Source organism: Candidatus Endolissoclinum faulkneri L5 (genome assembly GCF_000510265.1).
Classification (GTDB): Bacteria; Pseudomonadota; Alphaproteobacteria; order Thalassobaculales; family Thalassobaculaceae; genus Thalassobaculum; species Thalassobaculum faulkneri_A.
Genome location: NZ_CP006745.1, coordinates 1,038,085 through 1,499,457 on the forward strand (window position 1 = coordinate 1,038,085; position 461,373 = coordinate 1,499,457).

At 34.8% G+C, this 461,373-nt stretch carries 193 protein-coding genes, 10 tRNA genes and 1 other RNA gene; 111 read left to right on the forward strand and 93 right to left on the reverse strand.

All coding sequences use genetic code 11. The features are described 5' to 3' along the window. The first annotated feature begins 732 nt into the window (after positions 1-732). From yihA to purQ, 6 genes are all read left to right on the forward strand, one after another. Positions 733-1,404 (forward strand): ribosome biogenesis GTP-binding protein YihA/YsxC, encoded by a 672-nt coding sequence (yihA, locus tag P856_RS03040; RefSeq protein WP_025300701.1) that lies wholly within the window; start codon positions 733-735, stop codon positions 1,402-1,404. Positions 1,405-2,082: 678 nt separating this feature from the next. Continuing rightward, positions 2,083-2,991: an N-carbamoylputrescine amidase gene (gene aguB / locus P856_RS03045; RefSeq protein ID WP_025300702.1), complete on the forward strand. Its 909-nt coding sequence runs from the start codon at positions 2,083-2,085 to the stop codon at positions 2,989-2,991. Positions 2,992-7,175: 4,184 nt separating this feature from the next. Then, a complete protein-coding gene (locus P856_RS03050) occupies positions 7,176-8,078 on the forward strand; it encodes an MBL fold metallo-hydrolase (RefSeq protein ID WP_044214911.1) in 903 nt (300 codons plus the stop codon). A 2,029-nt stretch (positions 8,079-10,107) separates the two neighbouring features. After that, positions 10,108-10,893: a phosphoribosylaminoimidazolesuccinocarboxamide synthase gene (purC, locus tag P856_RS03055; RefSeq protein WP_025300704.1), complete on the forward strand. Its 786-nt coding sequence runs from the start codon at positions 10,108-10,110 to the stop codon at positions 10,891-10,893. Positions 10,894-13,333: 2,440 nt separating this feature from the next. Then, a complete protein-coding gene (gene purS, locus P856_RS03060) occupies positions 13,334-13,576 on the forward strand; it encodes a phosphoribosylformylglycinamidine synthase subunit PurS (protein WP_025300705.1) in 243 nt (80 codons plus the stop codon). A 1,369-nt stretch (positions 13,577-14,945) separates the two neighbouring features. Then, positions 14,946-15,626 (forward strand): phosphoribosylformylglycinamidine synthase subunit PurQ, encoded by a 681-nt coding sequence (gene purQ / locus P856_RS03065; RefSeq protein WP_025300706.1) that lies wholly within the window; start codon positions 14,946-14,948, stop codon positions 15,624-15,626. Positions 15,627-18,192: 2,566 nt separating this feature from the next. Here the strand turns inward: purQ and hemF are convergent. After that, positions 18,193-19,041 carry an oxygen-dependent coproporphyrinogen oxidase gene (hemF, locus tag P856_RS03070; RefSeq protein WP_025300707.1) on the reverse strand — a complete coding sequence of 283 codons (849 nt, stop codon included), beginning with the start codon at positions 19,039-19,041 and terminating at the stop codon, positions 18,193-18,195. Between the two features lie 2,441 nt (positions 19,042-21,482). After that, positions 21,483-25,175, reverse strand: a complete 3,693-nt coding sequence (locus tag P856_RS03075; protein WP_025300708.1) for a vitamin B12-dependent ribonucleotide reductase — start codon at positions 25,173-25,175, stop codon at positions 21,483-21,485. Positions 25,176-27,164: 1,989 nt separating this feature from the next. Here P856_RS03075 and P856_RS03080 point away from each other — a divergent pair. After that, the gene (locus P856_RS03080) at positions 27,165-28,361 is read left to right on the forward strand and encodes a penicillin-binding protein activator (protein ID WP_025300709.1); all 1,197 of its coding nucleotides are present in this window, start codon (positions 27,165-27,167) and stop codon (positions 28,359-28,361) included. 877 nt (positions 28,362-29,238) lie between these two features. Here the strand turns inward: P856_RS03080 and rdgB are convergent. Then, on the reverse strand, positions 29,239-29,868 hold the full coding sequence (rdgB, locus tag P856_RS03085; protein ID WP_025300710.1) for an RdgB/HAM1 family non-canonical purine NTP pyrophosphatase: 630 nt from the start codon (positions 29,866-29,868) through the stop codon (positions 29,239-29,241). A gap of 1,235 nt (positions 29,869-31,103) precedes the next feature. On the opposite strand from rdgB, the gene P856_RS03090 reads away from it, so the two are divergent. From P856_RS03090 to P856_RS03110, 5 genes are all read left to right on the forward strand, one after another. Next, positions 31,104-31,838: a nucleotide exchange factor GrpE gene (locus P856_RS03090; RefSeq protein WP_025300711.1), complete on the forward strand. Its 735-nt coding sequence runs from the start codon at positions 31,104-31,106 to the stop codon at positions 31,836-31,838. 784 nt (positions 31,839-32,622) lie between these two features. Next, positions 32,623-33,693: a phenylalanine--tRNA ligase subunit alpha gene (gene pheS, locus P856_RS03095; RefSeq protein ID WP_025300712.1), complete on the forward strand. Its 1,071-nt coding sequence runs from the start codon at positions 32,623-32,625 to the stop codon at positions 33,691-33,693. Positions 33,694-33,696: 3 nt separating this feature from the next. Next, positions 33,697-36,096 (forward strand): phenylalanine--tRNA ligase subunit beta, encoded by a 2,400-nt coding sequence (gene pheT, locus P856_RS03100; RefSeq protein ID WP_025300713.1) that lies wholly within the window; start codon positions 33,697-33,699, stop codon positions 36,094-36,096. 1,681 nt (positions 36,097-37,777) lie between these two features. Next, positions 37,778-38,701, forward strand: coding sequence for a glycosyltransferase family 2 protein (locus P856_RS03105; RefSeq protein ID WP_025300714.1), 924 nt, complete (start codon positions 37,778-37,780; stop codon positions 38,699-38,701). 1,665 nt (positions 38,702-40,366) lie between these two features. After that, positions 40,367-41,092 carry a GmrSD restriction endonuclease domain-containing protein gene (locus tag P856_RS03110; RefSeq protein ID WP_227028659.1) on the forward strand — a complete coding sequence of 242 codons (726 nt, stop codon included), beginning with the start codon at positions 40,367-40,369 and terminating at the stop codon, positions 41,090-41,092. Positions 41,093-41,717: 625 nt separating this feature from the next. On the opposite strand, the gene xth is transcribed toward P856_RS03110, so the two are convergent. Then, entirely contained in the window at positions 41,718-42,509 is a 792-nt protein-coding gene (gene xth / locus P856_RS03115) for an exodeoxyribonuclease III (RefSeq protein WP_025300716.1), read from the reverse strand. A gap of 94 nt (positions 42,510-42,603) precedes the next feature. Next, the gene (erpA, locus tag P856_RS03120) at positions 42,604-42,960 is read right to left on the reverse strand and encodes an iron-sulfur cluster insertion protein ErpA (protein WP_044214913.1); all 357 of its coding nucleotides are present in this window, start codon (positions 42,958-42,960) and stop codon (positions 42,604-42,606) included. Positions 42,961-45,018: 2,058 nt separating this feature from the next. On the opposite strand from erpA, the gene P856_RS03125 reads away from it, so the two are divergent. Further along, entirely contained in the window at positions 45,019-45,612 is a 594-nt protein-coding gene (locus tag P856_RS03125) for a carbonic anhydrase (RefSeq protein WP_025300718.1), read from the forward strand. A 1,433-nt stretch (positions 45,613-47,045) separates the two neighbouring features. On the opposite strand, the gene pyrF is transcribed toward P856_RS03125, so the two are convergent. After that, positions 47,046-47,756 carry an orotidine-5'-phosphate decarboxylase gene (gene pyrF, locus P856_RS03130; RefSeq protein WP_025300719.1) on the reverse strand — a complete coding sequence of 237 codons (711 nt, stop codon included), beginning with the start codon at positions 47,754-47,756 and terminating at the stop codon, positions 47,046-47,048. Next, on the reverse strand, positions 47,756-48,127 hold the full coding sequence (locus tag P856_RS03135) for a LapA family protein (protein ID WP_025300720.1): 372 nt from the start codon (positions 48,125-48,127) through the stop codon (positions 47,756-47,758). The genes pyrF and P856_RS03135 overlap by 1 nt, the downstream gene beginning before the upstream one ends. A gap of 1,239 nt (positions 48,128-49,366) precedes the next feature. Here P856_RS03135 and speD point away from each other — a divergent pair. The 6 genes from speD to P856_RS03165 all read left to right on the forward strand — a co-directional run bounded on the left by speD (position 49,367) and on the right by P856_RS03165 (position 60,077). Beyond that, positions 49,367-49,873 (forward strand): adenosylmethionine decarboxylase, encoded by a 507-nt coding sequence (gene speD, locus P856_RS03140; RefSeq protein WP_025300721.1) that lies wholly within the window; start codon positions 49,367-49,369, stop codon positions 49,871-49,873. Next, a complete protein-coding gene (gene speE, locus P856_RS03145) occupies positions 49,870-50,718 on the forward strand; it encodes a polyamine aminopropyltransferase (protein WP_025300722.1) in 849 nt (282 codons plus the stop codon). The genes speD and speE overlap by 4 nt, the downstream gene beginning before the upstream one ends. 943 nt (positions 50,719-51,661) lie before the next feature. After that, on the forward strand, positions 51,662-53,587 hold the full coding sequence (locus tag P856_RS04155) for a glycosyltransferase family 2 protein (protein WP_025300723.1): 1,926 nt from the start codon (positions 51,662-51,664) through the stop codon (positions 53,585-53,587). 1,396 nt (positions 53,588-54,983) lie between these two features. Further along, entirely contained in the window at positions 54,984-55,643 is a 660-nt protein-coding gene (locus tag P856_RS03155) for a protein-L-isoaspartate O-methyltransferase family protein (RefSeq protein WP_025300724.1), read from the forward strand. A 72-nt stretch (positions 55,644-55,715) separates the two neighbouring features. Then, a complete protein-coding gene (locus tag P856_RS03160) occupies positions 55,716-57,053 on the forward strand; it encodes a TolC family outer membrane protein (protein ID WP_025300725.1) in 1,338 nt (445 codons plus the stop codon). A gap of 1,575 nt (positions 57,054-58,628) precedes the next feature. Continuing rightward, positions 58,629-60,077 carry an aldehyde dehydrogenase family protein gene (locus P856_RS03165; RefSeq protein ID WP_044214915.1) on the forward strand — a complete coding sequence of 483 codons (1,449 nt, stop codon included), beginning with the start codon at positions 58,629-58,631 and terminating at the stop codon, positions 60,075-60,077. Between the two features lie 1,407 nt (positions 60,078-61,484). On the opposite strand, the gene P856_RS03170 is transcribed toward P856_RS03165, so the two are convergent. Both P856_RS03170 and P856_RS03175 read right to left on the reverse strand, forming a co-directional pair. Further along, positions 61,485-62,924 (reverse strand): FAD-binding oxidoreductase, encoded by a 1,440-nt coding sequence (locus P856_RS03170; RefSeq protein ID WP_025300727.1) that lies wholly within the window; start codon positions 62,922-62,924, stop codon positions 61,485-61,487. Between the two features lie 208 nt (positions 62,925-63,132). Then, on the reverse strand, positions 63,133-64,071 hold the full coding sequence (locus P856_RS03175; RefSeq protein WP_025300728.1) for an L-threonylcarbamoyladenylate synthase: 939 nt from the start codon (positions 64,069-64,071) through the stop codon (positions 63,133-63,135). 938 nt (positions 64,072-65,009) lie between these two features. On the opposite strand from P856_RS03175, the gene P856_RS03180 reads away from it, so the two are divergent. Both P856_RS03180 and accC read left to right on the forward strand, forming a co-directional pair. Further along, positions 65,010-65,456 (forward strand): acetyl-CoA carboxylase biotin carboxyl carrier protein, encoded by a 447-nt coding sequence (locus P856_RS03180; protein ID WP_025300729.1) that lies wholly within the window; start codon positions 65,010-65,012, stop codon positions 65,454-65,456. Positions 65,457-65,487: 31 nt separating this feature from the next. Then, positions 65,488-66,828 carry an acetyl-CoA carboxylase biotin carboxylase subunit gene (gene accC, locus P856_RS03185; protein ID WP_025300730.1) on the forward strand — a complete coding sequence of 447 codons (1,341 nt, stop codon included), beginning with the start codon at positions 65,488-65,490 and terminating at the stop codon, positions 66,826-66,828. 654 nt (positions 66,829-67,482) lie between these two features. On the opposite strand, the gene P856_RS03195 is transcribed toward accC, so the two are convergent. From P856_RS03195 to P856_RS03215, 5 genes are all read right to left on the reverse strand, one after another. Beyond that, positions 67,483-67,863, reverse strand: coding sequence for a DUF2155 domain-containing protein (locus tag P856_RS03195; protein ID WP_227028660.1), 381 nt, complete (start codon positions 67,861-67,863; stop codon positions 67,483-67,485). 764 nt (positions 67,864-68,627) lie between these two features. Beyond that, positions 68,628-69,155 carry an outer membrane lipid asymmetry maintenance protein MlaD gene (gene mlaD / locus P856_RS03200; protein WP_052323031.1) on the reverse strand — a complete coding sequence of 176 codons (528 nt, stop codon included), beginning with the start codon at positions 69,153-69,155 and terminating at the stop codon, positions 68,628-68,630. Continuing rightward, on the reverse strand, positions 69,156-69,515 hold the full coding sequence (locus tag P856_RS03205) for an NADH:ubiquinone oxidoreductase subunit NDUFA12 (protein ID WP_025300734.1): 360 nt from the start codon (positions 69,513-69,515) through the stop codon (positions 69,156-69,158). A 1,528-nt stretch (positions 69,516-71,043) separates the two neighbouring features. Beyond that, positions 71,044-71,131: transfer RNA gene (locus tag P856_RS03210), tRNA-Leu, on the reverse strand. A gap of 914 nt (positions 71,132-72,045) precedes the next feature. Next, a tRNA-Leu gene (locus tag P856_RS03215) sits at positions 72,046-72,129 on the reverse strand. 655 nt (positions 72,130-72,784) lie between these two features. Between P856_RS03215 and rsmH the strand changes: the two genes are divergently transcribed. From rsmH to lpxC, 10 genes are all read left to right on the forward strand, one after another. Beyond that, positions 72,785-73,771 (forward strand): 16S rRNA (cytosine(1402)-N(4))-methyltransferase RsmH, encoded by a 987-nt coding sequence (gene rsmH, locus P856_RS03220; protein ID WP_025300735.1) that lies wholly within the window; start codon positions 72,785-72,787, stop codon positions 73,769-73,771. A gap of 1,089 nt (positions 73,772-74,860) precedes the next feature. Beyond that, on the forward strand, positions 74,861-76,384 hold the full coding sequence (locus P856_RS03225) for a UDP-N-acetylmuramoyl-L-alanyl-D-glutamate--2,6-diaminopimelate ligase (protein WP_227028661.1): 1,524 nt from the start codon (positions 74,861-74,863) through the stop codon (positions 76,382-76,384). Next, entirely contained in the window at positions 76,381-77,775 is a 1,395-nt protein-coding gene (locus P856_RS03230; protein WP_025300737.1) for a UDP-N-acetylmuramoyl-tripeptide--D-alanyl-D-alanine ligase, read from the forward strand. The genes P856_RS03225 and P856_RS03230 overlap by 4 nt, the downstream gene beginning before the upstream one ends. Positions 77,776-77,804: 29 nt before the next feature. Further along, complete coding sequence (gene mraY / locus P856_RS03235) at positions 77,805-78,890, forward strand: phospho-N-acetylmuramoyl-pentapeptide-transferase (RefSeq protein WP_025300738.1); 1,086 nt, start codon at positions 77,805-77,807, stop codon at positions 78,888-78,890. Beyond that, entirely contained in the window at positions 78,890-80,284 is a 1,395-nt protein-coding gene (gene murD, locus P856_RS03240) for a UDP-N-acetylmuramoyl-L-alanine--D-glutamate ligase (protein WP_025300739.1), read from the forward strand. Before mraY ends, murD begins: the two co-directional genes overlap by 1 nt. Positions 80,285-81,058: 774 nt before the next feature. Next, positions 81,059-82,177, forward strand: coding sequence for an undecaprenyldiphospho-muramoylpentapeptide beta-N-acetylglucosaminyltransferase (gene murG, locus P856_RS03245; RefSeq protein ID WP_025300740.1), 1,119 nt, complete (start codon positions 81,059-81,061; stop codon positions 82,175-82,177). 41 nt (positions 82,178-82,218) lie between these two features. Next, the gene (murC, locus tag P856_RS03250; RefSeq protein ID WP_025300741.1) at positions 82,219-83,661 is read left to right on the forward strand and encodes a UDP-N-acetylmuramate--L-alanine ligase; all 1,443 of its coding nucleotides are present in this window, start codon (positions 82,219-82,221) and stop codon (positions 83,659-83,661) included. Between the two features lie 88 nt (positions 83,662-83,749). Then, positions 83,750-84,664: a UDP-N-acetylmuramate dehydrogenase gene (gene murB, locus P856_RS03255; RefSeq protein ID WP_044214923.1), complete on the forward strand. Its 915-nt coding sequence runs from the start codon at positions 83,750-83,752 to the stop codon at positions 84,662-84,664. Between the two features lie 2 nt (positions 84,665-84,666). Next, on the forward strand, positions 84,667-85,587 hold the full coding sequence (locus tag P856_RS03260) for a D-alanine--D-alanine ligase (RefSeq protein WP_025300743.1): 921 nt from the start codon (positions 84,667-84,669) through the stop codon (positions 85,585-85,587). Positions 85,588-85,685: 98 nt separating this feature from the next. After that, positions 85,686-86,597 (forward strand): UDP-3-O-acyl-N-acetylglucosamine deacetylase, encoded by a 912-nt coding sequence (gene lpxC, locus P856_RS03265; RefSeq protein WP_025300744.1) that lies wholly within the window; start codon positions 85,686-85,688, stop codon positions 86,595-86,597. 192 nt (positions 86,598-86,789) lie between these two features. On the opposite strand, the gene grxD is transcribed toward lpxC, so the two are convergent. From grxD to P856_RS03285, 5 genes are all read right to left on the reverse strand, one after another. After that, a complete protein-coding gene (gene grxD / locus P856_RS03270) occupies positions 86,790-87,155 on the reverse strand; it encodes a Grx4 family monothiol glutaredoxin (RefSeq protein ID WP_025300745.1) in 366 nt (121 codons plus the stop codon). 325 nt (positions 87,156-87,480) lie between these two features. Next, positions 87,481-89,703, reverse strand: a complete 2,223-nt coding sequence (gene purL / locus P856_RS03275) for a phosphoribosylformylglycinamidine synthase subunit PurL (RefSeq protein WP_025300746.1) — start codon at positions 89,701-89,703, stop codon at positions 87,481-87,483. A 1,349-nt stretch (positions 89,704-91,052) separates the two neighbouring features. Beyond that, positions 91,053-91,274, reverse strand: coding sequence for a BolA/IbaG family iron-sulfur metabolism protein (locus P856_RS03280; RefSeq protein WP_320409043.1), 222 nt, complete (start codon positions 91,272-91,274; stop codon positions 91,053-91,055). 2,617 nt (positions 91,275-93,891) lie between these two features. Next, positions 93,892-94,292: RNase P RNA component class A (gene rnpB, locus P856_RS04175), an RNA gene on the reverse strand. Between the two features lie 1,954 nt (positions 94,293-96,246). Beyond that, positions 96,247-96,990, reverse strand: coding sequence for an alpha/beta hydrolase (locus P856_RS03285; RefSeq protein ID WP_227028662.1), 744 nt, complete (start codon positions 96,988-96,990; stop codon positions 96,247-96,249). Positions 96,991-97,156: 166 nt separating this feature from the next. On the opposite strand from P856_RS03285, the gene P856_RS03290 reads away from it, so the two are divergent. The 4 genes from P856_RS03290 (at position 97,157) to P856_RS03305 (ending at position 105,786) form a co-directional block, all read left to right on the forward strand. Continuing rightward, positions 97,157-98,311 carry a glycosyltransferase family 4 protein gene (locus P856_RS03290; protein WP_025300749.1) on the forward strand — a complete coding sequence of 385 codons (1,155 nt, stop codon included), beginning with the start codon at positions 97,157-97,159 and terminating at the stop codon, positions 98,309-98,311. A gap of 1,316 nt (positions 98,312-99,627) precedes the next feature. Beyond that, entirely contained in the window at positions 99,628-100,638 is a 1,011-nt protein-coding gene (locus tag P856_RS03295) for an MraY family glycosyltransferase (protein ID WP_052323032.1), read from the forward strand. A 1,560-nt stretch (positions 100,639-102,198) separates the two neighbouring features. Then, positions 102,199-104,109 carry a polysaccharide biosynthesis protein gene (locus P856_RS03300; protein WP_025300751.1) on the forward strand — a complete coding sequence of 637 codons (1,911 nt, stop codon included), beginning with the start codon at positions 102,199-102,201 and terminating at the stop codon, positions 104,107-104,109. Between the two features lie 1,461 nt (positions 104,110-105,570). Next, the gene (locus tag P856_RS03305; protein ID WP_052323033.1) at positions 105,571-105,786 is read left to right on the forward strand and encodes a DUF2061 domain-containing protein; all 216 of its coding nucleotides are present in this window, start codon (positions 105,571-105,573) and stop codon (positions 105,784-105,786) included. 724 nt (positions 105,787-106,510) lie between these two features. Here P856_RS03305 and P856_RS03310 read toward each other — a convergent pair. Next, positions 106,511-106,585, reverse strand: a tRNA-Gln gene (locus P856_RS03310). 1,995 nt (positions 106,586-108,580) lie between these two features. Here P856_RS03310 and P856_RS03315 point away from each other — a divergent pair. Further along, positions 108,581-109,090, forward strand: coding sequence for a copper chaperone PCu(A)C (locus P856_RS03315; RefSeq protein ID WP_025300753.1), 510 nt, complete (start codon positions 108,581-108,583; stop codon positions 109,088-109,090). A 1,283-nt stretch (positions 109,091-110,373) separates the two neighbouring features. Here the strand turns inward: P856_RS03315 and bfr are convergent. Continuing rightward, entirely contained in the window at positions 110,374-110,847 is a 474-nt protein-coding gene (bfr, locus tag P856_RS03320; RefSeq protein ID WP_025300754.1) for a bacterioferritin, read from the reverse strand. 1,095 nt (positions 110,848-111,942) lie between these two features. Here bfr and purH point away from each other — a divergent pair. The 3 genes from purH (at position 111,943) to rplT (ending at position 116,923) form a co-directional block, all read left to right on the forward strand. Then, entirely contained in the window at positions 111,943-113,529 is a 1,587-nt protein-coding gene (gene purH / locus P856_RS03325) for a bifunctional phosphoribosylaminoimidazolecarboxamide formyltransferase/IMP cyclohydrolase (protein ID WP_025300755.1), read from the forward strand. A gap of 2,810 nt (positions 113,530-116,339) precedes the next feature. Next, entirely contained in the window at positions 116,340-116,537 is a 198-nt protein-coding gene (rpmI, locus tag P856_RS03330) for a 50S ribosomal protein L35 (protein ID WP_025300756.1), read from the forward strand. Between the two features lie 11 nt (positions 116,538-116,548). After that, a complete protein-coding gene (rplT, locus tag P856_RS03335) occupies positions 116,549-116,923 on the forward strand; it encodes a 50S ribosomal protein L20 (protein ID WP_025300757.1) in 375 nt (124 codons plus the stop codon). Between the two features lie 1,719 nt (positions 116,924-118,642). Here rplT and P856_RS03340 read toward each other — a convergent pair. Next, positions 118,643-119,953: a cytochrome P450 gene (locus P856_RS03340; protein ID WP_025300758.1), complete on the reverse strand. Its 1,311-nt coding sequence runs from the start codon at positions 119,951-119,953 to the stop codon at positions 118,643-118,645. Further along, positions 119,950-121,299: a cytochrome P450 gene (locus P856_RS03345; RefSeq protein WP_025300759.1), complete on the reverse strand. Its 1,350-nt coding sequence runs from the start codon at positions 121,297-121,299 to the stop codon at positions 119,950-119,952. Before P856_RS03345 ends, P856_RS03340 begins: the two co-directional genes overlap by 4 nt. Positions 121,300-123,884: 2,585 nt before the next feature. On the opposite strand from P856_RS03345, the gene P856_RS03350 reads away from it, so the two are divergent. Both P856_RS03350 and ald read left to right on the forward strand, forming a co-directional pair. Continuing rightward, the gene (locus P856_RS03350; protein WP_025300760.1) at positions 123,885-125,066 is read left to right on the forward strand and encodes an alanine racemase; all 1,182 of its coding nucleotides are present in this window, start codon (positions 123,885-123,887) and stop codon (positions 125,064-125,066) included. A 1,412-nt stretch (positions 125,067-126,478) separates the two neighbouring features. After that, on the forward strand, positions 126,479-127,597 hold the full coding sequence (ald, locus tag P856_RS03355) for an alanine dehydrogenase (RefSeq protein WP_025300761.1): 1,119 nt from the start codon (positions 126,479-126,481) through the stop codon (positions 127,595-127,597). Positions 127,598-127,722: 125 nt separating this feature from the next. Here the strand turns inward: ald and P856_RS03360 are convergent, their stop codons facing one another. Then, positions 127,723-128,979 (reverse strand): NAD(P)/FAD-dependent oxidoreductase, encoded by a 1,257-nt coding sequence (locus P856_RS03360; RefSeq protein ID WP_025300762.1) that lies wholly within the window; start codon positions 128,977-128,979, stop codon positions 127,723-127,725. A 2,019-nt stretch (positions 128,980-130,998) separates the two neighbouring features. On the opposite strand from P856_RS03360, the gene P856_RS03365 reads away from it, so the two are divergent. After that, positions 130,999-132,342, forward strand: a complete 1,344-nt coding sequence (locus P856_RS03365) for a glutamine synthetase family protein (protein WP_025300763.1) — start codon at positions 130,999-131,001, stop codon at positions 132,340-132,342. 936 nt (positions 132,343-133,278) lie between these two features. Here the strand turns inward: P856_RS03365 and purD are convergent. The 6 genes from purD to purB all read right to left on the reverse strand — a co-directional run bounded on the left by purD (position 133,279) and on the right by purB (position 145,212). Further along, positions 133,279-134,550: a phosphoribosylamine--glycine ligase gene (purD, locus tag P856_RS03370; RefSeq protein ID WP_025300764.1), complete on the reverse strand. Its 1,272-nt coding sequence runs from the start codon at positions 134,548-134,550 to the stop codon at positions 133,279-133,281. 988 nt (positions 134,551-135,538) lie between these two features. Then, positions 135,539-137,332, reverse strand: coding sequence for a single-stranded-DNA-specific exonuclease RecJ (recJ, locus tag P856_RS03375; RefSeq protein WP_025300765.1), 1,794 nt, complete (start codon positions 137,330-137,332; stop codon positions 135,539-135,541). A gap of 35 nt (positions 137,333-137,367) precedes the next feature. After that, positions 137,368-138,363, reverse strand: a complete 996-nt coding sequence (gene glpX / locus P856_RS03380) for a class II fructose-bisphosphatase (RefSeq protein WP_025300766.1) — start codon at positions 138,361-138,363, stop codon at positions 137,368-137,370. A 157-nt stretch (positions 138,364-138,520) separates the two neighbouring features. Next, complete coding sequence (locus P856_RS03385; RefSeq protein ID WP_025300767.1) at positions 138,521-139,813, reverse strand: homoserine dehydrogenase; 1,293 nt, start codon at positions 139,811-139,813, stop codon at positions 138,521-138,523. A 615-nt stretch (positions 139,814-140,428) separates the two neighbouring features. After that, entirely contained in the window at positions 140,429-140,683 is a 255-nt protein-coding gene (locus P856_RS03390; protein ID WP_025300768.1) for a hypothetical protein, read from the reverse strand. A 3,233-nt stretch (positions 140,684-143,916) separates the two neighbouring features. Beyond that, positions 143,917-145,212, reverse strand: a complete 1,296-nt coding sequence (gene purB / locus P856_RS03395) for an adenylosuccinate lyase (RefSeq protein ID WP_025300769.1) — start codon at positions 145,210-145,212, stop codon at positions 143,917-143,919. A 2,932-nt stretch (positions 145,213-148,144) separates the two neighbouring features. On the opposite strand from purB, the gene P856_RS03400 reads away from it, so the two are divergent. Beyond that, the gene (locus P856_RS03400; RefSeq protein ID WP_044214930.1) at positions 148,145-149,143 is read left to right on the forward strand and encodes a mitochondrial fission ELM1 family protein; all 999 of its coding nucleotides are present in this window, start codon (positions 148,145-148,147) and stop codon (positions 149,141-149,143) included. 2,667 nt (positions 149,144-151,810) lie between these two features. Here P856_RS03400 and lipB read toward each other — a convergent pair. After that, on the reverse strand, positions 151,811-152,518 hold the full coding sequence (gene lipB / locus P856_RS03405) for a lipoyl(octanoyl) transferase LipB (RefSeq protein WP_025300771.1): 708 nt from the start codon (positions 152,516-152,518) through the stop codon (positions 151,811-151,813). A gap of 102 nt (positions 152,519-152,620) precedes the next feature. On the opposite strand from lipB, the gene P856_RS03410 reads away from it, so the two are divergent. The 3 genes from P856_RS03410 to rnd all read left to right on the forward strand — a co-directional run bounded on the left by P856_RS03410 (position 152,621) and on the right by rnd (position 157,703). Continuing rightward, positions 152,621-152,708: transfer RNA gene (locus tag P856_RS03410), tRNA-Leu, on the forward strand. A gap of 170 nt (positions 152,709-152,878) precedes the next feature. Then, positions 152,879-155,158 (forward strand): NADP-dependent malic enzyme, encoded by a 2,280-nt coding sequence (locus P856_RS03415; protein ID WP_025300772.1) that lies wholly within the window; start codon positions 152,879-152,881, stop codon positions 155,156-155,158. A gap of 1,384 nt (positions 155,159-156,542) precedes the next feature. Continuing rightward, entirely contained in the window at positions 156,543-157,703 is a 1,161-nt protein-coding gene (gene rnd, locus P856_RS03420; protein WP_025300773.1) for a ribonuclease D, read from the forward strand. Between the two features lie 2,096 nt (positions 157,704-159,799). Here the strand turns inward: rnd and P856_RS04480 are convergent. Next, a complete protein-coding gene (locus tag P856_RS04480; RefSeq protein WP_158380576.1) occupies positions 159,800-159,961 on the reverse strand; it encodes a hypothetical protein in 162 nt (53 codons plus the stop codon). 1,641 nt (positions 159,962-161,602) lie between these two features. Continuing rightward, positions 161,603-162,670: a DUF2066 domain-containing protein gene (locus P856_RS03425; RefSeq protein WP_025300774.1), complete on the reverse strand. Its 1,068-nt coding sequence runs from the start codon at positions 162,668-162,670 to the stop codon at positions 161,603-161,605. Between the two features lie 116 nt (positions 162,671-162,786). Here P856_RS03425 and purM point away from each other — a divergent pair, with 116 nt between their 5' ends. The 4 genes from purM to P856_RS03445 all read left to right on the forward strand — a co-directional run bounded on the left by purM (position 162,787) and on the right by P856_RS03445 (position 168,997). Then, entirely contained in the window at positions 162,787-163,893 is a 1,107-nt protein-coding gene (purM, locus tag P856_RS03430; protein WP_025300775.1) for a phosphoribosylformylglycinamidine cyclo-ligase, read from the forward strand. A 1-nt stretch (position 163,894) separates the two neighbouring features. After that, on the forward strand, positions 163,895-164,545 hold the full coding sequence (gene purN, locus P856_RS03435) for a phosphoribosylglycinamide formyltransferase (RefSeq protein WP_025300776.1): 651 nt from the start codon (positions 163,895-163,897) through the stop codon (positions 164,543-164,545). 581 nt (positions 164,546-165,126) lie between these two features. After that, a complete protein-coding gene (aspS, locus tag P856_RS03440; RefSeq protein WP_025300777.1) occupies positions 165,127-166,923 on the forward strand; it encodes an aspartate--tRNA ligase in 1,797 nt (598 codons plus the stop codon). A gap of 478 nt (positions 166,924-167,401) precedes the next feature. Then, positions 167,402-168,997, forward strand: coding sequence for a lysine--tRNA ligase (locus P856_RS03445; protein WP_025300778.1), 1,596 nt, complete (start codon positions 167,402-167,404; stop codon positions 168,995-168,997). A gap of 449 nt (positions 168,998-169,446) precedes the next feature. On the opposite strand, the gene rodA is transcribed toward P856_RS03445, so the two are convergent. The 5 genes from rodA to P856_RS03470 all read right to left on the reverse strand — a co-directional run bounded on the left by rodA (position 169,447) and on the right by P856_RS03470 (position 175,138). Continuing rightward, the gene (gene rodA, locus P856_RS03450; protein ID WP_044214931.1) at positions 169,447-170,568 is read right to left on the reverse strand and encodes a rod shape-determining protein RodA; all 1,122 of its coding nucleotides are present in this window, start codon (positions 170,566-170,568) and stop codon (positions 169,447-169,449) included. Between the two features lie 70 nt (positions 170,569-170,638). After that, positions 170,639-172,600, reverse strand: a complete 1,962-nt coding sequence (mrdA, locus tag P856_RS03455) for a penicillin-binding protein 2 (protein ID WP_025300779.1) — start codon at positions 172,598-172,600, stop codon at positions 170,639-170,641. A 6-nt stretch (positions 172,601-172,606) separates the two neighbouring features. Further along, a complete protein-coding gene (gene mreD / locus P856_RS03460; protein ID WP_025300780.1) occupies positions 172,607-173,119 on the reverse strand; it encodes a rod shape-determining protein MreD in 513 nt (170 codons plus the stop codon). A gap of 4 nt (positions 173,120-173,123) precedes the next feature. Then, entirely contained in the window at positions 173,124-174,035 is a 912-nt protein-coding gene (gene mreC / locus P856_RS03465) for a rod shape-determining protein MreC (RefSeq protein WP_025300781.1), read from the reverse strand. A 59-nt stretch (positions 174,036-174,094) separates the two neighbouring features. Further along, complete coding sequence (locus tag P856_RS03470) at positions 174,095-175,138, reverse strand: rod shape-determining protein (RefSeq protein ID WP_025300782.1); 1,044 nt, start codon at positions 175,136-175,138, stop codon at positions 174,095-174,097. Positions 175,139-177,047: 1,909 nt separating this feature from the next. On the opposite strand from P856_RS03470, the gene P856_RS04520 reads away from it, so the two are divergent. After that, entirely contained in the window at positions 177,048-177,182 is a 135-nt protein-coding gene (locus P856_RS04520) for a hypothetical protein (protein WP_264357524.1), read from the forward strand. 157 nt (positions 177,183-177,339) lie between these two features. On the opposite strand, the gene P856_RS04525 is transcribed toward P856_RS04520, so the two are convergent. Further along, the gene (locus P856_RS04525; RefSeq protein WP_264357525.1) at positions 177,340-177,471 is read right to left on the reverse strand and encodes a hypothetical protein; all 132 of its coding nucleotides are present in this window, start codon (positions 177,469-177,471) and stop codon (positions 177,340-177,342) included. A gap of 1,787 nt (positions 177,472-179,258) precedes the next feature. On the opposite strand from P856_RS04525, the gene P856_RS03475 reads away from it, so the two are divergent. Then, entirely contained in the window at positions 179,259-179,693 is a 435-nt protein-coding gene (locus P856_RS03475) for a dihydroneopterin aldolase (RefSeq protein ID WP_227028663.1), read from the forward strand. A 1,012-nt stretch (positions 179,694-180,705) separates the two neighbouring features. On the opposite strand, the gene P856_RS03480 is transcribed toward P856_RS03475, so the two are convergent. Beyond that, on the reverse strand, positions 180,706-181,773 hold the full coding sequence (locus tag P856_RS03480) for an NAD(P)/FAD-dependent oxidoreductase (protein ID WP_025300784.1): 1,068 nt from the start codon (positions 181,771-181,773) through the stop codon (positions 180,706-180,708). A 1,074-nt stretch (positions 181,774-182,847) separates the two neighbouring features. Next, complete coding sequence (gene serB / locus P856_RS03485; RefSeq protein ID WP_025300785.1) at positions 182,848-183,762, reverse strand: phosphoserine phosphatase SerB; 915 nt, start codon at positions 183,760-183,762, stop codon at positions 182,848-182,850. Positions 183,763-183,805: 43 nt separating this feature from the next. On the opposite strand from serB, the gene miaA reads away from it, so the two are divergent. Continuing rightward, positions 183,806-184,753, forward strand: coding sequence for a tRNA (adenosine(37)-N6)-dimethylallyltransferase MiaA (gene miaA, locus P856_RS03490; protein WP_044215050.1), 948 nt, complete (start codon positions 183,806-183,808; stop codon positions 184,751-184,753). Between the two features lie 1,352 nt (positions 184,754-186,105). On the opposite strand, the gene cysC is transcribed toward miaA, so the two are convergent. The 4 genes from cysC to P856_RS03510 all read right to left on the reverse strand — a co-directional run bounded on the left by cysC (position 186,106) and on the right by P856_RS03510 (position 194,979). Beyond that, entirely contained in the window at positions 186,106-187,989 is a 1,884-nt protein-coding gene (cysC, locus tag P856_RS03495; RefSeq protein WP_025300787.1) for an adenylyl-sulfate kinase, read from the reverse strand. Positions 187,990-188,003: 14 nt separating this feature from the next. After that, positions 188,004-188,798 (reverse strand): sulfate adenylyltransferase subunit CysD, encoded by a 795-nt coding sequence (gene cysD / locus P856_RS03500; protein WP_025300788.1) that lies wholly within the window; start codon positions 188,796-188,798, stop codon positions 188,004-188,006. Positions 188,799-190,235: 1,437 nt separating this feature from the next. Beyond that, on the reverse strand, positions 190,236-190,901 hold the full coding sequence (gene rpe / locus P856_RS03505) for a ribulose-phosphate 3-epimerase (protein ID WP_025300789.1): 666 nt from the start codon (positions 190,899-190,901) through the stop codon (positions 190,236-190,238). 3,328 nt (positions 190,902-194,229) lie between these two features. Continuing rightward, positions 194,230-194,979 (reverse strand): competence/damage-inducible protein A, encoded by a 750-nt coding sequence (locus P856_RS03510; protein ID WP_044214932.1) that lies wholly within the window; start codon positions 194,977-194,979, stop codon positions 194,230-194,232. A gap of 701 nt (positions 194,980-195,680) precedes the next feature. On the opposite strand from P856_RS03510, the gene sfsA reads away from it, so the two are divergent. Together sfsA and map are read left to right on the forward strand one after the other, a co-directional pair. Continuing rightward, positions 195,681-196,394, forward strand: a complete 714-nt coding sequence (gene sfsA, locus P856_RS03515) for a DNA/RNA nuclease SfsA (RefSeq protein WP_025300791.1) — start codon at positions 195,681-195,683, stop codon at positions 196,392-196,394. A gap of 72 nt (positions 196,395-196,466) precedes the next feature. Further along, positions 196,467-197,270 carry a type I methionyl aminopeptidase gene (gene map, locus P856_RS03520; protein WP_025300792.1) on the forward strand — a complete coding sequence of 268 codons (804 nt, stop codon included), beginning with the start codon at positions 196,467-196,469 and terminating at the stop codon, positions 197,268-197,270. 845 nt (positions 197,271-198,115) lie between these two features. Here the strand turns inward: map and tmk are convergent. The 7 genes from tmk to sufB all read right to left on the reverse strand — a co-directional run bounded on the left by tmk (position 198,116) and on the right by sufB (position 207,384). After that, a complete protein-coding gene (gene tmk, locus P856_RS03525; protein ID WP_025300793.1) occupies positions 198,116-198,757 on the reverse strand; it encodes a dTMP kinase in 642 nt (213 codons plus the stop codon). A 706-nt stretch (positions 198,758-199,463) separates the two neighbouring features. After that, positions 199,464-199,694: a hypothetical protein gene (locus P856_RS04495; protein ID WP_052323034.1), complete on the reverse strand. Its 231-nt coding sequence runs from the start codon at positions 199,692-199,694 to the stop codon at positions 199,464-199,466. Between the two features lie 2,464 nt (positions 199,695-202,158). Next, positions 202,159-202,566, reverse strand: a complete 408-nt coding sequence (locus tag P856_RS03535; RefSeq protein ID WP_025300794.1) for an iron-sulfur cluster assembly protein — start codon at positions 202,564-202,566, stop codon at positions 202,159-202,161. 26 nt (positions 202,567-202,592) lie between these two features. Further along, positions 202,593-203,855 carry an aminotransferase class V-fold PLP-dependent enzyme gene (locus P856_RS03540; protein ID WP_025300795.1) on the reverse strand — a complete coding sequence of 421 codons (1,263 nt, stop codon included), beginning with the start codon at positions 203,853-203,855 and terminating at the stop codon, positions 202,593-202,595. Continuing rightward, complete coding sequence (gene sufD / locus P856_RS03545) at positions 203,845-205,140, reverse strand: Fe-S cluster assembly protein SufD (protein ID WP_025300796.1); 1,296 nt, start codon at positions 205,138-205,140, stop codon at positions 203,845-203,847. Before sufD ends, P856_RS03540 begins: the two co-directional genes overlap by 11 nt. 11 nt (positions 205,141-205,151) lie before the next feature. After that, positions 205,152-205,901: a Fe-S cluster assembly ATPase SufC gene (gene sufC / locus P856_RS03550; RefSeq protein ID WP_025300797.1), complete on the reverse strand. Its 750-nt coding sequence runs from the start codon at positions 205,899-205,901 to the stop codon at positions 205,152-205,154. Positions 205,902-205,926: 25 nt separating this feature from the next. Beyond that, complete coding sequence (sufB, locus tag P856_RS03555) at positions 205,927-207,384, reverse strand: Fe-S cluster assembly protein SufB (RefSeq protein WP_025300798.1); 1,458 nt, start codon at positions 207,382-207,384, stop codon at positions 205,927-205,929. Positions 207,385-208,578: 1,194 nt separating this feature from the next. On the opposite strand from sufB, the gene P856_RS03560 reads away from it, so the two are divergent. Beyond that, the gene (locus P856_RS03560) at positions 208,579-209,346 is read left to right on the forward strand and encodes an NAD kinase (protein ID WP_025300799.1); all 768 of its coding nucleotides are present in this window, start codon (positions 208,579-208,581) and stop codon (positions 209,344-209,346) included. Positions 209,347-210,510: 1,164 nt separating this feature from the next. Here the strand turns inward: P856_RS03560 and P856_RS03565 are convergent. Together P856_RS03565 and tkt are read right to left on the reverse strand one after the other, a co-directional pair. Further along, positions 210,511-210,957 (reverse strand): SufE family protein, encoded by a 447-nt coding sequence (locus P856_RS03565; protein ID WP_025300800.1) that lies wholly within the window; start codon positions 210,955-210,957, stop codon positions 210,511-210,513. Positions 210,958-212,528: 1,571 nt separating this feature from the next. Beyond that, the gene (gene tkt / locus P856_RS03570) at positions 212,529-214,529 is read right to left on the reverse strand and encodes a transketolase (RefSeq protein WP_025300801.1); all 2,001 of its coding nucleotides are present in this window, start codon (positions 214,527-214,529) and stop codon (positions 212,529-212,531) included. Between the two features lie 1,056 nt (positions 214,530-215,585). On the opposite strand from tkt, the gene P856_RS03575 reads away from it, so the two are divergent. After that, positions 215,586-215,662 (forward strand) — tRNA-Arg (locus tag P856_RS03575). A 981-nt stretch (positions 215,663-216,643) separates the two neighbouring features. Here the strand turns inward: P856_RS03575 and P856_RS03580 are convergent. The 3 genes from P856_RS03580 to P856_RS03590 all read right to left on the reverse strand — a co-directional run bounded on the left by P856_RS03580 (position 216,644) and on the right by P856_RS03590 (position 222,658). Beyond that, positions 216,644-217,252, reverse strand: coding sequence for a superoxide dismutase (locus P856_RS03580; RefSeq protein ID WP_025300802.1), 609 nt, complete (start codon positions 217,250-217,252; stop codon positions 216,644-216,646). Between the two features lie 2,272 nt (positions 217,253-219,524). Then, a tRNA-Lys gene (locus P856_RS03585) sits at positions 219,525-219,600 on the reverse strand. 1,606 nt (positions 219,601-221,206) lie between these two features. Next, a complete protein-coding gene (locus P856_RS03590; protein ID WP_227028664.1) occupies positions 221,207-222,658 on the reverse strand; it encodes a TrkH family potassium uptake protein in 1,452 nt (483 codons plus the stop codon). 544 nt (positions 222,659-223,202) lie between these two features. Here P856_RS03590 and P856_RS03595 point away from each other — a divergent pair. Then, positions 223,203-224,408 carry a pyridoxal phosphate-dependent aminotransferase gene (locus P856_RS03595; RefSeq protein WP_025300804.1) on the forward strand — a complete coding sequence of 402 codons (1,206 nt, stop codon included), beginning with the start codon at positions 223,203-223,205 and terminating at the stop codon, positions 224,406-224,408. Positions 224,409-226,890: 2,482 nt separating this feature from the next. On the opposite strand, the gene mfd is transcribed toward P856_RS03595, so the two are convergent. Continuing rightward, on the reverse strand, positions 226,891-230,385 hold the full coding sequence (gene mfd, locus P856_RS03600) for a transcription-repair coupling factor (protein ID WP_044215053.1): 3,495 nt from the start codon (positions 230,383-230,385) through the stop codon (positions 226,891-226,893). A 1,571-nt stretch (positions 230,386-231,956) separates the two neighbouring features. Between mfd and P856_RS03605 the strand changes: the two genes are divergently transcribed. Continuing rightward, positions 231,957-232,033 (forward strand) — tRNA-Arg (locus tag P856_RS03605). Between the two features lie 2,029 nt (positions 232,034-234,062). Here P856_RS03605 and guaB read toward each other — a convergent pair. Both guaB and P856_RS03615 read right to left on the reverse strand, forming a co-directional pair. After that, positions 234,063-235,523: an IMP dehydrogenase gene (gene guaB, locus P856_RS03610; protein ID WP_025300806.1), complete on the reverse strand. Its 1,461-nt coding sequence runs from the start codon at positions 235,521-235,523 to the stop codon at positions 234,063-234,065. 152 nt (positions 235,524-235,675) lie between these two features. Then, a complete protein-coding gene (locus tag P856_RS03615) occupies positions 235,676-236,398 on the reverse strand; it encodes an RlmE family RNA methyltransferase (RefSeq protein WP_025300807.1) in 723 nt (240 codons plus the stop codon). Between the two features lie 817 nt (positions 236,399-237,215). Here P856_RS03615 and P856_RS03620 point away from each other — a divergent pair. Beyond that, positions 237,216-237,289: transfer RNA gene (locus P856_RS03620), tRNA-Gln, on the forward strand. A gap of 2,041 nt (positions 237,290-239,330) precedes the next feature. On the opposite strand, the gene rpmF is transcribed toward P856_RS03620, so the two are convergent. Beyond that, positions 239,331-239,513, reverse strand: coding sequence for a 50S ribosomal protein L32 (gene rpmF, locus P856_RS03625; RefSeq protein ID WP_025300808.1), 183 nt, complete (start codon positions 239,511-239,513; stop codon positions 239,331-239,333). Between the two features lie 957 nt (positions 239,514-240,470). Between rpmF and P856_RS03630 the strand changes: the two genes are divergently transcribed. The 3 genes from P856_RS03630 (at position 240,471) to P856_RS03640 (ending at position 246,017) form a co-directional block, all read left to right on the forward strand. After that, on the forward strand, positions 240,471-240,740 hold the full coding sequence (locus P856_RS03630) for an FAD assembly factor SdhE (protein ID WP_025300809.1): 270 nt from the start codon (positions 240,471-240,473) through the stop codon (positions 240,738-240,740). A 1,956-nt stretch (positions 240,741-242,696) separates the two neighbouring features. Next, complete coding sequence (gene ygfZ, locus P856_RS03635) at positions 242,697-243,626, forward strand: CAF17-like 4Fe-4S cluster assembly/insertion protein YgfZ (RefSeq protein WP_025300810.1); 930 nt, start codon at positions 242,697-242,699, stop codon at positions 243,624-243,626. Between the two features lie 756 nt (positions 243,627-244,382). Next, the gene (locus P856_RS03640) at positions 244,383-246,017 is read left to right on the forward strand and encodes an ABC transporter permease (protein WP_025300811.1); all 1,635 of its coding nucleotides are present in this window, start codon (positions 244,383-244,385) and stop codon (positions 246,015-246,017) included. 75 nt (positions 246,018-246,092) lie between these two features. Here the strand turns inward: P856_RS03640 and lepA are convergent, their stop codons facing one another. Then, entirely contained in the window at positions 246,093-247,895 is a 1,803-nt protein-coding gene (gene lepA / locus P856_RS03645; protein WP_025300812.1) for a translation elongation factor 4, read from the reverse strand. Between the two features lie 1,619 nt (positions 247,896-249,514). Here lepA and mntR point away from each other — a divergent pair. The 5 genes from mntR to P856_RS03670 all read left to right on the forward strand — a co-directional run bounded on the left by mntR (position 249,515) and on the right by P856_RS03670 (position 262,267). Further along, positions 249,515-249,952 carry a manganese-binding transcriptional regulator MntR gene (gene mntR, locus P856_RS03650; RefSeq protein ID WP_025300813.1) on the forward strand — a complete coding sequence of 146 codons (438 nt, stop codon included), beginning with the start codon at positions 249,515-249,517 and terminating at the stop codon, positions 249,950-249,952. 3,322 nt (positions 249,953-253,274) lie between these two features. Then, the gene (trkA, locus tag P856_RS03655; RefSeq protein WP_025300814.1) at positions 253,275-254,651 is read left to right on the forward strand and encodes a Trk system potassium transporter TrkA; all 1,377 of its coding nucleotides are present in this window, start codon (positions 253,275-253,277) and stop codon (positions 254,649-254,651) included. Between the two features lie 1,732 nt (positions 254,652-256,383). Beyond that, complete coding sequence (gene dnaG / locus P856_RS04165) at positions 256,384-258,339, forward strand: DNA primase (RefSeq protein ID WP_025300815.1); 1,956 nt, start codon at positions 256,384-256,386, stop codon at positions 258,337-258,339. A gap of 189 nt (positions 258,340-258,528) precedes the next feature. Further along, positions 258,529-260,478, forward strand: a complete 1,950-nt coding sequence (gene rpoD / locus P856_RS03665; protein WP_025300816.1) for an RNA polymerase sigma factor RpoD — start codon at positions 258,529-258,531, stop codon at positions 260,476-260,478. 997 nt (positions 260,479-261,475) lie between these two features. Then, positions 261,476-262,267, forward strand: coding sequence for an undecaprenyl-diphosphate phosphatase (locus P856_RS03670; protein WP_025300817.1), 792 nt, complete (start codon positions 261,476-261,478; stop codon positions 262,265-262,267). A gap of 2,063 nt (positions 262,268-264,330) precedes the next feature. On the opposite strand, the gene lpxK is transcribed toward P856_RS03670, so the two are convergent. The 3 genes from lpxK to P856_RS03685 form a co-directional block, all read right to left on the reverse strand. Next, on the reverse strand, positions 264,331-265,299 hold the full coding sequence (lpxK, locus tag P856_RS03675) for a tetraacyldisaccharide 4'-kinase (RefSeq protein WP_227028699.1): 969 nt from the start codon (positions 265,297-265,299) through the stop codon (positions 264,331-264,333). Further along, positions 265,289-266,494 (reverse strand): 3-deoxy-D-manno-octulosonic acid transferase, encoded by a 1,206-nt coding sequence (locus tag P856_RS03680; RefSeq protein ID WP_227028665.1) that lies wholly within the window; start codon positions 266,492-266,494, stop codon positions 265,289-265,291. The genes lpxK and P856_RS03680 overlap by 11 nt, the downstream gene beginning before the upstream one ends. Before the next feature lie 71 nt (positions 266,495-266,565). Next, the gene (locus P856_RS03685; protein ID WP_025300820.1) at positions 266,566-267,267 is read right to left on the reverse strand and encodes a lysophospholipid acyltransferase family protein; all 702 of its coding nucleotides are present in this window, start codon (positions 267,265-267,267) and stop codon (positions 266,566-266,568) included. 2,278 nt (positions 267,268-269,545) lie between these two features. On the opposite strand from P856_RS03685, the gene aguA reads away from it, so the two are divergent. Further along, a complete protein-coding gene (gene aguA / locus P856_RS03690) occupies positions 269,546-270,658 on the forward strand; it encodes an agmatine deiminase (RefSeq protein WP_044214933.1) in 1,113 nt (370 codons plus the stop codon). A 504-nt stretch (positions 270,659-271,162) separates the two neighbouring features. Here aguA and secA read toward each other — a convergent pair. Beyond that, complete coding sequence (secA, locus tag P856_RS03695) at positions 271,163-273,925, reverse strand: preprotein translocase subunit SecA (protein ID WP_025300822.1); 2,763 nt, start codon at positions 273,923-273,925, stop codon at positions 271,163-271,165. An 829-nt stretch (positions 273,926-274,754) separates the two neighbouring features. On the opposite strand from secA, the gene P856_RS03700 reads away from it, so the two are divergent. Together P856_RS03700 and argJ are read left to right on the forward strand one after the other, a co-directional pair. Further along, a complete protein-coding gene (locus P856_RS03700; protein ID WP_025300823.1) occupies positions 274,755-275,633 on the forward strand; it encodes a peptidylprolyl isomerase in 879 nt (292 codons plus the stop codon). 48 nt (positions 275,634-275,681) lie between these two features. Beyond that, positions 275,682-276,923 carry a bifunctional glutamate N-acetyltransferase/amino-acid acetyltransferase ArgJ gene (gene argJ / locus P856_RS03705; protein WP_025300824.1) on the forward strand — a complete coding sequence of 414 codons (1,242 nt, stop codon included), beginning with the start codon at positions 275,682-275,684 and terminating at the stop codon, positions 276,921-276,923. 1,805 nt (positions 276,924-278,728) lie between these two features. Here argJ and ndk read toward each other — a convergent pair. The 5 genes from ndk to sseA all read right to left on the reverse strand — a co-directional run bounded on the left by ndk (position 278,729) and on the right by sseA (position 283,494). Continuing rightward, entirely contained in the window at positions 278,729-279,151 is a 423-nt protein-coding gene (gene ndk / locus P856_RS03710; protein ID WP_025300825.1) for a nucleoside-diphosphate kinase, read from the reverse strand. A gap of 142 nt (positions 279,152-279,293) precedes the next feature. Then, positions 279,294-279,743, reverse strand: coding sequence for a DNA polymerase III subunit chi (locus P856_RS03715; protein ID WP_025300826.1), 450 nt, complete (start codon positions 279,741-279,743; stop codon positions 279,294-279,296). A 745-nt stretch (positions 279,744-280,488) separates the two neighbouring features. Next, entirely contained in the window at positions 280,489-280,974 is a 486-nt protein-coding gene (locus tag P856_RS03720; RefSeq protein ID WP_044214935.1) for a phosphatidylglycerophosphatase A family protein, read from the reverse strand. Continuing rightward, the gene (ispD, locus tag P856_RS03725) at positions 280,971-282,161 is read right to left on the reverse strand and encodes a 2-C-methyl-D-erythritol 4-phosphate cytidylyltransferase (protein WP_025300827.1); all 1,191 of its coding nucleotides are present in this window, start codon (positions 282,159-282,161) and stop codon (positions 280,971-280,973) included. The genes P856_RS03720 and ispD overlap by 4 nt, the downstream gene beginning before the upstream one ends. A 463-nt stretch (positions 282,162-282,624) precedes the next feature. After that, the gene (gene sseA, locus P856_RS03730; protein WP_227028666.1) at positions 282,625-283,494 is read right to left on the reverse strand and encodes a 3-mercaptopyruvate sulfurtransferase; all 870 of its coding nucleotides are present in this window, start codon (positions 283,492-283,494) and stop codon (positions 282,625-282,627) included. Positions 283,495-284,580: 1,086 nt separating this feature from the next. Here sseA and P856_RS03735 point away from each other — a divergent pair. Beyond that, positions 284,581-286,395, forward strand: coding sequence for an ABCB family ABC transporter ATP-binding protein/permease (locus P856_RS03735; protein ID WP_025300829.1), 1,815 nt, complete (start codon positions 284,581-284,583; stop codon positions 286,393-286,395). 3,486 nt (positions 286,396-289,881) lie between these two features. On the opposite strand, the gene uvrB is transcribed toward P856_RS03735, so the two are convergent. Next, positions 289,882-291,912, reverse strand: a complete 2,031-nt coding sequence (gene uvrB, locus P856_RS03740; RefSeq protein ID WP_047170282.1) for an excinuclease ABC subunit UvrB — start codon at positions 291,910-291,912, stop codon at positions 289,882-289,884. Positions 291,913-293,917: 2,005 nt separating this feature from the next. Here uvrB and P856_RS03745 point away from each other — a divergent pair. The 4 genes from P856_RS03745 to ihfB all read left to right on the forward strand — a co-directional run bounded on the left by P856_RS03745 (position 293,918) and on the right by ihfB (position 298,416). Then, positions 293,918-295,297, forward strand: a complete 1,380-nt coding sequence (locus P856_RS03745) for a 3-phosphoshikimate 1-carboxyvinyltransferase (protein ID WP_227028667.1) — start codon at positions 293,918-293,920, stop codon at positions 295,295-295,297. Beyond that, complete coding sequence (cmk, locus tag P856_RS03750; protein ID WP_025300832.1) at positions 295,294-295,953, forward strand: (d)CMP kinase; 660 nt, start codon at positions 295,294-295,296, stop codon at positions 295,951-295,953. Before P856_RS03745 ends, cmk begins: the two co-directional genes overlap by 4 nt. A 265-nt stretch (positions 295,954-296,218) precedes the next feature. Next, positions 296,219-297,925, forward strand: coding sequence for a 30S ribosomal protein S1 (rpsA, locus tag P856_RS03755; protein WP_025300833.1), 1,707 nt, complete (start codon positions 296,219-296,221; stop codon positions 297,923-297,925). A 209-nt stretch (positions 297,926-298,134) separates the two neighbouring features. After that, positions 298,135-298,416, forward strand: coding sequence for an integration host factor subunit beta (gene ihfB / locus P856_RS03760; RefSeq protein ID WP_025300834.1), 282 nt, complete (start codon positions 298,135-298,137; stop codon positions 298,414-298,416). Between the two features lie 2,174 nt (positions 298,417-300,590). Here the strand turns inward: ihfB and addA are convergent. The 3 genes from addA to tsaE all read right to left on the reverse strand — a co-directional run bounded on the left by addA (position 300,591) and on the right by tsaE (position 308,692). After that, the gene (gene addA / locus P856_RS03765) at positions 300,591-304,055 is read right to left on the reverse strand and encodes a double-strand break repair helicase AddA (protein WP_158380577.1); all 3,465 of its coding nucleotides are present in this window, start codon (positions 304,053-304,055) and stop codon (positions 300,591-300,593) included. 31 nt (positions 304,056-304,086) lie between these two features. After that, positions 304,087-307,086 (reverse strand): double-strand break repair protein AddB, encoded by a 3,000-nt coding sequence (addB, locus tag P856_RS03770; RefSeq protein WP_025300836.1) that lies wholly within the window; start codon positions 307,084-307,086, stop codon positions 304,087-304,089. A 1,126-nt stretch (positions 307,087-308,212) separates the two neighbouring features. Beyond that, complete coding sequence (tsaE, locus tag P856_RS03775) at positions 308,213-308,692, reverse strand: tRNA (adenosine(37)-N6)-threonylcarbamoyltransferase complex ATPase subunit type 1 TsaE (RefSeq protein WP_025300837.1); 480 nt, start codon at positions 308,690-308,692, stop codon at positions 308,213-308,215. Between the two features lie 1,391 nt (positions 308,693-310,083). Between tsaE and folK the strand changes: the two genes are divergently transcribed. The 6 genes from folK (at position 310,084) to parC (ending at position 318,363) form a co-directional block, all read left to right on the forward strand. Beyond that, positions 310,084-310,587: a 2-amino-4-hydroxy-6-hydroxymethyldihydropteridine diphosphokinase gene (gene folK / locus P856_RS03780; protein WP_025300838.1), complete on the forward strand. Its 504-nt coding sequence runs from the start codon at positions 310,084-310,086 to the stop codon at positions 310,585-310,587. A gap of 135 nt (positions 310,588-310,722) precedes the next feature. Beyond that, entirely contained in the window at positions 310,723-310,998 is a 276-nt protein-coding gene (rpoZ, locus tag P856_RS03785; protein ID WP_044215063.1) for a DNA-directed RNA polymerase subunit omega, read from the forward strand. A gap of 2,256 nt (positions 310,999-313,254) precedes the next feature. After that, positions 313,255-313,971, forward strand: coding sequence for a signal peptidase I (gene lepB, locus P856_RS03790; RefSeq protein ID WP_025300839.1), 717 nt, complete (start codon positions 313,255-313,257; stop codon positions 313,969-313,971). Continuing rightward, on the forward strand, positions 313,968-314,651 hold the full coding sequence (rnc, locus tag P856_RS03795) for a ribonuclease III (RefSeq protein ID WP_025300840.1): 684 nt from the start codon (positions 313,968-313,970) through the stop codon (positions 314,649-314,651). The genes lepB and rnc overlap by 4 nt, the downstream gene beginning before the upstream one ends. Beyond that, a complete protein-coding gene (gene era / locus P856_RS03800; RefSeq protein WP_025300841.1) occupies positions 314,648-315,532 on the forward strand; it encodes a GTPase Era in 885 nt (294 codons plus the stop codon). Before rnc ends, era begins: the two co-directional genes overlap by 4 nt. A gap of 560 nt (positions 315,533-316,092) precedes the next feature. Then, on the forward strand, positions 316,093-318,363 hold the full coding sequence (gene parC / locus P856_RS03805; RefSeq protein WP_044214936.1) for a DNA topoisomerase IV subunit A: 2,271 nt from the start codon (positions 316,093-316,095) through the stop codon (positions 318,361-318,363). 908 nt (positions 318,364-319,271) lie between these two features. On the opposite strand, the gene P856_RS03810 is transcribed toward parC, so the two are convergent. The 5 genes from P856_RS03810 to trxB form a co-directional block, all read right to left on the reverse strand. Beyond that, entirely contained in the window at positions 319,272-319,820 is a 549-nt protein-coding gene (locus P856_RS03810; RefSeq protein ID WP_044214938.1) for a manganese efflux pump MntP, read from the reverse strand. Between the two features lie 2,271 nt (positions 319,821-322,091). Continuing rightward, on the reverse strand, positions 322,092-322,715 hold the full coding sequence (thiE, locus tag P856_RS03815; protein ID WP_025300844.1) for a thiamine phosphate synthase: 624 nt from the start codon (positions 322,713-322,715) through the stop codon (positions 322,092-322,094). After that, the gene (locus P856_RS03820; protein ID WP_025300845.1) at positions 322,694-323,653 is read right to left on the reverse strand and encodes a class I fructose-bisphosphate aldolase; all 960 of its coding nucleotides are present in this window, start codon (positions 323,651-323,653) and stop codon (positions 322,694-322,696) included. The genes thiE and P856_RS03820 overlap by 22 nt, the downstream gene beginning before the upstream one ends. A 1,225-nt stretch (positions 323,654-324,878) precedes the next feature. Beyond that, complete coding sequence (gap, locus tag P856_RS03825) at positions 324,879-325,886, reverse strand: type I glyceraldehyde-3-phosphate dehydrogenase (RefSeq protein ID WP_025300846.1); 1,008 nt, start codon at positions 325,884-325,886, stop codon at positions 324,879-324,881. A 1,044-nt stretch (positions 325,887-326,930) separates the two neighbouring features. Continuing rightward, the gene (gene trxB / locus P856_RS03830; protein ID WP_025300847.1) at positions 326,931-327,896 is read right to left on the reverse strand and encodes a thioredoxin-disulfide reductase; all 966 of its coding nucleotides are present in this window, start codon (positions 327,894-327,896) and stop codon (positions 326,931-326,933) included. Between the two features lie 1,077 nt (positions 327,897-328,973). Here trxB and P856_RS03835 point away from each other — a divergent pair. The 11 genes from P856_RS03835 (at position 328,974) to lpdA (ending at position 348,268) form a co-directional block, all read left to right on the forward strand. Beyond that, a complete protein-coding gene (locus P856_RS03835; RefSeq protein ID WP_025300848.1) occupies positions 328,974-330,095 on the forward strand; it encodes an FAD-dependent monooxygenase in 1,122 nt (373 codons plus the stop codon). Positions 330,096-331,185: 1,090 nt separating this feature from the next. Then, entirely contained in the window at positions 331,186-332,172 is a 987-nt protein-coding gene (locus P856_RS03840; protein ID WP_025300849.1) for an aspartate carbamoyltransferase catalytic subunit, read from the forward strand. 15 nt (positions 332,173-332,187) lie between these two features. Next, positions 332,188-333,477, forward strand: a complete 1,290-nt coding sequence (gene pyrC / locus P856_RS03845; protein WP_025300850.1) for a dihydroorotase — start codon at positions 332,188-332,190, stop codon at positions 333,475-333,477. Positions 333,478-333,535: 58 nt separating this feature from the next. Continuing rightward, on the forward strand, positions 333,536-334,135 hold the full coding sequence (gene plsY / locus P856_RS03850) for a glycerol-3-phosphate 1-O-acyltransferase PlsY (protein WP_044214939.1): 600 nt from the start codon (positions 333,536-333,538) through the stop codon (positions 334,133-334,135). 909 nt (positions 334,136-335,044) lie between these two features. Further along, positions 335,045-337,603, forward strand: coding sequence for a type I DNA topoisomerase (gene topA / locus P856_RS03855; RefSeq protein WP_025300852.1), 2,559 nt, complete (start codon positions 335,045-335,047; stop codon positions 337,601-337,603). A gap of 1,285 nt (positions 337,604-338,888) precedes the next feature. Then, on the forward strand, positions 338,889-339,845 hold the full coding sequence (gene mdh, locus P856_RS03860) for a malate dehydrogenase (RefSeq protein ID WP_025300853.1): 957 nt from the start codon (positions 338,889-338,891) through the stop codon (positions 339,843-339,845). A gap of 40 nt (positions 339,846-339,885) precedes the next feature. After that, complete coding sequence (gene sucC / locus P856_RS03865) at positions 339,886-341,055, forward strand: ADP-forming succinate--CoA ligase subunit beta (protein WP_025300854.1); 1,170 nt, start codon at positions 339,886-339,888, stop codon at positions 341,053-341,055. Continuing rightward, a complete protein-coding gene (sucD, locus tag P856_RS03870; RefSeq protein ID WP_025300855.1) occupies positions 341,055-341,933 on the forward strand; it encodes a succinate--CoA ligase subunit alpha in 879 nt (292 codons plus the stop codon). The genes sucC and sucD overlap by 1 nt, the downstream gene beginning before the upstream one ends. Before the next feature lie 219 nt (positions 341,934-342,152). Then, positions 342,153-345,035: a 2-oxoglutarate dehydrogenase E1 component gene (locus P856_RS03875; RefSeq protein WP_025300856.1), complete on the forward strand. Its 2,883-nt coding sequence runs from the start codon at positions 342,153-342,155 to the stop codon at positions 345,033-345,035. A gap of 127 nt (positions 345,036-345,162) precedes the next feature. Further along, positions 345,163-346,395 (forward strand): 2-oxoglutarate dehydrogenase complex dihydrolipoyllysine-residue succinyltransferase, encoded by a 1,233-nt coding sequence (gene odhB / locus P856_RS03880; protein ID WP_025300857.1) that lies wholly within the window; start codon positions 345,163-345,165, stop codon positions 346,393-346,395. 466 nt (positions 346,396-346,861) lie between these two features. After that, entirely contained in the window at positions 346,862-348,268 is a 1,407-nt protein-coding gene (gene lpdA, locus P856_RS03885) for a dihydrolipoyl dehydrogenase (protein ID WP_025300858.1), read from the forward strand. A gap of 1,536 nt (positions 348,269-349,804) precedes the next feature. Here the strand turns inward: lpdA and rpmG are convergent. After that, complete coding sequence (rpmG, locus tag P856_RS03890) at positions 349,805-349,972, reverse strand: 50S ribosomal protein L33 (protein ID WP_025300859.1); 168 nt, start codon at positions 349,970-349,972, stop codon at positions 349,805-349,807. Between the two features lie 1,862 nt (positions 349,973-351,834). On the opposite strand from rpmG, the gene P856_RS03895 reads away from it, so the two are divergent. Together P856_RS03895 and serA are read left to right on the forward strand one after the other, a co-directional pair. After that, complete coding sequence (locus P856_RS03895) at positions 351,835-353,175, forward strand: SagB/ThcOx family dehydrogenase (protein ID WP_025300860.1); 1,341 nt, start codon at positions 351,835-351,837, stop codon at positions 353,173-353,175. 4,324 nt (positions 353,176-357,499) lie between these two features. Next, on the forward strand, positions 357,500-358,747 hold the full coding sequence (gene serA / locus P856_RS03900; protein WP_025300861.1) for a phosphoglycerate dehydrogenase: 1,248 nt from the start codon (positions 357,500-357,502) through the stop codon (positions 358,745-358,747). A 485-nt stretch (positions 358,748-359,232) separates the two neighbouring features. Here the strand turns inward: serA and P856_RS03905 are convergent, their stop codons facing one another. The 3 genes from P856_RS03905 to P856_RS03915 form a co-directional block, all read right to left on the reverse strand. Beyond that, positions 359,233-360,039 (reverse strand): TatD family hydrolase, encoded by an 807-nt coding sequence (locus P856_RS03905; protein WP_081713443.1) that lies wholly within the window; start codon positions 360,037-360,039, stop codon positions 359,233-359,235. After that, the gene (gene metG, locus P856_RS03910; protein WP_025300863.1) at positions 360,036-361,583 is read right to left on the reverse strand and encodes a methionine--tRNA ligase; all 1,548 of its coding nucleotides are present in this window, start codon (positions 361,581-361,583) and stop codon (positions 360,036-360,038) included. Before metG ends, P856_RS03905 begins: the two co-directional genes overlap by 4 nt. 984 nt (positions 361,584-362,567) lie before the next feature. Next, positions 362,568-364,772, reverse strand: coding sequence for a primosomal protein N' (locus P856_RS03915; protein WP_025300864.1), 2,205 nt, complete (start codon positions 364,770-364,772; stop codon positions 362,568-362,570). Between the two features lie 215 nt (positions 364,773-364,987). On the opposite strand from P856_RS03915, the gene fsa reads away from it, so the two are divergent. Both fsa and P856_RS04430 read left to right on the forward strand, forming a co-directional pair. Next, positions 364,988-365,650, forward strand: coding sequence for a fructose-6-phosphate aldolase (fsa, locus tag P856_RS03920; RefSeq protein WP_025300865.1), 663 nt, complete (start codon positions 364,988-364,990; stop codon positions 365,648-365,650). A gap of 1,221 nt (positions 365,651-366,871) precedes the next feature. Next, a complete protein-coding gene (locus P856_RS04430; RefSeq protein ID WP_025300866.1) occupies positions 366,872-381,211 on the forward strand; it encodes an SDR family NAD(P)-dependent oxidoreductase in 14,340 nt (4,779 codons plus the stop codon). A gap of 412 nt (positions 381,212-381,623) precedes the next feature. On the opposite strand, the gene P856_RS03930 is transcribed toward P856_RS04430, so the two are convergent. The 7 genes from P856_RS03930 to P856_RS03965 all read right to left on the reverse strand — a co-directional run bounded on the left by P856_RS03930 (position 381,624) and on the right by P856_RS03965 (position 439,536). After that, entirely contained in the window at positions 381,624-383,078 is a 1,455-nt protein-coding gene (locus P856_RS03930; RefSeq protein WP_025300867.1) for a Do family serine endopeptidase, read from the reverse strand. Positions 383,079-384,733: 1,655 nt separating this feature from the next. Then, a complete protein-coding gene (locus P856_RS03935) occupies positions 384,734-386,059 on the reverse strand; it encodes a hypothetical protein (protein WP_025300868.1) in 1,326 nt (441 codons plus the stop codon). Continuing rightward, positions 386,056-386,805 carry a polyketide synthase gene (locus P856_RS03940; RefSeq protein ID WP_025300869.1) on the reverse strand — a complete coding sequence of 250 codons (750 nt, stop codon included), beginning with the start codon at positions 386,803-386,805 and terminating at the stop codon, positions 386,056-386,058. The genes P856_RS03935 and P856_RS03940 overlap by 4 nt, the downstream gene beginning before the upstream one ends. A 1,514-nt stretch (positions 386,806-388,319) precedes the next feature. Beyond that, on the reverse strand, positions 388,320-407,834 hold the full coding sequence (locus P856_RS04435) for an SDR family NAD(P)-dependent oxidoreductase (RefSeq protein WP_025300870.1): 19,515 nt from the start codon (positions 407,832-407,834) through the stop codon (positions 388,320-388,322). A gap of 520 nt (positions 407,835-408,354) precedes the next feature. After that, entirely contained in the window at positions 408,355-423,438 is a 15,084-nt protein-coding gene (locus P856_RS04440; protein ID WP_025300871.1) for an SDR family NAD(P)-dependent oxidoreductase, read from the reverse strand. Beyond that, positions 423,435-427,190 carry a MupA/Atu3671 family FMN-dependent luciferase-like monooxygenase gene (locus P856_RS04170; protein ID WP_052323035.1) on the reverse strand — a complete coding sequence of 1,252 codons (3,756 nt, stop codon included), beginning with the start codon at positions 427,188-427,190 and terminating at the stop codon, positions 423,435-423,437. The genes P856_RS04440 and P856_RS04170 overlap by 4 nt, the downstream gene beginning before the upstream one ends. Positions 427,191-430,182: 2,992 nt before the next feature. Further along, positions 430,183-439,536, reverse strand: a complete 9,354-nt coding sequence (locus P856_RS03965; protein WP_025300872.1) for an SDR family NAD(P)-dependent oxidoreductase — start codon at positions 439,534-439,536, stop codon at positions 430,183-430,185. 954 nt (positions 439,537-440,490) lie between these two features. Between P856_RS03965 and gloB the strand changes: the two genes are divergently transcribed. From gloB to P856_RS03995, 7 genes are all read left to right on the forward strand, one after another. Beyond that, positions 440,491-441,237 carry a hydroxyacylglutathione hydrolase gene (gene gloB, locus P856_RS03970; RefSeq protein WP_320409044.1) on the forward strand — a complete coding sequence of 249 codons (747 nt, stop codon included), beginning with the start codon at positions 440,491-440,493 and terminating at the stop codon, positions 441,235-441,237. Between the two features lie 1,511 nt (positions 441,238-442,748). Further along, positions 442,749-443,579: a pseudouridine synthase gene (locus P856_RS03975; protein WP_025300874.1), complete on the forward strand. Its 831-nt coding sequence runs from the start codon at positions 442,749-442,751 to the stop codon at positions 443,577-443,579. Positions 443,580-444,234: 655 nt separating this feature from the next. Continuing rightward, positions 444,235-444,363, forward strand: coding sequence for a hypothetical protein (locus P856_RS04530; protein WP_264357526.1), 129 nt, complete (start codon positions 444,235-444,237; stop codon positions 444,361-444,363). After that, complete coding sequence (locus P856_RS03980) at positions 444,347-445,258, forward strand: bifunctional riboflavin kinase/FAD synthetase (RefSeq protein WP_264357527.1); 912 nt, start codon at positions 444,347-444,349, stop codon at positions 445,256-445,258. Before P856_RS04530 ends, P856_RS03980 begins: the two co-directional genes overlap by 17 nt. A gap of 58 nt (positions 445,259-445,316) precedes the next feature. Then, entirely contained in the window at positions 445,317-448,142 is a 2,826-nt protein-coding gene (gene ileS, locus P856_RS03985; protein ID WP_025300876.1) for an isoleucine--tRNA ligase, read from the forward strand. 11 nt (positions 448,143-448,153) lie between these two features. Then, positions 448,154-448,636, forward strand: a complete 483-nt coding sequence (lspA, locus tag P856_RS03990; protein WP_227028668.1) for a signal peptidase II — start codon at positions 448,154-448,156, stop codon at positions 448,634-448,636. Continuing rightward, complete coding sequence (locus P856_RS03995; RefSeq protein WP_025300878.1) at positions 448,626-449,063, forward strand: DUF3035 domain-containing protein; 438 nt, start codon at positions 448,626-448,628, stop codon at positions 449,061-449,063. The genes lspA and P856_RS03995 overlap by 11 nt, the downstream gene beginning before the upstream one ends. A 2,290-nt stretch (positions 449,064-451,353) precedes the next feature. Here the strand turns inward: P856_RS03995 and P856_RS04000 are convergent. Further along, positions 451,354-452,313 carry a complex I NDUFA9 subunit family protein gene (locus P856_RS04000; protein WP_044214941.1) on the reverse strand — a complete coding sequence of 320 codons (960 nt, stop codon included), beginning with the start codon at positions 452,311-452,313 and terminating at the stop codon, positions 451,354-451,356. Positions 452,314-452,485: 172 nt separating this feature from the next. Between P856_RS04000 and P856_RS04005 the strand changes: the two genes are divergently transcribed. The 5 genes from P856_RS04005 (at position 452,486) to lptB (ending at position 455,703) form a co-directional block, all read left to right on the forward strand. Further along, positions 452,486-452,573, forward strand: a tRNA-Leu gene (locus P856_RS04005). A 64-nt stretch (positions 452,574-452,637) separates the two neighbouring features. Next, complete coding sequence (locus tag P856_RS04010) at positions 452,638-453,222, forward strand: ribonuclease D (protein ID WP_081713445.1); 585 nt, start codon at positions 452,638-452,640, stop codon at positions 453,220-453,222. Positions 453,223-453,431: 209 nt separating this feature from the next. After that, entirely contained in the window at positions 453,432-453,989 is a 558-nt protein-coding gene (lptC, locus tag P856_RS04015; protein ID WP_158380579.1) for an LPS export ABC transporter periplasmic protein LptC, read from the forward strand. 33 nt (positions 453,990-454,022) lie between these two features. Beyond that, positions 454,023-454,814, forward strand: a complete 792-nt coding sequence (locus P856_RS04020) for an LptA/OstA family protein (protein WP_025300882.1) — start codon at positions 454,023-454,025, stop codon at positions 454,812-454,814. A gap of 100 nt (positions 454,815-454,914) precedes the next feature. Continuing rightward, positions 454,915-455,703 carry an LPS export ABC transporter ATP-binding protein gene (lptB, locus tag P856_RS04025; protein WP_025300883.1) on the forward strand — a complete coding sequence of 263 codons (789 nt, stop codon included), beginning with the start codon at positions 454,915-454,917 and terminating at the stop codon, positions 455,701-455,703. Between the two features lie 1,498 nt (positions 455,704-457,201). Here the strand turns inward: lptB and P856_RS04030 are convergent. Then, positions 457,202-457,277 (reverse strand) — tRNA-Ala (locus tag P856_RS04030). Positions 457,278-457,516: 239 nt separating this feature from the next. Here P856_RS04030 and P856_RS04035 point away from each other — a divergent pair. Together P856_RS04035 and ahcY are read left to right on the forward strand one after the other, a co-directional pair. Then, the gene (locus P856_RS04035) at positions 457,517-457,804 is read left to right on the forward strand and encodes a YggT family protein (RefSeq protein ID WP_025300884.1); all 288 of its coding nucleotides are present in this window, start codon (positions 457,517-457,519) and stop codon (positions 457,802-457,804) included. A gap of 1,959 nt (positions 457,805-459,763) precedes the next feature. Further along, a complete protein-coding gene (gene ahcY, locus P856_RS04040; RefSeq protein WP_025300885.1) occupies positions 459,764-461,059 on the forward strand; it encodes an adenosylhomocysteinase in 1,296 nt (431 codons plus the stop codon). Positions 461,060-461,373 lie beyond the last annotated feature (314 nt).

Consider the following 461,373-nt stretch of genomic DNA (forward strand, 5'->3'; position numbering starts at 1 on the left):
TACAGTTAGCATAAAACATCGAAATAAACTACAAAAAGATGGATGCTCTGCGAGCAGAAGCGTTTAATTTTAAATTGTAAGAATACATTACATAACTTAAAGGTAACTATTAAATTACCAGCTTTTGGAGAATAAACCAAATAAATTAAAATTGATAATAGCAATTTTAATTTATTATCTATATAAATGGTGTATAAAATCTATATAAATGGTGTATAAAATAATAATTAATATAGATAGCTTTTTAAGCTATACTTAAACTAGATGTTTAATAATAATTTAACAGCTAATTAATATTCAACCGATTAAGGCCAATTTCTTCGAAACAAACTGACTATGCTTCTATTACAACCAAAAAATAAACTATAGTTTGATTGTATAGTCCGTAAAATATAAAGTTAGAGCTGCTATGCATAAAATTACAGCCTATATTTATCAGAATTCAATGAGTATGAACATATTGTATTGTGTTATTTATATTAATTAACAGGCAAATAATTGTTTACGGTGCACTTTTGTATGTATTGCTTGTACATGTAAAGACATTGTAAATTAGTAAGTGTTTTATTATTCAATAAATTTGAGTATTATTAAATAAATTATTCTTCTCATGACGTGATTGATTGGCTATTAACAAAGGTTAAACTTTAAATCATTTATTAATAGGTTATGGAAAATATTATCTTTGTCTTTAGTAGTTATCGATTTTTAGGCTGAAAAATGTGATATATTATGATTCAAGAATACAATGATTCGAGCCCGAAAACAGACTTTGCTTTAGCACGGATATTGTTCGCTCGCAAATGTAATTTCATTGCCTCATCAGCTACAAGTATGCAGCTGCCAAAGGAAAATCTACCAGAAGTTGCCTTTATAGGGCGCTCTAATGTGGGTAAATCAAGTTTAGTCAATGCGCTTACAGGCCGTAAAAATATGGCCAGAAAATCTAATACTCCTGGGCGTACTCAAGAAATTATTTTCTTTAACTTAAGCAACCAGATAATTCTAGTAGACTTACCAGGATACGGCTATGCAAAAGCATCTAAGGTAAAACAAGCAAAGTGGCTAAAAAATATATTCAACTATCTGCGCTATAGGGGAACATTATATCGGGTTAGTTTGCTGATTGACAGTCGACATGGGGCAACAGATAAAGATGATGTATTTATGGATATGTTAGATCGCCTGGCTGTTTCTTACCAGGTAGTATTAACTAAGGTAGATAAAGTTAAGCAGATTGATCTCAACGTAATGATAAAAACAATAATTACTAGGATATTGCATCGTCCAGCAGCATATCCAATAATAGGTGCAACCAGCGCTGTTACTGGCGTCGGTATTCTAGAATTACAAGCAGAATTAACCCGCGTTACTAACATTAAATTAAATGACTTAAAAAATTAGCCTTTTGATTAGCTAGACTTGTTGCTAAAACACAATTTTTTATCTTTGTATTACAGACGCCTATCGGTTACTGAGAAACCTCAATATTTAAATTTAAGTCTTTATAGTATTCTGATTATTTATAGTATTCTGATTATTTATAGTATTCTGAGTATTAATATAATTAATATATAATACCTAATTGTTATATAATACCTATTTGTAAATTTATATTATGAATACTTTGATAGCAAAGTACATGGGAAAACGAATTTTGCTTTAATTCTTGAAAAGTAAGCGATCAATTGGATTCATTCTGGGGTGAATACTATAGTTTATTGTGCCTGGCATTACTCTATAATTTTAAATATATAATACTTAATATAATAAATTGGATAACAATCCAGACAGTAAAAAATAAATAAAATGCAAAGTATATTTAAATTACAATATATCATCTTTTAATAATTTAGACAATTTATAACGATTATGGCAATTACAATTTTGCTATAATCGTTATAAATTGTCTTTTGTACAAAACTTTGCTATGCAGATTATCTTCCTAACTCAGGGTTGATCAAAACAATTTGAATTAAAGGTTATTCTGGTGTAGAATTTATTGATTAAAAATATATTCAAGAAACTATCAAAAGATAGTTTTACGCTTTGCTTCTCCCTATCGTGTCATAAGTTAATGCCATGTCAAGAATCGTTACCGTCGCTGCCACTCAAATGTCCTGCTGTGATAATTATGCCGATAATCTTGACCGTGCTGAAGAAATGATAAGGCGCGCGGTAAAAGAGGGAGCCCAAATCGTCCTGCTACAAGAGTTGTTTGAGATGCCATATTTTTGCAAAGACCAAGATGGATCTTATTTTAGCTTGGCGCGACCCTTAAAAGATAACAAGGTTATTGCTCGTTTTTCAAGCATTGCTCGAGAATTATCTGTGGTATTGCCGTTTAGTTTTTTTGAAGAGAGTTATAATACGCATTTCAATAGCTTAGTAATGATAGATGCAGACGGGTCTGTTCTAGATCTGTATCGTAAGTCGCATATACCCGATGGGCCAGGATATCAAGAGAAATTCTACTTCACTCCTGGAGATACTGGTTTGCTAGTTTGGGATACGATTTACGGTCGTCTTGGATGCGCAATTTGTTGGGACCAGTGGTTTCCTGAAGTTGCTCGTGTTATGGCCTTACAGGGCGCTGAGCTTTTGTTGTACCCAAGTGCTATAGGCAACGAACCTATGACGAATTCACAAGTTAATAACCCTGATCACTGGCGCAGAGTTATGCAGGGACATGCAGGTGCTAACTTAATTCCACTTATTGTCAGTAATCGCGTAGGTATTGAGACTGGTCACACATTAGATCTTACTTTCTACGGTACCTCTTTTATCACCGACGCAACTGGAGCGGTGATAGCTGATGCTAAGCAAAAAGAAGGGGCGGTTATTCTTGGAACTTTTAATTTAGATGAATTGCGCTTGGAACGAATCAAATGGGGTATATTTCGTGACCGTCGACCGCAATTATATAGTGTTATTACTGCTAAAAATATTTTCAGCGAAAACAAAAGCACTAAAAAAACTTTTAGTAAGTAAAAATCACTGTAATTATTTGTAGTCTACAAAAAAAGAAATATTGGTAATATTTTAATTAATTAGCCAATTTTATTAAGCTAGTAATTGCCTAAAATAAATAATTCTTATTTAAAAACTCGTGAGATTAATAATATTTTGCTAAATTATAATGGTAATCTGTATCTTAGTAAGATGAATTACTCTTAGCTAAATATTTGTATCAAAATTATTTAATAAACAATCACTTAGACTAAAACGATACTTCATTTGCTTTTAGCTCGCTTTTGCCAAACAAACCTTATTATGTACTAAAAGTTCATAATAAGGTTTGTTATTAGTTAGTACACTTTAATCTTATACTTTTAATTATTATTCTATTATCTGGACTAGGGTAGCATGCTTATTCTCTGGATAAATAGAGCAAAAAATCTCTCAGTATTGATAGTAATCGCCGTTAAAGATAAATTATTTTTCTATCTACTGTACAGTGCTTAGTAGGAGCAATCAAATTAGTGTTTACTAAATAAGAATAAGGAGAATTATATAATATATAACATACAATACTTAGATAATAAAATATGGATATATGATTTAAACGATTGTTGATGATATAAAACGCTAACTTGTTTGTTGTATGTATAATAACTAAGAAAAATTTCTCGTAGTCCAATAAAATAACAAACTTTTTTGATTATCTCGAAGCACCAACTTTTTTGCGATAAAAATATGATAACCATATGTTTTTATTAAAATATTAGCTAACAGCTAATCTAAGGCAAGATATAAGCATATAGCTTGTAATCAATTACTTTTTTCTTATGACAAATTAGCTTATAGTGAGTTAATCTAAAACACTTTATAAATTAAAAATAATGTTTAATGAAAACTAAAGCGCCTAGTCTATGGCCAATGTAATAGATGAATAAAACGCTTAACAAATAAAAGTTATATTTGTATTTAGATAAATTAACTGCTTACTGATAATAGATAATAAATAATATTAAGTCTTAGACTGCTTTATCGACTAAGCATTTTTGCGTTTAAATTCAGATTTTTTCATTGCTATAATTCAAATTATAAGCCTAGCAGATTTTTACCAAAAACACATTAAGCTAAGACAAAAATATTTTTTAAATAAAAAAGCTAGATAAACTAATCATCATTGCTTTGATTTATAAATATTTTCACAATAATCTTAGATGATCTCTGAGTATATTCAGATTAATATTAAAGCTATTAATTGCACCAAAATGATCTTTTTGATATTATCGAGAAGATAGATAGTCCATCGTTTTAGACGAAGAGTATGGCCATTAGCATTAATTACTATAACTAAGCAAAACTATCTACATAGCTAAGTTAATTTTACTTTAGTAATTTTAATGTTTTGTAGAGTTATATTGATGTGAAAAGAAGTAAATTAAAAAATTAATCATCAACTGGACAAAGCCTTGCAAGATCTAGCTAACCTTCACTTTTGTCGTCTTAGGTAAACAAAATAAATAACTAATTTTATTTATAAATAACTTAATATAGATCGTTAGAGCATTTAACAGGAAAGTGCCCCCTGATTTAATTACATTAAAGCTTTTTAAGGTAATTAAAAAATACAGAAAATTTTTTAATGAAAAAATCATAGTCAATTGATTACGTAGGCAATCAAGCCTTTTGAAGGGCTAATAACGATTACGAATATTAAATATTCGTAATCAACTAATGTAAAAAATATTTTTAGCATTAGTTGATACATCGTTCTATCTAGGTAACATGCTTAGATTTTTATCTAGATCAATAAATTGCTTGTGTATTAAATACTATGCATAAAGAGTCATAGCTTACTTACAGAGCGAATTCGATCTAAACAAAATGAATTGTGTTACTGGCAATATAAGCGGATCATAATTAGACCAGTACAATAAAATCATATTTTACAACGTAGTATGCATACTAATCAACTATTAAACATGTTATCTAGTAGTATTAAATTTAGCCTTGTTAATTAATGCATTGTGATCATGACAAGACTATACAATAAAAAAGTAAATATTTTTAATGCTTGCAATATAACTTTTATACAACTACGTTTAATGTAGTTGTATCAGTGGATTTTGGCTAAATTATAGCTAGTAAATTATGCGATAAATAAGTTAAAACGTTCGCTAGCTACTTAAGGCACAACCCCACACAAGCGCTCAGCTATTAAAGCTTAAGTAAATTAATGTTGATATTGAGAACTACAAAATGATTATATAAAAAATATATAAAGAAAGAAAATCTAGTGCAATTACAACGTTGGCTAAACAATTATTTTTTACTCGATTAGCTAAAAGGTTTTAGAAAGTTCCGGCCGTGCATTATCTTATTAAGATAAAAACGAAATAAAAGCGATAATATTAAGATACAACTTTTAAAACACTAATCACAAATATGGCTATAAATTAAAATAATAACCTGGATCATTGTTCCCACTGTAAACTAAAAATAACTAGTTTTGTGTAAAAACACCACAGATAGAGCATAAAATAAATTTTTCTTCTCTAAATATGCTCAGCTGTCCTTAAAGAGAAGGATGATCTCTTAGTGATAATATCAATAAGTTAAATCCTACTATATATAATATAATACTCATCTTCTTAACTAAAGCTTGTATAATTCATATTAATGATTCTAGACAGAAGATTAAAATTTAAGTTATTATCTGCGACAGTGGTATGTGAACCATCCAATGTAAAAATTTTTAATTTTTTCTTAATTATTACTCCTAAATAACTTTAACTGAGTATTGTTCCACGTAAAAACACCCAAAACTCATTATTAATGTCAAAGCTAAATCCTTTTGTCGGCCAATAACTCTATAACTAGCAAGCTGCCTCTGAAAAGTATAACTTAGCTTATTTTCTAATCTTAAGCATCTTAATACTTCAAATGCATGTCAATTTAGTGCAATCACTAATACAAATAATGCTTAAAAATATAAAAATTTAACGTTTAATCTAGTAGATTAATGATTAATAGTGTCATTCTTACTACACATACCTTAATATAATATTACTGTTTATTATTCATGGTATTTCTATAATATCTTAATAACAATTCGAAAATTGATTAAGCAACATCTGTCTGGCGAATAAGCTAATTGATATAAAAAATGTTTAATGCAAATCACAATACTATTGGATTATAATATACCATAGTTAAATTAAAAATCTATTCTAGATAACAGTTAAATAATACCAAAATAAAATACAAGAAGCCTTATAAGCTCCGAATAGAGTTACTAGCATTTGCATATTTTTTAAATTAAGCCAATTCAACGATTAATAATATGGCTATCTCTTAATTATTATATCAAAAATAATCTCGTATCTAGCTACAAAGCTAAATTGTAAATACTACTGGATACAGAATGATAACAATATGGTAAAAATTTTGGCATCAGATATGCATTGACACGATACAAAGGTTAAATTTTATATTGATAATTCAACAACATAGTTTTAAAATTTAACTTACTTATTGAAGCTTTTGTTAATATGATAGCAGGACTGTAGTGTTCATCCTCTTATAAACTTATGCATTCTAAAATAATCATTAATTGATTATAAAACGAAATGAATTAGCCCTTATCTTAATCTTGTCTGTCACTATAACTTAGTGGTGCTTCCTGCCACTGTCAACGACAGAGATAATTTGAAAAAATCAATGACAATACTAATCATTAATTGTAGTCACATAAGATTAATACGCTCACAAAATAATAATCTACAACATTATTGATTTACAGTAAACTAACTGGTTATTAACAGCTATTTGTCCAACTCAATAAATCAAGAACTAGTAAAGATATTATTCGCGGTCATTACAGTAATATTAAGTTTGATTATGATATTTCTTCATTTTGTTCTGTTCTATAAGATAGACGTCTAATTAATGTAAGCTGTTAATAAATAAATATTTTCACTATCTGTTAGAATGTGACAATAGTACATAGTAAAAATTTACACTAGAATTGTCATAAGTAATATTTATAAAAATCAAGTGTTATAGTGGAAAAGAATATTCAGGGTTATTTGCTACGACCGCATATAAGTTATATATGGATATAAGACATATTAAATTTAGAAGTAAGCCAGAATTGAGTACTGATAAAAATAATTTTTAATATAGCAAAGAAACATTATACAAAAAAATATTAGGACAATATAATGAATGACTACCCCATCGATATGACGATAGCCCCTGACATAGAAGCTTTTTTTGAACCAGAAAGCAATACAATAAGTTATGTAGTAAGTGATCCAAACTCCTTATCATGCGCCGTGATCGATTCTGTAATGCAGATAAATTACACGGTGGGCCAAATAAACTATTGCCATGCCAATAAAATAATTGATTACATTCGTAGTAATAGATTGAAAATAGATTGGATTATTGAAACCCATGTTCATGCCGACCACCTCTCGGGAGCAACTTATATAAAAAAAAATCTAGGAGGCAAAATAGCAATTGGCCAAGAAATCAAAGTCGTACAAAAGACTTTTGCTGTATTATTTAACGAAGGAAGCGAATTCAAGAGGGATGGTAGCCAGTTTGATTATCTTTTTGGTCATGGAGACACCTATCAGATAGGTACTATAGATGCATTTACTATGCATACACCAGGTCATACACCAGCTTGCATGACGCATGTTATAGGTAACTCAGCCTTTATCGGGGATACTTTATTTATGCCAGATAGCGGCAGTGCACGAGCTGATTTCCCTGGCGGTAATTCCGGTAGATTATACGATTCAATCCAAAATTTACTTAACTTACCGGATAATATGCGTTTATTTATGTGTCATGACTACGGACCTAATGGTCGGGCCTTTCACTGGGAAAGCACGGTTGGTGCAGAAAAAGCGAATAATATCCACGTAGGCAAAGGGATATCTCGCGAAAATTTCATAGCCATCCGAGAGGCCAGTGATGCTAAACTAGAAATGCCGCGCCTTATCATACCATCGTTACAGATAAATATGCGCGCTGGTCAAATGCCACCTAAGGATAAAGATGGCTGTACTTTTTTAAAGTTGCCGATCAATAGTTTATTGAACTTTTTAAGTTAGTAAAAATATTTTTAAGTTAGTAAAAATAAAAAACCTGGCAGGTATTCACTTTAAAAAAAATATTATATTATATTGATCAGCGCAGGTAATTATAAATTTAAAGTAATTATTATTAATTTTTGTAATTATACTATCTACAAGATACCATTAAAACATCATAGCTAAAGAGCTTGACTCAACTCAATTTGGCTAATATTTACTTGTCATCTATTTATAATTTACTCAAACAGTTAATAAGGGTTATCTTCCTAGTATAAGTAATTGTATCAACTGCTACAAACAGTAAACTAACTGAGTAATGCTTGAGTAATCTTTTACCTTGATAGCCTTCAAAAGAAAATAAAAATATTTAATAACATTAAACATTTTTATTCATAGTGTTGTAATAGTTTATCAAATCTAAATTATTTACAAATTTTTACTAATAATCCACTAAATTGGTATAAATTTAGGAAAATTATTTTCCAAATAACATTTGCGTTTCCTTTTGCTATATGTTTTATATCATGTACCTATAAAATTCTTTCGAAATTTTAATTCTAACTTTTAATAGTTATTTAAAATCCATAAAGTATGTTGTGGTTGTTAGTTTACTATTAGTTTTTTGTACTTGAAAATTTCAATCTACACTTGCTAAGTATGAATAGCATTATTGAAATTATCTTTCTGAAATCATTAGGGACTTGAAGCAAGTATTCTCTTATTTTATATTTAGGAACTAAAAAAACTAAATCGGCTAGATTAAGTCGCCTTCTAAGCTACTAGCTATCAATACCCAAGTAATTGCTTGAATCCGGTCTTCTTTAATTATGACTGTAGTTAAAGCATACTAAATCAGAGAAAAATATCTCCGGAAATCTTGCTAACATAGCAAATAAAATTCTTCATAAATCATCCTTAGGTACTTAAGGATGATAACGTAAATATATTAGAGAAATAACTATAATATTAAACCAACGAAGAGGCATTAATTGAATAATTCTAAACAAAAAGGCATTTAGTAGATAACCTTATTAATACTGGAACGATGATACAAAATTTGTTTAGCTAAACAAATTGATTTATTTTTAATTAATTATTAAGGTTTCTGCTATTTACTGCGCAACTAGCAACTTATTGATGTAAATAATTAATATTACATCAATACTAAAAGTACAATGTATGTGCTGTAGCTTATTATAAATCAAGCCACATTTAGCATGGTTTAGCTTACTAATACTATGTCGATCGAAGTATATATTCAATATTTTATGGAAAGCTAATAAACTACGAAATACTACATTTACGAAATACTACATTAAAAAATCTTTCCGAGCTAGTCAGCCGATATTCTAGTATTTACATGATACAATGGGGTGATTTGTATTATCTAGAGTTTCCTGTAATTTATTTCTGTTTGGCAGATTAACAAGTGAATCAATTGTAAAAACTTGTTTAACGCAAAGGCTGCTTTAAAATAGCTAACAAATTTTAACATCAGAAATAATATCAGAGGGCAATAAACCGGCAATATAACTCTATAGTAATAATCTACTAAATAATTGTATTATGCTATATTTAATCATTTCAATAAACTATATCTTCCTAATTAACCGTTAAGACTCGGATTTTATTTTTGTAGCACACGCTAAATAATAAACGATTAAAGCTCTAAAGCATGTTACTCATTTTCTTCTTAGCCAGCAAAGCCTAAGCATTTGATAATATCATAAAATTCAGCAAAAATAACTTGATAATTAATATATTTTAAATTAGTTTACTCTTCAATTATTCGCAATATTTATTAGAATCCTTAAATTATTTACTAACTTTCGTATAAAGCTAAATAATATAATAAAATTATGCTTAAACAAATACCTTTACAATAAACAAAGTCCTAAACTAATGATTAGAATCCTCAATCATGCTAATACATAACTATTAGTATTGATGGCAAAACATACTTTTATTAAAAGCTTAACTAAAACTAATAATCGTTAGATAATCATCGGGAAATAGGCATTGATCTGATAACTTGGAGATCACGTTAATGGCTAAAAGCTACAAGCTCTACGAAGGTAAAGCCAAAATTATGTATGAAGGGCCAGAACCAGGTACAATCATTCAATACTTCAAAGACGATGCTACGGCCTTTAATAATCAAAAGCATGATTTGATCGCTGGAAAGGGTGTTATCAACAATCGCATCAGCGAATATTTAATGACAAAGTTGACAGAGATTGGTGTGCCTAATCACTTCATTCGTCGGCTCAATATGCGCGAACAGCTTATACATGAGGTAGAAATGCTTCCGCTAGAAATTGTGGTACGCAACGTAGTTGCTGGCTCATTAGCAAAACGATTTGGATTAGAAGAAAGTACTCAGCTTCAACGCTCGATTATCGAGTACTATTACAAATCAGATAAACTAGGCGATCCGCTAATTTCTGAAGGGCATATTAGTTGTTTTGGTTGGGCTACTACTCAGGATATTGATGACATAATTACTTTATCCCTTCGAATAAATGATTTTTTACTGGGATTGTTTCTTGGGATTGGAATACGACTAGTTGACTTTAAACTAGAATTCGGTCGTTGGTATAATAATAATGAGGCAGCGCAGATCATACTTGCTGATGAGATTAGTCCAGATAATTGCCGATTATGGGATCTTGCAACTAACAAAAAGATGGACAAGGATCGCTTCAGGCGCGATCTAGGTGGTGTTAAGGAAGCCTATCAGGAAGTAGCAAGTCGCTTAGGAGTGTTACCAGAAATTAATAATGTTGATTTGAATAATCATAGCAGCGTATCAGTAAAAGAGCTTGTAACATAATGCTAAATAATTATAGCGCGATCAGTTTATTGATATGACTTTTTAAAACTTACCACAAATCAAGTTTAGCTAATTGGCTTTTACAATCGAGTTAGCCTTTCATCAAGAGATGATCAATTCGGATATTGGCATAATTCTACGGATATTCTTAATGAAGCTCTCTCTAATTAAACAAATAGATTTTACTAAGCCCAATGAAACGATCTGCATTAAGTAATTTACATTATTAGATTAATCTAAGTTAGCATTTTAACGATACTAGCCAATCAAATTTAGAAGAAAGATGCTACTTATGATAGTAATATTTTTATATAGTTACTTTATTTGAATTAATTTTTAATATTAAAATCTCACAGAATAAATGATGCAATCAACTTAATTTAAGGTATATTCAGTGAGTTAAAGTACCTAATCATTTTATCAAATATCCTTGCTGATATTTCAGTATAACTTAATACAGTAGGCTAAGTAATCTTAATTGACAAAATACTCCAAGAGAAATAACAAACTAATCCGATCAAAAATGCTTTATCAGCGATTGATTTTTAGGCTAATTAAGGTTATTTCCTTGACATTATACTAATCGAAATTATTGTATCTGATAATACAAAGTTACGCCTTTGCAAATTCATTTACCTTAGTGTCATTCCATGAAATTGAAATGTCTATCCAACGATAAATACTACTTCACTAGTTTAGTAGTATTTATCGTTGGATATAGATAGTGCGAATAGCATAAAACAGAGATAAGTAATTTATCTCAGCCAGCTATTAATTTTTATGACAAGTGCGCTTATTAATCAATTTGTATTAGTCTAGCCTGTATAGCTCTTTTAGAATAATTGTAAATCAAAGCCCTAGGTTTACAATTTTGGTTCTATTACTCAACTATCTTACTATACTCGCATAACTAACTTGCGTTAGCTTGGCAATTATCTCACCACATGAGTAATATCATGACAAGAAGCTTTCGGTCAGTTAGAGCGATGCTATAGCAGTAAGGATAACTAGTATCAGAAACATTCATTATAACAAAACCAACAATAAACTTTTATATCAAAGCCTACCTCTCGCACATCGTAATATAAAATTCCTAGCATTACTAGCATTTTTAAATTAAATTAATCCATAAAATGAGAGCCGCGACATTCTATATATGTTACTATTAGAAGAAAACACTCCCTTAACGTATACTAAGTTAACAAAATTCTAAATATTAAGTAATCAGTTATTTTAAGTAGTTTGGTACAACTAAAATAGTTTGATTTACTAGAGAATTAAAACTAATTAGAAATAGCGCACATAATTACCAGTAATAACTGTATCGCTCAATAGGCATAATTTAAAATCTAGCAGTGTTATTGAAACTAATTGGGTAATTACCACAAGGTAAAAGATTTAAAGTCGCTAACTTTTATAACAAAACAAAAATATATTTTAGAAAAAATTACTGAAGACTAATATAAATTTAAAGTTAGTTCGGTTACTGCATGCTTCTACTTAAGTAAGATTAATAATTATCCAGATATTATTAATCTTGGTAGATCTTATCCAGAGCTCAATGTCTACAAAGACCTGTAATAAAACAACGAACTAGTACAGTTGATAACATTAATAAAAATTATTATTCAATTTATACACAAATATATATTTTGATGATTTTTATTAATTCATTGAAAGCTAATCGACCGACATTGTAATTGATTAGAGCTAGCTAGGGAATGATATAATTCATGCTTAATGAAATTACACTTAAGCAATTCCAAGTGATCAATAATATTAGTTATATAATATTTTATCATGAACTTATGTAAAAAAATATAAGATTGCTGTAGCATAATTAAAACCTTAAGATTAGCTATTAGCGTAAATATATAAAAAAAATAAAGACTTATTTTTATAAATCAAAATCAACTATTAGCAAAAATTAACACTAAGCTTTAAAATACTTGCTACCTTGCTATAAACAACTTAAATAATATCCTTAATAAAACAGTAATAAATCTATATTACAATACACGTCGATTAACTAATTAACAGATTTTAAACCTATCGATTTATGCTTAGATAATTAATAATATAAACTATATTATACCTAATATATTCCGTTTAATACCTAAAATTATATAAAAGTGATAGACGATTTCATTAAAAAGCGAGATATAAGCTATTCTATAATATAGTAATTTAGCAATGATATCATACACTTATAAATTTTTTCAACCAAAAGATTTTAATTATTTTCTTTGTCGCTTACTAAATAAACTGCTGTATTAGATATTGGTCATGGGATATCAAATTTACCTAAGTTAGCTATAAAAAGATTAACAAAATTTATTTTGTGAGAAATAAACTCAATTACACAGTCAATTTAATTAAAGCAAGTAGTAGACTTTATGGGAATAATTAAATTACCACAATTAAATAATTGGATAGCATTATGAGAGTTACCGTTTACATCAAAATTAAACCAGAAGTACTCGATCCACAAGGAACAGCAATTGCTCGCGCGCTCTCTGATTTAGGATTTGCTGGAATTAACAAAGTTCGTCAGGGCAAAATAATCGAAATTGATCTTGACAAAACTAATGCCATTAAAGCTGTATCAGATACAGAAAGTATGTGTGAACGTCTATTAGCGAATACAATTATTGAAGATTACAGTATCAGTATTGGAGAATAATCTAATTAGTACTTTCTCATATTAGTTATAAAATAAGTTAATGATAAGTACACGGATTAAAAAAATTTAGCACCACCCAAGATATTAAATTAAATATTGATTACATAGTTAGAATAACTCATACATCACATAAAAATTTTTACTAACAGGATGTATTATCCTAGTAGATAAAGTCAGCTTAAGTTTCTCGCCTGAGATATAAATATTGTTATTTTAAGATGTTTTTATAAGAGTGTTCATTCAAAAATATAAACCCTATTACGACCACAAAGAAGTCAATATCTCTCCTAGGATTTACTTTGAATACTTGATATCTTAATCAATTCTGCTTTTCGTCTAAAACAATAAAAAGCTTAAAAAATCAGTTATATCGCGTAGCCACAATACTCAAGAAATTTGATTGGTAACATAAGAAAGACGTACAGCAATATTTATTGTAACACTAATATACTTATCTTAAATTAATCATCTTATTAATTCAACTACAACTCAAGTGCTATATGATGATAATGCCTAATTATTCACTACCTTTCACAGCTAAAGTAATTCTACCATAAATTGCAAACAAGTCTTATAAACATTAAAAGATTAAACCTAAATCTTTACGTTATCGATAGAATACACTTAAAATTTAAATTAGATGGCATTAATAAGTACTGCTTAAGTGATATTCTTCAAAAAATAAACTAAAAATGCATTATGATCTCATGAGTGAAGCGCCGGTTAATTAGATAGCGAAAAAATTTTGTAACAAGCATCAATCATAGTTAATAACTTGATAGTAATATCAAAAAATTAAACGAATGTTTTGCGTTCTAATGTTTAGAAAAATAGCGCAAATGTTGATTTTTGGTTACTAACAGTGATTAAATCGCCTGATCATATATTCAGCAATAAAGATTAATAGTGTGTCATGTAATAAATTAACAATGATTATAGGAGAATGTACTGTGCTAATCAAAGCAGTTATTCGTTTATTCGATTTTATTAACTAGACTAGAGTTACACTATTATAATTCAATTACAAATATATTTTTCTTAGTGATAAGAAAGAAACATAACGAATATACTTTCGACGGAAATTTCCGATTTAATACAGTTACTTATTAAGCAGTATATTAGCCGCTAATGCAGCTTGGCTCATTATTATTCACATATTTCTGAGGGAAAAGTATTTTAGAAAAAGCAACCTTAAATCAAAACTAATATCGTCGAATGAATTTTTATGTGGTAATTTATCTATTAAGAGACTTAACATATATCAATTTAATAAGCTAGAGTATTTTTAATTTGTTCAATTATACGAATTATGTCATTATTTATACGCTGAATATTGCAATAGCAAGATGCCTTTGCCCCGGAGAACGAAATGAAAGCAGCAATCGTTATATTTCCTGGATCTAACCGGGATCGGGATATGGCTGTTGCCATACGTCAATCTTTTGGTAATTACCCAATTATTATTTGGCATAAAGAAACCGAAATTCCGAAAGTAGATTTAATTGTTATTCCGGGAGGGTTCTCTTATGGTGATCACCTGCGCTCCGGTGCGATTAGCGCATTATCACCTGTAATGCGTACAGTGGAGATGCAGGCCCGAAAGGGCGTACCCGTGTTGGGAGTCTGCAACGGCTTCCAGATTTTAACCGAGACGGGAATATTACCAGGTATTCTTATGCGTAATATTGAATTAAAGTTTGTCTGTAAGACAATCAGGTTAAAGGTAGAAAATTCTTCCGGTATATTCACTGCTGGGTATACTAGTGGGCAAATTCTTTCGTTACCTGTTGCACATAACGATGGTAGTTATTTTGCTGATAACGACACACTTAATAGGCTAGAAGACAGGGATCAGGTAGCCTTTCGCTATATTAGGACTGAAGGTGTTTTATTTGGAAATCCAAACGGGTCCATGCGTGACATCGCTGGCATTTACAATGATAACAAGACAGTACTTGGTTTAATGCCTCATCCTGAGAATGCTATCTATCCTTTTAATGGAAAAGCGGATGGTCAAATTTTTTTTGACAATTTAGTATCATCATTATAATACACAATACTAGAACTTGGTTACAATTTTTAGAGTTAGTTACATATTTTTTATGTTGCTAACTAAGGATCTAACTTCTGAATAATTTAATTGTACTCCACTAATTGATAATTCTAGTACTACTCAAGTAATACTTATAAAAAAGTAGCACATAACGTATTGCATAAACCAAATCTCCACTATTAACTTCCTAAGTAAAAAAAGCTCAGAATTGATAACACGCCGACTAAAAATTTTTAGCAACCGCCTAAAGTATGTTTATCAAATAACAACAAAACCATGACATTATGTCACTTATAGTGATAGCTAGAGTTCTTTATACTATAGCAAAGATTTTACCTCTGTAACCTACGACAAATAATACACTAGAGCATAATCTATGACAACAAACAATATAGCATTTTTTTCTTCGTTGTTTATTAATTATAGGCGCTTAACAGAATGATATACACTGGTGCGCTTCAAGATCATTGTATGAGTTTTGTATATTATATAATCTCGCGTAATTATTAGTAACTCGCTTAAAATGATGCACCTTGCGTCTATCATAGTATGATAATCTTATAGTTTAAGATATAGCTATACTAGTTTATACAATTTATGGCTTAGAATTTGGAAAACTTCTCGTGCAATATAAAGTCTAATCCAGTATTGCAGAATCTAGTGCTGAGTGAATTATACGCCATTATCAACAATAATTTACTTTGGTAAGAGTAAATCAAAGATTATCTACAAATTCTAGATTAATTTATAGAAATCAATAGGATAAATTTTAAGAGTTAACATTAAGGAAACACAACTATTAGTGCACGTAAAAAAAATTAAGCATAGAACGAGGTGATAACGCAGAATGCTAGTTCAAAGATATCATCTACATTTACTTTGATTATTGATAAATTGCTAAATGTTATTTCCAAATAGAAAAAGCATTTGTTTATATAAAATAAACTAACTAAAAATAAATGCTTTTAATAAATCAGAATAATTGCAAAATACAAATAATGCTAAGTATTATTGCTATGATAAGTCAAAACTACAAGACTAATGCAATAAACGATATTGCAGCAAACATCAGTAAATTTATACTACAATATTCTTAATAATAAATTTTAAAACTTAAAGAGGGAAAAGTTTCTAGCAAGCTCATATTCCACAGTCAGTAAAATACTAACGAAGTATAAGATACTCTTAAAATTCTGCATTAAGTTAGCTTCTCATCCCAGTGAATTAGAAAGTCAGAACTACAAGAAGATTATTTTATTAGCATTAATAATTACTAACATCAACACGCTATTATAATTGAATATACAAAACATCTAAAAACAGTTTTCTCACATAAATAGGCATTTCTAAGCTTGTTTCTGTAAAAGATAGCCATGTATTATAATACAATCACTTTTTTACGAAAAACTAGAATAATCCTAACAGAAGATTCGCTATCTGAGGTAACATAAAATTAAATGTATTATAACTTACGTTAAATCTGCAAGCTGCTACTGATCAATGCATTAATTTTAGCTAAGCAATAAATAACATACAATAAATTACTTAATACAAATATGATACTAAATAACAACAGTTATTTCACGAGCACAACTAGAACCCGTTTAAGATATGTTAAGCTGAAATATAAATAAAAATCATAATAAAGTTGCCTATAATCGCAAAAAAATTAAAGATAAGTTTGTAGAATAAAATAACTCTTGTAGATTAATATTCTATGTAGCTTTCGTTAAGATCTGATTATAACAAATGCATAATCTAATCATAAATTCATTAACTAAAGTATTAAATATCTAATGTTGAGATAAAATATGCTGTCAATATTAGAATTTTTCATTATATTTTATGCATCATTGAGCAGTTAATTAAAAATGTAGATTAAAATACAACGAAACCCTCTTGCTATTATGGATATTTATAAAACTGTTAAGCAGATATAAAAATCTTAGGTTTTCTTTATAGCAAAAAAAAGATGAGCTAATACTAATTGCATTTCTAAATATATTAAAATACACTAAATTTCCATGCTACACTTGATACACAGGAAAATTTTTTAGCTATAATTAAATACTACTAGCGTTAGTATCATAGCTCTCTGGATAAACACAAGTTAGGACTATTAGACACACAGCATAGTGTAATCCACCCATATAAAGCGAAACTCATCGCTTATTGTGTAGCAAAACAACCATAAATCTTGTTACTTCTAGTTCAAAACTTGAGAGCTAGGAATAAATCGGGGTATATTCTTATCAAGTAAGAACATTTGATAACCTTACTAACTGCCTCTAAGCTCTTTTTATCTCAATTATTATAAAGAGTTAATATTCTTATTTATTTTGTAACCTATTACGTAAAAAACAAATTTGAGCACTTTTGATACTATTAATTAGAATAAAAATTACTAAAATTACACCTTCTTATTTCGTAAAGCCTTAGATATTATATTAAGCAGGTAATCCATACGTAAAGATTAATGCTGGTTTTTTTCTAGAAAAACATGATAGCGCTATAAGAAAACTCTAACGACTAAAAAGAATTAATTAACTTTTTAGTACGACCATCACGGCCATCTTACTTCTGGGGGCAAGCTCATCATAATTGCCTCCACATTACCTCCTGTCTCCAATCCAAAAATAGTACCACGATCATAAAGTAGATTAAATTCTACATAGCGGCCGCGTCGAACAAGCTGATAATCACGTTCTTCTAATGTCCAATCCTCATTCATACGCCTAGCAGCTATTTTTGGATAAACAGCAAGAAATGCAAGTCCAACATCCTTGGTAAAAGCAAAAGCGCTATCGAAATCTTCATCTAAATAGTCGTAAAATATCCCACCACTTCCACGCGGCTCACCTCGATGCTTAATATAAAAGTATTCATCGCACCATCTTTTAAATTTAGGGTAGTATCCTAAATCATGCCTATCACAAGCATCCTTTAGGCTCGCATGGAAAAAATTAGTATCGATCGGATCAAAAACTATAGGAGTTAAATCAGTACCTCCGCCAAACCAACTTTTAGTGGTAGTAATATAGCGATTATTCATATGGACTGCAGGTACTTTTGGTGATTGCATATGTGCTACCAGCGATATGCCTGTAGCAAAGAAACTAGGGTCTTCGTTTGCCCCGGGAATTTGTTTGCGAAATTCTCCAGATAATTCACCATATACAGTTGAGATGTTAACACCAACCTTGTCAAATACACGGCCTTTCATTATTGACATTATACCGCCGCCGCCGCCATCGCGCTTCCATTTCTTAGCCTTAAACCTTCCAGGTTCTCGGTTATTTAGCTTGCCATCATATACATCTTCTAATGATTCGAATGCTTTGCAAATTTGATTACGCAAACTTTTAAACCAGGCTTGGACAGTAACCTGTTGATTATCTGATGCAACATACATAATACATCCTTATTTGAATTTTTCACTGTACAACCAACAATATAATTAAACTATTCCAGATCTAATCTTAAAGCTGTATTATCTATACTACTATAAGCTTAAGCAATTGTAGCGTAAACAGCAAAAATACAAAATACTTATATTAAACATGTGTATAAAGAAAATAAATCATATAATATCGGTCAGCATTTTTAACACTAATTAATAAAAAATCGTTAGATCTATTTGTAAAAATAAAGTAAATTATTACTACTATTTTATAATTGAAATTTTCTTCTATTCACAGTATACACTTAAATGACGATGATTGGAAATCATTATAAAATGAACTGATGTTGGAGATATTAAAATAGTCAACTAAAGCATGTATAATACAGTAGGCGTATGATTTTTCTGGCTAACCAAGCAAAACACTCTTTTTAAATAATTACTTAAATAAACCACTGATATCAAATAAGCTATTTGTCAGCTAATCGAAATTAGCCATATCGTAATCAAGAAAAATTAACCCTAAAGCAACAATAGTTCGAGAAAAAACTTATCCATCTAAAGATTAACATCCTTCCTAAATTATAATAAAGATTCTTAAAAATATCCAAATTGGCTAAATAATTGATAAAATCTTTGACTTGTAACACAACCTGCAATAGTCGTTAATAACAATTTTTAAAAACGAACTATAGTGGCTTAAGCAAATAGTAGCAAGCTAAATACGAAATTTTAATAACATATTTTTTATATTTAAAAAAACGATCTACCCATATAGCAGCTAGTATTTAGTCAGAATTCTAGATTTATAATTTATTTGATTATCAAAAACCGTAAGTTCGACCTATAAATAATTCACATGTAGAGCCTTTTGAGTGTTTATTTATTAGACAAAATAGCTTATACCCTGGATTTTTATAAAAGATTTAGTAAATTATTGTTCATCAAAAATACTAATTAACTCTAGTTCTTCTGTTAAAAGCCCACAATGTTATAAGCATAAAATCAGCAAAACAATATTTTTTAAATAGGAAAACGATTCTATTACTTATTGTTTATTTCGTTTTCTCTTATTATTTTACAAATAGTACCAGTAAAGCTTTACTTATACGATTAGCTGCAATATGCAAAGCCTTTGTTTTGCATTATTAAATTCAGATAACATAAAAATTATATCGCCAGAATATAAATTTATCCTAGTAGAGCGCTACAATAGTGCTATTAGCACAACCATTAAAGCTAAAACAAGCTGTAAATTGTTTAAATCAAGTAAATTATCATCTGTGATGAAATCAGTTTATATTGATTAAAACAAAACATTTAGTAGATTTGAATTGGCAAATTGCTATTTTTCTTAGCCTTTATTTATTAATAAATATTTGTATTATTGCTATAATCATATTTTTACTATGCTGTAAAATAATTTAGTTTATCAATATAAAGCTCATTAATAAATATTCGCTGTAATGGATCATTATACAAAAAACATTAAATGCTTTAATAACTTATTATTCGATAATGTAAATATAATAAAAGTATATAATCCATTTTATTGCTTATATTAACGATAAGTTAGTTTGCTAATTTGATAATTACATTTATTAAATTAACAAATTTATATGCATTACTAAGTGAACCTATATTTCATATTAGTAGTAAAACATATTAAATATCCTGATGACAAAAGGACTATCAATTATGTCAAATTAACACTAACGTATAATAAATAATAAAAATCTAAAAATACGCAGCAATACAAACTTATAATTCATAAATCTTACGCTAAGCTTGATAATATGCGATATTTTTAAACAAGAGAAAGATCTCATTTCTATTAAATCAACTTTTACTTATTTTACTTCAAGGCGTTAATTAATTTTATTTGATTCTATAGCTACTGAACAACTTCTAAAAATGTAAGTATAAGGCTAACAATAGAAATTAAATTTATAAATATTACTTCTAGTTTAATGCAAATATAAAATTTATGAATTTATTAGCTATCAGACAAAAACTTATTGCTGCTACCAGATTTCGACAATTATTTATTCATATCTGCCGTTATCTAAATATTAAGACGTTATCCTTAAAAACATTTTAAAAATGTTTTTAAGGATAACCACAATAATACAATTGTCTAATCACACTATTTAAATCTTACTCAAAAAAATAAATAGCACGTCCAGGCATCAATCAAAGATTTGAATATGCAAGCAAATTTGAAATACTTCTGTATTTCATCTTAATTACATGGCTACACGTTTTAGCTTTTAAGCTATTATTATTTTTGTTACTGTAGCAAAATAAAGAGCCTTTTATTATAATTCCTGCCTGCTCAGCAGGAATAGCAAAATTAGCGACTTTTACTGAGTGCTATCTAATCTAGTTGATAATAAAACCAACATTTACTAGATAAAATTATTTTTAATATTATAGCAGAAATAACAACTATGTTAGCTACAGCCATTGGTGCAACCACAAGTAACACATTTTAAACAACTGCCATTATGTATTAGAGTAAAGTTTCCGCACTCAACACAACCTTCACCTTCGTAGCCTTTAATCTTTGCTTCCATCTTCATAGATAAATCTATCTCGTTAATATCGTTAATTGCCCTACTACTAGCAGCTATAGAACAATTACTCGCAGTAAGATCTTCCGATTTAGCTATTGCAGCCTTCATCTTAGTATCAGAAAGTGGGATAACGCCCTGTCTCTTACGAGTTATAACATCTACTAAATTCGAGCGAACATCAGACCGGACAAAACCACGACTAGCGAGGTCAGTGACTTTATCTAGGATTGCATTTGTTCTGAAAGCTTCATATTCCTCACCCTCACCGTCACCAACAGTATCCGGAGTTAAATCTTCTTGCTTCACATGGGCTAAATCATGGCGATCTAAATAAGAAATAGCTAATTCACGAAACATGTAGTCGAGAATCGACGTTGATATCTTAATGGCGTCATTACCTTGAACGATACCTTGCGGTTCAAATCTGGTAAATGTAAAAGCATCGACATATTCTTCTAGTGGTACTCCGTATTGTAATCCAATAGATACTGCAATAGCAAAGTTATTCATCAACGAGCGAAAGGCAGCGCCTTCTTTGTGCATATCTATAAAAATTTCACCAAGCGAACCATCCGCATATTCACCAGTACGCAAGTAAACCTTATGACCCCCAACAATTGCTTTCTGAGTGTAACCCTTACGACGTTGAGGTAAACGATCACGTTCAGCTCGCTTTCTTATAATCTTATTAACCGCCTTATTAACAACACGTTCTACAACTACTCCAACCTTTCTGGCGGTTGAGCGCGTAACAAATTCGTTAATCTCCTGCTCATCTTCAAAACCAAATACTGCAGCAGAAAGCGGCTGGCTAAGCTTAGAACCATTACGATACAAAGCATTGGCTTTCAGACCTAGCCGCCAAGACAACATGTAAGCATTTTTACAGTCCTCGACCGTAGCACTAGCCGGTAAGTTAATAGTTTTTGATATTGCTCCAGAAATGAAAGGTTGAGCCGCAGCCATCATATAAATATGGCTGTCCACCGAGAGACAACGCTTACCTCTACGACCACAAGGATTAGCACAGTCAAATACAGCCAAGTGCTTCTCTTGTAGGTGTGGCGCACCTTCTAAAGTCATTGCTCCGCAAACATAGCTATTCGCAGCCTCAATTTCTAACTTAGAAAAACCAATACTGCTCAGCATATCAAAGGATATGTCATTGAGTTGCTTGTCAGTTAAACTGAGTATTTCCTTACAAAATTTTTCGCCTAGTGTCCACTTGTTAAAAACAAACTTGAGATCAAAAGCCGATACTATCGCTTGTTCTAATGCAGAAATTTGTTCATCAGCAAATCCTTTAGCCATTAGTGCAGAATGATTCATAATAGGAGCATTTTTCAAAGAACCATGACCTATAGCATAAAGCACAATATCTTTAATATGCTCATCACTATAGCCCAATGTGCGCAATGCTCTGGGTATAAGGCTATTAATTATCTTAAAATACCCACCTCCTGCAAGTTTCTTAAATTTTACAATTGCGAAATCCGGCTCAATGCCGGTAGTATCGCAATCCATGACTAAACCAATCGTACCAGTCGGTGCAATAACTGTAACCTGAGCATTCCTAAAGCCATTCTTTTTGCCTAAATTCAAAGCTGCGCCCCAAGATTCCCGAGCAGCTGTAATCAAAGAGCTCTGAGAACAATTGCTAGCATCCAGCACAACAGGAGATACAGAAAGATTTTCATAACCGTCATTGTCACCATAAGCGGCACGACAATGATTGCGAATTACTCGGAGCATACTATCAGTATTAGCCTTGTATTCAGGAAAAGCGCCAATTTCGCCAGCGATTTCAGCAGAAGTAGCATAAGAAACGCCAGTCATCAACGCAGTAATTGCAGCGCAAAGCGCGCGGCCACTATCACTATCATAGGGCAATCCCATAGCGATTAGAAGACCGCCAATATTAGCGTAACCTAATCCTAGTGTGCGATATTCATAAGACAATTTAGCAATTTTCTTAGAAGGAAATTGTGCCATAAGCACCGAGATCTCTAGTGTAATAGTCCATAGCCGCGAGGCATGAGTGAATTTAACAATGTTAAAGTTTCCATCATCGTCTAAAAAACGAATCAAATTCATCGAAGCCAGATTACAAGCAGTATCATCAAGAAACATATATTCCGAACAAGGATTAGAAGCGTTGATGCGACCACCAGATGGACAAGTATGCCAAGAGTTGATTGTAGTATCATATTGCAACCCTGGATCTGCACTATGCCAAGCAGCCTCAGAGATCTTTTCCCAGAGATCCTTAGCCCGCAAAGTTGCATGAACCTTGCCATCAGTACGACGAATCAAGTTCCACTCAGCATCAGCCTCAACCGCGTTCAAAAACTCATCACTGACACGAACTGAGTTGTTTGAGTTTTGGCCAGAAACGGTAAGATAGGCTTCACTATCCCAATCAGTTTCATAGGTGTCAAATTCAACTTCTGTAAATCCTTGACGAGCGAACTGAATAGCTCTCTGTATGTAATTTGTCGGTAACATAGCATTTTTAGCACCCTGAATAGCTACTTTTAGCTCAGGGTTTTTCTTCGGTTCAAATGCATTATTGCCAAGAGTTTTGATTCCACCTACACAAGCTGCCATTATAGATTGCATAGCGCTCACGATAAGCTTAGATCCGGAAACAAGTGCTGCAACTTTTTGCTCTTCAACTACTTTCCACTTAATATATGCCAGAATATCTGGATGATTAATATCAACAACAACCATCTTAGCAGCGCGACGAGTGGTGCCACCTGACTTAATAGCACCAGCAGCCCTATCTCCAATCTTTAGAAAACTAAGCAAACCCGAAGACTTACCTCCACCGGATAGCGGTTCGCTTTCGCCACGCAATTGAGAAAAATTGGAACCAGTTCCCGAACCATACTTAAATAAACGCGCCTCGCGAATCCAAAGGTCCATTATACCGCCATCTTCCACCAGATTATCTTGTACGCTCTGTATAAAACATGCATGAGGTTGCGGATGCTCGTAAGCGGATTGCGAAAAGGTCAATTTGCCAGTCTCAAAATCAACGTAGTAATGGCCTTGGGCTGGACCATTGATGCCATATGCCCAGTATAAACCAGTATTAAACCACTGTGGAGAATTTGGTGCCGCTATTTGACGAGCAAGCATTACGTACATCTCTTCATAATAAATACGAGCATCTTGTTCAGTATCAAAGTAACCACCTTTCCACCCCCAATAGGTCCAAGTACCTGCTAAACGATTAAAAATCTGCTTAGCACTGTTTTCACCAGTAGTACGCCTTTCTTTCGGCAAAGCAGCAAGTTTCTCTTCATCTGGAATTGCGCGAGATAACCAATTAGGAACATTCCTTTCCTGCAGCTTTTTAAGGGCAACTGGGATACCTGCTTTACGAAAATATTTCTGCGCCAAAATATCGCTTGCAACCTGAGACCAATCGTTTGGTACCTCTATGTTATTGCAACGAAATATAACAGTGCCGTCTAGATGACGAATCTCGCTAGTTGTTCTTCGAAAATCGATGCCATCTAATACATCCTTACCGGCTGTTGTGAAGCATCTTTCAATCTTCATGCTTAAACTCCCACATGAGATGGGTAATGCCAAATTGATTCTTTAAAATTGAAAACACATATTATACAAACTTTAGTAAAGTCCGTCGCGTTCGATAATATCAGTTAAAATATTAAGTTTGTATAATATCTAATTTATTTGACACAGAAGAATAAAATTTAATAAATCATTATAGATAATAACTATATTTTAATAATAGATAATACACTATATATTTTAATATTAGATATTAATACAACTATATTTAGTAATAAAATAATGCTTTGCTTAATTCTAGATAATATTACTTATTGAGTTGTAACCTGCAATAATACCCAGATTGTCATCTGAAATCGATTAATTCTTCCTCCAATGACGCACTATACTGTGTTTAAAAAATTAAATTGCAATATATGCCTAGTAAAATTAATACGTTGATTTAATCTAGCGAATTATAAAATAGTTCAAATTGCTAATTTGCCAAAAGAAAGCGTAAAAATAAGCATAGCTCCTTAATGAACTTATAATTAGTATAAGCAAGGCTAAACGCTTTTTATTAAAGCGTCTTTGATGCAATTATCCATCCTGTTGAGAAATATCAATGATATTATCATTATAAAATGCTTATTTGCAAGAATTGACAGCAATAAATGCTTTATAATTAACAATAAAAATGTTACTTAAACTTATTGATAATAATTATTTTTTAGATAAATTGCTAATGATTGGCCAAATAAAGCGAATTGTTTATTCTTTGTCTTGACTAAATCTTAAAAATAGTGATCTGTTTGTAGAAAGATAAGAACATTAATTGCTGAAATAATCGCACAATCAGCTCGATGACATTAATAAAAAGGCATCGCAAAAATTGATTTACTAAATAAAATCTAACAGGTCTCTTAGAGAAAGTTCGAGCTGGGTGGGTCTTAATAATAATTTCCCTGCATTAACACAACTCGCTGAATACTTTTAGTCCAGTACAATCTGCCTTTCATAATGAAGTATTATAGCATTAAGTATTATAGCAAAAAATTTAGATATTACATATTTTAATTTGATATCTTTCTAAGTATCTTTCTAAAATTTCAAAATATTTTAAAATAAAAAGTACTTAAAGATAACGACCGCAATTAACGCAATTATCCTATCCACATTAAGTAGCAAATCTACTCCGTAATCTTAACATGATGCTTAATATCTTAAAAATACGTCAATATAATCGATCAATTAGCAGAAATTAACTAAGTAAATGAACAACATATTATATTTTAACTAAGATTTACACGCAGAATATATTCATTGGATGTCAACGAGGGTTGAACGCATCTTTTAAGTAAAAAGATCCCTTAACTAAAAGGAAACTTTAGTAAACTAAGCAACTTTTCTGGAACACTTTTTAAAGTGCAACGTAAGTATCAGCCCTCTTTTATCCAGACATAAATTATTTTATGTTAATCTAATTTCTAATGCTATTTTAATTATTAATTAAAATAGCATTGTATTCTAGAGTTAGGGGTAAGTATTAAAAAAAATAATACGGTAAAATTTTCAGCTAAGCTTGAATATTTTTATAACAAAATGCGCTATCTAACTACACATATTACAAATTAAAGATTGATTAGCTAAATTAGCTATAATTTAGAAAATCTACAACGTAAGAGTTTATGACCAATAGTACTAAATTTCCTCTAAGGCTAGAGAAAGTATTTAGAATAGTTTGTGAATTTCTCATTGAGGTTCACTTAAAATATATTTTTATTTATAAAAATATATAACCTGGCAAATAATTTTTAATTATTTGATTCTTTTGCCAAAGAAGCAATTAAGTAATAAAAAACAATATCATCTTAAGGCTAAAGTAATCTTAATACCCTGGTCTTACATTCATTATAACATACTATATTATATAATATAGTATAAATTATTTAGTGAATTGTGAATAAAGGCTTAATACACAAGTATTAATTCAAACATCTTGTCTGATGGAGGGGGTTAATTAAAAAATTCTGAATGCTAATATTTTACATACGGTTAAATAGTTTAGCTATAGCCTTATTTGGTTTAGCATTGATTGTTTCTGCATGTTCTATTCAGAAACAATCAATGCCGCAACTTATTCCACAGATGAAGCAGAGCTGGTTAAATATTAAACAAGGTCAAGCAAAAAAAAATCTTTCTGAGTTGCCAAAAGTAGCACTTCTGTTACCCATGAGCGGTCAAGCTACGATAATTGGCAGAGCTATGCGCAATGCTGCAGAATTGGCGTTATTCGATAAAGGGTCTGATAATTTTACTTTATCGTTTTATGATACCGTTTCTGATCCTCAAACAGCGGCACGCATGGCTGAACTTGCGATTAACGAAGGGGCTGATATGATTATTGGTCCACTTTTTTCAGATGAGGTCTTGGCTATTCGTCCGATTACTCAAATATCCGGTATTCCAGTTTTATCGTTTTCTAACGATCGATCAATAGCCAGCAATGGTGTTTGGGTATTTGGAATTCTACCAAGCGAACAAATTAAAATAATAGTTCGCTATGCTGCTATGAAGGGCTATCGCCGCATCGGTATATTAGCGCCTTTTAATACGTATGGATTTGAAACGACAAGAGCGGCAATAGAGACTGCAAAAATTAGCGGTGCAAGTATTCATCCTATGCGATTGTATACACCAGAGTCATCCGATTCATTATCCGATATGATCAAGAGCTTAGCTGCATCCCGTGACTATGATGCAGTTTTATTGCCAGAAGGAGGGCAAAAGATACTTAATTTAGCAGCGCTTATGGCCTATCACGATATTGATTCGCATAAGGTGAAATTTCTTGGTTCATCCTTATGGGCAAATCCAGCTCTTCTGCATGAGCCAACGCTAATTGGGGGATGGTTTGCTGCACCTGATCCAGGAAATCGTAAACCATTTCTCGAACACTATCGCTCAGTTTACGGAAATTTCCCAGAAGGTTTAGCCTCGTTAGCTTATGATACCGTAAGTTTAGTAGCGATATTAGCTCAGCAGCCAAACAAATCTGGCTTTTCCGCAAACTACCTAACTCAGCCATCAGGTTTCAATGGGGTTGATGGTCCATTTCGTCTGTTAGAGGATGGAACAAACCAACGCAGTCTTGCAATTTTACAGCTTACTACAAAAGGTATCAAAGTGATAGAGCCTACATCGCCTAGTTTTCTTAAACCTTCTTATTAAAGAACTCGTAAACTGCCACAATAGAAAGCATGAAAACTATAGATTTTAAAGAACTCAATTCTAGCACCATTAAGAAGAAAAATTCAATTATTTGACACGACAGTAAAATCGATAGGAATCAGGTTTACTGAAAGATTTGTTAAAATTGAAAATATATCTCACCTAGTTATCCAGCATTATCTAAATATAAGACTTTATCGCTAAAGGAGATAATTTAGAACAAGAGCCAACAACATATACTGTAAGCAAAATAGCAGAATTTCCTGCAGCCGCCTATTTGGTTAATAAGTTCCTGCAATTAATAAAACTCCCAAACTAAGCACAGCAGCGGCTTGGCTTATCGGAAAATAACTAACTAGGCGTGCAACCAGCATGATTGCTACACTATCAGTCAACTAAAAATTAATTTTATTGTGTATAGCAGATCAAAGGCAATAGGCCTGCTAGGTTAATATTCTTTCTTTAATCGCGTAAATTTTTAAGTCAAAAATAAGCATAAATTAAATACATAAAAATCAGCAGGCAAGCAAAGTCTAAACTACTTAAAGTATTATCGAGCATTAAACTCAATTTTCCCGCTCGCTTAACGCGAAACCATTATTTGTTAACTAATATCAGACACTGTAACTTGCTGGCCTGAAAAATAGTTTAAAACTAAACTGTAATCTTAAAATCTTGCTAGAAGTATAATATTTTTGCTATATTGCTCAATCTTTTAGCAATTTTCTCTAGATTCAAGAGAAAACCAAATAGAAACAGCGTACTTGATCTTATCAAATACTCGTTGGCAAATAGCTGCCTAGAATTTGAATATTCAGTGTTTTTATATCTTGCGAGAATTTAATTCTCGCCTAAAAAGATAATAAAGAAAATAACATCATCTTTCATCAAAAGATCTACTATCAAGGCGTCGATCAACAAGCTGCGCAAAAGCGTCAGTTCTGTGACTCATTAAATGTTTTTTATCCGCACTAGATTCGCCAAAAGTTTCCATATTTTTGCCATCTGGCACAAACATCGAATCATAACCAAAACCATTATCACCTCGCGGTGGCCATACGACACGACCATAAACATAACCTTCAGCACTTTCACAATAACCATCTGGCCAAGCTAAGGCGAGTGCGCAAGTGAACCAGGCTTGAGTATCATCGGATTTACTAAGTATCATTTTATAGTGGACCAATTCCATAGCCAAACCAAAATCTTTTTGTGGGCCAGCCCAACGAGCTGAATATATACCCGGAGCAGCTTCAAGAGCAGCAACGCTAAATCCAGAGTCATCGGCGATAGCAGGTACCCCTGAAGCTTTTGCCGCTGTCAATGCTTTTAATTTAGCATTAGCTACAAAAGTGCTTCCAGTTTCTTCAGGGCTAGGTAGTTCAAGATCTACTGCTGAAAGCACACTCAGATGGTAAGGTTTTAGCAAAGCAGTAAGCTCTGCAATTTTTCCTGGATTATAAGTAGCAAGCACTAATATTTTACTATCCAGTTTACGCAGCAACATTTAAGACAATCTCCCCGATAACACCACATTGGATTGCAATATCTTTGATATGATAGCATCAATCTGATCATAATTTAAGAAGTTAAAGATAAAGCAAGACTATTAATCACCAGATTCTAGTCAAAATAACTTTTTTGTAAAACAACTTAATATAAGCATAAAACTTAATATAAGCATAACTTAATATAAGCATAACTAGTTATAAAGATTAAATTACTTTGTGCGTATGAAGTGTTTATTGATGTTTTCTTAAAACCATTTTATAATAGTTATTGCAAGCAATAATTATTATTTCTCTAATAAATTACTCCTTGTTAAGATTTATCGGAAATTAATTTTATAGTGAATAGACGTCATGCATTAGGATCAATTCTAGCATGATATTAGAAAAACCATTCCATATTTAAGATGATGAGCTACAAATTAATTTGTATTACCAAATTATTAGACTAATTTTTATTTCTATCATCAAGCTAAAACTTAAGATAAAATATCAGGTGCTGTATAAAAATAGCAAAAATTCTGACATTTATATCTAAATAAAAAATGCTAATATTCTACCATTATTTAAACTTGTTGCTGATTAGTTAAAAGTATACTAATTAGTTATGAAGTATATATCTTAATATGTAATATCTTAATATAAAACCGTACAAGTTAATTGGGTTTGGCAAAAGACTTTAAAATTATGCTAAATTTAGTTCATTTCGTCTGAAAAATAGAATTAAGTTATTGGCTTAATAAACTAGAATTTGTATTATTTACATACAATTTATTCTGCTAACGGAAAACAACTAAATATAGCTAAGTAAAAATGATCATATCAGATTGATTGAAAATCAAGAATTCATTGATATCATATCAAAAGAACTAGATAATTGCCAATCTTGAAAATCGTTGCTTTTCGCTCATTGGTGCAATTAAATATTAATTTAATTTATCTGCTTTAAGATTCTTTCCTTGCAAATTTATTTCTACTTGTTTATAATAGTTGTGTGAATTATTGATTAACGCGAACTAAATTAATATTTTCATTAGGGTTAAATTTGAAACTAATTATCAATTAGCTCTGCGCGAGCGATTACTTTAAAAATGGTTCTAACAAAAGAGTCATTTAAAGAGTGTTATAACCTGAAAAATCGCAAATAACGTGTTCCTTATAATATATATTTTGGACTTAAGGATATATTTTGGACTAAGGATTGTTATAGCTGAATAAATATTGAGTAGTGATCATGGTAAAAAACACAAAAAATAAGAAGATGTCTGCACAAAAATCATCCGATGAGGAGCGGACACCCGCGGATTATTTACAAGATAAAATCGTCGATAAATTAATTAACGAAGAATTTAACGTAAAAGAGGAAGATATAATTGAATCTGAAGAAGATATAATTGAATCTAATGAACAGGAAGATACAGTTGCTTCTAATAACATAGAAGAAGATCCTCAAGCCATACGAATCGCCAATCTTGAGCAGCAGCTAGCGAAATTTAAAGATCAAGCATTAAGAGCCTTGGCAGAAGCAGAAAACTTACGAAGACGTACTGAACGTGAAAAAGAGCAATGGCGTAGATTAGCATCTGCTGATCTTGCCAAAGATTTACTTAACGCAGTTGACAACTTGCGTCGAGCGATAGATGCTATGCCTACTGATCGCGAATTGCTTGAGGATTCAATAAAGAACGTCATCATTGGAGTAGAAATGACTGAAAAAGAAATACTGTCTGTTTTCGATAAGCATAATATAAAACAAATTAATCCGCTTGGCGAAAAGTTTGATTACAACATACATCAAGCAATGTTTGAAGTTGAAGACGTGAGCAAGCCGCTGGGCACTATAGTACAAGTACTAGCGCCTGGTTACGTTCTACACGATCGACTATTACGTGCTGCACTAGTAGGAGTCTCTAAAACAAGTGACCAAGGAAAACAGGCAAGTGAATCAGACACGGTAGCAAGCAAGTGACTACTTCCAATTTATTTTTAAATCACAATTCATAGATCTCTAAGATTTTTTAGGCTGTATGATATTTGGATATTTGTCAAGTTACTTTAGAAGCATATTATAAGCGTAAGTATATATTTTCGTTGCTGCAATTATAAAGTAATAAATTATAAAATTTATTATAACTGCAAAATATTTGTTAGATACCAGCACAATCAACCGTCGTATACTGATAATTTTATAACAACCAGTGCAATATCTCTTTTTGTGCAAAAAGGAATTTGTTGTCTGATTAAAACGATGATGGATAATTTATGCCGCTAAATAATGTTCTCTATGTTGAAATTTACGATAATCGATTAATCAACTTTTAATCATATTTTTGTCAAACAAGCGATCAATCCTTACTTAAAATAGATATTCTTGATGTTTTGCTTAAAGTATTTAATACTAAATTTGTTTTTTAAACTATAGCTACATTTGGGTTATATAATTGGTTTTAATGGATTAAGATTAGTATCTACCTAATACATTTAGTTTACTAATATAGTACTCATGACAAAAGTCGCTTTTATATAATCCTGTAATTATCATAATCCTAAATAAAGTAACGCATTTCAATTTGGCAACCTTACAAAGATCAATGTTTCAGAAAGATTAGTGGCAGAATCTTCGTTATTATCTTGCTTAAACTGAAATAATATATCAAATATACTACATATTTATTTATATGGAATATTATAGTATAACTCAAAAAACTCTATTGGTTATCTAAGATAGATAATAAATTTTTAATCGCAAAATTATGTTTAACATCAAAACTTTAGAGACTGAATTACTAAATAGGATCGCTTGCGCCGAAGACCTTGATTCATTAGAAAAAATTCGAATTTTTGCTCTAGGGAAAAGAGGGCGGATTACTGCAGAAATGAAAAATTTAGCTGCTATGAATCCGCAAGCGCGCAAAAAAACTGGCAAAGCACTAAACCAACTTAAATGCTTAGTAAAAAACACATTGCTTGCCCGTAAGACTGCACTATCTTCAGTAATTATGGATGATTGCATTCTCGCTAATAGAGTAGATATTTCATTGCCGGTTCCTCCGGAAATGAAAGGCCGAATCCATCCCATTACCCAAACTACTGACGAAATAATAACTATTTTCGCAGCGATGGGATTCGTAGTCGTAGAGGGCCCAGATATAGAAAGCGATTACTATAATTTTGAAGCACTGAACTTTACACCTAATCATCCAGCTCGTCAAGATCAAGATACTTTGTACTTAAAGCCTGATAAAAATGGTGAACGCAAAGTTTTACGTACGCACACCAGTGCAGTACAAATTCGCACCATGGAGAAACAATCTCCTCCGATTCGCATAATTGTACCTGGACGCACTTTTCGTTCTGACCACGACGCTACCCATTCGCCGATGTTTCATCAAGTAGAAGGTCTGGTTATCGACAAAGTAAGCCATATGGGGCACTTGAAGGGCTGCTTGATTGATTTTTGTCAAGCATTCTTTGGTATTAAAGATTTACCAATACGGTTTCGTCCTAGTTACTTCCCTTTTACTGAGCCATCAGCTGAATTAGATATTGGCTGTTTACGAATCGGTCATGAACTAAAGATTGGTCATTACGGTGATTGGTTAGAAATTCTTGGTTCCGGTATGGTGCATCCAAATGTTCTTCGCAATTCTGGGCTTAATCCAAGCAAGTACCAAGGATTCGCGTTTGGCATTGGTTTAGAACGGATTAGCATGTTAAAATATGGTATTCCTGACTTGCGTCCTTTTTATGAGAATAACTTACGCTGGATGCATCATTATGGCTTCCTCTCATTTGCTCAACCAACTATTGCCGGAGGAGTTTAAGCCATGAAATTTACTCTATCTTGGCTTAATGATCATTTAGAGAGTAATTCATCTCTCAAAGCAATCACTGATAAGCTTACCATGCTAGGTTTTGAGGTTGAAAAAGTGCAAGCTCCATCAAAAGTTTTTTCTAACTTTTTTGTAGTTCAAATTGTGGAAGCAATGCCGCATCCAACTGTTGATCAGCTAAGTATATGTAAAGTTGATATTGGCGAAAACATTATACAAGTAATGTCTCATGCTACAAATACACACAGCGGAATGAAGAGTATTTTTGCTCCACCAGGAAGTTATGCACCAGAATATGAACTTATATTAGAACAATATAAGAATTACGATGCAAATAATAGTGGCATTTTGATGTCTGAAGGACAATTAGGAATCGGCAATAATCATAACAATATCATTGATCTGCCAAAGGATGCACCAATAGGCATAGATTATGCTACCTATGCTGGCTTAGACGACCCAATTATTGAAATTAGCGTCACTCCAAATCGAGGAGATTGTCTTAGTGTGCGTGGCATCGCTCGCGATTTAGCTGCTTCTGGAATTGGTACTTTGAAGTCTATCGATACTTCACCAGTGAATGGAACTTTTGTGAGCCCATTGCGCTTTGAGATCGATTTACCAGCTAAGCAGGCATACGTTTGCCCAACAGTTATCAGCCGTTGTTTTCGTAATGTTAAAAATGGCCCTGCTCCATTTTGGATGCAAAAGCGCTTGCGCGCAGTCGGTGTATCTCCCGTTTCTGCTTTAATCGATATCACAAACTACCTTATGCTTGATCTTGGGCAGCCTCTACATATTTATGATGCTGCTAAGTTACATGGCAATCCAAGTATTCGTTTAGCAAAAAACGGAGAAAGATATCTGGGTATAAATGGAACAGAATATACATTAGAGACTGATATGTTAGTAATCAGTGATGCTAAAGGAATCGAAAGTATAGCTGGAATAATGGGCGGCAAGCGAACTAGTGTTAACGAGGATACAACTTGCATGTTCTTAGAAGCTGCAATCTTTGATCAAATTTCTATTGCTAACACCGGACGTAGACTTGGCATCTTATCAGGTTCCCGCTATCGGTTTGAGCGTGGACTTGACTATACTAGTCCACGGTGGGGAGTAGAAATTGTTGCTCGTATGATACTAAAAATTTGTGGCGGCGAGGCTAGCGAAACAGTTGTAAATGTCAAAGAAAAATTATGCCAACGCAAGCTAACCATGAAATATTCTCGAATTGCAGCTATTTCTGGCGTCGATCTACCTAGTGATAAAACAGAGAGCATTCTGTCAGCTCTAGGCTTCAAAGTCAATAGCTCAAGCGATAGCATAAGTGTTATTCCTCCACCTTGGAGAAACGACGTGATAGGAGAAGCTGAATTAGTAGAAGATATCGTTAGGGTTTTTGGTTATGATAAAATACCCTCGGCTTCTATGGAACATACCAGCTTAATTAGCCAGCCAACTTTAACCGTTGAGCAAAATTTTCGCCGTATCATTAAGCGATATTTAACAAGTCGGGGCATGATGGAGGCAGTTACTTTCTCTTTTTTGCCTTTGAGACATGCAGAACTTTTTGGTGGGGGAACACAAGCTTTACAGATAGTTAATCCAATTAGCATTGATCTAGCAGCAATGCGACCATCAATTTTACCAAACTTAATTACCGCCGCTACACGCAACATTAATGTGGGTTATCCTGATATCGCAATGTTTGAAGTTGGCCCACAATATACCGGTGATCAGCCGGAAGACCAATCCCAAGTAGCTGTTGGTTTACGGGTCGGTCGTACAGGCAGACGTGATTGGCGCAATTTTGATCGGGCAGTAGATCTTTTTGACGTCAAAGCTGATGTAATTGCTTTATTAGAGATGATTGAAGTATCGGTGATTAAATTACATTTATCACAAAAAACGCCAAACTGGTATCATCCAGCTCGTTCAGGATGTTTTTGTCTCGGATCCAAAATTATAGCCTATTTTGGCGACCTACATCCGTATATTCTCAAGTATTTTGATCTTAATGCTCCAGCAGTAGCTTTTGAAGTATTGTTAGATAATCTTCCCATACCAGAGCAAAAAAAACCGCAACGTCCGTTATTAGAAGATAATATATTTCAGTCAATAGTTCGTGATTTCGCTTTTATAGTGGCAGACGATTTACCAGCAGACAGGGTAACCCAAGCAGTGGTAAATGCCGACAAGACTATAATCAATAGCGTTCACGTATTTGACCAATATAGGGGACCTAGTATTCCTAAAGGAACAAAATCTATCGCAGTGGAGGTAACTATGCAGTCGCTTTATGGAACTATGAACAATGACCAGATTAAAACAACTTCCGCTAAGATCATCGCTAATGTGAAAAAAAATACCAAAGGCATACTAAGAAATTAGTACTTTAGATACTAATAAAATACTAGAAAATCGTCATTATTGTATCAAAACGTATCTAAAAATTCTATTAAAATGTATGGATTATATCACGTAGCCAGTAAAAATACTTTACTAAGAGTAAGCTTTATTTTTATTAAAAAATAAAATAAATCAATAAATTTATCCCTCAGTCAAGGAATACGTTTGACAAAATCATCATCTTTCGCGTAAACAAGAAACTTACTATGTAATCGTAAGTAAAAACATTACGAGAAACATATTACGATACATTAAAGCAAAGGTTAATACGTAATTTTAGATTAATATTAAGCAAAAAGAGTTAGTAAGTGACTACTAATAATAATATAAACCATCATGCTCAACGCATTTTCATATTATTTCTCTAGAAATTTTATTTTTTAGATCCTCCGATTAAACCATTCTAGTCAAAAAGATTGATGCTATCGTTTGTTTTTGCAAAAAGTGCTATATAAAAAATAATAGATAAAACTTAACCTTAAACGCAGTCAAACTTTATCATTCAACTAAAATACTTTTAACACATACATGGGTGCGAATATTTATTCATGATCAGAAGAATCTTCATACATAACTATTTAGTTAATCACATAAGCAAAAAACTTATTCTAAACTACTAAATTAACATCGAATTTTACTATATGCGATTTTCGATACAGTGATCATAGATTTATAACAGCAAATCATAGCCCAGCTGAGCAATTATTAAATATAACGCTTGACTTATTTTAAGGTAATAAGATAGACTATATAATAATCAATTTTACTTAATATGTTTTATTCATTTCTTTTAAAAACTATTAAATATATATGATAATAATATGATTATAGGTTATAAGGAAATGATATTTAAGAATTGCTGTTGCTAGTATCAAAAGCAACGTTTAAATACAATTAAAATAACTAAGTAGATATATAAAAGAAGTGTAATTTGCTCATCGAGCACATACTATTTGCGTATTTTGATAATCAAATTATATGTTTTCTACTTTATATTACTCTTAGTAGATATAAAGGCAGCATAATATAATTAAAATTCTAAGAAATATTAATTGCAAAAATATTAATCTAAATAAGATTCAATCGTTACTAAAATAGCTTGCATTTAGATGTAAATGACTAAAGTATTGCATTATGTTGGAATCTTTCTAGAAAGACCCCAATGTTGACTAATTGAATTATCCAGTCTATACTAGTAGACACGGGTTAATTTACTAAAATGCTAGTATCTTGTAGTAATTTTTATGATATGTCTGTTTAACATTTATTATTTCTGATCTAGGCATTTAGTAAAAATTCGCAACTAATTGGTATTGGTATTGGTATTGGTATTGCATCTTTGGTAGGATGATCAATCGTTGATAACTTTTAAAGTTATTATTTATAATCATAATAAATGATGATGGGTTCAACAATTTAAGGAAAATAAATTGATAAAGTAATGAATAAAAATATTTTAAATCTTTCGCTTTATTATTTATAAAAATAACTTAATTTATAATGGCGTGGATTTTTGAAACATTCTAAAAGCGCTAAATTATAATATTGTCTTAACAAGCTTAACAAGAATAATTTACCACTATACGATTATTACTATACTATTATTGTTTTTTTATTTCATTCTCTAATCTTACTGTTTAAGACAGCTGACAACTTTTATTAGATGAGTTGCTACTTAGGATCCAAGCTAGCTCGTAGCTGTACAGTAGTAATTGTCTCTTACCACACAGGTGAAATACTTTTACACAGTGTGCAGTCAGCTATTCAGCAAAATGGGGTATCTTCTGTTGTCCTAGTAGATAACGGAAACTCTTCAGATACACAATGCGCTATAGATCTACTCGCTGCACAGAATCAAACTCTAATGGTCATTCGTGGGCAAGGTAATGTTGGCTTTGCACGTGGGTGCAATATGGGCGTTGTTCATGCTAATACCGCCTATGTACTTTTGCTAAATCCTGACTGCATCCTGCATCCTAATGTAGTCGTGCGTGTCTTCTCGGTATTTGAGGAAAATTCTTCTGCGGCAATGGCAACAGTATTAGTTAAAAACCCCGATGGTAGTGAACAAGATGAATGTCATCGTAATTTAATGACGCCATGGTCATGCTTGGTAGATTTATTTAAATTACAATGGTTAACTTTTAATTATATAAATTTAAAACAATTTAATATAAAAAAAACTCAAAGATTTAGCAGAGTTAGTACTGTTCAGTGTATTTCTGGAGCTTTCATGATGATACCGACCAATACTTATAATAAGTTAGGTGGCATGGACGAAGACTATTTCCTGCACGTGGAGGACATAGACCTATGTATGCGAATAGCTAAATCCGGCAGGGATATTCTTTACGTTCCCGACACTTTTGTTACTCACATAAAAAGTACTAGTCGAGTTTCACCGTTTATCATAGAATGGTATAAATCAATAAGTGCTATAAAATATTTTCGTAAGCACTTCCGTACTAAACATGCTTATCCCATCTTGCTAATTATTAATGTAACAATATTTATTCGCTTAGCTGCACGAATATTTCCAATCATTTTATACTGGATTAATAAAAGATTACTTAGTGGTATTCGTTAGATATATTTTACTGTAAATTTTTTGCTAATTTTAAATAATTTATAAAGTTTGCTAAAGAAAAAGCAAAACATTTTATGTAATTTACAATGTTATAGGTAATCGCTCAATTTATTGTTAGTTTAGTAAGCAAATAAATTAGTATTATTTTACTATTTATCAATAAAACAATTGTAATAGATTATTCAGAGATATTAAGCAGTAGTACTGCCATCACTAAATATAGTATTTATTTAGTGAATTAAAAAAATCAAGCAATCAAAGTATTGCCACGGATAGTTTCTAGTTTATTATCCAACCACCCTCAGGGAGCCTTTTGTATAATTGGAAAACAATAGCTATACAAGATACACTAAAAATAAATTTTAGTTCTTAACTCAGTAGCAGTAAGGGGATTATTGATTATTTAAGTTTAAGAGGCTTAATTGTGTTTAGCGCCAGCATGCGACGAGTAATGCTGGTAAATATTTATGAAGATAATTATAATGGAAAAATTAATTCAATGCTAATTGACTTAATTTTATGTTTTTCGCAAGAAAAAAAATAAACTTAGTGATCAAACTATTTATCAAATAGCTTACTAAAGACTATAATTTCAACCAAAAAAAAAATAATTATATCTTACTGTCTTTAATAGTATATAAAAAAACTATCTCATTACTCTAGCTAAAATTATTTGTAAGTAATTTTGCTTTAAATGTATGCTTAATTAACTCTTAATATTTTTGAAAAATTTGTTACCAATTTATTAAATTAAAAATACTCTATTTATCTTTATAATATAAAAAGCTTTTAAATGTTATTATTGTGCTCTTACAATAGCAAGATATAGGTGTATTAAACAGTCTTATGCTATTATATTAGATTTTATGCAATAAATGATGATTAATTTGCTTGAAATGATAAATTATCGTAATAATTTTATTGCTAATTACAGCATTAGTACAATAGCTCCAGTTAATTAATATTAGTAATACTATAAAAATGTTATTATATGCTTAATTTTTAAAAGCAAAAAAAATTATTACTTAAAAATCGAAAAAGATTTATGTTGTTATCTTCTTGAACCACCATAATTAAAGAACTTAATTGTTTGTTAAATATACTTTTAGATTATCTAAAAGATAAGAAAATTTTATAATCTTGTGCAATATTTATAATTGTTGTAATTAGAATATACTTTGCGTTTAATCCTCTGTGTTAAGGCAATATAATTATTTTTTAGTTAAAATCTTATAAAAGTTATAATTACCTATAAAAGTATAGTTATAGTAGCTTCACAGTATCATCTGTTGTTATTCGAAAAAAAAATTTTCGTACAAAAATGATTAATTATCGTACATCTTGTTTCGATTACTCATATGCTAAAGCAATTCTAAGAACTTGTTTGTTAAATGCTAAATTTGTTTATTCAACAAGTATAATAAAAACATTACGCCAATAAAAATGAAAAACAATATCCATTGAGTACTCAAATAGCTACATTTATTATGATAATAAAATAGCAAAAATGTATTTATTTTTGAAATATTTTACATTTTATAAAATCTAGATAGATCAATAATCTACCTTATGTTTTTACAACTAAAGCATATAGCTTCTTCATACTTTTGAAAAAAATATTACTTTATCTACAAGTTTCTTCTATTAGTGATTAGGCTAGTGCTAATGAACCAGATACACTCTCATAATCTTTTAGCTATGTCTCGACGCCAAGCAAAACCACGTAAATTTATCAAATATCAACGCACCCGTTTCTGGAAGCCCCGTAAGGGGAAAATAATACGTTCGGCTGCAATGATTATCGGTATTATAGTTGCATTAACCTCTGGATCCAAAAAATTTAATCCAATACATAAGCAATTTGACCGTGCACTTTATCGTCATTGGAGCGATTTTGATAAAGACTGCCGAGATACTCGTCAAGAAGTTCTGATTTCCGAAAGTTTAAAAACTCCGGTGCTAAGTCGTGATGGTTGTAAGGTAATATCTGGCAAATGGTACGATCCATTTAATGGCAAAAGCTTCAATGATCCTTCGGATCTTGATATAGATCATCTAGTTCCATTATCAGAAGCACACCGCTCAGGTGCCTCTCGTTGGAACGCTAGCCGACGCGAAGCTTATGCTAACGATCTTTCCCATCCTGATACATTAATAGCTATTGATAAAAAAACAAACAGATCTAAAGGAGACTCTGATCCACTATCTTGGATGCCACCCAAGCTGAGTTATTGGTGCCAGTATGTAGCTAATTGGCGCGCTACAAAAAAACGTTGGAAGCTAAAAGAGGACTTATTAGAAAGCTTGTGGATCAATATAGTAATAAAAAGCTGCTCGCTTAAAGATACTCATAATAAGATCATGATGGTCCTTAGGTCCTATTTAGATTAGCACTCTTCTCCCCAATGCTAAACTGCGATTAGAAAATTGATTGTTGACCACCAAGTTAAATGGGTTATATTGTTTAATTTTGATACAATTAAAAATAAAAAATATAACCTTCTATGATAATAGTAATAAATGACAAGACAACACTATAAACAACTAAAACAAAACTAATTAATATCAGTTAATGTAAATTGCTAGTTTATTAGCCTCTTTATAGCAAGATCAATTTAAAACATATTATTAGATAAAAATCAAGTTTAGTTTTTGTAAAACGGCTAAAAATATTGACCTATTTAATGACTTAAGCTCATATTAGAATCAACAATCTCTTACTATTTTTAATAATAATTTATTGTTGTATAGCTTAGTTTATGTGTTAATGCAAAAATTCTTATCGACCCTCTCAAGATATTACAGCTCAGGAACGAGTATTTTTACAAAATATTATAAAAAACCAGATATAAACAGCTAATTAGATGGAAAAGTTAGCTGCATTAGCAAGCAAGTAGAAAGACAATAGCTTGTACTGCTACTTATTTAGACAGCACAAGCTATTGTCTTAATTTTTAGACCAAGCATTTAAAATACACGCAGCGATAATACTTTTTAAGTAAGCAACCTGAAAATTTCATGGCATTATTTTAGTCATACTGCGGTCTGCTAAAGTACACCAAACTGGCGTGTGGTCACTTGCCTTCTTTTGACCACGCGGATTGGTATCAATACCGGCATCCTCCAGTCTATCAGCTGCTTGAGGGGATAATAGCAAATGATCGATAAGAAAGCCACGATTATTTTGCCAAGCCCGGCCACTGTAATCCCAGTAACTGTACCTGTGCTTGGTAGGGTTTTTGGCGCGAAAGGCATCAGTATACCCAAGCCAAAGAATTTCACGGAAAGCAGCCCTAATTTCCGGCTTAATAACTGCATTCCCTTGTAATTCATTGTGATCATAGACATCATCATCAGTAGGAATTACGTTATAGTCACCACCAAGAATTACAGGCATTTCATCAATCAACAACTCCTTTGCACGCATCTTTAAGCGCTTCATCCAGCTAAGTTTATATATGTATTTTTCACTATTAGCTGGATTACCATTAGGTAGATATATATTGACTACACGTACATCATCTATTGTAGCCTCTAAATAGCGTGCATCTTCCTCTTTACCACCTGGAAGATAAGGCAAAACGTCGCCAAAGCCACGATTAGAAAGTATTGCGACACCATTATATCCTTTCTGGCCGTGAACAATACATTGGTAGCCCAGTTCTTGAATCTTTAAACGCGGGAAGCATTCATCGACCACCTTAATTTCCTGTAACATAACCACGTTTGGATTAGCTGCTCTTAGCCAGCTTAAAACATTTGAAATACGAGCTCTAATTGAATTGACGTTCCAAGTAGCAAACTTCACAAACTTTAACCCACATTTCGGCACAAAAAAGCAAGCTCCTAATGCTTAAAAAGCCTTATATTATCAATTAATTGCTTAAGAAGCAAGGAGTTGTTTAACTTACCGAAAAACTTGTCCCGCAACCGCAAGATGATTTAGCATTAGGATTTTTTACAGCAAAATAAGCACCCATAAGCTCTTCCTTATAATCAAGCTGAGCCCCCGTTAGCAGATTTAAGGAGAGGTCATCAACCAAAACTTCGACTCCATTACTTTCGAAGATATGATCATCATCGTTCATTATACTGTCAAAATCAAAAACATAATGAAAGCCAGCACATCCTCCGCCAAGAACAGATATTCTCATTCGTAAATCACGCAAGCTACTTTCTTTACTTTTTAAGAAAGCAATTCGCTTAGCTGCATTTTCCGTAATGATAAATGTACGCTCCTGCGACGAGCATTTTGTCATTATTGAGTGTCCTGATAAAAATAAACAACAGTAAGGTAAGCGCTGTAATCTACAGCTTCAATAACTAACTCAATGAAAATTACATCAAAGCGATAGTTTATTAAAGCAACTATAAAAGCAAGTCCGCTTATAGCAAAGATCCAAGATAAACGCAAATTAAGTTTTAAGGTTAGAAAACTTGTAATAAATTTATAGTATAGCGTATCTTTAATGTTAGCTACAGCTATAGCGTATCTTTAATGTTAGCTACAGCTAAATAATTTATTGCAGTTTTTGAGCGATAGTTTGATTCATAACATAAATTAAGAAAACAAATGGTATTTATCCACTATAGGTTATCAGCACAGTAATATCTTATGCAAAAAAAAATATAACTAAAGATTTATTGTAAAAAGACAATCACTCAACCAAAGCAAATTAAAAAAAATAATAACCTAAGCAATTATTGTTTCAGTTGAAAATTGATGCGACTAGCTTAATTTATTTTAGTCAATAATATGGTATAAATACTCCATAAAATTGACGGCAAATATAACATTACCATTTAAAATGCCCATACTATGAAATGAATCATTCTTCTTTGAAGTTAGTGATTTGGTTTAATTATTTTAATTAACATAGAAAATAGACTATAAAACGTTTTCTATGCACTTACTATCTAAATAAAAGTAAAAATCTTGATGTATTATTTACAACAGCAAGCGGAACAAATTTCATCCTTTGATGTTGCTCAGAAGAACTAGTATATTAATTAAGTACCTTTCCAAGACACGGCTGCGCACGCCTGTAGCAATCTGGCAACGTATTAACTATAAACTGGCTATACTATCTCAACCAATCAAGAGATCTTCGACAAAAACTACTTTTATATATTAACTCAACAATTTGAGTGTGATTATTTATAACTTAAACCATATTCTTAAACAAAACCTTAAACTTTGTAAAACTTTAAACTTTATAATCTAAACAATTCATCATCGGATGATTTACCGCCAAATATTTTATCTTAATTTTCGCATGCTATTGTAGTAACTAGCTAGTTTAATTTATTTAAAACAAATAGCACTTAATTGCGGCAGATTTTTACAATAAAAAATAATTCTAATAAAGCAAATTTCTAGATTAATTATTGCCTATCTTGTCAAACAAATTCCTTTCGACTCACACTCTAATATCAAGCATTATTTATGCTAAAATTACTCACATCCACTATTAGCTTTCAGCAAGCGTTTGACTGTTACACTACCTGGGTAATTGATAAATTTCTTTAATGCTTTAGATCATATCTATCGAGAAGGTTTACTAAAATTCTAATTTTAGCTATTAATATCCTCCAAATTTCGATATAAAAATTAGACTGTCGACTGACATTATCATTTTTTTTACAGTAACAGTCAAAATACATGCAGCAATTGTATAAATTGATTACCCCTCCCCTAATAATTGCTGTAGTTTTACTAGATAGTATTTTCTAACTAAAAATTAAATTTTGTTTTATATAAACATAATTTTATATAAAACATATTATAAATTTACCATGTTATCTAGCATATCAAAAGCAACTTCTCTTGTTACTGTCTTGATGAGGTATACTATATCAGGCTGATTTGTCCACTAGGAGTAGATAACACGGAATATATAGTGGAATTTTATTAAGCATCTCGCTCGAAGTTCATAAATTTTTTATTCATGTTGCCCTAATAAATTAAATATGGGTCCATTCTTTAAGACAATCATAAGGTAGGCAGTTAAAGTGGAAATAATTAATAATTTCAAGGCATAAATCTCTAAAATATACATACTTTTTATAATAAATATCTTACTTATAGATAAGTAATTAAATAAATATCTTACTTATAGATAAGTAATTATTATAAACGATGTAGAACATATTAGCCTACCAATTAATATTTAGATTAAAAATATCAGGAATGTATCTAGAGAAATTAAGCGGTAGTCTAAAATGACGATCGGTTTGCAGCATCAGCTATTTATAGCGAATGACGCTGCAGCCAAGATATATGTAAACAATAATTGAATTATTTTTAGGTAAATTAGATGAATGATATCAAACGAATCATAGATCGTAACCGTCAATGGGCAACGCGTATAAAAACTGCTGATCCTAGCTATTTTGATCAAAATTCTCTTCAACAAACCCCTGATATTTTATGGATAGGCTGCTCGGACAGTCGATTGCCTGTTAACCAAATTTTGGATCTACCTTCTGGGGAAGTATTTGTCCATCGCAATATAGCAAACCTGATTGTGCCCTCCGACCTGAATTGTTTGTCTGTTATACAGTTTGCCGTAGAAGTGCTTGGTATCATTAACATCTTAGTATGCGGTCATTATGGCTGTGGTGGTATACGTGCAGCAATGGCTGGTAATAATAACAATTTAATTGATAACTGGCTAAATCATATACGACTAGTGCATCGTTTGCATGTACGAGAATTGCCAGAAAATATGCTCCAAGAAAAGGCCCTTGAACAGCTTGCAGAGTTTAATGTTATCGAGCAAGTAGATAATCTATGTCACACCACGATTGTGCAAAATGCTTGGTCGAATTCTATTAATTTGCAGGTTTACGGTCTTATGTATGATATGAGAAATGGAATTTTAAGTGAATTGTGCCGAAGGGATTGTTGAACAAGGTATTTATTAAAAATTTTCACCATTCAGAGGTTTTGCAAAAATTGAATAAATTTTTATGGAAGATAGCAACTATATAAACTACTTCCAAAACAAGCTTTATAATTGTTATAGTAATTGTATTTTTAACAATCTGCCCTAGATCTTAATTTCTAAGAATTAAAAATTGTTGCCTGTAAGAAAGTGTCTTAAAATTGACTTTGATATTTTTAAATTTACGCACTGTGGCGTTCTAAACAAAATCAAGATATCTACAATAAATTCGCTTAAATTATAATCAATAAATTGAAAATAAGCGTTAATTTATACAACTTAGTTCATCTATAAAATGGCAAATTGCTTTTTCTTATTTCTAATAAGTTTATTTTACAAAATAGCTTTTCAGTAATACATCAGAGGTAGTTGCATAAGCATAATCTTTTATAATTGCTTATATAAGCTGCAACATAAGTAGTATTATTATTTGAGCTATATCTTTTCAACAAATAAGAAAAGAATAAAATAACATGTAAATAATCATAAATGTTTATATTATTAATTATGTAGATTGTAAATTTTAACATTTATACTTAGTGATTATTCAATAGTATACTCTATCAGATATCAAATGATAATACCAAAAATGAACCTAATAACTTGGTAATCTTTAATGTTACCAGAAAATTCATGCTGCTTTTTAATTATTAAGAACAAAACGTTGTTTTATTTAGCAAGTTAAAGTTTAATTTTCTATATTATTGAATAAACTAAACACGTAAGCATAACAAATTTTTATAGTACTATTAGAGATTGTAGTGTCATAAAAAAGTTAGATTGCCTTTTGTTACGATTTATGATGATCAATGATTATAATTTACGACCAAGGAAAGCAATTGAAGAAACCTTAAACTACAAAATTAAATCATTCAAAAAGTTAATTTATTCACGATATGTTAAACCAAACATTAGCTTATCTAGCCAGCTTGCTATAACCAAGTAAATCAACAATGAGTTTACTTGGTTATTTATGAATATTTTATTAAGAATATTATTAAAAATACTCACGCAAAAACCTTCACCGCAAACACAGCTATAATTTCGAACAATGTTTTGCTATTACTTAACAATTACTCTAAAATATAAATTAACTTATTTTATCGTTACCGATATTACGTATTTTGATTATCGCTAGCGGTCAATACTAGAAACAAAATTTAGTAAATCTTCGAGGGAAAGTTTCGTGAAATTTCTAAATAGAATAATAGATTTTACCTACACACTCGAACTAATCAATTAGTTTTTTTTAGTCAAAAAAATTATATCATAAGCTAAGATAAGTAATACGCTACCGCAAACCACTATTTCCTATCTATAGAATAGCCCAGTAAACAAGCATAATTTTATATAAAAACTAACTGCCGGTCGTTGATTAGTTGAAGGAAAATATATTATCATAGCAGCATATTTGATATAGATTTAGCAGCAGCAGCAGGATTAGGTGCTTGAGTTATGGGCCTACCAATTACTAAATAGTCAGCTCCAGCAGCAATCGCTGCTTTTGGGGTCATTTTCCTTTTTTGGTCATCCTTGGTCAAATCAAATGGCCGTATACCTGGAACAACTAACCTAAAACCATCCCCGCAATTTAGTCTAAGTATCCGAATCTCATGAGGAGAACAAACTACCCCGTCGCAGCCCGATTTCTTGGCTAGTAGCGCTAAACGTTTAACTTGAATACGAGATGGACAAGATTGTCCAATCATTGCAAGATCATCGTCATCAATGCTTGTAAGCACAGTAACTGCGATCATCAGCGGCGGAGTAATACCGATCTTGTCCGCAGTTTCTAGATTAGCTTCGACTGCCGCCAACATCATCGCTACTCCGCCTGAGGCGTGAACATTAATGATCTTTGGCCTACAAACGCTCACAGCGGAACGAACAGCTCCTGCAACAGTATTAGGAATATCGTGATATTTTAGGTCAAGAAAAAGCGGTATATCCTCAGCAATTTTTCTAACTCCGTCATGTCCATTAGTGTTATGAAAATTGATACCTAATTTAATGCCACCTACGTGCTTACGCAGCCTGGTGACTAAAGATTTAGCTTCCTCCATGTCCGTAGTGTCAATAGCAACAAATATTCTTTCGCAAGTATTCATTAGCTTATTTGTTTATCAATAAAATTAAAACTCTTGGATGCTTTTGGCAACTGAGTCCGGATCTCTTCTTCACGAACACGCATAAAAGTAAGCTCACTTTCCAAAGTTTTTAATCGCTTCTCAGCTCGATTAGCGCGCATATTATGATTAAACCCCCAGCTCCAAGCGATCACCGCCCCTACAATAAAGCCAATAACGAGCGCCAACACGAATACAAGGGACATCGGAATATCTAATACTCCTGGCAAAGGCCATAGCTTCAACGATATCGATTTCCAATTAGATACGGCAAAAAGTATTACCGCAGCAGTAATTGGAAGCTTAATACAAAAATAAATTAAAGTAAGCACCCAATTATTAACATACCTCATTATAAACCTCTAAGGGTACTGTAAGCTGAAGTCAAACACAATGTCGTAATCGAATGACAACTACAAGCATACTTTTAATTAATAAGTATATTATGTCAAGATAACTTGAAATTATGTGCAGTTAGAATTGCAAATAAACAATTTATTACAAAACTGCTTAAAATGCTCTACTTCTTAGATTTAAGAAACAAAAATAATCTACATGTTAAAGTAATTATTAGCTAACTACGAGCAAAGTATAAATTTGCATCAATCAAGTATAGTAACTTAATAAAAAAAACTTAATAAAACTTGCTCTGGTTAACTATCTGATACTTATCCCAGTTAAGTTATGCAAAATAGATATTGTTCTACAATAAAACGATAAATCGACCGTCATATAATTATTTGATTAGCTGTTCTATCTTGCTCGTATAAAATAATCTCATTATTTTATACGAGAGCAGTGCACTATTTTGTAAAAAGCTACTAATAAAAGCTAAGATTGATTATTGGAAAGTAAGATCTAAAAGATGCTTGAAGATACATCACTAAAATGAAGTTTTTTTGGTAAAAATTAATCAAATCCAACTCAAAATTAGTAGTACCAAAATAAATGCAAGTTATGTTCTAGAGCTCTAAAATGTCGGAGGTCTTAAGATAAATATCTTAGACCTAAGTATTTAGCATGCCTTTTGATTTACTTTAATATTGAACATAGGCAATAAACTGCTCTGATTGAGCATAGGAAAATATAATGAAGGCGAATAATCGAGAGAAATTGTAAAAATATGCTATATGTTACCTTAAGAAAAATCAAGAGTCAAGTTTAATAATAGTTTACCTTTAGAAGTGTGGAAACAAGAATTAATGGGAGAGGGCAAAATAAATCGCAAAATGCATAAATAAGCACTATATTTGAGAGATTTAGAATATTCAATTGATCTTAAAGAATTATTTTTAAATCCTCTTGACTGCTTGTTCAAATTCGACCTATAGTGATTAGGTCAATGGGTTACTTAAAGTATTTAATGTAGCCAAGAATCACTAAGTCCTAACATTCTTCTATGGTGTTAAGACTAACATTCTTCTATGGTGTTAAGACTACCTTACTAGTCTTAACACCATAGACTTCGAGAAATATTTTACTTAGCTTAATTGATTATGTCCAACTATACTTTTCATCATTAATTTTTACTTTTAGGAAACAACTATTTTAGGAATCAACTATGATAGTTTATAAATAGGGGGTTAAATTATATGCAGACTAAGAGGTCATTGGAGCTTGATTCAAAAACCAAAACGGAACAGTGCAATGATGCATTAGATGGCAATCATCGCACTGACAACATTGTTCTTCTTCCTTCGACTAGCTTTACTAGCTCAGATGAACGCTTCGATCATTTTGTTAAACGTGATGGGCTAACGTTTGCCGGTACTCATTTAGTCATTGATCTATGGGGAGCATCACAAATTGATGATATAGAACATATAGAAACAACGCTAAAGCAATGTGTAAAAGAAGCTGGGGCAACCTTATTAAATATTCACTTGCATCGTTTCTCGCCAAATGGCGGTGTATCCGGTGTAGTTGTGCTTGCAGAATCTCATATCTCAGTACATACTTGGCCAGAATGCTACTATGCGGCATTTGACATTTTCATGTGCGGAGAAGCTCAACCGTACAAATCAGTGGATGTGCTTAAAACAGCCTTTAAGCCTGAACGCATTAATGTAGGCGATCATCGTCGGGGTATTGTAGCGTGACTAATTGGTTTATCGAAACTTTACATCCCTGGTGGAACCAGGGCCTTCGTACCGGAAAACTTCTTTACCGCGGGGAAACTAACCATCAGGAATTGATCATATTTGAGAATGCAAAATTTGGTAGAGTGCTTGCGCTTGATAATGTAATCCAAACTACCGAAGGAGATGAGTTTATTTATCACGAGATGATGACTCATGTGCCATTAAATGCTCACGGTAATGCTAAACGTGTATTGATAATTGGCGGCGGCGATGGTGGCATGATTCGTGAAGTACTTAAACATCCCGAGGTTGAGCAGGTGACGATGGTAGAAATTGATCGCGTAGTGGTTGATATGAGCAAAGTGTATCTACCATCTATTAGCTCAGGTGCTTTTACGGATTCGCGTTTGGAGCTGATAATTACGAATGGTGCTAGCTATATCACTGAAACACGTCGTCGATTTGATGTTATTATAATCGATAGCACCGACCCTGTTGGCCCAGGTGAAGTTCTATTCACTGAAGAATTCTATAACGCATGTAGTCGTTGTCTAACGGATGACGGAATTGTGGTAACACAAAATGGTGTTCCTTACTTGCAAGGCTCATTGATAACCGATTCTTGGAACCGTCTTAGAAAAAGTTTCATAGATGTTTGGTTCTTTGTTGCTCCAATACCAACCTATCAGGGTGGTTTCATGGCATTCGGTTGGGCAGCTAATAATAAAAGAGCACGTAATATTAAACTCTCTACTATTGAGAATAGATTTGCTAATGTTAGTTTTAAAACCCAATATTATACGCCGTTGATCCATTTAGGTAGTTTTGCTTTACCAAAGTTTGTCTTGGACTTATTGCAGTAGATTTTTTTAAGATAGATCGAGGATGTAGTGTATTTTTATCTTTGATAATTCTGATTATAGGATCCGTATTTTATGCTTTAGATTGGCTTTGTACTATCTGCTATAAATACTGATGATTTATTCTGATTTAGTTTTAATTATCTTGATATAGCTTGTATGATTAATAAATTCCTTCGATAATCTTTTTCTTTTGTATAAAGAGTAATTGCATGTCGATAGTAATGGCTTGATATTCGATATCATCTATTCTTTATAATTAAATTGCATTATTTAATAATAATTTAAAACCTACCTGGACTTTTTTAAAAAGTCACCCCAATTTAGGTCGAGCTAGGTTCTTGTCAGACAAGAATTTGTGATAGTTAGCTACGAACATATTTCATTAAAGTTATACTAGGTATGGTACCAGAAATTTCTTGGCTAGTATCATAAAGTGCATTTAGCCGTTTAGTAAAAAATTTGTACCTTATGTGATCATTGCCTTATGTCAAAAGTTGAACATAAGTTGTGCAGCTGTTTTCTTGAACAGAAGGTAAGCATGACATCGAAAATATTTAGAGAGTCATAACTACAGATAAAATCGTTGTCTATCTACCATTCTTACAAAATGCGTTAAATATTTTATCTTGATGTTATAATTTAAGCATTAAATACTAAAGCTAAATCCGTCGAATGTAACTTGCGATTCAGAAATAATCATCTAAAAAAACTGGCAACATAAATTTATAATTATTAAACTTAAGCTGTATCAGATTGAAAGAATCTATCATCGCTGGATGATAATAGAAGAGTTTAGTAAGTTTATCGCTACTGATAGCTTTACTTTAGATTATACACAAGATATCATAATATACAAGATATCATAACAATTATGACTAGATAGACACAAATGTTTCTATGTATATTATGCTACGAAGTTTTGGATACTTTATAGAGTAAGCTAGTGAAGGCCGCGCCGGTATCACATACTTTTGCATCTATTTTAATTGTGGCGTATCAGTCTGGCTTTAATCTAGGTCGCTGTCTAAAAGCTCTAGATCATCAAAGCAGAAGAGCGTTTGAGGTGATCTTGGTTGATAATGCGTCAACAGATGGTTCGATTGAATCAATCCCCTATTACAATTGGTTACGAATAGTAAGCTTACCAAATAATATAGGCTTTGCGGCCGGTATTAATTTAGCAGTAAAATTAGCCAAAGGAAATTACCTGGTAACACTGAACCCAGATGCTTTCGCTACACCTGGATGGTTAGATGCTCTTGTTGCTGCAGCTAATCGTCACCCCGAAGCGGCCGCTATCGCCTCCGTACAACTTAGCGAGAAGAATACAAACAAGTTAGACGGAATGGGCGATATGTATTCTCCCTGGGGGGCAGCATGGCGAGGAGGAAAAAATAGTCTAGCAGTCCCAATAAAAGAAAGTATAGTTTTTGGCGCATGCGCTACTGCTGCATTGTACCGGCGTGAAGCATTCGATATGGTAGGAGGATTCTGTGAACGATTTTTTTGCTATTATGAGGATGTAGACCTTGCCCTACGGCTAAGAAGAGCCGGATGGCAAGCGGTAATTACTCCATGGGCAGTTGTGCAGCATGTAGAATCAAGCTCAGCATCTTCAAATTTTGTCTTACGATTTGCCACAAGAAATCGTGTTTGGACTTATGTGCGATGTATGCCTGGTTTAACGGCTTTAATGTTTTCTCCAGTAATGATTGTTCTAGCGCTTGCAAGTGTGTTAAAAGTACTTTTGTGCGGTAAATTTGTAAATGCAAGAATACGAGTAAGTGCACTACGAGAGGCGATTCAAGCTTTTCCAGAAATCTTACGAGAACGTTCAATTATTTCTCAAACGAGTAAAGTAAGCGCACTTGATGCTATGACTTGGTCTCCGCTACGTTTCTTACAAAGAGGAATTGATGCGCGACCAATTTCTAATAACCTACAAGACCATTGCTTAGCAAGCAGCCCGAATAGCGAAATTATTATCTCAGTAGTTGTTAGTCATGAGCCGGATACAAGGTTAAATGATGTCCTACAGTCTGCTTTAGCACAAAGCTCTCAGGTCATTCTGGTGGACAATGCAAGCACAAAAAATGTACGCCAGTATCTACGCAAGAAAATAACAACAGATTCAGCGTTAATAATTATTGAAAATACTACTAACCTGGGAATAGCATCTGCCCAGAACCAGGGGCTGGAAATTGCCCGTAGTGCAGGAGCTGACTGGATCTTGCTACTAGATGACGATAGTGTCCCAGCAGATGATATGGTAGTTAAATTGCTCGATGGCTGGCGATCACTAGCTTCAGATCGTAAATACGTAGGTCTATTATCGCCTAGACTCTGCGATGCAAGGGGGAATCTAAAACAATATATGTTATCCAGCGACACAGGCTGGGATTTACATCGCACTGCAATGCTACCCGGGCAACTGGTCCGTTCTGCCATCTTCGCTATTGCTTCAGGTAGCCTAATTAGACGAGATGTGCTTGATTTGGTTGGATGGATGCCAGTGCCGTTCTTTATCGACTACGTTGATATCGAGTTTTGCCTGCGCATGCGTCAGACAAAATTTGAGATAATTGGCGTAGGCAACGCAACACTTGATCATCGATTAGGGGATTTTCAACATATCACATTACTTGGATGTAAATTCGCAATAATTACTCATCCAACATGGCGAATCCATATGATTTACCGCAACCGAGTAAGAGTTTGGCGAAAATTTTTTTCTGAAGTTCCGGCGTGGGTCGCATGGGATTTTTGTGCTGCGCTGTATTATGTATGGAAAGTGATAGTCTACGATACTAACACAATTACTAAACTTTATGCTGTCTTTCGTGGTTTTTTAGCTGGTTGGCGGAAATAGGTTACGGATTAAGAATCTAATTCTAAATCCATATTCAGATTATTCTATTCTACCTTCCCTGCGAAAATGTATTAATGCTATGCTCACAAGAAATCAATTATTTTTAGTATATTAATTGTTTGGTATGAGAATATATAGCAGATATTGTTAATAATATTTTAAAGATTATTGCGTGCTTTTGCATGATGTTACATGCTCTTAACTTTTTATTCAAAAATTAACAATAGTAGTCTTAAGGTTGATATTTCTTCAAAATTAAGTCATGCGTAATTTTTGTAATTAGTAATAGAAAGATTGTTAGGTAAAATTGAATCACTTTCAGTGAGCTATGAGTATAAAAGCACCCTAGAATAGAATAAACCATAAATTTAGCCGAATTAATAGTGCTTGTTGTATAATTTTCATTTAAAATCTTCTAAGAAGAATTTTTGCATGTAAGCAATAATACAAATACAACTCACCGTTATTTATATGACATTGCTAATAAAGATTTATGATGCAGATAGTTTACTACTTGTATGACCTTTTATAGTTTCTTCAATGCACACTAAGTTCAATGCATCACTTTATTATACATTGTTATTGTTCCTCACATCAATAGGTAATTATAATTGTACATGGTTACGATGGTTGTATAATAAGTGCATTAAGGTATATCTGGCTAATACGAGGAAGCCCATCTCTACTTCAACATAAAGATCGTTATTTTTATCTAAAAAAAACAAATAGTAATTATTGCTACTTCAATTACTGCTATTAATTTATAAAGAATTAGCCTACACAGCTTTTTATTTGATTTTAAAATAATCCTAACATAAATTGAGCAAGCTTTGTTGCTGTTCCACTTAAGTAATAGCGTTTGCTAAACACAAAATCTATGGTACTAAAAATATTTGCACAGTCAAAAAACATTGACCTTTTGCATTAAAGGCCTTGTTGGCAGCAAAAACCAGTAAACTTAGCTATAATCCAACGTATCTAGCTATATTAAGCAATACTATATGTCAATATAAGAATATTGACAATAAGAAAATTTACCTAATAATCATTATTTAATAATTTTGCTTGATTATGTAAATAAAGTTATATTGACACATAAAGCTCTAAATTTGAAAAATAACAATAACCTGTGCGAAAGAACTTGGTTGTTGATTAAAACTTATAGCTTATTAAATTTTGAATGGAACTTTGCATATTGATTAGATAAACGCTTAGTTTTCTATATATCATTGACTTGTATATTAAATGGATTGAATTCTATATTATTCTATATACAATTTTTATCACGACAATTCATTAAGTTAATATGATTTATTTAATAAACATAAGTTTAAAAAATTTATAGCTAATTACTCTTTTAATAAAGACTACGCATCCGATAAGTAAGGTAGTTTGTATGGATAAGTTCGCTATAGCACGAATGAATATGGTTAAAAGCCAAATTCTAGCTAATAAAGTAACCAATCAAGATTTAATCAACGTCTTTCATACCATCCCTCGTGAACTCTTCGTACCAAAAGCTATGAAAGAAATTGCTTATGTAGATAAAGCGCTAGAAATTGGTGATGGTCGTTACATCTTGGAACCAATGGTGTTAGCACGTTTATTACAGGCAGCTTTGCCAAAATCAAATGACGTAGTATTAGATATTGCTTGTGGAACCGGTTACTCTACTGTGATTATATCTCAATTAGTCTCTTTTGTCATAGGGGTAGATGATATGCAAGGCATGGTAGATGCAGGAAATTTTAATCTACAAACCTTGAATATAGACAACGCACTTATCATTAACGTTCCGCTTACTTTGGGATGCGCTAAGCAAGCTCCTTATGACATAATCATCATTGATGGCGGTGTTGAAACTATTTCACAGAGTCTATTAGATAAACTATCTGACAAAGGAAGACTTGTCACGGTTGAGTATGATTTACCTAACGGACCTGGCATAGCAGTACTATATGAAAAAGTCAAATCACATATAGGACGAAGAGTTCTTTTTAACGCAAACACTCCTTTACTCTCTAACTTCCGTACAAAGACAAGGTTCGTATTTTAAGAAAATTATATTATGATATTAATCTATGATTTTTTATCTTTTTATAAAATACACCTAATTAAAGAGAGTGCCATGATATTGCTTGCTAAGTTACTCAATTTTCCAGCCAAGAGCTTAGCCCTACTAACCTTAGTTGCTGTGATAAGCGGCATTTCAATTGCTCAAGGACAAAATTTGAAAGAAGCTTTATCACTAGCGTATGAAACTAATCCTGAATTGCATGCGGCGTGCCTACGTCTACGTCAAACAAATGAATATGTTGCTCAGGCTAAAAGCGGTTGGCAGCCCACCATCAACCTTACAGCTAATTTTGGAATTACCCATGTTAATGCAGCCAGCGCTGGTGTAAAGACAGCAGATAGCAGTTCTTACCCGATTACTGGATTACTTACTGTCGATCAACCTCTTTACACATTTGGCAGAGTTGCTTCAGAAATAAATAAAGCAAAAATCAATGTAAAGATGGATCGTACTGACCTGTTTCAAACCGAACAAAATACGTTATATGACGCGGTTGTTGCATACATGAACGTTATAAGAGATGCCGCGATTCTTGATCTACAAATAAACAATACTCAACACTTAAATAAGCAATTAGAAGTTACGAAAGATAGGCTCAGATTAGGTGAAACCACCCATACAGACGTCGCGCAGTCTAAGGCCCGTCAAGCTAGCGCTCAGGCAGAACGCACCAAGGCAGAAAGCGATTTAATCAAATCACGTATCGCTTTCGAGCGTGTTATTGGTAGCTTGCCAACTGCACTAACTAAACCAAAAATCCCGAATGGTTTGCCGGATACTAGAGAAGAAGCAATCAATATCGCTGTACGCGAAAACTATAGCATAAGTCAAGCAAAATCTAAGGAAATGGAAGCGCAGTATGCCCTATCTCACGCTGAATCTGAGCTTTTACCGAAAGTTTCGTTAATTGCTCAAGCAGAACAATCTTATAATACAAGAGGATACGACAATAATACAACTGCTCTGACCGCTGAGCTTCAACTTGTTGTGCCCATTTACCAGAAAGGTATCGTGTATTCTCAAATTAGATCCGCTAAAGAAGAAATTAATCGATTGCGCCTATTGATAGACTATACACGTCGTGCAGTAATAGAAAAAGCTACTAACGCTTACGAAGATTATAAAACTGCAATAGAGCAAATTAAATCGCTAAAATTAGCGGTTATTTCCTCCCAACTAGCGCTTGAAGGGATACGCCAAGAGGCGAATATCGGTAACCGTAGCGTGCTAGACATTCTCGATGCTGAACATGAGCGATTGAAGACTAAAGTAGCTTTAGTAACTGCTGATAGAAATGCTGTCGTCGCAGCTTTCTCACTACTTGCTTCACTGGGACGCCTGTCAGCTCAAAAACTAGCTTTACCAGTCAAGATTTATGACTATAGCTAACACTGTACAGAAAATTAAATAATTCAAGGTATATAGTTTAGGTATTAAATATATAATTATGTATAGGTATTTAAGTATATAATTATGTATTAAGGCGCAAAAATCTTGAAAATTCTACTTAGCAAGTAATTAAAAAATTAATCTCAAATATTATGTTACGAAATGTGCTTACGTATAAAGAATGTATAATTAAGGGGATGTATAAATTCAACCGGGCTAATCATTAGTCTATTGCTTTAACGCGGCCACTAAGGCATATCACATAAAATATATTACTAACTCTATCTGACATAAAACTATCTTTAGAAATTCGGGTGGCTAGAGTAAATCCAACTTTACATCTAGATTTACAATATCGCCAGCAGTCCTCATAGAAATGTATGACTACTTTGAGTTAGATCACGGCAACATATCCTGTCGATAATCTTTCAGAAAAATTTTTTGTGATCTAATGAAGTATTAGTTTAATTGAACAGGCATGATGGTTGCATTATTACGAAGTAAAAGTTAAACATTTTGTAGAATATTAGCAAGGAAATTATACAAGTCAACCTTTTACTTTGCATAAGTATACTCTAAAAGATAGATTCTTCAACAGCTAAATTTATGGAATAAACTAATTTAGAAAACTGTTTCTAAAATAAATATCCATATCTAGTATCGATGGATACAGAGAATAGGCATTAATTTATATTTAAATAAATGCCTATTGGCTATAATCTGCACGCTTTAATTTTAGGAAAATTATATCGATAACATGATAAAATCACTTTTAATAAAACCCACTTGAGATTTTTTTTAATCATTAATTGTGCTTTAAGCATACGCTTTATGATAAAAAATCCCAAATAAGATTGAATTGCATACAAAAAAGTGCTACATTCTAGCTCTTTGTATGCTGATGCAGTTATCTATACTTTAGTAGTAATTGATGAATTCTTAAAAATTTATCAAAACATGCTAGAGTTAATTTAAGTATTTTAACAGTAAATTGCATTATCAGCCACCTGTTAAGAATTTATAAATGCAATTTTATTGGTTGTATATTTTTATTAACTAAGATTGATATCTAATCTCAAAGATGTTTAGGAAATATAAACAAGCAATACACTAAATTACTCTGATTAAATTTAGTTTGCTAATAAATATACAGCTTATTGAATTAATGTTTATTTTAACAGTCTTTAGTGTAGATTTAGTAATTATTCAGGCATTGTTTATACCTTAATTAAGCGTGGTATAAGCAGGAGTTATGTTGAGGGAAAGAAATATTTATTCACAATATTAATAAGGTATCTTATTAAGATATCTTAATTAAGGAAGGTAATAATTAGTCAAATTTGTTACTATAAATCTAACTGCTTGGTTTGCTTATTGGATTTACCAAGAAAAATCTCAGTATTCTAGTGAATGCAAACAAACTGATTGGCCCCTTTAAAGCCATAATAAATTACGATTAATGCATATTGGTGCTTTTTTGTAAGATTATTTATCTGTATTTCATTGATTATGCGCAATCGTACGCTGAATTGATTGTAGTTTAGTGATAATTTATCGCGATAAGGAATACAAAAAATGCTACGCAAGACTAACTTCTACATCAATGGCACTTGGACTCCTCCCATGGTTCCTAACGATTTTGATGTAATTAATCCAGCGACTGAAGCTCCCTTTTGTGTAATCTCGTTAGGATCTAGTCACGATGTTAATAAAGCAGTTGCTGCAGCAAAAAATTCGTTCGAAGTCTGGAATGATACCCCAATAGAAGAGCGTATACTAAAAATTGAGAAGCTAGCAGAAATTTATGAACTTCGCGTCGAAGAAATGGCAAAAGCAATTTCCATGGAGATGGGAGCTCCTATTGATTTAGCAATTAACGCTCAAGCTGCAGCTGGACTAGGACACATTAAATCATTTATTCGAGTGCTAAGGGAGTTCAAATTTGAACATCGTTTACGTGATAACACACCAGATGAATTCCTGATACATGAGCCAGTGGGTGTTTGTGGGTTGATTACTCCATGGAATTGGCCAATGAATCAAGTAACAATGAAAGTTGTACCTGCGTTAGGAGTTGGCTGTACCGTAGTCCTGAAACCATCAGAGATTGCGCCTATGTCTTCGCTACTTTTTGCAGAGTTTATGGAAGAAGCTGGTTTTTTAAACGGTGTATTCAACTTGGTAAATGGTGATGGTCCAACCGTAGGTGAGGCAATAGGCAGCCACCCCGATGTTGACATGATAAGCTTTACCGGATCTACAAAAGTTGGTATTGCTTTAACTAGATCCTCTGCCAATACAGTTAAACGCGTAGCTCTAGAAATGGGTGGAAAAGGAGCAAACATTATATTTGCTGATGCTAATATCCCTGAAGCAGTCAAGCGTGGTGCTATCCACTGCTTCAACAATACCGGACAATCATGTAACGCTCCAACCAGAATGTTGGTAGAACGCTCAGTTTATGACAAAGCACTAGAAATTGCCTCTGCTACAGCTAAAAGCACTGCTGTAGGTCAACCAAATGAGCACGGTACTCATATTGGCCCTCTAGTTTCTGAAACGCAATTTAACAAAGTACAAGGCCTCATTCAATCTGGTATCGACGAAGGAGCGCGTCTAATAGCCGGAGGTATTGGTCGGCCAGATGGCTTTAATATCGGATATTTTGTGCAAGCAACAGTTTTTGCCGATGTAGATAATGCAATGAGAATTGCTCGCGAAGAAATCTTTGGGCCTGTCTTATCGATAATGCCATTCGATAACGAAGAAGAAGCAGTAAGGATCTCGAATGATACTAGATATGGTCTGACTAACTATGTGCAGAGTGGTGACATAGCTCGTGCTCAGCGTATAGCTCGTCGCCTACGTTCCGGTATGGTTGTAGTAAATGGAGCTTCTCGACACTCAGAAAGTCCATTTGGTGGCTATAAGCAATCCGGCAAGGGTCGTGAAGGAGGGATATATGGACTAGAAGAGTTTCTAGAAATTAAGGCAGTATCAGGATGGAATACACCAATACTGTAACAGGATTATTGTTTTGAAGTAGCAACACATATCCATGAAGTCCACTATAAACTAAAATAGCATTATATTTCTCTTTTGTAGTTAAATAAGTTCTAACCTCACCTACAATATATCTTAAACAACAGGGACAGCTACTTTAAACTACTCGTATTTTAACCAAGGCCCTCTGTAGATATACTTATGCAGTTCAGCATAATAAGTAACCAGCCTTAAAGTAGAACATATGTAAATCCAAATTAAAAAAATAAAGAGAACACGATGATAGTTCGAAATGGCTTAGATTATCGATGGTTAAAAACTTCTGTAAGTAATAGTCTCCGTTATAACAGTCTACATCATCTTATTCTATGATAACTTGAAAAACATTTTTACAAACAAAAAACTTATCGTCTTCTGTAAAAAGGTAGATTTTTAATCTCAGTTAAATAATCAAATCAAGATTTATACTTAATATATTATATTTCTTCAATAAAAAAACTAGACTAAGCTATAGAGTTATATTGCTTTTCTTAAAAAGGATTCTTAGAAGTATATCTTCACTTAACTATTAACAACTCAAAAGCTAGATAATTAGCTTATAGAGTAATAAAACTTACTTAAGTATTTAAACCGTATGATAGTTGTTTTTGGATAATTCATCAAAAATCATTGCTTAAATTCGATAATATTTCTTATAACTAACATACAAAACGACCTTTGACTTTTTTTTAATTACACTATGAAGAATTTATAACAGATAAACAACTATAAAGAGTGTAATTTACTTTACTGAATTTATCAACTTTGGTCAATATCAAATTAAGTAAGCGAAAATATTTCACAAATAGCAACTTTTTAAAGTAAAAACAAGTATTTATATCGATCACTATCAGTTTATTATTGCCTTTTCACTTTAAGATAACAATAATAACTATACTATTAGTATCATTTTCTCAATTGAATTGAAATCTATTACAGCGTCCCTGCTAATATACGAAGCGTCTATTGTAACGTTAGAATTTTGAATTAAGTCGTCGATCACATTGCAAATATAGCCTCATATCTTGACAAAGAATTTAATAAATAATTAAAGAGATTACTGTTAATTATTTATTAGTACGTATAAAAAGAACCAAAAATATGAACAACTTTCTATAGTTTAACAATAAAAAGTGATGATTTAGCTTAACTCAGCCACTATTTTCTAGCGAAATACATTCCTAAAGAAAAAAACATACCATGTTAAAGTATATAATAATAAGCCAACCGATTTAGTCAGGGGTAACGACTACACTTGCTCTACTAGTAGTAATTTTAAATTAAATCGAAGATCATAGTCTTATTCAAATAAAATGGCTGTATCAACTGGCTAGTACAAATATGAGTAAACTATTAAGAGAACAAAGTAACGGTTGTTATTAAATATGCTTAGAGCACCTTACCAGGATTAAAAATCCCACCCGGATCCATGACATTTTTGATAGTTTTCATAAGATCCATAGAAACTTTATCTTTATAACGAGCAAGTTCTTTTCGTTTAAGACGGCCTATACCATGCTCAGCACTGATAGATCCTCCCATTTCCAAAACAATATCGTTGATAACCCCATTAAACTCTTCACAACGAGCTAAGAAGGCATTCTTTTCACTGTGTTCTGGAATTTGTAAATTGTAATGCAAATTGCCGTCACCAATATGACCAAAAGCAACCAACCGTATATTAGGTTCCATTTCTGCGACCTTAATCCAAGCAATATCATAAAACTCAGCGATGCGCGATATTGGCACTGAAATGTCGTTTTTGATCGAAGCACCCTCAATTCTTTGGCTTTCGGAAGCATTTTCACGCAGCTTCCAAAATGCTTGGCGCTGGGTTTCGTTCTGAGCAATAGCGGCATCAATCACTAGCCCAGATTCAAAAGCATTACTCAAAATCAATTCTAGCCGCTCTGATAACCTAATATCTAGCGAAGCAGTGGATACTAATTCCAGTAAAACGTAGAAATCATAGCGCTCACTCAAAGGATCCTTGCAATCCGCAATATGTTTAATTACTAGATCAATCATCAAACGAGGCATCAACTCAAAAGTTTCTACCGCATCGCCACTCTCGCTTCGAGCAAGTTCTAACAAAGCAACCGCAGCAGCAACATTGGGTACAGCACAGAATGCACTGCAAACTTCAGTTGGTTCAGGAAAGATTTTTAAGACGGCTGCGGTTATAATACCAAGTGTTCCCTCGGAGCCAAGAAAAAGCTGCTTAAGGTCATAGCCAGTATTATCTTTTCGCAATCCACGTAGCCCGTTCCATATCCGCCCATCCGATAGTACAACTTCGAGTCCAAGAACCAGATCACGAGCATTTCCATATCTTAGTACGTTGGTACCTCCGGCATTAGTAGATAAATTACCGCCTATCATCGCGCTACCTTCAGCAGCCAAGGATAAAGGAAAGTAGCGTTTAGCTTTAGAAGCAGCATGCTGTAAATCTTTAAGAATGCAACCAGCTTCTACAGTTATAGTGTAATTATCAGGATCAATATTTCTAACTTTATTCATTCGTGCAAGCGAGACGATAATCTCGTTACCACTATTCTGTGGTATTGACCCACCACATAGCGAAGTGTTACCGCCTTGAGGAATAATCGAGATAGATGCTTCTGCACAGAGCGCAACTAATTTAGCAATCTCCTCTGTATTTTTAGGCCTAACTACCATAAGAGCTTCGGTTCCACACATACCGCGCCAATCTGTCATATATGGCAGCATAGACTCAAGATCATTAGTCCAACCTTTTGGTCCAACTACTTGCTTAATACGTTTCAGCGCCTCAATAAAATCTACTCTATTGGCAGTAACCGAAGCCATAGTTCTTCTCCTCATAACGAGGTAATAAAAATTTTATAAAAAGTTAACACAAAACCCTACTAAAGCACAAACAAGATACACTATTGAATTGATAATAATAAAAGCAAAACCTTTAATCAGCAACAATCTTCCTTACAATGAATGCATTACCTAATTGATTATTAAAACTTAGTATTCGCATTATTTTTGTGCAATTATAATCATACAATCAAGCTGCAGCACGCTGCAGACGATCATTAATAGCGATTCCAACTCCTGTACGAGGAATAGGAGCTACTGCAATAGTTTTAATTCCTGGCGAATCAAGAGCGTGCAAATAAGCAAATAAATTAGATGCAGCTTCCAACAAATCACCTAATGCACTAAGATCTACAGCTAAGCCTAGCTGGCCAGCAAAATCTAAGCCTACCTCTCCATCCCACAATTCGGTAGCGTTTAACCGCAGGGATGCAATTGGTGCATAATGACTAGCAAGCATTCCAGGAGACAATAGTCCAACATTATTATTGGTAAGTTCGATAGGGCCTACTACTGCCTCTATTTGCTCCTGAGTAATAGCTCCTGGACGTAGTAATCTTGGTATCGCGCCAGAAACATCTAAAACAGTACTTTCCACTCCAATCGCGCAACAACCGCCATCTAAAATAATTTTTAATCCATCAAAATCTTCTGCTACTACATGATCAGCTGTAGTCGGACTCAAACGTCCAGAGCGATTAGCACTCGGAGCAGCAACAGGTCGACCAATTTCAGAAAGCAAAGCTCGAGTTGTAGGATCGCCTGGTATTCGAATAGCAACAGTACTCATATTTGCTGACGTTAAACAAGCAAGCGGAAATCCATCCATTAGTTTCATCACTAACGTTAACGGGCCAGGCCAAAAAACATCTGCCATAGCAAGCGCTGCAGAAGTAGCTTGACCAATAGCAAAAGCAGATCTCACATCATGTACATGGCTAATAAGTGGATTATACAAAGGACGTGCTTTATAAGCAAATATCTTCGCTACAGCCGTTTCATTGGTTGCATCTCCACCAAGTCCATATACTGTCTCAGTAGCAAAAGCAACCAAACCTCCACTAAGTATAACTCTTCCAGCTTCGGCTCGAGCAATTGGATCTTTTATAGAATAAACACGTGCATTCATAAACTATTATAACACTTAAAAAGTGCAGCAAAAAATAAACTTAAATTGCGGAGTTAATAACGCATAACAGATAATTATCATATAGTAATAACAACAATTAAACGCACATACTAGCGAATACTTTGGCATAATCAAAAAGGATTAATCAAAAATACGGCTGAGATTGCAAGAAATATCTGTGCATTAAGGATATTTTCTCCTAGGCGAATGAGGCATTTAGCAATAAAACGCAAATGATAAAACCAAAAAAAAGATATCCAACTGTAAAATATTTTATGCAATAAGGGATACTCTACAGAGGGGATTAAAGATCGAGATCATTTCATAATCAATTTAACAAAACATTAACAAGAAAAACCCTCCCCTAATATCCGTAGTTAATTTATCGGTATTTGATAATACCGATAAATTAACTTTGAATCTTTTTCATAATAATTCTCTATTGTTAGGATAATAGCTTAAAGCTGAAAAGCTTGTTAAAAAAGCTGCTTATTATACAACCATTGCTTATTTTGTATTATATTAACGAGATTATTAATTAGCAAGAAAAATCAACTAAATAATTTCAAATAAGTAGATTTGAACTTCGTTTAGTTGTATGATATCGTTCTTTCATAGATAATCTCTAACTAGATAGAGAGCCTGGTGAGTAGAAATACACTACACAAATTATTTTTTGGGACTTATCACAATCTTATTTTGAATTACACGTTTTTAGCCTATACTTAGGAAATAAATTACTAAATTAATTATTATATTCTTGAACACATAAGCTTATACTAAAATCAGCTCTTTAGAATTTTAATCTAAAATTGAATACTGAGTAGTTTTTAGAAAATAATAATTGTTACTTTATAAGCCTAAAGTTTATATTGTACCTAAAGTTTATATTGTAACTTTAAAAAATTATGATTAGCTGCAATTCAAGGAAAATTTCCATGAAGAGTAATTTGGATGAAAATTTGATTCGCAAATTAGTCGAATTATTAAAAAGTAATGAATTAGGCGAACTGGAGTACGCAACAAATGATCTACGCATTCGCATATCTAATACAAAGATTAATGCAGCTTATGCTACACAAGTACCCGCTTCTTCTACTACACCTAAAGCAATATCAGCTTCAACGACAAGCAAAAACACAGTAGAGGATGGCGATGTTATACAATCACCAATGGTTGGAACCGCCTATCTTGCCCCAGAAGCAAATGCAGCAGCCTTTGCGCCCATTGGTTCAAGCGTACTTACTGGCCAAACAATTATGATAGTCGAAGCTATGAAAACCATGAACCCAATCTCTGCTCCAAGAGACGGTAAAGTTAAGGCAGTCCATGTAAAAAATGGTCAGCCTGTAGAATTTGGTCAGCCGCTTTTGGTGTTAGAATAATCTGTTTTATTGCTCAGGGAGCTAGCAAAGCGTGTTTAGTAAGATAATGATCGCCAACCGCGGGGAAATTGCTCTTCGTATCCATCGCGCTTGTCGAGAAATGAATATCAAAACAGTAGCTATACACTCCACTGCAGATGCTAATGCCATGCATGTAAGATTAGCAGACGAAAGTGTATGTATAGGCCCAGCATCAGCCATAGATAGTTATCTCAATATACCAGCTATTTTATCAGCAGCTGCTATCACTAATGTTGATGCAATTCATCCAGGTGTTGGCTTCCTATCGGAAAACGCAGCCTTTGCTGAAATTGTTGAGGCTCATGGTATTACGTTCATTGGACCTAGGTCAAAGCATATCCATTGTATGGGCAACAAAATTACAGCTAAAAAAACAATGACTAAACTTGGAATTCCGTGTGTACCTGGATCTGAAGATCCAGTAGATGGAATAAAAACAGCTAAAGATGAAGCCAATCGCATCGGCTATCCTGTGCTAATTAAAGCTGCGAATGGCGGCGGCGGGCGCGGTATGAAAGTTGCAAACAGTCCAAATAACATTGAAGAAGCATATACAACTGCTCGGCGAGAAAGTGCTGCTGCCTTTGGCAATGAGGCAGTATATATGGAGAGATATCTTGAACGTCCTCGACATATCGAAATTCAAATTGCTGCTGACAACCACAACAACGTAGTCCATCTTGGAGAGCGCGATTGCTCTATTCAGCGACGTCACCAAAAAATCATCGAAGAAGCTCCATCTCTAGTTCTTACGCCGGACGAGCGCGATAAGATCGGTAGACGGATTGTCACTGCAATCTGCAATATGGGATATTCCAGCCTTGGTACTATGGAATTTCTTTACGAAGATGGTGAGTTTTACTTTATCGAGATGAATACTCGATTACAAGTTGAACACCCGATCACCGAAGCGATAACCGGCATCGACTTGGTACGTCTACAAATTGAAATAGCAGCTAACAAATCGCTAGAGATCACACAACAGGACATAATTTTTAACGGACATGCTATTGAATGTCGTATAAATGCTGAAGATCCTTACACATTTCAACCACACCCAGGAAAAATTAATGATTATCATCAACCTGGTGGTTTAGGTGTGCGTGTAGATAGCGCACTCTATGCTGGTTATAGTGTGCCAGCACATTACGATAGCTTAATAGCCAAAATAATCATACACGGTAGCAATCGTCAAGAATGTCTAATGCGTGCTGAGCGAGCGTTAGGTGAGTACGTAATCAGCGGAATTTCGACAACTATTCCGCTACATGCAAATCTGCTGCTAGATCCGGTTTTTCGTAGCGGTGAATACTACATTCGTTGGCTGGAAAAGAATTATCTAAAATCCTAATTAATCTTCTTGCTAGCAGATCAATTAATAATTGATCAAATATCTGATATACAAAAGAAACTAGTACTTCAATACTGTAACAGTAGATATTTTTCCTCATTGCTAGAAAAGCCAAAACCACCTAAAATATTTCTCTTTGACCATCCAAATAGTTTGACACTATTCCATTTTAAAAACTTAAATATATCAACCAATATTAGCAATAACATAACATTCATCGATATCAAATTAAATACACGTAGGATTTTAGGATTATCGTCTGTAACTGTGTAAAACTGAGAGACTAACATTTTAATAAATGAATTAGTCAAGATATTCAATGATTTTTAGATGGCTTTGTATAATCACAGTTTGCTTCTTCTATGAAGTTTTGACAACAGAGCAATTTGATAGTGATTTTTTTTAAAGCATTGTTACGCTAAGCATTTTCTCTACAGAATGCTCATTTAAATCTGGTAATCGATACTTAAAAATAACATAATTATTTCAATTGCTTAACTTAAAAACAAGTTACTTTACTTTATTGATATTGAGTTCGCTAGCAATTATCCAGTCTTTTTCAATATAATAACAGTTCTCTGCATATAAACAGAGGCGTTAATGCTTGATATTAACAATAGCAAAAATCATATAGCCTTAGCTATAAGAAAATTACTAGTCATCTATAAAATCACTTCTACAAGACATTAACCAAACACTGTAGACAGAATGTTCTACCGCATGCAAACTGACGCTAGAAGCAAACATCCAGCCATTAAACACATCATGTGTTTCTTCATCCGGCAGCTGATCTTCAATGTGCAAAAATGCTGCACTTTCTGGCGGCAGAGTTGGAGGTAAGTCTTGACAAGTATCAACGCGTATTTTAAATGTGCCAAAATATGCAACATTCCCAAGCATCACCTTAAAAGTAGAAACTCTCCCCGTCACCTTATCCAATCCCCGCAAAACAGCAACATTATGCTGGCGCCATTCGTTTTTGAGTCTAATAATGTGGGGACAAACAGCAATGGATTGTAGGTTCACACTAGTCACCACACACACACATGCAAGAACTCTTAATAAACCTGATTTACTCATTCTTTACGCAAAGAAATAAATACTCTATTTTCTCAATAATTTCTATTCTTCTGTAAAGAAGAGATTTATATTTTGATCACAAATCAATCTTTCTTTAAATCTAATTACTAATTAATTATTCAAAATATATTGATATTAATTAAAATGGTATTTTAAATTTTTTTAAAAAGCTAATATGTTTACATATTTCTCAAATATATTCTGAAACAGCCACTTCAGCGAAGTTAAATAAAAACTATTTGTACCGCTAAGGCGTTTAATCATTATGAGTTAATATTTTCAATTAAAAAATATAAAATAATTAATTAGCTTAAGATGAAACTAATTATGAATTCCACATACTTGTCAGCTTACCTGCATAAAGTGAATTTATACAAAAAATTAATTAAACCAAAAGTACTGCATTAAAAAATAATCTTTAATAATATGTATATTATACGATTTTAACTAAAAATAATCACAAAATTTAAACAAGAAACACAACAAGATTTTGATGCAACATCGATTAATCCTGGTATTAATCTACTTCACTCACTGAGTACATTTTAATGATCATCTAAAGCATATACCAAAAATAAGGCTAATCTATTGATAATATTTAAAGACAAATAGGTTTGTAAATTCTTTTATCTTCAACTTAAAAAAAACGAAACACCCATTAAAATATCTATGCAAAATGCATACTATTTAAGGTTTGAAGCTTTGTGAAGACTAAAAAACTAACTTGCCTGATTGGATCTCTTACGAGGATTCACCTCGCTTAAGCGGGATCCGCTACCTATTCCACCTGACTGGAACATAAAACGACTCATCATCTGAACAAAATCAATAGCTTCTTGAGTTATTTCGATCCTTTCACCAGGCTTAAGTATCTTCTTATCGCCCCCAGGCACCAGATTAACATAATTATTACCGAATAATCCATCAATGGAAATAGCAGCGCTAGTATCTACAGGAAGTTTAATTGAATTGTTAATACTCAAAGTAACTTTTGCTAAATAGGTCTTTGAATCCAAAGATTGCCTCGATACGGTACCGATTTTAAGCCCAGAAATACGAACATCGCTACCTGGCTTTAGCCCTCCTACAGTAGTGAAATGAGCAATGACATCATATTCATTTCTGGTGCTGAATTGCGAAACGGTATATACATAGAATAGAAACATTCCAGCAATGGCTAAAACGATCGCTCCCATCAAAGTTTCAACTACATATTTACTCAATGGATCATTTTCCTGCCAAATCAATCAATCGGGGGTCCATGCTTCGTAATCTCCTGTTGCTTTATCGCGCTTACCAGCCTTTAAAAGGTGGCCTTGTGGGCGATAGGCATAGAGTGTGCCAGTAAGATTTGGAACATGTTTCTTCTGCCAAGCAAAGCGACATGAATCGTTACCATCGGGCACATCATCGGTAACATGATGTAGCCAGTGATGCCAATTCGGTGGAATTTTAGATGCTTCTACAAGACCATTATAGATAACCCACCTCATCTCGCGACCATTCCGCAAAGCACCGCGGCAGTGGATATAATATTTGTTACCATAAATATCTTTGCCAACAAATTTGCCATTTATAAATGTATAAATCCTCATTTCAAATTTCATTGTTCAGCCTTAATTAGCATATTAGTTAGCATATTAGATTATAATTATCCCTAAGCACTTTCGTAAATTCGATATAATTTTTGGTAGTGATAATTTAGTTTAGTAACTTAACCAAAGCTACTAAACATTAAACTTAACAATTAAAATAATACCTAAAATACACCAAAATATAAGCAAATTAACGAACAGATAAAAACTAACGGCTCGATAATAGACTATAGTTATTTTACTTAAATAAACAGCACAAACTTAAACATTATTTTATAACAAGCACTATGTCATATAAAAACATTCGAAGCTAGAAAACTTTCACAAAAACCTATATTCACCACAGAATACTCCATCACTTAAAGAATAATATAGCATTATAAATCGCAATTTATAATGCGTAAAAATATTCTAGCAGAAGAATATTCCTCGAAAATAACAGTAGCTGAGCTCTTGATAAGCTAGTATAAAGTAAAAACTAAGGTTACAAAGATAGCATCCAATTTATCTTTCTATAGAGGCATAGAATACTAAATTTAAGTACTGCCAGCAAATACAATAAAATATTTACAAATTCACTAAGAATTAATTAAAAATTATTAGAAATAGAATACTAAACTAGTAGTGTGTTAGAGATAATCTAAAAATTAATTCGTCGAAAGTAATTTCGAATATTTATTTGTTTTCGTCAAATATCAATCAACCTTGTTTATGCAATAAAGAATCTTTTTTCACTTCTTTGTAGGCAGACCAAATAATTCTTTAAATTTCCAGCAAATCTTTTTGACGACTATCGACAAAAATTTTTACACAGGCTTGGCAAGACTTAAACAATAAAGCTGAGCGTCTAGGCCAAGTGGTCAATTGCAGTTTCGATCCGTAAACATAATCTAAATGGCTGTATCAATTGAGTAAAATACGCTTGCTATACAAAGATTACGTTTAATTTTATTCCAATTCAATAAAATATTGAACAAAATATTGAACTAAGAACAGAATAATTAATCTATTAATATTAGTGCCAATAATCCTTAAGATTTGCAAAGCAAATTATACTTAAAATTTACACTCTAACTAAATTATCTGAATGTATTAATATCTTAAGCCTAGAAAAGCAATAAAAAATTAACAATTATTACGGCCAAATAAATGTTTGGAAATTCTACCGGTGAAAAATAAATAAAACACAGTAGAATAATAGATAAGATATCTGAAATATATTAAAAACTAATTGAATGTAACTAAAGATTAACATAAGCAAAATATTATATCAAATCAAAATACCGTATCTTGCTTACATTACTCCAACTTAGTTAATGCAGATAAATAGCATTACAGTCACTATCTCGTACTGACGGCTAAAATGATTGCTCTATCTTAATAAATTATTTTATGTACATAATGATCGTATCAAAGCATTCACTTAAATTGAAGTATAAAATCTAGCTCTAATCAAAACTGCTTGCACCTAGCTCATTAAAAAAATTACCAGTTGGAAAAATGAGCAAAGAATCCAATTATTCATATAAAAACAACTACTTGGTGCCCCCGGTTCGACTCGAACGAACAATTTCTTGCGAAAAACAGATTTTGAGTCTGTCGCGTATACCATATTCCGCCACGGGGGCAAGAAGCTACATTCATACCATATAATTTTGGATAAGTCAATATAAATTATTAACGCTACATCACACCGAAAATTAATCCAAAATATTATTGCTAATTCTTATCAATTAAGCATGCTAGCTTATTCAAATACAATTACAGTACTCGATTGCCATATTAGTTTATGGAGTATATTGATGTACTAACACATAAAGTACTCTGAGAAGAAACGTGAATTATTCAGCAAATAATTCAAAAGCCTCTTGCGCAAGAACTATAGAAGTTAGACATAAAGCTACATAATCAAATGTACGATTTTATCAGTTAATAACTTCCATGAGTAAAATTACCTCAAACGTTTAATGGCTAATTGACTAGCACTTTACAACTATGAAAATAATAAATTACTTATCGCATTGATACACACTTTACGATTAAAAGAAATAATAATGATAACTTTAAGAAGAAACTACTAACTTATAAAATCAATCGATTAGTTTTGTATCTTTTAAAAAAATCCTATTAAACTGAGTAGGAGAATTAGTTTTTAATAAAAAAAAATAATTGTTTAGTTACACTAAAGACAACTAAATGAAAAATTCGAAGCGGACTACCTAAAAACTTAAAATTAAAGTCAGCAATTATACTCCAGACAAATCAAAGCCTGTCTCTTAGCTATGAGAGAATAAAAATATTTATATCTTTTCCGTATAGGCTATTAAGTTACAATATAAGTTTATGAATCATAAAAGTATTTAAAAAATTTTATTGACTTGCTTATCAAGCAGAATCTTTTTAAAAATACTAAGTAGCAATAAAAAATTATTTATTATTTAATAATTATGAAAACAAAAAAACTATACTATAAATGAACTTAATCTAATGTTTTATTATAATAAATTTAAACGAGTACGACATTAGATTATTTTTTGTTGTTTGGTGGCCCCGGAGGGACTCGAACCCTCACGCCAAAAGCCCGCGATTTTAAGTCGCGTGCGTCTACCGATTCCGCCACGGGGCCGTAATATCATGCAGGCAAACCACTCGTAAGTATGTCTTATCAATAATTTCTTTTAAATCTAATTTATTCTGATTCTACCTGAATAGCATTTTGCTATGTGAAGCTTAATATATTTATATGAACATATAAATATCTAATTTATTCTGATTCTACCTGAATAGCATTTTGCTATGTGAAGCTTAATATATTTATATGAACATATTAATATATTATTAATAAAGATATTATTAATAAAGATATTATTAATAAAGCAAAAATAGAACCTAAAATCTCAATTTTCTCTAATTGGCTAGTTAATATATCATAACAAAACAACTAAGATATATATCTTACTAAGTCAAATGTACTACATTTCATATAACTAACAAAATAATTTATTGTTTTCGTCTATCTTAGAAGAAAAACTCAGTACTATCATATATGGCATTAATTATTTTTACATGATCAAAAATATATTGATTTATGATTATTAAAATTAAAGTAATCAAACTTATAAGATTAATAATGTATATACAATATTGTTTTTATACTAACAAAACCTTTAACTATAATAGAATACTACCGTATTTAAACAAAATTTTTTATCTATCTTCTAATAATCTTCCAAATTAACCTACTAAGATTTTTAATAAACTTAAGATTAAAGTAAGAAATAATGAATAATAAAATACATATTCCTGTGCTGTTATCTGAAGTATTGAATGCACTAGCACCTACTTCAGGGAAGTGCTATCTAGATGGTACTTTTGGGTCTGGCGGTTACACTCGAGCAATACTAGAAAAAACTGATTGTACTGTTCTTGCCATTGATCGAGATCCTGACTCAATTGCTCGTGCCAAGATCATGAAAAAAGAATTTGACTATAGAAAGGGCAAGCATCTAATCCCTTTGCAAGGCAGGTTTAGCGAAATGTATATGCTTGCTAAAAATGCTGGATATTCTACTGTAGACGGTGTAACTCTTGATTTAGGCTTTTCTTCTATACAAATGGATGAGGCTGAACGCGGCTTTTCTTTTCGCTGCGATGGTCCACTTGATATGCGCATGGAGAGTAGCGGGATAACAGCAGCTGATTTAGTCAACACAGCAAGCAAAAAAAAATTGTCTGATATTATTTTCTATTTAGGCGAAGAGCGTTATGCCTGTCGCATTGTTAAAGCAATTATCAGGGCAAGGAAGATTGCTCCCATTCATAGGACAAGTCAGCTTGCAACTCTTGTCCGCCGTTCAATACCTTATTCAGGTCATAAAAATATTGATCCTGCTACTCGTACCTTTCAAGCCTTACGCATTTATGTAAACAATGAGCTAGAAGAGCTCGAGCATGGTTTGGATGCCGCAGAACGACTGCTAGCACCAGGTGGTAAGCTTGCAGTCGTTTCCTTTCATTCACTGGAAGATCGTAAGGTAAAGCTTCTATTACGTAAACGTTCTGGACATACTTCCAACCCATCGCGGCATAATCTAGAAGCTATTGCTGGCAATTATGCAGGGCTTTTGCCTACTTTTGCCATTACAGCAACGCAACTAATCCTTCCAAAAAAAGATGAGATCTCTCACAACCCGCGTGCTCGTTCTGCTCGTTTACGGATTGCTCATCGGACTGAAGCTTTGCCATGGCAATCACAAACAAAACAATAAAATTGCTTAGCGTTTTTCTTTGGTTATCGATCAGTAAATAGTATTAAATAATGATCATTATTTAATACTATTTACTGATCGATAACTTATGATATGCAATCCTAGCACCAATCCAACTGTGTTAATTAATAAATATTCTTAACTTAATTAGTTTTTTTAATTATCATTTCTCTTGCGATATCTACGTAACTTATATTCTTTTTAAAAAATCTACTTATTGTTAAACTGTTTTTACATATCGCCGTTACTGTATAAATTTTTATCCAATATACTATCTATTACTACACAGACCATCGCAACCTAATGCAGATGACAATTAGTTCGCAAATTATCTAAATTTACAATACTGACTTCAAAAATTACTAGTTGATTCTTATTAAGATATACATTGGTCATGCACCTAAAGATACTCATCTAATCGGAATAACGAACGTCCATTGTAACAAATAGATAGCAAATTCATTATACAAAAAAGATTATAACCATCCCTCACATAAGAAGCTAAATAGCATCTTAATTGGAGATTAGTGGGTAAATTCGTTTTTTTTTGCTGAACACAAATTATTGCATGCTTTATCACCGTAAGAGTAATATAGTGGGATATTTTTTAAAGTAGCTAGAAGCTAGGACATTAAAGGAATGTGCAAACTAGCAAATAAGTCATTTAGACTTACCTTAAGTAACTTTAACTTCAACATAATTATAAACTAGCGTTATTAAGTAATACTTAATAAATTATAAATTACGATAAAATCATAAACTGTGCTATATTAAGTCGTTTATGTATTATTAAAAATTAGTAATGCTATCTTTAAAGATAGACTAACCACGCAAAGTGGTTAAAATTTTTTACTTAAATCATTATAAATTATATAAATGGCTAAATAAACTGTGTACTTGAAAGTACACAGTTTATTTCTTTGGATAATATGCTTGTAAAAAACAAGTTTTATCATTTTTACGACAATGTTATCTATTGAACAATCTGCATTATATATATTTGAAATATTCAAAAGTATATCGCATTATCATCTAAACCATTTATTTAACATAAAAATACAATAGCTGAGATCGTTTTGTTTATTATGAATGGTTTTAAATTTTAACTCTATCTATGATTTAATTTACCTAAATGCTGGAGGTAGAGCCTTGCGTCTTTCTGCTCTTATTAATTATCAAGATTTGTCTTCTATAGCACTGATTTCAGAAGATCCAGAAATACTCGGATTAACAACAGATAGCCGTAAGATACAGCCCGGATTTTTATTTGCTGCCATACCCGGCTCTAGAGTAGACGGCCGAAACTATATACCTGAAGCTATCGCTAACGGTGCGGTAGTTGTATTAACTACACCAAATATTATTGAATGCGCAGTCGGAATACTACGCGACAAAAACCCTCGCCGACAACTAGCTTTAATTGCCGCTCGCTTTTACGGCAAGCAGCCGAAGATATGCGTCGCTGTAACTGGTACTAACGGAAAAACCTCAGTAGCTGATTTTACCAGACAAATATGGAATAGTGCTGGGTATTTAGCAGCATCGATCGGCACCTTAGGAATCACTATCGAAGACATCATTACCAATCCAAACTTAACTACTCCGGACGCAGTAGAACTTCACAGGACACTGCACAATCTCGTTCAAATAAATATTAATCATGCTGTTTTAGAAGCTTCTAGTCACGGACTAGACCAGTCTAGGCTTGATGGTGTTGATATTAAAGCTGCTGCTTTTACTAATCTAACTCGCGATCATTTCGACTACCATGTCAATATTGAGGATTATCGTACAGCTAAACTTAGCTTGTTTGAAAAAGTAATGCCCCCGGGCGGGACTGCTGTAATAAACATCGATTCGCCAGAATTTAATAATTTCTGTGAGGCAGCAAAGCATAATCAACACAAGATTTTATCCTACGGAATGCGTCCGAGTGCCAGATTGCGTATCATTAGACAAAGGATCCAATCGAACGGCCAAGAAGTAGAAATTACTATTGATGGAAATTACTATTTGATTAAAATGGCCCTGCTTGGTAATTTCCAAGCTTGGAATGCTCTATGCGCCTTGGGTCTAGCGATAAGTAGCGGTACGCCAATAAGACTGGCTTTAGAAGCCTTGCCTTTTTTAACCAGCGTACGTGGACGCTTAGAGCGAGTAGCAGTACTAGAAAATGAAGCTACAATTTATGTCGACTACGCTCATACTTCAGATGCCCTGAGAACGGTTTTGCAAGCAATGCGGCCTCATACAAGTGGGAAACTATGGTGTATATTGGGCTGTGGTGGCGATCGTGATCCTGGGAAACGATCAATAATGGGTGCTACTGCTGGCGAATACGCTGACCGAACAATCATTACTGATGATAATCCTCGTTCCGAGGACCCGGCCAGTATTCGGGCCGCCATTCTTGCAGCCTGCAAGAATGGCGTAGAAATTGCTGACCGTCGTACTGCAATATACGAGACTATTGCCCAACTCGATACTGGGGACGTACTAATAATAGCCGGAAAAGGTCATGAGAATGTACAGGAGATTAACGGGATAAAATATTCATTAAATGAGTCATACATTGTTCGTGATGCAATTGCCGCACAAAAGTATTTAGGATGAGTGCCCTATGGACACGTACCGCGGCCACTGAGGCGACCAAAGCTCAGGTATTCGGGAACGATTGGTTTGCTTATGGAATAAGTATCGACAGTCGTAAAATTAAAATAGGTGATATTTTTATTGCACTACCTGGAAAACGTGTGGACGGTCATCAGTTTGTCATCTCTGCCCTGAATGCAGGCGCTTCTGCCGCTCTGGTCTCACATGTACCAAGTGGCCTAGATAATGCGCCTTTGTTAGTAGTAAAGGATGTCTTCGAAGCGCTGAAAAATTTAGCACACATGGCGCGAGCACGCTCTCATGCTCGAATAATCGCTGTAACCGGCAGCATCGGTAAAACTACGACCAAGGAAATGCTAGCCAGTATGCTTAGTGCACATGGAAAAACCATAGCCAGCGTTGGCAATCTAAACAATTCTATAGGCGCCCCAATATCCTTAGCTCGCTTACCGGCAGATTGCGATTTTGCAGTGTTTGAACTTGGTATGAACCATGCCAATGAAATTAGACCTCTGGCCCAAATGATAGCGCCGCACGCTGCTATCATAACTAATGTTGAACCCGTGCATACTGAGTTTTTTGATAGCATCAACGATATTGCTGACTCCAAAGCTGAAATCATGGAAGGACTTCTACCTGGCGGAGTGATCGTCTTGAATGCTGATAACAATAGCTTTGTAAGATTAAGCAAAAGAGCTCAAGCGCTATGCATAAATCGAATCGTTACTTTTGGGCATAGTGCAATCTGCGATATACGTAGTATAAAAATTGAAACTTTTAGCGATGGTACAAAAGTAATTGCTAGTGTAGAAGGTAAAGAAATTAACTGGACAGTCAGATGCATCGGTCGTCACTGGGGCTTGAATAGCCTTGGAGCTATTGCCGTCCTTCATGCCTTAGATCTTTCATTTGTACCATTACTCAACCAATTATCTGTATTTTCACCCATAAGTGGTCGAGGTAATCAGGTAATGATTCATACTATAGATAACGGCACTGCTTTATTGATCGACGAAACCTATAATGCTAACCCGAAAAGTATGCGAATAGCGTTGTCTGTATTTGCTGTAACCCAAGGAAAGCGTAAAATTGTGGTACTAGGTGATATGCTAGAGCTAGGTACCATATCCGCGATTGCACATGTTAACTTAAAAAATGCTATTGAGGAGATAAAACCAGACTTAATCTACTTATGCGGAGACGCCATGTCGTATTTACGTGACGCCTTGGGTAGAGAGCGAATAACCTTATGGACTAAGACAGCCAACGCACTTGCAAAATCAGTCGCAAATAACATAATGAATGGTGATGTAATTCTGATAAAAGGGGCTTTTGCAATGGGTATGCAAGAGATTGTATCTACTCTTAAAAGTAAGAGAAAGATTTTGTAGAAATGCGGCATTAAAATAATAACCACAATATGATCTACGATTTTATCACTAATAAATTTAATATTATTAACATATTAAGCCCTTTAAGCTTCCGCTGCAGCGGAGCCGTGCTAACGGCATTATTTATTTCTTTTATACTTGGGCCATCAGCTATCCATTGGTTAAAAAGTAACCAAGTGAACGGCCAACCCATTCGAGATAACGGACCAGAAAGCCATCCTATAAGTAAAAAAGGTACACCTACTATGGGTGGATTGCTCATTTTGAGCGCGCTAATAATCTCCACTGTATTATGGGCAAAACTATCAAATGTATATATTTGGATTACTTTATTTATTAATATTAGCTTTGGCGCAATTGGCTTCCTTGACGATTGGCTAAAGATAAATAGAAAGAATATCAAGGGATTAAAAGTTAAATTGAAGTTAGCAGCCCAAGTTGCTGTTGCGACTGGAGCAACTTTGGCTATCCTTTCCACCTTCGAAAGGACAACAGCCTTTGATATAGTCTTACCATTCTTTAATAATGTACTATTAGATCTAGGATGGTTTTTTATCCCATTTGCTGTTTTTACGATAATTGGCGCTGCAAACGCAGTAAATCTAACCGATGGTCTTGACGGGTTAGCTATAATGCCAGTAATAATCATTGGTAGTGTATTTGCTTTGATATCTTATATTGTCAGTAACACAATACTAGCGAGTCATCTACATATTTACCACTTACCGAACACTAGCGAACTGACAATTTTATGCAGTGGGCTGGTAGGAGCATGCTTAGGTTTTCTATGGTTTAACGCTCCGCCAGCTATGGTATTCATGGGAGACACTGGATCATTATCTTTAGGAGCAACGCTTGGAACCATAAGCATCATCACTAAGCAAGAATTAATGTTAGCGATTATTGGTGGTTTATTCGTATTTGAAACAATTTCAGTAATCATCCAGGTCGCTTCTTTTAAGCTAACGGGCAAACGCGTCTTCCGCATGGCTCCATTACATCACCACTTCGAAAAAATAGGTTGGAAAGAATCCGCTATAGTAATCCGATTTTGGATTATCGCAATCATTTTAGCTTTGACCGGTTTATCCATAATAAATTTTAGTTTTGCGTAATGATAAAATTAGATTTCGCAAAAAATAAGTGTTACGCTGTCATGGGACTCGGGATATCTGGGAGATTAGCGGCTCGAGCACTAGCAAAGGCCGGTGCTAATGTTTTAGCCTGGGATGATATAGATAATGCTCGCAATCAAGTTTTGGGCATAAAAGGTGTGCAACTAGAAAATCTAAATTTTCATGGACTTGATAAAGTCCATGCTTTAATTCTTTCCCCTGGCATCCCTCATACCTACCCAAAACCACATCCAGTAGCTGCAGAAGCCAAGAGAAGAGGTTTACCGATCATAGGTGACATAGAGCTATTACTTCGTGCTCTGCCTAATCGCAAAAATATAATCATTACAGGCACCAACGGGAAATCTACCACTACTGCACTAATCAGCCACCTATTAACCTCAAATGGACTAAGAGTTGAAGTCGGTGGCAATCTGGGACGTCCTGTATTAAATTTTAATGACCCAGGCCGCGATGGGATACTAGTATTAGAACTAAGTTCATACCAACTTGAACTTACCCCGTCAATTGCACCGACTATAGCAGTATGGCTTAATATAAGTATTGATCACATAGAGCGGCACGGTAACTTGGCTGGCTACGTTGCAGCTAAACAACGAATATTTGCTAACCAATGTTCCGACAATATAGCTATAGTAGTTGTTGATGATGAGCAATCTAGTATAGTCGCTAATACATTGCGCCAAAATGGAAATAATTTAATTGAGGTCTCTAATAAAAGACCAATCCTTGGTGGTATTTATGTTGATCAAGGCTTTCTAATCGACGCACGATCAAGCCAACCAAATAAAATATTTGATCTTAAGTCTGTTCAATCCTTGCCGGGTGCGCATAATGAACAAAACGCCGCCGCAGCTACTGCCGCTTGCTTGGCTCTCGGCTTTAGAAAAGAAGTAATAGCAAGAACTATTACTTCTTTTCTAGGACTAGCACATCGTCTAGAATTAGTTGCTGTGTACGACAATGTCACTTATGTGAATGATAGTAAAGCAACCAATGCTATTGCTACAGCACAGGCGCTTGCCACCTACAATCCAATTTATTGGATTGTAGGTGGACGCGCTAAGGAAGGTGGTATTGAGAGATTAACGCCTTGGCTTAATCGAATTAAGCGAGCATATCTAATCGGCGAAAGTGCAAAAAATTTTTTACGCCAAATTGGCAATAATTGCCCTACTGTACTATCTTACACACTCGAAAATGCAACATGGCAAGCACATGCTGAAGCACAGGAAGATAATATTTTGGGTGCAACAGTACTGCTATCACCAGCCGCAGCTAGCTTCGATCAATTCCCTAATTTTGAAGTACGCGGTGAACAATTCAAGGCGCTAGTCCGCGCCCTAACTTACAATTACAGTAAAAAATATTAACATTTGTGTAAATAATTCTATAAATAATATTTAATGATATCAACTATTCAGATTGCTGATAGCAATAAAAAGCAATACGCTTATTACTTATTTCGTTAATTAATATAATGAGTAGTATCCTTCTCTATTTTACGCATGGCTAAGCCAATTAACATCAAAAATTATTAGTTGACAAATAAATAATTTATTAAATTGTTATTATATAATTACCAGAATAATGGCTATTAAGCCATTTGCTAAGCTATATGTTATTGTAAATAGCGATATTATTAGATCACATTCTGTAAAAAATATTGCTAGCTATACAAACCATTATCTAGTTCAAAAAACTATTCATAATTGATATTATCTTTGATTGTTTGCTTCAAAGTTTTATTATACAGCTAAGAAATTGCTATAGAATAGAACAACTTTATAATAGTTATTTATTTAATTTAATACATTATTGTAATGTATACTTTAGGCAAAATGAATACTTTGATATTTTAGCATAAATTATCATTATTATGGCTTTATAGCTTAATCGCTATCGCAATAGCGCAATATTTCTATTTAAGAAATAACCTTTTGTACTTATTATTCTCAGTAATAGGGAAACATGCTTGTCAAGCAAAGCAGAATAAAGTAACCTTAAGACAGCATAAAAATGCAAGATGCTTGCATTAAGTACCATCTCTTAAACGTAATGCCATTATACAGAACCTTTACTTCGTTATTATCATAATACTGAGTATTAAATTCTACTCTGGCGAAGATTAAGAAATTAATAATAGAATGATCGATAAGCGTACTATTGTACTAGCTGCCGGAGGCACTGGGGGACATTTCTATCCAACTCAAGCTTTGGCTGAATTGTTAGTTGCAAGCGGTTACCGAGTAGTCCTAATCACTGACACTCGTGGCTACTCTTTCAAAGAATCATTGCCCGATATTGAGGTTTATATAATCAAAGCATGCGGCATTGCCAAACTCAGCATTATTAAAAAAATAAAAGGTGCAACTAAACTATTGTTTGGATATTTTGATGCTTGTCGATTAATAAGTGAATTACATCCTACCGCTGTACTTAGCTTTGGAGGATATGCCTGCGTACCTACAGTACTTGCAGCGAGTCGCCGCGGTATTCCTATTATTCTTCACGAACAAAACGCTATAGCTGGTAGAAGTAATCAGCTATTGGCTAAAAAAGCTTCAATTATAGCTACTAGCTTTGAGCGAATCGAAAAAATTCACGAGCAAGATCAATACAAGATTATATTAGTCGGTAATCCAGTGCGCGCAGAGATTAGAGCTATCCGGACAATGGATCCGCCACCGCTAACACCAGATGGCCCATGCGAAATTTTAGTGACTGGAGGTAGTCAAGGTGCTAGTATCTTTGCTAAGCTGATCCCAGATGCTATTGCCCTAATGCCAAAGCGAATTAGCTCTCGAATACGCATAGTTCAACAAGCTAGATTAAACGAAATTAACCAAGTAATAGCTGCTTATCGTAAGATAGGTATTAATGCTGATGTAAGCCAATTCTTCAACGATATGCCACAACGTCTTCGCGCAGCAAACTTGCTGATTTGTCGCTCTGGTGCTTCCACATTAGCAGAAAATACAGTCGCTGGGCGTCCAGCGCTGCTAGTCCCATACCCTAACTCAGTTGACGATCATCAAACCGCTAATGCTCGTGCTGTAGAAGCAGCAGGAGGCGGTATGCTTTTACCTCAGGCTAATCTTACGCCAAAATATCTCGCTCAATTACTCACAGATTTATTGAACAACACTAAACAGTTATCTTACATGTCATCTGCTGCTCGCGCCTATGGCAGGCCAAACGCGGCAAAAGATCTCGCAAGCATTCTTCTATCTGTTATTGGTTTAGATAAAAATCTTTCAACTTAACACTAAAACTAGCTCCCAGTATCATAACAAAGTATCCTTGCATGAACACCATACCTTTTACAATAGGTATTATACATTTTATCGGCATTGGCGGCATAGGAATGAGCAGTATCGCTGAAATACTGCATAGCCTTAGTTATCAGGTGCAAGGAAGTGACATTGTCGAAAATACAAATACAAAACGACTTGAGCAACTTGGTATTGGTATATTTATAGGTCATTCTGCAAATAATATAATTGATGCTTCCGTTGTGGTTATTTCTACCGCTATTAAGCTAGATAATCCAGAATTGATTGCCGCTCGAGAACGAATAATACCCGTAGTACATCGCGCTGATATGCTGAAAGAACTAATGCGCCTAAAAAGATCTATTGTAATCGCTGGGACTCACGGCAAGACGACGACTACTTCCATAGTTTCAGCAGTATTAAATAGTGGTGGAATTGACCCTACGGTAATTAATGGGGGTATTATCAATGCTTATGGTACTAACGCTCACCTGGGGAAAAGCGAGTGGATAGTACTAGAGAGCGACGAGAGCGACGGTAGTTTTACGAAACTACATGCAACAATTGCAATAATAACCAGCATTGACCATGAACACCTAGACTTCCACGGCTCCTTAGATAACCTAAAGCAAGCCTTTGAAATATTTGTGCTAAATACATCATTCTACGGCTTCGTCGTACTTTGCCTAGACCATAAAGCGGTTAAGAGTATAATTTCGCAAGTATCAGATAGAAGAATTATTACTTATGGATTTAGCGCGCAGGCAGATATTCGCGCCGTTGACGTGAATACAACCTCAAACGGAGTAAACTTTACGGCAGTAATTACCGACCGTACACACAGACAAACAAGGAGCATAGATAATATATTTTTTCCAATGTATGGAAGACACAACATCCAAAACGCATTAGCTTCTATTGCTATAGCTGCTAACTTGGGTATTGATGATAGTCAAGTCCGCAATGCATTAAAAAAATTCACGGGTGTGCAACGTAGATTCACCACAAGAGGTGAATCTGCCGGCATAAAAGTGATAGACGATTATGCACACCATCCCGCAGAAATTGCTGCTTTATTATCCGCTGTTCGAGATATAACCAGGAAAAATCAAATAATTGCAGTTGTTCAACCGCACCGTTATACTCGTCTACGCGACCTATTTGAAGATTTCTGCTCTTGTTTTAATGAAGCCGACGCTGTAATTGTCTCTGAAGTCTATGCTGCGGGCGAAACAAGCATAACAGGCATTAGCCGAGATGATCTGGTATCTGGTATACGAGCCCATGGTCACCGCAAAGTAATAGCGTTAATCAATCCCATAGAACTTGCAGGCATGATAGTTAATCTTTGCGAGAAAGGTGATATAGTAGTTTGTCTTGGCGCAGGTAGCGTTACTGAATGGGCTCAGGCTTTGCCAGCCCAAATTGATCATATTATCAGCAGAAATGCATCCCAGAAATTAGCAACAGTATAGTAATCTACAGCTCTGTTGATTATTTAGCTGTCTAACAAATTAAGTAATAAATTCTTCATATTTGAGTAAACCATTAATACAGCTAGCAATGAGTAAACTTATCGATCAACTTCCTCAACTACGCGGTCAATATTATGAAAACATCTCACTCGCACCGTTAACATGGTTTAAAGTTGGCGGCCCCGCTGAAATTTTATACTATCCTGCTGATGAAAAAGATTTGATTTTTTTGCTTACTAATAAGCCCAAAGGCATGCCAGTAACAGTGATTGGTATCGGTTCTAATCTGCTGATTCGCTCCGGTGGGCTAGATGGTATAGTAATTCGTTTACGCAAACCATTTGCCAAGATCACAATTAATGATGACAAAATAATCGCTGGCGCAGGTGCTTTAGATGTGACAGTCGCCGCTAAAGCACAAAAATCTGGATTAAGTGGAGTAGAATTCTTATCCGGAATTCCGGGATCTATAGGTGGTGCACTGCGGATGAATGCTGGTGCTTATGGTAAAGAAGTATGCGATGCACTAATATCAGCACAAGTCATAGATCCGCTTGGCAAGCTTTATACTCTTTCTACTAAAGATATGGGTCTTTCATACCGTAATAGCAATTTACCACTTGATTGGATTATCATGAACGCAACTTTCCAGGTAAAACCTGGGATTGATCCGGAAAATATTTCTAAAACGATGCGCGAAATTCAGAATGCTCGTAATAGCACTCAGCCATGCCATGAACGTACATGCGGGTCTACCTTTACTAATCCTGTAGGATATAAAGCATGGAAATTGATCAATAAAGCCGGCTGCAGCGGTTTGCGCATAGGCAGCGCTATGGTATCAGAATTACACTGTAATTTTTTGATTAATACTGGCAACGCTACCTCAGATGATATCGAAAGTCTTGGAGAAGAAGTACGTTTTCGGGTTAAGAAAACAAGCGGCCTTGAACTAGATTGGGAAATTCACAGAATTGGCAAAGCACTAGATATAGGTAAGTAAAAATGAATCGTAAAAGTATTCATGTAGCTGTTCTAAAAAATGGCTTTTCGCTAGAAAGATCAGTATCTCTATCGTCTGCTCAGTCATGCGTCAAGGCTTTGCACCAAGCAGAATTTCAGGTTACTGAGATTGATGTCGATCGTAACATTATCTGTAAACTGAAAGAAGTACAGCCAGATGTGTGCTTCAACGCTTTGCATGGATCATTTGGCGAAGATGGTACAATCCAAGGTCTGCTAAACATATTGAATATCCCATACACTCACTCTGGCGTACTTGCTTCTGCTATAGCAATGAATAAACAAATAGCAAAAGCTACCTTTGTTAGCATAGGGTTACGCTGTCCTAGCGATAAAGTAGTTACACCTATCTCGTTTAAATATAGCGAACCGATGGAGCCACCCTACGTAATAAAACCACTTGACCAAGGTTCTAGTATCGGCATTCATGTTATCAAAAAAGGTGATAGTTGCCTTCCAGCTTGGGATAAATGGAATTTCGGTAATCGAGTTTTAGTAGAAAAATTCATTGACGGCCGTGAATTAACTGTCTCTATTCTTGACAATAATCCACTAGAAGTAACTGAAATAACCTCTTCAAACAAGTTTTACGATTATGACGCTAAGTATGGCAAAGAAAAATCGCATCATGCTACACCAGCTCAAATACCTTCATCAATTCGTAATGAAGCATTGAATATGGCTGTTCAAGCACATAAATTTATCGGCTGTCGTGGAGTGACCCGCTGCGATTTTCGTTATGATGATACTAAATTAGATCCCGGTACCTTATACCTTCTAGAATTAAACACACAACCAGGTATGACACCAACATCCATCCTAGCAAAACAAGCTGCTTATTGTGGAATATCTTTTCCAGAACTAGTTACTCGCATGGTAAATAGTGCTCAATGTGACCATTAACCTATTCGTTTGTCCCAAAAGAACATCTGTCACTATATAAATCTTGGCATAAACTTACAAATAATCCACAGTGAAGATGATTAATGCTAGGAATGACAATGGCGATACGATTTTCAAAATATAAGGCAACGTTTTGTCAAAAAACTCTTAAGCAATCCATTGCCTGTAGCGGAGTAGGGCTACACTCAGGCAAGGATGTTACTATGAGACTCTGTCCAGCTCCGATAAATCATGGAATAGTCTTTCATCGTACCGATATAACTGATTGTAAGCAACTAATATCTGCAAGATACGATAATGTAGTTGATACAAAACTTTGTACAGTTATCGCTAATAAAGACAATATCTGCGTCGGTACGATTGAGCATTTGATGGCTGCCTTTGCTGGTTGTGAAATTAACAATGCATTAGTTGAAGTTGATTGTACCGAACTAGCGATCATGGACGGATCTTCTGAGCCCTTTGTCTGCATGATTGATTGTGCTGGCATCGTCGAGCAAGATGCACCTCGCCAAGTCATTGAGATCCGCAAACCGATTACTGTTGACATAGACGATAAAAGAGTAACTTTAAGTCCTTCTAACTGCTACGCAATCGATTTTGAGATTGATTTTGCAAGTAAAGCTATTGGTCGTACTGTATGGGGAGTAGAGATGGTAAATGGTACATTCCGTCATGAGATTGCCCAGGCACGCACTTTTGGATTATTAGAAGAAGTAGAACGCCTACAAGCTAACGGATTAGCGCGTGGTGGAAGCTTAGATAACGCTATCGTAGTTGACGGAGACAAAGTATTAAACCATGAAGGTCTGCGCTTTAAGGATGAGTTCGTACGCCATAAAGTACTAGATTGTGTAGGTGATTTATACCTTGCTGTTGCACCGTTAATTGGCCGTGTAAACGCAGTAAAAGCAGGCCACCAGATAAACAACGCTGCCCTGCGAGCCCTTTTCGCTGATCCAAGTGCATACAAGATTGTCGACTATGAGGATAGTCATGCTATCGAATAGCTGATATCAAGGAGATAAATTTAACCACCCTATTAAACAATAGAAACCTTCAAATAAACATTAGCTTGAAATTATATAACTAGCAAAATTCAAAACAAATGATTTAAACGCTCCGCGAAGATGTAATTATCTAAAAAAAATATTATCTGATAACAAAAATCCTATAAGGTATTTTAAAAATAGCAATCTAATTTACACTATATCTCCCGCAGCGATAGACTGCTTTGACTTGGCATCTATCCCACAGTTATTAAATAATTCAACCAGTTCACCCGAATCAAACATTTCACGCACGATATCACATCCACCAATAAACTCACCTTTTACGTAAAGCTGAGGAATAGTAGGCCATTTCGAGTACTCTTTAATAGCTTCACGAATCATTTGGTCTTTGAGTACATTGACGCCTTTAAATTTAACACTAAGATTGGATAAAATTTGCACGACCATAGAAGAAAAACCACATTGCGGAAATGCCGGAGTACCTTTCATAAACAATAAGACATCACTTTTAGCAATTTCCTCATTAATTTTTCGTTTTATACAGTCATCAAGCATTTTAAACCTTCCTTTTAGTTTTTAGAATTTTAACCACTTCATGATATCGTTTTATATGAATAATAAGCACGAAAAATATTATTTAATCGGTACTTATTAGGTTAGTTATCGACAAACTCTTATCTGGTATCTTCTAACTGCTCTTCATGTAAGAAAATACTTATCACAATTAAAATATCGAAATACAGAACATAAAAAACTATCTTCTACAACAAAATAACTTTTTTCAATCAAATCCTTTAAGGAAAAGCAGCTTTGTTAGCGTAAATAAGCCAAATTTCCATAGGCTTGTATAGTTTTTGTTCCTATTCAGCTTACTCTATAGTTAATTTTTATAACTCATGTATCCTGGCAGCCATTTTTCATACTGATAGCTTAATTCTTTCACAGTAATTATAATCTCCCCATTAAGTGTCAACATACCACTTTTATTCACAACACCAACTACAGCTGCAGGAACACTGGCTGATAATGCAGCTTCAATAACTTTCATAGGAGATGAAGTAGCAACAATGTATCGACCTTGATCCTCCCCAAAGCCCCACGCATGCACCAAGATGTCCTCAGGTGTAACTATATCGACGCCAAAAACTTTTAAGACTAGTGCCATCTCGGCGATTGACACCAACAATCCTCCATCAGAAACGTCATGACAAGCACTTATTGTATTTTCAGCGATTAAATTACGGACCAAATTACCGGCTTGCTTTTCAGCAACAAAATCAATTGGTGGAGGTGCGCCCTCTTCCCGACCTTCTATTTCACGCAAATAAAGTGAAGAGCCAAGCCAACCGTCCTTGCGATTAGCCGGCTGTCCAAGAGCTAAAAGAGTATCTCCGACATTTCTTAGGGCTGAAGTAACAATTTTAGAACAATTATCAATCACACCAACACCACCAACAACTGGGGTAGGTAAAATTGCATTACCATTTGTTTCATTATACAGTGATACATTACCTGATACGATGGGATAATCTAAAGCCTTGCAAGCCTCTCCCATGCCTTTTATACATCCTACCATTTGACCCATAATGGTAGGATTTTGGGGGTTACCAAAATTTAAGTTATTTGTCACCCCTAGTGGGGTAGCACCAACTGCAATAATGTTGCGCCAAGTTTCTACCACTGCTTGGGCACTACCGATTTTTGGATCAGCTAAACAGTATCGCGGAGTAGAATCAACTGTGACGGCTAAGCATCGTTGAGTATCATTGATGCGTATAACGCCACTATCAGCTTCTCCCGGCTTGATCATAGTGCACCCCATCACTAGATGATCGTACTGTTCCCATATCCAACGCCGGCTAGCAGTATCCGGGCATGAGATTAACTTAACTAAAACCTCTCCCAGGGAAAACTGCGGTGCGGGAACATCGGCAGCTGCAATCACCGAAGGAGACAATATCGGTAAGTAGGGGCGGTTATATTCTGGCGCTTCGCCAACCAATCTTCTAATTGGGATATCACACTGCACAGTGCCATCCTTTTTCAATACCAGACGCCCAGTTTCAGTCACAGAACCAATTATTGCAAAATCCAATTCCCATTTTTTAAATATCTCCTGTGCTTTATCCACACTTTCCCAGCGCATGATCATAAGCATACGTTCCTGGCTCTCTGAGAGCATGATCTCATATGTACTCATTCTTAACTCGCGCACTGGAACGCGATCTAGGTCAAGTTCTATACCAACACTCCCCTTGTCTGCCATTTCAAGGCTTGCAGAGGTAAGGCCAGCAGCGCCCATATCTTGGATAGCAATTATGCATTCTCTCTCCATAAGTTCCAAGCATGCTTCTAATAAGAGTTTTTCAGTAAATGGATCACCTACTTGGACTGTAGGCCGACTATCCTCACTATTCTTGTCAAATTCCTTTGACGCCATAGTAGCTCCATGAATGCCATCACGACCAGTCTTAGCACCTACATAAACTACTGGGTTACCTGGTCCAGCAGCAGCTGAATAAAAAATCCGATCAGTTGTAGTTATACCTACAGTCATAGTATTAACCAGAATATTATCATTATAGGAAGGATGAAAGTTAACCTCGCCAGCTACAGTCGGTACGCCAACGCAGTTGCTATAGCCCCCTATGCCAGCTACTACACCTGAGAGTAAATGACGGGTCTTAGAATGCTGTGGATCCCCAAAACGCAAAGCGTTTAGATTTGCTATTGGCCTAGCACCCATTGTGAATATGTCGCGTAAAATGCCGCCAACACCAGTAGCAGCTCCCTGGTATGGGTCGATAAAGGATGGATGATTGTGGCTTTCAATCTTAAAAACTACCGCAATACCACCGCCAATATCGATAACTCCAGCGTTTTCTCCTGGTCCCTGAATAACATGACTGGCTTTTGTTTCCAGCGTCTTCAACCAACGTTTAGATGATTTGTAAGAACAATGCTCTGACCACATTACTGAGAATATACCCAACTCATTTAAGTTAGGCTTTCTACCAAGTATATTTATTATCACTTTATACTCTTCTTGTGTCAAGCCGTGCCTAGATACAACATCTTCAGTAATAACAGTGTCTACAATCATCTTGTTTGGTTCATAATCATAAAAATCAAAGATTAGTTGCTCTAATTATAATTAAAAATATCAAAGATTAGTTGCATCTTTGATGCTCTATAGGGATAATCAAAACAGTCAGATATACAAGGCTTGGGTAATGTCAAGGCATATCACAGATCAAATAAAATCTATTGCATTGCCCAACATAACTGTTTAATGAATATAAGTCTACTGTATCCAAGGAATTTTACGCTTATAAACTTACCATTTGTTATTAAAAGCTGTAATGGTTAGTGAAAATCTTTCTTAATTATGACTGCGACAAAGCTTGATCGATTGCATCGCTTTGCTCTCCTTTTGTAGGAGGAGGGGGAGGTAGAGCAAATAATTAACTTGGGTGTTAACTAAGATGCTAATTTTATAGATTTTAATCCTTAAACACTGTTTTTTGATGTACTTACGCTGGAAAATCTTAATTAAACAATGAAGAAGGTAGTTAAATAATAACTGTTTTTGCAAGAAAAATTCACTAGCTTTATAAAATGCTATACATTAACTAAATCTTGCTGAGATTTAGTTAATGTATAGCATTTTCCTATTCTTCCTTATATGCAGAACATAAAACTTTAAGGATTAATGTTTGGCAAGTAATTTTAAGAAAGATTTTAAAAAATCCTCTAAAATATTACATTACCTACTAGCGTATAAATTGATAAAAAGATAAACGATCTTGCTACAAATTAAATTTTAAACCATAAAATATATATTTTTAATGACAATAATAATTAACAATAATAACGGTATACATAAATTTACATAGCTTAACACTCCCGTATTTGCTTGTTTTAAATTAATCACCCTAATACTAAAGCTTTAGTTGAAAGTTGGCGTTATTCTTAACTAAGTCGTCATTCAAATTAAGCGATAGTCTACCGAGTATTAAAATAGTGGGCTATGACGTTAGTGGGAAAAATAAAGTTGTTTGGCAATTAGAATCTTCTTCATAACTTCTTAGCTATCAGAAAGAATAGTTTTTGACTTTTATACTATATAATAAAACAATTTAATTAGAATATTAAGATAAATTAAGAATAGCATTTTCGATAGCAATCCCCGCCTAAGCTTTCTAAGCGCATTTTTGCTTAAAAGTATTGCTATAACGTCAGCTAGAATAATTGAACAAAAATACTAACTTTCCAAAAAGTTGTTAAAGTTATTAATAATAAAATTACTACACATAATAATTTATTCAACCTAGCTGTATGTATTTTACAATGATTATTATTAGAAAATAATCTTATCGCTGATGAATAATAAATTTTATTTATTAACAAATTTTTTATAAGTTCAATTTTATAAGATAATTATAAGCATGATTACTTTGGAGTAGCGGTTTGCATGGTAAGAGCATGAATATCCTTGCCTAGAAGTCCCCGAAGAGCATTATACACTATCTGATGCTGTTGTACACGACTTTTCCCCTCGAAAGCAGAAGATTCGACGTAACAAGAATAATTATTGTCATGCAAATTTTTAATCGATACACAAGCGTCTGGAATAGCTTGTTTGATTAAATAGTTAATTTCATTTACCTTCATAAACATTGTAACCTTTGACCCATTGATATTAAATTTAACTATTTCTTCTCGTATATAGTCTAGATCATAATCAATATGCTTAATGAATTAAATTTTAACTAATTTATTTAAAATCATATCTTGCCACAGCAACTGAATATAATTTCAGCTGTAAAATCAGCTATTCAATAATAAAATTAAACACAACCAATTCAAGTTAGGAACTTAATAAAATTAACATAGCGTCGACAAAAATTTGCTTTAGCTTACAATCATACTATTCAGAATACATGAAAAAACTTGCAAATCCTACTGCTTAACATGCTTCTCCAAAAAGAGATAAAATTCTAATTGAACTACTATGAATCAATCATGATATTGGTAGCTACGCCAAGATTATTAAATGATGCGTTAAAAATAAAAATAGTCTAATAACCCATTGTTATTAGAGAATGCTTGTATTTTTATTGATCTACAAAGTAACCATAATACCTACAAATCCAATGTATCTAGCTCGGCATATTTTAATTCATAAAATGCAACATTCATACACTGCAAAGTGTATCCTTGATATCACGTTTATGAGTAAAAATTATTCTATAATCTTCATAAAAACTATCGTATACACAATCATCAAACAATTTAATACTATTTTTTAAGTTTATATTGGCGACAAGAATATAATAATTTAAAAATATTATAAGGCTATTTTATAGCTAAAGTAAAATAAAAGATATTTAGAAAGAAATAAATATCAAAAAGCATCATACTCAATTGAATCAAAGTTAGTAAATAGCAATTTTAGTTGCATATCATTTTTTTGAATAGATTTTAACAAATCTAACCGTTTGTAATAAACAAAATGATTTTTATTAAAAAATAAAGCATGAGATTAAAATTAAATATATGACATAACTTGTTAGCACTTGTTTTTTTTTGATACTAAGTCGAATAGCTTTCTTATTTATTCACAAGACAAAATCTAAATCTTTTATTTTACTTGATTAATAACAGCACATATTATTAATGCACTGACATTGATGATTACGATAGAAATATATTCTACTATCTTAATTAAGATACTAATGTAGCGATCAGCACATTAGTAATATTCAATGAGATATACAAAATTAATAATTTGCTATGCTAGTAGTAATTTTAAAAGCTAGGCTTTATTATTGAATTATTTAGATATAGAGAAAAGAAACTTGTCCCCATAGTAATTCAATTAATTTATTGTGCTGATAGAAATCCTGAATAAATAAAAATTATATTGACTTGCTTAAAAATTAATTCTTACTCAAATAGAATACACAAACTGCTCATATAAATATATTGTAGCACACAAAGCCAGTACTAATATCTTTTATCTTTTTTGATGCAAAAAAGTTACTCACGCAGACAGCTGCAATAAATCATTTATGAAGATTAATTAATAATTACTTGAGGTAATTTAAAATCCTCAAGGACTGCGTGAAGAAATTCAGCAAAAATTTTTGCTCGATAGCTCGTAGACGAACTGCGTTAGTCTTACATTTCGTAAAATACAAACTCCATAAAATCTTTTTTTACAGTTCAGCAGGTATTCTATTATAGACATACCATTAAGTTATTGATTTTAGTAATTGCTCCTTGTTTAAATTGCATAACCTATGCCTTGTATAGATAACTATTTATTGTTAGATAAATAGTTATCTATACACATAAGCAAATATTGGATTACATTATAGTGTTTATTGGTATCCTGTTAACCAGTATATTTTTAACAGTCTTTCCAAATGTAGAGGTATTAGGTTAGTAATTTATTTAGACTCACTTCTATAAAGAATTAAAGTAGATTCAAGAATTAACACCTGCAAAATTTTAATTTTACCAATCAATAAAAGCCTATTCTTAAAACACTAAGAATAAATTGCTTTTAGCTATAACTTTAAAACAACAAACAAAAACTTCTATTTAGCACAGTTTGCTCCAGTGTGTACAATACAAGCAGATGTTACTACAATAACCTTAATTTAGTATACTGAAAAGATATTCCAAACGAGGCTAATGTATTATGAAAGGAATACCTTTTTAAGCTTACATCAAAATAAGCCATAGATAAGGCAAAACCAACAGAACATTTTAATAAAAAGCGATAATACTGTCAAGGAAGATAGTTCAATAACAAATGCATAGCCGCTAAGAGCGTTTACCTCGTAGTAATATCAGTAAGATGCTGTTATAAATAATAACCAAATTGCTATTTTATTCTCACGGCTAATTATAATTTATATAGCATAATCAACAGTATTCTAATTAATTGATAATGTTTTAAAAAATAATAATTTATCTTATGTACTCTATCTTGCAAATAAAAATTTATTTTATAGCTAATCAAAACACATTACTGTATATTTCACCCCGCCTGACTTATCGAAACAACCTAATTAGACGAAACCTTATCCTTATCGGAATAAGAAATAAGACTAATTTAAATAATTAAAAATTAAAATAACTATACCTATTAAAACAAAAAACAATACAAGTGGTATTAAAATATAATTTGTATTGCGCCATACAAGTTTACTACATCTCTTGCATTTAAGATTCATTTTTAGTTAACAGCATTCTTTCTTAAGAGTACAAAGCAAAAAAAAGATTCAGACGGTCTATAAGCCGGGTTCTGTACCTAGAAAACCTAGGTGACGGCCATTCATCTAGGACGGTCGTTACCGACCATCTCACGCAACCCACCCGATGACTACGCGGGAACGCGTCTACCTAATCTTTTACAAAACTAGCATGTCATCCCTATTCGGTCTTGCTCCCGGTGGGGTTTACCTTGCCAATCCCGTTGCCGGCATCGCGGTGAGCTCTTAACCGCACCCTTTCACCCTTACCTAGAAGCTCCAATTCAAGAGGGCTAGGCGGTTTACTTTCTGTGGCACTATCCCTAGAGTCGCCTCCGCCGGGCATTACCCGGCACCGTGTTCCCGTGGAGCCCGGACTTTCCTCCCATACCATTTTAACTGTATCGGTGGCCGTCCAACCGACTGATTGGCCATAAAATAATTTATGTTTTTATAAATGTCAAGCAAGCGATTAGCTTATAAAAAACCACTCGTCTTTAATTGCATTCATTGCAAGCAAGTTAATATACCAGATCAAAATTTGATGGCTTGCGGCATAAGTAGCGCAGAATTATGTTCAAATCCATACCTTGCAGCCAATACAAAATAATAGTTACCTTGAAGCTAATAAACGCCATATAAGAATATTATCTATTATCAAAGTAAACCTAAACTATCTTAGTATATAAGAAAACAACATATGATAGCACAAAAATTAATTTTTAATAAACTTTACAAAAGTTACATGTGCTAACAAAATTACTAGTATTAAGATATTTTAAAACAGCAGCTTACAAAACAAGCTTTTGCCAACTTGCTAAATTAATAGCAAGTATATTAAGCAATCTTAAAACGATCTCTTTGTGCACAAAAACTATTTTACGATAACAAAACTACCAGTAAACAAAGATTACTGACATACTTTTTATCAGCATAGTGATTTCTGTATTAGAGAATAGTTTTTCATGATTCTAGCTACTCGCTAAGCAACAATTATAACACCATGATTAATAACATTGCTGGCAATTAAGTATTAAATCCTATTACGCTTATGATGTTACTGATGCTATAAAATCTCTCAACCGTAAAGACTAACACACTCAAGGGAAGAATCAGCTACCATTGTATAATTATGGATTTTTGTTTTAGAAATGTAACATATTTAACTACAGAAATTTACTTGATGAAATAATATATTGATTTTGCTAGCCTTAGCCAACAAGCATAAGCAAGTTAAAATTCCATCTTCAGGAACATGGACCTAATATAGCACCTGTTTATATCTTAAGACGATCTAGTAAACCATAATGCACTAGATAATGACGATAGATGATAGCTAGTCAGCACTATACTTATTTAAAGCATAGTCGTTATTTATATTTTAGGTGTATTCTGTGCACTAAAATAGCTTTGGTGTATGAAGTGTTATCCATCAAACAATCAACAAGATAAACTACCTGAACATTATCAGTGGATTTATAATAGCAAAGATCCCTCTTCCGTTAAGCTGCATTCTGCTCCAGATTGCAATAATCTGCTCTCTTGCCGATAATAACTAAAAGTATTCACGTAAAAATCCGCGCTTATCCTGGTTTTATTAGCCTTATCCTTATAAAAAACAAGCCTGAACACTGCCATTATTTTGCGTAAATAAAAGCCAGGCTGCAAGCGAACATTAATTAATGTTTGCTATTGAGTGAGATTCTTATATTCATTACCTGAAGCTATTACTAAATCGCAGATAACTTTTATAATCTCATCAAATAACTGCGCTACTAGACGCCATAATTTATTAGATTATTTAGTAATTATCCTATAAAATATCTGTAATTATCCTAAAATATCTATTGTTAATATGCTAATCTCCACCTGGTACACTGAACAACAAAGTAGAATTAGAAAACTATTTATGTATTGCCTCTAAGGCATCCACAACTACTATATATTCTAGTTGTGGATGTTGTCTTCTAATGAAATAAGTAAACAAATTTGCAATCATAGCAGATAAGGATTACAATAGCAGTTTGCCAGTTTGTTTTTTGATTATTAAAAATAATACTACTCTTAATTAACGAAATATTTTTGAGTAATTATTTATCGGCTAACATAACAAAAACCTTACCATCCTCCTCTCTGATTTAAAACGTTGGTTTAATGGCTTCTCATTCAATGAAATATTAGACTTTTTAATAACAAACAATCATTCATTTAATTAATGAAACGATTTTCAATCGAAAGCAAATTTTATACTTCTGCTCTTTAACAAAGAGCGACTAGAATAACGCCTTTGCGAAGAAATACGTCAAACACATAGCTAAGATGATTGTAATTTCTTTATCTTAATAATAATCCACAATTAGAAATTAATTATTGTTGCTTAGCTATACCTCTAGCAGATCAGAAGTTGCTCTCATCAACAATGTGAGATCAGAATCATTTAACAATCGGTGTCCACCATCCTTTACAAGATGCACCTGAACATCTTCGCTTTCTAAACGATCTGCCAAAATAATTGATAGTTGATACGGTACGCTAGTATCACGCATACCATGAAGCAAACGAACTGGCGCTTTAATTTGTATTGGCTCACGCATAATAAGATGATTACGACCGTCCTCAATTAAATCCATTGTGATAATATAAGGTTCATCAAAAGAATCTGAGTTTTCTAGATACACTCCCTCAGTAACAAGAGTGTGCCGAATATTTTCTTCAAACTTTGCCCACATCAAATCTTCAGTAAAATCTGGCGCGGCAGCAACGCCCACTATTCCAACAATCCGCTCAGGGCGGGCTAAGGCAATTAGCAAAGCTATCCATCCTCCCATAGAAGAACCTACTAAAACTACTGGCCCTGACGTCAATGAATCAAGAACGGTAATCGCATCCTTTTTCCATTTACTAATATTGCCTTCACAAAACAAACCTGATGATTGACCATGGCCACGATAATCAAATCGAGTAAAGGCTTGGCCACGTTTCCGAGCAAACTTTTCTAGTGCCATAGATCTAGTACCAGTCATATCAGACATAAAACCGCCACAAAACATTATACAAGGTTTCCTTCCCAGAAGGTGATAATATGCGATTCTTTCCCCATCTTGCGTAATCATAGTATCAACCACAGCCGCCTCTATTTTTATTATATGACAATTAGCTCTTGTTAAAATTAATTTACGATATATCATCAAAAGTTGATGTACTTGCTTATGGTAAACGGTAACAAAAAAACTTAACTGCTTTTAGCATTTACTTGAAAGATTTTGAAACATTTTCAGCCAAAACCGTAATATGAATAGTCCAACTATCTTACAATTGCTGCCTACTCTAGTTTCTGGAGGTACTGAACGCGGTGCTCTAGATATGGCTAAATCTATTGTCCAGGCTAATTGGCGTTCGCTAATAGTTTCGTCAGGTGGTCCACTTGTGCATGAAGTAGAGCAAATAGGTGCGACTCACATAAAACTTCCTATTCATTCTAAAAACCCTCTACACTGGCGAGCGATATTTAATTCATTAGTTAATCTGATTTATAGTGAAAATATCGATTTAATTCATGCACGTTCCCGCATTCCCGCTTGGATTGGGCTAAAAGTAACGAAAAAGACCCGATTACCATTTGTTACCACCTTTCATCAACACCCAAGCACCTCTAATTTTATAAAACAAACTTACAACTCAGTAATGGTACGTGGAGATAGAGTAATTGCAATCTCGCAGTATATAGCCAATCGTTTACTTATCGAATACAAAATAGATAAAGCTCGGCTGAGGATAATTCCACGCGGAGTGGATCTAGAATTATTTGCTCCAAACAAAGTGCCAATAGAGCGTATGATTAGGTTGATCAACAAATGGCAAATACCTCAGAGTATACCAATACTCCTGATACCAGGACGCCTTTCCGAATGGAAAGGCCATCGACTTGTGATTGATATGCTAGCTCATCACCTAAAGCGTGGTTCTCTATATTGCTTAATCGTCGGTGACTACATGGCTAAGCCAAAAATTAAGAAAGAGCTAGAATCTTATGCTCGTACTTGCGGTATAGATGAATTTATTCGAATCACTGGCTGTACTGACGATATGCCTGCTGTCTATAAGTTATCTGATGTGGTTGTTTCAGCCAGCCTAATCCCCGAACCATTCGGTAGAGCAATGATCGAAGCTCAAGCTATGGGTCGACCAATTGTTGCTTTCGATCATGGTGGTGCGCGAGAGACAGTGATTACGGGTGAAACTGGTTGGTTAGTAAAACCAGGCGATCCTAAAGCATTAGCTAAAGGAGTACTTACAGCACTTAGTTTAAATAAGCGCGAGCGCGCATCTCTTTCCATAAAAGCGATAGATAACGTACGAGCACATTTCTCATGCAGCAAAATGTGCAACAGCACACTAGCAGTCTACAAAGAACTATTAAATACAAGAGGGTATAAGCATTTATGAATATTATTAAAAATATCGCCCTCGATGATAATGCTTGGCTGCATTCTGTTTTACATGGTTGTAAAAAAGATTAAAACACGACAGATAATGCGAAACTCAGTATATTAGCTCAGTATATTAGTAGAACTAATACATAATAGATTAAGCAAGAAAATCCGCTGATTATTAAATAAACCTAACTATCTTCTTCAACATTCATTTAAAATATAAGAAAGATTAGACAATATGTGTTATCTGTACAATCATCTAATTAAGTACTCATCGTTTAATAGTACGATAACTTTGATTAAAAAATCAACTATTTTTTATCACCTGCATAATCTAAAAAGAATTTAAGCTAAATATAAAATTATTATTTTTCATATTGTTATAATATTTTATAAATAAAAATTATAAAATAAATCTTTGCTAAAGAATTTTATTATGTAACATTACATATGTTTGATTTTTAAAGTTATCTATCAGCCAGATAGATAACTTTCTTACGAAGTGTACTTAATTAGTTAATCCTTATTCCCTACTGTTAGAACAGTCGTATAAGTTGAATTAAATTCAATATTTATGAACTGATATACTTCTATACTAATCAATTGACATATTAGCTATAAAATTTGCCTAATTAATACAAACCCAGCAAAGTAGCTTAATAGCTTAGCGCGCCTGAATATTCATGATAATGTTATTGCTCTACAGTATTTGGCATTAATTCCATACTAGTATGGCAAATTTTTAAAGACTCAACATTTAGCTAATATCTCTTCTTAAATACAGTTAAGTGCCGTTCGAGAACGGATAAAGAAATTAGCTATGTTGCAATATACTAAATATTATATTATGACAGCTATTTTTAGGTTTATCTAACGATGAATTAATCAAAGTGATGCGATGGTTTTTAAACTTTGTTAAACTAGGGTAAATAAATTGCTAGCGGAATACTTATTAGTTTTTAATTTGTTTGATCATCATCCTATATTGTATTCTCTCATCTGTTATAAGTAATTTTTTGCGTCATACTACAAAAAAATTACTTATAACAGATTTAGCTATTGGTTAGCATTTAACCTAATCACCCAGCTAGTAGAATATTAAAAGTATTATTATAAAGTATTGATTTTATAGTTGTTTATTGTACAATTATCTTTAATGATTGCTTCCATGTTACTATAAATCAAATTTTTAGTTACTGAAATAACTTTTGTATTCACTAGAAAAAATCATCAGCTGATGCGCTGGTATAGTTTCCGTGCTATCAAGGCAGCTGTATTGTGGCTTGTCTTGATAACAGATAAGATGCAGTATACTTATAAATCGAAGTTATGCATATAATATTAATATTTACTGTTTTTGCTGCTTTACTTTCCTTCTTTGCAACACAAGTTCTGCTGAATATATTGCGACATTCAGCATTCCTTGACTATCCTAACAATCGTTCCAGTCATGCGATCCCAACCCCGCGGGGAGGGGGAATAGCAGTAATCGCTACTATTACAGTTACGGCTATAAGCTGGGAGATTTGCTTTGGAAAAACCAATGGTAACCTCAGTATTATGCTTTGTACTACAATAGCACTCAGCGTTATCTCTTTCATCAACGACTTGAGTAACCTAACTGCTAGTTTACGTCTTATCGCTCATGGCATAGCTGTGATGGTAGGGCTTTGGTCGTTAGGAGGTCGTGGAGCTTTTGGAGCTTATTTACCGCAAATAGCAGATCTAACCTTAAGTGCAATAGCATGGATCTGGTTTATAAACCTTTATAATTTTATGGATGGGATAGACGGCATAGTTGCTGGCGAGACGGCATTTCTTGGTTTTGGCATCGAGAGTCTTGCTTATCTCGGGCTAGCTCCAACCTCATTAGTAAGTTTAAGTGTAGCTATCTTCGGCACTTCTTTAGGATTTTTAATGTGGAATTGGCATCAAGCAAAAATATTTCTTGGCGACTCAGGAAGTATACCTCTTGGCTTCATGATAGGCTATTTACTAATAGCCACTGCAAAATTGGGAGGTCCTGCTTTAGTAGCTTCTCTGATTTTACCGCTAGTTTTCGTAGTAGATAGTTCACTAACCTTGTTGCGGAGAGTTATTCAAGGAAATAAAATGACAGCAGCACATCGAGAACACGCCTATCAGTTAGCTACTCAGGCTGGTTGGTCACATGATAGTGTTTGCCTAATAGTATTGGCTACTAACTGCATTCTTATGGTTTTATCATGGGGGGTATTATTAATAAACCCCTTGTTTTCACTATTCCTTGGAATGATTGTAGCTTTAGGATGTTTTTTCTTTCTTTTAAAGATTGGAACTAGAGCTCAAAGAACTGCATAAGAATTGCTGTCTCAGGACAAAAAACAACACATGCTAGAATTTATTTTAAATACATTAATCAGATAGCCTTTTATAAAAATATTTAGTCGGGTAGACTAGCATAAAGAAAAGCGTACAGGTATAAAAATACGTATTGCTAATCAATTATTATTTTTACTAACTTGCAGATATACTAAAAATCAATCTAGTTACGCTTCTCTCTTCGAGAACTGTCACTAAAAATAGGCGCAGAAAATAACGCAATCTAACAAAATGACTAAACCTTATAGTCTAATCCTCTTAACTGCGTATATATACTAGATTGTAGCTGAAGATTATACCCTAACCGCATAGCCGGTTTTTGTTTTATCTATTAGAGTAATAAATTTTTTAAGCTATTAAAGTGAGAATAAATTATAGCTAGTAAAATATGCTTAATAATTTTTATTAAAAATTTGGCATTGTTTGTGGATAAACAAGTAAAGTATACTTTTATAAGAAATACATTTTATTTAAAGAAGCATATTTTTTTGACAACTTAATTTAAGAATGCAAAGGCATTCTTAAATTAAGTTGTCATTTTTTATTGTACGGTATCTTTTAATAAAGAGTATCAAATTAAGTTGGATAAAAATCCGGCTTTCGTATTTACCAAAATACAATCTAGAAATGAGTGAAACTTGTACAGTCCTCTAATTAAATAATTTATCTATATGATTTATAATAAGTTTATATTATAATTTATTGTTATTCATTCAAACCTTGAAAATTTACTATATCATAAATAACAATCTTAAGTAAATTTCATGATTTATTTAATTTAGGGGGTACAGAAGCTAACTGCTTAGCTATTATATAAATATTGTTTTAACAACTAGTAACAATGAACTCTCCCTAATTGCTAAGATATCACGTTCCATACTACTTACTCGATATCTAGTAACATATAGCTATGATTGGATCCTAACTTGTTTAATATTGCAATTATAAAATGCAGTAAAAATAAATAATTAATGATCGTTAAATACAATTAATATATAATTGAAAAGATAATGAAGCTTCTAAAGTAAAAATAATAAGCGCTTCATATTCCAAAAAATTATACAGAAATATATCAATTTAAAAAATTGACGAAACTCGTAAGTTAGTATTCGATAGGTATTTTTTGTTAAATTCAACCTTAAACATATATTATGTACAACAGTAATAATATATCAATCAATAAAATACATTTATTTAATTCAATCTAACTTAAAGCTTAAATAACAATCTTCAATAACTAATATAATTTAATGACAAAGCTATGACCCATTTGCGGGATGATACACTATAAAAACTATTATGTATGATTAATTAGCGTGTTAAAAATAAATCATACCACATGTTTTACTTATACTATATTCAGCAAATCATAGATGAAAAATTTGTTTAATGTACATCTAAGTGAAGGATAACCTTGGTATTTGCTAATTTTACTGTGAATTAGTTGTAAATACAGTTTCTAATCTATAGAAATCGAAATTGCGTCATCATATGCTGTGTTTGAATTATTTTTAATCTCACTAACTTACGACCTACTACATGAAAGCACGTGCTTTCCGACGTTCTCTGCTGATTTTTGCCCATGATACAGGAGTGGCAGCGATTTCCTTTCCATTAGCACTGTACCTGCAAATTGGGGAGAAAATCACCAGGTGGTCAATACAATTGATTTACACTTGGATACTAATATTTACCTTGCTTACGCTTGGAGTGTTCATTCTAATGCGACTGGATACTGCAATATGGCGCTACACCTCAATCGGTGATCTAGGACGTATTGTACAAGCGGTGTTAATAAATGTTTCCTGTTTTTTCTTACTACTACAACAGTCAAACATTGCCCACTTTGATGCCTTACCCCCCTCATTTTCAGTTATTCAGGCCACTATTTTATCGATCTTATTAATACTGCCACGTATTGGATATAAATTGCTAAAGAATGGAACTATTACAGCAATCTTTAAGTATAAAAACACAGAAGGCAAAGTACCAGTTCTATTAATCGGCGCAGGCGATGAAGCTGAATTATTTATCCGAGAAACCACTCCAAAGCATCGATTTCCGTATATGGTAGTAGGTATTATCGATAATCGAAATTCTCGAACTGGAAGGCAAATCCGCGGTGTGCCAATCTATGGGGGAATTAGCCAATTAGAAGAAGTAATTGAAAAATTGACCATCCATGGCCTACGTCCCCAACGTATCGTCATTACAAAACACAAACTCAATATAATGACAACACGCAAACTAGTACAACTAGCAGATGCAATAGGCATACCAGTAAGTCGTATGCCTGTTTTGAGTATGTTGGAAAGCGTTCACACAAATGAACAGAAAATGTACCTGCGTCCTATTAATATGGAAGATGTGCTTGGTAGACCACAAGCAATCCTTGACAGGCCATCTATGCAAAAACTAATTGAGGGGAAAAGAGTACTAATTACCGGGGCTGGTGGTACAATTGGATCTGAATTAGTCCGCCAAATTGTTAGCCTTAAACCGACATGTATCACCTTAGTTGAGCAGTCAGAATACGCTTTATATCGCATTGATCTCGAACTCGCAGAAATTGCTTCAAATCTACATCATACTGCAATGATTGGTGACATACGTGACCAAGCAAGAATAAACGAGATTTTAAAAGCTACTAAGCCAGAGATCCTCTTCCACGCTGCTGCGCTAAAGCATGTCCCCTTAATGGAAAATAATATTTGCGATGCTGTGCTGACAAATGCTATTGGTACTCGCATTATTGCGGATGCAGCCTGCTTTGCCGCGGTTAAAACCGTGGTAGTAATTTCAACCGATAAAGCAGTAAACCCAACAAATGCTATGGGCGCTACTAAAAAACTTGCTGAATACTATTGCCAAGCTCGCGACCTAGAAGGTGGTACTCGTTTTGTAACCACGCGTTTCGGTAACGTTCTAGGCTCAACTGGCTCGATAGTGCCGCTGTTTCAGCGGCAATTAGAACGTGGAGGGCCACTGACTGTCGCACATCCAGATATCACCCGTTATTTTATGACTGTACGTGAGGCGGTAGAATTAGTTCTGCAAGCCGCTTCTTTGGAAAATAAGCGAGGTGGAATCACTGTTCTGGATATGGGAGAGCCAATAAAAATTGTTGATTTAGCCTCTCGAATGATTAGACTAGCTGGGCTAACTCCTGGGAAAGATATCCAAATAGTCTTTACGGGCCTTCGTCCCGGAGATAAACTACACGAAGAACTGTTTCAAATGAATGAAACGCTAAAGGCTACAAAAATCCCCGCCATACGTCATGCAAATCCTCGCATTACAAATCGCCCACTTATACAAAGCGCTATGAAAGAATTGGAAGCAGCAGCTTCCTCCAGACAAACAATGGCGACCATACAAATCCTAAGTCGGATAGTGCCAGAATATAAAGTTAGTATGCTTAAAGCAAAAATGGATCATAAGGCAATCTAGCCAAGCAACTATACTCACAAATCAGTTTATCCTTTAACTTGATATTTTTTTAAAATAATCTTTAATCATCATATCTTATAACAATACAATAAATAGTTTGTATTTAATTTTAGACATTAGAGTAATAAATTGGGTATAGTATAATTTTTTTTAAAAATTAGATTAAGCATAATACTGCAGTATTAAGCATAATCTGCAGTATTATGCTTAATCTATTGAATATCAAAAGATATCTAAGATAATTTAAAAAACCTTATTAATAAGATATTTGCCAATTTGAACATACAAATATAAATACTTTAATCTTTTTAAACTATTAGATATGATTATATCTAATAGTTTAAAAAGATTAAAAATCTTAATTAATAAAAATAAATACTCCATAATTATAAAGCAAGATTATATTATTAAAAATAATAATAGTTTTTTTTGATTATTCATCAAAAGTCTTGATTAAAAACTGCACAAAAGATCAAATAATATTTGTTAATACCAATATTATTTATCAAATACATAAATTTTTATAATTAATAAATTACAACAGATTTGCTCTTAATTTTAGAGCTTTTTCTATGGCAAACTGTTGAATTTACTTATGTTTAGTAAGTATTTTAATGCAATATTAAATATTCAAGTATATTGGATAAAATAGTAATTTTCTTTAAGTTCATGATCTTTTGTTAAAAAAAAGATCATGAACTTAGTGTTTTAAGTTTATTGAAGAACCTTCATTTACTAATTACAAGATAAAAAATACAGAAAGCTTTTTTTGCTGATATTTTGTCAAAATTTGTCTTTAAAAATAAAATTTTTAGTTGTAGCTTTCAAAAAAGCACGATAGCGCTTTTAATTACGACTTCCTAATTGCAGCAAACAATACTAGTGTTATTATCAGTAAATGATTAATATTTTGAGAAAATTACTTCATAAAATAGCTTAGTTGTTGAACTAAAGATAATTAACTCATTAATCAACATTAATTCTTATTATGAGTAGAAAGAAAAAATTATCTTTACTAGTTATTTACCTGCACAAGAACACATCTTCCTATCATTTGAAACGAGCAAATAATTATTTTCTTATAGTAATTATTGAATGAAGTCTAGAATTGATTTCTAGATCAACCGACATCATTAACCATGCAATTAAGCTAGGTAAGATTAAAGTTTTATAGAGCTAGAAGTATTTATTATAAAACTTAATCATAAGATTATAGGCACATAACTACTAACGCCTACAAAGAGACAATTGCGTTATTTCATAACATGTATTACGAGAAGATTTTTGGTTAGTTATAGATTTTCTTTATTAAGCTCATCGCAATAAGGAGTTTAGGAGGAGTATGAATTCTTTGACTAGTTAGCTTGTATATGCAAGCGCAGTAAAACTGCATACGATACTCACCAGTAATTGAAAAAAATCACAAATGGCATCTATTAGTATCTAATAAGGAGATAAATGATGGTCAACTGCACACGAACAACTCGTAAGCGTTCTCTTGCCAAAACCTTGACTTGGCGAGCAATGGCAACCTTAGATACATTCCTGATCAGTTTGATCATAACTGATAGCTTTGCTTGGGCAAGCTCGATTGCTAGTATAGAAGTTCTAACCAAAATGTTCTTATACTATGGTCACGAGCGATTGTGGTCACGATTTGGATGGGGTATCGATTGATACATGATTAACAAAAACGCCAATATCGTGAATATGATGTTTGGCGAATACTATCTATTTTTAGATGTTTTAGCAATTTATTACATGGTGTATAACAAATAATATAAATATCTTTGTACTTAAAAATCCTATTTTGATATAACAAGCAAATATCTTTTTTTAAAAAATTTTAACCAATTTATTTCACAGCTTATATAATTATAGAGATCTCAGTTTAATTATAATGCGAAGTTATCATTTCTTAAATATTATTAGATATTATCTTAATTTTAACTCAAGATAATATCTAATAATATTTATATACATCAAAAGCTTAATAGATAGAATTCATCTCCTATTTTAAGGATAGGAGTTTAATTAGGCGAACAATAAAATTACTAAAAAAATAAATAGATGCTATAACTTACACCAAGTAATCTTTAATTTTGCTAACCTGAGATAAGTGCCTATAAACAGATTAAGAGTTGATTTTTAGTGCAGCCCTATAGTGAGTTAATTTAGAATTAAACTAATTGTGGCTAATGAATTTTATTTGCTTAGTGCTGATTAATTAATTGATTCACTTTAAGTGTTTAATCTTACAAAACCAGAACCAAACAAAAAGCGAAAAATTCTTTCAACATTTTAAAATAGTTTTGATTAACTTAGCAAAGTCGCTACTTAAATCTATACACAAATAAAGCTTTATAAATTAGTAACTGGAAATATTAACTGATAATTGCAATGGCTGGGGCGGCAGGATTCGAACCTGCGCATAACGATATCAAAAACCGCTGCCTTACCGCTTGGCTACGCCCCACACAAAAGATACAATAAGCAACTCGCACTAAATTGTTAGTATTAAGCTTAATCTATTTTATTAGGTAGTAGTATATTTCGCCTTTTAAAAAACGCTAAAATTTGCTTTTAATAATCTATATCGGATTAATTATTTTTAGGACATGTTCATAACATAACAGATAAGCCAACTATGTATAGTTTTGGTTAAATCAGTATATCTAATCCAATAATTAGGAAATTAAACATGTTATTAATCATGCGCAAGCTCAATTTTGCATAAAAGTCATTCTTAAGATATAAATCTTTTTATTGCTTGATTATTAGTATCAATCTCAATTTACTTTAGGTAATCAACTATAGCAGTTTAGTAATTTTAATCGAATATAAGTATTTTTACACTAAAGAATGCTTATACGAAAAATTCTTTATAATAAGAAAAAGAAAATTTCAATTAGCTTACAGTAAGCGAATTTGGCTAGTAAACTAAACCTAAAAATACTTTTGATTTAATTTGCCAATAAAGAATTATCTTTGTTATGACAATTTTTATAAAGAGTGAACTTATGTCTATTAATCATTATTATGTACCATGTACTTGCTATCTAACAATTTAGAACTCTCTTTGAAAAGAGCACCCAGATGACAAGTTGTTTTTAAGGGAGAATGTTTAAGTGCTTCTTTATAATCAAACTCTCTTTACAAATTTTTGGCATGAATTGTAAGGCTACATTGTAATATACTATGCTTGATCTCCTCAAGAAATCTCATCAAAGGTGATAAAGCATGTTATAAATAATGAATAGACGGTATTCTTATTCACACTTAAATATCAAACATATGACTTGGTCTTCTGGATCATAATCATATACAGTATGTGCTTTACTGTGATATAAATTTAGGGCTATAGTACTTTTTCGATCAATTTATTAGTTAATTGTAGGTTGTGGATTAACAATAATCTGCAATGATATTAAATGTTCATCTAGTAGCAGTATATTTTCTATAATACTATAGCAGGTATATAATTAATATTAAGATAACACTAGTCAAGCAATCTTGACCTAAAATACAATGCTTCATCTTTTATAAAAGCGTATTACCTTTTTTGTGCGCTCTAGGTGCCAGAAACCTTAGCTATTTACATTTAAAAAATGTTTTATAGATATAAATGCACTCAAACAAAAAGTATTCGTTTCGGATTAATCCGAAAGAGTGTATTTTGCATCGAGCTACTCCTAGTATAATATTAAAATATTCGAAATTTTAAACTAAACTTAATATTGGCCTAAACTTAATAAAAATTATTTTGGAAATAATCGGTATTTAAATGGAAAGCTGTTGTTTAAAATTTAAGGCATATAAGCAAAAGAAATATTAACAGCAACTTATATTTAAGTCCATTTTCCATTAGGATATTATTTATTTAACTTATTCAAGTGGATTATAATATCCATCTCTTCTATTAAAAATTTTTTACTTTATTGCATAAATTATTCGAATAAAAGCTATATTTTCTATGCTATTTTTTAGCACTTATCGCTAATAGACCGATTAGTTGATTTATTATTTTAAGATTTAATTATAATAGTCATTTTATATTAGAAATATTTTTACTCTGAATAATTTAAATCACACTAATTAGCAAAATTTATTTAAATAATTTTCACCGATTTTATAGCGTGTCATATGCTATAAAATGCCTAGGACGATGCTTTTACTATCAAACGTCGATTGTGATCAAGTACTTTAAATCAAAATTCTAGATATATTTTTTATATGCGCAAAACTTTTACTTTAAGAATTTACTTTAAAAAAAAGTGCCTATTTAGTTAATTTTTTGCAATAATCATTGCTTAACGCTTAAATTTAACGTAATATAGTCTCGTGTTTTTCTAAATTTGAGTGATTTGCAAAACCTCCTTCTTACAATTAAGAGGAAATAAAGGAAAAATTAACTGAAATGAATGCTAAATTTATTCTGATTTACTTTACGTTAATTAGTGGGATGTTTTACATGATGCCCAGTTTTCTATCCACTAATCAAGGTATCGATAATGCTCTTGCTACCCCTTCATCAAATAAGACAATTCCTAATAAAAATATCGATTGCGCTGGCTCTAATGCTGTCATGAGTAAAGGTATTTGCATCGAAAATGCTTTTTCGCGAGCTAGTGTGGGTTCTATTAAGAATGGCGCAGCCTTCCTAACCATTAAGAACATGAATATTGAAGTGGACAATCTTATTGGAGCAAAAACTCCGATTGCTGACCGTGCAGAGCTACATACGCATCTAAATAAAAACGGCGTAATGAAAATGCGTAGATTAGATTCAATATTTCTACCAAGCAAAGGTTTGCTGAGTATGCAGCCTGGTGGCAACCATATCATGTTGCTAGGCTTGAAAAGCTCCTTAAAGAAAGGAGATAGCTTTTGTTTGACTTTAATTTTTGAAAAAGCAGGCGAAATTACTTGTAACGTATCAATTGGGGAAATTGATGCGATGCACAGTCCAGCCGCTACTTGATAGCTTATTAGTATGCGAAAAGAATAGCCATAAGTAATAAATTGATCGTTAATTAGGTTTTTTTCTAACTGTGTTTTTGTATCATTGTATATATAGGAGTAATGTACCTTTTTATTAGGTAAAAATTAATGATTCATATATAATTAAAAATTTAGTGCAATAACTTATATAGCACTAGTTGTTATCACATTATTATGTTAGCTAGCTACCATTCAGATTATTTTTGCAGCTTATTGTAGTAAACCTGGTATTTTGAGTGTGGTTTAATTGTATGTTAGTAAAATAATATAGAATTTTATAGCACTCAGTATTAAATAATTTTTGGTGCGCTATATTATAACTAATTGAATGATTATGATAGTTTGCTTGCTTTTATAAAAAAAAATAAAGCTATTTTAAAACTTTGACAAAAGTTGTTTGAGTTATTGAAACCTAATCATTTCGAAGTATGATAAGTAGCTAAATTGAAAAAAGTAGTAGAGTTATTTGTTAATTTTTAAACCACTTACGGTATTTAGCATCGCTAAGATCCTAGGATTAAAAAAGAATTGCTTTTTGAGAGTTATAAAATTTTTTATTATAATAAATTCTATCTATAACGTACAGTGGTACCACGTATATTTTTTATTTACGTAGTTTTACTGCACCAATTTGTTTCTAATTATTATGAAACACTTCTAACGATGAACATTAAAAATTTTCCGCTATAAAATTTAGCCATAATTCATAATTAACTATGACAGTTACAGATATAAAAACTTCTTACCTTATTTTTCATCCTTGCCAATATAGTTTCACTACCTAGTAACAATGGAAGAAATTCTAGATCTTAATACTTGTAAATACATATTGCAATAAGTAAAGTTATTGTCAGCTAATAATTGTAGCATATTTGATTATTCGCTGGGTTGTTTTGACTGAGATAAAATTGCTATAGATCGAACAGATTAATTGACCTAATATAACCATCTTAGGACATAAGGAAGTTAATTTTTTTGACTCAGACACGAATACGCATAACGTCTCAAGAATACGCATAACGTCTCAAACCAAATTATATTTAAGTATGACAATCACAACATATTGCCGATATTAATATCGGCAATATGTAACAATCATATTTTATCATTATACAAGAGATGCAAACTCATAAAAGGTCTTGATAATATAAAAAAATACAATAACAAGAAGGTAAAAAAATTTTTATAAAGAGCATTGTATTTTATTTATTGCCCACACAAAAGTTCTCTAGCACTTAGTAAACTAATTCTTACTCTATAACATTACTTAACTACACTTTTTAGGTGAGTATAATGCTCCGAACCAATACGGCTAAGCAAATCAAGCTGGGTCTTAAGATAATTCATGTGCTCTTCTTCGTCTTCAAGAATCTCCACTAGAAGCTTACTACTTACATAATCGCTAATCAATTGAGCATCAGCAATGGCATCTCGAAGAAACGGCAAAGCATCAAGTTCAACCGCAAGATCACATTCAATAATTTCCTTAACATTTTTACCTATACGCAAAGTCTTTAGCGTTTGTAGGTCAGGTAAGCCTTCGAGGAATAAGATGCGTTTGATTAACTTATCAGCGTGCTCCATCTCTTCCATTGCTTCTAAATAAGCTTTCTTCGAAAGATCATTTACTCCCCATTCTCCTAGAATGCGAGAATGCAAAAAAAATTGACTGATTGCGGTCAACTCGTTTTTAAGAATGCCATTCAGCTGTTCAATGATTGTTTTTGCGCTTTGCACGATACCTTAGGCCTCCGTAAACTTTAGAACGAAAATATATAGTACAACAACTAGCAACCACAAGCAATGCAAATCCGAAGAGCATAAATTATTTAACTAGCATATATAACAAATAATTACTGATTTTTCTTAAAATTAATTTTTTCTATAACTTTAACTAATTATAATGATTATAATTAGTTATGCTAATTGCTAAAAGCGCTCTGCTACTATCATTACCATTATTCGAGAAAATTTTTCTTATTTTTAATGAATAAATATGCTCAGCCCCACCTATAATCTATATACACATCCAACAATAATTTCTTTGCATAACAAAAAATAAATTCTTTAACTAAACATTATCATATAAAACAAATAAATAACATATTGTTGTATAATTTACGACAAAGATAATTTAAGATTATGTTAACACAAGCTATATATTTTCTTAAGCTAAGCCCAAGGGATAAATTAAATAACAAACATACACTCTAACATTACTGTGACCAAAACAATAAGCCTTCTAAAGGATAGAGTTGGTCAATATTTATAATATAAAATTAATAAAAATATCTATTCGTTATGTAATTTAATATGTTGAATTGATAATTATTTTTTAAACTACTTTACATACGACTATGTAAATCTAAGTTTTTAGATTGAAAGGCAATATCTTTATTTAAGATATGATCATAACATGAATTTATTGATTACCTGAATAATTTGCTAGCTAAGCTAAAAGTTTATCTTGATCTATAAAGTATTTTAATTATTGCTTAGAATTATGATGAGTTAGCGATGAAGATTTTAAGTTTTTTGAATAATAACAATGCTATACAGCCTAAAACTTGTTTGCTATTTTTGCATAAATAGGCTTTGTGAATTTTGACATGTGAATGTATAATCGTGCTCAAATAATTTAAAAATAACTATCAGCAATAAAATTTCTCTGAAAAATACCAAATCTGATTAATTATTAGCTGTTTAATTGCTTTATAGGTCATAAATAATTACCTAAGCGTTAGTATCTCATAGATTCCAGTGCTTAATTAACCGCAGATCTTTGAATAAAGATAAGCTTTATTTTTTTAACAACTGCCGAGTATTAATCACATGACTCCTCCTGATTTGATTCATATTTCTCGAGCATTAATTTCTGTTTCTTGCAAAATTGGTCTTACTGAGTTTGCCTTAGCTTTGTCGCAGATGGGGGTTGAAATTCTATCTACTGGCGGCAGTTGCAAGAAGATCGCCGATGCTGGAATTCCAGTAGTGGACGTAGCAAAAATAACTGGCTTTCCGGAGATGATGGATGGGCGTATAAAAACTTTACATCCATCGATTCACGGAGGACTGCTTGCTCGGCGTGATAAGGATGATCATATTGCTGCTATGAATGAGTATGGAATATCTCAGATTGATCTTTTGGTAGTTGATCTTTATCCCTTTGAGATAAGTCAATCTCATGGAGCAGATTACGATGAGAGTGTGGAAAACATTGATATCGGAGGACAAGCTATGATTCGTGCAGCCTCTAAGAATCATGAATTCGTAACAGTTATAGTAGATGTGGATGATTATGGTCTGTTACTCGATGAAATGTATGCACACAATGGTTCTACTAGAATGGCTCTCCGTCGCAAACTAGCAGCTATCGCTTATGGTCGTACTGCAGCTTATGATGCTGCAATTTCCCTTTGGTTAACCCGCGAAACAGGCGAAATATTTCCACGTCGCTTTACTCTATCCGGCTTTGCTCCTCGGATGTTACGTTACGGGGAAAATCCTCACCAAGAAGCTGCTTTTTACCATACAGCAGAAAAAAGATTCGGAGTATCTAATGCTGAGCAAATTCAAGGCAAAAAGCTTAGCTATAATAACTTGAACGATACTGCTGCTGCTTTTGAATTGGTAGCTGAGCTCGAGAGTCCAGGAATTGTTATCATAAAGCACGCAAATCCATGTGGTGTAGCTGTCGCTAATTTATTGAGCGAAGCTTGGGACGCTGCACTCGCTAGTGATCCTATTAGTGCCTTTGGTGGCATAGTTGCGGCTAATCGCAAGATAGACTTTGCTACTGCAACAAAGATTGCTACGATTTTTGTAGAAGTAGTAATTGCACCGTATTTTGATCCAAGAGCATTAGAGGTTCTTATAGGAAAGAAAAATCTGCGACTTCTAAAGACCGGCGGCATGCCTGATCCTACGTCTTCTGGTCTGATTATTAATAATTTATCCGGAGGATTACTAGTTCAATCACGTGATGCGGGAAAAGTGAATCAAGATAAGCTAAAGGTAGTTACTAACCGTTATCCGAGCGAAGCAGAAATACGTGATTTACTGTTAGCTTTTCGTGTTTGTAAACATGCAAAGTCAAACGCTATCGTTTATGTAAAAGACGGATCTACCGCTGCTATTGGTGCAGGTCAAACAAGCCGAGTAGATGCTGCTAAAATTGCTGCCTTGAAGGCTAAAGACATAGCTGAATTAGCTGGCCGAGCGGAACCACGTACGCTTGGCTCGGTTGTTGCTTCTGATGCTTTTCTTCCTTTTGTAGATACTTTGATTACTGTTGCTGAAGCTGGAGCGACTGCAATCATTCAGCCAGGGGGATCAGTTCGCGACAAAGAGATTATTGCGGCTGCCAATGAACGCAATCTCGCAATGGTTTTAACCGGTATGCGACACTTACTTCATTAAAATTCAACACATACATAGTTTTTTACGAGATATTAGACTATTGTGTTATAACTAATTGATAATGTTTTGTTAACTAAGAATATTACTGAATCAACTTACCTAATAGGCTGATTAATTAAAAATTATTATTAATTCAATTATCTTCTAAAAAAAATTTCAACATAAATTAATCATGTTACTCAGAAATGCTATCAAATAATAAATTCATAGTATACCATTATATAAATAAAATTCTGTTAGACTAACTTTTTTCGAATCAGTAAATAAAGTCATTAAGCAATTATGCATCTGTGGTATTTAACTGATAATATTACAAAAACTAACAATTATTGCTTAAATGTTATTTTACTTAAATCTTGCAAATAGTTTGTAGCATCTCCGTCTTAAACAATAAAGCTAGTGATTAGTGTTTAAATAAATTATCTCCTAAGTGAAATCGGCTATATTTTTATATAGCACTAAATGTAAGTAAATTTTTATCTGTTTAGCAGGTTAAACACTGCTCAGGTGTACGAATGAATGGAATCATTATTTGCAAAGGATAATAGATGGTATTATTTTAATTTAAAATACTTTGTTCAATAACAAACAAATATAGAATATTCACCAATATCAGCAAGTAATGTTCGCAAATCAGCATGCAAACAAAGAAGAAGTTATCTGATCTCGCTATATGCTTGTCAGCAAATAAATGTCCAAGTTTCCTTTATGCTAAAACAAGTTGTTTATTCCAATAGTTAGTTAGCTAGTGATATATAGCCAAAGTATTTGAAAAAAAGGTAAGATTATTCCTTTAGTTTATTCTATAAAACTGTGATTATAGTAGATATACAACAATCATTTTTGCTTGAATAATATATTAGGAATCTTTTAGGTTAAACGTATCCAAACTTGCTAAAATTAGGGGTTATTTTTTTTAGTATACCCCAAGTATGCTTTTCCCTAATGTTGCATCAAAAAATTTTAATAAGCAAAATGTTTAACAATACTTGAGATCGTTAATTTATCTACATTATCAAATTATTTTTAGAAGAAAATGGTTGTTTGATAATGGATACTACAGCCAGTATTAACAGATGAAAGGCTAAACCCATCGATTCGCTGTATCAGCTTATTATTGTCTTCTAGGAATGTGCATTATTTACTATTAACTAGAATAAAAGTCTGGCATTTGCTTCCAAGTTCTTTTATAAAATCAAAAATATTCGTTTATTTTTTTTGCTATAAGCAATTAATATTTTTGAAATTCTAGTTTACCTTAATTAAAAGTTTTATCTTTACTATCAACTAATTACTTTTCTACAACCTAAATTCGCAATTGAAATTTATCAAACATCAATAATCATGTTAACGTAGATAAACTTTAATCACTGTAAGCTTATTAAGAGTTAAGCAAAAATTAACATATCCAAGAATTTTCTTTACTAAGTAGTAAAAGAAGTGACGAAATTTTCGTATATCATTAATATGCTTATAAGCATCTTATATTTACTCTAAAAAAACAATAATTTTTAATCGATAAGAATTAGCTTCAATCTAGGAATCTATATTATATTAATGTAACAGAATAAAATAGTAAAAATATTAATTAGAATGGCTATTATCGTTAAATAGACTTGGTATTTCAAATACTTATTTCCTATCAATTTCTTTGATTCATTTTAATTAATTATTTTCAAAATAAAATTTTTTATAATTAAAGTGTTTCTTCGGTTATTTGTATTATAGAAAGAACAATTTTTTAACATTCTAAAGCACAAACTTGTATATTATAATGAGATGATATTTTTTGTATAAAACTGCGAATCCCCAAATCATACTTCAAGATAATTAAAAATAGTTCATAAAGATTAATATATATTATTTAAAAAAAAGTTTTTACTGACAAAAGCAGTAAAAAATTATACCAATAAACTCAAGTTAGCTATACATGTAAGCAATGATCTGATTGGAATTTTAATTGCTCGAGGTTTGTTAATAATGGTTCAATATTTATTGAAATGACAATGCTGACCAATAGCACAAAAACAGAACAAACAAGTCATTATTTTTTAATCCAATGGTAGTAAAGCTTTAAAATTTCAATGCAATTAATTTAACAAAATACTAATAAAGTACTAATTTATAGATCAATACAATGTTGATTATTTTATCACTCAACAATAAACCGTGCATTAGAGTTTTAGCAATCATTTTGTAGAAAAACTCCTTAAACGAGTATGGCAACAAAGAAGGTTAAAGCGAGAATAATAATTGTCTGTAATTACTAAAGAATAAATATATCAGTTATAGATAGAGCAGGGTTCTCTAGGATTAAAAGTATAATTAAGATATATTACTTGCCGATAGAAGTCTTATACTATAATAAATTAATCCTTTCCCAAACAGCAAACCATGTCTGCCACAATCACCATATTGTTTGCTGCCAAATTAAAAAAAGCTAAACAATCAATATCTTACAAAGATTTTATTATTATGTACAGCCAAACAATGATTAGTCAGCTAAAATCCAGCTATACACTATTGTAATAATAGTTTATTTATTATTACAATAGTGTAATTCTTACTATCGTATTCCACAAGTTAACCATATCAAGAATAAAATCTAGTTTATAATAGGAAATTTTATTCAAACTACTTTGCATAAAATCATCTATGTATATGTAACAATTCTATTATGTTCGTGTATTCATGACTTGAATATTATAGATATAAAATGATCAATAAATTAGGTATAGAGTATTTTACAGTATATAAAAAGGTTTGACAGATTGTGTATTGAGTTATAGCTTGATTTAAGGAATCAAAAAATGCCAAAAATGAAGACAAAAAGCAGCATTAAACGCCGCTTTCGTATGACTAAGTCGGGTAATATTAAAGGTAACGCGGCGTACAAACGTCATATGTTGCGCCGACGTTCCCAAAAAATGAAGCGACAAGCTAGCGGAACTTTTCTACTATCTGATCCGGATCAAAAAATAATTAGAAGATTTATGCCCTACTGTTAAGGAACAAATAGATGGCAAAAATTAAGAGAGGTACTACCACACATGCGCGACACAAAAAAGTGATAAATTCAGCCAAGGGATACTACGGTCGCCGCAAGAATGTATTCCGAATCGCTGTTCAGGCAGTTGAAAAAAGTCGACAATACGCTTACCGTGACCGACGCACGCGTAAGCGTAATTTTCGAGCATTATGGATCCAACGTATCAATGCTGGGGTGCGGCAGCACGGCATAACTTATTCGCGTTTTATGAACGGACTTAAACTTGCACAAATTGAATTAGATCGCAAGATTCTTGCAGACCTAGCAATTCACAGCCCCATTACATTCAAAAATATTATAAAACATCTTGAAAGTACTCAAAAACTAAATAAACATAGCAAATAGAATAATAAATTAATCTATCTTAAAATTTATTTGCTATATAGCAGCAAAACCCCAAGGACAACACTTTCAACCATATCTCCAGGATTAGAATTAAGTCAGGTTATACTAAGAAGCAGATCGGGTTTTAATTGACTAACTGCGAAGATAGTCTGCCGAAAGCAAATTAATTAATACTTATTTATCTTCCTTCCGAAGCAGATTTGCAGATAAAAATTTTTCTTAGGAAGGAAGAAATTGCTTTAAATTTTTACTTCATTGCTTTCGATAAACGAATAAAAAAACCTTAGTAACAGTTAAAATAATTAACCTTCTTATCTTCAAATAAGGATATCTTCTTATTAAAAATCATCAGTAATACACTTAATCTTAGTCATCAAAGAGAATAAAATATTTGTTACCCTAAAAATTAAATTAGCAATGCTGGCGCAAAAGACCAATTTACTGTTGATCATTTACTTTTAGCGACAACCAAGCTTATAAACAATTCATTCCATAACTTTTATGTAAAAACTTATCGCTCTAGTAAATAAGATAAAAAATTATTTTAATCAAAAATGTATTAAACTATTTGCTAATAACAATAAATATATGAGAAGATTGATAATTGTCTTGCCCTTAAATCATCTAAAAACAGTATATTAGCTTCGTCAAGTTTCATTTTTAATTTATAAAAAAATATTTTACATTAATTTTCAACAATTTTCTCTTTAATATATAAAACTTAATCAAAGATTGAAAAAATATCGCTACTGTTTTAGTAATTAACGGTAATAAAGTAACTGTAATTACTAAGTAGTAATTACAGTTACTTTATATTTAATTATTTATAATATCTATTTACTTTATTCATAAAAATTTGCAACACGCTATAACTGGAACCTAAGGATGAAAAATCCTTTCAATAGTAATTGAAACCCTACTAAAATAGACAAATGAGTATCATTCTAAGCTGATTAAAACTTACAAAGAAGAGATATTTTATTGTATTAAATCATGTTGATTATTTTAATTACTAGCGGTTGATGAAATAAATAACCCTTTTGTTATTTATTGAATTTAATAATAAAATAATAATACTATACTCGGCATCTAAAATCTAAGGTAGGTGAAGCTTTTATAGGTAAAATAAATTTTGAACTTTATCGTTTAAACTATTTTAGTAATGCTTGTTGCTCCGTCTGAGAGCAAAGACTAGGTAATCAAATCTACAACCACCATTCACAAAAACATCTAACGTTATGATTATTTTGTGTATGAAGAACTACAAGGTATTAGCGAATACTGGAGAAAATAATTAATTAGATCCATAAGCTAAAAGTGTAATAGTTAGTCTTAAAAACCATAACAAAACGGGCCTCCAAAGTCTGACTAATCAGTGCAGCTCTTAATTAAGAAAAAATTTAACTAGCTTATCAACAAATACGCCACTCTTTAGCAAAAAATTATAGAAAATTAGTAAATCCTCTAAATAACTATAGGCGTCAATAAATAATTTAGCTTAATGTAAAACAAATGGTAGAGAGATTATTAAAATGTCGAGATAATATAAACAGTCTAAAAACAGACAGCAATTTTGTTTATCCAGTTTTACTTTAGCCTAAAGGGCTTAATACAATTGGAATTGACTCAATTATAATAAAAACTAATCTATATTTTAAATTATTAAGTAACTTAGTAACCCAAAAAAATTCATTGATAATTATTTAAATCAGCCATTAATCAACGAGCAGTCATAACTAACGGCACACCACCAGCTGGACCAGCGACCGCGTCAATTAATTTGTGTTTAGGAGGAAGTTTGTCATCACTTAGCAAAACATCATAGCCTTCTACTAAAATCGCTAATGCAAGTTTCATTTCAGTTAAACCTAGATTTGCACCAAGACAATGTCGTACTCCTCCTCCAAATGGAATTGATCTTGACTTAGCGGCTTGATTATCACCAAGATAACGTTCGGGTCGAAACATATCAGGTTCAGGGAAAGCTGTTAGATCGCTATGAGCAAGAGGGACTGATAATCCAATCACCGTACCCTCCGGTAACATACGTCCAGCAAGATCTAATGGTCGTGCTAACTTACGGCCAATCACTGGACCAATCGGTCGCAACCGCAATACTTCTCGACAAACCGCATCTAAATAATCAAGACGAACTATCCTATCAGGATCTGTTCCCACCGAAGCAAGTTCTTCTCTAAGTCGAGCAAGAATTTTAAAATCAGCATAAACATGCCAAATTGCCCAAGTTAATGCTTGAGCGGTAGAAGCGTGTCCAGCAGACAAAAGGGTAAAGAGTTGGTCGCGCAAAGCATCTACTCCCAAAGCTGGATCTGTAGATTCCCTTGCTGCGCGCGCAATGGCTAAGAAAGGATGAGAGTCTTCTTCACCTCGATAAATAGCATGCTCTATCGACTGTGCTATAATATGATCTACAGTAGCACGAGCCCTTTTCAATTTGCCCCAAGGGGACCATGGACCAAGATCTAGCTGTAAAATTGGCAAAAAATGAAGCATGAAACTCGCTTTCGATTGCAAAGCTGCATAAGCTACAGCAAAACGAGCCTCTTCTTGCTCTGGCAAAATGCCAATAACGCTACGTAAAATTACATGAAGTGTAAGCCGCTTAGCTACTTCAATCATCAATACGCGCCTTCCGGTAGACTTGGCATAAACACGCCGAGCAATATCTTGGATGATAGAGCCATTGTTACGGCGTAAAGGATTCATAACCAAGGGTGCTACCTGCTTCCGAGAGGCAGAATGGGCTGCACCATTTAGGCGCACTAAACTATAAACCCCCATAACTTCGATACCAACATCCAATACGCTAAATGCATCAATCGGCAAGGCTAGAACTTGGAGAATAGAACTTGCATCTCCAATCACCATCATCCGCATGCCAGGTAAGCGAAGAGTAAATGGATCACCATAACGCGCAGCGAAAGCTCGATGAGCACCAACTGGATCGGCAGCAAATTTCATCATCGGCCCGATTAATCCACGTGGTCCAGGTGGAAGAGTGTCTTTCAAAGTAACCTGCCATGGTAAGTTGCACGTAAAGGCGTTTTAGGCCCAAGCAAAAAGCCGGTACGAAGCAACGTTGGAAATTTGTTATCTTTTAACTCAATACGACAAGTTTTTAGTACTGTCGCAAGCAATACCTTAAGCTCCATCGGAGCAAATGTATTCCCTACACAAACTCTCTCACCACCGCCAAATGGATAATACTCAAAGGCAGTGTATCGCCTATCCAAAAACCGCCCTGGATTAAAATCCCAAGGATTTTCATAAATATTAGGATCAAAATGAGTAAGCCATACACAAGCACATACTTGTGTTCCTTCTGGGATAGAATAGCCCATTAACTCAACAGGCTTAGCTACCAAACGTAGAACGTCTGGTACCGGGGTCCAGAATCGCAAAACTTCCTTAATCACTGCGTTCATATACGGTAAATTATGCACTGCATTTGGGTTTACTTCCAAATCAACATCAGCCAATTCTGACATCAGTTTATCATACACCTCTGGAGTTCCCAACACTGCCTGTACCGCCCAGCCAAAACTAAGTGCCGAAGTTTCATGACCGGCAATTAGCATTGTAATCATATTATCAGCCATCTCTATGTCAGCAAACGCAGGCGAGCCATCATCTCGTTTAGCTAATACCATGTGAGCTAGCAACCCGTCATGGTTACCAGGATCAGCGCGAATATCGGCAATAGTTTGCAGCAGCAAGTCTTGAAATTGCTGACGCACGTGAATAAACTTGCCCTGAGAAGGCACTGCTGGGTGCAGTAAACCCATCATTGATGTAAACAAAAACAGCTTATTACTTAACTGCTCGGAGAATGCCCTCACAGCTTTTTTACGCTTTTCAATTCCATCCCGGTCATGAACACTAAACAATGCTCGAATAATAATTTCAAGAGCAATAGCCATGCCTTCTTCGACCAAATCCAATGATTGGCCTAAATGCCAAGTTTCCATACGCAAACGAGCTGCATTAACCATTTGTCCTGCTAATCGATGCAAAGCATCAGTCCGCAAACCAGGCGCAAGTAGAGCACGCTGACGGCGATGTTCCGCACCAGAATGGCCGGTGAATGCCTTGCCGAGAACTTGTTTTTGCGCTTCAACCTGAAGCGGCAAAAAACAATCAGTTGGAGATGTAAAAATTTGCTTTACTCCTGCTGGATCAGCAGTAAAGACAGTTTTCGCAGAGGTTGTAATGCAAAAAGGATCACCGTACTTATCCTTCATTTGCGAGAACAAACTTATCGGATCACGCAAATAGCCAATCTTACTAAAAAGTGAAAAGCGTGGTCCTGGAGGTAAAGTCATGCGGGGAGCAAAGTCAGTGGCATTTGTTGTCATCGTTCATCTTCTCTCACACGAGTATACTAGTTAGTAAGAACCGACGACTTAGCATTGATTGCTATGTCGTCGCGGGCATTCTGCAATGAATTTATAAATTCTCTACTCTCAAAGAGAAATTTATACCCAAAATAGTCAATCGTTTGATGTAGTTTTACAGTTTCTGATACAACTTGATAGCGCGGTAAAATATCATTTTTTCTATAACGAGATTTTATTAGAATAATTAATTATTCACCAAATATAATTTAAAATCCGCCTTAACCCATAAAAACAAGTAATAACTGCTGTGCAGCAATGTAAATCTAAAACTACCTTAGCCTCAGAAAATCAGTTCCTTTCCTGAATGATCTTAAAAAATTTAACCAACGAAGACTTAAGTCAAATTTCCTAGAAAAGAAACTAAACCGGATTCCTGTAAGATGATCTCTATAATACAACCTGACAGTCTTCAACATGTAGAATAAACTGTGATCTACCCCATCTATTTAATAAAATCTATTTAATAAAAAATACCTTTTTCATTTTAAAATCAACTAAACACAACAAGCGCCAACCTAATGCAAGATATACCCATAAAACTAACCACTGAGCTATATAATGCTAATCTCAACCGGACAAGCAATATACAACATCTCCTTAAATTTTAATGTTAAAACTTCTTAGAGTTAATGCTTTATTTTAATTTAAAGGCATTTGTAGCGATATATTTTAAATCATAAAAATATCGCTAAATCCACCTTAATTGCGACATTAAATATACACATAATGATTTAACAATCTAGTAATTGATCAATAAATTATATACAATCGCAGTATAATCTGAAACATTATGCATAATTAAAGCAAATTATTAATAGTCTATAATTATTTTTCACTAATACAGCAAGATAATTGAACTCATTCAAAAAATGACTATCACAATCAGATCATGCTTAGAATATATTTGCTTAATAACATATTTTTAGTGGATTTCATAATTATTGCCCTAACAAAAAATTGCATCATTGTTCCGCCCTTCAATAGGCTAGAGGTAACCATAAGCGTTATAGCTATTTTATTAAAAATTAGCTATAACTTAAAAATTAGCTATAATGCTAAAAGTGTTAGGATTTAAATAGCAGCAATAACTCTACTTATTATGTAGCAAATTACTGATATTGTCGAGTGTTTGTTATTAAAAATCATTGAAGTTATTCGATTTACAATAAATCGTGAAAAACTTAAGGTAATTAATGCGGTTATGAAAAATATATTTAGAATTCTCTTGTTAATATTTAGCCGCAACCTCAGTAAATTAACTTTTAGTTATAAGCAAAAGGATTTATGAACTTGACCTTAATATACAATTGAGCTAAAAGCCTTTTAACAGATTAAATTTTTGTAGTAGAAGAAAAACCAAACCTAAATCCTTGTACTAAAAGAGAAAGAATTTTTTTTTAACAAAAAACTGTAAATACCGAATAAAATAACTATTCATAGTGGAGAAAAATTTCATTTTCTTAATTGCTTAATATACATTAAGCGTCAGAGATTTATCAAGAATATAAAATCTTATGTTAAAAGTACCAACTTTTAACATATTTGACAAATTTCTTAATTCCACTACTTACCGCACGATCTCTCCCCTACTACATTCCTAATCCAACTAAAGAAAATAACCTAATAATAATAGGAAATAATCTATTGGCTATCAGTGAGAAAAACTAAGACATTGCTTTAACTAGAAGAAGATAGCAAAACAATTTATTTCGAATAGATAAACTATAGTATTTATAATTATTAAACAATGATTTTGCAAAAGATAATTTTTGTAGATAAGCTAAGCCTTTTGATTAAATCAACAAATGCCAACCAAAAGGTTGGCAATTAATTCTAATTTATGCTATAATCGCAAATGCAAGTAAGACAAAATTCTTTACTGATTCAGCATAAATATAATAAAATGAATTATTAATTTCGAGAGTTTTTTTTGATCCTAGAAACTGGGTACAATCTACGCTTAATTATTAATTGACTTATTGGTTTATTAACTCTGATTGCCCATTTTAGCATGGAGAATGGATCAGCTTTAAAGTTTGCTTCCTTCGACACATAGTTGAATTTATTATAGGCTAACATAAGCAATTTGCTAAGCTTCCAGTTAGTGTATCCCAATCTAAGTATTAACTATACGTAGTGCGCTCTGTTACGATCAACGGATTTATAGTTTTCCTACTTAAGTGACACCTAACAATACATATATCATCACTTGAGAATCTATAATGCTGTCATTTAACAAACATTTAAATTGCCTCTAAATGTAGAATTTACAATATTAACTCAGTTTATGCTACAATTATAGACGGTCTGCAACACGATCTTGCTAGATTGTTATACACATTATAAGCTAACTATCTCTTTAATTATCTAATAAAAATATAATAAATACAAATAATTTAATTAATAATAATTATTATATTTTGATGTTTAAGCACTTTTATGATTCAAAATTATTGTTAGTTAATTTACATGCGCTATAATTAGCGTTTATTTTTTTTTGTAAATTCTTTTCTCTATTATTTGCTGTTAAATGGGATGCTAAAATGGTCGATGATCAAGATATTGAAACTGATAGCATTCGTTTTAGCGATGCAGCTGCTTTAGTAACAACTTTAAAACCAAGCTATCCAGTTTATTGTTTTAGGCCGCACAAGATAAGAGCTGTAGTACAACATTTTATTGAAACTTTTCCTGGTAAAGTGGTCTATGCTGTAAAATGCAATATTGAGCCGAGGATGTTGAGCTGGGTGTCCGAAGCTGGGGTTACTGCTTTTGACACTGCCTCGTTAACTGAAATCGCTGCTGTACGAAAGCAACTACCAGACGCCGATGCTTTGTTTATGCATCCAGTAAAAAGCCGAGCATCTATACTAGCCGCTGATCAAGTCTATGACGTGTCGACTTATTGCGTTGATTCTATGGCTGAGCTAGAAAAAGTCTTACAAGTCGCTAAACGACGAGACCTAAAGATATTTGTGCGAGTTGCTACCCCAAGGAGCAAAGCTACTTTTGAGCTATCCGCTAAATTCGGTGCTACTCAGACTGAAGCAATTGAGATACTTGATCGTGTAGCCAAGGAGAGAATGCAAGCAGGCATCGCTTTTCATATTGGCTCTCAATGCATAAATCCACGAGCTTTTCGTACCGCTTTTGCTGTAATCTCTGATGTTTGGCGTGCTACAAAGGCTGAAGTGCGTGAGATTGACGTTGGCAGCGGTTTTCCTGTTGCCTATGCAGGTCAGTCTGTGCCACCTCTAGAAGATTTCGTCAAGGAAATCGTTGAAGGAAGACGTGAAACAGGGATAGATGAAGATGTAGCACTGCTGTGCGAGCCAGGTCGTGCTCTAGTAGCAGATGGCTGCTCTATGCTTTGTCAAGTATACTTGCGCAAAGGCAACAAATTATATTTAAACGACGGACTTTATGGAAATTTATCAGAACCATACTGGGCAAGAATTCGCTTACCGGCTAGATTGATTCGTGCAAAGAATGAAATTCACAAAACAAACAATGCACCACTTCAAGACTTTACTATATTTGGCCCAACCTGCGATGGAAACGATTTTCTACCTACTCCATTTCGCCTCCCCCATGATGTCAGAGAAGGAGACTGGATTGAAGTTGGACAAATTGGAGCTTATGGAGCAGCTCTATCTACAAAATTTAATGGATTCTTTACCAATGTTCAGGTTGAACTTTCTGATGAGCCACCTCCTACTGGGTAAATTTGGTTATTGAAATAAATATTGCTTTTAATCCTGTAAAATTAATAGAATAATCCAGAATATAATACAGCAATGTTGCTATTGATTTTTTATCAAAAAAAATTTTGCTGTATAAACATACAATTAAAATTGTTTAATGAGTTGATTGATAATTAATTTTTTATTTATCTGCTTTTAATTAGAATAAATTAAAGGTTATAGCCGATAGTATGCTAACTTACATGCAGAAAGCAGCAAATATAAAAATGCATTTTCTGCCAAATAAGCTTAGAATAAGGTAGGGAAGGTTATTCTATGCATTAGCATTACTCCTCATCACTAACAATTATCACAGCTTTTCTGGATTAAGGTTTAAGTATAATCCATAATTAGAAATAATACTTTAGTTATTACATATTCGTGAAACAAACTTTATTTTATTAGTAAATAATCTAAAAACTGCTAGGCTATTAAAAACGAACAATGTTATTTTATAAACCAAATTATTTACTAGCATTACAATAGAGCAAAATAAATTTTTTAATACAGCAAAAAATTAATTATTATTTATTTTTAATACGAAAGTATTTACAAGTATATCTATAAATACTTAATTAAATTTAAAAATAGTAACTTGTTGTTTAATACTATCCTCTGTGTTTAATTGACCAATATTTCGCTTACTAAAATAAAATACCTTTCTAAATAAGTGATGAAGTATAAGGTATTTATTGTACATTAAGTTTTATCAGTTTTACGACTAATGAACTAATCAATAATAAATAAATCTCCGCCTTGATAATACTTAACTAAAAAATAAATTATAGCAAATGATTGATTTTTAGTTAAGTAAAAAAATAAGCGTAGTTTATGCTATTTAGCATAAAAATAGATTAATCTTTACTGTTCTACCTTAAGCTTTTGTAGGCCATACTCCAGTTTTGGAGTAGCACTTAACTAAAAATGCATATAATTCCGAATTATATTGCTATCTAAAATCTAAGTTTTGCTTTATAATATATTATCTAATTTTCTATAAAACAATATATCTCAAAAAGATAAATAATATACATAATTATAAATAAATAATTTAGATATAAAGTTGTGGCTTTTTATGCTCGAATAAAGTTACCATGCTATAGATAATTTTTATTTTTCTGCAAATTGCTTATATGAAAAGATTCATTCATATTAACAAATAGTAGTTATAAAGCATACAAAAATGCTATCCCATAAAAAGCAACAATAGTTAATAAGTAATATATTAAGATAAATAATATATTAAGAATAATTTTTAACGTATTTTATCCCAATTTATTGTGTTTATTAATGTCAAAATTAACTAAAATATTATTAGTTTGCTAGGCGTAAATTAATTGCAGTTTAGTTTATACTGAATTAATGTAAACCTATAATAAGGCTAAGAGGTTTAAATGCGGATTGGCTTACCAAAGGAAATTAAAAACCATGAATACCGAGTCGGTCTTGTACCCTCTAGCGTAAATGAACTTGTAGCCCATGGACATGAAGTAGCTGTAGAAACTCATGCTGGGTACGATATCGGCTTAAATGATGATCATTACCAAGCAGCTGGAGCTAATATTTTACCTGGCCCAGAGGAGGTTTTTTCTTTTGCTGATATGATCATAAAAGTGAAAGAGCCTCAGCCTGTAGAAATCAGCAGACTGCGTCCTGGACAAATATTGTTTACCTACTTACATCTTGCACCAGATCTAGAGCAAACTAGGGGATTAATTAACAGCGGCTGCACCGCTATTGCTTACGAAACAGTTACTGACGCCTATTGTCACTTGCCTTTACTAGTCCCAATGAGTGAAGTAGCAGGTAGAATGTCAATTCATGCCGGCGCTCATTGCTTGGAAAAAGCCCAAGGTGGTAATGGAATGCTACTTGGTGGTGTGCCTGGTGTACCAGCTGCTAATGTAGTCATCCTTGGTGGCGGAGTAGTCGGTGCGAACGCAGCACGTATGGCTATTGGACTGCAAGCAAAAGTTAGTATATTTGACGTATCGCTGTACAAATTGTACAAGTTAGATATGAATTTTGGATCAACATTAAACACTATTTTTGCCACAAGAGACGCTGTGGAGGAATACGTGCTCAATGCTGACCTGGTAATCGGTGCTGTATTAGTAACCGGTGCAACGGCACCAAAACTAATAACGCGAAAGATCGTATCGCAAATGAAAAGAGGTTCTGTATTAGTAGACGTAGCGATTGACCAGGGTGGCTGTTTTGAAACGTCAAGACCTACTACCCACGCAAATCCAACCTATGTTATAGAAGACGTGGTGCATTATTGCGTAGCAAACATGCCGGGTGCGGTAGCAAGAACTTCTACATTTGCGCTAAACAACGCAACCTTACCGTTTACCTTAGCCTTAGCAAACAAGGGATTACGCCAAGCAATGCTTGATAATGAGTATTTACGTAAGGGCCTCAACATTTACAAACGTCAGGTGACCTATAAAGCAGTAGCGGAAGCTCATGGTCTCGCCTTTACTCCAGTTGAGGAAGCCTTACAGTTATAATAAATAACCTGCTATAAGTTACTTTTTTTATTGGCCAAACTAACAACTTGCTAATAAGTGGTTAATGTACTTTATAAAGTAAATCAATTTTACCGTGAGTAATCTAGCATATAGCTGTTCAAGTGTCATATACTTAACCAGTCTCGTATTTTTGCCCAACTCATTCCAGCCATTAGTGCAGGTGTCCGCAACCATCCACCGGGGAATGGCCGATGACGAACGGTCTCGAACAATTTTAATCGACTATCGCTAGATGTTATTGCTTCGGCAATGATCTTCCCGGCAAAACCGGTCAGCGCTATACCATGCCCAGAAAAACCGTGAGCGTAAAAAGTGTTATTCGACAATCTTCCAATATCGGGAATACGATTGATGGTAATGCCAATTAATCCCCCCCATTGATAATCTATCGTAATGTCACCCATCTCCGGAAATATTCGAACAATTTTTCGCTTCATTGTATGAACTAAGCCAGGAGGTGTGATAGCCGAATAGCTTGCGCCAGAACCAAACAATAAACGACGATCATGAGTCAATCGAAAATAATCAAGCGCTATGTTACAATCTGCAACCGCTACATCCTGAGGAAATATTGCAGCTACAAGGCTAGCAGAAAGTTGCTCAGTCACAGAAATAAAAGATGCTATCGGCATAATCTTAGAGTATAGTTTGCTTTCCAGCTTCCCGAGATAGGCATTACAACAATATACTATATGCTTTGCTGTAACCACACCAGCGTCTGTCTGCACAATCGTGCCCTTAACTTTACGCGCAGCACTATGCTCAAACAAAACCGCTCCAGCTTCCTCAGCCCCCCTTGCTAAACCCAAAAGGTAACGCAATGAATGGATTTGTCCACTCTCTGGATCAATCATAGCACCAAAATATCGATCAGAGCCTAGCCAATCCCGTACCTCTGAACGAGTAATCATTCTTGGGCCTGTATAACCCCATGCGTGCAATGCCGCACAAAAACTTTGCATAGTCTTAAACTGCTGATTATTTAATGTAAGGTGTAAGTATCCAAAGCGTAAATCAGCTTCGGGTGCATGACGAGCAGTACGTTCCTTCAAATCATCTACCGCCTCACGGGCCATTTGAAAAAAAATACGAGCGCTTTCTTTGCCAACATATTGCTCAATCACTGCAATATCAACAGCAAAGCCTTGCACTACTTGACCGCCGTTACGCCCAGATGCGCCAAAGCCGATTGTCTCAGACTCAAGCAAAACGACATTCAGTCCACGTTCAGCACAATTTAAAGCAGTTGAAACGCCAGTAAGACCACCGCCGATGACGCACACATCACAACGCAGATCCCCATTTAATCTATTGCGCTCAGATATATCAGCAGTAGCGTGATACCAGGTAATCGGAGACACTGTCACTCTCCAGTCTACATTACGATATTTTAGGGATAGAAAACATGTTATTTTCAGGATATTAATTTAAAAATTAAATTTTTGCTTCATTCTAGATAATACAACAAATTACCAATATAATATCTTTATTTTGCTAAAATTAATCATTGACTCAAAATTTTTTCCATTCCTTATTCTCTAACATAAAAATAATGCGCATCGCAGCTAAAATTCCGATATTCATTAAATCATAATTTGTTGCTCGGTAATAATTTATTTTGCCTTAGATATGAGCACTAATGATCATTCAAGATCAATAGCTTCGTTAATATAGCACCACAAGTAATTTAATTTATAATTGCAACATAGATTTATAAACTACAACATCTATACAAAACTAATTTCACCATTCTAAGAGACATCTCACACTTTGTTAACCGTTTCGTAATCTAATTATAGTAGCCTCTGTTTGACTTTACTTATTATACAATAATCCAAAGTAAAATTGATTAACAATGGTCTTTGTTTTAACCATTTAGATGGAAAAATTTAAATAAAAATCTTTTATTTATGTTAGTATCCAAGTAAGCTTGTACTATAAAGAGGTTATAAGAAATTAAAGTTCTTCCATCTAGTGCTGCAATAATGCATTTACACAAAATACTTATAGACTAAGCAAACCAAATATCTACAGATGTTTGGTAATAATTAGATGAATTTTCGCTATCCATTTGCATAGTAAAACCTATTTGATGCAAATCAAAATAAAGATAGACTAAAATAAATTAAGTAGCTTATACAATTATAAGCTCACAACTTATCGAATATCGTTGCTTAAACCAATTGCATGATAAAATCATTTGGCCTGAGCATTAACATTCTCTATATCAATCTTAGTTACTTTTTATGCATAAATTTTTAAGGATATTGCGTCCATAAGCAGTATCCTTGAAAGGATCACGGTAAAATCCATTATTAGAATTTAAGAACTCTGCTCGACAAAAACAAATTCAGCAATACTATTTCTAAAATATTTTAAAGTTAAGAAGCATTACTTCTAATACTTATTGGGAAGACTAACAATGTTAAAAATTGTAACATTTTACACAATGCTCATACCTTATCTATGCAATGCTTTTTATTATCTATCTACGACAGATTAAACATTTAATTTATAACAGTTTTTCCTTGTATATTTTATATCATAAAAGTTTAACTTCATCTTAAGTTTAGGAGCATGCTCAATTTTCTATAGCATAATATTAGCATAATATTCCGGTAGTTTTTATAATAAACTTATTGATAAGCAGCAAGAAAAAATTTTTGGAATCTAGTCTAAAGTCGGTCTTTCACTAAAAATTAAATTATACCTCCGAGAATCAAATTTCATAGGGGAAATTATTCGCTCGCCAGAAAATATATTTTCCAAAATAACAAACGATATTTAATCAATTGACTGTTATCACAATAATTTATTTACCAAAATTACTGCTATTTAAGCAAATTACCTCTAAAAGAGTAAAATCTTTCAGTAATCTATTAGATTACTGAATCTAATAGATATTTAGCTAAAATATAGCACTTTGAGGTTAATATTATTCCAGATATAAATTAAGGATGATCAAGAGCAAATTTATTTATAGAATAACTTAAATAAATATAATCAATTTGATAAATAATCAAAAATATTTACTTTATTAAGGTAGTAATAATTACACATAAATTATTTAATTAAATTAAAAATTTTTTGCTATAATTGCCGCGCCCTTAAGTTAAATATTAAGCAATTTTCAATTGTATACTGTATTTATACTAGCTGTGCACAAAATATCCACTTTTATACTAGGAAACAACTCGCTTGTGCTATACACTATCCAGATTAATCTCGGTTGGAACCATTATAGCTAAAATCGCCAGTAAGCTTATGATATGATCTATTATAGATTAACAAAGATAAATAGTTTAATTTAATAAATATTCAGTATATTATATATTAGTGATATTTATTAAATATAAACTATTTATCTTGGCTGTTTCCTTATGAAAATTGATCTCGATTCCTGGATACGTAAAAATCAAATCAAGGAAGTGGAATGTTTAGTTTCTGACTTATCTGGCATTGCTAGAGGTAAAATTCTTCCAGCCCAAAAGTTCTTATGTGCAACACGTGATCAGGGATTACGTTTACCTGAATCAATCTTTGGTCAAACAGTCACTGGGGACTATATTGATGAAATTGATCTTGATCCACGCGCAAGCGATGTGTTACTGCGACCGATAACCGAAACTATCCGAATGGTTCCATGGTATGCTGAGCCAACAGCTCAGATAATTCATGAGGCTTATTATTTTGATGGTACGCCTGTTGACATCGCAGCTCGATCCGTCCTCCGCCGTGTACTGGATCTTTACGTTGAAAAGAGTTGGACTCCAATTGTAGCTCCAGAGTTAGAATTTTTTTTGGTGAAGGTAAACGAAGACCCTGACTATCCTCTAGAACCGCCAATTGGTCGTTCCGGACGCCCAGAAATAGCACGCCAAGCTTATGGTATCGACGCAGTTAACGAGTTCGATCCGCTTTTTGAAAAAATCTATGATTACTGCAAGGCGCAGGAAATTGATATTGATACCTTAATTCACGAAAGCGGTGCTGCACAAATGGAGATAAATTTTAATCACGGTAACGCGCTGGATTTAGCTGATCAAACTTTTTTATTTAAGCGTACAGTACGTCAAGCCGCACTAGATCATAAGATATACGCTACCTTTATGGCTAAACCGATGCAATACGAACCCGGTAGCTCAATGCATATACATATTTCTGTAGTTCATAGTGAAAATGGTCAGAACTTATTTGCTGGTAAAGATGGAAAGAATTCTGATTTCTTTCTTAATTTTATAGGGGGTATGCAAAAATATGTACCACCTTCAATGGCCTTATTCGCACCTTATGTAAACTCTTATCGTCGCTTAGTGCAAGATTCTGACGCACCAGTGAACGTCCATTGGGGAATTGATAACAGAACTACTGGATTTCGAGTACCAGAATCTCGCCCTGAAAGCAGACGGATTGAAAATCGGGTTCCTGGCGCCGATGCAAATCCATACTTGGCTTTCGCTGCTTCACTGGCTTGCGGATATCTTGGAATAATAGAGAAACAAGAGGCATCCAAACCAGTTGATGGTAGCGCTTACAACCTAGCTGCTAGCTTGCCGCGTCACTTAGAGGATGCGCTATTGCGGTTAAACCGATCAAAACAGCTCCGTGATATCCTCGGACAGCGTTTTATCAAAGTACTTACTCAAATAAAAGAGCAAGAATCACGGACTTATCTTGAGGTAATTAGCGCCTGGGAACGACAATATTTGCTTCTTAACGTCTAATCATTACTTAATAATAATGTAATATTTCTCTTTCATTAGCTGCAAAGAAAAACGATTAGATAATCATTTAACAACAACGATATAAACCATCCAGACAACTAAACTTCCCTCGCCAAGCAAATGTTTAGCTATTTTGGAACAGGTATATCAAAACCTTTGGTAACAGTGTAAAAGCCACTACTGCATTAACATTCCTAAACCTTACCAAGAGTAAGGCTCGTTTGTTGATCACATTCAAGCAAGTAACTTTAAATTATTAATCTCAAATTAAAAACAATAAGATTTATTTGTTGGTAGTAGACTACAAGAATGTTTATCATAGCTTTCATTTTGAAGTACAAAGAAATCTACAAGACATTCTTCTAATCTGTTGTAATAGCTTTTACAAAAAAGTACATTTAATGTTTATAATTTCTCGTCTATTATCCATTTAAATTTTAATTGTTAAGTCTAGTTAATGTAAATAAGAGCAATTTAAACCGCAGATAAACTTAAATCTACATGTTTTAATAATACAATACAGCATTAATCACTATCGACTTATAAGCAGAAACAAATTCATAATGGATTGAGGTATTAAAAATTTAATGACAATCTGTTAACGATTACAATGTAATACTATGTGTAATTAATGTAACATTACATAATATACAGAAACTTTGTAATTAAAGTAGTATTTGACTTTAATTAATAATATACCTAGCTTATATCCAGTTTTTTGGATACATGCTTAACTAAAGAACAAACCGATATCTATAAGTAAATATAAAATGTACAAACGAAATAAACTAGATCAAGCAAAATACACAATAAAAGAATTATTTAACTATCTTAATGTGATCTATTGTCTGTTCAATTTTCATAAAATTAATTGTCAGCAAACCGGGACATAGCTTAGAATAGGGTAACTCTAAGCTATAAAACAATAGACTAATTTTATAAATTCAATGCATGGCATGCTATATCATGACGATTAAAACCTTCAGGCCAATCAATCTTATTAATAGCTGAATAAACCTTTTCTCTAGCCTGAACTATATTCTTGCCAAGTGCAGTTATTCCAAGTACTCGTCCACCGGTGGCTAGCAACCTTCCTTCTCTATCCCAAGAAGTTCCGGCGTGAAATACGACTACGTCATCACTTTCTATCTCGCTAATTTTATTAATTACTGAGTTCTTTTGATAGGATCCAGGATATCCTCTGGAAGCCATAACGACACAAAGTGAAGTATAATCATGCCAATTCAAATGAATATTGCAAATTTTTTCATTGGTTGTAGCAATCAAAGCAGAAAGAAAATCACTCTTCAAAAGCAATATCAACGCTTGACATTCAGGATCACCAAAACGAACGTTATACTCAATAACCTTAGGTCCAGAATCAGTGATCATTAGCCCGGCATACAACACACCTCGAAATTTTCGACCTTCAGCTGCCATACCAGCAATAGTTGGACTGATAATCTCATTAATAATTTTTATGCTCAGAAGATCATCTATAATCGGAGCTGGAGAACATGCGCCCATCCCACCGGTATTCGGTCCAGTATCACCTTCGCCTACTCGTTTGTAATCCTGAGCACTTATCATTGGTAGTATTACATCGCCATCTGTTAGTGTAAAAAAACTAACCTCTTGACCAATCATACATTCCTCGATAATGATTTCTTTTCCAGATTTGCCGAATACTCCATCAATCATAATTCTATCTACAATATCCATAGCTTGATTGATTCTTTCAGCTATAAATACCCCCTTACCAGCAGCAAGTCCATCGGTCTTAATAACTATTGGTAATGATTGTTTACGTATGTAAGCTTTGGCAGTATCTGCATCAGTAAAGTGAGCGTAGGAGGCGGTAGGAATGTTATGACGAATACAAAAATCCTTAGCAAAGACCTTAGAACCTTCCAGCGTAGCAGCAGCAGCATTTGGCCCAAAACTCTGAATGCCAGCATCTCCCAACTTATCTACTAAACCGTCTACTAAGGGACCTTCTGGACCAATCACAACAAAATCAATTACTTTATCGATACAAAATGCTACTAGTCCATCATAATCATCAGCAGCAATAGAAACACACTCTGCCTCGCGCTCTATGCCAGCATTACCAGGCGCACAAAATAATTTGGTCAAAAATGGTGAACCAGAAATAGCCCAACACATAGCATGTTCACGACCGCCAGAACCAACAACAAGAATGCGCATATTAATCTTTATCCTAGCACTATTAATGATTTTTTCAAATCAACCAAACTAAGAGATAATTGACTGATCTTCCCTCTGAGCATTAAAAACAAGTTGTTGCTCTACCATTTATAACTAAAAGCAAGAAGCAGCCTTCTGGATTCAGAAGGCAATCGGGGTAACTTGTTTTCGTAGCTCACTCAATCAAAAAAAACGCTTAAGACTTTAGTAAACTTAGAATTATACTAAGAAATATTATTTTATGAATAATATTTATCGCTAAGATAAACTAAATCGAATAACAAAGTATTTAAGGTAATAAAATTAATGAAAGATTTTTGGTAGGTTAATTAACTACAATTACCAACAACTATTTCTATATAACACAATACTCAAGTATAAAACAAAGCTATCCAGCATTCAAGTCTAAAAACCCAATTTATATAAGAAAGCTACTGAAGAACTATATAATAATTTATACGTAAAATCATACCAATAAAAGCTTAGATCGCACTAAATTTGCACAAACATTTTTTACTATACCGATACATTCATTAACTATTTTGTTAATTGCCGTCTGTTTTAAAAAAATTGGCCTAGAATCTCAAACAAATATTATTTTATAATGCTCTGCCTAAAGCCAAGACGAGAACAAAAAATTTTTAACATTCATATTATCGATACAAATGTATTATTTTAGTGCTGATAATAATCAAGCTATTAATTCAATCGATATTACGTCGTTAATACCAAAGAGCGTTAAGCCTGTTTTATCTATAGGTTAGATACTAAGTCTAAAGTAATTTTTTTTACATTAACATAAATTAATAACATAAATTAATAAGCTTTTACATCTATTCTCTCTAAAGCATTTAGCTTATACTTTTTCTACTACAGTAGAATATTAGCCAGATAGATCTCTCTGAAAAATTTTATTCATCCGAGATGATGAAGGTATCCCTTATTGCCAAATTATAGTTAAAAAGTTGTCAAGAATAAACAAAACAAATTAAACTGCCTGAGCAAGGTCATCTATTACAAGCTGCACTTTATAATTACCACGAGAATTATTCAGCCTTAAATAGCCTGCTACATGCATAGGGCCTTTATGTACTTGCAACAAGCTAGAACCAATAGTATTGCCAACAGCATGGAAAGCAATAGATTCTATTCGAACAGAATGATATCCTACCAAAGTACACTTTACATGTTTATTGTTAACTATACCGCTTGATTCAACCTTAGCATGAGAAACTATAAAACGCGGCTCCAAATTACCAACGCCAAATGGCGCAAGTAATGATATAGAACGAGCCAATTCCACCGTAGTTTCACTTGGCGCTAAAAGCGCATCCACGGACAGATCAGAATGCATCAAAGGTGAGCAAATGTTAAGTGAAGCAAACCACTCGATCAGGAAAGCGGTAAATTCATCGATACGACTTGCAGCAACAGTAAAGCCTACAGCCATAGCATGGCCACCACCGCTTTCTAATAATCCAACCCGATGAGCAGCAATAATTGCATCTGCCAAATTTATACCAGGCACCGAGCGACCAGAGCCCCTTCCAATACCTTTTTCGTCGATACTAATCACACAAGCAGGAAGATAAAATCGATCTTTTAAGCGACTAGCAATAATGCCGATCACGCCAGAATGCCATCCATTTCCCGACACCACAAGCAGTGGTGCATCTCTAGCGCTTTTCGCTTGAGCAATAGCACTTCTCAAAAGTCCTGCTTCAATTACTTTACGTTTATTATTACAGTAATCCAACGTTTTAGCAATTCGGCGAGCCTCAACAATATTCTTAGTAGAAAGCAACTTAGCGCCAAGGTCAGATTTACCCATACGCCCACCAGCATTAATTCTTGGCCCCAAAACAAAGCCCAGATGATAAGCAGTTGGCTTAGTAGGACCAAGTCCAGCAACATCCGCTAAGGCTGCTAATCCGATATTCGAGCGTCTTGCCATAACCTTCAAGCCTTGAACAACAAAAGCCCGGTTGAGTCCAGTAAGAGGCACAACGTCACAAACAGTTCCCAGAGCAGTCAAATCAAGAATAAATTTTAGATCAGGCTCAGCATGCCTAGTAAACCAACCCTTATCTCGTAATGCACGATTAACAGCTACTAGCGTCAGAAAAGTAACACCACATGCCGCCAAATAGCCAAATCCTGCTAATTCATCTAACCGATTAGGATTAACAACCGCTATAGCAGCTGGTAATTCTGAACCAGCTACATGATGATCGACAACAATTACATCTATCCTAGCCTTCATTGCCTGAGCCAGAGTTTCGATAGCGAGAATGCCACAATCCAAGCAAACCACTACTTTAGCACCCCGTATAACTAGATCTTGTAACGCTGGCATACTTGGACCATAACCTTCGTCAATACGATCAGGAACATAAATGAGCACTGATGCACCAACTGCACGAAAGTATCTCGTCATACTGGCTGCTGAAGTAGCGCCATCTACGTCATAATCCGCAAACAGCCCGATAATCTGTCCTAAAAGAACAGCTTCAACCAACCTATTAACGGCAAATTCCATATCAATAAATCGTTTAGGATCCGGAAGCTCAACCTTTAATGTTGGGCGCAAAAAACACTCAACTGCATCCAATTCAATGCCGCGCTGAGCCATAATTTGTCCTACAGTTTCCGGAAGGGCGAATTGGTGCGCAATCGCTAAACCAAGCTTATCAACATTTTTTATCTTACCGTTGGTATTCAATACCCAACGACGCAAAGTCAGTGATTGTTCAACACCTAGAAATGCATTGGATTGCGACACGAGCTTTCCTATTTATTTTAATACTTGCCATTTCTTTATATGAACACTTGGCTGGTCAAAGATTTGCGAGTAAGATTATGTGTTGTTTCTATCATCCGTACAATACCGGTTTTTGAGTGCATAACAATTGAATGGGTCGTCGCACTATCAACATAACGCCGTACACCACGTAAGATGGAACCATCAGTTACACCAGTAGCAGCAAACACTACCTCACTGCCAGACAATTCCATCATATCGTATTTTTTGTTAATATCAGTTATACCACAATTATATGCTCTTGATTTCTCAACATCATTTCGGAATATTAAGCGACCCTGTACCTGACCACCAATGCAGCGCATAGCAGCAGCTGCCAGTACTCCTTCTGGCGCACCACCCAAACCCATGTAAATATCTATTCCACTGTTTGGTCTAGCAGTAGCAATAGCAGCAGCAATGTCGCCATCAGAGATTAGCGCAATTCTTGTTCCTGTCTCGCGCACACGAGCAATAAGCTGAGCATGGCGCGGTCGATCCAGGATACAAGCAACCATATCTGATATTTCAACACTCTTCTCATTCGCCAAATTTTTTAGGTTTTCCTCTACAGTATTATCAAGGTCGATAATGCCTTTTGGTATACTACAACCAACAGCAATCTTATCCATATAAACATCTGGAGCGTTAAGAAATCCACTCTCCGAAGAAAAAGCAATCACTGAGAGCGCATTTTGAGAATACTTAGCGGTGTTAGTCGTTCCTTCCAGGGGATCCAACGCAATATCAATTTTTGCACCACCTTTGCCAACCTTTTCACCGGTATAAAATCTAGGAGCTTCATCTCGCTCGCCCTCGCCAATTACAACTGTACCTTCAATATCAAGATTGTTTAACGCAGCACGCATGGCATCTACCGCTTTTTGATCAGCCATTTTTTCATCGCCCTTACCAATAAGTAAGGAAGCTGCAAGAGCGCTTGCCTCAGTAACCTCGACAGCTGCCAAAACAAGATTGGAATTAACAGTAAAATTTTTGCCCTCATCGAACATAACTTTATTCTCTAAATTTATTAGTGCAATTATATCTATTTTAGTTAAAATATATTTTAGTTAAAAAAAATTTATTGCGTCAATAAATCAATTTGCTATCATTAGTTAGCTAATAAATACCAAATAAAATACTCTTAAAGCTAGCTTATTTAGTGCATCACAAATCGACAATCCGTATCATTACTGTTACTTTTTGATCATCGTTAAGATTAACAATTTCTGTTATTGCTTTACGCAATAACTTTTCTTCAGCCTCGTGTATGATAAAGACTAACAACATTCTTTCGCGCTGATTATAATCATTATGTATGAATAAATCCATAGAAACATCTTGATTACTCATAATATTTCTAACATGTGTAAGAACACCTGGTCGGTCAATCACACCTACACGAAGATAATATCTGCAACGCATTAATTCTTGTCTTGCTTTTTGGCTGACAAATAGTTTGTCAACCGGCAAACCAAAGACTGGGGTACCGCGGCCTAAGGCAATTTCGATAATATCACTTATAACCGCAGAAGCAGTCGGACCTGCACCAGCACCACGACCATAATGCAAAGTTGCTCCAACCGACTCACCATCAACAATAATAGCGTTGAATACACCCTCTACTTTAGCAATAAGAGTGTCTTTAGCAACCATGCAAGGATGTACTCTCTGGCGTATTCCATCATTAGTCTTTTCGGCAAAACCTAACAGCTTGATTCGATAACCAAATTTTTCGGCATAAGCTATATCGATAGCGGAGATGGAACGTATGCCTTCGATATCCACAGCCTTAAAATCAACAGTATGCCCAAATGCAAGTGCTGATAGCAATGATAGCTTATAACCGGCATCTATTCCGTCAATATCACATGTCGGATCACCCTCTGTGTAACCAAGTTCTTGTGCTTCAGCAAGCACTTCGTTAAAATCTCTACCACTCTCATGCATAGCAGTTAAAATATAATTACTTGTTCCATTAAAGATACCATAAACACGACTAAGTTCGTTAGCTACTAAGCCATCACGTACGGCACGTATGATCGGAATGCCAGCAGCTACTGCTGCTTCATATGCTAAAATCACTCCACAATTTTCAGCTTTACTAGCCAACTCGGTACCGTAATGAGCCAACATAGCCTTATTAGCGGTAACCACTGACTTGCCAGATGCTATGGCTGCTTCAACCACATTCTTAGCCACCCCATCGGATCCACCGATCAGCTCACAAACCACATCAACGTCATCGCGCATAGCCAAGGCCAAAGGGTCATCAGCCCAATCAATACCATTTAAATCTAACCCACGATCTTTGCTTTTGCTATTAGCAGAAACTGCCACTAATGCTACCGGTCGACCAGCATGTGACGATATTATTGTACGTCGTTTTGTTAGTAGTCGCACAGTTTCCGCACCAACCGTCCCCAAACCAGCAATAGCAACACGTAGCGTCTTGCTCATCAGTTCATCCATATCTTAGAAAATGAGTCAATTAGCATAAAACTTCACCAATATTCTATCGATATGTAAGCTTATCACTATGAATAATTGCTAATTATGCTTATTCTATTATAGTCCCTTTGCTAATTATTTATCCGTATGGAAACCCAATTTTTAATATATTCTACTCTGAATTATCGTTGTACAATAATTCAGTATCATTGATAAATAGACAATTTAATTGCGTTTTAAAATAAATAAGCAAAACTTAGTCACCTAATTTAGCTTGCTCACTAAACTTAAGGAAATACTTAAGCGTAATGATATAACTAATTCATAAAATTTTTATTGTATTATAATATTATTTAGTTAATAATCTTGAATACAAGTTAATTATTATCGAGATAAAGCTCGGTTAAAAAGATTGTTAACATAAAACTTCTATAATAAAGTGTTCAGAATAATGATTTATTAGAACTATATATTACCAATAAATGAATATAATTTATGCTTAATTAAGCAACATAACATGCATTTAGGTGCAAACTTTAGTAGTATTATTCACTTTTATTCCTTTTGCTGTTTTATTAAAAGTTTATAAGTTTTGTACTATCTTGTTTTATTTATAACTTAACGCTAATTTGTGCAATTAGCATCGTGCATGCTAATTTTTGTATTTTTCTTAATGTGTTGCGCACTAGCGTGGTCTGCGGCTAATTTTTGCTGAATTGCAACACGTTCTGTTTCATCAGTTGAATATTTTGGTCGATTAGGAACGCTTGCTAAATTTGGAAACGATTTATCATCAGTTAACAGTTCTTCAGTAAAAAAATTAGCTGGTTTGACTGTTTGCGTTCGTCTATTCCAGAATGCATTATTGATAACTTCCATGCTCGTATTTCTGGCAATGTACTTATAGTAATTTAGAGGACTAATTGTAGAAGATAGCGAAAAGCAACTCAACGATGCCAACAGTATTGTCAAGGAATAAATAGTCGACAATAGTATGATCACTCCAAACCTAATAATTTTTACCCACCGAAACTGCTAATCTGCTTTTACCAGTTGTTTGAATATTCTTATTTGCCTAGTTGATCAAGTCATTGAAAAAATTATACGCTAATATGGGCGTAGTTCTTTGTAGATTACTAAACCTCAAAAATTAAATTATCGATCTCATAAATAATAATTATCGACCTCATAAATAATATAGATATGACTAAAAATTAGATTTATAATTGCCTAACTAGCAATGTATCTACAAATTAACGGATATAAAGTACCGATCATTGATGTACAATTAATAAAATTAAGTCCAAAATATAAAAATTAAGAATAATTAAATAAAAAAACAAAATACAACATCCCCTAATAATTATATTAATTTTTAATGGATAAACTGCGTTTCCAAATTATATAGCATATTCATTACTTACGCAGTATAAAATAAATTGCTGCCTATTTTATGTTAACAAAAAAAATTTGCTAAATATTTGTTTCTTATTTAGAACAAATCACCTGATAATTAATTATCATACTGCGGTTAATCATAAATACATCAAATCTAAACTATGCTATATAAAATATAATATATCTATGTAAATCTTCATTCAACTTCTTTGAATAATTTATTATTGTATTATCAAAAGATAATATTCATATTAAAAGACATTTAATACAGGTCTTTAAAATAATAAAGTATAATTAAAAATTATTACTTTATCTACAAGATATCATCAACTAATTGTATAATATAAAATAGCAAATAAAAATTATCAAAATTACAATTGCATTATTAAATATTATTTGTTACATAGTAATTATATGGAATATATAATCCAATATACGTTACTAACTGTTTGAAACCATCATTGAGCGTATTCAATCTAAAAACCGTCTAATATCCAAATATATAGATTTATCAATTAAATACGTTCTCTAAATAAATACTTTAGCTAAAATAATTTAACCTAAGCCGATCAACAAATTTACTAAAATTAGTATTACAAGAATTAATATTTTACATTGTACGATAAACAACAAAATGTCTGTTTTTTATAAATAAAATGAATATAGCTTCATTGTTTTTATAATACTTAAAAGTTAAATCACTTTCACTTGATCGTATCTTCCGTATAATATAACAGGATTTAATTAATTAAAGCCATTAGTCTAATTTAATTAATCATTGGCTAAGGATAATTGAACAATAACTACAATAACTTCTATATACTTGCTTCGCGAAAGGCTAATTTAATGCTTAATAACCGTAATCTTCTAAATAACATGAAAAACATATTTTCGTGTATATTATGAAAAACCTAGTTTACAATATAACCCTTCAATATAACCCTTCTTTAAAATTGCTGAAATAAACACCAAAATATACTAACTATAATGGAGAATATTTACTCAAGAAAATACTAGCCACCATAACTAATTTTTTCAAAAATCGTGAAAATACTAATATTTAGCAACGCTAATAGTATACCACGTACGTAAAAGTGTTATACAAACAGGCTAGCCTACGAGTTTAACGATAGCTTTATAGCATCACATAAACTCAATACTTACTCTTGTAGCCAAGATTAGCTAAACTTTCCCTTGCTTAAAAAATCATTTAAACACAATTATATGTCTGACATATTGTCTAAATAGATTAATGAGAAAAATATTATAACGATGCGGTTATCCTAGCAAACATTTAACTTTAGCTAAGCTAATCTTTTAAATAATTATTGTCTATGATAAGCGACTATGATTAATTGCACACGAACAACGCTTTTGCATAATAGAAAGATAGTTTTTTTTAATCCTTAAACTGCAATAGAGTATTTTCCTACACGTCAAGCTAAAGCAAAAAATAACATGGTATTAATGATAATAACCTATAATAATAAAATAATTAACTAAGTATTTGCACTTTTGATTAATTATACTACTCTACTCGAGTTTATTGTTCTATAAGCTTATAATAAATATATGTATGCTATCTTCTTCATAAGTATGAATATACCTAATAACAATATGATTATACGAACACTCTAGTAAGAAATATTGTCTATAAGCTTAAATCAAATTAAGCACATCATCTTAAGCCATACGCATTATATAATGCACAAGTCTGTCGTAATCTAATCTGTTTCTTACAAAAAAGCCTTTGGCATGATAGACAGTGTTTAATAAAATTAACCTACAGTAAATCTAATTAGAAATTAAAAAATTTGTTTTTTTGTAAACGCTATGGCGTAAAATCAAACACTATAAAAATATTTTACCAACTTAACAAGTTTAAATTGTTAAATAAAAAAGTCAGATAACAAGAGATGAAAAAATATCTTATTGCAAGAAATAGCATTATCAAAGTCTGACGATAACTTTTCTGCATTGAATATTCTAGCGAGAGCACATAATTAAATTACCATAAGATAATTATTAAAAATAATTTTGTTATTGTTATTTGCTTAAATCTTTATGATTTTGACGAAAACTTAATACTTTTCTATGAAAAGAAGAAGATTTAAAGAAAATACTACTACATAGTGTTTTTATTATTAAAAAATTACAGCGCATTGCTATCAATAGCTTTACTATTTGCGGAAGTCACTATTTGCGGAAGTCAAAATATAAACCAAAGGTTTCATTCTGTGAATCCTTAAAAATCTCTCCAACGTTTTATAATAATTTAAAAAGCAGAAAAAAAACATTACGCTGTCTATCAAACAGTATTAAAAGTCAAGTAAGGTACATTGCAAAAAATTGCCCATTGATTTGTTAATCAATCCTAATGCTTACTAGGTATATATCTATAAATAAGAATAGTAACTTAAGCCTTATAAGAATAAAAAAATAGCATCTTGAAAAAAGCTTAATAAATTAATCAAAAAATATGTCACAAGCTATTTTGCTATTATTCATATATAATGAATCAAATTTAACAAATGGAAATACCAATGTTGGTCAGTTAAATTCAGAAAAAATCAGAATTATAGCAGGCAATTTAAAAAAGGAACTAATACAGGTGCTAGCACAAACCAATCAAAAATCATAAACATACATGAAATACAATAGTACAGCTATAATTACAAACTATAAGATCTCTCTACATGCAAAATTAATTATTGTTAACTTCGACCAAAAACTCGATTAAAAATCGTATCAACATGCTTAGTATGATAATTGATCTCAAATAATTCCTTAAGCTGCTCAATACTAATCTCAGCCCTAATTTCCTTGTCTGCAGCAACCAAATCATAAAAGTCCTTACCTTCGCGAACAGCCATCGCGTTGCGCTGCACCAAAGCATATGCATTCTCTCGGGTCAAACCAGCCTGAGTTAAAGCTAACATTACCCGCTGACTATAAATCAAACCGCCTAACTTATTTAAATTTAATTGCATATTAGCCGAATAGACTATTAATTTATCGACTACTTCCGTTAGACGAACAAGAGCAAAATCTAGAGTTACCGTAGCAGTTGGCGCAATTACTCTTTCTACCGATGAATGAGAAATATCTCGCTCATGCCATAGAACAACATCTTCCATCGCTGGATTTACTGTCATGCGTACCAATCTAGCGAGGCCAGTTAGATTTTCGCTCAACACTGGGTTCCGTTTATGTGGCATTGCAGAAGAACCTTTCTGGCATTCACTAAAAAATTCTTCCACCTCGCAAACTTCAGTACGCTGAAGATGACGAATTTCAGTAGCTAGTCTTTCAACAGAAGAAGCGATAACACCAAGTACAGCAAAAAACATCGCATGTCGATCACGCGGTATAACTTGCGTAGAAATTGGTTCCACCTGTAAACCCATAGCCTTAGATACATACTCTTCGACGAATGGGTCAATATTAGCAAAAGTACCTACAGCACCTGAAATAGCACAAGTAGCTATTTCCTTGCGAGCATTAATTAGTCGCTCGCGACAGCGCTGAAACTCCGCATAATGAGAAGTTAATGTCAATCCAAAAGTAGTCGGCTCTGCATGAATGCCATGACTACGACCAATTTTAATAGTATTCTTGTGTTCAAAAGCCCTTCGTTCCAAAACAACCAGTAAAGCATTCACATCTTCGATTAAGATATCCGATACTCTGCTGAGTTGAATGGCTAAACAAGTATCGAGCACATCCGAGCTTGTCATTCCCTGATGAATAAAACGCGCTTCAGGACCTATCTGCTCAGCAAGATTAGTCAAAAAGGCTATGATCTCATGCTTTACATCTGCTTCTATAGCTTTAATTCGATCAATAGCAAACGCTCCATGTTTCCATATCGCATCAGCCGAACTCTTAGGAATCACCCCCAATTCAGCTTGTGCATCGCAGGCATGCGCTTCAATTTCTAGCCAAATTCGGAACTTCGACTTATTTGACCATATGCATGACATTTTTTCGCGAGAGTAACGCGAAATCATAATTTTATCACCGCTACTTTAAAACAACCAATCTATCTATATAGACACTCACCTAATATACTAATAATCCTTGTAGTCAAACAAAAATATAGACAATCACAATAAAAATATCCTAATCATGTATAAAACTTATAAATTACTTTGGTATAAATACATTATGCCTTTATAATGACTAAAACAAATTTTTAGGTGAGCTTAACTACATAAGATCTCCCTTTTCCTAAAATTCACTCAAAAAGAATATAACCAAATGCTGATTTGCAATCGTACCAACATAAATTTCCTAATTCAAAAATAACACCCGAACACTTTAAAGGTTGGAACATAATATCAATAATGAAATAAAGCAATATTATATATATTGATATTTATATATATTGATATATATTGATCATCCTTCTAATGCGCTAATAGCAATTCTTTGGACCGATAATCAGATATACTCAATATCTAATATATACTCAATATCTAATATTGTCTAATGCCTTAATGCCAATAGCAGTATCAGTGTTTGTGACAATAGTACCCTTAAAAGCCATCCCATCGTATCAATTAATAAATTGAAATTTTTTAACACCACGCAAAATATTTACGAATTTATATTCGGGTACCTTGCAAATAGCTTATTTTAGGATCCGTAAATAAAAATCAGGATACTTCCATAGAGCTTCAACTCATTTGTTATACACTTAAATTAGAAAGAAAAATAATTAAAATTGATTTTATTGCTAATGACATAAAAATTTTCACATCATGTAATTAATAATCTTATTAAATTGCATTAATCGCATCCTTGACGAGAGCCTTAGCAAAAATCTGCTTTTAAACAAGAACCTTGACTTGCATTTACTTTGACAGATCTGAATAATTCAACTAACGCTTTAAAAAACAAAATAATCTAATTGATTGCCATACTACACAAGCGCATAGATGAAATTTAAAATTAAGATTATTCTCACTTACTCGGTTATAAAAATCAGTAAAAGTTTAAATTATTGGCCTACTTGAATTAACGTACAAAGCGTCATTAACGTGGGATTATTCATTACGTTTTGGAGTTAAATAGCACTATTGCAAGCAAATTAATTTTAGCTAAATTGCATTTAGCTATTGCAATCTGTTTATTTGCATTAGTGAGTTATTCATGCTCAGTAATTAGAAGAATGATTAAGTAAATAGTAAAACTTTTATAAATAAAAAAAGTTATACAAGCGTAATACGGTAAAATTTTTATCATCTACTTCGCACAAACAATCTAAGGAACAATTAGCTGTATAATAAATATCGTATAAGCTTATCGTAAATAAAATTTAAGTTTATTTAAAATGAATAGCTCATTTCAGAAAATGACATGCACTGCATAATAAAATTTGTTAAAGAAAGATCTAATCATCGCAATAGCGTTAAAGTACAAATCATGCTTAATGTAAAGCTTATACTTAGATGTAGTATAATTTAAAAAATTATAATGTCTTTTCAGCTTATCTCTAATACAGGATTAAATAATATGCTTGATATTAAGTTATTGAGGATTACAATACAGTAAACTATGTAGTTCTTATTAAGCTAATATCTAAACAGATAGTTTAGATATTAGCTTAATAAGAACTACTCACTCTAAATGAAATAGAAAAAATAATAAAACCGATTTAGGATAAAATCTATTTAACCAAATACTTCCAACAGAGGATTTGTTGGAAGATCAACCAAGGATAAAATTTATCGGTTAAATTGAATTCATAATAAAGCTATTCCACAGCTGTTTGATAAACTAATGAATTAACAGGTGCTACTCAAAAATAAAAACTAAACTTTTAGATTTGTACTCCAATCAAATACATTTATCGCGGGTTAAAAGTATCTAGTGGAAAAACATAGAAGAATACTTTTTAAAGTAAGGAAAAATTATAAAATAATAATAAACAAAACTCCTAGTGTATAAACAGCAAACACTATTATTCAGTAATACTTTTATATCGGATGATAAAGAATAAAAAATTAAAAGTTAATCATTACATAACATTTGTATCGTGCAAAAATTTATTAAAAATAATCAATACTATTGAATAATAATTCAAAGATAAAATCTACAATCCAAGTTAAACAATTTATAGATAAAACTGTAATAAGTATTATTGCTGTGTTAAATATTTCATTTTTAGATCAAAAAATTTACTATCAAAATTAATTTAGTAACCATTCTAGTTAGTTTCTTTTACAAATGGATAAAAATAAATAGTTGCAATAAACTGCTAGTCTTATTTCAAATTAGCAAAAAGCTTAGTAAGCTCTATTTCGTTTAAGCGAAAATTACTCGTTGTGAGTTAAGCATAATCTTAATCGTTAAGAAATAAGCAAATCCTTCAATAATAATACAAATTGTTTGTTACTTTAATCAATTGTGCAAGATAATAAAACAGTATTTACCTAATTTAAAGATATTATTTTAATATTAAATTACACATAATTTACTTCCTCACTACCTAATATTAAATTACACATAATTTACTTCCTCACTACCTACGTAAGTAATTTTAAAAAACAAAAATACTTATTATTTTAATCAACAAAAAACTTAGTAAAGGCTAGTTAATTATTATGTATTTTTAAAATATACCGCATCCACTAGACATTGTATACCAGAAATATTAACCATAGACTACCAGAAATATTAACCATAGACTACCAGAAATATTAACCATAGACAAAATCAATTTTGCCTAGCAAGCAGAATTTATATTTAATATCTAAAATTAAGTACTACTAATTACAAATAATAATTATTTCCCCTTAAGTACTATCACAATAGTGATAAAAGAATATAATTCAGAAAAATTTATTATCGCATTTAATCATCCTCCTAGCAGGATTTTCTTAAGTTAAGTAAAACTTTTGGATCTTTGAGATTCCTTTTATAGTGAAAGAAAATTAAATGTATAACAAAATAAACGCATCTTTAAATATAGATCTTTTGTGTTGGGTACTTAGTGATGATATCGTTGGAAAACACATACAGTGTCTGGGGCTTGCAGCTGCAGCTGGCTTAAATCCGATAATTAAACACATTAAACCAAGCTGGTTACTACGAGCTATGCCATTGCTCGGGCAGGTGGCATCTATATTACCGACAATCAGTTGCGGTAATATAGATAAACGTTGGCCAGAAGTGATTATTTCCTGCGGTCGAAGAACCGCTGGAGTAGCTTTAGCAATACGTTCCTTAGCTAGTTCACGACCATTTTTGGCTCATATACAAGATCCGCATATTCATCCACGTAATTTCGATATGCTTATAGTTCCAGAACACGATAATATACGAGGAAAAAATGTTATCACGACATTTGGCTCGCTTAATTATCAAGAACCACAACAGCTAGCTGAAGCAGCAAAGCCTTGGTTAACTAAAGTAGCTAACTTACCTAGTCCATTAATCGCAGTAAATGTCGGTGGATCGAATAAGCGCTATAATTTTTCGCCTAAAGCTGTAAATAGCTTTGTGAAAGATTTGCGGACAATGTCGCAAAGTAGCCGTGGATCCTTACTCATCGCCTGTTCGCGTCGTACAAGCGAAGCAACTAAAGTTGCACTCTTGAATGGACTGAGCGATCTTCCTGGTATCATCTGGACTGGTTTAGGTAAGAACCCTTATCTTGCTTTCTTACACTTATGCGAAGCAATTGTAGTTACATCTGATTCAGTCAACATGATATCAGAAGCCTGCAGTACAGGTAAGCCATTGCACATCGCAACTATCGAGCAAGAAACTGGAAAGCTCGCAGCCTTTCATAAAAGATTAAGAAATGAAGGCTATACTAGGCCATTCGTCGGACGACTAGAACATTGGACTTACGAGCCCCTGCGTGAAACAAGCAGAGTTGCTGCAATTATGCTAAAACTTTTAGCCAAAAGATTTTTCCTTCTAAAGAAATAATTACAATAATTACTAAGATATACTAATTGGCGATATTACAAATATCAGCATGATTGCCATTTTGATGAGGTACAGTACTTAGTTTTATCGATTAGAGAGTGCGGTGCTAAAGTTATACTTTAAGTAATAATGATTCACATATAAAAATTAATATAACAAAACAAGTATACATCTTTCTAAAACAATTAATCTATTCGCTGCCTTCATTATTGTTTCTCTACAAACCAACCTTTGGTTGAACCTGTTTAGCTCGTTAAAAAGGTACCAATCGTAACCTTAGGTTACAATCAGTGTAGATAATTCATTTAAGGGTTAAACAAACCAAAGGCATTTTTATTAAAATACGACTAATACATTTACAAAAAGAAGTTTTGAAAGATTTGACTGGTATCCTTTTATGGATAAGCTAATAGACCCTATCAATGCTGCAACAAATATACCTGGAAGTAAGTAAATTACTATTAATCAATCGCAATTGTATGTAGTGCTGCTTATTTTTCAATGCATTTAAATTTTGCTAAGTAATCTAGCTAGCATAACAATCGATTTCTACTATATTACCGCTAGTTCCATAAAAAAAGATGCTAAATTTTCATCCCTTAAGAGGATAGTAGCTAGCGGATAAAATCAAGCTATATCAAATATATTAGACTACTTATGACATATTGGAGAATATATAGAACTATTATCTGATGTTGTCACCGATCAAATTTATAATTTTAAAACCATATTTAATTAAAGATTTTATTTCTACTATCGTATTAGAATTTCTGATTTGAAATTCTGCTTTTACTTTAGGCGCTAATCAGTTTTTATAAAATAAAAATTTTTTGATTTTAGAATCCTAATTATAAAAATAATACTTTAAAGTAAAATCCTGCATTATGCCTCACTCGCTAGAGGCTATTTTTAATATTTAGCATGCAATTTGCATTTCATTGTAACTAAATTAGTTTTGTTACTAAAATTAATTTAGTTACAAAACTACTTCATGTTTCTAGCAATTGGTTTATTTGTATGCAGGACCGTTAATGAACTTATGTCTAAGCAGTAATTATTAGAGCATTAATCATTGTGCAAATTACTATAATGCAAAAGACAGTCTGCGGCTATAATAGCATATGCGTCCAACGCGCGTCTAGTGAGCTTTTCAAAATTGTTTTTATTAGTATCGATATTACACAAAGTGGTTTATTTTTATCATTTTGTGTAATTAATTCTTACACGTTCTACCGTAATTATTTGTATAATACAAATTAAAAATGTGTAAATTATATAAAATTTAGGTTAAAGTAAGACATTATTAGCTAAGCTTTCTTCTCTCTGTGCAGCCAGACATTCAATATCAATTTCATTTATAAACCTTAAAAAATTTAAGCAAGATAGAATAGATCAAAACATAAATACATGGTATCAATATTTGTTCAAATTAAATCAAAATAATAAGTAGAATTTTAACTACTACAATCATTTAACAGTTATTTATTGTAAAACCTCATATCAAAATGCATAAAGAACACTTTTTTATGATAATAAATTTTAAATTTAAGTAGCTTATGTTAAGTGCAATATTTATTATTGCTTAAATATTTTAATTTTAATAATAAAGTCGGTTTAAAATTCTTAACAGGAATAACTGTGGCCTTAAATTTTCTTACTTTAGTTAATCAACTTAACATTAAACGATTTGGCAAAGCATAAATTAATAAATTTATATTGTAGTATACGCTGTGAGAAAAATTGCTTAATCACAATTTTAGTAGTAACGTTACTAAATTTTCCTACATAGCAATTCTAAGCTTTATATTATGATAAACCAACCAGATATCCAAATTTATTATGAAAGTAAAGGTATAGGATCTATAATCGAAAAGTAATATTATTAAAAATAATCAACTAATTACCCCATAAGCACGAGTAATAACAAACAGGATATTTAAATTATAAATATTACTGATTCAATGGTATTAAATTAAGCTTTTTGCACACAAAAAAAAGATTTACGTCAGATTCAGAAGATGAATTTAGTGTTGAGATCATAGAAAACGATTTATTTTTTTTGATTAAAAAAATCTATATACATGTTATCAATTAATAAAAATTAGCCATTAGCTAAATATTTTAGGCAGCAGGAGTATAATACTCTGAACTATAAAACTCAGACAAGCAGCTAATAAATTGATTATGGTAAAACAGTCACGGCGCAGAGATACATTGGCAAATTAATTTTTTCTACAACAGCATGGCTATAATAAAAGAGATATTTTACTTAGCAAAAACATACTAGATGTAAAAAAAACTATGATGCCAATCCTTTTACAAATTTAAAAAAACCAAAATGTTCTTCATATTTTCGCAAAAACAACAATTTTTATTACTGGCCTCAATTTTACCTTAATATGGCCATACGTATTAATGTGTAAGAATTTTATCAATATCAAGTTTTGGCGACTTTTCAATTAGATAAAAACATAATTTTGTTTATCTTTAAACAAAATTAAATAGATATTGCCTGCGTACGATGTTTAAATGATATTAAAAATAATGTGTTAATTACACAAAACAGTGATGTTATCTAATTTTATATGATTTTATACTTTTCATTATAAAATGCATATAAAGTAAAAATAAGTTTTAAGATAACATTAGCAAATTGATTTATTTAAGCTAGCGAAATACCTTCTTCCCATATGAGCTAAACACCTTGTTGAATGCATCAGCTAATGCTTCATCCACTTCACTCATTTTTGCCGATACCCCAAGATCTATAAGACTAGTGATACCGTGATTGGATATCCCACAAGGAACGATGCCATCGAAATGCGATAGATCAGGATTAACGTTTAAAGCAACGCCGTGTAAAGTTACCCAACGCTGCACTCTTACACCAATTGCTGCGAGTTTGTCTTCACGTATTGGATCACCTAAGTCAATACGGCGCACCCAAATACCTACTCTACCCTCACGTCGCTCTCCTTGCACTCCAAAATGTTGTAATGCTTGAATTAACCATTCTTCCAGTGCATGTACATAGGCTCGCACATTTAAGTGACGACGCTTCAAGTCCAAGAAAACATAAGCTATCCGTTGTCCTGGACCATGATATGCGAACTCACCACCTCTTCCAGTACGAAATACCGGGAAACGATCCGGCTTTAGCAAGTCAGAATTATCCGCACTCGTGCCAGCAGTATAAATTGGCGGATGCTCCAGTAACCAGACAGTTTCTAGAGCATCACCTTGACGAATGGCCTTAACTAATCGCTCCATTTTGGCTACTGCCGTTTGATATTCTACCATTCCGTTATCACGACACCAATTGATTTCTTTAAAAAATGTCTGCTCGACCTGATTTGTGAAATATGCTAGTGTCATGGAAGATAGATGCTGTTTTTAACAAGAACTTTATGGAGATAACTTGATTAGATGTATTTATATTGTCGTAAGTTTAACTTATTACTAAATAACTGACAAGATGCGGTCGTGGCGGAATTTGGTAGACGCGCAGCGTTGAGGTCGCTGTCCGGTAGTACGGGTGGAAGTTCAAGTCTTCTCGACCGCACCACATTCTTTTTATTCATTTTAAAAAAACGATAAAGCCGCTCGGGGCGATAACGCAGGCTTTATTTATGTTAAAAGATACCATCATACCCCTGTCAATAACCTATTAGTGCGTTTAAGTAGGTTATATAGCAAGATCAAGCACACTAAAACGCATGCCTAGTGGAGTTAGGAATGGCGCAAAATCTTAAAGACTCTGCATTATATTATCATGAGAAACCAGTGCCTGGAAAAATGGCCATGGTACCTACAAAGCCGATGGCAACGCAACACGATTTATCCTTAGCATATTCTCCAGGAGTTGCACACCCATGCATCGCCCTCGCAGAAGATCCTACTACAGCAGCACTTTATACTGCTCGTCAAAATCTCGTTGGCGTGATAACCAACGGCACAGCTGTACTTGGTCTTGGTAATATTGGTCCGCTCGCTTCCAAACCAGTAATGGAGGGTAAAGCTGTATTATTTAAGAAATTCGCAGATATTAACGTTTTTGACATAGAGATTGCTGAACCGGAAGTCGATCGCTTTGTTGATGTAGTTGCTGCTTTAGAGCCAACATTTGGAGGAATTAATCTGGAAGACATCAAAGCGCCCGAATGCTTCGAAATCGAAAGTAAATTACGAAAACGTATGAATATTCCAGTATTTCATGATGATCAGCACGGCACAGCCATTTGCGTAGCAGCTGCAATATTTAATGCTTTGCGTTTAGTTGACAAACAATTCGATTCTATTCGATTAGTAACCTCAGGTGCGGGTGCTGCTGCCATGGCTTGTGTAAATCTACTGGTAGTAATGGGACTAAAAATCGAAAACGTAATACTGACCGACATTGACGGCGTAGTTTATACTGGCCGCCCTCAAATGAACCAAGTAATCGCCCGCTACGCAAGAAATACACCTATGCGCACCCTAGCCGAAGCGATAAAAGGAGCCGATATTTTCCTCGGCCTATCTGTTCCAGGTGTTCTAAAGCCAAACATGATAAAGTCTATGAATGTCAACCCTATCATTATGTCATTAGCAAATCCTATACCAGAAATCATGCCAGAAGAAGCTAAAGCGGTACGTGAAGACGTCATTATAGCAACCGGCCGTTCTGACTATCCAAACCAAGTGAACAACGTTTTATGTTTTCCTTTTATATTCCGCGGCGCACTTGACGTAGGAGCTACCACTATCAACGAAGAGATGAAAATAGCTGCTGTATCTGCTATAGCAGATTTGGCGATGCATGAAGCTTCAGATGTGGTCGCTTCTGCTTACAGCGGCCAAGAAGAACTATCTTTTGGGTCAGAATATCTGATTCCCAAGCCATTTGATCCACGATTAATCATAGAAATCGCTCCGCGTGTTGCACAGGCGGCAATGAATAGTAAAGTAGCTACCAGACCTATTAAAGATTTTAGCGCTTATCGTCAAAAACTGTCGCAATTTGTTTACCGCTCCGGACAAGTAATGCACCCAATCTTTTCTAAGGCTCGAGAGCTGCCTAAGCGAGTAGTGTTTGCAGAAGGAGAAGAAGAACGAGTACTGCGCGCAGTGCAATCAATACTAGATGAGAAGTTAGCCTATCCTATTTTAATAGGGCGCCCAGACGTAATTGAGAATAATTTAGCTAAATTGGGTTTAAGGCTAAAGATTGGTTGCGAAGTAGATGTAATAGATATCAACAAAGAGTCAAGATATGAGCTATATTGTACTGCATACCATAAACTTATGGAGCGCCGCGGAGTATCGCTCAAAAAGGCTCTTGAGATAGTACGTACTAATAACACAGTTATCGCTAGCTTAATGATGCAACTTGGCGAAGCTGAAGCAGCTATCTGCGGTACGGTGGGTCAATATTGGGACCATCTAGATCATGTGCGTCAAATAATTGGCACCAGGAATGGAATAAACGAACTTGCAGCTGTTAGTCTACTGATTCTACCACAAGGTCCATACTTTATGGTTGATACTCACGTCACTCCAGACCCAAGCGCAGACGCACTCGTCGAGATGGTTGATTTGGTAATAAATGAAGTGCTCTCATTTGGTATAGAGCCTAAGGTAGCTTTTGTTTCTCACTCCCATTTTGGTTCGTCTGACAAACCTTCGGCTCGCAAGATGCGTGAAGCAGTATCAAAATTAGCAATTAAACATCCTAGTCTCGAAGTTGAAGGTGAAATGCAGGCTGATAGCGCACTATCCGAGGTAGTGCGCAATCGCACTTTCCCTAATTCTCGCTTAAGTGGAACAGCTAACATTTTAGTGATGCCTACGTTAGATTCTGCTAACGTAGCGTTTAATTTAATGAAAACTGCTGCCCAGGGTTTGTCTGTGGGGCCGATGCTTATTGGATCAGCAAAACCAATTCATATACTTACTCAGTCAGTAACTGTGCGTGGGATAATCAATATGACTGCCGTCGCTGTGGTTGATGCTCAAGCAAATCAGATCGCACGTTAAATTATCTACATCATAATAGTTATTAACTGCTATATAAAATGAAATAAAGATCAATTGTTTTTATATTTACTGAAAAAATCAATTATCAACAATGATTTTTAGCAAAAAATTTGTATTTGTACGCAATTTTAAGCATCGATTTGCGCTTATACACTACCACAGCCATCCATGATTTCTCGATAATTATTATCTATCCGTATGTTTTATCTTATAACTATTTAATTTTTGCATTTATTCAACACCAAAAATATTATACTTGATAGGTTAAACTTTTGAATTGTATAAGAGTGAGTTTATGAATTGATGATCCAACTTTTGCTATTATAGCCAGCTCTTAGCTTTAGCAAGATATATAACTAATAAATAATAAGGTTTTTGTTGTCGTAACAACACTCTTAGCTTGTGCTAAATTAGTTAATCTATTGTACAAGTATGGTTTGAATATTTACAAGAATTGTTAAGTTTTCTGCTAAAAAATAATCTGTATTTAAAAAAAATACAGCTAACATTTTAACAAAAATTAAAAATTAATTAAATCTTTAATCAAGATAATAAATAATCAATAATTATTATTGATTATTTATAGTGAAGTAATAATCAAGAGTTTATTACTTACTTTTTTTAAATTAAGATGTATAGCATTATACTATAAATTTATAGTTTTGCCGTTATTGAAAGAAAGTACTGATTTGTGTTAACTATTTATAAATATAATGACAACACAACATTAAAAAAAATAGAGTTCGTATCCGCAATCAATAGTAGATTACATTTGGTATATTATTTAACCTTACTTACTTTTACACAGAAATTACATTAAGTACAAATAATTGCGTAAATTGATTAGTGTAAAGTACAATTAAAACCTATTATCAGCCAATACAACTAACTTTATAAAGTAATAAAAACATTATCAATGTAATTTATAATGATCAATATCATGTTATTATTATTTAAATAATGGTAATTATTTTACATAATTTATTATTATATGCTGTATAATTCACATACCAAGAATAATTTATAAAATATTGCTTAAATGGTCGTTAACTATTATAAAAATCATGATAAAAATAAATGATTTATATTCTCATTTAGCAATTTTATCTTATAAAGGAATATAATCAATAATTCACTATAAAGTAATTATATTTCTAGATTTTTAAAAAATAAAAATTAATTAGCAAAATCAGATAATTTTTATAAGAGTTAATTTAACACTACAAGTCTATTTATTTATTGACAGATGAACGTAGCTTTATTTGCTGTCTATCAGCGCAGGTTAATAATTAAGTGTCTATCAAATCAAGATTTATTAATTTGACATTATAAGTATAAAATCTAAATACTTTCACAATTTAAAAAATTGTGTACTTATTTATTCATGAACCTTATCAACGATACGCAAACCTTATCAGCAGTTTGCAACCGCATTGCAGAAGAGCCTTATGTTGCAATAGATACAGAATTCCTCAGAAACAAAACATATTATTCTAAACTTTGTTTAGTTCAACTTGCTGGCGAACATGATGTCGTTGCAGTCGATATCCTGGCACCTGATATAAACCCAATGCCACTTTTTGATCTGATGGCTAATCATAATGTGCTTAAAGTTTTTCACGCGGCTCGTCAAGATACTGAGATATTCGTACATATGACTAATCAGGTCCCAGTGCCAATGTTCGATACTCAGGTTGCTGGAATGGTGTGTGGCCTTGGTAACGCTGTGAGTTACGATCGCATGGTGCGAGTAATAACTGGAGTAATCTTAGACAAATCCTATCGTTTCACTGACTGGAGTCAAAGGCCATTGTCAACCCAACAAATCGATTATGCGCTAGGCGATGTAATCCATCTCCGTCCTTGCTACGAATGCTTATCGAATCGGCTAATTAAAACTAATCGCTTAAAATGGCTTGAAGAAGAGATGGCAATACTAACTGATATTTCGACTTACATTATAAAACCAGAAGAGTGCTGGAAAAGAATAAAAACCCGCTCCAATAAACAAAACTTTCTTGTTGTACTACGCGCCTTAGCTGCATGGCGAGAATTGAAAGCTCAAAAAAGCGATATTCCTCGGAATTATATCCTGAAAGACGATGCATTAGTATACATTGCTTCGCAATTACCAACTTCTAGCACCGAATTGTCGTGCTCTCAATTTTTCAATCGCAAATCCCTCAATAACAGAATGATTAAGGAAATACTGGAGGTTATAAAAATAGCCCTAGAATCACCGAAGAACACCTGGCCTAAGGCAATTCCTAATCAAGGTAAAGCACAAGAGCGTCAACCAATAGTTGAAATGTTACAAGTCCTACTAAAATTACAGTGCAAAAAGTACAACGTAGCCCCAAAGCTAGTAGCTAACGCTAACGATCTAGATGCTATAGCGGCTGAAGATACTGCAGATTTACCTGCTATGAAAGGCTGGCGTAGAGAAATATTCGGTAAAGTAGCCTTGGCAGTTAAGCAAGGCAAGCTCGCATTTGCCTTCGACACAATAAATAATCGACTGACACTGATCAAAGTTCCTAAATAAAAGAAGAAAGATTAAAAATTCACTATTGCTGAACTGTAAGATAAGCTAGTTTAAGTGTAATTGCGTACCTCAAATAAACTCATAGAAACCGTTCAAGTTAATTCAAAATATTATTTGCAGATTAATATAATTTATAAACTATCACAAATTTTGCTAAATAAAGGTGGTCTGTGTATGTAACAGTAAATTTTTACGCGTATAGTTTGGGATAGAGGAATTTTTAATAATAAAAAACCAAATATAAAATGCATAGCAGAATATTGTTTTTATTAATTAGCCACTCAAGTAATAAATAGAAAATTTTTAATTACAATCTGTGATCGGTATAAGCACTAGAAAGCACTCATTACAATGATAAACATTATACAGCAGATTAAAGCAATTAAAAGCCAATTTTACTAATTGGGAGAATTCATTTCTTGTTAGTGACATTATAATAAGGATAGAATTGTTTTTTGTTTATCCAAAAATATTGCTATATTTTTGAATAACTTAAAAAAAGATTAATAATAATCAAAAAAAAATAAATTAATTATTATACTCCAGTATATTAATATTTGGTAAAATACTAGATCTTAAGCTAGTCTACTCTTATAGATAATTAAATAAAAATACGATCCCTTAAAATATCTTTAGTTTTAATTGATTGTCCTAATGCTAAATTAGTCATGATAAATGGAAAACTTTTGTTAATTAGATTAAATAAATAATTACCATCGTTATATGGTTCTTCGAAACAAATATTATTCATAAACTATTAATTAATTAAACTACTCAGCAGTTTTGCGATTGTTAACAAAACTTGTATTTGTTAGCATTATAATTAGAGATTTAGTGATTAAGCACAATATTGCATTAGCATAGTACAGCTTCCAGCCAACTGCTATTAGCACTCACTGAACTAATTAATCTAACAAGTGAAGCAAATTAAAGAAAGTTCTATGCATTTTGACTTATTAAAAATATTCTTCTTAAGATATTTGCTAAATTCTTCGCATCGATTAATAGTTCTTTTAAGTATTCAGACACAAAATGATTAATATCTTTAATCAGATAAATAAACAGCTGCCTGTCGCAATAACCCATTCTTTAAAAAAAAAAGACCAAACTTTTATGTTAAAAAATATGCATATTGCTAATATAGCAAGTTTTTGTCTTTAATAAATTAAATAATCTTCGAACAACAATGTCTGGTTGTTTATTAAATTAGGCAATTGAAACTCAACTCTCCCAAAAAACTATGTAATTTTTAATATTCATGGAAACATAATACGATATCTTTGTAATCATTATTCTTTAGCTAGTTATTCACTTAACTCCTTGTTATAATTAAATATTGCTAACATCATACCTAAAAGTACTTAAGTTTTAATGGCTCATAGAAATAAACTAAATTGTATTATCAGAATGATTTAAAAAAAATCTTCTGGGATTTGCTTATAAGCAATAAATTTTACCCGGCCAACATAACTAATAATTTAACGAGTCAAAATTAGCATATCCTACTAATGATATTATCTGTAATAAAATTAGATTAACTTATGCTTTAAACAAATGCACAATAAATTGCTTTTCCTTTGCTAATTGTCTTAAAAATGTAACATACTTTGAATTACAGATATAATAAAAATCTGCTATTGAAGGGTATAAGATAATTATAGTAATAAATTTCTTGAATAAATCTAATTTAATGTATTAATTAGATTTACTAATTGTTAGATCAAAATCTTCCTAAAGAAGATCCCTGCATGTATTCTGTTTAGAGTAAATTATTATTTTTTACTAAAAACTAAATCATGTGGCTATCAAAAACTATATTTATAAAATTCCGACACAAACAATAATTCAACTTTGAATACAATCTTATAAAAAGAACAAAACTTTTAGTTAGATGGTTATTAGTTCGCTCAATAACTTATTCGTAATCGGTTAAACCTGCACAGCTTTTAGCTTGAATGTACAAAATTGTTGGGGGTCATCATTAACAAACCGCGTCGTCGCATAGAAGACACAACAAATCTGGTAAGACTAAAATGGCCGCCGTTCGATAAGCGGAAATTAAGAAATTAGCGACTTCACCGCGCGGAAAATAATGTTCACAATGCCTTCAAACATACGACCGATTGTCCATCAACAATTGACTTCATTAATCCAATCAGATCCAGAGTAACAACATCCAACTTTTTCAACCGATCACCTAATCTAATAATGGAAAAAATTATCTGCGGATCAAGCAACAACATTGCTAACAAGCACATCCAGTATATCTAGCCACTAGCTAGACGAGATTCTAGTTATAGAAATAACAATAAATTTACTCTATTAATATTTAATAATATTTACTCTATGAATCTTATCTAGTAGTTCATCTAAAATGAAATGAATATGAGGATCAATTAATATTATCCAATCATCAGCTCTTCTTAAGCTTAAGCAGATACTTTAGACGGTATCTTACTTACATCCACAACAACGCGTTAGCCTACATTTATCTATAAATCCATTAAATTATTGTCTTTGCAATAGAGTATGGTTTTTAAGTAATTTAAATTATTGAATTTTATTACTAAATATTTATACACTTTCTTAAGTGTAGATTAGGCAAATATTTGAATAAATACCATTTGTTTTCTTTATAGTTTAAAAATTAATCTAATGCTTACCCCTCCTTCAGGAGCTTAAGAAATAATTAAGATAATTTATTTTTTTATTTGATCTTTTAATTATTAGACAATAGTAATTTTTACAAAAAAATTCTTAAAATGAAATAATTTCATGCTTAATTTTGCTCCTAACAGAATAGCAACTCTTACCATTGGCAATAAAATATTGTTAACTTTATTTTGCTAAAGTCAATTTTGCTGTAGATATTTTGCTGTAGATAAAAATATGTTTAATTTTATTTTCACGTTTAACTTATTAACATACAGAACAGTAGCTCTTTTAGGCGTTTAGAGTCAGCAACTGATTATAATAAAACTAAAATTACTCTCTATCGTTAAAATTTACTTATGACCTTAGGTTATTAATTAAATCAATAAAACGGACACTTAAACTCTAATTTCTACCATGATACCCTAAAAGCAAATAGGAGAAACTAAATTAAAGTAGATTTTGTTTTAGTGCATAAACGAAATTTACTTAATTAACAATAATAATACAACGGAATCGTTGATCGATTAATTTAGTAAAGATATTTACAGAAATAATTTATATCTTACAATAGAGATATATCTTACAATAGAGATCGATTTCTAAGACTAGCTTTACTTTTTTAAGAACTTATTCTAAAATAGCAACCTAAATTAATGTTTGATCTTCCGGGAGATAGATAAAAATAAGATACAATCAGCATTTATTTAATAAACAATAATAGTGATAAATGGCTGTTAATTTTTTACAAAAGCTACTCAATTTACTTAGGATGATTTTCTACTTTGGTGTCATTTTCTAAATATATCTTGCCCCTCATTGCAGCAATAAAACTAAAAATACCTAATCAGAAAAAGGCATTGCGCTCAAACGAATTAAAAATTTCTCCGGTTAATAAATAAATACAACATTGTTTATGCAAAAAAGTAAATACTATAAACCTTAAAGTAATAAGTAAAACACTATACCTTAAAAGTATAAATTTACTGTGCAACAATCCACCTCATTCGAACAATTTGGTGCTGGCTGCCGACGGCTAAAGTTGAAAAGTTTAGCCGCAAGTAAGTTAACTGCATAGCGACTTATTACGATATACATATCTTCTGTAAAGATAAATAAAAGATTAAAAATTTAATACTCTGCATTTCAAATAAATCATTGATTAATTTTCTCACAACATTAAAGACTGACATTGTCAGAGATAGAGCAATAGATAAACTACATAAGCGACACAAAGCCACTTAAATTCATAAATAAGTTTGGACTATGATATATTTGTCGTCCACAGAAATAATACGTAAATTCTTCTGCTCCAAAGCAATGCCCAACTGTTTTACTGTACCACGGATCCGCAAATTAATAAGCGCATTTTTTTTGCTTAATTGAACCACATCATACTTAAGCAAAACAATAATATTGTCTAGCACCTTACGAATGGCTACCCAATGCCGCATGCTATCAATCGGCACTATAGCTGTAATCTGCGATTCTAATTTACCCTGTATTAAATTTTCACTTTTCCATGACTCCTGTATCATTCCTATCGCATATTGAACTAGTGCATCATAATTATATTCACTGTCGTCTACTAATATATTTTTCTTCATTGTGTTGCTAGAACCAAATAATCCAATCCTACGAATAAATAAGTCTATAGAGTTGTTGCTCGGTTTAGCAACAACAATAATAGTATCACGAGCACCGTAAGTCCGAGCAAAATTAGTCAAAGCTTCCAGGTTGCCACCCATAGCATCATCAGTGCTCAAATCATTAATATCAGAAATACTGCTGCGTGGAATAATTATAGGAACTAATCCAACGTCAAGTAACGCTTTAGCCCAAGCCTTGCGAAAAACATTACTTTCCTCCCAAAGTACTGGCCCATTATCATTATCCAGCACTGGAATAATCAACACAGGGGCACTGGAAGTTTCAGCGAATGACAAATTATTATGCACTAAAAAATTACGCAACAATACCGGATCAAAAGTAAAGCTTATGTTCGCAATATATCGCATTGATGTGCTGTTCTCATTGGCAACTTCGAATCCGATAATTAAATTATCCAGCGTCTGGTCTGATTGTTCTTCTAGAGCTTTAGCTGAATTTAATGGCACTAGCCGATTGATCATACGCTCAAAAGCGATGTGTCGGCCATTAGCAATTGCTTTCGCTTTAGCTGCTGAGGGATTGTCAGCAAATGCCTCAACTGGGATGTCGCGAACAGTATAGATCTCCTCAGCTGAAGCCCAGTTAATATATAGCGTAATCAGTAAGGGCGTAAAAAAAACGATAAGAAAAGATTTATAATACAATGCTTCTCCTCAGTTGTTAAAAAGTTATGGATATTAACTTATAGAGTCGCAATTATTCACTTGTCGAATAATAGATTATTATCCATAATGATCTATTATTCTTTGCTCTTAACTCAATGGAGAAAACCATAGTAAAACTTACTAAAAACCAGGTAATCAAAAAAGATAGCACACATTTTACCTACCGCGATGCTGGTGTTAATATAAACGCTGGTAAAAGGCTAGTAAACAACCTTAAACCACTTACTGCCTCAACTTCTCGCCCGGGTGCGAGCACGTATATTGGTGGCTTTGGTGGACTTTTTGACCCGAAGGCAGCTGGTTATTCAGATCCAATACTAGTAGCATGTACTGATGGTGTTGGTACTAAGTTAAGAATAGCATTAAATTCCGGTATACATAATACAATTGGAATTGATCTAGTTGCAATGTGTGTTAACGATCTATTAGTTCATGGTGCTGAACCATTAATATTTCTTGATTACTACGCAACAGGCAAATTAGATCTAGGAGTTGCTAAAGAAGTTATAACTGGCATTGTCGACGGTTGCAAGCAAGCTGGGTGCGGACTAATCGGAGGAGAAACCGCTGAAATGCCAGGAATGTACCACGAAGGCGATTACGAACTAGTGGGTTTTGCAGTTGGAGCTGTCAAGCGATTTCAACTGCTAGAGCGCAAAAAAATTAAAGCAGGTGACATTGTTCTGGGTCTCAAGTCATCCGGCCTACATTCCAACGGATATTCATTAGTACATCAAGTTATGGAGCGCACAGGAATTACCTGGAAGCAAAAAGCCCCATTTGAAGATAGTAAAACAATAGCTGAATCATTGCTTGCACCAACAAAAATATATGTTAAAGCATGCCTTGCCGCTCTGGCAACTAATGCTGTGCAAGGTTTTGTACATATTACCGGTGGTGGGTTGCTAGAAAACCCACCACGAATTTTCGATAAAAATTTAGCTTTAAGGTTGGATTTAACAAGTTGGACAACTCCCAGGGTATTTACTTGGATTGCTAAGGAAGGTAAGATTGATAAACGGGAAATGCTCCGCACTTTCAACTGTGGGCTTGGAATGCTAGTCTTAGTGCGTCCTAGTGACGTAGATACTGTTCAATCGATATTAAACACACATGGAGAAAATTCACTGCGAGTTGGATTTATTGAACAACGCAGCGAAGAATCGGTAGTATTATGCGGTCTCGATTCTATATTCACTTAGCATGAGTGTACGTAAGCGTGTTGGTGTATTAATCTCTGGAAACGGTAGCAATCTGCAAGCGCTTATTGATGCTTCTTACGAGCAAGAATATCCAGCTAAGATCGCTTTGGTAATCTCCAACAAATCAAATGCCTTTGGACTTCGACGTGCGGCTAAGGCGGCAATTCCAACGTGTATATTTGAAAATAAAGCGTACTCTAACAGAGAAAACTTAGAGCGCGATATAAACTTAGCTCTGCACAAAGCAGATTGTGATATTGTTTGTCTTGCTGGCTTTATGCAGATTTTTTCTCAAAAGTTTGCTGAAACATGGGAGGGGAAAATATTAAATATTCACCCCTCCCTATTACCATCCTTCAAAGGTTTGCATGCGCAACGTCAAGCGCTAGAAGCTGGAGTAAAAATTACCGGATGCACAGTCCATTTAGTCACTGCAAAAGTAGATGATGGCCCAATTATTCTACAAGCCGCTGTCCCAGTTATGGATAAAGATAATGAGGCATCTTTGTCAGCAAGAATTTTAGAACAGGAACATCAAATTTACCAAAAAGGACTTGCAATCCTAGCTACTGGGTTAATACAGATAAAAGGAAGACGTACTTTTATAGCCCAAGCCTCTAGCAATATGCAGCACCAAGCGTTTTCTTGTTAGACAAGAAAACGCTTGGTTATTTAATCTACTTCAATCTAGTCTAATGTTTAGCGTAGTAGCACAATGAATTTCATATGCCATAAGAAGAAAGCTAAATCTCACTTGCTAATTCTCATAACTTACTCGGATAATGTCGAATTTATTACAATCTAAATTTATTGCACTTGTTGCAGCAGTTGCTTTTTTGAAACAAAATAGTAATATACTTTAACAAAGTAGATATACCATATTATCTCAAGTGATGCATGAATGTTGTTCTAGTTATAAATAAATATTAGACAGTTGTATGATTATCAAATTTATAATAATCAGTTAATCTTATCATGGATTAACATTTAGCTTAACACCTATTAATTCTAGACAACTTATTTAAAAAATAAGTGGATAACAGTAAGAGATTGGTTTTTTACTTTAGATTAAGAAAATTACCTTGACTGTGCTCAATTACTTAAGCAGAAAACTATAATTACCAATAAATCAATTGAAGATATTTGCAATTATTACGTTACAAAACATGCAGCTTAGGTTATCTACCCTGCATACAAAGTGCGATAATTTTTCGCCATACAATCTTTGATGCCATGCACCGCTACCGCACACATGATTCTCGTAATATTCTTGAAACTAAAATCGGCGAAACTGTGCGACTAGCTGGCTGGATTCACCGTCGACGTGATCATGGACAACTGGTATTTCTCGATCTGCGCGACCATTACGGTATTATTCAATGCGTAACTGACGTTAAAGAATTATCATTCCAGCAAGTAGAAAAAATTAGATTAGAAAGTGTAGTTTGCATTACTGGCCGTGTGCTTAGGCGTAGCAAAGAGACCGTTAATGTAAGTTTAGCAACAGGTGAAATAGAAGTCCGTATTAATGATTTGGAAGTGCTATCCCCAGCAGAACAAATACCATTGCAGGTCAATTCTGAAGAAAATGCCGGTGAAGAAACGAGACTACGATATCGATATCTTGATCTGCGTCGAAAAAGGATGCATGATAATATCATTTTACGTTCGAACGTAATTTCTTCTATTCGTCGTCATATGAATGCACAAGGTTTTATTGAGTTTCAAACACCGATTCTGACTGTTTCATCGCCAGAAGGTGCACGGGATTTCCTAGTGCCTTCTCGTTCGCATCTAGGTAAGTTCTACGCGCTACCTCAAGCTCCTCAACAGTTCAAGCAGCTTATTATGGCTTCTGGTTTTGACCGGTACTTTCAGATCGCTCCCTGCTTCCGTGACGAAGATAGTCGTGCTGATCGTTCCCCAGGGGAGTTTTATCAGCTTGACGTGGAAATGAGTTTTGTGGAGCAAGAAGATGTATTTTCCGCTGTCGAACAAATTTTATCAAGCGTGTTTAAAGAATTCTCCGACTGGAACATATCAAATACCTTCCCACGAATTGCTTACCGAGAGGCAATGCTTAAGTATGGATCTGACAAACCTGATCTACGCATCCCTATTGAGATCGCTGATGTAAGCGATATCTTTCAAAAAGCTGCTTTTGCCACATTCTCAAACATTATACAAAGTGGCGGTGTAGTTCGTGCGATCCCAGGGCCTAAGTGTGGTAGTAGAGCATTTTGTGATCGCATTAATTCTTGGGCTAAAGATCAAGGCATGATAGGTCTTGGCTACATTATTTTCAACAAAGGCAAAGCTAATGGACCGATTGCTAATTATTTAAAAACCGATGAAATTAAACAACTACAATTAATTACCGGTATGAAAGACGGAGATGCCATATTTTTTGCCGCAGGAGAAGAGTTAGAAACGGCTAAGATAGCTGGCCAAGCTCGTCTAAAGCTAGGTGCTGATCTTAATATCATAGACGTTAAAGTATTTAAGATGTGTTGGATTGTTGACTTTCCGATGTATAAAATCAATGAAGTTACTGGCAGTATTGATTTTTTACACAATCCCTTCTCTATGCCGCAGGGTGGTCTAGAATCGCTAGAAAATATGAATCCGTTAGAGATACTAGCTTTCCAATATGATTTAGTGTGTAATGGTGTCGAGCTATCTTCTGGCGCTATCCGAAATCATCGACCAGAAATCATGTATAAAGCGTTTGAGATTGCTGGACACAACCAAGAATTTGTGAATGATAAATTCGCTGCTATTATCAACGCTTTTAAGTTTGGTACTCCACCACACGGTGGTATTGCTCCTGGCATTGATCGTATAGTGATGATGTTAGCTGATGAGAATAATCTGCGTGAGGTGATCCTATTCCCAATGAATCAGCAGGCCGAGGATTTGATTATGAACGCGCCAAGCAAAGTGCATACAGAACAGCTTAATGAACTACATATAAAGCTTGTAGAACCTTTCGGAGCGGCAAAGGGTTCTAGTATCAAAGAAGAAAGCTAACCATTAAGCGTCTTAACCTTTATGAGTGAAGACTAACATGCTACGGCATCCGTGCTTATGCGTACCAAGTATCACTTTACTCAAAAAAATGAATTGTATACAATTAATGATATCTCAGCTAGACAATTATCTGAGTTATTGTAACAAACTTTTTGGGGATATACCACTATCTGATATGAAAATAGTTAGTTTATACTCAGTTGGAGTACAGCGCAATTTAATAATCACAAAACAAAATGATCATCACATCAGCTTGCATATGCTAAAATAATCAGCATCTTAATGGCTGATTATTTTTTTTTGTTGAAACAGTTTTATAACAAAACCATCCGGGCGCATGAGTAAGCAGGATCATGGCATATTAAATGCTTAAGGAGGTTTTTTTAATTGATATATTTCTATCTCTGTATTACTTAAAGAATGTAGTAGTACGTAATTTCTAGAAGTTTTTTGTGCTCTCTTCTAAGAAAAAGATCTAATGTCTATTAATATAAAATGTAATTTTGCGATAAATGCTAAAACTTGGCCATGTGTCGAAGCACGCAAAATAATTAAGCGTTACAACACTGAGCCACCTAAAAAGGGATATGTCTTGCTATCAACTGGTTACGGCCCATCTGGATTACCACATATCGGTACCTATGGTGAGTTTGCTCGCACTAACATGGTACGTCAAGCCTTTGAAATGATGAGTGATATACCAACTAAGCTTATCGCTTTTGCTGACGATATGGATGGAATGCGTAAGGTTCCAACTAACATCCCGAACCAACAGATGGTAGCTCAGCACTTGAACAAGCCACTCACAAAAGTTCCCGATCCTTTTGGTACACACGAAAGCTTTGGAGATCACAACAACTCTCGTCTGAGAGAATTTTTAGATAGATTTGAATTCAATTATGACTTCTACTCAGCAACTGAATGCTACACTTCAGGTATGTTTAATGATGCCTTATTACAAATACTGCGCAAATACGACGAAATTATGAATATCGTACTTCCTACACTAGGCCATGAGAGAAGAGCAACTTATTCACCTTTTTTACCAATCTGTTCTCGTACAGGTCATGTCCTTCAAGTGCCTATTGTCGATAGGGATGTGAGCTCTGGAACAATATCTTATCACGATCCTTTCACCCATAAGCGCATTACTATTCCAATTACCAACGGTAACTGTAAACTGCAGTGGAAGTGCGACTGGGCTATGCGTTGGTTTGCGCTAGGAGTAGATTATGAGATGTTTGGCAAGGACCTAATCGAGTCAGTAAAACTATCTTCCCAAATAGTCAAAATCCTCGGCTATCCCGCACCGGCTGGCTTCAATTACGAACTGTTTCTAGATGCTAATGGCCAAAAAATTTCCAAATCCAAAGGCAATGGCTTATCTGTAGAGCAGTGGATAAAATATGGTCCACCAGAAAGTCTTGCTCTATTTATGTATAAACAACCTCAACGAGCCAAACGAATACATTTTCACGTCATTCCAAAGACTATTGATGAATACTTAATTTTTCTATCCAAATTCTCAGAAGAAAGCACTGAAAAGCGCATCGAGAATCCAGTATGGCATATCCATAACGGCACGCCTCCTAATCCAGAATCCTCTGGCTTATCTTTCTCACTGCTAATAAACCTAGCAAACGCTTGCCGGGCCGATAACAAAAAAATAATTTGGAGCTATGTTAACCGATACTCTCCAAGAGCAACTCCAGAAGCAAATCCATTACTAGATAGAATGTTGACCTATGTGATAAGATATTACCAAGACTTTGTGCGTCCATATAACAAATATCGTACTCCGAATAAATTAGAGCGTGCGGCACTAGAAGATCTGAAAATTGTATTGAAGACTCTTAATTCAGATGCTTCTGCAGATTATCTACAAGTCAAAATATACGAAATCGGAAAACGACATAAATTTGATAATTTGCGAGAATGGTTTAAAGCTCTATATGAAATTCTACTCGGTCAGTCCGACGGTCCGCGTTTAGGCTCATTTATTTTGCTTTATGGAATCAAAGACACAATTAATTTGCTCGATAAAGTTTTGACTAGCGATTCTATCACAGCATGAGGGCATTTTAATTTTACGGTATTTTCTAGTTTAAACCCTCACTTAATGGCAAAAGCATCGTTGATTTAACTTCCATTTTAAAGGTAAATACTTAAAAATATATTAATGAATTAAACCAATTGCTAAATTTTTAAAATTATTTGCATTAAAATACTAATGCGGAATTGTACAGCATAGCAAAAATGTTTTTTCAGAAAAAGTTCTCGTAAACTGACAACATTCAAAATTAACAAAGAATATACAGCATTAACCATAATAAATTAGACTAAAATCATTATTGATGGCTATATAATTCGATGATATGACCATCTGTTAATGATGGAGTTTTACGCTACTTTAGAAAAGTAGTTAAGCTAAGCAGCTAATTTACTCTCGCAAGAGAGTAATTTGTTATTTTGGTAAATAACCAGTCTAGCACTGGGATAGCAAATTAATAAGAACATTAAATATTAATACCAATAGGAGCTTATACGCACACAGCGATGCACAGATACTCCAAGCAGTAATCCCAGACCAATCATTATCGTTAGCATTGCTGTACCACCATAACTAAGCATTGGTAGCGGTACGCCAACTACCGGTATTAACCCAACTGTCATAGCAATATTAATGAACAAATAGAGAAAGAGTGTTGTGGTTACGCCAAGCGCTACCAAACGACCAAACTGACTAGATGAGCGTATAGCAACAAAAAAACCATATGCTAGTATTAGTGTGTAAAGCCCAATTAAGCAAGTGCCACCAAAGATACCAAACTCTTCTGCTAGCATGGTGAAAATAAAATCTGTCTGTTTTGCGGGTAAAAAATTTAAATGGCTCTGACTACCCCTTAGAAAGCCCTTTCCGAAGATTCCGCCGGAGCCTAAAGCAATTTTGGATTGCAGAATATGATAACCGCTGCTAGATTCATTCTTATCTGGATTTAAGAAAGTTAATATACGTTTCTGTTGGTATTCGCGCAAAAAATGCCAGCTTAACGGAAAGCTGAGCATAGCAGTTACGATCAACACAAAGAACTTCCAGATGCGTACTCCTGCAAGAAAAAAAATCGTCGCTGACTCAGCAATCATTATTAGTGCCGTGCCAAGGTCTGGCTCTTTTAAGACGAGAAAAACTGGAATACCTACCATAAGTAACGGTATTATTAATTTCAGTTTTTTACCTATCTCCTCGTAAGTTAATCCATTGAAATACCTTGATAATGCTAATATTAAACAAATCTTCATGAATTCTGAAGGTTGAAAATGAAATAAGCTAAACTTAATCCAACGTTGTGCTCCCATAGCAATCTCACCCATGAGACTCACTACAAGAAGAAAGAATAGAATGATCATATATAGCAGATAAGCGTTTCTCATCCAAAATCTAATATCAACTACAGCAATCGATAACATGAGAGTCATTCCGATGCTAAAGCGAATAACGTGACTATAAGCCCATGGAAACCAAGACCCGTTAGCTGCCGAGTATAACATCAAGCAGCCAATCCCTGAAATCACTGCAACAAGAAAAACTATAAACCAATTCAGCGATAATAACTTACGGGAAATAGTTAGATTAGACTGATTCATAATATTAGATCAAAAAGTATGATAAGCCATATAGCTAAATCTAGTTAATCATCTCACTGTTAAACACTCTTTAATCCGCGCTGTCTACACAATCAACTCGCATTACTTCGCGTAATACGTCTGCAGCAATCGGAGCTGCAACATATGAACCACCAGTACCATGTTCAACAACAACTGATATAGCATAACGCGGTGCCTTCACAGGGACAAAACCAACAAATAAAGAATGATCTCTATAAAGCCATGGCTTATTATTTTCATGATGATGGCTCGCCGACTGCTGCTCGAGCATACTGATGCGCCGTACCTGAGCAGTACCTGTCTTGCCAGCTATCTTTATGTCGTTCTTACCTCCCTTAATTTTACGCCCAGTTCCAAGTGGACTATTTATTGACTGATACATAGCCATGCAAACCAGATTCAAGTGATTTTGATTTATACCCATATCTTCGATAGGTCGATTCGCAATACTAGAAATTTTTATATAAGGAACAATAGCTTTACCGCCGTTAGCCAGCCTAGCTGTCATCAAAGCAAGTTGTAGTGGTGTAGCCAGATCAAACCCTTGACCGATTCCTGATACTAACGTATCACCTATATGCCAAGGTTCCCCGGTGGTTGCGAGTTTCCAGTCGCGGGTCGGAATTAAGCCTGCGCTTTCGCCAGGAAGATCTAATCCAGTTACTTTCCCTAAACCAAAACTTTTTGCAGTATTTGCAATACAATCAATACCAATTTTATTAGCTAAATCATAATAATAAACGTCACAACTCTGTGCAATAGATTGCTCCATGTCAATCCAGCCATGGCCATAGTGAAGCCAACAATGAAATCGATTATTGCCAAGTGATAAATAGCCTGGACAATAAAACTTTGTATCCATTGTTGCCTTACCAGATTCTAAAGCAGCTAACATAACTAGCATTTTAAAAGTAGAACCTGGAGGATACTGCCCAGACACTGCCTTATTGTTAAGCAACCCACGAGGATTATTCGATATTTTTTTCCATTCTTTATGAGACCAACCAGAATTAAAGCGATTTGGATCATATCCAGGAAGCGATGCCAGCACCAGCAATGCTCCGTTACGTACATCTATAACTACAACCGCACCACTCTCTGCTTCTACTGCCTTGCCATTAGAGCTCACTAGAACTGTCTTCTGGTCCATATAATAATCACGAATCGTTGGCTCAGCTTGTTTCAATGCGCGTTGAGCACGAGGATCATTTATTAATAGCAATTTTGCATTACCTCGTGCCAAGCGTTCGGCTGCAAATCGCTGCAAATTGATGTCCAGTGTGAGTTTAATATCGCAACCTGCCTTACCGTCATCAACTGGTAACTTGCGAATAACTCTACCAAGCGCATTAACTTCCACTTGTCGCCGACCAGCTGTACCACGTATCTCTGACTCATGCATCTTTTCAAGACCGCTCTTACCGATACGAAAGTTTGGCAATCCTAGTACTGGATCACCAGTCAATTCTTCTTCTGAAACAGTGGAGACATATCCTATAATATGAACAGCAATATCTGCGAAAGGATAGTATCGTAAATAATTAACATTAATAGATACGCCTGGCAGATACGGAGCATTAACTGCTACCCGATCAATTTCTTTACGAGTTAAATTCTTCGCGATAATTACCGGCGTAAAAGCATGATTACACTTCACATCCTCAAGGATTCGCCTAATATCCCGTTCTGTTATATCAATAATAGAACTCAAAGCAGATAAAGTTGCAGATACGTCTTTAGTTCTTTCACGAACAATTTCAAGTTGAAAAATATGTTGATTATCAGCAAGCGCCACGCCATGACGATCGAAAATTCGTCCGCGAACTGGCAATATAATTTCACTGTTAAACTGGTTGTTAAGTGATAGCAATTGATATCGCTCTCCTTCAACTACCTGAAGATAATAAAGACGAGCAGCTAAAGTGCTTATCAAGCCAAGCTTGCCGCAGGCTAATATAAAAGCTCGACGGGTGAATACCTTTTGAAGGTTGCGTTCATTTACCCTAAACATGATTGTTTATTCAATTACGTAACAGCGAACATAAAAAAGAAACCGCATCATAATTGGAAAGCCAAATACAGTAATCAAATAGCGATATACTGCTGGATCTGGCAAAATTAGACAAAAATGCAATAGTGACATAATTAGCCAGCTCAAAATAGAGATAAGTAGTTGAATTAACATGAAGGCAAAACAGATAAATAGGAATGGCTTCTTAATTAAAAGCTGCTGCTGCGATAAAGTTAAACGATGAAGCAATAGTAAACTAACAACAGTTAGACCAAGAGGATTACCGCATATGATGTCTTGCAACAAACCGATTATAAACAAAAGCGAAATTGGCTGAAGATCTGGACAAAATACCGTCCAATAAAAAACAGCCATTGAAGTATAGTCAGCAGCTATCGAAGCATAGCCAGGAATTTTGATCGAAACTACAGACAGTGCAGCTAGCATAGCAACCAAAGCTATTGGTATTGATCTTCGTATCCAGATGCTAAATGATTTAGCTAATGTAAGACGCATCATTGCTTTATTTAGCAAAGCATGTTAGAGTTTTCGGTCTTTTAATCATAGATGGCAATAACTTAGCAATATTTGAGCGTACAATGCCATCGTAACCGGTTTTCAAAACACTAACGTATTCTAGTCTTTCCCAGTCGACAAATGGCGTAACAGAAATTAATCCATCATTGATCATCGTTACAACACCTACTGCTAATCCCGATGGGAATACACCGCCTTGACCAGAAGTAATGATTCGATCGCCAAGGACTACTTGGGAATATAAAGGAAGATAGACAACACGAGGTGCACGAGTATTATTACCAATTAGCAAACCGGGATCTCTTGTCCTATCAATCTTTATGGGGATATATGAATTAAGATCAGTGATCAACAATACCCTACTATATGCCTCACCAACTTCGATAACACCTCCTACCAAACCATCGCCACTAACTACAGCATTGCCTAAGGTAAGCCCGTCTTTATTACCAGCGGTTATCAGAATGTTACGCACAAAAACACCGCTACTATCCCCAATGACCCGAGCACTAACAAATTCAATATCTTTAGGGGGTGTAAAATTAGTCAGAGAACGCAGTGCTAAATTTTCTGCTTCAAGTAGCTGGACTACTTGCTGCCAACGGTATAATCGCTTATTTTCTAAAATAAGCCGAGAATTTTCAGCCTGTAAATAGTGTAAATCTCGGATTTGTTGGATTAATTTGTTAAGCAAAGAAATTGGTCTAGTTGTCAATTCTATAGCCGGTGTTAGCGCATCGATTACTAAAATACGGGCATGCTCTACCAAAAACACATCCAACTTACTCAAGATTATAAGAATAGAACTACTAATTAGTAGTGTCGCAAAGAAAAAATGCCTCCGCAGCGAGCGCATTGGTTCTGCCAAGCTATTAAATGATTCTGCTCGCTTCGCCATGATTACAATTCACCTCATAAGATGAAAAGAAAGCTATAGCGTACCTGATCAGCAAAGCACTAGTAAGCACCAATTAGCACGTTTTGAAGGATCTTCATTTCCTCTAAACATCGCCCAGTTCCAAGCGCAACGCATGAGAGCGGATCATCAGCGATCATAACAGGTAAACCGGTCACATGACGTAGTACAAAGTCGATATTAGCAAGTAATGCCCCTCCGCCTGTTAACACAATCCCCTTGTCAACTATATCAGCCGCTAATTCCGGTGGTGTTTGTTCCAAAGCAACCCTTACAGCATCAACTATTTGACTCACCGGCTCAGCCATGCTATCAGCGATTTGCGACTGGTCAATGATAATTTCCTTTGGAACACCATTCAAAAGATCACGCCCTTTAATTTGCCATCCATTATATGTTTCATTTTCTGGTGAATAAGCCGAACCAACATCTTTTTTGATCCGTTCAGCACTACTTTCACCAACCAAAAGATTATGATTACGGCGAATATAGGCAATTATTGCTTCGTCCATCTTGTCGCCGCCAACTCGTACAGAGCGAGAATAAACAATACCCCCTAAAGATAACACAGCTACTTCTGTAGTCCCACCACCGATATCAACAATCATAGAGCCTGTTGGTTCAGTAACTGGAAGATTAGCACCTATTGCAGCAGCCATAGGCTCTTCAATAAGGAATACTCGACGAGCGCCAGCGCTTTCCGCACTTTCCTGAATTGCCCTCCGTTCTACTGCAGTTGATCCTGAAGGCACGCAGATGATAATCTGGGGGCTTACGAATGAGCGACGATTATGAACTTTACGAATAAAATGCTTAATCATCTCTTCAGCGACCTCAAAGTCAGCTATAACACCATCTCGCAGAGGACGAATTGCTTGAATATTTCCAGGAGTACGTCCAAGCATTTGTTTAGCCTCGTCGCCAACTGCTAAAACCTGCTTCTTACCACGAACGGTACCGATAGCGACTACTGAAGGTTCGTTAAGCACAATGCCGCGACCCTTGACGTAAACCAAGGTATTGGCTGTGCCAAGATCGATCGCCATGTCGGCAGAAAGCATTCCGAAGAGATTGGCGAAGAACATCGTTTTATTCCTGGCGATAATACAATCCGATTCATATTGGCTGATTTTATGACTGTCTAATAATATCTTATCTTGCCTGCTATGCCATAGACTATCAATCTAGCCTTTTTAATAGTACTTCAAAACTTATTATTTTAAGCGTTACTAAAGAAATTAGCCTTTAAGTACCTATAATTTAGCTGTTTTATTATTTGTGCTGCTTTGACCACAGTTATAAAACGAATGATCTCAGTACTTACATAACAGTCTTTGAGATACTTTGACGTATGATTGGTTAAAATTAATATCTATAACATGCGCTTTAAGAATAAAATATTATTGCTATAGGAGAAAACATATTCAACCATCTAACAAAATAACTTTCTGAATTAATTATTTAACTGCAATCAATAATTAATAGCGTTCTACTTTCTTCGAATAATTCAACTAGGGCATATTTTTATATTATCCTTATTTGCTGCCATCATAATGTCAAAATAGCAAAACCTATTTATTTGCATTAAGTAGTGTTATAAATTAATCTAATTACTTGGTTATATGGCTTGTAACAGATTTTCTGAAAAATAACTTAATTTATTTTAAAATATGACTTAGTTTAATATCCTACTAAACTAGCAAGTATATGTATGTACACAGCATACAGCAAAACAGACAAAGCTCCATTACAATGGGAATAAGGCATTTACTATTTTTGCAGGTAAATTTGTATAGTATAACGATTGCCCGTAACATTAAATATCTAATGAGACACGCTTTATATTGTTCGGTTACCAGCAATACTTATTACTCATCTATTAGGCAGCAATAGCCGTTGCTTATGAATGCAGAAGCACATTGATGTATTAAATGCCTTTATGCAACAAAAAGCCAAAATCCAAATATGTATCTTGATAAAGAAACTACACCCTTAAATATTATCCGTTAGCAATATAGTTTTCTTCGTTTAGACTACAAGTTTGATAATATCATAAAATGAGTAGTATACCAGGAAGTATTTTGCTAAAAATCAATAACTTTTACCTGTTAAGGAGATAAACACTCTGGTTTTAGCAATTTATTAAAATTTGCAATGCATTCTTAATAATGCCAATGATCAAACTTTTAAATTAATTAGCTAATATTTCTTGGAATAAGGCTCACGTTGCAGAAAACTTGTAATAACAAACGTCAATTATAATAATTTAGGTAAGATTTCTATAATGCGTAAACATTATACATATTACTATAGTATAGTACTATTGTTATATATGATCCAGCAACTTAGCAAATTCTTATACGTCAATCTTCAAGCAGCTGTTAGCTTTAAGAACATTTATAAATGTTCTTAAAGCTAACAGCTGCTTGAATAAAATTTAATTCCTCAGATAATCAGCACAATAAGATGAGCATAACTACAATCCATAAAATACGCTCTTTCAGCGGAAGCTGAAGCGGTTAAGCTTTAAATCTATTTTATAAGTCTACAAAGAATGTTTTATAATAGGCAAAATTATTTGGAGAATGAATTACATCATTTAGGGCAAAAATTAATAGTTGCTATCAGTCAATCGATTGCTACTCTATTGTAAAGCAGAAAAATACGAATCATAAAATACTTAATACTAAAACAGCTTCTTACGTAAGAAATTATTTAAGAAAATTAATAGTTGTTAATTTATATTGCATACATTACAGATATCAGATATATCTAGTAAATATAAACGCTTCATTTTTTTTAATAAAAAATTTTAAATTAAAAAAAGAGAACAGATAAGACCAGAATGAAGCTTTTTGCAAAACTGTAACCGTGAATGAAAAAAAGTAACAATACTTATCTAGTAAACCTAGATAAGTTAAATCTTAGTTCACCTAAAAAAAAGATTGTTACGCTTTCCTAGTCGTAGTATAGCTAAAGCCGTAGCTAACACGAATGGGATATATACAACACAATGAAATCGACCTGCCATCTATGATTATGATGAGCTTTGCAGTTACTGTTACTAATTTGATAACGCCTCAGCGTGAATATGTAATGAGATCAGTAACTTTGCCTTCTCTGACTTAATATATTTCCCAAAAGCCACCCAAAAAAAATTAGCTGCTCGTCAATTTAGTCTATGGAGTCAGTGGCGTGAATGAGCAGAAAAACGATTTTCTTTGAATCTATCAATTACATTTAAGTATAATGCCTATACGCCAACTGAAAACTAACTTGCAAGTCCTCAGGAATGCAGTGAAAGAAATAGAAGACTAGCATCCAGTGCCGCTGCATACAGCAACATCAATTTACAGGTTCGGTTAATACTAGCACTGGCCTTGCTTGATGCTGAGCCAAAAGCTGATGAGTTAATCAAAATATCACAGATTGACGAAATAATTCAGGCAGGTAGATGGGGGAGAACCGTTATATCTTAAATCGTTGTTTTTATATGCTAAAAAATAGAAGAAGCTGAACAATTTAACATATTATTAAATAAATAAACTCACTTACAGAGTAAAATTCTTATTGCAGACCTACAGTAATTTTACATTTAATTTTTTAATATAGTTAGATACTCTATCGCGGATTTTAATTTTAAACTATATTAGTTTGGCTAACTTACACTAAACTACATACTGTTGTGCATCTAGTTATATAATAGATCGCAATCAACTTGCTAACTCTGTATAAAACTAAACTAGCAATACATAATTGCCTCTATCTAAATAAGAACAAAATAGAATATGATTTTATTGGAGCTAATTTATAACTTATTCGAGTTGCCAAAACAAGTATTCATCATTCGCATTTAATCGAAAAGTAGGGAAAATCATATTCTATAATTTTTATAAACAATTTACTAATTACGGCAAGAAAAATTGTGAACATCGTAATAATAAAAAATTATCTAAAAATTTATGTTACGACAAAGAAAAGATCTACTTAACAGTTAAGTGAAGCATGAGGCCACAAGCAAAGTCAGGTGTTAAAAATCTATTAAGACAAGATAAGGCTTCTTGTTAATTGCTATCACATTAGTGATATTATAACCGGCAATATATCAACTAATATTTTAGTTAATCCTATAAGAAATCATATTTAATAACAACTTAGTGCTGTAATCTATAGCTAAATCGCAAACTCGCTGAACTAAAAATTAGTAGTTTTCTGATAAAAATCAGAATAATGTTAGGTTAATTACAAAAAAACACACCTAGAATTTTATTAAAAACGCTATAAAATAATTTGAATTTACTAAGTACAAACAAAGCAAATGATTAAAGCGGTAACGACAAGTATCAATCGATCGGGATATTGCTAAGTAATGCTTCATTTTTAATAAATCACTTGATATCCATCAATATATCCCAAAGATAAAAATTTGATCTAACACATCAGTCATTTATTCCATCAAGTCATACGATAAAAATAATTTTCATCTTTGTGTAAATTGTTTAAGAGTTGAAATTGAATAATTAGTAGATCAAACCGATATTCCCTATATCGTTGGAGTGTTTATTAAATTTCTTAATTGATTTTTACGAATGGTTCTACTTAATCTAGTACATTGAGTAGAACTATCATTTTTGATTAATTACTACTTAAGTAAGTAACTATATCGCTTATCTAAGGACGAGCTTAGTTAACAAAACTATTCGATCTTTTAACATTGTTTCTCTATAAATTCAAAAGAAATACTGCTATTTATAACGACAAGTTTTTACATATTATAATGAGTTCATATACATACACAAATCATCAACTTAAAAGTATAAAAGGTCGTTCATGCAAATACTAATCCCAGCAAATTATTATATCTCAAATTGAATCATCTAAGTAATAAAAAAAATGCAAATCCTTCAAATATAACTTTTAGCAAGTTTATATCTTTATTGTAATTAAAAATTGCTAAATATGCTACTTAGCGTGGCATCATTTATTTAAAAGCATAAAATATGATAGTCGAGTTATCCTATAAATTATACAATAAAGCCTCTACAGTTGCCTACAGCATACACGGGATCTATCTTCTCATTTTTTATTCTGACATCAACAATAAAAAAATGCTTAAAAACAGCTAGCATTGCTAAGCTTAGCAGCAACCACAATAATAAGATTACTACGATCATGTATTTTGGTATAAACTTAACCGAGATAACGATGATAGCATCCAAAGAAACAATGACCTTTATAACTGAAAAATCGCTTACAAAGGAACAAAATAAAATAATTGAACCACTTTACACAGTACAGATCAGTGGGTTAGTAGTTAATTTTCAGATCGGCATTCATACTTATGAACAGGGGGTGCGCCAGCGTGTACGTCTGGATATTGCTGTTGATGTAAGCAAGCCTAAAGGCGGTTTTAACGATGATTATACAAAAGTTTACTGCTACGAAAAGATTGTTAAATCAGTTCGCTCGCTTGCTGACCACGGACATATAAGGCTAGTAGAGACTTTAGCTAATCAAGTGGCTAAGATATGCTTGACTGATATACGGGCGAAAAGAGCTAAGGTTACGGCTTCCAAATTAGATGTCTCCCAAGATATTGAGAGTGTAGGAGTAGAGGTGGTACATTTTCGTAGCTTTTAAAAAAAGAGCTACTGCATCTGTGGTTTGTTTATCTATGGATAACGCATTAAAGTACCATAAAATGTTATTTCTATTAGAATTTTATACTTACTATTCATTATCCTTAATAATTATGATCCTCTAACTTTGTATAACGTCAAAGTAAGATATATTAACCTAATTATATTGCAGCAAAATTATAATGGTATAGTGCTTTATAAAAACATAAAGTATGACTTTGACACTTTAGCCAGTGATTTTCCTATATTAATAAAAATATAACAACTATCTTATTTATACTCAAATTACCTAGTTATTATTAGCCAATAATGTTTACCGTATAGTTATTGCTTCTTCATCTCAAAAGTAAATTACTCTTACAACTATAATCGTCGTAATCTTTCTGCTCGTATAGAATTAGCAAAAGCTATAGTCATTAATATATATGTGTATTTCTATTCATGCAGTAATAAATACAAAATATTATTTTTTATTAAGATTAAAGAAGGTAAATTACTAAGTATTTAATAAATAAACATCAATTATTGGTTAAAAATGATAAGTACCGGTTTTCAAAAAGCATTAGCAATATCATCATTATGATCGATATATCCTTAATAAACAAACAGCGATTATTAAACAATAAACTACCTCTGCAATTATTATTACTCGACTACATCAGATTTATAATAAAATTAGCTTGAATAAAATTTATTTTAAATAGCAGATAAGATTAATAGAAGCTATAAGCTAAAATAAAGTAAGGCCGAAGCACTTTGTAGCAAGTTTTTATAAAAATTAAAAGTAACTAATTTTTTGTCAAAAAATAGTTAAAATTTTACAACAATAAAAAGATTGAAGTTTAATGAACTTAAATTATCAAGTATTAGCATGCAATAATACCATTGTGAATTATTTCAGCAATTCAAACAGTGAGTTAATATGTCACCCATGAATAACTGTTTACTTTTCAAGTGTATAATACAAGTAACATATAATGTACCCTTTACCAACAAAAAATAAAATTTAAAAATCATACTACACCAAGCTTGGTATGCAGATCAGTAGAAGAAGTAGTATACTGAAAGCGAATCTTTTTATCAGGATAAACAATACGTGCAGCAGCCCGACTCATCAACGCCGCCTCATGAAAGCCAGAAAGAATTAATTTTAGTTTTCCAGGATAAGTATTAATATCACCAATAGCAAAAATGCCTGGTACTGATGTCTCAAACTTTTCAGTATCTACCAAAACCAAGTTGCGTTCTAAATTTAACCCAAAAGTAGCTATTGGGCCAAGCTTCATAGTTAATCCGTAAAAAGCTAACAACACATCACAATCTATTAACCATTCACCACGTACTTTGTCTTTCAATTTCACTCTAGTAAGTTGACCATTCTTGCCATCGATGCAAGAAATTTGAGCACAGTGAAAAACCATCTTTTTATCATTTAGCAAAGCACGCATCCTATTGATGCTATCTGGAACGGCGCTAAATTCATCACGTCGATGAACCAGAGTAATTGACTTAGCTATTGGCTGTAAGTTAATTGTCCAATCAAGTGCACTATCCCCGCCACCCGCTATGACTAAGTTCTTGTCTCGAAACTGTTCGGCTGTGTTTACAGAGTAAAAAACGCTAATGCCTTCATAAGCGTCAATACCGGGAATTGGCGGCTTTTTAGGAACAAATGATCCACCGCCAGCAGCGATAACTATGGCCTTACTGTCAAGTATTACGCTATTATCGGTAATCAATCGCCAATTACCGTTCTTTAGTTTATTTAACTTTTCAGCCCTCTGTTTAAGATGGAATACGGGATTAAACGGAGTAATCTGCTGAATTAATCTTTGGATTAATTGACTTCCTGTGCAAACGGGAACAGCGGGGATATCATAAATAGGCTTATCGGGATACAGTTCGGAGCATTGCCCTCCTGGATGATCGAGAATATCAACGAGATGACATTTTATATCCAATAATCCAAGCACGAATACAGCGAATAGACCACAAGGACCAGCACCAATAATCGTGACATCAGTCTGATACGGACAAGCACTTTTAGAAGTGTCCATCTCGGTTATATATTCAATAGACATAAATCATCTTATTAATTAATATTATAGACAATTCGTTAATAATAAACCATGGATATAACAAGATCTATCTAAATTAGATAGATCTAAAATTGTAAGGAAATTTAAACAAAGAAAAAAACTAAAAGTAATCAAGACATTAAATAAAAAAACATTTATTTAGAACTATTAATAATTATAATCTTTTAAAGAGGAAAAGCTTTTATCAAGCAAAAATAATTGAAGATAAACGATGATTTTTCTAAAAGAATAATAATTCTACTATTCTACCATATATAAATTGAATTCTGTAAATGCAATAGCTTTATTCGATTCCGTTTTATACTACTGTATATTTATTTCATACTAATTTTTTACACTAATCCAAATAATAATTACACCTTAAAAAACTGTTGTTACTAAGAATGCCGATAACTAATATTTGATAGTCAAATATTAGTTATCGGCATTCTTAGTATGGCTATATAGTACTGTTCTACTATATTATAGTAAACAATTATCAAATTCCATCAGATAATGTAAAATTTATCTTGAATAAAAATAAATATTACTTGCGGATAAAGTGAAAAATTAAGTATTACGTAAGATTTATGCTCTTTTATGATAAAGCAAACTAGTATAGTAGCTAAAAACAATTTTATCGTGATATCTCTTAGTCTACCAAAGATCCTGCTGTAATCAATATAAAAGATCTTATTTGCTAATGATACGAATCTTTGATTATTAAATTATAATTGATAGCACTAGATAACAAGTTAACACTATTATCATTAATCTAGCCATATACAAAATATTATGGCGCTATAATTGCATTGTGCATACTATAAAAATTTTTAGTTGTTAATAATAAAACATAGAGGGCATAGAATGCAAAAGAAAGCTTTCGTTTTAGACGATAGTGTATGCGGTAAATAAACAAAGTATAGATATCTACACAATTAATGGGGTCATTCTATTCAAATAATTAACAATCTTTTGTCTATTGTTATGCCCATATACAATAAAATATACTACAAACATGTCAAAATTTCATTTGAATGATAAAGTCCTATTTCAAATTAAATTAGCTATTAATAACTACCTCACTGCTTCATCGAAGGGAAAATTAACAAAATCTGAACGCTTAAACCCTTGTAAATATAGCAAACCACGCAAATCTGCATGATTGATGATAAATCTAGACTCAGAACGCACAAATGGTTTGGCACGAAAAGCTACACCAATCCCCGCAACTTTTAGCATTGCTAAATCATTACTCCCATCGCCCACTGCTAAAGTGGCATCCATAGTCAAACCATGCTCGATGCATAGTTTTTTCATGATTTTAAGTTTAGCATTACGACCAAGTATTGGCTCATCAACTGTACCAACAATAACACTATTGGCTGTATGCAATATATTAGAATAATCATCATCGAAGCCAACTCTTTGGCGAATCACGCTTGTGATAGGCTTAAAGCTTCCGGAAACCAATACACAATAAGCACCGATCATTTTCATAGTTGCAACCAGCTCTTTTGCTCCAGGAGTAAGTCGAATATTTTCTAAAACTTTAGCTATTTTTATCGTCGAGACGCCTTTTAGCATACTAACGCGCTTCTTTAAAGCATGTTCAAAAGATAATTCACCGCACATAGCCGAGGAAGTAATTGCAGCAATTTCCTCAGCAAAATCAGAATATTTAGCCAGTTCGTCTAGTGACTCACCAATGACAATCGTACTATCCATATCAGCTATCAGCAACTGCTTACGCCGTCCTGCTAATAATCCACAATTAACATCAACTGAAATTTCTGCTAGATTAATACGTAGATAATCTAGCAGTTCTATTGGCCTTTCCGCATTAAACTGAATTTCTGCGGCTTCTTTTGGAGCCAACCAGAAAATATCACCGACTTGTGCACCAGCTGCAATCAATAGCTGTGTAGCCAGTACTACACAATCAGAAGTTAGCCCACCTGGCGCCGAGCACAAAGTTATAAACCACCGCATAATTTATAACTATCGTATAACAAATAATATGTCTAGCTTTATCATGCCATCGAGTAAAAAATTCTTACTTATAATAGCTGGCCCTACATCTAGCGGCAAAACATCTTTATCCATAAAGCTAGCGCAATTACTCAACGGAGTAGTAATTAATGCTGATAGCGCCCAAGTATACCGGGAACTAAGAATTCTTACCAATCGACCATCGCCTCTAGAGGAAAGCCAAGTATCTCATCGGCTTTTTGGAGTATTATCAGCCGCTAAGCGCGGCTCAGTAGTCTGGTGGCGGAATAAAGCAGTTAGTGAAATTGATGCAGCGTTGAATGCTGGACAAATGCCAATACTTTGTGGAGGCAGTGGAATGTATATTAACACACTAATTCGTGGAATTGCCAGAGTACCTTCGATAAGGGATACAGTGATTGAAGAAGCAGCTCATCATTATCAGAAAATAGGATGTGAGCGCTTTAAAAATGAGCTCCTTGCCCTCGATCCTATATTAGGGTCAAAGCTAAAATCAGGAGACTCACAGCGATTACAGCGAGCATGGGCAGTCGCAGTTTCAACGGGCAAACCATTATCTTACTGGCAAGCTCAACCACCAATCGAATTGCGGAAAGATTTGATTTTCTGCCGAGTGCTTTTATTTCCGCCTCGCGATGTATTGTTTAAATCTGTCAAAATCCGATATCAAAAAATGATTGAAAAAGGCGCTATAGATGAGGTCAAAGGTTTGATTAAGCTTGGTATTAACAATTCTTTACCAGCTATGCGAATTATTGGAGTTCCACAATTAATAAATTACATTGAAGCAAAAACTAAATTACCCGCAGCCATAGAATCATCAGTAACTGCTACCCAACAATACATAAAACGACAGCGTACGTGGTTTACTAATAAGTTTCAATATGAAATTAAAAGTGAAAAAGAATTTTCAGCAAGTAAATGTGAACAAATATGTGAAAAAATTGTGTATTGGTTATTCACACAATAATTTCAAGCATTTCTTAAAATATTGTTTTAATCAACTAATTAACATATTTTAAACATAAAGTTATTAAAATTCGATATACCGATTACAATAAGACCTATGATAACAAAGTACTTATATTTTTATTATTCACTTTACTTCGGAAGAGTAACATAACTAATAACAGGTGCTAATTATTTCTGAAAAATATATTTACTAATTAGCAATGCGCTCATCAATATTTTTATACTTCATAGTAAACTTGATTACATCTTTAGACAATATGTAAAGAAATATATAAAGAGAAAAAGAAAAAGAGATACAATTATTTGTCCATTATGAAAAAAAAGAGTAATCAATCATCATTATCATTATTTTATAACGCACTACAAGTCTTAATAAATAAAGCCTATCTTACATAGGTAAGACGTACTTTTCAAAGAAAAAGGTTAATCATTTTATTGATATTAGCCTTATCACAGATAGTTGTTTTTCAACAAATAGTGGCTATAAATGCATAAAAATTAATAAGATACTTTGTTCTCGGGAAAAATTTATGTAATTAGTCATTACAAGACTGTATTTCTTTGTTTGTCTACAAGTTATTCAGATAAAAATCATAAACAAACGATTACTGCACATCCTAGAAATAATTTCGAGTCATAATTACTCGCAATAGTTAATATTATCTAAGTCAAGTATAGGCGAAGTAAATGATAATAGCTTAATGATAAATAAGCAAAATATACTTACTTACCATACTAATAGTCGTTGAAATTTCCTAAATAAGTTCTTAATCCCATAAAAATTAGGTAATAATAATCCATCTTTATGATTTAAAATTTATCAACTCTTCCACTAAAGCGCAGGAAGATCATCAGGCACTAATAAACATTTCAATAAATATTGAATGCCTCCTTTAGACGATCAGTAAGTAATGCCCATTAAAATACTATGATTTGAAAATGGTGCATTTTATCATTAGCTACGAACATTTGGTAATTTAAATACAAAACAAATGCCCTATCAATTGTTACATAAAAACAGCATTAAGCAGCTAATAAATCACTACTTATCAATGATAATCTTAAGTAAAAGAACTACATGCTGCACAATATGACAAGTATTATTTTAATAATTAACCAATAAAAAATTATTGTAATATTTCGTTTTATTAAGTATATGAAATAGTTAAGTTTGATGTAGCAAATTATATGTGCTTTTGATGCAAATTATTAATTTATTTATCTAATAAAGTTACAGAAAATGCAACTATCTAAGACAACTGACCATCTCAAGCGCGCACATAAGCTGTCTAAGTTATTTAAAGCATACTTAATTTTATAGTATGGGATAGAAAATTCTACAAAAATCTACTATTTATCACTCTCAATAGAAAATTTCTCTTGAATATAGCTAAGCATTTTTTCAATAGACTGGTTTATAGATTGTTTACAGGTGTTGACCTCTAATTCTGGAGAAGCAGGTATCTCGTATGGCGAAGAAATACCAGTAAATTCAATAATTTCTCCCTTATTTGCCTTTTTATACAGTCCCTTGGGGTCACGCTTCTTGCAAGTATCTAGGCTGGCATTCACATAAATCTCGTGAAATAGAGTAGGAATGAGTGCTCTAGCACGAGCGCGATCGGAACGATATGGCGAAATAAATGAGGTTATCACCAAAACGCCTGCATTAGCAAATAAACTAGCTATTTCTCCGACACGACGAATATTTTCATATCGATCTGCAGGAGAGTATCCGAGATCAGCCGATAAACCAGAACGAATATTATCACCATCGAGTACAAAAACTTGCCAACCCTTTCTAAACAATATATTCTCTAATGCTAACGCTAAAGTCGATTTACCTGAACCAGATAATCCGGTCAGCCAAAGTATGCCCGATTTATGGCCGTTAGCTCTCCACCGATTATCTATGGTTACATAACTCCCTACAGTAGAAATTTGTTGCAATGACTGAGAACTAGTTAAACCTAATTCTTGCAATTTATCTGTAAAAACTAATCCACCAGCCACAATATCATAGCCATCAAATAATACAAAACGCCCCAAGCGTGGATTAAAAGTAAATTCATCTAAGGACAAAACAGCACGCGCGTGTAATACCACCTCGCCGATCATGTTACGCTCAATTCGACTAGTTGAGTGCTCCGATAAATCAAATACATCGATTACCTTTTCAATTTTGTACACCTCCACGATGCGCTCAATAGTAGTTAACTTGAGCTTATAGCGCCGACCGAGTTCTAAAGGAGTATCGGCAAGCCAAAAGATACGCGCACGAAAAAAATAGGTTTGCAACGCAGGGTCAGTATTATGGCTAGCTAAGAAACCGCGTTCAAGAAAAATATGATCTTCTAAGGTAATACCAACACATTGGCCAGACGAAGCTGCTAAAACTGGCAGGTTAGTTCCCCATGCCTCTATGGAACGAATCTTAGTAATAGCGTTACTTGGAGCAAACATTAAAGTGTCGCCAACTTTTAACTTCCCACTCTCGATACGACCGACAATAATGCGACGTTCATCAAAAGTATAGATATCCTGAATCGGTAACCGCAAAGGTAGCTCCATTGGCATTGGCTTGGGTAAGACAGTTTCAAGAGATGACATCAACGTATGACCAGTAAACCAAGGCATATTTTGTGACTTATGTACAAGTCCATCACCATAAAGAGCTGATACTGGCAATATATCCGTTGGAATAATTCCCATTTTTTCAAGATGTTTGTTTACCTGTATTGTTATTTCATCAAAACGATTCTTTGAATAATTAACTAAATCCATTTTGTTGATTACTACCAGTACACTATCAAAACCAAGCCAATGTAAGATGTACCCATGAACGCGTGTCTGATCTTGTACTCCTTCTTTAGCATCAACTAGTAATATAGCAGCATCAGCTGATGCTGCTCCAGAAATCATATTATTTATAAATTCCTTGTGCCCTGGTACATCAATAATAACGTATGATTTCGTAGCAGTTCTAATGAATACCTGTGTTGTTTGAATAGTAATGCCCTGCTCTCGCTCAGCTCGCATCGCATCCAACGCAAATGCCCACTCCAATGGCATCCCGCGACGTTTGGATATAGCTTTCAATAATGCTATCTTGTCATCATGCAGTTTGCCAGTATCCTGCATTATACGACCAATCATAGTAGATTTTCCGTGATCTACATGTCCAGCAATAACTAATTTAATCTGTTCTATATTGCTAATTGAAATAGTTGTCATTGGAGTAAAAATTTTTACATGTATCCAACTGAACGCAACATTTCAAAAGCGTCTTCAGTTTCATGATCCATCATACGCCCAGTACGTTCCGCTACTTTAGTAGTCAATAACTCAGTAATAATTTTCTCCACTGTATCAGCTTTGCTGTTCACCGGTTTAGTAATATCCATATCGCCAAGCGAACGATAGCGTTTGCCGTCGCGAGCAAAATATAAAGGTACCAGCGGAATACTTTCCCGCTGTATGTATAACCATACATCCAGCTCTGTCCAGTGAAGTAGCGGATGAATACGAATATGAGTGCCGGGTAATAACTCAGTCCTAAAATGATCCCAAAACTCTGGAGGTTGATCGCGAAAATCCCACTCAGCATTTTCTCCTCGTGGACTAAAAACGCGCTCCTTTGCACGAGTAGATTCTTCATCACGTCTAATACCTACAACAACTGCTTGTAATTCTAATTCATCAATCAATCGCTTTAGCGCTTCAGTTTTACGTGAAGCAGAACGAACAGACGGTGGCAAAGCCGGGTCAATTTCCTCAATTGGCGGACATTCTCGACGAATAAAATCTAAATCCCATTCTCTAGTATATTTCTTTTGAAATGAATACATCTCAGGAAATTTCTTTCCTGTATCGCAAAACAAAACAGGGCAAGGTACATGGCCAAAGAAAGCTTTTTTTGCTAACCAAAGCATTACGTTAGAGTCTTTACCTAGTGACCATAACATTACCAGGCGATTAAACTTATTGAACGCTTCACGCAAAATATAAATGCTATGCGCCTCGATGCAATCGAGATGATCCATAAAAGTAATTATTTCTAGTTGTCATTTGTTATTAATCAAAAGATAACACAATTATCGAATTGATTGATAAAGGAATATAAAGCCTATTTCAATAGTTAAAAATTAGTTGCATAATGCTATACTAAACTAGGGTTTAGTATAGCATCCCATACCTTTAATGACAAATACATTACGATTAAAATAAAACAAATAACAATAACTTGTTAGCAAATTTCTTTTTATGCGAATTAGTTATATATCGACAAAAGTGAATGCGTTGTGTTTTCTATTAGATATCCCTTTCGGGCAATTTAAGTCTAACAAAAATTATTTTGATAAATAAATAACGCTAATTAGCTGAACTATTATAATTATTTAATAATTAATTAAGTAATTTGCTATAAAAAAATTTTTGCTTGCTCTGTTGGCATTAAGTAGAATATTTCTCATTTTCCGCATCATTATATTGCTGAAATTGTTAGTTAGTATAGCTGTCGAAGCAACCTAAATAATAATAGAATAAAATAAATTATATGTACTAGTTAACTTAGTTAGAGAATAGTGAAACTTATTTATAGATAGTTAATCTTTCAAAGATTATGTAATATTACACAGTAAAACAAGGATTTTTATTATAAAAATTTTCCTGGGCCAAATTATCAAATTTAATCTGATCTATTTTACATAGATGCAAAGGTTAAATAAAATAATCAAACTTATATTAATGATTATACTAAACAAACTAAAGATAACTTTTACTTCAAAATTAACCATTTTATTAATAGATTAAATAGTTATACTAAAATATAACTTATTATAAATAATAGCTTCGTGATCTATGATTGAAACTGCAATGCTTGTATTTTAAGCAAGAGTTTCACTTATAATATTTATATAAATAAAATAATTTATTTATTGCTTATACTTAATATAAAATATACTAAAGAATCGTTTCTAAAATAGTATTAATTATTATGCTTTAATTAATTATATAATATTATCTTGTTATTATGTAATTACGCCTAAACAGCAATCTTTACACAATACCCCAGATGATTGAACATATTAGATTAACTTTATATTAGAAATGGTTGCATAAAATTTTAAATACTACAAATTGCTTGCAACAAAGAAGTCGCCTCTCTAATTTAGAGGTAAGATTAAAATCGAAACAAAACATAAAACAATATTCTAAAGAGTAGAATAATCGTTATTATTCCGTAAATAACTGCTAGAAAAATTTTATTACTTGCTGATCCTTGACAGTTAGAGAAATCACATACTTTACAAAAGTAGTAGATAAAAGCACTATAGCTATCTAATAGTCTAAGCTAGATTTCCTTAATCTACAATTAAAAGATACATTTACATAACTATCGCAGTACATTACAAGTTTCAAAATAAAAAAATAAACCACATTAAAATACGAAATTAATTCCCAATAGTATTGTTCTATCTTCAATTTACAGTACGCATCGCAGCGATATTAGATGCATAAGAATCTCTGCCACCTTTAAAGGTAGCGGTTCCAGCAACCAGCACATCAGCTCCAGCGGCTACAACGCGTCTTGATATATCAGCTGTAACTCCCCCATCAACTTCCAAGTGAATAGGATAGTTAGTAGCGTCAATCCGTTGACGTACCGCAGTAATCTTTTTGAGCTGAGAAAGAATAAAATTTTGACCACCAAAGCCAGGTTTAACTGTCATCACTACAATCAAATCTACAATATCTAGCAAGTTATTTAACGTTTTCAATGAAGTATCTAAGCTTAATGCTATTCCAGCCTTAACTCCGAAAGAACGAATAAGCTGTAAAGTATGATGAATATGAGTGCAAGCTTCTGGATGCACAGTTATAATATCTGCGCCAGCTTCAACAAAGCCTTGAAGATATGCTTCTACTGGTGAAATCATTAAATGCACATCAAAAGTTTTGGAGGTATAAGGGCGTATCGCTCTAACAATTCCTGGGCCCATCGATATGTTTGGAACTAAATGCCCGTCCATTACATCCACATGGATCCAATCGGCACCGGCAGCATCAACGACACTAATCTCCTCGCCAAGCTTAGCGAAATCAGCGGCAAGAATGGAAGCAGCGATCAGCGGAGCATTAGCCATGATGCATGAGTAGCAGGTTGCACTATTATTATCAAGCAATTGAGATAGCTTATTAGCTTAGTCTAACATAGTAAAGCAACCTAATAAGGAATGCTAGTATGCATAAAATGCTAAAACAATAATTTTACAAATTACGAGAGTTGGTCTGTTATATATAATGATTTTTTGTTAAAAAACAAAAAGCACAATAAGGTATAATACATCAAATGTATACTGTTGAAAACAAAACATTTTAAATGGTTACAATTTAAAATTGGTTAATTTAATTTTATGATAAAGTTGTAATCATCATGAAAACAATTTCCTCACGCATTTGTTAACTTGAGATATAATCAATGAAGTATGAAGAGATTTTTTTGTCACTCCTTCTAAATTATGCAAGAATAACTAATTAATTTATTTTACAGAGATATTGCGTTTGGTTCTTTAACCGATGAGATAGTGTATTGACCCACAACATCGTCCTCAATGGGAATTAAAAAATAATAAATAGGTAATATTGTTAAACATTATTGATTACTACACCAATTATATTAAACTATCAAAAGTAAGACTTGATGGAAATAATTTATAAAATTAGCAAATATTTATTCCTCAATTATATCTATAAGTTAAATAATTAGTCTTTAAGAATGTATTGTCATGTTTTTGTTATACTGAAATTAAGTTAAATAAAAGTATTTACACTAGCTGTTTGTTCAATGCAACCATTAAAAATGATAATCTTTGTGGAAAAGTTTTTTTAATACATATTTAAGACATAGGGTTGATTTAAGTGATTAATAAATTTCTTCTATAACTTGATTAAAAATTCATAATCAGACACGGTGGTCATTTTCTGCTTCTTCACAAAATTACCCTTCACTTGATTGCTTGACTAGCTTATTGATAGACAACATAACACTCTCAAGGCTATCTTTAATATCATTCGATGATTATAAAATGAAATAAATAAAAAATGTTACTTAATGCTATGAATTATACTATATTGCACAATTCATCCGTAAATTATTTTTGATACATAATAGTAAAATGAACTGTAATCCTAATTTCTAGGATTACAGACTAGACAGTCATTTACAGGTGATATTTTAAAGTATATGAGCCTAAAAACGGCTCATCTTTTTTGAGTATATTACTTTGTAATATTTTTAGATTATCTAAAAATCACTATCAAGCATAAATTTGTACGACCAAAGCTTTACGATTGCAGATTCAAACTGCTTGAGTTTTACCTCGAGCGAAAAGTCTTGTGGATTAAAATTAAACCATATATTAATATGATGATTATATCAGTGATATAATCTAATAAAATAGCTAACATTCAAATGCTAGCTTAATTTATAACTTGAACGGCCATGCATATAGCACAATACACTTTATAACTTGAAAAACTATCTCTAATGATCTGGTAATATATTAACTGCTACTTAATTGAATATTAAATTATCAAAATTAATTTTTAAATAGTCAAAAAACCATTAACTTGCTCTTTAGAAGAGTTACAAATTTATATACCTAAATCATAAAAAATCGATTTGTAATCGATCAAGAAGCTTTAATGTATTGAAGCACAAATATGCAATGACGCATATAGAAATTGATCATCAACTTGTCAGATTTTATTCCTTTGTTTTCACGACAAAGTATAATCCGACAAGATCTATCTTTAAGAAGAAGATTGTATTTGCTGAAATTAGTTATAATAAATAAATTTACTAAAAATGAATAATCTAGTTATATTTAACAAGCATATATTAGTATTAAGCTTTATTGTTAGTAACTAATATGAATAGGTAGTGCTGCGAAGAAACGCATGCTATTAAGCAAAATAACCTTATCTCATAAAATTAAATCTATCCATTATTTCATCAAATTTAATATGGCCTTGTATGATTACAGAAAAATTGATACTATTCTACTTTGAAAGTATATTAAATTACATTAGGGTAGTTAATATATTAACAATAGTTAATTTTTATCAACAATACCTAAACCATTGGGGCAATTCCGTATATGAGTATAAATATAAAGCTACAAAAGTTAGCAGTAGAAAGAATTAATAAAATATTAAATTTATGTAATTGTTAAAAGCCAAGCAGCTAGTATATCTTTCAGCATAAAATACAAACATTCGTTTATATTTAAAATCACTTATAGATAATTTAGGCCTTGCATCTATTCATTAGATAAAAGATACAATAATTATGGGATGCTAGCATAAATTGATAACCTTGTTAATATTAAGCCTAAAGAGCAGAGTAAATCCCGAGATTTTTGATTTTAAACTCAAATGCAAGCCTAATTGCTAAATACTCAATGTGATTAAAAATCACTTAAACTAAAAATTAATTTTAAATATTATAACAAACATAATTTTTATGTACTGTAACTTAATTAATGCACAATGCAAATACAATTTTTTTAACTATTATTTAATAATAATTACAGTAGAGGAAATATATTTTCCTAATACTAGATTAAAAACAAAGATTATAAAAGTAATTAAATACCTGAAATATTTTTCAAGCACTTAATGATATCAACGTTTATAAAAGAAGAACAAATATGCTTAATAGTTACAATAAAGCATATTTTTCTAATAAATTAATATACTCGGCACTATCAAAATTAGAGTTCTATTAAAGCAGAATTCTTTACTTAACTATGAAATTATAAATACTTATCTTAATAAGTAAAATCAAAAAAGCATTTAAAGACTATTAGTGTCATTGCAAATAATAAAATATTTCTTGTTATCAATTTCCTTACTTTAATTATAGATTACAAATCTAAAGATTATTCAACCCAAGAGAATATTATCCAATATATTTTTATGAAGAAATTACTTATTATAAAAATAAAATACCAGATAAAAATAATATTAAAAATTAAAGCCTAGGTTCAGAGTGGACCAAAAGTAAATAAAACAATATACACAATAAAATATCAATAAATTTTTCATTACCTTTTACAAAACATAGTATTTTTTTTAAGTTGAAACAATTAAAAAATAATAAAATTGCCAATCAATGCACCAACAGATTCCAACAAAAGCTTTTATATTACCAAATACCAAATTTGCTTATCGCTAAAGCAAACTATTGCGATAAAACATTTACGCTTTAATGGCTGATAAAAATAACATTAAAGTGGATATACTAATTGCTCTCGAAATATTAACAAAAAGCTAATCTCAATAGGAACTTTTTATGGACACTATTATCCTTCAGTACTTCAAGTTTGCATTAAGCAAAATATCATATTCTTCTAGAGCTTATTTATTTACTCAGTAAATAAATAACTTTCCTTATCAATTTTAATATAGCTAACCACCAGAAGAATGAACAAGCCTGCGTACTACTTCTGTAGCCTCTTCCAGCTTTACCTGGTCAGTACCAGATAGAACTAGGCTGGTGCTTAAAATACCAGCTTCTTCCAGATGAGGATAGCTACCGATCTCGATATCCGGGAATGTTGCCTGTATCTTCGCTAGATCATTAGCAATAACACCTTCACCAATCATACATGAAACTGTACGTGAATGTACCACAGCACCAACATTCAGCACTAGCTTTAACCCATCAAACATGGCCCGCAAAATATCTGGCATACCGGGCATAACATGCACATTCTTTACTATAAAACCTGGCGCTACAGAGACTGGATTCTTGATTAGCGTTGCACCGACTGGTAACTCAGCCATTTTTTGGCGAGCAACGTTGAATTCAACTCCATTACTAGCATAGTAAGAAGAAAGTAATCGCATTACTTCAATATTTTGCTTTATCGGTATACCAAAAGCCTTAGCAATACTCGCAGTAGTAATATCATCATGAGTGCTGCCAATACCACCTGAGGTAAAAACATAAGTATAGCGATTAGCAAGAGCAGTAACAGCTTCAATTATTGCAGATTCTTCATCCCTTACCAATCTAACCTCAAATAAACGAATACCTAACTTCATTAAAGCTTTAGCGATATACTCAACATTTTCATCTTTAGTATGTCCAGAAAGAATTTCATTACCTATAACCAACATAGCGGCTGTAATAGTCTCTGGCATTGTATCAATCATTTATTACTCTAAATTCTATACTCAAAAATATTATATTGTGGTTATAGCAAATAATTATGACTTTATCAAACTTATCTTTTCAGATAAATTTGGCAAAATCAACTATAGTTTGACATCAGATTATCGCTGTAAAAAAAATAACTGTTTAAAAAACTTATTACTTAATAAATTCCATGAATCATTCAGTTAATTATATAGTAATTATTGTTATCATCAAATAGATTAACTGTTATCTACTGCGATAATAATCACTAATTACAGCTTAGTTAAAAAGTAACTGATGCTACTTTAAACACTATCTTAATTTTTTTTCTTATTGTATTCATAAGATAAAATTATAGTAAAAATGTTAGAAACATTGCATAGTTGTTGACTAGTAAATTCTAACAGCAAAAGCATAACGATATTATCGTACTTAATATAATAGCAATAGTTAAATTTTATATAAAAATTAACTAAATATTATTGACAGCGCTCCTATATAAATTGCTATTTTTTTGTTTCCTAAGTGGATTATATAATTGAAAAAGAAATACTAAAATGAAAGTATGGACTATCTGCCCTGTAACGATCATGATGAGCAATACCAAAGTTATGCTTGAAATTATCCTTTAGTTTGTTTATTGATATTGGAATTTATTTAATAATGAATACTGATACAACTGAGCAAAATTAATTTTTACTTTGACTGTCACTCTGCCGTGAAATTACCAGATCATCTGCAAGAAGGATGCTTAATTAAGCGCTACAATCGCTTTCTCGTTGATGTAGATCTAGGTAATAATAGGATGGTTAGTGCTTATTGTCCTAACACTGGTGCTATGACTGGACTAAGCATTCCTGGAATGAGAGTTTGGCTCTCTCGCTCACACAATTTTAAGAATAAACTGGCATACATACTCGAACTTGTAGAGATTAATAGTAGTATAGTAGGCATTCATACTGGCAGGGCTAACACTATCGTGGAGGAGGCGATTACAGATGGGTTAATTCCGGAAATAGTAGGTTATAAAACTATACGACGGGAAGTAAAATATGAGTTGCATAGCCGCATCGATATATTGTTGGAAACACCTTTTCAGCCACCGTGCTATGTGGAAGTGAAAAATGTTCATTTGATTCGCTCTACTGGCCCAAGTCCTGGTTATTATGAATTTCCTGACAGTGTAACTTCTCGTGGCGTCAAACATCTTGACAATCTAACAGCAATGGCTGCTGCTGGTAATCGCAGCATGATAATCTTCTGTATTCAGCGATCTGATAGTAACTGCATGACAATAGCGCGCGATATCGATCCTAAATTTGGATTAGCCTTCGATCGCGCCCGTGCCGCAGGGGTAGAAGCGATTGCGTGGGATTGTAAAGTTAATCTAACGGAGATTGTATTAAAACGTTCTGTACCTATCGTGGCATAATAATTTATGAATTGCCCTTTTAGCAAAAAATAAGATACGACTATAATACTTTAAATTAACAAGGATTTTTTAATGCAACTTACTAATGAATCACGCTGTATTGTATGTCATCCAGATGAAGATTTTGAAGGCATGCGTAAAGCTGGACGTTTAGCAGCGGAAATTCTTGACATGATAACCGAGCATGTTATACCTGGCGTTAGTACTGATAGACTAGATCTGCTGTGCCATCAAATGATTCTAGACAGTGGAGGTATTCCTGCTCCGCTTGGATATAAAGGATTTCCAAAAGCGATTTGCACTTCAATTAACCACGTGGTCTGCCACGGTATTCCTAGTAATCGTAGGCTACAGGAAGGTGACATTGTTAATATAGACGTAACCGTTATCCTCGACGGTTGGTATGGCGACACTAGTCGAATGTACTTGGTTGGTGAAAAAATATCTGTAAAAGCTAAACGCTTGGTTGAAGTAACCTATCAGGCTATGATGCTAGGTATTCAAGCAATTAGTCCTGTAATACGTCTAGGTGCTATAGGTAATTGTATTCAAGGATTTGTAGAAGCTAACAGTTTTTCTGTAGTACGTGATTTCTGCGGCCATGGTTTAGGCCGAACATTTCACAACACACCAAGTATACTGCATTATGGCCACCCAGAACGCGGTATTTGTCTAGAACAAGGCATGTTTTTTACCGTTGAACCAATGGTCAACGCTGGTAAATCTTCAGTAAAAATCCTATCCGACGGCTGGACGGCAGTAACTCGTGATCGTTCGCTTTCAGCCCAATTTGAGCACTCAGTTGGTGTGACTGAAAACGGATTTGAAATATTCACTTTGTCTCCCAGAGGTTATACAAAGCCACCTTATCTTTAAATAAAGATTTATACTCTACATTCTTTTAGATTTAGAATCTAACATAGCTTAAAAATTATTTACTAAACTGAATGTTTAAGAAGTACTGATCCAACCTCTCTTTAAGAGCATTGCTGCAAAATTACATGGTTAGTAAATAGTTTTATAAGTGCAATATAGCTATAATTACTTTTGCTTACTTTTATAAAAATAGTTAAATCATAAAGTGGAGCAGGTCTGCAGATAATTCAACGATTATTTTGTCTCCTTAGTTCAGAGCGTAAGAGTCGATTGTGAAACTATCACAATAGCTATACTTTGTATGAAGTATCGAACATATTTCATAAATTACTAGTAAATATTAGATTAATTATTTTAACAGATAAAATTATATACGATCTTCAATCCGAGGATTGTATTATTAAGAATAATACGAACAGTCCTACTTAAGATAACATAAAAGCAAAATAAAGGCCAGCAAAATAATCTGCATGGGAGTATTAAAATAAAGCTGCAATTACAAACAAAGTACTTTAGCAAAAGTTAATCTGCTGTAGTTTGTAAATAAGCACTGGAGTCTTAAATATAATTTACCTTAATAAACAAAAACAAATTTAATGTCTTGGTATATATAATAGTACTCTGTTAGATAACAAATTTACAAAAAAATATACTAAAGATTAGTTAATATACTAAAGATTAGTTTTAACTAATCTTTAGTATATTTTAGGGTTAATGCTAGTAAAAACCAGCTTAAGCATAATATTTATATAATAGCATATTAAGTAATTATTAAAGATTATTTTTAATGTAAAAATTCCGATTTATATCTTTATCTCATTTAGAAAATAAATATTGATGATAATTTAGCTAATTAATAATCGATTTAATACTACAGAACTAATCTCCATGGCTACTTTTTTCGGTGATTTAGTTGCATCAATCAAAGTGCACCTCTCTGGCTCGGCCATTGCTAAATCAAAAAAACCATTAGCAACCCTAAAATGAAAAGCATTGTCCCTACGTTCAAACCTTGTTTTCTTACTTTCACGCGACTCAATTCGCTTTAGTGCGACAACTGGATCGATATACAAAATCAAAGTTAAGTCTGGCTGAATACCTTCAACTGCAATATCAATTAGTGTACGTAGCACACCTATAGGTATGCCACTACCTGCCCCCTGATAAACTAGAGTACTATCACAAAATCGATCACAAACCACCCAATCTCCGCGTATCAATGCTGGACGAATTTTACGAATTACGTGATCACGCCGGGCAGCATTAATAAGGATAGCTTCGGTGATCTCATCCCATTTATCTAGTTCACCATAGTTCAGCAAGCTACGAATTTCCTCTGCTCCAGGTGAGCCGCCAGGCTCTCGAGTGCATATAACAGTGATGCCACGTGCAGCTAGCCAATCGCGCAAAAAAGCAATTTGTGTAGATTTACCCGCACCTTCACCCCCTTCTAAAGTGATTAAACATCCTGGGTATTTATATTGCATTTAATGACTCATAAATAGTAGTAAATCTAATTAAATATCACATTAGTATAATCTTATATTTAATTTTTAGCTGCGATGTTACTTCGCGAAGTACAATGTTAATTTATGCAAATTTTGCTTTTATTAATAAAGCAATCATTATCTTAATTCTAAGAAAATCTTATCACAAACAAGTAAATACAACAAAGAATAATTTTTATGCAATAAGCCATAAAAACAACAGTAAAAACAACAGTATTATAATCCAAGAGAGTTTTCAGGTGTAGAGATATATAAGATTTCTATGAATTTCTAAGGTTGCTTCAAACGCATCTATAAGAATAAAGTACATTAATCAGCTCATTGTAAACAAAATTACTAGCGATATAAAGTTTTCGTTGTCTATTTAGTCAGTATATATTTCTTCTTTTCTTTCTCTTCTACTCCTCTTTCCTTATTGCTTGAAAAAATAAAACTACGCGTTAGCTTATATAAAATTAAGTTGAAACACTGAGCATTGTACTTAGTTACAAAATCACTTACTCTTGTTATTGTAAATTGCTAACCAGGTATTGTCAAAATTATAAATTGATCTAAGTTCTAAAATAGCCACATAAATAATAGACTAATACAATATTTTTTAACTAATATAGAGATTTAGTCTTTACTAAACCAAAACTTATCATTATGATGATTTACGAATAGAGTAAAAATAATGTAAGATTAATCACCTTTCGGTGAGGCAATCGCAGATTGATTTTACTATTACGGTAATGCGCTTGCCCAGATCTGCGTTTTTAATTGAATAATAAGCAAGCACTAATTTTAGTGTCTCACGATGAAGTATCTGGTCAATAGTATCTTTTTCTTGTCTATCATGCAGCAAGCCATTCTTCATAAGACCAGGTGAGTGTCCATAGTATTCATCAGAAATTTCATCAAAAAAGCTAACAGACATATCAAGTATCTTGTGCAATATCCCATAAACGAGAAGAGTGGATTAGATTGCTGGCGCTTTCATACTTTTAGATCTGTTGAAAAGTTATGTTTAATTCCTCGCCTAATTCGTTCTTAGCTCATGCCCAACAGAGTACGACATAATCTGACACCACGGCCAGCATGAATGTCAATGAAAAAATTATTGTTGATTAATTTAGTTATTACGACTACAATATTTATATGATTCCTTTTTGCCCATAGAGATACCTTGAAATAGTTTAAATCTAAATGAATCTAACAATAAACTAACAATCTATATTTAATTTTAATAATGATTTAATTGCTATAGATTAAAGTATTTTTTATAAAAAAATTGCATAATACCATGAAGTTTTTTATTGTAAAACTTCATCTTCAATAAGAAAAGCATAGATTTATCTACTTTATTAATAAAGTAGATAAATCTATGCTTTGATAGAAGTAAATATTTTAATTCAATTACATTTTGATTTATATATAGTTTTAAATTAATGTGTATCTGTACTATAAGTATAGATACAATTAGAAAATACTCTGATTATTTTATGTTTTTACTGATCTAAATCGCCTACAGATAAAGCTTCGCTGTAACTATACAATTGCTAAAATCAATATGCCAAAATAAATCAAATTAACGAACTTTTATTAAAACCTGCAAAGTATACGTGGTCATCCAACTAAAATTGCTTTTATATTTACTTACTTGTATTTGATTCAATCAATCATTATTGTAAGGTTATTTAGTAACTGCTTTTTGAATTATACCAATAGCATAACAATAAACAGTTTAATACAAGATTAGAATAATAAGCTATTTACATAAAATATAATATTTACCATAAGTAAATGCTGCAACAGCATGAGTTCTTACTATGATATGATTAAACAAAGAACATGAGAAAAGTATCTTTAATAAGATTAAAACAGACAAAGAAACAATAATTGATCAAGAGCCACAAAAAAATAATATTTATATTGCTGTTACCAGCAAACATATCATCAAGCGCTATCTTGCGGATTCTTGGAAAGAATTCAGCTAAAACGTGTAGTTTTCAGAAAAATGTTTTAGCATCCTATATAAATAATTATTTTTAATAAATTGAAATATTTTAGATCCCAATCTAGAGTACACCAGAATGCAATTCCATAAAATATTTCTTATATCTATTATAATTACCTAGAAATACTTTATATCTGCAACAAAATCCATTTATTTTAACAAGACTACTGTATAATAATTACCTATTTAGTAATAATAAAATGCAAACAATAACTCTATTTATCTTATCAGAGATAAGATAAATTAACTTCCGTTACACTCATTAGTTTATTCCCAGAGACACTTTTAAAAGTATACAAACTTAAATCCTCAGCATTAGGTAATCTTTTATAGAGAATTAATAATTAATTATTGTTAATCGAAAATAATTATTCACTTATAATTAACTATAAAATACCTAGCCTAAACTATAATTTAAATACAACTATATATAAAATATATTTCGATCTTATCGAATATATTTATAAAATACATACTTAATTTATAAAGGATCTAATAAAACAGAATAAGCAGCTTCAGCTATACATAAAAATACTATCTCGCGATAAATTAACATTAAATTACATTTATAAAAGTAAAAAAGTTATAGATAAACTCACATATGCAAGATGATTTAAATTACCAAGCTTTTTGACAATAGAAAAGCTACTATATGTAATTTACCTCAAAAAAAACATAAACCTCATTACTATTATGATTTTATAAATAACTGACTGTCATTAATATCTTTACTAAAAAACAAAGTTAAATTAAAATTTATAAACTTGATTGCTTGCCAAGATAATAAAAATATTCACAAACAAAAGAAGAATCTAAGATTAAAATATAATTAACCACTAAGTAATGTAAAAAAACGCTACCCAGTTATAAAAAGAAAAAGCAACATTTTACCTAAGTAAAGCTTACTGTAAATTGCTAACGTTTAACGAAACTGATAAATTAAGCCAACGCCTGGCTAACATAGAAACAAGCTATGTGGATATAAAAGCTTTAATAAAAAATATTATTAAAGAATCAAAAATACTTTAAGGTACTAAACAATCATAACACGTGTTATAGTCAAATAACTAAATACCCAATTGGTTAATAAACAACGCTATAAAGGTTCTTTATTAATGCTTCTTTATTCAAATGTTGTTCAAATCCAGTTTTCCTTATTGCTCCCAATAAAAAGTCCAAGTCAAAAAATCGCAATAAATTATAACAAGTTAAAAGCCCAATTGAGTAATTTATTGCTACTAGAATTTATTTTTACATGCGATTAATTTTAGATAAATTTAAAGAACGACAACTTATTCATACGATCGTTAACAATATCCTGTTTACGTACTTAAAGTAAATCAACTAATAAAAGTAATGCTATACAAAAATAGCAATCATGCAATTAAAACGTATCAAGAAGTAATTGAGCATCCTTACTCATAAATTTCTTAGACCATGGCGGATTCCAGACTGTTAACACCTCTACCTCACCGACACAGGAAACTTTAGAAACAGCATTAGCAACCAATTGTGGTAATTCGCCCGCTACTGGACATGCTGGAGCTGTTAGAGTCATCTCAATACTAACCGATCCAGAATCGAGTAACTTAATGCTGTATATCAAGCCAAGATCATACAAATTAATTGGAATCTCTGGGTCATACACAGTCTTTATCGCTTCAATAACAACTTCCTTTTTAACCCGGCAAGAACCACCAGCACTATCAAGCAGAGGACGACCTGCATGCGCTATTGCGCTCTTACGGCTAGTTCCGGGCATAAAATGCTGCAAATCTTTATAGTAATTCATAACATTTGTCCTATAAAATATTCATATCACGCAAACATCCTTCGTACTACCTTAAGAGCGTCAACAAACATATCAATTTCCTCGAAAGTATTATACATGGCAAAACTTGCTCGAGTAGTTGCACTAACCTTATAAAGGTCCATCAAAGGCTGGGCACAATGATTGCCGGCGCGTACTGCAACACCCTGTTGATCAATAATCATTGCTATGTCATGCGGATGAACGCAATCCAAAACAAATGTAGCAATCGGTCCTTTGTCATAAGCTCTCCCAATTATAGTCAAGCCTTCCACTAAATCAAGCATCCGTGTAGCATAATTCAGGAGTTCCTGTTCATATTTAGCAATACTATCTAAACCAATATCATTCATATAATCAATGGCAGCAGCCAAGCCAATCGCTTGAACAATAGCCGGTGTACCAGACTCAAATTTACTTGGTAGATCGGCCCATTTGCTCATCTCAATTGACACCGAAGAGATCATATTTCCTCCGCCCTGATAGGGTGGCATAGCCTCTAACACATTTTCTTTACCGTAAAGTACTCCTATACCGGATGGACCGTACAGTTTATGACCAGTAAAGCAGTAAAAATCGCAACCAATATTTTGAACGTCAACCGAGATATGTGGGACAGCTTGGCTGCCATCTAATAATACAAGCGCACCAACATCATGGGCTAATTTTGTCACTTCAAATACCGGCACTACAGTTCCCAATACATTAGATACGTGACAAACTGACACCAACTTAGTACGATCAGTTAACAATGTTTTAAAGCTATCCACATCGAACGTGCCATCTTTTTTGGGTTTTAGTGCTTTTAAAACAAAGCCTTTTTCATCCCTTAGCATCTGCCATGGTACAATATTAGAATGATGTTCCATATAAGTTATAAGAACTTCATCTCCTACGCGAAGGTTAGTTCGCCCCCAGCTTGAAGCAACTAAGTTGATTGCTTCAGTAGCGTTGCGAGTAAAAATTATCTCAGCATTCGAAGAAGCACCAAGAAAAGCACGCACGGAATCTCGCGCACTTTCGTAATCTTCAGTTGCTTTTTCGCTCATAAAATGCAGGCCACGGTGAACATTAGAATAGCTCATCGTATATGCTTCAGTTATTCGGTCAATTACCTGACGAGGTTTTTGGGCAGAAGAAGCATTATCAAGGTAGACCAAATCCCGACCGTGCACCATTGTAGATAAAATAGGGAAATCTTCCCGAATACGAGTTATTTTATAGCTACTAACCGTATCTGCAACCTTTTCTTTAGCAAAATTATGATCCATTGATATCCTGCGTATCAGTAATATTCTGCTGCATCCAGTTACTCGCTACCATAGTAAACAGATCGCGAATCAACAAGTTATTAATATAATTGATCGCTTCCTCAACATAGGCTGAAACCAAAATAGCTCGTGCTTGTTTCTTGGAAATACCACGTGCCATCAAATAAAAAATCTGCTCCTCATCTAACTCTCCTACCGTAGCACCGTGACTACACATTACATCGTCAGCATAAATCTCTAACTCTGGTTTTGAGTTAATTTTTACTTCCTTAGATAACAGTAACGCGCGGTTCATTTGATATCCATTAGTTTTTTGTGCATTTTTACGAACCAAAATCTTACCCTGAAAAACTCCTTGAGCATGATTAACTAATACACCCTTATATAACTCGTGACTCACACAAGAAGGTTTAGCATGATCGATAAATGTAACAGTTTCCATATGTTGATCACTACAGCCAAGGTAGCTACCATTAATGCTATATTTAGTATGAATACCGTCTAAAGTCGCACTAATCTCGTTACGAGATAATTTTGCTCCAGTCGACAAAGCAAAATTATCATAAATGCTATTTGCGGCACAATGAGCTGCATTCATAGCAATGTGAAAAGCATCGGTATCTTCTGTCTGTAATTTGTAATGACCAATACGAGCATTTTTACCTATTATCAACTCAGTAACGACATTATTTATATAAATGCCACTACCTGTATGAACTTCAATTAGATCAACTACTGCGCCTTCCTCTAATACAACCAAAACACGCGGATTAGCAACAATGATCTTATCATTTGCTTGGGTATCGACTAATAGAATAATCGGTTTTTTCATTACTGCATCTTTACGAATTCGCATAGCAACACCACCAGAAAAAGCGGTAGTATTAATTGCAGCAAATGGATGCATTTCAGTATTAATTGCAGAACCAAGAGCTTCTGTTAGCCAGCTAGGTGCAATTTTTCGATCAGCCAAATCAAATAAATCTACATACTCTGGGAAAGTATCTTTCCAAATTAGTGCTCCATTTGATATGTGTAACTCGACGGCATCAAGCTCTGCAAAAAACTTTGGGCAGGAAACAACTGCTGTGTTAGTTGCCGCAATTGGCTCGAAGACCTTAAATGAATTTAAATCGGTAAATCTCCACGCTTCAGCAAGCATCGTACCTTGCATACCTGAGCGCTCTATGTCTTCTACCGCTTTGCGAAATAAACTACCCAACCATTCAGCCTCAGAATTTTCCTGAATGTTATTAGGCAGTAAATGCTTTTTATTACTAGGCATAATTAAATCCCTTATGCCGCTGTCTCAATAAAATTGATATAGCCACGTTGTTCTAACTGAAGTGCTAATTCTTTTCCACCAGTTTTTTGAATACGGCCATGAGCAAGAACATGAACTAAATCCGGTTCAATGTAATCTAGCAAGCGTTGATAATGAGTAATAACCAACATTGATCTGTCAGAAGAACGCAGAGAATTTACCCCGTCTGAAACTACCTTTAAAGCATCAATATCAAGACCACTATCGGTTTCATCGAGGATACAAAATCTAGGCTCTAACATTGCCATTTGCAGAATCTCGTTACGTTTTTTCTCTCCTCCGGAAAATCCAACATTTACTGAGCGCTTCAACATTTCGTCACTCACCCCTAAGGAATTTGCTTTACTCCGAACCATCTTCAGGAATTCCATAGAATCTACTAACTCTTCACCAGCTACCTTACGCCTAGCATTTACCGCCTCTCGTAAAAACGTCAAGCCGCTAACACCTGGAAGTTCCACAGGATACTGCATAGCGAGAAACAAGCCAGCAATAGCGCGTTCATCAGGTTCCATGGACAACAAATCTCGCCCGCAAAAGCTTATCGAGCCTTGAGTAACCTTACAACTTTCTCGACCAGTTAAAACATAAGTCAGCGTGCTTTTCCCGGAGCCGTTTGGCCCCATAATTGCATGAATCCGACCAGCTTCAATTGATAAGTTTATGCCGCGAAGTATTGGTCTTCCATCAACTTCAGCATGAATATTTTCAATTTCTAACAATGTCATATTACATTCTTCTATTAAATCAACCAACACTGCCTTCCAAGCTAATAGCAACCAGCTTTTGTGCTTCGATAGCAAACTCCATTGGTAACTCTTTCATTACTTCCTTGCAAAATCCATTAACAATCAAGCCAACAGCGTTCTCCGCTGAAAGACCACGAGAAGTACAGTAAAAAAGCTGATCCTCGCTAATTTTCGAAGCTGTTGCCTCATGCTCAATCCTAGAAGATGGATTTTTGCTCTCGATATACGGGACGGTATGGGCACCACACTTATCACCAATCAACAAACTATCACACTGAGTAAAATTACGCGCCCTATCGGCCCGTCTTCCAGCTCGCACTAGACCTCGATAAGTATTGTTAGAATTCCCAGCACTAATACCCTTAGAAACAATTGTCGACTTAGTATCTTTACCAAGATGGATCATCTTAGTACCAGTATCAGCTTGCTGGAGGTTATTAGTGATAGCAACAGAATAAAACTCTCCCACACTACCATCACCTTGCAATATGCAACTTGGATATTTCCAAGTAATTGCAGAACCAGTCTCGACTTGAGTCCAAGAAATCTTTGCATATTTACCTCGACATATACCACGCTTAGTTACAAAATTGTATATGCCGCCATTTCCATTTTCATCGCCTGGATACCAATTTTGGACGGTTGAATACTTAATCTCCGCATTATCCAAAGCTATTAGCTCAACTACTGCTGCATGAAGTTGGTTTTCATCCCGCTGCGGCGCAGTACAACCTTCCAAATACGAAACATAACTACCTTCATCAGCGATGATCAGAGTGCGTTCAAACTGCCCAGTATTCTGAGCATTAATACGAAAATAAGTTGATAACTCGATTGGGCAACGCACTCCTTTAGGAATATACACAAAGCTCCCGTCAGTAAAAACTGCACTGTTTAAACAGGCAAAAAAATTATCCATAGAGGGGACAACCGAGCCAAGATATCTCCTTGTCAATTCCGAATGATTTCTCACAGCCTCAGAGATTGAGCAAAACACAATCCCACACTTTTCCAACTCTTTCTTATAAGTTGTAGCCACAGAAACACTATCAAAAACCGCATCCACAGCAACTACGCCAGCCAAAAGCTCTTGTTCCTTTAATGGAATACCAAGTTTTTCGTAAGTTACCAACAATTCTGGAGAAACTTCTTTTAGAGAATTCAGCTTAGGCTTATCTAATGGTGCTGCATAATAATACAAACCGTTATAATCAATCGGTGGATGAGTAATTTTAGCCCAATTCGGTTCTTTCATTAAACGCCAATAATTCAGGGCCTGTAAACGTTTCTCTAGCAGCCAATCTGGTTCTTCCTTCTTATTGGAAATAAAGCGAACAGTGCTTTCGTCAAGCCCTTTAGGCGCCATATCCATACAAATTTCTGTTACGAAACCATGTTTGTAAGCACGGCTAGTAAACTCTTCGACATGACGAAGGGTATCAGCTGTAGCAGACATAATCTATATATCTCCCAAGTAGTTAAATCATCAAGTATGAAGACTGCTTATTTTAAGATCTATCTAATAAAATAAAGATTTAAGTTAAAGTGATTTAATCCTAATCTAGTATGAATGAAGCACACTAATTCTTGCTTTAGATATTCAATAGTCTAGGATAAAATAAAATCAGCTAGAACAAAACGAAAGTTCGTGTATGTGTATTTAAGTATCAATTTCTGATTGGCATACTTAATCGCATCATAACAGCAGCACGATGATTCTTGGCGATACATCCAAATACAATGTAGATTATCAAAATAATGTAATATTGTACGAAATATATTAACATTAATTTGCAGTAATTTGTAAGCATATCAATCAAGAGGTTGATTTTTTAACTTAATGTAAAATTACAATCCATTATTTCCTAATTTATCTACCAAAAAAGTTTAGCATAAGCAAAATCAATACAATTAGTTACACAACAGTACTATATCTTATTTCTGAGTATTATTAACGTTTTATAGACCAGCCTGTCTATCTCTAAAGCTGATATTTTATCAATTTTAGATAATTTTATAGAGGATAATTTGCAGGAATCAATCTAAAACTTAAGACCTTTATACAGGATTATGATTTTTTTTAATCAATGCTTGCTTTCCACTTAAATTATATTCTGTTTAATTGTTAATTAGCTTAAATTCATTAATTTTTAATGGAATTAAATGTAGCTATTTTATTTAGCTGAGATCGTATTTGATAATAAGATTGTATAATGGACTGTTTGTTTCTGCTTTTATGTTAAATTCAATGAATTATAGCTTATTTTCTCACCTAAAGAAACAAATATACAATCTTACAGAAAAACAGTTATGAGTTACTAATAGATGAGCTAGTTTGATTCAATGACTGCATTGCAAATGTTTAGCATACAAGTATAGATTAAAATTTTGCTGCTTATTCATTAATGGTAATGATATTAGATGTGTGCAAAACTAAAAGAATTAATTTTTAGCAATTACAATAAATTAAATGAATTATTGAAGATCTCCCGCTGAATTTCAGAATTATATCGAGAGCAAAATTACTTAAACAGCCGTATTCTGTAGAATAAGCCAATCAATAAATTAAATAGAAAATTCTATGATTATGTATATAAAAATTTTAAGGCTTTATTAAATTTAATGACGGAGAAATGCTGTGGTAAATGAAATGCATAATATGGCGCTTGCCTTCGTAGCTGGCAATAACGAAGAAGCGCGCTTTGCACAAAAGTTGTTAAGTCAAAAGTATGGCAATGTAGTACCAAGCAGAGCTGATTTAATTGTTGCATTGGGTGGTGACGGCTATATGCTAGAAACTATCCGTGCTACAATCAGCACATGTAAACCAATTTACGGTATGAATTGCGGTACCGTTGGTTTTTTGATGAACAAATTTCAGGATAACAACTTAATAGAGAGATTACATAGGGCAAAGCCAGTTATACTACATCCACTGCGGATGCATGCTACTTGCCGCAATGGCACAAGAGTAGAAATGCTAGCGATTAATGAAGTATCCATATTTCGAGCCTCAGCTCAAGCAGCCAGCATTCGTATATTAATTGACGGTCAGGAAAGGCTCGCGGAATTAATCTGCGATGGTGTTCTAGTAGCTACCCCTGCCGGCTCAACCGCTTACAATCTATCAGCCCATGGACCAATTATCCCGCTCGGAGCAAATGTGCTCGCCCTAACACCAATCAGCGCATTTCGCCCTCGTCACTTGCGAAGCGCTCTGCTATCACGTGAAGCCACCATTCGCTTCGAAACTACCTCATCGAAAAAGCGACCTATCAATGCTGTAGCTGACGTTATAGAAGTGGATGACGTGATTGAAGTCGAAATTCGTGAAGATAGCAACGTAAAACTTACCGTGCTTTACGATCCGGAACATAACCTGGAAGAACGTGTTTTAATGGAACAATTTAATTCATAAATTTGTGCAACTAGCGTTTATGTTATTATCTATTACCAAATACTTAATTGTTTTCTATAGCCATTAACTTGAACAGGTTAGATATCTCAACAAAGAGATTACCAATTACATCTCTATTGGGAGGCTCTAAAGTTAGATCAATACCTTATCACCTGTAATATTACTTATAGGATTTCTATGCATCTATGGCTAGGCTACAATTAATGGAGTGAATGTTATAGTGGTTTATAAAATACATTCACAATTCATTCCTAAAATGTTTCTAGTATAGAAACACCATGAATTCAATAAGAGATAAATTTTACTTAAAGAACATAATCAAGATGCTACAACTTTACTTAAAGAACATAATCAAGATGCTACAACTGCATAATTTGATCAAAATCAGAATTTTAGCAAAGATTAAAATAGATACTTTTAAGTAGACTTAAAAAAACTTTTTCAGTATGACTAAAGAAATTGCAAAACTCCAATGATTCAAAATTAAATCGCAATATTAAGTATCTTAACATAAATCAAACTAATCATTTTTAATCATTGAAACCCAAAGCTATATTCATCAAGCAACCTTAGTTCAATAGGTATTTAAACAAAACAAGCACTTAATTTAGCGAAAAGATTAAAAATGCTTGCCTAGGGTATAAAATACGTTATAGAAATAACATAACTAATCTTAAAAAGAAGCCGTTTTTCTCTCTTCACATCAATATTAACTCAATAACTATAGCAATTTGCTTTAGTGGAGTGTAAAAAATCATAAAGTCATTATGGAAAATATAGTTTTGATTTGCAATACATAAATCAACTATCGTCAGATAGAAGTATTGTTAGATCATTGTACAATGATATCGTTAATAGCTAATAATAATGCAATATCAAATTGATATAGTATAGTCTATTTTTTTACTGTAAAATCATTGATAAAACCAAAATTTTAAACTATCTAGTAAAGTAATAATTATGATAAAATGCAACATTTACTTATGATCTTTTTAAATAAGAGCTGGTTAATATTTACATTATGGTCTAAAATGGAAAGCGTTAGTTTACAAAAAAAACAACCCTGACTAAATCAATGAACTTTTAATTGCTGCATATAACAACGCGAATAATAAGCACAAAGCTTACAAAAACTAAAATAAAAGGTTAACTCTCCAAATTACTTTAATCTAGCTCAGATTGCGCTCGACCTTTAATAGCCTTAAGCATAGCACTAAGGCCATTGTTACGAATAGCAGATAGATGTGAGTCAAGACCAATAGCATGAATAAAATCAGGTTCAGTGTCTATAATATCTTGCGGGGTTCGATTGGAATAAACCCGTAAAAGCAAAGCAATAATTCCAGAAACTATAACCGCATCACTCATAGCTTGGAATAACAGTCGATCTCCAACTCTTTCACCAACTAACCAAACTTGACTTTGACAGCCACTAAGCTTAAATTCATCGCGTTTATAAACTTCTTCTAACGGAGGATGTTTACGACCAAGATCAATCAAGTATTCATAACGCTCTGTCCAGTTATCAAAAAAAGCAAACTCCTCGATAAGCTTAGTTTTTTCTTCTTCTATAGGGGTTCTTAAGGTATTTTCAAAAAATTCTTGGTTCATGCTATTCACATCTATAATTTTTACGCGTTGTAAAAATTTTTATTACAAATGAACGAATCAACAGAATAGACTCCACCAGGCAGTGTAATTTAACTCATTGTAGCTCATAATTACATAGATTATTCTCATCGCTCAAAAACATCACGATAACAATTATAAATTCTACCGTAGATTTAAGTCCACCACTCATCAGTTAATAACTGCCTAAATTAAAAATTCTTATTTACAATTAAAAGTTAAGCAATTAAATTTTTGCTAAAAACTAAGTATATCAGCAGAAATCCACAAAAATACAGTAAATTCAAGTCAAACATAGATTGTTTGATTTAAACTCACAAGAACCTTCTTTCAAACAAAATTAAAATATTAGAGCACTTCCTAATCTTCTTAATAGTCGGCATAAATAGTTACGCTCATTACTTGCTTAACTTTTTTTGTTGTTCTCTAATCAATAAAATTTTTTACAGTAACTTACTGGTCAAGTAAGTAAATTAAAAATAGTTACAGTAATAGTAGACTATTATGATATTAGCCATTTTTGTTACTGACATAATATTAACAAACAAGCAACACACAAAGTAAAATATACCGTTTTAACAATTGGCTATTTAACACAACATGAGGATTATAAATGTTTAGCTAAGAGTACAAAAAGCTATAATTCATGCGATTACTATAACGTATTGAAAAATACGAGATGAAATTTTATATAAAAATCGTCCAATTAGTAAGAATAATTCAATAAAATTCGAGGCGATTGTGATTCTAATTGTCTTAGAGCGTAATTCTATCTTCTACTAATTTACTGCAAAAATTCCTATAAATATAATGAATTTAAGTTGCGCGATGAATTATAGATAAAACATATCTGCCAATTCATTATTTCAATTCATTATTTTATCGCTTCAAAAAAACATAAGTCTATTGATTGCGCTTCACTTAACAAGTGAATCCTAAGAACATTAAGTAGACTGTTTACTACTTAATGTTCTTAGGAAGATAAGATTAGTTGTCAAAAAAAATTATCTTATTCATAAATCTTAAACCCAATTTCCTTTTTAAATATTTCTAAAAATAAGAGTATTATAAACAATATATCAAATTCATAAATTCAAATGTAGTCCTCCTAAAGCAAAAGTAGAACAATAGTTATAACAGTTTAAAACTTATAAAAAGGTCATTGGCTAAATCTGTATTATAACAAACCGGCGCAATCTCTGCTGCGCAGAACAATTACATTTTAGTTAATTAAATTGTGTTAAATCAAACTAATCTAAAACAACGCTAACGCTATTGTTTTAAAGAAAAATCTATATCAATTCACTTTAGCTAAAAAATACGTTTTAAATATAAAAATTGCAGTACTTTAGTAAAAAAGAACCCCAATTAATAAGCATATTGCCGAGCATCTGCTGGTAACAGATGCAAAGCTTGCATATAGAGCAAGCTATAACAAGACAATAACAAAAAATAAAATATTAAAACAATACCCAATATAGTTCGATACAACCCCATTGATTTCAATGAAAAGAAAATGCATTGAAAAGTACTTAATTTTTTTCAAAAACTTTCTAAATACGCTCCTTTACAGCATTGACGATATTGCTAACCGTGATTTTAAAATGCCTATATAATTCCTGACATGAACCTGAAGCTCCAAACCCAGACATTCCAATAAAAGCGTCATTGTCTCCGAGGAATCTATCCCAGCATTGACGTACGCCAGCTTCCACTACCACACGTACGCTAGACCCAAATACATGATTAATATAAAATGGCTCTTGAGCCATAAACAAATCAAGCGATGGAACAGAAACTACCGCTGTATGTATACCTTCAAGATCAAGCTGAGCTTTAGCAGCAATTGCAATCTCTATCTCGCTACCGCTTGCTATTATGCTAGCCCTTCGCTCTCCTTTCGCGTTTGCCAATACATAACCACCTTTGGACGAGAGGTTAAATTCTGAATGTCTAACACGAACAGTTGGTACATTCTGCCTGGTCAAAGCTAAGATACTTGGTCCTGATCGCCTTTGCAAAGCAAGTTGCCAAGCCTCAGCGGTTTCTACAGCGTCGGCAGGCCGAAACACAACTAAATTTGGGATCGCACGTAAAGAAGACAAATGTTCAACTGGCTGATGAGTTGGGCCATCCTCTCCAAGGCCAATGCTGTCGTGTGTCATGATAAAAATGCAACGAATACCCATTAGAGCGGCTAGACGAATTGAGGGGCGGCAATAATCGGTAAAAACAAGAAAAGTACCACCGTATGGAATAACCCCCTTATGCAGCGCCATGCCATTTATTGCGGCAACCATAGCATGTTCACGCACACCATAATGTATATACCGCCCTCCGTAATTATTACGGTTTAATAGCTCCTGGGAATCAACCTTAGTATTATTAGAACTAGAAAGATCAGCAGAACCACCAAGCAATTCGACCAGAATAGGAACGATAACTTCAAGAATCTTTTGAGAAGATACACGAGTAGCAATTCTAGGCTGATTAATGCTCATACTTTTTTTGTGTGCATTAACAGCCTCCGTAAGGCTTGCCGGTAGAACACCAGAGATGGATCGATTAAAATTTTCCTTCTTACTAGAATTCAATAGTCTTTCGGTCCAGCAATCAAATTCCTTCGCACCACGATTACCTAGAGATAAGCCAAGTTTGCTAATGTCTTCCGGAATTACGAAGGGAGGGTGTGACCAATTGATAGCAGCACGGACAGCAGCAACTTCCTCTTTTCCTAAAGGAGCTCCATGCGAAATTGACTTGCCAGCTTTTGTTGGAGCACCACAACCAATAATAGTACGACAGTCTATTAGAGAAGGACGTTGTTCAGAAGCGGCTTCTCTAATAGCGCAGGCGATATGTTTAGGATCATGCCCATCGCATTCCACTACATGCCAACCGTAAGATAAAAACCTTTCTTGTACATCATCAGATGAGGTCAAGTCAGTCGAGCCATCTATAGAGATTTTGTTGTCATCCCAGAGAACATTCATTCGACCTAGGCCAAGATGACCAGCTAGAGAAGCAGCTTCATGACTAAGGCCCTCCATTAAGCATCCGTCACTAGCAACAACCCAAACTCGATGATCAATTAAATCGTCACCGAAACGAACATTAAGATGTCGTTCTGCGATTGCCATCCCTACAGCATTTGCAAAACCTTGCCCCAATGGGCCGGTAGTAGTCTCAACGCCCTGCAATGCACCATATTCTGGATGACCCGCAGTTTTGTAACCAAGACGACGAAAATTCTTTAATTCTTCTAGAGAAAGATCTTTGTAACCGGTCAAGTATAACAGTGAATATAATAGCATCGATCCATGGCCCGCGGACAAAATAAACCGATCACGATCGGCCCAATCGGGATGACGTGGATCAAAACGAAGAAACTGCGAAAATAAGACAACAGCCACGTCAGACATACCCATCGGCATGCCTGGATGACCTGATTGGGCTTTTTCCACAGCATCCATAGAAAGAACGCTAATTGCATTTGATAGACTGAGGTGCTCTTCTTCAGAAAGAGCAACACCAAAATTTGAAGAAGTAGTCATAAATTAATCAAATAACCTTAAATTAGAGCAAGGTAAACAAGAAAGCGCTGAAACGTGTCAAAATAAATCATTTCATACAAAACAGTATGGCTACACTATAGAATATAAATTACTTTCGGTAAAGTAAGTTTGAATGTATTTTCATAAAAGGCTACTAATACGGATTAGTATCATAATATTCACAATATTTTTAAGCTACAATGATATACTCATGCGGAGTATTATAGTCAATTTTATCTTACAAGATAAGTAGAAAATAATTATGAATATTCTTTCTATAAAACTGTAATTAAAAATATAAAGAACTCTAAAATAAATTGCGTAATTTTTATATTACGCAAAAAATTTAGCTATTACTGTTACAACGATACCATAATCAACTTATAATGGTTGTAAATATAAAGTCTAAGCAAAACTCAGCCAATGCGCTTAGCGCAAACATAAATAATAAATGCAGCTAAAAATCATCCAGTCAGCCGACTTGCTTATAGCGAATTTTCTTATGATTAACTGTTCATCAATCGATCATAAACATATTAATTTAAATTAATAAAATGTACTTGCCACGAATGATGCAAAAAATTAACTTTTGATTCAAAAATTTGCTAATTTAATGATAGTCTAGACTAATTTAAAATGATAAAAGTTTATTATAGAGGAGAAGTTTTGCCCTTCAGACAATACATCAGTTAAAAGGTAAATGGATTATAAAGGAACTATTTTGGGCAAAGTGCTATTTTAACTTTTAACAATTTAGACGAATCTAGCAAAAATATTTGACAATGATTAATTATCGCGTAAAGATGTTTTCTCAGCATAAGTCTATTTTCTTGTGGAACACAATAGACTTAATCGTTGAATGATATTTTCTTTTCTTTATTTATATCGTACAAAGAGATATTGATCGTACAAAGAGATATTGCATTATTTTAATGTTTGTGCTAGATATCCTTTTCAATTATCCATGGATTAAAAATTTTTGCATCCTTCCTCTTGATGTATTATATTATTTGGTAAACAATAATCCAGTTATTGGGATAAATTCATTAGGTGATAGCGCCCGTAGCTTAACTGGACAGAGCACATGACTACGGATCATGAGGTTGGGAGTTCGAATCTTCCCGGGCGCGCCAGCCATTTTCACTCTATTAAATTTTAAACTCAGATTAATTGATAGCTCCGGAGAATCAAAGATCTAAATGATTATTACTTTGGCTGCGAACTATTTATTAATTATTAAGAGTATGATTATTAAGAGTATGATTGCTTTTTTGATAAGCTGTTAGTTTTAACTTAGCTACAGTTAGCTAACACTTTAAAAATTGCCTACTGGCAAGAAATTTTTATGATCAAGTAATAAGATATAAATTACGTTGTTAAAAAAAATTAGTCAATAAACTACATAATAATTTTGTTATTTAATGCACTTGCAGAGTGCAAGCTTGCATAAAAGATTATAATACTAGCATTGATAGTCAGAGTAATATGGATAGCTATTAATCTGATTATGTTAGCAGATAAAATAAATTTATAAAAAATTACTATTTTAAAAACCAGTTTATAAAATATTTAACATTGTTAAATGGAATAACAGCAGTTAATTAATATAAATTAAATATATCATATATATATTAGGTCTATTCGATAGAATGCATTTTTATTAATTATAATTTCAGTTATCATCCACAATTTAGAAAAAATTTTTTATTAATTTTAAGATCAAAAATATTACCTTGTATAATCATTTTTAAATAAAATATTAAAAACAATTTCGTAAATATTAAATAATTATTAGATAGCAATCTATCCCCCGTTTAATCAAAAGCAAAAATCAAATAAATACCATCTGAGTAATAAAAATGAAATGCTAAAATCTAACTAAATATTCCATATATTTATCAACAATAAATACTGATAATTGTCGATTGATTAATATGTCCGAATTAAATACAATTAGAATTGTATAATTTTCATACCAAGAAAAACAAGTCGGTGCTTAAAAGATTTTCATAGCGCCGACTTGTTTTGAATCCTTGATCAATCTTTCACCGATCAAACACTTTTTTTGTGAGTCATATACAAAAGATGATTTCTAAATCAACGTTAAAAATATCCTAATAAGATTGATCAAAAATATCTGCAACACGTTCCCAGTTCACCAAATCACGTACAAAAGCTCTAATATAGTCAACACGAGCGTTACGATAATCAATATAATACGAGTGCTCCCAAACGTCACAACCAAGTAAGGCAATGCCATTACCCATTGCAAGCGGATTTATACCATTAGAAGTGTTAGTTATATAAAGCTTGCCTTCTTCACCCAAAACCAACCAAACCCAGCCAGAACCAAACTGTCCTATACCAAACTCAACAAATTTTTCCTTCATTGCTTCAACGCTGCCAAAGTCAGAAATAATCTTCTTTTCCAAAGTACCGGGAATAGCCCCACCTCCATTTGGTTTCATCCATTTCCAAAATTCTATATGGTTCCAGTGCTGAGCTATGTTATTAAACAAACTACCGGCTTCAGCAGTTAGATAGGCAGTTTTAATGGCATCCTCTAATGACTTGTGCGCCAAACCACTACCGTTCATTAGCCTATTAGCGTTCACAACATAAGCGTTGTGATGTTTGTCATGATGATATTCTAGAGTCTCCTTAGACATAACAGGTTCCAATGCATTATACTCATAAGGTAGACTGGGCAGTTCAAAAACCATTGGTTGGATCTCCTTTTGATTACATTATTGATAACTTAATTTCTTTAACTTTAAAGCAATACTTTAGATCACTGTGATATACAAAATAGCTCGTTTAGCAATGCTCGTGAAAAATCATTAACTAGTAATACATAATATTAATCTAAATATTAACAGTTAGATTAATATTATGTATTACTAGAATCATAGCAATTTACAGCTGTATATTTGTTCATAATTTAATATTCGCAAGAACTGCTAATATTAAATTAATCCTAACCTATAAATTCGTTAAAGACCTCCTTTGTTAATCATGCCTCATAACAGTAAGTAGTTTTAGGAAAGTATAGAACAATAATTTATTGTTATGTATTAGATTCTTTAATTCCGCATACTACAATTAAAAATTAATTAATCTTATCTGGAAAGTTTGATTTCATAATTTAAATATTTTATCACTTGCATTGGAGAATAAAAAAACCAAGCACAAAGGCTGATTTTAATTTTTAACTATAGTACTTAAAAAATATTATTTAAGCTATACAATAAGATTACTGCGATTAATATTTATCTTTCTAGAGCTAGAATATCAGCATATAATGTAGTACTATTCTTTAAACCATTTACGTGTCAGCTATCGATAAATGCAGTTATTGACACTAGTCTTCTTTGATAAGGTATACTATTACATTATTGTAAATAATTCATTATAGATTTAGTCCTAATTAATACCTTTAAAAAATTATAAAACCTTTGGAAAATTTAAAATTTTATTCAAAATCAAAAAATCCTCAAAATAATTTACCTAACCGAAAATAGATCGGTAAGCCATACACTTAAATTTTATTACATATCAGCATATTTTTTTAATAAATATATAAATGCCTGTTGATCTAATTATTAACTGCCATTCCTTGCCTAATGTTACCATCAATGATGATGTAGCTTTTAAATACTATCAAGATTTTCTTACGCGTAAGGCAAACCTGAAAAATAAATTTCCTTGGAAAAGTTGTCTTAAACGGCGGTACAGCAGCACTAAAATTTTTAAGTAATAATGTTATATTTTGTTAAACTGAAGGCTTGTTTTATCACCAAAGATAATATTAATTAATGAAGAGCATTTTTTAAATGCGAAGAATTTAATTTTTGTATGTTACAAATGCCAGTTGTATATTGATACTTTAAAACAGACAGTGTTACCAATCAGTACTCGCATGACAATTATCAGTTAATAATTAATAATTCAAGCCTAATTAATTAATAATTCAAGCCTAATTAAATTACGATGAAACAAGCAAATGACCTGCAGTAAGCAAAGAAAGCCTTACTGCAATAAGGTTAAGTTAAATTCTTACTACTATAAATAAGAAGGATTATTGTTAGCACAAATAAATTTTTGCATTTTTGGACAAGACGTTTGATTTACCTAAACACATTTATTATCTATATTTGATGATAGAAAAGTAATGAACAAGTAATATATACGATTAATTTTAAACAATTATGAGCAAATATAAAAAAACTAAATGATAAATAATTAACCTTTATCTTCAACCATAAATAATAATGAAAATTTCAAGCGTAAGTAAGATTTTTATTATTATTTATCATGTTATTTTACTTTTGAATAAATCGTGATGCAATAAAAATACAGCTTAGCTGATCATATTAAAAATCTTCAATTTAAATTATACTTAAACATTAAAATCAATATACTTTTAATTAGTTATTATAATAATAGCTAATTAATTAATTGTTTGTATTTCGCTAAACATTACCAGGAAAGAATCAAAAAACGTGAAGATATCAATGTCATAATTAACCATAATTTTATGTATCACTGAATTTTTGCTCTATATTAGATTGTTCCAAATTAAGTTGCAATTGATTTCTGATTAATATCCTATCACATCAGTATATAACAGCAAAATTCAATTTATGTCGTCCAAATAATGGATATTTTAAACTTAAAACAAAATCTGTTAAAACTGGCCTCATTATAGACCAATGCGCCAAATTTACAGTCAATGACTTACTATTGTTCTTTAGAGCATTAATGCTTAATCATTACTCATTTGTAAAACTCATTTTCGCCTTAGAATTAAGTACTAGAACAATCTCTATATGATCCAAGAAGAGTCGTTAAAAAAAATTACCAATCATATTATTTATATATTTTATTAAATGCCTTGTACGCTTCTTTAAATAATACCAAAAACCCTAAGAGGAGTTTAATTTTAAACAAAAATTGCATTACATAAATTAATATAATTTAATAACAAAAATTCTATGGCAGGCGCACAAGGATTCGAACCTTGGACCCGCTGATTAAGAGTCAGCTGCTCTACCAACTGAGCTATGCGCCCACAATTACAAGCTAATTAACAAAAGTTGTTTCTATACAAGAGAGGTATTAAAGTACTATTAGATGCTAAATCTTATAATCTATATTATTTTCTCGACAATTTGCTATCGACGTGATTAATAACATCGGTTCTCTCTCGCATTAATTATATAAAGCATCATTACCTTAGAAAAACTTTCACAAAAGTATTTCATCTGAAATACTTTTGCAAGTGATATGGTTTGGGAATAAATAATTCAGCAATCAATAGTCTGCGACAGTATTTTTAATCTGTTTATTTCCCATGAAATCCCAATTATTAAGTAACATTACTGATGAGTAAACAAAATAATTAATGATTCGTTAATAGAAAAGATATTTGATGCTATTTGCTAAATAGGGCACAACATACTTAATTTACGCTAACCGATTGTGATTAAAAAAAAGCATAGTTAAAATCCGAATACTGAAGTGTCTCGTTACTTAAACAACATCAATTAATCTTTGGCAGTACAGAAGCAAAGCCTTTAGTTGTATATAGTATAAACTTCATTTAAAATATTTCATGTTATAATGAAAAATTTGCTAAATAAGCTCTCCAAACTAGAAAAATATACGTATCATACGCTAATATAATATCATAAGTTCTATAAAACAAAACTAATCTATTTTATATGCTATAAAAATTAAATTTATTTACTTTTTCAAAGTATTGATGCTTCCTGCCAATATTACTTATCTTGGGGATAAGTAATATATTTCCTTCCTGCCTTAAGTGGCTATCTAAAAGCCAAATTTAATAAAGCAACCGAATATAATCGACAGCAATAGTTTTTTTTATTAACGTTACCTTACTTAGTACGTGGACAGAATGTTTCTACTTAAATTTTAATAGGATTAACAAAATTGCTTTACTTGGATTTTTTAATCACCAATCAATAAGTCAAGATATTTGTTTTTGTGAAAAAATAAATAGCAACAAGTTATCTAAAAATGTATTCACTTTAGCTTTTTATAATAAGCAAAAGCATGTTTTAAGATCACAGTTAAGTTATTTAAAATAACTAAAGAAATACTTATATCTGAAATATTTTTATTAATTTTTAACTATACCTCAATAGGGTTAAAAATTTTAATAACCTCAAGAAAACTTTTCAAGAGATTTTATAATCAAAGATAATTTCCATAGAAATTTTAAAAGATAAACAGCTTAATCTTTAATTAAAGATTGTATAATAGGTGATTATTGCAAGTGAGTGCATATAATGCGGTCATTATGATAATAATATTCTTGACCTCCCCCTGCATCTAGCTAAAAATACCTTTATTAAAAATTGTTACCATTGATTAGATTAATCGCTTCAAATCAAGCAAAGGAAGGGTAAGATACAAAATGTACTTAGTTAAGATTATAAACAATGATTACCTTTTTATGCATACAACGACTTAATAATACTAGAAAATTTTAGCTAGTGAACCATTTGAAAAATAAAAAAAATTCAATCATCAATTGACCAACCAAAGATCAGTGCTGAAGCACTTAGAAGATGGGTTCACATAAAAAAATTAGATGCGTAATAGCAAATTAACTATTAGTAATTGTTTACTATATAAGTATAGTATTGTTACTATTTACTCCAAAATTTTGGAGTAAATAGTAACAATACAGTAAATATTTCCAGTCTTCCAAGTAGCATAGCGAAACAAAGTAACCACTTCGCAGCTTCTGGTAATTTGTCAAAATTTTCTGCTGGCCCGATTATAGGTCCTAGTCCAGGACCAACATTGCTAATCGTAGTAGCCGCACCAGATAAAGCTGTAATGGGATCAAGCCCCATAGCTGCCAATCCGATAGCCACTATGCCAAAGAACAGTATGTACAAAAAAACAAACCCTATTACAGACTCCAAGACAGATTGCGGAATAGGTTTCCGATTATAGTATGGAATAAATACTCCATGAGGCTGCAACAAACGAGCAAATCTTACTTTAGCTATAGCATACAGTATCTGGAAACGGAATATCTTAATGCCACAAGTAGTAGATCCTGAACAACCACCTACAAACATCAAAAGAAGTATTAGTGTAATCGCAAAACCACCCCAGTTACTAAAATCCGCCGTGAGGTAACCAGTACCGGTAATTATCGAAACTACGTTAAAAGCTGCAAGACGTATTGCATCATAAGAATTAAGATCGATATAGTGCTTGATCCAAATGGCAATCAGCGCAACAGAAATCAGCACTAGCGTTAAAAACCACTGCACTTGGCGATCGCGCAAAATGCTGCGAATGTCTCCACGAGCAATCCCTACATAATGAATAAAAGGCAAACTACCAGCGATCATGCCAAAAGTAACGATCCAGTCAATGGCTGGAACCTTAAAATAGCCAATGGAATCATCTTTGGTAGAATAACCACCAGTAGAAATAGTGCTCATAGCATGAGCAACAGCATCAAACATATCCATACCAGCGGCGAATAAAGCAAGGGCGCAAACAAACGTTACAATAAAATACATAATGCCAAGACCAGCAGCCAGATCACTAGCGCGCGGAAGGGCCTTATGAGCAAGCTCGAAAGCTTCAGCTGCAAAAAGCTGCATACCACCAACTCTTACTGTTGGAAGGACAGCTAAAGCGATAACAATTATTCCCAAACCTCCCAGCCACTGCAGTAGAGCGCGCCACATTAGGAGACCGGGAGAAGCACGACCCAAATCAGATATTACTGTAGCCCCAGTAGTTGTTACACCTGACATAGATTCAAAAAAAGAATCAGCCAAAGTCATATCCAAATCAGAGAATACAAAAGGTAACGCACCAACACTAGCGGTAGCTAGCCAACTTAACGTTGTTAACAAAAAGGCTTGATGCAAATTAAGTTTAGATTGGCGCAATTTGCGCGTTACAAGTATTACTATCACACCAACAAAAAGTGTCATACCTGCTGCATCTAAGAAAACCTGCCAATCTGAATAGTCATTGACCAAATCAATCGCGGCAGGCACAGACATAGATAATGCTAAAGATGTTAGCAATATTCCTAAATTAAATAATACAGGTCCGAAGTATATCACAATATATGCCTAAATAATAATAAAGCTGATCGGATATTTTGCATTAATTAGTTTATTAGTACAATATTATGGTGCACAATAGATTTGTAGATCTATGAATTAGGCGTCATATTCAATAATATCAAAGCGAAAAGTATCTTTAAAATTATTTTTATACTTTAATTGTATTAAATCAAGTGTTATTCATGATATTAATTTGATTAAGAGCTAAATCTTAAATTTTCCCTAATGCAACTGAAAAATATGATTTTATGATGAGCAACAAAACTAGCGGATAAAATATATTGATTGTAGTATTTGCTGTGTTGTAGGCTGCCTGCTTTCTAATATCATGTAATTCTATGACAAAGCCTTATAAAGTTTTTATGCGTCAGAATCGCTGTATGTACTAGGTCAAGCGCGTTTATAGCATAATAATTTGCTACTACATCCACACCTTTAATGCTCTTTAAGGCAATTTTATCTTTATTAAGTGTAAAGTATTTCTCTTGTCAGATTAAAGTTTTTAAATTATCCTGCATACGGGAATTGGGGGGGTTTTAAAATGAGTATTCTTGCTAAGCGGTTAAGCCGCTTGAGGACATCTCCAACAATTGCTATTAATACCAAGGTTATAGAATTAAAAGCTTCTGGTTATGATATCATCAGTTTAGGTGCCGGTGAGCCTGATTTTGATACTCCTCAGCATATCTGTCAAGCGGCAAAAGTAGCGATAGATAAAGGATTGACTCGCTATACACCTGTTGGAGGAACCCTAGAACTAAAAGAAGCCATTGCTTTGAAGTTCAAAAATGATAACTCCTTGACTTATGCTTGTAATCAGATAATTGCATCAAATGGTTGTAAACAAGTACTATATAATGCTTTCTTAGCAACATTAGAACCGGGCGATAAGGTGATTATACCATCACCATATTGGGTTAGTTACCCAGATATGGTGATTTTAGCTGATGCTGAACCAATTTTTATTAATTGTCCAGAAGAAAAAGGCTTTAAGCTACAAGCAGCAGATCTCGAACAGGCTATTACCCCAAAGACTAAATGGTTAATACTGAATTCTCCCTCTAATCCAACCGGTGCTAGCTACACATATGCGGAAATGAAAAATATAACTAATGTACTTATGCAGCATCCGCATGTTCACATTATCACTGATGACATTTACGAGCATATAGTTTATGACGGATTTAAATTTTATACTCCGATCCAAGTAGAGCCAGGTATATACAATCGTACCTTAACGATTAATGGCATGTCTAAAGCATATTGCATGACCGGCTGGCGTATTGGATACGCTGGGGGGCCTGTAAATTTAATTAAAGCCATAACCGATATCCAGTCGCAATCTACTTCAAACCCTTGTTCAATAAGTCAAGCTGCTTCCGTTGCTGCTTTAATGGGAGACCATAGTTTCATCGCTAAAAACAATAAGATTTTTAAAAAACGACGTGATCTAGTTGTTTCTATGCTAAATAAGGCAAATGGTATAGAATGTACGGTCCCGGATGGTGCATTCTATGTTTATCCGTCTATTAAAGGCTGCATCGGTAGCACCACGCCAAGCGGTAAAACAATTAATAGCGATAGTGATTTTGTTAGCGCCTTATTAGACAGCGAGGGTGTGGCTACAGTACAAGGTTGCGTATTTGGTATGAGTCCATATTTTCGAGTTTCTTATGCTACTTCTTCAACGCTTCTGGAAGAAGCTTGTAACCGTATACAAAGATTTTGCGCCTCGTTAAAACGATAATTATTTGAATTTATGTAAAATATCACCAGCAGAAATAAAAATTAATTTTTCATCACAAGCATCTTTATTGATAATAAAGATGTAATTTAACCTTTTTTGTTGGATAATTTTTAATTCATAATTTAAAATAGCTTTTACTGTTTACCATCAGAAGGTTAATAATTTAAATAATTATTTGCTATAACTATGCGGATAGTAAAATTCATTGTTGTTATTATTGGATAACGTAATTAAATTAATTCTATAAGTGTTGCCTTTAATACTAACAATTGTTATTGCACTTATTTTTGCATTTCTTTTAGTTAAAATATTCTATAACTACACATTGGTATATTAAAAATAATCTGTAAAGTCTAGATTGAAAAAATTAAAAGTCGTAGTTATCCAAGAAAAACTCTAGCGTCAGATATTAGCAATTTTTAGATTGATCAAATAATATCACAATAGAACAATTAAAAATTGTAAATTGCTAATTTTACAGCCATATTAACCAATAAATTTAATGATATTGCTTATGCGTTATTGTGATTTTATTAGAAATAATAATATATGCTTGATATGTTATAAATATTATAAAAAGATAGTATTATTAATACAATTTATTAAATAAATATTTATCTATAGGTAATAATAATTTTTTAAGTATCTTTTTATTGCTTGAACTCTTTCAAATATTACCTTGATAAGTATACAGCAAGACAGTCTGTTAAGTAAATTAAGTAGATAAAATAATAAATGTTTATATCCAAACCCTCTCTGTGGTACATTTACTGATTAACTGACAACTAGCTGTAATAGTCCTTAAAAAATAATAATCTATTTTTATATTAATTTTTATTTGCCATTAAAAAGATCATCGTTATAATATTTGTTTTATTTTACTGCCCTAAGATGCAGATAAAAGGGTTAGTTCTTTACTCAAGCGAGGAATAGTTCTAGTATTCTGGAATAGTACTATAAAAATAGTTTTATATCTCTTTATAGCATATAGTGAAATACGTTATATTTTATTATTTTTAATACAAAGAATTTTAAATTTATCTTTAAATTATTTTCTTAATAATCATAATATTGATTATTGTTAGCTGTAATTTAATTTTAAAATTATCGATTAGAGTAAGCACGAGTATAATTACTGTAGATTTCATTCACATAACAAATCTAAACAATCACATCCCGACTAAATGCTAAATTTAGCTTTAAAAATAAGTATTTATAGCAATTGATTTTTTTTGGTTAAATATGAGTTTTTGCGATAAAAAATATATAATCTCAGTTAATCAATTACTTAATAAGTAAGTTTAAAATTTAAACAAGAAATTACTTAATACGATTTACCTGATTTAGTGAATAAAATTTTATTATTAACTGAATGATCCCACTTATACATTAATTTCCGGATGATTACTCTTAGCCAATATGACAGCTATGTCGAGTATCTCTTTATTGCTTAGCGTATTTTAATCTCAAAAGCACATTATTAACCATTAGCTATGATGAGATAACTGGATACACGCAGAATATAGTTAGAAACCACAAATAAACTTTATAAAATTAAAAATGTTTAATCTTTAAATAATATATCATTGATTATACTAATCAATCATATAATAAAGTGTTTATAAAAAGAAAGATAAATCAATTCTATCTTCATATCATTTAATAGTAACTTAATACTCAAACATTTTGTTGATTAAATAAAGACAAATTAAATTAAACCTAATAATATTAATTTGAAATGCTAAGACTATTAAGTATTATGTATGGTAGATTATCATCGCGAAATTAGCAATATATTTTAAATATCCCCCCCCCCCTAATAGATAACTAAAAGCATCTCGTTTTCCAGCAAACTTAAATATCTACTTAAAAATACAATATGGCATAAAAGGTCTTGCTTAATTGATTAGAACAATACTACTCCTACACTAATCATTAGATAACAACAACAATAAATAATAATTTCTCATTATCGCATATTTCGCAGTTTATTATCTAATAAATAAACTTTTTCCTTGTTACGTAATAAACTTAAGTAGCTTTCTATGAAGAATTTTAGCTTAATGAAATATTTTTATGATAATTTACAACTAAAGATACATATTAGATATTTGTAATTCTAATGTAATTAATTATTAATATAATTACTGAACAAAAGCAGATAAAAATTAATTGTCAGAAAACACGACATGTCGTTCTGCTTAAGTCGAACTACAGTAGCGTAAGCAAGCAAAAGAATTCTTAATAAAAGATATTAATAAGGTTTAAATTAGAAAGTTTTCGCTAGAAAAGTTAATTAAACTAATTAAAAGCTTTGCTCTTTTAAATCTAATATTACTTTATCTAAATCACAGATTATTAATTTAGTTAATAAAAATAAACTAGATTTATTTTTGCATTTCTATAATAAACAAAAAATCTAATCCTAGAATGCTATCTCACAAAGCGAATAATTCATGCATTAGCGATAAATAAAAAAATGTCACACTGCTAAAGCAACTAATTTTTCCATCAAAACTATGAGCCCACGCAACAACTTCTCCGAATTATTCCAAGCATAACGGTAAACCATTCTATGATCAGAACGGAGATGCACAAAGCCCACCTTCTGCTGAATGAAAGTTATCAGTTTATCGGGGCGCGCAAAGCTATTATTACGGAAAGCAATAATAGCTCCTTTAGGCCCCGCATCTATCTTCTCCACACCAGCTGTTCGACACAATAATTTAATAGTAATAATTTTTATTAGATTATTTACCTCTGCTGGAACAGGTCCAAATCTGTCAACTAGTTCAGCAATAAAACTATCAATTTCATCCTGATTAACTAACACAGCGATACGACGATACAAGCTCATGCGAACCGAAATGTCTGGTATATAAGTGGCAGGAATTAATACTGGCATATTAATAGTAATTTGAGGTGTCCAAGATGTATCATTCTTTACCTTCATCTCATCACCGGCTCTAGTCACATCAACCGCCTCACGAAGCATCTCATGATAGAGCTCAATGCCTACTTCTTTAACTTGACCTGATTGTTTATCGCCCAAGATATTACCTGCGCCACGAATGTCAATATCATGACTAGCTAAAGAAAAGCATGCACCAAGACCGTTAAAAGTTTGCAAAACCTCTAACCTTCGTTTAGCAAGCGCCGATAGAATTTTGGTTGGATGAGTGGTTAAATATGCATAGGCTTGAGCTTTTGATCTTCCCACTCGTCCGCGTAGTTGATAAAGCTGCGCTAGACCAAACATATCGGATCGGTGAATGATGATTGTATTAGCTGCCGGAATATCCAAACCGCTTTCCAAAATGTTTGTAGAGATTAGCACATCGTAATTCCCATCGATAAAGGAACTAATTACGTCCTCTAAATCGTTTGGCGCCATTCTCCCATGCGCTAAACCTATACGAAGGTCCAAAACTAGCTTCAACAAGTTCTTATGTACATGAGCAAGATCTTCGATACGCGGGCAGACATAAAACGTTTGACCACCACGATAGCGCTCACGTAACAGAGCATCTCGAATAACCATTCCATCATATGGCATAACAAAAGTCTTCACTGCTAGCCTATTTACTGGTGGAGTTGTAATTAAGCTCATCTCACGCAAACCGGAAAGCGCCATCTGCATAGTGCGTGGGATCGGTGTTGCAGTCATAGTAAGAACATGCACGGCATCACGCATATCTTTTAGAAACTCTTTTTGACTAACGCCAAAATGCTGCTCTTCATCGATAATGACAAGACCAAGATTGTTAAAATGACTATGATTTGACAATAGTGCATGAGTGCCAACCACGATATTGATATTTCCATTACGCAAACCATCACGAACCTTATTAGCTTCCTTAGTAGAAACAAGGCGAGAAATTTGAGCAACTTTAATGGGGAAACCTTGAAATCTATTAACAAAACTACAGTAATGCTGGCGAGAAAGCAAAGTTGTAGGTACCACTACCGCTACTTGATATCCTTGACCAGCTGCCACAAAAGCAGCCCGTAAGGCAACTTCTGTCTTGCCAAACCCAACATCTCCGCAAATCAGCCGATCCATCGGCCTTGATAATTCCATATCAGCTAATACATCGTCGATTGCTTTAAGTTGATCTTCTGTCTCAATAAAAGGAAATCTGCTACAAAACTTATCATAATTTTCCACCGGCAAACACAACGGCTGCGTCTTACGCAGCTCTCGCTTGGCGGCAATAGTAATTAGCTTTTCTGCCATCTCAAACAATCGCTTTTTGACCTTAGCCTTACGAGAACGCCAACCAAGACCGCCAAGCTTGTCAAGCTGCACCTTAAAATCATGATCACCATAGCGAGATAAAACGTCAATATTTTCAACTAAAACGAAAAGCTTATCGCCGCCAAGATATTCAAGGCACAGCACATCATGAGGCGCACCGCTAATCTCCAAAGTTTTCAGGCCGAGATACCGGCCGATACCATGTTCATGGTGAACGACATAATCGCCTTCTGTTAATGAAGAAATATCACGCAGTAAATGTTTTCCTCGACGTCTTCCCCACTTAGACTTGCGCAACAAACTTTGGCCAAAAATTTCACACTCAGAAATAATAGTTAATTTACCAAGTCGATAACCATGCTTGAGCGGCAACACAGCTGTTGTAACGATTGCGGCAGGCAGAGCCTGAACTGCCTGTATATTAGCGACTAATTCAACATTATTAATGCTGTGTTCATGAAACAAACGAGCAATTAGGTCGCAAGAACCCTTGCTACAAGCAGCTATGAGTACTCTTTGTCCTTGACTAATCTCCTCCATCACTACATCACGTACCCCATCATATAATGCAGAACCACCAAGTGCGCGCGCTTCTGCTAGACTAATACCAGACCTAGCACCAAGATCAATAACGCTATCTGCAGAAGGTATAGCAAAAGGTGTAAAAACTCCCACAACTCGGGTAGACATTAGTAAATCCCATTCAGCTGGCACCAAATACATTGCAGATGGATTAAGCTGACCGTATTTGTTACCGGTCTCTATATCGCTAGAATGTAAGATTTGCCTACTAGTATTATGATATGCAGCTATTTGCTCAAACCTATTATTAATAGACTCTTCTACTTGATGTCCTAGGGTAATAGGAGCATTGCCAACATAATCAAGCACAGTGCTAAGAGTTTGGTAAAAAAGCGGCAACCAATGCTCCATCCCGTTATAGAACCTTCCGGCTGAAACCGCTTCATAAACAGGATCGCCTATAAGTTCTGCACCAAATAGGGAGCGATAGCTAGAACGAAAACGCTGTATCGTAACAGCATCAAGCAGGACTTCTCTCACCGGTAAAAACGATATTTCCTTACAATTACCTATAGTACGCTGAGACATAGGATCAAAGCATCTAATTTCTTCCAAATTATCACCAAAAAAGTCAAGTCGCACTGGCCATTCTGTACCTATTGGAAATACATCGATCGTTCCTCCATGCACTGCGTATTCGCCACATTCGTGCACCGTATGAGATCGATAATAACCGTTGCTTGCAAAAAAAGCGGTTATCTTCTCCAAAGAAATTATCTCACCAAGCTTTAGTGTCATTGTAGAAGTAACAAAAAAACTTTTAGGCGGAACTCGCTGCAAAACAGCATTAACACTAGTAAGTAACACCGCAGGTTTTGCAGTAAGCTTACGCAAAGCAAGCATGGAAAGTGCTTCGATACGACGACCCATAATTTCTTTATTGGGTGAGACTCGATCATATGGCAAGCAATCCCAAGGAGGTAATTGCATTACTTCCAGCTCTGGATCAAAGAAAGCAATAGCTCTCTTTAGTTCACTGCTCATTGTGTCGTCACAAGCAACATGTAAAAGTAGCCCATGAGATCTAGCCAAACAGCATATTGCCTCAGCCTCCACTCCTTCCGGGGCTGAGGCAATGGCCACACGTCCAATATCGATCGGAAAATTAGCAAACAACTGGTTGAAATTGTCAACCATGTTCATTATCCGGTCCTTCTGCTTAAGATTATATCAAGCTCAAGTAGCGCAGCCTATTCAAGAATAAAATCTTTTAAAATATGTAAGTTAGCAGAATATTAATTTAAATATTAATATTCTTAAGAGCAAATATCCTAAATTCTTAAAGATTTATACAATGATCAAAACTATGTATCGGGCAATACACAAAAGTTTATTTCCAAATAATAAATGACAAGCTATGCTAATAGTAAGACTTAATATTAAATACTAATGCCTAAGCGATTGCTATCAATCGCATGAACAAAGTAAAAATGCTTTATAAAAAAAATTTTATATCCCTAGCTTATTTACGTTAGCATTAAAATAATGCATAGAAAAGAGTATAAAATATAAATTATTTAATGTAATCAAGAATATTTTAATTTTGCCGCATAATAAAATACAATCAATACGTCGCAGATTACTTTGAAGTTATCTTACATTAGGCAAGCACTATGATAACACAGCAACAGAATACTTGTTAATTATATCTTGTTAATTATCACCATTATTCAGAAGATCTTAGCTCGATCAATAGTATCTATAAATATCAAAACAAGCGCCACCCAGCATAATAGCTACTTTCGTGATCATATTTCAATAGGTCCATAAATGCAAGCAACTGACTATCCTACATAGTTATATAAACGAGAATAACGCATAAATATACAAAAATTACCTAGCTTAGCCTAGTAAGTAATAAAAATATTTCCGCTTATAATTTCGATAAAAATTTTTATGAAAATAGATTCCATCTATAATTTGCATTATACAAATCTGCTTTTCTAGTAAGTTTTTCTTATTTTTGACAAGCAAATATACATTATATATCAAATTTAGTCTCTAAAATTACATCCTACAGTAGGAATTTCACCCATAAAAACTGTACGATATTTATCCTTCTTATTGAGCTTGTGGTAACACTGGATTATTTGTATACTGGACCAAGAAAATAGTAATATCTACATTAAAATAATCTAGCAAAATAGATTAATAAGTCAACAAGCTATCAAAACAAGAAATGAGTTTTTCTGTAGCAGAATATGTTAGGTTTCTAAAATATAAACTAGCATTTATCTACAACGCCATTCTACTTCTCTATGCTCTCTTTTATTTATCTTGGATGAATGTAACAAAACATTAACTTAAAAATAGCATAGTTGAAAGTTATCAAAATTTCCCAGTTACTTCAAGTTAGCAATAGTTAAGTTGCATGTTAGCCTAAATCTCGTTGCGAACAAAAATATGCTCTCCTTGTCAAAAGAGAAACAAAATAGACTATATTCTATATATGTAATTGATATGTAATTGGTTAATCATCGGTGGTATAATATAACTTTGATAAGTTAACCGTGCTAGAGTTAAAGTTAATATTGACTTAAAGTTAATATTAACTTGCTTGCCTATATTATTTTTTTTGAATAGTAGAATTATTAAATCAATCTCCTATCGCAAAAACTTTTTAAAGTAAGTGATTGCTCTACATAACTAAGGTAGTTAGACAGTATTTGCCTAAACAAGCTGAATGCATATAATATAGTTATGAGTCTGCACCCGTAGCTTAATTGGATAGAGTTCTGCCCTCCGAAGGCAGAGGTTACAGGTTCGAATCCTGTCGGGTGCACCAAATATATTCAACTTTATACGCTTTGTTTTTCTGTCTTCTATTTAAAAACACCCTTTAGATTGTTTCTAGGCTTAGGCGCAACCATATCTAAAGATAAATAAAAAAGCCCTAGTAATATCATTAGCAAGATTGCGTTATTCAATAGCCTTATTTATTTTCATCCTAACTTAAAAGTAAGCTACTCGTTGATTTAAATTATTGTAATTTTAATTAAAAATTAAGTAATTAATCGGAGTATATAAGAAAATTTCTAGATATAATTTTACTCATTAGTATAATTAATAAAATTATGCATTGGGTGATAAGCCCTGCAATCAATAGGTAACTTTTTTAATTTTATACCTAAGCTACAACCACAATAACTGATTAATACAAGCTTTAAAGAAAATCATTATGTAAAATTTACGCATATAAAAAATTAAAACTAATTAATTGGCTAATTGCATACAATTTTTGTAATATTAATGCCGCTAAAAATAATCATACATCAATTGTTTACTGTAAATCAATTGATTAAATACCGTGACTTATAATATTTTGTTGCACAAATAATGCGTTAATTTAATAATACGACGAATAAAAATTTTTACTATATCTAACTAGGTCTTTGCGTTATACTGTGGCAAAATTCTTAATTTTCTTCTTTTTGGCAAGAAACCTAATTTTAAATAGATTCAATATCCGTTATTACATATAACGTTAAGGATATAAGTCTTCAGCAGAAATAATAGTGTGATCAACGCTGCAAAGTAATTAATGGCTTAATTCAAATTGACATAAGAACATTATAAACCTTTGAATAACGTTACAATAGCTGAAATTATTTTTGTGGCTAATTATTAACCTTGTCAACCCATCCAAACTTAACTATAAAGTTAAAAAATAATTAATAAGGCTAATTATGTATTTTAGTCTTATTAAATAAATAAAAAATTTGTGTGTATGCAAAAAATATTTAAATAAAAAATACTTAATTTATAAGCTCTGCTCTTATCTCAAGTGAACCTAGAATCAAACATTCATTAGGATAACTAGGCTAATTTATGCTATAGAGCAAAAATAGAAAGGCAAATATTTTATGAATTAAACAAATATTTGTAAAAATCATAGCAATAATTTTAATACATAAACATAAAAATTATATACATCACTAACTATTAAGCAATATCAGTAATTATAAAATTTTAATATTCACTAATTTGTTAATGCTAAAAATATTAATCTTTTAATATCTCTATCAACCATTTGTATAATGGTATAGTAGTATAAATTGCAAAGCCTAAACAGATTTACATCATTAGTATAAACGTAAATTTATTCTTCTTATTTGTCTACTATGACTCTAAAGATTAAATTGGATTAGCAAACACTAATAATTAAAGATCAATAATTTTGAACCATATATAAACAATATGCCAAATTTACGCTATATGTGAAAGGGGAAATAACTAACTAAAAACTTTACTGTATAACTTTTGTACTAAAAAATTAATACACTAATTAAAATAGTTCCTGCAATATATTAATAGAAAATTAATTTTAAAATGCGCTTAATTATTCAAAGAATTCAGTACTATGTGATTCAATAGCCTTAGAAGACGAATTAATGACAAGTGTCTTCAACATTTAACTTAAGATTTATTCTTATTAATTAAAATATTGTTCAACAATATTGGCTAATGCTTGATTTTTGATATCAACCAACTACAATAACCAAATCTAAAATATGTCATAAACTATAGTAGTGATATAAATCTAGAAACATGCGAAAAAGCAATTAAACTAGTCCACTGACAATAAATAATAAAAACACTGCTATATCACAAATCACTTTAAAGTCAATTAATCGCATTAATTAAGATATGCAAGCAATAAACGATATTTGACTAGCCGTGCTGTTAGTCTAGTAGATGTCAAAAAAAAACATGAGAATCCCTAACCAATCAACTGGTTAACAAAGATTAATTGATGTTGTTATGTTCTGCGCTTAACCTTATCCAGTAACATATTTTATTCCATGATAACACTATTATATATCAGGTAAATAATTTGGCGCTTCACGAGTTATGCTCACATTATGTACATGACTCTCTCTCAATCCGGCATTAGAAATTCTAAGAAATTTAGCATTAGTTTGAAGCTCCTTAATCGATATACAACCTGTATAACCCATAGCAGCTTGTAGACCACCTACAAGCTGCTGCACTAAAACTCCAGCAGGGCCTTTATAAGGCACTTGTCCTTCAATGCCTTCTGGGACTATTTTTAAAGTATCACTAACATCTTCCTGGAAATATCGATCAGCAGAACCTCGAGCCATTGCCCCTATTGAGCCCATGCCTCTATATGCCTTATATGAACGACCTTGGTATAAATACACTTCTCCAGGACTTTCATCAGTTCCAGCTAATAACGATCCAACCATAGCGCAATCTGCACCAGCAGCAATCGCTTTAGCCAAATCACCAGAATATTTAATTCCACCATCAGAGATACATGGAACACCAGCCTCATGACAAACTTTGGAAGCATCTAAAATAGCGGTAAGCTGTGGCACACCAACGCCTGCAACTACACGCGTGGTGCAGATTGATCCAGGTCCTATTCCGATCTTTACTGCATCCGCTCCAGCGTTAATCAATGCTCTTGCACCATCCGCGGTAGCAATATTGCCAGCTATAATTTGGGTATAGTTAGTCAACTTCCGAATTTCTTGTACTGCATTCAGCACGTAATCGCTATGACCATGGGCAGTATCAATAACAATAATATCTACCTCTGCATCAATCAGAGCTTCAGCTCGAGCGATGCCATCATTACCTACGCCAGTTGCTGCAGCTACACGCAAACGAGCTTTGTCGTCTTTAGCAGCATTCGGATGACTCTGCGCTTTCTCCATATCCTTGACAGTAATCAAACCAATACAACGATTTTCTCCGTCAATCACTAATAACTTCTCGATCCGGTTTTTGTGAAGTAAAGCACGAGCTTCCTCTGCTTTTACATCCTTACCGACAGTAATAACATGCTTAGTCATTAGTTCATTGATCGGCTGGTTATCATTAGTAGCGAATCGAACATCACGGTGAGTAAGGATACCGACCAACTTACCGGTACACTTCTGTACAACAGGTACACCGTTAATTCCACATCGCTTCATTAATTCCATCGCTTCAGCCAAAACCGCTTCCGGATGTATAGTAACTGGATTAATGACCATACCAGCCTCAAACTTCTTAACCGCCCGCACTTCATTAGCTTGGGAAGTAATATCTAAGTTCTTATGCACAACACCAATGCCACCTGCTTGAGCCATAACTATCGCAATGCGAGATTCAGTCACAGTATCCATTGCACTAGACAGTAAAGGAATACCAATTTTAATACTGCGAGTTACATAGGTACTGGTTTTGACCCTAGCTGGTAAAACATTAGAACGAGCTGGCTCTAAAAGAACGTCGTCAAAAGTCAGCGCGTCGCGAATATCCATTATACCTCCGTTCGGATCAACAGCGGAGCCATGTATTATGTAATAATTAAAAAGACAATCGATACAAATAATATCATCCAGATGAATGCTAAATTTAAAACTGACTCGTACAAACCTTTTACTTTCTACAAAGTATAATTAATGACTATTAATCAGATAAAACGACGATAGCCAGTGGCAACCAAATAAGTTTCGGAAGAATGAGTTCTACTTGCCTGAGGCTTAAAATAGCGTACTCGCCGAAATTTTTGACGTAACAGAGTAAGGAAATGCTGATCGCTCCCCCCAAGCAAAATTTTAGTAACAAACGCACCGTCATTCGATAATACTTCAATGGCGAAGGCAAGAGCAAGTTCAGCTAGAAGTACAATACGAATATGATCAGTTTTCTTATGACCAGTGAAAGAAGGCGCTAGATCAGACAACACCACATTCACAGGACCGCTCAGCTTTGACCTCAGCAAATCCATGCCGGACAATTGACTAAAATCAGCCAATAATAATTCAGCAAACGGAATAGGCTCAAGCGGTAGTATGTCGATACCAACCACCTGACCATTATGCGAAGCACCAATTCTTTGAACGACAATTTGAGTCCATCCTCCAGGCGCACAACCTAGATCTACAACTCCCTGACCATTACTCAAAAGTTTAAATTTATCATCGATTTCCATTAATTTAAAAGCAGCACGTGATCGATAGCCAAGTCGCTTAGCATCTGCTACATAAGGATCATTAAGCTGACGGTAAAGCCACCGCTGAGAAGAAGCAGAACGCCCATTAGCATGCCTTAGAACATATTTAAGGTGTCTGCTGGGAGATTTTCTTCTTTGGCAACTACTTGAGCCTTGTCCTACTATTCGCTGGAAATTCATTTTAACAACCTACACAAGGAAAATCTTTTTGCAATTAATTTAAAATAGACGCCTTAGACCATTCACTGCAAAACAATCTTATGCAATACTATTATATTTTTAATAAAAATTATCACTTAATTAAATCATTAACTTATTGGGATTTAGGTCTGGTCATATCAGGTAGTAGTAAGCAAATAGTTGTTTAAATTAGCAAATAGTTGTTTAAATTTCTCTAAAAATTTGCTGATTCGCGTATCAATTAATTAAAAAAATTATCATCTACAAAAAAACTAAATAATTTGTGTATTTTTTTCTAAATACCTTAAGCATAAAAAATCTGCGAGAGATTTTACTCTCAGCTGTAATCCAGCTACACTCAGTAGCAATTTGTTTTAAATCACTTACTGTGTCTAAAATTATTAAACGAAGAGGCAATTCCAACTCAAGCAGCGCCCAGCAAAGCAAAAATATAATATCCAGATGACAGTCCGGATAGTAGGTTTTATATTATCAATGTATTTTAGGCAGATACAATAATACCATATGAACATTCAATAGAGGCCTTATCTTTAAAAAAAACAATTTACAATATTTTTATTATAAAATTCATAGCCTTTTACCGTATTGTATCTAATATATAATGATATAATGGTAATTTTTACTATTAACTCCGTAACCTTAAATCTAGAAGTAAACCGGGCATATATAATTTCATTTTTTATTACATAGTGAATTTTACATAGGGAATTATAGTACTACAGTTTGATTATCAATCATATGTTATTGTTCCTTATTGTAGTGTATAATTAACTGTGTATAAGGTACTCAGCACAAATGGGGGATCGTCTAGCGGTAGGACTACGGACTCTGAATTCGTCAACCCTGGTTCGAATCCAGGTCCCCCAGCCAGTTTAACTAAAGAAAACATTTATTTGTTATTATTAAAAACTGATAGATTAATAGTTTATCGCGATCCATCAAATTTACAGTAATAAAATGCTAGTTAGTGGTCGTGAAAATTTGAGATATTTTTCTAAACTTGATTAATAGAATGGAAAATATCTTAACTAAGATTAAGGAATGATCTGCTCTATACGAAACTTTTGCCTTTTTAAGATAGTTTTTTAAACACATCAATTCGCTGTTCACTAAAGCGATACCGAAAATAACTAAAAATCGATTATACTACAGTACTAACAAAACAAGCTTATTAACAACCTTAATTATTTCTTCATTCAAGCTTACTGCTTTTCCTCAACAGAGGAAAGCTGAAGAAATTATTCAAGTAACTGAAATACGACAATACTAATGCTGTGTGTATATAAAAAAAATAATAGCTTACAAATGTATCTCTTCAGTGGCAGAATCTTTAAGAAATAATCTAGATGATAATATAACTGTTGAAATTTGATACAAAAGTTAAAGTTTAATAGAAAAGCTGTACGTCACATAATGATAAATACTAAGTATTGCTAAATAGCATTTTTTATAAAAATTTAACAGATAACTATAGATATATAACAATATGCTGATCAAATAAATAAGCTATCGTATGCATGTATTCTCAACATAGTTAAATCCAAATGCGATGATCTTATCTATCGGATCATTAGTTTCAATAATAGCAATACGTTACGTAAGTAAAGTATTAAAAATTGATACGTTTTATGTTGGATAAAGAACTAATAATTTTTATTAAATAAACACTATCTACATCTTTAGCAAAGCTACTTGTTTGAAGAACTGAACTGAATAATGCAACAAGGGAATCTTTGAACTACAAGAAAAGATAAAACTAGCATGTGGAATAAATTAAGTGATAGTATAAGTAAATATATTTGTTATATATGATCTATAGAATTAGTTAATAGAATAATTCAATAATACTATTTTAAAATCTATAAAATAATTGTTATTATCCATTAGCTAGGTAAATTATTAAGGTTTAGTAATTAAAACCTAATTAATATATGACAAATTTCCGCTGAATGCAATACAAACACACAGAATAAAATTTAATTTATTGAATAAAATATTGAATAAAATTGCGCTTAAAATTTAAACTGATATTTTATTAACGTTAGCAAGAATAAATTTCCATTATAATTTAGTAATTATTATTATAAATATATCAGCTTATTTAAAATATTTATTCATCATCACAATCTATTAGCTAATTTGCCAGACAGACTAACGAGGTTACAACTAAAAGTGATAATTGATATTAAACCAAAGCTAATAAATCAGGTAAATTAAGCACATACACGAAAAAAATAATTGATTTCTTAACCCACAATGTTTGATTAATTTTTATGACAAAATTACATTAAGTCAATGCATTAATAGATGTAATTACAATTAATTTGCTACTCTATAAACTTTGATATAATAACAACAAAAAGTTGAGCATTAGATTAACTTCTAATCTAATATTAAACTAAATAAATGTTAACATAACTAATCAAGGTTGATATTTTTTTAAATTACGAAGAACAACAGCTTTTTAGATAAAACAAATTAAAAAACTAAAAATTCAGAACAAACCGCTCAAAAAAAATTAAAGCGCAGAAAGCCAAGATCCTCCATCGAGAGCTATATTTTTACACCGCAGTCCAATTAAGGATACTTAAGAATAATTGGTAAGTAATTAATTTAATTTAACACTGAAACTGAGATTGTTAAGATACGAAACATAGAGCTAATATAAACAAACAGTAACATACTTCTACAAACCGATCACTGGTCTTTACGAAAGATCAAAATAATTTATAATAAAAGATAATATCACGTGACAATAAGTAATAACTTGTATTATAAGTAATAACTTGTATTATAGTTCGGCTAGATAAAAATACTTAAGCTCCGACTAAAAACTACGGTTAATCTTCTTAATAATTTCTCCCCACTTAAATCTATAAATATTACATATTTATTTCACCTGATCAATATTCTATTTATTTTTAACTTTTATTACTTGCTTACCTCGGTAAATTCCTGTTTTTAGATCAATATGATGCGGTCTATGCAGCTCGCCAGTATCCTGGTTCTCGACATAAGCATCAGACTTCAGCTTATCGTGTGCTCTACGCATGCCACGCTTAGAAGGAGTAGTTTTACGTTTAGGAACCGCCATATTATCAATACTCTACATTAAAACACCATAATCCACTACAGATCAAATTATAAAGCAATAAATACAATTTAGCTAATTATGCAAAATGCTTAAAGGCTCTCTTAATTAAAAATTAAATTGATAATACTTTGTAATTTTTCTCTGAACGACCTTACAGTATAATAATCCTCGTCCTGTAAGGAAATTATTCTTTAAACCCAATACTCAGCATCTAGCCTTAGGTCTATTTTATCCTAATTAATATCAGATAAAAAATTATTAGTCAATAACAATAATATGCTGTAAAATTGCACAAATTTTAACTGAAATTTTCATATATTCACTCTAATTCACTATTAACATTTATTTACGGATAAATGTTAAAAAGAACACATTATTTGACTGTAGTCCACAAAACAACAAAAATGAAACTACTACATACTTAATTAACGGCAAAAACACTTTTTTATATATAGTACACATCTAGCAATCAGATATAATTAATTGAAAGACTTCTATTGAAGCACCTAAAGATAATTTATTTAAATGAAATAATATAATAATTAATTTGAGCTACATCTAATACTGACAGTATTATTTTATTATAAAAAATGACTAATATCCTAAAAATTTTTTATTTGATTTTAATATAAATTAAGTAAATGCTCGATTTTTTAGGTTATGCTGAATACTTTTGCTCGATCAAGTAATTCCTGTACTTAATTTAAATTTTAAATAATAATTAGATTTTTATCTATGGAATTGAAAAAAAAAATTAAACATTAATTATATTTAATTCTTATATTCTCGATATATACAATAATCTATTACAATATTCTTATAATCTATTACAATATTCTTAATAAAATTAAGCAATGCGCATGATTTGATATTTTACAATACGGGATAATTACTTTTAAAAAATATTATAAACAATTAGCGATAAATATCACTGTTATTTTTAAAATAGGAGACTGTATGACAAAAGCACTAGAAGCTAGAAAGAAACAATTACGCTATCGTAGCACTCACACTGGATCAAAAGATACTGAACTTATACTTGGTCAATTCGCTAATAAACATCTTGAATCGTTAGGAGAATCTGATTTGGATAAATATGAGCATTTACTAAATATCGAGCACAACCTTCTCTATAGATTAATTACTAATAAAAAAATACCAGATAAAGAACTCGATACATCGGTATTGCAAATGTTGCGTATGTTAACCTTAAATTGTATCAAATAAAATTTGGCTCAAATGGAAATTTGAATTATGAAATATCCAGTTACTTGATTGCCTGATTGTACTTATTTGTAAAAAATCTTGCTTGCAGTCAATTGGAAAATGCAAGTTAATGTCAAAAATCAAAACACCGGCGAAAGTTTTAACCTAAGAGTACTTAAGTTTATAAAGCTAACAGTAGCATATAAGATTATAATCAAAAACATAATCTTTAAAGCTATAATTTTCTCACAAACATCTCGCAAAAACTTTATAATTATAAACTATCATTGAACAAAAACTAGCTGTTTAATAAAAGAATCATCGTTTAATTAATTTACATTTTTTTAAAGAATCCTTCTTAAGGTGCCCTAATTTATAAAATTAGCAACAGCAAAAAATTACTTCCTGGGGTAAGCAAACAAAAATTAACAATTAATAAACTAGTAATTTCTTGTTACCCTAATCACACTGTGTGATTAAATGAATCTACAGCAGTATGTAATATTTTACATGTTTTTAGTAGCCAAAAAAACAATTTGTTCATTTAAAGTGACAATAATCTTAAATAAATTTAGTTTCTTAGCTAGACTATAATAGTTTAATACATAAAAGCGAACATTACAGTAGTTAGTGCCCAGTTAAATAATTTTAAAAAGTAACTTTATAAAATATATTTAACTTGTAAAGTTTAATTAGTGCTAATGTAGCATTACAGAAGAAATTTAAAATTTTTAATCATGTCTAACAATTAATCATTAATTAAATCTTACTTAAAATATAGTTACTTAATTGATACAATAATGTAATAATCTTATGCTAATTGCTTATTATACTTATAAGTTTAAGTATAAATTCTAAATTATTGAAAAATACTATAAGCCTGCACAATCCTTGCTAATTTAATTAATATATTAATTTATCGTTTTATTTTTACATTAAATTAATACGACCTGGAAATATTACAAAATAAATTACTATAGATTGTTTTTACTTTGCACGATTTTTTTCTAAAAAAATTACTTGATCTTTTATTAAGTATAAATCGTACAGCATAATTCACTCTGTTATGGATAATATTCTTATTAAATCTTAGCATGAATACAAATAACAAATTAATTTTTATACAATATAAATATGATGACTTAATCCAGCGATAAAAGTGTCAACACATTGATGCTCTGATATGTTAGAATATTAGATAATGAAGCGCAATCCAACTCAATAGACATTGCCTGAAATCTTAATAAATACATCAATTAATTAATGAGAAAGCTTAAGCATTATAAGATTTTCGAAAGCTAATAAATGCTTCTTATTACATTTGAAATAAATAAAATAATAAAAATAAACAATTTTCAATGATTCTATTTTCTTTTAACAAAGATACAGTATCTATGATACGGCTTACAAGAAAGCAGAAGTATTTAGTGTGCTAAGTTTTTTACGAAGGTCAATATTACCTTATGGCAATGCACTAGGATAGTCTAATTAATAATCTGGTAAAAATATTGCATTATTAGCAATAATATTTTTGCCTTCGCCACTAACTAAAAACATTTTACTAAATGATTTTAGGATCACATCGTGTGCGTAAATTAATTCAGTTAACCTTAGCGAGATTAAATGAAAACTGCAACCATTGCTCAGCCTTGCTGATGTTTAATCTTTGTTTAAGAAAAATGCTATTAATTCAATTAATTGTATCCTAATAATTAAATTAATAGCATTACTTCTATCGAAGTAATTGATTTTGCTCACTGTACATCTATGTTTTATTGGATAGAAATTTTTCTATTATTTAAGCGTTAAAAATTTAACATCAAACGAACAGACTATGCTGTGATTAATTACCAAGCTACGCATTACAGATATCAGTAGATCTACGAAAAATAGAAGATAAATTACTAATTTACAGTCTGTCATTTCTTGCAAAGTCAACTTATGTCATCTAACAACTTTATATTTTAGGTAAATGCAATGGTTAATGCATATTTTCACATATTGGATGATCGAGGAATTATCCGGGTTGCCGGCGAAGATCGATTCCAATTTTTACAACATTTAGTTTCCAATGATGTTTTTAAAGTTACTCCTGAATCTGCCGGATATGGTGCTTTTTTAACTACACAAGGAAAATTTCTTCACGATTTTTTTTTAATCAATATTAATGATGCACTATTGATTGATACTGCTGCTGATCGTCTACAGGATTTTTTTTGCACTCTACAAAAATATAAATTACGCTCAAGAATTGATCTTTCGATCAATTCTAAGCACTGGACAGTGGCAGCAATATTTGGAAAAAATGTATTAGATTTAGACTTAATCCATCTGCCAGCTAAAAGGGGAGCAATGAGTAGCTTTGCCGAGGGTTTTGCTTTCATTGATCCGCGCCATATCAATGCTGGCATACGTATTCTCTCTTACAAAGAGAGCAAACCAAACATCTTAAAAACAACTAAATTACAAGTAACTGATCGAGAATCTTATGAACGCTACCGTATTGCTTTAGGACTTCCAGATGGTACAAAAGATATGGAGGTTAAAAAAACTTTATTGTTAGAAGCTGGATTTGAAGAACTCGGTGGAGTTGACTTCCAAAAAGGCTGTTATATAGGACAAGAGTTAACGGCCCGCACTAAGTATCGCGGTTTAGTAAAACGAAGACTGATGCCAATAAAAATTAATGGATCTATCCCAAACCCTGGAACAAAAATAACTTTAAATGGCCGCGGGATCGGTGAAGTTCGTAGTGTTATTGCCAATCGTAATAGCAATAAGCTAAAAGGTATTGGTTTAGCAATGATCCGTATTGATAGCATAAAAGATGCTATTCACTTCAATCATCAACTAATCGCTAATGAGGCGATTATAAACCCATACAAACCTGATTGGGCTTCCTTATAAAAATAACTAATCGCTTTTGTAATTTTTAATTATAAGTTTTGTTTGTGAAATCTGAATGATTTCGCTTGCATCATAATTTTTTAAAACTAATATCTTGTAAAAGCGATATCCCTTTTTACCGATAAATTATATAGCCATTCATCAAACTTGATTTAGCGCGGTATTTATTTTAATAAGTAAAGCAAGCATATTAGGCCTATGTTTATTATAAAGATAGCAATGATTTACTAAGAAAATCAACAAAATATTTGTAGATAATTAGTGTAAATTACCATTATTGAAATAATCTGTAAATTTCATTACATGAATAGATACTTTTTTCAAAAGTTAAAATTTGCTAATTTATTTATGATCTTTATTAACGGTAAGATAAGTATTAATCTCTTCTTTTTAAGAGGAGAATAATACTTAAGAACGAATATGCATTTTTTCAATTACATAAAATTTCTTCGATATTTTTATCAATATTAAACTAAATTGATATACTTCATATATACATGAATAAAAGATATGAGATTATGCTTTTATTAGTAATTTTTATATGCTACTAACTGCAATCTAACTAAAAATTTTCCGGAAAACAATATTTATTATGTCAAATATTTTTATAAAATTAAAGCTAATTGCCCCGATATAAGAAGTTTTCATTTGTACTGATATTTTGTATTAGTATACTTTTTCTCCTAGATTATTAAGTATTAATAAGTAGTAAGCCTTGTAAGGGAAAAATTAGCCTTTCTGTATCAAGGTATATATATGCCTTTACACTATCGTTTTTTTCTTGTTGCTAGCATTATATGCGCTCTACTGGTAGCTGCGCCAATCCTCACTGTATTTCTGCACGCCATGGCGCCTACTGAATTGATTTTTCATTTATACAACACATTGCTACCAACTTATATAAGTAATACCATACTATTAATTATCGGGGTTACGCTTGGAACTGGCAGTATAGGAGTTGGTACAGCCTGGTTAGTTACTATGTGTCGCTTTCCTGGCCGATGTATAATGGAATGGGCACTAGTCTTACCCCTAGCTGCACCAACATATGTATTAGCTTATGCCTATGCTAATTTTTTAGAGCATGCTGGACCTGTACAAGAATTATTACGCCAAATGTTTTATTTAAAGCCAAGAGATTACTGGTTCCCAGAGATTCGATCTTTAGGAGGAGTAATCGTTATGTTGACGATTACCTTGTTTCCTTACGTATATTTATTGGCTAGAGCAGCTTTTTTAGAACAATCAGTATGTGTCATTGAAGTCAGCCGTACACTAGGAAAAACACCCGTACAAACATTTATGCGAATTGCACTGCCATTAGCTAGACCCGCAATTGCTGCAGGTATTGCTTTGGCTGTAATGGAAACACTAGCTGATTATGGAACTGTATCTTATTTCGGGGTACAGACCTTTACCACAGGGGTCTACTTAGCAATCTTCTCTTTTGGAGATAGAGTAGCTGCAGCTCAACTTGCCAGCGGCTTACTAATCTTTGTAATAATCGTTATCTTCATGGAGCGCATTTCCCGTGGGCGCCAACGATTTGATCACACAACCAACATTTATCGCAAATTACCCATATTTAGACTCAGTAAGATGAAAGCAGCAGGCGCCCTTACAGCCTGTGCCTTACCTGTATTTTTAGGTTTTTTACTGCCTACTATTCTACTAATACACATGACAACAACTAATGGGCACAAAGTATTTGGTATACGCTATATAACAATGACGATTAATAGCGCTACCCTAGCCGGGATCACTTCCGTACTAGCGGTTTTTATATCTTTGCTTATGGCATATACAAATAGGTTATCAAAAGATAGCTGCACTATCTTGCTGAGCAAATTAGCTGCGCTCGGCTATGCAGTACCGAGTTCAGTTATTGCAATCGGTATTTTGATCCCTATATCTCTTTTTGATCGCTGTGTGGATGATGCAACACGACACATACTAGGATTATCCACCGGACTATTAATGAGTGGGAGCGCTGTAAGCTTAATATACGCATATTTAGTTCGTTTTCTTGCAGTATCGCTTCATACTATTGAAGCAGGAATGACTAAAATAACCCCAAACATGGATAAGGCCGCTCAGGTTTTAGGTAACTCTCCGAGATCAATATTGAAGCGAGTGCATTTACCAATGCTGCGCAGCAGCCTACTAACTGCAACACTTATTGTGTTTGTTGATGTAATGAAAGAACTGCCAGCGACGATGATTTTACGTCCGTTCAATTTTAATACTCTTGCAGTACAAGCGCACAATTTAGCAGCTGACGAACGAATATCCCAAGCTGCCACACCATCGTTAACTATTTTAGTGGTTGGCCTCCTACCAGTTATTCTTCTAAGTTGGCATATTTCAAAATCGAGAACCTTATGTCAATAGCAAGTACACCATAATTTATTATTAGTTAACAGTTTTAAATGAATTATAAAGACAAAATACTTTTGCTTTTGAAGCTTAGACATCTAATTTCAAGAGAGCAATAAAAGCAGATTGTGGAATTTCCACTTGTCCAGATTGTAGCATCTTTTTCTTGCCTTTTTTTTGTTTATCCAATAATTTTTTCTTTCGTGTGACATCTCCCCCATAGCATTTTGCTGTTACATTTTTGCGCATGGCACTAATAGTTTCTCGAGCAATAATTCTCCCTCCGACTGCTGCTTGGATGGCAATTTTAAAAAGTTGTCTGGGAATAAGTTTTTTTAAAAGCAAGCACATAGCTCTAGCACGTAGATCAGCGCGAGTGCGATGAACAATCATCGATAATGCATCCACCGTCCTAAAATTAACCATGATTGATAACTTAACCAAATCGCTCTTGTTGTAGCCAGCCATTTGATAATCAAAGCTTGCATAACCCTTGCTATTCGCTTTCAAACGATCATAAAAGTCAAACACAACCTCATTCAGAGGTAGACGATAAACTAGCATTGCTCGGCTTCCTGAATATACTAACTTAATTTGTTCGCCTCGACGTTCAATGCAAAGAGCTATTATATGACCAAGATACTTGTTCGGTACAAAAATTGTACCCTTAATGACCGGTTCTTCGATATAATCAATCTTCATTAAGTCAGGCAGATCGGTAGGGTTATGTAGATAAATCATTGTATTATCAGTTGTGTAAATTCTATAAACGACGCTTGGTGCTGTAGTAATCAAATCAATATTAAATTCACGCTCCAAGCGCTCTTGAATGATTTCTAGATGAAGCAGGCCAAGAAATCCACAACGAAAACCAAAACCTAGCGCGGCTGAGGTCTCAGGTTCAAACTGAAAGCTAGCGTCGTTTAAACGTAATTTCTCTATACTATCACGCAAAACTTCACAATCTGCTGAATTAACAGGATATATCCCACAAAATACTACAGGAATACTAGGCTTAAAACCTATTATCAACTTATCCGTTGGGCGATTTTCTTCAGTTATTGTATCTCCAATACTAGTATCGGCTACTTTTTTGATAGAGGCGTTTATGCAGCCTACTTCGCCTGGACCTAATTCATCAACAGTAACCCTTCTTGGCGTCATGACACCAAGGAGCTCAATCCGATGCAATGCACCGGTTTGCATCATCTTTATCTTCTGGCCCTTCTTTAGTATACCTTCATTTACACGTACAAGACAGGTAACACCAAGATAGCTATCATACCAACTATCTATCAAAATTGCTTTTAGTGGGGCCTCCTTAGTACCGTTCGGGGGGGGTAAAAACTCAACAATTGCTTCAAGTAATTCAGCAACTCCAAGACCAGTTTTTGCCGAAAGCATTATAGCTCTCGAGGTATCTAGGCCAATTACCTCTTCAATATTCTGCATTACCCGCTCTGGATCAGCAGCAGGCAAATCAACTTTATTCAAAACAATTATGATCTCATGATTTAGCTCAATCGCCTGATAAACGTTAGCTAACGTTTGCGCCTCAACTCCCTGCGCAGCATCAACTACTAGAACAGAGCCCTCGCAGGCTGCTAGCGATCTGCTAACTTCGTAGCTAAAATCTGCATGACCAGGAGTGTCAATCATGTTCAAGGTGTAGTTATTGCCATCCCTAGAATTATAAATCAGACGAACAGTTTGCGCCTTAATAGTAATTCCTCGCTCACGCTCAATGTCCATAGAGTCAAGAACTTGCTGCTTCATATCACGATCAGACAGTCCACCACACATCTGAATTAGCCGATCAGCTAATGTTGATTTTCCATGATCAATATGAGCAATAATCGCGAAATTGCGTATAGTAGAAATGTTTTTTGTCATAGTGTTTGAGATATAATCAAGCTATCAAGCTGATTATATATACTCCACTTAAATGAACAATGCATACTTATCACCTGGCAAAAGCTCATCCAAAAGCGATTGGCCATAGAATATGCTAAAACATTTGAACAATAATTTAAGTTTACGGTCGATGAGCGCTAAAATTTGATAAGACAAACTGTTTGTTTTTCTAAGCAACAGCTTAACATTTATAATAGTAAACTTACTTTTAGAATAGCAAATAATTTTTAAGATCATGCATAATTAGTGTGAGAAATTGAATCTTACCCTAATTATGCATTTTTAGAAAAACGTATTGAGTAAAGCATTGTAGCTTCGCTGAAGCCTACTCTCCTCGACAATCATAAACAAACTAGCTTACGAAATAATATTCAATGAGGAGTTAGACCAATATAGAGTTGTAAAAACAACACAGCCAAACACAAGTAAAATAATGCCATAACACTTTCTCCCACTTATAGATTTACCAAAGTTTATATTCAATGTTAGAAATTGACCACATATCTGGACAATATAAGCTATTATATAAAAAATGCAAACGACTAATTTTTGAATGATTTAATAAATTAAGCACCTTATTTTATAATTACTCTTGCGCAAAACAAAGAAAAGATAAGAAATTAAGTATTGGTTGGCAATTGCCTTCTAATATGAAAAAATTAGCAAATATAATTGCTAAGCCATTTAGCATTACACACTGCCCGCTTGAAGTTTAGCGATGCAGAACCATGCTTTTAGCAAAAGCTACTTTATCACCTCCTTCAGCATCTAATCATTCTACTATAGAAGTGTTAGAAGATCTATAACGCGCTTAGCTGAGATCATCTTTTAAATTTCAAGCCAAATTCAAAAACTAAATTTCAAGCCAAATTCAAAAACCAATTATCCTTATATTTGCTGCATAAATGTAAGAACAATCATAAAACAAAACATAAACACAACAAAATTATGCAAATCATAGATAATAAGCTATTAACATCCGTCACGGTTTATCTTAGTTAAATTTTTTAATAGCATTAATTTATGTGTAAAAAGTTATTATTATAACTATTTACACTATTTTCTAGAATGTATCATTGGTTTTACTCTACCACTAGTAAATTAAAACGTATTATATTGACGAAATATAGTTATTTTCTAACCCTAGCCATTCACCTGGAATATGTTTCCATTTGCCCTTTAAGTTTTTTGCAAAATACAAGCAACTTACTACAGTATTTGGCGTCCAAAATAATTAACAATATTTTTTATTAATCTATCGATGCGATATCTTTATTAGGGAATGCTAGATATTAGCAACATATTACACTACAGTGCCGAAGCAATAATATCAAGATATCAAGCAGCTTAATTCAATTAAGCCCAAAGATTAAAGGATTTTTACAAGCAGAGAATTAGTTTAAATGATTAATTATAGATTTTGTACACTTTTATAATCAGCTTTGTTGAGTTTTACGCTTAAAGTCTGATTTTTTATTAAGTAGTGTTGCAATATTCTATGATCATACGTATAAGAATATTATTATCAATTTTGATAAATTGCTTGCAAGCAAATCCCACTATAAAATTCAGATAGAGGTTTTTTGCGTGAGGACGGAATGGCTAACGAGTCTATCTTCCAAATTATCGATAATCAAGCGGACAACTTTAAACGTTTGCGCAACGAACACGCACGCGAGGTCACAGAAGATTACGTGGAAATGATCGCTAACTTGATTGATCAAGATGGTGAAGCTCGTGCAGTAGCGCTAGCAGAACGTTTTGGTGTCAGTCCAGCAACCGTCAACAATACACTAAAAAGATTGGAGCGCGATGGTTACGTTACCAGTAAACCTTATCGTGCTATTTTCCTTACTGACAATGGTCGTATCTTGGCAAAGACATGCAAAGAACGCCATCAAATGGTATGTGATTTCCTTATAGCTATTGGGGTTGACCGGAATATCGCAGAGGCAGATGCTGAAGGTATTGAACATCACGTTAGCGAAGCTACTATTTCATTTTTTCGTGATTTTTTAGATAAGAAAATTGGCTAATTTGTTAACCACCTACCCTAAGCTATAAGTGTTATTTTATTACAAGTTGATCTTGTTTTTTTTATTTTATAAGTAAAACAACTGTCATTTAAGGGATGGAATTGAAAATAAATATTGCTGTTAGTAAAAAACTATTGGCGAAATAAACTATCTCTATTTAGAGAAACACGATTAGCTCTTCGATTATGTATTCATGATCTTATTTTCGCGCCTTGGCCTTCTACATATAAACTACACCTAAGGTGATTGACCCAAGCTAGTAGTTTTACTTGTTCAACAATATAATTGCTCTGACCAAATAATAGATAAGTTTTTAGGGATCAAGCCAGGAAATCCTACCCCTAATAAGTTTTATTAGTTCACTATCAGATACGCCAACAATTCATTTGAATTAAATACTCGTAAATCACTTATCTGCTTCGATAAGTGGAATCTAGCTAAAAATAATGATAAAACTCCAGTATCAAGGTGGTAAAGGTAACTAATCAAAATAAGTTATTTCTAGTGTCAATCCAATCATTTAACCCGGTTGTTCTGCTTAATTATAAAATACTTATGTCAGTATAAATGATCATGTTGGTGTTTTATTAGCTAAACTGAGTCTGTAACTCTTATTGGCTTTTCTTCAGATTCAACTTTAACTTACTGTTAAGATAATGCCAACTTATTGTCAAGATAACGCCATAAATTAAGTTCACTACAGGAAGGCGTGGTTTAGCTGGAATAATTAAAATCTATTACACACTCGACACTACGTAAGCTAAATCATACATAAAATATTTGTTTGCCTAAAGATTTAGGCAATTCGACCTGCTGTCTAGATGCGAGGATCGGCAATATGCTGTAATTAATACGAGTATATATTTTGATTAGGACAGCATTAAAATTTTCTAATCATCATTTTCCATTTGCTTTGTCATTATTTGTACTATTAGTGCTAATATTAATAAAAACAACTTTTCTATGAGCTAGCTATTTTACGCAGTTGTTTAATAATATGCTGCTTGATGGAACAAGATTCGTAAAACCCCCTTATTGATGTGCGCGCAATGAGAAAAATTCAAATCATTAAGACTATGAAAGTATCTAGGAATAATATCTAAACTCAGAAAAATACAATCGCCTTACTATAAAAATTTTAAGATACTTTTTCTTAATATTGGACTAATGAATAATAAGAGCAGGGTTAACTAGTTAAATGCAAGATAATAGCTAAACCAGATTAGTTTTAATTGTGACAAACAAACTAGCTATATTTTATCTTGATGTTGTAGAAATTACTAAAATAACCTCTATTGTAACTTAGCTGTTGGATTAAAGTACTAAATCAATTATTAAAATTAAGTACTATTCAACAGTGAATTAGTGATTTTTCTGTTCTTCGATAAATCTACTTATACAATCTAGGCCTATATTTTGACTTCTATAGGATTAAAAATTTACAGCGTTTCAATTAGAAATTAACCTAAAGCGGACTAGCTGCTGATATTTGCTGTATATAAAAACTCAACAAGACATTTTCACTTAAAATCGCTTAAAAAAGAGAATACCATAAGAACACTAAAGATTAAACAAAGTTTTTTCTAAAAAATACATTATCATATTTTAATTAGAAGTATGTACTCTATAATTAAAGGATTTGATTGTCTTTGAGTAGATTTTAATTAGAAACGAGATCAAAATTTTAATAAATACTCGATAACACCGGTATAAAAGCGATCATTTGCTTAAAAATTTATCGAGGATATTTAATCTAAGATTTTAGAAAAATCTACGTTTGTAATTGATAAGCAAATAATCATAGCCGGAGTAGAAAAATTATGCTAAGTTTTTTAGTAAGATTATCTGAAAGATAATGCAACTACGATAAACTGCATGATAACTACGATAAACTGCATGATACGGTTATGTAAATTTTCTTAATAATAAAATGCCTTAACTGATGTGTTATCAAAAGTAGGAATAATTCTGATTAACTAAGTTAATTATGAATCCGTTGAAGGGCAATAGCGACTTAATTAAACTCCAATAGCACTCATAAGAAATCCTGTATGCTACTTTTAGTAGTTTAGCACTTGGTTTAACATAGCTACTTATTAAGCATTGGATTAACAGGCTATTCATAAAAATATTCTTAATCGTCGAAAAGAAGCACTAACATCTAAGTGGTAAATAGGTAATTCTTTGAAAAAGAAATGTAAAGCTTTTTCATTATCTTTAGCTATAAAGCTAAATAAATGTAAATGATAATTTTCTAGAGCTATTCAATACAGTCAAATTTATTATGGCATACCTATAAATCATTATTAAAAGCAAACTAGCCTTGTATGCACAAATAATACTTTAGTGCAGTTAAAAGTTTTTTTATTTAAGATTATAGAATCAATTTAAATAATAAATTAAAAAGCTGCTAGTTTCTTCGCTGCCAATGCTATATGAAAGCTAGAAATGCTATAGAAAATCCTTTATTGTATATCAGATATTATTATCCATGAATGCAAAGATTGGTTCTAGCTTTAGGCAAGAAAAATCGTAAATCAAAACCCAAATGGTCATTTAATTCGCTCTAGCAATTAATTAGGATATTGAACTTAAGCTAAGTTATATCTATGAAGAAATAGAGATCTGAAATATTTTGTAAGTTATGGACTACCTTCTAGTTAATTTAACATTCACTAATTTTAGATAATTCTCGTATTGTTTCCTCTGGAAAGACTAGTAGCTAAATACTGCGATCTATATTATAAGATCTTACAGACATTCTAGGCATATATTATCCAGACATTCTAGGCATATATTATCAATTTCACCAATCACGTGAGAATATTAAAAGTAAATTTTGAGATACGTATGGATCATATAAACAATTACGCATTGTAATAATAAAAATGATTTCTTGAAAGTTTCTGCACAAAACTTTTTTATTATGTGTAATATCGTAGTTGTGTAGTCTATCTACGGGAGAATTCCAAAATGTACTAAGCAATCATTAAATGGCTAAATTGACTTATACTAACCTATACCTTCCGAAGAAATTTTTCTCTTCTTAGAAAGAATATAAGGCGTATAGTATCATTAACTCTTTATTAAGCAGTGCTTTTAAAAAAAATTTTAAGCTTGATTAATATGTTAAAACATTAATATGTTAAACCTTAGAAAGACAGTTATTCTGGTACGGCTAAGCGCAGAACAATTAATTGTTTAGCATAGATCGTCTTAACCGATGCACAAAGGACAAGATATCTTAGTATCGCTCTAAAGAAGCAACTTATTTTCAGCGTTACTGTAAAAATTTTTATTGTTATATGAAATTTATGCTCAAATGAAAATAGTTATTTGTGGGGCAGGTCAAGTTGGCACTAACATTGCTAAACATCTTGCCAGCGAAAACAATGATGTTGTAATGCTTGATCAATCAGCAGAACGTATTCAGAAGATAAGCGATACACTTGATGTGCAAGGAATAACCGGCTTAGCCGCTTACCCTAGCGCATTAGAAGCAGCAGGGCTGCGTGAAGCAAATATGTTAATTGCGGTAACCTATAGCGACGAAGTCAACATGATTGCCTGTCAAATCGCTCATTCAATCTTTAACGTACCAACTAAGATCGCTCGAGTGCGTAACCAGGACTACTTGCTTCCCACTTGGGGTAACTTGTTCTCGCATGAGCACATTCCCATTGATGTAATCATATCACCTGAACGAGAAATTGCCCGTGCAATTGGCAGACGTCTAGAATTACCAGGCACGCTTGAAGCGCTAACTATGGCAAACGGCAAGATCAAAATTCTAGGAATACGCTGCAATAAAACAACGCCTATTATTCATACTCCCCTGCACCATCTTACCTCGATGTTTGCCAAATTGCTCATAGTTATAATCGGTATTATCCGGGATAATAAAACGGTTTTGCCAAAAATAGACGAACAGCTATTGCCAGGGGATGAGGTATATTTTGTATGTGATAGTAAACAACTATCTGACGTACTAGCTAGTTTCGGAAATAAAGAGCCTGAACCTCGCAACATTATAGTTGCTGGTGGTGGAAATATCGGCTTGACAATTGCCGAAGAAATTGATCACAAGCATAGTGCTACAAGTACTAAAGTGATCGAATGCAACAATTATCGCGCCGGTTATATTGCTCAATCTCTCAAGAATGCCACCGTAATAAACGGCAACGTGCTCGACCCAGAAATTATGGAAGAGGCGAATATCTCTCAAGGAGAAACTTTTGTCGCCGTCTCTAACGAAGATGAAGTAAATATCTTAAGTTCCGTGCTGGCCAAGCGATTCGGTTGTAAACGTACGATATCACTGACTAATTCTTCCACCTATACTCCACTGGCTGCCCAGATTGGAATTGATACTTTGGTAAATCCAAGCGCTATTACTGTTTCCAGAATACTTCAGCATGTTCGTCAAGGTCATATTCATCAAATTTATTCGATAAGAGAAGATTTCGGTGAAGTAATTGAAGCAGAAATAACAGAAACATCGATACTGGTGGGGCATTCGTTAAAAAATAATCCGCTGCCTTCCGGAATAACAATTAGCGCAATAGTACGTGGAGAAAAAGTTATTCTGGCCACTTCTGATGCAATTATTTGTAGCCATGATCGTGTGATAGCATTTACTGACTACAGAGCAGTAAAGAAAATCAAAAAATTCTTTTCTGTTGGTCATAATTTTTTTTAAATAAATCTGACAATTAAATTTTGATTATATATTACAGCAATATCAGATTATGTAATCTATGTTTTTCTCTGGATTTTAAGTTCATAGAAGTAATTCTGTAATACAAGCGCAATAAAATAGTGCCTTTCGTATACTTAATATTTAAAATTTCTAACTTACCATTATAATATAAATAACCATTATAATATAAATAATATATTTATATGTTAGAAACAACATTTGATAATAATCACACAAATATACCTTTAATCATAAGATTAAAAACATATAATTATATACTAAATTTTTATTAACAGAATACTTAAAAATTTCCTTATACTGTATTTAACATGCTATAGACAATTGTTAGGGTGTTAACAATAAAATACAAGACAAAATTTCTTAGCAAGTTTATATAACGATCAAAGGGTAGGTTATCTACATAACCGCGTTATCACTGGATAATTAATAGCAGGCTACGCCAACCTATTAAGCGTTATAACACTAAACCAAGTTAATTTCTGGATTGAAATCCACTTTCTCGTGAATTTACTTAAAAGCCTGTAATAGATACTTAATTGAAATTAATACCTGATTATATCACAGCCATTTCACTCCATAAACAAAGAATTAACTTATTAATTTTTAAGCAAAATAAAAATACATAGTCGACAATAATTTAAACATATCTTGATTTTTTCAGATTTATAAAGAAAGAAGTCTAATTATTGTCATATATTTAATATAACAACCTACACAAAATGAATAGATTGTAGCCAATCAGTCGTAAAACCTTTTAATAAAGATTATAATCTTATGTCTTATTGAAGGTAAGCTTTCAGTATTCTATGCAATAGATGACTATAGTTCAACTATTAGCTTAAAAAGTTTTTGCAATTTATGCTAGAAAAAACGATGATAAAACTTTTTATAGACTAAACAACCCAAATGTTAGATTGTGCAAAAATTATTTATTTCTTGTAAAAGCAATGGTTTTTTTGCTTTCCGGCAGTAACCAGTATTGTCTTTGAAAAATTGCTTTTACGCATAATAGGTAAATTATATAGACCAGCAAATTGCTCTTGTTTACATTGATGAACTCACATAATACAGGCGTTACCCTGTATAATCACCGACATAAGCTAATTAAATCCCTTATAAAAACAAACGCAATTTGCTAGAATATGATATTTATTCTTCAAAAAGAGTATAACTAAATATTAAGTTGATTAAGATTCGTAATAGAAATAATTAGTTTTGCTAACAAAATTCTAATAGCATTGGAATTACCTAACGGGATTGTCTAAAGTATAGAGAAGTATAAAAAATATTATAGATAACTGAAATATATAACATGCTTTGTTATACGTACGATGTAAATTGTACACATAGTCAATTATAAATACCAAAAATAATTAATATCTAACTATACTGTAAGAAAAATAATATCAAATGTTAATAGCTTACTTAACTCAAAGTAGCTGCATTTTACGCTTAATTTATTCGTTTCATAGAAAAAACTATAAAAACTTACAACGAACTACTATTTGTTGCCTCTATTAAGTGTCGATACATCTACGAAATCTAAAATTAGCAATTCAGTCCAGCTGCATAAAGGCAGCTTTAAGATCTACACTAGATCAACAAGAAAATGACTAGTATAATATAGCACGTTGCAATTGCAGTCGCGATTATAGCCAGACTGAACGTATCATTAATTGATCCCATTCTGATATGCAAAGTAGTCCTACCCATGTCGTTTCCTCCGCATTTCATTGAAGAACTACGTAACCGCTTGACAATATCCAGCGTAATTAGCCGGAAATACAAGCTAAAACGAAATGGCCGTGAATTCATAGCACTATGTCCGTTTCATAATGATAATAAACCATCACTTTCTATAGTTGATGAGAAGGGTTTCTATCACTGTTTTGCCTGCGGAGCACATGGAGACATATTTAAATTTCTTATGGAAACCGATGGCATAAAATTTATGGAAGCAGTTGCAGAGCTTGCTAGCATAGCAGGAATTTACGTACCGAACTCAAAATCAAAAAACCAGCAACAAAATGAAAGTCGCAAATCCATTCAATCGACAATGGATACTGCTTGCAGATGGTACGAGCAACAACTTCACACAAGCACTGGAGAAGCTGGCCGTAATTATTTAATGAAACGCGGTATAACTAAGGAAACTATAAAAAATTTTCGCATCGGTTGGGCACCAGGATCTCACAATGCATTACAGCATGCCATGAAAGCTAGGGGGGTGAAGAACAAAATACTACTAGAAGCAGGTTTAGTGAAAGAGTATAAAGAAAAGAAAAATTCCAGCTTGATGGTCGATTATATGCGAAACAGGATAATTTTTCCTATAATTGACCGACGCTGCAATGTCATTGGATTTGGTGGACGAGTTTTAGATGAAAATCAACCAAAATACTTAAACTCACCAGAAACTCAGTTGTTCAACAAATCACAAATTCTTTATGGTATCAGTCAAGCAGGTAATTTGATCGCAAAGTTCGGCAAAATAATTGTCACTGAAGGTTACTTAGATGTTCTATCTCTAAATCAGGCTGGTTTTCCTGCAGTATCTCCGCTTGGCAGCACACTGAGTAAATATCAGCTCACAGATTTATGGCAAATCACGGCAGAGCCTTTCATATGCTTTGATGGCGATACGGCTGGATATCGTGCTGCACTGCGCGTTTGCGATCGTGCTCTACCACTACTGAAGCCAGGCAAATCTTTACGCTTTGTAACGTTGCCGAAAGGGCAAGATCCAGACGACTTAATTAAGCGCTATGGTAAAGAAGTACTAGATAAATTCCTTACTACTTCTCGTGGATTAGCGGAATTTATGTGGGCCAATTGGTTATTTTTATGTGATCTGGACACTCCAGAGAGCAAAGCAAAATTTAAAAAAGACATTGATCTAAAAATCAATACTATATCAGATGAATATATACGTTATGAATATCATAATTTTTTTCGCAAAAAAAATAAAGATCTGTTTAATAGTATTGATTACCAATATCAAGATATTCAAGAATATGATAAAGAATTATATTCACCCTTAACGAAAAAATACACGGATAATCATAGCCAAAGTCAAAAAAAGCACTCTATTAATCAAACAGTTTTTAATAAAAAAAATTATAAAAAATTCTTAATAAATAAATCATGCAAGTCACGCAAGGATTTTACATTATCCTCTTCCGAAGTAAGAAGAGAACAATTAATAATTTCAATTATTGCAGCGCATCCATCTTTGCTTAATAGATTTGGTGAATGTATTGGATATGAAAATTTTACTGATCCGGTACACGAAAATGCACGGCATGCTATCTTTAGCTTTATGAGGAATTATCCAGAATCAGCATTTGAATCCATAAAATTTTTTTTAAACATAAATTTTACAAATAAAATTATTCTAAGTAAAAATGCAAAAAAAATATTTCCATTTTGCGATCAAAGTTACAACGCAGAATTTGCTGGAAAAGCTCTTTTTGTTTTATTAATGAAAAATAAAATTAAAAAAATAGAGCAGGAAATAGATTCTATTATTAAGAATAATAGTCAAAATATTGACAATAATACACTAGCAATCATTATGGCTCTTCGTGCAAACAAAGTTAATTTAATAAATAATATTCATGCGGTAAATCATGATGAAATAGGCGCAACAGACGCAAATGCAATGTAGATTGACGTAATAAATAATATCATTAGCGCACGCACATCTAACTTTATGGCCTCAATACATTGAAGCTGGATATGCTTGCAACCGATTATTTCCGTATTTTACACAGCTTTGACTGTACACTTAATAGTTTAAAGTATTCTCTGCGGGAGCAAGATATCAATTTGACAATTAATGCGAGGTCAACAGCTTATGGCAACTAAAACAGCAAAGGCATCCCAAAAGAATAAAGATACCCATGAGAACGATGCCGTGCCAGATAGGTTGCTATTGGATAGCATAAGCCAACTAATTAAAAATCTTATCAAAAAAAGCAAAGAACGGGGATGCTTAACTTATAGCGAGTTAAATTCTACCTTACCACACGAAGATTTGTCCTCAGAGCAAATCGAGGATCTGATTAGCGTATTAAATGAAATGGGTATTAATTTTATTGAAAACGAATATAATCCTGAAAAGGAAGAAGAAATTGATAAAGACAATACATTAACCGGAAACGTCTCTGAGGAAGACATCGGACGTACCGACGATCCGATGCGTATTTACCTGCGCGAAATGGGTTCGGTTGAACTACTTTCTCGCGATGGTGAAATAGCTATTGCTAAACGCATCGAGGCTAGTCTTGAGATGATGATTGGCGGTATCTGCGAAAGTCCACTAACTATCCGTGCACTTGTACAGTGGCGCGACCAACTTAAAGACGGCACTATCCTATTGCGCGATGTCATCGATTTGGAAGCTACTTACGGTGTAGAACATGCTACCCTAACGCCCTACTCCGATGAAAACAACAAAAAAAATGAAACTAAGTCTGAAAAAGCTAAACGTCTTGATAATAAAGAAAACGATGAATACCCTGATGATAGCGAAGAAAACAATATATCTCTGTCAGTAATGGAGCAACAACTAATTCCACAAGTACTAAAAAAATTTGATAATATTGCTAATACTTACAGTAAGCTTGCGAAAATGCAAAAACGTCGAATTGATAAACTGACTCGTGGTGAAGAGCTTGCTAAAACACCTGAACGCAAATACGAAAAACTTAAAAGAGACCTAATTGAAGCTATGGAAAGTGTACGCCTGAACAATAGCAGGATCGACTCTATTGTAGAACAGTTATACTCACTAAATCGTAATATGATTCAGGTGGATACGCAACTTTGGCGGATGGCTGACAGTGTCAATGTATCTCGTAAATCATTTATGGAAGAACATTTTGGTAATGAATTAGAACCTGGCTGGGCTAAACGAGTTGCAAAGAAAGGTGAAAGCTGGAGAAAGTTTTTCAAAACTTATAGTGATCAGATCGAAAAACATCGATCCAATTTAGCAAAAATTTCTGCTGACGCAGGACTACCTATTAGCGAATTTAGACGCATTGTACAGACAGTCCAAAAAGGCGAACGAGACGCTGGGAGAGCAAAGAAAGATATGGTTGAGGCTAATCTGCGCCTCGTTATTTCTATCGCAAAGAAATACACTAATCGTGGCCTTCAATTTTTAGACCTCATTCAAGAAGGCAATATCGGCCTAATGAAAGCGGTTGATAAGTTCGAATACCGCCGAGGCTATAAGTTTTCTACTTATGCTACTTGGTGGATAAGACAAGCTATCACTCGCTCAATTGCTGATCAAGCTCGCACCATTAGAATTCCTGTACACATGATTGAAACGATTAATAAATTAGTTCGCACCTCGAGACAAATGCTTCCTGAAATCGGTCGCGAGCCAACTCCAGAAGAATTAGCCGAAAAATTAGTGATGCCACTGGATAAAGTTCGTAAAGTACTGAAAATTTCTAAAGAGCCTATCAGCTTAGAAACACCAGTTGGCGATGAAGAAGATGCACATCTAGGCGAATTCATCGAAGATAAAAACGTTATACAACCGCTAGATGCTGCTATTCAAACTAATTTACGCGAAATAACCAAGCGAATATTAGCTAGCTTAACTCCCAGAGAAGAACGTGTGTTACGTATGCGTTTTGGAATAGGAATGAACACCGACCACACTTTAGAAGAAGTCGGACAACAATTTAGCGTAACTCGTGAACGCATCCGTCAAATTGAAGCTAAAGCATTACGCAAACTCAAACACCCATCTCGATCTAGAAAATTGCGTAGTTTTTTCGAGTACTAAGATTGCTCCCAGAAAATTATGTTCGTTTTTTTAGAAAAAATGTATAATAAAATGGTTAACTTTATTTATATGATGAATATCATATCTACTTATTAGCTTTAAAATTAATTATTTGTGATTATAATGATCCTAGATCACAAACGCAAATTTAGTATACTTTTTAATTGCTAGTAATTTATAGCCTGTATAGAGCATAAGATAACCTTAACGTTTTTAAAATGTTTATAATTTGCTGCTTGGTAGAAGATTTATTTATATTTATAGTAGGAATTTTATATCTTAGATCTTATTTTATCGGTAAATCAATGATATAATATCATCTACTTCTCAGCTATTACTAACCTTATAATGTGCTTTAACTTACATTTTAAGTAGTGCAGATGAATATTTCCTAGTTCCTTATAAGATCGTTTCTCTTATTTATTCATTATTTATCAAGGCGTATAATCAAAACGAGTATAATAGTAATTTATCATATTTGATAAATTACTATTGAAGAGCGGAAGAAAGAAATATAATCTAGAAGATACCTAAGTTATTACACTAATGATATTTAAAATAAAATTAGCTATAATATTAAAAATATAGATGAATAATTTTAGCAAAGTAAAACCTAGCCAGCTGTCGCTTGACTTTATGCATAATAAAATATTTTCATTATTCAAAATAAAAACTTATGTTGTATATTAGGTTTGTAGTAGCTGAAATCTTAACAAGTATTGTTTTACTTAATAAGTACGTGCTGCAAGCTAGTATTAAGTAATTTGTTTGATCCATAGTCTAGATATGCTATGAATCATTTTGTTATCTCACAATCAAATTTATCAAATAACTCACAAATCTTACAAGATCTTAGAATTATTATTATAGTAATAATCAATTTTATTGAATTAAAAAAACAGATAAATTTAAAATTACAAATTATTGTATTTTTACAATAAAGCTAGTCTTTATAGAATTTTTGATAATTTAAATTTAGACTGCCGGAGAAAGTTAAGTGTCTATTGATCATATAATTTTTATAGCATTAATTCAGGGTGTTACTGAATTTCTTCCTGTAAGCTCTTCGGGTCACTTAATAATGATTCCAACTATACTTGGTACTGATGATCAAGGAATGATAATTGATGTAGCAGTTCATGTTGGCAGTTTGTTGGCTGTATGCATATACCTGTGGCGCTATATCGCTCACATGATTCTTGGTACATTACGAGGATATCGAGATCCTGGCTTTCGCTTAACTATGCAAATAATTCTAGCAACCATATCCATTATTTGCGCTGGTTATATAATGAAGTATTACATAAATGATATTATTCGTTCTCCAAAAATAGTTGCTTGGGCTAATCTTGGCTTTGGTATTGTACTAGGAATTGTCGATCGGCTTGGTAGAACAAGCCGAAGAATTAAACATATGTCCTACAAAGATGCTCTAATTATCGGATTTGCACAGATATTCGCCCTGATTCCAGGCACCAGTCGTTCCGGCATCACCATAACAGCATCTCGGGCACTAGGGTACGAACGCCAAGAAGCAAGTCGTTTTTCAATGCTCATAGGAATTCCAGCAATACTTGCTGCAGGAACAGCAATTAGTTTAGATTTATACCGTTATAGTGATGTTCAACTTACTATCGACGCATTGATAGCTGTTGGATTATCATTTTTTACTGCCTTGACATCAATCGTGCTAATGATGAATTGGTTAAAGTGTGCAAGCTTTTTTCCATTCGTAATTTACCGTATCTTATTCGGAAGTGGATGGCTAATTTGGCTCTACAGGACATAAATCTGCTTTCCCAATAAATATGCCGGACATGGCAAATAAATAGGTATAAGACCATACAATATAATAACGGCGCAGTGCTATTTTCTATTACTTAGTATTTTCTCTAAACTTTATTCGACTACTTGAAGTTTATAGTTCTTTATAATCGTTTTAATTAACTTAGAATAAACCTATAACAAAGCAATTCCAGTGCATTAAGCATTATACACAAGCATATTTCAAAAGATTTAGCTTCGATAATACATCTGTGTAAATTCTAAATGCTTCTGCACATTTTTTAAGTATAGAACCAGCGGGACAGAAGCAATCGCTATAAAAAGAATACAGTGGATATTCGCGTTGGACTTATAATACGCGATAAAGTATATTAAACCTTTTAAGGTAAGAAAAATAAGCTTTCTTCTTCTGTTCTGTAAAAACACGAAATAAATCTATTACATACGGTATTTGCTTTTCTCAGCACAACTGATAGTTGTCTCCACATCGTGAAGTTAAAAACTTCTAGAAACAATCCTATTCGAGAATAATCCAGCCCAAACGTAAACAAATAACACCAATTTATTCTAATAAACTATAAATAATACTATTAACTTACATCAACAATAATTTAACAAAACATTGCAAACTCCGGTCGCCTTATAATATAGCACAACTATATATCTTCACGATATTTATTAGGTCAATAATTTTTTCACAGATACAATCATAAAGAATAATATAAATATTTTTGCTCAACATTTGTTGGGGCATATTTAAGATATTGTATTTATATATTTTAATATATTTTAGCATGGGTTAAATACATAAATAAGCACCACTTGCTAGTATAACACACTAGCAAGTGGTGCTTATTTATGTATTCTTAAGGACTTGTCAAATTAATTAAACGAATGGACTCAGAATAAAAATTAAATTTTAAATAGCTTAAACAAAATTTTTAACTAAAGTACTAATTATAAATTAATTAAAAAAAAACAAGCGTTTAATTAAACATTTTGAGGATTATTACCTATAATAGGGTAAATCATAGACTAACCAATCAATAGTTTAAATAAAAAAAGTGTAAATAAAAAAATGACTGTTAAAAATTTTGTTAAAGCTAATTATAATGAGTTATCTATATTTATTACTCTATAGTTTAATTTATTACTCTATAGTTTAGTTTTTATATTTAATATTGTTTCAGATATGGGCAAATAATTATCATGGTCGCCCCAAATCGATAAAGTTTTAATTTTAGAAGAGCAATTTATATAATCACTTATAATGCTACTTACTTAATTAAGAAAAAAGAAGCAATTGCAACAATTATTTAAAATACAACTTTAGTAGCACGAGTCTCTACAGCAATTAATCAAAATTAACAGTGCCTTCAAGCAATTTTTGCTACTCAAAAGTATATTAAGGACAAGAAGTTGTACGTTACGCAATATATAAAGATTAATTACTCTAAAATCAATACTAATTACCTAATTGAATGTATTTTAATCAAATATAAAAAATATTTTATGAACTTATACGCTTATCTTTGAGCAAAGAAGTTAAAAAATTAATCAAAATAAAATGATGTATTAAAAAAACTAGGTTGTATGAATAAGACAAAAATACCTTATTTACAAAATATCTTTCAATAATTCTATCACATTAACTCTGTAGGTAATAAAGAATAATAATTATTTTTGTTGGTCATATTGTTTTGTGCACTCATCAAATTAATACTAAAATATTAGTTATGATTAATATTATTACTGGTATAATTTAACCATTATTAATCTTACAGATTAACATAATTGATTATCGCATATAGCCAAAACAATCACCTAAACCACAAGATGAAATATGTACGATCAATTTTAACACTTGTTAATTAAAAGCATTAGAATGCCTACAAATAAATTTCTTATTTCACCTATAGAAACTAGCTGCCAGCCTATTCAATAAAAAATTATTGAATTATCTAGAAGCTATTTCTGATAAAGCGAGAAATGAGTGACCTTACTAATTGGAATGGTCTATATATCTAATTAATTATTCATCATAACTTCCAATGCTAAATAATACTCTTAAAAAGATAATATCCGATCCAAAAATATACTGAGCGCTGTTGGATCCCCCCAAACAAGCGATACTTCCACCACCGTGACGCTTGCTCTAATCTCTACCGGTAAACGTGTAGCATCTTTCGCCGTAGTCACTAAGATTGCATCTTCAAAAACTGCTTCTTCTACTAGCTTATTCAACTCAGATAATCTATAAGGGTGATGATCAGCAAAAGAACGAAAACCAATCACCTTAGCGCCGATTTTTATAAGAGTTTCATGGAATTTATATGGTCTACCAATTCCAGCAAAGGCCAGTACCCGACAGTTGCGTAAAGATAAAGCTGCAAGAGATGGCTCTAACATTCCAAGTAGTACTAAACGTTTGTCGCCAATCAAAGATTTAATTTCTCTACGATCCTCACCTATCAATAATACTGCATGCGATTTCTGCAAAGAATCTTTCCATGGTTCGCGCAATGGCCCAGAAGGAATTACTTGACCATTTCCGATCCCAATAACGCCATCAACTACAAGTAAAGAGATGGTTGGTATGACAGAAGGATTCTGCAAACCATCGTCCATAATAATAACATCACACCCACTATCTTCCAGTAATCTAGCGCCATCAGGCAAACAACGTGCAACAACCGTCGGAGCTCTTGCAGTCAACAAGATAGACTCATCCCCTACATCAGCGAATGTATGCACAGCTAAATCTACATGTATAGGTCCAGCATGACGTCCACCGTAGCCTCGTGATAATAATCCCACTCGCTTGCCATGAGCAATTAACTTACTAGCAATAGCTAACACAGTTGGAGTTTTACCAGCACCGCCTACTATTGCATTACCTACACAAATTAGCGGTAAGCTCGAACGATACGGCTTCGTTATAGCTTTACGGATGCAAGTAACTAATCTCCAAAGCCAACTAATAGGCAACAGAGCTAGTGCTAGCCAACCAGCAGTTTGCCAAAACTTAGGTGACACCAAGAGGTTTCTCGGGAAGTATTGGATCTATTACCTCCAAAATAGAATTAATTTTAATAGCTCTCGCTATAGCAACCCTTCGCGCACATGCTCCCATTTCATTTGCTGTTATTGGATCGTCTAGTAGATCTTCAACCGTTTTAGCTAAGCTAGCAGCATCATTAACCTCTCTTGCGGCACCAGCCGCAATAAGAGCATCAGCAGATTCACGATTGTTCTCCATAAGCGGGCCAAATACTATTGCGGTACCGCAATAGGAAGCTTCTATCGGATTATGACCACCTACTTTTACCATAGAACCAGCCAAAAAGGTGACCGGTATGACACTGTAAAAAATAGCAATCTCGCCCATCGTATCGGCTAAGTATACAGAAGTTCTTTCTTTTATTGATTGATTAGCCGAGCGACGGACTAAAGTTAATCCTCTCCTTTGCACAATACGAGCAATCTCATCGCTTCGATTTGTATGACGCGGCACAATAACTGTTAGCAAGTTTGGTTTAGTTTTAGCAATCTGAGCATGAGCATCAAGAACTAGCGATTCCTCACCTCGATGAGTGCTAGCGGCAAGCCAAACCGGACGATAGGTAATAGAATTTCGCAATGCTGCAGCAATTTTTATATCTACTTTAGGAGGAACAATGGAGTCTTTCAAATTACCTACATAACGCACATCAACACAACCCAAAGCAAAGAAACGTCTTACTTGCTCATGGCTAGCAGCCAACACCAGATCAAATGCGCTAAACAAAGGTTTAGCCAAACTACCTATACTTTTCCAGCGTTGAAATGCGCGGAAAGATAATCTACCTGAAACAATAATCATATAGATGCCGCGTGCATTAGCCTCAGTCACCATAGTTGGCCATAAATCTGACTCCATCCAAATAGCTAAATCGGGGTTCCAATAATCAAGAAATCGCCCCACCCAAGCCGGCCGATCTATGGGTATAAACTGATGAATCACCCCTTTAGGTAATAATTTGCGGATTAAATCACCTGAAGTAACAGTGCAAGTAGTCAATAACAAGATAATCCATGGCTTGGTATCATGGATTATCTTAATTAAAGCAAGAAGCCCAGCCGCCTCACCTACACTAACAGCATGTAACCAGACTAATCGGCCAGATGGGCGGGATTTAGTAGCTATGCCGCGTCGTTCATTTAAACGAAATTTATTTTCCTTTCCTCGCACTAATCTCAGCCTAAAATATACATCAAGAAATAATCCTGAGAATGTAACAAGTGCTTTGTATATTTGTAAAATCACATCGATAGAGTCTGCTTTGGAGGAGCCGGTGCTGTAGGTTTCATGCCTAAATAGCGGTCTGCAGCATTTGTCACATCGGTTAGTATTCCTTCAACTAAAAGGCGTGCCTGCTCTCGATTATCTTCTTTAGTAAGGTAAATTGGCCCGCCAATCATAACAACACCGTTGGTAAATGGTAGAGGAAACAAAAACCTATCCCAGGAAGCAATTTGTATGCATGGTCGCAAGCTACAAGTAAATGGAAGTATCGGAAGGCCTGTATATCGCGCCACCTCAATTACGCCAGGCTGACAGCGCATACGAGGTCCACGTGGTCCATCAGGAGTAATTGCCACTGGATAGCCCCTTTTCAAAGCACGCAGCATTCCACGCAGAGCATTCATAGGCTTACGTCTGGTTGAGCCATGAATCGGTAAAGTAATAAAGTCCGACATGGCTTCACCTATCATACAACCATCGGAATGCCATGAGTGTAACATCGCTAAAGGCTTACCGCGTGGCCAACTATTAGCAATTAAACCAAGACGATTGTGCCAAAAAATCACTAAAAAGGGTTTACTACTAGCGATAATAGCTTCGGATTCTTGGTCTATGTATCGTTCAATGTTAATTGTTGCTAAAAGCATGCGAATATAGGCACGCATAACCTTAGTTAATGTAGTATAACCAATGTAACTACGAATAATAGATTTCAGCATAGAATTCGGTGATGATTATTAAATTAGTAATTCTACCTAGAAGCATCTTTTATAACATCAAACAATGCAAAAATTAATAATTTTACGATTATCTAGCTTAAATTGAACAGAATAAAGTAAAAACACACTAATAATTAACGATTAATTATTAGTGAAATAATTAAAAATGCGTTTTACATCAAGAGATCAATTTAGTAATTGATAATTAAATATTGCTAACAAATAACTATTTGTTAATTTCGATAGAATCAAATTCTATAATATTTTGATTTAAAAAAACGCTATTAGCATAAATATATTTTAACAAGTAATTCATGGAGTAACAGCAATTTATTTCTTTAATCTTAACCGCTAAGTGTGGATTATACATCGATTTGTGTTAGCAACTGACGGTGCTTTATAAAAAGTTTCGCGTCAACAAATAAATAATTTATTTTAGGCATAGACACTAAAAGCAAAATGCAAAAACTAACATTGAATAATTTAATCGATTTTACAGCATCGATACAGAATAGACTAGTATGATTTAGGCTGTAGGGCTAAACATATTGCTATTCTATCCATTAGTTTTTAAAATAATCAAGTATTTGCGCCATCTAATCAATAATTTATAATATTGTGTTAATACTCAGTATTAAGCTCCAAAAATATCTTATAGCGTATGATTTTATTCAAGATTATAATATAAAAATTAATCTGCAGAAAAGAACAAAAATCAAAAGGCTTATTATTAACTTAATCTTGCGTAGATAGCCAAATTACTGTAAATACGAAATAGAGAAAACAAATAATCTCTACACTTAATCTGAGAGTAGTTTAATAATACTAGGAAAAATTCAAGAAACACAATTGTAACTAGTATTCAATGATACTTAACTTCTGGCTGAATTATCAAAAACAAAAATTGATATAATCAACTTAATCGAAACAGCTATCGATTACAATGAATGATAGATATTAGATACATAATAATTAAATTATTCCTTAACTGTGCTATATTTACGATTATTACATAATAATATCTTAGATATAATACACATTCAATTGCATTGTCGATTTGATAGCTTATAAAGCTTGTAATTTTATCAACTTTTAGCTTGTAATATCAAATAAATTTCAATTGCAGCTCTTAGAAATAAAAACAAGTATGAAATTGCTAATTAAGTATCATAATCTATATGCAGTAGCATTATAGTTAAATCTCTGTATCTCTTTCTCCTTAAATAAATGTAATTTTTAAGAATAGCAAATAAAGTACAGCCTAATTCGTATATTGCGTATATAAAGAAAAATATTATAATAACAGCAATATACTTGTATTAGTTGATTACTATTTGCTGAGTTCAATATATAAATGCTTAATATCGATTAAGATAAACTTAAGATACTATCCTCATACAAATATGCAAGTTAAAACAGTATCTTTGATAAGATCGAATGTTAATTTAGTCAAAAGATTAATGTTAAATTTAGATTTTTGGTAGTATAAAATTTTTAAGACAAATTGCATAGATTTTACCTGATAAAATGTCATTTTTTGATTAGGTATTTTTAAAAGATACAATGGTACCTAAATCGTAATCTTATTTAAAAATCAATTCGATCTTAGGTTGATATATCATTAACTTCACATCTACTAGTACTAATAACTCATAAAGTAAGGCTAATTAACCCGATAAAATACTTCTTGTTAATCTTCACGAAAAAGGCCAATTAACTAATGATAATCCTAAACCTGGAATAAAACATAATATTCGGATTACGAATGCAAAGTTTTAGTATTTTTGTTTAAAGGTCACTATAAATTGAATACCAAGATTGATGCTTATTTAAAAATAATTACGACATTTTAAATATTAGCTTTACAAGTGCTACTAAAGATTAATAAAAATATTATTTAATTGTACAATTAATTTACGATTAAAAGTAATAATAAATATTTTAAATAGTTTAGAGTCGTATTTAAATTGCAAAGATCAATTATATTTGCTATAGGCATAAAATTTAATTAATTATTATTTTTCAAAGATATTGAATTATTAATTTATTTCGACATTTAGGAGACATAAAGTCTTTAATAATGGATGATTATTATTGTATAATCTGTTCTAGGTCAATAGATGTTGATAGTGGTCTAGTGCAATAACTACTTTCAAGCTGGTTAGAATTATAGTTTTAGAAAAAATCTTCTTCAAACTCCTCGAAAGAAAATGGCTTCTTTATTATGACCCGTCATTTTGTGCTTACAAATCAAGAATATTGTACTACTTGCAAGTAAATGACAAAATTATTAGATCGAACAGTAGATCTGTTGCAAAGTACCCCAGTAGAAGATAATTACTGGATGCCAGGCGAGTTCGAACCTCATTCTGGAACCTGGATGTTATGGCCAGAACGCAGCGATAACTGGCGCAAGGATGCCATGCCAGCGGAAGAATCTTTTGCTGCCGTTGCAGAAGCTATTGTCAGCGTTGAGTCGTTAAAAATTGGAGTCTCCGCGAGAAAGCTAGCGCGGGCAAAATCTACATTACCAAGTGAAGTCAGTTTAGTAGTAATGGAAAGTAATGACGCATGGATGCGTGATGTTGGACCCACTATATTAATTAACAATAAAGGCTCTAAGAGAGCAGTCGACTGGATGTTTAACGCTTGGGGGGGTGTAGCTCATGGACTATACCAAGACTGGCAAGCAGATGATGCAGTGGCAGCTATTGTAGCAAAAAACGAAGGGATGGATCGATATCGTGCACCATTGGTTCAAGAAGGAGGAGGGATACATAGTGACGGAAAAGGTACTATCTTTGTTACCGAAGAGTGTGTGCTTAGTAATGGTCGTAATGCCAAGTTAGGGTATAGATTGTGCGAAGAGATATTAAAATCTTACAGCGGTGCAAGTCAAGTAATCTGGTTACCTCGTGGTGTATATGCAGATGAAACTACAGGACACATCGATAATCTACTACATGTGGCTGGACCAAACTTAATCTTTCTTACATGGACTGACGATCCTTACGATGAACAATATGTACGCTCTGCCAGAGCATTATCGATACTAGACAATACACGTGATATTAACGGCAATCCCTTCCATATCATTAAATTACCTGCACCAGGTCCACTGCATAGGACAGCTTATGAGGCAAGTGGTATTGCATCAAGACCTGGAAGTAAATCACGTAAAGCAGGAGATAGATTAGCTGGATCATACGTAAATTTCTACCTAGCTAATGGCCGTGCTTTAGTGCCTCTACTCGATCCACGCACTGACGACAATGCATGCCTAATAATCGCTGATGCATTACCTAACCGAGAAATTATTCCCATACCAGCACGCGAGATCTTGATTGGAGGTGGTAATATTCATTGCATAACACAACAGATACCTTTATAATTTAATTAGCATAATTGCTGTCGCTATTGTTTGACTGTACGACATTCAAGCCATACTACGAATTAAAGTATAATTAGTAGATTCAATTAATAATTAGATGATCATATAGAATGAAACGCACTTGATAATAATATCAAATATAAATTTGATATTATTATCATTAGAAAGTTCAAAATATAACAATGCTTTCCCAACCTAATTGCTTAAAATTTACAAAACGGCTGGAATAATACATTAAAATGCGTTTTGTATATGCTAGATAAAAATTAATGACCCGATGACAAGATTTGTTATTTCCTGTTTAAACATACACAACCAAATACCTCACTAAAGTTAAGAATAAATGGATTCTTTGCATTAACCTGTAAACTGTAGATAAATTTTATACTTCAATCGGATGATTTTTAAATACATGCTTCAACAATAACTACTACGAAAGTTTCGCATAGAGTTCTAAATTTCTTTAATCAAGCCGTATTTGATTCCAAGCAAAAATTTATATAATCATTTAAATCTGCCATGACAGTGCTTATACTTCTTACCAGATCCGCACGGGCATCGCGCGTTACGTTGAGTGTTGTTCCAAACTGCCAATTTATTCAGCCCTGAGATTGTCCGATCAATAGGTAACTGCGGTAATAAAGTCGTTTTACGCAGATCAGTGAGCGAGACTACCCCATAACCGTCTTCTCTAACTGAGCTATTTGCTTGACCATTTATTAATTGATTGTTTATAATTCGATTATTAGCAGTTTTGCCTGCATTGATTATTGCAATATTATCTAATGACTGTGTGGGGATTTCTAAATGTGCAATTGTACAAGTTACGCTAGTACGCAAATCAGCCAACATCTTCTCAAATAAGCAGAATGCTTCGCGCTTGTACTCATTTAACGGGTCTCTTTGGGCATACGCCCTTAAATTAATGCCTTGGCGAAGATAATCAAGCGATAACAAGTGATCCTTCCACAATTGATCTAACTTATGTAATAATAACTGTTTTTCGGCCATTCTCATCAATTTCGAGCCCAAATTAATATCCTTCTCACTCATGTGCAAATTAGAAAATTTATAAACACGTTCCAGGATATCTTGCTTGGTTATAAATTCTTCCTTAGCCCATTCATGCAGGGGTAAGTTTAGTGCAAGTAAATTCACTATCTGATCATTCAACCATTCCAAATCCCATTGATGAGAATATGAGCCTTCTTCAATTGCCTGAGTAACGATGTCATCAATTGCTTCTTTACGCATCTCTGTAACTAGCTCATGTACGTCAGGCAAGCGCATAATCTCCCTACGCTGTTCATAAATTATCTTGCGCTGATCATTCATGACATCATCAAATTTCAATAGTTGCTTACGAATCTCAAAATTACGAGCTTCTACTTTATGTTGTGCCTTTGCTAAGGCTTTATTAATCCATGGATGAACAATTGCCTCTCCTTCTTGCAAACCAAACTTTTTTAACATCCCGTCAATCAATTCAGAGCCAAAAATACGCATTAGATCGTCTTCTAAGGATAAGAAAAATTTAGACCGTCCTGGATCACCTTGACGACCTGAACGACCACGTAACTGATTATCAATACGCCGACTCTCATGACGTTCAGTAGCAATTACACATAGACCGCCTGCTGCTAATGCTTTATTTTTATCTGCTTCAACTTCAGCAGTAACCTTATCAACAATTTGTAGCCGTGCGCCCTCATCGTGCACACCCTCCAGGGCTTGAATTAAACACATCTCTATATTTCCACCCAACTGAATGTCTGTACCGCGTCCTGCCATATTAGTAGCTATAGTCACAGACCCAGGACGACCTGCCTGAGCAATTATATGAGATTCCTCTTCATGAAAGCGAGCATTCAAAACTTTATGCGGAATTTTGCGCTGTTTTAAAATTTTGGAAACAGATTCTGAGTTTTCGATTGATATAGTCCCAACCAGTACCGGACGCCCTCTATTACGATATTCCTCAATCGTTTTTACAACCGCTTCGTATTTTTCTTTAATGGTCCGATAAACCTCATCGTCTTCGTCAATACGCACAACAGGAGCGTTAGTAGGAATCTCTACAACCTCGAGTTGATAAATTTCTCGAAATTCAGACGCTTCCGTCATTGCTGTACCAGTCATACCGGCCAATCTGGGATAAAGACGAAAATAATTTTGAAAAGTTATTGATGCTAAAGTCTGGTTTTCATTCTGTATGGCAACTCCTTCTTTAGCCTCTAGTGCTTGATGCAAACCATCGGAATAGCGACGACCATCCATGGCTCGCCCCGTAAATTCGTCAATAATGACTACTCGATTATTTTTTACAATATAATCAGTGTCACGCGAAAAAAGCTTGTGAGCGCGTAAAGCTTGATTGATGTGGTGCACCAAGCTAATGTTCTGCACATCGTATAAAGCACCCACACGTATAATGCCAGCGTCAACGAGCAAAAGCTCAATCTTGTCGACGCCTTCGTCATTTAAGATGATTGTTCTATGCTTTTCATCTTTTTCATAGTGATCGTCTTCCAAATACAGAATTAGCTCGTTAATCTGACTATATAATTGTAAATTATCTTCGGCTGGACCAGAAATAATTAACGGTGTGCGGGCCTCATCAATAAGAATTGAATCAACCTCATCAACAAGAGCATAATGGAAATCCCGCTGGGTCATATCTTCCAATCGGAACTTCATGTTATCTCGTAAATAGTCAAAGCCAAATTCATTATTAGTCCCATATGTTATGTCGCAAGCGTAAGCTGCTTTACGTTCACTATCTTCAAGATCGTGTACAATACAGCCAACTGTTAGACCAAGAAAATTATACACCCGCCCCATCCAAGCAGCATCACGCTTAGCTAGATAATCATTCACCGTCACCACATGAACTCCGGCGGCAAGCAAGGCATTTAAGTATACCGGTAAAGTCGCAACCAGAGTCTTACCTTCCCCAGTTTTAATTTCAGTAATTCGACCTTGATGTAAAAAAATACCACCCAAAATTTGAACATCAAAATGGCGTTGCCCAAGAACCCTCTTAGATGATTCCCGCACCACAGCAAATGCTTCTTCCATAAGGTTGTCAACTGTTTCACCAGCAGCTAAACGTCTTCTAAAAAAAGCAGTCTTCTCCTGTAGAGCTTCATCTGACAGGCTTGCAATAACTATTTCGAAATTATTAATTGCATCTATGTGCTTTTGCATTCTTCTGATAATGCGATCGTTTTGCGAGCCAAATATAGCCCTAGCAATACCACTAAGCATAGAAGATCCTCGAATATAAAATTACGCAAAACACCTACACAACGCTGGTAGGAAATTTAGGCGTGAATGCATCCCCTGTCAACGCACATGGATTAGTCAAACAATCTATATTAACCCGCTCATTAATTGATTGCTTTACTAATAAAGTTTGAAGAGTATAAATTGTCTGTAATTGAGATTTTACACCAATACCAAAAATGAATCATTGCTCATAGCGAACAAGATTTTCTTGACTAGGCAATAATTTGTACAATTTTGCTAACTTTTAGCATTAAAGCGAGAAACATTCTCCTAAAATCTTCTTTTTGCGACTTTATTACCTTACTATATTTATCAATAAAAAATTAAGTATGTTTAATTAACATGATTTCGTAACTAATTTATTTAATCTCTTAGAGTGTGCAAAATTCAAAAATTAACAAAATAGTAGATAGAACAAAATAGTAGTAATTATAATACACATTTAAACCAAACATTTCCAAGCAAATTCAATACTAAACGTTTACCAACAGACTCAATACAAAGTACAACTAAAATCCATTTGATTGCATACTTTAGTTCAAATGTTTTAATATAATACAAATTTGATCATTGACATGTAGCGTAAGTAATATTCTCTATTTTCTTATAGAGGAGATAAAGCAATATTAGTATAATGTATCAAGTATTCATCTGATAAATCTTTTGTATAGATTGAATAAAATTCTGCTCTGTGCAAATGTGCTTGCTAATCATCAAAAACTGGTTATGCTGCTAGTCGTTACAGTATCAAGCTAACCTAAAGATATTGCAGCACACCCGCGCATAAATTTTGAAAGGACACCCGCGTATGTTGTTCTCCCTGCGCCGTGCGGTCGGCGCTGCTTTAATTTTGCTTAATATTACTGTCTGTAGATCAGTAATCGCGCAAAACCATGAATTAAGACCAACGAGCGAATCATCTCTTGACTTAGCTACCGTTGTTGCGCGTGTTGATGATAACAAAATCACATTTGGCGAATTAATGACAATGAGGAATCATCTACCGGAACAGTACCAAAAATTGCCGCTAGATACTATCTACAAGCCAATGCTCAATCGAGCAATCGATCATATACTAATTACTAAGGAGGCTATTGCCAGCGGAATAGCCGAACAGAATGACGTAAAGTTATTAATTAAAGAAGCAAAAGATCGCGTCATTACTGAAGTGTACCTCACTCAGAACATTGCCTCGAAAGTAACTGATAATCTCCTACGTAAGCGCTATAATGAAATCATTGCAAATCGAACAGATAAGCAAGAAATTAAAGCACGTCACATCCTGTTAAAAAGCGAAAAAGAAGCTAAAGATATCATTAAAGAGCTTGATAAAGGTGCTGATTTTGCTAAGCTAGCCAATGAGAAATCAACTGATCCGTCAGCCCTTCGTGGAGGTGATCTTGGTTGGTTTCAAGCTGATCAAATGGTGCCAGCATTCTCAGATGTAGCATTCACCTTGAAGACTGGGACTTATACTAAAGTACCAGTCAAGAGCCAGTTTGGCTGGCATATAATACTTCTAGAAGACAAGCGAAAAGCAACCACACCTAGTTTTGATGAGATGCATGACCAACTTACTGCTGATATGACTAATGAGCTAATTCACTCACATTTAAAAATGTTACGCAAAAAATCTAAAATTGATCGATTTGACATGAATGGTAAACCATTGCTAGAATATGATTGATGAACTAATCGTCGTTAGATTATTAAAATTTTATAGAAAGAAATAACCATGAAGCCGCTTCCGGTTTCTCCGCTAGCGCCAAATAAAAAACAGATTTTAACGCCTATTGCTGGTTGCCAAATGGCATCAAGAAACGCTAGTATATACTACGACGGACGATTCGATATGCTGTTGATGGCTTTTGACCCAGGGACAACTGTCGCAGGCGTTTTAACCACCAACAAAATGCCAGGCCCTTCAATTAATTGGTGCCGAAAACACCTTTCTTCCGGCACAGCTCGCGGTCTTGTGGTAAATGCGGGTAATGCGAACGTTTTTACAGGAACACATGGAATAGTGGCGTGCGCAGAGACAGCAAAATCAGCTGCAGCAGTACTGAAATGTCAACCACAAGAGGTCATGATAGCATCTACTGGCGTTATAGGTGAACCAATACGCTACGAGCGAATAATTGCAAATCTACCGGCAGCACAAGCAGAACTAGCGGATGATGCATGGGAAATTGCAGCAGCTACTATCATGACCACTGACACCTTTGCAAAGATGGCATCACGCACGGCTAGTATCAACGGACACTCTGTGAAGATCAACGGAATTGCTAAGGGATCTGGTATGATCTCCCCTAATATGGCAACCACTCTGTCCTTCATTGTAACTGACGCTAAATTACCTCCATCATTACTTAAGGCAATGCTAACCCGTGGAATAGAGCGTAGCTTTAATTTAATAACGGTTGACGGTGACCAGTCCACTAGCGACATGGCAATGATCTTTGCCACCTGCAAAAGTGGGCCAGAAAATATAGAATTTAGTACTACAAAAGATCCTGCTTTGCGTGACTTTCGCAGAAAATTGTATGATCTATTGCATGATCTTGCAATACAAGTTGTGAGCGACGGTGAGGGAGCAAGCAAACTAATTAGAGTTGCAGTATCAGGTGCCGCTTCCGCGCTAGCAGCGAAGCGAATCGCTATGTCTATAGCTAACTCACCTCTAGTGAAAGCTGCGATCGCAGGAGCAGATGCCAACTGGGGTCGCATAGTAATGGCAGTCGGTAAGTCTGGTCAGAAAGCAAACCGAGATAAGCTCAGCATTGCAATTGGTGGCATCGAAGTAGCCAATAATGGAATGTGTGTAGCACGTTATGATAAGTCAAAGGTTAATACTCATATGAATAGTAAAAATATTGACATTGAAGTAGATGTGGGAGTGAGTCGTGGACGGTCTATAGTATGGACCTGCGATTTAACTCACAGATACTTAGAGATTAATGCTGATTATCGCAATTAAAGTTCCTTCATATGTTTAACTAATAGCTCTAAGGTATCAGCTAACGCTTACGGTAATTGCGCTTGTTTGTTTTGCACTACACAATCGGTATTTAGATAAAAATAAAATATTAAATTTGCTAGACCTTCTAATATTAAGCAATAGACTAAGATCTAGAGTAATGCACTCTATTAAAAATAACAAACTTTGCCAGCAGCAAAAAGCTATAATGAATGAGAGTATAACTTACGTTGTATTCAACTAACGCCCAGTAAGTAATTACTTATATGCAATGCTGCCTTAAAAAACAATAAAATTATCGCTGTAACTAAATTATTCATGTTTAAATTGCGCTTTCTATTGTAAGTTTAGGAATTTTTAAAAACTAATGAATAATTATTTTATACAGCTTAGTGCTATATAACTTGCTATATTTTAAAAGTAAAGTAATGATAATGTGTGTAGAAATAAAAGATTATACTCAAGTATTACTTACTAAATTTTAATGTTGTAATTAACTCAATAGTTATTTAAATAAATTTTTTTAAAAATTACTTCTGGTTATGCGAGGTATAATATTTACGTTTATGCTTACCATTAAATATTCTGTAAGCTTTTGATCAAAACGCTTGTTAATATAAAAAATAGCTTAAAACCACTCAGCAAAAATTATCTCTTGGTCCTTTAGGCAGATATAAGAGCTAAATACGATAACTCTTATAACTGCTATTTCATAACTAATATTTCATATATTTAATTTATCAACAAGGATGAAAATAAAAGCATTTTACCGGTCGAACAATATAGACAACTTTATAAAGATTCTGCTTACATTATTAATTATTTACATTAAAATCTTTACAATCAGCTTTATATAGCATCATTTGTCTACTGATTGCTTGCTAAGTAAAGACAATATTGCGAATTGCTACAGAAAAATGAAAGCTCACGAGGGCCAATGCTTAAAAAAAAGAGCTTCGTAAATAAATATTCGTGTAATCAGCGATATTCGCAGATAAATTTCACAGATTTATAATATTTTATAAAACATTTTAAATAAACTAAGTATTTTTTTAATTAAATTAAAGTTTATTTAAAATAAAATTTTTTGCTAAGCCTAAATTTTAGCAAATGACAACAAACTGTTGACTTGGCATACCTTAAGTTTAAGTAGGATAAGATACGTAAATATACTTTATATTTTCTCATATAATACAATGACTGATTAAGTTGTTTAGAGTAGCACACGTTTTAATTAGAATAGAATAAAAATTTAACTATCTATCATTCTTAATAAGTTGTGAGATAAATTTTATTTTTGATATCGATTATCAAAAAATATTTGAATAAATAAATTCTATTGATTAATTCTTATTCAAGAAGAACTGATTAGCTATTTAAATTGAATATTATACAGCATATTATTCGTAAATTTAAAATTATATTTTATTCATCAGCTAAAATTCGAATACAGTTCCGTCTTTAATTGGATAGATAAAAGTTCTTAGATAAAAATGAGGATTTATTAAAGCAAAATATATCAAATAACAAAGATTATTTCAATCTAGATTTAAATAACTAAATTTTACTGACTATGCCGCAAAAATAGAATATGATCTTATAAAGGATAAATTGCTATAAGTGCCACAATTAATTGCTAAAATTGCAATCATGCACAATAATATCACCTATATGAACCTCAATAAATTGTCCAGGTTATAAGATAAACTCGGCTAAATATCTTCTGGATGTTACAATCACATCCAACTATTGTGACAACTAGCGATAATTCTAGAAATTATTTATATCCTAAGAATATAAAGCAATCAACCAACTATTTCATTGTCACTAAAAAATTGAGCAATCTCCACTCTCGCGGCTATAGCTGAATCAGAACCATGAACCGAATTCTCTTCTATTGATTTAGCAAAAACCTTACGAATCGTGCCGTCAGCAGCTCGGGTAGGATCAGTATCTCCCATAAGATTACGATAAACACTTATCGCGCTCTCACCTTCTAAGACTTGAACTACAACTGGAGAAGATAGCATAAAATCCACAAGTTCGTCAAAAAAAGGACGATCCTTATGAAAGGCATAAAAAGTCTTGGCTTGCTCTTTGGTTAGCCGAATTCGCTTCTGAGCAACAATGTGCAAATCAGAATTTTCTATCAAAGTGATGATTGCACCAGTCAAGTTACGCTTGATAGCATCTGGCTTAATTATAGACAAAGTACGTTCTATGGCCATTGCTCTCTCTTAGGTTAATTTAAGTATTAATCTAAATTGCTTCTATAAAAGACTACTAATTTACCCGGCAATTTCATTGCGAATGCATTGAAAAAATCATGTCAAAAATCATTTATTATACGATTGAACACAAAAAATATTATCAAGCTATCTTAGCCCAGGAACCACCATTTTTCTGACGCCAACAAGTCAGTGCATGTCCAGCATCACGCGCTAATTTCCAGCGTACTCTTGCAGCAGCAATCGAGTTATAATTATCACCATCAAACAGATCAAAAACCCGCTTAAAGCTAGTAAATTCAAAAGCTTTCTGTCGCTCAACAAGAAATAAAAACCTAGCTCCATTTGGATTTTCATTTCGATGAGTAAGCCAAATTGGTTGCAAATTAGCCTTATCATATTGTTGCGCTCCATGAGGTAGCCAGGATTTTTCATCATATACCCAAAGATGATAATCAAGAGCTTGCACTTTTTGGGGTGAAGCTAGCAGTACGACCGCACGTTCTCCCGCTGCTAAGGTTTTACCTAGCAATCTAGACAAGGCTTTATTTACTGTTACAGATGTTAGATGATAAAATACAATCTCAGTCATATTAACTTCCAACTTGGAGGTAGTAGGGTATATTCATGTAATCAAAGCTACGAATTTCTATAGCCGCAGCTGCTAACAATACAGTAGCAAATTTTTTGCTGAGCATAACTACTTCAACTTAGCTGCCAGAACAACAATCAGATTAAGCGAATCGCTTACCAACTATCAGCTAATATAGCTCAGCTACTGTATATAAAATAGAAAGCGTTATTTAATTTATCTAGCTTTAAGGTAGCAAAATAAATTCTTTTACTTGCCTACAACAATTATACTAATAAAAATCTATACTAGATAAGCGCAATTACCGATATAAAAATTATAGGTGAAGATTTCATAATATAAAATCATATAACGTACAATGTGTTATATGATTTTAGCTAATAAAATTTTTATAAAATAAAAATTTAACTAAACATATGTAATTGTCTAATTTTTTCTAAAAAAAAGATAAAAAACGTCTGCCTGACTCAACATATCATAAATATGAATTAATTAAAAACACTTGTAACTAGCAAAACAACAATCCTTAGGGCAATAAGGCTAACAATAACAACATTAGATTTGTTTTATTGATTTATATCAAGCAAATAAAAAATCAAGCAAATAAAAACATTATACGAAAACTCTCAAAGAATTATAAATATAAATAACCTAATACTTTAGGTCAGAATATTGTATCGCTCCAATAAAAATAACTAAAGCGCATGTATCATTATAGTAAAAATTTATTATAATTAGCAGCAATCTAAAAAAAACATAACCAAACCACTAAGCCAGTATAAGCGCCGGCAACCAAGTCGTCAAGTATTACGCCAATCGGACCGCGCATATTGTAATCGATCCAATTTGCTGGAAAAATTTTAGCAATGTCAATAAAGCGAAAAACAATAAAAGCAATCCCCCAATACAGTGGATTAAGCGGGCAAAACACTAGAGTTAACCATTGACCAGCCACCTCATCAATTACCACTACCTCAGGATCGTGAACACCTGTATTGTCTATGTATATCCAAGTTGCCCATGTCCCAACCCCTGCAGCCAAAATTACGGCACTCAGCAAAACCAGACGCCCGCCACTCTGTTGGGCAATTGGCCAAGCTGATATCGCTGCCAGCATCGATCCCCAAGTACCTGGAGCTTTGGGTAAATAACCAATTCCAAGCCCAGTAGCGATCAATCTCGCTACTGGGGTAAAAAAAAATTGACGAAGAGTAAAAAAAAATCTATTCACAGGGGCATTGTCACTGGAATTGCTATAGTTGCAGCAGCCTGAGCAGCAATGCCATTAGCACAACCGAGAAAATCAAGTCGTTCGGTAGTTGTAGCCTTGACCGACATTCGTATTGTCGGGATATCACAAATCTTCGCAATGCAATTACGCATAGCTTCGCGGTGCTGGCTAATCTTAGGAAAATCACAAATCAGTGTAAGGTCTAGGTGACGAATATCTCCACCAGCTTTTCGCACTTGATGGCAAGCATATGATAAAAATTGATTAGATGCTGCCCCATGCCATTGAGGATCGCTATTCGGAAAATGTACACCTATATCGCCATCCCCAAGTGCCCCTAGTAAGGCATCAGTAATCGCGTGCAAACCAACATCAGCGTCGGAATGACCCAAAAGCACCTGATCATGCGGAACAACAATACCTCCTAACAAAACCCCATTACTTCTGCAGTTTATATTATCTACTAAACGGTGTACGTCAAATCCAATACCAACACGCGTTTCCATAGCTCCAGCTAGCAAGCGCTCAGCTAATGCAAAATCCTCGGCTATAGTAATTTTCATTGAATCCTCCGAACCCTTCACCAAAATTACTCTTTCCCCTACCCATTCCATCAGAGCTCCATCATCAGATGCAGAGATATTTTCAGCAACTGCACGACGATGAGCATTGAGTAAATTATCAAATCGCATTCCTTGAGGTGTCTGAGTTCGCCACCATTCGTTACTGCTAACATAATTAATCGAGGTTTGTCTTGCCTTAACTTTGCGTTTCAAGGTATCAACTACTGAAAGCACAGGTAAAACGGCAGTTGATGTTTCTAAGGCATCCAATACTCGATCAATTACTATACTGGGAGATAATGGACGCGCAGCATCGTGAATCAACACCAGATCTGGTTTATTTTTCAGCGCTAAACTCTCTAGGCCATTAAGTACCGAAGATTGACGTTTAGTACCTCCGATCACAGGCAGAGATAAATCAAGCCCATCAACAACTACATCGTATAACGCACGATGATCTTCTGCAATTATCACCTGAACATTATCAATTCTAGGATGGTTTAGAAAAGTTAATATTGCTCGGCGTAATATGGGTATGCCAGCAAGCAGCTGATATTGCTTAGGTAAATCACCACCAATACGCACACCTTTTCCAGCAGCAAGAATTAAAACAGTGGTAACCATTATTTAGCGCTAATTATAACAATTGTAATATAAAATAAAAATTCAATAAATAACATAATTACTAATAAATAACATAATACTTCAAGGTAAGAAAACTCTCTATTTCTCAGTCATTAAAAACTAAAAACCATATTTTCTAAATTAATGAGCTATTATGATATCCGCTAAGAATAAAATGGTTTTATTAACTAGCACAATGGATACTTAATTACACAAAACATATCACATTAGAGTAAATTTTTGGCGCGTTATTGATCTTAAATCTAGTTTGGCTGCATAGTATTTTGCCCATGTTAACTATTCCTTAATAGATCAACCAGCAAGCATCAAATTATATCAATATTCCTTGTTAAAGAATTTACTTAAGAATAAGGAATTACTTAAGAATAATAAAACACGGTTGGTCAATTTTCTTGTTCATAGAAAGGCTAACGATCAGTGATTTAATTTAACCAGTTAGTAATTAAGCGCATCGAATCTTAGCTGGTCCAATTTCTACCGGAGTATCTTTTCGAGAACCCCACTCGGACCAAGAACCATCGTATATAGCTACATCTGGATAACCAAGACGAAAAGCGGAAATCGCTATATTACAGGCAGTTACACCAGAGCCGCAAGAAGCTATTATTGGTTTTGATAGATCAATACCAGAATTTACAAATATCATAAACAGTTTATTACTATTAACTGATAGCATAGTTGCCTTATCAATGAATTCACTGCTTGGGATGGATATCGAGCCTGGGATATGACCAGAACGCATTCCCTGTCGCGGTTCAACCTCTTCACCAGTAAAACGAGCAGAAGGACGAGCATCAACAATCTGCCCTTCGCCAGAATTCACTACAGCTAATACCTCATCACATGATTTAACAAGTTCGCGGCGGAAAATTGCATTGAAATTACTTAAAAGGCGATTTTTTACTAAGCCAGTCTCTAATAAATAGCCTTCGGCTTGCCATTGAGGCAGACCACCATCAAGCACAGCAACCTTGTCATGACCAAATAATCGAAACATCCACCAAACCCTAGCAGCAGAATACATGCCATAAGTGTCATATAATACAACTATTTTATCGTTATCTATGCCAAAGTTACTTGCCTCTTTTGAGAAAATTTCGACACTAGGAATCATATGAGGCAATGGGTTATTAAGATCACATATTGTATCAATATCAAAATGCTGAGCACATGGAATATGCCTATCTAAAAATTCTGCTTTAGCGTCACGCTTAGATGAAGTTATATGATAAGTACAATCAAGCACAATCACATTGGAATTATTCAAATGATCCGCTAGCCATTTAGTTGTAACAAGGGCATCAATCATCATTGCATTTTCCCTTAAAACTAAGCTTTTTTAAATGATGAATAAAATTAAGTCATTTAAGGTAGAGTTTAATATTTTAAATATTGACATAAATCAGCTGAGTTAATATCAATTATAATTGATATTGTTTAATTGTTTTATGTAGAAGATTTTTACTAAAAGTATTGAATGTAATCTCAATTTCCTTACTAATCACTACAAGTATTTCTAACCGATTATAATATTTTCATCAAAAATTTTAATATTACTAATACAACAAGATTTAAGTCTGTTATTTAGGATATTATGCTAGTAATTTCTGGATTATCTTTTAATATACAATTTAATAAAGACACTATTTTATTTTATAAATAAGTGCAGTATAATATTAGACAGGCTAATTTTATACAATATAAAAATTTATTTTTTGTTATGAAATACTCTCGCTGCATTAGGTAATCACTACTGCAGAGAATCAATATTATAGTCTCTATTGAGAAACAAAATTTATGGTAACAATAACATTTAAAGCAATGAATCAAGTTATCATGAGAAATATTTTTCATATGTTGAATAGTTTAATAGTATAAATTCTATTTAATTTAAGATTAAGTTTTAATTTCTATTTTAGAATATTAAAATTGTACACCAGTCGCCTTGCTAAGAGTAGAGGGTATCTCCATTTAAGGAGATATCAATGATATAAGTTACTTCTAGACGCTAAAGAGGAAATAATCTACAATTAAATTTTTATTGCTTCATTAAGCATCGAATACATTTAGCGTTACATAACTAGCAACCTTAAAAAAAAGCTTTTAAAGAATATAATACATTTTTTAAAGAATATATACATTTATTGTATTTATTAATAAGTTTTTAATCTAACTTTTTATAAATCCAGAATAGCTAAAAAATTATTGCACCTTAAATATATAGATTATTTTTAATAATTACTTAATTTAATTAATCGATTAATTAAATTTATATCATAATAATTTTTAATTAATCAAAACTGTACTAATTGGATGGAATTTATTTTACTCAGAAAAATGATTGTGCTTGTCCTAATCTATTAGGGCGATGTGGTGATCTAATTAGGAATCCAAGGCTTTGATATCATACAAACCTAATACTCAGCGTAATGATCATAGTAACTGGAATACCATTCTCACTTTGATACCATACCTGTGGCCAAAAAAACAGATAACTATCCGTGCACGAGTAATAGCGGCGTTAGTATGCCTTTTTCTTGCTAAGGTGACAACTGTTTATGTACCAATATTGTACAAGTTGACGATAGATATAATTTCTAATGGATCTTACTTTACCCTTAACTCACTGATCAGTGTAATATTTGGTTATGGATTGTTAAGAGTTGCGCAGCAAGCTTTTGGAGAATTACGAGAGTTTTTCTTTGCCAGAGTAAGCCAGTTAGCAATTCGTACGGTAGCATTAAAGACATTCAAACATCTACATTCGTTATCCTTGCGATTCCATATGGATCGCCAAACTGGCGGTTTATCTAGGGTAATCGAGCGAGGAGTTAATGGTATTGAGTTTTTACTTTCATTTATGCTTTTTAATATTTTACCAACGTTAATTGAAATTATCATGGTATGTGGTGTCTTATGGTATTTTTTTAATTTTTGGTACGCACTGGTCACTTTCTTAACCATAGGCAGTTATATAGCATTTACTATGCTTGTTACTGAATGGCGTTTAAAGTTTCGCCGTCGAATGAACGAACATGACCAAACAGCCAATACACGGGCAATAGACAGCCTGTTAAACTTCGAAACAGTTAAATATTTAGGTAACGAGCGACATGAAGAGAGGCGCTACGACACCTCACTACAGCGTTACGCAGATGCAGCTGTTGCCTCCCGCGGCTCATTGTCATTACTTAATGTAGGTCAAGGTGTTATTATTGCTGGCAGTTTAATTGCTTTAATGTCTATGGCTGGCTTTGGTCTAAAGGCCGGCAATATGTCAGTGGGCGATTTTGTAATGGTCAATACTTACTTAATACAGCTTTTTTTACCGTTGAATTTCCTTGGCTTTGTTTATCGTGAGATGAAGCAAGCGCTTACTGATATGGAAGCAATGTTTTGCTTACTTAAAGTAAATCGCGAAGTAGAAGATAAGCCAAAAGCTATTTCCCTAAAAAAAGGACCTGGACGAGTTGAATTTGAAAATGTATATTTTTCTTATTGTAAAGAAAGAGAGATCCTCCGAGGAATCTCATTCGTCGTAGAACCTGGTCAAACTGTCGCTATTGTAGGACAAAGTGGAGTTGGGAAGTCAACTATTTCCCGTTTACTATTCCGCTTTTACGATGTTACAAGTGGAGCTGTTCGAATAGACGGTCAGGATATTCGTGATGTTACTCAACAGAGTCTGCGTTGTACACTTGGAATCGTTCCTCAGGATACAGTACTATTTAATGATACAATTTACTATAATATAGCTTATGGTCGACCTGGTGCAAATCAAGCTGAAGTTGAAGCCGTTGCTCGCCACGCTAGTATTCACGATTTTATTAGCGAATTGCCAGAAGGTTACCAGACTATTGTCGGAGAGCGCGGTTTGAAGCTTTCCGGTGGTGAAAAGCAACGCGTCGCCATAGCACGCACGCTGCTTAAGAAGCCAAGAATTTATGTCTTTGATGAATCTACTTCTGCCTTGGATAGTCATACCGAGCTTGCTATACAACAAAGTTTACGTAATATCTCATTAGGCCATACTACTTTGGTTATAGCGCATAGGCTGTCCACTTTGGTTGATTCTGATAGGATTTTAGTGCTGAAGGATGGTAATATTATAGAATACGGACGCCATGAAGAACTATTAGCCCACAAAGGCATCTATGCTGCTATGTGGAGTAGTCAACTACATGATAATAATCAGGTTCCACAGAAAACCTAGATCACAATAAGTGTTAATACATAATCTGGACACTAGCACAATATTATTATTGACTTATTACTCAATAAGCGCAATGAATGTATTTTTGGTGTCAAGGGTTTTTATGCTTGAAATATAACATTTCAAAGTATAATGAATCAAACAACAGTCTTCTATTTGTAACAAATCTTTACACACTGACTAGTGTATCAAAGCACTGCTTAATCAAAAAAAGTATAGTATTTTATTAAATGAGTACAATATTTTAGATGTTTACTTTATTAATATCCTTAAAGATCCAAAGTCCAATCTTTGGTTACATAAATAAACATTTCCTCATAATCTAAAGTTGAAGATTGACTAAAAGGCTAAGCGATAAATCATTATAAGCAAAACAGATATTATTAATGTGAAAAAATTAATTTTTAATATTATAATTATTTTAATACATCCAAGACTTACCCTTAGTAATAATTCATAAATTTAATGATTATTGCTATTGCCCACATACCTATTTTAGCTAATACAGCTAATGTATAAAACTACTCCTCAGTTTAAAAACTGAAGTGATTATCTTAAATTTTAAACCTAAAAGAACAGTTTTTATTGTAATATTAGTGGCATCATTCCAGTTAATAATATTACATCCTAAACAAAGTTTTACGCACTAGAAATCTACTGTTTTTAGTTTACATAACAATTTAATAAGCGCTTATGTCTTATTTTTACATGTAAGTAAAAGGCTAAAATACTTTAGCTTATTATAATTACATTTATTAATTACTCTTGTCGCATATTTTTCGAAGCATTTCAATACTATTAATCGGTCAATATAAATTTCCTACGAAATCATGATTAATAAAAAATCAGATTTTTGCAGAACTAACTCAATAAGTATGTATTTAGAAATATAATTAGTATATTATTGTACCTTTGTTTAAATTAAATAGCTCCAATAAAAGCTTTTGATTTTTCGATTAATATTATAAAGTAATTAATATTATAAAGTATAATCCTCATTAAAGATATTGTTTGAATAGATAAATAAAGCTTTTCTCTAAAAAATTATTATTTTATTTACAACTCAGTCAATAACCGTAGCTAAATCACTTTTAACTAGTTCTTAGATTAGGTAAAAGTTCTCTTAGAATGAAACAAAACACATTTTTGATGCTAATAATTGAGAACATTACCATGCAACTAGTTGCATGGTAATTAACTAGTTGATTGACTGATTAATAACTAATTTCTCATTATTAATTATATTGTTAATGAGTAATTATATTGTTAATGAGTATTATGTTTACTATGAGGGGAATTAGCAAATGAATTTCTAATAAACAGCAATAATTAAAATATTGACCCAATTGCTTAATGATAAACGAATCAAAAGTATGCTATGTGTATTTAATAAATCCAAAACTAAATAGTGGCTTACTAATCTATTTATATGCTCAAAATTTTCTTTAAAAAACTTGTAGCTGGTAAATTCTATACAATAACCCATCCTCTATGATGTTTTGCGCGAATTATTAAGAAAGATCAGAATATACCTGATATTATTTTAGCTTAATTTCCTAATTAATTATTATTCTGCCAAATAATACCTGTAACAACAAAAATCACTACATACGTTTGTAGCTAAGTAAGAAAGATTGAATTAAAAATGGTATAGTAGCATTATTTAAATCTTCTGAGGATATTACACTAAAATTTTTAGTTAACAAATCAAATAAAATTATAACAAAAATAATCTATTTGATTAGTAAAGTTAATTTAAACTTAACTGTTATTAACAGTTCCAATGCACACGTTAATTTTTGATACCCACAGTACAAAAAGTCGTTTAAAGATTTATATTATATATAATAACCCATTATATAGACACTAATACAAAACAAAGCTCCTGATGTCTATTAAGAATCGATTTTAGCTAAAGATACTTAATGTAGATCAAAAACTAAAATTATACTTAATCTGACAGATTACTTATCTAAACTAGCATAACACTAACCTTAAGAGTAAGGAGTTTTTATTTGCATTACTCGTTTTAAGTCTAAACTTAATAACTCTAAACTTAATAACAAAATTATCTTAAAATCAACATTATGTATTCTTTAAAGGAATCTTTTTTAATTGAATCATCTGCTACAATTCCTTATTCTTCTCGTTATTTTATCATGATCACTAATTAATTTTTATCACTTAGATATTAAGATCATCTCTAATAGTATACAGCTAATAATCAATTTAAAAAATTGCATAATTAGGGGGTTTATACTAGTGATACAAAGAGCACACTTTGGCATTTAAAAAATAATAGTTTATGTATAATTTTATATAAAGAAATTTTTTTCACATAGCGCAAGTTCAGCAATCAGTGCAATTATTTTGCTAAATAATTGCTATGTTTAAAATAAGTTTTGTGCCTTTATAATAAGTCGTCCAAGCTTATTGTTTTTATTAATTTAATAAAATTATGCTTTTGTTAAAAAGCTATTGCTTAACTTATATCTCTTATAATCTCTTTATTGTATGTTTTGGGGTAGGATTCTGCCATAATTTCAATATGTATTAACAGCACTTTAACAATATTAATTGCACTATAAATGATTATTTATTGCTGATAAATAAATTAAAAAAGTTATTATAATCTACATCTTATAAATATTATTACTTTTAATAAGATTAAATATGTAGCCCACTATTTCAATTATAGTTAAATTATACGAGAGAAGAAAGAACATTTCCTATTTTTAATTACAGGACAATCTAATCATTATCTAACTAGTTGTTTAATATAATCTAGAGATCTTTAAATGAAGAATTGCTAGCCGATAAGAATAGCCTTTTAATACAATAAATTATTTGAGCATTTCGATTGATGATTTACATTGATCCTATTAATTGTCCATCTGCACTTTTTTAAGTGATTAAATTTTTTATTAGGTTAAATGGATTTATACACTAAAATTATCGATTTGTCTAAATAATTACGCTTTAATTAAATACTTACTGGTCACTAAATACCTACTGAGCACCATATTGCTCTCACAATGGGATTGGGTTATGTAAATGGCAATAAACGATACACCATATGTTATTTATCCCCAGTAACAAATTAACTGTTTACGTTATCTGATCCCATCATTGGTTTTTATTGAATGAATATCGATCTAATCGATAGATCTCATGCTTCAGAAAAACCACTAACTTATGATCATTATCCGAAAGTAATTAACTTTAAATTAATTAAATATTTGCTTTAATGAAAAATTAATTAAATAATTGCTTTAATGAATCCAATTTAATACGATAAATTTTAGGTTTATAAACCATTCTTAGACTGTATCGTTCTTCATTACAGTACCCAGCACAGTTGCTATAGCCGATTTTGCTATGCTTAGATGCTCAGATCTTTCTTCTAATAATGCTGTTTGTGTATATTCGTTCTTAATTTTTGGCTATTTCGCTGTACTTTAAAAACTATAGAACAATCAGTATTGGCTATTGTTTTGTGACCGATTGTATTCGATTGATTCTGTCACGTATATGAGCAGCTTTTTCAAATTCTAAATTATCAACAGCTTCCTGCATGCGACTCTTCATCTCTTGAATGATTTGTTGAATTGGTTTATTAACAAACATTTCCTCCTTGTTATTAATTTCGACTAAAGCGCGATCACCTCGCTCGTAGATACTATCTAGAATATCATCAATATTCTTCTTTATACTCTCCGGTGTGATGCCATGCTTGGTGTTGTATTCATTTTGACGACAGCGACGCCGATTAGTTTCGCTAAGAGCATATTTTATACTAGTAGTCATCTTGTCAGCATAAAGAAGTACCCTGCCTTCTACATTTCGTGCAGCACGGCCAATTGTTTGCACTAAAGCTGTTTTAGAGCGTAAATAACCTTCTTTGTCAGCGTCAAATACACAAACTAAAGCACATTCTGGAATGTCAAGCCCTTCGCGCAATAAATTAATACCAACCAAAACATCAAAAATACCTCGTCGTAGATTACGAATAATATCAATACGATCTAGTGCATCTATATCGGAATGAATATACTGTACTTTGATTCCGACCTCTTTCATATATTCAGTAAGTGCTTCAGCCATCTTTTTAGTTAAAACAGTAATCAGCACGCGATGTTTTTTAGCTGCAACATCTTGACATTCGGCTATACAATCATCCACCTGACTTTTAGTCGGACGTATCTCGCATATGGGATCGATTAGACCTGTTGGACGTACTAGCTGTTCAGTAAACAAACCGCCAGTTTGATTCATTTCCCACGAACCTGGCGTAGCAGAAACAAATATTGTTTGTGGCCGCATTTCATTCCATTCTTCGAACCTAAGAGGGCGATTATCCATACAAGAAGGCAAACGAAACCCACACTCGGACAAAGTGTACTTACGCGCGTAATCGCCCTTAAACATGCTACTGATTTGTGGAATAGTAATATGACTCTCGTCAACGATTAATAAAGAATTTTTTGGCAAGTACTCGAATAGTGTTGGTGGTGGATCTCCAGGATTGCGCCCCGAAAGATAGCGAGAGTAATTCTCTATACCAGAGCAAGATCCAGTTGTTTCAATCATTTCGATATCAAAGATAGTACGTTGCTCTAGTCGCTGAGCTTCTAATATTTTGCCCGCTTTGTTCAGTTCATCAAGCCTGATATTCAGCTCTTGTTTAATTAGACGAACTGCTTGTTGTAGCTTTGATTTTTGCGTCACGTAATGCGAGTTAGCAAAAATTTGAATCGAATTGAGGGTAGAGTTTATCTCACCTGTGATAGAGTCTAATTCCTGAATTGACTCTAATTTATCTTCGAAAAAGGATAAACGCCAAGCGCGGTCTTCGAGGTGAGCTGGATGAATTTCCAACCTATCTCCTACTACACGAAATACTCCACGCTTTAATTGACTACGCTTGCGCTTATATTGTAAATCAATTAACTTACGAACTATTGAGGTATAATCAACTTGCTCTCCTACTTTTAAGTTAATAACCATATTTCTATATGTGTCGATTGCACCAATACCATAGATACAAGATACTGAAGAGACAATGATTACATCTTTTCGCTCTAGCAAAGCTCTAGTCGTAGCGTGACGCATACGATCAATTATCTCATTCACTGAAGATTCTTTTTCAATAAATGTATCCGTGCGCGGTATATATGCTTCAGGTTGATAGTAATCATAGTATGATATAAAATACTCCACTGCATTGTTAGGAAAGAAGTTTTTCATTTCTCCATAAAGCTGAGCAGCTAAAGTCTTATTGGGTGCTATAACCATAGTTGATCGCCCTATTGCCTGAATTACATGAGCAATAGTAAAAGTCTTACCTGAACCGGTAACACCAAGTAAAACCTGGTCCATTTTGTTGTTTTTTATGCCGTAAATTAACTCTTTAATTGCTTGTTCCTGATCTCCAGCAGGAGAATATTCAGATACCAAATTAAACAATAGACTTTCGTCTTGGTCGGGAACATTTTCATTAATCTTAGTACTAAACACACTATTCGTAGAACTCACCCCCTAGAAAGAAAATACAGCAAATATTAAAATCCTCTTCAAGTATTATTCTATTTAGATACAAATTATATCTATGTAGATACAAATTATAATGTATATCTGCATAAAACTACTTCTTAGCTTAGCTAAACGTTCAATAGGTACCTAAGATTTAAAAAATTATAAGCAAGATCATTGACCATAAATTAGCTAATCGAATAGTACCTTTAAGGTTTGTATTTACTAAATCTTATAAACTATCACTAAACAGTTGATTTGTTTGTAATATTATCATTATCAAATCTAAAAATATGATTTTTGCCCTTAGCACAGCAATAATATACTTTATCTTTAATTAATTTATTCAATGATCGCCTTATGAAATAATCACCTAATAAAACCTATTTATTGATTTGTATCTATCCAATATGCCGTTCTTCAAACGGTTAAGATGAGATAAATAATCCAATTCAGAATGAAAATGATTCCATTAAAAATCTTATCGCTATCCATTAATTAATTTAATTTTTCGCTTTTTTATGTACAGTTAAGTAACCCTACAGTGCAGCTTAATAAGCTTGTGTGAGATTGTTACTATTAGTGATTCTTTATATACTAAGAAGTTATAAACGCATTGAAATGAAATTAATAAGCTAATTACTGATTAGCTATATAACTAAAATAAGTATTAAGAATATAACTGTTTAATACAATATTCTGTAACACGATTGAAAAAATACTTTAAGAAAGCAAAACTAATCTGCATGGTTAATTAACATCATCTCTATTAGTAATAATAAAGATTTATTTAAAGTTTTTATAGTTTTTCATCGTTTTTCGCCGTATTTTAAAAAAGTACAGAATGACTGGTATTCCTTAAAGTAATCCATAACTGCGCAAAGCAGTTAAAATTTTATAATTAATTGTCTTGACCAGTGGCTATATACTTCTAGCCTATTCAGGTAATATAACGACTTAATACTATAAAATCTTAAATCGCTATTTTATAATTTTGTTAACTTAGTATATAAAGATATGCTAAGAAAGAGAATATTTAGGAGAGTGAAATTAGCATCTATGATTCTTATCCACCCATAGATAATCCGAATTACTTTATTCTTGCTTTATAAGCAAGTGTAACTTAATGTTACAGGTAATTGTTTTGCGCAATTATTTTTTTCGATAGATGCAATAAAAATAAGACTTATTTAAGTAATATTAATCCAAGCAGAAACATTAAACCAACAAATATCTATATTAATAGCAGACAGTTAATGGCAAAATTAGTTAAAATTTTTACTCGCAGCGGCGATGTTTGTTGATTTAAATAATTTTAATACATAAGTTCTACAAATATTAGGCGCTTGATATAACCTAATCGTCTTAGTGTCTGTTTGTAGAAGAATTATATTTGTATACTTTTAGACATGATTAAAATTTAGATGCTTCCTATAAAATTGAATGATCTTGTAGGCCAGCTTGATTGCATCTGCTCTATAAATTAGCTTTGACAAATAAATCAAACCTAAACATTGGCTGATCAATAGACAAAAAGATATTTGCTAAAGCTCTAGAATATAATATTCTAGGAAGTCTGGAATAATTAAAAGATTTAAATTAAGAACATTAACTAAAAGATCAACATTTAACTGTTTACGATTAAATTTGTAATACCATAGTAAATTTAATCTCCTTATATGATATGCTTTAATCTTCTTATTATGATATGCTAGTACTTAAACTATAATAAAAATTAATATAGTTAATATAGTATATAGTTGATACTTTAAATTAAAAACAATATTTTAGATATTTGTGCCATTTGACATGACATACTAAATATTCTTATATTCTTCAGCATTGAGGGTTTTACGAAATGTAAGATAATTTTCTACTAAGCATATATTTATTGTTAATTTTAATATATCATAGTCGGATAATAAACAGCAATTAATTGACATATTGTTTTTTTGTATTACCTAAAAATTTCCTCAATAAATGGAGAAGCATGATTCATTCAGATAATCACTTAACATCATCTGATATGGAACCCTTTGTGTCTAAGCGACTGATTTCATCGCGTTCTCGCTCATTAGCTGGAAGAATAAACGTTCCTGGCGATAATTTGATTTCTCAACTTTCTCTAATTTTAGGAAGCTTATCGATAGGTGAAACCATAATCGAAGGTTTGCTAGAAAGCGATGAGGTGCTTGCAACCGCTAAAGCGATGCAATCCTTCGGTGTTACAGTTGAGCAAATGGACAAAAGTGTTTATTGGAGAGTTGTAGGCCGTGGAGTAGGTGGTTTAGATGAGCCAGCAGATGTGATTCGTTGCGATAATACCAGTTCTATTGTGCAATTGCTGATAGGTGCTGCAGTGGGTCAACCGATAACTACTTTTTTTACTAGTAATGAATCTTTCCAGTATCAATCGCTATCTCAAATCGTGGAGCCCTTGGAAAATATGGGAGTTAAAGTTATTGCACACAAAGAATTTACTCTACCAATTGCGGTAACTGGTCCTGAAACATTGGTACCGATTAGCTATCTCATAACATCTTCTTCTGTTTCAATTAAACCCGCTATCCTTATCGCAAGCATAGCGGCTCCGGGCGAGACTACCTTGATTGAATCAGTAAAAACCTATGATCATACTGAAAACATGCTGCATTATTTTGGCGCTGAAATTAACATAAAAAACACAGAAGCAGGTCGTTGTGTCTCAGTGTTTGGTGAAGCAGAGCTGACTGGACGTCAGATCATAATACCTGCCAATCCTTCCTCAGCCATTTTCCCAGCAGTTGCTGCTTTATTGATAGAAGATTCTGAGGTATTATTGCCTAATGTAAGTATTAATCCGCTACGTTTTTATTTATTCGAGACTTTACAAGAAATGGGGGCTGATATTCAGCTGCTTAACAGGCGTATTAAATGCGGTGAGCCAACCGCTGATTTAGTCGTGCGTCATTCACCGTTAAAGGGTATAGAAGTACCACAAGAGCAAGCTCTATCAATGATCGATGAATATCCTATTTTTATAATTGCTGCCGCTTGCGCTGATGGGGTGACTATTATGCGAGGACTTGTCTCTAGAATGAAAATAAAGGAACGCAACCGGCTAATTGATACTATTGATGATTTGATTGCAGCTGGCGTTCGGATTGAAATAGATGGTGCTGATCTGAAAGTGATAGGGACTAGTAATGGTGTAGCTGGTGGCGCAACGATATCGGTTGATATTGACGATCATATTATCCTAGCTTTTCTCGTACTGGGCATGGTCTCAATAGATGCGATCGTTATCAATGCCGTAACGGGAATTATTAACTCTTTTCCCGGCTTTAGTAAACTCATGAATAAAGCCGGTGCATCAATCATATATCGATGATCATTGCTATTGATGGACCAGCAGGAGCTGGTAAAGGTACTCTTTCGAGATCACTGGCAGCTTATTTAGGATATCCCTATTTAGACACAGGTACACTATATCGAGCAGCTGCTCTCTATCTTATAAAGAATGGTGGTGCTCTTGATGATCCAACAGTTATAAAAGCTACCGTGGAGTCTGTAGCAGTTGATATTATTGATGACGATAATTTACGTACTAGCGAAATAGCGTTAGCTTCTTCTAAGATTGCTAAAATTCCGGCTGTGCGTGAAGCTTTGCTGGAATTTCAGCAAAAATTTGCGCATCGTTCTCCTGGTGCTATTTTAGATGGTCGTGATGTTACTACAGTGATAGCACCGGAAGCTGATGTGAAGTTGTTTGTTACAGCATTGTTAGAGGTGCGCGCTCTTCGCAGACATCAGGAGTTGCTAGACCGAGATCAGGTCAGTATATATGCTAAGGTTTTGGCTGAAATTAAAGCGCGTGACGAGCAAGATAAGCATAGAATTAGTGCTCCAATGCGTAAAGCAGATGATGCAATTGAAATTGATACTTCCGACCTTAAACCGCTGGATGTTTTTCGTATTGCTTTAACTGTTATATCTGAGGTAGCAAAAGGAAAATTTAGTATGCCAAAGCTTTTAATTAATAAATAGCTGGTATAGTTTTTTTTAAAAAAGCTTTATGTTTAGAGAGAGGTTTTATAGAAATTTTCATCTATACTGATAAATTTTCATCTATACTGATATAAGCCAAAATGTCTTATTACTCCGTAATAAGACATTTTAATCTTCTTGGAAAGGAGCGATTTTATACCAAAGATCCAATACTTATGACATTACAATCTTTAGCTATTTTGTTGTGGTACTAAGGTTGTATTTGTTGTTATTTATACGTCTACGTATTTTCTGAGGAGAACTAATGGCAGAGGCCGCTTACGCAGACGAATTTGAATCCATGTTAGAGGAGTCGTTCGGTCATATACCCTCGATTGAGGGAAGTGTAGTTAAAGGTAAAGTAGTTAGTTTGGAGAATGAATATGCACTGATTGATGTGGGGCTTAAATCTGAAGGGCTTGTGGCATTGAAAGAATTCGCTTCTTCTGGCCATGATGTTAAGTTAAACGTTGGTGATGAGGTTGAAGTTTATGTTGAGCGCTTAGAAAACAATAATGGTGAGACAATACTGAGTCGGGACAAGGCACGTCGTGAAGAAGCATGGGCTGCTTTAGAGCGTGCATTTAATAGTAGCGAACGAGTTACAGGTATAATCTTTTCACGCGTCAAAGGCGGTTTTACCGTTGACTTATCTGGCGCTATGGCGTTTTTGCCTGGTAGTCAAGTGGATATACGTCCTGTGCGTGATATTGGCCCGTTAATAGGTACTCCTCAACCATTTCAGATTCTTAAAATGGATCGTCGCCGTGGTAACATTGTAGTCTCCCGTCGTGCTGTTCTTGAAGAGAGTCGTGCAGAGGCAAGAAGTGAATTAGTTGCTTCGCTTAAGGAAGGTATGATTCTTCAAGGAGTGGTTAAAAATATAACCGACTACGGTGCTTTTGTTGACTTAGGCGGTGTTGATGGCCTACTGCATGTGACTGATATTGCTTGGCGTCGTATTAATCATCCTAATGAAGCCCTACAGATCGGTCAAACTGTAAAAGTGCAAGTGATTCGTTTCAATCCAGAAACACAGCGTATTTCTCTAGGTATGAAGCAGCTCGAAGTCGATCCTTGGGAAGATGTTGAAATGCGTTATCTTGTCGGAGCAAAATTTGCTGGCCGTGTCACTAACATCACTGATTACGGTGCTTTCGTTGAACTTCAGCCGGGTATCGAGGGTTTAGTTCATGTATCTGAAATGAGCTGGACCAAGAAGAATTTTCATCCCGGCAAGATTGTTTCAACATCTCAAGAGGTTGAGGTAATGATATTGGATCTTGATCCCCAAAAACGTCGTATCTCTCTTGGTTTAAAACAATGTCTTGGTAATCCCTGGGAAGAATTTATGAATAAATATCCTTCGGGTGCAGAACTTAATGGAGAAGTAAAAAACATTACTGAATTTGGTTTATTTATTGGCCTTCCTGGCGAAATCGATGGCATGGTACATCTTTCTGATATCGATTGGAATACTCCTGGCGAAGAAGCCATCCAAAATTACAATAAGGGTGATATAGTTCGCGCAAAGGTTCTAGATATTGACGTCGAAAAAGAACGTATTTCTCTTGGTATTAAGCAATTAATAGTTGATCCTTTTGAGCTCGGTTCTACTAGTACTCGTAAAGGAGCGGTCCTAACCTGTGTAGTCACTAAGATTGCTGATATTGGCATTGAAGTTAGTTTAGGTAACGGTATGAGCGGCTTCATACGCAAGTCAGATCTATCCCGCGATCGTTTCGAACAGCGCTCTGATCGTTTTGCCGTTGATGAAAAAGTTGATGCTAAGGTGATCAGTATTGATAACAAGACACGTAGGGTTTTGCTATCCATTAAAGCACGCGAAGTTGAAGAGGAGAAAAAAGCTATGCAAGAATATGGGTCATCTGATAGCGGTGCTAGTCTTGGGGATATTTTGGGTGCTGCGTTAAATCAACGCGAAGAAAGTAAAAAGACAAATGATGACTAAAATTGAGTTAAGTAGCTTACAAATTAAGCTAATTGTATTTTGTAACTGGATTATTTTAGTGTTTTTACTACTAAACGGTTATATAACAAATAAATTTTTTAGCAAAAAACTTATATTTACTGCTATTTCTAGTGAGATAAGTTCTATGAAGGTGATAAGATATTAGGTCTGTTTAAGATTTATACGAAACCTAGCAGAGGTTCTAAATTATGACTAAATCTGAATTGATCCTTCGACTCGTTGAAACAAATCCGCATTTGTTTCAACGAGATGTTGAATCTGTGGTTTCCACTGTGTTTGAAAAAATCACAGAAGCGTTGATACGTGGTGACCGTGTTGAATTACGTGGGTTTGGTGCGTTTTCTATTAAGCATCGTGAAGCACGCGTAGGACGTAACCCACGTACAGGTAAATCCGTAAGTGTTGCAAGTAAATGCATACCTTTTTTCAAGACAGGTAAGCTGCTTCGTGAAAAGATAAACATTAGTTGAAGCGATTTTTGAAAGTATGTCTTGTTGTTTTTAGACAACACAGCAAGCACCTTGCTTCGGCAAGGTCATAGATCACTAAAATAGGATATGTTGACTTATTATTATAAGGTATCGCATTTTTTGATATAATCATTATAGAGGATCTGTGATAATAGGCACTAGTTATTAATGAATTTAATATAACTTTATTCCTCCATCTAGCAATGATATTACTAAACTCAGAATAGTCGAATAAGTGAGAATTAATTACTAAAATTATTTGATGGATAATAGCTTAACACTAACTGGTTTATATATATCTTTCAATATATATTACTATATTCCCAAATAGCATATGCTTAAATTGTCTAACATACAATAGTAGAATTACTAAGAATTAGTATTTGTGTATTGATTAGCTATCAATTAAAGCACAACTACTAATTCAGCAATAGATCAACAGCTGGATGAAATATTTTAAGATTTACCCTTGGCTTAAAAGAGGTAAGTCAAGTTTATCTGATAAATACAGAATTTTTTGGATGCTTTTAGCTTTGATAAGCTAAAATTAATATCACAAAGCAATTTATTGCAGTCAAATTGCCAAGTTATATGACAATAAGTTAATTCATTGAAACAATTTTTATGCACAATTGTTTCAAACAATATTACTGCTTGTCTCTTTTGTAATAGATAATTAACAAAGTGACAGGTTACGATTTTAAAGTACTAAAAGCTCGCAATGTGCGTCTGGGTTCTATGTTTCTTAAATGCAGCTGTGAAAGCAAATAAATTTGATGAATGCAATATTACCTCTAAAAAGAAAAATATTTACCAGAATAGCAGTTTCCTTTATAGTACTTGCCGCAAACATACTAAAACAACTATTATCTGATAGATCTAAATTTATCACAATACGGCAATCCTCATTTATTGTTGCAGTAAAGAAGCAATAAGTTAGAAAGATTCATAAGATAGTTCATGGCACACGTTTATATTAAGATACTAATGTTATTAAAATATACCAAAGTGCAAATTAATAATCCCAAACTAAGGTATATTCGCTGCAGTATATGAAGTTTGAAATCGATAATACGCGATAACATAAGTAAAAATTACTTATAGTACAATGTGCTATTTTCATATCGTTTGTTCTTCGCTGATATTAGACTATAATGCTCTGTGACTATCTTAATAGTGAAAAATTGTGAATCCTTATATCACTAGTTAACCATTTTCTCGTAAAATTATTAGTAGCAATATACAACGAATAGAAATTAATACAGTAAAAGTACATAAAAATAAAAATTTTATTGTATAATTTTATCTTTAATTATTTAGATGCGCATATGCAAAATTCGCTGATTGTTGTTAGAACTATTTTATTAACAATATAGGTAAAATATTAGTCTTAATTGGATTAAGCTTATTAAAGCTTACCATTTATTTCGCAAATAACTATAAGATTGATAATTATTAAACGCATCAATATGCTAACAATTCTATTGAGTATATAACCAAATCCTTCGCTCCCGACTTCTGCTACGATAAAAAAAGATATCATCTAATATAAATCAAATATATTAAAGTAGAGAACAACACTATAGATTTAATCGCTTATCGAATATTTAGTTAAAGGATAAATCAAAATGCGATGACGCCTTAAAAAAAAGAAGTAATAGCTATCGCTCCTCGACTGACAATTATTTTTCAAGATTTAGTATTTTACAAAAATCAATCTAATAATTTTTTTATTATTGCTTATGAGCATAACATAATAAAATTGTATCTTACTTTTACATATAGAAAAGTAATTTTGTGAGAAAAATTATTTAAACATTTCAATACAGGCCTCTAAAATAAACTAATTTCTTTTTTTTGTTATATGCCAGATCACATAATCTTTTCACATTATAAAATATAGATTTGTTCTATGCTATATAGCAAGTTTTACACTAGAAATACTAAGTACCAGTTATTACCTTTTTAAAGTAAAGACGTAATAATTAACGATATCAATAATACTAGAGTAACAAACTTAGCAATGTTTCTTAGTCCTTAGACTAAAATTGTACAAGAGCATTTTTAATAGATTGCAAGATTAGTAGAATAAAAAATTAAAGATAATTAAGATATTTAATAATCAATAAATGTTGCTTTCTGCCGAAAAAGAGAATAGAAGTTAGCAATTATGATTATATTACATCATAATTGCTTTGAAGACAATCATCAGGTATGGGCATTAGATAAGGCCTACTTGTCCAAAGAAATGCGCAACGTACTAACCGACCAGGATATAAAGAAGATACTAATGTTCTATAGGCTGCCATCTGCTGCAAGTATGATTCTTCTACAGAATTAATAGACATTGGTGGCAATCGATTACTTTTGTAATCAACAATAAGTATACATTCTTCGCATACGACTAGCCGATCAATTACGCCAGAAATGGTTTGCAAACCATTTGGTCCATTTACTTGTCCAATAATTGGCACTTCTGCTCGAGAATTAAAAGCAAACACGGGAGCAAATTCTGGATGATTAAGAACCAATAATACTTCTTCCAACCAATCATCCATTTTATTACCATTAGTATCGATATGTTTGCCAATTAAAGCAAGACCTGCTGCACGACGATATTGGGGCTCTAAATCAGGAAGCAATTGAAGCAAGCGGTGTAATAATACACCTCGCTTGAGGTGATCTGATCCATTCTTGTGTAAAGGTGAATTAACAATATTATTATTAACCAAAGCATGAGATGGAGCAACAGAACGCAACCTAACTGTTTTGCCTGGAGCAATTACACTAACACGCGCCCAAGAAGGTAATAATTTAGGATAATGATATGGATTAACTACACTCGATTGAGATATATTTGATTTCTCTCCGGAAATGAATATTAAGCTACCGTCTTCTTTCTGCTCAGAAATGGAACGCATAGCCCAACAAACTTGGCCAAACCAACTTTTTTCAATTTTATCGTACTTTCCCTTCGAACCGTAGAAGATCAGCCAATCTTCAGCTCGAGTCATCGCGACATAGAGCAAGCGATAGTATTCTGCTTCCATTAGCGCTTGTGTCCTTGCACGCGCAGCAAAAGAAACACTATCGGCGCTAGAATTAGATGACAGCCATAGTGGCATATCTATGCCACTATGGTGCCAAATTATGCTGTTGCGTAACTGTGGTAGACGAACTGTATCTGGCAATATAACAATTGGAGCCTGAAGACCCTTAGCGCCATGAACGGTCATTACTCGCACCTGATTAACTTCGGCACTATTTAATTGGCGTTTTACTTCATATTGACTAGTCGTAATCATATGCAGAAAGTTTTGTAAAGATGGTGGGTTATCCTGTTCGTCATCTAAAGCATGACCCAAAAATTCATCAATCGCATCATTACACTCAACTCCGTATCGAGAGATTAAGCGCTCACGAATACCTTCAGTTGACAAAAGTTGCTGATAAAAATCATGAGGTTGCAGGTGCTTTGCCATAATCGACCAACTAGCAAGTTTTTTAGCTGCCTGATCAAAAACGATATTTTTATTTGCTACACGCCACAGCTCTGCCCATAAGCGCTTCTCTTGGCGTCCATAAGCAAGATCCAGCAAATCCTCTTCTTTCAGCCCTATAAGCGGACCTTTCAGAACACAAGCTAGAGTCAAATCATCATCAGGTAGCAACATTAGCTCACCCAAAGCTATTAAATCACGTACCGCCATATGCTCAGTTAACACCATGCGATCAACACCCCCCACTGGGATCCCAGTAAACTTAAAAGCACGAACTAATTCCGTCATAAAAGTACCTCGTCGACGAACTAGTATCATGATATCACCTGGACGAATAGGGCGGTTTTTTGCTTCTAATAACTCTCCCGAATTGAGCCAATTAGCGATGCGTTGAACAATAATCTGAGTTAAGCGCTTAACAGCATTATCTTCCGTAAGAGTAATGGATGATAATGGTGACCAGCAATTAGGTTTTTCCTTTTCTGTTGCTTCAATCAATGGCCAAATCTCAACTCTTCCTACCTGCCCAATACGACTAGTTTGATGCGTGATCTTAGTCTTAACACCAGCAACGACATCTTCTACTCCATGATTTATGTTATCACAGCCAAAAACGGCATCTACTGCCTTTAGTACAGAAGCTGTAGAACGAAATGATATATTCATTTCCACATCACGAAAAGCCTTATTGACTGTTTTTGCTCGTTCAGCTAAATATGATCTTGCATTCCTAAACTCCACTGGATCAGCGCCCTGAAAGCTATATATCGACTGCTTCGCATCCCCTACTACAAATATGGTACTCAAGCGCTCAGACTTTTTATCTATTACACTATTCTCTCCACTAAGAAATACCTCATCTGCCAACGCACGCACTATTTCCCATTGTGCTGAACTAGTGTCTTGAGCTTCATCAATTAATATATGTTCCAAATGGTTATCTAACTTAAATAGGGTCCAAGCAGCTTCTCCCTGAATAGTAAGTAAACGACGTAAATGTTCTACTAAATCCTCAAAATCAAGCAATCCGGAACGCGATTTAGCGGTCTCATAAGCAGTAATTACAGCAACAGATAAATGAATCAATGCAGCTGATCGTAAAGCTGTGTCTAGCGCCTTACGCATCTCCTCAACTGCTAAAATACGTTTTGCTTCAATGGCTAGATTATCGACTAGATTAGGTGTTTTATTCTGAATTTTTTTAGTGGCAAATCTGGACAGGATACTACCATCGTGTGTCAGAAAAGTTTGCTTATAATCATCCCAACCCAATGCCCTTGCATTGGTATTCGGTAGAGCAAGCCAAGCGAATAGTGTATTCGCACGCTTAATATCAGTTTTACTTCCGCCCGCTAAAGCTCGTGCAGAATCATACAAGGCCTTGCGCACAAAGGCGTTGTCTTTGCTGGCATTTCGCCGAATACTTAAGTCAGTATCCGCCGGATTAGTTCCGAGGGTATGATGTAAATTAGCGATGATTGCTTCGATACCACCTACTGCCTCTAATGAATGCATTAACCGTACACGCTGAAGCAGCATAGTCTTTAACAGATCACTTACAGTCTGCTCAGTAGCTCGCTCGGCTATTATAGCTAAAGCTCTGGCTAAATCACTATCAGTTCCACTACACGCTATTTCCAGTACCAAGCGCTGTGCATCATCCAGCATAGATGCTGCCGTTCGATCGTTGGCAAGATGAAAATCTGGTGTTACACCAGACTCTAGTGGAAAGCGAAGTAACAAAGAATGAGCGAATGCGTGTATTGTTTTAATATTTAAACCACCAGGTGTGTCTAGCACCTTGGCAAACAAACGCCTTGCTTTATCTATACGATCCTGGGAAGCTGTTTGGTTATCCAACCCCTCCAATTCTGTCCTTAAAGCATCAGTGCTAATTGATGTCCATTTAGAAAGGATTCGCAATAAGCGTGTAGATATTTCTGTCGCAGCAGCCGTACTAAATGTCAAACAAAGCAAACCCTGCGGTTCGCAACCGAGCAACAAAAGTTTTAGCAACCGATCGATTAATACTTTGGTTTTACCAGAGCCAGCCGAAGCAGCTACCCAAACAGAAGTAGATGGGTCAGTAGCTTCTTGCTGATTACGAAGAGCTTTTTTAACTATGCTAAAAGAATCCAAAGGCAATCATCTTTAATCGTTGTCCATGATACTACCAATCACCAACACGCGCTAAATGTTCATAATCCCTAAAGCGTAAATTGTAATGCGAATGAGGAGCAGGACAATAAGGAGTCTTTTCCTCATCAAAGGTAGCAATCAATGACTCTAAACCACTACGCGCTTCACTAATCAAACTAGGTACAATCTTGTCCACAAGATCGATTTTACCAGATTGATTGCCCAATCCAACTCTCCAGTACTCCAATGAAGAAATATCTGCAGCTAAAATATCAGAGAATCCTCCGGCGAGTAAGATCATGGCCTCCAAAGGAAGTTGCGATGCCCAACCAGTCTTCAAATCGCTTAATGTTGGGTTTAATCCACTCTTATAATCAACAATTGAATAGCTACCATCCTTGCGCTTATCAATACGATCAGCAGTACCAAAAAGTTCGAAAAGTCCACCTGGAGCAGGTACAGCAATGGTACCCTTAAGCTCAATAGCGGAATAATTAAGCGACTTTCTTCGCTCCCGTTCAACTTTTACGAACCAGCTTGCTACTCGCTTAAAACATGGCCACCAAAAAGCCCAGACACTAAGCCTATTTGCATAAGCAGCAAAACTGCGCTTGCCGTATGCAATTAAAATTTTATTTGCTTGAGGTGGCAAAGTGCGAGGATAATCGCGCACAAAATCACCTAAAGCCGCATGAATGGCCTTGCCGTACTCAGCAGCTCCAAGCTTCATATCAAGCGGATCCAGCTTACGCAAATTTAAAATATAACGAGCATAAATAGAATACGGATCGCGTAACCAAGTATTAATTTGAGTTATAGGCAAACGGCGCGGCCGTTGACTCAAGCGCGGTCGAGGCTCTGGTCGGCGCCCAGGATCAAAAACTTTAGGCATGTCAAGCAAATTATAGCCGTAAGATGGTAATTTTTGCCAAAATGTTAATTTTTCCTCGCTATTTAGCACACGAGCAACAGTATCAAGACGTAACAGCCAGCGCGAAGGAATAGTAGGATTGCCGCTATTTCTTTGAGAACGAGTAAGAAATATCTCTTGACTTCCCATAGCCATAGCTATATCATGAGCCGTTTTACCAATACTCAAATTAAGATCCGGCAAACCAAAATTTCGACGCATGAGACGGCTTATCCATGGGTCTGATTCTGGCTTTGACGGACAATTACCTTCGTTGAGCCCGCCCAAAATCAGTCGATCAAAGGTCTGCAGCCTAGCCTCTGGTAAGCCTAAAATATGCAATCTTGCATTCATATTATAGTAGTGCTTAACAACTCGTTTTTCTAGCAACGCATTAAATAATCCTGGCCAATCCTTCCCAGCAATCGGATAAACATTAGCAGCAGCTGCGATAAATTCTCTAAACAGTTGAGCTATAACCGCGCCATCCTCCCCAGCCCATAATCGTAAACTCCCATGAGCATCATGGGATGTTGCAAACATCTCCGCTGTACGCAAATGCACATTCATAATATCAATTAGTAATATCGCAGGACGGGATAAAGCGATTTCAAGTGGTCCAAGCGCCTTAGCCAACCACTGACAAAAATAAAGCAACAAATCAGCAGCAGCCTGATTAATCGTTCTTGATGGAATTATCGCCTCAATCGCTTTTAATAATCCAGCCAATCCAGCTGGAGGACGAGGCCCACGCAAGACTTCGCGATCAATGAGTCTAACTATCCACTCTAAGCGTTCTGGCGTTAGCCCACAATTACTTAACTGGTGTTTAAGTAGCGATAACAAAGCTACTGGAGCACAATCTATTGCTGCTCGAACCACGAGGCGCATAAATATTGCTGGTACGCTATTAGACAATAGAAAACCACCGCAATCTTTAATTGCTATTTTTTCATTATCTTCCTGGTTGATTTGCCAACGATCTAGTTCATTCGAAACTCGACGAGCAAGATCACGATCATTAGTAACAAGTGCAGCATTCTTGTCAGGCTGCTCCAGCACTTCTCGCATAAGTAATGCGATGATCTCAGCCTCTTCGCGCGAAGAAGATACATCTATTTTAATAATTTTCTCAAAATCAACTGGCTTAGGTGCTGCAACAGCAGTAAAAAGACTACACCAAACGTCAGTAGTAACAGCAGGTCGCATAATCTCATGGATTAACCGATCACGTCCGGTAATACTAAGCGAAGATGTCCAGTACTGGACATTAGCACGAGTAATACCTAGTGCGTTTATAAGTTTATTCATACCATGCTGTGGATGGGATGGGTCATTGGCAATGGCACTCCAGGTCAATTGATCACTATAAATATCCAAACCAGGTAGTACAATTGCACCGTTAGGCAAAGTTAATACAGCTTTCATTAATTCGGCAGTAGCAGGAATTAAATCGGTAAATCCAGCTAGGATAACCAAACTTCTAGGTTTTTTAGCAAGCAGGTGCGCAGCTTTAGCTCTTATTAAAGCACCTCGTCGAACCATTGGATCAATCGCTGATAATGCCTTCAACCGTGTATACCAACCTTCCACCACAACTGTTAGCAATGCAAGAGTCTTATCCCAAGAGCCGGCATACAAATTTGGAACAAGGTCCTTTAGCGAGGCAAAGCATAATTCATGCGTTTGTATTTCGTCGATCAGGTTAGCTAACTTTGTGGCTAGAAGATAAGCTTGTTCTGGAGTATGCGAAACATCACTACTAACATATGTATCAAAAAAACCTATTATTAGACGCATCAATTCTAAATTACGCTGCAAGTTAGGTACTGCTGGAAGTATTTCTAGAGCGTAAACTTCATCACTTTTAGGGATTACCTCGCAATTCGATAAATATTCCTGTTCATCTGCTATAGTAGATAATTTTGGCAGCAATACTGCAGGAGTTGGTACTAAACGCAAGAAGGCTTTCGCAGTTGCACGTACTGCGATACGACTCGGTAGCACTACCTGTACATCGGTTAACTCAATAAGATTGCCATTAACCCTTTCCCATATCCCTGCTACCAAACAATCCAAAAATGGTGCGGTGATGGGGATGCTATACAATCCGCCAGTCATATAATATTTAATATTAGTTTAATAAAGAAAATTATTCTAACAGAATTAGCAAAACAAAACATTAAGTGAAGCATCAGAAATTAATTAGTACATTGCTTTAAAATTCCTAAAATATTCATCATATTACTGTAGTATAATAATGAGCATTAATTAATATGCATAAAAATTATGTGTAATGAATCTTTAAAATCATTACATCTAAATAATTAAGATTAACAAGAATAGATACTGCTATTCTGAACTATTAAAAATAATATTATCTTAAAAAATTATTTTATCATAAGTTGATTACAACAAAACAACAAGATAAATTTCTAATTTTTCTATTATTGTGTTTAGCAACCCACACAACGCATTATACTAATCTAGCTGCAAAGTAAGTTATTTTAGATTAGTCAAAAAAAATAACTTACTAATATAATTAGGTTATTTTGAGTTATTTTGATCAATATATAATTTTCCGATAACTTATAATCATACAAAGATTCGGTTACAAATCTTTGTATGATTTGACAAAAAAATAAATTTAATTAGACTTTTATTTTTATTTATTAATTAATGTTACTATAAGAGTATATTTAAAGTTTAGGAAATTTATTACTGCTTCTTCAAAGTTCTTTTATTAATGCAGAACCAAATAGTTAATCAATTTCTTGCTAATCCAACCTCTAACAGCTCTGTTATAGATTGCTATATGCAAATAGGTATATAATAATTAAATTATACTATGACAACTTTTAGCTACAAACCAATATATCTACTATTAAGCAATATTTCCCTAATCACTAATTAGCTTAAACTTTACTAGTATTTTAGAACTCTATGTTACTTCATGTTTACTTGATTAAAATTAGTAAAGCAGTAGCAGCCAAAATAGTGCAAGGTCATTTGCGGGTAACAAAATAATTTAATTAAGGTCAATAATATCTAATAAATTACCTAGACTTCACTTTTAAACTATAAGCTCGACAATATTAAGCGATACATCAAGTAAAACTGTACTCGCTAGTGTAAGTTATTTAAACAGTGCATTTGAAGTAATGATAAATGATATATACAAGCAACCTTACTAATAATCCCATATTAAAGCTCTTTGTATGATTAGTCTAGCAAGATAGCTTATTATTTAAAAGTCTAAGAACAGTTTGTTAAGGTCACTAAAATGATTAATCCAAGTACCGTATGGAATTAAATTCGCAATACGCCATTCGCAGCTGTCGCAGACTTCAAGAGTCAATTCAAGCCGATTAAACGGTATATGCATACCCAGCTGATCTGGCCATTCCACAAGAACAATGGACTCATCGAATGCTTCTTCCAATCCCAGCCCGTCAATTTGACCTGGATTACTCAGATAATATAAATCGCAATGACAAACAGTTCCGCGTGTAGATTCGTAGAATTGCACCATAGTAAAACTAGGACTAGGCACTTCTGCATTTGGTTCATTTAGCCAGGCACGTACGAAAGCACGAGAGAGCTCAGTTTTTCCAGCACCCAACGATCCTTTCAATAAAATTGCCATGCCAATTGTAGCTCGTTTAGCAAGAAAAGAAGCAAGATTCTGTGTAGCATTTAGATTATCCAACAAAACGTATTTCAGCAATCTGTACGCTCCTAAACTTCTATATTGATATTTTCAGATTATACGCTAGCAACAGCAGCAGGAGTAAGTAGTAGTAATTTTAATTAACTTTACGACTTTATTCTCTACTATATTCAACAGTCCACGATTTAATCGTGCAGAAAAATTATACTACAATTTACATAGTAAGCAAAAATCAATAACAGCTTTCAATCACTTACCCAGCTAATTTTGCTTTTCGCACAAACTGTTTAAAATACTGATATTACGCTCTATAAAGCCACTTATTCACCACATTGGTCAATAACAATATCAAACTTTCTACACCCGAATCAACTAATACATAAAAAACATAGCCTGCTACCATGATTCCAAAAGTCATTCAATATTCATAAAACAAAAAAATCAATATCGTAAGTATCAAACTTAATTAGATACTAACCTAAGTAAATTAGATATTGAGAATAATTAGAAATTAAAAATTGATGTTCTACGCCCAATCCCATTCCCTAAAATATTTTGTATATTTTAATGCAAATAATCAATACATTAGATTGATAATAAAATACAATAGCCAAGCCGTATACCTCTTAAACACAACTGTTTGTAAACAATACAATAGTACAGCTTAACTAATTATTTGTCGTTAAGCTACAGCTAGGATTAGACGGCGAATGATTTTCGGTTTATTTTGTAAAGCTTCTATCCTAATAAACACATAATATTGAATTTTACTACATAAACATATTAAAAGCGCGTAAATGAAATAGAAAAGCACTGCTTATACTATGTTAAACATCATAATTACTTTTACATCTGTAAATTTTTAAAAAGAGAGCAAAGCATTTTAATACCAATTCAAGTTTTTAGTTATAATCTTTTATTATTATACAAAGCTAATAAGAATTATTCACAACCTCACAATCTAAATTAAGTGAGATAACAAACGTAAAATCAATACCAAGAATATTGCAAGAAATTAATCTTTCATTAATTTAGCGTAAAAATAAAGTTACATATATTTAAATTAATATTAAGCTTGCGTAGTATATGCTAGGCTAGCACGGTGCAACTGCTCGGTATGATAATCAAATACCTTTTCTTTGGCCAATGAACTAACTTATAATCGATCCATGTCTATAATGATTTTTTTAATAAATCTTATTAATGTAAAATAATTTAACTTTCTTAATAGCATACTGCTATAAGAACTAATTCCAAATCAACGCTAGTAAATTTTTGTCATTCAATATACAATCAAAGACTTTTGCGATTAAATAAAACTTTATGATTTTAACTTTTGTTAAATGGCAGCAGAAATTTTGCTATAATTTAAAGCCAGTACCTAACTAAGTTATACTTGTATGACACGGAGTATAGCATAGATTAAAGATTTAAGTGTGGAATTTATTATGATTCTTATCGCCATTGGTGCAAACCTTTCAGCGAATGGATACAAAACCCCTTTAGCTACCTGCGAAGCAGCTGTCGTTCTTTTAAAACAAGAAGTAGATATTGAGGTGGTAGGCTGTTCCCGTTGGTTTAAATCTGACCCGGTACCAATGTCTAAGCAACCGAAATTTATAAACGGCGTCGTTGCTATTAACACTACGCTCTCTCCTGAGAGCCTTTTATCACGTCTACATACTATTGAGAATGCTTTTGGAAGAGTTCGTCAAGTACGCAATGAAGCACGACAAATGGATCTTGATATTATAGACTTTAATGGAAAAATTAGAGTTAGTTCGACTCCTCCAATATTGCCACATCCACGTGCAGCAGAAAGAGCCTTTGTTTTATTGCCAATTCGTGATCTATTCCCAAATTGGCAAGATCCGATCACTGGTGAAACAGTCTCCGATAGGATCAAAGCATTATCTTCAGATATACTAGATATCTGTCCGCTTACTACCTAAGTAGCCGATTTTATTTTTCCTTACAAGATTAGATCTTAACTTGTTTTCTCTGTATTTAGCCAGTACAATAGTGCACCGCTTTATGCTATACGTTATACATTGACATTAAAAACACTTAAAATTTACAGGTTACTGATGGCTCGCGTTACTGTTGAAGACTGCATAGTTAAAATTTTTAATCGATTTGATCTGGTTATGATTGCAGCTCAAAGATCGCGCAACATATCTTCTGGTTCAAATGTTACAATTGACAAGTATAATGATAAAAATCCAGTTATTGCTTTACGCGAAATTGCTGAGGAAACTGTTGACGTTTCTTGGCTAAGGGAATCGCTTATTAGAAGCTTGCAAAAACAAGCAGATTTTGATAAAACTGAGGATGATAACGTGGAAGGACTGATGGGTTCTTAATACCACTTCACTGGGATCAAGATGATGATCCTGTTTATCGCAGTTTAATAATTAGTATGTCAAAAATAGCTAAGTGCAATGACGTTGTGATCTAACAACCTAGACTTATCGGGGTATATTCGCATAGAGTAAAATATATAGCAAAGGAAGCGATTGCAGCGACTATGCATAACTAAAAACTAAAAATTTTTTAAAGCTATAACTGTTTATCAGTCAAGATATTCATGTGTTACTAGTAAAAATTTCACATAAAAACACAATATGTGCTCTTTAATCTTATTAAAAATTAGCAGACGGCTATAATAACACATCCGCTAGCATGCAACCATAGGTTTATCTTGCATTTGGCATTAGTGAAATTTTAAAAGAACAGAAAGCATCACATTAGTAGAAATCAAACAATTTCGAAACAACCTACTTAATCAGAGACTCGATTTGAATTATTTGCGCAATCAAGAAGTAGATATTCGCAAAAGCACAATCTAATGAATTGCATGATAAGCTATTTGCTTTATAATAAATTACTTCTATCATTCCGAGTAGAATATAAGAAAACCATACTAGATATCACAAAAATGCGACGAAAAGTCGAAATTGAGCAACTAATTCGATATTATAACCTTCCGTTTATTGCTTAATGATATCAGTGTTTGCTAGTAATTTATTAGCATCATGCATAACCTTCAATCTGGTAGTGTCAAGTGTTTTAAAAAATTACATGTCTATACCAAAAATGAATAGATATCATTTACTACATAATAACTTCATTATCCAATATTGCCAACGTATTGAGATGCACTTATTGTTGAGTTTTGAGTAGCTGCCCAGTGCAAATAAAAAAGAATGTTATTGAACTAATGATGGCAAATAATATAAGTTAATTCATGAGTTATTCGATATTTTTTAAGCGAGCTTCAAGTAGTGAAAAGTTTTTTTTGAGCAACCACTAAAAAACGACTTACCAAGATAATAGTTTTGCTTGCCGCTAAAGGAAATCTAATTTTTCTGCAACAAGTACGTGAGGGCAATTGATTTTACTTAAGCTGTCCGCTCAGATCGTGCGCTTAAAGGGAAAGCAACACTGATTTGTCTTTAAGTAAGCCTTTATTATATAAAATATTCACAAGAAGATTATTATTCTTTACTAAGAGAAAACTTGAAAAACTTCTCGATAAGCTCAATACTTGATGTATTAGCAATCTCCATGCTTCTAGAATCGCGATGTAATCTGAAAGGTGCTTATAGAAATCTTTCTGTAGGCTTTATCTGCCAACTATCAGATAAAACCAGTAGTATCATTGTCAATCGCTTAGCATAAGCTACTATAAAGTAAGAAGTTTACAAGATCGCAATGCCGATCCGATCATTAAGCAAATGCCACGACAATGTATTTCATTAAAACTACTCTCATCCGTTACCTGTAAAAAATATCTTCGATATCGTAAATCATAACAAAGAGACACAAATCATGTTAGTTGATTGCAAGACCCTGGGGGTCACAAAACTAGCCAATGCACTTGATTGAAGTAGTCTAGGATAATGGTATCAGTCAAATCGATATTAATCATCAAAAAGTAGTAATATCCAACAAGAGACGGATTGTTGATTCTTATCAATTATTATCGGACAATAATCGTAGTACAATCGTTAACTTAAAAAAATTAATGAATCGATCCATCAAGTTTTAAAAATCATGATTGACCTGTAATATAGTTTATTTTACCTGCCTAGTATAATTATAACTGCCTACCTGCACCACAGGTAATCAATTCTGTGGATCATGTATAATTAAGAAGATGATCTTATGTTTATAAAAAATACTATAATGATTGCTTATAATTAATGAGTAATTAGTCATTTAAGCAAAATTTATTTATAAAACTTTTAGAACAAACTATTTTTTTATTTATTGTGGTAATCATAGATTTATAATTAGTGTAATAAGAAGACACATAAATATAAAGTTATAGTATTCTCTCCCTAGGGAGCAAAAGCTAAGTCAGCTCATTCTATTCCTCTATATGAGAATATAGTTCAGCTATTTTTTGTTATTAACTAATAATGAATTATTAGTTAATAACAGACTACTTGTTCTTAATATTTAGTTCTGCTAAGATCGCTAATATACTTATAAACACTCAATTGGCTTTAGTATACAATCAATCCATTGCTTGCTGCTGCAAGTAAAATTCTGCATACCTGCTAAGTACTGGAATATGAACTAAAAATTAAAATTAATGTGAAGATGGTTAATTGATGACTGGAAAAAAATCGGGTGTATATGGTGAATTTCTACGCACAGTTATAATTGCCTGCGCTCTATCATTCACTATCAGAACCTTCTTTTACGAACCCTTTAATATCCCATCACAATCGATGATTCCTACCCTTCTAGTTGGAGATTATCTTTTCGTCTCCAAAGCATCTTACGGATACAATCTTTATTCTATACCAATCATTAATCGACGCATCTTTTTCACACCGCCTAAGCTTGGTGATGTTGTAGTCTTCAAACTAGCTAGCGATAATAAAACTAACTACATTAAACGCATTGTTGGACTTCCTGGAGATGATATACAAGTGAAGAATGGAATATTACATATAAATGGTAAACCAGTAAAACGCCATCAAATCAAGAATTTTCATTTTGAAAACGACAAAAAATCTTCGAGACAATTTATAGAAACCTTACCTAATGGTCGAGAGCATCTTATTGTAGAATACAGTGACAATAGTAGTGCAGATAACACTCCAATTTATCACGTACCTGCCAAACATTATTTTGCAATGGGCGATAACAGGGATAATTCCCAAGACAGTCGTTTCCCCGAAGTAGGAACGATATCTGAACAAAACCTAGTAGGTCGCGCTGATATCTTATTTTTCTCTCACAGCGAAAAAGCTAAGTTTTGGGAAATATGGAAATGGCCTGTCGTAATCCGTTACAGCCGTATTCTGGAAAAGATTGAATGAAATCAAATAGCATAAATTTATCCGTTCTCAGCAACATCCTTTATCACAAATTTAAAAACATCGAAGTGCTACGACAAGCGATTACCCACGCTAGTGCCTCATCTCGTACTTGGAATGCCTATGAACGTCTAGAATTTTTAGGCGACCGAGTGCTAGCACTTATAGTAGCAGAACAACTTCTCGAACGTTTTCCACGCGAACGTGAGGGAGCAATTGCTAAACGTCACGTTAACTTAGTGCGCTGCGAAGCTTTAGCAAAAGTTGCACGCACCATCCACCTCGGAAAATTCTTGATATTATCAAAAGGTGAGGAAAATGCTGGTTCACGTAATAGTAATACAATTCTGTCCGATGCAATGGAGGCAGTAATTGGCGCTCTTCATTTTGACGGGGGAATAGAAGCTGCTAGACGTTTTGTGAGAGTGGAATGGAATAAACTACTAGAAGTTGACCTAATTCCACCCCAAGATCCAAAAACAACTCTTCAAGAATGGGCGCAAAGCCATAAGTTAGCTTTGCCGCACTATACGATAACAGATCAATCTGGCCCAGCTCACTCACCGCAATTCACCGTTCAGGTTATAGTAGATGGTTATGAACCAAGCATTGGCGTAGGACGATCTAAACGCTCGGCTGAGCAATCTGCGGCTGCTAAGTTAATTAAACTAGTAAGCGAATGAATCCATCTAAATCTCACTGTGGCTTAATCGCCTTACTTGGCCCACCAAATGCTGGCAAATCAACATTGATAAACCGAATCGTCAACAGCAAAGTGTCAATCGTTTCTCACAAGGCACAAACAACTCGTACAAGAGTTTGTGGAATAGTTTCAGAAGGCCAAACTCAAATTATTTTATTTGACACGCCTGGAATCTTTAGGCCTAAAAGGCTGGCTGACCAGCCTATCATAGAAGTAGCCTGGAGAGGAGCAAAAGATGCTGATCTACTTGTCCTAGTTGTAGATGCCCACCTTGGGTTTGATGAAAATACAATGCAGATTATTCATGGTTTAAATAAAATTAACCGTAATACGGTACTTGCTTTAAACAAGGTGGATAATATCAAACGTGAAAAGCTGCTGCCATTAGCTGCACAGTTAAACGAAGTATTTAAATTTGAAAAGATATTCATGATATCTGCTTTAACTGGTAGTGGATGCAAAGATCTAAAGATTTATCTTAGTACAAGAATACCATCTGGACCGTGGCTTTATACCGAGAACGAGTTAAGTAATATACCGATGCGATTAATGGCTGCAGAAATTACTCGAGAAAAAATATTTTTACATCTGCATAAAGAATTGCCGTATTCAATAATAGTAAAAACCGATCGATGGACTGAGCGTGACGATGGATCGATAAAAATTGACCAAGTCCTGTACGTAAAACGTAACAATCATAAAAAAATTACCCTTGGTAAGGGAGGTAAAAATATCAAGCACATCAGCTTCCTTGCGCGCAATGAGCTAGAAAAAATGCTAGAACATCGAGTTCATCTATTTTTGTTCATAAAAGTTCGCAAAAAAATGTCAAGAAAACTTTCAAAACCTGTGTTAGTGTAAATTTAAATTATCAATCAATTCATCTAACAAGATAACATTCAAAGTATCATACTATTTAAAATAGCCGAAAATAGCAAAGCCAGCCTTCATTTCCAGAACAACTAAATTCGACAAATAGGCTGTAGCTAAATCTCCTGCTATCTCTGTTAAACCAGGGCTTATTTAAAAAAAAATAACTAACGCAACTAAACCTCTTTTAAACTACACATAAATCTTCCTAATATTGCAGTGTAACTATATGTTTGACTGACATAATCTGCTCTGCCGAGCAGATGATTAATTATCTCATGCATTCTTCTAAAATTATTGATAGTTTATACTCTTGTCTAGCGCTCATAAAAAGGTGATAAAGCAGCGGTCTTTTCCCCAGTGCATTGTTAAAAACTTTACAATTAGTAGTATTGCAGGTTGTATAACTTTTATTACTATAATAACGTTATATAGATTTTATCTTTTTTTTCTAAAATTGCGTATCGCTGTTTAATCATACTTCTATGAAGAAGAATGATTAGTTAAAAATTTTATCAAGTAAGCTATGATAATCAAATAGGTTACAAAGCATGAGTATGCCATTTTCTCTGTTACCTACACCGCCACAACAGCCGAGCCAGGCAGAAGTTATTCACGATACTTGGCTAGCAGATGCGTTGAGCGAGCGCTACCTAGCTTACGCATTATCAACCATAATGGCACGATCTTTACCGGATGTGCGCGATGGATTAAAACCAGTACATCGGAGACTTCTATTTGCAATGCGAAAGCTTAAACTATCTCCAGATAGGGGTTTTAAAAAATCAGCACGTGTAATTGGTGACGTTATGGGTAAATTTCATCCTCATGGGGATGCTGCAATTTACGATGCAATGGTGCGTTTAGCTCGAGATTTTGCCGTACGTTATCCATTAATTGACGGACACGGAAACTTTGGCAATGTCGACGGTGATAATGCAGCGGCAATGCGATATACTGAGGCAAGATTAACAGAAGTAGGGCAACTTTTGATGGCAGAAATCGATGAAGATACAGTTGATTTTCGTGCCACTTATGATGCTGAAGGAAAAGAACCGGTTGTTTTTCCAGCAGCATTTCCTAATCTGCTAGCTAATGGCAGTCAAGGTATCGCAGTAGGTATGGCAACCTCTATTCCGCCTCATAATCTAGATGAGGTCTGCGAAGCACTGCAATGCTTGATAAAGAACTGGGATGCTGGAATTGAAATTTTATTAGAAAAACTGACAGGTCCGGACTTTCCAACAGGTGGTATACTAGTAGAGTCTCGTGAAACTCTGCAAAACGCTTACCGCATTGGTAAAGGGTCTTTTCGTCTACGTGCTCGTTGGAATGTTGAGAGATTAAAGAATGGTACTTGGCAAGTTGCTATTACTGAGATTCCTTATCAAGTTCAAAAATCTCGACTAATTGAGCGTATTGCGGAACTGCTTCATGCTCGTAGGCTTGCTTTTTTAGGTGAGATCCGAGACGAGTCAGCAAATGATGTACGAGTAGTGCTGGAGCCAAAAAACCGTAACGTTGATCCCGCAGTGTTAATGGAAAGCTTGTTTAAACAAACTGAGTTGCAGATTAAAGTTATGTTAAACCTGAATGTACTTGATAAAGATAACATCCCACGAGTAATGGGAATGTCTGAAGCATTAAAAGCCTTTCTTAATCATCGCCACGAAGTACTTATACGTAAAACTAAACATAGATTAAACAATATCGCTCATCGTTTGGAAATACTTGTTGGCTACCAAATTGCTTTTTTTAACATGGACCAGATAATTCTGATCATCCAAGAAAAAAAGGAACCAAAAGCCGAACTGATGCGAAAATTTCACTTAACTGAAGGGCAATCTGAAGCTATTATGGATATGCGCTTACGTTCTCTTCGAAAACTAGAAGAAATAAAATCAAGACAAGAGCATGAGCAGCTCTCTATTGAGCGCGATAATTTAATTGATTTGCTTGCTAACGAAAAAAGAAGATGGCAGATTATAAGCGAACAACTTAGCCAAATTAAAAGAAAATTTGGCAAATCTACCGAAATCGGCCGCCGTCGCACTGATATTGTTCCAGCTCTACCTATCTTAACCATTCCGAACGAGGCTATGATCGAACGCGAGCCCATTACAGTAATTTGCTCAGAAAAAGTTTGGATACGAGCACTTCGCGGATCTATTGATCTAGACCAAGAGGTAAAGTATAAGGAAGGCGATAGTGAACGTTTTCGTTTTCATGCGGAAACTACTGACAAGATCATTTTATTTGCTACAGATGGCCGTTTCTATACCATATGCGGCGATAAGCTTCCCTCTGGGAGGGGACATGGCGAACCTGTTCGCTTGATAATAGACCTTGCCAATGACGACGATATTGTTGCTATCTTCCCGCACAGATCTGGAGAGAAACTTTTAGTTGCTTCAACCGATGGGAGAGGTTTTATCGTAGCATCTGACGAAGTGCTAGCTCAAACTAGAGCTGGCAAGCAAGTACTAGGAATAGATGAAGATTCTAAAGCATTGGTTTGTATTCCAGTTAGTGGTGATACAGTGGCAGTAATCGGTACTAATCGCAAAATGTTAATATTTGACGTAAATAATTTGCCTGAGATGAGTCGTGGCAAAGGTGTTATTTTGCAAAGTTATAAATCAGGTGATTCAATGGCTGATTTGATAGTTTTTAACGCTAAAGAAGGCATGTCCTGGCCTATAAAAAGTGGGTTTATTTATCCTGAAAATGACCTTGCTACTTGGAGAGGGAAAAGAGCAACTGCTGGTAAGTTGCTCCCTAGCTACCTTCCACTTCCTGCGCGCTATAATAGTCTCGCTTAGACAACTAAATCCGCTAATAATTAATTATAAAGCACAAATAAATTAGATAATGCTAATCGCTTTAATTATTATTAATTAAAAAATGATTTATCAGATAAAAATAAGTTACAGTTGCGATTAAAACCTAAGAAAAACTCTCTTACAATATAAGAAACGATAAATCAATAAATTAGAATTATAACAATAATCAGGTTTATTTTTTAATAATAGAATTTTTAATCTAAATTTATACATCAGTATATCTTAAAACTTTTATCACTAACATGATTTAGTTAACGACAATAATAAACCAAATAATGCATCTTAAAACAAATTATTGATTTTCATTTTTCTGACGTAATTAATAATTATCTATAAAAATAAAATACTCATCATTAAATAGTGGCTATTAAAAAGCCCATTGATTCGATCAATTCATCTAATACAAGTTAATATGTAAATTTTTACTAATGGATAAAAATAATATTTTACTCTAATCTAAGATGCATACAGCTTTGCTGTATAGCAACATTATCTTATCAAGAACAGTCTGGACTTGCGGTAAAATCAATAAGAAAATAAACCAAAAACAGATTGCTCAAATCCACATGTGAGCAACGAATACCTGAAAAACAAGCTTATAAATATTTCCTTACTTTATTTATGTAGCGCAGCCAGAAGCACGATCCTCATTGTTTATCTAGACTACAACAAAGCACATATGAGATATAACATTAGGTAAAATCGCTATGGAGGCAATTAACCTCTTATCAATTTAATGATAAATCTTCTATCATATAAAAAACTTAAGTCAAATAAGCACAATCAATTTATTCAAAAAAATCTTAATCTTGTATTTAAGTCAAGGATAAACATTAGTTTATAACTTTACTCAATTATTAGCACAATTATTAATTAATTTTTTACATCTATAAGTGCTGTAGTAGTATAACACTACCAATAGTAATTAAAATAATTCCACCGATCGCACCCGCTGGTTTACCAATGGCTGTACCAGCCACCCTTCCTAACAACATACCTAAACAAGCCAGCACAAAAGTAACTGCAGCTATAGAAAACGCTATTGAAAATAGCGAATCCTCTATTAAAGCCAACACGGCACCTACACCTAAAGTATCTACGCTGGTACCAATAGAAGTTAGCGCAAGAGTTGGCCATATCATGGCAGGTCTGGAATGGCTAGGTGGTGAAGATATTAAGCTTTCCCATATCATTCTCAAACCAACCCCCCCAAGGATGCTGAAAGCAAACCAATGGTCAACTACAGCGATATAGCTGTTAGCAGCACGCCCAAACGACCAGCCAATCAAAAGCGCGATAGTCTCCGCCAATGCAAAAACAAAAGCGATTGTGAGAATATCTATTGTCCGGTGTCTTTCTTGTCTAGCACCCTTACCAATCGCTACTGTAAAAGCATCAGCTGAAACACCAACCGCAATAGCAAGAGTAGAAAACATTTTAATATCCTCAATCAGCAAAAAGATACAATTATTCTTTAATCTTATAGAGAAGATTAAAGAATAATTGTATCTTGCTATTAAGTCAAAAAATTAATTTATAATAACTTAAGTTAAAAAAATTAGTTGATGATTAATTAATATTAATCATTATAACTTTTTATACATGGTATGATTTATCTAGTACTATAATAATCATTAGCTAATTTACTGTTATTTTTTTAATTTTATAGTATATAAGCTAAAAAAAAGTATTGTGAATACAAATTAAATCAACTAGACATTAAAATGTGTTAAATATTTATTAAGCTAGCAAATAAATTTAAGAAAAAGGATGTATTATGAAATAATAAATAATATTACTTATTAAGAACAGAATGAAATATACCCTTAGTAGACTTTAAAATGCTAAAGATTAAAATCAATTACAAAAGGAATTATTAAACTAAAGCAAATAATTATTATTAGTAATAACTTAAAATTTTATTTTTCATCAATAGAAAAATTTTATCTAGAAATGTAACAGCTAATTAATGTTTATCGTAAAATTATTTTTAAGCTATTTTTACTTAATTGATTTAAGGTTTTTATTAGGTTAGTTAAACTCAATTATAATCATAATAAAAATATGATTATAATTACACTAGTAGTTTGATACTACTAGGATTTTATGACTGTAATATAATTTGCTATTAAGAAATATGTGACAAGTATTAGTTTGTAATCAAAACCTTTATATCATCATACAGAAATATCAATACCGCAAAATGCTTTAGGCTAATTATTTTTACAAAAAAAGGTAATTTATTAAAGGCTAATAATTTTTATATCATTTAGTTTTTTTAGCCATTAAACATAACAATATTTAATTGTATTAAATTTGATCATAATAATAAATTTAAATTATTTTATTTAACTTTAACAGGACACAGCTAGACAATTATACTAACTAAATCAAAAAATTTTATATAACTATTTAACTTTCTTATAATAGTTAATATTCCTAAAGGAAATTGGAAAATGCTAATTTACTAAGTTAATGATTAAACTTTTGTTAATTATAGCTAAATCACAATGGCTATTTTATACGACTCCGTACTATATCTCTTTAGTAAAGATCAAAGTTTCTGTTACTAAATAGAATATTTATTTTTTTTAACAAAATAAAAAAGTATTTTTCATATTACTCAGGCCTATACTGGATTGCTTTTCGATCTATCTAAAGATAAGTTGATGCACAAATTAAGAGTATCCTTGCAAGGATAATTAATTTTTTAAATTTTAAAAGTACTCATAACTATTCAGAAACGATCATGATTTTGTTTAGTATCCCTGAATATTATACAATTAGCAATATTATCTATCCGCACTATAATTTTATAATAAATATATTTTCTGATTGGATTTATTCGCTACGCAAAAAAAATTCTAAATTTCCTCCAAAAATAAATATCAAAAAATTTTTAATATGTGAAGTGTTAGTGTTTTAATCAGTTTAGACTAAAATCAATATTAAAATCTTCTTTATTGTGAAGCAATAAGATGCTAATATACCCCGATATAATTAGTTCATTAATCAAATTTGATAATATAAATGCTGAACAGCAATGCTTTGTGCGCAACTCAAAGTAAAAAACAAAGATTGCAGTATATTCTATATGTTTAACCTCTTTTAGTAAATTGACTAGAATTTATTCATTTAATAAAAGCTTAAATACCAAAGTATAATTAAATAAGTATTTAATTTATACGCACTAGCATCCAAAAATCCCTACTAATAATCTCTTTTTCTCAAAAATTATAAGAATTTCCTATACCTAGCTATACTATCATAAAAGAAAATCTTTAGAAGACAATCTATTTACATTATAAAATAAACTTTTATTTCAATTTTTCTTAATAGAAAACTTACTACGATATGCTTGGGATTGAAATCCATTTAATGCATTAAGAATTTTAAAACTCCCTACAGGTAAACTATAAGCATTAAAAATAATGAATAAAAAATCTCTACTTTTAGCAAATCACTAGGGAAAACAAACAACTTTGTATATTTTGCAGCAGCAAAAATATTGTTAAATCTTAGTAAGGAAATTGAACAATAAGTATATATGGAATATACACAAAAAAATTTTTTTTGACTTATAAAATAAAGAGACAAAAACTGATCTCTATATTAATGATATAATCAGTTACTTTTTTTTCTAATAACAATAAATTAGTTTCGTATATTAAAGTAAAATCATACTATCATTAAATTAGTAAATATTTTTAGCTTTTTAGTAATAGCTCAAATGCTTTTATTCCAGCAACTGGACCTGCATGATGTCCCCATACTGCATTAATCACAGCTAAGAAATCTGATCCAGATTTCACAAGTAACTCGCAATTATATGCATTAATACCCCCAATAGCGACACAAGGAATAGTCATTAGTTCTGCCCACCAAATCAATGTCTCTATTGAGGCTATAGAGACATTGTACTTAGAAGTAGACGGGAAAAAAGCACCAAAAGCAACATAATCAGCTCCAGCTTCACCTGCTTGCATAGCTAAATGGCGACTGTTATTGCACGTTATTCCAATCTGTGCCTCTGGCCCCATAAGCGCGCGTGCATCATAGTAAGAAATGTCATTTTGCCCTAGATGACATCCATCGCAACCAGCCTTTACCGCTAAATCAGGACGGTCGTTCAGCAACAACGGTACTCCACGCTCGTGGCACAGCGGTAGTATTATTTCAGCAGTTCTTACTACGATACTATCTTTAACATTTTTCAGACGAAGTTGAACACAAGCAACTAAACCAATATCCAGAACAGCACTAAGGTCATCGCAAAATTTTGCCAGATTAGGAATGCGCGGTGGTGTGATTAGGTAGATTTCTGCTGACATAGGTATTTAATCGAATTACCTTTATAAATATTTATGATCTGATCTAGCATCAGCATAGCTTCATCACGAGATCGCTGAAATGTGTTACGGCCAATAATCGAACCATTCGCACCACCTTTATATAGACTATGAATCTCCTCCATTAGACCTTCTACTCCCTTAGCATCACCGCCGGAAAACAACACGATACGACGTCCATTAAAGCTTGATTGCATCAAATGACGAACGCGATCAGATAAAGTTGAAATTGGTATGTTATTTTTTTCATACAACTTACGCTCTGGCTCGCGAAGAATAGCAGCTTTTGGCGGCTTAATTTTTATAATATGAGCACCTGCTAAGGCCGCGATGTGTGCAGCGTAAGAAGAAATATCAATAGCAGTTTCAGACTCTTTTGACAAATCTCCGCCACGCGGATAAGACCATATAACAACAGCAAGACCAACCGCCTTAGCTTCTTCAGCTATCTCACGCATCTGTCCCATCATTTCAAACTGAGAATCCGATCCTGGATAAATAGTAAAGCCGATTGCTGAGCAGCCGAGCCGTAAAGCATCGTTGACCGAACCAGTAATAGCCTGAGATGGACTTTTTTTATCGCGGGCTAAACTATTGGAAGAATTTACTTTTAATATTGTAGGAATTGCACCAGCAAAACTATAAGCTCCTGCCTCCAGCATGCCAAGAGGAGCAGCATAGGCGTTAAGTCCTGCATCAATCGCTAACTTATAATGATAATGAGGGTCGTAACCATGAGGATTAGATGCGAAACTGCATACTGGACCATGCTCAAATCCCTGGTCAACTGGCAATATAACCATTTTACCAGTACCAGCAAGTTTACCATGCATTAATATGCGAGCAAGGTTAGATTTTGTCCCAGGATTATCACTTTCATAGTAATCCAAGATTTTTTTAACTTCATTGGTAATCGCCATGAGTCCTCTCTCTAATAAAATTATGCGGTTCTAGCTAAATCTTTAAAGAACTATTTTAAGAGAGCAATCATTATTGCTGCACTATACAATGACAGCTCTGGTTGATTTTTAACACATCTGTAAGCACTATTTCACATCATTCCCATTTGCTCTATATAAACCTTAAGGCTAGGCACCAATTTTATTAAATTATGACTAAATTACAATTATAAATTTCTTAATCTATAGAAAGGCAAACTATAATAAAATCAATTGTGATTTAACCTAAAATGTCATAAAATTTATTCATATCTCTTAGGAAGAAGAGATATTATCTGTTTGTAATAATCCCATAAAATAAATTATCGAATTATTTGTTCTAGCGTTATCTGTCGTCTTAATTTTCGCTAACAAAAATAAGAAAAAATGACTTGCGTAAATAAATCTTTTTTTTATATACCTTACATAGATTTGTTACGGTTCAATTTAAAAAAGTAACATAGCTACAAAACTAATCATAGGTTACTATAACAAAGCATTAAGGTTGTATCTACATAAGTAATCAGTTAGTATAAGAAAGCTAATACGAAATTTAACATTCGATATAATAAGCTGCAATAAGGGCGCCTTAAATAACTTTTCCAATGAATATTATCGCCCCCTCTTAAGCACAAGGCTACAAATTACATTAATTTATAATCCCTGAAATTAGAATATAAATTATATTTTATCCTTATTACTGATATAGAAATTCTAGAATGATTATAATATATCGTTTGATTAACACAATCTATTGTCATTGTTCGATAATTATAATGTTCTGACTAACAGTACATGGACAATGCAAAGCACTAGAGTATACTGAATTGTTAGTAATAATCGTTGCAGAGATATTGATAATCGACTTGTAAATCCGCACTACCAAATTAGTGTCTATCTAAAATACCTTCTTAAAATAATTCATTATAGATTTTGTTTAAATGCTTAAATATTTTTACTGCGATAATCACAACCACACGATTATTTTACATAAAAAACATATCGTTATTTCACCTTAACTGCACTTTATCTTTAGGATATTACTTAGAAATTTTAGTTAAAAATCATTAGTTGGTTAAAAAAAGGTGCTGTAATATCAATGCTACATTTATCATTAATGAATAAAAATATCGATAAATGTATTATTTGCAATGGAGTCAACTAGGATATGTTCACCTAGTTTATAGATTACAAATTAATCTATATGTTAAAGAGTTTTAGCTAAAACAGCAGCAGTATCTATCATGCGATTAGAAAAACCCCACTCGTTATCATACCAAGACAAAACTCTAACCATCTTGCTTTCGATGACTCGCGTTTGCCCTAAATCAAAAATCGATGAATGACTGTCATGGTTAAAGTCTGCAGATACTAATGGTTCAGAGTTAATACCAATAATCCCCTTCAATGAACCATTAGCAGCCTCAGAAATCGCCATACTGATCTCTTCCACATCGGTATCTCGTTTAGGTACAAATTTAAAATCTATAAGGCTAACGTTAGCAATCGGAACACGAACAGAGCTACCATCCAATTTGCCGGCCAGTTCTGGTAATACTATACCAACAGTTTTAGCCGCTCCGGTACAGGTTGGAATGATTGATTGGCCAGCAGCCCGAGCACGCTGTAAATCATTATGGAGTCTGTCAAGAATGGGTTGATCGCCAGTATAGGAATGTATCGTAGTCATATATCCACGTTCAATGCCTACTGTATTGTTTAAGACGAAAGCCACTGGAGCAAGACAGTTAGTGGTACACGAAGCGTTAGAGACAATTTTATGCTCTGTTTTAATTTGATGATCGTTCACCCCATAAACGACGGTTATGTCTGCCCCAACCGCTGGAGCAGAAATGAGAACTTTCTTAGCACCAGCCTTGATGTGCTTGGCGGCTTCTTCTCGTTTAGTAAACTTACCGGTACACTCTAGCGCTATATCAACAGCAAGATCATTATGTGGCAAATTAGCCGGATTTCGCTCAGCAGTTACCTTAAATCTACCGATACCGACATCCATCCAGTCTTTACCAGTACTTATTCTACCAGAGAACCTACCATGAGTAGTGTCGTAACGAAATAAATGAGCATTGCTCTCAATAGAGCCTAAGGCATTTACCAAAACAACTTTAATATCTTCACGCTTTGATTCATATAATGAACGCAAAACTAGGCGGCCAATCCGCCCAAAACCATTAATCGCAATATTCTTGACCATATATTTCTTTCCTAATCATGCATTTTAGTGAGTAATATTTCATCGCAACCAGCATCAAAAGCTTTAGTGAATATTGCAAAAAATAATTGTTTACATGTTTATTATCTTTAATAAAATGCTTTCAATAATTGAGTAAATTTTAGTTATCCCAAACTCCTTTATTTTACTCAACATCAATAACGTTAATCCCCTATGAAATTAATCAGGCGAAGAAATAGTTCGTAATGAATCCTTTGTTATTGTAGTTTAGCGAATGTATCAGCATCCTGCTCAAGAATTAAGACTACAATGGCAAGTTTTCAGTAAGAAAATACTTGTAATTAGCTATTTTTAAGGATAAAGTCTACATTAGGCGTAATTCAAAATTCATGAATTTACCAAAGAACTTGTTCAGAACCTAACTTTTGAACTATTTTTGATTATCGCAGAATTAATATTTTCTACTTTACTGTTTTAAGTAAAATAGGTTGAACCTACTTAATCTAAATCAAATAAATTATAAAATAAAAAGCGTGACTAACAAAATTTCAGCTTATAACTAGTCCATCTACTCGTCTTGCGCACACAAAAATAATAATAATAATGAGAATTAACTAAAATTAAACGATTTGTAATAAAAATTAATTATATTACAGCATTTATCAGATAGCAAAGAATTAAATTACCAGCTTATTAAAATATTAAATCAACTGCACTCTCCGCCAATAATGGTATTATAATGCATTTTAGATTTATAAAGTTCAATCATTATTAATATTCGCGATAGCACTGCCTTAATGTTGAAACTGATCCGATTAACTTACTTAATATATAATATAACAAATAATATAACAAATTTATAGTAACTACATTTTATATTCATTTTATTTTCGCTTTTTAACGAATCAATCGCTAAGTAGCAAAAATTCATTATCAATCATCATAAAAATATCATCAGCTCACTAAAATATCAATTGCTCAACTAGATATTTATTTAGGTCAAAAATTCAAATTTAGCTTTTTTAAACCAGCCAAGCTAACCCAAAAGCAAATCAAATAATTTTGCTATTGTTTATGCGTAGCCTTATTCGCAAATCTACTTAAGTACTTCTCTGCTTCCAAAGCTGCCATGCAGCCCATTCCAGCAGCCGTAATCGCCTGACGATAGATCTTATCTGCACAATCGCCAGCCGCAAAAATGCCCGACACTGACGTCCTGGTTGAACCAGGTTCGACAACTAAATATCCATCCTGGTCAAGTAATAATTTATCGCGAAATATCTTAGTATCTGGTTCATGACCAATAGCTACAAACAAACCTTCAGCAGACAAATCGATTGTCTTACCTGAATTTAAATTATTGATACGAATAGCTTCCAGTCCTTTCGAAGGGGAGATGCTACTCAGCACTTCCTCAACTACACTATTCCATATTATAGTAACTTTATCGTGATCTAATAACCTATCTTGCAAAATTTTTTCTGCACGCAAAGTATCTCGACGATGTACCAAAGTCACTGAGCGACAAATGTTAGCCAAATAAAGAGCTTCTTCAACTGCGGCATTGCCACCACCAACTACAACTACATTTTTATTCCGATAAAAGGCACCATCGCAAATAGCACAGGCAGAAATCCCACGACCTTTAAAATGCTCCTCATTTGGCAAACCAAGCCAGCGAGCTCGGGCACCAGTGGCGATAATAATACTTTTAGCCAAATAAACAACGCCCTGATCTGTTAAGCAAGAAAATGGATATTGCGAGAAATCAACCGAATTTACAATATCATAAACAATTTTAGCGCCTACATGCATGGCTTGTTTTTGCATTTTTTCCATTAGCCACGTACCCTGAACAACATCAGTGAAGCCAGGATAGTTCTCCACCTCTGAAGTAAGAGTCATTTGTCCACCAGGTTGCAAACCAGTGAGGATCACCGGTGAAAGGTTTGCTCGCGCAGCATAAATTCCGGCAGTTAACCCAGCAGGTCCAGCGCCGAATATAAGTAAATTTTCCTGATAATTAGGCATTATAATATATATTTCCTCAAATCGTCAGGAAATTAGATAGGTACTCGTACCTATCTAATTAAGGTAAAGTAAACGAGATTATTTTATCTTTTAATAGCATAAATTTGTGCTTAGCCCACACTAACTATAATAATTTAATTCAAATAAATTATAAACTAACTTAATTGTCAATAAAATTGAGTCAAAATAAAAGACGCTCTGGAATAAATTATACAATATTTAATTAAACATTTGGAGGAGAAAGATAAGCCTATGGAGAATAACAAATTAATCTTAACATTAAGGAGTATTACTAAAAACAGATTATAAAACTTACTTAACTGAAGTATTGCATCTAGTTGCTTTTATTGTAACCACGAAAGTAAAACTAGATTTAGCACTTAATAATTTTGATGTTAATTGGCAATATCGAAAACCAATAAAACAATCAAATTAAAAATTGGGTAATGAGTGTTTCTACAATAAAAAATGAAAATTTTTAATTTTATGATCAATCTCAGGCTACTCAAGCAATGCATTCTTTAATGCAAAAGAATTAATAAAATAACTGCAGTTAAGGTAATGAGAAATAAATAAAGTTTACTATAGTATAAAGTACCAGATGATAAAATTTTTAATTTTGTTATCGAAGACTTTATTATCATTAAAATTAAAATAAAAAAACGTGCAAGCTTACTATTACTCAAATTAGTAATTAAAAAATAAATTTTATTTAGTAGTACAGGTTAATTTTTCATTAAAACAAAGTAGCCTTTATTGATTAACGTTTACCAAGGCGAGCGCTACAGCTTAAAAACAGTTAAGCATTTTACAACCAAAGTTTTTATATGTCTGCGCAAACATAATTGTGTATATTCTTTTGTACTAGATAGATGATTTTGCAGAAATTTTTTAAATATCTTTGGTGGAAATTTTCATTAAATTTCCTTGATAGAAATTTTAATACTGTAAATTTGCTACAAAAGCGAATGTTGTTCTTTAATTTTAATTGAACAGCTTAGGATAACTTGGATGTTCTAAGTGAATTAACAGCTGGTTTAGCAGCACTATAATAAACTTATCGAAATAGGTCTAAATATGCAAGTAGATGCAATAGTAATTGGAGATGGTATTACTGGTCGTCTTGCTTACCGTGTTTTAAAGCGGTTGGGACTAGATACAATAATCATTGCTCCTAAAAAGTTAATTAAAGCTGATCCTCGCAATACCGCTATACTACCGTCAAGCGTTAATTATCTGTACGGTTTAGGAGTTAATGTTCCATCAAAGGCCACACCCTTGCTTGGGATAGTCATTGAAAGCTTTGGATCATTTGGATTTATCGAGGAAAGATTTTCTGCTAAGGAAGTTAAAGAAACTTATTTAGCATTAAATTTGCCGATCGGCGATCTTGCTAACCTAATGCAGCCGGAAAAGCACCTAGAAGATAAGATCAGTGCAATCAATAGCAATAAAAAACGTGTTACGATAAAGACAAACAGAGGACATCAAGTAACCGCTCGATTAGTAATAGCAGCGGATGGAAAACTCTCGATTGCTTGTAAAAGTGCAAGTATTCGCATGCGTCAACGTCTACTTGGACTAAGCGCTCTTTGTGTTCCGGTCGCATTAAACGCTCCTCACTACGGGCTTTGTATAGAACGCTACGATGATATGGGATCTATCACAATTGTTCCTCTTGGAACTCATAATGGATCACTTATTCGCATCGCGCGAACTGAAGTAATTGATAAGATGATGTCGACTGGTTTATTGGGAATTGAAAGCGATACTCGCATTCGTCAACCAGCCTACAAACAGCTTAAAATCACGACACTACCAACGGTCTTCCCTCTATCCATAGGATGTTCATTATCTCTAGCACGAAATCGAGTAGTGGCTGTAGGAGATGCAGCGCATCTCCTACCCCCTATTGGAGCGCAGGGATGGAACTTAGCAGTGCGTGATATGATCACTTTAGAAAAAGTCCTCGCTACTGTTGCACGCTTAGGTGGTGATATTGGTAGCTCTGACACCTTATCGCGATACGCCTATCGGCGGCGTCGCGAGTTACCTGCTTACCTTATAACGATAGGAATACTATCCAAGGTAGCTACTAACACATCTCTATTTGGGCAATTAACTCGAAAATTTTGGCTAAGAAGGCTATCGGCTAACATAAACATCAAGCACTGGCTGATGCGTAAAGGCCTATCGTAAACGACATCTTCTGCATCAAACGCTGCATGACATTGCTATTGAGTATTTTATTAGTTCTAAGTATCTTCTAGAGTACTAAATAAAACATGCTGCACTGAGATATGCTTATCTTCTAATAAGATATTATTTTTGTATTTCATATTTAAAGTGATATTAGATCAATCATCTGCTGATTGATAGTTTAGTTAAATCTTATTCCATATGAATATTTATTAGCCTCTGGCAGGTAGAGGAAATTTTGTCTGTATAACATTATCACCGTCTATTTACGTGAATAGGGGGCAGTAAAAATTTTCACTCTTAATTTTTTAGTTAATTTAGATAAATTTAGTCATTATGATATGCAAGCACTGCAACTTGTTCACAGAGTAGATTGTTGTCTTGGTATTGGCAAGACATCTTGCTGTTTTCTTATAGTAAGAAGATTAAAATTACGAAGGCCTTCGTAATTTTAAAAAGCAACGATAAACCTGAAATTGCATATTAAATTCAGTATATTTTCCTTAATATTTTAAACAACCCACGAGGAGCATATTTTTAAAACTACCTAATTAAAAATGATTGTATTTTTGCTGGAATTAGTTATTCGATTGATTAATAATCTAAGTAAAACCTAAGCTTTTTGTTTACTGTTTTCCCTAACCTGTTTAATTGCAAACAATATATCATACTAAATAAATACCAAATCCTCTTTCTTTGATATTTTATAAATGATTATAGCTTATTCTCTAATCATAGAGAACCAGAAGTTATTCGTATTTCTTACAGAAATGCAGTTTATCTAAACTGAGTGTTGCAATTTTATCCAAAAAACAAAACTTAGCCTTAAGTTTATATTAGTTGAGAAATTCTAACATCTAGTCAATCGGTAATTTTGCTAAGAAATCCAACAACTATGATTCTTGTTCAGTTTTTTACCTAACGTATTGAATCAGTATAATGATTTATTTAATAAACTTTGCTGCCAACATTAAAAACTTAATAAAAAGTTTTTAAGCTATAAGGTCACTTAGTAGTAAGTTATTTAAAGGTTACTTATAAATAACTTTTTAATAACGCCTAAATACTAGACCATTACAAAGATTATCCAATGATCAAAGCTAATTCACAGACCTCGACATTAACATCAGCGAATCATCAACATAAAGTCTACCCACATCATCACCTGCTAGGCATTGATGGGCTTACTAAACTAGACATTGATCATCTTCTTAACAGGTCTGAATATTTCGTTAAACATAACCAACAGATAAATAAAAAATGCAGCAACTTACAGGGCCGCACCATAATTAACTTGTTTTTTGAAAGTTCTACGCGAACCAAAACTAGCTTCGAGCTGGCTGGCAAGCGCCTTGGGAGTGACGTTATCAATATGTCAATCGAATCTTCCTCAATAAAAAAAGGCGAAAGTTTGATTGACACTGCAATGACTCTTAATGCCATGCATCCAGATGTTTTAGTCGTACGTCATCCAGAATCCGGTGAGGTACAGTTGTTGTCACAGAAAGTTAAATGCTCGGTTATTAATGCGGGCGACGGAAGTCATGAGCATCCTACCCAAGCATTATTAGATGCCTTAACTATACGCCGACGTAAGGGATCTCTGGAAGGGTTAGAAGTTGCGATTTGCGGCGATATCACCCATAGCCGAGTTGCTCGCTCTAATATTCACCTACTATTAATCATGGGCGCTCGAGTACGCCTTATCGCACCACCTACTTTGCTGCCAAGCAAAATCGAGTGCATGGGGGTTCAGATACACCACAACATGAAAAGCGGCATAGCTGGTTGCGATATTATAATGATGCTTCGTTTACAAAAAGAAAGAACGCATGGGTCATTTGTACCTTCTGCGCGTGAGTATTTCCGATATTTCGGCCTAGATATGAATAAACTTCAAGCGGCCAAACCAAACGCGCTAATTATGCACCCAGGACCGATGAATCGTGGTGTAGAAATCGATAGCTTAGTGGCAGATGACATTAAACGGTCATTAATTCGCGAACAAGTAGAAATGGGGGTTGCTGTCCGCATGGCTGTACTTGATCTCCTTGTGGGTGGCCAGGGCAAAATTTAGATAAAAAATTAATTAATGACAACACTTTATAATAATGCTCGACTGCTTGATCCGGCTAGCGGACTTGACATGATAGGTGCGCTAGTAGTTCACGAAGGCAAAATTGCTAAGGTAAGCAATAAGGTATTTGTTGATTCCTCGCGGGTGGATAGTGATATTATCGACTGTGGAGAACGTTGTCTCGCTCCTGGACTAGTTGATATGCGAGCACAAGTACGTGAACCGGGTAATGAGCATATCGAGAATATGTCCTCAGCACAAAAGGCAGCTGTAGCCGGAGGTATAACCACCTTTGCTCCTCTACCAAATACTAATCCAGTAATCGACGATGTTTCGTTGCTTGAATTCGTACAACGAAGAGCTCTGGAAATCGGTCTCGCTAACGTGCACCCTTATGCTGCGATCACTAAAGGGCTAAGAGGACATGAAATAACAGAATTTGGAATGTTAGCAGATAGTGGAGCGGTCGCTTTTACTGATGGCAAGCATTCGGTCGCTAACTCTTTGGTAATGCGTCGAGCACTATCTTACGCTAGCATGTTTAAACGCACTATAGTCCAGCACCCAGAAGACCCTTATTTAGCTAGTAAAGGGTCAGCTAATGAGGGCCAAACTGCGACGCGGTTAGGATTATCTGGCATTCCCTCAGCAGCAGAAGTGATAATGCTCGAACGAGATTTACGACTAGTAGAATTGACCGGGGGTAATTATCATGCGGCTCACCTTTCTACGGCAGCAGCTGTAGAAGCCATCCGTCAGGCAAAAAAAAGAGGACTACCAGTTACATGTGAAACCGCTCCACCATATTTTGCACTAAATGAAGATGCTATTATCGGATACCGCACATTTGCTCGGCTTTCCCCTCCATTACGTAGCGAACAAGACCGACTAGCAGTTGTTGCTGGTCTCGCTGACGGCACCATAGATGCTATAGCTAGTGATCATGATCCACACGATCCCGATAGAAAAAACGTCCCATTTTCACAAGCAGCGCCGGGGGGCATCGGATTAGAAACTCTACTTACTATAAGTTTAGAGTTAGTCCATACTAAAGCTATGAAATTAATAGATTTGCTGCAGCGACTCACCGTTGCTCCAGCACGTATCTTAGGCCTCCCATACGGTACACTAAAAGTAGGTGGAGATGCTGATTTAGTGATATTTGATTTAAACCGGATAGGCAAGGTAGCGCCTGAACGTTTTGCATCTAAATCTCGAAACACACCATTTGATAAAAGGCCGATAGAAGGTCGCGTCTGGCGAACAGTTTACCGTGGTAACGTGGTTTATGATGTCGAAAAATAAACTTTTGCAAAGAAACAATTCGGGCTTTAATTTATAATCTATTTCTGTTAAATTGATCATGCATGCATATGAGTGTTGTGTTGTCGTTGTAGCTACTTATCTAATTGGCTCAATCCCTTTCGGTCTGATCATTACTAAGTGTTTCGGACTTAATGACATTCGTTTAATTGGTTCTCATAACATTGGCGCCACTAACGTTCTACGAACCGGTCACAAAAGTCTTGCATTAGCCACAGTGCTATTTGATAGCTGCAAAGGCATCATCGCGGCATTAGGTGGCTGCCAATTTGGCAACGATACGGCTAGCTTAGCCGCAGTCTGGGTGGTTATCGGGCATTGTTTTCCATTATGGATAAAATTTAAAGGCGGGAAAGGGGTAGCAACAGCTATCGGTGTATGGTTAGCCTTAGCTACTGATATTGGAATTATCGTTTGTCTACTTTGGCTAATCGTCGCTTCTGTATTTCGTTATGCCTCAGCTGCTTCGTTAGCAGCTATAGCGGTAGCACCTTTGCTCGCATGGAATATGGGCAATATTGAATTTGTTCAAGCTGGAATAGTAATCGTGAGCATAATATGGCTACGCCATTATCATAACATTCGCAGGATTATTGCAGGTTGTGAAAGCAAGATTGTATTGCACGAAAAAAAACAATAAATACAGCAAAGTTAATAAAGATTTTTCTTAATTCGATAGTGCAAACATTTTAATTTGCGATCTGACATAATTCCCACGCTTGCTTCTTATTAATTTAATGTTATTCCGTTTGCTGCGTAAGATTGCAGCCAGCACGAATTAATTTTTTTATATTAATTAGTTGATCTACATCAATGAGCTTCAAAAAATATTTTCTAAATCCTTAATACACTTTTGTAAAATTTTTTTAATAACAGTAAAAAATAATTAATATATTAATTTAATACAATAACAAACGCGCTTACCAATTACTAGTTACACAGAAAATTACGATTCATTGAAAATGAATCAATGATAAAGCATATTTACAATAATCTTTTATTAGCAGTATGGCTTACTTATTACATAATTAGATAAATTAAAAATTGCTTTTGGTGTAGATAATTACTCAATTAAGGGCTATCGGACTATAGAACAGACTTAATTAATTATGAGGTTTGAATTTAACTGAGAAGAATTGAGCAATTAATTGATTGAATTTATTGATAAATAAGATCTAATATCTAACTACAGACCAATTGGTATTAATCTTTTAATACTCAATACTAATGTACTCTACGAGTAAAACAAGATTTTTATTATACTTACAGTATGAATTGTTTATTATAATGGCAATTATTCATATAGATTATTAGGAGTATAACATATAGATTATAGGAGTATAATACATTTATTCTATAAATTTACAAATACATTAATCATAAAAGTATTTTTACTTGTGGAAATGAGGTTGAGAAAATTAATCTTAAAAAGTTAAAATATTAATAATTAACAATTATGCTCTTGTATGTATTTTGAATTTTATTCAAACCTATCTTCTATTTGCATACTGCTAATGAGAACAAATCTTAAAAAGGCGAGTAGTACGGTATGAGTAAAATAGTTGTCGTTGAGTCTCCAGCTAAAGCTAAAACTATCAACAATTATCTGGGTAAAGAATATTATGTGTTAGCGAGTTACGGCCACATTTGCGACCTACCTCCCAAAAAAGGCTCAGTGAATCCAGAACATGACTTTCAGATGATTTGGCAAACTGATCAGCGTTCTGAAAAACAAATAAAAACGATTGCCGACGCCGTGAAAGGAGCAAAGCAACTCATCTTAGCAACTGACCCAGATCGAGAAGGTGAAGCTATAAGCTGGCACATCTGCAATGAATTGGATGCCCGCAAGGTACTTGATGGGGTAAAAGTTCAACGAGTTGCATTCAATGCAATCACTAAAGAAGCAGTTATGAATGCTATAGCCAATCCACGCAGCTTAAACCAAGATTTAATTAACGCATATCGAGCACGACGAGCTTTAGACTATTTAGTTGGATTTACCTTATCACCAGTACTATGGCGCAAACTACCCGGTGCTCGATCAGCTGGACGTGTACAGTCTGTCGCTTTACGGCTTGTTTGTGAGCGCAATTCAGAAATCGAGAAATTTGTAGCTAAAGAATATTGGTCACTTAAGGCAACATTTCTTACTAAAGAAAATGATACATTCACCGCACTATTAACCAATTTAAATGGCAATATCATACAACGACTTGACATAAAATCAGAAGATGAAGCCAACGCTGCAATGGCTATTGTAGAGAGAGGAATATTCCTTATAGACTCTGTAGAAAAAAAACTTGTCAAGCGTAATCCAACCACGCCTTTTACTACTTCTACTCTACAGCAAGAAGCTTCAAACCAACTTGGATTTCGTACCAGGCGTACTATGCAAGTTGCTCAATCTCTTTATGATGGTGTGAATATCGCCGGCGAGACTACTGGTCTTCTTACTTACATAAGAACCGATGCTATACACATAGCGCCGGAAGCGATAACACAAATTCGTGAAACTATTAGGTTTGAATATGGCGAACGCTATCTACCCAATACACCAATAATTTATAAAAGTAAAGTGAAAAACGCCCAAGAGGCGCACGAAGCAATCCGACCAACCGACATTACACTTACACCAGATATGCTGCACGCATATCTAAATCACGATCAATGGAAACTGTATTCGCTAATCTGGAAACGAGCTGTAGCGAGCCAAATGGCCAGCGCAGAACTAAGCCAGACTACAATAGACGTGATAGATAAAGATAAGCTCACTATTCTGCGCGCTACTAATTCGGTTTTCACATTTGATGGTTTTCTTAAACTCTATCGAGAAAACTGCGAATCGAATAAGGTAGCAAATCAAATCGATAACGAACACAATAAATCCCTACCTACCGTTAGCAACGGCGACATCGTTATTCAACAAAACGTAATCCTGACACAACACTTCACACAACCGCCAGCGCACTATTCAGAAGCAAGCCTTGTAAAAAAAATGGAGGATCTTGGAATCGGCAGACCGTCCACCTACGCAAATATCTTGCAAGTACTGCATGATCGTGAATATGTTCGCTTTGATGGTCGACGCTTTATGCCAGAAGATCGTGGCCGTCTAGTCATAACCTTTCTTTCCAGTTTTTTCAAGCGTTACGTTGAATATGGCTTTACTGCCGATTTAGAAAATCAGCTTGACAATATATCTGACGGTCAGATGGATTGGCGCCAAGTATTGGGCGAATTCTGGAAAACATTTAAGTGTTTAGTCGATGATATCAATAAACTATCTATTAGTGAAGTGCTTGAAAGGCTGGATGATGCTCTAGCAGATTATTTTTTCCCTGATACTAACAAAAGAAACGAAAATCGCAAATGTCGAAACTGCAGTGAGGGAACCCTATCTCTGAGGCTTGGCAAATTTGGTGCATTTATTGGATGTTCTAATTATCCGATATGCAAGTTTACAAAACAAATTAGTGAAGGCATTACAAGCAAGTCGATTGAAGAGGAAAAGGAAGCTAATACTCTTCCTCGAGTACTTGGCTGCGACCCGGAAACAGGTAAAAATGTTAGTATAAACAACGGTCCATATGGCGTATATGTACAACTAGATCAAGGAGAACAAGAATCAAAAGAAAAACCTAAACGTACTCCCTTACCAAAACAAATCTCACTAACCGATATCGATTTGGATACCGCTCTAGGTTTGTTATCACTACCTCGATTAATCTGCGAGCATCCAGAAACTAAAGACATTATTCAAGCGGGAATTAGTAGATTCGGTCCTTACCTCAAATATGGCATACATTATGTCAAACTGCCAAGCGACCACACAGTACTCACAATTGGTATAAAGCAAGCAATACAGCTAATCTCTGAAAATATTTCTAAGACAAAAATTAGACGCGTGCTAGGTCATCACCCAGACGACGGTAAGCCAGTAATAATCCAAACCGGCCGGTTTGGATTATATGCAAAACATGGGTCCTTACGAGCTAGTCTATCAAAAAAAGAAGAGATAGACAAGCTAACTCTAAAAAAAGTGATTGATTTGCTGAATTCTAAAGGAAAAAATATTCACAAAAGTAAGTGCAAAAAATACCGGTAAAGATTAGTAATCATAATCTAAATACGAGGAAAAATAAGAATAAGAATATTTCTTAAAAAAATGAAAAAAACACTTAAAACAAGCGGATGACCAAAAATACTCTAATCAGAGTCGAAAGCCAACAGCTTATTTTTAACGCCTCATCAGAACAAAGCACCAACTGGTATAAGTTTGTTAACTTAAACTTAAAATTTGCTAATAATATAGTAAAAATATATAGTAAAAATGTAGCAAATAACGATAGTGTTATTAGTTGTCCGGTTTAAAATACGAGAAACAAAGCTTTCGATAACACGCGGACAATACATTCTTTACAATTCTACCTGTTCGCACTATAATCTCAGAAAAATCATCATTAATAATCTAACAATTATTTTTCCATAAATTATAGATTAAATATAGTAAATTATAGATTAAATATAGATTAAATACACATAATTAAATTATTAGATTAAATACACATAATAATTAAATACACATAATATATACAAGCAATCATAAGGATTAATTCGTACGTATACGAATATCATATCGTCAGCAAGATTAATGTTTTTAATTACCTCCCCCATTAAGGTTTAAATTATATTTTAGAGTCAGCTACAAGATCTGTAGTAATTTGATATTTTCTAGTATATTAACTGTTATTTTATAATCGTATCGTTATAGATTATAATCTTGTCGTAATTTATATAATTCAGTATAATAATATAATTCAGTATAATAATATAATTCAGTATAATCAATTTTATAATTAATCACTCAAACACTAACTAGCCCTACGTATAAAAATAAATTAACAAGTCAAACTAAAAAGTTTTTTCGAATATTTAACAGGAGTTAAGATTTTTCTACAAAGTACTTATTGAAGACTACTCGTTTATAATATCTCCTTGGAGATTAAAATATTGCTATCTTTGGCAATAGGGTAGTAGTTTGTTTTTTATTTCTTGCTGCGAAAATATAAAATATTGATCTGAGAAAGATACCATAACTATGCTCTTGACGATTATGATTTAATAATTGATTTAATAATATTTTAAAAAATTATTTATCCAAATTGAGCTTGCTTCCTTTTTTTCTAGACTTTTGGAACACGCTTTGTAGATTTAAACGCAATAATTAAGATTTTATATTCACACGATAATTAGGATCATTACACAATGATTAGAATTTTATAGTTTACACAATAATTAAGATTTTATTATAGTTTACACAATAATTAAGATTTTATAGTTTACTTTAAAATTCTATGGACGCTTAATCTTAAGCATGCGATAGGAAGATCATGACTCGCAATAAAATCGCGCTCGTAGGCGCTGGTAATATCGGTGGCACAATAGCACTTTTGTCAGGACTGAAGAATCTTGGCGACGTGATACTATTTGATAGTGTCGATGGCTTACCGCAAGGTAAAGCACTAGACATTGCTGAAGCATCATCGATAGAAGGGTTTTCCTGCGTTTTTTCTGCTACTAACAACTATAATGCGATCGCTGGCGCTGAAGTAGTTATCGTTACTGCAGGTACTCAACGCAAACCTGGCATGAGTCGTGATGATCTGATTAATGCTAATGCTAAAGTAATAAAATCCGTAGGCGAAGGTATCAAACTCAACTGTCCGGAAGCATTCGTCATCTGCATCACTAATCCATTAGATGCCATGGTTAGCTTACTTCAAAAGTACACTGGTATAGCAAAAAATAAAGTTATTGGTATGGCAGGAACACTTGATAGTGCACGCTTGCGTTACTTCTTGGCGAAAGAATTTGCTGTATCGGTCGAAGATGTAACTGCCTTTGTCATAGGTAGCCATGGCGATACCATGGTTCCGCTGATTCGATATTCCGCAGTCGCTGGAATATCTGTTCCCGAACTAATTAAAATGGGTTGGTCGAGCAGAAAAAGAATTGATGAAATTGTTCAGCGTACACGCGATGGTGGTACAGAGATTATCAGCTTGTTAAAAAATAGCTCAGCCTTTTACGCCCCAGCTTGCTCAGCAAGTCAAATGGTGGAGAGTTATCTTAAGGATAAGAAAAGGTTAATGCCGTGTACTGTCTATGTAAATGGTCCCTACGGACTTGATGGACTTTATATAGGAGTTCCGATAATATTAGGCGCTGCTGGAGTAGAAAAGATAGTGGAAATCGACCTGAATGATGAAGAGAAGAAGATGTTTGATAATTCGGTAAATGCCATAAAAATACTTAATGAGACTATCAAAAATGCGTTATTGATTTAACGGATAAGATCAGTTAGCACCTGGCGGAAATGAGTGAACAATGAATATTCATGAATATCAGGCTAAAGCTCTTTTTGTAAAACATGGAATACCAGTACCAAAAGGTGGAGTGGCGTTCAGCCCAGAGGAAGCTGTTAGGGTAGCTAAAGATTTGAGAGCTCAGACTTACGTAGTCAAAGCCCAGATCCATGCCGGAGGTCGAGGTAAGGGTGGGGGAATTAGAGTAGCTAAGTCAATCGATGAAGTTCGATACCAAGCTGAGCAAATTATCAATATGAACCTAATCACAAACCAAACTAGTCCAGAAGGGCGAATGGTAAAGTGCATATACATCGAAGAATCCTCTAATATTGCGCGTGAACTTTACATGTCACTTTTAGTTGATCGCGGAACTTCCCGAATTGCCGTGATCGCTTCCAATGAAGGTGGTGTGGATATTGAAGAGCTTGCCAGAAAAACGCCAGAAAAAATTCTCACTGTACCAATAGATCCAGCAATTGGTATGGCCGCACATTACGCGCGGCGTATTGCATTTGCGCTTAAACTTCGGGGTAAGCAAATAAATGCTATGGTGGAATTTCTAACGAAATTGTATGACTTTTGTACTAGTTGCGATGCATTGTTGGTAGAAATTAATCCGCTAATCGAGAGCGTTGCTGGTGATATAGTAGCCCTTGATGCAAAGATTAACTTTGATGATAGCGCTCTCTACCGCCATCATGAGATAGCTGCTATGCGGGATGAGGACGAAGAAGATCCGATAGAAGTAAAAGCAAATAAATGTGGGCTAAACTATGTAAAATTAAACGGTTCAATTGGTTGTATGGTCAACGGTGCCGGTCTAGCTATGGCTACTATGGATATAATAAAGTTATACGGTTGCGAACCAGCTAACTTCCTTGATGTTGGCGGTGGTGCAACAAAAGAGCAGATTGCAGCAGCTTTCGAGCTTATCTTATCAGATAAAAATGTGAAAGGTATTATGGTCAATATTTTTGGTGGTATCATGCGTTGCGATTTAATCGCCGAAGGCATTGTCGCAGCGGCAAAAAAGATCGATCTGCATATGCCTCTAGTAATACGCCTTGATGGTACTAACGTTGCAAATGGCAAGCAAATCCTGGCATATAGCGGTATGAAAATTATTGCCGCTGATACTCTGGAAGATGCTGCTAGGAAGATAGTTAACGCTGTGGGAGAGTTAGCGTAATGGCCGTGCTGATTGACGAAAACACTAGAGTGATTTGTCAAGGATTCACTGGTAGTCAGGGAACCTTTCATAGTCAGCAGGCGATTAAGTACGGGACTAATATTGTTGGCGGTGTCACCCCCGGTAAGGGGGGAGATATTCATCTTGATCTGCCAGTATTCGATACTGTAGAAGAAGCAGTTTATAAAACCCAAGCAAATGCCAGCGTGATATACGTCCCATCGCATTCTGCCGCTGACTCAATTCTAGAGGCTATTGATGCTAAAATACCGCTCGTCATCTGCATTACTGAGGGCATTCCAGTAATGCAGATGATTATGGTTAAACGCGCCTTAATTGGCTCGAATACTCGACTAATAGGTCCGAACTGCCCGGGCGTAATAACACCAAACGCTTGCAAAATTGGCATAATGCCAGGACATATACATAAAAAGGGTAAAATTGGAATCGTATCTAGATCGGGTACACTGACATACGAAGCGGTTGCACAAACTACAGCTATAGGTCTTGGTCAATCGACTTGCATCGGTATCGGTGGAGACGCCATTATTGGCTCTAGTTTCGTCGATATACTAGAGCTGTTTTTAGCTGATGAAGAAACTAGTGGAATTATTATGATCGGCGAAATTGGCGGATGCGAGGAGGAAGAGGCGGCTGAATTCTTGAAGTCAAACTACAATAACAAACCAATTACCGGTTTTGTTGCAGGTATAACGGCACGTCCTGGAAGACGCATGGGACACGCCGGTGCGATCATTTCAGCCGGCAAAGGAGGTGCAGACGATAAAATTGAAGCTATGAAGTCTGCTGGCGTTAATGTATCAAACAGCCCAGCTAAAATAGGTAAAACCATGATTGCTGCGATGAGTGGTGGCTAATTAATGAAGTTAGACCTAGACTTCCAATAACACTGCTTCTTTAGCTATTACCGTTGATTAGTCAAAGTCAGTTTTCGGACCAGAGTTACATAAAACGAATAATTATCAATTCATTCGATATAACAACAGGATATTGCTAGGTATTCTTGCCGGTGGAGCTGTCAGGTTATGGAATTAAATAATAATGCTACACAGCAAGCAGATAGGTGGTGAGGGCAAATGTCTATAGAATATCATGACTGCACATTTTTGAACGGTGTTAATGCTTCGTTTATATCAGAACTTTTTGCAAAGTATCTTGAAAATCATAATGCAGTAGATTCTAGTTGGCATCAGTATTTTGATCTACTTAACGATGATATAAAAGTGGCTAATATGGATTTGCGTGGTCCAAGTTTTGCAACGCGAACAACGAAGATTATTACTGCAGTTGATTCTAGTGCACCAGAAAAAGCCCTCGAAAAAGCAACTGTTGTTAATCCTCAGTGGACCGATAGCGCACTTGCTTGCTCGCGAGATTCATTACGTGCAAGTATGATTATCCAAGCCTATAGAGTTAACGGCCACCTGAAAGCCAATCTTGATCCACTAGGTTTGAAAAACTCATCTTTACATCCAGAACTTAATCCTGAGACTTACGGATTCACAAAAAACGACTGGAATCGACCAATCTTTATTAACAATATGCTCGGCTTAGAAAGAACAACTTTAAGCGAGATAATGAACGTTCTAGAGAGCATTTATTGCCGTTCTATTGGTGTTGAATTTATGCATATTCAAGATCTAGCGCAAAAAACCTGGATTTTAGAGCGAATTGAGCAGCAAGGCTGCAAAATAAATTTAACACCAATAGAAAAAAAAATTATTCTGCAGCGTATCACCGCTGCTGAGAGCTTCGAAAAATTTCTCGCTATAAAGTGCGTTGGAGTTAAACGTTTTGGTCTTGATGGTGGCGAGACCTTAATCCCAGCACTTGAACAAATTTTGATAAGAAGCAGCGAGCTTGGCCTAGAAGAAGCGGTACTGGGTATGCCACATCGCGGACGTTTAAGTGTACTTTGCAACTTCATGAACAAGCCATTTCGCGCTATTGTTGCAGAGTTCTTAGGTAAATTAGAATATACTGATCAAATCGGTGATGTTAAATATCACATGGGTTTCTCTTCTAACCGTGAGTTTAATGGGATCAATGTACACTTAACTTTAAACTCCAATCCTTCTCACCTCGAAAGTGTTAACTCAGTAGTGCTTGGTCGTGTTCGAGCAAAGCAAGAGCAAAAAAAAGATAAACTTCGCCAAAAGGTAATGGGCATATTAATGCACGGTGATGCAGCATTCGTTGGTCAAGGAGTAGCAGCAGAAACATTGGAATTATCTGGATTACATGGTTATAGAACTGGTGGCACGATCCATATAATCATAAACAACCAAATTGGATTTACTACCGACCCACAACATGCTCGTTCGTCCGTTTATCCTACAGATATGGGTAAGATGGTGCTAGCCCCTATCTTTCATGTGAATGCTGACGATCCAGAAGCTACGGTTCATGTTGCTAGAATAGCAGCAGAATTTCGCCATAAATTTAACGCAGACGTTATCATTAATATCATTTGTTATCGACGCTTTGGGCACAATGAAACTGACGAACCGCGATTTACTCAACCACTAATGTACGAAAAGATTTGTCACCATCAAACTACTCGTGAAATTTATGTTAAACAATTGATCGATGAAGGAACTTTGGATAAGCAAGAAGTAGATAAAATTCTTGATGAAGAAAAATCTCATCTTATGCAAGAGTTTGAATATGGCTTAACTTATAAGCCAGGAAAAGCAGATTGGCTGGAAGGTGCGTGGTCTAATTTAAAAAGCACTTCCGGTGAGGGTGCACGAGGGAATACAGGAGTTGACATCAAAGAGCTCCAGCGTATTGGAGCCAAGTTATGTGATGTACCTAAAGGATTTAATCTGCATAGTAAGCTTAATCGCTTCATTGCCTCTCGCAAAAAAGCAATCGCTAGTGGTGAAGGGATAGACTGGGCTACGAGTGAAGCACTTAGCTTTGCTACTTTACTGACAGACGGATTCATGGTTCGTCTGTCTGGCCAGGATAGTCAACGCGGTACATTTTCCCAGCGTCATTCGGTATACATAGACCAAAAAACTGAGAAAAGCTATATACCATTAAACAACATTCAGGAAAAGCAAGCTAATTATGAAGTTATAAATAGTCCTTTGTCAGAAGCGGGCGTGCTTTGTTTCGAATATGGTTATAGTCAAGCAGAACCCAATACGCTTATCTGTTGGGAAGCTCAATTTGGTGATTTTGCTAATGTAGCACAAGTCGTCATGGACCAATTTATCACCTCTGGTGAAAAAAAGTGGTTACGAATGTCCGGACTAGTATTACTTTTACCCCACGGTTATGAAGGTCAGGGACCAGAGCATTCATCAGCGCGTATAGAGCGCTTCTTACAGCTTTGCGGTGAAGACAATATGCAAGTGGTAAATTGTACTACGCCTGCAAATTATTTCCACGTATTACGCAGACAAATGCACCGTGATTTTCGTAAACCGTTGATCATTTTTACACCAAAATCAATACTACGACACAAAATGGCAGTGTCAAAGCTAGAAGAAATTAGTGGTTCTACTACTTTTCATAGAGTACTATTTGATGATAGATTAATGTGCGAAGATAAGGAAGTGAAACGAGTCATAATATGTTCCGGTAAGGTGTATTATGATCTTTACGAAGAAAGTATAAAACGCAATATCAACAATATTGTATTTCTAAGATTAGAGCAAATGTACCCATTTCCTCGTGAAGTGATTTTACACAAACTTTCTCGCTTTCCGCAAGCTGAAATTATATGGTGCCAGGAAGAACCTGCAAATATGGGTCCATGGACCTTCGTTGATCGTCGTATAGAAGATGTGTTAATTGAGATAGATGGCATGTGTAAGCGTCCACAATATATTGGTCGTCCCATATCAGCTGCACCTGCCACTGGCAGTGCTGTTCGGCATACAAATGAACAAGCTGCTCTGGTTAACAAAGCGTTAACTCTTAATTTAAAGAAATTTAATAACGTATAAATCATCTATAATGAAATGATGATATGAAAGCTTTTTAGAATCGCTAAATTGGGTTAGTATAAATTATTAATTGTCTATGTAGATTTATTGATTAATAATAAAATAATAAAGAGGACTAAACATAGCCATGGCGACAGAGATTAAGGTTCCAGCACTCGGTGATTATGTCTCTGAAGCGACAGTTGCGAAATGGATTAAGTCGCCCGGAGATGCCGTAAACGCCGATGAGCCTTTATTGGAGCTTGAAACGGATAAAGTGACCATAGAGGTCAATGCGCCAGTAAGCGGAATCCTAACAAACATCAATGCTAGCGGTGGGGAGAGTGTTAAGGTTGATGCAGTGCTTGGCATTATTGAACAAACTATATCCAATACTATGCGAAAAGAGGAATTAAGAAAAATAGTTATACAACAAAAAATTAATACACCGGTACCGCCTTCATCTCCCGGTAATAATATTTTTGAATTAAAAACTATGTCTCCTGCTGTTCGTAAGTTAGTCGAAGAAAACGATCTAGATCCAACAAAAATTACTCCTACTGGGAAAGATGGCCGGTTAATCCGAAAAGATGTGCTACAAGCGGTTGCTGCAGGTACAGCGAAGCGTCTATTTAGCAATGATGTATCCATGCCAGAGAATATGCAAGATTGTCCAGAAAATCCACGCGAAGAACGCGTGAAAATGACAAGACTACGTCAGGCTATAGCCAATCGTTTAAAGGAAGCTCAAAGCACTACAGCCACATTAACTACATTCAACGAAGTTGATATGATAGCGGTAATGAATTTGCGTAAACAGCACAAAGATAGTTTTGAAAAGAAGTATGGCGTAAAGCTTGGCTTTATGAGCTTTTTCGTTAAAGCTTGTGTTCATGCCTTACGCCAACTTCCAGTTCTGAATGCTGAAATATATCGTGATGAAATTATTTATAAAAACTTTTTTGATATAGGAGTTGCTGTTGGCACGTCTACAGGTCTGGTAGTACCAATCTTGCGTAATGCTGATCAGCTTTCCTTTGCTAATATTGAAAAGACGATATATGAACTTAGCGTAAGGGCACGCGATGGTAAGCTTTCTCTTACTGAAATGCAAGGCGGAACTTTTACTATATCTAACGGTGGCATATATGGCTCTATGATGTCTACCCCGATTCTTAATCCACCTCAATCTGGCATTCTTGGTATGCATAAAATTCAACCTAGGCCAATGGTGGTTGGCGATTCTATTGAAATTCGCCAGATGATGTATCTAGCGCTAAGTTATGATCACAGGATTGTTGATGGCCGTGAAGCTGTCACTTTTTTAGTTAAAGTAAAGGATGCTATTGAAGATCCCAACCAACTGTTACTAGAATTATGAATTATTAAGCATTTTCAACAACATTTAGCTGTTTTATTATAGTTATTGGTATTGTGATGTCATTTGGCTAAAAATATTATTTTTTTAAACTTGATAAGGTTAAGAAAACTTCTTTAATTTATTTCCTCGCTTTGCCTTAAATTAAAAACCTTTTTTAACTAATCTTGAAGATGGTCGAGTCACATTCTATAATGTTTTAAAATACATTTAGCTAAAAACCACGTTTGTGATTTAAGAATTATTAGCGCATAGTTTTTAGAAAAATTTAATTTATTGATGATGCTACACTATCTATTATTATTAGTCCAATAAAACAATAAAAATATTACAAATAGCTAATTTAATAGCTTTCGTTGGGTAATTGCGTTAAATCTTCTATTTTTATTACTAATACTTTTTAGTCTATTCTTAATTTACCATAATCTGTTTCATCTTTCTAAATAGATGACCCAAATTAGGAGTAATCATGTCTATTGACTATGATGTTGTAGTTATTGGCTCTGGACCAGGCGGTTATGTTGCTGCAATCCGAGGCTCACAGCTTGGCTTAAAAATTGCTTGCGTGGAACAGCACAGATCGCTTGGTGGAACCTGCCTGAATATTGGATGCATACCATCCAAAGCGTTGCTCAATGCTTCAGAAAAATATTTAGAAGTTGAGAGCCGATTAGAGCATTTAGGGATCGAAGTTTCACCTCCTAAACTAAACATAAATAAGCTTATGAAAAAGAAAACTGAGATCGTCAATAGTCTTACTGAAGGCATAAATTTTTTATTTAAAAAAAATAATGTGGATTGGCTGCAAGGAGTTGGTAAAATTACTGAAGTAGGCGAGGTGGAAGTTATTGCCGCAAATGGTGATAAAAAAATAATTAAATGCCAAAATATCTTGATTGCAACTGGTTCAACAACGGTTCCAATCCCGGGAATTAAAGTTGACGAAAAGCATATAGTTACATCTACTGGCGCACTTAATTTAAGAAGTGTACCTCAACAATTAATCGTAATTGGCGGTGGTGTGATTGGCTTAGAATTGGGTTCAGTATGGAAGAGATTTGGTGCTAAAGTAACCGTTGTGGAATTTTTAGATCGCATTATATCTACTATGGATCAAGAACTAGGTAAGCTATTTAAACGCACCATGGAAAGGCAAGGCATAGATTTTAAGATGTCAACAAAAGTAACTCAGGCTAAGGTTGACAATAATCATGTGGAGCTAACTATTAAAAATACTACAAGCGACACTGTTGAAGAATTAAATGCTGACATAGTTCTCGTAGCTACCGGTCGTCGCCCATATTACACAGGATTAGGCTTAGAAGAGTTGGGAGTAAGATGCGATAAATATGGCTTTATTCAGGTTGATCAAGACTTTCAAACAAGCATAGATAGCATATACGCAATCGGTGATGTTATTAATGGTCCTATGTTAGCTCACAAAGCTGAAGAAGATGCTATCACTGCCGTAGAGATCATGGTTGGGCAATCAGGAAGGGTAGACTATAACTTAGTTCCAATGATCATTTACACTTCTCCAGAAGTAGCCTCTGTTGGTAGGACAGAAGAACAATTGCAAGAATCTAAAATTGAATATTGTAGAGGTGTATTTCCGTTTTTTGCGAATAGTCGGGCGCGAGCAAATGTTGATACTGAAGGGCAAGTAAAAATCTTAGCTGATAAAAACACACACCAGATTCTTGGCGCCCATATTATAGGCCCAAATGCTGGTACGCTTATACACGAAATTTGTGTAATTATGGAGTTTGGAGGATCAGCAGAAGATATCGCGCGTATATGCCATGGCCATCCGACACTAAACGAAGCAATTAAAGAAGCAGCTATGGCTATAGCTGATCAAACAATTCATATTTAAGATAAAATCTATGCTTTAAATTGAATATTTAATTTTAATATATTTTGATCTTAGTTTTTTACTAATAAATTAGATTTCACGCTAACAACTTTAATTGTTTTAGTTAGTTATTCTAGATTTTTTTAATTAAAGAAAGCGTTTTATTGTTTTTAAGATTACTCTAAAAGAGTTTTTGGCTTTTTACTTTAATTTTAATCTACACTGCTAGTGTCATCGTGTAAAATAATATTCGCTGATTTATAATTGAACGAAGCAATTTTTATAAATCTTTGAGGTTAGGTTTTTAATAGCAATCTAAATATCATTTTTAATATTCCCTAGCAGTATCCCAAAAAATTTATTAGCTTACTAAGCTAATAAATTTACTTTATTTTTAAAAATATAACTATATTCCATATATTTGATTTTGTTATCGATCATTATCCAAAAATTAATTAGTTTGCTTAACTGCTTAATAACAACAACAGTATTGAATACTATGTATAGTATTCAATACTGTTGTTGTTATGTTGAAATATTTAGAGTGTATCTTCTCTCATAGAATATACGTTAATTTGTAATCAAATTATCAATAATTTAACATAATCTATATTAAACTACATCACTTAAAAACTTAAACAAAATTAACTAATACTTTATATATCTCTGAAATTAAATTAAACAACTAAGCTGATAAGCACATAAATTAATAGGTTATGTTTTAATATAACAATAATGGCTTTTAACTATATAATATATCTATATTATTGTCTTTACTGCAAAAACAAGAAAAAATTTTAAAAACCTCCTCAATCTAGCTAAAACCACATATAAATTTTAATATAAAACCAAGATACACCGCTTATCAATTATTACGTTACTAAAAATATGACTTTAAATACAATTGACCAAGAAGTCAACAATAAACCAGAAGTGCGGAGAAACATCTAGGGTCAGATAATCTGCTAAATTATTATACTACATTCCAGCAAACAAAAACTTTAAAAAAAGTATTAAATAAAATGCCTAATATGACAAGTGTAATTTTTAGGTATTGTAAGCAAATCTAATCAAGATAGATAAATCTAATTTATGTTAAAAAATTTGCTATATTATATACTTTAAATATGTCAGTAAATAAGTATAACGCTTAATACCTATTGCTCTTAGTCATTAACATTAGGGAATGTATTATACTTAATCGAGTTTCTTAGTATGGTATATAAATTAGCTTGCATGTTTTTATTGTGCTACTATTGTTAAATGATGTAAATATTATTATAAATGTAAACCACACTAATAATTAATTAGCCTAAATTTTAACTAAACAATAATTAATTATACTGGATAAATGGGAATATTATAAATTGGATAATTTAATCCCAATCATATCTTAAATTAAATAGCCGGTGAATGAGTAAATGCTTGTAAGCAAAGAATCAATTGCAAATTCTAGTTTTTATTCTAGCTAAAATACTTATTTATATTTATAGGCGTAAAGATTAACTTTTATTAATGTAATTTAAATAAAATAGCCTAGCTATTAAAATAGCTAGGCTATTTTATTTGGGACTCTTTAAATAATACATGTTTGCGTATAATCGGATCATATTTGCGAAACTTAAGCTTTTCAACTTTTATACGAGGATTTTTTTTAGTAACATAAAAATAACCAGTATCAGCCGTACTAACCATCCTAATCAAAACAGTTGCAGATTTTGCCAAATCATTTCTCCTAAGTTTCCCGTATGATTATTAAATAATTCAACACTTTGCATATCCAAAAATTTTTTTATAATTTTTAAAATTACTTTAAAAATATTAGTGAGTACATCGTATATGATGTACTCACTAATAGATGACTTAAATACTAAATAATATATATTAATATTTTGGAATGCTAAATTTTTTTTCGTTAATCACAGCAAAACCACTGCTACGCGTAACAATAAACATAAGTTAATATAGATCACTAAAGTGCTATTTTCCACTCCAAGAAATAGAAGAGCTCCTTTGATAAGATAAGTTTTTTCTTATTATTTACACCTTGCTGCCCTGCTGTCGGCCTATAGTTTCTGGGGAAAATTCCTCTAATACGAGATTGATAATGATCGCCTAAGGTATGAGTTTGAGCTCATTCAGATTGTCTTCAATTAAAATGTAAAAAAGTTTTTATCATTCGCATCCTAATCAGCTTTTATAAAATATTCTAATACGCAATCGATTACATGCACCCACGGACAAGTCGTAGGGGCATGCATGCCAACAAAAAGAATTACTGATTCCAATCAAAATAAAGATTAATTCGATAAAATAATAATATTTGCCTCAGGAGTTTTTTGATAAAATTTATGTCTTACATGCCAACTAGCAAGTTAATTTAAATTAAATATAAAATATATATTAATTATTGTATTTTTAATTCATCAATAATAAGCAACTTTAATTTTTCTTAGATCTAACTGAGAAAATAATTGAGCATATATTCCGCGACAAAGTGCAAATATATTACGATAGTTAATATCTTACTTTTCTTCGAATTTGTTTGCAAACCACTCCATTCCGTAATGGTTCAGCGACTATGTTTTTTTACTACAGAAAGCTTACTAAAGCTAGTTCACGTGCCTCATTACTTTACTTGTAAAATACTCTGTGAAAGTTGCGACTAAATTTGCTAAAGATAAATAATATTTTTTTTGTATTAAAAGCTGAGTAGTATACTTAGAAACTACAAATAATAAATTACCTGTTTAGCATCAATTAATTATGGCCATAGATTATTTATTCTTATGTATTTTTAAGAAAACCAAATAAAGATACTTCACAATTAAACTCTTAGCATAAAATGGTATAAATTTGTAATCAGCTTAAAGGTTTTCATAAATTTTACTCTTTAACTAGGATAGATTTAACAAATCTAAGCACTCAAACTGAGCAGAACTGTTATTTTGTAATGCTGTTAGTCTAGCAAATAATTTTCTATTATTATAGAATGCTAAATTATACAGCGGATATTTAGCGAAATATTTAATTAATGTTAGTAATTAGTATAAAATTGCTAATTTGTATATTCTATAGCTAGAAGAAATAAATAGACGGTACTCATCAAGAATTCCCTATAGCATAATAAAAGCGAACCCTTTATAAAAATATATTACTTTACGGCAGGTGTTAAAATCACAATTAAAGTACAATTAAATAAATAATCTAAGTAAAATTAAGCTTTTAAGATAACTAGAAATTTATTTATTTTAATATTAATCTAGAATAGCTTGATATCTACAATAGATATCCTCATTTTTAATAAGGATATCTATTGTCCGTAGAAAATCTAAAGCCTTTCTATGTTTTTTTTTGCTGAGGCTAAAAAATCGTTTGGTAAATAAATATGAAATTAATTATCTAAAATCAAAAGTATACCTTATAAGATTTAAAAACAATGATATTTTTCGCGCGAAAAATATCATTGTTTTTTGTTGCAACCATAATTAATTACTTCTTTACCGGAATGCTCATTAGAACTTCACTAAACTTAAACTTCAAACATTATCTATAGCCTAAGCAACAACTGAGAATAGTGGTATTTAATGACAAATACTTTATTGAATAACGAAGCCCGCATATCATTACGAATTAATCAGTCAGGAGCTTCTTTGCGAAGAGATGGCCTACGGATTATTATCGATGACGGAAAAAAGTCGCCAGATGTTCTTGACATGACGAATCAACAAATCGCTAACTTGATAAGTTTACTAGAGCAACCGCAAGGTATAGATGAACAAACACTTGTGGCTTGGCGAGATAATGCTAAGATTTATAGCGCTATTGAATGGCTAAGTTGCAGATCGTCCTTAAGATGGGAACTAACGCAACGAGAACAACCTATAGCGCAAGCGATAACAATAAGTAAAAAATTTCAATTAGAAAAAAAGATTGGAGCGATCGATCCAGCAGCGCATTTACGTCGAGCAGATAATGGTGACATGAAATTTCCTGTCATTTTTTCCTGCACTGGGCTTAGCTATCATATTTTTCTATCTATTGAGGGAGCGAAGTTGGCATCTAGCCTTCTAGCAGGTATTGTATCTTACGATAACAAAACGTTAAATGATTTTTTGCTAGGCTGTGGGGCAGCAAATGGATCATTAGCAACTCGCGATTGGGCTTTTGCTGATAGGATTATGCATGACGCAACTCGTCCGCAAGACGACGGTAGAACAATTGCTATCATCCCCAAAACAAACGTTCAGCAACTTCCAATACCGGAATGGCGCAGGATAGATTCTACTAGTTTACCTAATAAATCTATTGCGAGAATATTTGAAAAAAGACGTTCTGTACGCGATTTTTCTCTACAACCTCCAAACGCAGTAACATTACGCTCATTATTGACACACGCACTAGCTTTTCAAAAAGTAAGATGTTTAGGTGCAACTCGTTGGGTTGAAAGAGCCTTTCCTGCTGCTGGTGGCCTTGGGGAACTTATTGGATATTTAGCTGTACGCACTGGCGAAGATTTAGAAACTGGCCTTTATCGTCATGATCCGTTATTAGATCAACTTAGCCCTATACCCAGTGAAGCAAACGCTATGTATCGCTTATTCGATGGAGCGTCAAAAGCCATGATGCGCTCAAATCATCCACCGCCTGTAATGCTTATTTTAGCCTCTCGAGTTGACCTTCTTGTTCAGAAATACGGTACGCTAGGCTATCGCTTGGCCCTACTTAATGTTGGTTCAGCAGGAGCTACAGTGGAGTTAATGGCAAGCGAAATTGGTTTAGGTAGCTGCTTACTAGGTACAAGCGAGGTGCGCAACCTGACTACTTTAATCGACCAAAAAGATATATCCGATATTACAGGAGGTTTCACAGAAACTCCATTGTTAGAAATGGCCCTTGGACTGCAAAGTCATGCTGATATGCAATAGTAAATCAACTTTTGTCGTGTGCGCTGCACTTTATTCAGGGCACTAAAAAGTCGTAATAGATTACGATCCGTTTGTGGCGCAAAATACAGCAAAAAGTTTTATAGCAAGCTGATAGAATCAAAACTTATTTTTTAAATAGCACTTCTATTTAATTCACGTCGCAATGGCCATAAATCAATAAATTGATTATTTTTAATCTCATTATTAAAATATAAGATAAAATAATACTTGTGTAGAAAAAATAATCATCCTTATTCTAATCCTCCAGCTGCAATCCACTTTCCTGATTACATCTGAGGATAGCTTAATGATGCAACATGTTTATTTTTAATTGATTAGTTTAGCTCAAAATTTAACATCTAGCATTATAAACTCTAATGCTTATTTCAGAATCATGATATAGAATGATTGAATCATAAACTGCTTATAAGTTTTAAAAGTTATTATGAATAATTATTTATCAAACCTTATGTTTTATATGTGGTGCTTATTTTCATGAATATTAGTTTAGGTCAATTGTGTAAGTTGTTTTCAGCAGGTTAGTAGCTAATCATCTATATTGGGTAAACACTAAAATAGATTAATGTGCAGTATTACATATGCTGTGGTTAAAAGCTTATACCTTAATAGTTATTACATTTAAAAAAATAATAGTACTACTTTAGTATTAATGTAAGTTAATAATTACAATTTCACGTTTATTAACTAATAAGCAAATAATAATTTTTTTATAATAAAGTAAAACTACATAATGAATATAACAATCTTTTATTATTAAGTTGTTCTAAATTTCTAATTTATTGATCAATTAATATATTGAATCATTATATTAACGTAATGCTTGATACAAGCTTTATTAAAATGAATTATAAATAGTTACTTAAATATTCAAATCGAATATCACATAAGTGTCTATATTTAACCATATAGATACTTATGTGATATCATATATATAAATTATATAGTATTACTTATCTATTGCCTAATCGACAATAATGGTAAAATTATCGCAATATCATTTGCTTAGTTAATTACAATGTCAATACAATTAGATTATAACTAATAGTTAGATATGTAACCAATATATACACATCAACAATCATGTAAGAGCCCTTACTATAATCAACTCGATTATCTTGTTAATACGACTCCGTCGAAAAAATTAATTATTAATCTAAAAAAATTAGAAAACTTAATATTTTCGTAGCTTAAAAAATTTAATATTAGTAATATTATTATTGTATTATTATTGTTTTTTTAATTTTTGATAAAAAGCTAATTTTAATAGTTTTTACGAAAATATCTTTAATCAAAGAAATTCTTTAAAATTTTATTGCTGTCAGTGTTTAATTAACCGTTTATGCTAAAGATATATAAAATATATTACGCAGTGTTTTACTTATGTTGATTTTACATGAGCAAACAAACTCATTTATTATTTACAGTAATAATTCTTTTGAATATTAATTCACACTCTATTGTTAATAGTGAATAAGTATATTTTACTCTTCCTAATAATACTAAGTGCCTATAATACTAAACATAAAAATTGATATTAAATAAAAATTAATCCGGATTTATTTGATTCTACAAATTTTTCATTATACGGTAAATAATGAGCGTGAGTTAATTTCGCAACCTAACAAACGGATATAAAATCAATATTGAGTTATATCCATACCTAAAGAGCAATAATGTTTGATCTCAATATAGTGCTTTATAAAGCACTATATTGAGATCAAACTAAGAAACTTATAATCCCCATTAAGATTGGGATTAATGTACAGATATTTTTAACAATTAATTAAAAATTAATTAGTTTCATCAGGTTAATATATCTTAATCAACTTTTAAAATAATGTTATTATACCAATAACGTCTAAATTTTTAAATAAATTACTATACTTGAACAGCTAATCTATCGACACATTATAAATAATGTGCCTTTCTAGTTTATTTAAGCAATTGAAATTTGCTGCTGATGCGATAAGTTAATATCACTCTTAATTAACTATCAGTCTTATTCACTACAAAAATATAACTTATTTACTTTATGCATACGTGAAAAATAGACAAGTATCAATCATACAACAAAAATATAAATACTTCAATTTAATTGAATACTATGGTTATTTATTTTATGCAAAGACGATACGTGGATAAATATACCATAATATTATCTAAATGTTTTTTATTGAATGCTTAAAGAGTGAATTTTTATTTACAACAACAATAAAAAACCCTTGAATTATATGTTTTAACCTTTATGCTACAATACCAGCGATAATCTTAAATAGATTACTACTTGTGCTGATTTCCTACAGAAGCAGAATTTTCTCAATTAGGATTAATAAATATACTTAACTGCTTTAGTAATTAAAAATAAAATATGTATTAAATACGCGATTAATTAAGTACATTAGGTTGACAATTAGTTAATTTAGGTAGTTACGTCAAGAAGAGATAAATATTTTATATTCATAAAATACCTCGTAAGAGTGTATCCTCTTGCCTAACAGCTTATAATTGTTTACTCTAGAAGAACCAATCTTTTTTAAATAGTTCGATACTGAATTGCCAACCTCTACATAAGTTTTATTTCTTTTTATTTTAAAGCACCTAATTCTCTATGAGGTAAATATAAAGTATAAATAGAGATGTGGCTAGCAACGAAGTAAATCGAGATTTTAGAAAAAATTATTTCTAATATCCAGCTAGCACTATTATTTACAACATTTAAATGAGCTACTCATAAATATTGCCTACTTAAGTTAGGGAGGTTATTGCTAAATAGCTAAAATAAAACACAATCAAATATAAATTTGCCTAAAGCTAATAGCCCCTTTCAATAAGATAGTTATATCATACTGATATCGCATTAACATTTACAGCCCGTAGTAATCAAATAGCAAAAATAAAAAATTATTCTGTTTTTAAAGGAATTATATTTAAAGAATGATTACCTTTAATGAACATTATTAATTTTTATATAAGCTGAATATTAAGTTTAAATGCTGTTACCAAAATCAAAATTTTTTAATATAAACTGCTAACTAAAAAGTTGCTAAATTTTAGGCAAAGTTAACATATAGTTAGCTTGATAGTGCAATAACTAACGTAAGTTAATTTCTATCAGCTTTCTTTCACACGCACAATCATATTCTACTGCTAATGACGTACGATTGATGATAGTATTGTCAAATACATATATTATTCAGGTATAGTATTCTATAATTAAAAATATAAACTTCGTTTAATTTTGTGCTAAATAATTAAGTATTACTTAAGTGCTGCTAGCAATTTATATATTGCACCTCACCTCATGATTATAATAATCGAACTGCAGATTAATATTAATTAGCATAATATTTTTTTTGTTATAATCAATATTGCTATTTTAATTACAATGATTAAATGCGTTGTTCTTAAACAATCATTTTGAATGTTATACAATGTTAATCGTACAATGTTAATCGTATAATTAATTGATCAATTAATTATACGATTAACATAAACTAACCCGATCTAGTGTTATTTTAACAGTAAATCTATTCACTTACAAATAGCTTTCCCCAAAATGATAAGTTGTAATTGTTACTATTTATTAGTATTTTATGAATGAGCTAGGTTTTATATGCTATCCTATTATAATATTTGCTATCCGGAAGGTATAAGCTTACTTTTCACAAAAATTAATGTATTAGCTAATGCAATTATAGTTATTAGTTATGAACCTAACATAAGATAGAATTTATGTATAAAGTTAATTGTAGCAGAAAAAAGATCTGCAATTTTTAATTTTTCTGCTCTTAGTAATGTCAGAAACGCACTAATCTACTTACAATTCTAGTATAAAAAGAATTTTGTACTATTTTGTCGAGCATTTTATTAAATTAGAATATTATAAGTGTTAGTTAAGCAAGGGGAAGAATTATTCCTAAAAGATTACTCTTTATTAGAATGATTTTCACTAACGTTATAAACAAATTACTAATGTTCTAGCCCATCTTATAAAATGGAAAAAGCTAATAATAATTAATTTAAAAATAATTTATAAAATCTTTGTTGTGTAAATAAACAATGATTATTATTTAACTTAATAAAGCTATAGTAACTATTACACTAAAATATCAATTGTATATTTTGTACAGTGTTATTCTTAATAGACTGCAAGAATAACAATGCATCAATTAAAACGCTGAAAGCACATGATAATCTAAGTATTAATCTGCAATTAAACTTAATATTAACAGTAAGATAGCATCAAGTTGTTAATATTATATGCTAATCGGTTTCGTAAATAAATGCTAATAAGAGTATCTCTATGACGTCTAACAAGTTATCCCGTCCTAAAAATCAAATTCGCATACTTTTATTGGAGAGCATTGCTCCTAGTGCTCGCGATGCTCTCCTCAGTGCTGGTTACACTAATGTTCATGAAATATGCGGTGCACTGGATAAAGCTGCGTTAATTAAAGCGATTCAGGGGGTGCATATGCTTGGTATCCGTTCGCGGTCACAACTTACAACGCAAGTGCTTGGAGCTACAAATACATTAGTAGCAGTAGGGTGCTTCTCGGTTGGTACAAACCAAGTAGACTTAGCGGCGGCTTCAGCGCTAGGAATTCCGGTATTTAACGCGCCATTCTCTAACACACGCTCAGTTGCTGAACTAACGATAGCTGAAATCGTTATGCTTATGCGCAATACTTTCAAGAAATCAGTTAACGTTCATAAAGGTCGCTGGGATAAAACTGCTGCTGGCTCACGCGAAGTACGGGGTAAAACATTAGGCATAATAGGCTATGGAAATATAGGCACTCAGCTAGCTGCGTTAGCCGAGTCAATGGGTATGCGAGTGATTTACTTTGATCGATTAGACAAGCTCAGTCACGGCAACGCCGAATCTACTAAAACTATCGATGAAGTATTAGCCAAGGCCGATATAGTTTCCTTACACTTACCAGAACAACCAGATACTAATGGCTTGTTCAATGAAGTGCGAATTCGTTCTATGAAAAAAGGAGCATTCTTGATTAACAATGCCCGTGGTAGTTTAGTAGATATTGATGCCCTGGCTAACGCTCTAAAAGATGGTCATTTATCTGGAGCTGCTGTAGATGTTTTTCCAAACGAACCAAAATCAAATAAAGATATCTTCGAAAGCCGATTGCGTGGCATTGAAACCGTTATTCTTACTCCGCATATTGGTGGATCAACAGAGGAAGCACAGGAATGTATCGGCGAAGAAGTAGCGCGAAAGTTTGTCGAATATTCCGATGTTGGCTCGACCATGGGCGCAGTAAACTTTCCCCAGGTACAATTGCCAAAGGGCACTTTGGTCACACGGTTTATTCAAGTTCAGCGCAATGAACCGGGTGAACTTGGACGACTTAACGATTTATTTGCGCGTCACGGATTAAACATTGTGTCTCAGCATTACCAGACAAATGAACATATTGGATATGTGGTGCTAGATGTTTGTGGTGCAGTGCCGAATTGTGTAGATATTTTAAAAGAAATCCGGCAATTAGCTGGTACTATCCGAGCTAGGTTATTAAATAGAGTTTAGTTATCTCACAGATTATAGTACAAAATTTTATAGCAGTACAATAAAGATTATTTAACGCAAGCTATTTGAGCTAACTATTATAGCTAAATAATATTTAATTATATTTTATATTAGTAGTTGTCCTATAGGCCAGTAGATCAGCAATTTCAAAGGATAGTTTAGTTTAAGTAGTGTTTAACAATTAATTATTTAGCAATGATATTAATATTCTACTATAACATCAATATCATTGCTAAATATTCAGACAGGCAATCTACTAACTGCTAATGTTCCTCATTTGAAATCTTCACGTTCGATAATACAAAAAACGCTTGATCAATACATTTTAGTGCTATCTATTAAAGTTTTTATACAGTTGCACACACCAAGTTATGCCATCGTTTTTTAGATTTTAGTTTTGAGCATACTGCATAAATGTTAAGAATCAAGAAGAGAATATCAACAAGATTATAATAAAACAAATTTATTTTATCTTACTTCTCAAACTATTTATAATCTGTAACCCGGTTAAACAGATGTAAAAAATTCTGTGTAGTAACTAACGCACTTTCCTCTTCTCTTATCCCCTTAGTGTCGGCTAATGCTTTATTTATATGTATGATATAGGCTGGTTCATTGCGCTTGCCACGATAGGGCGATGGGCTAATAAACGGTGCATCAGTTTCTATCAATAAGCGATCAATAGGTAATTTAGCAACTATATTACGAAGATAGTTGCTTTTCTTGAATGTTAAAATGCCAGATAGAGAGATATATAGGCCAATATCAATCATTCGCATTGCCATATCATAAGGACCAGAAAAACAATGTATAACGCCATTAAAAGGCTTATTAACGTATTCTTTTTCTAGGATTGTTGCAGTCTCTTCGTAAGAATTTCGAGTATGGATGATAAGTGGCATGCTGGTCTCTTGCGCTGCTGCAATGTGCGCGCGAAAAGTATCAATTTGCGTATCTCGCGGAATATTACTATGGAAATAGTCTAGCCCGCATTCACCGATAGCTACAACCCTCTCGCAACTATATGCAAGAGCAATAATTTTTTCCGTTGAAATACAAGTATCCTTAGATATTTGGTGCGGATGAGAGCCAACTGAACAATATACATGCGAGAAATTTTCAGCAATAGTGCGAACACCAGCAAAGCAGCTCATCCTCGTGCAAACAGCTAACATGTGAATTACTCTCGCTCGTCTTGCTCTAGCAATAACGTTATCTAAGTCTGACTTAAACTCATCAAAATCTAAATGACAATGGCTATCGCTTAATATTGGAAGAGATAACTTCGTCAATCTAAGACATCCTTAGGCTCAACCCAGCGAGGGAAAATACCTTCTGGTTTTGGTAATCGTGTCCCAGGCGTTAAACCGCACTTTGCATCTAGCTGGTCAAAACCACGAGCATCAAGCGGAATCGCAAGCTGTTCTAGCATCTTTGCACAAGATGTCGGCATTACTGGCTGTAACAATATTGATATATATCGAATAGTTTCGAGAAGAGTATAAAGCACAGTAGCCATTCGCTCATAATCGCTTTTGTATAATCCCCAAGGCGCTTGATCGTCTACATATCTATTAGCATGTTTAATTACACAAAAAATCTCTTCCCAACCCTTGTGAAAAGCTTGATCATCAAAATGCCTACGCACGGCTACAAGCAAAGCATCTGCGGAAGCTAAAAGCGCAAGATCCTCTGTAGTAAACCTACCAGGGGTTGGGACAGTGCCCCCGCAGTTTTTTGCAACCATAGAAAAGACTCGCTGTAATAAATTGCCGACATCGTTAGACAACTCTGAAGTCATTCGTTTAACAATGGATCTCTGTGAGAAATGCCCATCACTACCAAATGGTACTTCGCGCATCAAATAATATCGTACCGGATCAAGTCCGTAGGTTTTTATCAAAGCAATTGGGTCAATTACATTGCCAATTGACTTAGAAATTTTCCTTCCATCACTAGTCCACCAGCCATGAGCAAAGATTCTTTTTGGTGGTTCAAGTCCAGCTCCCATCAGGAAAGCTGGCCAATAAACAGCATGAAAACGCAAGATATCTTTGCCAACTATATGCAAGTCAGCTGGCCAATATTGAGAGTATTTACTAGTAACTTTAGGAAAGTCAACAGCGGTTATGTAATTGGTTAATGCATCAAGCCATACATACATAATGTGTTCTTCATCGTCAGGTACTGGTATACCCCATTTAAAGTTAGTTCTACTGATCGACAAATCTCTTAGCCCCGCCTTGACGAAGCAGATAACCTCGTTTTTGCGAGTTTCTGGGGCAATAAAATTAGGATTTGCTTCATAAAATGCCAACAGTTTCTCCTGCCAACTTGACAAGTCAAAAAAGTAAGAAGGATTTTTCATGCGTTGTACTACAGAACCAGTTGGTGCGATATGCTGACCAGCAACATTTTTTATATCAGCTTCATTATAAAAAGTTTCGTCACTAATCGAGTACCATCCTTCATAATAACCAAGATAAATATGACCATTATTCTTAAGCAAACGCCAAAAACTTTGGGCAGCTGTCACATGACGTGTCTCAGTTGTACGAATAAAATCGTCCTGAGTAAAACCCATTGCCCAAGATAAATCACAAAAATGCTGACTGACCATATTAGTGAAACTTTGCGGATCTAAGTCAGCTGCTAAAGACGCTTTTTCTACTTTTTGTCCATGTTCATCGGTACCAGTTAAAAACATCACGTCATAACCATCAAGACGCTTAAACCGAGCAAGTACGTCGCACGCTAAGGTTGTATAAGCATGGCCAATGTGCGGCTTATCATTTACATAATAAACAGGTGTGGTAATGTAGTAGGTGGGGCTCATTAGCTAGGCCTCCGTTGCTACAATAAGTTAAAGAGTTAAACATAGCTTAAAATATTAATAACTCAGCATGTCTCGTTTAAAAAATTTAGTTTAGGTTGATTTAGAAGCTAAGGGCATTTTTAACTTAAAAAATTCAACTTTAACTTGCAGTTAAAGAGAATCAATTCAGCGCTGTGCTAAAATTAGCGCGTAGAAAAATTTCTTTACATCATTATCAAAGAGCGAATATAATGGTTTTGTTTTCCTGCACATTTGCTTATTTTACCAAAATAATGTTTACACAACGTATAGACAATGGGGAAGTAGAGCGGTGTAATATTAGCCATATTTTTATCGCAATCAGATATTGCCTTAGCAGTTAGTTAAACGTTTGCAATCTAAATTAAAAAAAATCTTTGTATGATTTTAAATCAGAGTGCTTACGGAAGTATGTTAAAAAATACAAAATCATTTCTTTATGAATTAAAATAATATTTTTATTTATCATTCAAAATTCTGTTATTTTCTTGCACTTTAGGCAAAAGTGTTTTTTTTGATGCCTCCAAAAAAAACAATAAAATAATTTTATAATAAAAAACAAGATTAAAAATTAATGGTTATGATTTTATACTTACTAAATACAAATGTATCTCAAACTACATTTAAACTGTATCAGATAAAATTAAGTACTTGCTTGATTAATATCTTCTTGACTAAACCAATTACAGTAAAAATTTTTGCTTTCCTTTAAAGTACTACGGGTAGTCTTCATTACTTAATAAAATGATCTGCACATAAAAGCTTATCATTTGCTTACAAACAAATTAAATTGCCAAAAATGTAATTAACTTATCTCTGGTTATCCGTAATTTGATATTTTTAAATATCAAGAATATTAACTAATATTTTAGCAATGTTTAAAAACCATTAGACGAATAAAAATCGTGTATTCTTTAATTAACGCTAAAATCTTATCCGTAAATCATTAAAAGTTAATAATCTTCCTCACATAAAATTGTAAGGATCAACATCAACTTTAATTCGTACAGAACTTTTTGGTCTGATCGCCGCAAGCCAATCTCGCAATACTTTTTGAATATTTACTTTTCGATCAGCTCTAACAATAAATCGACGTCGATGGTAGCAACGAATAACAGCAATTGGCGCTGGAATTGGTCCCAAGATTATCACTCCATTCAGCCTTGGCATTGCTTTAGCAATAAGTTGAGCCACCTCATCGACTTGTTTGAGGTTAAGTGATGAAATCACGATCGCTGCTAATTTTCCATAAGGCGGCATGCCGAATGCTTTCCGCTGATTAATTTCAAACCGCAAAAAAGACTCTCTATCGCCTGATGCTATTGCCTGCATCACTGGGTTTTCTGGCGCTAAAGTTTGTACAAGTATTTTAGCGGGACGGCTAGCTCCGCCAACATGACCAACGACTTGATGTAAAAGTTGGTAAGTTCTTTCGCATGCCCGAGGATCACACCCTGTTAGCCCTAAATCAGCATCTACTACTCCGACCAAAGTCAAGAAAGGAAAATTGTAACCTTTGAATATCGATTGAGTAGAGATGACGACATTAATTTCTTTTGATTGCATTGAACGTACGAGCTCAGCTGTACTATTTGGCCCCTTCACTGTATCAGAAGAAGCAATCTGAAATTTAACGTCTGGAAATCTGAGCAGCATCTCTTCAGCCAAGCGTTCCACACCTGGACCGCTGAAGATAAAACTATCCCTGATATTACATAAGGGACAGCATTTTGGCAATGAAGTAGATAGACCACAATAATGGCAAATCAATTGATTTAGCATCTGGTGCATCACAAGCCAAGCAGTGCATTTCGAACATTTCAAACGATGACCGCAATTATTACATAAAGTGAGCGGTGCATAGCCGCGACGATTAATAAACAACATCGACTGCTCACCTTTATCCAAGGTATTTTGCATCGCTTGAATTAGTGGCTGAGAGAGAAAATTTCCTCGATCTAGCGAGTATTTACGCAAATCAATCAACGCTACTTCAGGTTTATTTATATCACTACAAAATGCAGCTAAGTGAATTGAAGTATAGCGACCTTGACGCACGTTTTCTACAGTCTCTAGACTAAGAGTAGTGCTAACAAGGATGATGGGTATTCCTTCCAGACGCGCACGAACTACAGCCATATCACGAGCATGGTAAACAACACCAACATCTTGTTTATAATATGATTCGTGCTCCTCATCGACAACAATTAAACCAAGTTCATTAAAGGGTAAAAATAAAGCTGAACGAGCGCCAAATAATACTCTTACAGATCCTTTTGCAACTGCACGCCAAGTATCACGCCGCACCCTAACTTGTAAAGCTGAGTGCCAAACCGCTGGCTTAACAGCAAAACGATCCGTAAATCGTTCTAGCCATTCACTAGAGAATACAATTTCCGGCAGCAATACCAAAACCTGCTTGCCTGCAGCTAAAGTCTCGGCAATTGCCCTAAAATATACTTCAGTTTTCCCTGAACCCTTAATACCCTCCACCGCTGTTACAGAAAATCTGTTAGCATTTATTCTACTACTTAGAATTTTAACAGCCTTCTGTTGTTCTGTGTTAAGTATCTCCCATTCTCCGGTAATATCGGGTGGCTCAAATATCGGATACTGAATTGCACTACTACAATCCAATATACCGCTTTCAACCATACTCTTAATTACTCTTGAACCTACTACAGCCTTACGAAGCAAGTTTTTGTGGTCAATAACTATACAATCATTAAACACCGACAATACTCGGCGACGTGCATTAGTTAGACGCTTTGGGCATATCCGATTTTCTTGAGAAGCAAGCGCATAAAACAGGATAGACTTTGGCGAATCAAATGCTGATGGAGTACTCAGCACCATGCGTAATACGCTACCGCGAGGAGCAAGAGTCCAAGATGCAGTCCATTCTACCAAATCAATTAAGTTTTTAGGTAAGCGTAATAAGTCAAAGCGCCTGATCACCCATCGCAGTCTTTTCAACTCTGCGTGGGTTTCGTTGCTCAGACTAAGGACTACCCCAAGCAAACGCCTGCGCGAAAAAGGAACTTCAACCAAATCGCCACGATTAAGCTCCAACATTGGGTTGGCATTGTAATGGTACTCTTTATTTAATGGCAAAGGTAGCAGAACACTCACAACACAGGATTGATTATTTAAAGGCAACAAACTATGCATAATAGCCTTTATATTTGACTTCTATTCCACTCGTAATTTATTTGAATTATTAATTCAACATAGTATAAGCAATAATGTAAACTACTCTGATGAAATATAAAATATCCCTATTTATAGCTAAATAAACGCTAGTGCTAGGATTAGAATATTTGTCTTACAAATTGTCTACAAAAATTTTAAGAATGCGCTTTAATATTAATTAGGAGATTAACATAATGAAATTATTTATCGATACTGCTGATATCAAAGAGATTCGCGATCTTAATGCAACCGGCCTAATAGATGGCGTTACCACTAATCCATCGCTAATAGCCAAATCTGGTAGACCGATTGCTGAAGTAATTGCTGAGATTTGTGACGTGGTTGCCGGTCCAGTATCCGTTGAAGTTACTGCAAGCGACCATGCTACCATGATGCAGGAGGGACGTTATTTATTGGGAATTGCCAATAACATCACAATCAAAGTTCCGCTAACAATTGATGGATTAAAAACTTGTCGGGTATTTGCTGACGAGGGTGCAGCGGTCAATGTAACCTTGTGTTTTTCTCCCGCTCAAGCATTGCTTGCTGCAAAAGCTGGAGCAACTTTCATCTCCCCATTCGTTGGTCGTATGGAAGATATTGGTGCTGAAGGCATGTTAATAATTAAAGCGATCATTGATATCTATAATGTTTACAACTTTGATACTAATGTCTTGGTTGCTTCTGTGCGTGGTCCACATCACGTGGTAGAAGCTGCAAAAATAGGCGCCGATATCTCCACACTACCTCCTGCGGTAATGAGAGCTATGTACCAACACCCGCTGACTGAGAATGGCTTAAAAAGATTTACAGCCGACTGGAAAAATACTGGCCAGTCAATTCTCTCGTCAAAATGACAATACTGCATAATCACAAAAATGTAAATTCTGTACCCTTAAATCGCTAGCAGTTAGGTCATTTGAGAGTTTTTGAATGGTTTTAATATAAGCAGTATAATTAAATGTAACAAAACGATATGCTTGCCAGCTATCCCTTTAGCCTTATTGTGAAGCAATAAACTTTCAAAAGTACTCAATAAAATAATGCTAAATTAGATGATAAATGAGAATTTATAAATCTAAATTAAACAATTTAGCGCAAATCTTACGTCGTAGCCATCTCAATTTAAAATGAACCTCTCTGTTCTCCATGATTGATTAAATTTAGGATTATGAAAGTAGAACACCGCTATTAAGAGCATTTCCTACTAAAATGTGATTTTGTGAGCTATTAACAGTAAAAAATGACTGGGTTTTTAGCAAGTTGTTCTCAGAACAAAATTCTTTATCTTTATCGTAACAATTCCATCTGCAATCTACTGACGTAGCTATATCAATATACTGAAATAATAATATGCTAGTGGCTTGCTTGATTCATTACGCTACTGTCAATGCTGAGTAAATCAATATATTTTACAAACAGTAATGATTACATGCATTTCTGCACACATATAAAGCTAATGTATTGCTATTCTTTCATTAAATTTTAAGGGTGAGAGGTGGAAAAGATATTTATGTAGAGTAGCTATCGATTAAATATCCATTGCTTTCACAAGGTTTATTAACTAATAATACATCATGAAAGGTTTTTTAATTACCACAAAATTATTCATTAAAACGTCTAACTATTAAGAAATTTAGGTTGCAAAGATCCTTAATTGCAAACCCATTTAAGTCAAAAATATGATGCATTAGCAATTTTTTAAAGAATTGACTATAACGTATTAGTCTGACCCTAACGAATCGTAACAGTGGATATCGATATTTACGACAAGGTTGATTTACCTTAAAAAAAACGGCAAAATTCCATCGAACCGTTTGTTAGGTCTTGTTCACAACCGCCAGATAAATGAAATACAATTTCATGATATTCAAATTAAAGCGGTATAAAATAATAAATGCTAAGTCTTAAGCCTTATCTAGTGTGGAGCCACTCATATGGAGTCTTTAAATTAGATCTGTAAAATTCTATAAAAACTGATTTTGGGTAGCGCCTTATTCGCAAGCTATGCTACAATCAATCGTCTGACAACGATTCTAAAAAATCTTTAATATACTAGAGATCCAAAGGGCCTAGTAATGACCACACATGTTGATCCGTTTACAATTCTAGATCGTTTAGCTCAAGCACTGCTGTTTCAATCCGCCACAGAGCGAGGTTGGCAACCCGGTAGTGTAACTGAGTTTGCTCGTCTAGCAAATCACCGTAAGTTAGCAGAAGCTATTGATGCATCGCTAGTTTTGCCATTGAATAATGCCGATCCAGCGTTGATTGCTAGGACTATTCTTGATGAAGAGCCTTATTTATCGTCTCATATCAAACTGATAAAACGATGTGCTGAAGCGCTGCCAAATGTTTTATCAGGACAAATAACAGGCAAGGAAGTAATATTTCCAGACGGCTCGATGAATTTATTGGCGCCAATCTACGAAGGCAATACTTGGGCTGATAAGTTTAATCGGAGAGCTGCCGAAGCAGTAGCCCGAGCCGCTGTTGCTTTAGCAAAAGAACGGCGAGAAACTTTACGAATTATTGAAATAGGCGCTGGCACCGGCGGAACAACTAATGATATTTTACCCGCCCTTAATCGTGCTTGCTACGAGCATAAAATCGATCTTAATTATGTATATACTGACATTTCTGTTGAATTTATTGATTATGGGCGAAATCGGTTTGCTTATGATTATCCATTTCTGAGTTTTGCAAAAATGGATATCGAGCAAAGTCCAGTTGATCAGGGATTTGATATTGGTAAAATTGATATAGTAGTAGCGGCTAACGTACTTCATGCCACTGCAAAAATTAACAGTACGTTAAGCAATATCAGAAATATGCTAAGCCATGGTGGTGTTCTGATAGTTAACGAAATTACTCGCTCTAGCCTATTTGCTACTATGACATTTGGACTTCTTGACAATTGGTGGCAATTCAAGGACAGCAACATACGTCAACCGCATTCGCCATTACTAGATATTGCTAGTTGGGGGCAAGCTTTCCGAGCTGCTGGGTTGGAAGTACCTTTAGCTATAGGCTGGGATGGAACAGTCGTTAATGATGATTGTCAAGCACTGCTTATAGCTGATTGTGTCAAAAAAGATACAAAAGTTCCTGTTCAACTGATAAACAAGAATGCCCAAGCAAAGATTAACTTATCTACTTCAAATGACCATTTAGTGCGAAAAACTATAATCCAGATTGTAGCTAGCATTCTAGGGCTTAATGTACAAGAAATCGAAATTGACAGGCCTTTTGCTGAACTTGGGGTAGATTCTATAGTTGCTGGTCAACTTGCGACCACACTAACCGATCGTCTAGGGGTGACAATTCAAGCTTCTGTCCTCTTTGATTATGCAACTGTCACTACTTTAACGCAGTATGCGATTAGTCTAGGGGCGAAACATCAATCCCTAATCGATAAGTCTATGCCAATGATTACTTCTGTGAGTAAGAAAAACTATCCAGATATTGCGATTGTTGGTATGGCATGCCGCTTCCCTAAATCTATTAATCTTGAAAAATTCTGGTGTAATTTAATCGACGGAGTTGACTGCATTACCGAGATACCAGACGATAGATTTAATTCTAAAACTTTCTCAGACAATCAAAGCAAGAAATTTAGTCATTGGGGTGGTTTTTTGGATAATCATGATTGCTTTGACGCTGAAGCTTTCCGAATAAACCCTAACGATGCTGGTGCTATGAGTCCGCAACAGCGGGTATTTTTGGAATGTGCTTGGCATGCACTAGAAGATGCTGGCTATGGTCAACAAGAACTGGCAAAACGAGCAGTAGGAGTTTATGTAGGAGTTGCTCCGGATGGCTATGGTGAGGGTAGATCAGATACACGCTCTTCGTTGGGTGAAAGTAATGCAATTTTATCCTCTAGATTATCTTATATCCTTGACCTAAAAGGACCTTGTTTGCCGATTGATACTGCTTGTTCCTCGTCACTAGTTGCGATCCATTTAGCTGCACAAGCGATCGCTAACGGTGAAGCTGACATGATGTTAGCTGGCGGTGTATCGATTTTTATGACTAGTACCAGACTTCACGAGTTCCTCACCGATAGTGGTATGTCATCAGCTAGCGGCCGTTGTCGTACTTTTGACTCCGAAGCTGACGGATTTGTACCTGGCGAAGGTGTAGGTGTAGTAGTTTTAAAGCGTCTAGACCGTGCGCTAACTGAAGGTGATTGTGTAATTGCCATACTAAAAGGCTCTGGTATAAACCATGACGGGCGCACCAGTGGTATAACTGCCCCCAGTGGACCGGCTCAGACGGAGCTTATCAGGACAGTTATGGCTCGCGCTGAAGTTAACCCAACGGATATTGGCTATGTCGAAGCACACGGTACAGGCACAAAATTAGGCGATCCAATAGAGGTTAATGCATTAACACGAGCTTATGGAGCGGCTAAGGAGCCATGCTGGCTAGGTTCAGTAAAGACTAATATCGGTCATACGTTGACTACAGCAGGTGTTGCTGGCTTTATTAAAGCAGCATTAGCAGTTCAGCGCGGTATAATACCGCCTAGTCTGCATTATCACACTGATAATGCAGAGCTAAATCTTACCACTGGTCGATTCAGAGTGCCACTGCAGGCTGTTAACTGGGATTCAACAGAGAAAAAACCACGTAGAGCAGCAGTTAGTTCTTTTGGTTTTAGCGGAACAAATTCTCACGCAGTAGTAGAACAAGCTCCGTTTCGCTCTTTACCCAAAGAAGCTAGTGGTCCGCGTCCAGTATTTTTTTCTGCACGAACTGAGAGTGCACTTGAGCAGATATTAGCAAGAATCTCTAAAGTATTGGAATGCGAGCCAGCATCATTTCCCGCTTTAGCCTTCACATTAACTGCTGGTCGCTCCCATTTTGAGCACCGTGCGGGATTAATTGCTTCATCGATTGATGATTTACAAAATGGAATTGCTAAGCTACGTAAAATGAATCACGGGGAGATTTACAATAATATTGGTAGAAGCGTGGTTTCTGGAACAGCGAAAACTTCAGTATCAGCTGACCCAATTGTTGCGTTCTTATCCGGAGAGGAAGTTGATCTAGTTTCCCTATTTCCACCACAAGAACGTTTTCGAGTACCTTTGCCAGGATATCCATTCCAAAGCACTCGCTTTATACCGCCAAAAAAGCAAATTATAATGGAAAATCGTAATACACTTCATCCACTGATAGTTGCTAATATTTCTGATGCATCTGGATTACGTTGGAAACTAGCTGAAAGTAATTCTTGGCCGCCACTACGCGACCATCGGCGTAATGGAAAGCCTATCATTGCAGCAGCAGTTATACTGGAAATTATACAGGCTGTGGCTAAGCTTGCTTTTAGCAATCAAACAGTTAATATTGCTGACATTACATTCCAGACACCTTTGTCAGTTGAAAAGCTTGGTAAGGCAGCTGTTGCTGTATTTGATGACGGTGACAACTGGCAAATTTCAATAGTAGAAGACGGAACAGATACAATTTACGCAAAGGCTTTTTTAATCGAGCCTGATAATCACACTCCGGATATGATTAATCTATCGGAGAATAATCATTTATCAGGCAATAGCCGTGTACTCAATGGTGAAGCAATTTATGCTGCTTTAGCTAATGTCGGATTTGACTATGGTCAAGAATTTCGAACAGTTGAACGAGTGCAGGTTCACGATAATTCCGTCATAGCTGACCTAAAGTACAAAGCAAAGGAAGAATTTACTTGGCAACCTACTCTTATTGACGGAGCAATTCAATCAGCCGTTGGGCTAGCACTAGGACGGTTTAATCAACAACAAAGAACTATTATACCAATAGAAATTGGTAAAGCAGCACTATTTAGTGATCTAAAGAATGCACGTCACGCCATAGTAACAGAGCAAGTAAAAAATGATTCTGACCGATTAATCCTTAACATCGCGATCACTGACCAAACTGGCAAAATTTTAGCTCAATTGGATAAACTGGTAGCTTTAGTAGCCAATGTGCCTCTACATCGAACAGAAGATGCAATTTTATCTTTTGTACCTCGTTGGTCTCCAGCTAGCAAAGCAATAATCGATTCCTCATCTAAACGAATATTACAGATTATAACCCCAGGCCAGAGGACACTGAATATTCTCGGTGAACAGATTATGGAAACTACCGACGATTGGAAGTTAGCTTTCCAGTGCATTGACCCATTGCCGACTCATTTGGTAGATTTACGTGGACTTGTTTCTGTAAGTTCTGCACCGACTGGTCAAATGGTTGATATGATTGCCGGTTGGCTGCAAGCAAGGCCTGGTGTCCCGTTGCACATCTTACGAGTGCATACTGAAGATGGCCGAATAGACCCGTATGAAGCTGGCTTGGAGGGCCTTGCTGTAACTTTACCACATGAAGCGCCAGAGGTGAGTCTACGTATACTATCGCTTGGCCGTGGAGCTGGCTCTGCTGCTGAAGTTATCCGCGACGAGGTCAACACATCTGACTTTAACCGCTATGTGCGTCGATTTGCTAATGCGCGCCATGTGCGAATCTGGGAAGCAAAATCAATCGAAAAATTCGATACTTTACCGGATCGTCCGGTAGTTCTTATCACCGGCGCTCGTGGTGGAATTGGTTCTGTAGTTGCATTGCACTTGGATCAATCTCGTAATGCACGACTTGTATTAGTCGGACGACATGGAGCGTCAAAAATAGCAAAGCAAATCAGTTCAGAGGTTATTGATATCACTGCAGATATTGGCACAGTAGATGGCGCGCGAACAGCGATCTCCGCTGCGCGGCAGAAGTTTGGTCGGGTTGACGTAATTATCCACGCAGCTGGCGTTACTGGAGATCAGCTTTTACGTAACCAAACGTCTACTGCCATTTCAGCTATTATGGCGCCTAAACTTGACGGTTTGAGATATTTGTTAAATGAATCAGTTGATGAACCTCTATGTGCAGTAATCGGCTTTGGCTCACTTGCAACTCGGTTTGGTAAAGCTGGGCAGGGCGGCTATGCTGCAGCTAACGCAGCGATGGCCGCACTCGCTGAGCGTGATGGCTTGCCTCTAAGAGTAATTGACTGGCCATTTTGGCAAACTGGCGGTATGGGTACGCGAGAGGATAGCGATTATGATCTTCGTCGCACTACTGGCAGTCGATGGATATTGCAAGACGAAGGATTAGCTTTGCTCGACAAGCTCATGTCTATGCCATACCCAAGACTTGCGGTTGCAGCTGGTAATCCTAAACAACTCACTGCTGCATTTACTAATGTAGCAACAACTACATCCGGGCCCATTAAAGCCGTTAGATCAAACAATTCTCTGGAATATGCACAACAAACCTTGAAGGCAATACTGGCTGAAGTCATTGGCGCAGCAAATGACTTTCTTAATCCAGAACGGACAATTGAAGATCTAAGTCTTGATTCTATGCACGTGATGACTCTTAATGAGAGATTAGAGGATAAATTTTTGGGAGTACCGCCAACTTTATTTTATTCTCACCGCACGATTGGTAAGGTAGCTGATTTTCTAGCTTCCTTACCAATTACCGAAGAGACTAACCCAAGCGAAACAGTGGATAGGCAATCGCTAATTACATCATTGTCGAATAACGTTTCGATTTCTAATCGCCAGAAAAATAAACGAAAAAAAACCTCTTCTGAGGACCCAATCGCAATTATTGGCATGGCAGGACGCTTCCCTGGAGCTTCTAACCTTGCTTCATTTTGGGATCTACTACGTGAAGGTAAAAACTTAGTAACAGAAATTCCTGAACAGCGCTGGAAGATATCTCGTTACCACGATGATACACCCGGTAAAATGGACCGCAGTTACAGTCGTTGGGGTGGTTTTATTAAAGACATTGATATGTTTGATCCTGTTCATTTTGGCATTGCGCCAGCTGATGCGATTCGTATGGATCCCCAGGAAAGGATAGTACTTGAAGTCGCGTCAGAAGCTATTGAAAACGCTGCTTTAACTAGAAATAATCTAACAACCGACGCTGCTAGGCTTGGTTCGGTCCACATTGGTGTGATGTATGGCGATTATCAACTGCTCGCAGCTGATCAGCACCTACTGGGTAACCCAATAACAGCATCAGCACCATACTGGTCAATAGCTAATCGACTATCTTATTGGCTTGATCTGCATGGTCCAAGCATGGCAGTAGATAGTGCCTGCTCATCATCTCTAACAGCTATTCATTTAGCTTGCCAATCCTTGTGGAGGGGTGAGGTTTCTGTAGCAATCGCTGGAGGGGTAAATTTAAGCATACATCCACTGAAATACATTGGTCTTAGCCAAGGTCGTTTTGCTTCTACTGACGGACGCTGCCGTAGCTTTGCAGAAGGTGGTGACGGATATGTTCCTGGTGAGGGTGTTGGCATTGTTGTGCTAAAGTTACTATCCGAGGCGTTAGACAATAGCGATCCTATTCATGCTATAATCCGAGGTTCAGCTGTTACACATGGTGGACGTACTAATGGATATACAGTACCTAGCCCTGATGCGCAGGCTACAGCAATCAGTACTGCATTGGAACGAGCTGGAGTGTCAGCTAATCAACTAGGCTTTTTGGAGGCACATGGGACGGGCACCGCTCTTGGAGATCCAATTGAGCTTGATGGAATTACCCGAGCAACTGTCAGCCGCACAAAACCACTTCCAATTGGTACTATAAAAGCATCTATTGGGCATCTAGAAGCGGCTGCCGGAATTGCTGGGCTAGCTCGTTTGGTACTACAGTTTCACAACAACGCTATAGCTCCTACCATATTACATGCTGCGCCTAGCAAATCTCTAAAAGATGCAGCAGAACATATACGATTAGTTACAGAACTAGAAGATTGGCCATCAGGAAAACTACCGCGAGTAGCAGGAATTAGTTCTTTTGGTGCTGGAGGAGCTAATGCCCATTTAATTATAGAAGAAGCGCCGGCTGAGAAATCATTTATGCAATCCTCGATGAAAGAAGATGATTGCATATTTATCTTTTCTGGTCGTAACCGAGTACAATTAGAAGCCGAGGTTGATCAGTTTTTAGCTATACTTAACAAAGTACAAAATCCAATAAATCTTGCTCGAACATTGCAGCTTGGTCGGGAGCCATTATTCCTACGTATTGCAGTGCTTGCCAAAAACGTAACAGAGCTATCTACAAAGCTTTCTACTTGGCGTAATGATGATCATACAAAAGACGTCTTTTTTGGAAACGCTGATAGCGGTGGAAAATACACGCCATCTGACTCATTAAAATTAAAAGAAATTGCGCAAGAATGGACAAAAGGTGCGTTAATCGATTGGCAAAAGCTTCCTTTGTCAGGCAAACGTATAAGAATACCTCCTCGTCCTCTTTTACGTCAACGTTTCTGGCCAAATTTGGTGGAAGTTCCAGTTACAAAATTTACTCTTCTGCCAGAAGCGGCTTTGCATTTAACTGTCGACAATCCAATTCTACGCGATCATAAGTTCCAACATTTGCCATTGCTACCAGGAGCCGCATCGCTGCTGCTTATGGCTAATGGCAGTGAGTGTATATTACAAAATATTTCTTTTTTGCTACCGGGTCGGCCTACTGAAAGCGGTTTAGAACTCAAACGTCAGATTACAAATGGTAAGGCTAAAATCTTCTCCCAAGGAGACATAATAGCTTCAGCAGATTTGATAAATACTACTGAAGCTATTATTAATCCGATTTCGCCACCACTTGCCAATGCAGCTTACACGACCCAAAATGAAAATATGATCTATAATCGTTTTAGAATGCTTGGGATCGATTATGGCATTACTTTCCAGCGTCTTACGGAATTACACAGCGATGGCAACACCACAGAAGCTTATCTAAAACCAATAATGAATACAGATACCATGAGTAGGCAAGTATCTGATATTGATGCTACCTTCCAGGCAATTGGACCATTACGATGGAATGATATAGATACACTAGGCGTTCCAGTTGCGATTAATTCTGTGGCATTATTTAGGCAATCTAATGCTGCTGTAACTGTTCGTGCTAAAAGAATATCTGACAGTATTTTTGATGCTGAAGCTTTAGATGCTCAGGGTAATGCAGTGATCCAAATTAAAGGTCTACGTGTGGGGAAAATGCCTATTCGAGAACAGGAAGCAACTAATATTGCCCCTCGTTTATTGACTCCAGTTTGGCTGCGAAGATCAGTGATAGAGGATCATCCTAAGCTAGGTCGCGTAGTACTTATTGGAATGAATGATGAAACACAGTTTTTAAAACACTTGGTTGATCGTGTGTCGCCCCTTGCAAACTTAACCTTTGCCGAGACAGCAAATGGTATACCTGACTGTGATACTGTAATAATGATAACTGATCTAGCTATTAGATCTCATTCATGGTCAGTAAAACAGGCTGTAGATGCTACTTCCATGGTCGAGTGTGTCGGTAATTTGGCAAGACAAATAGCTGCTTCAATTAAACCACCAAAACAAATATTACTGGTAACCGTAGAGGCATACGACATAGAAGGAAAACAAACATTTGATCCAAATAATGCTGGGCTTGTAGGACTTTTGCGTTCGCTAGTTGCAGAATTACCTAGCACTGGGTTGGTTTTGTTTGATCTTGAAAGAGCATCAGTCAATACTCCTCAGGCCATTGACCGGCTGTTACAAGAACCTGTCCAGCAGGGCGGAGTAAAGGTAGCATGGAGAGGTGATATCCGATACATTGAAGCGTTATCAGATATCACTACTCTGCCTAATGATTATTCCTCATCGGTTATTACTAAAATACCCTTGGTATGCCTAATTACTGGTGGTAGTGGTGGAATTGGACTAGCCCTAGCCCAGCATTTATTAGCAACTAGAAATGCTATTGTAGTGCTAAGTGGAAGACGTGAAGATCCTGCAATTACTTTACCTGAAGGGGTAACATACCAAGTTGCTGACGTGACCGACTATGCCGCATTAGCAGCGCTTTGCGATGAGATGGTTCGCATACATGGAAGACTCGATATTGTTTTTCATCTACCTCTAGTGTTAAACGACGGTACGTTAGCCTCAATGTCAGCCGTTGAGTTTTCCGCGCCTCTTGCCCCCAAGGCTAGAGGCACTGCTAATGTGCTAGAAGTAGCACAATTAGCAGGAGCAAATCTGGCAGTGATTTTTTCCTCAGCTAATGTTTTTGCTGGTGTATCGGGCCAAGCTAACTACGTGGCTGCATCCTGTATGCAAGATGCAATAGCATTATCGTTTAATGGCAATATGCGAGTGCAAGTAATTAATTGGGGGCTTTGGGGTGAAATTGGAGCAGTAGCCGACGCTGCAACTCAAGCAAAGCTACGTCGAGGTGGAATCTATCCGATATCTCCTAAAGATGCATTTCAAGCATTAGATGATATTTTAGCAAGTGGTATTCGCCGTGTAGCCGTCGTCGCAGCTGAAAGTAAAGCTTTATCTCGCCTAGGATGGCGAGATAAAGCTGATTTAGATACAGATCTTAGTGAAGATATTGCTGCATTTAGGCGATTGGAAGCATACGGTCGTATACGACTAGCGTCTTCTCTAGTTACTCGCCTAAACGTACAAAGCAATCAAGCCTTAACGGTAGACGCCTTGGCCAGCAAGCTCCGGCTAATTGAACGACTTAAGCCACTTTTCTCTGCAATAATAGAAAGTCTATGCCGTGCAGATTTAGCAAGCAATCATAACAATCTTATTAGCTTACCGAAGCGTGGGCTAGACTTAGTTAAACAACAGCAAATAGCTGAAGATGCAATATCCAATATGCCGCATTGGATTGCCGGCCCACGAGTGATACTTGACGCAGTCCTAGATGTCTATCCAGACCTTCTATCGGGAAATACTAACCCGCTATCAGTTTTGTTCCCTGGTGGTAAAAGCGATCTAATAGCATCAGCATATCGTGGCAATCCAATTTCTGATAATTTTAATACAGTTACAGCCAAAAATATGATATCCGCTTTGATTCCTGAGGCGGTAATTATAGAAATTGGTGGTGGTACAGGTGGTGGAACTGCTGCAGCGATTGCAGCCTTAGACAATTATGCTCCACCTAAGAGCTATATTTTTACCGACATATCTACGCAATTTCTAGATTCAGCATTTAAAAAATTTAGTTCTTTAGGACGTCCTTGGTTTAAAACAGCGTTATATGACGTTGAGGAAACAGTTGAAGCAAATAGTCAAATTCCAGGCAGCGCTGATATAGTGCTAGCCACAAACGTACTGCATGCAGTTGCTAACTTACCTAAAGCGCTGCGTGAATTAGGTAGATTACTAAAACCAGGTGGTACATTGATTGTTAATGAATTGATTGAAGTTCAAGATTTCGCCACTATGGTTTTTGGGCTAACTGACGGTTGGTGGCGCGGTGCTGGAAGTGCAGAACGTTTACCTAATAGCCCTATTATTGACTCTAATGGATGGCATACTCTGCTAAAAAAAGAGGGTTATCAAAATATCAATTTAAATGACCTATCAGCAAGAGGGGGGAAAGGGCAAGCTGTCATAGTTGCTAATGCCCCTTCTGGCCTTAGGTTAGTAACAACGGAGGAAGTAGTACCTGTTAAAATAAATCAGTTTAAACCACAAGAGGATCAAATCGATCCTAATAACGATGATTTACAACAAGTGCTTATTGATGATCTGCGTAGCATTATCGCGAATCAACTTGCTATAGATCCAACCGAGTTACGTGCTAATCAAAGTCTAGGAGAGTATGGCTTAGAATCTCTTTCATCTATGGCAGTGCGCGACGTTTTAGATGCAAAGTTTGGCGGAGTATCTCAGACATTAATGTTTGAGCACGACACCCTCAAGAGTCTTGCGAATCATCTTATTTCTGTTCGTCCTACAGAAGTTCGTGCAGTTTTGCAAGATACGAAAAAGATAAATTCCATCGGCGAAAGCAAAATAAAAAAAAGCGAATCAAAGACGCTAATTTCTGTTAATGCACCTATAGCAGTCATTGGTATGGCTGGGCGTTTCCCAGGGGCAGATACACCAGATGCACTTTGGCAATTATTGGAAAACGGTTTATCTATGCTTGGGCCAGTGCCAGCAGAACGTTGGAAGTCAAACAACTGGTACGATCCTAACGGGGGAAAAGGTCTATCTTATACCAAAATTGGCGGGTTTCTGCCCGATATTGATTGCTTTGATCCATTGTATTTTGGCATCTCTCCAGTAGATGCGCCAAACTTAGATCCACAAGAGCGCTTATTTTTACAAACAGCATGGCATGCACTGGAAAGTGCAGGGTCTACGCCAGCAAGGCTGCAACGAAAAGCAGGACCAGTAGGTGTGTTTGTTGGAGTCATGAATGCTGGTTATCAATGGCTATCAGCTCAAAATAATAAAGCATCGGCAACTTCTTCTTATTGGTCCATTGCAAACCGCTTATCTTATGTTACTGATTGGACTGGTCCAAGCTTAGCAGTAGATACTGCTTGCTCATCATCGTTAACTGCTTTGCATCTAGCGGTAAATGCACTAAGAGATGGTCAATGCGGAGCCGCAGTGGTTGGCGGAGTTAACCTAATTGTCCATCCCAAACAGCTTGTTAATTTATCAGAAGCTCGGATGTTGTCTCCTAGCGGTGAGTGCCGATCATTTGGTGAAGGAGCTGACGGATTTGTTGATGGGGAAGGTGTCGCTGCTATTGTAATAAAGCCTTTAGATACTGCTCTGCGTGATAATGACCGTATAGACGCTATAATACGTGGTACAGCAATAAATGCCGGTGGAAGAACCTCTAGTTTTTCAGTTCCAAATCCAATTGCCCAGAGTAAAGTGGCTGCTGATGCACTAGCTAATGCAGGAATAGATCCTATTACTATTCAAGTAGTAGAAACTCATGGTACGGGTACTAGTCTAGGAGATCCCATTGAGGCTAATGGTCTTTCCATTGCCTATGGAGGAGGAACAGGTAAGCGAGTAAGTCCGCTAATAATCGGAGCTCTGAAAGCTAATATTGGACATTTGGAATCTGCTGCTGGAATAGCAGGAGTGGTGAAAGCTATCTTGCAACTTCGTTATCGTAAAATTGCTCCTTTACGCAATGCTGCGGCACTTAATCCAAGAATAGATCTGGAGGCTTTGGGTTTATACGCACCGCCCCAAGCAATGGAATGGTCATCGCCTGAAAATTGCCCGCGTCGAATTGCGGTTAGTTCATTTGGTGCTGGTGGAGCAAATGCTCATGTAGTACTAGAGGAAGCTCCGGCTATTACTGAGATCAAAGCATCTAATTTAAACAGCGAGCTACTTGTGCTGTCGACGATGAATGCTGATAAGCAAAAGCATTTATCTAGTCTGTTGCGCGATTTTATTTCTGAAAAAAGCCATAGTCACAGCGATATCTCACGTATTTGTCATAGTCTGCGAGTTGGTCGCCGCGCACTACGTCATCGGTTTGCTATACCTATACATACTATTAAAGATTTGTTAAATGTTCTTAATGAATTAGCTCTTGGTCAGATCCCTAAAGGAGGAATAAATGGTAATGGTTCGAGCGAAACTGTACGTATACTAGAAGAAAGTTCCTCTGGACAGACCCTTCTAAAAGAAAAGCTTGCAGCTAGAGATTTTGATGCTCTAGCTAGATTATGGGTTGATGGAGCCGATATAAACTGGGACGAATTGCCTGAAACGAATAGAATTGTTCCTATCGATTTACCAGGCACAATATTTGCTAAAGAGAAATACTGGTTAGCAGAACCGGTATTTACGAGTGTATCTGCTAAGAGCGATATGCCAGTCCGCTTTATAAAACGTGCCTGGCAACAAAAAACCCTACCGCCGCTGAATAATAATATTCCTTCTTGTTTGTTTGTTTGTGATTCTAATTCTATAAGTATAAATCAATTATCTGATAAAATTGAACTACCCGATAATCGTATTGGTTGGGATAAGTTACTTAATCATATGCCAATTGGTTCTGCTCGTGATCTTGTACTAATCATAAATGAAGTAACTAGTATTCAAGAATTGCACTATTTCACTCTAGCAACATTAATTGGACTAAGTGCGATAATGGCACGTCCTGGTCGCCTACAAAGAGTATTTTTAACTACTTCCTTGGAAAAGCTAGCTACAATATTTGCTGCGATTGCCGCTTCGGTAGCCTTAGAAGGGCTAGGTGGGAGAATACGTACCATACTACTACCTAAAAAAGACTTTGCTGAAGTTATAAAAAATGAGAGAGCTATAGATATGCCAGGTGCGCCTTTAATCGATAGGCGTGGGCCGCGCGCAATTGCAATCCAACAATCGATAAATACTTCTATTGAATACGACTTGATGATTGGACAGGGTAGTCGTGTACTTTTAGTTGGTGGTTTAGGTGCAGTTGGCACAGCCTTGATAAAGGAACTAACACATAAAAGAAAAGCTCGTGTCGGCGTAATTGGTCGTAGAGAAATTGATAGTGCTTTATTAGCTAAGCTTAATATCTCTTATGCTATTGCCGATATAACAAATGAGGATAATTTGGGCACTGCTGTTGCAAAGATTCGTTCACTAATTGGCGGTATTGACTTTGTAATTGACCTCGCTCGCATCGTAGATGATAGTACGCTTGCATCAAAGGATAATGTTCAAATAGAATCAGTACTTGCAGTTAAAACTCTTGGAACTGAATTGCTTGATCGAGTAACACAAAATGATCATCTAAAAGCATTCATAGTATTTTCTTCTCTCGCATCTTGGTTTGGATTGCCTGGTGCAGCAGACTACGCTGCTGCTTGTGCCTTCCAGGATGCACTAATGAATATTCGCTCTGGCCCTGGTCTTAGTCTATCCATCGCCTGGCCACAGTGGGAATATGATAGCAAATTAACTATAACTCGCCAAGAAGAGCTAAAAAAAGCAGGTCTTGGGACTATTGATGCTAAAAGAGGGCTTGATCTTATAGATCAGGCCTTAGCAAGCAAAGAAACTGCACTAGCAGTTGTTACGGGTCGAATAGACTTAATCGAAAGTCTGATTAATCCTGATGTAAGTAATCCTGATGTAAGTAATCCTGATGTAAGTAATCCTGATGTAAGTAATCCTGATGTAAGTAATCCTGATGTAAGTTTAATGGATGATGCTGAGCTGGAATTTTATGTGAGCCAGCTAAGAAATGAAGCAAAATCAATCTTGCAACCAAAAGACTTAACAAGTAATCCTGTCTCTACTCCCTCTAGTGATATTGCAATAAAATCAGCACTAGTGAAACATTTAAAAGTCGATCATGCATTGTTAACATCGAGTACGTCTTTCATTGATTTAGGTATTGACTCAATCAAAGCATTACATGTTGCAGAAACGCTAGCTACTAGTTTATCAATAGAGGTCGAGCCTGCTCTGTTAGCATCTCACCCAAATATAAAAGAACTAACTAAGGTACTTGATGATCGAAAAGCAAAAGCTAATGACAATATTACAGAAAAAATAACAAGTAAAAATTAATATTCAGGGGATATGCTAATTATACTTTTATGTAAAAGTGTTTTTTAAAATGATACTTCTATTAAGTAGAAGGATAGCACTTACAATGTCATTGTTGTTTTACAGATTATTAACTTGTAGCTTCAAGGCAACTCGCAACATTCCTATTTGCTTATCCTTAACTTATAAGTAAATCAGCAGTATGCAATAAAGGCTATTTTAGCTTCACGCTAAATTATAGTTAACAAAGCTAAAGGCACAACACAATAAATCACCAAATCATAGTTAATAGCTTTATATGCTAAACATAATCTATTTTGCAGATTTATAAAATATTTTATAACTCTAAATTGATAACAGATGTACTAAAGCTTGATTTAGTGATGAGATTATCTTCTAGATAACTTTTAAACCAAAAGCTAATAGCTCTGAATTACTCTTTTAGCAACTGTACTGTTACGTACTGCTGTTGATCCCCTCGACGAACTAACAAAAGAACTAACCTTTTATTACGTAACTTCACTTTATCAATTTCTTCGCTAACCTGACGAGATGTTGATACTTTGACCTGCCCAACCCCTGTAATAATATCGCCAGGGCGTAATTCTTCCACGCCATTTGGAGATACTGAAAGAATTAACGCGCCCTTAGTAGGTTCATTACTCAGGGTAATTCCTAAAGTTGGCACTTTTATAACTGTAGGGTTTGATATACCTGTATTAGCTTGAGCTACTTTATCGTCGTTAGGATAAATATCAACCCGAATATTTATCTCCCGCTCCTTTCCATAGCGCCAAACGATCAGCTTGATCTGATTGCCTGGGGTAGTATTAGCGACTGCACGGGTTAAATCACGAATTTCTTCAATTTTAATTTTGCCAGAATATAAAATAACGTCACCAACTTTTAATCCGCTCTTACCAGCAGGACCTGATGGATCTACGTCTGCAACTAAAGCGCCTTTATTAGAAGATAAACCTAAACTAGCAGCAATATCCTTAGTAATTGGCTGAATACGTATACCAATAAATCCGCGCTCTACTGTTCCATGCTCTAAAATTTCAGATACAATAGCTCTAGCTTGGTTTGAGGGAACCGAAAAGCCAAGACCAATATTGGCACCATTCGGCGAAAAAATTGCAGTATTCATACCGACTACTTGTCCATCAATATTGAATAGTGGACCTCCGGAATTACCGCGATTGATAGCAGCATCAACTTGAATAAAGTCATCATATGGACCAGCATGAATGTCTCGGCCACGAGCCGAGACGATACCTGATGTAACTGTACCTCCAAGGCCAAATGGATTACCTATTGCGATTACCCAGTCCCCTACTTCTAACATATCACTATTACCCCATGCTACTGTAGGTAATGGTTTATCGCTCAAAACTTTTAATACTGCAACATCAGTGTTAGAATCACGACCATTAAGCGTAGCCTCAAGCTCCGTACCGTCATCCAATACAACCTTGATCTCTTCGGCATCATCTATGACGTGATTATTTGTCACAATAATACCCGATGCATCAATTATAAATCCAGAGCCAAGCCCATGCGAGTCACGTGGCTGTTGAGGCTGTACCATTGGAGGCCAACCACCAAAAAATTTATCAAAAAAATCATGTAAGGGATGTCCTGGAGGCAAATCAGGAACTTGTTGCCCAGTTATTGCGGGAGTACCGTTATTTGTAGTTGTTTTTGTCAAGACCGTGACTACGGCAGGCTTGGCTTTATTAACTAATTCTGAAAATGAACTGCTAAATTTATTATGAGCTTCAGCAAAATTTAAAAAGCTAAACGTCTGAATAACAATAATTGTAAAAAGTAAAGCGATTGCTGAACGCACGTTATATGTGGCAGCAAGGATTCGAAAATATCTCATAAACATAACCTCCGTCAATCTTGTTAAGATAACATATAAGGTAATTATTTCATCAATATCGTCCCATACTGTCTAATATTTAAAAATAAAAGTAAATGTCTACTTTAGATAGATAAAAATTTAGCTCCTTTACTAGATAAAGGATAGTATACTTTTTAAAATACACAACTATTATTCATTAATTGATTTAGAAAAATGTTAAACCTAAACCATTTCTAGTGAATGCGCTCATAGAAGTATTTTATGAATTTTAGTTTGCTAAAAATGTTATTTATTTAGTTCTGAAGTGAAAAGCTATAAATTACCCTTTTAGTTTAAATAAAGTAAAGTTTATATAGGATAATTTTTCCTTATTAGTCCTCCTAATTGCTCATTAAGCAGTATATTTTTACATAATAAAATAAATAAGCATTTTCTACTTAAAAACTCTAAGCTAATTTACTAATTGCTTTAGTGGTATAAATTTTTCTATCGAACAAATGATAATAAAAATAATCTATAATTTAAGAATACAAAATATTACTTCGATCGAAGTATCATTAAACTTATTGATATTTTATTAGTTAATTATATTAAAAGTTAATAACAATTTATCTTTAATTAACATGATCGTAAATCGTACTCAGCTATTCTTAATTTTAAATATTTGCCAAACCCTTTAAAATTTATCTTTGTATAATAGAGCAAATAATATTCTATTATAAACTGTGGAAAGTAAAATATTTATCGACATTAATAAAAATAGTAAAGATCTTGTTAATTTAAGACTTCTAGGATGGAATTAGTTAGATGTAGTTGATTTTTAAAAAGCCATTCCTTGCATTGAAGATATTTGTATTATCCTTGATAATATTGATGTCATTAACGGGATATTACATTTTTTCATCTATATCCCCAGGAAGTAATGCATTCTATGAATAATCTTTACAGCTAACACTTCTTATATATTATGCTTTTGTATAGCGCTTTGGTATACAAGAAGTACTGTAAATAATGATAAACACGAATAACAAATTTAAGATAAACTAATACGCTTTATTTAATATACATATTAAACATTCTTAATCACAGGATTAAGCTATAAATTAATCCTATTATTCCTTAGATATAAAAAGGATTACTTGGAATTGAAAGCAATTTTAAGTAAGATATAGGATGATAAAATATATATAACGAAAATACAAAGAGCACACATGGATCTATAATTGTAATATTCCAGGATTATACTACATAAATACAACAAATATTTTTGTGTTTTATTGAGACAATCGTTAATAGTATGTTTTAAAACAATATCTCGTACAGTAGTAATTACTAATATTGTAGGATATATAAAAATTTACGGCTAGCTTATTTCTTTTATAAAAAAAATTTGAATGTCTATAGCAATTTTATTTTTACCTACAAAGCTAACGATTTAGCGACTAGCATGCTCTAAAAAATCAATCTAAAAAAGACGAGCCTGATTATCTTTATAATAGCAACTTAAGCAAAAAACAACTGTAAACTAATTTTGACACACAATCTATTAAAAATAATAACTTAATTATTTTAGCTTAGCAGTTATTTTATAGTTCATTTGAGCATTAACTGAGTAGTTATTTGGTTTTTTAAAAATATTTACATATCTCAATGCTGATGGCATCAATGACTACCTAAATAGTAATCTCATCAACAGTGTTGCGTAATAAATTATTCATATCTCGCGCTGAAATATCTGAAATATAGTGACAAGAACTTAACATTAAAGTATTGCGATATTCCATAACTAGAACTAAAATAATCGGCTTACGAATAGGGCAACTATAAAACTCTATTCGCTGAGGTGCAATTCCAGCAAAACGCAGGCGTTGCTCTGAGATCCTTCCAACATTAGTAAATGTTGGTGGCATAGTCTTCCCTCGACTACTAGTAATCATTTTATCTATAATCTCACGCTTACGCAAAAATGACTTTTTAGCTAAAAAAGGTACTGTTAAAGGATTACTTGTTCCCATAAAACCAGTACGCTGACGCTTCATTTCCTTCCTAAGACGTTCAATTGTCTCTGAAAAACTTGATCCAATCCCTTGATCGATAAAGACATTAGCTACACCGCTAAGATTACATACCGGAGGACGAGGAGCTAACGCTGCATAGCGGCGTACATTATTTGGAACAGACAACTGAATTGACTGATTGTTGGAAATAACTCCAACAAGCTTAGTATAAGCACGAGCAAATCCTGCAAGTAACAGATCATTACGACTAAGAGCAAGCATGGAGGCAAATTTATCAATCTCCGCCAATCTTGTCTGTGAGACCTCGAACAAAGCAAGGCTTATATCGTCACCTCGTTTCATTAAGTCTGCTGGATTATTCATTTTAAATCCAACCTGATTTTTACGCATACGTAAAATATCACCAATATCACGTCTAACAATCCGTAAACGATCAAGCCAACCAAACGGCTTTAGCCAAGCAAAACTATCTCGACTAGTAAAATTTGGCCTTAGAGTATATGTTATATCGTCAGCTAAAGCAGAGTAAATTTTAGCAAAAAGAGTAGCAACCTCAAAAAAAGCTCGGCCATCAACTAAATAATGTTGCATTCTCATTAACAAACGATCATGATTTACTCCTTTAAGTAAACTAATTGAAAAGTGTGGTTCAGCATCAAGATCATAAGGTAATCCAATTAAATGTATTGTATCAGCTTTTACATCTTCGCTCTCACTTACGGAAAAATTAGAAACAGCATCAAGATCATCACGTCGAATCCAGACCGGTTCAGCAGAGCTTATATCCATTCGACAGCCCATAATAGGCTCAGCATCCATAATTAGCCGTGTAGCACGGCGCAAAATGTCTATGTCTAATCGCTGAAAACAATCAAAGGACGCAAATAAATTACCGGTTAGAAATTTTTCAGAAAAAATCCGAACAATTTGGTCTTGAAACTGAGTTGGAAAAATATTGGGTATGTCCATATTTAGATTCATTTATTTCCCCAGCGATCGCGAATTCGCGATGGTACTTCAGAAGCGGCAAAAGTTATATCATGCATTGCTATTTCAAGATCTACTACATTTTGCAGGCGAGACACTCGATCACGATTCATATGCTTTTTAAGTAAGCGCAGGGCTTGAGGTGGCTTGTCGGCTAAATCTTGAGCTAAACCTAAAGCAGTCGAAATAACTTTTGCTCGTGGTACAACAGGAAAAGGTACTCCACGAGCTTCTAAGACACCTCCATGGTAGCTCCGAGCAGTTAAAAGCATCTCTTCTCCAAGCGCAATACCTAGTTTTTCTGGTAAAATCATTGTAGCACCCATTCCTGGAGTAAATCCATATTTCATAAAATTAGCAGAATATAAAGATTCACTTGCCATAACCACTATTTCAGCATATAGCCCAAAAACCAATCCACCGCCCAAAGCATGTCCTTGCATAGCAGAAATTACTGGAACAGGGCAATCCAATAAAAGACGATAAAATCCAGCCTCATCAAAACGCTGCTTACGTTCTGCTATGCCTATTAATTCCTCCATAGTACCGCCAGCCAAAAATATTGTATCAAATCCATGTAATACAATTGCTCTTGCTTCCGAATCACTCCCTATCCGCTTTATAGCTTCAAACAATCCGGCAACTAATGCAGGCGTAAAAGTATTACGACCATCGTAATCTTCCATGGAGATAATCCAGATACCTCCGTCATTGCGAGAAGTTTTTACAACTTCAGTCATAGTAGCACATCCTAATAAAAAACAAAAACCTACCTTATCACTACTGGATTAGCGATTAAGAGCACTCATTATAGGGGTAAATATCATCCAACTAAATTTTTCATGCTAAAATTGCTTAAAATATAACACAGGGACAGTATAAAAGGCTTGATATCACATTAAGAATAGTTTGTATTTACAATTTGTTATTTAGATATAAAAATCTCTCCTTATTCCCAACATCGAGGATCTGTCTAAGTAAATATCTAGCACTTTCGTGGTCGCCAACAGGAGAAATAATATGCAACAAGTTCCTTGATAAAAAAAGTTTTTAACGCATTAATCAAACAGCAGCGATAGTATATTATATTCGTACAATGAGGCATAGATAATTTATTAATTTTACTACCCATTCGACTTAATATACAAAAAGATATATCTCTAATATCAATATAATTAACAGTCATTAAAGTCAGCAAATTATATCAAGAGAAAGATTACATAACCTAACCGATTTTCATTGATATATGGCGAAACACCCCAGCATTTGCCGAGTAATTAAGAAAATTATCTTATTAAAATAGAAAACTATCATCATCAATTAAAAGCAAAAAATAAAAACTAAATTAATGCAATGATCTTATACTACGTTTTATCCAGTATCAAGTAAAAACTAAGCTACAGAAGATTGCATTAAGCATTTGGATAAAACAATCGCAGTAACAAAAATAATTTTTATCAAATAATAAAGAATAACTAATAATAATGCTCTAAATATAAATCCAAAATCAAGAAATAAATTATACTTAAATAAAGTACCATTAAGATTACTACAAAATTATAAATATTATAAAGACATTTAGTTAATAAAATTTATCACTAAAAGAAAAAAGTAAAACACACGTCATAAAATTATAAACGCCAAATTAATTACATGGCTGTTAATTAAAAATATTGCAATAATTATTTCAACTTAAATTGTCCATCAATCAATTAGTTTAACTAAACTTAACCTAGTATTCCGTGTAAACAAAAAACTAACTATCGGTATTAGGATAGCTAATATAAAATAGTTTAGCTTTGAATACATAGCTTTAACAAACTTAATCTAATTAAACCAAACAAAGTAAGATTTCCGAGATATCGATCAATATCGTAAATAAAAATTTAGCAAATTTCACGCAACAAACACTTTTTATTTTTAGCTAACTTAAAGAAACTCGTATGTAACAAGCGTAAAAATTTTGCGCTTAGAGCATAATAGTAATTAACTGAGGAATATATTAGCTCAAGCCTTACAATATAACTATTTGTAAATCTCGAATTATAAAAATACCATCGGTAATAATGATTGTGCCTTAAGTAAAATAACTTATTGTTAAAAGCAGCAATCTAATATATTCCAACCATACCTTATGACCTTTTTATTCGCACTATCTTTAACTCTATTAGTTTTAAAGATAGAAATTTCTCAGATCCCATCTTACTTAAAAAATTAAGTAATCATTAAGTACATTGATTCTATTTAAGCAGCATTAATAAGCACTAGCTGCATTGAGATGCTTAAATAGAATATCAATCAAGGCATTAATATTTGCAAGACCAACTAAATCACGTGGTGGTATATCCAAACCTAACTCTTCCATTGCAGCTAAAGTAACTTCAACTCGATCCAAAGAAGTAGCCCCCAAGTCAGTCATGCTCACCTCGGGTATAATTTCTTCTGATGGTACGTCAACTAAATTCTTACGAATATTATTTAAGACTACATCAACCACATGCGCACGAGTTATCTTTTTTTGAGGTGTAACACATAGAAAAGAATGAATTGCTTCTACTACCTGTTTTATATTCGGCTCCAAAACAAGAGAAAAATGATCGCAATCAACGGCAAAAATTTTTAACACACCGCCGACTAATTTATCCCAACCGACTCGATAATCCCCATCTGTTAGAAAAGCAGGCAAACCGAGTGGATTATCCTTTGAAGCCATACCCTGTTCACAGCGAATAAGCATAGTTTTTAATGCTGGATTAATTGGTGCTGTATTGTAAGCTGCAAGTGCTTTGCCAATAGTGCTAGCAACTACATCCATACCTTTAATCATTGCGTGTAACTCTTCACGTTTCATTGGTGGTGAAGATGTAGAAAAAAGGTGATTAAGCACAATATCAGCCCAAAACTCTTTATTTGTGTCGGTTAATGCCTCTAATTCTAACATTTTTACACCACCCCAAATACTACTTAACCAATTTGCGGCAAGACGATATATAAAACCACCTCCAAAGGACATATCCATACCCCTCAAGCTATCAGTGCCCGGTGCATTCGCATCAAGTAATATCAAGCTTGTTGCAGGATGGTCGCGCTCAGCAAGTATACGAGCAACTTCAAAAGCAATAGCTCCTCCGCCAGAATAACCTCCAAGATTATATTGCCCGATTGGGCATACTTCTTCTAAAAGGTCGGCATAAATAGTAGCAAAATCTTCGATCATAGTAGGTACCGGCTGATCGCCGTGTAAACCAGGAGCCTCAAAAGCATAAACTGGAATTTCTGTAGCTAACCTTCCACCTAAATTCACGGCCCAACTAACCTCTCCCGGCGCGCCATGAACAAAAAATAGTGGAGGTATTGACTGCAACGTACCCATTCCAACCTCACGAATGGCTACCAAGGGCGAACGCGGCGATACCCTTGTTCTCATTAACCTTGCAACGTCATTACAATCACTATCATTGCTAGTACCAAGAGCAATTGCTAAGGCAGATATAGTGCAATGCTGCCATAGTGTGGTAACGGCTACTGGCTTGCTTACCAAGCCTTCCAGCCGCCGAGCAATCTCAAGTCCAGAAACAGAATTCATCCCTAATTCGTACAGGGGTCTTTCATCATCAATTTCCTTAGGGTTCAAACCAAGAACAGCCGATACCAAAAAACGGATCGAATCTATAAGCTTATTATCAACTGAAGATTGAGTCAACGAAAGAGATAAAGTAGTCGATTTACTCGGCATTGTTAATGATACCTTAGGAGCGCAATCCGGAATTGTTGAATCAACCGCTACAACAATTCTACCTATCGTTTTGCGACTAGCCATACGACGATAGGCATCAGCAATATGCTCAAATCTGTATACACTGTCAACCAAAGGAGTTAGTTTGTTATTTGCTAATACTTGTGCAAGGTCATCCATCGCAACTGCCGTGCGCTGTGGAGTAGCCATAACTCGGCCAAGATTGACAGTAATAATGCTTTGGTTATCCATAAGCCGAGAGAGATCAACCCTCCCAGATGCCATCAGTCCAGACAATGCGATCTCGACATATCTACCGCCCGGTGCTAAAGAGTTAATCCCCTCTTGAATGGCTGAACCACCAAGCAAATTTATCACTACATCGGCACCAGTACCGCTGGTTCTTTCAAGGACCCAAGCGACGATATCAGTAGTAGTGCTGTAGTCTATAACTACTGCTCCAAGAGCTTCTATAGCTGCAATCTTTGTTGAAGAACCAACAGTTGCTAATACGTTAGCTCCCATAGCCTTAGCTAACTGAACCAATACCGTTCCAACACCACCAGCTGCAGAAGTTACCAACAATGTTTCTCCTGACGCAAGATCAGCTCTATTAAGTGCGTAACGCCCAGTCAAATAAGCAATTGGCAAAGCTACGGCATAGACAGGATCCAATCCATCTGGAATTAGTGCAGTTAAAGATGCAGGTAGCGTCACATATTCTGCGTGACCACCACGCCCGCCAGTAATTGCAGCAACACGATCACCAATATTACGCCCCTTCACTTTCGCCCCAACAGCTATAATTCTGCCAACCACTTCCATCCCTGGTGTAAATGGATAAGGCGGTAAATTTGGATAGCTACCCCTCAAACTAAGAAGATCACCAAAATTAAGCGAAAAAGTTTCTACACAAATCGCTACTTCGTCAGGCAACGGTACTGCACGTGTAACTTGCTCAACAATAATATTGTCAACATCTGATGGGCGATAAATTCGCACTGCCTGATAAGTTTTTGCATTAGAGTCACAAACATCCTTTTTTGTAAAGAAGGGGGTGCTCTTGGAAGATACTATTTCTTCAATCCAGCATCTTCTTCTCTCAAAAGGATAAGTTGGCAAGGATACTGGAATAGGCACTGCACCCTGCCAATAGGAGCGCCAGTCTATTGGCGCTCCTTGGACCCAAGCTTTAGCAAAATCTTCCGCTGAAGCAGAGATATCAGGAGTAGCAGGAGAACGGCTATTAGCCTTACCTTGCGCTACACTTTTACAGGCTATACCTGACAAAAAAGCTCGCAATTGTTGAACCAAAGTTTCACGATCTTCAGCAATAACTGCAAGTCGAAAAGCCATTGCCTCACGACCAACCTGTAAGGTCCAAGCAACAGCTGAAAGCAAACTTCGATCCTTATCTAAGTAATTAGCCAATCGCTCAGCCATTTCTTGCAGTTGTTCAGGTTTCTTGGCAGAAAGAGGAAAGACCTGTGCGACAGAACAAACCTGAGGAGAAACTTTTTCAATCAGTGGCGCCTCAGCTACAACCAATACAGCACTTGATCCACCCGCACCACTAGCAGTAATAGTAGCAATGCGGGGATTATCACCCCTAACCCACGGAGTGACTGTATCTGAGAAGACAAATTTAGTTAATTCTACATCTGGATGTTGCTGAACCGGAAGTGCGAAAGGAAGTATCTTTTCCTGTTCTAGCTGAAGAACAACTTTAGACAATTGAGCTAAACCTGATGCTGCTGAAAGGTGCCCAATAACGCCCTTTAAAGTTCCCAATCGACGCAATCCACTAGCGGCACTATAAACCATGGACAAAGCACTTGCCTCTGCAGGATCTCCAATAGGCGAACCAGAAGCCTGTGCCTCGATATAACTTATAGCATCAGGAGCAACTTTGGCATTATTCAAAGCAACGTTAATCAGCTCAGCCATTGCGTCTGGACTTGGTAACATATATCCAGTAGAAAGTCCATTTGATCCAGAAGCACCTCCAAGAATGATTGCTCGCACTCGGTCTCTGTCACGCTCAGCATCTGATAATCGCTTAAGTATCACTGCGCCAACACCATCGCCATCAACAAAACCATCAGCCCTAGCATCAAATGGTCTAGGAATACCATTAGGTGATAATAAACCCATTGCCGCCATAGCACGCTGATTCTGCGGATGTAAAATCAAGTGAACTCCGCCTGCTACTGCTGCATCAATTACACCATTACGCAAAGCATCAATAGCCAGCAATATCGCGTGTAATCCAGCAGAACAAGCAGTATCAACCGCAATGCTTGGACCACGAAAATCAAGCTGATGCGAAACTCTGTTGGCAATTGACCAAAAAGATGATCCAGCCAACCCACTACCGCCGGATGCTAAATCCAAAGTCCCTATACGCTGATAATCAGTACGCATAGCACCAGCATAAACCCCGACTCGACGCAGATTTCCACCAAGCTGGGCAGGAGTACTGCCTGCATTTTCTATAGCTGCCCAAACAGTTTCCAAAAATATCCGTTCTTGTGGATCCATAGCTGCTGCTTCAGCCGGAGAAATCTGAAAGAAAAGCGGATCGAATCGATCAACCTCTTCAATCATTGCAGCATTACGTGCAGCTGGCTCAGGCGCAGCAAAATGTGGCCAACGCTCCGTCGGAATCGCGCAAGCTACACATTCACCAGCAGTAAGAGTATTCCAAAAAGCAGCTTCACTCTCCCCTTTAGGATATCGCCCAGCCATACCAACAATAGCAATAGGTTCTAGATTTATGATATTAGAGGAAGAAGGCAAGACTAACGAATCTGCTGCGGAAGTAATATTAACCGAAGGTCTTGCAGCATCCAAGTTACTAAGCGAGGTTTTATAAATAGCACTACGGCTAGTATTAGTAATAACTTCAAAATTATTAGATGCAAACTTATCATCAGTAAAATTAGCAGCAATTTCCAATGGCTTTTCTCGCGCTAAAACCTTAGCAAAACCAGATAACGTGACCCCCTCAAACAATAATGATGTGGGAAACGCACCAATCTTATTCTCTATCTTAGACCGAATATCCATAGCCACTAAAGAATCAACACCGTAACTCTCATACGGTTCATCTACCGCAAGCTCTGAAGGATTAAGTTTTAATGCTTTACTGAAAATATCACGTAACCAATTAATCAAACCACTATCAACTAAATTAACCGCTGGAGTCGAATAAGCGTTAGAAGTCGATTTAGACTTAAGGCGATAACTTGGTATCCAACCATTAGATACAGCAGCAATGATACTTTGGCCGCTTTGCTCGCCAAGCTCGCCTACTGCTGATGATACAAACCCAGCCCTAGTAAGCAACCCACGCCATCCTGATACGTCGAGAAGGGGTCCTGCATACGGCATTCGCGCTGCTGAATCTTTATATGCCCACCAACCATCTGTTAAGCCAAAGGTCAAAGTTGCTAAGTCAGATCTCACAGTCATCTCATTCAGCAACAATATCCCGCCTGGAGCCAAAAGTGCTTTTGCATGGTCAACGGCTCGACAAAGATCAGAGGTAGTGTGCAGTACATTAGAAGCGATCACCAAATCATAAGCTCCACAAACAAAACCTTGCTTAGCAGGATCAGCATCAATATCAAGAACAGAAAAGCTTATTTGGGGTTTGTCTGAAAAAAGCACTCGAGCCGGATCAAGAAAAACAGAAGATACATCTGTCATAGTATAATCAAAATCCTGACCAGAGGCTGATAAAGCATCAGTGATAGCAACCGTTGCTCCACCGGTACCAGCACCTACCTCTATCACTTTTAAAAGCCTGCCGGGTATAGCCATAGATAAGGTAGCAGCTGCTAACATTGCGTTATATGGATCAGAAGAAGGGTTATCACGATATACGGCTTCCACCAATGAAGCTGATCCCCCGGGAAACAATACGTCAGTTGCCTTACGAAGGCCAGTAAGCACGGCAGTTAGTCCATCAAGACAAGTATCTAACAATTTTAGATGAGCCGACAATAAAACTACTTTTGGAGGCTCAGGTGTCTTCATGTTAGGATTTAGTTCTAGGGTAAGCAAACTATCACGCATAATCAATACACCAGATCTTGCCATTATATCAAATAGAGCTATCAGTAATCGATTATACTCAGAATATACGCCAAGACGGGTAACAATGTCTTCTAACTTCTGATTTTTCTCTTGCAAAACTCCCATCTTACCAAAGATATACATCAATTTAAGGCGACCATACTCTTCAATCGCTAAAATATCTGCGACAGCAATACTTAACCTTGCTTCGTCTAATTTTGGCCAGTTACTCAGACTAGCAAGTACGCTCATTCCTAATTTTTCCGGAATAGCTGGTAATTTTGGTGCAAACAAAACACGAGTTACATCGGCTTCTACCTGAGACAAACCAGCAACAGCAAAACGCATAACAGCTGCCATCCTTACACCACGACTTAGGAGCCAACGAAAGATAGCTAAACCTTCCTCAGTACTAATAGGATCTACTCCGGCAGCAATAGCCCGAGCTCGATAATCATCACGCGCTACTATCCCAGTTTCTCCCCAGAATCCCCAATTAATCACCGATATCCTGACACCCTTACGACGCCCCCAAGACAAAGCCCAAGCATCAATAAAAGTGCAGCCTGCTGCATAGTTTGCCTGGCCTGGATTACAAGTCAAAGCATTACTGGAAGAAAATATAGCTAGCCAGTCTGGCTGACGTTTTGCCAAGGCTTGCTCTAAAGCTACTGCGGTATGAGATTTAGCGCCCAAGGCACGATCCAGAGTCTCAGCATCCATAGTTTCCACTAAGGTATCTGATAACACAATAGCAGCATGAATTACCCCAACAATCCGTCCCCATTTACTCTCAACAACTTCCATTATATTGGTCAATGCGAATGAATCATTAGCATTGACCTGAAAATACCATACAATACCTCCGACTGCTTTCACTTTATCCTTAGCTGCCCGAATATTATCATTTTCTGCCCGTCGCCCAATCCAAACAATACGAGCTGAATAACGTCTAGCAAGATCAAAACTTATCGCCTGTCCAATCCCACCAGCACCTCCAAGGATAAGAACTACGCTACCTTTATCTAGGTGCAGATCTGCTTCGCCTTCAAATCGCAGTTCACTAAGTCGGCTGACAAAGCGCTGACCGTCGCGATAAGCTATATCATTTAGTTCACCCCCGCCATCAGCAAGCAATAACCTTTGATGAGCTCGGCCACTAGCAACATTCTCCTGATGAACAAGCGGCAAATCAATCACTAATGGATCAAGTGCCGGATGTTCTCGCGCTAAAGTGCGAACAAAGCCTGACAAGGCCGCAAATGAATACTCTTGATACTCATCATCTGCTAAGCTATGAACACCCCGGGTAACTACGCGCAAAGATCTATTAACACCGCTGGCAATTAAGAATCTGGATACTTCTAGTAACAGATGCACGCCATAAAGCTCAGCATCTTCTAATTTAGGGGGGCAACTATCAGAGAAAGCAACAAAAACAACTGTACGAGCCTTATCAATGTCATGCTTCCAATTTGACACATTTAGAATATAAGCTTTCTGCTCTAATAGATTGACTTCATTAATTAAATCTTTTGCCCAAGATAGTGCAATACTTCCTCCAGCTGCTATTAATATAGCAACAGATCCTTGAAGAGGAATTAGCCGTGAACTTTCAGCAACCCAATGGCGTTGTAAAAGAAAAGTTTTAGCAATTTCAACAGATGATTCTGATGCCTTAGCACAAAGACCAGATAATTTTGCTACCAGCATATCGTTAGATGCGAATAGCTCTATATTAGCAATAATCGTTCCTACTTGACTGCCTTGACACAAGGATAGACGAGCTTTCGTAGCGCAAGCAACATTTGAACAAATGTAAGCACTCTTTAAACTACTAGGCATCAACAGCATACCAGGATCACCACGGTCTATAGCGAAAGCAGCCAATGCATGCAAGGCAGCGTCCAAAATGCCAACTGCCGCAATATCAATTATTTCGTCACCTAAAGTTTTTGTAGAGAGAGTAAAAGTCACTAGAGCTTCATCAGCAATGACACGTACCGATGCTACTCGATGAAATTCAGGACCGTAAACAATGCCAGCGTCTTTCAGAAAGTCATAAATTTGTGGAGATTCAATCGTGTTTCCGCCCAATGGCATTGATAAAGACCCAGTTTCTGGCGAAATACCTATCGTGCGAGTCCCGGTAACTGCACCACTCAGCATACTAAAACTACCATCAGCACAATCCACTAAATTGATGTCAAGGCCAGTATCCTTAGCCTCCGCAGGAAAGTGCCAAATCAGATCAGAAACCATCACCCAGTCATCTTGCCCTCGACATACTGCAACTAAAGCAGTAACGCCTGGCAATATGCGACGACCAGCAACCAGATGACCGACAAGAATTGGATGATTCGAAGAAAGAACAAGTGAGGTAATAGGTTTAGCTGAAACAGTCGTAGGTTCCACCCAAAAACGACGACGATCAAAGGGATAACCCGGCAAATCAGCTACCTTTCCTCTGGGCAATGATTGCCAAGATGGCTTTCCTCCACTAAGAAATAATTTAACATCATCAATCAAAGAATCTGGTACTTGAGGGCCTACAGCTGTATCAAAATTTACCTTCTCTGTTGAGATCAGACGAAGAGATTCAAGTAAGCTAGAACGTGAAGCAGCTACAACAACACAGCGGCTATTAAAGAGTGTTCTACGTAAAGCTAGAGTATAAGCAACATCAACTAAGATAGCATCCGGAGTAATACTATCAGCCAACGTTGCTGCCAACCGACGCAAAGCTATCTGGGATGGGGCCGATAGGGGGAAAACCAACACACTGGTTAAGACAAAAGGTATTGATATTTTAGGAGGGGGTCCAAGTACCATATGTGCATTCGTGCCACTAAACCCGAAAGAACTAACTGCCGCTAATGGACGGTCAGGATCCATAGCCTGAAGAGTAGTTGGCACTCGAAAAGGAGTATCCTCAAAAGAAATATGAGTATTTGGTTGGCTAAAATTTAAGCTAGGAGGAATTTTACCATAACGTAATGATAACGCTACTTTTATCAAACCTGCCATACCAGAAGCTGCTAAAGTATGACCAATATTGGTCTTCACTGAGCCTATAGCTACTGATTCACGCTTCCCTAACGGAACACCACTCTCGGTAAAGGCTTGAGTCAAAGCTGAGACCTCAATAGGATCACCAAGCTTGGTGCCAGTACCGTGTGCCTCAACCAAACCAATACGTTGAACATCAATTCCAGCGCGAAGGTAAAGCCCAGCTTCTAAACGTGCTTGAGAAGCAGCACTGGGTGCTGTAATTGAGCTAGTACGTCCATCTTGATTTACTGCTGAACCAAGAATGGTGGCGTAAATGCGATCACAATCTGCAATAGCCTTTGTTAGCGGTTTCAAAACTACCACGCCCAGCCCTTCACCTGGCACAAAACCGTCAGCCGTATTATCGAAAGTCTTACAACGTCCATCCGGTGCTAACATACCAGAAGCGGCGGTCATTAAATGCATTTGCGGCGTTAGCATTAAATTAACACCACCAGCTAAAGCTATTTGGCACTCCCCGTCTAGCAAACTACGTACAGCATAATGAGTTGCCACCAAACCAGAAGAACAGGCGGTATCAATTGCTAAGCTTGGTCCTTTAAGGTCAAGAAAATAAGCAAGTCGCCCTGCTAACACAGAAGATGTGTTACCCAACAACATCTGTCCAGACAATTCAACGCCGTCACGTGGCAGCAAATGAACATAATCACTCTGTCCACCGCCAACAAATATTCCACACGCCATACCCTTTATACTTTCACGACTAAGACCAGCATCCTCGAAAGCATGCCATCCCTCTTCTAAGAATAAACGCTGCTGCGGATCCATAACCTCAGCTTCCTTTGGCGATAATCCAAAGAAAAGGGGGTCGAATCGGTCCACATCAGAAATAAATCCACCCCAATGAACAGCGGAACGTTGAGAAGGATCAGTCAAAGTATCGATATTGTCCTTAACCGACCAACGATCTGCTGGTACCTCACTGATACCTGAACGGCCATCGCAGATTAAATTCCAGAAGTCGTTAACTGAAGCTGCTCTAGGATAACGCGCAGCAATACCAATAATAGCAACAGCCTCACTGGCTAAAGAATGAGTGCTATTAATTGTTAAATTTGATGGTACAGCATTGATAATTTCTGCAGATTGCACAGTACTATCAAAGGATTTCGACGGGCTAAAACCATTTCCTCCCGGGTCATTATCTGGCCCACTATTAAAAGCAGAAGCAATATCAATGATTCCTCTAAAAGTCATTAAGCGATGAGATGTCATGTCAGTGCCAAAGTAACGATTTAAGCGATAGGCTATTTCTCCAGCTTGCACTAGATCTATTCCTAGCTCTTTTAGCGGCACATCCAAACTTAGTGCATTGGATTCTACGCCTAATACCTCAGCGACAATCGATCGTACGATAAATACTATTTTGTCATTTGTCTGAAATTCGTTCTTTTGCGGGTAATCGATATTAGTAGATGTTTCTAATTCCTCTGTTTCTGAAACAGAGGAATTAGAAACAAGATCAATTGGTTGTGAGTTATTACCTGAAGCTAAAAAAGCTGCTAGTGATCTAAGATCTGTACAACGGCTAATTTGTTCAAATGTCGGACGAAAACCAATCTTTAGTGCTATATCATCAATGATCTTCCCTGCAGACTCTGGGTCAATACGAAAATCAGTAATGGGTGCGCTGGGGTCGATTGAGTTTCCTGAAGTTCCTATAGTAATTCCAATTCGCTCGCGCAAAAAGTTTAAAATAGAAGTCGCTTCTTCTGAAAGCTCTAAAGGTGAAGATGAATCAACTATCGGTACTGTAAGACGATTAGACAAAGAGGAAGTCACATAATTAGCAAGATCCATAATCGTAGGATGATCGTACAATCTAGCTGCCTGCAAGCTTATACCATAGCAGTCATTGATATTTTGTACCACTTCGACGGCCAAGATTGAGTCTAAACCTAAATCACCAAACCCTGATGTTTCATCTAATACTTCAGGCTCCACATAAAGAGCTTCAGCAACAATACGACGAATCTCAAGTAATACGGCATCAGCGTTTTGTGGGACATCCGAAGCTGGGGGAGTAGATTGATTGATAATGGGTGTAGGTGATGAATTGTCGAGCTGATCAAGACGCGTCGAACTTGCAACAAATTTAGCCAACGCTTCAACTGTCGGATAATCATAAAGACGGGCAGCCTGAAGTTTAGTACCAAAAGTCTGATTAATCTCTTGCACTAATTCGACAGCCAAAATGGAGTCAAGTCCAATATCAGATAATCCAGCAGTACGATCAATTGTCCCTGCCTCTACGTATAAAGCACTTGCTACTAAGTCAGTGATACGATCAGCAACCTCGGATTGATCATGCTGTGATGCTGTAGGAATTACAGTATTGATTGAGGAAGAAGACGATACTAAAGATGACTCTTTGGATGATTCTTTAACCAATGCATCTACCGAAGTAGACTGAAGCTTTGGAGCATCTACCTCTCCCTTATCAAGCTTACCCTTAAACCAGCATCTTGAACCATGCAATGGACGTTCAGGTAAGGTTATTCTAGGACCGCTAGCCAAACCAATATCTTGCCAGTCAATTTCTGTTCCAGCCACCCAAAGTCGAGCAATACGAATCAACTCACCTTCCTCTAAAAGCTCTCTGATCATAACCCCAGTTTCCTGGCCTTTCTTCAAAGCTCCAGTACCAACCAAACCTTCCACCACACTTGCATCGTTTGCCGTCCCTTTTAACACGTCAATAGCAGCATTTAATCGCACGATAGCATTATCACCTGGTGTTACAAGCACCGCAACTCGTGCAGCAAGAGGAACACGTCCCATCATTAAGGTTGCTACAACATTAATCAAAGGCAAAGAGCGTTCAATTAAATAGTTAACTAATATCTCACAATAAGCTATCAATCGCTGTTTGGTCGTGGCAGACACAACCAGTAAAGTGCTTCGTTCCAGAAGTGATGCAATGATTGGCTTCGGCGCTTCTTCAAGCACTAGATGCGCATTAGTTCCCCCAAAACCAAATGAACTAACACCCGCACAACGCGGTCCCCCGTTAGGTCGCTTAACCCAAGGCTCAACGCGATTAGCAATGCGTACCAAATCATCAGACAAATCGATTAACGGATTAATATTCTCAACGTGCAAACTGGCCGGAATAGTGTGATGGCGCAATGCCTGGATTAACTTTACAAGCCCAGCTATCCCAGCTGCTGGCTCTAAATGACCAATATTAGACTTTACTGAACCAATTGGACAAGCAGCTGAGTCATGACTGCGGCCTAAATTACGGAAGGCCTGCCTTAACCCCTCTACTTCTACTGGATCGCCAAGTTCGGTACCTGTACCATGGGCCTCTATATAGCTAATAGCGTCCACGTGAATATTGGCGTTGCGCACCGCTTGAACAATCGTCTCTGCCTGAGCAGAGGCATTGGGTGCTGTTATAGTCTGAGCATGTCCTCCATGAGTTACGGCACTCCCGCGAATCACCGCAAGCACCGGGTTACCATCAGCTAAAGCATTCTTTAGTGGCTTTAACAAGACAGCACCAACACCTTCACCCTTTACATAGCCATTAGCTCTGGAATCAAAAACAAAACAGCGGCTGTCTGGAGAAGCAACGCCAAGTTTACGCACAGTCTCCTCACTATCGGAACTTAGCATAACACTAACCCCACCTGCTAACACCATCTCTGCCTCATTAGCACGTAGGATCTGAACTGCGCGATGAACAGCAACTAACGAGCCAGAACACGCAGTATCAATCGCTTCACTTGGTCCCCGTAGATCAAATAGCCAAGAGATTCTGTTAGAAAGAAGTGCAGAAACATTACCAAGAGCCATCTGAGCTCGGGAAGATTCATCAAAAGGCACTAATCGCGCATATTCGTTAACCTGACTTGCAAATAAAACACCGATACGACGCCCAGCAAGCGTATCCATGCGTACCCCAGCTGCTTCAACTGCATTCCAGGAAGCTTCAATAGCCAGCCGATGCTGTGGGTCCATAAGCAAAGAATCACGCAACGATAGACCAAAAAAATCGTATTCAAATCGGTCCACACAATCGATATACCCCCCTATACCACCTTCCTGTTCCAATCCCCAGTCGCGCCGCTCTTCTGGCATAGAACCAATTAAGTCACATCCAGCCTCTAGATTGCGCCAAAATGCACTTACGTTCGGAGATCCAGGAAAACGACCAGACATACCAATAATAGCAATTGCGTCATTATTGGTATGGGTAGCACAAGATGAAAACTTCGATTGCGCTCCAGGCCATTTAGAGGAATTAGCTTCCACCGGCAAAGCAGGCGTTTTAGCTCCAATGCCATGCTCTTTAGTCAGATAAGTAGCAAGAGCAGAAATCGATCCATGAGCAAAAAAGACTGCCGGAGATAAATCAATACCAAAAGTGCGAGAAACTGAAACAGCAAAGTCCTTCAGAGCAATAGAATCAAAACCAAAATCTACCAAATTCGATTCAAGCATTAATCGGTCAGCAGGAAGTTTCATCTGTTCCGCAATAAGCCTTGTCAAGGTTGCCGCAACTGCACTAGTGGAATAGTCATCCATATCAGAGGATTTGTTGGCGATAATCGTAGATGTCTCGGATGAAGTGACATGGTTTATCCGAGCATCCATAAGCCTACGCGCTGACACTGCATCACTTGGTACAATCATCACTGATGGCTCTCTACCGCTCAGTACTCGGTCAAAAACAATAAACGCCTCATCAGTATTAATCGCACGCAATCCTGATACTTCAGTAAACAGCTGGGATCCGGTAGATGACATTACCAGCCTACCATCAGCCCAAAGCGGCCAGCCAAATGCACGAGATACACCATGCCTACAACCATTTCGCACTTGCAGATCGCGCCAAGTGATAAAACGATCTGCATAAGCATTGGCTAAAGCATAATCACATTGTCCAAAATCTCCAAGTTCTGCCGCCAAAGAAGTAAAAACAACAAAAGCTTGCAGTGAACGATCGCCAAGTACATTGTCAAGTGCAGCTAAACCTAAGGCTTTAGGACTGAAAACAACACGCATATCGCTCCAAGTTTTAGATATTACAGAACCCTCGCTAGCTACGCCAGCTAGATGATAAACAGCACAGATAGAAGCAAAAGTATCTTCTATCTCACTTATAGTTTTGGCCAGCGCTAATTCATCAGCTACATCGCATACTCTATAACATGCAACACCACCAGCAACTTCAATATCTCGTATAGTCTGTCCGATTGCATCAGTTTGCATACTCCGACCAAGCAGAACAATTTTTGCACCAGTCTCACGAGTCAGCTTTAGTGCTAGCAAACGAGCTAAGACACCACCACCCCCAGTAATTAGAACAGCTGCACCATATGGGTTTAGAGAAAAAATTTCCGTCTCTAAGAGGATAGGCTTCATCTGCCGCATCTCACGACATCCAGCAACGATTCTTACTTCACGCGGGCCAAAGCCAATTTCCGACAAAATACGACCAACTTCAAAAACCTCCATTTCAAACGCACGCACCTGAGCTCTTCCACCCAAGAAATCTATTGATTGACCAAATGAAATGAATGCAGATTCACCTGGCGCTCCTCGATGCACTAGCAAAACCGGAACAGACCTACCAGAATTTGACAGCACACCTTGAACAACTGATAAGAGAGCAGCGCCAATATCTTCAGCTAAGAAAGGATTATTAGGTTCCCTGCTTCCTACAATCACTACAGCGTCTGACTGATTTGCGGCTGAATACAATAACTCATTTTGTTGAAATGAGAACCGTTTGGAGTTACCAAATATCCAACCAGCAGCAATCTCATCAACTACTGGATCCTCACCTACAATTAGCAATTGTCCAGAAACAGGCGTTACAGGCGTTGGATCACTAACCCAATCAGCTGCCATTATTGTTACCTGAGGTACTTGAGATTTATTACTTGCTAATTTATTATCAGGCACATCGATCCAGTAAGGAGTCAATTCAAATGGATAAGTTGGCAAACTAATCCTAGCGCCACCCAAGCCAATATTTGAAAGGCTTATTTCACAGCCATCGCGATATAATCTAGCCATATCATCCAAGATTGTATTACTCTTCGAAACGATATTGTCACACCGCAGTGCTGCTACTAGCTCCACAGTTGAATCAGCGATAGCAGCAAATCGATGCTCAAAATGCGTTCTACCCATTGCTAAAGTCAGTGCTACATCAGCCAGAGCCAACGTTCGATTTTCCAGATATTCAGCAAGCTCTCTACGTTTAGTTGCTAAAGCGGTTAAAGTTTTAGCAGATAGTAAAAAAAGTTGCTGCCCTGTGACAGGCTCTTTTTGCAAAGAATCAGGTCTTTCTTCAATTACAATATGGCAATTAGTACCACTAAAACCAAAAGAACTTACGGCCGCTCTACGCTTCGCGCCATTCTCAACCTGCCATGACTCTAGCACCGTAGGTACTCGGAATGGAGTTTTAGACAAATTTAATCGGGGATTTTCTTCATTATAGTGCAGCGATGGATAAATCTCCCCATCACGCACCGCCAAAACAGCCTTTATAAAACCACCGATTCCAGCTGCATGAGCAGCGTGACCAATATTAGTCTTCACTGAACCAATAGCACACGAACCACGTCTATCAGTCCAATCCGCCCAAGCACGAGTTAATCCCTCTACTTCAATTGGATCGCCCAACGATGTACCAGTGCCATGGGCTTCAACGTAACCGATAGAAGTAGGATTAATAGAATAACGAGAATAAACTAAGCGATGCAATGCCGCCTGGCTTTCTGGACTAGGTGCGGTAATGCCATTAGTCTTACCATCTTGATTTATTCCAGAACCAAGAACCACTGCCTGGATATTATCACCATCTTCTAAAGCCCGAGATAAAGGCTTGAGCAACACAGCACCGCCGCCTTCGCCAGGCACAAAACCGTCAGCCGACACATCAAACGCAGCGCATCGACCATTAGGAGACAACATCCCTGCCTTACCAGCAGCGACATTAAAGCCTTTTACAGTAGTCACAAACACCCCACCCGCTAAAGCAATATCACAATCACCATCCTGGATACTCCGGCAAGCGGTATGAATTGCGACTAATGATGAAGAACATGCAGTATCAATCGCTAAAGCAGGACCTTTTAAGTTAAGCATATAAGAAATACGCGCTGCCAATATAGAGGCTGCATTACCCATGAAAGCAAAAGACTCTGGTTCTACTCCAGCTAATGTCATACGGTGAGTATAGTCTCCTCCATGAGCGCCAACAAAAACGCCACAACGCAAACCATTCAGCGCCACATCACCATATCCAGCATCTTCTAAAGCACGCCAAGCTTCCATAAGAAATACCCTATGCTGTGGATCTGTCAACTCCGCTTCTTTACCTGACATCCGCATAACTAGCGGGTCAAACCCCTCAGCATTAGCAAGAAAACCACCCCATCGCTCAAATGGATTAACAGCTCCAATATTATCTACCTCTGGAGACCAGCGCGATAGCGGCACCTCAACAATCCCACTACGCCCATCGCGTAACATCTTACGAAACTCATTGATATTTGAAGCATCAGCAAATCTAGCAGAAAGACCGATCACAGCAATAGCTTCATCTCTGGAACCTAAAGCATTAAGTGTACTTACCTCTTTAGATTCCCTGTGGTTGGTTAAGCCTTGAGATAGTGATACGCCAGAAACAGATAAATGACCTGCAAGATCAGCAATAGTAGGATAGTCAAACACTACAGTAGGCCGTAGATCCACAGCCAGATCGGTATTTATTCTCTCAACCAGTGCTACACCAAGAATAGAATCAAGACCCAATTCCATGAAGCGCCCATGGGAATCGATCTCTTCTACGGGGAGAGTTAAGACTTGAGCAACAACTCCACGCAAATAGCTATCCAAAGTAGATGAATTAGTAACCTGAGCGGGAATATCTTTATAGGCAATCTGTACGTTAGCATCATCCCGGCGATCTGTTGTATACGCAGATACTATTGGTAAATTACTAGCAGCTTCGCCTCGCCTGGCGCAAATAATTGACTGCACAGGATGACCGTCTCGATCAGTTATTGAGTTAAAAGAAACATCAGGGAAATCAGTACTTTTTAAAACTCTACGCCAACCTTCTATTGACAGCACAGGAGCATCAGGCAACCTTATATTTGCATCTTCGAAAGCCCACCAGCCATCAGTTAATCCAAAAGTAAGAGTCGCAAAATCCTGTACATTAACTACTTCGTTTAACAGCAATGAACCAGCTGGCAATAATAATCCATGCAAACGTTTTAAAGTGGTATCAATACGCTTAGTTGCATGCAATACATTAGAAGCAATAATTACGTCAAATGGACATTGTGTAGCTACAGAAGCCGGTACTTCCGCTTCTAAGTCAAACACGTGAGCTAAAAACTTTACTTCCTTAGGAATCGGCGCTAAACTAGCGGGCGCAGCCTTTATGAAGGCACTAGCTACATCAGTAAAAACGTATTTTCCAAAACGTCCAACAGTAGAAAGAGCATCCAAAGCAGCACGAGTTGCACTACCGGTCCCACCTCCAACCTCTAGCAATTTTAGCGGGCGATTATTTTTTACTGCCAAGTCAGTTAAGCGCTGAGCCAAACGTAAGTTCAATTCCTTAGCTAGCGGATTACCACTATATATGGCCTCCACTAAATCACCTTTCCCGCCAGGGAACAATACCTCCGTTGCGGTCCGCCTGCCAGTAAGTACCAAAGGCAAACCTTCCAAAGTTGCGTCTAGTAAATCAAGGAAAGGTGCTGTGTCTGGGTGAGACGATCGTAAAATAGATTGGGATTTCACACGATCTATCGGATCTAATGAAGGGCTTGGACGAATCAAATTACCTTCCAGCGCCACAACCTTTTGACGTGCCGCGATGTTAACTAAGGCGTCAAAAAGCCGAGCACGATTGTCTACAATTCCAAGTTTATGACGGGACCAAGCACGAGTAAAAGTTGTACGTCCCGTCGAAAATAAACCCATATCAGCTAACACAGATATCAATGCTTCGCGTCCCCAAGCTTCCGCTAATCCAAAAGCTGATCCATGTCGTTTCAAGGCGGCTTCGGCATCTGAAGAAATAGTAGTCGCTGAGGATGCCAATTCACCAGGACGAATTCGCGCAAAAGGATAACCAGGTATAGATACTCGCCGAGCATGAAGATCAAATGCCGAACGTGAAGCAAGGGTTCCATTTTTTACAAAAGCATTAACTGTTGCATCATCACTAAAATTCTGCTTGCCTTCAACGATAGCTGATAAACCGCTAATAAGCTCTTCCCTAGTTCTAGCCAAAAAACCAGCTCGAGCATGGAAAGCTCCTCGACCAACACCTAGACTCAACCCAACATCACTTGGTGATACCCTAGAGTTAACCATAACCCAATCGAGAAGTTGATTAGCGTATACAGCAAGTAAAGCTTGATTTTTGGCCGATAATAAAATTGGCGCGGCTATCCCGCTAGATACAAGTCGAGATTCTAAAGGAAATTCCTCAATCACTAAATGTACATTAGTGCCACTGAAACCAAATGAGCTAAGTGCTGCAATCCGAGAATGATTAATGGGAACATCCCAAGACTGTAACGCCGTTGCTACCATAAACGGACTCGAATTAAAGTCAATTTTGGGATTAGGCGTATTAAAATTAATCGTTGGTGGGATGACATGATAACGCATCATTAACAAAATCTTAATTAGCCCAGCCAACCCTGCTGCCGTCAGTGTGTGACCAATATTAGTCTTCACCGAACCAATCCGACAGAATCCACGATCTTGAGTAAAACTTCGGAATGCTTCTGTCAGGGCATCAACCTCAATAGGATCGCCTAATGGTGTACCAGTACCATGAGTCTCCACATAAGATATTAAGCGAGGATCAATATCAAAACGTCTGTAAACTTCTTCTTCTAATGCTTGTTGAGCAGTTCCACTAGGAGCAGTGATCCCATTCGTACGACCATCCTGATTAATACCAATGCCACGAATCACACCGTGAATAGTATCCCCATCTGCAAGTGCAGAACTAAGTCGCTTTAATACCACGACCCCAGCACCTTCACCACACACAAAACCATCTGCTGAAGCGTCGAAAGTATGACATGCACTAGTAGGAGAAAGCATACCACCCTCCTTCATTGCAGCCATGAACTCCGTAGTGTTAATAACGCAAACACCACCTGCCAACGCCACATCTACTGTTTTTGCTTCCAGCGCTTCCACCGCTAGGTAAAGAGCAGTTAAAGATGAAGAACATGCAGTATCTACTGCAATACTTGGGCCTTTTAAGTTTAAGAAATAAGAGATTCTTGCAGCAAGGATGGATGCCACATTACCCATTAGTGCTAGTGGATTACCACTGATCCCGCGAGCTTTAAGAATCCCTGAATAATCACCACTGCCAGCTCCAACATAAACTCCGCAACGCGCTTCAGACATAGAGTCCCCACCAAGACCAGCATCCTCCAGCGCATGATAGGATTGCTCTAAAAATATCCTCTGTTGTGGATCCATCAAAGCCGCTTCAGTCGGTGATATCTTAAAAAAACCATTATCAAAAGCTTCCGGATCATTTAAAAAACTAGCACGTGGTCGTTCGCCATCAATTGTATTGTTGAAACGATCATATGGTGGATCGCATATAATGGAGCGACCATCGCGCAATACATTCCAATACTCATCTAGCCCTTCAGCTTTGCCAAATCGACTAGACATGCCAACTATTGCGATTGCAAGCGATTTGCTGCTACGGTTAACTTCAGATGAAGAAAAAGCAGATGATTCTTGCTTTTCCCTTAACAATAACAACGCCTCATTTGCTGAAAGCATTCCATCAGCTACAAGCGCCATAACCCGCCTTTTTTGGGCGTCTGCTCCTGCTTTAATAGTGCGTTGTGTCATTGCCCCCTCTACGAATAATATTCATCAATATAGCACAGGATAGAGTTAAAAACTGAAAGTGGCAAAATATAAGCTTACATTTATCATTAAACCATCAATTGGAAAAATCATGAATGACATCATGCAAATCAAAAAACACAGCCAAGCGGCTTATTCAGCAATATTCTCGCTAACTATTTACTGATAGTCTAAAAATTAATAAAGAACTAACCCGAGCAATACATTATCGAATAGGATAAAGTATTGCTCGAATATAATAAAAAATAGCATTTTAAACGCCAATAAACTGCACTAATAAACTAAAAATTTTGCACAAAACGACCAAAATAACCAATTTACTGGTAAGATAATAAAATCATCCGTAATTAAAAAATTACCTATGCCATGACTATTTTACTCCTTACCAACTGTTAATTCCCAGCAGCCTTATTTTCTTTTTGCTATTTAATATCCGCCCCATTAGAAGAAAAAAAATAAAATTTCACTAGTTAGATGGATAATATACAAACGTCATTTTAATTTAAGCATCTTGATTTATATCAACCTGATAAGCTTGTTTTAAATCAATCTCGCCTGTTTCCAAACTTTTCAACAAATTTTCCATCGACATAGCGCTAAATTTTTTTTGGTTGCTATTTACAGCAAGATTTTGCGCCTCGCGAGCTAAAAAATCAGCCTCCGCATTCAGAGGAATAGCCGTACGCCGCTTATCAATCATCTCACGCAAACGATTAGTGCGTGATCTGGATTCATCAACTTTCGCTATTACCTCATCCTTATCCTCTAGCACTGCTTGTTGTAAAGACTGATCGCCGAACTCTAATGTAATGTAACGTGCAAGATCTCGCACAGTAGCAAAATTGAACAGTGCCGTAGTTTTAAGCTCGATACCAAAACTCTCATTAATTTTGCGTACTAATTCTACAGAAATAATAGAATCTGCCCCATAATCAGCAAAACTAGCAGATAAATCTATTTCGTTTGGCTCCAAGTGTAAGGCCTCCGCTACTGATGCAATAAGCTTCTTTTCAATACTGCTATGTACTCCAATAGGTTTTACTTGAGATAGATTGGACGAAGGAGCAACCTCCTGCGACACAGCCTTGATAGGCGCACGAACGAAATTAGAAGCAACAGAGACTATCACTGACTCAGCACCTAAACCATCATCATCACCAGGCAAACCTGCTATGCTAACATTGCTATAACCGGCTTTCGTTAGGGCTAAGCGCCATCCAGCACGCGACAGCAAAGGCCCCCCGGACATTCGGGATTGCGGATCAGAATAACCCCACCACTCTGCCGTCAAGCCAAACGTTAAAGTGTTTATCGCGTGAATACCTGTAGCTTCCTTTAGTACAAGCACTCCATCATCAGTTAAAAGCTGAGCTATATTGTTCAGCGTTTCAGAAATGCATGGTGTCGCATGAACAACATTAGCAGCCAGCACCACATCAACGCTACCATTATCAAAGCCCTGAGCAGCAACTACGCGTGAAATATCTAGAAGCTTTACCTCAAAATTAGGAATGTCAACGAATTGACGACGAGCAGCAACCAAAAAGCTAGGTCCAATATCGGTGAAAATATAGGATACATCCTGATTAGTAAATGGCGCAATTTCGTCTAGAACAAAACCTGTAGTACCACCAGTTCCACCACCAATCTCTAATATCCGAATAGGCCTATTAGGCTGTCGTATTAATTTATCTTGCACAGCAGCAGCCACAGCCCGCGCAGCAAGCCGCTGCAACCAGTCAATCATCGGATTACCCTTATAAATCGGCGCCACCAAATGATCAGAACCATCCGGAAACAGTATACTAGCAGCAGTAATACGCCCTTCTAGCACTTCACGCAAATTAGGTAATGTATGATCAAGTAAAGCAACATAAGGTGCAGTTTCCTTTCCGGCAGCCTCCACCAAAAGTTTCATTTCTTCAGCTGAACCATTTGCCTCCATGCGCAAGGTTTCTATAGCCTTGGCTAATCGCTGCATTTCAGGGATTGGCATTATTGACGGTACACTATCAAGATATTCAGCTAGATAGGCAATAGCATAAGCATCAACTGCTTGCAAACGAGTGCTATCGAAGGTAGCTAATGGTGGCTCATTCCGGATCATTTCTTCGATAGCTTCTGTTACTGGTGTGATAGAAGAACGCACTTCTACGCCCAGCGCAGGGAGCAATGTATCAACTATCTTCATCGCTAGCACACGTTGATCTTTACCAGCCAAGATAGATTCAAACGCCGCAAAACCTTCGGCGGTAGTAATAGGCCAAACTCCCATACGCTTAAGACCAGCCGTCCGCGGATCACCAGCCATGCGCCCAATGTCACCCCACAATCCCCAATCGATTACTCGCGCATTTTTACCAGTTGCCAAAACTGACAGATCAAGATAAGCACTAGCTGCCGCATATGCCGCTTGACCTTGATTTGCCGTATAAGCATTAGAGGAAGAAAAAGCGATCCAAGAATGTACCTCGATACCATCAACGGCGGCCATTAGCGCATCGATACCGCGTGTTTTAGGAGCCAATACACGCTCAACCTCAACCTCACTTTGGTCAAGTATTAGTTTATCTTCCATAACTAAAGCAGCATGGATTATAGCATCAAGAGAACCCACAGCACGAATATCTGATAACGCTAAACGTAGCGCTAGGACGTCAGTAATATCTGCTTGAAGATAAAAGATTTTACCACGAGCAAGCTCAGCAATGCTAGCTTGCTCGTCAACATTTAACGGACGACGACCAATTAACCAAACTGTAGCACCCTGCGTTTCAGCTAAATATCTACCGAGCGCACGACCAATACCACCGCTACCACCAGCAATCAAATATCGGCCATTAGCAACAATACTGTTCCCGGCAACAGTAGACTGAATCTCATTCAAAACCAACCGAGAATAAACACCATCATGTACAATAATTTCAGCATCCTGAGGTGCATCCGGCGTTACATTAATCCACGCAGCACCCTGCTTGGGTTGGCTACCAACAGGCAGACAAATCAAACACAACTGCAGCCATTCCAGCTCACGTGACAAAGCCTTTGCAAAGGCGGTAACGGCAGCTCCTGATGGAGTCTCTTCAGCAACTACTCGCAAGAGCAAACGATTCATCACAAGTCTGTTTGCTGCCAAGGTTTTACACAATCGCATCAGGGCTAGAACGCCATCAGTTCCTTTTCCGCCTACCCCCCCAAGATAAACTATCTCAACTAAATTTTCTGGTATTTGTTCGGTCAAAACATCCGTTAAATAAACAACATTATCATCAGCTTGCAAGATTGCAACCAAAGCATCAGTTAAATCGCGCGAGTAATAGGGATCGACTATAATCACACTTCCAGATCGATTACTAATTGGTAATGCACTTATCTGCACTCTAGTAGGTCGTAGCAAACGAAGAGGAGGTCCATCATAATCCGCTATGGAAACAGTAGGTAACAACACTAATTTATCCAAAGTAGCTACTGTTTCTCCCTCGGTATCTAGGAGGAAAATATCAACTGTTAAAGGATCATCCGCGCCGCGTCTTCGTACCACTGCCCTAACTGCATACGATAATGCACGCCAAACCGTTAACTTGCCGATTGACGCCGGGCGCAAGCCCGAGCCATCTTTTTCTATAACTCCAGCACATGCCTGAAGCGCTGCATCCAAAATTCTAGCATCCAACAGTCCTCTTGACGCATCTGCTGGCTGACTAAGATCACATACTGCGACACCAGTATTTGTTGATAGGCTCTTAATGCGTGCAAAGGACGGGCCATAAACAACACCAGCAGTAGCTAACATAGTATAGAATTCTGAACTATTAATTGTATGTATAGTTATAGGTATAGTCTCTTTATTCGCCACGGCAACTACATTGCTAATAGCAAAACTAGCAACCGCATCTTCATCTCCAAAAAGAATTGATACATGATTGCCTTTTCGTCGCAAATCAACTAACAAACCCTCAGAACTCACTTTAACAGTACGACGCCAACTTACATCCGTTACAGCGAAAGGAAATTTTAAGCCAAGCTTCCGCACAGCTTCAGAAATCAATAAAGCACCAGCGGCGATAGTCTCTCCTTCGACAATATGATCAGCTATAAGCGGATCGTTTATTGAACAAACCTCATGTATTGTACTAGGCACATTAAAAGCCGGATCATGCCGAGTACTAATCCAACAACGCCGCCGCTCAAATGGCGTTAGCGGTAATCCGATACGCCTAGCTCCAGCAGGCAGGACAATATGCCAATCAACATTTTCACCCCCGATCCAAGCACGACACTGCGAAGCAAATAAACCAAAATTATCTAAATCTTTTCCTTCAGCAATTAAGCAAAGACCAGCGATAAGAGTCAGACGATCAGCAGCTACAACAACTGCACGTTGCTTCATTGCTTCTCGCCCCTCAACTAAGGTAAAGGCAATATCAGCCAAATGCGTATCTGACTTCTCCACAAATTTTGCCAATTGCGCAGCAACAACTTTCAGTAAGTTGATAGTACGAGCAGAAAGCAAAAAAGGCAAAGCTTCATGTTTTATAATTTTACGGCTCACAAAAGGCGGAGCATCAACAATTAAATGAGTATTCGCCCCGCCCGCACCAAATGAGCTGATCCCTGCTCGTAGAGGCGCGCCATCAGCCGCTTTCCATGTTTCGTTCTTAGTCACTACGCGGAAACCACTACCTTCTATACCAAGATCAGGATTCAACTTAGTAGCATGCAAGCTAGGGGCCAAAGTATGGTGACGCATCTGCAACAACACTTTTGCCAATGCAGCGATCCCAGCAGCAGATTCCAAATGGCCTATATTTGACTTAACTGATCCTATTGGACAATTAACTACATTACCAAAAGCACGCTTTAATCCAGTAATTTCAATTGGATCACCTAAAGCAGTACCTGTACCATGCGCTTCGACATAAGAAATACTACTCGGTGTTATCCCAGCTCTATTGAAAGCATCGGAAATTAACTGACCTTGAGCTACTGGATTAGGTACGGTGAAGCCACTAGTACGACCTCCATGATTAACAGCACTTGCTCGAATCACTCCGTGTATGCGATCTCCGTCCATCTTAGCACGGGCTAACGGCTTTAATAGAACTGCTCCAGCCCCTTCACCAGGCACGTATCCATTACCGCCCTCACCAAAACTACGACAACGACCGTCGGTAGAAGCAAAACCTGCCTTACTTAACACCCAATATTTCATCGGATGAAGGCTGAGATTTACCCCGCCTGCTATAGCAACAGTACAATCCCCTGCTGCTAACGCACGCAAAGCAGAATAAATAGCGGTAAGCGAAGCAGAACAAGCGGTATCGATAGCAACTGAAGGACCGTGTAAATTAAGAAAATGAGAAATTCTATTTGCGGCATTCCAGTATCCAGAAGAAGTAATTGCTAATTCTCCGCGTACCCGTGATTCAGCTGCAAAGAGTTGATAGTCACTGTGCATCAAGCCTACAAAAACGCCTCCCTTGCGTAAACTAGGATTAGGATCAGACGAGAATAAATTAGACCTAGTATAACCAGCGTCCTCCAAAGCCCACCAAGCAACTTCTAGCATTTTACGAGCCTGTGGATCCAATGCCTCTGCTTCTAGTGGAGCCATATCGAAGAAAAGCGGATCAAACATATCCGCACCGTCGATAAAACCACCCCATTTACTATAGCTAGTAGAGATATTTTCCCTGTCAGGATCGTAAAAACCCTCAAGCGACCAGCGATCGGCAGGAATCTCTCGAATCAGATCAGCACTAGATCTAAGATGTTCCCAAAACACTTCCAAATCCTCAGCTCCTGGAAAAATACCTGCGATACCAATAATCGCTACATCACTATCTTCACGGTCAGCCAGATAGGTGTCAGTAGGAGCATGAGTAAACTTTGAGGTTTGCGGGGGGGTAATAGTGTGAGAAGGCATTGAAAGTCTAGTTGGTTTAAACATAGCAGCCAATTCAGAAGCTTTATTATGATTAAGATAACTTGCAATTTCACCCGGAGTTCGATATTCAAAAAATAAAGTCTTTGGTAACGCACCAAGATCTCGCTCCATAGCCAAATTCAAGCGCGTAATCATCATACTATCAATGCCGTACTGCTCAAACGGCAACTCAGGATCAACTCGATTAAGAGGTATAGCAGCAACCTCAGACAATATTGAAGCTATGTAGGTGGTAGCATCATCGATTGAGGGCGTAAGCTTACGCACTGCTGGCAGAGCGATAGGTGTGATAGACGTTGACAAACGCATCAATCCAGCTGCTACGTCACCAATACCGTGAAGAACAAGAGGCGTAACCTCACCGCTCTGAGCAGCACTCCATAACAAGTTAACACCTAACTCCGTAGATAATGGTTCTAACCCAGCTTCTTGCTTAAGCATATTTACTAAATCATCTGGCACAGTCATGCCGCCACTCTTCCATAGCGGCCATGCAACACAAAGAGTATTACCTGGGCCTGATCTAGTTGTAGCTAAACTCGCAACAGCAGCATTAGCAGCACCATAAACTGCCTGACCAAAAGAACCAAACTCAGCAGCTGTAGAGCCAAAAACTGCAAACAATTTAATGGGATCATCGCGAGTAGCCTCGTCAAGCATAATAAAACCAGTCACTTTTGCAGCAAATACCTCGTCAATATTAGTTAAAGTAGTTGCAGAAAAAATTCCATCCAATTGCTTACCTGCCAAATGCAATACAGCGCTAATCGCCCCAAATTCGCTCCTAATTCTTTCTAAAGCAGCATCTAAAGCATCTTTATCAGTAACATCAGCGATAACAACAGGCACTTCAGCCTTCCCTGCACGACGAGACAACAACACCGGCCTTAATCCAGCATGCGATAAGACACTTGCTAGTTCAGAACCTAAACCACCAAGACCGCCACTAATAACTACTATAGAATCAGACGCTAGAGGAGAAGACGAAATAGTCGTAATAGACCCAAGATCGTGAAGCATGCGTCTTTCAAGTCTATTGTCTAAGGTGATACGTAAATCCTCAACGTAAGTAACATCCGGAAAAGCTGGCAATTGAGCGGTATTAACTGCTCCAGAGACAAGGGCAATTCGCCAACCAACATTTTCCACCAATATCGCACGCAAAGCGGCCGCAACTGCTCTAACAAATGGAGCTTCACTATCTCCGTCTAATATCGCCATTAAATGCACTATCGGGGCGCTCGAAAGAGCAGATAGTCCACGCACAACTAGAGATAGCTCAGCCAAAGCTAATTTGCCGTACTCATTAGTCGGCAACTTCACTACTACGCCTAATCTCATTCCAGTGGGCAAATCTTCTAGATTATCAAGCCATTTAGAACCAACTTCGACTATTCTGTCAAGCATTGGCGATCTTCGTTCATCAGCGGCAATCCAACGCGGAGCATATAAGGTAGTCAAACAAAGGTCATTATTATTATCTTCCATTCTTCTCGCTACTAATTTATCCATTTTTACGAGCGACTGCCCATCCTCGTTAGCGATAGTAATGTCAAATAAGGCACCCGAAATATCCCGTCTTAATACCTTTGCAAGAACCTGAGCTGGAGTACTTTTTTCATTCGTTAACCATACTATACGCCCCAGCGCATGAGGTACGTAAAGCCCAGCCGGTGAGCCGCCACCACCCTCTTCAGTTCCTACACCAATCCCAGCAGCTGCTTGCATGCCAGCATCAATGATATCAGCTGTTCGAGATGTGGCTTGCACATCAGGAGACAAACTAGCCCAAACAACTTCTTCACCGACATGAATTTGGTTTAAAATAGCAAAACGCGGGCCGTAAGCTATACCACGCACCTTAGAGATCGAAAGCAAATAGCTACCGTCAATTTGAGCGGCAGTTAAGTTAGTTGTATCAATCACCTGAGATTGGTAAGTGCCATAATCAACACTCCCCTCAACAACCAATACATCGCCTCGATTCATACGAAACTTATCACCATTCATTACAAAAGTAAGAAGAAGATTGCTCCCTTCGACTTTTACTGGACTATGCCATACCAAATCTGCCAAGCAAGTAGGAAGTGACCCATTCTTAGCCATAATGGCTAATCCAATTAACTCGACCATCGCTGCTGCAGGCAGCATAGGTTTGCCATGCACTCGATGTTGATCAAGCCGCCAATTAGTTACAATTAAGATAATAGTTACAGTATTACCATCCACTATCAGTTGCGGATCAACCATTGAACTAGCTTGCATCACTTCGCGACGGATCGGCTGCCAATAACTTTCCCGGGCAAATGGATATCCGGGCAAGGAGACTAAGCGCCAACTACTACCCGGGAAACACGGAGCAAAATCAACTGTATTTCCAGCTAGATAATCAATTTCAGCATCGCGCAAAATTCTAGGTATACTCGTAGAAAAATCATGAGTATCCTTAAAAAGGACCCTACCATTATTTCCCATGCGAAGAGCTTTAACTAGCTCTTCGCATCCAGCCGCAATCACTACACGCCGATACCGAAAATGCTCGCGTCTCAGAGCTAGTGTATATGCTATATCGCCTAATCGATGATTGGCCTGCTCCACATAATCAGCTAATGCTAAAGCTATTTTATTCAAGGCTTCATTAGTCTTAGCTGAGATTACAAATATCCATGGACCAGGAATATTATCTTCACTTATGGCTACTTCTGGTGCTTCCTCTAACACCACATGAGCATTAGTACCGCTAAAACCAAAGGAGCTAACAGCTGCTCGACGACGCCCGCCTTTTACATCATCTATACTCCATGGCATGGTTTTTCTAGCAACGATTAGGGGGGAAGAGTCAAAATCAATATGCCTATTAGCCTTTTCAAAGAATAAGGAACGAGGAATAACTCGATTTTCTAATGCAAGCACCGTCTTTATCAATCCAGCTAATCCAGCAGCAGCCATCGCATGACCAATATTAGTCTTTACAGAACCGATGGCACAAAAGTGCCGTCTAGAAGTCTCAGGCGCAAAAGCATCGTTTAATGCCGCAATTTCTATCGGGTCACCTAATCGAGTACCTGTTCCGTGCGCTTCCACAAGAGTTATACTATCCGCCGAAACACTCGCTTCCTCCCAAACACGGCGCTCTAGGGCAGTTTGGGAAACTGCGCTCGGAGCCGTAATGCCGCTAGTGCGGCCATCCTGATTAATGCCAGCACCAAGTATTAAAGCCCGAATACGATCGTTATCGCTCTCAGCATCAGCGAGACGTTTTAGAACCAAAACACCTACACCTTCTCCCGGGACAAAACCGTCTGCTCGATCATCGAAAGCGTAACAAACGCCAGTTGGTGATGCCATGCCAGCATCAGACAAATAAGCTAGAATATCCTCAGATAACAAATTACAGCCAACGCCCGCAACAATAGCTAGGTCACATTGACCAGTAAGTAAACTATCACGAGCAAGGGATAAAGCTACCAAAGACGATGAACAACCCGTATCAATTGGGAAAGTTGGACCACGCAAGTCAAGCAAATATGCCAACCGTGCCGATAAAATAGCCATAGATCCGCCGATTGTTTGCATCGCCGGTGTACCGGGAGCTACATAACTATTAGCTGAAGATCCAACAAAAACACCAGTACGACTTCCAGCAATACGCTCTGAGCATAATCCAGCATCCTCAATAGCATGCCATGCCTCCTCCAGCAACAAACGCTGCTGCGGATCCATAGTAAGCGCTTCAGCGGGAGTAATTTTAAAAAAAAGCGGGTCAAACTGGTCGAAATCATCAATTAATCCAGCCCATCGCGCATAAATAGGTGTCGAGGTATTACAGCCACCGTCAAAGGTTTCAGGGATAGAAAAACGTTTAATTGGCCTGATTGCACAATGACCATCGCGCAAATTACGCCAAAAAATATTTACATTGGGAGCGTCAGGAAAGCGTCCAGCCAAACCAATTATAGCAATTCTTTTATCACTTTTATCAAGCTTGGTAGAAGCAGGTATCAAACTCGGCAGAGAAGTTGAGAGTATCGGAGTTTCTATAGATGTTACAATATCACCTGACTCAGTATCAGGAATAATGGGACCAAGACCTTTTATATGATTAGCTAACACATCCACCGTTGTATAGCTAAACAAGTCAGTGGAACGCAAAGTCACCTGAAAACGCTCAGCTAAACTTTGTGCAATCTGAGGTGAAACAATAGAATCAACGCCATAATCAGCAAACGGTAAGGAATCATCAATACTATCAGGTGCGCGACCTAGAGCTTCTGCTACTATCTGCCTCACAGTATCTCGCAAACCAGTTTCTGAAAAGTTAGTTACAGTATCTACCAAAGAATTAGATGAAATAGGTGGCACAAAACCAGCTGACTCTACCCCAGTAACAGACTTAGATGAAATAGGTGGCACAAAACCAGCTGACTCTACCCCAGCCTTTAAAGAAATAATAACTACCTGTGAAGCATGATCGGGTACATTACCCGGTGCTAGTTCAGCTATGACGTCTAGCCCAGCCTGATGTAGTGCTAAGCGCCAGCGTGCTAAATCAAGCAACGGTCCACCAGCCAACCGCTTTTGAGGATCTTCCGAACGCCACCATCCCTCAAGCAATCCGAAAGTCAGCGTAGCAAATGCCTCAAGTCGTACATTTTCGTTTAGTATAAGTATCCCGCCAGGACGCAATAGCTTCCATACGTGGGACAAAGTATCATCTAGCCTGGCTGTTGCATGTAGCACATTAGAGGCAACAACAATATCAAAACCTTGCTCGATAAAACCCTGTTCTATCGGATCTTGCTCAATATCGAGCACTGCAGCGGTCAAATTAGGAGCAGAATGAAATTTTTCCCCATGTCGCACAAACCCAACAGATAGATCTGTATAGCAATAAGACAATCGCTCATCTGCATTACCTAAACGTAATTTAATCGCCTCTGTGGTCGCTCCGGTTCCCGCACCTATCTCTAGTAATGATAAGTACTTAGATCTATTGTAAAGACTTGCAACGGTTTCAGCAACCAAAATGTTTGCTGATTTTAATCCAGGTTGATGTTTATAAATCGGCTCCACTTTCGCGGCGGAACCATTGGGAAATAGAACATCAGTACCTAATAGCTCACCTGCTAAAACCTTTGGTAGTGCATCAATGCAATCTGCCATCAGTAAAGCTACTGCCTTACTAATGTCATCGCTAGCAGCAAACTCCTCTAATCCATCGTCCTCGCTATCAAATATCGTCTTGCACCAGCGAATATAACCGTTTGGTCGCCGCTCTGCCGCACCAGCATCAATTAGTAAATTAAGCACCGCATTAGCCAACTTATTTAGTCGAGATGGTGTACCAAAACGAATGATAGCTTGAGTTAAATTTTCTTCTGTGCCCGGCAAGCCAAGTAAGGCATTTTTCTTCATAACACGTAGCAAACGTCTATTAGCGATCGAATCAACTACTGCATGGCGCTCTAAGCTATCGCCTGGTAGACTATCAGCTAAATTGCTAACTTGATCAATAACATCAACAGGCTCACCTAATGCTGAATCTAGATGATCCATATCCCCCAGCGCTCGCCAAACAGATGCGGACAGGGAAGCTGCTACAAGCGGAGTATCGCATTGCATCAACAACGCAGATTCAAAAGAATCAAAAGCAGCATCTTCAGGTATAGGAAATAACCCATCTTTCCTTACCTGAGCAAGTAGTTCAGGCCTCCAGGACTGATTAGCCCAAAGCCCCCAGTGAACTACTTGAGTGTTTGCATCAGCCAAACCACTTTCAAATGCACATTGAGCTGCATAAACAGCTTGACCAGCAGCACCGGGAAAAGCAGCAAAGGCACCAATAGAAGAGATCACTACCAAACGCCCCTCGCCAACTTTCTTAAGAGCATCCTTGACAGCTATCCCACCCGCAGTCTTAGGGCGTAAACCAGACAACATGTCCGATTCTGGCATAGCAGATAATCGACCAAATACCGGATCAACTACTGCCTGAATTACCAGATCAATACCGCCAAGCTTATCCCGTGCTGTGCGTAAAGCGATTTCGGCTGCCAAAGAATCAGTTAGATCGCTCGATAAACCATGTACCTGAATACCCTTGGCTAGCAAAGTTTCTAAATAAGCTGCACGTTCCTTCTTAATTTCTTTCCGACCAACAAGAACAATATCTGCCTTCCAGCGCTCAGCAATACGATTGGCTAAAACGCGACCAACACGACCAAAACCACCCAAAATAACAATCCGATGACCAAAACTATTAGCTTTTCGAGGAACAATAATTTTCTTTAAACGCTGTTCAAACCGCTTACCATTACTCAGTACAACCATTTCGCCTGATACACTGCCAGGCTCGGTCAACAGAACTTCAATCGCTGTATCGTTATCACAATCAACAGCCCGTACTATCACCTTGTCGATCTCTCGATCTAAAGAGACCTTGGCCAAAGCTATAAGACCACGACGCACCGGATCGTCTTTAGCGCCTGGAGCCAAGATCAAGACATCTAACGAGGCCTCCTCAAGAGCGCTCAAAGCGCAAGCCATACTACGAATCAAACGAGCACCCCTGTCAAGAGCGTTAGACGCATAATCAGCAGGAAGATACAAAACAATCCTTCGCAAACCTTTTGTCGCAGCAACCCAAGATGTTATAGCAAGGGAACTAACAACCTGCTCGCGAGTAACAACAGTACCACTACGAATAAGCCAATCTGATACTCGGTCAAGCAAATCACCATTTCCAATAATTAGCGTCGGACGTAAGTCAACCTCACCTACTGAAGAAGTACAATATTCTTTCCAAACTAATCGCCGTAAGCAAACCGGTGGATCTTTTTGTTGAACAATTGGAGACTGAGTTGCAGAATCAATTGCATGGAGCGTCAAACCGTTAAGCTGCATGGCTATAGCGCCATCATCGCTGACAACAGATACATCAACCACCGATTCTGCACCGCAGGATAAATCATTATTGAAGTAAGCAAGTAAATGCATAGGTAGAGCAGGTATAGGCATCAAGACCGATAATTCATGCAGCCGGACTGGCATGAGTGTGCGTGCATTGTCCCCATCTTTTGTAGCTACAACAGCCACTGCCGACTGTATCGCAGCATCCAAGGCCCGCAACCTCGGAAATGAAGAATTGCTTAGATCCACTGATCCGACAGCTGCATTTGGCGCAAGGCTTAAACGATCAAAGCCTCGATAACTCGGCCCCAACCAAACGCCAGGAGCTGGTTCAGAGACTCCACCTTCAATCTTAGTTACTGCAGCTGCTTGAATCGCAAGCAATTCAGAAAAGTCAACTCTCTTATTTATTTTATCTGGCGAGCAACTTGCACCAAAGGAAAAAACGGTTTCACCACCTTCTAATGTAGCCAATCCGCCAGATTTATCTCCACCGCTTAGGATCAGCACCGCACCTTCTTTACCAACTATTACTGGTCGCAGCCAAGCTATTTCATTGATTTTATCACCAAATTGATCAAGCACAATATCTAGCAAAGCAGCAGCATGCAAAATTGACTGATTCCCAACACGATGATCTCCTACTTTCGGATCGTCCATAGACAAAGATAAACGCGTTGATTGCACAGCATCTACTTCAAAAGCCCAAAGCGATTCGCGAGCTAAAGGCTGATCTGGTAAATCCAGAGAGATAATCTTATCTCCAAAAATAGCGTTGCAAGAATCTATCCAATTTTCGCCGCCTCCTAGATAATCCAGCACCACTGGATCAGTGCAAGTTGATGACAAGTTGCACTGATCCAACTCTTTCAATACTTCGCACACCTCATCCAATGAAGCAACAATAGTACCAGCACGCACTGAGTAATGAGAGCGACGAAGCGCCAAGGTTCCAGCAAAATCAGTCAAAGAAACATTTTTGCCTTTCAGCCAATCCAACAAAGAGTTCGCTCTTTTAGAAAGCAAATCAGGGGTTTCAGCAGAAAGCAGCAAAGGCAAAGAGCGGGACGAAGCGTTCTCCGAAACAACAGACGGGCCTTCTGCAATAATTGCATGAACATTAGTACCAGCTAGACCAAATGAATTCACTCCTGCTCTACGCAGATGGCCTTCAATCCTAGGCCAAACTTTTTTTGCTAAAGTTAGCTCCAAAGGCTTCCCAGACAGATCTATTTTCGGATTTAAATTAGTAAATCCAAAAATAGGAGGAATAGCCTCCGCCTTCAATGCAGCTACAATACTTGCTACGCCAACCAACCCAGCTGCTTCGGAAGCATGTCCTAGAACAGACTTAGATGAACCAAGACCAATCGCTGGCAAACTCTCACTGCGTTCTCGAAAAGCACCAAACAACCCAGCAATTTCTACCGGATCACCCAATGGAGTACCTGTTCCATGTGCCTCAATCAAATCAATCGCATCGGCATCAAGTCCAGCACGATTTAACGCAGCACAGATAAGATCAGTTTGGGCAGCACTATTCGGAGCTGTGATCCCGTTACTTCGGCCATCCTGGTTAATAGCCGTAGAGAGTATCACTGCGTCAACGCGATCGCCATCAATCAACGATTGCTCAAAAGGTTTAATAACTGCAGCAACAACTGCTTCAGCGACAACAATGCCGTCAGCAGATGCATCAAAAGTAGCACATCGCCCTTGTTTTGAATGCATTCCTGCTCGCTGCATCAAAGCCAACGCGGTTGGGTTAAGAAACAAACTAACTCCACCAACCAGAGCCATGTCGCAGTCGCCATTTTTAATGCCTTGTACTGCTAAATCTAACGCCACAAGAGAAGAAGAACAAGCAGTATCTACAGTCAAAGCTGGACCACTCAAATCCAAATAGTACGATATCCGAGAAGCTAACAAAGCAGTCAAATTACCGGTCATACCCCAAGCATCGCCAGCGCCATGATCTGAGGTGATAAGCTGCTCATATCCGGATGGCGAAGCGCCAACATATACCCCAACCTTTTTCCCAGCGATGCGTGCAGCAGGATAACCAGCATTCTCCAGCGCTAAATAAGCGCGCTCCAAGAACAATCGCTGCTGTGGGTCGATAGCACTCGCCTCACGTGGCGATAAACCAAACAACTCAGCATCAAATAATTCAATATTTTCAAGGAATCCGCCTACAAAAGTAGAGTTATCAGCCTCTACTAATGGACGTACAAGACGGCGTCGCTGGTCTGAAAGAGGATGCACCAGGCTCTTGCAATGCATCAAAGCATCTGAAAATCCAGATAATGAAGAGGCAGGACCAAAGGCACCAGAAAGACCAACAATAGCCATAGACCTATTAAATGAGGCCCTATCTTGGGATGAGACGATAGTGGGTTTAATGGGCTTGTCAATCATTGACGCAACATAAGTTGCCAATCTAATGGGACTTGGATGAGCAAACACTGTCTCTACCCCAAGCTTCAGTCCATAAGTCTTATTAATCTCCTCAATTAATCTAACAGAGAGCAAAGAACCGAGACCAAGATCGGCGAAGCTGCGTACAGCCTTCTCCGGATCAATTCGCTCGCCCAAAACCTTTGAAATAATTTCAAGTAAAACGCGCTCTAAGTCAACCCGATCTAAATCTTGCTTTAAATGAATCAAACCATCAGCATTCAGATGCTTAGCCCTCTCCAACTCTATCCGCCGATTACTATAAGAAATCATCGCTCTACTCCCATGCTGCTACGATTCCAATCAACCGGTGGTTCAGCTCCTTCATCTAAACGCTCTGCGGTAATAAGTAAATAGCGGATTAGTCCTTCACGTAGAGCGGCACCGAAACCGTCCCATGAATACTGCACTTTCGCAACCAAATCTGCCCCCTCTCCACTCTCCTCTGCCAACATAGTATCTAGCCCAGGATCAATCAAAAAATTTCCAACCTCGCGGCTAGCATCAATTACACGTTCAAGTCGGAAGCGATGCTGTGCAAGAATATCAGCGTATTCAGTTAATGTGCTAGTCCATGAACCTACTTCCGGTAAATGGATTGATTTAGCCGTATCCGCAGCACAATCAATTAGCGCTAATTTCCCGCCAGGACGCAATGCTTGGGCTAGATTCGCAAAAAGACCTTGCTTATCCTCTATATGGTGGCCAACCTCGTAACCAATTGCGAGATCAAAAAAACCTGGAAACAAATCAGTAGCGCTATTGCGATTAAAAATTTGTATTTTTTCGGATAAACCTGCCGTCATCACCCGAGAAGTTGCCATTTGCGCTTGAGCGGGTGCTATTGTATAACCCACGCCATGCAATTTTACATACTTAGTAACTAAATCAATTAGATCAGTTGCGAAACCGCATCCTATATCCAAAACCCGACTAACTCTTTCGAAGGTGATATCGGCTAACAATGTTTCACGCATTTCTAACTGAGCCAATCGCATCATATTTGCATGCTCCGGATGCGCAGTAGGATCACGCATAGTACGAGTCCAAGAAAAACCCGGTACGACCTCAGGAAAAGGCGCTAAAGTAAGATAGATAGGCCCATCACGCGCAGAACCAGCATTAGTCACATAATCATAGTAGCGTGCTACTTCATCACTACTACTGTTTGTTATTGGTGTAAAAGGCATCCCATCAATCGGAAAGGAAGTCGATGCAAAAGAATAACCAGGCAACCAGATCTTATGAGATTTAACTGCAAAAGTTGCTGGGTCAAGACCATTAATAATTGCCTTAGCATTAGCGACATGCAAGTCATCATTATCTACAGACGAAGCAACTGCCAAAGGACCAGAATTCTCTAATAATAACCTTGCGAGTTCAGATAAACTATTCACGACAGCAACCCAACGCACACTCATGGGCTCTTTATTCAAGCAAAGATTACTAGAAACAGCGCAAAGATCCTGATCCAAATTGCTAAATAACCACTTTGCTAATTTTTGCCGCTGGCGAACTAATCCTGCAGCATCCCAACCAAAGACAGGGCAAATCGCAGGAAGTTCTGTCTTTGATTTAACGAAGGACGTATCCGGTGCATTTTCAACAACTACATGAGCTGCTACGCCACCGAGGCCATATGCATGGATAGCAGCATTACGAAATTGATCATTCCAAATTTCAGTCTTATTTGCTAGACGCAACCCGCTACCCTCCATAGCTAGATCCGGTGCTGGAGTTTCAAGAGACAACAAACTAGGACGAAAACCATACTCCACTGCCGCTACTGCAGACATGAATCCAGCAATTCCACCACAAGCATCGAGTGACCCAATAGCTGGCTTTACAGAACCAATTGTCCAATCTACCGCTTTAGCGTTCATGCTAGAAAATGCACTTCGTAAAGCAGCAATTTCGCTGCGATCTCCATGAGATGTACCAGCACCATGAGCCTCCAGATAGCCAATCCCTTCTGGTGTCATGCCAGCATCTTTCCAAGCATCGACTATTGCACTCGCCTGGCTGGTTGAATTAGGAAGAGTTAGCGAAGCTGACAACCCGCCAGCATGATTAACCGCTGATCCAGCTACCAAAGCGCGTACCCAGTCTCCGTCTTGCTTAGCCATACTCCAACGCTTAAGCACAATAACACCTACACCCTCACCACGTGCTTGACCAGAAGCAGCGGCATCAAAAGCACGACAAGCACCGTCCTTCGCCAGGACACCAAGGTTAGCGAGACGAGCAGATTCTACATCAGACAAAAGTAAGCTTACCCCTCCAACCACTGCTATCTCACATTCCTCACTGCGTAAAGCCCGCAAAGCACGGTGCACAGCAACTAATCCACTAGAACAGGCGGTATCTACAGTCTCGCTTGGACCTCGCCAATCAAACACAAAGGAAGTACGATTTGCTACCATAGAAGCAAGAGCGCCAGGCACAGAAAGAGGATCGTTGCTAGAAGGGCAACGTTGCAAGTAACTAGTCGAATACATCGCAACAAAAACACCAATCGATCGGCCACGTAAATCGCAAGGACGTAATCCAGCGTCCTCTAGAGCGTGCCAGACGGTTTCTAGGAACAAACGCTGATGCGGGTCCATCACAGCTGCCTCCGTGGAAGATATTCGGAAAGGAGCCGAATCAAAACATTCTACTGAATCGATAAAACCGCCACGAATAAGCGCTGGCTTAGCTGTTGGCCAACGACCAGAAGGGGCTTCTGTAATCGCTGACTTTCCAGCCTTTAAGTTGTCGACATAAGTAACGAGATCAGATGCACCGGGAAAACGGCAGGCCATACCCAAAATAGCCGCTTTGTTATTATCTGAACAGTTACCTGATGCTATATGTAATTCAAAATCTTTCAGTCCCTCTGCTGTCTCAATTAATTTTGATAGCCCTTCTAAAGCATGCTTGTCTGGTAGTCCAAAGTCAAGTAAACAGGCTACCTCGTCTACACCAATTTTTTTAACATTAGCTAGCATCTCCGTAATGTCTTGCGGAGTACCAATCAAACTGGCGCTGCGCAGATAGCGTTCAAAGGCAAAATCAGCCATTTGATCACGCTGTTCTCCGTCTAATGTCTGTTCTGGAATATTTGTGTTAACGTGAAGATCAAGAGCAGAGCGAACATAACTAGTCATCGGCCCGCGCACTCTCTTCAACAACCTTGAGCGATTCTCGTCAACGTATGAATGAAGCATTAATGTAACACGACCAGTAGCTGGATCAAACCCCGCCTCTTGACGAGAAACACGATAAATCTTAATTCTTTCAGCTACATCTTCCAAGCTGCCACCCAGCACCATTGTCAATATATTGAATCCAGCCCGCCCCGCCCAGTAAAATGTATCAACACTGCCGGTAGCAGCGATCCAGATTCCTGGAGCAGCCTGGCGTGGCTTAGGATAGCTAGTAATCTCGACATCATTACCCTTACCATCTCTACGTCGAACTGACCCTCCAGACCACATTACGCGAAACTCATCTATCCCTTTACGCATAATGTCTTTATTATCAGTAAAATTTTCTGGACGAAGCGAAAAGTCTTTAGGATTCCATCCACTGCCAAAGGCAAGATCAACTCGTCCATCGGAAAGCTGGTCAACCATAGCCCAGGCTTCTACAGCCTCGATAGCATCGTGCAGAGGAAGAATAACACTACCAGCACGAATACGAATACTCTTAGTTTCCCGCGCAACCGCAGCTGCTAAGACTGAAGGATTAGGGTATGGACCACCGAAAGACTCAAAATGCCGCTCAGGTAGCCATACAGCTGTCATTCCTACCTTATCAGCAATTTTCGCCGCTTCTAGTACCAGAGCATAGGGACTTCGTGTTCCATCCCCTGAATCGGCAGAAAAAAACATAAGTGATAAATCTGGCTGAGAATTGTTTATTTTGGCAGCAATAGTATCCTGAGTAGGATGTGAAGATTCAAAACGGCCTAATTTCGATCGCAGACTGACTACCTCAGCCAACAAATCAGCCCGACTGCGGGCTTGATTATATTTAGTCATTAATTCAGCTCCGCAATCAATTTAGTAAATCACTCATTATTAACTCACTAATTATACCTAATTATACGGTGTCCAAAATAACTGAAGGCCTTACAAACAAAACCCAGGAAAATTTTTTCACATGCATTTGTATTTTTCACATGCATTTGTATCACATGCATTTGTATTATTAATTTTCATAAACATTGATTAACTTCTTCCACTTTAGGCTCAGACAAGATTAAATTTGACTATCCAACGATAGAGCTTAATCGAATTAAGGTAAAAATCATTTTTGCCTTAATTTAAATTAAAACTTTTGCAATATCTAACAAAGGCAATAGTAGTAACAAATAAATCCTACATTTTAAGGCTTAACTACAATAATAATCTTTACCACACTATTAAGTAAACATAAGGGCTGATTATACCCCATCAAAGTCCACATCAGCTAAAACTCATAAAACTCCATAGGTAACTTCAGAATATTTTGTTCTACTAACATACTAATCGGATAATTGCAAAATCTTAACCTTACAAGATTAACACTAGCTAGAACATAATCACGTGTTAACCAGCTTTGAAGTAATCGTTTTACCCATAAACAATACATCGATCGCCTTAAAATAACTCCACAAACCTAAATACTTGCTTTTGATTCATTCTTTCCTTGGTTCTAGCAACATGCTATAACATTTTCGTTAGAAAAAAATAGTGCATTTATTCAAACATAGCAAATTACAAACAGCAAAATTGAGCCATTATAAAAAATTAATGGCATGGACATCATATCCGCTTAAAAAATTTACGCAAAAAAAATCTTCTTCCTTGCAAAAAAAATCGCTTAATCTTTTAGCTATCTAAAGTCATTAAGAGCAGGCAACAAAATCAATATTATTAGCATAGATAAAACTATTAGCATAGATAAAAATTAATAAACTTTCAAAGCAATATTTGCTAAGTAGCTATTTACATTTGTTTTATCTATCTAATAGTCTATGGATTATTTTGCAAAATCATTTTGGATCAAAAATGACTGACAAAATGTTTTTTGACTTTAGTCATCGGGATATCAATGATATCATGGCGTTGAGATACTAACTGCTTTATGTAATCACAAGGCATGTAATTTAGGTACTGGCAAGCTTAATACTACTTTAATAACGCTATATACTTCTTAATAGTTAAAAAAATTATTTTACTATTTAACTTCAACAAAATGATCAGCATCAATAATGATAAGGCTAAACAAATTTTTGAATTATAATAATACCTAACACCAATGCAGGTTCAATCTTCAATTGCTATCCTCTACAATCACCAAAATAGACTAACTAGTACTCGAGTAGAAAAATTTTAGCGTAACCTGCAATGCTAATTTAAAAATTATCTGCACCGTACAAATCAAATACTTAAGCAAGTAATTAGCAAGAATATTTAGGAATAAGCGTATAATCATTCGAGAAAGTTTTAGCCAAAAGCCTGATAAAAAATAATAAGCAAAAAAAAAGAAGCTACTCTGTGTTGAATTTGCTAATAAATTTTTTTCTAAACGAGTTAGAAACAGTGTTTATTTCATAATACAGAAAGATTAATGATCAACCATCAAATCGAAAAACTTGATGGGAATCAAAGTGATTCTAATTCTCTATTAAATCTTAGTTAAGTTAATCAAATTAAAATCACTTTTAGGCTTTAGTAATTAGTAAAACATAAAATTTTTACGTAAAAAATCGACTAACGTATCGAGGTACTACGTTAAAAGATTTTGTCAATATGTTTACTTAAGGATAAATTTTTAAATAAGCATTAATATAGATTTAAAAATATTCTACTTTAGAAGTAACTAGTGTATAACTCTCTTCTATTGTCTTAGAAGAAAACAATTTTGAAGTTCCTAAAAATACTGCACCTTGAGATATTAACTAGATTGGCTTAGACAATACCGATAAGCGATATCTACCCAAAACGCTCATACCTGAACTAGTCTTAAGATAAATTAATCGATTATCTAAATAAATTATTAATATAAACTTATAATGTCTAACGCTAGTTCATGGCAGACAATCATTATTGTGGTTTGACGTCATCAAACTTAAAAATTTTTCCTAAAATTAATGAAATGGAATGTAAATTTACTAGTGAATCGCTGTAATTTTTCGTTTGTTGATTCGTTATTTTTTTTCTAAATGCTCTAAAAGGTTAATTCTGTTTTCTATACACTTAATAAAATTTTCTAATTTATTGTTAATATATTTACGATACTGCAAAACATAAAAAGTCTGTAATAATTATGTTATTAAATCAAGCGAAGGCAATAGTAGGCAAAAAATTATCTCAGATTAATCTACAATTAAAAAATTTAGACTTAGATATCAGCCCAGCAGACAAATTAATAGACTTATCTCAAACTAGCAAAATTTACTATTTGTGAATTACTATATCTACTGTTTTTTAAATAAAAAAAGAATAAAATTAATGAGCATATATTTTTAATGACAAAATATTAAAAGCTAACTAAGATTAAAATAATTATTGAGATTATTCTTAAGGAATTGTATTTAACTACAACCTAATATCTTAAATAACGCATAATGTAACATATTGATTAAATATGATTAAAATATCATCTTATACCACAATCAATCCACACCAATACTCGTAAAAGTCTTTGCACATAATATCAAAAGCTTTTCCTTAGGTCTATAGATCCTTGTACAGTGTCAATACTATAAATACAATACATCCTATACTCTAACGCTGCATTGATTTAAAATCATCAATCAACTTACAAATAATATTTTCTTTAAAAGATCATGTAGAATGGAAAGCAACATCAAAAATTACAACCCTATCCACTAAAAACAACAAATGTAATCCAAGAATAGCTAAAAAGAAACACAAAGAGCTTCTCTCCTAAAAGAGAAGCCATCGGCGGTATATAGATCCAAATAAAAAGCTAAAATTAACCGATCACTTAGCATACAAGCTAAGCACAATCAAAGAAACATGTCTAATTATTATTTTTCTCAGCATCTTTAAGGACTGTGTAATGCGAAGTATCTAGATCAACACTAATCGCGCTAGAAAGTCCTCTTTTTCTAGAAACTGATGAAGAAGTATCAGGCCAACATCGACGAAGATCAAATATAGTAGTAGGCAAGTGTACCTTTCGAGCATCAGTGCCTGCAAAAGCGTAATTCCAGTTAATGCGATCTCCTGCAAGAAATCCTCTAGCTAAATTATGCCAAGATGTGGAACCTGATACTGTATTACCCGTAGATAAATCACGTAACAACGTGATTAAATCCACGATCTTTTCAACTACAAAAGCTGCACGAAAGCGCATTGTTTTTCTTCCAAGTGCCAAAGTTAAAGCAAGATTACCAAGTGAAACTGTGCAATCAGGATCCTCCAGCCAATCAGCAAGTTGAAAACGATAAGCTTGTAACGAAAATTGTGTAGCTGCTGACAATACTATTGAAACTGCCCCATGTTGCCAAGATTTTACAGGAGTTTTCTCCCACTCTTCAACTATCACATGAGCATTAGTACCGCCAAAACCAAAAGAGCTAACTCCAGCCCGTCGTGGTATATGATTTAATGCTAACCAAGGTTCCGGCTTGTTAACGGCCCGAAAACGACCGCTTACTAAAGAAGTAATCAGCGGATTAGGTTGATTGATATTTAAAATTGGCAGCAGCACCCGATGTTCTAGAGCTAATACTAATTTGGCAAGACCAGCCACACCAGCTGCTGCTAAAGAATGACCAATAAACGATTTTACCGAAGTAACAGGCCAGCCACCTTGCGGTGCATTCTTGCCATCAAATGCCGATTCTAAAGCCTCCATCTCGATAGGATCTCCAAGTTTAGTACCAGTACCGTGTAGCTCAATTAGGCCAATCGAAGATGGATCAATATCAATATTAGAATAAATTCGCTTCAACAAAGCTACCTGAGCTGCCCCATTAGGAGCGGTAATACCATTGCTTGCACCGTCCTGATTAATAGCAGAAGCACGAATAATAGCGCGAACTGGATCACCATCACGCACTGCATCAGTTAAGCGGCGAAGCACAAATACTCCAACGCCCTCACTTGGAACTAATCCATCAGCATTAGCACCAAGAGTATGGCAACGACCAGTTGGAGACAACATCCCAGCACTAGAAGCAGCAATATAAAATCTTGGGGTATTCATTACAGCAACCCCCCCAGCCAATGCTATCTCGCACCCCCCAGCACGCAAACTTTCAACCGCCTGATGTACAGCAACCAAAGAAGAAGAACACGCTGTATCAATCGATAAAGTAGGACCATTAAGATTTAAGTGATACGCTATACGAGAAGCAGTCATTGAAGCAGTATTGCCTATAAATGTATGAATATCTTCAGTAAGTCCTGATGCACGCAAATATTCTGCATAATCACCAGTAACTGTACCAATAAATACACCAGTTAAAGAACTAGCAAGAGCATCACCGGCACGTCCAGCATCCTCTAGCGCTCGCCAAGCCTCACCCAATAGCAAACGCTGTTGTGGATCCATAACAGTCGCCTCACTAGGTGAAAGACCAAAAAACATAGGATCAAACAAGTCTACATCAGAAAGAAAACCACCATCAGGACAATCAGTATGGCCAGCAGGAGCGGGACTAGATGCTAAAATAGATGCATGGTTCCAACGCGATAGTGGAACCGGTTTTATTTGATCATTTCCATCTTTTAAATTCATCCAAAATGTATCGAGATCAGCGGAGCCTGGAAAACGACCAGACATGCCAATAATAGCAATGGCAAATTCATCTTTAGATATTGGAACAAGATTTGGCGATGAAGCTGATACTGATGCGAATTTAATCGATACACGCTGCAAATCAGCAGGAAAAACTTCAGCTAAATACGAAGCAAGAGCTGCAACAGTCGTATAAGAAAATAAAATTGTAGGCTTCAGTTCAATGCCCAGCTTCTCATTAAGCGAAGTAATTAAGTCAACACTAAGAATAGAATCTGCACCAAAATCGGCGAATGCTCTATCTGGGTGAATCTCGTGGGGTGGTATCTCAAGAGCATCGATCAAAGCTTCAATAATTAAAACCTTAGCTGCATCTATTAAACCAGTAACAGTAGAATCTACAGCTAGCGCATTTCTCCCTTTTTCACCTCGATTAGCATCAAGTCTACGTATTAGCGGATTACTTGACTGAGTTGGTCTTATTAAGGCAAGAGAATCTGTCACGCTAGATCGGTTCTTATTGGTAGGAACTTGTGCGGTAAGCACCCCATGACGAGTACCATCAAGAATAGTTACATCTTCAAAACCAGCTTTTGTAACAGCTTTACGCCAAAGATTCGCATCAAGCAAAGGTGAGTGAGGCAAACGCATATCATTAGCCACCCACCAACCATCTAATAAACCGAAAGTTACCGTTACAAAGTCATGAAGCGCCATCATCTCATAAAGCACTAGGGTTCCACCGGAAGTTAACAATGTTCTCGCATGAGACAAGCTGTCAGCAATAGAAGGGGTAGCATGAATGACATTGGCACCAACAACGACGTTGAATTCACCGCGGAGTGATTCCTCGGGATAACGAGAAATATCAAGCAAACTTGTCTTAAACCATGGCCTTCCAGGGCCAAATTTAGTATCAGCCGCACGACAAAAACCCAAAGACAAGTCTGTAAAACGGTAAGAAGCAACCCCTCCAATAGCATCTAATTTACGGACAAGAGCTGATGTCAAACTACCGGTTCCACCACCAAATTCCAAAACATTACCAAAACTATGTTCGCCCCTTCGCTGTTTAATCAGCGAAGCAACACAAGCTTCTGCTGTCCAGTTATTAAAAGCATCAACCATCAGATTGCCGGCATACATAGGCGAAACAAAATCCAATCCGCCACCGGGAAACAACACATCTGTAGCTAATTTATCGTCGTGGAGCACATCATCATAATTAGCTAAGCAAGCTACCAGCAAATCAATGTGCGAGCGATAGACTGCATTTCTAGCAACCAACGCCTCTTGCTGTGCAAGAATTTCTGAAGTTTCAGGAATACGCTTATTCACCTTAAACCCGCTAGAAGATACAGTTAAAAAACTATCGCGCACCAACATGTCAATCAAGGCACTAACAAGCCTATTATGTCGAGCGGCAGGTTTAATCATATTTTCTAAATCACTCAACAAACAATGAGTACCTAATTCACCCAAAACACTACGATCAACTAACCAACGTGCAACAGTAGACCGAGCAATGTAATCAAGTATATCATACTCCTCATTTGCTTTAGTGAGGTTAGTATCAGATCTTATATCAGATTCTTTAAATCCTAGATTATCTCTTATATCAGATTCTTTAAATCCTAGATTATCTCTTATATCAGATTCTTTAAATCCTAGATTATCCATAGTCTCCTTAGTGGCCTTTAGCACAAGCACTTGTCCTGCGGCACTTTTAGTTGCTGCGGATAACGCTCGATCTACAGCATCCAAACCTTCTTCAGTCGTTAGTGGCTTGACTCCGAATCTTTCTAGACGCTGGTGATATTCAGAAGTAGCAACTCGGCCAACATCCCCCCAAAATCCCCAGTTTATCAGCCGAACGGGCCATCCTTCTTTGGCAAGCTTACGACCAATAGCATCCTTAGCAAGACATCCTGCGACATAATTTGCTTGTCCCGGCATAGCCGCAAAAGAATTAGCCGAAGAGAATAACACTAGTGATTCTAATGGATCCTCACGTACCGCTTCAGCAAGAGAAAGCGTGCCAGAGGCTTTTATGGAAAAAGCACGAATAAATGCCTCGTCATCCATGCGCTCCAAAGCTCGATCCTCCATCACAATAGCTGAGTGAATTGCTATATGTATAGGACCAAAAACTTTTCGACCTAGACTTAAAACTTCGCTTATAGCTGCAGCATTAGTCCCATCCGCAGAAAAGTAAACTGCAGATCCTCCAGCTGATTCAATCTGTTCTATCAGTGCGCGGATTTCTGAATTTTCCGGAGAACGTCCCACTAAAGTAAATCGGGAATGCACCCGTTTTGCTAAGCTCTTTGCTAAAGCAGATCCAATACCCCCAGCTCCACCAAGAATCACCACATGTCCGCCTTCACGCCAAACTGGCTTTTTAGGCACCTCAAAAGGCATCCGCTCCAAACGAGCAACCAAACGACCAGTTTCGGTAAGGCGTATTTCACGACCTATCGAATCACCAGGATCACTTAATGCCCCTTTTAATAAAGCATCTGACGGCTCATCAGGAACTTCGATGCAGGCAACTGACCAACTCGGTGCTTCCTTGGCGGCAACTCTAATTAGCCCAGATATAGCGGCAACAGATGGATGCTTTGCTTTGCTTGCAACCAAACGTATGGTCAAAGGTTTAAGCAAACAAGTAGATTTTAAAGCACGAAGCAAACCAAGCATGCCAAGCGGTGGCCTTGTTCCATCGCCCTCTGGACCGACAACAATGACCAATGCACCATCTTCCATAACTAACTGAGCTAATACTTCAGGTATCTCCTTACTAAGTAAACGTTTATTATAAGCCGAGAGACAACTAGACAACAAATCAGCTAATCTTTGGCCTCCAGGTCCAACCACGAGCACTACGCGCTCAGGTAATGAGCTAGCAGGAACAGAAACTGGTCGCCAAACTGGTTTAAAAGCCCAACGACCAATCTCTGTAACCGGAGACACTAATGCAGACTTGTTAGCGCGCCCGGCGGCATCACGAGCTACAAGGCCGGAAATAGAAGCTAATACGCTACCATTCGAAGTGATAATTGATGCATCAAACCGTTCTGTACGATCTTTTGTACCTTTAATTAAACAGCGACGTTGTGCAAATATTTGAGCAGCTTGTTGCCAGGAATCTGCAGCATTAGGCGCTAAATCAATGATTTCCACGCTAAAAGGCACCAAAGTACGTGATTGACCCCTTTTTTGCGGCAAAGTCATTCCGGCGGCAACTTGCAAAGCAGCGTCCAGTAGCGGAGGAGGGAAGGGCCAATCGATATATCTATCAGAAATTACAGAAGTATCTATTGTAGCTACAACAAATTCGTGATCCATTCGCACTGCATCGATCAACCGATAATTGCCCCTATATTCAAGCCCAGTATCCAAAAGTCGATCGTAAAATTCTTTACCATTCAGAAGCTTACCACCTTGCGGTATGCTAGGAGAAATTAATAAGTTAGAAGGAGCAAAATAGCCCTTACAGGCTACACCTTTGCAAGTTTCCAGGACAAATACGTCTCCAGTAATCGAAATTTTAAAATCTAGTCCAGAACCCTCACTCACCAATGCACGCAGCCAAACAACATTACGAACTCCAAAAGCTGCTTTGCCATATACACGTAAAGCAGCCAACACTGACGCGACACCTGGCATAGTAGGCAAACCGCGAACCCGATGTTGGTCAATCAGCGGATCATCCGCAGCAATATGCAAGTGCTTACTCAAAGCTAGATCTCCTAATCGGGAAGAAATTGCGGAATCTTCTAACGAAGAAGAAGCTGAAAATAACGGACCTTTATTCGGGATAGTAATCGGTCGAGCAGCTCCTTCCACCCAATAAGATTGACCAGCAAATGGATAGCCGGGCAGGGCCACTCGTCGACGGCCTAATCCAAGCATTTTTACAATCTCATCAGGTTTAATCGTAGGCGTAGAAGATGGCGATAGAGAGCGCAGTTGTGCAAGCGCATCAACTACATCATCTACATTAATCACACAACGATGATCGAATACCACTCGACCTACTACAAGTGTATAAGCTACATCAGCTAAGAAAGCTCGTCCATCAAGCTCATTCATAGCCATCGCTTCAACTCGGTCAGCTAAGCGTGAAGCAATTACCGATAATCGATCGGAATCTCGTGCACTTAAAAACAACGGAATCAAACCAGTAGGCGCAGCAGCTCTAGTAGCAGACACCGGCGCTTGCTCAATAACCAAATGAGCGTTTGAACCGCCAGCTCCAAATGAGCTAATCCCTCCACGCCGAGGCTGTAATTTACCAGCAGAATCAAATCTGCATGGCCAAGAGCGCAGTGTAGTCACAACTTCTAGCTTTTGACCGATAAAATCAATACGTTTACTTAAATTTTCCGCACCTAAGCTAGGAACAACTTCCCCTGCTTCAATTTCCATAATTAGCTTGCTCAAACCAGCAATACCAGCAGCAGATTCTAGATGACCAATATTACCCTTAACCGATCCAATTAAAATGGTTTCTTGCCTATCCTTCATTGCATCTGCTAGAGCATTGGCTTCGATAGGATCTCCAAGATCAGTACCAGTTCCATGACACTCAACATGGGCAATGCTAGCAGGATCAATCCTGGCCTGAGCCAAGGCAGCCTCAATCACACGACGCTGAGCATTTGGATTAGGTACAGTATAACCGGAAGTGCGTCCTCCAGCGTCAATCGCAGAGCCCAGAATTATCGATCGAATTGGATCACCATCGGCAAGCGCACGATCAAGTGGCTTCAAGACTATTGCACCAATACCCTCTCCCTGTATTGTCCCATCAGCACCGTCAGCAAATGGTCGGCAGAGATCACTTGGCGACAACATCCCAATTCGAGCTAATTCCAAGGACTGCAGGGGATGTAAGATAAGGTTCACGCCGCCCACAACAACCACACCACAGTCACCTTTTGTCAAAGCAGCACACGCTAAATGTACTGCAGTAAGTGAAGCAGAACAAGCAGTATCCACAGCCATGCTAACACCGGTTAAGTCCAGATGATAACTTAAACGATTGGCTATAGACCAATGTCCATTTTGCACTACCTTTCCAGAAGCGGTAGCAGGCAATCCAACGAGCCTATAAGGCTGGTTCATCGCACCAACAATAACACCAACATCGCCAACAGTACCATTTCCAGCGGAACGTTTTAATTCAGCAGGAGTGTAACCCGCCTCTTCAATGGCTTGCCAAGCAACTTCAAGAAATAGTCGATGCTGCGGATCCATTAACTTAGCTTCTTTCGGCGCAATTCCAAAAAACATTGAATCGAAACGATCAACATCAGTTATAAAACCACCTTTACGCACAGTAGTACGATCAAGACGAGAAGAATCAGTAAAATCCTCAACTCGCCAACGTTCAGGTGGCACATCATTCAATGAGCACACTCCTTGTTGCAAATTTTTCCAATAATGGTCAAGATCCGGAGCATCCGGATATCTACCAGCCATACCAATAATCGCAATCGAAGACTGAACAGCAATATCTTTCTGTTTTGCTGTTACAGCAAAAACTGCTTTTTTATTTATGGGTTGCAGAGCAAAATTAGGTTTAGTCAGTGTTGCTATTTCATCTGGAAAAGTATCTAACAAATATCTGCATAGGCTAGCAATGCTTTCCTGTTCGAATAAAATAGTATCACGAAGACGCGGGAATTTTTCCTTCAGACGATTAGTAATGCCAACAGTCAAAAGCGAATCCAGAGCAAAAGACGCTAGCGGGGCTGCTGAATCAATACTCGTACTCTGTACTCCTAAAGCTTCAGCCAGTAACTCACGTACGAGAGTATCAATAATATTAATGGAAGATGTTTCAGATTCTGCAATTGCATCAGCCTCATTCAATGATGTATGCGCCTGGCCGCCTTTCCAAGCAAGCCCAGTAGATGCTGGCATCAATCCAACAAGCTCAGTCCAGTGAGGCTGTGAATTAAAAGGATAGCCGGGTAATCTAACCCTTTGGGCCCCCTTCGGTATAATTTTCAAAATGTTAGTTGGTTTTCCATCAACCCATTCTGCTAGATTTTTTGGTAAATTGCTGCTGGAGCCATGCCCACGAAGCCAGTCAATAGCTTCTTCTCTCGTCATAACGACCGATGCTCTTCTAACTGGTAATGATGCGCGACCAGCCAATAAAGTAAAGGAGACATCATCCAATCGAAGTAGAGGATCGTAGTCTAAAGCATCAGCTATTCGTTGACCAAGAATTGCTAATTGATCGGGATTCATTGCTGATAAAGCCAATGGAAAGCCAACATGGCTTATAGCTGAACGTACTGGACGCGCTGGTGCCTCTTCTAATATTACATGTACATTGGTACCCCCAAAACCAAAAGAGCTAACTCCAGCAACCCGTTTCTTTTCCTGCTGCAGCCATGGCTCAGCCGAAGCGGCAACCCGAAATGGGGTATCCTCAAACGGAATATCACTGTTTGGGGTTTGAAAGCCCGCAACTGGCGGCAATTTAGCATTTTCCAATGCTAAAATAGCTTTGATTAGTCCGGCAATTCCGCTTGCAGCATTCAGATGTCCAATAGATGCCTTGGCCGAACCAATCACTATACTCCCCACTGGCAATCCAGTAAAAATGCGCGACAAAGCTTTAATTTCTATGGGATCACCCAATTTCGTGCCAGTAGCGTGCGCTTCAATCAAACCTATATCTGCAGGTTTACAACCAGCAACTGCTAAAGCCTCACCAACTGCCAATGCTTGACCATTTACGCTAGGAGCCAAATAATCAGCTTTAATTGCTCCGTCATTATTCGAAGCAGATCCACGAATCACAGCACGAATCGGATCACCGTCAGCAAGAGCACAAGCAAGAGGCTTGAGAACTACCACCCCAGCGCCATTGCCAGGCACAGTACCGTCGGCACGTTCATCAAACACTCGGCAATGTCCACTAGGCGATAGCATCAAACCAGGCACATGACGATACGCGCCTTGAGGAAATGCTATCGACGCGCCTCCGGCTATAGCCATGTCGCACTGCCCACTAATTAATGCTTCACATGCCATATGAACAGCGAGCAAAGCACTGGAACAAGCTGACTGGACTACCATTGCTGGGCCCAATAAACCAAGCTTGTGCGCAATTCGCGTAGCGGCATAATCCTTTTCCTGGGCAGTAAGATCAAAAACTGCATCTTCTGGCAATCCTTTTTCCGCCGGGAAATAACTAGACTGAGTTAGTCCAATAAATGTTCCGACAAGTAAATCCGCAGTTTGTGGGCCGTAACCAGCTTCTTCCATAGCATTCCAAGCTAGTTCCAGTAAAATCCGCTGCTGAGGATCTAAGCGAGCAGCTCGTCGCGGAGGGATGGCAAATAATTCAGAATCAAAACGATCTACGTCTTGCAAAACACCAAATACCTTGATCGTCGCTGGATCAAGCTCATCAGCAGAACCAAGACCAAAGTCTCTAATAATTTTATCCGGAAGAGAAATTAAGCGGGAGCGACCATCAACTATATCTTGCCAATATCCCGCTGCATTCATCGCTCCAGGAAAACGACAATCAAGCCCGATCACCGCAACAGCAGCTTCATTCATGATCTGGTTGTTATCCGACATGCCGATCCTCAGCTCCATAACAAAAATAAAGAAATAAAAGTTTTATGTTAATCCCCTAAAAATCCTTAAGTATACTTAAGCGGACAAAAACTTAAGCGAGATGCAAAAAAGCAAATTTTACTGCAAAACCAAAATAAAAACCACTACCATAATACATTAGATATTACAATACCATATACATTAATGGATGATATTATAGATTATGAAGATACTCAAGATTAAGAAATTAATAAGATACTCAGTAGATCTCCAAAGATAATTGTAGATCTACAAGATAGATATAGATCTACAAAATATTGATCATTAAGAATCATTCAGAGTAAAGCTAGACCTTCATTAAATTAATTGCAACCTGTTTCCTTAAATCCTACATCTTTAACTTTAAACCTGATTATCGCTTCGATTTGCTTCTATTTCCTAAACATGCTAATACAAACAGCGGGGTAGGCACGCTTATAGTGCAACAAACTATATTGTCAACTAAATTAAAACTATTAAAACTATAAAACAAAGCCTCAGTTACCGATATCAAAACAAGTGAATTAAAAAAAAAGCTTTTAGTACCATGCTGAAATATGCTTGTACGTCAATAAATAGCAACTCTTAATCACTAATATATTCCCGATACTAAATCAATATCCAGATAAATTACTTCAAGTTTTAGAAACTACAAAAATTACTACAACATACTTTAGGGAATAAAAACGCCTTATTACTTACGAAAGCTGTATTTGTAACAAATAGAAATTTGTTGCGTGCATTGATGAAAGTAGCTATAATAAACTTTCACAACAGTAAAGTGTCGATTAAATTAAAGTATTGAATATTTTCTATTATGATGGCATGTGTGCTTTTTAGTTCTTACTATTAAAGTATGACACTTTACATTTTTTGGTTTTGAATATAATAACTTCGTCGAAGAATTGTAGAATATCTTTAAAAATGCAAGTTTTCCCTCTTCAGATTGTTACTGTGCCAACGCTTTTAGATAATTATTGCTATCTGCTGCATGATGAAATATCTGGTTCTACCGCCGTAGTGGATCCAGGCGATGCAGATGCTGTTGAAACTGTTTTGGCTGGACGTCATTGGAAACTAACACATATTTTAAACACACATCACCATCTGGACCATATTAATGGTAATTTAATTTTAAAAAAAAATCACAATGCTATTTTGATAGGACCTAAGGCGGAAATTAGTCGGATTCCAAATCTTGAAATTCCCTTAGTCGAAGGTAGTACCTACGATTTCGCTGGACACATCGTTTCTATTTTGGAAACACCCGGCCACACTATTGGCCATATCTCACTGTATTTTGCAGATAGCCAGGCTTTGTTTACCGGGGATACATTGTTTTCGCTTGGTTGCGGAAAAATGTTTGAAGGCACAGCAAGACAGTTCTTAGATTCCCTGTTCAAGTTAAGCAAGCTGCCGGATTCAACCAAAATTTATTGCGGACACGAATATACGGCATCTAATGCTCGCTTTGCAATTTCAATAGATTACAGTAATGAGGATCTAAAAAAAAGAAGTAAGGAAGTTAATGAATTGTTAGATAACAATCAACCCACAGTACCTTCTCTTCTCAGTATAGAAAAAGCTACCAACCCTTTTTTGCGCATTAAAGATCCAAAAATCGCCCTGGCTATTGGTAAATCAGGCGCTGATCCGGTAGAAATTTTCGCCGAACTACGCATGCTTAAGGATAATTTTTAGAAAACTGTCGGACTATTAGCATTTAAAAAAAATTATCGATCAATAAAAATAATTAACGAACTATTTGGTAATTATTTCTAAATGAACTGTTGATTCAAACACGACGAATATACCTAAAATTTTGAACGCTTCAGTGGGTTGCGTGAGTGAAAATTTTTCATGTTAAGTTGTAGTCATATCATACTAATAGTTTAGGTCATACTAATAGTTTAGGTCATACTAATAGTTTAGGGGAATCTTATAACAACTAAAAATTAAATTAGCATACAGTATAAAGATTATAAAAATACTCTTTACTAGTCATTGATTTAGCTGTGCAGGGATCTTTTGGCAAACAAATTCATTGTATGATCACTATTAACAATTTCTAACTAGTTAATAGCTCTGATTAAAAGTATTACTAAAATTTAAATCAGTCGTATACGGTAAGATTATTAAAGAAAACAGCAAGCATTGCTTTTAGCAAATTTAAATAGCTTCTGTTGCTGGTCAAAAATAAGACCTTAAACAATATTTAGTAATATTAAAGTTTTAGTTGACTCAATCACTTTAACTGCAAATAACTAATACTTCACTAATTATTAGGGAATAGCCGAATATCAATGGATATAAAATAACACCAAACGTAGTCGAGTCGCAAAAATAATTTTTATTGCGTATTCCATTCAGTTCATTAATCAATGCCAGATGTTTGCATTTCATCAAATACAATTAATTTATCTCTTAAAGATACAGTCTTACAGTAGAGACCGGATTACGTTTAAGATTTTTTTAAACTAACCTCCTCAACTAACTAATTCAATTTTTAGTTCAATAATCTTGCAAGCAACTAATGTAAAAACTGTAAACCAATTACGAGAGATAACCATTTGTATCAGGGAACAACTTGCAAAGCGGCAAGCTTGATAGTTTGATATTCTTAAAGAGGGTTTTGTTAAAATTAACACATAGATGTAATCCAGAATTTAGGCCTCATAATAAGCTATGACTATTTAGGTAACGCACAAACAGGCTAATTTAACAAAAAATCTCCTCCGCCATGCTTTATCCCTTACAGGAAAGAAATTTTTTTGAAAAAAATAATTTTCTTATAAATTAGTAGGCTAATGTAAAAATTTTATAGTATTTTATTACAGTATTTTACTTAATATTAGCTTACTTTCCTTAACGAATTAGTAGAATTTACCCTTTAGCAATTGATCAACTGGCTAAAATGCAAAATCAAACAGTTATTAAGATACCAAAAATTACTATCGGTTCATACTAATGAGTATAAGTAAATTGATGAGTATAAGTAAATTGATTTCTTATCGTTAGGGTATGTAATTTTTAGTGCCGATGATACACAACTAAAACAGTTGTTTTTTAAATTAAGATTAATCTTAAAATTTAAATTAAGATTACTCTTTATAAGATTACTCTTAAAATAAAATTTATAGGTCAATGAATTGCTGTAGGAAATACCATTTGGATGTATTTTCTAAGTATATCAAGATAATGAAGTATTTTTCATGAAAATAGCCGGTGAAATTGTTAGTAATCAATTTACTAGTCAACTCAATCAAACTGAAGAGCTTAGTCGACCAATAAGCATATTACCGAGAACATTACTCGATGAACAAAACAAATCAGAACGCATCGCCCGAAGAATAGCTAGGTCTGGACTATGCTCGCGTCGCGAAGCTGAAAATTGGATAGCAAATGGTCGTATCAAGCTAAATGGTGAAATATTAAACACTCCAGCAATTACTGTTACCAAACATTCAGAAATTATGGTTGACGATAAACCACTAGCACAGATTGACCGAACGCGTTTGTGGCTTTATCACAAAGTCCCAGGAACGATAACAACTAACTGTGATCCGCAAGGCAGAAGAACTGTGTTTGATGCAATGCCAAAAGATATGCCAAGAACGATTGCTGTGGGTCGCTTAGACATAAATAGCGAAGGCTTGTTGATACTAACTAACAACGGCTCACTTGCACGTTATTTAGCACTACCATCAACTGGTTTAAAGCGAACATACCGAGCAAGAGTGTTTGGTAAGATCGATAATAATGCGCTAGCTAGACTAAAACAAGGAATTTGTATTGACGGTTTCACCTATAGAGCTTTTAACGTCAATATCGACCGACTATTAAATTGCAATTCTTGGCTAACAATCAACATTAAGGAGGGAAAGAACCGCGAAATCCGACGCGTAATGAAACATTTAGGTCTAAGCGTCAACCGACTGCTAAGAATATCATACGGACCTTTTCGACTTGGGAATATACTACCCGAGCAGACGAAGGAGATAGATACCAAACTTTTAAATAGTTTGCTTAAACTTAAGCTATAAGTAAATCGATAATAATTTTGCTGTGAGCTTAATTTGGTGTAATGATAATCAATATAAAGCGATAAGAATGGTTTAAATTAGTAAAATTCAATAATCTAAATTCTTGCTTTAATTTTTTTAGCTATGCACAAACCGCTAATATTCAATAATACTCTTTGATTATTTTTACCAACAAGATTATCTTGGGTAAATTCAAGTTACTAATTCTGAGACTCATCTCAGTAAAAATAAATAATTTACTAATAATTAAGTTTGTTCTTGATCACCACAATTAGTAAAAAACTTATTAATATTATTAAAAACTTATTATAGACAGCAATAGCATTATCTCAATTTAGGGTATTATAATTTGTAGTTCATTGACTGTTTCACAAACTTACGCTAGAAGTAAAAAATTCTAAGTAAATTTCTGGCTTTCGGTTTATACTCCAGCAACATTTATACTTTTATCTTTTAATTCTTAACTCTGAGAATATTTATGGACTACTCATGCTTAAAGATTAGCTCTTTTATTTTTTATGCAAAAACTTATCAGCAGTCTCGATGAGCAACATGTCAATCAGTTAGAAACTAAAAATAGTTTGCTTTTAGCTACTGAACTCAATAGCAAATAATTATTAATAGCAATACTAAAATTTATTACTGTTTAACCTGTATGCTTTTAACATACACAAGCATATCAATCCCGCTTGATCGGGAAGGGCACGACCTTGGAAACTATGCGTTCACTGCAATCAATAAAGCAACGGCACAGAGGATCAGTGGCGGTGATCGGAAATTTTGATGGTGTACATCTTGGACACCGAGCAGTGATCAATGAGGCTTCAAAGATTGCCTGTAAACTACAGGTTCCACTATCAGTTTTGACCTTTGCTATCCATCCGCGTCAGTTATTTCAGCAAAATATAGATCCGTTTCGACTTAGCACATCTAGGAGTAGAGCCAAGCATCTAGAAAATTTAGGTGTTGATACTCTATTTGAACTGCCATTTGACAAAGAATTTGCACAACTGAGCGCTGAGAACTTTATTGACGAGGTACTGCTAAAGTATCTTGGATTGCGTCATGTTGTAGTTGGATACGATTTTAATTTTGGCTATCGACGACGTGGTACCACAGATATGCTAGCACAACGCGCAACACATAAGGGATTTGGTGTTACAAAGGTAGCTGCGGTACAAAAAAATAATGGTGCGGTTTATTCATCGTCTCGCATACGCCAATGTTTGATAGAGGGTGACCCGCGAGAAGCTGCCTCTTTGCTTGGTGCACCATGGGAAATTACTGCAACTGTTGAAGAGGGAGATAAGCGTGGAAGACTTATAGGCTTTCCCACAGCGAACCTGCGCCTGGGTGAGCTACTATGTCCGCGGTTTGGTGTTTATGCAGTCACAGCTATGCTAACTAGCGGCGAAGAATCTGGAATATGGATGCCAGGAGTTGCTAATATTGGTATTCGTCCGACAGTAAACTATAAAGGTGTAATACTTGAGGTGAACCTATTCGATAAAAAAATCCAACTTTATAGTCGAGATTTACGCGTAGGATTGGTTGATTTTATTCGTCCGGAACAAAAATTTATGGGCATAGATGATTTAACAAAACAAATCAATGCCGATACAGCTCAGGCAAGAAAAATACTAAACCAATATTTTTTTTCGCCTATTACCACTGTTTAACTCGCCTATTACCACTGTTTAACTTATTAGCACTGTTTAAATTGTACAGATATTTGCAATGATCACAAACTACAAAAATACTATTTTTTTGCCGAAAACTGACTTTCCTATGCGTGGCGGATTACCCAAGCTTGAGACCAAAATTCTTGCTTGGTGGAAACAAATCAAACTTGATCAACTTATATGTGAGCTACGTAAAAACTGCGAATCATTTATTTTACATGATGGACCACCTTATGCAAATGGCGATCTTCATATGGGACACGCGCTAAACAAGATTCTAAAAGATTTAGCTAACCGTACCCAACACATGAACGGCAAACGAATTCACTATGTTCCAGGGTGGGATTGCCACGGTATGCCCATTGAATGGAAAATCGAGAAAAGATACAGGGCTAAAGGAATAGATAAAGACACAGTGCCAATAGTTGATTTTCGTCGAGAATGCCGAAAATTTGCTAGCAAATTAATAAATATTCAGCGTGAAAAATTTCAGCGATTAGGCATTACCGGCGACTGGAATAATTACTATTCCACTATGGATTTCAAAGCAGAGGCACAAATCGCTCGAGAAATCGGTAAACTTTTGATGAACGGTAGTCTATACAAAGGTGAAAAACCGGTTATGTGGTCTGTGATTGAAAAGACAGCACTGGCCGAATCAGAAGTTGAATATCAAAATCACACATCAATTACTGCATATTTTCGCTTTTCAGTAATCAAAACAGACAATCCAAAACTAGAAAATACAACTGTTGTTATCTGGACGACCAATCCTTGGACTATACATGGCAATCGTGCAATTGCTTATGGCAACACAATTGACTACGTAATATTCATGCCAATGACCGTTGCCAACAATAGCCTTGCCAAGATAGGCGAGAAATTGGTGGTAGCGCGCTCACTGCTCGATAAGTTTAAAAGCCAAGCAAAAATAGAAGCAATTAATGAATTAGCAATTTTAAAAGGCTCAGAGATTTCAGAAACGATCTGCGCGCATCCACTGTCCGGGCGAGGCTATGAATATGAAGTACCTTTAATTGCCGCCGACTTTGCTACAGAAGATGCCGGCACAGGTTTTGTGCACATTGCGCCTGCCCATGGCCTTGATGATTTTATACTTTGTACAAAAAATGGACTAAAAGTGCCAAAAACTATCGCTAATGACGGCGTATTCTATGATCACGTACCAATCTTTGCTGGGATGAATATACTAAAAGATAATCTAAAAATTTTATCTATCATGCGTGATTACGGTGGCATAATAGCTATTAGTGAAATTCAGCATCCTTATCCTTATTCCTGGCGCTCAAAAACGCCGTTAATTTTCCGAAATACAGTTCAATGGTTTATCTCTATGGAGACTAACGGACTTCGTGATACTGCACTGAGGGAAATTGATAATACTCTTTTTGTACCACCTTCTAGTCGTAGGCGTCTGCGCAAAATGGTTGAAAGTCGACCGGATTGGTGTATTAGTCGACAACGGGCTTGGGGAGTGCCAATCCCTGTCTTCACATCTAAAAAAACTGGGGAACCACTACGTGATCAAGCAATAATTGATAGAATTACTAATACCTTTGAGGCTGAGGGGGCTGATGTTTGGTTTACTAAAGATTGCTCTAAATTACTGGAGCCTGACTACGATCCGAACGATTACGAACAGGTTACTGATATTGCTGACGTTTGGTTAGACAGCGGATCCACTCATGCATTTGTTTTAGAATCCAATGAACCGGCTTGGGCCGATCTAAACTGGCCAGCCCAGCTATACCTAGAAGGTTCTGATCAACATCGTGGATGGTTCCACTCTTCATTGTTAATCGGTTGTAGTACTCGTGGACGAGCACCATACAAAGCGATACTAACCCACGGCTTCCTTAATGACGAACATGGGCGCAAAATGTCTAAGTCGTTAAATAATGGCATAGACCCGCTGCAAGTAATCAGCAAAAGTGGAGCTGATGTTTTACGCGTTTGGGTCGTGAGCTGCGATTTTACAGAGGATCTACGGATTGGCCCATCAATATTAAAACATTCGGTCGATCATTATCGACGCCTACGCAATACGCTACGTTACGTGTTAGGCGCACTTAACGGTTATTCGGAAGCAGAGACTATTCAACCAAATGATATGCCTGATCTAGAACGCTGGGTACTACACAGAATTTACGAAATAGATCTAATAATTCGCCAATGTACTAGAGATTTTAACTACCATAAAATGTTTCTAACTATACAAAATTTTTGCTCAGTTGACCTCTCCGCCTTTTATTTCGATATTCGTAAAGACTCATTATATTGTGATACAAAACGAAGCAAACGTCGTAGAGCAATGCGTACGGTAATGCATACATTATTTGAATGCTTAACCAAGTGGCTGGCACCAATTTGTGTGTTTACTGCTGAAGAAGCCTGGAGATCACGCAATTCGGGAGAATATAATTCTGTTCACTTACAGGAATATCCTGTTATTCCTGTCGAATGGAAAAATGAAACACTAGCGAAAAAATGGCTAAAAATTCGGACAGTCCGCCGCGTAGTAACAGGTGCTCTAGAATTAGAACGAGCAGAGAAACGCATTAAATCTTCTCTTCAGGCGGCACCGATCGTATACATGCCATCTAATGATAAAGCGGCTTTTGATGGGCTTGCTGCAGCAGAAATTTTTATAACTTCTGACGCTATACTAAACGACAGCTTAGGTCCAATAACAGCCTATAGTCTGCCAGAAATACCTGGTATAGCTTGCGAAGCAAATCTATTAGCTAAGGGTAAAAAATGCGAGCGCTGTTGGCGAATTCTACCTGAGGTAGTAGACGATGAACCGATCTGCATACGATGCCAAAATGCGATATACGATTTAGTAAATACTACTGAATGAGTGCATTTAGCATGCATTACCGAATTATTTGTATTATAGGCATAAGTGGTCTAGTAATTGCCGCCGACCAAATCAGCAAATTATTGGTGATGTCGACCTTGTATAATCCCCCTCAGAGAATTACGGTCCTTCCAGGAGTAGATTTTATCCAGGTATGGAATACAGGTGTTAGTTTTGGAATGCTTTCCAGCACTTCTAGTTGGGTAGTATGGATGCTTATCAGCTTAACACTAGTAATATGTTGTTTAATGCTGGTGATAATGATGCAAACAACAAGATTATTCACGATTATTAGTTTAAGTGCAGTAACCGGTGGAGGCATAGGAAATGCTATTGATCGCCTATTATATGGTGCAGTTTTAGATTTTATTGATGTACATTATCGAGAATGGCATTGGCCAGCCTTCAACATTGCAGATTGTGCTATTACTTTAGGTGTCGTTCTATTGATGATTGATTCTGTTAAAACTTATAAATTAAAACATGAAAACTAAAAAAAATATAAAAGCGAAAGATAATGCCTTTAAACATAGCTACTTAGCGCAAAACATCATTAGTGCGGCTGCAGCGATTAGTATATTGTCCATCTTCTTAATCGGTCTTAGCGGTTGTACGCAAATACGAGAAGCTCTTGGATATACCAAAAATTCACCGGACGAATTCCAAGTTGTCTCTCGTCCACCGCTTTCACTTCCGCCAAATTATGAATTGCATCCGCCAATGCCAGAAGAGAACTTACTGACAAATAATATTGCTGAAAGCATTCTTCGCCGCTTAAAATTAGTACCGAATTTTAATAATCAAAAGACAGTGTATTCGATCAACGAAAAAAAAATCCGCCAGCAGCTTGGTCTCGATCAAGCAATCCCGAATATTCGCAAGATTATAGACAATGATCAAAAAACTATGCGTATGAAATAAGACGTCCTAATAGTATACTGATTTATTGGAAAGGGGTTATAATCAAAACATAAGCGTAGAACTACCGATGAATGACAGCCTAAAAAAACAATAATCAGGCTGATTTTTTAGTTGATTTTCTTGTTAATAATAGTGCTACTTATGATTAAAGTATTCAAACCTATAATATTTAATCATTTATTCAGTTTATAAATAAAATTATCATCTAAAGAACGACAATAAATTTAGTGAACTACTATATAGTTATATAGTATTACTTTTTTACAAAAGTAAGCGTTTCTTTATAAGAAAATTTATTAATGATTGCATAATGTTAATTAAAATGATTACGTTTTATATCAACGTGATAGTTATAGTACAAAATAGTATTTTTAATTGTTTTATTATAAAAAATCCAAACTTATAATCTGCCACCAAATTAATATAGCGAATTTAACTTAATATTTATGCGTCTTGAATTACCATTAGTTGACAATATTAAATTACAATTGCTGCCTTTTGCTGAGTACCCAGGATTTTATGTTAATTTGCACCTCCCCGAATCAATATTCAGATATTATTTCAGATATTATACCTAAAAAATTAAATTTCATAACTGAGATAAAAAAGCATTAACCTTACAGTAGAATTTTGATCAGAAAATATACAACTGCTGTCTGCTTAAAAGTATTACAAAAATAAATTAAGCCACTTAAAAGTTAATATTTATTCTAGTCATCAAACAATCTTATTTATAATTTTTGTGAAAACATATCTAATTAACTACAAAACCGAGGATTAATGACTATCCATACCCGATTCATGCCTTAAGAAAGTATTGAATTCCTATGAAGCAAATCTCCAATACCGCATCAATAATTAAATTAGAACAATTTTTAGCTTACAATTTATCCAAAAGGATAATTTCATAGTAAACATACATTAATATTTATGCGGCTACATTAGTGATCAGAATAAATCGTCTTAATATCTTATATATTACTCATCTCCTCATGGTATCAGTCATTGCTTGACACCATGTAATAAAAATTATAGAATGGATAAGAATGTACGCATAAATAGATGTGTATTATATTACCTCATGAAATATTGAAATAATTTTTTGTCAATTGAGCTTCTTTATAGACGATAGATGCCTTAGCAAATGGGCTATACCAGATTAAGTATTAATAGAATTTTCTCCGGTTAAACTGAATCATTAAAAATACGCACAAGCTAACCACTTTAAATAATACAAAAAAATGTACTAACAAATATGAAAACACTATTATAGCCTTGATCTTTTTTTAATAGTTTTTAATGAGATACTAAACGTGAATTGACTGGTAATTTCCAATTACTCGCTGAAATCAAAAGAAATATCGCTAAAATAAATAACTGACTTAGCTATATTATTAATGAATATATAGTTCTCATGTACTGTAGTTTTTGAATACATTATTCAAGCATATGCTATCGCATAGCATTAATGTAGCCTAAATAATTAACTAATCAAGATTTCTTACTTTAATCAATCAACCAAATAGTTATTTTTGAACTTTCATTTAATTCTAACGAAACAATAATTTTTAATACAACAATTTCATCAAATAACGCTATTAGAATAGCGTTATTTGAATAACTCATATAAAAACAGCAATTCATTGCTTAGTTAATAAAAATAGAACAATAACAAGCAATACAATTATTTGTAAAATCGAATGAGAATCGCAAGTATCTTATAACCTGATTCAAAAACCGTAGATATTAGTAGGATTTAAATCCTACTAATATCTTACATTAAATCAAAGAATCAAAAATTTATAGCGCTTTATATTGATATGATCTAACAGTAATTAAAAATATAGCGACAGCATTAACTCTTGAGTATTTCTTTGTAATTAGATAAATATTAACTTCTTAACGCAATAGCAAAATTGTTATGCTATGTAGACAATAAGTATATATTTAGTCGGATTAAAATTCAATTGCGCTAGATATAGTAAAAAATTAAAGATAGTAATGGTATCATACTATACAGTTTTATATAAAACTGCTTTATGCCAAAGCATGGATATTTGTTACTAATTAGAGTATCGGAGTAGAAGATGAAAGATTTTTACATACTAAGGCAATAAACGAATAATACATACTAAGGCAATAAACGAATAATTTAAATACTTCTCTTATACTGTAAAAAAAAGAATAAAATAAAATTAGAGCGGTTTCTTAAGTAAAAGCATATCAGTAACTCGATATGCTTTTACTTAGTGTCTTGAGAATAATGGCGAATAATAAAAATAATAATTTTTTACTTAAACTGATCGATAAAAAATGCCATAGAACTACCACTAGGACGATACTTATTAAGATAGCTGGGGATAATGATCTCAATTGGTGTAGGGTTGATAAAAAGATCATTAAATGTCTTAGCACCACAAGACACTACATTATCCATTTTTAGTAATTCTACTTGATCGCGCGTTAATATTGGATTAGGAGCTAACTCCAATAACGAAGCTTTTAATGATGATAGCCAAAAGGGTAGTTTTATAAGACTGACTTTACGATTAGTCTCTTTCAATATAATCTCTATCAAATCTCGAAGGCTATAAATAGCAGGACCACCTAATTCGTAAGTTTGACCATAAGCAGCAGGTGTATTAAGAGCAGCAATAATAGCTTCAGCTAAATCAATAACATATACAGGTTGAAACATGCTTTTCCCACCGCCGATTAAAGGTAATACCGGCAAAAACTGCGCCATAGAGGCAAACTTGTTAAAAAAACTGTCATCATTTCCAAAGACTATTGATGGGCGTAAGATTATTGCTTCAGGAAAAGCGCTACGAACACACTCCTCGCCCGCAAATTTACTACGAGCATATTCAGACGAAGATTGCGGGTCAGCACCAATTGCAGAGACATGCAATACAGCTTTCACACCAAGTAACTTAGCAGTTTTAGCAATTTTCTTCGGCGCCGTACAATGCACAGCGTTAAAATTATTACATCTAGACTGATTTAAAATACCTATTAAATTAATAACGATCGATGCACCTTTCATCGCTTGCGCAATCGCTTTGGAAGAAGTAACATCTAGGCTTGTTAGAGTAATTTGACCAACTACACCCATGGTTTTTAAGAATTTTGCTTTTTCTATGTTGCGACAAACTGAATTTATCCGTGCTCCACACTTAGCTAACTTATATACAACGCTACGGCCAATAAAGCCAGAAGCTCCAAAAACAGTAACTATCTTGCCATGCATGGCAATTTTCCTAACAACTACAAGTGATCTATTCAGGATACTCCTCATTAGAGCAAAGAGAAATAAAAAATTTATTCTCACTCTAAAATAAATAGAATCTTACCCTGCTTATAGCTAAAACTATAGCCTTGACATCATTGATTATTCTGTTACAATGCACATACGTTATGATGCCTGGGTGGCGGAATTTGGTAGACGCGCTAGCTTCAGGTGCTAGTGACTGTATTGTCATAGAAGTTCGAGTCTTCTCCTAGGCACCATTTTTACATTAATAACTGTCTGTCAGGAATTCTAAAAATTATTGCTAATATACACAAAGGTGATTTGCCGGTAGAAATAGATCTCGGAAAAGAAGTTGCCATAGACGTTGAGGCTATGGGTCTAAAACCAGAAAGAGATCGTCTATGCGTAGTCCAACTTTCTAGTGGAAACTCTGAAGCACATCTCATACAATTTACTAAGAATGATTATCACGCTCCGAATCTGTGTCGACTGCTAAATAATCCTAACATCCTTAAACTATTTCATTACGCTCGTTTTGATATAGCAGTTATACAAGCTTATCTTGGGGTAGTAACTACTCCGGTTTATTGTACTAAAATCGCTTCTAAGATTGTGAGAACTTATACTAATCGACACAGCTTAAAAGATCTCTGTCGCGATTTGTTGGGCATAGAATTATCTAAGCAAAAGCAGTCTTCTGACTGGGGGAAAAACGATCTAACTCAAGAACAAATAGCTTACGCTGCATCCGATGTACTGCATCTGCACAAAATTAAATATCATCTGGATGAAATGTTGGTACGCGAAGATCGAATAAAAATTGCTCAAGATGCTTTTTATTTTCTTAACACTCGTGCCCATCTTGATCTTATTGGGTTTAGCGAAGAAGATATATTTGCTCACTGAGTAGTAAAATTACCTAATTATTAAAATGAAGAAAGATAATTCTCTGCTATTTTTTGACCTTATAGTTTGAGTTAAGCAGCCAACTATAATTTTATAGCACAATGCTCTTAAATAAGGTTTTGTTGTTAAACACTAGAAATTTTATCAAACATATTAAAAAAACTCAATCTTTCTACCCCAAATGCCAAACTAGCCGTTTTGTGATAGTCATGAAAGTTTTGTTGCTAATTATAGCAATAGGACTAATCGCTGTAGTGCTAATTTCGCTAAAAATCGGCCATAAATTTTCACACATTCGCAAGAACCAAGCATTAATAAACCAAAAAGATTTTGGGAATATGCGAATGATCAATCCGAGAATAATTGGACTTAATGAAAGCAACAAACCATTTGAGATCATTGCTCATTCTGCTACCCAACCTAGTGATGGTAAACAAATTGTCATACTTGATCACCCACAGGCAAATATGGAAAACAAAGACGGAACTTTAGTTACAGTAAAAGCTGCGGCAGGGAAGTGGATTAGAGAGTCCAATATTATAAATCTAACAGATGGAGTAATCTTATCAAATAATGCTGGATATCAGTTAGTTACTGAAAAAGCAACAATCGACTTAAGACAAGGGAAAGTGTTTAGTAAAATGCCAACCTGGGGTTATAGCCCAGATGCTAAAATTCAAGGCCAAAGTATGCAAATACTATGTAATGGATCACGGATAATCTTTATCGGCAAAACCAAAGCCTTCTTATTACAAGACCAAAACTAGCGATTGATAATAATTGCTTTATGCTTTTCTATAATGGCCTACATTACCGAAATATTTATAGCAGTTTTACTCCTTGCTTTTAATGTAAATTGGCTTACTCCTAGTGCTCAATCTCAACAGCCAGAAAATAAAGATGAAGTTAGAATAGAAGCTGATGATATTATAGAATGGAACCGTGATAAAAAACTTTATATAGCACGCGGTAATGTCAAAGCAGTGCGTGATGTGTTCACAATCAGCGCCGATACGTTAACTGCTCTCTATCGCTCAAAAAATTCTAATAAAAGTGAAATTTATCGTTTAGAAGCATTCGGCAATGTAATTATCACTTCAACTGAAAACCAAGCTATAGCTCAGCATGCAGTCTACAATATAGATAAACAAGTTATTACACTTACAGGAAATAACTTAATTTTTAAGAACCGCGTTTATACTATTACTGCCCACAAAAGCTTTCAATACTTAAAATCTTGTCGATTAGCAATAGCTCACGGCACAGCTTCGTTCTCGCAGAATAAACAAACGATCAAAGCAGACACCCTAACCGCTTATTTTGGATACACTCCAAGCAGAGATAATCAAATAAAAGAATTAAAAGCTATTGGCAATGTCGTTATTATCACACCACAAGAGCTTATAAGGGGTAACGAAGGACGATACGATGTATTGAATAAAGTAGCCAGAATGCAAGGCAATGTTAGGGTTTCTAGAGGTAGAAACCAGATTAATGGTGAACAAGCTCAAATCAACTTAAATACTGGCATAAGCTATATACTGCCAAGCTTAAAAAGTGGGGGGCGGGTACAAGGCCTATTAAGTGAATGATAGCCAAAATTCTTAAGGTACGTAGAGATACTATATTTTGTAATACTATATACCACTAATCAACAAACATACTCAATAAGTACGATAAGAGAGTAAATGAATGTCATCAAATTGTGCAAAAAATAATCACCTCACAACTCATTTCATACGTAAAAACGTTAAACATAGCAATAGTCTATGCGCTAATAACATTAGCAAGCAATTCAAGAAAAGAACAGTCTTGCGAGATGTGTCTATTTATGTCCAGCCATCTGAGGCAGTTGGGCTACTTGGACCAAACGGAGCTGGTAAAACTACATGCTTTTACATTATTATAGGCCTTATACCAACTGATGCAGGTAACGTTAGCTTATATGGACAAAATATAACTGACCTACCTATGTACCGTCGCGCTCGATTAGGTGTCGGCTATTTACCGCAAGATTCTTCAATTTTTCGCGGACTTAATGTAGAACAAAACATATCCGCTGTTCTCGAGTTAGTAGAATCAAATCCAAAACGTCAAAATTTAATACTAGATAAATTACTAGCTGAATTTTCTATAAGCCATTTACGTAATATATCAGCATTGGCCTTATCGGGCGGAGAACGTCGTCGTGTAGAAATCGCTCGAGCACTTGCTTCACGCCCTCAGTTCATTTTGTTAGACGAGCCATTATCCGGTATTGATCCAATTGCCATAAGTGAAATTCGTGATCTAATTTCTCAACTAAAAAATCGTGGATTAGGAGTACTGATTACAGATCACAATGTTCGCGAAACATTAGAGATCGTAGATCGAGCTTACATCATTCATGACGGCATGGTTTTGATGGAAGGTTCGCCAAGTGAAATCGTTAGCAATCCAAATGTCCGGCAATTTTACTTAGGAGAAAGTTTCATTCTATAGGGCTATTGACCTATTGAATAATTAGCCTAAAATAAACATAACATCTAATTAATTCCATTACATTTGGATCTTTATTAACTAATAATTGCAGTTTTTAGCGAAATGCTTATCATTAATACCAAGAAATTATTGGTTAATTCGCCAATTATTGTATTTGATAATCGACAATTTAACAGCATAAGTTTAAGCAGAAATCACAGGTGCCAGACTCAATTTATAAGTCTTAATGATCAATAGCTTTTTATACAATGAAACAGCTATACCAGTACTGAATACAATAATTATTAACTGTCTTAATTGATACTAATTTTAATTGAAAATTATACAGCTATCATTATAAAAACACGCCTTAAAGTAAAAAATTTAGCCAAATATCAGGCTTAAAAATAATAACTGAGTATATAGACAATCTCATTATTAAATACTTTATATTTAATAAAAGTTTTTTTATAACATGGATATTCTAAGTAAATAACGATTTATTTTAACTAATCAGCAAATAGACATCCTAAGAAGTAGATTTTTGCTTATATGATATGCTCTAAGCTTGCAAAGATAATAGTAAAAACCTTTCTGCTTAAAGTTACTTTGCTTAAATGCACTTTGTTTTTTGCAGTAAATTTTGGTGTCTTAAAAAAAGCTTTTCTTAATCCTGCGCAAACATCTACAGTATAAAAAAATTAAAATATTTATAAAAATCACGAACTAAAGAAATTACTAGTAAAAGTAAATGTTTAGTTCAGATTAGATTCTTAATTCAATAGTTTAAAGAAAACAATACTCTATTTGCTGCATAAAATGTAAAACCTACCTAATTCAAGCAATTAGTAATAATTAATTGATTATATTTAAAACAGTTTAAATAAATAAGCATAATCACAAATAAAGCTCATATTTTCTTTTATTACTATTTATATTCTTACTTTAGTGTAAAACTAATTATTCTAACTAAGACAAAATAACAAATTAAATAAAAATTACTCCTCGTATTCGCGATAGTAAATATCGATCTTTGTTCAATACTTACCTGATTAATCATAGTATTGATAAAAATTTAATAATTATTATTACTAACTTCCTTGTCGGCAATAATGTAATTAATTGAATTTTTACGTAAAAATATTATATATTAAAACTTAGTAAGCCAGTTCTTATTGTTGTAAGCATTAATAAAAATTATTCGTGCGTATACGCATTTATCGCATTTGCAATTAAATTATTAACGAATATAATTATCAAAATTATAATTCTACGGGAAATAAACCAAGTAATTTCTAAAGCTTATTGAATGGTTTTTACAAAAATTTTACTTTATTAAAAATATTTCTCATTATTCTGGTTATTTAACCACTAAAATAATTTATAGCTTTATTGATAAAAATACTTTCTTATTATAGAATATATTCTTTGCTTACTCATAACGAGTATTCTAGAATTAGCCTTACCTAACAGATAGTTGATAATCAACTATCTGTTAGGTAAGGCTAATTATCAATCTTGGTGGAGCTGAGGAGGATCGAACTCCTGACCTTCGCATTGCGAACGCGACGCTCTACCGACTGAGCTACAGCCCCATAGTACAAAACTAGGATTGACATTATGATATTATAATATCACAAAATAGTAGCACAAATTTCCCCAAAAATTCAACGAAGAGATTGTTATTAATTTATAATAATCTATTTTTTATAATGATCTATTTTAAATATAAAAGCTTGATTTCTAATAATTAGGCAGCTATTATTGTAGTTTAGCATCTTATCATTAATAAATTCTTTGCTATTTTAATGCAACAACATTTACAATTGTGATCATGAACTCACTGGCTTGGCTTTTTGATACGATCCTTCACTATTTGAGGATCGCTCTATTTGCTTACATCATGATGGATCTATTAGTAAAGTTTGATGCAATTAATACTTATAATCGTCTAGTTTTAGCAGTAATTAACTTTTTATCTCGAATATTCGAACCTATGCTAAAAATAATTCGCTTAGTCTTACCTAAGGTTGGAGGCATTGATATATCAGCAATAATATTGATATTGTTACTAGAATTTATTTCCCATTTAGTCCAGGAATATGCCTATGGACCTTACTGATACTAGTATAAAACAATAGGATAATCATAAATACAAAATATTAATAATACAAATACACACTTCGAAATTAACATTTTTAATATAGCTTTTTCTGGGTATCGTCATGCCTATATAATCACACAAGAGCTGTGGTATTTTGTCTACCAATTTTTCTCAGCTAGTTTAGTCTTTAAAACTAATACTGTACAGTATTTAATTAAATCGATAAACAAACTTTTGTGTGAATATTCTATATAATTTTATATAATTTTATTTAAAATTTTAGAAAATTTCCTTCAATAATAAATAATTCTACTTAACTAGCAAGTATCAAGGTAATTCTTTAACAATGTACAGAGCGAGTGATCGATCTCCTGAGTAGGAAGGTGAAGATTGATAGCCAAAATCCAGTATTATTATCTGTGTAGATATTAAATATCTCACAGATATACATTAATTTTTAAGTCAATAGTAAGCATTAAGAAAAGAAATAATCTATATCATTTTAATATAAGTCAAATAGATTGATAGAAACATAATTAACTAAATTGTATGGCGTGCTCGGGCAGCACTGTTAAGTGCGAGTTGATGCCTAATTCAGAACAGCTAAAAATAACAGGTGCTGGATTGTCTATAACAAAACAAATATAAAATTAAAGCGCCTCTGAGTATGACTAAAGAATTGAATTAGCTCTCTGAGAAAAATTCTCTTGTTAATTAAGCAAGTAGTCGTATTCCCTTACAGACTAACATAACTAATAGATCACAATTTCATTAAGCTTGCTTAATAGCAGAATAAAACGATAAAGAACAGCACAATTGAAAAAACATACATACAAAAAATTTAATACTGAGCGATCAAACCCTTATTGCCATGCTTCCTCTCGCTATTTTAGCATAAGTAAATGAAGTATTAGGTTATTAGTGGCGCAATCAAAAGGTCTATAAGGAGGATCTAACACACAAAATTGAGATATAGATAATCTATCTGATAAATCAACTTTTTGAAATAAAAATTATTAACACTTTCCAATTCAGTTAAGTCTGCTTATTTTATTTCCTTTCATAATAGTAAGAATTCAAATTGTCAATATCTAATTTACCTGTTAACCTCTATCAAGCAATTCATCTGAGCTATGCATACCAATAAAACTGGCGTACTGATAGCTAGTACAGCTATTTATTTTCACTCAAGCTAATAATTCTATGCTAAACCAATAAAAATAAATTATTTCAAATCTCCCTTAGGAGAAAAACTCGCATGCTATTATACAAGTAATAATGCCTAAATTATTACTTGCTCCATATATTGAATTTCTTTTATATAAAGTTGAAAAAACGAACAATAACTAAAGTATAATGAAATTATACTATAGGTGTATTAATAATTAGATAATTTTATACTCAAAAATAATAATAAGATTTTCTCTTCTACAAAATATTCTCTCATATAATAGATAAAATACTATATTATTATATAGAAATATCGGATATATTTAGTAATCAATGATAAAAATTTTCTCTCTAATTTAAATCAATAATTTTATAAATTAATTTAGCTAATACTTAACTTTAGACAATTTTTATCTAATTTAGTTAGCTGTATATACAATAAAAATTGTTTAATTATAGTATAAACTACAAATCAAAAAGTTTATTAAATAAATCGATTTTCGCCAAACTATTTCTACATTGTAGCTAAAAGTAAACATTGGATAACTAGCCAATATAGCGCTAGTATTTATTATCATTGATGAAATGTAACTAAATTAAAAATTAATACTGCTACATATAGTTATCATTATTGGGAAATTTTATATCGTAATAATAAATTTATTTGTTTACTTATAGCAAAAATAAGCAATTTAAGCTTTATTTTATTGTCAAGATACCTAGATATCGTTAGGTTTTAATTTAGGCTATCTAAATTTAGGATTGGCCAAATATTGCGTTATATACTCAAATTTTGGGGAATATTTAATGACAAAATTTCAGGATTATAAGGTAGCGGATATTTCTTTAGCTGCTTGGGGAGAACGAGAAATAGCGATTGCTGAGACTGAAATGTCTGGGTTAATGGCTATTCAAGAGGAATATATGTCACAGAAGCCTCTTAAGAGTGCACAAATCATCGGATGTTTACATATGACCATCCAAACTGCTGTATTAATTAAAACACTAATTGCACTTGGAGCGGAAGTCCGATGGTCATCATGCAATATCTTTTCTACCCAAGATCATGCTGCAGCAGCCATCGCTGCGTCCGGCATTCCTGTATTTGCTTGGAAAGGTGAAACAGAAGAGGAATACAAATGGTGTATTCGTCAAACTATTGAAGGTCCAAATAGTTGGCATGCAAACATGCTATTAGATGATGGAGGTGATCTAACAAAAATAATTCACGAAGAATATCCCGACTTACTCAAGAATATAAAGGGAGTTTCTGAAGAAACCACTACAGGTGTGCATCGTCTCTATGAGATGGTAAAAAAAGGTACTCTGATGATTCCGGCTATTAATGTTAACGACAGTGTCACCAAGTCAAAATTTGATAATCTTTATGGCTGCCGTGAAAGCTTAGCAGATGGTATTCGTCGAGCTACCGACGTAATGTTTGCCGGTAAAGTTGCTTGTGTTGCAGGATACGGTGATGTTGGTAAAGGCTCAGCGCAATCTCTCCGTAACGCGGGTGCACGTGTTATCGTTACTGAAATAGATCCAATTTGTGCCTTGCAAGCCGCTATGGAAGGCTTTGCAGTAGTAAATATGGAAGAAGCAGCCCCAACCGCTGATATTTTTGTAACTGCTACCGGTAACAAGGATGTCATTACTGTCGATCACATGAGAGTAATGAAGGACAGAGCAATTGTTTGTAATATTGGTCACTTCGACAATGAAATCCAAGTTGATGGACTACGCAATCTTAAATGGGAATCAGTAAAGCCACAAGTTGATGAGATTGTATTTCCAGACGATAAGCGCATTATATTGCTTGCAGAAGGTCGATTGGTGAACCTTGGGTGCGCCACTGGCCATCCAAGTTTTGTGATGAGTGCCTCATTTTCAAACCAAACGATGGCTCAAATTGAGCTTTGGAAAAATCATAGTAAATATGATAAGCAAGTTTATCTCTTACCCAAAAAACTAGATGAGAGAGTTGCAGAACTCCATCTGAAAAAGATTAACGCAAAAATATCCAAGCTCTCCGAAGAGCAAGCCGCATACATTGGCGTAAACGTTAAAGGTCCCTTTAAGTCAGATGCATACCGTTACTAACTTTCAGCCATAAATTTGCATTTGTAGGGTTAGTGTAATAATTTATCTTGCAGTAGCTCTACAATGCATTTATTAAATTAAATATTACTTAAGTGTTATTACATGTATTCTGTGTCTTCAAACAAGTATTAATTATTCATTACTAATAAATTTTTACTTGATTTCTTGAATTTACCTATTCAAATATTATGAACAGACTAATTCAGTCAGTTAGCAGAGAAAAGCAGGCAATTAAATTAATTTTTATTCATTTTAGCTCTATAAGATCAGCAAAACAGATTATATATCATGATGTGATATTAATCTAAAATACT

Coding starts and splice junctions, on each gene's coding strand:
- yihA (WP_025300701.1), top strand. CDS start 733: ATGATTCAAGAATACAATGATTCGAGCCCGAAAACAGACTTTGCTTTA.
- aguB (WP_025300702.1), top strand. CDS start 2,083: ATGTCAAGAATCGTTACCGTCGCTGCCACTCAAATGTCCTGCTGTGAT.
- P856_RS03050 (WP_044214911.1), top strand. CDS start 7,176: ATGAATGACTACCCCATCGATATGACGATAGCCCCTGACATAGAAGCT.
- purC (WP_025300704.1), top strand. CDS start 10,108: ATGGCTAAAAGCTACAAGCTCTACGAAGGTAAAGCCAAAATTATGTAT.
- purS (WP_025300705.1), top strand. CDS start 13,334: ATGAGAGTTACCGTTTACATCAAAATTAAACCAGAAGTACTCGATCCA.
- purQ (WP_025300706.1), top strand. CDS start 14,946: ATGAAAGCAGCAATCGTTATATTTCCTGGATCTAACCGGGATCGGGAT.
- hemF (WP_025300707.1), bottom strand. CDS start 19,041: ATGTATGTTGCATCAGATAATCAACAGGTTACTGTCCAAGCCTGGTTT.
- P856_RS03075 (WP_025300708.1), bottom strand. CDS start 25,175: ATGAAGATTGAAAGATGCTTCACAACAGCCGGTAAGGATGTATTAGAT.
- P856_RS03080 (WP_025300709.1), top strand. CDS start 27,165: ATGCTAATATTTTACATACGGTTAAATAGTTTAGCTATAGCCTTATTT.
- rdgB (WP_025300710.1), bottom strand. CDS start 29,868: ATGTTGCTGCGTAAACTGGATAGTAAAATATTAGTGCTTGCTACTTAT.
- P856_RS03090 (WP_025300711.1), top strand. CDS start 31,104: ATGGTAAAAAACACAAAAAATAAGAAGATGTCTGCACAAAAATCATCC.
- pheS (WP_025300712.1), top strand. CDS start 32,623: ATGTTTAACATCAAAACTTTAGAGACTGAATTACTAAATAGGATCGCT.
- pheT (WP_025300713.1), top strand. CDS start 33,697: ATGAAATTTACTCTATCTTGGCTTAATGATCATTTAGAGAGTAATTCA.
- P856_RS03105 (WP_025300714.1), top strand. CDS start 37,778: ATGAGTTGCTACTTAGGATCCAAGCTAGCTCGTAGCTGTACAGTAGTA.
- P856_RS03110 (WP_227028659.1), top strand. CDS start 40,367: ATGAACCAGATACACTCTCATAATCTTTTAGCTATGTCTCGACGCCAA.
- erpA (WP_044214913.1), bottom strand. CDS start 42,960: ATGACAAAATGCTCGTCGCAGGAGCGTACATTTATCATTACGGAAAAT.
- P856_RS03125 (WP_025300718.1), top strand. CDS start 45,019: ATGAATGATATCAAACGAATCATAGATCGTAACCGTCAATGGGCAACG.
- pyrF (WP_025300719.1), bottom strand. CDS start 47,756: ATGAATACTTGCGAAAGAATATTTGTTGCTATTGACACTACGGACATG.
- P856_RS03135 (WP_025300720.1), bottom strand. CDS start 48,127: ATGAGGTATGTTAATAATTGGGTGCTTACTTTAATTTATTTTTGTATT.
- speD (WP_025300721.1), top strand. CDS start 49,367: ATGCAGACTAAGAGGTCATTGGAGCTTGATTCAAAAACCAAAACGGAA.
- P856_RS03155 (WP_025300724.1), top strand. CDS start 54,984: ATGGATAAGTTCGCTATAGCACGAATGAATATGGTTAAAAGCCAAATT.
- P856_RS03160 (WP_025300725.1), top strand. CDS start 55,716: ATGATATTGCTTGCTAAGTTACTCAATTTTCCAGCCAAGAGCTTAGCC.
- P856_RS03165 (WP_044214915.1), top strand. CDS start 58,629: ATGCTACGCAAGACTAACTTCTACATCAATGGCACTTGGACTCCTCCC.
- P856_RS03170 (WP_025300727.1), bottom strand. CDS start 62,924: ATGGCTTCGGTTACTGCCAATAGAGTAGATTTTATTGAGGCGCTGAAA.
- P856_RS03175 (WP_025300728.1), bottom strand. CDS start 64,071: ATGAATGCACGTGTTTATTCTATAAAAGATCCAATTGCTCGAGCCGAA.
- P856_RS03180 (WP_025300729.1), top strand. CDS start 65,010: ATGAAGAGTAATTTGGATGAAAATTTGATTCGCAAATTAGTCGAATTA.
- P856_RS03205 (WP_025300734.1), bottom strand. CDS start 69,515: ATGAAATTTGAAATGAGGATTTATACATTTATAAATGGCAAATTTGTT.
- rsmH (WP_025300735.1), top strand. CDS start 72,785: ATGAATAATAAAATACATATTCCTGTGCTGTTATCTGAAGTATTGAAT.
- P856_RS03225 (WP_227028661.1), top strand. CDS start 74,861: ATGGTTTTAAATTTTAACTCTATCTATGATTTAATTTACCTAAATGCT.
- P856_RS03230 (WP_025300737.1), top strand. CDS start 76,381: ATGAGTGCCCTATGGACACGTACCGCGGCCACTGAGGCGACCAAAGCT.
- mraY (WP_025300738.1), top strand. CDS start 77,805: ATGATCTACGATTTTATCACTAATAAATTTAATATTATTAACATATTA.
- murD (WP_025300739.1), top strand. CDS start 78,890: ATGATAAAATTAGATTTCGCAAAAAATAAGTGTTACGCTGTCATGGGA.
- murG (WP_025300740.1), top strand. CDS start 81,059: ATGATCGATAAGCGTACTATTGTACTAGCTGCCGGAGGCACTGGGGGA.
- murC (WP_025300741.1), top strand. CDS start 82,219: ATGAACACCATACCTTTTACAATAGGTATTATACATTTTATCGGCATT.
- murB (WP_044214923.1), top strand. CDS start 83,750: ATGAGTAAACTTATCGATCAACTTCCTCAACTACGCGGTCAATATTAT.
- P856_RS03260 (WP_025300743.1), top strand. CDS start 84,667: ATGAATCGTAAAAGTATTCATGTAGCTGTTCTAAAAAATGGCTTTTCG.
- lpxC (WP_025300744.1), top strand. CDS start 85,686: ATGGCGATACGATTTTCAAAATATAAGGCAACGTTTTGTCAAAAAACT.
- grxD (WP_025300745.1), bottom strand. CDS start 87,155: ATGCTTGATGACTGTATAAAACGAAAAATTAATGAGGAAATTGCTAAA.
- purL (WP_025300746.1), bottom strand. CDS start 89,703: ATGATTGTAGACACTGTTATTACTGAAGATGTTGTATCTAGGCACGGC.
- P856_RS03280 (WP_320409043.1), bottom strand. CDS start 91,274: ATGAAGGTAAATGAAATTAACTATTTAATCAAACAAGCTATTCCAGAC.
- P856_RS03290 (WP_025300749.1), top strand. CDS start 97,157: ATGAATAGTCCAACTATCTTACAATTGCTGCCTACTCTAGTTTCTGGA.
- P856_RS03295 (WP_052323032.1), top strand. CDS start 99,628: ATGCATATAATATTAATATTTACTGTTTTTGCTGCTTTACTTTCCTTC.
- P856_RS03300 (WP_025300751.1), top strand. CDS start 102,199: ATGAAAGCACGTGCTTTCCGACGTTCTCTGCTGATTTTTGCCCATGAT.
- P856_RS03305 (WP_052323033.1), top strand. CDS start 105,571: ATGGTCAACTGCACACGAACAACTCGTAAGCGTTCTCTTGCCAAAACC.
- P856_RS03315 (WP_025300753.1), top strand. CDS start 108,581: ATGATGCCCAGTTTTCTATCCACTAATCAAGGTATCGATAATGCTCTT.
- purH (WP_025300755.1), top strand. CDS start 111,943: ATGACTCCTCCTGATTTGATTCATATTTCTCGAGCATTAATTTCTGTT.
- rpmI (WP_025300756.1), top strand. CDS start 116,340: ATGCCAAAAATGAAGACAAAAAGCAGCATTAAACGCCGCTTTCGTATG.
- rplT (WP_025300757.1), top strand. CDS start 116,549: ATGGCAAAAATTAAGAGAGGTACTACCACACATGCGCGACACAAAAAA.
- P856_RS03345 (WP_025300759.1), bottom strand. CDS start 121,299: ATGACAACAAATGCCACTGACTTTGCTCCCCGCATGACTTTACCTCCA.
- P856_RS03350 (WP_025300760.1), top strand. CDS start 123,885: ATGGTCGATGATCAAGATATTGAAACTGATAGCATTCGTTTTAGCGAT.
- ald (WP_025300761.1), top strand. CDS start 126,479: ATGCGGATTGGCTTACCAAAGGAAATTAAAAACCATGAATACCGAGTC.
- P856_RS03365 (WP_025300763.1), top strand. CDS start 130,999: ATGAAAATTGATCTCGATTCCTGGATACGTAAAAATCAAATCAAGGAA.
- purD (WP_025300764.1), bottom strand. CDS start 134,550: ATGCGCATTCTTGTTGTTGGTTCTGGCGGTCGTGAACATGCTATGTGT.
- glpX (WP_025300766.1), bottom strand. CDS start 138,363: ATGTTCGATGAGGGCAAAAATTTTACTGTTAATTCCAATCTTGTTTTG.
- P856_RS03385 (WP_025300767.1), bottom strand. CDS start 139,813: ATGAGCAAGACGCTACGTGTTGCTATTGCTGGTTTGGGGACGGTTGGT.
- P856_RS03390 (WP_025300768.1), bottom strand. CDS start 140,683: ATGGAAGTTATCAATAATGCATTCTGGAATAGACGAACGCAAACAGTC.
- purB (WP_025300769.1), bottom strand. CDS start 145,212: ATGATTTCGCGTTACTCTCGCGAAAAAATGTCATGCATATGGTCAAAT.
- P856_RS03400 (WP_044214930.1), top strand. CDS start 148,145: ATGTATAACAAAATAAACGCATCTTTAAATATAGATCTTTTGTGTTGG.
- lipB (WP_025300771.1), bottom strand. CDS start 152,518: ATGACACTAGCATATTTCACAAATCAGGTCGAGCAGACATTTTTTAAA.
- P856_RS03415 (WP_025300772.1), top strand. CDS start 152,879: ATGGCGCAAAATCTTAAAGACTCTGCATTATATTATCATGAGAAACCA.
- rnd (WP_025300773.1), top strand. CDS start 156,543: ATGAACCTTATCAACGATACGCAAACCTTATCAGCAGTTTGCAACCGC.
- P856_RS04480 (WP_158380576.1), bottom strand. CDS start 159,961: ATGTGCTTGTTAGCAATGTTGTTGCTTGATCCGCAGATAATTTTTTCC.
- purM (WP_025300775.1), top strand. CDS start 162,787: ATGGAGAAAACCATAGTAAAACTTACTAAAAACCAGGTAATCAAAAAA.
- purN (WP_025300776.1), top strand. CDS start 163,895: ATGAGTGTACGTAAGCGTGTTGGTGTATTAATCTCTGGAAACGGTAGC.
- aspS (WP_025300777.1), top strand. CDS start 165,127: ATGCACCGCTACCGCACACATGATTCTCGTAATATTCTTGAAACTAAA.
- P856_RS03445 (WP_025300778.1), top strand. CDS start 167,402: ATGTCTATTAATATAAAATGTAATTTTGCGATAAATGCTAAAACTTGG.
- rodA (WP_044214931.1), bottom strand. CDS start 170,568: ATGAATCAGTCTAATCTAACTATTTCCCGTAAGTTATTATCGCTGAAT.
- mrdA (WP_025300779.1), bottom strand. CDS start 172,600: ATGTTTAGGGTAAATGAACGCAACCTTCAAAAGGTATTCACCCGTCGA.
- mreD (WP_025300780.1), bottom strand. CDS start 173,119: ATGATGCGTCTTACATTAGCTAAATCATTTAGCATCTGGATACGAAGA.
- mreC (WP_025300781.1), bottom strand. CDS start 174,035: ATGGCGAAGCGAGCAGAATCATTTAATAGCTTGGCAGAACCAATGCGC.
- P856_RS03470 (WP_025300782.1), bottom strand. CDS start 175,138: ATGTTCTTCGCCAATCTCTTCGGAATGCTTTCTGCCGACATGGCGATC.
- P856_RS04520 (WP_264357524.1), top strand. CDS start 177,048: ATGGGATATATACAACACAATGAAATCGACCTGCCATCTATGATTATG.
- P856_RS03475 (WP_227028663.1), top strand. CDS start 179,259: ATGATAGCATCCAAAGAAACAATGACCTTTATAACTGAAAAATCGCTT.
- P856_RS03480 (WP_025300784.1), bottom strand. CDS start 181,773: ATGTCTATTGAATATATAACCGAGATGGACACTTCTAAAAGTGCTTGT.
- serB (WP_025300785.1), bottom strand. CDS start 183,762: ATGCGGTGGTTTATAACTTTGTGCTCGGCGCCAGGTGGGCTAACTTCT.
- miaA (WP_044215050.1), top strand. CDS start 183,806: ATGCCATCGAGTAAAAAATTCTTACTTATAATAGCTGGCCCTACATCT.
- cysC (WP_025300787.1), bottom strand. CDS start 187,989: ATGACAACTATTTCAATTAGCAATATAGAACAGATTAAATTAGTTATT.
- cysD (WP_025300788.1), bottom strand. CDS start 188,798: ATGGATCATCTCGATTGCATCGAGGCGCATAGCATTTATATTTTGCGT.
- rpe (WP_025300789.1), bottom strand. CDS start 190,901: ATGGCTAATGCTCCGCTGATCGCTGCTTCCATTCTTGCCGCTGATTTC.
- P856_RS03510 (WP_044214932.1), bottom strand. CDS start 194,979: ATGATTGATACAATGCCAGAGACTATTACAGCCGCTATGTTGGTTATA.
- map (WP_025300792.1), top strand. CDS start 196,467: ATGCAACTTACTAATGAATCACGCTGTATTGTATGTCATCCAGATGAA.
- tmk (WP_025300793.1), bottom strand. CDS start 198,757: ATGCAATATAAATACCCAGGATGTTTAATCACTTTAGAAGGGGGTGAA.
- P856_RS04495 (WP_052323034.1), bottom strand. CDS start 199,694: ATGTCTGTTAGCTTTTTTGATGAAATTTCTGATGAATACTATGGACAC.
- P856_RS03535 (WP_025300794.1), bottom strand. CDS start 202,566: ATGAATTACTATAAAGATTTGCAGCATTTTATGCCCGGAACTAGCCGT.
- P856_RS03540 (WP_025300795.1), bottom strand. CDS start 203,855: ATGGATCATAATTTTGCTAAAGAAAAGGTTGCAGATACGGTTAGTAGC.
- sufD (WP_025300796.1), bottom strand. CDS start 205,140: ATGCCTAGTAATAAAAAGCATTTACTGCCTAATAACATTCAGGAAAAT.
- sufB (WP_025300798.1), bottom strand. CDS start 207,384: ATGTCTGCTACAGCTGATACCCTTCGTCATGTCGAAGAGTTTACTAGC.
- P856_RS03560 (WP_025300799.1), top strand. CDS start 208,579: ATGCATAATATGGCGCTTGCCTTCGTAGCTGGCAATAACGAAGAAGCG.
- P856_RS03565 (WP_025300800.1), bottom strand. CDS start 210,957: ATGAACCAAGAATTTTTTGAAAATACCTTAAGAACCCCTATAGAAGAA.
- tkt (WP_025300801.1), bottom strand. CDS start 214,529: ATGACTACTTCTTCAAATTTTGGTGTTGCTCTTTCTGAAGAAGAGCAC.
- P856_RS03580 (WP_025300802.1), bottom strand. CDS start 217,252: ATGGTTTTTGAACTGCCCAGTCTACCTTATGAGTATAATGCATTGGAA.
- P856_RS03595 (WP_025300804.1), top strand. CDS start 223,203: ATGAGTATTCTTGCTAAGCGGTTAAGCCGCTTGAGGACATCTCCAACA.
- mfd (WP_044215053.1), bottom strand. CDS start 230,385: ATGGTTGACAATTTCAACCAGTTGTTTGCTAATTTTCCGATCGATATT.
- guaB (WP_025300806.1), bottom strand. CDS start 235,523: ATGGATATTCGCGACGCGCTGACTTTTGACGACGTTCTTTTAGAGCCA.
- P856_RS03615 (WP_025300807.1), bottom strand. CDS start 236,398: ATGAATTTCCAGCGAATAGTAGGACAAGGCTCAAGTAGTTGCCAAAGA.
- rpmF (WP_025300808.1), bottom strand. CDS start 239,513: ATGGCGGTTCCTAAACGTAAAACTACTCCTTCTAAGCGTGGCATGCGT.
- P856_RS03630 (WP_025300809.1), top strand. CDS start 240,471: ATGACAAAAGCACTAGAAGCTAGAAAGAAACAATTACGCTATCGTAGC.
- ygfZ (WP_025300810.1), top strand. CDS start 242,697: ATGGTTAATGCATATTTTCACATATTGGATGATCGAGGAATTATCCGG.
- P856_RS03640 (WP_025300811.1), top strand. CDS start 244,383: ATGCCTTTACACTATCGTTTTTTTCTTGTTGCTAGCATTATATGCGCT.
- lepA (WP_025300812.1), bottom strand. CDS start 247,895: ATGACAAAAAACATTTCTACTATACGCAATTTCGCGATTATTGCTCAT.
- mntR (WP_025300813.1), top strand. CDS start 249,515: ATGGCTAACGAGTCTATCTTCCAAATTATCGATAATCAAGCGGACAAC.
- trkA (WP_025300814.1), top strand. CDS start 253,275: ATGAAAATAGTTATTTGTGGGGCAGGTCAAGTTGGCACTAACATTGCT.
- dnaG (WP_025300815.1), top strand. CDS start 256,384: ATGTCGTTTCCTCCGCATTTCATTGAAGAACTACGTAACCGCTTGACA.
- rpoD (WP_025300816.1), top strand. CDS start 258,529: ATGGCAACTAAAACAGCAAAGGCATCCCAAAAGAATAAAGATACCCAT.
- P856_RS03685 (WP_025300820.1), bottom strand. CDS start 267,267: ATGCTGAAATCTATTATTCGTAGTTACATTGGTTATACTACATTAACT.
- aguA (WP_044214933.1), top strand. CDS start 269,546: ATGACAAAATTATTAGATCGAACAGTAGATCTGTTGCAAAGTACCCCA.
- secA (WP_025300822.1), bottom strand. CDS start 273,925: ATGCTTAGTGGTATTGCTAGGGCTATATTTGGCTCGCAAAACGATCGC.
- P856_RS03700 (WP_025300823.1), top strand. CDS start 274,755: ATGTTGTTCTCCCTGCGCCGTGCGGTCGGCGCTGCTTTAATTTTGCTT.
- argJ (WP_025300824.1), top strand. CDS start 275,682: ATGAAGCCGCTTCCGGTTTCTCCGCTAGCGCCAAATAAAAAACAGATT.
- ndk (WP_025300825.1), bottom strand. CDS start 279,151: ATGGCCATAGAACGTACTTTGTCTATAATTAAGCCAGATGCTATCAAG.
- P856_RS03715 (WP_025300826.1), bottom strand. CDS start 279,743: ATGACTGAGATTGTATTTTATCATCTAACATCTGTAACAGTAAATAAA.
- ispD (WP_025300827.1), bottom strand. CDS start 282,161: ATGGTTACCACTGTTTTAATTCTTGCTGCTGGAAAAGGTGTGCGTATT.
- sseA (WP_227028666.1), bottom strand. CDS start 283,494: ATGATGATTGATGCCCTTGTTACAACTAAATGGCTAGCGGATCATTTG.
- P856_RS03745 (WP_227028667.1), top strand. CDS start 293,918: ATGATTCATTCAGATAATCACTTAACATCATCTGATATGGAACCCTTT.
- cmk (WP_025300832.1), top strand. CDS start 295,294: ATGATCATTGCTATTGATGGACCAGCAGGAGCTGGTAAAGGTACTCTT.
- rpsA (WP_025300833.1), top strand. CDS start 296,219: ATGGCAGAGGCCGCTTACGCAGACGAATTTGAATCCATGTTAGAGGAG.
- ihfB (WP_025300834.1), top strand. CDS start 298,135: ATGACTAAATCTGAATTGATCCTTCGACTCGTTGAAACAAATCCGCAT.
- addB (WP_025300836.1), bottom strand. CDS start 307,086: ATGACTGGCGGATTGTATAGCATCCCCATCACCGCACCATTTTTGGAT.
- folK (WP_025300838.1), top strand. CDS start 310,084: ATGATTCTTATCGCCATTGGTGCAAACCTTTCAGCGAATGGATACAAA.
- rpoZ (WP_044215063.1), top strand. CDS start 310,723: ATGGCTCGCGTTACTGTTGAAGACTGCATAGTTAAAATTTTTAATCGA.
- lepB (WP_025300839.1), top strand. CDS start 313,255: ATGACTGGAAAAAAATCGGGTGTATATGGTGAATTTCTACGCACAGTT.
- rnc (WP_025300840.1), top strand. CDS start 313,968: ATGAAATCAAATAGCATAAATTTATCCGTTCTCAGCAACATCCTTTAT.
- era (WP_025300841.1), top strand. CDS start 314,648: ATGAATCCATCTAAATCTCACTGTGGCTTAATCGCCTTACTTGGCCCA.
- parC (WP_044214936.1), top strand. CDS start 316,093: ATGAGTATGCCATTTTCTCTGTTACCTACACCGCCACAACAGCCGAGC.
- P856_RS03810 (WP_044214938.1), bottom strand. CDS start 319,820: ATGTTTTCTACTCTTGCTATTGCGGTTGGTGTTTCAGCTGATGCTTTT.
- thiE (WP_025300844.1), bottom strand. CDS start 322,715: ATGTCAGCAGAAATCTACCTAATCACACCACCGCGCATTCCTAATCTG.
- P856_RS03820 (WP_025300845.1), bottom strand. CDS start 323,653: ATGGCGATTACCAATGAAGTTAAAAAAATCTTGGATTACTATGAAAGT.
- gap (WP_025300846.1), bottom strand. CDS start 325,886: ATGGTCAAGAATATTGCGATTAATGGTTTTGGGCGGATTGGCCGCCTA.
- trxB (WP_025300847.1), bottom strand. CDS start 327,896: ATGCCTAATTATCAGGAAAATTTACTTATATTCGGCGCTGGACCTGCT.
- P856_RS03835 (WP_025300848.1), top strand. CDS start 328,974: ATGCAAGTAGATGCAATAGTAATTGGAGATGGTATTACTGGTCGTCTT.
- P856_RS03840 (WP_025300849.1), top strand. CDS start 331,186: ATGATCAAAGCTAATTCACAGACCTCGACATTAACATCAGCGAATCAT.
- pyrC (WP_025300850.1), top strand. CDS start 332,188: ATGACAACACTTTATAATAATGCTCGACTGCTTGATCCGGCTAGCGGA.
- plsY (WP_044214939.1), top strand. CDS start 333,536: ATGCATGCATATGAGTGTTGTGTTGTCGTTGTAGCTACTTATCTAATT.
- topA (WP_025300852.1), top strand. CDS start 335,045: ATGAGTAAAATAGTTGTCGTTGAGTCTCCAGCTAAAGCTAAAACTATC.
- mdh (WP_025300853.1), top strand. CDS start 338,889: ATGACTCGCAATAAAATCGCGCTCGTAGGCGCTGGTAATATCGGTGGC.
- sucC (WP_025300854.1), top strand. CDS start 339,886: ATGAATATTCATGAATATCAGGCTAAAGCTCTTTTTGTAAAACATGGA.
- sucD (WP_025300855.1), top strand. CDS start 341,055: ATGGCCGTGCTGATTGACGAAAACACTAGAGTGATTTGTCAAGGATTC.
- P856_RS03875 (WP_025300856.1), top strand. CDS start 342,153: ATGTCTATAGAATATCATGACTGCACATTTTTGAACGGTGTTAATGCT.
- odhB (WP_025300857.1), top strand. CDS start 345,163: ATGGCGACAGAGATTAAGGTTCCAGCACTCGGTGATTATGTCTCTGAA.
- lpdA (WP_025300858.1), top strand. CDS start 346,862: ATGTCTATTGACTATGATGTTGTAGTTATTGGCTCTGGACCAGGCGGT.
- P856_RS03895 (WP_025300860.1), top strand. CDS start 351,835: ATGACAAATACTTTATTGAATAACGAAGCCCGCATATCATTACGAATT.
- serA (WP_025300861.1), top strand. CDS start 357,500: ATGACGTCTAACAAGTTATCCCGTCCTAAAAATCAAATTCGCATACTT.
- metG (WP_025300863.1), bottom strand. CDS start 361,583: ATGAGCCCCACCTACTACATTACCACACCTGTTTATTATGTAAATGAT.
- P856_RS03915 (WP_025300864.1), bottom strand. CDS start 364,772: ATGCATAGTTTGTTGCCTTTAAATAATCAATCCTGTGTTGTGAGTGTT.
- fsa (WP_025300865.1), top strand. CDS start 364,988: ATGAAATTATTTATCGATACTGCTGATATCAAAGAGATTCGCGATCTT.
- P856_RS04430 (WP_025300866.1), top strand. CDS start 366,872: ATGACCACACATGTTGATCCGTTTACAATTCTAGATCGTTTAGCTCAA.
- P856_RS03930 (WP_025300867.1), bottom strand. CDS start 383,078: ATGAGATATTTTCGAATCCTTGCTGCCACATATAACGTGCGTTCAGCA.
- P856_RS03935 (WP_025300868.1), bottom strand. CDS start 386,059: ATGAATCTAAATATGGACATACCCAATATTTTTCCAACTCAGTTTCAA.
- P856_RS03940 (WP_025300869.1), bottom strand. CDS start 386,805: ATGACTGAAGTTGTAAAAACTTCTCGCAATGACGGAGGTATCTGGATT.
- P856_RS04435 (WP_025300870.1), bottom strand. CDS start 407,834: ATGACACAACGCACTATTAAAGCAGGAGCAGACGCCCAAAAAAGGCGG.
- P856_RS04440 (WP_025300871.1), bottom strand. CDS start 423,438: ATGATTTCTTATAGTAATCGGCGGATAGAGTTGGAGAGGGCTAAGCAT.
- P856_RS04170 (WP_052323035.1), bottom strand. CDS start 427,190: ATGACTAAATATAATCAAGCCCGCAGTCGGGCTGATTTGTTGGCTGAG.
- P856_RS03965 (WP_025300872.1), bottom strand. CDS start 439,536: ATGGAGCTGAGGATCGGCATGTCGGATAACAACCAGATCATGAATGAA.
- P856_RS03975 (WP_025300874.1), top strand. CDS start 442,749: ATGAAAATAGCCGGTGAAATTGTTAGTAATCAATTTACTAGTCAACTC.
- P856_RS04530 (WP_264357526.1), top strand. CDS start 444,235: ATGCTTTTAACATACACAAGCATATCAATCCCGCTTGATCGGGAAGGG.
- ileS (WP_025300876.1), top strand. CDS start 445,317: ATGATCACAAACTACAAAAATACTATTTTTTTGCCGAAAACTGACTTT.
- lspA (WP_227028668.1), top strand. CDS start 448,154: ATGCATTACCGAATTATTTGTATTATAGGCATAAGTGGTCTAGTAATT.
- P856_RS03995 (WP_025300878.1), top strand. CDS start 448,626: ATGAAAACTAAAAAAAATATAAAAGCGAAAGATAATGCCTTTAAACAT.
- P856_RS04000 (WP_044214941.1), bottom strand. CDS start 452,313: ATGCATGGCAAGATAGTTACTGTTTTTGGAGCTTCTGGCTTTATTGGC.
- lptC (WP_158380579.1), top strand. CDS start 453,432: ATGAAAGTTTTGTTGCTAATTATAGCAATAGGACTAATCGCTGTAGTG.
- P856_RS04020 (WP_025300882.1), top strand. CDS start 454,023: ATGGCCTACATTACCGAAATATTTATAGCAGTTTTACTCCTTGCTTTT.
- lptB (WP_025300883.1), top strand. CDS start 454,915: ATGTCATCAAATTGTGCAAAAAATAATCACCTCACAACTCATTTCATA.
- P856_RS04035 (WP_025300884.1), top strand. CDS start 457,517: ATGAACTCACTGGCTTGGCTTTTTGATACGATCCTTCACTATTTGAGG.
- ahcY (WP_025300885.1), top strand. CDS start 459,764: ATGACAAAATTTCAGGATTATAAGGTAGCGGATATTTCTTTAGCTGCT.